The 459,975-nt window shown below is 71.8% G+C and carries 382 protein-coding genes, 8 pseudogenes and 1 riboswitch (1 of these 391 cut by a window edge); of the genes and pseudogenes, 176 read left to right on the forward strand and 214 right to left on the reverse strand.

Annotated elements, in window-relative coordinates:
* The 4 genes in view from ACQF4J_RS12140 to ACQF4J_RS12155 are tightly spaced (at most 4 nt apart) and all read left to right on the forward strand, a layout consistent with a single transcriptional unit that may run on beyond the window.
* Positions 1–1,146 carry the 3' portion of an MFS transporter gene (locus ACQF4J_RS12140; protein WP_427165605.1) on the forward strand. Its footprint begins 18 nt before the window's first position, so 1,146 of the gene's 1,164 nt are visible here — the last part of the coding sequence; the start codon falls outside the window, past its left edge; it ends in the stop codon at positions 1,144–1,146.
* Positions 1,143–2,150, forward strand: coding sequence for an ABC transporter ATP-binding protein (locus ACQF4J_RS12145; protein ID WP_351583936.1), 1,008 nt, complete (start codon positions 1,143–1,145; stop codon positions 2,148–2,150). Before ACQF4J_RS12140 ends, ACQF4J_RS12145 begins: the two co-directional genes overlap by 4 nt.
* A gap of 1 nt (position 2,151) precedes the next feature.
* Positions 2,152–2,955 carry an ABC transporter permease gene (locus tag ACQF4J_RS12150; RefSeq protein ID WP_351806437.1) on the forward strand — a complete coding sequence of 268 codons (804 nt, stop codon included), beginning with the start codon at positions 2,152–2,154 and terminating at the stop codon, positions 2,953–2,955.
* A gap of 4 nt (positions 2,956–2,959) precedes the next feature.
* Entirely contained in the window at positions 2,960–3,760 is an 801-nt protein-coding gene (locus ACQF4J_RS12155; protein WP_351583930.1) for an ABC transporter permease, read from the forward strand.
* A 65-nt stretch (positions 3,761–3,825) separates the two neighbouring features.
* Here ACQF4J_RS12155 and ACQF4J_RS12160 read toward each other — a convergent pair whose 3' ends face one another.
* On the reverse strand, positions 3,826–5,088 hold the full coding sequence (locus ACQF4J_RS12160; RefSeq protein WP_427165606.1) for an MFS transporter: 1,263 nt from the start codon (positions 5,086–5,088) through the stop codon (positions 3,826–3,828).
* A 136-nt stretch (positions 5,089–5,224) separates the two neighbouring features.
* On the opposite strand from ACQF4J_RS12160, the gene ACQF4J_RS12165 reads away from it, so the two are divergent.
* From ACQF4J_RS12165 to ACQF4J_RS12175, 3 genes are all read left to right on the forward strand, one after another.
* Positions 5,225–6,670 carry a phytoene desaturase family protein gene (locus ACQF4J_RS12165; RefSeq protein ID WP_351583924.1) on the forward strand — a complete coding sequence of 482 codons (1,446 nt, stop codon included), beginning with the start codon at positions 5,225–5,227 and terminating at the stop codon, positions 6,668–6,670.
* Between the two features lie 67 nt (positions 6,671–6,737).
* A complete protein-coding gene (locus tag ACQF4J_RS12170) occupies positions 6,738–7,325 on the forward strand; it encodes a TetR/AcrR family transcriptional regulator (RefSeq protein ID WP_351583921.1) in 588 nt (195 codons plus the stop codon).
* The gene (locus ACQF4J_RS12175) at positions 7,318–8,145 is read left to right on the forward strand and encodes an alpha/beta fold hydrolase (RefSeq protein ID WP_427165607.1); all 828 of its coding nucleotides are present in this window, start codon (positions 7,318–7,320) and stop codon (positions 8,143–8,145) included. Before ACQF4J_RS12170 ends, ACQF4J_RS12175 begins: the two co-directional genes overlap by 8 nt.
* Here the strand turns inward: ACQF4J_RS12175 and ACQF4J_RS12180 are convergent.
* The 4 genes from ACQF4J_RS12180 to ACQF4J_RS12195 all read right to left on the reverse strand — a co-directional run bounded on the left by ACQF4J_RS12180 (position 8,142) and on the right by ACQF4J_RS12195 (position 12,678).
* Positions 8,142–8,924: an isocitrate lyase/PEP mutase family protein gene (locus ACQF4J_RS12180; protein ID WP_427165608.1), complete on the reverse strand. Its 783-nt coding sequence runs from the start codon at positions 8,922–8,924 to the stop codon at positions 8,142–8,144. The genes ACQF4J_RS12175 and ACQF4J_RS12180 overlap by 4 nt on opposite strands.
* 228 nt (positions 8,925–9,152) lie before the next feature.
* The gene (locus ACQF4J_RS12185) at positions 9,153–9,521 is read right to left on the reverse strand and encodes a VOC family protein (RefSeq protein ID WP_351582066.1); all 369 of its coding nucleotides are present in this window, start codon (positions 9,519–9,521) and stop codon (positions 9,153–9,155) included.
* 301 nt (positions 9,522–9,822) lie between these two features.
* Complete coding sequence (locus tag ACQF4J_RS12190) at positions 9,823–11,514, reverse strand: DUF2264 domain-containing protein (RefSeq protein WP_427165609.1); 1,692 nt, start codon at positions 11,512–11,514, stop codon at positions 9,823–9,825.
* A 117-nt stretch (positions 11,515–11,631) separates the two neighbouring features.
* Entirely contained in the window at positions 11,632–12,678 is a 1,047-nt protein-coding gene (locus ACQF4J_RS12195) for a rhamnogalacturonan acetylesterase (protein ID WP_351582070.1), read from the reverse strand.
* A 204-nt stretch (positions 12,679–12,882) separates the two neighbouring features.
* Between ACQF4J_RS12195 and ACQF4J_RS12200 the strand changes: the two genes are divergently transcribed.
* Positions 12,883–14,559 carry a rhamnogalacturonan lyase B N-terminal domain-containing protein gene (locus tag ACQF4J_RS12200; protein ID WP_427165610.1) on the forward strand — a complete coding sequence of 559 codons (1,677 nt, stop codon included), beginning with the start codon at positions 12,883–12,885 and terminating at the stop codon, positions 14,557–14,559.
* Positions 14,560–14,571: 12 nt separating this feature from the next.
* On the opposite strand, the gene ACQF4J_RS12205 is transcribed toward ACQF4J_RS12200, so the two are convergent.
* Both ACQF4J_RS12205 and ACQF4J_RS12210 read right to left on the reverse strand, forming a co-directional pair.
* Positions 14,572–15,981 carry an RICIN domain-containing protein gene (locus ACQF4J_RS12205; RefSeq protein WP_427165611.1) on the reverse strand — a complete coding sequence of 470 codons (1,410 nt, stop codon included), beginning with the start codon at positions 15,979–15,981 and terminating at the stop codon, positions 14,572–14,574.
* A 1-nt stretch (position 15,982) separates the two neighbouring features.
* Positions 15,983–17,080 carry a glycoside hydrolase family 43 protein gene (locus ACQF4J_RS12210; protein ID WP_351582075.1) on the reverse strand — a complete coding sequence of 366 codons (1,098 nt, stop codon included), beginning with the start codon at positions 17,078–17,080 and terminating at the stop codon, positions 15,983–15,985.
* A 186-nt stretch (positions 17,081–17,266) separates the two neighbouring features.
* Between ACQF4J_RS12210 and ACQF4J_RS12215 the strand changes: the two genes are divergently transcribed.
* On the forward strand, positions 17,267–19,375 hold the full coding sequence (locus ACQF4J_RS12215) for an autotransporter (RefSeq protein ID WP_351806419.1): 2,109 nt from the start codon (positions 17,267–17,269) through the stop codon (positions 19,373–19,375).
* Between the two features lie 3 nt (positions 19,376–19,378).
* On the opposite strand, the gene ACQF4J_RS12220 is transcribed toward ACQF4J_RS12215, so the two are convergent.
* Positions 19,379–20,767: an amino acid permease gene (locus tag ACQF4J_RS12220; protein ID WP_351582079.1), complete on the reverse strand. Its 1,389-nt coding sequence runs from the start codon at positions 20,765–20,767 to the stop codon at positions 19,379–19,381.
* Between the two features lie 126 nt (positions 20,768–20,893).
* Between ACQF4J_RS12220 and mmuM the strand changes: the two genes are divergently transcribed.
* Positions 20,894–21,811, forward strand: coding sequence for a homocysteine S-methyltransferase (gene mmuM, locus ACQF4J_RS12225; protein WP_351806417.1), 918 nt, complete (start codon positions 20,894–20,896; stop codon positions 21,809–21,811).
* A 22-nt stretch (positions 21,812–21,833) separates the two neighbouring features.
* Positions 21,834–22,394 (forward strand): annotated as a pseudogene (locus ACQF4J_RS12230) (LacI family DNA-binding transcriptional regulator); the annotation flags it as partial.
* 26 nt (positions 22,395–22,420) lie between these two features.
* Here ACQF4J_RS12230 and ACQF4J_RS12235 read toward each other — a convergent pair.
* Both ACQF4J_RS12235 and ACQF4J_RS12240 read right to left on the reverse strand, forming a co-directional pair.
* Positions 22,421–24,004 carry a carboxylesterase/lipase family protein gene (locus ACQF4J_RS12235; RefSeq protein WP_351582083.1) on the reverse strand — a complete coding sequence of 528 codons (1,584 nt, stop codon included), beginning with the start codon at positions 24,002–24,004 and terminating at the stop codon, positions 22,421–22,423.
* Positions 24,005–24,097: 93 nt separating this feature from the next.
* Positions 24,098–24,328, reverse strand: a pseudogene (locus tag ACQF4J_RS12240) (alginate lyase family protein); the annotation flags it as partial.
* 36 nt (positions 24,329–24,364) lie between these two features.
* On the opposite strand from ACQF4J_RS12240, the gene ACQF4J_RS12245 reads away from it, so the two are divergent.
* The 3 genes from ACQF4J_RS12245 (at position 24,365) to ACQF4J_RS12255 (ending at position 26,995) form a co-directional block, all read left to right on the forward strand.
* Positions 24,365–25,177 carry a hypothetical protein gene (locus ACQF4J_RS12245; protein WP_427165612.1) on the forward strand — a complete coding sequence of 271 codons (813 nt, stop codon included), beginning with the start codon at positions 24,365–24,367 and terminating at the stop codon, positions 25,175–25,177.
* Positions 25,178–25,300: 123 nt separating this feature from the next.
* Complete coding sequence (locus ACQF4J_RS12250; RefSeq protein WP_351582086.1) at positions 25,301–26,353, forward strand: LacI family DNA-binding transcriptional regulator; 1,053 nt, start codon at positions 25,301–25,303, stop codon at positions 26,351–26,353.
* Between the two features lie 75 nt (positions 26,354–26,428).
* Positions 26,429–26,995, forward strand: coding sequence for a GNAT family N-acetyltransferase (locus ACQF4J_RS12255; RefSeq protein WP_351582088.1), 567 nt, complete (start codon positions 26,429–26,431; stop codon positions 26,993–26,995).
* Here ACQF4J_RS12255 and ACQF4J_RS12260 read toward each other — a convergent pair.
* Positions 26,982–27,638: a ThuA domain-containing protein gene (locus tag ACQF4J_RS12260; protein ID WP_351806413.1), complete on the reverse strand. Its 657-nt coding sequence runs from the start codon at positions 27,636–27,638 to the stop codon at positions 26,982–26,984. The genes ACQF4J_RS12255 and ACQF4J_RS12260 overlap by 14 nt on opposite strands.
* 39 nt (positions 27,639–27,677) lie before the next feature.
* Between ACQF4J_RS12260 and ACQF4J_RS12265 the strand changes: the two genes are divergently transcribed.
* The 3 genes from ACQF4J_RS12265 to ACQF4J_RS12275 all read left to right on the forward strand — a co-directional run bounded on the left by ACQF4J_RS12265 (position 27,678) and on the right by ACQF4J_RS12275 (position 29,344).
* Positions 27,678–28,193: a hypothetical protein gene (locus ACQF4J_RS12265; RefSeq protein ID WP_351582092.1), complete on the forward strand. Its 516-nt coding sequence runs from the start codon at positions 27,678–27,680 to the stop codon at positions 28,191–28,193.
* A 54-nt stretch (positions 28,194–28,247) separates the two neighbouring features.
* Entirely contained in the window at positions 28,248–28,880 is a 633-nt protein-coding gene (locus tag ACQF4J_RS12270) for a VOC family protein (RefSeq protein ID WP_351582094.1), read from the forward strand.
* Between the two features lie 65 nt (positions 28,881–28,945).
* On the forward strand, positions 28,946–29,344 hold the full coding sequence (locus ACQF4J_RS12275) for a VOC family protein (RefSeq protein ID WP_427165613.1): 399 nt from the start codon (positions 28,946–28,948) through the stop codon (positions 29,342–29,344).
* Here ACQF4J_RS12275 and ACQF4J_RS12280 read toward each other — a convergent pair.
* The 4 genes and pseudogenes from ACQF4J_RS12280 to ACQF4J_RS12295 all read right to left on the reverse strand — a co-directional run bounded on the left by ACQF4J_RS12280 (position 29,330) and on the right by ACQF4J_RS12295 (position 31,752).
* Positions 29,330–30,013 carry a helix-turn-helix domain-containing protein gene (locus ACQF4J_RS12280; protein WP_427165614.1) on the reverse strand — a complete coding sequence of 228 codons (684 nt, stop codon included), beginning with the start codon at positions 30,011–30,013 and terminating at the stop codon, positions 29,330–29,332. The two genes, ACQF4J_RS12275 and ACQF4J_RS12280, sit on opposite strands and share 15 nt — an antisense overlap.
* A 72-nt stretch (positions 30,014–30,085) precedes the next feature.
* Positions 30,086–30,436 (reverse strand): hypothetical protein, encoded by a 351-nt coding sequence (locus tag ACQF4J_RS12285; protein ID WP_427168714.1) that lies wholly within the window; start codon positions 30,434–30,436, stop codon positions 30,086–30,088.
* Positions 30,378–30,569 (reverse strand): annotated as a pseudogene (locus ACQF4J_RS12290) (cupin domain-containing protein); the annotation flags it as partial. The gene ACQF4J_RS12285 and the pseudogene ACQF4J_RS12290, both read right to left, overlap by 59 nt.
* A 46-nt stretch (positions 30,570–30,615) precedes the next feature.
* Positions 30,616–31,752 carry a YihY/virulence factor BrkB family protein gene (locus ACQF4J_RS12295; RefSeq protein WP_351582100.1) on the reverse strand — a complete coding sequence of 379 codons (1,137 nt, stop codon included), beginning with the start codon at positions 31,750–31,752 and terminating at the stop codon, positions 30,616–30,618.
* Positions 31,753–31,917: 165 nt separating this feature from the next.
* On the opposite strand from ACQF4J_RS12295, the gene ACQF4J_RS12300 reads away from it, so the two are divergent.
* From ACQF4J_RS12300 to ACQF4J_RS12365, 14 genes are all read left to right on the forward strand, one after another.
* Positions 31,918–33,552 (forward strand): acyl-CoA dehydrogenase family protein, encoded by a 1,635-nt coding sequence (locus tag ACQF4J_RS12300; protein WP_427165615.1) that lies wholly within the window; start codon positions 31,918–31,920, stop codon positions 33,550–33,552.
* Between the two features lie 354 nt (positions 33,553–33,906).
* Positions 33,907–35,223 (forward strand): GAF domain-containing protein, encoded by a 1,317-nt coding sequence (locus ACQF4J_RS12305; protein WP_351582104.1) that lies wholly within the window; start codon positions 33,907–33,909, stop codon positions 35,221–35,223.
* Positions 35,224–35,380: 157 nt separating this feature from the next.
* Positions 35,381–36,646, forward strand: a complete 1,266-nt coding sequence (locus ACQF4J_RS12310; protein WP_427165616.1) for a hypothetical protein — start codon at positions 35,381–35,383, stop codon at positions 36,644–36,646.
* A 297-nt stretch (positions 36,647–36,943) separates the two neighbouring features.
* Positions 36,944–37,516: a GNAT family N-acetyltransferase gene (locus ACQF4J_RS12315; RefSeq protein ID WP_351582108.1), complete on the forward strand. Its 573-nt coding sequence runs from the start codon at positions 36,944–36,946 to the stop codon at positions 37,514–37,516.
* Positions 37,517–37,643: 127 nt separating this feature from the next.
* The gene (locus ACQF4J_RS12320) at positions 37,644–37,727 is read left to right on the forward strand and encodes a putative leader peptide (protein WP_309486338.1); all 84 of its coding nucleotides are present in this window, start codon (positions 37,644–37,646) and stop codon (positions 37,725–37,727) included.
* Between the two features lie 127 nt (positions 37,728–37,854).
* Positions 37,855–39,552 carry a nitrite/sulfite reductase gene (locus ACQF4J_RS12325; protein WP_427165617.1) on the forward strand — a complete coding sequence of 566 codons (1,698 nt, stop codon included), beginning with the start codon at positions 37,855–37,857 and terminating at the stop codon, positions 39,550–39,552.
* The gene (locus tag ACQF4J_RS12330; RefSeq protein WP_351582112.1) at positions 39,549–39,728 is read left to right on the forward strand and encodes a hypothetical protein; all 180 of its coding nucleotides are present in this window, start codon (positions 39,549–39,551) and stop codon (positions 39,726–39,728) included. Before ACQF4J_RS12325 ends, ACQF4J_RS12330 begins: the two co-directional genes overlap by 4 nt.
* Complete coding sequence (locus ACQF4J_RS12335; protein ID WP_351582114.1) at positions 39,725–40,435, forward strand: phosphoadenylyl-sulfate reductase; 711 nt, start codon at positions 39,725–39,727, stop codon at positions 40,433–40,435. Before ACQF4J_RS12330 ends, ACQF4J_RS12335 begins: the two co-directional genes overlap by 4 nt.
* Positions 40,436–40,455: 20 nt before the next feature.
* Positions 40,456–40,992, forward strand: a complete 537-nt coding sequence (gene cysC / locus ACQF4J_RS12340) for an adenylyl-sulfate kinase (protein ID WP_142147428.1) — start codon at positions 40,456–40,458, stop codon at positions 40,990–40,992.
* Positions 40,989–41,927, forward strand: a complete 939-nt coding sequence (cysD, locus tag ACQF4J_RS12345) for a sulfate adenylyltransferase subunit CysD (RefSeq protein WP_351806401.1) — start codon at positions 40,989–40,991, stop codon at positions 41,925–41,927. The genes cysC (ACQF4J_RS12340) and cysD (ACQF4J_RS12345) overlap by 4 nt, the downstream gene beginning before the upstream one ends.
* 2 nt (positions 41,928–41,929) lie before the next feature.
* Positions 41,930–43,258, forward strand: coding sequence for a sulfate adenylyltransferase subunit 1 (locus ACQF4J_RS12350; protein WP_427165618.1), 1,329 nt, complete (start codon positions 41,930–41,932; stop codon positions 43,256–43,258).
* Positions 43,259–43,286: 28 nt separating this feature from the next.
* Positions 43,287–44,105, forward strand: coding sequence for an ABC transporter ATP-binding protein (locus ACQF4J_RS12355; RefSeq protein ID WP_427165619.1), 819 nt, complete (start codon positions 43,287–43,289; stop codon positions 44,103–44,105).
* Positions 44,092–44,976, forward strand: coding sequence for an ABC transporter permease (locus ACQF4J_RS12360; protein ID WP_427165620.1), 885 nt, complete (start codon positions 44,092–44,094; stop codon positions 44,974–44,976). The genes ACQF4J_RS12355 and ACQF4J_RS12360 overlap by 14 nt, the downstream gene beginning before the upstream one ends.
* A 6-nt stretch (positions 44,977–44,982) precedes the next feature.
* Positions 44,983–45,732 (forward strand): sirohydrochlorin chelatase, encoded by a 750-nt coding sequence (locus tag ACQF4J_RS12365; RefSeq protein WP_427165621.1) that lies wholly within the window; start codon positions 44,983–44,985, stop codon positions 45,730–45,732.
* A 21-nt stretch (positions 45,733–45,753) separates the two neighbouring features.
* Here ACQF4J_RS12365 and ACQF4J_RS12370 read toward each other — a convergent pair whose 3' ends face one another.
* The 4 genes from ACQF4J_RS12370 to ACQF4J_RS12385 are packed head-to-tail and all read right to left on the reverse strand — an operon-like array spanning position 45,754 to position 48,676.
* Positions 45,754–46,380, reverse strand: coding sequence for a DsbA family protein (locus ACQF4J_RS12370; protein ID WP_427165622.1), 627 nt, complete (start codon positions 46,378–46,380; stop codon positions 45,754–45,756).
* A gap of 55 nt (positions 46,381–46,435) precedes the next feature.
* The gene (locus tag ACQF4J_RS12375; protein WP_351563265.1) at positions 46,436–47,029 is read right to left on the reverse strand and encodes a TIGR03086 family metal-binding protein; all 594 of its coding nucleotides are present in this window, start codon (positions 47,027–47,029) and stop codon (positions 46,436–46,438) included.
* Between the two features lie 25 nt (positions 47,030–47,054).
* Positions 47,055–48,077, reverse strand: coding sequence for a ketopantoate reductase family protein (locus tag ACQF4J_RS12380; protein WP_351563263.1), 1,023 nt, complete (start codon positions 48,075–48,077; stop codon positions 47,055–47,057).
* A gap of 50 nt (positions 48,078–48,127) precedes the next feature.
* Complete coding sequence (locus ACQF4J_RS12385; protein ID WP_351563261.1) at positions 48,128–48,676, reverse strand: DUF1697 domain-containing protein; 549 nt, start codon at positions 48,674–48,676, stop codon at positions 48,128–48,130.
* A 408-nt stretch (positions 48,677–49,084) separates the two neighbouring features.
* Here ACQF4J_RS12385 and ACQF4J_RS12390 point away from each other — a divergent pair, with 408 nt between their 5' ends.
* A complete protein-coding gene (locus tag ACQF4J_RS12390; RefSeq protein ID WP_351563260.1) occupies positions 49,085–51,340 on the forward strand; it encodes an MMPL family transporter in 2,256 nt (751 codons plus the stop codon).
* A gap of 54 nt (positions 51,341–51,394) precedes the next feature.
* On the opposite strand, the pseudogene mgt reads toward ACQF4J_RS12390, so the two are convergent.
* The 5 genes and pseudogenes from mgt to ACQF4J_RS12415 form a co-directional block, all read right to left on the reverse strand.
* Positions 51,395–52,661: pseudogene (gene mgt, locus ACQF4J_RS12395) on the reverse strand (macrolide-inactivating glycosyltransferase).
* Entirely contained in the window at positions 52,645–53,430 is a 786-nt protein-coding gene (gene erm / locus ACQF4J_RS12400) for an ErmE/ErmH/ErmO/ErmR family 23S rRNA (adenine(2058)-N(6))-methyltransferase (RefSeq protein ID WP_427165623.1), read from the reverse strand. Before erm ends, mgt begins: the two are co-directional and overlap by 17 nt.
* Positions 53,431–53,724: 294 nt before the next feature.
* Positions 53,725–55,005: an ABC transporter substrate-binding protein gene (locus tag ACQF4J_RS12405; RefSeq protein ID WP_427165624.1), complete on the reverse strand. Its 1,281-nt coding sequence runs from the start codon at positions 55,003–55,005 to the stop codon at positions 53,725–53,727.
* Positions 55,005–55,838, reverse strand: a complete 834-nt coding sequence (locus ACQF4J_RS12410) for a carbohydrate ABC transporter permease (RefSeq protein ID WP_351563255.1) — start codon at positions 55,836–55,838, stop codon at positions 55,005–55,007. Before ACQF4J_RS12410 ends, ACQF4J_RS12405 begins: the two co-directional genes overlap by 1 nt.
* Positions 55,835–56,776 (reverse strand): carbohydrate ABC transporter permease, encoded by a 942-nt coding sequence (locus ACQF4J_RS12415; protein WP_427165625.1) that lies wholly within the window; start codon positions 56,774–56,776, stop codon positions 55,835–55,837. Before ACQF4J_RS12415 ends, ACQF4J_RS12410 begins: the two co-directional genes overlap by 4 nt.
* A gap of 186 nt (positions 56,777–56,962) precedes the next feature.
* On the opposite strand from ACQF4J_RS12415, the gene ACQF4J_RS12420 reads away from it, so the two are divergent.
* Positions 56,963–57,826, forward strand: a complete 864-nt coding sequence (locus tag ACQF4J_RS12420; protein ID WP_351563251.1) for a phosphotransferase enzyme family protein — start codon at positions 56,963–56,965, stop codon at positions 57,824–57,826.
* 16 nt (positions 57,827–57,842) lie between these two features.
* On the opposite strand, the gene ACQF4J_RS12425 is transcribed toward ACQF4J_RS12420, so the two are convergent.
* On the reverse strand, positions 57,843–58,751 hold the full coding sequence (locus tag ACQF4J_RS12425; protein ID WP_427165626.1) for a LysR family transcriptional regulator: 909 nt from the start codon (positions 58,749–58,751) through the stop codon (positions 57,843–57,845).
* Between the two features lie 93 nt (positions 58,752–58,844).
* Here ACQF4J_RS12425 and ACQF4J_RS12430 point away from each other — a divergent pair, with 93 nt between their 5' ends.
* On the forward strand, positions 58,845–59,765 hold the full coding sequence (locus ACQF4J_RS12430; protein ID WP_427165627.1) for a DMT family transporter: 921 nt from the start codon (positions 58,845–58,847) through the stop codon (positions 59,763–59,765).
* Positions 59,766–59,790: 25 nt separating this feature from the next.
* Here ACQF4J_RS12430 and ACQF4J_RS12435 read toward each other — a convergent pair whose 3' ends face one another.
* The 4 genes from ACQF4J_RS12435 to ACQF4J_RS12450 all read right to left on the reverse strand — a co-directional run bounded on the left by ACQF4J_RS12435 (position 59,791) and on the right by ACQF4J_RS12450 (position 64,157).
* Positions 59,791–60,513 carry a 3'-5' exonuclease gene (locus ACQF4J_RS12435; protein WP_351799560.1) on the reverse strand — a complete coding sequence of 241 codons (723 nt, stop codon included), beginning with the start codon at positions 60,511–60,513 and terminating at the stop codon, positions 59,791–59,793.
* Between the two features lie 102 nt (positions 60,514–60,615).
* On the reverse strand, positions 60,616–61,863 hold the full coding sequence (locus ACQF4J_RS12440; protein WP_351799591.1) for an SAV2148 family HEPN domain-containing protein: 1,248 nt from the start codon (positions 61,861–61,863) through the stop codon (positions 60,616–60,618).
* A gap of 103 nt (positions 61,864–61,966) precedes the next feature.
* Positions 61,967–63,286 carry a copper amine oxidase gene (locus tag ACQF4J_RS12445; RefSeq protein ID WP_351563244.1) on the reverse strand — a complete coding sequence of 440 codons (1,320 nt, stop codon included), beginning with the start codon at positions 63,284–63,286 and terminating at the stop codon, positions 61,967–61,969.
* 58 nt (positions 63,287–63,344) lie between these two features.
* On the reverse strand, positions 63,345–64,157 hold the full coding sequence (locus tag ACQF4J_RS12450) for a Tat pathway signal sequence domain protein (RefSeq protein WP_351563242.1): 813 nt from the start codon (positions 64,155–64,157) through the stop codon (positions 63,345–63,347).
* Positions 64,158–64,336: 179 nt separating this feature from the next.
* On the opposite strand from ACQF4J_RS12450, the gene glgX reads away from it, so the two are divergent.
* On the forward strand, positions 64,337–66,460 hold the full coding sequence (gene glgX / locus ACQF4J_RS12455; protein WP_351563240.1) for a glycogen debranching protein GlgX: 2,124 nt from the start codon (positions 64,337–64,339) through the stop codon (positions 66,458–66,460).
* 91 nt (positions 66,461–66,551) lie between these two features.
* Positions 66,552–68,906: a malto-oligosyltrehalose synthase gene (treY, locus tag ACQF4J_RS12460; RefSeq protein WP_427165628.1), complete on the forward strand. Its 2,355-nt coding sequence runs from the start codon at positions 66,552–66,554 to the stop codon at positions 68,904–68,906.
* A gap of 618 nt (positions 68,907–69,524) precedes the next feature.
* Here treY and ACQF4J_RS12465 read toward each other — a convergent pair.
* Positions 69,525–70,436: a LysR family transcriptional regulator gene (locus ACQF4J_RS12465; protein ID WP_351563235.1), complete on the reverse strand. Its 912-nt coding sequence runs from the start codon at positions 70,434–70,436 to the stop codon at positions 69,525–69,527.
* A gap of 87 nt (positions 70,437–70,523) precedes the next feature.
* On the opposite strand from ACQF4J_RS12465, the gene lpdA reads away from it, so the two are divergent.
* Together lpdA and ACQF4J_RS12475 are read left to right on the forward strand one after the other, a co-directional pair.
* On the forward strand, positions 70,524–72,038 hold the full coding sequence (lpdA, locus tag ACQF4J_RS12470; protein WP_427165629.1) for a dihydrolipoyl dehydrogenase: 1,515 nt from the start codon (positions 70,524–70,526) through the stop codon (positions 72,036–72,038).
* A 137-nt stretch (positions 72,039–72,175) separates the two neighbouring features.
* The gene (locus ACQF4J_RS12475) at positions 72,176–73,426 is read left to right on the forward strand and encodes a M14 family zinc carboxypeptidase (protein ID WP_351563228.1); all 1,251 of its coding nucleotides are present in this window, start codon (positions 72,176–72,178) and stop codon (positions 73,424–73,426) included.
* A 66-nt stretch (positions 73,427–73,492) separates the two neighbouring features.
* On the opposite strand, the gene ACQF4J_RS12480 is transcribed toward ACQF4J_RS12475, so the two are convergent.
* The 3 genes from ACQF4J_RS12480 to ACQF4J_RS12490 all read right to left on the reverse strand — a co-directional run bounded on the left by ACQF4J_RS12480 (position 73,493) and on the right by ACQF4J_RS12490 (position 75,988).
* Complete coding sequence (locus ACQF4J_RS12480; protein WP_351563226.1) at positions 73,493–73,915, reverse strand: SSI family serine proteinase inhibitor; 423 nt, start codon at positions 73,913–73,915, stop codon at positions 73,493–73,495.
* Positions 73,912–75,276, reverse strand: coding sequence for a M14 family zinc carboxypeptidase (locus ACQF4J_RS12485; RefSeq protein WP_351563224.1), 1,365 nt, complete (start codon positions 75,274–75,276; stop codon positions 73,912–73,914). Before ACQF4J_RS12485 ends, ACQF4J_RS12480 begins: the two co-directional genes overlap by 4 nt.
* 160 nt (positions 75,277–75,436) lie before the next feature.
* Positions 75,437–75,988, reverse strand: coding sequence for a DUF1707 and FHA domain-containing protein (locus ACQF4J_RS12490; protein WP_351563222.1), 552 nt, complete (start codon positions 75,986–75,988; stop codon positions 75,437–75,439).
* Positions 75,989–76,161: 173 nt separating this feature from the next.
* Here ACQF4J_RS12490 and treZ point away from each other — a divergent pair, with 173 nt between their 5' ends.
* Positions 76,162–77,907 (forward strand): malto-oligosyltrehalose trehalohydrolase, encoded by a 1,746-nt coding sequence (gene treZ / locus ACQF4J_RS12495; protein WP_427165630.1) that lies wholly within the window; start codon positions 76,162–76,164, stop codon positions 77,905–77,907.
* Between the two features lie 36 nt (positions 77,908–77,943).
* On the opposite strand, the gene ACQF4J_RS12500 is transcribed toward treZ, so the two are convergent.
* The 3 genes from ACQF4J_RS12500 to ACQF4J_RS12510 all read right to left on the reverse strand — a co-directional run bounded on the left by ACQF4J_RS12500 (position 77,944) and on the right by ACQF4J_RS12510 (position 80,812).
* Entirely contained in the window at positions 77,944–78,885 is a 942-nt protein-coding gene (locus ACQF4J_RS12500) for an aminoglycoside phosphotransferase family protein (RefSeq protein ID WP_427165631.1), read from the reverse strand.
* A gap of 46 nt (positions 78,886–78,931) precedes the next feature.
* Positions 78,932–80,059 (reverse strand): aminopeptidase P family protein, encoded by a 1,128-nt coding sequence (locus tag ACQF4J_RS12505; RefSeq protein ID WP_351563216.1) that lies wholly within the window; start codon positions 80,057–80,059, stop codon positions 78,932–78,934.
* Positions 80,060–80,176: 117 nt separating this feature from the next.
* Positions 80,177–80,812, reverse strand: a complete 636-nt coding sequence (locus ACQF4J_RS12510) for a LysE family translocator (RefSeq protein WP_427165632.1) — start codon at positions 80,810–80,812, stop codon at positions 80,177–80,179.
* A 155-nt stretch (positions 80,813–80,967) separates the two neighbouring features.
* Here ACQF4J_RS12510 and ACQF4J_RS12515 point away from each other — a divergent pair, with 155 nt between their 5' ends.
* Complete coding sequence (locus ACQF4J_RS12515) at positions 80,968–81,723, forward strand: metallophosphoesterase (protein ID WP_427165633.1); 756 nt, start codon at positions 80,968–80,970, stop codon at positions 81,721–81,723.
* Here ACQF4J_RS12515 and ACQF4J_RS12520 read toward each other — a convergent pair.
* Positions 81,716–82,300, reverse strand: a complete 585-nt coding sequence (locus ACQF4J_RS12520) for a PDZ domain-containing protein (RefSeq protein WP_427165634.1) — start codon at positions 82,298–82,300, stop codon at positions 81,716–81,718. The two genes, ACQF4J_RS12515 and ACQF4J_RS12520, sit on opposite strands and share 8 nt — an antisense overlap.
* Positions 82,301–82,428: 128 nt before the next feature.
* The gene (locus ACQF4J_RS12525; RefSeq protein ID WP_351799539.1) at positions 82,429–83,295 is read right to left on the reverse strand and encodes a LysR family transcriptional regulator; all 867 of its coding nucleotides are present in this window, start codon (positions 83,293–83,295) and stop codon (positions 82,429–82,431) included.
* Positions 83,296–83,381: 86 nt separating this feature from the next.
* Here ACQF4J_RS12525 and ACQF4J_RS12530 point away from each other — a divergent pair, with 86 nt between their 5' ends.
* Positions 83,382–84,107: a CTP synthase C-terminal region-related (seleno)protein gene (locus ACQF4J_RS12530; protein WP_351563206.1), complete on the forward strand. Its 726-nt coding sequence runs from the start codon at positions 83,382–83,384 to the stop codon at positions 84,105–84,107.
* Here the strand turns inward: ACQF4J_RS12530 and phsA are convergent.
* From phsA to ACQF4J_RS12560, 6 genes are all read right to left on the reverse strand, one after another.
* On the reverse strand, positions 84,095–85,969 hold the full coding sequence (phsA, locus tag ACQF4J_RS12535; protein ID WP_427165635.1) for an O-aminophenol oxidase PhsA: 1,875 nt from the start codon (positions 85,967–85,969) through the stop codon (positions 84,095–84,097). The genes ACQF4J_RS12530 and phsA overlap by 13 nt on opposite strands.
* A 119-nt stretch (positions 85,970–86,088) precedes the next feature.
* Entirely contained in the window at positions 86,089–88,245 is a 2,157-nt protein-coding gene (gene cyc2 / locus ACQF4J_RS12540) for a germacradienol/geosmin synthase Cyc2 (protein ID WP_427165636.1), read from the reverse strand.
* Positions 88,246–88,385: 140 nt separating this feature from the next.
* The gene (locus ACQF4J_RS12545) at positions 88,386–89,138 is read right to left on the reverse strand and encodes an ABC transporter ATP-binding protein (protein WP_351799531.1); all 753 of its coding nucleotides are present in this window, start codon (positions 89,136–89,138) and stop codon (positions 88,386–88,388) included.
* Positions 89,135–89,986 carry an ABC transporter permease gene (locus ACQF4J_RS12550; RefSeq protein ID WP_427165637.1) on the reverse strand — a complete coding sequence of 284 codons (852 nt, stop codon included), beginning with the start codon at positions 89,984–89,986 and terminating at the stop codon, positions 89,135–89,137. Before ACQF4J_RS12550 ends, ACQF4J_RS12545 begins: the two co-directional genes overlap by 4 nt.
* Positions 89,983–90,798 carry an ABC transporter permease gene (locus ACQF4J_RS12555; RefSeq protein WP_427165638.1) on the reverse strand — a complete coding sequence of 272 codons (816 nt, stop codon included), beginning with the start codon at positions 90,796–90,798 and terminating at the stop codon, positions 89,983–89,985. Before ACQF4J_RS12555 ends, ACQF4J_RS12550 begins: the two co-directional genes overlap by 4 nt.
* On the reverse strand, positions 90,795–91,751 hold the full coding sequence (locus ACQF4J_RS12560) for an ABC transporter substrate-binding protein (RefSeq protein ID WP_351799526.1): 957 nt from the start codon (positions 91,749–91,751) through the stop codon (positions 90,795–90,797). Before ACQF4J_RS12560 ends, ACQF4J_RS12555 begins: the two co-directional genes overlap by 4 nt.
* A 225-nt stretch (positions 91,752–91,976) precedes the next feature.
* Here ACQF4J_RS12560 and ACQF4J_RS12565 point away from each other — a divergent pair, with 225 nt between their 5' ends.
* On the forward strand, positions 91,977–93,239 hold the full coding sequence (locus ACQF4J_RS12565) for a cytochrome P450 (protein ID WP_427165639.1): 1,263 nt from the start codon (positions 91,977–91,979) through the stop codon (positions 93,237–93,239).
* Positions 93,240–93,242: 3 nt separating this feature from the next.
* On the opposite strand, the gene ACQF4J_RS12570 is transcribed toward ACQF4J_RS12565, so the two are convergent.
* The gene (locus ACQF4J_RS12570) at positions 93,243–94,412 is read right to left on the reverse strand and encodes a damage-control phosphatase ARMT1 family protein (RefSeq protein ID WP_351563195.1); all 1,170 of its coding nucleotides are present in this window, start codon (positions 94,410–94,412) and stop codon (positions 93,243–93,245) included.
* A 22-nt stretch (positions 94,413–94,434) separates the two neighbouring features.
* The gene (locus ACQF4J_RS12575; protein WP_351563193.1) at positions 94,435–95,082 is read right to left on the reverse strand and encodes a ScbR family autoregulator-binding transcription factor; all 648 of its coding nucleotides are present in this window, start codon (positions 95,080–95,082) and stop codon (positions 94,435–94,437) included.
* A 474-nt stretch (positions 95,083–95,556) separates the two neighbouring features.
* On the opposite strand from ACQF4J_RS12575, the gene ACQF4J_RS12580 reads away from it, so the two are divergent.
* Positions 95,557–96,486 (forward strand): lytic polysaccharide monooxygenase auxiliary activity family 9 protein, encoded by a 930-nt coding sequence (locus tag ACQF4J_RS12580; protein WP_427165640.1) that lies wholly within the window; start codon positions 95,557–95,559, stop codon positions 96,484–96,486.
* Between the two features lie 18 nt (positions 96,487–96,504).
* On the opposite strand, the gene ACQF4J_RS12585 is transcribed toward ACQF4J_RS12580, so the two are convergent.
* Positions 96,505–97,158 carry a Tat pathway signal sequence domain protein gene (locus tag ACQF4J_RS12585; protein WP_351563189.1) on the reverse strand — a complete coding sequence of 218 codons (654 nt, stop codon included), beginning with the start codon at positions 97,156–97,158 and terminating at the stop codon, positions 96,505–96,507.
* A 675-nt stretch (positions 97,159–97,833) separates the two neighbouring features.
* Here ACQF4J_RS12585 and ACQF4J_RS12590 point away from each other — a divergent pair.
* Together ACQF4J_RS12590 and ACQF4J_RS12595 are read left to right on the forward strand one after the other, a co-directional pair.
* Positions 97,834–98,505: a DUF6230 family protein gene (locus ACQF4J_RS12590; protein ID WP_351563187.1), complete on the forward strand. Its 672-nt coding sequence runs from the start codon at positions 97,834–97,836 to the stop codon at positions 98,503–98,505.
* A complete protein-coding gene (locus ACQF4J_RS12595) occupies positions 98,505–98,945 on the forward strand; it encodes a DUF6114 domain-containing protein (RefSeq protein WP_351563185.1) in 441 nt (146 codons plus the stop codon). The genes ACQF4J_RS12590 and ACQF4J_RS12595 overlap by 1 nt, the downstream gene beginning before the upstream one ends.
* Before the next feature lie 118 nt (positions 98,946–99,063).
* On the opposite strand, the gene tatA is transcribed toward ACQF4J_RS12595, so the two are convergent.
* From tatA to ACQF4J_RS12610, 3 genes are all read right to left on the reverse strand, one after another.
* Positions 99,064–99,288 carry a Sec-independent protein translocase subunit TatA gene (gene tatA, locus ACQF4J_RS12600; RefSeq protein ID WP_351563183.1) on the reverse strand — a complete coding sequence of 75 codons (225 nt, stop codon included), beginning with the start codon at positions 99,286–99,288 and terminating at the stop codon, positions 99,064–99,066.
* A 128-nt stretch (positions 99,289–99,416) separates the two neighbouring features.
* The gene (gene mgtA / locus ACQF4J_RS12605; RefSeq protein ID WP_427165641.1) at positions 99,417–102,092 is read right to left on the reverse strand and encodes a magnesium-translocating P-type ATPase; all 2,676 of its coding nucleotides are present in this window, start codon (positions 102,090–102,092) and stop codon (positions 99,417–99,419) included.
* Positions 102,052–102,402: an ArsR/SmtB family transcription factor gene (locus ACQF4J_RS12610; protein WP_351563179.1), complete on the reverse strand. Its 351-nt coding sequence runs from the start codon at positions 102,400–102,402 to the stop codon at positions 102,052–102,054. Before ACQF4J_RS12610 ends, mgtA begins: the two co-directional genes overlap by 41 nt.
* Before the next feature lie 325 nt (positions 102,403–102,727).
* Here ACQF4J_RS12610 and ACQF4J_RS12615 point away from each other — a divergent pair, with 325 nt between their 5' ends.
* From ACQF4J_RS12615 to ACQF4J_RS12635, 5 genes and pseudogenes are all read left to right on the forward strand, one after another.
* Positions 102,728–103,741: a substrate-binding domain-containing protein gene (locus tag ACQF4J_RS12615; protein WP_427165642.1), complete on the forward strand. Its 1,014-nt coding sequence runs from the start codon at positions 102,728–102,730 to the stop codon at positions 103,739–103,741.
* Between the two features lie 169 nt (positions 103,742–103,910).
* A pseudogene (locus ACQF4J_RS12620) lies at positions 103,911–105,893 on the forward strand (nitrate- and nitrite sensing domain-containing protein); the annotation flags it as partial.
* Positions 105,894–107,034: 1,141 nt separating this feature from the next.
* A complete protein-coding gene (locus ACQF4J_RS12625; RefSeq protein WP_142143431.1) occupies positions 107,035–107,466 on the forward strand; it encodes a roadblock/LC7 domain-containing protein in 432 nt (143 codons plus the stop codon).
* A gap of 1 nt (position 107,467) precedes the next feature.
* The gene (locus tag ACQF4J_RS12630; protein ID WP_351563173.1) at positions 107,468–107,824 is read left to right on the forward strand and encodes a DUF742 domain-containing protein; all 357 of its coding nucleotides are present in this window, start codon (positions 107,468–107,470) and stop codon (positions 107,822–107,824) included.
* Positions 107,811–108,386: a GTP-binding protein gene (locus ACQF4J_RS12635; protein WP_351563171.1), complete on the forward strand. Its 576-nt coding sequence runs from the start codon at positions 107,811–107,813 to the stop codon at positions 108,384–108,386. The genes ACQF4J_RS12630 and ACQF4J_RS12635 overlap by 14 nt, the downstream gene beginning before the upstream one ends.
* 18 nt (positions 108,387–108,404) lie before the next feature.
* Here the strand turns inward: ACQF4J_RS12635 and ACQF4J_RS12640 are convergent, their stop codons facing one another.
* A complete protein-coding gene (locus ACQF4J_RS12640) occupies positions 108,405–109,913 on the reverse strand; it encodes a M81 family metallopeptidase (RefSeq protein ID WP_351563169.1) in 1,509 nt (502 codons plus the stop codon).
* Positions 109,914–109,948: 35 nt separating this feature from the next.
* Positions 109,949–111,145 carry an ROK family transcriptional regulator gene (locus ACQF4J_RS12645; protein WP_351799509.1) on the reverse strand — a complete coding sequence of 399 codons (1,197 nt, stop codon included), beginning with the start codon at positions 111,143–111,145 and terminating at the stop codon, positions 109,949–109,951.
* A 176-nt stretch (positions 111,146–111,321) separates the two neighbouring features.
* Here ACQF4J_RS12645 and ACQF4J_RS12650 point away from each other — a divergent pair, with 176 nt between their 5' ends.
* The 7 genes and pseudogenes from ACQF4J_RS12650 to ACQF4J_RS12680 all read left to right on the forward strand — a co-directional run bounded on the left by ACQF4J_RS12650 (position 111,322) and on the right by ACQF4J_RS12680 (position 119,037).
* Positions 111,322–113,064: a peptide ABC transporter substrate-binding protein gene (locus ACQF4J_RS12650; RefSeq protein WP_427165643.1), complete on the forward strand. Its 1,743-nt coding sequence runs from the start codon at positions 111,322–111,324 to the stop codon at positions 113,062–113,064.
* 3 nt (positions 113,065–113,067) lie between these two features.
* The gene (locus ACQF4J_RS12655; RefSeq protein ID WP_427165644.1) at positions 113,068–114,024 is read left to right on the forward strand and encodes an ABC transporter permease; all 957 of its coding nucleotides are present in this window, start codon (positions 113,068–113,070) and stop codon (positions 114,022–114,024) included.
* The gene (locus tag ACQF4J_RS12660) at positions 114,021–114,902 is read left to right on the forward strand and encodes an ABC transporter permease (protein WP_351563161.1); all 882 of its coding nucleotides are present in this window, start codon (positions 114,021–114,023) and stop codon (positions 114,900–114,902) included. Before ACQF4J_RS12655 ends, ACQF4J_RS12660 begins: the two co-directional genes overlap by 4 nt.
* Positions 114,903–114,940: 38 nt before the next feature.
* Positions 114,941–115,687: pseudogene (locus tag ACQF4J_RS12665) on the forward strand (ABC transporter ATP-binding protein); the annotation flags it as partial.
* A gap of 108 nt (positions 115,688–115,795) precedes the next feature.
* Positions 115,796–116,530: pseudogene (locus ACQF4J_RS12670) on the forward strand (ABC transporter ATP-binding protein); the annotation flags it as partial.
* A complete protein-coding gene (locus ACQF4J_RS12675; protein WP_351563160.1) occupies positions 116,527–117,498 on the forward strand; it encodes an ROK family protein in 972 nt (323 codons plus the stop codon). The pseudogene ACQF4J_RS12670 and the gene ACQF4J_RS12675, both read left to right, overlap by 4 nt.
* 132 nt (positions 117,499–117,630) lie before the next feature.
* Positions 117,631–119,037 (forward strand): glycoside hydrolase family 43 protein, encoded by a 1,407-nt coding sequence (locus ACQF4J_RS12680; protein WP_351563158.1) that lies wholly within the window; start codon positions 117,631–117,633, stop codon positions 119,035–119,037.
* Positions 119,038–119,083: 46 nt separating this feature from the next.
* Here ACQF4J_RS12680 and ACQF4J_RS12685 read toward each other — a convergent pair whose 3' ends face one another.
* Positions 119,084–120,046 (reverse strand): ABC transporter substrate-binding protein, encoded by a 963-nt coding sequence (locus ACQF4J_RS12685; RefSeq protein ID WP_351563156.1) that lies wholly within the window; start codon positions 120,044–120,046, stop codon positions 119,084–119,086.
* Between the two features lie 358 nt (positions 120,047–120,404).
* On the opposite strand from ACQF4J_RS12685, the gene ACQF4J_RS12690 reads away from it, so the two are divergent.
* The 4 genes from ACQF4J_RS12690 to ACQF4J_RS12705 are packed head-to-tail and all read left to right on the forward strand — an operon-like array spanning position 120,405 to position 124,663.
* Positions 120,405–123,119, forward strand: coding sequence for an ATP-binding protein (locus ACQF4J_RS12690; protein ID WP_351799504.1), 2,715 nt, complete (start codon positions 120,405–120,407; stop codon positions 123,117–123,119).
* Positions 123,116–123,595, forward strand: a complete 480-nt coding sequence (locus ACQF4J_RS12695; RefSeq protein WP_058922384.1) for a roadblock/LC7 domain-containing protein — start codon at positions 123,116–123,118, stop codon at positions 123,593–123,595. The genes ACQF4J_RS12690 and ACQF4J_RS12695 overlap by 4 nt, the downstream gene beginning before the upstream one ends.
* Positions 123,596–123,654: 59 nt before the next feature.
* On the forward strand, positions 123,655–124,074 hold the full coding sequence (locus ACQF4J_RS12700; protein WP_351799501.1) for a DUF742 domain-containing protein: 420 nt from the start codon (positions 123,655–123,657) through the stop codon (positions 124,072–124,074).
* Positions 124,061–124,663, forward strand: coding sequence for a GTP-binding protein (locus ACQF4J_RS12705; protein ID WP_351563151.1), 603 nt, complete (start codon positions 124,061–124,063; stop codon positions 124,661–124,663). The genes ACQF4J_RS12700 and ACQF4J_RS12705 overlap by 14 nt, the downstream gene beginning before the upstream one ends.
* Before the next feature lie 39 nt (positions 124,664–124,702).
* Here ACQF4J_RS12705 and ACQF4J_RS12710 read toward each other — a convergent pair whose 3' ends face one another.
* The 3 genes from ACQF4J_RS12710 to ACQF4J_RS12720 are packed head-to-tail and all read right to left on the reverse strand — an operon-like array spanning position 124,703 to position 127,205.
* Positions 124,703–125,371, reverse strand: coding sequence for an ABC transporter permease (locus tag ACQF4J_RS12710; protein ID WP_351563149.1), 669 nt, complete (start codon positions 125,369–125,371; stop codon positions 124,703–124,705).
* Positions 125,368–126,078 (reverse strand): ABC transporter permease, encoded by a 711-nt coding sequence (locus tag ACQF4J_RS12715; protein WP_427165645.1) that lies wholly within the window; start codon positions 126,076–126,078, stop codon positions 125,368–125,370. The genes ACQF4J_RS12710 and ACQF4J_RS12715 overlap by 4 nt, the downstream gene beginning before the upstream one ends.
* A complete protein-coding gene (locus tag ACQF4J_RS12720; protein WP_351799496.1) occupies positions 126,075–127,205 on the reverse strand; it encodes an ABC transporter ATP-binding protein in 1,131 nt (376 codons plus the stop codon). The genes ACQF4J_RS12715 and ACQF4J_RS12720 overlap by 4 nt, the downstream gene beginning before the upstream one ends.
* 234 nt (positions 127,206–127,439) lie before the next feature.
* Here ACQF4J_RS12720 and ACQF4J_RS12725 point away from each other — a divergent pair, with 234 nt between their 5' ends.
* Entirely contained in the window at positions 127,440–129,473 is a 2,034-nt protein-coding gene (locus ACQF4J_RS12725) for an ArnT family glycosyltransferase (RefSeq protein WP_351799493.1), read from the forward strand.
* A 77-nt stretch (positions 129,474–129,550) separates the two neighbouring features.
* On the opposite strand, the gene ACQF4J_RS12730 is transcribed toward ACQF4J_RS12725, so the two are convergent.
* Genes ACQF4J_RS12730 through ACQF4J_RS12740 form a run of 3 tightly spaced genes read right to left on the reverse strand, consistent with a single transcriptional unit; the run spans position 129,551 to position 132,042 of the window.
* Positions 129,551–130,258, reverse strand: a complete 708-nt coding sequence (locus tag ACQF4J_RS12730; RefSeq protein ID WP_351563275.1) for an FAD:protein FMN transferase — start codon at positions 130,256–130,258, stop codon at positions 129,551–129,553.
* 25 nt (positions 130,259–130,283) lie between these two features.
* Positions 130,284–130,685 (reverse strand): FMN-binding protein, encoded by a 402-nt coding sequence (locus ACQF4J_RS12735; RefSeq protein WP_351563141.1) that lies wholly within the window; start codon positions 130,683–130,685, stop codon positions 130,284–130,286.
* A 19-nt stretch (positions 130,686–130,704) separates the two neighbouring features.
* The gene (locus tag ACQF4J_RS12740) at positions 130,705–132,042 is read right to left on the reverse strand and encodes a ferredoxin reductase family protein (RefSeq protein ID WP_351563139.1); all 1,338 of its coding nucleotides are present in this window, start codon (positions 132,040–132,042) and stop codon (positions 130,705–130,707) included.
* A gap of 94 nt (positions 132,043–132,136) precedes the next feature.
* Here ACQF4J_RS12740 and ACQF4J_RS12745 point away from each other — a divergent pair, with 94 nt between their 5' ends.
* The 3 genes from ACQF4J_RS12745 to ACQF4J_RS12755 are packed head-to-tail and all read left to right on the forward strand — an operon-like array spanning position 132,137 to position 135,530.
* Positions 132,137–132,895: a response regulator transcription factor gene (locus ACQF4J_RS12745; RefSeq protein ID WP_351563137.1), complete on the forward strand. Its 759-nt coding sequence runs from the start codon at positions 132,137–132,139 to the stop codon at positions 132,893–132,895.
* Complete coding sequence (locus ACQF4J_RS12750) at positions 132,892–134,352, forward strand: sensor histidine kinase (protein ID WP_351563135.1); 1,461 nt, start codon at positions 132,892–132,894, stop codon at positions 134,350–134,352. Before ACQF4J_RS12745 ends, ACQF4J_RS12750 begins: the two co-directional genes overlap by 4 nt.
* A gap of 53 nt (positions 134,353–134,405) precedes the next feature.
* On the forward strand, positions 134,406–135,530 hold the full coding sequence (locus tag ACQF4J_RS12755) for an NAD-dependent epimerase/dehydratase family protein (RefSeq protein ID WP_427165646.1): 1,125 nt from the start codon (positions 134,406–134,408) through the stop codon (positions 135,528–135,530).
* Between the two features lie 37 nt (positions 135,531–135,567).
* Here ACQF4J_RS12755 and ACQF4J_RS12760 read toward each other — a convergent pair whose 3' ends face one another.
* Both ACQF4J_RS12760 and ACQF4J_RS12765 read right to left on the reverse strand, forming a co-directional pair.
* Positions 135,568–136,680 (reverse strand): sensor histidine kinase, encoded by a 1,113-nt coding sequence (locus ACQF4J_RS12760; RefSeq protein ID WP_351563131.1) that lies wholly within the window; start codon positions 136,678–136,680, stop codon positions 135,568–135,570.
* Positions 136,681–136,682: 2 nt separating this feature from the next.
* A complete protein-coding gene (locus ACQF4J_RS12765) occupies positions 136,683–137,396 on the reverse strand; it encodes a response regulator transcription factor (protein ID WP_351563129.1) in 714 nt (237 codons plus the stop codon).
* 183 nt (positions 137,397–137,579) lie between these two features.
* On the opposite strand from ACQF4J_RS12765, the gene ACQF4J_RS12770 reads away from it, so the two are divergent.
* Genes ACQF4J_RS12770 through ACQF4J_RS12780 form a run of 3 tightly spaced genes read left to right on the forward strand, consistent with a single transcriptional unit; the run spans position 137,580 to position 139,695 of the window.
* Positions 137,580–138,311: a glycosyltransferase family 2 protein gene (locus ACQF4J_RS12770; RefSeq protein WP_351563128.1), complete on the forward strand. Its 732-nt coding sequence runs from the start codon at positions 137,580–137,582 to the stop codon at positions 138,309–138,311.
* Positions 138,308–138,925, forward strand: a complete 618-nt coding sequence (locus tag ACQF4J_RS12775) for a TIGR04282 family arsenosugar biosynthesis glycosyltransferase (protein WP_427165647.1) — start codon at positions 138,308–138,310, stop codon at positions 138,923–138,925. The genes ACQF4J_RS12770 and ACQF4J_RS12775 overlap by 4 nt, the downstream gene beginning before the upstream one ends.
* Entirely contained in the window at positions 138,922–139,695 is a 774-nt protein-coding gene (locus ACQF4J_RS12780) for a class I SAM-dependent methyltransferase (protein WP_427165648.1), read from the forward strand. The genes ACQF4J_RS12775 and ACQF4J_RS12780 overlap by 4 nt, the downstream gene beginning before the upstream one ends.
* Positions 139,696–140,038: 343 nt before the next feature.
* Here the strand turns inward: ACQF4J_RS12780 and ACQF4J_RS12785 are convergent, their stop codons facing one another.
* Positions 140,039–141,313: a molybdopterin-dependent oxidoreductase gene (locus tag ACQF4J_RS12785; RefSeq protein ID WP_427165649.1), complete on the reverse strand. Its 1,275-nt coding sequence runs from the start codon at positions 141,311–141,313 to the stop codon at positions 140,039–140,041.
* A 114-nt stretch (positions 141,314–141,427) separates the two neighbouring features.
* Between ACQF4J_RS12785 and ACQF4J_RS12790 the strand changes: the two genes are divergently transcribed.
* Positions 141,428–142,747 carry a hypothetical protein gene (locus ACQF4J_RS12790; RefSeq protein WP_427165650.1) on the forward strand — a complete coding sequence of 440 codons (1,320 nt, stop codon included), beginning with the start codon at positions 141,428–141,430 and terminating at the stop codon, positions 142,745–142,747.
* 3 nt (positions 142,748–142,750) lie between these two features.
* Here the strand turns inward: ACQF4J_RS12790 and ACQF4J_RS12795 are convergent, their stop codons facing one another.
* Entirely contained in the window at positions 142,751–145,567 is a 2,817-nt protein-coding gene (locus ACQF4J_RS12795) for a SpoIIE family protein phosphatase (protein ID WP_427165651.1), read from the reverse strand.
* 208 nt (positions 145,568–145,775) lie between these two features.
* Between ACQF4J_RS12795 and ACQF4J_RS12800 the strand changes: the two genes are divergently transcribed.
* Together ACQF4J_RS12800 and ACQF4J_RS12805 are read left to right on the forward strand one after the other, a co-directional pair.
* Entirely contained in the window at positions 145,776–147,329 is a 1,554-nt protein-coding gene (locus ACQF4J_RS12800) for a beta-galactosidase (RefSeq protein WP_427165652.1), read from the forward strand.
* A gap of 150 nt (positions 147,330–147,479) precedes the next feature.
* Positions 147,480–148,565: a LacI family DNA-binding transcriptional regulator gene (locus tag ACQF4J_RS12805; RefSeq protein ID WP_427165653.1), complete on the forward strand. Its 1,086-nt coding sequence runs from the start codon at positions 147,480–147,482 to the stop codon at positions 148,563–148,565.
* On the opposite strand, the gene ACQF4J_RS12810 is transcribed toward ACQF4J_RS12805, so the two are convergent.
* Complete coding sequence (locus ACQF4J_RS12810; RefSeq protein ID WP_427165654.1) at positions 148,562–149,326, reverse strand: sugar isomerase domain-containing protein; 765 nt, start codon at positions 149,324–149,326, stop codon at positions 148,562–148,564. The genes ACQF4J_RS12805 and ACQF4J_RS12810 overlap by 4 nt on opposite strands.
* 171 nt (positions 149,327–149,497) lie before the next feature.
* Between ACQF4J_RS12810 and ACQF4J_RS12815 the strand changes: the two genes are divergently transcribed.
* The 6 genes from ACQF4J_RS12815 (at position 149,498) to ACQF4J_RS12840 (ending at position 158,723) form a co-directional block, all read left to right on the forward strand.
* Positions 149,498–150,382, forward strand: coding sequence for a MurR/RpiR family transcriptional regulator (locus ACQF4J_RS12815; protein ID WP_351563109.1), 885 nt, complete (start codon positions 149,498–149,500; stop codon positions 150,380–150,382).
* 110 nt (positions 150,383–150,492) lie between these two features.
* On the forward strand, positions 150,493–154,710 hold the full coding sequence (locus ACQF4J_RS12820) for an NEW3 domain-containing protein (protein WP_427165655.1): 4,218 nt from the start codon (positions 150,493–150,495) through the stop codon (positions 154,708–154,710).
* Entirely contained in the window at positions 154,707–155,324 is a 618-nt protein-coding gene (locus tag ACQF4J_RS12825) for a peptidyl-prolyl cis-trans isomerase (RefSeq protein ID WP_427165656.1), read from the forward strand. Before ACQF4J_RS12820 ends, ACQF4J_RS12825 begins: the two co-directional genes overlap by 4 nt.
* A 128-nt stretch (positions 155,325–155,452) precedes the next feature.
* On the forward strand, positions 155,453–156,826 hold the full coding sequence (locus ACQF4J_RS12830) for an extracellular solute-binding protein (RefSeq protein WP_427165657.1): 1,374 nt from the start codon (positions 155,453–155,455) through the stop codon (positions 156,824–156,826).
* Positions 156,826–157,848: a carbohydrate ABC transporter permease gene (locus ACQF4J_RS12835; RefSeq protein ID WP_427168582.1), complete on the forward strand. Its 1,023-nt coding sequence runs from the start codon at positions 156,826–156,828 to the stop codon at positions 157,846–157,848. Before ACQF4J_RS12830 ends, ACQF4J_RS12835 begins: the two co-directional genes overlap by 1 nt.
* Positions 157,845–158,723: a carbohydrate ABC transporter permease gene (locus ACQF4J_RS12840; RefSeq protein WP_351563099.1), complete on the forward strand. Its 879-nt coding sequence runs from the start codon at positions 157,845–157,847 to the stop codon at positions 158,721–158,723. Before ACQF4J_RS12835 ends, ACQF4J_RS12840 begins: the two co-directional genes overlap by 4 nt.
* On the opposite strand, the gene ACQF4J_RS12845 is transcribed toward ACQF4J_RS12840, so the two are convergent.
* Together ACQF4J_RS12845 and ACQF4J_RS12850 are read right to left on the reverse strand one after the other, a co-directional pair.
* Positions 158,713–160,971, reverse strand: coding sequence for a glycoside hydrolase family 3 N-terminal domain-containing protein (locus ACQF4J_RS12845; RefSeq protein ID WP_427165658.1), 2,259 nt, complete (start codon positions 160,969–160,971; stop codon positions 158,713–158,715). The two genes, ACQF4J_RS12840 and ACQF4J_RS12845, sit on opposite strands and share 11 nt — an antisense overlap.
* Before the next feature lie 324 nt (positions 160,972–161,295).
* Complete coding sequence (locus ACQF4J_RS12850) at positions 161,296–162,420, reverse strand: N-acetylglucosamine kinase (RefSeq protein ID WP_427165659.1); 1,125 nt, start codon at positions 162,418–162,420, stop codon at positions 161,296–161,298.
* A gap of 20 nt (positions 162,421–162,440) precedes the next feature.
* On the opposite strand from ACQF4J_RS12850, the pseudogene ACQF4J_RS12855 reads away from it, so the two are divergent.
* A pseudogene (locus tag ACQF4J_RS12855) lies at positions 162,441–163,749 on the forward strand (glycoside hydrolase 5 family protein).
* 10 nt (positions 163,750–163,759) lie between these two features.
* Here ACQF4J_RS12855 and nagZ read toward each other — a convergent pair.
* Positions 163,760–165,250: a beta-N-acetylhexosaminidase gene (gene nagZ / locus ACQF4J_RS12860; RefSeq protein ID WP_351563091.1), complete on the reverse strand. Its 1,491-nt coding sequence runs from the start codon at positions 165,248–165,250 to the stop codon at positions 163,760–163,762.
* 270 nt (positions 165,251–165,520) lie between these two features.
* Here nagZ and ACQF4J_RS12865 point away from each other — a divergent pair, with 270 nt between their 5' ends.
* The gene (locus ACQF4J_RS12865) at positions 165,521–166,576 is read left to right on the forward strand and encodes a lysylphosphatidylglycerol synthase transmembrane domain-containing protein (RefSeq protein WP_351563089.1); all 1,056 of its coding nucleotides are present in this window, start codon (positions 165,521–165,523) and stop codon (positions 166,574–166,576) included.
* A 62-nt stretch (positions 166,577–166,638) separates the two neighbouring features.
* Here ACQF4J_RS12865 and msrB read toward each other — a convergent pair whose 3' ends face one another.
* The 4 genes from msrB to ACQF4J_RS12885 form a co-directional block, all read right to left on the reverse strand.
* Positions 166,639–167,046 carry a peptide-methionine (R)-S-oxide reductase MsrB gene (gene msrB / locus ACQF4J_RS12870; RefSeq protein ID WP_351563087.1) on the reverse strand — a complete coding sequence of 136 codons (408 nt, stop codon included), beginning with the start codon at positions 167,044–167,046 and terminating at the stop codon, positions 166,639–166,641.
* Between the two features lie 13 nt (positions 167,047–167,059).
* Positions 167,060–168,448 carry a UDP-N-acetylmuramate--L-alanine ligase gene (gene murC, locus ACQF4J_RS12875; protein WP_427165660.1) on the reverse strand — a complete coding sequence of 463 codons (1,389 nt, stop codon included), beginning with the start codon at positions 168,446–168,448 and terminating at the stop codon, positions 167,060–167,062.
* Between the two features lie 75 nt (positions 168,449–168,523).
* A complete protein-coding gene (locus ACQF4J_RS12880) occupies positions 168,524–168,979 on the reverse strand; it encodes an indole-3-glycerol phosphate synthase (RefSeq protein WP_351563083.1) in 456 nt (151 codons plus the stop codon).
* 153 nt (positions 168,980–169,132) lie between these two features.
* Positions 169,133–169,939, reverse strand: a complete 807-nt coding sequence (locus ACQF4J_RS12885; RefSeq protein WP_351563081.1) for a pyrimidine reductase family protein — start codon at positions 169,937–169,939, stop codon at positions 169,133–169,135.
* Positions 169,940–169,976: 37 nt separating this feature from the next.
* Between ACQF4J_RS12885 and zapE the strand changes: the two genes are divergently transcribed.
* The 14 genes from zapE (at position 169,977) to ACQF4J_RS12955 (ending at position 183,742) form a co-directional block, all read left to right on the forward strand.
* Positions 169,977–171,083 (forward strand): cell division protein ZapE, encoded by a 1,107-nt coding sequence (zapE, locus tag ACQF4J_RS12890; protein WP_427165661.1) that lies wholly within the window; start codon positions 169,977–169,979, stop codon positions 171,081–171,083.
* 184 nt (positions 171,084–171,267) lie between these two features.
* Positions 171,268–171,630 carry a hypothetical protein gene (locus ACQF4J_RS12895; protein WP_351563077.1) on the forward strand — a complete coding sequence of 121 codons (363 nt, stop codon included), beginning with the start codon at positions 171,268–171,270 and terminating at the stop codon, positions 171,628–171,630.
* Positions 171,631–171,720: 90 nt separating this feature from the next.
* Positions 171,721–172,299: a carbonic anhydrase gene (locus ACQF4J_RS12900; protein ID WP_351563075.1), complete on the forward strand. Its 579-nt coding sequence runs from the start codon at positions 171,721–171,723 to the stop codon at positions 172,297–172,299.
* Between the two features lie 8 nt (positions 172,300–172,307).
* Positions 172,308–173,768, forward strand: a complete 1,461-nt coding sequence (locus tag ACQF4J_RS12905; RefSeq protein WP_427165662.1) for a SulP family inorganic anion transporter — start codon at positions 172,308–172,310, stop codon at positions 173,766–173,768.
* A gap of 128 nt (positions 173,769–173,896) precedes the next feature.
* Entirely contained in the window at positions 173,897–174,688 is a 792-nt protein-coding gene (locus tag ACQF4J_RS12910; RefSeq protein ID WP_351563071.1) for a slipin family protein, read from the forward strand.
* Between the two features lie 3 nt (positions 174,689–174,691).
* Entirely contained in the window at positions 174,692–175,264 is a 573-nt protein-coding gene (locus ACQF4J_RS12915; RefSeq protein WP_427165663.1) for a YbhB/YbcL family Raf kinase inhibitor-like protein, read from the forward strand.
* A gap of 63 nt (positions 175,265–175,327) precedes the next feature.
* On the forward strand, positions 175,328–176,200 hold the full coding sequence (locus ACQF4J_RS12920) for a PPK2 family polyphosphate kinase (protein WP_351563067.1): 873 nt from the start codon (positions 175,328–175,330) through the stop codon (positions 176,198–176,200).
* A 59-nt stretch (positions 176,201–176,259) separates the two neighbouring features.
* A complete protein-coding gene (locus tag ACQF4J_RS12925; protein WP_351563065.1) occupies positions 176,260–177,102 on the forward strand; it encodes a polysaccharide deacetylase family protein in 843 nt (280 codons plus the stop codon).
* Positions 177,103–177,158: 56 nt separating this feature from the next.
* A complete protein-coding gene (locus ACQF4J_RS12930) occupies positions 177,159–177,875 on the forward strand; it encodes an aminoacyl-tRNA hydrolase (protein WP_351563063.1) in 717 nt (238 codons plus the stop codon).
* A 130-nt stretch (positions 177,876–178,005) separates the two neighbouring features.
* Positions 178,006–178,797 (forward strand): DUF4142 domain-containing protein, encoded by a 792-nt coding sequence (locus ACQF4J_RS12935; RefSeq protein ID WP_351563061.1) that lies wholly within the window; start codon positions 178,006–178,008, stop codon positions 178,795–178,797.
* A gap of 136 nt (positions 178,798–178,933) precedes the next feature.
* On the forward strand, positions 178,934–180,259 hold the full coding sequence (locus ACQF4J_RS12940; protein ID WP_427165664.1) for a DUF692 domain-containing protein: 1,326 nt from the start codon (positions 178,934–178,936) through the stop codon (positions 180,257–180,259).
* Positions 180,260–180,347: 88 nt separating this feature from the next.
* On the forward strand, positions 180,348–181,124 hold the full coding sequence (locus tag ACQF4J_RS12945; RefSeq protein WP_351563057.1) for a DUF4142 domain-containing protein: 777 nt from the start codon (positions 180,348–180,350) through the stop codon (positions 181,122–181,124).
* A gap of 100 nt (positions 181,125–181,224) precedes the next feature.
* Positions 181,225–181,986, forward strand: coding sequence for a TIGR04222 domain-containing membrane protein (locus tag ACQF4J_RS12950; RefSeq protein WP_427165665.1), 762 nt, complete (start codon positions 181,225–181,227; stop codon positions 181,984–181,986).
* A 145-nt stretch (positions 181,987–182,131) separates the two neighbouring features.
* On the forward strand, positions 182,132–183,742 hold the full coding sequence (locus ACQF4J_RS12955) for an alpha/beta hydrolase (protein WP_427165666.1): 1,611 nt from the start codon (positions 182,132–182,134) through the stop codon (positions 183,740–183,742).
* Here the strand turns inward: ACQF4J_RS12955 and hemQ are convergent, their stop codons facing one another.
* On the reverse strand, positions 183,743–184,474 hold the full coding sequence (hemQ, locus tag ACQF4J_RS12960; protein WP_351563051.1) for a hydrogen peroxide-dependent heme synthase: 732 nt from the start codon (positions 184,472–184,474) through the stop codon (positions 183,743–183,745).
* Between the two features lie 5 nt (positions 184,475–184,479).
* Positions 184,480–185,937 carry a protoporphyrinogen oxidase gene (gene hemG, locus ACQF4J_RS12965; RefSeq protein ID WP_351799446.1) on the reverse strand — a complete coding sequence of 486 codons (1,458 nt, stop codon included), beginning with the start codon at positions 185,935–185,937 and terminating at the stop codon, positions 184,480–184,482.
* A gap of 159 nt (positions 185,938–186,096) precedes the next feature.
* On the opposite strand from hemG, the gene ACQF4J_RS12970 reads away from it, so the two are divergent.
* Entirely contained in the window at positions 186,097–186,984 is an 888-nt protein-coding gene (locus ACQF4J_RS12970; RefSeq protein WP_427165667.1) for a DUF4349 domain-containing protein, read from the forward strand.
* Between the two features lie 27 nt (positions 186,985–187,011).
* The gene (locus ACQF4J_RS12975; protein WP_351563045.1) at positions 187,012–188,400 is read left to right on the forward strand and encodes an FAD-dependent oxidoreductase; all 1,389 of its coding nucleotides are present in this window, start codon (positions 187,012–187,014) and stop codon (positions 188,398–188,400) included.
* Between the two features lie 98 nt (positions 188,401–188,498).
* Here the strand turns inward: ACQF4J_RS12975 and ACQF4J_RS12980 are convergent, their stop codons facing one another.
* Complete coding sequence (locus ACQF4J_RS12980) at positions 188,499–188,819, reverse strand: hypothetical protein (protein WP_142143345.1); 321 nt, start codon at positions 188,817–188,819, stop codon at positions 188,499–188,501.
* 125 nt (positions 188,820–188,944) lie between these two features.
* On the opposite strand from ACQF4J_RS12980, the gene ACQF4J_RS12985 reads away from it, so the two are divergent.
* Positions 188,945–189,772 (forward strand): rhomboid family intramembrane serine protease, encoded by an 828-nt coding sequence (locus tag ACQF4J_RS12985; protein WP_351563043.1) that lies wholly within the window; start codon positions 188,945–188,947, stop codon positions 189,770–189,772.
* Position 189,773: 1 nt separating this feature from the next.
* Here ACQF4J_RS12985 and hemE read toward each other — a convergent pair whose 3' ends face one another.
* Positions 189,774–190,832 (reverse strand): uroporphyrinogen decarboxylase, encoded by a 1,059-nt coding sequence (gene hemE, locus ACQF4J_RS12990; protein ID WP_351563041.1) that lies wholly within the window; start codon positions 190,830–190,832, stop codon positions 189,774–189,776.
* Positions 190,833–190,916: 84 nt separating this feature from the next.
* Between hemE and ACQF4J_RS12995 the strand changes: the two genes are divergently transcribed.
* The 3 genes from ACQF4J_RS12995 to ACQF4J_RS13005 all read left to right on the forward strand — a co-directional run bounded on the left by ACQF4J_RS12995 (position 190,917) and on the right by ACQF4J_RS13005 (position 193,909).
* Positions 190,917–191,588, forward strand: a complete 672-nt coding sequence (locus ACQF4J_RS12995) for a DUF3000 domain-containing protein (protein ID WP_351563039.1) — start codon at positions 190,917–190,919, stop codon at positions 191,586–191,588.
* 231 nt (positions 191,589–191,819) lie between these two features.
* Positions 191,820–192,482 carry a response regulator transcription factor gene (locus ACQF4J_RS13000; protein WP_030939825.1) on the forward strand — a complete coding sequence of 221 codons (663 nt, stop codon included), beginning with the start codon at positions 191,820–191,822 and terminating at the stop codon, positions 192,480–192,482.
* 131 nt (positions 192,483–192,613) lie between these two features.
* Positions 192,614–193,909 (forward strand): ribonuclease D, encoded by a 1,296-nt coding sequence (locus ACQF4J_RS13005; protein WP_351563036.1) that lies wholly within the window; start codon positions 192,614–192,616, stop codon positions 193,907–193,909.
* A 7-nt stretch (positions 193,910–193,916) separates the two neighbouring features.
* Here ACQF4J_RS13005 and ACQF4J_RS13010 read toward each other — a convergent pair whose 3' ends face one another.
* From ACQF4J_RS13010 to ACQF4J_RS13020, 3 genes are read right to left on the reverse strand one after another with little or no spacing between them, the layout of a single operon-like run.
* A complete protein-coding gene (locus ACQF4J_RS13010) occupies positions 193,917–194,747 on the reverse strand; it encodes a carbohydrate ABC transporter permease (protein ID WP_351563034.1) in 831 nt (276 codons plus the stop codon).
* A complete protein-coding gene (locus ACQF4J_RS13015; RefSeq protein WP_351563032.1) occupies positions 194,744–195,697 on the reverse strand; it encodes a carbohydrate ABC transporter permease in 954 nt (317 codons plus the stop codon). The genes ACQF4J_RS13010 and ACQF4J_RS13015 overlap by 4 nt, the downstream gene beginning before the upstream one ends.
* A gap of 1 nt (position 195,698) precedes the next feature.
* Positions 195,699–197,012, reverse strand: coding sequence for an extracellular solute-binding protein (locus ACQF4J_RS13020; protein WP_427165668.1), 1,314 nt, complete (start codon positions 197,010–197,012; stop codon positions 195,699–195,701).
* A gap of 164 nt (positions 197,013–197,176) precedes the next feature.
* On the opposite strand from ACQF4J_RS13020, the gene ACQF4J_RS13025 reads away from it, so the two are divergent.
* The 4 genes from ACQF4J_RS13025 (at position 197,177) to ACQF4J_RS13040 (ending at position 204,043) form a co-directional block, all read left to right on the forward strand.
* Entirely contained in the window at positions 197,177–199,549 is a 2,373-nt protein-coding gene (locus tag ACQF4J_RS13025; RefSeq protein ID WP_427165669.1) for a glycoside hydrolase family 2 protein, read from the forward strand.
* The gene (locus ACQF4J_RS13030; RefSeq protein WP_351563027.1) at positions 199,546–200,574 is read left to right on the forward strand and encodes a LacI family DNA-binding transcriptional regulator; all 1,029 of its coding nucleotides are present in this window, start codon (positions 199,546–199,548) and stop codon (positions 200,572–200,574) included. Before ACQF4J_RS13025 ends, ACQF4J_RS13030 begins: the two co-directional genes overlap by 4 nt.
* Positions 200,575–200,693: 119 nt before the next feature.
* Entirely contained in the window at positions 200,694–201,920 is a 1,227-nt protein-coding gene (locus tag ACQF4J_RS13035) for a thiolase family protein (RefSeq protein ID WP_427165670.1), read from the forward strand.
* Entirely contained in the window at positions 201,917–204,043 is a 2,127-nt protein-coding gene (locus ACQF4J_RS13040) for a 3-hydroxyacyl-CoA dehydrogenase NAD-binding domain-containing protein (RefSeq protein WP_351563023.1), read from the forward strand. Before ACQF4J_RS13035 ends, ACQF4J_RS13040 begins: the two co-directional genes overlap by 4 nt.
* Before the next feature lie 63 nt (positions 204,044–204,106).
* On the opposite strand, the gene ACQF4J_RS13045 is transcribed toward ACQF4J_RS13040, so the two are convergent.
* Genes ACQF4J_RS13045 through ACQF4J_RS13065 form a run of 5 tightly spaced genes read right to left on the reverse strand, consistent with a single transcriptional unit; the run spans position 204,107 to position 213,235 of the window.
* A complete protein-coding gene (locus tag ACQF4J_RS13045) occupies positions 204,107–206,074 on the reverse strand; it encodes a hypothetical protein (protein ID WP_427165671.1) in 1,968 nt (655 codons plus the stop codon).
* A gap of 32 nt (positions 206,075–206,106) precedes the next feature.
* A complete protein-coding gene (locus ACQF4J_RS13050) occupies positions 206,107–208,203 on the reverse strand; it encodes a glycosyltransferase family 4 protein (RefSeq protein ID WP_427165672.1) in 2,097 nt (698 codons plus the stop codon).
* The gene (locus ACQF4J_RS13055) at positions 208,200–209,975 is read right to left on the reverse strand and encodes a stealth family protein (protein ID WP_351799438.1); all 1,776 of its coding nucleotides are present in this window, start codon (positions 209,973–209,975) and stop codon (positions 208,200–208,202) included. Before ACQF4J_RS13055 ends, ACQF4J_RS13050 begins: the two co-directional genes overlap by 4 nt.
* On the reverse strand, positions 209,972–211,594 hold the full coding sequence (locus ACQF4J_RS13060; protein ID WP_351563015.1) for a sugar phosphotransferase: 1,623 nt from the start codon (positions 211,592–211,594) through the stop codon (positions 209,972–209,974). The genes ACQF4J_RS13055 and ACQF4J_RS13060 overlap by 4 nt, the downstream gene beginning before the upstream one ends.
* A 15-nt stretch (positions 211,595–211,609) precedes the next feature.
* Positions 211,610–213,235: a stealth family protein gene (locus ACQF4J_RS13065; RefSeq protein WP_427165673.1), complete on the reverse strand. Its 1,626-nt coding sequence runs from the start codon at positions 213,233–213,235 to the stop codon at positions 211,610–211,612.
* Positions 213,236–213,611: 376 nt separating this feature from the next.
* On the opposite strand from ACQF4J_RS13065, the gene ACQF4J_RS13070 reads away from it, so the two are divergent.
* Positions 213,612–214,730: an LCP family protein gene (locus tag ACQF4J_RS13070; RefSeq protein ID WP_427165674.1), complete on the forward strand. Its 1,119-nt coding sequence runs from the start codon at positions 213,612–213,614 to the stop codon at positions 214,728–214,730.
* Between the two features lie 62 nt (positions 214,731–214,792).
* Here the strand turns inward: ACQF4J_RS13070 and ACQF4J_RS13075 are convergent, their stop codons facing one another.
* On the reverse strand, positions 214,793–215,923 hold the full coding sequence (locus ACQF4J_RS13075; protein ID WP_427165675.1) for a hypothetical protein: 1,131 nt from the start codon (positions 215,921–215,923) through the stop codon (positions 214,793–214,795).
* Positions 215,924–216,095: 172 nt separating this feature from the next.
* Positions 216,096–217,112 (reverse strand): hypothetical protein, encoded by a 1,017-nt coding sequence (locus ACQF4J_RS13080; RefSeq protein WP_351563007.1) that lies wholly within the window; start codon positions 217,110–217,112, stop codon positions 216,096–216,098.
* Between the two features lie 142 nt (positions 217,113–217,254).
* Here ACQF4J_RS13080 and ACQF4J_RS13085 point away from each other — a divergent pair, with 142 nt between their 5' ends.
* From ACQF4J_RS13085 to ACQF4J_RS13095, 3 genes are all read left to right on the forward strand, one after another.
* Positions 217,255–218,145, forward strand: coding sequence for an NAD(P)-dependent oxidoreductase (locus ACQF4J_RS13085; protein WP_427165676.1), 891 nt, complete (start codon positions 217,255–217,257; stop codon positions 218,143–218,145).
* A 35-nt stretch (positions 218,146–218,180) separates the two neighbouring features.
* Positions 218,181–218,552: an NTP pyrophosphohydrolase gene (locus ACQF4J_RS13090; RefSeq protein WP_351563003.1), complete on the forward strand. Its 372-nt coding sequence runs from the start codon at positions 218,181–218,183 to the stop codon at positions 218,550–218,552.
* A gap of 353 nt (positions 218,553–218,905) precedes the next feature.
* Entirely contained in the window at positions 218,906–219,712 is an 807-nt protein-coding gene (locus tag ACQF4J_RS13095) for an alpha/beta fold hydrolase (RefSeq protein ID WP_427165677.1), read from the forward strand.
* Here ACQF4J_RS13095 and fxsT read toward each other — a convergent pair.
* The 15 genes from fxsT to ngcE all read right to left on the reverse strand — a co-directional run bounded on the left by fxsT (position 219,686) and on the right by ngcE (position 241,111).
* Positions 219,686–223,624: an FxSxx-COOH system tetratricopeptide repeat protein gene (gene fxsT, locus ACQF4J_RS13100; protein WP_427165678.1), complete on the reverse strand. Its 3,939-nt coding sequence runs from the start codon at positions 223,622–223,624 to the stop codon at positions 219,686–219,688. The two genes, ACQF4J_RS13095 and fxsT, sit on opposite strands and share 27 nt — an antisense overlap.
* Positions 223,621–224,862: an FxsC protein gene (fsxC, locus tag ACQF4J_RS13105; protein ID WP_351799435.1), complete on the reverse strand. Its 1,242-nt coding sequence runs from the start codon at positions 224,860–224,862 to the stop codon at positions 223,621–223,623. The genes fxsT and fsxC overlap by 4 nt, the downstream gene beginning before the upstream one ends.
* Positions 224,862–225,524 carry a TIR-like protein FxsC gene (locus ACQF4J_RS13110; RefSeq protein ID WP_351799433.1) on the reverse strand — a complete coding sequence of 221 codons (663 nt, stop codon included), beginning with the start codon at positions 225,522–225,524 and terminating at the stop codon, positions 224,862–224,864. The genes fsxC and ACQF4J_RS13110 overlap by 1 nt, the downstream gene beginning before the upstream one ends.
* Entirely contained in the window at positions 225,517–226,329 is an 813-nt protein-coding gene (locus ACQF4J_RS13115) for an aminoglycoside N(3)-acetyltransferase (RefSeq protein ID WP_351799430.1), read from the reverse strand. The genes ACQF4J_RS13110 and ACQF4J_RS13115 overlap by 8 nt, the downstream gene beginning before the upstream one ends.
* Positions 226,330–226,335: 6 nt before the next feature.
* Positions 226,336–228,456: an FxsB family cyclophane-forming radical SAM/SPASM peptide maturase gene (locus ACQF4J_RS13120; RefSeq protein WP_351799428.1), complete on the reverse strand. Its 2,121-nt coding sequence runs from the start codon at positions 228,454–228,456 to the stop codon at positions 226,336–226,338.
* A gap of 21 nt (positions 228,457–228,477) precedes the next feature.
* Positions 228,478–228,672: a hypothetical protein gene (locus ACQF4J_RS13125; protein ID WP_351562988.1), complete on the reverse strand. Its 195-nt coding sequence runs from the start codon at positions 228,670–228,672 to the stop codon at positions 228,478–228,480.
* A 170-nt stretch (positions 228,673–228,842) separates the two neighbouring features.
* Complete coding sequence (locus ACQF4J_RS13130; RefSeq protein ID WP_351562986.1) at positions 228,843–230,336, reverse strand: amino acid permease; 1,494 nt, start codon at positions 230,334–230,336, stop codon at positions 228,843–228,845.
* A 145-nt stretch (positions 230,337–230,481) separates the two neighbouring features.
* A complete protein-coding gene (dxs, locus tag ACQF4J_RS13135) occupies positions 230,482–232,440 on the reverse strand; it encodes a 1-deoxy-D-xylulose-5-phosphate synthase (protein WP_351563271.1) in 1,959 nt (652 codons plus the stop codon).
* A gap of 192 nt (positions 232,441–232,632) precedes the next feature.
* Entirely contained in the window at positions 232,633–233,949 is a 1,317-nt protein-coding gene (locus ACQF4J_RS13140) for a sugar ABC transporter permease (protein WP_427165679.1), read from the reverse strand.
* Complete coding sequence (locus tag ACQF4J_RS13145) at positions 233,946–234,737, reverse strand: ATP-binding cassette domain-containing protein (protein ID WP_200697963.1); 792 nt, start codon at positions 234,735–234,737, stop codon at positions 233,946–233,948. The genes ACQF4J_RS13140 and ACQF4J_RS13145 overlap by 4 nt, the downstream gene beginning before the upstream one ends.
* Positions 234,738–235,039: 302 nt before the next feature.
* A complete protein-coding gene (locus ACQF4J_RS13150; RefSeq protein WP_249838521.1) occupies positions 235,040–236,134 on the reverse strand; it encodes a sugar ABC transporter substrate-binding protein in 1,095 nt (364 codons plus the stop codon).
* A 133-nt stretch (positions 236,135–236,267) separates the two neighbouring features.
* On the reverse strand, positions 236,268–237,467 hold the full coding sequence (locus tag ACQF4J_RS13155; protein WP_351562979.1) for an ROK family transcriptional regulator: 1,200 nt from the start codon (positions 237,465–237,467) through the stop codon (positions 236,268–236,270).
* Between the two features lie 194 nt (positions 237,468–237,661).
* The gene (locus ACQF4J_RS13160) at positions 237,662–238,585 is read right to left on the reverse strand and encodes a carbohydrate ABC transporter permease (RefSeq protein ID WP_351562977.1); all 924 of its coding nucleotides are present in this window, start codon (positions 238,583–238,585) and stop codon (positions 237,662–237,664) included.
* 15 nt (positions 238,586–238,600) lie between these two features.
* Complete coding sequence (locus ACQF4J_RS13165) at positions 238,601–239,536, reverse strand: carbohydrate ABC transporter permease (RefSeq protein ID WP_351799425.1); 936 nt, start codon at positions 239,534–239,536, stop codon at positions 238,601–238,603.
* 120 nt (positions 239,537–239,656) lie between these two features.
* Positions 239,657–241,111, reverse strand: coding sequence for an N-acetylglucosamine/diacetylchitobiose ABC transporter substrate-binding protein (ngcE, locus tag ACQF4J_RS13170; protein ID WP_351562973.1), 1,455 nt, complete (start codon positions 241,109–241,111; stop codon positions 239,657–239,659).
* A 488-nt stretch (positions 241,112–241,599) separates the two neighbouring features.
* On the opposite strand from ngcE, the gene ACQF4J_RS13175 reads away from it, so the two are divergent.
* Positions 241,600–245,409: a GH92 family glycosyl hydrolase gene (locus tag ACQF4J_RS13175; RefSeq protein WP_351799423.1), complete on the forward strand. Its 3,810-nt coding sequence runs from the start codon at positions 241,600–241,602 to the stop codon at positions 245,407–245,409.
* Between the two features lie 20 nt (positions 245,410–245,429).
* Positions 245,430–247,373 (forward strand): alpha-glucuronidase, encoded by a 1,944-nt coding sequence (locus ACQF4J_RS13180; RefSeq protein WP_351799420.1) that lies wholly within the window; start codon positions 245,430–245,432, stop codon positions 247,371–247,373.
* On the opposite strand, the gene ACQF4J_RS13185 is transcribed toward ACQF4J_RS13180, so the two are convergent.
* The 5 genes from ACQF4J_RS13185 to ACQF4J_RS13205 form a co-directional block, all read right to left on the reverse strand.
* On the reverse strand, positions 247,367–249,367 hold the full coding sequence (locus ACQF4J_RS13185; protein ID WP_351799417.1) for a beta-galactosidase: 2,001 nt from the start codon (positions 249,365–249,367) through the stop codon (positions 247,367–247,369). The genes ACQF4J_RS13180 and ACQF4J_RS13185 overlap by 7 nt on opposite strands.
* Positions 249,364–250,044, reverse strand: coding sequence for a hypothetical protein (locus ACQF4J_RS13190; protein ID WP_351799415.1), 681 nt, complete (start codon positions 250,042–250,044; stop codon positions 249,364–249,366). Before ACQF4J_RS13190 ends, ACQF4J_RS13185 begins: the two co-directional genes overlap by 4 nt.
* An 85-nt stretch (positions 250,045–250,129) precedes the next feature.
* The gene (locus ACQF4J_RS13195) at positions 250,130–251,785 is read right to left on the reverse strand and encodes an extracellular solute-binding protein (protein ID WP_351562966.1); all 1,656 of its coding nucleotides are present in this window, start codon (positions 251,783–251,785) and stop codon (positions 250,130–250,132) included.
* 36 nt (positions 251,786–251,821) lie between these two features.
* Entirely contained in the window at positions 251,822–252,694 is an 873-nt protein-coding gene (locus ACQF4J_RS13200) for a carbohydrate ABC transporter permease (protein ID WP_351799410.1), read from the reverse strand.
* Positions 252,688–253,665, reverse strand: coding sequence for an ABC transporter permease (locus ACQF4J_RS13205; protein ID WP_351799407.1), 978 nt, complete (start codon positions 253,663–253,665; stop codon positions 252,688–252,690). The genes ACQF4J_RS13200 and ACQF4J_RS13205 overlap by 7 nt, the downstream gene beginning before the upstream one ends.
* 205 nt (positions 253,666–253,870) lie before the next feature.
* Between ACQF4J_RS13205 and ACQF4J_RS13210 the strand changes: the two genes are divergently transcribed.
* Positions 253,871–254,878 carry an acetylxylan esterase gene (locus ACQF4J_RS13210; protein ID WP_351799405.1) on the forward strand — a complete coding sequence of 336 codons (1,008 nt, stop codon included), beginning with the start codon at positions 253,871–253,873 and terminating at the stop codon, positions 254,876–254,878.
* On the opposite strand, the gene ACQF4J_RS13215 is transcribed toward ACQF4J_RS13210, so the two are convergent.
* From ACQF4J_RS13215 to acnA, 5 genes are all read right to left on the reverse strand, one after another.
* A complete protein-coding gene (locus tag ACQF4J_RS13215) occupies positions 254,859–258,131 on the reverse strand; it encodes a GH92 family glycosyl hydrolase (protein ID WP_427165680.1) in 3,273 nt (1,090 codons plus the stop codon). The two genes, ACQF4J_RS13210 and ACQF4J_RS13215, sit on opposite strands and share 20 nt — an antisense overlap.
* Positions 258,132–258,475: 344 nt before the next feature.
* A complete protein-coding gene (locus ACQF4J_RS13220; RefSeq protein ID WP_351562956.1) occupies positions 258,476–259,540 on the reverse strand; it encodes a lytic polysaccharide monooxygenase in 1,065 nt (354 codons plus the stop codon).
* Positions 259,541–259,880: 340 nt separating this feature from the next.
* Positions 259,881–261,374: a sensor histidine kinase gene (locus ACQF4J_RS13225; protein ID WP_427165681.1), complete on the reverse strand. Its 1,494-nt coding sequence runs from the start codon at positions 261,372–261,374 to the stop codon at positions 259,881–259,883.
* A complete protein-coding gene (locus ACQF4J_RS13230) occupies positions 261,371–261,550 on the reverse strand; it encodes a hypothetical protein (protein WP_351562936.1) in 180 nt (59 codons plus the stop codon). Before ACQF4J_RS13230 ends, ACQF4J_RS13225 begins: the two co-directional genes overlap by 4 nt.
* A gap of 145 nt (positions 261,551–261,695) precedes the next feature.
* Entirely contained in the window at positions 261,696–264,413 is a 2,718-nt protein-coding gene (gene acnA, locus ACQF4J_RS13235) for an aconitate hydratase AcnA (protein WP_351562934.1), read from the reverse strand.
* Positions 264,414–264,706: 293 nt separating this feature from the next.
* Here acnA and ACQF4J_RS13240 point away from each other — a divergent pair, with 293 nt between their 5' ends.
* The 6 genes from ACQF4J_RS13240 to ACQF4J_RS13265 all read left to right on the forward strand — a co-directional run bounded on the left by ACQF4J_RS13240 (position 264,707) and on the right by ACQF4J_RS13265 (position 269,328).
* A complete protein-coding gene (locus ACQF4J_RS13240; protein ID WP_079077882.1) occupies positions 264,707–264,904 on the forward strand; it encodes a DUF4236 domain-containing protein in 198 nt (65 codons plus the stop codon).
* Positions 264,905–264,968: 64 nt separating this feature from the next.
* Positions 264,969–266,498, forward strand: coding sequence for a helix-turn-helix domain-containing protein (locus tag ACQF4J_RS13245; protein ID WP_351799397.1), 1,530 nt, complete (start codon positions 264,969–264,971; stop codon positions 266,496–266,498).
* A 369-nt stretch (positions 266,499–266,867) separates the two neighbouring features.
* Complete coding sequence (locus ACQF4J_RS13250) at positions 266,868–267,479, forward strand: lamin tail domain-containing protein (protein ID WP_351562930.1); 612 nt, start codon at positions 266,868–266,870, stop codon at positions 267,477–267,479.
* A gap of 147 nt (positions 267,480–267,626) precedes the next feature.
* Positions 267,627–268,115: an enoyl-CoA hydratase/isomerase family protein gene (locus tag ACQF4J_RS13255; protein ID WP_427165682.1), complete on the forward strand. Its 489-nt coding sequence runs from the start codon at positions 267,627–267,629 to the stop codon at positions 268,113–268,115.
* Positions 268,010–268,915, forward strand: a complete 906-nt coding sequence (locus ACQF4J_RS13260; protein WP_427165683.1) for a hypothetical protein — start codon at positions 268,010–268,012, stop codon at positions 268,913–268,915. The genes ACQF4J_RS13255 and ACQF4J_RS13260 overlap by 106 nt, the downstream gene beginning before the upstream one ends.
* The gene (locus tag ACQF4J_RS13265) at positions 268,912–269,328 is read left to right on the forward strand and encodes a hypothetical protein (RefSeq protein ID WP_427165684.1); all 417 of its coding nucleotides are present in this window, start codon (positions 268,912–268,914) and stop codon (positions 269,326–269,328) included. The genes ACQF4J_RS13260 and ACQF4J_RS13265 overlap by 4 nt, the downstream gene beginning before the upstream one ends.
* On the opposite strand, the gene ACQF4J_RS13270 is transcribed toward ACQF4J_RS13265, so the two are convergent.
* Positions 269,304–270,179: a PaaX family transcriptional regulator gene (locus ACQF4J_RS13270; RefSeq protein ID WP_351799389.1), complete on the reverse strand. Its 876-nt coding sequence runs from the start codon at positions 270,177–270,179 to the stop codon at positions 269,304–269,306. The two genes, ACQF4J_RS13265 and ACQF4J_RS13270, sit on opposite strands and share 25 nt — an antisense overlap.
* A 161-nt stretch (positions 270,180–270,340) precedes the next feature.
* Here ACQF4J_RS13270 and ACQF4J_RS13275 point away from each other — a divergent pair, with 161 nt between their 5' ends.
* Positions 270,341–271,111, forward strand: coding sequence for a cytochrome P450 (locus ACQF4J_RS13275; protein ID WP_351562922.1), 771 nt, complete (start codon positions 270,341–270,343; stop codon positions 271,109–271,111).
* 62 nt (positions 271,112–271,173) lie between these two features.
* Here ACQF4J_RS13275 and ACQF4J_RS13280 read toward each other — a convergent pair whose 3' ends face one another.
* Both ACQF4J_RS13280 and ACQF4J_RS13285 read right to left on the reverse strand, forming a co-directional pair.
* On the reverse strand, positions 271,174–272,598 hold the full coding sequence (locus ACQF4J_RS13280) for a hypothetical protein (RefSeq protein ID WP_351562920.1): 1,425 nt from the start codon (positions 272,596–272,598) through the stop codon (positions 271,174–271,176).
* Positions 272,599–272,708: 110 nt separating this feature from the next.
* Positions 272,709–273,134 (reverse strand): DUF6299 family protein, encoded by a 426-nt coding sequence (locus tag ACQF4J_RS13285; RefSeq protein ID WP_427165685.1) that lies wholly within the window; start codon positions 273,132–273,134, stop codon positions 272,709–272,711.
* 227 nt (positions 273,135–273,361) lie between these two features.
* On the opposite strand from ACQF4J_RS13285, the gene ACQF4J_RS13290 reads away from it, so the two are divergent.
* Positions 273,362–273,556, forward strand: a complete 195-nt coding sequence (locus ACQF4J_RS13290) for a DUF5999 family protein (RefSeq protein WP_351562916.1) — start codon at positions 273,362–273,364, stop codon at positions 273,554–273,556.
* A 13-nt stretch (positions 273,557–273,569) separates the two neighbouring features.
* Here ACQF4J_RS13290 and ACQF4J_RS13295 read toward each other — a convergent pair whose 3' ends face one another.
* Together ACQF4J_RS13295 and ACQF4J_RS13300 are read right to left on the reverse strand one after the other, a co-directional pair.
* A complete protein-coding gene (locus ACQF4J_RS13295) occupies positions 273,570–273,968 on the reverse strand; it encodes a RidA family protein (RefSeq protein ID WP_351562914.1) in 399 nt (132 codons plus the stop codon).
* A complete protein-coding gene (locus ACQF4J_RS13300; protein WP_351562912.1) occupies positions 273,965–275,089 on the reverse strand; it encodes an acyl-CoA dehydrogenase family protein in 1,125 nt (374 codons plus the stop codon). The genes ACQF4J_RS13295 and ACQF4J_RS13300 overlap by 4 nt, the downstream gene beginning before the upstream one ends.
* A gap of 127 nt (positions 275,090–275,216) precedes the next feature.
* On the opposite strand from ACQF4J_RS13300, the gene ACQF4J_RS13305 reads away from it, so the two are divergent.
* The 5 genes from ACQF4J_RS13305 (at position 275,217) to ACQF4J_RS13325 (ending at position 280,464) form a co-directional block, all read left to right on the forward strand.
* On the forward strand, positions 275,217–276,809 hold the full coding sequence (locus ACQF4J_RS13305) for an AMP-binding protein (protein WP_351562911.1): 1,593 nt from the start codon (positions 275,217–275,219) through the stop codon (positions 276,807–276,809).
* A gap of 15 nt (positions 276,810–276,824) precedes the next feature.
* A complete protein-coding gene (locus tag ACQF4J_RS13310; protein ID WP_351799383.1) occupies positions 276,825–277,637 on the forward strand; it encodes a PaaX family transcriptional regulator in 813 nt (270 codons plus the stop codon).
* Between the two features lie 150 nt (positions 277,638–277,787).
* Positions 277,788–278,345 (forward strand): adenylyl-sulfate kinase, encoded by a 558-nt coding sequence (gene cysC / locus ACQF4J_RS13315; RefSeq protein WP_351562894.1) that lies wholly within the window; start codon positions 277,788–277,790, stop codon positions 278,343–278,345.
* Entirely contained in the window at positions 278,342–279,241 is a 900-nt protein-coding gene (gene cysD, locus ACQF4J_RS13320) for a sulfate adenylyltransferase subunit CysD (protein ID WP_427165686.1), read from the forward strand. Before cysC (ACQF4J_RS13315) ends, cysD (ACQF4J_RS13320) begins: the two co-directional genes overlap by 4 nt.
* A gap of 2 nt (positions 279,242–279,243) precedes the next feature.
* A complete protein-coding gene (locus ACQF4J_RS13325) occupies positions 279,244–280,464 on the forward strand; it encodes a sulfate adenylyltransferase subunit 1 (RefSeq protein WP_427165687.1) in 1,221 nt (406 codons plus the stop codon).
* Here ACQF4J_RS13325 and ACQF4J_RS13330 read toward each other — a convergent pair.
* Entirely contained in the window at positions 280,448–282,814 is a 2,367-nt protein-coding gene (locus tag ACQF4J_RS13330; RefSeq protein WP_427165688.1) for a bifunctional salicylyl-CoA 5-hydroxylase/oxidoreductase, read from the reverse strand. The two genes, ACQF4J_RS13325 and ACQF4J_RS13330, sit on opposite strands and share 17 nt — an antisense overlap.
* A gap of 2 nt (positions 282,815–282,816) precedes the next feature.
* Positions 282,817–283,644, reverse strand: coding sequence for an enoyl-CoA hydratase family protein (locus ACQF4J_RS13335; protein WP_351570499.1), 828 nt, complete (start codon positions 283,642–283,644; stop codon positions 282,817–282,819).
* A 299-nt stretch (positions 283,645–283,943) separates the two neighbouring features.
* Here ACQF4J_RS13335 and ACQF4J_RS13340 point away from each other — a divergent pair, with 299 nt between their 5' ends.
* A complete protein-coding gene (locus ACQF4J_RS13340) occupies positions 283,944–284,396 on the forward strand; it encodes an ATP-binding protein (RefSeq protein ID WP_351570496.1) in 453 nt (150 codons plus the stop codon).
* Between the two features lie 48 nt (positions 284,397–284,444).
* Here the strand turns inward: ACQF4J_RS13340 and argF are convergent, their stop codons facing one another.
* The gene (argF, locus tag ACQF4J_RS13345; protein WP_351570493.1) at positions 284,445–285,452 is read right to left on the reverse strand and encodes an ornithine carbamoyltransferase; all 1,008 of its coding nucleotides are present in this window, start codon (positions 285,450–285,452) and stop codon (positions 284,445–284,447) included.
* Positions 285,453–285,532: 80 nt separating this feature from the next.
* Complete coding sequence (locus ACQF4J_RS13350) at positions 285,533–286,753, reverse strand: arginine deiminase (RefSeq protein ID WP_351570490.1); 1,221 nt, start codon at positions 286,751–286,753, stop codon at positions 285,533–285,535.
* A 130-nt stretch (positions 286,754–286,883) separates the two neighbouring features.
* On the opposite strand from ACQF4J_RS13350, the gene ACQF4J_RS13355 reads away from it, so the two are divergent.
* Complete coding sequence (locus ACQF4J_RS13355; protein ID WP_351570487.1) at positions 286,884–287,987, forward strand: SPFH domain-containing protein; 1,104 nt, start codon at positions 286,884–286,886, stop codon at positions 287,985–287,987.
* Positions 287,984–288,883 (forward strand): hypothetical protein, encoded by a 900-nt coding sequence (locus tag ACQF4J_RS13360; protein WP_351570484.1) that lies wholly within the window; start codon positions 287,984–287,986, stop codon positions 288,881–288,883. Before ACQF4J_RS13355 ends, ACQF4J_RS13360 begins: the two co-directional genes overlap by 4 nt.
* Here the strand turns inward: ACQF4J_RS13360 and ACQF4J_RS13365 are convergent.
* The 5 genes from ACQF4J_RS13365 to ACQF4J_RS13385 form a co-directional block, all read right to left on the reverse strand.
* Positions 288,863–289,039, reverse strand: coding sequence for a hypothetical protein (locus ACQF4J_RS13365; protein ID WP_351570481.1), 177 nt, complete (start codon positions 289,037–289,039; stop codon positions 288,863–288,865). The genes ACQF4J_RS13360 and ACQF4J_RS13365 overlap by 21 nt on opposite strands.
* Positions 289,036–289,449 (reverse strand): hypothetical protein, encoded by a 414-nt coding sequence (locus ACQF4J_RS13370; protein ID WP_351570478.1) that lies wholly within the window; start codon positions 289,447–289,449, stop codon positions 289,036–289,038. The genes ACQF4J_RS13365 and ACQF4J_RS13370 overlap by 4 nt, the downstream gene beginning before the upstream one ends.
* A 225-nt stretch (positions 289,450–289,674) precedes the next feature.
* Positions 289,675–292,221: a polynucleotide kinase-phosphatase gene (locus ACQF4J_RS13375; RefSeq protein WP_351570475.1), complete on the reverse strand. Its 2,547-nt coding sequence runs from the start codon at positions 292,219–292,221 to the stop codon at positions 289,675–289,677.
* Entirely contained in the window at positions 292,218–293,687 is a 1,470-nt protein-coding gene (locus ACQF4J_RS13380; RefSeq protein ID WP_427165689.1) for a 3' terminal RNA ribose 2'-O-methyltransferase Hen1, read from the reverse strand. Before ACQF4J_RS13380 ends, ACQF4J_RS13375 begins: the two co-directional genes overlap by 4 nt.
* A gap of 144 nt (positions 293,688–293,831) precedes the next feature.
* Positions 293,832–294,755 (reverse strand): LLM class F420-dependent oxidoreductase, encoded by a 924-nt coding sequence (locus ACQF4J_RS13385; protein ID WP_351570469.1) that lies wholly within the window; start codon positions 294,753–294,755, stop codon positions 293,832–293,834.
* A 242-nt stretch (positions 294,756–294,997) separates the two neighbouring features.
* Between ACQF4J_RS13385 and ACQF4J_RS13390 the strand changes: the two genes are divergently transcribed.
* Positions 294,998–295,195 carry a hypothetical protein gene (locus ACQF4J_RS13390; protein WP_351570463.1) on the forward strand — a complete coding sequence of 66 codons (198 nt, stop codon included), beginning with the start codon at positions 294,998–295,000 and terminating at the stop codon, positions 295,193–295,195.
* A gap of 32 nt (positions 295,196–295,227) precedes the next feature.
* Here ACQF4J_RS13390 and ACQF4J_RS13395 read toward each other — a convergent pair whose 3' ends face one another.
* The 4 genes from ACQF4J_RS13395 to ACQF4J_RS13410 form a co-directional block, all read right to left on the reverse strand.
* Positions 295,228–295,698 carry a DUF6099 family protein gene (locus tag ACQF4J_RS13395; RefSeq protein WP_427165690.1) on the reverse strand — a complete coding sequence of 157 codons (471 nt, stop codon included), beginning with the start codon at positions 295,696–295,698 and terminating at the stop codon, positions 295,228–295,230.
* A 181-nt stretch (positions 295,699–295,879) separates the two neighbouring features.
* Positions 295,880–296,263: a nucleotide pyrophosphohydrolase gene (locus ACQF4J_RS13400; protein ID WP_272176340.1), complete on the reverse strand. Its 384-nt coding sequence runs from the start codon at positions 296,261–296,263 to the stop codon at positions 295,880–295,882.
* Positions 296,215–297,393 carry an ATP-binding protein gene (locus ACQF4J_RS13405; protein WP_351799354.1) on the reverse strand — a complete coding sequence of 393 codons (1,179 nt, stop codon included), beginning with the start codon at positions 297,391–297,393 and terminating at the stop codon, positions 296,215–296,217. The genes ACQF4J_RS13400 and ACQF4J_RS13405 overlap by 49 nt, the downstream gene beginning before the upstream one ends.
* A gap of 96 nt (positions 297,394–297,489) precedes the next feature.
* Positions 297,490–297,879: a cell division protein SepF gene (locus ACQF4J_RS13410; RefSeq protein ID WP_058922476.1), complete on the reverse strand. Its 390-nt coding sequence runs from the start codon at positions 297,877–297,879 to the stop codon at positions 297,490–297,492.
* Positions 297,880–298,124: 245 nt separating this feature from the next.
* Between ACQF4J_RS13410 and ACQF4J_RS13415 the strand changes: the two genes are divergently transcribed.
* Positions 298,125–299,855: a hypothetical protein gene (locus ACQF4J_RS13415; RefSeq protein WP_351570514.1), complete on the forward strand. Its 1,731-nt coding sequence runs from the start codon at positions 298,125–298,127 to the stop codon at positions 299,853–299,855.
* A 44-nt stretch (positions 299,856–299,899) separates the two neighbouring features.
* On the opposite strand, the gene ACQF4J_RS13420 is transcribed toward ACQF4J_RS13415, so the two are convergent.
* Positions 299,900–300,415, reverse strand: a complete 516-nt coding sequence (locus ACQF4J_RS13420) for a YceI family protein (protein ID WP_351570455.1) — start codon at positions 300,413–300,415, stop codon at positions 299,900–299,902.
* Between the two features lie 125 nt (positions 300,416–300,540).
* Here ACQF4J_RS13420 and ACQF4J_RS13425 point away from each other — a divergent pair, with 125 nt between their 5' ends.
* Entirely contained in the window at positions 300,541–301,044 is a 504-nt protein-coding gene (locus ACQF4J_RS13425) for a MarR family winged helix-turn-helix transcriptional regulator (RefSeq protein WP_351570452.1), read from the forward strand.
* A gap of 78 nt (positions 301,045–301,122) precedes the next feature.
* The gene (locus tag ACQF4J_RS13430) at positions 301,123–304,245 is read left to right on the forward strand and encodes an FAD-binding and (Fe-S)-binding domain-containing protein (RefSeq protein ID WP_427165691.1); all 3,123 of its coding nucleotides are present in this window, start codon (positions 301,123–301,125) and stop codon (positions 304,243–304,245) included.
* A 151-nt stretch (positions 304,246–304,396) separates the two neighbouring features.
* Here the strand turns inward: ACQF4J_RS13430 and ACQF4J_RS13435 are convergent, their stop codons facing one another.
* The 4 genes from ACQF4J_RS13435 to ACQF4J_RS13450 all read right to left on the reverse strand — a co-directional run bounded on the left by ACQF4J_RS13435 (position 304,397) and on the right by ACQF4J_RS13450 (position 307,205).
* Positions 304,397–304,999 carry a sigma-70 family RNA polymerase sigma factor gene (locus ACQF4J_RS13435; RefSeq protein ID WP_351570446.1) on the reverse strand — a complete coding sequence of 201 codons (603 nt, stop codon included), beginning with the start codon at positions 304,997–304,999 and terminating at the stop codon, positions 304,397–304,399.
* 53 nt (positions 305,000–305,052) lie between these two features.
* Complete coding sequence (locus tag ACQF4J_RS13440) at positions 305,053–305,724, reverse strand: hypothetical protein (protein WP_351799343.1); 672 nt, start codon at positions 305,722–305,724, stop codon at positions 305,053–305,055.
* 117 nt (positions 305,725–305,841) lie between these two features.
* Positions 305,842–306,585 carry a YcnI family protein gene (locus tag ACQF4J_RS13445; protein WP_427165692.1) on the reverse strand — a complete coding sequence of 248 codons (744 nt, stop codon included), beginning with the start codon at positions 306,583–306,585 and terminating at the stop codon, positions 305,842–305,844.
* A 38-nt stretch (positions 306,586–306,623) separates the two neighbouring features.
* Complete coding sequence (locus ACQF4J_RS13450; protein ID WP_427165693.1) at positions 306,624–307,205, reverse strand: hypothetical protein; 582 nt, start codon at positions 307,203–307,205, stop codon at positions 306,624–306,626.
* 281 nt (positions 307,206–307,486) lie between these two features.
* Here ACQF4J_RS13450 and ACQF4J_RS13455 point away from each other — a divergent pair, with 281 nt between their 5' ends.
* Together ACQF4J_RS13455 and ACQF4J_RS13460 are read left to right on the forward strand one after the other, a co-directional pair.
* Positions 307,487–307,879, forward strand: coding sequence for a DUF6153 family protein (locus tag ACQF4J_RS13455; RefSeq protein ID WP_351570434.1), 393 nt, complete (start codon positions 307,487–307,489; stop codon positions 307,877–307,879).
* A gap of 79 nt (positions 307,880–307,958) precedes the next feature.
* Positions 307,959–308,597, forward strand: coding sequence for a DUF305 domain-containing protein (locus ACQF4J_RS13460; protein ID WP_427165694.1), 639 nt, complete (start codon positions 307,959–307,961; stop codon positions 308,595–308,597).
* A gap of 58 nt (positions 308,598–308,655) precedes the next feature.
* On the opposite strand, the gene ACQF4J_RS13465 is transcribed toward ACQF4J_RS13460, so the two are convergent.
* Both ACQF4J_RS13465 and ACQF4J_RS13470 read right to left on the reverse strand, forming a co-directional pair.
* Complete coding sequence (locus ACQF4J_RS13465; protein WP_351570428.1) at positions 308,656–309,606, reverse strand: XdhC family protein; 951 nt, start codon at positions 309,604–309,606, stop codon at positions 308,656–308,658.
* 13 nt (positions 309,607–309,619) lie between these two features.
* Positions 309,620–313,720 carry a molybdopterin-dependent oxidoreductase gene (locus tag ACQF4J_RS13470; protein ID WP_427165695.1) on the reverse strand — a complete coding sequence of 1,367 codons (4,101 nt, stop codon included), beginning with the start codon at positions 313,718–313,720 and terminating at the stop codon, positions 309,620–309,622.
* A 250-nt stretch (positions 313,721–313,970) separates the two neighbouring features.
* On the opposite strand from ACQF4J_RS13470, the gene ACQF4J_RS13475 reads away from it, so the two are divergent.
* Positions 313,971–314,408 (forward strand): Fur family transcriptional regulator, encoded by a 438-nt coding sequence (locus ACQF4J_RS13475; protein WP_351570418.1) that lies wholly within the window; start codon positions 313,971–313,973, stop codon positions 314,406–314,408.
* Positions 314,409–314,431: 23 nt separating this feature from the next.
* Positions 314,432–316,621, forward strand: coding sequence for a catalase/peroxidase HPI (katG, locus tag ACQF4J_RS13480; RefSeq protein WP_427165696.1), 2,190 nt, complete (start codon positions 314,432–314,434; stop codon positions 316,619–316,621).
* Positions 316,622–316,710: 89 nt separating this feature from the next.
* On the opposite strand, the gene ACQF4J_RS13485 is transcribed toward katG, so the two are convergent.
* A complete protein-coding gene (locus ACQF4J_RS13485) occupies positions 316,711–319,596 on the reverse strand; it encodes a glycosyl hydrolase (RefSeq protein WP_427165697.1) in 2,886 nt (961 codons plus the stop codon).
* A gap of 755 nt (positions 319,597–320,351) precedes the next feature.
* On the opposite strand from ACQF4J_RS13485, the gene ACQF4J_RS13490 reads away from it, so the two are divergent.
* A complete protein-coding gene (locus ACQF4J_RS13490; RefSeq protein ID WP_427165698.1) occupies positions 320,352–321,788 on the forward strand; it encodes an endo-1,4-beta-xylanase in 1,437 nt (478 codons plus the stop codon).
* A gap of 69 nt (positions 321,789–321,857) precedes the next feature.
* Here the strand turns inward: ACQF4J_RS13490 and ACQF4J_RS13495 are convergent, their stop codons facing one another.
* Together ACQF4J_RS13495 and ACQF4J_RS13500 are read right to left on the reverse strand one after the other, a co-directional pair.
* Complete coding sequence (locus ACQF4J_RS13495) at positions 321,858–323,186, reverse strand: class I SAM-dependent RNA methyltransferase (protein WP_427165699.1); 1,329 nt, start codon at positions 323,184–323,186, stop codon at positions 321,858–321,860.
* 93 nt (positions 323,187–323,279) lie between these two features.
* Positions 323,280–325,343 carry an APC family permease gene (locus ACQF4J_RS13500; protein ID WP_351570396.1) on the reverse strand — a complete coding sequence of 688 codons (2,064 nt, stop codon included), beginning with the start codon at positions 325,341–325,343 and terminating at the stop codon, positions 323,280–323,282.
* Positions 325,344–325,735: 392 nt separating this feature from the next.
* Between ACQF4J_RS13500 and ACQF4J_RS13505 the strand changes: the two genes are divergently transcribed.
* Together ACQF4J_RS13505 and ACQF4J_RS13510 are read left to right on the forward strand one after the other, a co-directional pair.
* A complete protein-coding gene (locus ACQF4J_RS13505; RefSeq protein ID WP_351570393.1) occupies positions 325,736–326,407 on the forward strand; it encodes a potassium channel family protein in 672 nt (223 codons plus the stop codon).
* Positions 326,407–327,084: a potassium channel family protein gene (locus tag ACQF4J_RS13510; protein WP_351570390.1), complete on the forward strand. Its 678-nt coding sequence runs from the start codon at positions 326,407–326,409 to the stop codon at positions 327,082–327,084. Before ACQF4J_RS13505 ends, ACQF4J_RS13510 begins: the two co-directional genes overlap by 1 nt.
* 206 nt (positions 327,085–327,290) lie before the next feature.
* Here the strand turns inward: ACQF4J_RS13510 and ACQF4J_RS13515 are convergent, their stop codons facing one another.
* From ACQF4J_RS13515 to ACQF4J_RS13555, 9 genes are all read right to left on the reverse strand, one after another.
* The gene (locus ACQF4J_RS13515) at positions 327,291–328,031 is read right to left on the reverse strand and encodes a DUF3159 domain-containing protein (RefSeq protein WP_200699746.1); all 741 of its coding nucleotides are present in this window, start codon (positions 328,029–328,031) and stop codon (positions 327,291–327,293) included.
* Between the two features lie 3 nt (positions 328,032–328,034).
* Positions 328,035–328,433, reverse strand: coding sequence for an OB-fold nucleic acid binding domain-containing protein (locus ACQF4J_RS13520; protein WP_142143182.1), 399 nt, complete (start codon positions 328,431–328,433; stop codon positions 328,035–328,037).
* 93 nt (positions 328,434–328,526) lie between these two features.
* Positions 328,527–329,213 carry a response regulator gene (locus ACQF4J_RS13525; protein ID WP_351570387.1) on the reverse strand — a complete coding sequence of 229 codons (687 nt, stop codon included), beginning with the start codon at positions 329,211–329,213 and terminating at the stop codon, positions 328,527–328,529.
* Complete coding sequence (locus ACQF4J_RS13530) at positions 329,210–331,762, reverse strand: ATP-binding protein (protein ID WP_427165700.1); 2,553 nt, start codon at positions 331,760–331,762, stop codon at positions 329,210–329,212. The genes ACQF4J_RS13525 and ACQF4J_RS13530 overlap by 4 nt, the downstream gene beginning before the upstream one ends.
* A gap of 122 nt (positions 331,763–331,884) precedes the next feature.
* Positions 331,885–332,580, reverse strand: a complete 696-nt coding sequence (locus tag ACQF4J_RS13535) for an ABC transporter ATP-binding protein (RefSeq protein WP_142143176.1) — start codon at positions 332,578–332,580, stop codon at positions 331,885–331,887.
* A gap of 60 nt (positions 332,581–332,640) precedes the next feature.
* Entirely contained in the window at positions 332,641–333,819 is a 1,179-nt protein-coding gene (locus tag ACQF4J_RS13540; protein ID WP_427165701.1) for an alginate lyase family protein, read from the reverse strand.
* 167 nt (positions 333,820–333,986) lie between these two features.
* The gene (locus ACQF4J_RS13545) at positions 333,987–334,754 is read right to left on the reverse strand and encodes a DUF3710 domain-containing protein (protein WP_351570378.1); all 768 of its coding nucleotides are present in this window, start codon (positions 334,752–334,754) and stop codon (positions 333,987–333,989) included.
* Position 334,755: 1 nt separating this feature from the next.
* The gene (dut, locus tag ACQF4J_RS13550; protein ID WP_351570375.1) at positions 334,756–335,307 is read right to left on the reverse strand and encodes a dUTP diphosphatase; all 552 of its coding nucleotides are present in this window, start codon (positions 335,305–335,307) and stop codon (positions 334,756–334,758) included.
* Positions 335,304–335,888 carry a PaaI family thioesterase gene (locus ACQF4J_RS13555; protein ID WP_351570372.1) on the reverse strand — a complete coding sequence of 195 codons (585 nt, stop codon included), beginning with the start codon at positions 335,886–335,888 and terminating at the stop codon, positions 335,304–335,306. Before ACQF4J_RS13555 ends, dut begins: the two co-directional genes overlap by 4 nt.
* 58 nt (positions 335,889–335,946) lie before the next feature.
* Between ACQF4J_RS13555 and ACQF4J_RS13560 the strand changes: the two genes are divergently transcribed.
* Positions 335,947–336,420 (forward strand): DUF3093 domain-containing protein, encoded by a 474-nt coding sequence (locus ACQF4J_RS13560; protein WP_058922501.1) that lies wholly within the window; start codon positions 335,947–335,949, stop codon positions 336,418–336,420.
* 16 nt (positions 336,421–336,436) lie between these two features.
* Here the strand turns inward: ACQF4J_RS13560 and ACQF4J_RS13565 are convergent, their stop codons facing one another.
* From ACQF4J_RS13565 to ACQF4J_RS13580, 4 genes are all read right to left on the reverse strand, one after another.
* On the reverse strand, positions 336,437–337,396 hold the full coding sequence (locus ACQF4J_RS13565; RefSeq protein ID WP_351570369.1) for a hypothetical protein: 960 nt from the start codon (positions 337,394–337,396) through the stop codon (positions 336,437–336,439).
* Between the two features lie 13 nt (positions 337,397–337,409).
* Positions 337,410–337,706, reverse strand: coding sequence for a DUF4193 domain-containing protein (locus ACQF4J_RS13570; protein ID WP_005481602.1), 297 nt, complete (start codon positions 337,704–337,706; stop codon positions 337,410–337,412).
* A gap of 393 nt (positions 337,707–338,099) precedes the next feature.
* Entirely contained in the window at positions 338,100–339,332 is a 1,233-nt protein-coding gene (locus tag ACQF4J_RS13575; protein WP_351570366.1) for a sensor histidine kinase, read from the reverse strand.
* Between the two features lie 6 nt (positions 339,333–339,338).
* Positions 339,339–339,992, reverse strand: a complete 654-nt coding sequence (locus ACQF4J_RS13580) for a response regulator transcription factor (RefSeq protein WP_003993508.1) — start codon at positions 339,990–339,992, stop codon at positions 339,339–339,341.
* A gap of 447 nt (positions 339,993–340,439) precedes the next feature.
* On the opposite strand from ACQF4J_RS13580, the gene ACQF4J_RS13585 reads away from it, so the two are divergent.
* The gene (locus ACQF4J_RS13585; protein WP_174267099.1) at positions 340,440–340,604 is read left to right on the forward strand and encodes a hypothetical protein; all 165 of its coding nucleotides are present in this window, start codon (positions 340,440–340,442) and stop codon (positions 340,602–340,604) included.
* A 112-nt stretch (positions 340,605–340,716) separates the two neighbouring features.
* On the opposite strand, the gene ACQF4J_RS13590 is transcribed toward ACQF4J_RS13585, so the two are convergent.
* Together ACQF4J_RS13590 and ACQF4J_RS13595 are read right to left on the reverse strand one after the other, a co-directional pair.
* Positions 340,717–341,532, reverse strand: a complete 816-nt coding sequence (locus ACQF4J_RS13590; RefSeq protein ID WP_351570364.1) for an inositol monophosphatase family protein — start codon at positions 341,530–341,532, stop codon at positions 340,717–340,719.
* Between the two features lie 8 nt (positions 341,533–341,540).
* A complete protein-coding gene (locus tag ACQF4J_RS13595; protein ID WP_351570362.1) occupies positions 341,541–342,668 on the reverse strand; it encodes a ferrochelatase in 1,128 nt (375 codons plus the stop codon).
* Positions 342,669–342,956: 288 nt separating this feature from the next.
* On the opposite strand from ACQF4J_RS13595, the gene ACQF4J_RS13600 reads away from it, so the two are divergent.
* The 3 genes from ACQF4J_RS13600 (at position 342,957) to sepH (ending at position 346,927) form a co-directional block, all read left to right on the forward strand.
* Positions 342,957–344,195 carry an MFS transporter gene (locus tag ACQF4J_RS13600; protein ID WP_427165702.1) on the forward strand — a complete coding sequence of 413 codons (1,239 nt, stop codon included), beginning with the start codon at positions 342,957–342,959 and terminating at the stop codon, positions 344,193–344,195.
* Positions 344,155–345,474 (forward strand): D-arabinono-1,4-lactone oxidase, encoded by a 1,320-nt coding sequence (locus tag ACQF4J_RS13605; RefSeq protein ID WP_427165703.1) that lies wholly within the window; start codon positions 344,155–344,157, stop codon positions 345,472–345,474. The genes ACQF4J_RS13600 and ACQF4J_RS13605 overlap by 41 nt, the downstream gene beginning before the upstream one ends.
* A gap of 412 nt (positions 345,475–345,886) precedes the next feature.
* Positions 345,887–346,927: a septation protein SepH gene (sepH, locus tag ACQF4J_RS13610; RefSeq protein WP_351570355.1), complete on the forward strand. Its 1,041-nt coding sequence runs from the start codon at positions 345,887–345,889 to the stop codon at positions 346,925–346,927.
* Between the two features lie 78 nt (positions 346,928–347,005).
* Here the strand turns inward: sepH and ACQF4J_RS13615 are convergent, their stop codons facing one another.
* On the reverse strand, positions 347,006–347,845 hold the full coding sequence (locus tag ACQF4J_RS13615; protein ID WP_351570352.1) for a sulfurtransferase: 840 nt from the start codon (positions 347,843–347,845) through the stop codon (positions 347,006–347,008).
* Between the two features lie 297 nt (positions 347,846–348,142).
* Here ACQF4J_RS13615 and ACQF4J_RS13620 point away from each other — a divergent pair, with 297 nt between their 5' ends.
* Positions 348,143–348,946: a VOC family protein gene (locus tag ACQF4J_RS13620; RefSeq protein WP_427165704.1), complete on the forward strand. Its 804-nt coding sequence runs from the start codon at positions 348,143–348,145 to the stop codon at positions 348,944–348,946.
* A gap of 19 nt (positions 348,947–348,965) precedes the next feature.
* Here the strand turns inward: ACQF4J_RS13620 and ACQF4J_RS13625 are convergent, their stop codons facing one another.
* The 4 genes from ACQF4J_RS13625 to ACQF4J_RS13640 are packed head-to-tail and all read right to left on the reverse strand — an operon-like array spanning position 348,966 to position 354,336.
* On the reverse strand, positions 348,966–349,613 hold the full coding sequence (locus tag ACQF4J_RS13625) for a thymidine kinase (RefSeq protein WP_351570346.1): 648 nt from the start codon (positions 349,611–349,613) through the stop codon (positions 348,966–348,968).
* Positions 349,614–349,666: 53 nt separating this feature from the next.
* Positions 349,667–350,857 carry an alkaline phosphatase family protein gene (locus ACQF4J_RS13630; protein WP_427165705.1) on the reverse strand — a complete coding sequence of 397 codons (1,191 nt, stop codon included), beginning with the start codon at positions 350,855–350,857 and terminating at the stop codon, positions 349,667–349,669.
* On the reverse strand, positions 350,857–351,453 hold the full coding sequence (locus tag ACQF4J_RS13635) for a DUF5998 family protein (protein WP_351570340.1): 597 nt from the start codon (positions 351,451–351,453) through the stop codon (positions 350,857–350,859). Before ACQF4J_RS13635 ends, ACQF4J_RS13630 begins: the two co-directional genes overlap by 1 nt.
* A gap of 54 nt (positions 351,454–351,507) precedes the next feature.
* The gene (locus tag ACQF4J_RS13640; protein ID WP_351570337.1) at positions 351,508–354,336 is read right to left on the reverse strand and encodes a GNAT family N-acetyltransferase; all 2,829 of its coding nucleotides are present in this window, start codon (positions 354,334–354,336) and stop codon (positions 351,508–351,510) included.
* A 189-nt stretch (positions 354,337–354,525) separates the two neighbouring features.
* Here ACQF4J_RS13640 and ACQF4J_RS13645 point away from each other — a divergent pair, with 189 nt between their 5' ends.
* Positions 354,526–354,807, forward strand: coding sequence for an HPr family phosphocarrier protein (locus ACQF4J_RS13645; protein WP_067441040.1), 282 nt, complete (start codon positions 354,526–354,528; stop codon positions 354,805–354,807).
* A 138-nt stretch (positions 354,808–354,945) separates the two neighbouring features.
* Here ACQF4J_RS13645 and ACQF4J_RS13650 read toward each other — a convergent pair whose 3' ends face one another.
* The 4 genes from ACQF4J_RS13650 to ACQF4J_RS13665 all read right to left on the reverse strand — a co-directional run bounded on the left by ACQF4J_RS13650 (position 354,946) and on the right by ACQF4J_RS13665 (position 359,750).
* Positions 354,946–355,629, reverse strand: a complete 684-nt coding sequence (locus ACQF4J_RS13650) for a GntR family transcriptional regulator (RefSeq protein ID WP_351570334.1) — start codon at positions 355,627–355,629, stop codon at positions 354,946–354,948.
* Between the two features lie 189 nt (positions 355,630–355,818).
* Positions 355,819–356,592, reverse strand: coding sequence for a M23 family metallopeptidase (locus ACQF4J_RS13655; protein ID WP_351799306.1), 774 nt, complete (start codon positions 356,590–356,592; stop codon positions 355,819–355,821).
* 12 nt (positions 356,593–356,604) lie between these two features.
* Positions 356,605–356,768, reverse strand: a riboswitch (cyclic di-AMP (ydaO/yuaA leader).
* A gap of 202 nt (positions 356,769–356,970) precedes the next feature.
* Positions 356,971–358,359 carry a M16 family metallopeptidase gene (locus ACQF4J_RS13660; RefSeq protein WP_351570329.1) on the reverse strand — a complete coding sequence of 463 codons (1,389 nt, stop codon included), beginning with the start codon at positions 358,357–358,359 and terminating at the stop codon, positions 356,971–356,973.
* Positions 358,356–359,750 carry a M16 family metallopeptidase gene (locus ACQF4J_RS13665; RefSeq protein WP_427165706.1) on the reverse strand — a complete coding sequence of 465 codons (1,395 nt, stop codon included), beginning with the start codon at positions 359,748–359,750 and terminating at the stop codon, positions 358,356–358,358. Before ACQF4J_RS13665 ends, ACQF4J_RS13660 begins: the two co-directional genes overlap by 4 nt.
* Positions 359,751–360,068: 318 nt before the next feature.
* On the opposite strand from ACQF4J_RS13665, the gene ACQF4J_RS13670 reads away from it, so the two are divergent.
* The gene (locus tag ACQF4J_RS13670; RefSeq protein ID WP_351570324.1) at positions 360,069–362,522 is read left to right on the forward strand and encodes a DNA gyrase/topoisomerase IV subunit A; all 2,454 of its coding nucleotides are present in this window, start codon (positions 360,069–360,071) and stop codon (positions 362,520–362,522) included.
* On the opposite strand, the gene ACQF4J_RS13675 is transcribed toward ACQF4J_RS13670, so the two are convergent.
* Complete coding sequence (locus ACQF4J_RS13675; RefSeq protein WP_427165707.1) at positions 362,519–363,631, reverse strand: CobW family GTP-binding protein; 1,113 nt, start codon at positions 363,629–363,631, stop codon at positions 362,519–362,521. The genes ACQF4J_RS13670 and ACQF4J_RS13675 overlap by 4 nt on opposite strands.
* Positions 363,632–363,951: 320 nt before the next feature.
* Between ACQF4J_RS13675 and ACQF4J_RS13680 the strand changes: the two genes are divergently transcribed.
* Together ACQF4J_RS13680 and ACQF4J_RS13685 are read left to right on the forward strand one after the other, a co-directional pair.
* On the forward strand, positions 363,952–364,503 hold the full coding sequence (locus ACQF4J_RS13680; protein ID WP_427165708.1) for a DUF6082 family protein: 552 nt from the start codon (positions 363,952–363,954) through the stop codon (positions 364,501–364,503).
* A gap of 122 nt (positions 364,504–364,625) precedes the next feature.
* Positions 364,626–364,862, forward strand: coding sequence for a hypothetical protein (locus ACQF4J_RS13685; RefSeq protein WP_351570315.1), 237 nt, complete (start codon positions 364,626–364,628; stop codon positions 364,860–364,862).
* A gap of 178 nt (positions 364,863–365,040) precedes the next feature.
* Here the strand turns inward: ACQF4J_RS13685 and ACQF4J_RS13690 are convergent, their stop codons facing one another.
* Entirely contained in the window at positions 365,041–366,207 is a 1,167-nt protein-coding gene (locus ACQF4J_RS13690) for a citrate synthase/methylcitrate synthase (protein ID WP_427165709.1), read from the reverse strand.
* A 110-nt stretch (positions 366,208–366,317) separates the two neighbouring features.
* Here ACQF4J_RS13690 and ACQF4J_RS13695 point away from each other — a divergent pair, with 110 nt between their 5' ends.
* A complete protein-coding gene (locus ACQF4J_RS13695; RefSeq protein WP_351799293.1) occupies positions 366,318–367,574 on the forward strand; it encodes a citrate synthase in 1,257 nt (418 codons plus the stop codon).
* Between the two features lie 86 nt (positions 367,575–367,660).
* On the opposite strand, the gene ACQF4J_RS13700 is transcribed toward ACQF4J_RS13695, so the two are convergent.
* Positions 367,661–368,131 carry a MarR family winged helix-turn-helix transcriptional regulator gene (locus ACQF4J_RS13700; RefSeq protein WP_351570307.1) on the reverse strand — a complete coding sequence of 157 codons (471 nt, stop codon included), beginning with the start codon at positions 368,129–368,131 and terminating at the stop codon, positions 367,661–367,663.
* A gap of 134 nt (positions 368,132–368,265) precedes the next feature.
* Between ACQF4J_RS13700 and ACQF4J_RS13705 the strand changes: the two genes are divergently transcribed.
* The 4 genes from ACQF4J_RS13705 to ACQF4J_RS13720 all read left to right on the forward strand — a co-directional run bounded on the left by ACQF4J_RS13705 (position 368,266) and on the right by ACQF4J_RS13720 (position 372,956).
* A complete protein-coding gene (locus ACQF4J_RS13705; protein WP_427168583.1) occupies positions 368,266–369,411 on the forward strand; it encodes a multidrug effflux MFS transporter in 1,146 nt (381 codons plus the stop codon).
* 54 nt (positions 369,412–369,465) lie between these two features.
* The gene (locus ACQF4J_RS13710; protein ID WP_427165710.1) at positions 369,466–370,407 is read left to right on the forward strand and encodes a sucrase ferredoxin; all 942 of its coding nucleotides are present in this window, start codon (positions 369,466–369,468) and stop codon (positions 370,405–370,407) included.
* A gap of 138 nt (positions 370,408–370,545) precedes the next feature.
* Positions 370,546–372,276, forward strand: a complete 1,731-nt coding sequence (locus tag ACQF4J_RS13715) for an ATP-binding protein (RefSeq protein WP_427165711.1) — start codon at positions 370,546–370,548, stop codon at positions 372,274–372,276.
* Positions 372,276–372,956, forward strand: a complete 681-nt coding sequence (locus ACQF4J_RS13720; protein WP_351570511.1) for a response regulator — start codon at positions 372,276–372,278, stop codon at positions 372,954–372,956. Before ACQF4J_RS13715 ends, ACQF4J_RS13720 begins: the two co-directional genes overlap by 1 nt.
* Positions 372,957–373,010: 54 nt before the next feature.
* Here the strand turns inward: ACQF4J_RS13720 and ACQF4J_RS13725 are convergent, their stop codons facing one another.
* From ACQF4J_RS13725 to ACQF4J_RS13735, 3 genes are all read right to left on the reverse strand, one after another.
* Complete coding sequence (locus tag ACQF4J_RS13725) at positions 373,011–374,072, reverse strand: ABC transporter substrate-binding protein (protein ID WP_351570295.1); 1,062 nt, start codon at positions 374,070–374,072, stop codon at positions 373,011–373,013.
* A 69-nt stretch (positions 374,073–374,141) separates the two neighbouring features.
* Positions 374,142–374,999 carry an ABC transporter permease gene (locus ACQF4J_RS13730; RefSeq protein ID WP_427165712.1) on the reverse strand — a complete coding sequence of 286 codons (858 nt, stop codon included), beginning with the start codon at positions 374,997–374,999 and terminating at the stop codon, positions 374,142–374,144.
* Positions 374,989–375,804 (reverse strand): ABC transporter ATP-binding protein, encoded by an 816-nt coding sequence (locus tag ACQF4J_RS13735; RefSeq protein ID WP_351570289.1) that lies wholly within the window; start codon positions 375,802–375,804, stop codon positions 374,989–374,991. The genes ACQF4J_RS13730 and ACQF4J_RS13735 overlap by 11 nt, the downstream gene beginning before the upstream one ends.
* A 161-nt stretch (positions 375,805–375,965) precedes the next feature.
* On the opposite strand from ACQF4J_RS13735, the gene ACQF4J_RS13740 reads away from it, so the two are divergent.
* A complete protein-coding gene (locus ACQF4J_RS13740) occupies positions 375,966–376,658 on the forward strand; it encodes a response regulator (protein WP_351570286.1) in 693 nt (230 codons plus the stop codon).
* 167 nt (positions 376,659–376,825) lie between these two features.
* On the opposite strand, the gene ACQF4J_RS13745 is transcribed toward ACQF4J_RS13740, so the two are convergent.
* From ACQF4J_RS13745 to ACQF4J_RS13770, 6 genes are all read right to left on the reverse strand, one after another.
* The gene (locus ACQF4J_RS13745; protein ID WP_351570283.1) at positions 376,826–378,418 is read right to left on the reverse strand and encodes a solute symporter family protein; all 1,593 of its coding nucleotides are present in this window, start codon (positions 378,416–378,418) and stop codon (positions 376,826–376,828) included.
* A complete protein-coding gene (locus ACQF4J_RS13750) occupies positions 378,415–378,969 on the reverse strand; it encodes a DUF485 domain-containing protein (RefSeq protein ID WP_427165713.1) in 555 nt (184 codons plus the stop codon). The genes ACQF4J_RS13745 and ACQF4J_RS13750 overlap by 4 nt, the downstream gene beginning before the upstream one ends.
* Positions 378,970–379,038: 69 nt before the next feature.
* Entirely contained in the window at positions 379,039–379,722 is a 684-nt protein-coding gene (locus tag ACQF4J_RS13755; RefSeq protein ID WP_351570277.1) for a response regulator transcription factor, read from the reverse strand.
* Entirely contained in the window at positions 379,719–380,870 is a 1,152-nt protein-coding gene (locus ACQF4J_RS13760; protein ID WP_351570274.1) for a sensor histidine kinase, read from the reverse strand. The genes ACQF4J_RS13755 and ACQF4J_RS13760 overlap by 4 nt, the downstream gene beginning before the upstream one ends.
* Positions 380,867–381,391 carry a DUF1453 domain-containing protein gene (locus ACQF4J_RS13765; RefSeq protein WP_351570271.1) on the reverse strand — a complete coding sequence of 175 codons (525 nt, stop codon included), beginning with the start codon at positions 381,389–381,391 and terminating at the stop codon, positions 380,867–380,869. Before ACQF4J_RS13765 ends, ACQF4J_RS13760 begins: the two co-directional genes overlap by 4 nt.
* A 511-nt stretch (positions 381,392–381,902) precedes the next feature.
* Complete coding sequence (locus ACQF4J_RS13770; RefSeq protein ID WP_351570268.1) at positions 381,903–384,026, reverse strand: DNA gyrase/topoisomerase IV subunit B; 2,124 nt, start codon at positions 384,024–384,026, stop codon at positions 381,903–381,905.
* A gap of 441 nt (positions 384,027–384,467) precedes the next feature.
* On the opposite strand from ACQF4J_RS13770, the gene ACQF4J_RS13775 reads away from it, so the two are divergent.
* Positions 384,468–384,698: a DUF7455 domain-containing protein gene (locus ACQF4J_RS13775; protein WP_067247462.1), complete on the forward strand. Its 231-nt coding sequence runs from the start codon at positions 384,468–384,470 to the stop codon at positions 384,696–384,698.
* Positions 384,699–384,834: 136 nt separating this feature from the next.
* Here the strand turns inward: ACQF4J_RS13775 and ACQF4J_RS13780 are convergent, their stop codons facing one another.
* The 7 genes from ACQF4J_RS13780 to ACQF4J_RS13810 form a co-directional block, all read right to left on the reverse strand.
* A complete protein-coding gene (locus ACQF4J_RS13780; protein WP_427165714.1) occupies positions 384,835–385,707 on the reverse strand; it encodes a serine protease in 873 nt (290 codons plus the stop codon).
* Positions 385,708–385,840: 133 nt separating this feature from the next.
* Complete coding sequence (locus tag ACQF4J_RS13785) at positions 385,841–387,376, reverse strand: RNA polymerase sigma factor (protein ID WP_351570261.1); 1,536 nt, start codon at positions 387,374–387,376, stop codon at positions 385,841–385,843.
* A gap of 427 nt (positions 387,377–387,803) precedes the next feature.
* Positions 387,804–388,691, reverse strand: coding sequence for a FadR/GntR family transcriptional regulator (locus ACQF4J_RS13790; RefSeq protein WP_351570258.1), 888 nt, complete (start codon positions 388,689–388,691; stop codon positions 387,804–387,806).
* 162 nt (positions 388,692–388,853) lie between these two features.
* Positions 388,854–390,803 (reverse strand): ATP-binding cassette domain-containing protein, encoded by a 1,950-nt coding sequence (locus ACQF4J_RS13795; protein WP_427165715.1) that lies wholly within the window; start codon positions 390,801–390,803, stop codon positions 388,854–388,856.
* 195 nt (positions 390,804–390,998) lie between these two features.
* Positions 390,999–391,757: an NUDIX hydrolase gene (locus tag ACQF4J_RS13800; protein WP_351570252.1), complete on the reverse strand. Its 759-nt coding sequence runs from the start codon at positions 391,755–391,757 to the stop codon at positions 390,999–391,001.
* 131 nt (positions 391,758–391,888) lie between these two features.
* Complete coding sequence (locus tag ACQF4J_RS13805; RefSeq protein ID WP_427165716.1) at positions 391,889–392,311, reverse strand: glycogen debranching N-terminal domain-containing protein; 423 nt, start codon at positions 392,309–392,311, stop codon at positions 391,889–391,891.
* Positions 392,312–392,999: 688 nt separating this feature from the next.
* A complete protein-coding gene (locus ACQF4J_RS13810; RefSeq protein WP_427165717.1) occupies positions 393,000–394,829 on the reverse strand; it encodes a DUF4192 family protein in 1,830 nt (609 codons plus the stop codon).
* Positions 394,830–395,035: 206 nt separating this feature from the next.
* Here ACQF4J_RS13810 and ACQF4J_RS13815 point away from each other — a divergent pair, with 206 nt between their 5' ends.
* Both ACQF4J_RS13815 and ACQF4J_RS13820 read left to right on the forward strand, forming a co-directional pair.
* A complete protein-coding gene (locus ACQF4J_RS13815) occupies positions 395,036–397,201 on the forward strand; it encodes a RecQ family ATP-dependent DNA helicase (protein ID WP_427165718.1) in 2,166 nt (721 codons plus the stop codon).
* A 311-nt stretch (positions 397,202–397,512) separates the two neighbouring features.
* A complete protein-coding gene (locus ACQF4J_RS13820; protein WP_351570239.1) occupies positions 397,513–398,148 on the forward strand; it encodes a hypothetical protein in 636 nt (211 codons plus the stop codon).
* A gap of 778 nt (positions 398,149–398,926) precedes the next feature.
* Here ACQF4J_RS13820 and ACQF4J_RS13825 read toward each other — a convergent pair.
* From ACQF4J_RS13825 to ACQF4J_RS13835, 3 genes are all read right to left on the reverse strand, one after another.
* On the reverse strand, positions 398,927–399,559 hold the full coding sequence (locus ACQF4J_RS13825; RefSeq protein ID WP_427165719.1) for a hypothetical protein: 633 nt from the start codon (positions 399,557–399,559) through the stop codon (positions 398,927–398,929).
* 68 nt (positions 399,560–399,627) lie between these two features.
* Complete coding sequence (locus ACQF4J_RS13830) at positions 399,628–400,329, reverse strand: ribonuclease HII (RefSeq protein ID WP_351570234.1); 702 nt, start codon at positions 400,327–400,329, stop codon at positions 399,628–399,630.
* Between the two features lie 80 nt (positions 400,330–400,409).
* The gene (locus ACQF4J_RS13835; protein ID WP_351570231.1) at positions 400,410–401,033 is read right to left on the reverse strand and encodes a TetR/AcrR family transcriptional regulator; all 624 of its coding nucleotides are present in this window, start codon (positions 401,031–401,033) and stop codon (positions 400,410–400,412) included.
* A gap of 188 nt (positions 401,034–401,221) precedes the next feature.
* Here ACQF4J_RS13835 and ACQF4J_RS13840 point away from each other — a divergent pair, with 188 nt between their 5' ends.
* Entirely contained in the window at positions 401,222–402,769 is a 1,548-nt protein-coding gene (locus ACQF4J_RS13840; protein ID WP_351570228.1) for an MFS transporter, read from the forward strand.
* Between the two features lie 340 nt (positions 402,770–403,109).
* On the opposite strand, the gene ACQF4J_RS13845 is transcribed toward ACQF4J_RS13840, so the two are convergent.
* From ACQF4J_RS13845 to ACQF4J_RS13855, 3 genes are all read right to left on the reverse strand, one after another.
* A complete protein-coding gene (locus tag ACQF4J_RS13845) occupies positions 403,110–404,027 on the reverse strand; it encodes an ADP-ribosylglycohydrolase family protein (protein WP_427165720.1) in 918 nt (305 codons plus the stop codon).
* A gap of 12 nt (positions 404,028–404,039) precedes the next feature.
* Complete coding sequence (locus ACQF4J_RS13850; RefSeq protein WP_351570224.1) at positions 404,040–404,699, reverse strand: histidine phosphatase family protein; 660 nt, start codon at positions 404,697–404,699, stop codon at positions 404,040–404,042.
* Positions 404,700–404,815: 116 nt separating this feature from the next.
* On the reverse strand, positions 404,816–405,421 hold the full coding sequence (locus ACQF4J_RS13855; protein ID WP_351570222.1) for a YdbC family protein: 606 nt from the start codon (positions 405,419–405,421) through the stop codon (positions 404,816–404,818).
* Positions 405,422–405,580: 159 nt separating this feature from the next.
* Here ACQF4J_RS13855 and ACQF4J_RS13860 point away from each other — a divergent pair, with 159 nt between their 5' ends.
* Positions 405,581–406,114 carry a TerD family protein gene (locus ACQF4J_RS13860; protein ID WP_351570219.1) on the forward strand — a complete coding sequence of 178 codons (534 nt, stop codon included), beginning with the start codon at positions 405,581–405,583 and terminating at the stop codon, positions 406,112–406,114.
* Positions 406,115–406,120: 6 nt separating this feature from the next.
* On the opposite strand, the gene ACQF4J_RS13865 is transcribed toward ACQF4J_RS13860, so the two are convergent.
* The 3 genes from ACQF4J_RS13865 to nrdR all read right to left on the reverse strand — a co-directional run bounded on the left by ACQF4J_RS13865 (position 406,121) and on the right by nrdR (position 410,651).
* Entirely contained in the window at positions 406,121–406,831 is a 711-nt protein-coding gene (locus ACQF4J_RS13865) for a DUF6215 domain-containing protein (RefSeq protein WP_351570508.1), read from the reverse strand.
* A 187-nt stretch (positions 406,832–407,018) separates the two neighbouring features.
* Positions 407,019–409,925, reverse strand: coding sequence for a vitamin B12-dependent ribonucleotide reductase (locus ACQF4J_RS13870; protein ID WP_351577526.1), 2,907 nt, complete (start codon positions 409,923–409,925; stop codon positions 407,019–407,021).
* Between the two features lie 165 nt (positions 409,926–410,090).
* The gene (gene nrdR, locus ACQF4J_RS13875; protein ID WP_351577529.1) at positions 410,091–410,651 is read right to left on the reverse strand and encodes a transcriptional regulator NrdR; all 561 of its coding nucleotides are present in this window, start codon (positions 410,649–410,651) and stop codon (positions 410,091–410,093) included.
* A gap of 602 nt (positions 410,652–411,253) precedes the next feature.
* Here nrdR and lexA point away from each other — a divergent pair.
* A complete protein-coding gene (gene lexA / locus ACQF4J_RS13880) occupies positions 411,254–412,033 on the forward strand; it encodes a transcriptional repressor LexA (protein WP_200702936.1) in 780 nt (259 codons plus the stop codon).
* A 151-nt stretch (positions 412,034–412,184) separates the two neighbouring features.
* On the opposite strand, the gene ACQF4J_RS13885 is transcribed toward lexA, so the two are convergent.
* The 4 genes from ACQF4J_RS13885 to ACQF4J_RS13900 all read right to left on the reverse strand — a co-directional run bounded on the left by ACQF4J_RS13885 (position 412,185) and on the right by ACQF4J_RS13900 (position 418,604).
* On the reverse strand, positions 412,185–414,161 hold the full coding sequence (locus ACQF4J_RS13885; RefSeq protein ID WP_351577533.1) for an ATP-dependent DNA helicase: 1,977 nt from the start codon (positions 414,159–414,161) through the stop codon (positions 412,185–412,187).
* 34 nt (positions 414,162–414,195) lie between these two features.
* Complete coding sequence (locus tag ACQF4J_RS13890) at positions 414,196–415,080, reverse strand: GNAT family N-acetyltransferase (protein WP_427165721.1); 885 nt, start codon at positions 415,078–415,080, stop codon at positions 414,196–414,198.
* 13 nt (positions 415,081–415,093) lie between these two features.
* Complete coding sequence (locus ACQF4J_RS13895) at positions 415,094–416,968, reverse strand: IucA/IucC family protein (RefSeq protein WP_427168584.1); 1,875 nt, start codon at positions 416,966–416,968, stop codon at positions 415,094–415,096.
* A gap of 364 nt (positions 416,969–417,332) precedes the next feature.
* The gene (locus ACQF4J_RS13900; protein WP_427165722.1) at positions 417,333–418,604 is read right to left on the reverse strand and encodes an aminotransferase class III-fold pyridoxal phosphate-dependent enzyme; all 1,272 of its coding nucleotides are present in this window, start codon (positions 418,602–418,604) and stop codon (positions 417,333–417,335) included.
* 290 nt (positions 418,605–418,894) lie between these two features.
* Between ACQF4J_RS13900 and ACQF4J_RS13905 the strand changes: the two genes are divergently transcribed.
* Positions 418,895–420,127 carry a trypsin-like serine peptidase gene (locus tag ACQF4J_RS13905; protein WP_351577536.1) on the forward strand — a complete coding sequence of 411 codons (1,233 nt, stop codon included), beginning with the start codon at positions 418,895–418,897 and terminating at the stop codon, positions 420,125–420,127.
* Between the two features lie 74 nt (positions 420,128–420,201).
* On the opposite strand, the gene hflX is transcribed toward ACQF4J_RS13905, so the two are convergent.
* The 6 genes from hflX to miaA form a co-directional block, all read right to left on the reverse strand.
* Positions 420,202–421,695: a GTPase HflX gene (gene hflX / locus ACQF4J_RS13910; protein ID WP_351577538.1), complete on the reverse strand. Its 1,494-nt coding sequence runs from the start codon at positions 421,693–421,695 to the stop codon at positions 420,202–420,204.
* A 135-nt stretch (positions 421,696–421,830) separates the two neighbouring features.
* A complete protein-coding gene (locus tag ACQF4J_RS13915) occupies positions 421,831–423,306 on the reverse strand; it encodes a M1 family metallopeptidase (RefSeq protein WP_427165723.1) in 1,476 nt (491 codons plus the stop codon).
* A gap of 87 nt (positions 423,307–423,393) precedes the next feature.
* Positions 423,394–425,499, reverse strand: a complete 2,106-nt coding sequence (locus tag ACQF4J_RS13920; protein WP_351799265.1) for a RelA/SpoT family protein — start codon at positions 425,497–425,499, stop codon at positions 423,394–423,396.
* Between the two features lie 297 nt (positions 425,500–425,796).
* On the reverse strand, positions 425,797–426,672 hold the full coding sequence (dapF, locus tag ACQF4J_RS13925; protein WP_427165724.1) for a diaminopimelate epimerase: 876 nt from the start codon (positions 426,670–426,672) through the stop codon (positions 425,797–425,799).
* Positions 426,673–426,757: 85 nt separating this feature from the next.
* The gene (locus ACQF4J_RS13930; protein ID WP_351577554.1) at positions 426,758–427,261 is read right to left on the reverse strand and encodes a hypothetical protein; all 504 of its coding nucleotides are present in this window, start codon (positions 427,259–427,261) and stop codon (positions 426,758–426,760) included.
* 108 nt (positions 427,262–427,369) lie between these two features.
* The gene (miaA, locus tag ACQF4J_RS13935; RefSeq protein WP_351577557.1) at positions 427,370–428,308 is read right to left on the reverse strand and encodes a tRNA (adenosine(37)-N6)-dimethylallyltransferase MiaA; all 939 of its coding nucleotides are present in this window, start codon (positions 428,306–428,308) and stop codon (positions 427,370–427,372) included.
* Between the two features lie 183 nt (positions 428,309–428,491).
* On the opposite strand from miaA, the gene ACQF4J_RS13940 reads away from it, so the two are divergent.
* Both ACQF4J_RS13940 and ACQF4J_RS13945 read left to right on the forward strand, forming a co-directional pair.
* Positions 428,492–428,761: a hypothetical protein gene (locus ACQF4J_RS13940; protein WP_351577560.1), complete on the forward strand. Its 270-nt coding sequence runs from the start codon at positions 428,492–428,494 to the stop codon at positions 428,759–428,761.
* Positions 428,762–428,823: 62 nt separating this feature from the next.
* A complete protein-coding gene (locus ACQF4J_RS13945) occupies positions 428,824–429,093 on the forward strand; it encodes an antitoxin (RefSeq protein WP_351577563.1) in 270 nt (89 codons plus the stop codon).
* Positions 429,094–429,204: 111 nt separating this feature from the next.
* Here the strand turns inward: ACQF4J_RS13945 and ACQF4J_RS13950 are convergent, their stop codons facing one another.
* The 3 genes from ACQF4J_RS13950 to ACQF4J_RS13960 form a co-directional block, all read right to left on the reverse strand.
* Entirely contained in the window at positions 429,205–429,918 is a 714-nt protein-coding gene (locus ACQF4J_RS13950; RefSeq protein WP_351799257.1) for a class III extradiol dioxygenase subunit B-like domain-containing protein, read from the reverse strand.
* A gap of 420 nt (positions 429,919–430,338) precedes the next feature.
* Positions 430,339–431,868 carry a tRNA (N6-isopentenyl adenosine(37)-C2)-methylthiotransferase MiaB gene (gene miaB / locus ACQF4J_RS13955; RefSeq protein ID WP_351577569.1) on the reverse strand — a complete coding sequence of 510 codons (1,530 nt, stop codon included), beginning with the start codon at positions 431,866–431,868 and terminating at the stop codon, positions 430,339–430,341.
* Between the two features lie 68 nt (positions 431,869–431,936).
* Positions 431,937–432,365, reverse strand: a complete 429-nt coding sequence (locus ACQF4J_RS13960; protein WP_351577572.1) for a plastocyanin/azurin family copper-binding protein — start codon at positions 432,363–432,365, stop codon at positions 431,937–431,939.
* 211 nt (positions 432,366–432,576) lie between these two features.
* Between ACQF4J_RS13960 and ACQF4J_RS13965 the strand changes: the two genes are divergently transcribed.
* On the forward strand, positions 432,577–435,486 hold the full coding sequence (locus ACQF4J_RS13965) for a SpoIIE family protein phosphatase (RefSeq protein ID WP_427165725.1): 2,910 nt from the start codon (positions 432,577–432,579) through the stop codon (positions 435,484–435,486).
* Between the two features lie 12 nt (positions 435,487–435,498).
* On the opposite strand, the gene ACQF4J_RS13970 is transcribed toward ACQF4J_RS13965, so the two are convergent.
* Positions 435,499–435,903 (reverse strand): MazG nucleotide pyrophosphohydrolase domain-containing protein, encoded by a 405-nt coding sequence (locus ACQF4J_RS13970; RefSeq protein WP_351577578.1) that lies wholly within the window; start codon positions 435,901–435,903, stop codon positions 435,499–435,501.
* Positions 435,904–435,996: 93 nt separating this feature from the next.
* Here ACQF4J_RS13970 and ACQF4J_RS13975 point away from each other — a divergent pair, with 93 nt between their 5' ends.
* The gene (locus ACQF4J_RS13975) at positions 435,997–436,995 is read left to right on the forward strand and encodes a TAXI family TRAP transporter solute-binding subunit (protein WP_351577581.1); all 999 of its coding nucleotides are present in this window, start codon (positions 435,997–435,999) and stop codon (positions 436,993–436,995) included.
* Here ACQF4J_RS13975 and ACQF4J_RS13980 read toward each other — a convergent pair.
* Together ACQF4J_RS13980 and ACQF4J_RS13985 are read right to left on the reverse strand one after the other, a co-directional pair.
* A complete protein-coding gene (locus tag ACQF4J_RS13980; protein WP_351577584.1) occupies positions 436,985–438,388 on the reverse strand; it encodes a sensor histidine kinase in 1,404 nt (467 codons plus the stop codon). The genes ACQF4J_RS13975 and ACQF4J_RS13980 overlap by 11 nt on opposite strands.
* Before the next feature lie 9 nt (positions 438,389–438,397).
* The gene (locus ACQF4J_RS13985; protein WP_351577587.1) at positions 438,398–439,084 is read right to left on the reverse strand and encodes a response regulator transcription factor; all 687 of its coding nucleotides are present in this window, start codon (positions 439,082–439,084) and stop codon (positions 438,398–438,400) included.
* Between the two features lie 285 nt (positions 439,085–439,369).
* Between ACQF4J_RS13985 and ACQF4J_RS13990 the strand changes: the two genes are divergently transcribed.
* The 8 genes from ACQF4J_RS13990 (at position 439,370) to ACQF4J_RS14025 (ending at position 445,900) form a co-directional block, all read left to right on the forward strand.
* Complete coding sequence (locus ACQF4J_RS13990) at positions 439,370–440,146, forward strand: amino acid ABC transporter ATP-binding protein (RefSeq protein ID WP_427165726.1); 777 nt, start codon at positions 439,370–439,372, stop codon at positions 440,144–440,146.
* A gap of 58 nt (positions 440,147–440,204) precedes the next feature.
* Positions 440,205–441,047, forward strand: a complete 843-nt coding sequence (locus tag ACQF4J_RS13995) for a glutamate ABC transporter substrate-binding protein (RefSeq protein ID WP_351577593.1) — start codon at positions 440,205–440,207, stop codon at positions 441,045–441,047.
* Between the two features lie 132 nt (positions 441,048–441,179).
* The gene (locus ACQF4J_RS14000; RefSeq protein ID WP_351577596.1) at positions 441,180–441,845 is read left to right on the forward strand and encodes an amino acid ABC transporter permease; all 666 of its coding nucleotides are present in this window, start codon (positions 441,180–441,182) and stop codon (positions 441,843–441,845) included.
* Complete coding sequence (locus ACQF4J_RS14005) at positions 441,842–442,741, forward strand: amino acid ABC transporter permease (RefSeq protein WP_427165727.1); 900 nt, start codon at positions 441,842–441,844, stop codon at positions 442,739–442,741. Before ACQF4J_RS14000 ends, ACQF4J_RS14005 begins: the two co-directional genes overlap by 4 nt.
* A gap of 180 nt (positions 442,742–442,921) precedes the next feature.
* Positions 442,922–444,544, forward strand: a complete 1,623-nt coding sequence (locus ACQF4J_RS14010; protein ID WP_427165728.1) for an FAD-dependent monooxygenase — start codon at positions 442,922–442,924, stop codon at positions 444,542–444,544.
* A gap of 232 nt (positions 444,545–444,776) precedes the next feature.
* The gene (locus ACQF4J_RS14015) at positions 444,777–444,863 is read left to right on the forward strand and encodes a putative leader peptide (protein ID WP_313960178.1); all 87 of its coding nucleotides are present in this window, start codon (positions 444,777–444,779) and stop codon (positions 444,861–444,863) included.
* A gap of 84 nt (positions 444,864–444,947) precedes the next feature.
* Positions 444,948–445,502 carry a cysteine dioxygenase gene (locus ACQF4J_RS14020; RefSeq protein WP_351577605.1) on the forward strand — a complete coding sequence of 185 codons (555 nt, stop codon included), beginning with the start codon at positions 444,948–444,950 and terminating at the stop codon, positions 445,500–445,502.
* Complete coding sequence (locus ACQF4J_RS14025; RefSeq protein ID WP_351577608.1) at positions 445,499–445,900, forward strand: rhodanese-like domain-containing protein; 402 nt, start codon at positions 445,499–445,501, stop codon at positions 445,898–445,900. Before ACQF4J_RS14020 ends, ACQF4J_RS14025 begins: the two co-directional genes overlap by 4 nt.
* A 99-nt stretch (positions 445,901–445,999) precedes the next feature.
* Here the strand turns inward: ACQF4J_RS14025 and recX are convergent, their stop codons facing one another.
* From recX to ACQF4J_RS14045, 4 genes are all read right to left on the reverse strand, one after another.
* Entirely contained in the window at positions 446,000–446,866 is an 867-nt protein-coding gene (recX, locus tag ACQF4J_RS14030) for a recombination regulator RecX (RefSeq protein ID WP_351577611.1), read from the reverse strand.
* Positions 446,867–446,870: 4 nt separating this feature from the next.
* Positions 446,871–447,995, reverse strand: coding sequence for a recombinase RecA (gene recA / locus ACQF4J_RS14035; protein WP_351577615.1), 1,125 nt, complete (start codon positions 447,993–447,995; stop codon positions 446,871–446,873).
* A gap of 322 nt (positions 447,996–448,317) precedes the next feature.
* Positions 448,318–449,619 (reverse strand): AI-2E family transporter, encoded by a 1,302-nt coding sequence (locus tag ACQF4J_RS14040; RefSeq protein WP_427165729.1) that lies wholly within the window; start codon positions 449,617–449,619, stop codon positions 448,318–448,320.
* Between the two features lie 159 nt (positions 449,620–449,778).
* Positions 449,779–449,973, reverse strand: a complete 195-nt coding sequence (locus ACQF4J_RS14045; protein WP_351577621.1) for a DUF3046 domain-containing protein — start codon at positions 449,971–449,973, stop codon at positions 449,779–449,781.
* 80 nt (positions 449,974–450,053) lie between these two features.
* On the opposite strand from ACQF4J_RS14045, the gene ACQF4J_RS14050 reads away from it, so the two are divergent.
* Positions 450,054–450,998 (forward strand): hypothetical protein, encoded by a 945-nt coding sequence (locus ACQF4J_RS14050; protein WP_351577624.1) that lies wholly within the window; start codon positions 450,054–450,056, stop codon positions 450,996–450,998.
* Between the two features lie 12 nt (positions 450,999–451,010).
* Here the strand turns inward: ACQF4J_RS14050 and ACQF4J_RS14055 are convergent, their stop codons facing one another.
* The 3 genes from ACQF4J_RS14055 to ACQF4J_RS14065 are packed head-to-tail and all read right to left on the reverse strand — an operon-like array spanning position 451,011 to position 452,927.
* Entirely contained in the window at positions 451,011–451,319 is a 309-nt protein-coding gene (locus ACQF4J_RS14055) for an AzlD domain-containing protein (protein WP_427165730.1), read from the reverse strand.
* Positions 451,316–452,062, reverse strand: a complete 747-nt coding sequence (locus ACQF4J_RS14060; RefSeq protein WP_427165731.1) for an AzlC family ABC transporter permease — start codon at positions 452,060–452,062, stop codon at positions 451,316–451,318. Before ACQF4J_RS14060 ends, ACQF4J_RS14055 begins: the two co-directional genes overlap by 4 nt.
* Positions 452,063–452,072: 10 nt before the next feature.
* Positions 452,073–452,927, reverse strand: a complete 855-nt coding sequence (locus ACQF4J_RS14065) for an AraC family transcriptional regulator (protein WP_351799245.1) — start codon at positions 452,925–452,927, stop codon at positions 452,073–452,075.
* Positions 452,928–453,097: 170 nt separating this feature from the next.
* On the opposite strand from ACQF4J_RS14065, the gene ACQF4J_RS14070 reads away from it, so the two are divergent.
* The 3 genes from ACQF4J_RS14070 to ACQF4J_RS14080 are packed head-to-tail and all read left to right on the forward strand — an operon-like array spanning position 453,098 to position 459,665.
* On the forward strand, positions 453,098–457,975 hold the full coding sequence (locus tag ACQF4J_RS14070) for an ATP-dependent helicase (RefSeq protein WP_351577636.1): 4,878 nt from the start codon (positions 453,098–453,100) through the stop codon (positions 457,973–457,975).
* Between the two features lie 56 nt (positions 457,976–458,031).
* The gene (locus tag ACQF4J_RS14075; protein ID WP_351799242.1) at positions 458,032–458,868 is read left to right on the forward strand and encodes an Fpg/Nei family DNA glycosylase; all 837 of its coding nucleotides are present in this window, start codon (positions 458,032–458,034) and stop codon (positions 458,866–458,868) included.
* A 32-nt stretch (positions 458,869–458,900) separates the two neighbouring features.
* Positions 458,901–459,665 (forward strand): SDR family NAD(P)-dependent oxidoreductase, encoded by a 765-nt coding sequence (locus ACQF4J_RS14080; protein ID WP_427165732.1) that lies wholly within the window; start codon positions 458,901–458,903, stop codon positions 459,663–459,665.
* Here the strand turns inward: ACQF4J_RS14080 and ACQF4J_RS14085 are convergent.
* Positions 459,613–459,891, reverse strand: a complete 279-nt coding sequence (locus ACQF4J_RS14085) for a hypothetical protein (RefSeq protein WP_427165733.1) — start codon at positions 459,889–459,891, stop codon at positions 459,613–459,615. The genes ACQF4J_RS14080 and ACQF4J_RS14085 overlap by 53 nt on opposite strands.
* Positions 459,892–459,975 lie beyond the last annotated feature (84 nt).

Genomic DNA, 459,975 nt, shown 5'->3' on the forward strand with positions numbered 1-459,975 from the left:
CGCTCCGGCGTCCCCGGCCAGCTCTTCAGCCGACCGGCCGCGGTCGCGTCCTGCGTCGGATTCGTCCTCATCGGCGTGCTCCAGGCGCTCTTCGGGCCCGCCGTCCCGGGCCTGCGCCGGGAGTTCGGCCTGTCCCCCTCGGGCGCGGGCCTCGGTCTGAGCCTGCACTTCGCGGGCGGCGTGGCCGGCGTCCTGGCCTTCAACGCGATCCACTCCCGGATCAGCAACAGGGCGCTGCTCGCCGCGAGCTACGGCCTGATGGCGCTGGGCGGCGCCGGCTTCGCGCTCGCCCCGGCCTGGCCGCCGGCGCTGGCCGCCGCCTTCCTCGGCGGCCTCGGCTTCGGCGGCATCGACTACGGCCTCAACCAGCTCTTCGCGGTCGGCTTCGGCGACCGGTCCACGGCCATGCTGAACGTCCTCAACGCCCATTTCGGCATCGGAGCGGTCCTGGGGCCGGCGGTGGTGGCGTGGGCCGGGCCCGGGAACTACGCGTACGCCTTCGGCGGTTGTGCCGTCCTTGCCGGAACACTGGCGCTGTGCACGCGCGGCGTGCGCACGGACCCCGTCGAGCCGCAGGAGTCGAGGGCCGGCTCGCCGGTCCTGTCCCGTGTCCTGCTCGGCTTCCTCGTCCTGTACGTCCTCAACGTCGCCGTCGAGGCGGGCGTCGGCGGCTGGGAGCCCACCCACCTGGAGACCGTCGGCTACAGCGCGACCGTGGCCGCCTCGGCGACGTCCGTGTACTGGCTGATGCTGACCGCGGGCCGGTTCCTCATCGTGCCGATCGCGCTGCGGCACTCCCCCGAGCGCATCCTCACCCTGTGCGCGGCGGGCATGACCGCGTGCCTGCTGCTGTCGCTGTTCGAGGGAGCGGCGCCGGTGGCGTACGCAGGCGTCGGGTTGTTCATCGCGCCGGTCTTCCCGACCGGACTGCCCTGGCTGAACAGGGCACTTCCCCAGGCGAGGCGCGCCGGCGCCTGGGTCATCGCCGCGTCGATGGTCGGCGGAGTGGCGGCTCCCCCACTGCTGGGAGCGGGCATCGAGGCCTCGGGCATCCACGCGGTCCCCTGGCTGCTCGCCCTGCTCTCCGCCGCCTCGCTCGTGGCGACCGTGTGGTTGATCCAGCTCACCCGGAGGTCCGTCGAGTGATCGGCAGTATCGAGGTCCGCTCCCTGTCCCGCTCGTTCCACACCACCGTCCGCCGGCCCGGCTTCGCCGGCGCCCTCAGGTCCCTCGTCAACCCGGAGCGGGCCGTCAAGCACGCCGTCTCCGACATCTCCTTCGACGTGGCACCGGGCGAACTCCTCGCCCTGCTCGGCCCGAACGGTGCCGGCAAGTCCACCACCATCAAGATGCTCACCGGCATCCTCACCCCCACCTCCGGCGAGGCCCGGGTGGCGGGTGTCGTCCCCTACCAGGAGCGGGAGCGCAACGCCCGTAACATCGGCGCGGTGTTCGGGCAGCGCACCCAGCTGTGGTGGGACCTGCCGGTGCGGGAGTCGTTCGCGATCCTGCGGGACATCTACGAGGTGCCGAAGGCCGAACACGCCACACGGCTGAAGGAGTTCGACGACATTCTCGAACTGTCCTCGTTCTGGGACACCCGGGTGCGCCATCTCTCCCTGGGCCAGCGGGTGCGCTGCGACCTGGCCGCCGCACTGCTGCACGACCCGCCGGTGGTCTTCCTGGACGAGCCGACCATCGGCATGGACGTGGTGGTCAAGGAACAGGTGCGGGAGTTCCTGCGGCACCAGGTCGAACAGCGCGGCCGTACCGTCCTGTTGACCACGCACGACATGACGGAGGTGGAGCGGCTCGCCGAGCGGGTCGTGCTCGTCAACCACGGGCGGCTGGTCCTGGACGGCACACTCGACGAGATCCGCCGCACATACGGCTCGACCTGGCAGGTGCGGGCCACCCTCGCCGACGCGCACACCGATGCCGTACCGCCGCCGGGCATCGCGCTGCTGCGGCAGGAGGGCCCGCAGGTCGTGTTCGGCCCGGACGGACCCGACGCGCCCACCGTCCACCAGGCACTCAAGGCGGTCATCGAGCGGTACGAGGTGACGGGCATCGCCATCGACGAGGCGGACCTGGAGGACGTGATGCGGGCCGCCTACGTCCACGCGGGACCCGCCACCGAGGAGGCCTGAGATGGCCGTCCTGCACGCCTGGCGTGCCGCCCGCGTCACCCCGCTCGGCGAACTGCACGCCCCGCCCCGGATGACGGCCGTGCTGGTCCGGCTGACCGTCCAGGTGGTGCTGGTCGCCTCCCTGTGGAACGGCCTGTACGACCAGACCTCGGTCTCGGCCGGAATGAGCCGCGAGCAGGCCGTCACGTACGCCGTCCTGGCCGTACTCGCCTCCCGGCTGCGGGAGTTGGACCAGTACGCGGGCCGGGACACCGTCATCCAGCACATGCACTTCGGCACCATCGTCTACTGGTACCTGCGCCCGCTGTCGCCCGCCCGGTACCACGCCCTGCGCGCCCTCGGCGAGCAGGTCTACGGGGCCGCGTGGGCGCTCACCGGATACGCGGTGTGCCTCGCCGCCGGGGTGGTGGAGCCACCCGAATCGGCCGCCGTGGCCGTGGTGTTCGTGCTCAGCCTGCTGCTCGGGCAACTCGTGCTGTACCACGTCATGCTCCTGCTGGACCAGATGTGCTTCTGGACCGTGCGCAACAGCGCCGCCATGCTCATCCTGATCTTCGCGCAGAACCTGATGTCCGGTGTGTACGCCCCCCTGTGGTTCTTCCCCGCGTGGTTCCGGACCCTGAGCACCTTCCTGCCCTTCCAGGCGACGCTCAACGTGCCGCTGTCGCTGTACGTCGGCCGTACCGAACTGTCGGACGCGCCACTGCAGTTGGCCATCCAGGCCGGCTGGGTCGTGCTGCTCCACCTGTTCACCCGGTTCCTGTGGCGGCGGGCCGCCCGCCGGGTCATCTCCCAGGGAGGCTGAGGTCTTGAACGCCGTCCGGATCGCCTGGCGCGTCACGCGCCTCAACTTCCGCTCCCAGCTGGAGTACCGCACCGAGTTCCTGCTGATGGTCGCGATCGGCGCGATCTGGCAGGTGTCGGTGATCGTGTTCGCGACCGTGCTGCTGACCCGGTTCACCGGGATGGGCGGCTGGGACAGCTCCGACGTGTTGCTGATCCCGGCGACGCGGATGCTGGCGCACGGGCTGTTCGTCCTGGTCCTGGGCCGGATGCACGGCATCGGCCGGTTCATCCAGGAGGGGCTGATCGACGTCTATCTGCTGCGGCCCATGCCGGTTCACCGGCAGGTGCAGCTGCAGTACTTCCCCACCAACGCCATCGGCGACCTGACCGTGGCCACGGGGCTGATGATCGGCGCCCTGTCCCGCAGCCACCTCGACTGGAACACCGGGCGCATCACCTACCTCGTCGTCTGCCTCATCGGCGGCATGCTGCTGGAGGCCGCCCTGTTCACCGCGGTGGCCGCCGCGTCCCTGCGCTTCCCGACCGCCGACTACTGGAGCCGCTGGCTGGAGGAGCTGCTCGGCACCTTCGGCAGCTATCCGCTGAACGTCCTGCCCAAGGCGGTGGGCGGCTTCCTCACCTTCGGTCTCCCGCTGGCGTTCGTCGCCTACTTCCCGGCCGCCGTCCTCACCGGACACGGCCACGACACGGGCGTCCCGTACTGGCTGGCGGCCGCCTCCCCGCTGCTCGGCGTACTCGCCTACCTCGCCGCACGGCTGCTGTGGCGGTGGAGCCTGGACCACTACACGGGGGTGAACGGCTGACCCGGACGGACCGGCCAGGGGTACGGCGGTCAACAGCGGCGTCAAGCCCATCCCGGGCCCGGTGTTCAGGGGCGGCGCCCTGAACGCCGTACCGGCGTGAACAGGGCCACGACCGCGGTCAGTACGCAGGCGCCGCCCGCCGCCAGGGCCACGGGTCCGGTGCCCCGGCGTTCCGCCACCCAGGTGAGGACGGCCGCGCCGGCCGGGGCCGCGGAGTAGTGGAGGGTCCAGAAGGCCGAGGTGACGCGGCCGAGCAGGGGCTCCGGCGTCACTTCCTGGCGCAGGGACATGGAACAGGTCCCCGCGACGGCGACGCAGGCCAGGTAGGCCGCGTTGAGGGCGGCCACCGCGGGCACGTCCCCCGCCCGGCCGAGCCCGGCGAACGCCAGACCGCACAGCGCGACCGCGCCGGTCCACGTCCGCCCGAAACCCAGCCCGCGGCGGATGCGAGCCACCAGCAGCGCGCCGGTGATGGTGCCGAGCGCGCCCAGTCCCATGACCGTGCCGACGGTGCGGTCGTCGTGCCCGAGGTCGTGCTCGAGGTGGTAGATGACCAGGTCGTTCAGGCCGAAGGTGAGGAAACTGAAGACGAAGAGAAGAGCGGTGAGGGCGCGCAGGACGGGATGTCCGCCGAGGAAGGAGATCCCGGCGCGCAGGTCGCGCCACAGGCCGGTGGGCCCAGTCGGACCCTCCCCTGCGGGGCGGGCACGGAAGCGTACGAGGAGCAGACAGGCGGCGGAGACCCCGAAGCTGGCCGCGTCCACGCCGACGGCCGTGGCCGGGCCCGCCCAGCCGGCGACCACTCCCGCGCACAGCGGTCCCAGCACCCCGGCCGCGGCGGCGGTGGCGTTCAGCCGGCCGTTGGCCTCCGTCAGCCGGGCGGTGTCCACCAGGCCGCGCACGACCGTCACATAGCCGACGGCGAACAGCGTGCCGACGGCCTCGCACAGCGGCAGCACCGCGTACAGCAGCCAGATCCGCGGGCCGGACAGCCACACGAGCGGGATCGACCCGTACAGCACCATGCGCACGAGGTCGCAGGTGATCAGCAGCCGGCGCCGGTCGACCCGGTCCACCAGCACCCCGGCGAACACGCCCGCCACCACGGCCGCGGCGCCGCCCACCGCCGTCAGCAGACCCATGCCGGCGACCGATCCCGTGGCCCGCAGGACCAGCAGGGGCAGCGCGATCAGGGCGAAGGAGTCGCCGAGGACGGAGAGGGTCTGGGCGGTCCAGAAGACGCCGAAGTCCCTCTGCCGCCACAGGGGTTGAGGGCCGGTCGCGGGGTGATGCGTCCGTCGGCCGCCCGGCCGCGCCTCGTGCGTCACGCGCTCCCCCTCGTGTCCCCGGACTCACCGGACCGTCCGGCAACCCCAGGGCCGCGAATGACGGGTGGGGCGCGCCCGCCGCCTACGATCCCTGTGCGGTGTCTTCGATCCGTTCAATCCCGGCGAGGAGCTTCCCATGAGTACTGCCGTCGTGGTGGGCAGCGGTCCCAACGGGCTCGCGGCGGCCGTCCTCCTGGCCCGCGAGGGCGTGGACGTCACCGTCCTGGAGGCGGCCGCGACGATCGGCGGCGGCACCCGGACCAGCGAGCTGACTCCGGGCCTGCTGCACGACCACTGCTCCGCCACCCACCCCATGGCGGCCGGTTCGCCCTTCCTGCGCGAGCTCGGTCTCGACCGGCACGGCCTGCGCTGGCGTCTGCCGGAGATCGACTGCGTGCATCCGCTGGACTCCGGTGCGGCCGGGGTGCTGCGCCGGTCCGTGCGGGAGACGGCCGAGGGACTGGGCGCGGTCGACGGGCCCCGGTGGCGGCGGCTGTTCGGCCCGCTCGCCGACGGCTTCGACGCCCTGGCCGACAGCATCATGGGACCGCTCGCCCGCGTGCCCCGCCATCCGCTCCTGCTGGGCCGGTTCGGGATTCCGGCCCTGCTGTCCGCCACGGCCGTGGCGGGGCTGTGGCGCACCGAGACGGCCCGGGCGCTCTACGGCGGGGTGGCCGCCCACGCCTTCCGGCCGCTGAACCGGCCCGCGACCGCGGCGATCGGTCTGACGATCGTCGCCTCCGGGCACCGGTACGGCTGGGCGGTGGCCGAGGGCGGCTCACGGGCGATCACGGACGCGCTGGCCTCGCTCCTCACCGAGCTGGGCGGCCGGGTCGAGACGGGCGTCCACGTACGTTCGCACACTCAACTCCCCTCGTCCGACGTGGTGTTGTTCGACACCGCGCCGCGGGCGGTCGCGGACATCCTGGGCGGCCGGCTGCCGGCCCGGGTGGCCCGCGCCTACCGTCGCTACCGGCACGGTCCCGGGGCCTTCAAGGTGGACTTCGCGGTGGAGGGCGGGGTGCCGTGGACCCACGAGGCGGCAAGGCGTGCGGGGACGGTCCATCTGGGCGGCACGTTCGAGGAGGTCGCCGAGGCGGAACGGCAGGTGTGCGCCGGGCGGATGCCGGAGCGGCCGTTCGTGCTGGTGGGCCAGCAGTACCTGGCGGACCCGAGCCGGTCCGCCGGCGACGTGCATCCCGTGTGGACGTACGCCCATGTGCCGCACGGCTACGGCGGGGACGCCACGGAGGCCGTGGTACGGCAGATCGAACGGTTCGCACCCGGCTTCCGGGACCGAGTCGTCGGCACGGTGACCCGCTCACCCGCCCAGTTCGAGGAGTACAACCCGAACTTCGTCGGCGGGGACATCGTCACGGGCGCCAACACCGCGCCCCAGCTCCTGCTCCGGCCACGCCTCACCCTCGACCCGTACAGCACGGGCGTACCAGGCATGTTCATCTGCTCGGCCGCCACACCCCCCGGCGCGGGCGCCCACGGCATGTGCGGAGCAAACGCGGCACGATCGGCACTGCGGCATCTGGAGAGGGGGTCCGGGCGGCCGGCCATTTCGCGGACTTAACCGGTGGCTCGCGGCAACCTTGGGTGGATAGGCTTTTTCCTAGGATCTCTAGGAAAGGGTGGGTGCCATGGTCAGGGCCGGTCTCAGTCCCGAGCGCATCACGGCGGCCGCCGCCGATCTCGCCGACGAGGTGGGGTACGAGAACGTCACGCTCTCCGCTCTGGCCCGGCACTTCGGCGTCAAGGACGCGAGCCTGTACTCGCATGTCAGAAGCCTCAAGGACCTGCGTACGCGGATGGCGTTCCTGGCCGGCGGCGAGCTGATCGACCGCATCGCGACGGCCGTGGCCGGCCGGGCCGGGAAGGACGCGCTGGCCGCGTTCGCGGGCGCCTACCGGGAGTTCGCGCTGGAGCACCCCGGACGGTACGCGGCCACCCAGATCCGTATCGACCAGTCCCTCGTCGCCGACTCCCCCGAGCTGCGCCGCACCGCCGAGATCACCTACGGCATGCTCCGCGCCTACGGCCTGGAGGAACCCGATCTCACCGACGCCGTACGCCTGTTGCGCAGCACCTTCCACGGCTACTGCGCGCTGGAGGCGGGCGGCGGCTTCGGTGCCCCGCGCGATGTGCGCAGGTCCTGGGACAAGGCGGTCGACGCCCTGCACATCGCCCTCGAACACTGGCCCCGGGAAGGAACGCACGACGATGACTGAACCGCACTACGACACACGAGGCGACGGGCCCGTCCTGCTGGTCGTCCCCGGAGGTGCCGGACACCCGATGGGGCTCGGCCCGATGACGGACGTACTCGCCGGGCGGTTCACCGTGGTGACGTACGACCCCCTCGGGCTGGCGCACGGCCGGCTCGGCGAGCCGGTCGCCGACCAGCGGGTGGAGCAGTGGAGCGACGGCGCCGCACGGGTGCTCGAAGAGGTGCTGGACGACGGGGAGTCGGCGTACGTCCTCGGCCTCAGCTCCGGCGGGATCGCCGCGCTCGACCTGCTCACCCGCCATCCGGAGCGGCTGCGGCACGTCGTCGCGCACGAGCCGCCGTGCGTGGGGGTGCTGCCCGACGGGGCGCGACAGCGGGCCATGTTCCGGGAGGTGTACGACACCTACCGCGCCGCCGGACCGCAGGTGGCCGCCGCGCGGCTCGGCGCCGGGCTGACGGGGCGGGAGCCGGGTGGGGCCGTCTCGGGCCGACCGCTGTCCAGGGAGGAGGAGTTGGCCAACCCGATGGCCATCTTCCTCGCCCACGTCGTCCGGGACTTCTCCTCGTTCGCTCCCGACCTGGCCGCCCTGGCCACCCTCTCGGACCGGCTCACGCTCGCCACCGGGTCGGACTCCCGGGGACAACTCCTGCACCGGACCGCCGAGTTCATCGCCGGGCGCACCGGTGCCGGATTCGTCGAGTTCCCCGGAGGGCATGTCGGGGCCGGCGAGCACCCCGTCGCGTTCGCCGAACGGCTCGTGGAGACTCTGGCCTCGCACGCCGAGCCCCGGGATGCGCACGATCAGCCGCGGACCGTCTAGCGACCGGTTCTCGCGGGTGTCCCCGGCCGCCGTCTCAAGCCGTCGACCTCGGCGTACGACGGTGCCGTGCCCAGCGGTCGGCGGCCGGTCCGGATGTCCGCCACCGCATCCAGAGCGGCCCCCAGCGCACGCCGGTACAGCAGGGAGCCGAGGCTGACGCGACGCACTCCGAGGTCGGCGAGGTGGGGGACGCTGGGGCCGGTGGGCGAGTAGAGGATGTTGAGGGGGACCCGGACACGCCCCACCAGGGCGGTGATGACCCCCGGGTCGGCGAGGCCGGGGACGAACACGCCGTCGGCGCCCGCCTGTTGGTAGGCGTCGAGTCGTCGGAGCGTCTCGGGCTCGTCGCCGTCGCCCAGCCAGTACGTGTCCGTGCGGGCGTTCACGAAGAGGCCGGGTGCCGCGGCCTTGACGGCGGCGATCTTGGCGGCGTGCCGCCGGACCGGCCCGAGAGCGTCCTCCAGGTTGATGCCGACGGCACCCGCGGCGGCCAGCTCGCGCGCGAACTCCCCCACCTCGTCGGGATCGTCGCTGAATCCGTCCTCGGCGTCGACCGACAGCAGAAAGGGCCCGGCGCCCAGGACACGGGCCAGCCGGAGTGTCTCGTCACGGGTCGCGGAGGCGCCGTCGGGCAGACCGCAGGCCGCGGCGACGCCGAGGCTGGTCGTGCCGACGGCACGGAATCCGCGCGCGGCGAGGGCCGTCGCCGACGCGTGGTCCCAGGCGTTGGGCAGGAACAGGGGCTCGTCGGCATGGTGGAGGTCGGCGAAGGCGGTCACGGGAACTCGACCACCGCATCGGCGCGGGGCTCGGTCACCCGCGGTCTGTCGGTCATACCGGAACGGTAGGCGCCGATCGCTTCGGTGCGGGCCGAAGTATGGGCACCCGGCGGCTCACCCCGACGGCACGGCACTCAGCTTCCCCAGCCCGCACGGCACTCAGCTTCCCCAGCCCGCACGGCACTCAGCTTCCCCAGCCCGCACGGCACTCAGCCGGCGGCACGGCGCTCAGCCGGCGCGTTCCGCCGCGCTGCGCTCCACGCAGAACTCGTTGCCCTCCGGGTCGGTGAGCACGGCCCAGCCCGTGCCGTCCGGCTTGCGGTGGTCGTCCACGAGGGTGGCGCCGATCGCGAGCAGGCGGTCGACCTCCTCGTCGCGGGTGCGGTCCTGCGGCTGCAGGTCGAAGTGGACGCGGTTCTTTACGGCCTTGCCCTCCGGGACGGTGACGAACAGCAGGCCGGCCCGCTCGATCAGGGCCTCGGGATCGCCGGGCTTGTCCTCCGGCTGCAAGGGGTGGCCGAGTACCTGGGACCAGAAGCCGGCGAGGGCGTAGGCGTCGGCACAGTCGACGGTGGTGTGGCGAATGGTGGAGGTCATGGGAGGGATTCTCGGACGTCCGCGCCGGCCCGGGCAACGGAGATTCGGGCACGTCGATCTCTCCGACGACCTCCGGCAACCTCCGGCCGATCCGCGACGACCAGGAGGCATGACATCCGCAAGACGCACGACGACCCACCGCCGGGCCCGCGGCGCCCGTAAGCCCGTCATCGCCGGACCGGCCGCGACCGCCGCGCTGATCGGCGCCTGGTACGCCACCCTTCGGATCGCGTCTCACTCCGTGACCACGTGCCACCCGCGGTCGGTCGGGGTCGGCGAGGCCGCGTCCTGCCCGGCCGGATCACCCCGCGACGATCTCGACCCCCGCCGCGCCGAACACCACCCGCACTTCGGGCCCGTCGCTCCAGCGCACCCTCAACTCCCCTTCGCCGTCGGCTTGTACGGCGACCGCCTCGGCCAACGGCACGGGATCCGCCTCGCCGGTGAGCCGGGCCAGCGCGACGAAGAGGGTGTCGCCGTCACCGGTGACGCCGGTCAGCGCCTCCGACAGGCCGACCGCGGGCAGCAGTTCGGCCCGCGGACCCGGCTCCGCCGTCGACCACCCGGTCAGCCGCACCGCCGTGCCAGGCTCGGCGCCCGAGACCAGATGCGCCCGTACCTCCACGGCCCCGCGCGCCAGCACCGCACTGGTCACCCGCGCGCCCGCGCCGGCCGTGTGCCGGGAGGCCGCCCAGCCCTCGCCGACGCCCAGCGGCTCGATGCCCGTCCGGCTCGGGTCGTCCCCCACGAAAACGCTGTTGTCGTACGTGGAGGAGGGCGCCGTCGCGGTCGAGTAGGCCAGCCGCGTGTAGTAGGGGTCGTAGCGGACATCTTCGCTGCCGTGGTTGTGCAGGCGCACCACACCGTCCGAACTCGTCGACTGCAGAAGCCAGTTGGGCGGCCCCACCGGGGTGACCGCGTCGGCGCGCTCGGCCGGTCCCGGCTCCTCGGGGGCCGTCCACACCGGGTGGTCCGGGGGCAGGAGCAGGCCGAGGAAGCCCTTGCTCGCCCAGTAGGGCGAGGCCGGGCCCGAATAGCCCTGCAGGACCGCCGGGTCGGGGCCGTGCCAGCCGAGGGTGAGCAGGCCCCGCTCGTCCGCCGCGCCCCGCTCCAGGAAGTACTTCAGCGCTCCGGACGCCAGTCGCCGTGTCTCGCCGGGCGACAGCGGCGTACGGCCGCACAGGGCGCCCAGCCACAGCGGGGCCGCCGTCGCGAAGCGGTAGGTGAGGGAGCGGCCCTGATGCATCGGAGCGCCGTCACCGCCGAACAGGCGGGCGTAGTCCTCCAGATGGCGCGAGAGCCGGCCGCCGTACAGTTCCAGCAGCCTGGTGTCGTCCGCGAGCCAGGCGTGCAGCACCGGGTACAGGTGCATCGCCCAGCCGTTGTAGTAGTCGAACTTGCGGCCGTCTCCGTCGGTGTACCAGCCGTCGCCGAGATACCAGTCCTCGATACGGGCGAGGCCGTGGTCGATCGCCTTGCGGGAGGCCTGCGTCTCGTAACCGATTTCGTCGAGGAATCCGCCGACCGTGACGGGGAACAGCTCCCAGTTGCAGGGCCACGCCTCGGCGGTCAGCGCGTCCGCCAGCCAGGCGGCCGCCCGCTGCCGTACCGCGTCGTCCAGGCGGTCCCAGAGCAGCGGCCGGGTCAGGCGCAGGGCGAGAGCGACGGACGCGGCCTCGACGAGGGGCTGGCCACGGTCCTCGATTCGGGGCCACACGCCGGCGGTGCCGGCCGCGAGGCCCTCGGCGTAGCGCTGCAGCGCGGTCTCGTCCCGGCGGAAGGCCGCGAGCAGCAGCGTACGGGCGTAGCCCTCGAGGCCGTCGGAGAGCCGGCCGGACCAGCTCTGGCGGTCGCCGGGGAGGTGGTAGAGGGCGCCGCCCTCGGTTGCGTACGGCTCGACCGCGGCGAGCAGGGCGTCGGCGGCCGCCTCCCAGTGGGCTCGGGTGTAACCGGTGTACGGGCTGCGGGCGTGGTCGGCGGGGGGCAGGTGCATCGGCTCTCTTTCACGGCTCGCGGCACTCACGGCACACCGCACTCGCACGGCGCGCGCGGCGGGGTTCGAGAAGGGGGACCTGGGGCGCCCCGGTTCCGGTCGAGACGCCCCAGGGGCTCATCCCACCCGCACCGTGCCTCTGGGCACCAGATGCTGGGCGAGAAGTTCGTCGCGGACAAGGCCCGCGTACACGGTGGCGCCGTGCACGGAGGTGTGGGTGTTGTCCTTCTTCTCGTTGTAGAGGTAGATCGCCTTGGAGCCTTCGACCCCGAGGGATTCCACCAGTGCCTTCGTCTTCGCCGTCAGGTCGATGAGCGGTACGTGCTCCGCGGCCGCCACAGACCGGATGACAGCGGGATGGTCCACACCGAGACCATTGACGAGCAGTGCCGTGTCGTTGTTCAAGGTGCCGTCGGCATTGAACCACCGTCGCACGATCGGCGTCACCAGGACAGGCCGTCCGCCCTTGTCCCTCACCCCGGTCACCAGCGTTTCGAGATTCGCACGATAGGTGACCTCGTCCGTGGTCTTGTCGTTGTGCGCGAGCTGGATGAGCACCAGGTCGCCGGGGCGGATCAGCGGCTGGACGGTGCTCCACAACCGCGGGTTCCCCAGATAGGTGACCGTACTCTCGCCGGAGTCGGCGTAGTTGGCGACGGAGACGCCCTTGCGCAGGAACTGCGGGAGCTGCTGGCCCCAGCCGGAGTAGGGGTCGGCGGGCTGGTCGCAGACCGTGGAGTCGCCGACCAGCAGGATCTGGCGGGTGTGCCGGGCGGCCGGGGTGACGCGGATGTCCGCGAGGGCGGGGGCCGAGCCGCCAAGTGCCAGGTCGAGGCCGGGAGTTCCGTCGGGGCCGGTCGGCTCGCCCTCCGGTGTGCGGACGTCGACCGTGAAGCTGCGGGCCACGCGCCCACCGGCCGCGACGGACGTCTCGGGGAGCAGGGAGCGCCGGGTCTCGCCGCTGATGGCGGTGCTGGAGGCGGCGTCGCCGCCGAGCAGGACCCGTACGTCGTAGGTCCCGGGCGGGACGTCGAAGTGGCAGGCGGTGGCGGTGCAGTCGTCGATGCCGAGGGCCGCGGAGCCGTCGTGCGCCCGGGCGGGTACGGCGGTCAGACAGGCGCTCAGGATCAGCGCGGTGGACACGGCGAGGCTGAAACGTCTCATTCGCGAATTCCTCCGGCGGGAGGCCACTGGGCGACAGGGCTGGCGGCTGGACCGTACCCCCATTGGCAAGCGCTTTCTAGCCTTTCGACCATATTCACAAGATTGCCAACCTCCAACGCGCGAAAGCCCTTTCGCGAAATCGATTCAACTGTCACCCTCACACTCACCCGCAACCCCCACACGCCCTCCGAAGGAGGCACCCCCATGTCCGACACCGCGAACAGACCGGTCGGCCGCCGCACCTTCGTCCTCGGCTCCGCTGCCGCCGCCGGCACCGCCGCCCTCGCCGGACCCCTCGCCCCGTCCGCGTCCGCCGCGGGCTTCGGCTACAGCGACGACGGCTCCAACTACGTCGTCGACACCGGCGCGAGCCTCGTCTTCAAGGTCAGCAAGACCAACGGCGACCTGACCTCGCTGGTCTACAAGGGCACGGAGTACCAGGGCTACGGCGGCAAGAACTCCCACGTCGAATCCGGCCTGGGCACCTCCACCGTGACCGTCAAGCAGTCCGGCTCGACGATCCTGATCTCCGTGGCGTACGGCACGCTCAAGCACTACTACGCGGCCCGCAGCGGCGAGAACAACGTGTATCTGTGGACCAACAAGGCCGACGACTCGGTTTCCGCGACCCGTTACATCGTGCGCGTCAAGGCGGGCATGTTCCTCAACGACGAGCCCGACTCCTACACGTACACGAACAGCACCATCGAGGCCTCGGACGTCTTCGCCAAGTCCGACGGGCAGACCCGCTCCAAGCACTACTCGAAGCTCAGGGTCATCGACTACGACTGCATCGGCTGGACCACGGGAAGCGTCGGCCTGTACGTCGTCCGCTCCAACCACGAGAAGGCCTCCGGCGGCCCCTTCTACCGCTCGCTGCTGCGCCACCAGAGCGCCGACGGCGGCGGCCTGTACGAGATCCTCTACTACGGCGAGAACCAGACGGAGTCGCAGCGCTTCGGCCTCCAGGGCCCGTACGTCATCGCCTTCACCGACGGCGGCGCGCCCTCGTCCTCGCTCTACCACGCCAACCTCACCACCTCCTGGGCGGATGCGCTCGGCATCTCCGGGTACGTGGCCGCGAGCGGGCGCGGCAAGGTCGCCGGGGTCGGCATCACCGGCCGCAACACGGCGTTCCCGTACACCGTGGGGATCGCCAACTCGGCCGCCCAGTACTGGGGTCCGGCCAGGTCGTCGGACGGATACTTCTCCATCGCGGGCGTCCTGCCGGGGACGTACACGCTGACCGTCTTCAAGGGTGAACTCGCCGTCTACACCGGTTCGGTGACGGTCACGGCCGGGGGCACGACCACGCTGAACACCATCGCGATCCCGTCCTCCAACGACCCGGGCAACGCGAGCGCGATCTGGCGCATCGGCGACTGGAACGGCACGCCGAGCGGCTTCAAGAACGCGGACCTGATGACGTACGCGCATCCGTCCGACGTGCGGGCCGCGTCCTGGACGGGGAACGTCGTCGTCGGCAGCGGCACCGAGACGTCCGCCTTCCCCTGCTACCTCTGGAAGGACGTCAACAGCGGCCTCCTCGTCTACTTCAAACTGACGGCCGCCCAGGCCGCCGCCGCGCACACCCTGCGGATCGGCGTGACGACGGCCTACGCCAACGGACGGCCGCAGATCTCGGTCAACGACTGGACGTCGTCGATCCCCTCACCGCCCTCCCAGCCGAGCACCCGGTCGCTGACCGTGGGCTCCTACCGGGGCAACAACCACACGTTCACCTACAGCGTTCCGGCGAGTGCCTGGCTCACGGACACCAGTCAGTACAACGTGCTGAAGATCAACGTGGTGAGCGGTTCGGGGACGACGTCCTTCCTCAGCGCCGGCACGTCGATCGACGCGATCGACCTGCTGGCCTGACCCGACGGAATCTCAGGTCCCACGCGTCCACTGCTGGTTGGTAGCCCCGCTGCAGGTGTAGGTGATGATCGCGGCGGAGTTGGCGGTGGACGCGCCGGACACGTCCAGGCACTCGCCGGTGGCGCGGGCCTTGATGTTCACGTAGGAGCCGGAGGTGACCACCGACCACTGCTGGGCGGTGGTGCCGGCGCAGTTCTCCTGGGTGACGCTGGAGGCGTTCTCCTGCAGGCAGAGGGAGCTCCCCCGGCCCATCAGCTCGTAGTATCCGGTTCCGAGATCCTTGAACCACCACTTCTGGTTGGTGCCGCTGTTGCAGGTGTACTGGCTGATGGCGACGCCCTGCCACAGGGACTGGTTCGGCACGTCCGCGCACTTGCCGCTGTTGCGGGCGACGAGTGTGTTGTACGTGGCGCCGGTCCCGACGACCGTGCCCGCGGCGGTGTCGACGGTCACCTCCGGGTACCAGGACATGGACATGGAGGTCGAGCTCGGGAAGATCAGCGGGAGCCAGACGTAGCGCGAGTCGTTGACCGTGCCCCCGAAGGAGTTGCCCCAGCGGTCGCCCATGTAGAGGTACGAGGTGCCCGAGGTGCCGGTGACCGGGAGCACGTACGCGGTCTGGGAGTTGTAGGCGGTGGAGTCGCCGACGTTCGTCCATGACGTCCACGGGCCCGAGAGGGAGGTCGCGGTGGCGTACTGCTGCTGGTTGGCGCTCCAGCCCGTGGCTCCCGACGTGAGCATGAAGTAGACGCCGCCCCGCTTGAACAGCGCGGGAGCCTCTCGGTGGCCGCCCGGCCAGGGGTTGGCGACCAGGCTGTCGATCGCCGTGTAGTCGGCGGTGAGCCGGTAGATGTGCAGGTCGTAGTTCTCGTTGGCCGCCGAGACCATGTACGCCGTGCCGTCGGTGTCGACGAAGGTGGTGATGTCCCGGGACATGTACTGTCCGAGCGGCTGGAAGCTGCCCTGGTAGGTGTAGGTGCCGTCGACGGTGTCGGAGACGGCGACGGCCGCACGGGCCTGGCTGTAGTCGACGCCGTTCTCCTTGTGCATCCACATCACGAACTTGCCGGTGGAAGCGTTGTAGATGACTTTCGGGCGCTCGATGTAGGCGGTGGCCAGTTCGGAGGCGGACGACTGGGTCAGGACGTGGTTCCTGAACTCCCAGTTCTTCAGGTCGGTGGAGCGGTAGGCGTCCACGTACCGGAAGGTGTTGTCGGCGTTGCGGTCCTCCCCGAACCAGTAGTAGTACGAGCCGACCTTGATGACCCCGCCGCCGTGGGCGTGCACGGGGTTGCCCGAAGTGTCGGTGAACTGTGTGCCGTTGGTGATTGTCTGGGTGGCCGCCTGGGCCGGGCCCGCGGTCGCGAGGGCGCCGAACAGACCCAGGCAGAGGGCGAGCAGCACCGCGTGGACACGTCTCATCTCACACACTCTCCTTGCTTCGGTCGGCGGCCGTGTCGGCCACGGGGATGCCGAAGTCGGGGGTGCCGTCCGGGTTCCAGCCGAGCCGCTGGAGCCGGGTGTGGCGGTTGGGGTCGTTCAGGGGATCGCCGGTGATCTCCTTGTACTGGCGGGCGTGGTAGACGAGGACGTCGCTGCGGCCGTCCTCGGCGACCGTGAAGCAGTTGTGGCCGGGGCCGTACTGCTGGGTGGTGTCGTTGCTGGTGAAGACGGGGACCGGGGACTTGGACCAGTTGGCGGGGTCCATCAGGTCGGCGTCGGCGTCGGCCGTGAGCAGGCCCATGCAGTAGTGGTGGTCGGTGGCGGACGCCGAGTAGGAGAGGAAGAGGCGGCCGTTGCGGACGAGGACGGCGGGGCCCTCGTTGACCTTGTAGCCGACGCACTCCCAGTCGAACTCCGGTGTGGAGAGCCGGACCTGAGGTCCGGTCAGGGTCCACGGGTTGGCCATCCTCGCCAGCCACAGGGCCGTGTTGTTGTCCATGCCGGGCTCGTGCTGGGCCCAGACGAGGTAGCGGGTGCCGCGGTGGCTGAAGGTGGTGGCGTCCAGGGAGAAGGTCTCCCAGGCGGTCTTCACCTGCCCCTTCTCCACCCAGGTTCCCTTGAACGGGTCGGGGTTCGCGTTCTCCAGGACCCAGATGCGAATGTCCCAGACGCTCTCCGCGGGGGCGGAGGCGAAGTAGACGTACCACTTGCCGCCGATGCGGTGGATCTCCGGCGCCCAGATGTGCGCGCCCATGACCCCGGTGGCGTGCTTGTGCCAGACGACCGACTCCGCGGCGGTAGCGAGGCCGTTCAGGGTGCGGGAGCGGCGCAGGACGATGCGGTCGTACTCGGGGACGGTGGCGGTGAAGTAGTAGAAGCCGTCGGCGTGGCGGTGGATGTAGGGGTCGGCGCGTTGCCTCACCAGCGGGTTCACGAACGGGGCGGCCTTCGGTCTCGGTGCGGCGCCGGCCGTTCCGGGAGTCGCCGCCATGGCGCCCGCGGCCAGCGCGGCTCCCTTCAGCATCAAGCGACGTGTGGGGGGCGAGGTGCTTGCGGGCAGGTCGTCATCGCGGCTCATACGGCTTGCCTCTCGGGGGGTGTTCGAGATGTCAAACGACATCTGTCATTACGAACGCCGAAAAGGTAAGGGTGTGGAACCTGGAGGTCAACGGGTCTGACGCGACTTGCAGGAAGCGCTTTCCAAGTTTCTGCCGTGGCGCCGTTTTTCTGTTATCGAAGGCGCCCCCGGGACGTCTCCACCAGTGTGCGCAGCCATATCCACAAGACAGCAGCCGCCGCGGGCGCCCTCGCGGCGGTGGCCGCCCTGCTCGCCACCGGCGGCCCGGCCGCGGCGGCCGACGTCCGTGACGCGACCGCCGACGTCCTCGCCGACCGGGACGTGACGCTCACCGGCGACACGGTGGTCACCGTGCCGTCCGGGACGACGACGTACGACGGCGTCCTCCGCGGCGAGGGCACCCTCACTGTGCGCGGCGGCGGAACCCTGGTCCTCACCAGGGACAGCGACTTCACCCTGCCGCGCTCCCGGCAGCGGCAGACCGTGCGGACGCAGGGCGGCAACCACCCGTACACCACGGTCGCCGCCCCCGACCCGCCCGCGATCACGGTCGAGCGCGGGACGACCCTGCAGTACGGCACCGGCGGCGGCACCGGCCTGATCGGCCACTTCCCGTACGACACCCCCGGTTTCCGGCTGAACCAGCTCAACATCCGGGTCGACGGCACCCTGCGCCTGTCGCTCACCCGCACCTTCAACATCGGCACGATCAGCGGCTCCGGCCTGGTGACCCGGCCCCGCGGCATGTGGGGCACCCTCGACCTGGCGGGCACCCAGCCCTTCTCCGGCGTCATCGACAACGGCACCGGCATGGCCGTCGGGCGCCCCGAGTTCCCGGTGGCGCTCCCCCGCGCCCGGGCGATCCTCAACCAGGGCTCCTGGATCATCGACACTCCGCTGTACCGGACGATCACTCTGCGGCAGAACTTCTACGAGCGCGCGTACGGCAGCGACGTCAACGTGCACACCCGTCCCGGCAGCAAGGTCGTGCTCACCGGCCAGTACAGCTACAGCGACCGGGGCGGTGACACCGCTCCGTCCCTGAGCAACCCGGGCCTCAACTGGCGTCCCGTCGCCCACCAGTTGAACAAGCGGGGCACCAACATCGAGGGCGCGGACGTGCGGTGGGGCGACGGCACGACCGACCGGATCTTCATGCCCGGCACGAAGGACACCGTCTACATCAACCTGCACGAGGCGAGCGGCCGCCGCTCGAAGCTGACCTTCGACTACGACGGCCCGGTCACCCTGGGCGCGCCGATCGGCGGCGGCCGATACCACGACACGCTCGCCGCGCCCGGCGCCGGGGACGTCGTCATCGCGGGGACCCCCGGAAACGACGTGACCTTCGCCGCCGAGCAGTACTACGACGGTTCCACGACCGTGGAGAAGGGCGCGGTGCTGCGGCTCGGGCTCGGCTCGGGACGCGGCGGTGACGGCTCCCTGATGACCGGCACGGCGCGTCGCCGGGTGGTGGACGACGGCACCCTCGTCGTGCGGAACGCGTCAACTCCCGTGTCACTGTCGCGGATCGGCGGCTCGGGCTCCCTGGTGCAGTCGGGCGCGGCGACGACCACGCTGACCGGCGGCGAGGTGACGTACACCGGCGCCACGACCGTCGCCAAGGGCACGCTGGCGCTGCGCGGCGGTGCGACTCTGCTGCACAGCAAGGCGATTCGGCTCACCTCGGTGTCGGCACGGCTGGACGCGGGGCGGGCGGGGCTGCGGGTGGCGACCGCGCTGAGCGGCGAGGGCACGGTGCGGGGCGCGGTGACCAATGACGGGGTGGTCACGGGCGGGCTGACGATCGCCGGTGACTTCACGCAGCGCCCGAAGGGTGAACTCGTCCTGGGAAAACAGCCGCTGAGGGTGTCCGGTGCCGTGCGACTGGCGGGCGGCCTCGACCTCTCGGCCGCGGCGGACGGATCCGCGCGCGAGATCACCGTCCTCGACCACCGCGGCCGGGCGAGGAGCGAGGGCGCGTTCGCCGGCCTGGGGGAAGGCGCCCGGCTGAAGCTCACCGGCACCACCTACCGGATCAGCTACCGGGGCGGCGACGGCAACGACGTGACCCTGACCGCGACCACGCGGACCGCCGCACCGGCGGCCCGTCACTCCGGGCCGTCCGGGACGGCGGCGGCCGGTCCGCGCACCGCCGAGACCGCGACCAGCGGCCTGGGCGGGTGGCCGTACATGCTCGCGCTGGGGATGCTCTTCGGGCTCGTGGTGCCGGCCGTCCGCAAGCGGGGACGGGACGGCCGGCACAGCGGCGGCCGGCATGCGGCGCGGGGCTGACCCTCACGCCGGCACCGCCTCCGGGGTCTCCTCCCGCCGCCGGCCCCGCAGCCACACGTACACCGGGATGCCCGCGAACAGGAACAGCACGCCCTGGTAGACGGCGGCGTAGCCGGCGCCCGCGATCAGCCAGAAGGAGAACGCGAAGGAGAGTGCGGCGACGACCAGGTCGCGGACCAGGCCCGCCGGGCGGACCCGCTCCCGGGTGCCCCGGGCGAGCCAGTACAGCTGGGCCGCCGCCGACAGGAGGTACGGCACGCAGCCGGTGAAGGTGGTGATCAGGACGAGGACGCGGAAGGTGGTGTCCGGGCCCGCCGTGTAGTTGAGGGCGATCAGCAGCGAGCCGAGGACCGCCACCGCCCAGACGCCGAAGCCGGGCACGCCGCCCCTGCCCACCGTGGCAAACGGCTTCGGGAACAGTCCGTCGCGGGCGGCGGCGTACGGCATCTGCGCGGCCAGCAGGATCCAGCCGTTGAGGCAGCCGGTGATCGAGGCGACGGCGACGAGCGCCATGGCGGTACCGCCCCAGGAGCCGCCGGTCATCGCGTTCACCGCGTCGGCGAAGGGCGCGCCGGAGTCGACCAGCCTGTCGTGCGGGACCAGGCCGAAGACGGCGACCGTGCCCAGGATGTACACCAGCGCGGAGGCGAGGGTGCCCAGGACGCTCGCGCGGCCGACGTTGCGTCCGGGGTCGTCCACCTCACCCGCGCTGACCGCGGCCGACTCGACGCCGAGGAAGCTGTACAGCAGCAGCGCGGCCGCGGCGGCGAGCGCGCCCGGTGTGTTGTCGCCGGAGGCGTTGAACGGTCCGAAGTTGTCGGCGTCGACGAAGAACAGCCCGATCGTGGCCACCAGCAGCAGCGGGACGAACTTCAGGACCGTCGAGACGACCTGGACCGCGCCGACCCAGCGGGTGCCGGCGAAGTTGGCGGCGGCGGGCAGCCACAACGCGGCCAGGGCGACGGCCCCTTCGAGGGCGTGGTTGCCGTGCAGGGGGATCAGGACGTCGACGTAGCCGACGACCGCGACGGCGAGGGCGGCGATGCTGACCCAGCACATCGTCCAGTACGACCACGCCGACAGGAATCCCGCGAACGGACCGAAGGCGTCGCGGGGGTACACGTACAGACCCCCGGTGACGGGGCTGCGTCTGGCCAGCCTGCCGAAGAGCAGGGCGAGCAGCACGGCGGCGACCGACAGTACGGCGAAGGCGAGCAGGCTGACCGTGCCGTAGGGGGCGACGGCGGCCGGCAGCGCGAAGATGCCGCCGCCGATGATGTTTCCCATCACGAGCGCGGTGGCGGCGGCCAGGCCGAAGGGACGGCGGCGCGGGGCGGGGGCCGCGGGGGACCCGGACGGGTCGGTGGCCTCGGTGGGGCTGGTGGCGGTCATGGTGGTTCCAGGTGCAGGCGGGCGGGGAAGGGGCGTGATCGTAACCCGGCATCCCACATGCTGGGCGGAGTGTTCATGTACTGGACACATCCGGTCGGTCGGCGGCCCTTCGCCTAGCCTCGTGGCATGACCAGCGACACCTCCCTCGCCGCCGCCCTCGCCGCCGGAACCGTCGTCCTCGACGGCGGTATGTCCAACCAGCTCGAGTCCGCCGGGCACGACCTGAGCGACGAGCTCTGGTCGGCGCGGCTGCTCGCCGAGCGGCCCGAGGCGATCACCGAGGCCCACCTCGCCTACTTCGAGGCCGGCGCGGACGTGGCGATCACCGCCAGCTACCAGGCCACGTTCGAGGGCTTCGCGAAGCGCGGGATCGGCCACGAGAAGGCGGCCGAACTCCTCGCGCTGAGTGTGCAGTCGGCGCGTGAGGCGGCGCGGCAGGCGGCGGCGAAGGGGGTCACCCGACCGCTGTGGGTGGCGGCCTCGGTGGGCCCGTACGGGGCGATGCTCGCGGACGGCTCCGAGTACCGGGGGCGGTACGGGCTGAGCGTGGACGAGCTCGCCGACTTCCACCGGCCGCGCCTGGAGGTGCTGGCCGCGGCCCGTCCCGACGTGCTCGCCCTGGAGACGGTCCCGGACGCCGACGAGGCCCGGGCGCTGCTGGGGGTGGTGCGCGGGCTGGGGGTGCCGGCCTGGCTGTCGTACACCGTGGAGGGCGATCGCACCCGCGCCGGGCAGCCGTTGGAGGAGGCGTTCGCCCTGGCCGCCGATGTGGACGAGGTGATCGCGGTGGGCGTGAACTGCTGTGCCCCGCAGGACGTCGAGGGCGCGGTCCGGACCGCCGCGCGCGTCACCGGCAAGCCGGTGGTCGTCTACCCCAACAGCGGGGAGGCCTGGGACGCCGGGGCCCGCGCGTGGGACGGGCGCTCCAGTTTCACGCCCGAGGAGGTCGCGGGGTGGCGTGCGTCCGGGGCACGGCTGATCGGCGGGTGCTGCCGGGTGGGGCCCGAGGCGATCGCCGGGATCGCGGCGGCGATGACGCCCTGACGGAACACCTGCCCACGGTGCGCTGGGCCCCGGTGCCCCGGTGACGGTGATCGAGTACGACAACGAGGGCGGCGCCCACGCCCTGGTCGCGCACGTCCTGTCCCAGGGCCATCGGCGTGTGCTGTTCCTGGGCGGCAGACCCGACCACACCACGGCACAGGGCCGGGAGCGCGGCTGTCTGGCCGCCCACCGCGCCCGCGGCATCGACGTCGATCCGGCGCTCGTCCTGCACGGCGACTTCACCCGTGACTCGGGCCACCGGCTGATCCGCGAGGCCCTCGCGGCGGGGCTGGAGTTCACGGCGGTGGTCGCCGCCACCGACATGGTCGCGGCCGGCGCGCTGACCGCGCTCCGCGAGGCGGGCCTGAGCGTGCCGGGCGATGTTTCGCTGGCCGGTTACGACGACATTCCCTTCGCGCGGGACCTGTACCCGGCCCTGACCACGGTCCACGTCCCCTACGAGGAGCTGGGCCGCCTCGCCGTCCCTACCGCGCTCGGCCGGACGCCCGAGAAGGCGGACGAGCACCTGCTGCTGGGCACGCATGTGGTGGTTCGGGATTCGGTGGCGCCGGTGACCTCATAGGGGGACGCGAGTCGGGCGGACCGGTCTCAGGTGCGGCGCACTCCCGTGGAGCGCCGCAGCCGTCGTACCGTCGCGCGCAGATCCGCCGCCCGTGCCGGCGCCGGGTCCGGCACTTCTGCGCCGGACGGCTCACCGGGCGCCGTTTCGGCCGCCGCCCACAGCGCCAGCTCGGCGTCGCGCGGGCCGTACACCGTGCGGGGCTCGCCGGCGTCGAAGATCCGCACCGGATGCCGCGCGTCCCAGGCCTCCCAGCCGGGGTCGCCGTCGGCCGCGAACCGCACCCACGCGCCGTGCATCGCGTCGGCCAGTTCCTGCGGCGCTCCGTCGCCGGCGAGTCTGCGCGACTCCGGTACGTCGCCGCTGTCGAAGACGAAGCCGAGCTCCAGGGCGTGGCAGGAGCCGAGGCCGGGCAGGCCCGAGGGCCAGGCGAACTCGTAGACCCAGGAGCCGCCGGGGCGGGAGTCGGCCAGGCGGTGCAGGGGGCGGCGCAGCAGGTGGTCGGTGACCATCTGGCCGACCGTCTCGGCGGTACCGGCCCGCGGGTGCAGGGCGCGGTACCCGCGGGGCACCTCGGTGCCGCAGTGGCAGCGGGCCATGGCGCCGGCGAGAGCGACGGCTCCGAGCCGGTCGACGCGCTCGAAAAGGCCGCCGGGGACGAGCCAGAGGCGGTACTCCTCGCTGGTCCAGCCCGTCATCAGCTCGACGCCGACGGCCGCGTCGCCGTCGACGAGGGCATCCAGGGGGTCGCGCGGGACGAGGTCGCCGTCGACGACGATGCCGAAGGAGGGGCCGCCGAGCACCGGGCTGCTCAGTCTGCCCACCTCCGCCTGGGTGCGCAGCAGCAGGTCACGGTCGACCTCGGCGAAGGCGGCGGCGGTCGCGGGGATCTTCAGTCGTGTGGCCATACGGCGCACCATGCGCCGTACCTTGTCCCGTTCGAACGCCTCGGGCGGCCCGCTCTGCAGGACCGCCCGTCGTATGAGCCCCTGCGCCTGCGGGGCGGCCAGCAGGGCGCCGACGCTGATCGCCCCTGCGGACTGTCCGGCGAGGGTGACGCGGTCGGGGTCGCCGCCGAAGGCCGCTATCGAGTCGTGCACCCAGCGCAGGGCGGCGAGCTGGTCGCGCAGGCCGGGGTTGGCGGGGGTGTCCGGGAACAGTCCGTAGCCCTCGACTCCCAGCCGGTAGTTCACCGAGACGAAGACGACGCCGTCGCGGGCGAAGGTCCGCCCGTCGTACACGGGAACGGCGGAAGAACCCCTGGTCAGCGCGCCGCCGTGCAGCCACACCAGGACCGGCAGCCCGGCTCCCGGGCCCGGCTCCGGGGTCCACACGTTCAGGTTGAGGCAGTCGTCGCCGGGCACGACGGGGTCGGAGAGGTACTTGTCGAAGGCTTCGGAGTACGGCGGTTTCGGCGGTGTCGGGCCGAAGGAACCCGCGTCGCGCACGCCGTCCCAGGGCTCGGGCGGGACGGGCGGCCGGAACCGGCGGGGACCGAAGGGAGGGGCGGCGTACGGGATGCCCCGGAACACCGCGATCCCCTGCTCGAACCGTCCGCGTACCGCCCCGTACGGGGTGCCGACCACGGGGTCCGTCTGGATTGCTGCCGTCATGTGCCCACCAGCCTCCTCACCGCGCTACCGCACCGGTAACACCAGAGCACCACAGATCGCCGCGGTATTCCGGTGCAGAGCGCGATATGTGGGCTACTTGGCGTACATCAGGGTGCCGAAGCCGAGCTGGTCGTAGCCGCCGCTGGTGGAGCCGTAGTCACCCCTTCCGCCCTCGGGGACGACGAGGTCGTAGTACATCTGCGACATGTACTTGTCGTCCAGGTACAGCCGCCGGTTGTAGTGGAAGTGGAGCATGGCCCACACCGGGCGGATCTGGCCCCGCGAGCCGTAGGCGATGACCGTCTGGGACGAGGTGGCGCAGTCCAGCGGGTGACCTGGGACGCGGAGGGCCGGCCCCGGTTGGCGCACGGGGGTCACCATCCCGCGGTCGAGGTCACCGTACCGACCGAGCCCGCTCCCCTGCCGACGCGGCAGCAGGGCGGGTTGGGACGGCCGTGGAGCACTCCGCGCGCATACGCCGATCCCTCCTGGGCCGACGACGCCGTCCACCCGGGCTGGATCCGGGTGCGCGGCCGGCACGGCCCGGAGTCCCGTTGGGCGCACAGCCTGCTGGCACAGCGCCTCACCGAGCGCCGGGCGGAGGCCGAGGTCACCGTCGAGGCGCGGCCCGACACCTTCACGCAGGCCGCGGGTCTCGTCCTGTGGTACGACGCCCAGGGGTATCCGAGTCTGGACGTGACCTGGGCGGAGCCGGAGGGCGAGGAGCAGCGTGGGCAGCAGTGGCACGGCGGCGGCCGCAGGGTGCTGCGGCTCGTGGAGCGCGACGGGGCGAGCACCCGGACGGTGGCCGTCGTGGCCGTCGTGGCCGTCGTGGCCGTCGTGGCCGTCGACGACGATGCGCCGGTGACGCTGGGGGCGACGGTCGACGGGCCGACGGCACGGTTCTGGCACGCGCGGGACGGGGTGCGTACGCCCGTCGGGGAACCGCTGGACTTCAAGGCTCTCCGACGACCACGGGTCGCGGCTCCGCTTCACCGGGGCGATGGCCGGTATCCATGCCGTGGACCTGGTGGACGCGACTTTCACGGCCGACTTCACCGCTTTCCGCCTCTCCTGCTGGTGACGGCCGCGGGCCCGTCGGCCACCGGCCACAGGCCGCCCGCCTGCCCGCCCCGCCACCACGTTCGAAGTTTCGAAAGCCTGGGCGTGTGAAGACCTGGCGAAGCCCGACCTCTTCCCCGCCCCAGCCCGCGAACCTAGGGTAGGAAGCGCTTACTGTCGCGCTCCTGTCGAAACTTTTCATGGCCCTCGGGCGGGCCGGAGAGGTGGTTCCCTATGGTCCGTACGGGGAGTGCCGGCGTGGCCGCCGGTCCGACGCTGGCCGTGGTGGCCCGCGAGGCGGGGGTCTCCGTGCCGACCGCGTCCAAGGTCGTCAACGGCCGGGAGGACGTGGCTCCGGAGACGCGCCGGCGTGTGACGGAGGCGCTCGACCGGCTCGGTTACGTCCGCAGGCCCCGGTTCGACGCGGCGAAGGTGCCCGGCCTGGTCGACCTGGTCGTGCACTCGCTCGACAGTTCCTGGTCGGGCGCGATCCTGCAGGGGGTCGAGGGGGCGGCGCACGACGCGGGACTGGAGGTCGTGGTCTCGGCGGGCCTGACCCGGACACGGGGTGCGCGGCCGGAGCGCGGCTGGCTGGACAAGCTGATCGCGCGCGGCTCCTCCGGGGTGCTGTTCAACCTGTCCGAGCTGACTCCGTCGCAGTACGCCTGGCTGGACCAGCACCGCATTCCGTACGTGCTGATCGACCCGGTGCTGGAGCCGCCGCCGGGTGTCGTGTCGGTGGGCGCGGCGAACTGGCAGGGCGGTGTGACGGCGACCGAGCATCTGCTGGCGCTCGGTCACGAGCGCATCGCGGTGATCGCGGGCCATCAGCGCAAGATGTGCAGCAGCGCGCGGGTCGCCGGCTATCGCTCGGCCCTCGCGTCGGCGGGCATTAGGCACCGTCCCGAGTACGTCCGCCACGCCGGCTTCGACGAGTCGGTCGCCCGCCGTCGCATGCTGGACCTCCTGGACCTGCGCGAGCCCCCGACGGCCGTCTTCGTCTGTTCGGACCGCATGGCCCTCGGCGTCTACGAGGCGCTGGCCGAACGGGGGTTGAGGGTGCCCGACGACGTGAGCGTCGTGGGCTTCGACGATCTGCCCGAGTCCCGCTGGGCCAGTCCCGCGCTGACCACGGTCCGCCAGCCCCTCGCGGAGATGGCGGCGACGGCCCTGCATCTGCTGGTGCGGATGATGGAGGGCGACCGCCCGGAGGGCACGCGCACGGAGTTGTCGACGCGGCTGGTGCAGCGGGCGAGCACGGCACGCGCGCGGGTGAGGGAACCGTAGTCGCCGACGCGGCTCGCGGGACCCGTTTCCGCACCCCGTTGCGGTGGCTCGTGCCGCGAACCGATCATGGCTGTCATGGAGCGACCGAGTCAGTTCATCGAATGCGGCGGCCTGGTGCTGCGACGCTGGCGGCCGCAGGACGACTTCGCCCCGGCGTTCAGGCTGATCGAGGAGTCCGTGGACCATCTGCGCCCGTGGATGGGCTGGGTCGCCCGGCACGGTGAGGAGAGCACCCGGGACTTCCTCGCGAAGGCCGAGTCGAAGTGGGCTGCCGACGAGGCGTACAACTACGCCATCGCGGAGGGCGGCACGCTCGTCGGCATGTGCCAGACCTACCGCGTGGACGCGCCCGTCAGATGGCGGATGGGGTACTGGCTGCACCCGGCCGCCACCGGCCGGGGCATCGCCACGAGAGCGACGGCGGCCCTGGTGGCGGAGATGTTCGCCCTGCCGGGCGTGGACTACGTGGAGATCACCCACGACCTGGCCAACACGGCCAGTGGCGCGGTGCCGCGCCGCCTGGGATTCACCGAGATCGGCCACGAGCGGGCCGCGCCGGAGACGCCTTCGCTCGTCGGGATCGACGTGGTCTGGCGCCTGGACCGCCCCGCGCGGCGGGCCGAAGGCGCTACGGCTCGGTGAGCGTCCGCCCCGCCCAGCCGATGCCGCCGCGCAGATGCTCCCGGAACGCTGGCAACTCGTAGGCGTCGGCGGCGTGTCCGAGTGCCGTGAAGAAAACCCGGCCCGCGCCCTGCTCCCGGCACCAGGCCAGGGGGTGGTCGGCGCCCATGCCGCCGCCTTCGTACGACGACTCGTCGGCGCTCACCAACACCCGCACCGCGTCACGGGGGTTGGTGCGGAAGTCGTACCACTCGTCGGTGAAGTCCCAGACGGGGGGCAGGTGGCGGGTGGCCGGATGCGCGCGGTCCTCGACGACGGCCCGTCCGGGCTGGTGGACGGGGTGCCGGTCGAACCGGGCGCCCAGCAACTCGCCGTAGTAGGGCCAGTCGTACTCCGTGCAGGCCGCCGCGTGGACCCCGGCGAACCCTCCACCGCCCTCCACGTAGGCGGCCAGCCGTTCCCGTCCGGCCGGGGTGAGCACCTCGCCGCTGGTGGAGAGGAAGACGACGGCGGCGTAGCCGTGCAGGGGGCTCTCGAAGACGGCGGGTTCTTCGCTATGGTCCACCTCGAGATCATCGAGCGCGCGTACGGCGGCGACGGCGGCGGGGATGGAGTCGTGGCGGTAGTCGGTGGTGCGCGTGTAGACGAGGAGTCGGGGGGCCATGCGCGCGAGCCTAGCCGGGGACCGGGGGTGTTCCCGCGGTTGAACGAGTACCGGAAGAGACCTGTGTGGCCCTTCGTGCTGATGGGGTCGGCCGTCCTCGTGGCCGTACTCGGCGCCGTGGGCGCCTTCGAGTACATGGTGTACCGGATGTCCGATCCGGCGACGACCATCCCGGTGGGCCTGCGCGTCGACGGCTCACGCGTCTCCTTCAAGGCCCCCGTCTGCGCCGGTGAGAGAGTACAGACGGTCGAGGTGTACGACAGTGACTCCGAGAAGCTGCTGTGGCGCGCGCGGGGTCCGAGGACGGCCGAGGCCAAGAGCGGCGCGGTGACGCTCTGGGCGTCGGACGACTTCCGTACGGCACGTCCGACGGCGCAGCCCGGGACCTTGCCGAAGTGGCTGGACGTCTCCGTCGTCTACGCCGGAGGCGACGACGGCACCGGAGACGTGTTCGAGGTCCGGAAGGTCAGGGCCGCCCGGGTACCCGCCGGGCGGTACTGGACGCGGGAGGGGCCCATGACGGCCGCCGAGATCGACGCCCGGCTCTCCTGCTGAGGCCGCCGCACAGGTGTTCCACGGCGGGCCCTTCGCCCCCTAGCCTCGACTTCGATGAACGCCATCCCCGCGCATCTGGACCACCTCGTCCTCGCCACCCCCGACCTGGCGGCGACGGTCGCCGACTTCACGCGGCGCACCGGCGTCCCGCCCGCTCCCGGCGGCGCCCACGTGGGCCGCGGTACGCGCAACTTCCTGGTGTCGCTGGGTGGTTCCAGCTACCTGGAGATCATCGGGCCGGACCCGGAGCAGACGGAGCCGGACGGCCCGCGCCCGTTCGCGGTGGACGACCTGGCGGTGGCACGGACGGTGACCTGGGCCGTCAGCCCGCCCGACCTGGACGCCGCGGTCACATCCGCCCGGGCCCGCGGCTACGACCCGGGCGACATCCGCCCGATGAGCCGGCGCCGCCCCGACGGCACGCTCCTGCGGTGGCGGCTGACCGACGGCGACACCCAGCACCCCTCCGGTCTGGTGCCCTTCCTCATCGACTGGGGGTCCGCCGTCCACCCCTCCGCCTCCGGGCTGCCCGTCACCCCGCTGCTCCGGCTGTCGGCGAGCGCCCCCGACCCGGCGGAGCTCCGCCCGCTGCTGGCCGCCGTGGACGCCGAACTCCCGCTGACCGAGGGCCCGGTGGCCCTCACCTTCACCGTGGACACCCCGCGCGGCCCCGTCACCTTCTCCTGACCCCGGGCCGCGCCCTGTCCGATTCCTTCAAGACCGACGCCCGGCCCGCTGCCTACGGTGGCCGCATGACTCCACGATTCGCCGTGATCGGCCTGGTCGCCTCCGACATGGCGGCCTCACTCGCCTTCTACCGCCGCCTCGGCCTGGTCTTCCCCGACGGCGCCGAGGACCAGCCACACGTCGAGGCCGAACTGCCCGGCGGGCCGACCCTCGCCCTGGACACGGAGGAGACGATCCGCTCCTTCCACCCCGGGTGGCGGCCGCCGAGCGGGGGCGGCCGGATCGCGCTCGCCTTCCGGTGCGCGTCGCCCGCCGAGGTCGACACGATGTACGAGGACCTCGTCGGCGCCGGCCACCACGGCGAGCTCAAGCCGTGGGACGCCTTCTGGGGCCAGCGGTATGCGGTCGTGCACGACCCCGACGGCAACGGCGTCGACCTGTTCGCGCCGCTACCCCGGCAGTAGCCGGCCGAGCGGCACCCCGGCCAGCTCCTTGACGTCACGGGCCAGATGGGCCTGGTCGGCGAACCCGGCCCGGGCGGCCGTGTCCGCGAACGGCACCCCGGCCCGGGCCAGCCCCACGGCCCGCTGCAACCGCAGCACCCGGGCCAGCGTCTTGGGCCCGTACCCGAAGGCCACCAGCGACCGCCGGTGCAACTGCCGGACGGTGAGCCCCAGTTCGTCGGCGGTCCAGCCGACGGGACGGCCCGTGCCGAGGGCGGCGACGAGGTGCCGCAGCAGCGGGTCGGGGGGTGCGCCGGCCTCGGCCAGCCGCAACGCCGCTTCCTCCAGGCCCAGGGCCGGTCCGGGCGCGGCGGCGACCAGTGCGGTGAGACGGCGGACCTCCGCGGCGGGGCGCAGTGCGTCGAGTCCGACGCGCCGGTCACGCAGTTCGTGCGCGGGCACGCCGAGGATCGAGGGCGCGGTCCCGGGGAAGAAGCGGACGCCGGCCCAGAGTCCGGGCGCGCCGTCGGTGACGTAGGCGTGTGTGTCGGGTCCGGCGACGAGCAGCCGGCCGTCGTGCCAGAGCAGGTCCATGCACCCGTCGGGCAGCACCCGCCCCACGCCGGCCTCGGCCGGGGTGTTGCGCCAGACGACCGCTCCGGTCAGCCGGGAGGGCCTCTCCTCGTACACGCCCGCCAGCCTACGCGCGCGCCCGCGCCGGCCGTCCCCGGTGCTCCTGCGGGCCGACTCCGTGGACCCGCATCACGGGCTCGCCCACGAGCGGGCTGAAACGCCGGGCGGACGGACGTGCCCGGCGCCGTACACGGTGTACTCGCCGAGCTGCTCGCCCGGCGGCTCGCGGCGGCCGAGGCCGTCGACCCGCTCTTCGCGCGGGACCTGGCCGCTCGGGTCGCGCGCTTCACGGAGGACGGCGGCAAGTTCAACCGCTCCCGCCTGAGCGCCGCGCGGGACACCCCGGCCTCGGCGGCCGGTGAGGCCACGGTCCAGGGGGCGCGGGTCGTCCTGGAGCAGCCGCAGCACCCGCCCCACCACCGGTTCCGGGATCGTCGCCGCAGGTGTGCGGGTCGGGTCCGCGGGCGAGGGCGAGGTCACCGGCCCGCAGCCGCACCGGCTGCCCCGCGTCCGGCGTGGCCCGGGCGCCGCCGCGGACCATGAGCATGACGGTCGGCGGGGCCCGGTCCTCCACCCGCAGGACCCAGGGCGGATGGAAGCACGCTCGGATCATGAAGGCGCCACGCACGCGGGGGCCGGCGAGCGGGAGGTGCCGGTCGTCAGGAGCCTTCCGGCTTGTGCGGCGGGTGGGTGCTCTTGACGTGGGTGCGCAGGCGTGAGGTCACGTCCTCGGGCGGCAGGAAGCGGGACCAGCGCTCGGGGAACTCCGACGGCATGTCGGGGTCCTCGGGATCGGTGTCGTGACCGGCGGCGGCACGGGCCACGTGTTCGGCCAGCTGGGCCTCGCGCAGTCGCTCGTTGGCGGCGCGGGCCGCGGCGGTCGCCGCCGCCGGCCACACGCGGTCGATCGCCGCGTTGACCGCGGCCCCGACGAGCACGGCGAAGGCGCCCACCCCGATCCACAGCAGCACGGCGACGGCGGCGGCGAGGGAGCCGTAGATGGAGGCGCCCTCGATGGTCTGGGTGAGGTAGATGCGCAGCAGGAAGCTGCAGACCACCCACATCGCCAGTGCCACCAGCGCGCCGGGCACGTCCTCGATCCACGGGGAGCGCACCGGCACGGACACGTGGTAGAGCGTGGTCAGGAAGACGATCGACAGGATGATGACCACGGGCCAGTACAGGACCTGCACCACCGTCTCCGACCACGGCACGATCCGCACCACCGCGTCCGGGCCCGCGACCATCAGCGGCAGCGCGACCGAACCGATCACCAGGGCCGCGACGAACAGCAGGAACGCCACGATCCGGGTCTTGACGATGCCGCGCACGCCGTCGAGGCCGTACATCACGGTGATGGTGTCGATGAAGACGTTGACCGCGCGGGAGCCCGACCACAGGGCGAACAGGAAGCCGATGGAGATGACGTCCGGTCTGCCGCCCTTCATCACGTCGTTCAGGATCGGCTGGGCGATCTCGTTGACACCCTTGTCGGACAGGACGGTCTGCGACGCGTTGAGGATGTTGGTCTCGAGGCTGGAGATGCTGTCGGTGCCGGTCCAGTCGTCGACGTAGCCGAGCAGGCCGATGAGGCTGAGCAGCAGGGGCGGCACGGACAGCAGCGTGAAGAACGCGGCCTCCGCGGCGAGGCCGAGGATGCGGTACTCCATGCAGGAGTTGACGGTGTCCTTGAGCAGCAGCCAGGCGGTCCTGCGCTTGGAGACGTTCCGGTAGAGGGCACGCGCCCGGTGGAGACGACCGGAGGGCCGCTGCGAGGACTCACTTGCTGGCTGCACGACCTAACGGTATCCGGCAGGTCCGCGTGCCCTCATCCCCTGGCCCCGGGCAACACGGCCGGACCCGGCGCCGGGACCCGGCCACCTCTCTGTCATGTCCGCGTTGACCGGAATGTTCCCGGCCGGGTCGTGCCGACCGGCGCCGAGACGGGGTACTTTCGCGGCATGGCAGGCACCACGCACACCGTGTCCAACCAGCCCCCTCCCCTGACCGGCTACGACGTCTACTCCGCCGACCGTGTCCTGACCGAGGCCGTCGGCCGGCATGTCTCCGCCGATCTGCTGGACGAGGTCCGCGGCGAGCTGTCCGCGCTCGGCCGGGCGTCCGGATCGGCACAGGTGCAGGAGTGGGGTGCGCAGGCCAACGACAACCCGCCCCGGCTGCGCACCCACGACCGGTACGGCCACCGTGTCGACGAGGTCGAGTTCCACCCGGCCTGGCACCGCGTGCTCGGCAAGGGCGTCGGGGCCGGACTGACCGCGGCCTGGGCCCGCCCCGCGGGCCATGTGCGCAGAGCGGCCGCGTTCCTGGTGTGGACGCAGGTCGAGGCCGGCAACCTCTGTCCGCTGTCCATGACCCACGCCGCCGTCCCGGCGCTGCGGACCGACCCGGACCTCGCCGCCGTCTGGGAACCCAGACTCACGTCCATGATCTACGACCGCGAGCTGCGGCCCGCCCGTCTCAAGGCCGGTGCCCTGTTCGGGATGGGCATGACGGAGAAGCAGGGCGGCAGCGACGTACGCGCCAACACGACGGCCGCGACGCCGCTCGCCGAGGCCGGGACGTACACGCTCACCGGGCACAAGTGGTTCTGTTCGGCTCCGATGTCCGACGGCTTCCTGGTCCTCGCCCAGGCACCGGAGGGGCTGACCTGCTTCCTGGTGCCCCGCGTCCTGGAGGACGGTTCCCGCAACGTCTTCCTCCTGCAGCGCCTCAAGGACAAGCTCGGCAACCGCTCCAACGCCTCCGCCGAGGTCGAGTTCGACGGGACCTGGGCGCGGCGGGTCGGTGAGGAGGGGCGCGGGGTGCGCACCATCATCGACATGGTGGCCGCGACCCGGCTGGACTGCGTGCTCGGTTCGGCGGGCCTGATGCGGCAGGCGGTGGCGCAGGCGGTCCACCACTGCACGTACCGGGAGGCCTTCGAGGGCAGGCTCATCGACAAGCCGCTGATGCGCAACGTGCTCGCCGACCTCGCCGTGGAGTCCGAGGCGGCGACCACCCTCGCGCTGCGCCTGGCGGCCGCCTGCGACGACGGCGGCGAGCAGGAGCGGGCGCTGCTGCGGCTCGCGGTGCCGGCCGCCAAGTACTGGGTGAGCAAGCGGTGTACGCCCGTCGTCGTCGAGGCCGCCGAGTGCCTGGGCGGCAACGGCTACGTCGAGGAGTCGGGCCTGCCCCGGCTGGTGCGCGAGTCGCCGCTGAACTCGATCTGGGAGGGCGCGGGGAACGTGCAGGCCCTGGACGTGCTGCGCGCCCTGCGCCGGGAGCCGACGGCGCTGAACGCCTACCTCCAGGAGGTGGGCCGGGCCCGGGGCGCCGACCACCGCCTCGACCAGGCGATCAAGAACCTGCTGACCGACCTGGCCGACCTGGACGGGATCGAGGCCCGCGCCCGGCGACTGACGGAACGGCTGGCCCTGGTCCTGCAGGGTTCGCTGCTGGTCCGCTTCGCGCCCCCCGAGGTGGCCGACGCCTTCTGCGCCTCCCGCCTGGGCGGCGACGCCGGCACGGCCTTCGGCACCCTGCCCCACACCCTGAACCTGAAGTCGGTGGTGAATCGGGCCCGCCCGCAAGAATGAGGCCGGCCCCGCCGGCCCAAGGGGCGCGGGGAACCGCGCGACCGGCCACGAACCGGCCCGCACCCGCCGTCGCGCACAAGCCCCCACCCCCCGAGGCGAGGTCGGCCGAATCGCCGAAGGCAAACGGCGAGGGTGGTGCTGCGCCGACACGGCACCACCCCCGCCGCACTGGCCCGGTCGAGGCCGCGAACGCCGCTCGGGACGGCGTCGCTCAATATTCAAACAAGCCGGGAGCGTTCACCAGGGTTGCAGGGGGTTGCAACTTGCTGCTGTCTGTGGCCGGACTGTGTCCGTCCGTCATGAACGAACGGCACTATTGGACGGACAGTCAGGATGTTCCCTCCGGGAGGACCAGTGGCACTCTCGCCGACGGACGTGACGCAACTCGCGGTGGTGGACACGGCTCGCGCGGCACGGGTACTCAGCGACGTCCGCTCCGCCGCGCTCTCCGGGCAGCGCGCGCCGGTCGCGCCCCGCCCGGTGATCGAGCAGTCGTGGGGGCGCATGCTGCGCAGCGGCGTCGACCCCGACCACGACTTCCGCACCGGGCTGCTGTCCCAGGAGGAGGTGCGGCGGCGCCGGGAGGTCTCGGAGCTCAGGCATGTGCTGCCGGTGCTGCGCGAGGGACTGCTGTCGGTCGCGGACACCGCCCACCACATCATGGTGATCGCCGACGCCGACGGCCGCGTGCTGTGGCGGGAGGGCAGTTCCCCGGTGCTGCGCAAGGCCGACGGGACCGGCTTCGAACTCGGCGCGGACTGGCGGGAAAGCGTCATCGGCACCAACGGCATCGGCACCCCGGTGGTGGCCCGCCGGCCCGTGCAGGTCTTCGCCTCCGAGCACTTCGTGCGCTCGCAGACCTCCTGGACCTGCACCGGCGCGCCCATCACGGACCCGCGCGACGGCCGGCTGCTCGGCGTCGTGGACGTCAGCGGGCCGCTGGAGACGATGCACCCGGCCACCCTCGCCTGGGTCGACTCGGTGGCCAAGCTCGCCGAGTCGAAGCTGCGCGAACTGCATCTGGGCTCGCTGGAACGGCTGCGCTCGGTGGCGGCCCCGGTGCTGGCCCGGGTGGGCGGCCGCGCGCTGGCGGTGGACCGGGACGGCTGGACGGCGGCGGTGACGGGAATGCCGTACACGAGCCGGGCCTTTCTGCCCAAATCCCTCTCGACGGGCCGTCGATGGCTGCTGCCGTTCGGGCTGTGCACGGTGGAGCCGCTGGCGGGGGGCTGGTTGATCCGGGTCTCGGACGAGCCGGTGCCGCGGGTGGCCACCCGGGTCGTGCTGGACCTGACGCAGTCGCGCCGCTGGACGGTGACGGTGTCCGGGTCCGCGGGCTCATGGAGCCACGAACTGAGTCCACGGCACGCCGAGTTGCTGTATCTGCTGGCGCTGCACCGTGACGGCCGCAGCGCGGCCGGCCTGGCCGAGGACGTGTTCGGGGACCCGGCCCGTACGGTGACGGTACGGGCCGAGATGTCGCGTGTACGGCGCTACCTGGGCGGACTGCTGGAGCACCGCCCCTACCGCTTCGCCGAGGGCGCCGACGTCGAGGTGCTGCTGCCTGCCGACCCGCGGGACCTGCTGCCGCACTCGACGGCGCCGGCGGTGATCAGCGGGCGCACACCGGACGACACGCCGGGAATGTATCGTTCCGCTCCCTCCGAGTGACAACGCGGGGCATCGGGGGAGCATCTTCCGCATATTTGCAGGGTCTTAGCCCTGGGCCGCCCCGAACTGCCGTAGCATCCCTCTACGGGCCACCCCACCTGCTCCTTTGGTCAACACACGGACCAATGAACGCAGTTGGCTCGCCTCGGGAGGACCTATGAAGCAACGTGGCAGGCACCGTCGGCAGAAGCGGGGCCGAGCGCTGCGCGCTTTCCTGGCCGGGACCGCCCTCGCGCTCACCGCGGCGGCCACCATGATCAGTGCCTCGCAGGCCACGGTCAGCAAGGATCCCGGGGGGTTGAAGACCCTCGCCGGGTCCGCCGCGGAGTTCCGGCTGCGGGAACGGCTGGTGCCCGAGTCCACGCTGGACCGGCTCGCCTCCGCGATGGGCAGGCCCGTCGGCGTGCGCGCCGTCCTCGACGACGCCGACCACTCCCTGCGTACGCCGGCCGACTGCACGACCGCCGACCGCGCCGCGCTGCCCGTCGAGCCGGCGGCCACGCGCGCGTACTGCTGGGACGCCGCCGACACCCGCGGCTGGCGGGCCGGCGCGATCACCACCTCGGGGGACGCGGACGACGACGGCCACTGGGGCGAGCACCGGGTGCTGCTGTCCGGCTGGGCCCGCGCCGGCCGGGCGGGCGCGCCGGGTCTGGCCCGGGTCGCCTTCGTCGACGCCGACGACCCCGACAACCTCGTCTACACCTGGGCCCTCCTCGCCGTTCCGGTCGACGGCGGCCGCGACTACCGCGGGCTGGCCTCCGCCGTGTCCGGCATGACCTGGTACCAGGGCAAGCTGCTGGTCACCACCGCCGACGGCCTGTACGTCTACGACCTGCACCGCGTCCAGCGGGCCACCGTCGACAGCAGCCGGATCGGCAAGGTGCCCGGCGGCTGGTCGGCCCACGGCTACCGGTACGTGCTGCCGGCCATCGGCTCCTACCGGCCGGCCCCCGGCGCGGCCCGCCCCGAGGCGATCTCCCTCGACCGCAGCACCGCGCCCGACAGCCTGGTCGCGAGCGAGCGGGTGTCCTCGGACAGCGGCCGGCACACCCGCCTGTGGCGCTACGCGTTCAGCTCCGACCCGGCGCGCGCCGGGCTGCTGGCCACGGACTCCGCCGGACAGGCGTCGGCGACCCGGGCGTACGAGACGAAGACGACCGACGTCAGCGGTGTGCTGTCGTACGGCTCGAACTGGTATCTCGACCGCGCGGCGGACGACCCGGCCGGCCACGGCACGCTGTGGCGGCAGAACGCGCACGGCGCGCGGGCCACCGAGTGCGGCACGGACGAGTCCAGCAACTGCTGGAGCGGCCGGGCCGGCTCCCTGTCGTACTGGGAGGAGACCGGCGAGGTGTGGTCCCAGTCCGGGCAGATGCTCTACGCGCTGCCGCTGAGCTCGATCGACAGGTCTCTGGGCTGATCGGCCGGTCCCCGGGCTGATCGGCCGGCCTCCGGGCTGATCGGCCGGCCTCCGGGCTGATCGGCCGGCCTCCGGGCTGATCGGCTGACTTCCCGGCTGATCGGCCGGTCTGCGAGCCGATCGGCCGGTCCCCGGGCTGATCGGCCGGTCCCCGGGATGATCGGCCGACCTCCGGGCTGATCGGCTGACTTCCCGGCTCATCGGCCGGTTTCCGGGATGATCGGCCGGTCTGCGAGCCGGTCGGCTGATCTCGGGCCCGATCGACAGATCTCGGGGCCGGATGATTCCCTGGCCGGCATGACGAACATCCCCGTGACCACCTGGTCCCTGGAGCAGACCGCCCCGACCGACCTCCTTCCGGCCTCCGCGCCGGAGGGGGACGTGCGGATCGTGCGCGCCGAGGTCCCCTCCCCCGAGTTCAGCCGCTTCCTGTACGCGTCGGTCGGCGGCGACATCCGCTGGATCGACCGGCTGGGCTGGACGTACGCCCGTTGGGAGGAGCACCTCGGGCGGGCCGGCGTGGAGACGTGGGTGGCCTACGACCGGGGCACGCCCGCCGGGTACGTGGAGCTGGACCCGCAGGACGACGGGGTGGTGGAGATCGTCTACTTCGGGCTGATCCCCGCCTTCCGGGGCCGCCGGATCGGCGGGCACCTGCTGTCGAACGGCGCCGCCCGCGCCTGGGACCTCGCGGACCGCTGGCCCGGGCTGGCCCGCACCAAGCGGGTCTGGCTGCACACCTGCAGCCTGGACGGGGAGCACGCCATGGACAACTATCTGCGCAGGGGCTTCAAGCTCTTCGACACCAAGGTCGAGGAGCAGGCCGAGGTGGCCGCTCCCGGGCCGTGGCCCGGCGCCTACCGCGTCTGACCTGCGCGGACAAGAGTCCGTGCGCGCTATGTGATCGACGACACTCTTGTCTCGCCTGTCGGGACAAGGGTGTCCGCATCATGGACGAAGCTGGACTGTGTCCAGATCGCCGTGACACGCTTCCGTCATGTCTGGAACTGGAATTGCCTTGGTGAGTCGGCGGCACGTCGACCTCGGCCGCATGTCCAGCGCCATCTGTCCGGCGAGCTGACAGCTCAGAGCCGCCCGACATCTTCTGACATCTCCTCTTTCCCTGCGCAAAGACGCGCACGTATGCCCATGCGCATGTACGCGCAGGCCAGAGCCGCTTTCCGCCTGTCCCGAAGGACGTAATCACCATGGCCGCCTCCCCGCAGAACCCTGCCGCCGCGACTTCCCGCCGCAAGGTGAGCCGTCACCGTGGCGAGGGTCAGTGGGCCGCGGGGCACTTCACTCCGCTGAACGGCAACGAGCAGTTCAAGAAGGACGACGACGGTCTCAATGTGCGGACACGCATTGAGACGATCTACTCCAAGCGTGGCTTCGACTCGATCGACCCCAACGACCTGCGCGGGCGTATGCGCTGGTGGGGGCTGTACACCCAGCGCAAGCCCGGGATCGACGGCGGCAAGACCGCGATCCTGGAGCCGGAGGAGCTGGACGACAAGTACTTCATGCTGCGGGTGCGCGTCGACGGCGGCCGCCTCACCACCCAGCAGCTGCGGGTGATCGGCGAGATCTCGCAGGAGTTCGCGCGCGGCAGCGCCGACATCACCGACCGGCAGAACATCCAGCTGCACTGGATCCGCATCGAGGACGTGCCGGAGATCTGGGAGCGGCTGGAGGCCGTCGGGCTGTCCACCACCGAGGCGTGCGGCGACTGCCCGCGTGTCGTGATCGGCTCGCCGGTCGCCGGGATCGCCGAGGACGAGATCATCGACGGCACCTGGGCCGTCGAGGAGATCCACGACCGCTACATCGGCAGCAAGGAGTTCTCCAACCTGCCGCGCAAGTTCAAGACGGCGCTCTCCGGCTCCCCGCTGCTGGACGTCGTGCACGAGATCAACGACGTGGCGTTCGTCGGCGTCGAGCACCCCGAGCACGGCCCCGGCTTCGACCTCTGGGTCGGCGGCGGCCTGTCCACCAACCCCAAGCTCGGCGTCCGGCTCGGCGCCTGGGTGCCGTTGGAGGAGGTCCCGGAGGTGTGGGCCGGCGTGGTCGGCATCTTCCGCGACTGGGGCTACCGGCGGCTGCGCAACCGCGCCCGGCTGAAGTTCCTCGTCGCCGACTGGGGCCCGGAGAAGTTCCGCCAGGTCCTGGAGGACGACTACCTCAGCCGCAAGCTCGTCGACGGCCCCGCGCCCGCCGACCCCGCGGGCCGCTGGCGCGACCACGTCGGTGTGCACCGGCAGAGGGACGGCCGTTTCTACGTCGGTTTCGCCCCGCGCGTCGGCCGCGTCGACGGCGCCACGCTCACGAAGATCGCCGAGGTGGCCGAGGCGCACGGCTCGAACCGGGTCCGGACCACCGTCGAGCAGAAGATGATCGTCCTCGATGTCGAGGAGGCGCAGGTCGAGCCGCTGGTGGAGGCTCTGGAGGCGCTGGACCTGACGGCCAAGCCGTCGCCGTTCCGGCGGGGCACCATGGCCTGCACCGGCATCGAGTACTGCAAGCTCGCCATCGTCGAGACCAAGCAGCGCGGTTCCGCGCTGATCGACGAACTGGAGCGCCGCATCCCGGACTTCGACGAGCCGATCACCATCAACCTCAACGGCTGCCCGAACGCCTGCGCCCGTATCCAGGTGGCGGACATCGGTCTCAAGGGCCAGCTGGTCCTCAACGACCGGGGTGAGCAGGTCGAGGGCTACCAGGTGCACCTCGGTGGCGCCCTCGGCCTGGAAGCCGGTTTCGGCCGCAAGGTCCGTGGTCTGAAGGTCACTTCCGAGGAGCTGCCCGACTACGTCGAGCGCGTCCTGAAGCGGTTCCAGGCGGAGCGCGAGGAGGGCGAGCGGTTCGCGGCCTGGGCCGCGCGCGCGTCCGAGGAGGCCCTGTCGTGAGCGAGCGTGCCGCCCCCTTCCACTGCCCCTACTGCGGCGACGAGGACCTCCGTCCCGGCGAGCAGGGCCATGGCGCGTGGGAATGCGCCGCGTGCAACAGGGCTTTCCAGTTGAAGTTCCTCGGGCTGCTGGCCCGGGGCCTTCAGCGCTCCGAACCAGGGGAAGATCAGACATGACCGCGGTGACGGAAGAACGGACGACCGACGATCTGAAGGCGCTCGCCGAGCAGGCGGGCCGCGACCTGGAGGACGCCTCCGCGCTGGAGATCCTGCGGTGGGCGGCGGAAACCTTCGGAAAGCGTTTCTGCGTGACCTCGTCGATGGAGGACGCGGTGGTCGCCCACCTCGCCTCCCGCGCGATGCCCGGCGTCGACGTGGTGTTCCTCGACACCGGTTACCACTTCCCGGAGACCATCGGCACCCGCGACGCGGTCGAGGCCGTCATGGACGTCAACGTCATCACGCTCACGCCGCGTCAGACGGTGGCCGAGCAGGACGCGGAGTACGGCCCGAGGCTGCACGACCGCGACCCCGACCTGTGCTGCAAGCTGCGCAAGGTGCAGCCGCTGGAGCGGGGCCTGACCAACTACGTGGCATGGGCGACCGGTCTGCGCCGCGACGAGTCCCCGACCCGGGCGAACACCCCGGTCGTCGGCTGGGACGAGAAGCGGCAGAAGGTCAAGATCTCCCCGATCGCCCGCTGGACCCAGGACGACGTGGACGCCTATGTCGCCGAACACGGCGTCCTGACCAACCCGTTGCTGATGGACGGCTACGCCTCCGTCGGCTGCGCCCCCTGCACCCGCCGGGTGCTCGAGGGCGAGGACGCGCGCGCCGGCCGCTGGGCCGGGCGGGCCAAGACCGAGTGCGGGCTGCACGAATGACGACGACCGAGGAGTTTCAGGTGACGACCGGAGCCACCGTCTGGCTCACGGGTCTGCCGAGTGCCGGCAAGACCACCATCGCGTACGAGCTGGCCGGCCGGCTGCGCGAGGAGGGCCACCGCGTCGAGGTGCTCGACGGCGACGAGATCCGCGAGTTCATCTCGGCGGGCCTCGGCTTCAGCCGCGAGGACCGGCACACCAACGTGCAGCGCATCGGCTTCCTCGCCGAGCTGCTCGCCCGCAACGGCGTCAAGGCGCTGGTCCCGGTCATCGCGCCGTACGCCGACAGCCGCGAGGCGGTGCGCAAGCGCCACCAGGACGGCGGGGCGCCCTACATCGAGGTGCACGTCGCGACCCCGGTCGAGGTGTGCTCCGTGCGTGACGTGAAGGGCCTGTACGCCAAGCAGGCGGCCGGCGAGCTGACCGGGCTGACGGGTGTGGACGACCCCTACGAGCAGCCCGAGTCGCCCGACCTGCGCATCGAGTCGCAGCACCAGACCGTCCAGGAGTCCGCGGCCGCGGTCCACGCGCTGCTCACCGAGAGGGGACTGGCATGACGACGACCGTCGCCGAGACCGAGGAGGGCACGGAAGCTCCGTACGCCCTCTCGCACCTGGACGCGCTGGAGTCCGAGGCGGTGCACATCTTCCGTGAGGTGGCGGGCGAGTTCGAGCGGCCGGTGATCCTGTTCTCCGGCGGCAAGGACTCCATCGTCATGCTCCACCTCGCGCTGAAGGCCTTCGCCCCCGCGGCCGTGCCCTTCTCGCTGCTGCACGTGGACACCGGCCACAACTTCCCCGAGGTCCTCGAGTACCGGGACCGGGCGGTGGCCAAGCACGGGCTGCGGCTGCACGTCGCCTCGGTGCAGGACTACATCGACCGCGGGGTGCTCAAGGAGCGCCCGGACGGCACCCGTAACCCGCTGCAGACGCTTCCGCTGACCGAGAAGATCCAGGCCGAGAAGTTCGACGCCGTGTTCGGCGGCGGGCGGCGGGACGAGGAGAAGGCCCGCGCCAAGGAACGGGTGTTCTCCCTGCGCGACGAGTTCTCGCAGTGGGACCCGCGCCGGCAGCGGCCCGAACTGTGGAACCTCTACAACGGCCGCCACGCCCCCGGCGAGCACGTCCGCGTCTTCCCCCTGTCCAACTGGACCGAGCTGGACGTCTGGCAGTACATCGCCCGCGAGGGCATCGAACTGCCGGAGATCTACTTCGCGCACGAGCGCGAGGTGTTCAAGCGGGGCGGCATGTGGCTGACCGCGGGCGAGTGGGGCGGGCCCAAGGACGGCGAGAACGTCGAGAAGCGGCTGATCCGCTACCGCACCGTGGGCGACATGTCCTGCACGGGCGCCGTCGACTCGGACGCGACCACGCTGGACGCCGTCATCGCCGAGATCGCCGCCTCCCGGCTGACCGAGCGCGGCGCGACGCGTGCCGACGACAAGCTCTCCGAGGCCGCGATGGAAGACCGTAAGCGCGAGGGGTACTTCTAAGCATGAGCACGACCACGGAACTCTCCGAGACCACCCTTCTGCGTTTCGCGACGGCAGGCTCCGTCGACGACGGCAAGTCCACGCTGGTGGGACGGCTGCTGCACGACTCCAAGTCGGTGCTGGCCGACCAGCTGGAGGCCGTCGAGCACGCCTCCCGCAACCGCGGCCAGGACGCGCCCGACCTCGCGCTGCTCACCGACGGCCTGCGGGCCGAGCGCGAGCAGGGCATCACCATCGACGTGGCGTACCGTTACTTCGCCACGCCGAGGCGGCGGTTCATCCTCGCCGACACCCCCGGCCACGTGCAGTACACCCGCAACATGGTCACCGGTGCCTCCACGGCCGAGCTGACGGTGATCCTGGTGGACGCCCGCAACGGCGTCGTCGAGCAGACCCGCCGTCATGCCGCGATCGCCGCGCTCCTGCGCGTCCCGCACGTCGTCCTCGCCGTCAACAAGATGGACCTGGTCGACTACCGGGAGTCCGTCTTCGCCGCGATCGCCGAGGAGTTCACCGCCTACGCGCTCGAACTGGGCGTCCCGGAGATCACCGCGATCCCGATCTCCGCGCTGGCCGGCGACAACGTGGTGGACCCGTCCGCGAACATGGACTGGTACGGCGGCCCGACCTTCCTGGAGCACCTGGAGACGGTCCCGGTCACCCACGACCTGAGCCACTGCCACGCCCGCCTGCCCGTGCAGTACGTGATCCGGCCGCAGACCGCCGAGCACCCGGACTACCGGGGTTACGCCGGCCAGATCGCCGCCGGTTCGTTCCACGTCGGCGAAGCGGTGACGGTGCTGCCGTCCGGCCGCGCCTCGCGGATCTCCGGCATCGACCTGCTCGGCGAGCCGGTCGACGTCGCCTGGACGACGCAGTCGGTGACGCTCCTGCTGGAGGACGACATCGACATCTCGCGCGGCGATCTGATCGTGCCCAGCAAGGACGCCCCGGCGACCACGCAGGACATCGAGGCGACCGTCTGCCACGTCGCCGACGCCCCGCTCACCGTCGGCCACCGGGTGCTGCTCAAGCACGGCACCCGCACGGTGAAGGCGATCGTCAAGGACATCCCCTCCCGGCTCACCCTCGACGATTTGTCCCTGCACCCGCACCCGGGACAGCTCGCCGCCAACGACATCGGCCGCGTGAAGATCCGCACCGCGGAGCCGCTGCCGGTCGACTCCTACGCCGACTCCCGGCGCACCGGTTCGTTCATCCTGATCGACCCCAGCGACGGCACCACGCTCACCGCGGGCATGGTCGGCGAGTCCTTCGCGTCCCCGGAGCCCGTCAAGGACGCGGCCGAGGACGACGGATGGGACTTCTGACCGTCCCCGGTCCGCCGTCCTCCCGGCCATGACCACGACGAGATCCCAGGAGGTGACGACCATGGCCACGATCACGACGCTCGCCAAGGCCGACGAGACGGTCGAGCACGCCGCCCGCATCGAGCACGTCTCGAAGTCCTTCGCGACGCCCGGTGGGCAGCAGCTCGTCCTGGACGACATCAGCCTCGATGTCGCCCCCGGCGAGTTCGTCACCCTCCTGGGCGCCTCCGGCTGCGGCAAGTCCACGCTGCTGAACCTGGTGGCGGGCCTGGACCGGCCCAGCGCGGGCTCCATCACCACCGACGGCCGCCCCGCCCTGATGTTCCAGGAGCACGCCCTGTTCCCCTGGCTGAGCGCGGGCAGGAACATCGAACTCGCCCTCAAACTCCGGGGAGTGGCCAAGCCCGAGCGGCGCGAGCGGGCCGAGGAGCTGCTGGAGCTGGTGCGGCTCAAGGGCGCGCACGGCAAGCGGGTGCACGAGCTGTCCGGCGGCATGCGCCAGCGCGTGGCGCTGGCCCGCGCACTGGCCCAGGACAGCCGGCTGCTGCTGATGGACGAGCCGTTCGCCGCGCTGGACGCCATCACCCGGGACGTGCTGCACGACGAACTGACCCGCATCTGGGCCGAGACGGGCCTGTCGGTGCTGTTCGTCACGCACAACGTGCGCGAAGCGGTGCGGCTGGCCCAGCGGGTGATCCTGCTGTCCTCCCGCCCGGGCCGGATCGCCCGCGAGTGGCGGGTCGACATCCCGCAGCCGCGCCGCATCGAGGACGCGCCCGTGGCCGAACTGTCCCTCGAGATCACCGATGTACTGCGTGGGGAGATCCGCCGTCATGGCCAGCACTGAGACGACACCGGCCCAGGACGCCGGGAGCGTCGAAGCAGGCCTCGACGCCCTGGAGACCGCGGCCACCGGACGGGCGCCGTTCCGGAAGACGTTCGTCGACAAGGTCCTGCCGCCGGTCACGGCGATCGCCGTGGTGCTGGTGGTCTGGCAGGGGCTGATCTCCTTCAAGATCGTCGACGATCCGAGCAAGCTGCCCTCGCCGGCCGACGTCTGGCACGTACTGCGCCAGTCGTGGCTGGAGGGCACGCTGCTGGACTACATCTGGACCAGCGTCTCGCGCGGCCTGCTCGGCTTCTGCCTCGCGCTGCTCATCGGCACCCCGCTGGGCCTGCTGGTGGCCCGCGTGAAGTTCGTCCGCGCCGCCATCGGACCCATCCTGTCCGGCCTGCAGTCCCTGCCCTCGGTCGCCTGGGTACCCCCCGCCGTCATCTGGCTCGGCCTGAACAACTCCATGATGTACGCCGTCATCCTGCTCGGCGCCGTCCCCTCCATCGCCAACGGCCTCGTCTCCGGCGTCGACCAGGTGCCCCCGCTCTTCCTGCGCGCCGGCCGCACCATGGGCGCCACCGGCCTGAAGGGCACCTGGCACATCACCCTGCCCGCCGCCCTGCCCGGCTACGTCGCCGGCATGAAACAGGGCTGGGCCTTCTCCTGGCGCTCCCTCATGGCCGCCGAGATCATCGCCAGCTTCCCCGACCTCGGCGTCGGCCTCGGCCAACTCCTCGAAAACGCCCGCACCGCCTCCGACATGGCCATGGTCTTCGAAGCCATCCTGCTCATCCTCTTCGTCGGCATCGCCATCGACCTGATCGTCTTCAGCCCCCTCGAGCGCTGGGTCCTGCGCAGCCGCGGCCTGCTGGTGAGGGGCTGAGGTTCCATGCGTACGAAGTCCGCCCGCCCGGTCCTGGTGGTGATCGCGCACGGCAGCCGTGACCCGCGGCATGCCGCGACGGTGCACGCCCTGGTCCGCCAGGTGCGCGCGCTGCGCCCGGAGGTCCGGGTGGAGACCGGTTTCCTGGACTTCAACATCCCGTCCGTGCAGGGGGTCCTGGAGTCGCTGGCCGCGGACGGCGTCCGCGACGTCGTGGCCCTGCCGCTGCTGTTGACGCGCGCGTTCCACGCGAAGGCCGACATCCCGGCGGTCCTGCGGGAGGCGCCGTCGCGGCTGCGCATCCGCCAGGCGGAGGTGCTGGGCCCCTCGCCGCTGCTCCTGACCGCCCTCGAACGGCGTTTGTACGAGGCGGGGTTGTCGCCCGCCGACAAGTCCTCGACCGGGGTCGTGCTGGCCTCGGCGGGGTCCACCGACCCGGAGGCGATCGCGGTGATCGCAGAAATCGCGCGGGAGTGGCGGCACACCGGTTGGTGCGCCGTGCGACCCGCGTTCGCCTCCGCCGCTCTGCCCCGTACCGAGGACGCGGTACGGGAACTGCGGGACCTGGGCTGCGCGCGGGTGGCCGTCGCGCCGTACGTCCTGGCCCCCGGCTTCCTGCCCGACCGCATCGCGCGCGGCGCGGCCGACGCGGACGTGCTCGCCGACGTCCTCGGCCCGGCGCCGGAGGTGGCGCGGGTACTGCTGGAACGTTACGACGCCGCGCGCACCCCGGCGCTGGCGGCTCTCGGCGCCTGACCCGGCGCACGGCACCGGCCGTCAGTCGAAGCGGAGCGATCCCGTGCGGGTGCGCTTGAGTTCGAAGAAGTCGGGGTCGGCGGCCAGGACGCGGAAGCTGTCGAAGAGCGCGGCCGCCCGGCTCCCCCGGGGGACGGCCCGCAGCACGGGGCCGAACCACACCGTGCCGTCGACGTGGAGGATGGGCGTGCCGACGTAGCCGCCCGAGTCGGGCTCGGTGCCGGCCTCGTGGCTGCGGCGGACGGCCTCGTCGTACGACGGGTCGTGTGCGGCGGCGGCCAGGTCGGCAGGCAGGCCCAGTTCCTCCAGGGACTCGGCGATCACGGTGGCGAAGAGGTCGGTGGAGTCGGCCTTGCGCTCGTGGATGCGGGTGCCGAACGCGGTGTACAGATCGCGCAGCACCTTCTCCCCGTGCCGCTCGGCCGCGGCCACGGCCACCCGCACCGGGCCGATCGACCGGTCCACCAACTCCCGGTACCAGTCAGGGAGTTCGTTGCCGATGTTGTGCAGGTACAGGCTCATCGCGTGGAAGCGGAGGTCGAGCGGGCGCTCGCGCTCGACCTCCAGCAGCCACCGCGAGGTGATCCAGGCGAAGGGGCAGGCGGGGTCGAACCAGAAGTCGACGCGGATGGGTGCGGTGTCGGTCATACCGTCGACGCTAACCCCGAGGCGGTACAGGGTCTCGCCCCAATTGTTCACGTTTTCATTGGCCCAATTTCGGGTCGCGTCCGCTGGCGGCGAGGGCGCGGTCGAAGACGGGGGCGTCCTCCGGGACCGGCACGGGGTCGGCGAAGCCGTCGTACTGCCGGTAGAGGTCGCCGTGCTTCTCGACCACGTGCAGGACGAAGCGGGCGGCGTCGTCGGAGATCCGGAACGTCTGGCCGGTGGCGGTGGCGACGTCCCAGCCGTGCACCGCCATCTCCTTGATCACCATGGAGGCGATGTCGAGGGCGGGCACCTTGGCCATGCCCAGGTCGACCTCGCCCTCCCACACCGCTGGGTCGGCCCAGGCGGCGACGGCGCGGTCCAGCTGGGCGGCGTAGGCCTCGGCCCAGTCCGGGTCGGCGGTGAAGTCGCGGGCGGTCAGCTCCTCGGGGAGCTGCTTGCGCAGGGCGCGGTGCTCCAGGCCGTGGGAGGTGTAGAGGACCCAGTGGTCGACCAGGGCGCGGACGTCCCAGTCGGGGCAGTGGGTGGGTTCGCCGAGGCGGGCCGCCGGGACGCCGCGCGCCACGCGGGCCGCCTCGGCCGCGCACTCGGTCATGTACGGGTGCAGGTGCTTGGGGTCGTCGTACGTCATGCACCCCACGCTAGGAAGAGGCCGCTCAGGACTCTTGAACAAACGCGACAGCCTCGTCGGCGAGCCGGATCAGCTCCTCGACCGGCATCGAACCGGCCGCCCGGTGCTCGCGCGCGAAGGTGTTGGCGAGCCGCTGGAGGAGGTCGTTGAGCGGGGTCGGTACGCCGTGCAGCCGGCCCAGCAGCGCGATCTCGCCGTTGAGGTGGTCGGCCTCGATGCTGCCGGTGCCGCGGCTGAGGGACTGCCAGGAGGAGCCGCCGCCGCGCGGGGCGCCGTCGAGCGGGACCAGGTCGACCTTGTGGCCGCGCGTCTCCCGCTGCTCCTCGGCGCTCGCGTACGCGATCCCGGCCGCGTCGAGCACGGCCTCGCCCTCGGCCCGCACCCGCCGGTACAGCTCCCCGGCCCGGTCGCCGGCGACCGAGGAGACCGCCTCCAGCGCGTTGGCCAGGTTGGACAGCAGCTTGGCGTACTGCCAGCGGGTCACGTCCGGCACCACCGGCGCCTCCAGGAACCGTGTCTTCTCCAGGTCCGCGGCGATCCGCCGCACGCTCTCGTCGGTGCCGTGGGGATAGCGGCCCAGGTGCAGGATGCCGGTGAGCGGGGCGCCGGCCGCGGAGATTCGGCCCGGTTCGACGAAGGTCGCGGGCAGCCACACGCAGACGCCGTACACGTGCCGGAAGACGCGCAGGGCGAGGCGCTGTCCCTCGACGCCGTTCTGGGCGCACAGCAGCGGCAGCCTCTCGGCCGCCGTCCCGCCGCCCGCGACCGGCGCCGGGCCCCAGGTCCCCAGGGCGGCCACCGTGTCCTGCGTCTTGACGGCGAGGACGAGGACGTCGTCGGCCCGCAACTCGCCGAGCTCGTCCGGCCCTTCGACCGCCGGCAGCCGGTAGGTGTGCCGTCCGTCGGGCACCGTCAGCCGCAGCCCGCTCTCCCGCAGTGCCGCGAGGTGCGCGCCGCGGGCGACCGCGACGACCTCGTGCCCGGCCCCCGCGAGCCGTCCGCCGATCGCCCCGCCGACGGCGCCGGCTCCGATGATGATGTAGCGCATGGCAGGAGCCTCGCACACCCGGGCCACCGGCCGTCCGGGCCCCCGCGCGGTCAACCCGCCGTCAGCTCGACCAGTTTCACCACGGTGTTCCAGTTCCGGGTGGTGGCGATCAGCCCCTTGTTCACGCGGGGCCGGGCGAGCAGTTCGGCGAGCCTGGAGCGGCCCAGGCCGTTCGGCGCGTAGAGGTAGAGCGCGCGGTCGCCGAGGCGGAACTCCTCGGGGAGACAGGCCTCCTGGTCGATCTCCGCGAACCGGTCGGCGGTGACCGGTGCGGAGAAGTAGGTGACGTGCAGCTGCTTGGCCTCCAGGTCGGCGGCCGGGAAGGGGCAGGCCTCGGCGATCGCCTTCAGATAGGCGTGGTCGCGCACGATCACGTCGACGGTGAAGCCGAAGTGCTTCTCGACGGCCTGCGTGAGCTCGGCGGCCAGGGAGTCCTCGTCGCCGTGACCGGAGGCGAACACTGCCTGCCCGCTCTGCAGGTGGGTGCGTACGGCGTCGTACCCGAGGCCCTCCATGAGCCGGCGCAGCTCGGCCATCGGGACCCTCTTCTTGCCACCCACGTTGATACCGCGCAGCAGCGCCGCGTACGTCGTCGTCATGGCGCACACCCTAGGACGGCCGTCGTGCCCCGTGGGGGTGGGCACGACGGCCAGGTCCGCGTGGGGGCGGACTGCGCGAAACTCTGGCCGACCGGGCGGACCCACTGCAACAGCTACACGCAGCTGTGACTTGTTCAACAAGGTTTCGTAATCACAAAGAGGAGCGAGACCGGCGGACCGGACACGGCACGACCGGGGCGGTCACCCTGATCACTACCAGCGGGTAGCCCGGATAGATGTAAGGGGCCGCGGTCCTCCCCAGCGGTGAGGGGACCGGGTCCGTGCGGATGAGTTCTGGCCACGGCACTTCACCGGGCAGCACGACGAGACGGCCTTACCTCGCCCATACCTTCGAAACGGAAGGTGGCGGCACGGGGCTGTCACCGCTCACGAGGGGGCAGGCCCGTCATGGGGAACGAGGAATCGCGGGTGCGGGGCATCGCCGCCCGGGCGGGCGGGTGGAGTGCCCGGCATCGATGGGCCGCCGTAGGGATCTGGGTGCTGTTCGTCGTCCTGGCGATGGGGCTCGGCTCGGCGGCCGGCCGGGTCGATCTGAAGGACAGCGACCAGCTCAAGGGCGAGACGCACACCGCCGCAAGGATCATCGATGACGCGGGGATCAAGGAGCCGGCCGGTGAGACCGTCCTGATCCAGGCGAAGGACGGCGGCCCGAAGGCCACGGACGCCGAGTTCCGGTCGGCGGTCGCGGCGGTCGTGAAGGCCGTGGACGCCACCGGCCGGGTCACGGACGTGAAGTCGCCGTACACCACCGACACGATCTCCAAGGACGGGCGCAGCGCGCTGGTGCAGTTCGACATGCGCGGCGACGCGGAGACCGCGGGCGACCGGGTGGCTCCGGTGCTGAGCGCCGTCGCCGGCGTGCAGAGGGAGCACGGGTCGCTGCGGATCGAGGAGATCGGCGGCGCCAGCATGCGCAAGACCTTCGACGACGCGTTCGGGAACGACTTCAAGAAGGCCGAGTACTCCGCGGTGCCGGTGGCCCTCGGCATCCTGCTCATCGCCTTCGGCGCCCTGGTGGCCGCGCTGCTGCCGGTGGCCCTGGCGATCACCGCGATCATGGCGACGATGGGCCTGATGGGCATCGTCAGCCACGTCCAGCCGATGACCGACACCGCCAACTCCGTGATGCTGCTGGTCGGTCTGGCCGTGGGCGTCGACTACTGCCTGTTCTACCTGCGCCGTGAGCGCGAGGAGCGGGCCGCCGGACGCGACGGCCAGACGGCGCTGCGGGTCGCCGCCGCGACCAGCGGCCGCGCGATCATCGTCTCGGGCATCACGGTGTGCGTGGCGATGGCGGGCATGCTGTTCACCGGGCTCGCCACGTTCGAGGGCATGGGCCTGGCCTCGCTGATGGTCGTCGCCGTCGCCATGGTCGGCTCGGTGACCGTGCTGCCGGCGCTGCTGTCGCTGCTGGGCGAGCGGGTCGAGAAGGGCCGCGTGCCGTTCCTGCACAAGGCCATGCAGCGCCGGGCCGCCCGTTCGGGCGGGCAGAGCCGGTTCTGGAGCGCCGTCGTGCGCGCGGTGCTGGCCAGGCCGCTGGTGTCGGTGGTCGTGGCGGCCGGCGCGCTGCTCGCGGTCGCGGCTCCCGCGCTCGGCATGAAGACCCAGAACCTCACGCTGGACCAGGAGTTCGGCAACTCGCTGCCGATCGTGCAGACGTACAACCGCGTCAACGACGCCTTCCCGGGCGGCTCCGAGCCGGCCGAGGTGGTCGTCAAGGCGAAGGACATCAACGCCCCCGAGGTCAAGAGCGCGCTCGCCGACTTCAAGGAGCGGGCGATCAGTTCGGGTGCCTCGCGCGGCCCGGTCCAGATCACCCTGCACGACGCGCAGAACATCGCCTACGTCTACGTCCCACTGGTCGGCGGGTCCGACCTGGACAAGGCGGGCGCCAGCCTGGAGAAGCTGCGCGACGAGGTGCGGCCCGCCACGCTCGGCAAGGTGGACGGCGTCCAGGCCCCGATCACCGGGCAGGTGGCCGGTTCGAAGGACTTCAACGACCAGCTCGGCGGCGCCGTCGTCCCGGTCTTCGCGTTCGTCGTGGTCTTCGCCTTCGCGCTGATGCTGCTGTCGTTCCGCTCGCTGACCATCGCGATCACCTCGATCGTGCTCAACCTCCTTTCCGTGGGGGCCGCCTACGGCATCCTCGTCGCCGTCTTCCAGCACGGCTGGGGTGCCTCCCTGGTCGGCGCGGAGGGTGTCGGGGCGATCATCACCTGGCTGCCGCTGTTCCTGTTCGTGATCCTGTTCGGGCTGAGCATGGACTACCACGTGTTCGTGGTCTCCCGGATCCGCGAGGCACGGCTGCGGGGCCGTACGACGAACGACGCGATCCACCACGGGGTGGTCACCACGGCCGGTGTCGTCACCAGCGCCGCGGTCATCATGGTCGCCGTGTTCGCGATCTTCGGCACGCTGTCCATGCAGTCCATGAAGCAGATGGGCGTGGGCCTCGCGGCCGCGGTGCTCATCGACGCGACGATCATCCGGGGCGTGCTGCTGCCGGCCGTGATGGCGCTGCTGGGCGAACGCAACTGGTACCTGCCGAAGTGGCTGCACCGCATGCCCGACCTCACGCACGACGAGGCGCCGGAGGCCGTCACACAGACGGCGGATGACGAGGGTGAGCCCGTGAGGGTCTGAACCCGCCGTGGCTGAGGGCCCGTTGGTCTCCCGGGGGAACCAGCGGGCCCTCGCTCATGCCCGGACGCGGGCGCGCCGCAGTTCGGCCTCGACGAGGTCGGCCGCCCGTCGTGTGCCGCCCTCCTGGGCCATCCCGGCCTGGATCTCGCCCAGTCGCCGGGCCACTTCGGGGTCGTCGACCAGGGCGAGGGCGGTCGTGCGCAGGGCGTCGGCGGTGGCCTCCTCGGTGTCGAGGCGGCGGGCGACGCCGAGCGCCTGCAGCATGTCGGCGTTGCCGAACTGGTCGACGGCCTGCGGTACGGCGATCATCGGCGTGGCGGTGGCCAGTCCCTCCTGGCTGCCGCCCGCCCCCGCGTGCGTGACGAACAGGTCGGCCCGCTTCAGGACCGCCAACTGCGGGACCCAGGAGCGCACTTCGACATTCCCGGGTACGTTCCCGAGCGCGGCCGGGTCCATACGCTTCCCGATCTGCAGCACGAGGTGCCAGCCCCGGAGTCCGCCGAAGGCCCGCACGCACTCCCGGTAGAAGCCGGGCCGGTCGGTGAAGGTGGAGCCCAGCGACACCAGCACCACCATCTCGGCGTCCGCCGGCGGAGCCCAGTCGCCCTGCGCCGCCCGGTCGCCCTGGCAGGCGCCGACGAAGGTGTACACGCGCTCGTCGACCCGGTCGGCGTTCGGCTGCAGCGCCCTGGGGATCAGCACCAGCGACCGGTCGGGCCGGCCGACGAAGTCGTCCGAGTGCAGCCCGATCCCGTTCTCCTCCAGCCAGGCCCGGAAACGGGCGTAGTAGGCCTTTCCCCGCTCGGTGCTCTTGGGCTCCGCCCACATCGGCCCGGCCACCTCCTCCTCGTACCCCTCCCAGGCCACGAGGTTCGGCGACAGCGAGACGGCGGGCACACCCCAGCGGTGGGCGAGGACACCGGCGGGGTAGGCCGTGATGTCGTGCAGCACGAGATCCGGTACGTCCCCCTCGTACGCCGCCGCGAGCTGCGGCAGCGCCTGCATCGCGTCGGCGAGGAACAGCTCCACGTGGTCCAGCAGTTCGCTTCCCCAGGCGGCCGGGTCGGCGCCGGGTCCGGGGAGCGTGGAGTTCCACGGCCTCGGCTCGGCGCCGGTCTCGGCGACCTTGTCCGCGAGGGCCGGCGGGATCGCGTAGGTGACCCGGTGCCCGCGTGCGACAAGCTCGCGGATCACCTCGAGGCTGGGGTTCACATGGCCGTGCGCGGCGATGGAGAACATGGCGATGTGGGCGGGGGTGGTCATGCGACCGACCGTAGACGAGACGATACGTCTCGTCCAATGCTTTACACCTGTGCGGCAAGTGCGCCGTGCAGCAGCAGCCACTTCTCCGGCGCCACCTCGCCCACCAGGGCCCTCGGATCCAGGTCCGCCGCCCGGAACGCCGCGTCCACCCGGCGCCCGGGCCCCGCCCTGCGCAGGGAGGCGTGCAGCGAGCCACCGACGCCCGAGAAGCCCAGCTCGACCAGTCGGCGCCAGCTGTCGTGCGCGGCGGGAGCGAGCAGCGGAGTGCGGCGACGCTCGATACGCACGATCCCGGCGTCGACGCCGGGCACCGGACGGAACCGCGTGCGCGGGACCCTGCCGACCAGCCGCCACTCGTACCACGGCCAGCTGCGGACGGTGACCAGCGTCCAGCTCCCGTAGTCGCCGGTGCGTTTGCGGGCGTATTCGAGCTGGGTGAGGAGGGTGGCGTCGGTGAGGGCGGGAGCCCGCAGGCACCAGTCGACGATGGCGGCCGTACGGGAGAAGGGCACGTTGCCGGCCACGGAGAAGGGGGTGCGCGGGGGCCGGGCGGCGAGGAAGTCGCCACCGACGACGGTGACTTGGGGGGTGGTGGAGAAGCGGTCGCGCAGTACGGGCACGAGCGATCGGTCGATCTCGTACGCGCGCAGTCGTCGGCACCGAGGAGCGAGCCGCTCGGTCAGGGCGCCTTTGCCGGCCCCCACTTCGAGCAGCAGGGCAGGCCGGCCGGCGTGCGGGACGGCGAGGCGTGCGAGGCGGTCGGCGGTGGCGCGGTCGGCGAGGAAGTTCTGCGAGAGCGCGCGGGAGTTTCGGGCGGGGCGGGCCATGGCCTGCGGTCCTTGTCTTCCGGAAGGAGGGGGAAGGGCAGCCGAAGGCCCTGACCGGAAGACAGAGGGAAGGAAGTGGCGCGGCGCGACGCCCGGTGGGCGCGGCCTCGGCGGACACCGCTCGGCGAAACGCCGCTCAGCGGGTGCGACTCCCCGGACCGGTCAGGGCACCGGGGCCACGACGCATCCGTACGGAGTGCGCGGTGCCCCGGCCGAGACCGGAGTCGATGATCGCGTTGAAAGCTGCCACGGACGGCACGCTAGAGGGGCGGTCGCGGGCCGGGCAACGCATTTTCAGCGCTGGTAGCGGGCGAGGACCAGGTTGCCGTCCTTCTCCAGGCGGTGGCGCAGTTCGTCGAGACCGATCGCCCCGCTGTAGTACTCCTGGAAGGCGGGGGTCGCCACCTTGTCCTTCCACTCGGGGTAGCCGCGGACGGACTGCGCGGGGGCCGAGCGGAGGTGGGCGGCGAGGGCGGTGCCGGTCGCCCAGCCGTCCTCGGCCGTGTGCAGGGCCGGGTCCTTCAGGGCCCGGGTGCCGGTGGGCAGCATCCAGTCGCCGAGTGCCAGCCGCACCATGTTTCTCGGCCGCAGCAGGAAGTCGACGAACGCGGCGGCCTCCTTCTTGTGCGGGCTGTCCTCGGCGATGGACAGCGTCTGCGGGCTGACGCCCTGGGCGAGCCCGTCCGCTCCGGCCGGGGCGGGCAGCACCTGCCAGGCGAAGCCCTTCGGGGCCTGCTGGGCGATCTGCTGACGGTAGGAGAAGCCGAGCGGCACCATCGCGTACTTGCCGCCGAAGAACCCGGGCAGGGTGTCCGAACCGCCGCTGCCCAGGGTCGTGGGCGAGGCGCTGTGGTCGGTGTTCGCCTGGTCGTGGACGGTGCGGGGCACCACCTGGTCGGGCGCCCCGAAACGGACGGTCACCTTGCCGTCCGCGCCCCGGTGGAACAGCTCGCCGCCGGCCGAGAGGGAGAGGTTGAGGGTCGCGGAGACGGGCTCCTTGAGGGGCCAGGCGACACCGTACCTGCCGTCGCCGCTCAGCTGTTTCGTCACCTGCCTGAACTCCCGCCAGCTCCAGGGGTGTTCGGGCGTCGGGATGCGCACTCCCGATTTCTTCAGCCGGCCGGCGTTGGCGATGAGCACCCGCGGTTCCTGGAGGAACGGCACGCCGTACACGCCGTCGCCGAAGGTCGTCGTCTGCCAACTGCGTTGCGGGATGTCGGACTTCAGGCGTCTCGACAGCAGCCCGCGCAGGTCGGCGAGGTAGCCGCCGTAGGCGAAGTCGGCTAGGTCGTCGGAGGCGTCGTGGATGATGTCGGGGGCCTCACCGCCCTCGAAGGAGGTGAGGAGCTGATCGTGGACGCTGTCCCAACTTCCCTGTACGTATTCGACCTTGACGTCCGGATGCGCGGCGTTCCACTCCTTCACGAGCTCCTTGTTGGCCTTCACGGACTCCTGCTGCCAGGCCAGGGACTGGAAGCGGAGGGTGATCCGGCCGCCCTCCGCCGGGCCGCCGCCGGTGCAGCCGGCGAGCAGCAGGAGCAGGACGAGGACGCCGGTCACGAGCCTGGCGCGCATCAGTTCTTCACCGCCCCGGTGAGCATGCCGCCGGTGATACGTCGCTGGACGACCGCGAACACCACCAGCGAGGGCAGGGTCGCGAGGAAGGCCGCCGCCGCGAGCGGTCCGAGGTCCGCGACGCCCTCGGCACCGATGAAGTGGGTGAGGACGACCGGCAGGGTCTGCTTCTCGGGTGTCTTCAGCAGGACCAGTGCGAAGAAGAACTCGTTCCACGCCGTGACGAAGGCGAACAGCCCGGTCGCCACGATGCCGGGTGCGAGCAGCGGCGCGACGACCGAGACGAGCGTACGGGCCCGCCCGGCGCCGTCGACGGCCGCCGCCTCCTCCACCTCGGCCGGCACCGCCCGTACGTACCCGGCGAGCATCCACAGCGCGAACGGCAGCGCCCACACCACGTACACCAGCGTCAGCCCGGCCAGGGAGTCGATCAGCCGCAGGTTCTTCAGCACCAGGAACAGCGGGATGATCACCAGGACCAGCGGGAACGCCTGGCTGACCACCACCCAGCCGGTGGCGGCACGGGTCAGCGCGGTACGGCGGCGGGCCATGACGTAGGCCAGCGGCGTCGCGATCACCACGGCGACGACGGCGGCACCGGCGGCGGCCAGCAGGGAGTTGAGGGCGGCGTGCAGCAGCGGCTGGGCGTCGAAGGCCTGGCGGAAGTTGTCGAGGGTGGGGTGACGCGGGACCCAGGCGGGGTGCGGACTGCCCAGCTCGCGGGGCGACTTGAAGGCGGTCGAGACCAGCCAGAGGAACGGGAAGGCCAGGAAGGCGAGATAGGCGAGCAGGGCCGCGTACTGGCCGGCGCGGGCGGTCGTCGAGGTTCTCACGCGTCGTCGCCTCCCCTGAGCCGGCCCACCAGGAACAGGGCGAGGAGCAGCGAGATCACGGCGACCATCACGCAGCCCATCGCCGCCGCGTAGCCGAACTGGCCGTAGCGGAAGGCCTCTTCGTAGGCGAACAGCATGGGCAGCCGGGTGCGGCCGCCGGGGCCGCCGCCCGTCAGGACGTACACCAGGGCGAAGGAGTTGAAGTTCCAGATGAGGTTGAGGGCGGTGATGGCGAGTGCGACGGGTCTGAGCGCGGGCCAGGTGACCGTGCGGAAGCGGCGCCAGGCGCCCGCTCCGTCGACGGCGGCCGCCTCGTGCAGCTCGCGCGGGGTGTTCTGCAGGCCGGCGAGCAGTGCGACCGTGGTCTGCGGCATGCCGGCCCAGACGCCCACGAAGATCACCGCGGGCAGGGCGGTGCCCAGGCCGCTCAGCCAGTCGTGGCCGCCGCCGAGGCCGAGGTCGCGCAGGGTCTCGGTGAGGACGCCCGCGTCCGGGTTGTAGACCAACCGCCACATGATGCCGACGACCACCTCGGGCATGGCCCACGGAATGATCGCCAGGGCCCGGGCCAGCCACCTCAGCCGCAGGTCCTGGCCGAGCAGCAGGGCAAGGCCGAGTGCCAGCAGGAACTGCGGCACGGTCACGCCGACCGCCCACACCAGCCCGATGCGGAACGACTCCCAGAACAGCGTGTCGTGCAGCAGGTCCTGGAAGTTGAGGCCGCCGATCCACCGGGTGGGCTGGGTGCGGCCCGACTGGGAGTCGGTGAAGGCCAGCAGGATGCCGTAGAGCAGCGGTCCGACGCTCAGGACGAGGATCGGGATCAGCGCGGGCAGGACGAGGAACCAGGCCCCGCGGTCGCGGAGCGGCCGCTCCGGGCCACCGGCGGCACGTGGCGTGCGCTGTGCCGACCGCCTCGTCACGGTCACCAAGGTCACGTCATCGGCTCCTTCGCACGGCTCGTGACGTTCGCACCCGGCGGGCCCGTGTCATGGTCGTGAAGGAGACATGCGCCGTCAAGGCAGCGCGCACACCCCCCGACCTGTGCGAATGCGAGACTGGCCGAGGGATGGCGCGATCTCGACGCCGTACACCGGGGCAAACGCTGACATGGGAGGCGGACGATGGACGAGGCACGGGCGCGGGACGTACTGGCCGCGGCGGACGTGCTGTCCGGCCCGGCGCGGGACGCGCGGCTCCTCGCCCTGGGCGAGAACGCCGTGTTCGCCGCGGGTGACCTGGTCGTCAAGGTGGGCCGGGACGCGGAGCTGCTCGACCGGGCGGGGCGCGAACTGGACATCGCGCTGTGGCTGGCCGAGGCCGGCGTCCCGGCGGTACGCGCGGCGCTGCCGAAGCCGCTGCTGGTCGAGGGGCATCCGGTGACCGTGTGGCAGCGGATGCCGGACGCGGTGCGGCCCGCCGAACCCCGGGATTTGGCCGAACTGTTGCGGGTCGTCCACGCCCTGCCCGCGCCCGCGTTCGCCCTGCCGCCACGTGAACTGCTGGGCGGGGTGGAGCGGTGGCTGCGGCTCGCGGGCGACGCGATCGACCCGGCCGACGCGGCGTATCTGCGCGAGCGGCGGGACGGATTCGCGGCGGCCGCGGGCGCGTTGACGCCGCGGCTGGCTCCCGGGCCGATCCACGGGGACGCGCTGCCCCGCAATGTGCACGTCGGTCCTCACGGGCCGGTGCTGGTGGATCTGGAGACCTTCTCCGCGGACTTCCGTGAGCACGACCTGGTGGTGATGGCCCTCTCCCGGGACCGGTACGGGATGGCGGCCGAGGCCTACGACTCGTTCACCGAGGCGTACGGCTGGGATGTGCGGGAGTGGGAGGGGTGCGCGGTCCTGCGGGGCGCCCGGGAGACGGCCAGCTGCGCCTGGGTGGCCCAGCACGCGCCGAGCAGCCCCAAGGCGCTGGCCGAGTTCGAGCGCAGGGTGGCGTCGCTGCGGAACGGGGACGAGAGCGTGCGGTGGTATCCGTTCTGACGAGGGCGGCACCGGTCTAGGCGCTCTCCCCCTTCTGGATCGTGTGTGCCGCCCGGCGAAGTTCCGTGAGGACGGTTCGCACCGCTGCCCGGGCCGTGCGTTCGGGGCGGTGGAGGGCGTCGATGTGGCGTCTGGCCTGTACGCCGCTCAGTGGCCTCAGGACCAGGTCCGGATGCGGTCGCACCGTCCAGCGGGGCATCAGGGCGAGGCCGCCGCCGGCTGCCACCGCCTCGGCGACCACCGTGAACTCGTTGATGCGATGGGCGAGTCGCAGGCGCCGGCCGGCCGCGGCCGCGATCGCCTCGATCGTCGCCAGGACCGGGAAGCCTTCGTGGACGGTGATCCAGGGCTGGTCGGCGACATCGCGTGGGGTGACCCGGCGTCTGGCGGCCAGCGGGTGGCCGGCGGGCATCGCCACGTCGAGGGGTTCGCGCAGCAGCGTGGTCACCGTCACCGTGTCCGGCCAGGGCGGGGCGTGGTCCAGGCGGTGGGCGAGCACCAGGTCGTACGCGCGAGTGAGGCGGGGGAAGTCCTCCTGGGCCACGTCCTCGTCGGCGAGTCTCACGACCGGGGCGCCCGGCCCGGTGAGCGCGCGCAGGAGGGGCGGGAAGAACGCCGTGCCCGCACTGTGGAACGCCGCCACCGAGACCTCGCCCTCCTCGTGGTCCAGGAACTCCCCGACGCTGTGGAGGGCCCGGGCGAGCGCCGTCTCCACCTCGATCGCCGCCCTCGCCAGTGCCTGACCGGCATCGGTGAGCACCAACCGCCTCCCCTGGCGCTCGGTGAGCGGCACCGGGATCGACCGCTGCAGCAGCCGCAGCTGCTGCGAGATCGCCGAGGGGGTGACCAGCAACGCCTCGGCGACCGCCGTGACGCTGCCCAGCTCGCCGAGCTCCCGCAGGATCCGCAACTGACGTTCGTCCATGGTCCGAGTGTAGAAAGCCGATGCAGCTCTGCTAAAAGATCGTTTTAGAAGGTGGTACTGGGCTTCAGGGACGTGCCGGTGCACCGTGGGCGGGTGACCGACGTCCGCCGCACCGATGCCGTGCTCCTCCTTGTCGCCGTCGTCTGGGGTTCGAGCTATCTCTCCGCCCAGACGGCCACGTCCGCGCTTCCCGTCCTGTCGGTGCTGTTCGCGCGCTACGCCCTGTCCGCGCTCGCCTGCCTGGGACTGGTGGGCGCCCGCCGCGGGCCGCGCCGATGGACCCGGACCGAGCTTCGGGCCGGGCTTCCGCTGGGGGTGACGCAGGCCGCGGTCCTGGTCGTGGAGACGTACGGCGTCGCCCACACCAGTGCCGCCAACGCGGGGCTGATCATCAGCCTCACGATCGTGCTCACGCCCCTCCTCGACCGCTCGCGCGGCGGCCTGCCGCCCGCCTATTTCGCCGCCGCCGGAGTGTGCGTCCTGGCCGTCGGGCTGCTGATGTCCGGCAACGGATTCCACAGCCCACGCCTCGGTGACCTGCTGATGCTGGCCGCCGCGGTGATACGGGCGGGCCATGTCGCTCTCGTCGGACGGCTCACCGGCGGCCGAGCCGTCCGTCCCCTGCAGCTGACGACCGTGCAGGCCCTCGTCGGTACCTGCCTGTTCCTGCCCGGCGCCGTGAACGGTCTGCCCGCCCTGTCCCGGGCCGGCGTGGCGACCTGGACGCAGCTCGTGTATCTCGCCCTGTTCTGCAGCGTGTTCGCCTTCCTCGCGCAGACCTGGGCCGTGCAGCGCACCTCCGCCAGCCGCGCCAGCCTTCTGCTGGGCACGGAACCGGTCTGGGCCGTCGCGGCGGGCATCGCCCTCGGCGGCGAGCGCTACGGCATGCTCACCGCCGTCGGCGCGGCCCTGCTCGTCGCCGGCACCTACTGGGGCCAGTCCGTGGAACGCGCGGACCGCCGGCGGCGCGCGGAGAGCCAGGAACTCCGCGTCGCGAGCCCCGTGGGCGGCTGACCGGTGGCGGCCCGTCGGCCGTCTGTCAGACCGGCTCGTCCGTCAGTTCGCGCAGCGGCCAGGTCCCGTCCACCACCGCCTGCGCATCGCCCTTGCGGCGCAGGAAGCTCTGGAAGTCCGCCGCCCATTGCGCGTACCACTCGATCTGACGGCGGTGCAGTTCCGCCGGGCCGAGGGCGGCGATCTTGGGGTGGCGGTCGGCTATCGCACAGGCCAGGCCGGCCGCGGCGAGAGCGTCGGCCGAGGCGTCGTGGGCGGCCTCCAGCGGGACTCCGTACTCCGTGCAGACCGCTTCGAGGTTGCGCTTGCCCCGGCGGTACCGGTCGACCCAGCGGTCGATGGTGTACGGGTCGATGACCGGCGCGGGGGCGAGGCCGCCGAGTCGGTCGCTCAGCGAGGGCAGTGCGTGGCGGCGCAGCTCGGCGGAGAGCAGGCTCAGATCGAAGGCCGCGTTGTAGGCGACGACCGGGACTCCCGCTTTCCAGTACGAGGTGAGCACGTCCGCGATGGCGTCGGCCACCTGGTCGGCCGGCCTGCCCTCGGCGGTCGCGCGCTCGTTGCTGATCCCGTGCACGGCCACCGCGTCGGCGGGGATCTCCACGCCCGGATCGGCCAGCCATTCCCGGCGCCCCATGGGCCGGCCGCCCCTGACCTCGATCACGGCCCCCGTGACGATGCGCGCCTCGCGCGGATCGGTACCGGTCGTCTCCAGGTCGAAGCCGATCAGCAGCTCCCGGTGCCAGCCCATCGGCGGCCCCCCTTCTTGGTGGTGCTTTCCCCCAGTGGTCTCCACCTTCCCATGCGCCACTGACAATCAGAGGACCGCATTCCGCTTGCCGCTTCGGACAGTTCAGGACACGGGACGCGAATCCACCCAGGTCGTTTCGAACTCTTCGCGGTATGTCGGGAAGAGACCACTGTCGACCCCTTCGTTCTTCTCGTCCGACTTGACCACGCGGGTGCCGTTGCGCAGGACGAGCACCGGCGCCTCCATCCCCCGGGACCGGCGCAGGTACGACTGCACGACGGCGACGCCGTCCGCACCGTCGCCGTCGACGAGGTAGGCGGAGAAGCGCGGGGTCTCGTCGTAGACCTGGATCTCGAAGGCGCCCGGGTCACGCAGCCGGGAGCGCACCCGGCGCATGTGCAGGATGTTCATCTCGACCGCGCGGCTCAGTTCGCCGCGTTTCATGCCGAGTTCCCGCTCGCGCCGTTTGACCGCGCTGGAGGCGGGGTTGAGGAACAGCAGCCGCACCCGGCAGCCGGCCTCGGCGAGGCGGACCAGACGGCGGCCGGAGAAGTTCTGCACGAGCAGGTTGAGGCCGATGCCGACGGCGTCGAGACGTCGGGCGCCGCCGAAGATGTCCTCGGCGGGGAACTGCCGCAGCAGCCGCACCCGGTCGGGGTGCACGGCGACCACGTCGGCGTACCGGTCGCCCACCAGGTCCTCCACCGCGTCGACCGGCAGGCGGCGGGCGGACGGCACGTCACCGCCCGCGCCGAGGGCGTCCAGCAGTCTGGCCGAGGCCCGTTCGGCCTGGTTCAGGACGGCTTCGGACAGGGCCCGGTTGCGGGAGACGACGTTGCGGGTCACCTCCAGCTCGTCCAGGGCGAGTTCGACGTCGCGGCGGTCGTCGACGTAGGGCTCGAAGCACGGCCAGTGCTGCACCATGAGCTCGCGCAGCTGAGGCAGGGTGAGGAAGCTGAGGACGTTGTCGTCGGCCGGGTCGAGCAAGTAGCCCTTGCGGCGGCTGACTTCGCGGACCGCGACCGCGCGCTGCACCCACTCCTGGCCGGCCGGCCCGGCCGCGGCGATCACCCATTCGTCGCCGTGGACGGGTTCGTAGATGGGGCGCAGAACAGCGGCCACGACCGCGCGCAGCCGCTGTTCGACGAGGTTCAGCCAGATGTAGGCCCGGCCGGCCCGTTGGGCGCGCGTACGCACCTCGCGCCAGGCGTCGGCGTCCCAGTCCAGCTCCGGTCCGATGGACGTCGTCTCCATCGGCCTGGCCAGGGACACCGTGCCGGGCGGGACGTCTGCGGAGTTCCCCTCGTGACCCTCGTCACCAGGGGGCAACTCCAGCCCTCCCGAGCCCACCCGCGCACCGCCTTCCGCTCCCCCGAGCACTCCCCTTGCCAACGATCAAGGAAGGGTACTCCGGGACCGGTCGGCGATGCAGCCGGATGGACAGGGTCGTTTCTCAACTACGCGGTCGCCAGTGGCCGTTCTGCCACGAGAGCTCGTCCGGAGTGAGCGGATTCATAGCGGTGACGTCCCTGGGGGCGATGGAGAATCCCTGCCAGTGGACGGGCATGGGCTGCTGGTCCTCGTCCCGGGCGATGTGGTGGAAGCCGACGTTCATCCAGACGATGGGGTGCGTGAGCGTCTGGCCGTTCACCCACTTCTCCACCGACTTGCCCGCTCCGGCGGGGCAGTTGCCCGTGTTGTTGGTGGCGAACTGCTCGCACTTGTTGTACTCGGTGAAGTACACGTCGTGCTTGGTGAAGCTGCGGCCGGCGTACTTGGTGGTGGGGCCGGGGACGATCTCGTACGAGCGCGCGTGGCCGTCCTTGTTCTTGCCGGTGGCGCTGACCATCCGCCACCAGCGGTAGGCCTTGTAGTCGCCGCCGAGCTCCTTGGTGACCTTGGTGCGGGTGGTCTTGGCACTCGGCGCCTGCTGGCCGTGCGCGGGCGCGCTGACGGCCGAGTCGTACTGCTCGACCTTGGTCTTGGAGGAGCCGTCGAGGCCGAAGTCCAGCCGCCAGAAGACGTTGTGGCTGTGGCTGGTGGCGTAGGCCGTGGCGTCCTTGCCCAGCGGCCAGCCGCGGCCGTCGCCGGCGTCGTAGTCGTCGTAGGAGAGGCTGCCGGTGGCGCCGACGTTCATGTTGATGGTGCCGTCGTCCTGGAAGCGCCACTCGGTCATGTACTCGTACCAGCCGACCTGGTTGACCGTGTAGACGAGGAGGTCCTTGCCCTGGGCCTGGTAGACCTTGTTCGCGGTGTCGCCCTGCATCCGGTACGCGTGCCCGCGCGAACGCGTGGTCGTGCACAGGCCGTTGACGTTCGGGTGCTGCGGGTCCCAGGCGTCGGGGACCTTGACCGTCTTGATGGTGCCGCCGGGGCACTCGCCGGGCGCGAGGTTCATCAGGCCCTGGGCGAAGCCGAAGCCGGTGAGGTCGTCGTACTCGACGCTGCCGTCGTCGTAGGGGACGTCGATCTGGGCGAGCCGGGCGCTGTTGAGGACCTTGATCGGCGCGCTCTCGCCCTTGGGCTGGTAGGAGACGTTGTCGAGGACCAGACCGGCCTTGCTGTCGTAGCGCCAGCACATCCGCCAGGTGGTGCCGCTGGAGAGCTTCTGCTCGATCTTGTAGGCGGCGCTGCAGTCGGCGGCCGCCGCGCCTGCGGCCCTCGGCTGGGCGGTGGCCGGGGCGGCTCCGGTGGTCGCGCCGGCGGCCAGCGCGGCCACCGACAGGCCCACGGCCGCCCGGGTGCGGGCGCGGCTCATTCTCTTGACGGGCATGAAGAGGTGACTCCCTTGGACAGGAGGAGCAAGTTGGAAAAGTGGATGGAGTGCGGGCTCAGCCGCGCTTGAGCTGGGCGACCTTGTGGGCGCTCAGGTCGATCACGAAGGACCTCGCGTCGATCCACGGGCCGTTGACGACCTTGGGGAACAGCCGCACGCACCGGTGCTCGCCGCACTTGTCGAGCACGGCGGGCTGGGCGCCCGGCGTGGCACGGTAGACGGCGCCGTTGAGGAGCAGCTGGTCGGCGGAGGTGAGTTCCTTGCCGGTGGCGTCCTTGTAGTCCGCCCGCAGGCCCTTGCCGAGCGGGTCGGCGATCAGCAGCGTGGCCGCCTCGGCGTTCTCGGCGCGGCTCAGCGGCGGCTGGACGCCGTGCTGGACGCCGGTGTCCTCGACCTTGCCGGTGTCGAGGTTGACGGTCTTGGTGACGAGCGTGTCGTTGCTGTAGTCGTAGAACGTCACGTCGGCCCGCCGCGGCGCGGACGGGTCGTCGGTCTCGTCGTTCTCCGGGTCGGCGAGGTCGACCGTCAGGCGCTGCGGGCCGCTCTTTCCGTCGACGTTCTCGGCGGACTTCAGCAGCTGCCGGCTCGCGGCGATCTGCTCGGCGCGCTTCATCTCGTCGTCGGTCAGCGGATCACCGCCCCTGCCCTTGTCCCCCTGGGCGGGCGCCTGCTCGACGACGCCCGCCGGAACGGCCCCGTCCTGCCCCTGGCCGGCCTGCTGCCCCGCCCGGGTGCCCGCTTTCCCTCCCGCCTCGTCCGCCCCTGCCGTCCCCGGCAGCGTGATCCCGACCATCACGGCGGTCCCGGCCACCGCTATGGCCGCACCGGCCACCACCTTGCCCAGATGGCGGTGCACTATCTTGCGCACATCTTCCCCCTACTCCCCCTTGGTCACGGGAGTACGTGTCTGCCCCACTGGTTCGGCATACCGCGTATGCCAGGTCGATCGGTAAGAGGGGCGTAAGTCATAGGTGGTTCCATCACTTTCGGGGAGACTCGAGGCCAAGGCGCCACCTGGGGCGCGCTCCACCTGAAAGAGTCGTATCCATGCAGGTCTGGCCTGGCGAGGCGTATCCACTCGGTGCCACGTACGACGGCGCCGGCACGAACTTCGCGGTGTTCTCGGAAGCCGCGGACCGAGTAGAGCTGTGTCTGCTGCACGACGACGGCTCGGAAACGGCGGTGGAACTGCGCGAGAGCGACGCGTTCGTACGGCACGCGTATGTGCCCGGCATCATGCCGGGACAGCGCTACGGCTTCCGGGTGCACGGTCCGTACGCCCCCGAGCGGGGGCTGCGCTGCAACTCCGCGAAGCTGCTGCTCGACCCGTACGCGCGCGCGATCAGCGGTTCGATCAGCTGGGGCGAGGAGGTGTACGGCTACCACTTCGACGCCCCCGACAGGCGCAACGACCTGGACTCGGCGCCGCACACGATGACGTCGGTCGTGGTCAACCCGTACTTCGACTGGGGCGACGACCGCCGTCCCCGCCGCGGCTACCACGAGACGGTGATCTACGAGGCCCATGTGAAGGGCCTCACCATGCGGCACCCGGGGCTCCCCGAGGAGCTGCGCGGCACCTACGCGGCGCTCGCCCACCCGGCGATCATCGAGCACCTGGTGGAGCTCGGCGTGACCACGCTGGAGCTGATGCCGGTCCACCAGTTCGTCAACGACCACCGGCTGGTCGACATGGGCCTGAACAACTACTGGGGCTACAACACGATCGGCTTCTTCGCCCCGCACAACGCCTACGCCTCCTGGGGCGACCGCGGCCAGCAGGTCCTGGAGTTCAAGTCGGCGGTCCGGGCACTGCACGAGGCCGGCATCGAGGTCATCCTCGACGTCGTCTACAACCACACGGCCGAGGGCAACCACCTGGGCCCGACGCTGTCCTTCAAGGGCATCGACAACCCGCAGTACTACCGGCTGACCGACGACCCCCGCTACTACATGGACACCACCGGCACCGGGAACTCGCTGCTCATGCGGTCCCCGCACGTCCTGCAGCTGATCATGGACTCGCTGCGGTACTGGGTGACCGACATGCACGTCGACGGCTTCCGCTTCGACCTCGCGGCGACGCTGGCCCGGCAGTTCCACGAGGTCGACCGGCTGTCGTCGTTCTTCGACCTGGTGCAGCAGGACCCGGTGGTCTCCCAGGTGAAGCTGATCGCCGAGCCCTGGGACGTCGGCGAGGGCGGCTACCAGGTGGGCAACTTCCCGCCGCTGTGGACCGAGTGGAACGGCAAGTACCGCGACACCGTGCGCGACATGTGGCGCGGCGAGCAGCGCGCGCTCGCGGAGTTCGCGTCCCGGCTGACCGGCTCCTCGGACCTCTACCAGGACGACGGGCGCCGCCCGCTGGCCTCGATCAACTTCGTGACCTGCCACGACGGCTTCACCCTGCACGACCTGGTGTCCTACAACGACAAGCACAACCGGGCCAACGGCGAGGACAACCGCGACGGCGAGAGCCACAACCGGTCGTGGAACTGCGGGGCGGAGGGCGAGACCGACGACCCCGACGTGCTGCGGCTGCGGACGCGGCAGATGCGCAACTTCGTCGCCACCCTGATGCTGTCCCAGGGCGTGCCCATGATCAGCCACGGCGACGAGTTCGCCCGCACCCAGAACGGCAACAACAACGCCTACTGCCAGGACAACGAACTGTCCTGGGTGAAATGGCCCGCCCCCGAGGAGGACGAGGACGATGGCGGGCTGCTGGCCTTCACGCGCGCGATGGTGTGGCTGCGCAAGGACCACCCGGTCCTGCGGCGGCGCCGCTTCTTCCACGGCCGCCCCGTGGAGGGCACCCACGACGATCTGTCCGACATCGCCTGGTTCACCCCGGAGGGCCGGGAGATGACCCAGCAGGACTGGGACTCGGCGCAGGCGTCGGCGCTGACGGTGTTCCTCAACGGCAACGCGATCTCCGAGCCCGGCGCCCGGGGCGAGCGGATCACCGACGACTCGTTCCTGCTGATGTTCAACGCCTCGCCCGAGCCGCTGGACTTCGTCGTCCCGGTCAACCACGGCCGGCAGTGGCAGGTGGTCGTCGACACGGCCCGTGCGGACGGCGTGCCGCCCGGCGAGGGCCCGAAGGTGGCGGCCGGCGACCGGCTGACCCTGGTGGACCGCAGCCTGACCGTGCTGCAGCGGCCGGTCTAGAGCGGTGTGCCCGGCCGCCGGCCGGGCACTCGCGCGGGCCCTCGGCGCAAGGGATGACACGAAGGGCCGCGGGGCGGGTACGTAGGTCTGCATGACACCTGTGCGACCCGACCCCGCGGTGCCCACGGCCACCTACCGGCTCCAGCTGCAGCCCGACTTCCCGTTCACCGCCGCGGCGGCGGCCGTCCCGTACCTGTCCTCCCTGGGCGTCTCGCACCTGCACCTGTCCCCCGTCCTGGAGGCCGTGCCCGGCTCGGCGCACGGCTACGACGTCGTCGACCCCGCGCGCGTGCGCGAGGAGCTCGGCGGCGAGGAGGGGCTGCGCGCGCTGGCCCGCACCGCCGGCGAGCACGGCCTCGGTCTGGTCGTCGACATCGTGCCGAACCACATGGCCATGGCCCCGCGCCACAACCACGCCCTGTGGGAGGTCCTGCGGGAGGGCCCCAAGTCGCCGTACGCGCGCTGGTTCGACATCGACTGGGAGGCGCAGGGCGGCCAGGTGCTGCTGCCGGTGCTGGGCGGCCCGCTCGGCTCGGTCGTCGACGAGCTGCGGGTCGACGGTGAGGTCCTGCGCTACTACGACCATGTGTTCCCGCTGCGCGAGGGCACCGAGGAGCTGCCCCTGCCGCAGCTCCTGGACGCCCAGTGGTACCGGCCCGTGTGGTGGCGGCTGGCCCGCACCGAGCTGAACTACCGCCGCTTCTTCAGCATCTCGGAGCTGATCGGGGTGCGCGTCGAGGACCCCGAGGTGTTCGAGGCCACGCACGCGAAGATCCTTGAGCTGCTCCACGAAGGCGTGGTCGACGGCCTGCGTGTGGACCATCCGGACGGGCTCGCCGACCCCGACGCCTACCTGACGCGGCTGCACGAGGCGACCGGCGGGCGCTGGACGGTCGTGGAGAAGATCCTCGCGGACGCGGAGCCCCTGCCGGCCTCCTGGCCCGTCGCCGGCACCACCGGCTACGACGCCCTGCGCCACGTCGACGGGCTCTTCACCGACCCGGCCGGGAGCGGGGAGCTGCTGGGGCTGTACCGGCGCTTCGCCGCCCCGCAGACGGACCGGGGCGGCGACTGGGCGGCGACGGTGCGGCGGGCGGCCTACAAGGTGCTGACGCACGAGCTGGCGACGGAGGTCGACCGGCTCACCCGGGCGGCGGTCAAGGTGTGCGCCGACGCCCCGGATCCCGCCCTGCGCGACCGTGCCCCCTGGGCGCTGCGCACGGCGCTCCAGGAGCTCCTGGTCCGCCTGGAGGTCTACCGGCCCTACACGTCCGGTGACCCGGCCCTGGTCGTCACGGAGGAGGCCGCGGCCGAGGCGCGGGGCGCCTTCGCCGTCCCGGAGGAGGCCGGCGCGGTCGACGTGGTGCGCGACCTGGTGCTCGGACGGGCCGGCGCCGGTCCCGAGCAGGTGGAGTTCTTCACGCGGTTCGCCCAGACGGCCTCCGCCCTGCGCGCCAAGTCCGTGGAGGACACGGCGTTCTACCGCTATGTCCCGCTGCTGTCGGCGAACGAGGTGGGCGGCGACCCGGGGAGCCCGTCGGTGTCCCCGGACGACTTCCACGCCTACTGCGCGCGCGTGCAGCGCGACTGGCCGACGACCGGGACGGTCGTCTCGACGCACGACACCAAGCGCAGCGCCGACGTACGGGCGGCGCTGGCCGTGCTCACGGAGTGCCCCGGGCGCTGGGCGGACCTGCTGGCCGAGGTGACCCGCGCCGAGGAGAGCGTGCCGGACGCGCAGCTGGCGTGGGCGGCCTGGCAGACGGTGTTCGGGCTCGGCCCGGCCGACGGGGAGCGGGTCCAGCGGGCCCTGCTGAAGCATGTGCGCGAGGCGGGCCTGTTCACGAGCTGGACGGAGCAGGAGCCCGCCTACGAGGAGACGGTCGCGGCGTTCGTGGCGGCGGGCCCGTGCGGGGCGCCGGCCGAGCACGTCGCCGCCCTGCGCCGCGCGCTGGAGCCGCACATCCGGGCCAACGTGCTGGGCACCGCCCTGGTGCATCTGACGATGCCCGGTGTGCCGGACGTCTATCAGGGCACCGAGAGCGAGTACCTGGCCCTCGTCGACCCGGACAACCGGCGGCCGGTGCGCTTCCCGCCGGAGGAGCCCGGCGACAAGGGGGCGCTGACGGCGGCGGCGCTGCGGCTGCGCGCCCGCCGGCCCGCCGCCTTCGGGGACGCGGCCACGTACACGCCGCTGACGTCGCAGGGACCGGCGGCGGAGCACTGCCTGGCGTTCGCGCGGTCCGGCGAGGTCGTCACGGCCGTGACGCGCCTGTCGCTGCGGCTGGCGGAGGCGGGGGGCTGGCGCGACACGCTGCTGCCGCTGCCGCCGGGGCGGTGGTCGGACGTACTCGCCCCGGAGCGGGAGTTCACGGGGCACGCACGCGTGGAGGAGCTTTTCGCGACGCTGCCGGTGGTGCTGCTGGAGCGGGTCGCCGAGGGCTGAGCACCGCGGCCGAGGGCGCCACGGCGGCGGCAGGCGTGCGGGAGGCCGGGGTGTCTTGGGCCGGAGCGCCTCGGACCGGAGCGCCCCGGGCCGGGGTGTCTTGGGCCGGAGCGCCTCGAGCCGGAGCGCCCCGGGCCGGGGTGTCTTGGGCCGGAGCGCCTCGGACCGGAGCGCCTCGGACCGGAGCGCCCCGGGCCGGGGTGTCTTGGGCCGGAGCGCCTCGAGCCGGAGCGCCCCGGGCCGGGGTGTCTTGGGCCGGAGCGCCTCGAGCCGGAGCGCCCCGGGCCGGGGTGTCTTGGGCCGGAGCGCCTCGAGCCGGAGCGCCCCGGGCCGGGGTGTCTTGGGCCGGAGCGCCTCGAGCCGGAGCGCCCCGGGCCGGAGCGCCTCGGACCGGAGCGCCTCGCACCGGAGCGCCTCGGACCGGAGCGCCTCGGACCGGAGCGCCTCGGACCGGAGCGCCTCGGACCGGAGCGCCTCGGACCGGAGCGCCTCGGACCGGAGCGCCTCGGACCGGAGCGTCCCGGGCCGGAGCGTCCCGGGCCGGAGCGCCTCGGGCCGGAGTGTCTTGGGCCGGGTGCCCTGGGCCGGCGTGTGAGGCGCCGGCGCCTCGCCGCGCGGCTATCCGCGTGCGGGGGACGCGGGTGTGCCGGGCTTGGGCCAGGCCGCTCGCAGCAGCTCGACGAAGGCCTCGGCGGCGCCGGTCGGCGGCACGCGTGCGAAGACCGTCATGTCGCGTGTCCAGGACGGCGCGTGCGAGAGGACCGCGCAGTCCTCGCCGACCGCGCCGCGCACGATGTGGGAGGGCGCGAGGCACACCCCGACCCCGGCGGCGGCCATCCGCACGGCCGTCGAGGTGTGCTCCGTCCAGACGGCGGTGCGCGGCCGGAAACCGGCGCGCGCACAGGCGCGGTCGAGGAAGCGCTCGCCGTGGACGAGGGGTTCCATCGCGCAGCGGATCCAGTGCCGGTCGGCGAGTTCGGGCAGGGTCACCGTCGTACGGCCCGCGAAACGGTCGTCGAAGGGAACCACCAGCACCGCCTCCTCCTCGCCGACGGGCACGACGGTGCCGGGCCAGTCGGACGGGGCGGGGCCGACGGCGAGGTCCGCGGTGCCGCGCTCGACCTCCTCCTCCAGAGCCTCGGTCGTGGCGTACTCGTGCAGGTGCAGCAGGACCTGTGGGTGGGTCGCGCGCCAGCGGGCGAAGACGTCCGGCAGAACGCCGACCGCCACCGAGTGGACCGCGGCTATGTGCAGTTCGCCGCCCTCGGCCCCGGCGGCGGCACGGGCCGCGCGGTGCGCCTGGGCGGCGCTGCGGACGGCGTGCTCGGCGTGCGGCAGGAAGGCGCGGCCCATCGGGGTCAGGAGCACCCCGCGCGGCATGCGCTCCAGGAGCGCGCCGCCCACCGCACGCTCCAGCGCCTTGATCTGGTGCGACAGCGCGGGCTGGGAGACGTGCAGCACCTCGGCCGCGCGGGTGAACGAAGCCTCCTCGACGACCGCGAGGAAGTACTCCATCTGCCGCAGGCTCATCGCCGCCCCGATCCATAAACATCCTGCATCGGATCCACAAGAACATTGCCTTGGACCTATGGCAAGGCTGGGCGGGACGGTGGGGACATGGACAACTCAAGGGACTCGGGCACCGCGGACGTCGTCGTCATCGGCGGTGGCACCGGCGGGTACAGCACCGCCCTGCGCGCAGCCGCCCTCGGCCTCGACGTCGTGCTCGTGGAGCGCGACAAGATCGGCGGGACCTGTCTGCACCGCGGCTGCATCCCCAGCAAGGCGATGCTGCACGCCGCAGAACTCGTCGACGGCTTCGCCGAGGCGCGCGAACGGTGGGGCGTGAAGGCGAGCCTGGACGCCGTGGACTGGTCGGCGCTGGTCGCCACGCGCGACGACATCGTGACGCGCAACCACCGGGGCGTGGAGGCGCATCTCGCGCACGCCGGAGTGCGGGTCGTGCGGGGCAGCGCGCATCTGACGGGACAGCGCACGGTTCGCATCGAGGGCGCGCGCGAAGATCTCGCGCCCGGCGCGCCTGATCAACACGCGCTCGGCGCGCACAACCCGACTACCGGCGCTCGCCCCGAATCCGCGCCCCGCGTGCGCGACGTCGCCGCGCGCCGCGGCATCGTCCTGGCGACGGGCTCGCGCCCGCGCACGCTCCCCGGGCTCCAGTCGGACGGCCGTCGCGTGGTGACAAGCGACGACGCGCTCTTCGCGCCCGGGCTCCCGGGGTCCGTCCTGGTGCTCGGCGGCGGCGCGATCGGCGTCGAGTACGCCTCGTTCCACCGCTCCATGGGTGCGGAGGTCACGCTCGTGGAGGCCGCGGACCGCATCGTGCCGCTGGAGGACGCCGACGTGAGCCGTCACCTGACGCGCGGTCTGAGGAAGCGCGGCATCGACGTGCAGGCGGGCGCCCGGCTGCTGGACGCCGAAGTGCTGGAGGACGGCGTACGCGCGCGTGTGCGCACGGCCCGCGGCGAGACCCGCACGGTCGAGGTGGAGCGGCTGCTGGTGGCGGTGGGGCGGGAACCGGTCACCGAGGGGCTGGACCTGGCCGCCGCGGGAGTGGGGACGGACGCGCGCGGCTTCGTCGCACCCGCCGACTGGGCGCGGCTGGAGACCGCGGTGCCCGGCGTGCACGTCGTGGGCGACCTGCTGCCGCCGCCGTCCCTGGGCCTGGCCCACGCGTCGTTCGCGGAGGGGCTGCTGGTGGCCGAGACCCTGGCCGGCGTGGAGTCCGTCCCGGTCGACTACGCGGCCGTCCCCAGGGTGACCTACTCGTCCCCGCAGACCGCGGCCGTGGGGCTGAGCGAGGCGGAGGCACGCGCGCACGGGCACGAGGTCGACGTCAACATCATGCCGCTGACGGCGGTGGCGAAGGGCATGGTGCACGGGCAGGGCGGCATGGTGAAGGTCGTCGCCGAGGCCGGCGGCGGTCAGGTGCTCGGCGTGCACCTGGTGGGACCGCACGTCTCCGAGATGATCGCGGAGAGCCAGCTGATCGTCGGCTGGGACGCGTACGCCTCGGACGTGGCCCGGCACGTCCACCCGCATCCCACGCTGTCCGAGGCGGTCGGGGAGGCGTTCCTGACGCTGGCCGGACGCGGACTGCACCAGCAGTGAGCCGGGTTTCCGCACACCCCGTCACGCCGGGGGTGAATGCATCCGAGCGCCCCCTGGAGCCTCCCCGGGTGCCAGCTTGACAGTTCCCGGAGACCGTGGGGTACTGCGGATTGCGAGGCCGGGCGGATGTGACGGGGGTGAGTCTCCTGCCGGTGCTGCGCTACCCCAACGTGACCCAACTGATCTCTTCCGCAAGGGCGTTGGCCGCTCACCGGCCAACTCTGTGCGCGCTGAGGCAAGTGGGTGTCTCCCGCGCGGGCAGGCCCCTGCATCTGCTGTCCGTGGGGCGTGCCCGGCGGGCCGTCCTGGTCGTCGCAGGCGCCCACGCCAATGAGCCCACGGGCGGCCCCACCCTGCTCGCCCTCGCCGAACGGGTCCTGCGGGAGCGGGAGTTGCGCACCGACACCTCGTGGCACTTCCTGCTGTGCGCGGACCCCGACGGTGCGAGCCTGCACGTCACCCCGGCGCCGCGCAGCCTGTTCGACTACCACCTCGGGTTCTTCCGGCCGGCGGCCGAGGAGCAGCCGGAGTGGGCGCCCTCGGTGCTGCCGCCGGACCGGTTGCCGCCCGAGACGCGGACGCTGACCCGGGTCATCGACGAGCTGCGCCCCTATCTGCAGGTGACGTTGCACGGGACGGACCTGGGCGGCACCTGGGTGCAGCTGACCAGGGACGTGCCGGGGCTCGCCGAGCCGTTCGCCAAGTCCGCGGCGGAGCTGCACATCCCGGTGGAGACGGGCGCCTCGGACGCGGCGGGCTGGGCTGCGTCCGGGCCCGGCGTGCATGTGATGCCCTCGCCCGGGGCGGGCGCCGCGTATCCGAGCATGCCGGACGACGCGCGGCGGAGCACCTGGTACCGCACTCACCGCTACGGCGGTCTGACCGCGGTGGTGGAGGTGCCGATGTGGGCGAGCGACCTGGTGGACGATCCGGCGCCGCATCCTGCGCCCGCCGAGGCGATACGACGGCTGGCGAGCCGGCTGCTGCGGGACGCCCTGGAGGTGGAACGGGTCCTCGCCGACGCGCTGCCGCGCCTGGAGGGCCTCGACGGGCCGCTGCTGCGGGCCGCGAGATGGGCCCTGGACCTGGTCCCGGGGCTCGCCGAGGACTGGATGCGCACACCGCCCGCCGACGACACGATGGCGTACGTCGGCAGCGTGGACGCGTTCGGGCGGCGGCTGCCCCTGAGGGCGGCGGCGATGCTGCTGCGGGTCCTGCAGGAGACCGACGACCGTGCGGCGCCCCACATGGAGCGGCTCGTGGCGACGTGGAGCGATGCCTTCGCGGAACGGTTCCGCGCCCGCTGGGTCCCGCTGGAGCACCAGATCGAACACCAGGCCCGCACGGTCGTGGCGGCGGCGATGCACGCGCGCGACCGCACCGCCTGAGCCCCGGGCCCGCGAGACGGCGGGACCGCCGGTCCACGCGCGCGTGCGCGCCCGCCCCCGCCCTCGTCAGCTGTCGAAGGCGAAGACCGAGCCTGTGCGCGCCGACATCGCGCACCCGTTGGGGAAGGTCTGCGCGTACTCGACCTCCCGGCCGTCCCACATCCCGCGCGCGTGGACGCTGACCGGCGCGTAGACCATCGGGCAGAACACGTCCCTGGGCGGGAGGGCCGCGATGTCGCCGTCCGTCGCGGCCAGTTCCGCGCACGCCTCGGCGGCGAGCACGTGCCCCTGGGGCGGGTCGCACATGAGAAGGGTGCCGCGCGTGTCGCTGGAGCGTGCGTCGCCCTTGGTGACCGTGAGGTAGAGGTAGTCGCCGGAGAGCGGGGAGGCGGGCGCGGGCGCCGCCTGCGCCGGGGCCGTGCCGGCCAGGAGCAGGACGGCCGTCAGCAGACCGCCCCGTACCGCTTGCGCTGTGATGCTGATCGTCATTCCAGATGCATCGGCACGGCGGCCTGGGAACCCCACCCCGACTCACCCGAACGGGAGCACGCGGGCGCGTGCCCGACGGCGAGTTCGAACGCGGCGAGCACCACCCGGGACTGGTACTCCACCTGGCGCGTGACCGGTATCCAGCGCGCGCCGCAGCCGTCGCGGTAGTCGACGCACCACTCGTCGATCAGCCGGTCCAGGTCGGGCAGCACGTTCGCCGGATCACGTCCGGCGCTGGTGACGAGCTGGTGCAGCAGGCCCGCCGTGCGCAGGGCGAGCCGCCGTCCTGCGATGCGCAGGGCGACCAGGTGCGCGGTGCTCATCGGCGGCAGCGGGCGCGCCCCGTCGGCGACGTCGGGGTCCCACGCGTCGGCGAGGCCGGGGCAGACCAGTAAATAGTCGTCCACCGGGGCGAGCAGACGGGCCGCGTCCGGCACGTCCGCGAGGTGCGGCCGCATCACCGCCAGGAGCCGCTCCAGGAACCGCGTGTCGTGGCGCAGGGTGTGGCTGACCGCGCGCAGCACGGCGGCCGCGTCGACGGGCGGGGAGTCGTCCTCGACGGCGGCCACGCCCCACATGGGCGCCTCGACGATGGCGGTCACCGTGCCGTACCGGTAGGGGTGGTACCAGGTCGACTCGACGGCGGCCTCGGTAATGGCGGCGGCCAGGTCGCCGATCCGGGGCGGCGGGATGCGGTAGACGGCGGGGCCGAGGCTGGGCCAGTACAGGGTGTCGTACGGGCCGAGTTCGCGCGGGACGCGCAGGTGGGCGGCGGTGCCGGCGACGCGCTGGGCGAGGCCCGGCAGGTCGTGGGTGAGCTCGACGAAGCCGCCGCCGACGTCGACGCCGTGCAGCGAGCACTGCAGGAAGGGCCGCAGCTCGTCCTGGAGGTGAAGCAGGGTGCGGGTCTCCGGCAGCGCGGCGCCCGCCGCGCCGTCGGGCAGCCACTCGGGCTGTTCGTGGAAGCCGGGCCGGAAGAAGTTCCGGAAGTAGCGGCCGAGGGTGTACGGGCCCCGCAGCCAGCCCTCGTTGCGGCGCAGGCCGTCGGGGTCGAGGGAGAGCAGCAGGTTCCAGGTGGCGTCGGCGCCCTCGGTGTAGCGGGGGTCGGCGAGCGCGCGTTCGGCCAGGCGCAGAACCGTGGCGCCGCCGACGGGCTCGTTGGCGTGCGGGCCTGCGACGACGAGGGCCTGGCGGCTGCCGTGACCGACGGAAAGCAGCCACATGGGGGTGCCCGCGCGGGAGGTGCCCACGCGGCGCAGCCGTGCGTCGCGGGGGTGGCGGGCGACGAGTGCGGCCGCCCGGGCGCCGAGTTCGTCGACGGTCGGGTAGCGCTGGAGGGGCGGCAGGGCACACCTCCACAATGCGGTGCCGTTGGTTCACCTGACGTACATGGCGTACGCACAGTCAGTCACGAGTTGGGGGGTACGTCAACACCGTGGAGGGGAAGAGGATTTGAGCCATCTCACCAGGTCAACGCGGTGTCATGCTCAGGCCAAAGCTAAGGCGCGGCTCAGTCGTCCGTCAGTCGACGGCGAGCCGGAAGGACATCCGTCCGAAGCCGACCTGGTCGCCCTCGCGGACCACGGCGGCACCGATGACCCGACGGCCGTTGACCGTCGTGCCGTTGGTGGAGCCCAGATCCCGCAGCACCCACATGCCGCCCTGCCGGCTGAGCTCGGCGTGCACCCGCGAGACCGTCTCGTGCGTCAGGCGCAGTCCGTTGGCCGGATCCCGGCCTATCCGCAGCGCATGGCCGCCCGCGGGGTGCGGCAGCAGCAGCTTGGGCAGGCGCTCGGCCTGCCAGGCCCTGCGCAGCCGTACGGTGAAGCCGGAGACGGCCTCCACGGTGCCGAACACCAGGCGGGAGACGCGGCTCTCCTGGGGCAGGTCGGCGGTGAGGACGGCGAGCTCGTCCGAGCGGCGGGCCGCGAGGGCCAGCTCCATGCGGCGGATGAACGTGTCGTGCGACAGCCGTCCCATGGCGACGCCGTCACGGAGCACCTTCAGCGCCTTGTCGCGCTCCGCGTCCGAAAGCCGCGCGGGGTACGTGTTGAACTCGAAGGACGACGTCACGTTGGTGATTGTCGGTCAGTGAACCCCGGGTGTCCAGAAAGCGAGAAAACGGCCGCCACGCTCGCGTGCGGGGCGAGACCCGCCGTAAAAGAGGCCATTGGAAAGCGGATTGATCTCGTTTGAAGCACCATGGACGGGCTACATCACGGTGAGCAGACGAAGGGGAACCGTCCGTGCAGTTCGAGGTGTGGGCACCGCAGGCCGGCCGAGTGACGCTCCAGTGCGACGGCGTCACGCGCGCGCTGGAACCCGATCCGGAACGCGAGGGCTGGTGGCGAGGCGAGGCGGAGGCGCGGGACGGCTCGCGGTACGGGTTCGCGCTGGACGACGGGCCCGTGCTGCCCGACCCGCGCTCGCGCAGGCAGCCGGACGGCCCGGACGGGCCGAGCGCGGTCGTCGACCACGGCCGGTACGACTGGCGCGCCGAGTGGGCCGGCCGGCCGCTGCCGGGTGCGGTGCTCTATGAGCTGCACGTGGGCACGTACACCCGTGAGGGCACCCTGGACGCCGCCGCCGAGCGGCTCGGACATCTCGTCGAACTCGGCGTCACGCACGTCGAGTTGATGCCCCTGTGCCCCTTCCCGGGGCGGCACGGCTGGGGCTACGAGGGCGTGTCGCTGTGGGCCGTGCACGAGCCGTACGGCGGCCCGGAGGGGCTGAAACGGTTCGTCGACCGGGCGCACGAACTGGGCCTCGGGGTGGTCCTGGACGTCGTACACAACCATCTGGGGCCTTCGGGCAACTACCTGCCGGCGTTCGGGCCGTACTTCACGGACACGCACCACACGCCCTGGGGTTCCGCCGTCAACCTGGACGCTCCGGGGTCGGACGAGGTGCGGGCCTTCCTGCGGGAGAGCGCGCTGGCGTGGTTGCGGGACTACCGGCTCGACGGCCTGCGGCTGGACGCGGTGCACGCGCTGGCGGACACGCGCGCGTGCCGCTTCCTGGAGGAGTTGTCGACGGCGGTGGACACCCTGTCCACGGACCTGGGACGGCCGCTGTTCCTCATCGCGGAGTCCGACCTGAACGACCCGCGGCTCATCACGCCCCGCGAGGAGGGCGGGTACGGCCTGCAGGCGCAGTGGAACGACGACTTCCACCACTGCCTGCACACTGCGCTGACCGGCGAGTCGCAGGGCTACTACGCCGACTTCGCGCGCGCTCCCCTGGCCGCGATCGCCAGGACGCTCACCCGCGGCTACTTCCACGACGGCACGTACTCCAGCTTCCGCGGCCGCCACCACGGGCGTCCCCTGGACAGCACGCGCGTGGCCGCGCACCGGCTGCTGGGCTACAGCCAGACCCACGACCAGGTCGGCAACCGCGCCCAGGGCGACCGCCTGTCGGCGATGCTCTCCCCCGGCCTGCTGGCGTGCGCGGCCACGCTCACCCTCACCGCGCCCTTCACGCCGATGCTGTTCATGGGCGAGGAGTGGGCCGCGGCGACGCCCTGGCAGTTCTTCACCGACCACACCGATCCCGAGCTCGCGGAGGCCGTACGGCGGGGCCGGCGGCGGGAGTTCGCGGCGCACGGCTGGGCCGAGGAGGACGTGCCCGACCCGCAGGACCCGGCGACCCGGGACCGGTCCTGCCTGGACTGGAGCGAGCCGGAGCGCGACCCGCACGCGCGCGTGCTCGCCTGGTACCGCCGCCTGATCGCCCTGCGGCACGAACAGGCCGACCTCACCGACCCCGACCTCGGCGACACCAAGGTGGCGTACGACGAGCGGGAACGCTGGCTCGCCTTCCGGCGCGGGGACGTACGCGTCGCCGTGAACCTCGCCAAGGCCTCCGCGGTGATCCCCCTGGGGCCGCGCCACGCGCGCGTACTGGCCGCCTGGGAACCGGTACAGCCGCCGGGCGCCGACGGCGTACTGCACGTACCGGGCGAGTCCGCGGTGGTTCTGCTGCAGAGCTGAACGCGAGACCGGGCGACGCCAGGTACCGGGCAACTGCTACGACTCCTCGCCCGTGCCCTCGTCCCTGAGTTCCGTCACGCGTTCCAGCAGGATGGCCTCCCAGGCGTGGCGGAGCTGGAGTCGCAGGAGCGGCGGTGCGGACTTGTCGCCGGCGTCGAGGTGGTCGGCGAGGCGGATCACCGTGTCGCAGCGGGCCAGCCACAGGCCCCGCAGGCAGGGGCGGGCGCCGTAGCCGGCGAGGGTGGCGGCGCGGACGGCGGCCGGGGAGCCGACGGCGATCGCGAGACCGGCGATGTCCTCCGCGGGGTCGCCGACCGCCGCGGCGGTCCAGTCGAGCACGCCGCGGACCCGGCCGTCGGCGCTGACGACCAGGTGCTCGCCCCGCAGGCCGTGGTGGACGAGGACCGCGGTGCCGGGCTGCGCGGCGAGCTGGACGGCGGCCGGCGGGGTGAGCTGGTGGAGGCGTGCGGGGTCGAACTCGTCGGCGGCGGCCAGACGCCCGGCGGCCCGCTCCGCGGCCCTGCGCAGCGCCTCCAGGGAGCGCGGGGCGGCACGCGGGACGCCGAGTGCCTCGGCCTGCCGGGCGGGCACCTCGCGCAGCCCGGTGAGCAGTCCGGCCAGGTCGGCCTCGCCGACGGCCGACACCTCGTGCTGCTCCGCGGTGCCACCGGGCACCTTGGTGTCGAGCGTGTACGTCAGGCCGGGCGCCCACTCGCCGTGCGCGACGCTGGTCGGCACGGCGAGCGGGAGGTGCGGGCGCACGACGTCCCGCAGGCGCAGTTCGCGGCGTTGGCGCAGCGCGGCGTCGCGGTCGGGGGCGAGGCGCAGGACGTGCCGGGTGCCGACCCACCAGGTGGAGTGCCCACCGCCCTCGGCGACCGGCCGCACCTCGGGCCCGGCGGCGCCCGTGCCGTCCTTGAGCAGGGAACTGACCAGTCGGCGGACGGTGTCCGTGGTGGGTGTCGGTGCCTGGGTCATGGTCGCGCCGTTGTCACTCGGGGGTGTACGGGGGCTCATGGATCGCTCAGTCCACTATGACCATCTCGCGGTCGGTGTCGTTGAGACGGCGGCCGCCGTCCGCGGTGACCGTCACGATGTCCTCGATGCGCACGCCGAAGCGGCCGGGCAGATAGACACCCGGTTCCACCGAGAAGCACATGCCGGGCACGAGGGGCTGCAGTTCGCCCTCGATCATGTACGGCGGCTCGTGCGTGGTGACGCCGATGCCGTGCCCGGTGCGGTGGATGAAGTACTCGCCGTACCCGGCGCCCTCGATGACCGCACGGGCGGCCCGGTCGACCTCCTGGCAGGCGGCCCCGGGCCGGACCGCCCGGAAGCCGGCCTCCTGGGCCTCGCGCACCAGGTCGTGCACCCGGCGTTCCTCGTCGGTGGGCTCGCCGACGTGCACGGTGCGGGAGGTGTCGGAGCCGTACCCGTCCTTCAGGCCGCCGAAGTCGAGGACGACCATGTCGCCGCGCTCGATGACGCGGTCGCCGACCTCGTGGTGCGGATTGGCGCCGTTCGGCCCCGAGGCGACGATGGTGAAGTCGACCTGGGAGTGGCCGAACCGCCGCAGCAGCTCGGCGAGATCGGCACCGACCTCGGACTCCCTGCGGCCGGCGAAGGGAACCTTCCGGATCTCCTCGAAGGTTGCGTCGGCAGCCGCGCCCGCGGCTGCCATCAGGTGCAGTTCCGTCTCGTCCTTGACGGCCCGCAGCATCGGCAGTGCCTCGGTGAGCGAGGCGTACGTGGTGCCGGGCAGCGCCCGCTGCAGACCGAGCAGGTGCATCGCCCAGGCGTTGTCGCTGATGCCGAAGCGCCCGTCGACGTCGAGGAGGGCGGCGGTGGCGGCGTAGGGGTCCTTGCCGTCGGTCCAGTCCCGCAGGCTCAGGGCCGAGGCGCCGGCCGCCTTCGCCGCGTCCGGGGCCTCCAGGGTGGGGACGACCAGGACGGGGGCGCGTCCGGGGGCCAGGACCAGGAGGGTGAGCCGTTCGGTGGCCGCGGGGGGCGCGTAGCCGGTCAGCCACACCAGGTCCGGTCCGGGGGCCACGAGGAGCCCGGCGAGCCCCGCGTCGGCCGCCGCCCGCGCGGCGCGGTCCATGCGGGCCCGGTAGTCGTCGGCGGTGAAGGGCGCGAGCGTGCTGCCGGTCATCCGGGCCTCCCTGGTCGGGTGAAGGGACCACAAGGGACTACGGGCAGCATCCTGCCCGCACACCGGGGGCGGCGCGACCGGTCTGCGGATCTTTCGCCCGCCTCGTCGCTCACGGCGTCAGCCCTCCAGGGCGAGCCGGACGCCGAGGAGCAGCAGCACGCCTCCGGAGACCTGCTCCAGGCGCCTGCGTGCCCCGGCACGGGACAGCACCGTGCGCAGACGGCCCACGAACCACACGTACAGGCCGTAGTAGCCGACCTCGTAGACGGCCCAGAGTGCGGCGAGGCCGACCATGGCGGGCAGGTGCGGGGCGCCCTTCGGCACGAACTGCGGCAGGAAGGACATGGCGAAGACGGCGGCCTTGGGGTTGGCGAGGTTGAGCAGCAGTCCGCCGCGGTAGGCGGCCCAGCCGGTCCTGCCGCGGCCCTCCCGAAGGCCCTCGGCCTCCTCGGCGTCCTCGCCGTCCCCGGTGCGGCGGGCGCGCCGCAGTGCCTGGACGCCGAAGACGACCAGGACGAGCGCGCCGACGAAGCGCATCACGTCGTACGCCACCTCGGAGGCCGCGAGCAGCGCGGTCAGGCCGGAGGCGGCGACGACGCCCCAGGTGAACACGCCGGTCTCGTTGCCGAGGACGGTCAGGAAGCCCGAGCGCCGGCTGCGCAGCGACTGTTTGACGATCAGCACCGTGCTGGGTCCGGGCGAGGCGGCGATGAGCGTGCACGCGCCGAGGAAGGCGAGGAGGGTGCTCAGCATGAGGGCCATCGTGGCCCCGGGTCACGGGCCGGGACCACCGCTTTCCCGCGCGTAACGCCAAACAGCTCGGCAACCATTAGCAACTAATGCTTAGATGCCACCAAGCCATTAGCCGGGTCTTGGCCGTCCCGGCAACTCTCGGGAGGCATGGGACCGTGCTCGTACTCGCACACATCAGCGATCTGCATCTCGACGGAAGCCCGCGGGCGACGGAGCGCGCCGAGCGGGTGCGGGACCGGCTGTGGGGGCTGCCGGGGCGGGTGGACGCGCTGCTGGTGACCGGGGACATCGCCGACCACGGGACGGAGGCGGAGTACGAGGAGGCGGCCCGCATCCTGGGGCTGCGCGACGCAGGGGCGCCGTTCCCGGTGCTGACCTGCCCCGGCAACCACGACGTCCGGGCGCCGTACCGCAAGGCCCTGCTGGGGCGTCCGGCGGCGGACGGGCCCGTCAACAGCGCGCACGTCTTCGACGACGGCGCGGTGCTGATGTGCGACTCCAGCATCCCGGGGCGGGACGAGGGGGCGCTGGACGAGGAGACGTACGACTGGATCGAGACGACCCTGGAGGACCTCGACGGGAGTGTGCCGGTGCTGCTCGCCTTCCACCACCCGCCGGCCGCCCTGCGCCACCCCCTGCCCGACGCCGGCCGACTGGCCGAGCCGGGCCCGCTGGCCGCGCTGCTGGAGCGGCGGCCGGAGATCGCGGGGCTGATCACCGGTCACGCGCACACGGGCGCCGCGAGTGTCTTCGCCGGGCGGCCGCTGGTCGTCGGCCCCGCAGTGACGTGGACGCTGCGGCTGCCGTGGGAGGGCGAGGGGGTGGCCGACCGCGACGCCCCGGTCGGACTCGCCTTTCACGTGCTGGCCGACACCGGGCGCCTGACCACGCACTTCCGGGTGGTCACGTGACGACGCCGGGTACGGCCGTCAACTGCTGGTAGCCACCGCTTCGGTGACGGATCGTCAGGATCACCCGGGCACCGGGGCGGGCGTGGGCCACGGCGCGGGCGAGGTCGGCCGCCGAGCCGACTCGGGTCCGGTCGAGGGCGAGGACGACGTCGCCGCGGACCAGGCCGGCCGTGTAACCGGGACCGGGGACGTGGACGCCGACGACCAGGGCGCCGGTCTTCTCGGCGTCGACGGCCTCCAGACCGAGGGTCGCCGCGGCGGGCGCCGGGGACGCCATCGCCGGCGTCGGTGGTGGCGAGGGGGCGGAGTGGGCCGCGCCCGCCGGGGCGCCCGGGGTGCGTACCTGGCGTTGCAGGTCGGCGAGGCCGCGCATGCCGACCGCCGTGACTCCGGCGGTGCCGAGACCGACTCCGGACAGCACCAGGAGGGTTCCGGTGAACAGCGCGAACAGCGCGGTCCTGAGCCGCCGGGCCCTCCGTCGCGCGACGTGCGGCCGGCGCACGGGCGCCCCGGACGCGGCGCCACCGCCGGGGTCCTGGCCTGGCATCGGCTTGGGACGCAACGCAGTCTGTTCCATGTCTCGCCTCCGGCATGAGCCCTACCCCGCGCCCCGGCGCACAACGAGCCACGAACGAGTGAGACTGTCCGCCGGACGGAACCGCCCCCAGGGCGCAGGACGGGCCCGGGGCGCCAGCCGACGCGAGGTCAGGGGCGGGCGGCCAGGGCTTCGGCCAGGGTTGCGGCCGGGCCGGGGAGGGGGGTGGTGTGCAGGAGTTCGGTTCGGTGGATGAGGCGTGGGTGGATGAGGGGGATCGCCACCGTGCCCGGTACGTCGGCGGCCGCCGCCGCGGGGAGCAGCGTCAGGCCGCGACCCGCGGCGGCCAGCGCGGTGAGGGTGCGCACGTCGGTGCCTTCGTAGCGCAGGGCGGTGCGGAAGCCGTGGCCGCCGTTCGCCGCGCGGAGCTGGGACAGGGGCAGGGCCGCGTCGGGAGCGTCCAGCCAGCGGGCGTCGGCGAGGTCGCCGAGGCGCAGGCCGGGGCGGCCGGCCAGCGGGTGGGCGGCGGGCAGGAGGACACGGACGGGCTCCTCCGCGACGCCGTACGCGGTCAGCGGGGCCACGTCCGGCAGCCGCAGCGGGTCGCTGGGGGCGGCCAGGCCGTCGACCAGGCCGAGGTCCGCCGTACCGGTGGCGACGGCCACCGGCACGTCGTCGCGGGGCAGCACGCGCAGGGTCACACCGGCCGCCGGGAGTGCGGAGACGGCTCGCTGGAGGAGCGCGGTGGGTGCCGCCGCGAGCGTCAGGCCGTGCTCCGGCGCGGAGGCCATCCGTACGACGTCGGCCCGTGCCGCGTCGAGGCGCAGCAGCAGCGGGCCCGCGTGCTCGAGGAGCCGCTCGCCGGCCGCGGTGGGGGCGACCGGGCGGCGGGTCAGCAGGGCGGCGCCGAGGTCCTGTTCGAGGGCGGCGATGTGCTGGGACACCGCCGACTGGGTGTAGCCGAGCTCGCGGGCGGCCTCGGAGAAGGAGGCGAGACGGGCGACGGTGACATAGGTGCGCAGGAGGTGCGGGTCCATGCATACAGGCTCTCATCAGATCTGCTTATCGAGGGTGCAGAAATCATCGTTGGACGCGATGGGGCGGCCGCATCCACGATGAGGTCATGACGAACACCGCAGCCCGGACCGCCCGGGTCGCCCTGGTCGGCGACCGCTCCCCCGATGTCGTGGCGCACACCCGCATCCCGCTCCTGCTGGACGCGCTGGCCGAGCGCGACCGGCTCGTCCTCGACGCCTACTGGATCCCGTCCGAGGACGCCGGGCACGAGGACGCCGTGCGCGGTTTCGACGCCGTGTGGGTGGTGCCCGGCAGCCCCTACCGCAGCGAGGCCGGCGTCATCGACGCGATCCGCACCGCGCGCGTGGAGGGCATCCCCTTCCTGGGAACGTGCGGCGGTTTCCAGCACGCGCTGCTGGAGTTCGCCCGGAACGTGTGCGGGCTGACGCGCGCGGGGCACGCGGAGAACGACCCCGGCACCGAGGACCCCCTCATCGAACCGCTGGCCTGCTCGCTGGTGGACCACGAGGGCGTGGTCGTGCTCGAGCCGGGATCGCTCGCCCAGTCGGTGATCGGCTCGGAGCGGACCGTCGAGCGCTACTTCTGCGCCTACGGCCCCTCACACCATCTCGACACCCTGCGCGCGCACGGCATCCGCTTCTCGGGTCACGACGGTGACGGTCATGTCCGTGTTGCCGAGCTCCCCGGTCACCCCTTCTTCCTCGCCTCGCTGTTCCAGCCGGAGCTGGCGGGCGACGGCTCGCGCCCGCACCCGATGGTCCGGGCGCTGGCGCGAGCCGCCGTGGAGCACGCGGAGCGTCAGCCCGTGTGACCCTCGCCGTGGCCGCCGTGCGCCCCGCCGTGGTCGAACCTCATCGCCTCCTCGGGCATGACGACGAAGGGCCGCATCATGCCCATGTCCTCGTGTTCGAGGAGGTGGCAGTGGTACATGAACCGGCCGTACGCGCCGTCGAACCTCCCCATGACGCGCAGGATCTGACCGCCCGGCACCCGGAACACGTCCTTGTGGCCGAGTTCGTTGGGCGCCAGCGGGATCGGCACCGACGGGTCGAAGGCGATGGGCGCGCGCGTGCCGCCCACCGCCGGGTCGAAGCCCGAGACGTCGTAGGCGTCGCGGCCCATCAGCTGGAAGTCGGCCAGGTGGATGTGCATCGGGTGGACGATCGGCGCGAGGTTGAGGAAGCTCCACTGCTCGTAGGAGCCCTCGGCGATGGTGAAGCCGAGGCCGTCGTTGAACGTCCGGGAGGTGCGCCGGTACGTCTTCGTCGTGCCGTCGGCGCCGGTGAGCTGGATGACGCCGTCCGAGGGGATCCGGATGTCGCCGGGGTCGTCGACCTCGGTCATCTCCCAGATCTCCGGGTGCCCGCCAGAGCCCTTGGTGCCGGGCACGGTCAGCACGACCAGGCGGTGGCCGTGCGGGAGGTCGTGCGTGAGGCGGCGGAAGGAACCGGAGAGCACCTCGGGCAGTTCGAAGGCGTCCAGGCAGCCGTCCTCGCCCACGCGGAACTCCATCACCGCCGGGTTGCGCACGTCACCCGCCGGGTCGGGCACGCCCGGCGGCTGGTTGCGTCCCTTGTTGACCAGCCGCAGCCTCCTGCCGGCGAGGCCGCGGAAGTCGACCAGCAGGTCGAACCGCTCGGCCGGCGCCACGGTCAGCGTCGGCAGCGCGCCGTCGAAGTCGACCGGCACCGGGCGGGGCAGCAGTCCGCCGTCACTGCCGATCTGATGGACGACGCCCGGCACCGGGTCGCCGTCCTCGTCGACCAGGGCGAGCTGGTAGATGCGCGCGTTGGAGGCGTTGACCAGCCGGAAGCGGTACCAGGCGGCGTCCACCTCGGCGTACGGCCAGATGCGGCCGTTGACCGTCGTGTACGGGCCGGTGAACGGGATGGAGACCGGCTTGCCCGTCTCCGGGTTCTGCTGCTGGACGATCACCGTCTTGTGCAGCAGCCGGCCGTTGAGCCGGCCGTCCTCGTCGGTGTCGAGGTTGCGGTCGGCGAGCAGCAGCGGTATCTCCCGCACTCCGGAGGGGAGTTGCAGGGCGTCCTCCTCGTCGTCACGGACGAGGTAGGTGCCGTACAGGCCCGTGTGCACGTTCCACCGGGTGATGTTCATGGCGTGGTCGTGGTACCACCACTGCACCGCCTGGTGGTCGTTCGGGTACTCCGAGAGCTGGGCGTCGCCGAATCCGACGGCGTTGTCCGCCCAGCCGTCGTTGCCGCCGCCCGTCTGCGCCCCGTGCAGGTGCGTCACCGTCCACGCGGGCAGGGCGGCGACGTCCTTGTTCGGCTCGGCTCCCTCGCGGCCCGGCTCGGTGCTGGGCGGCGGGGTGCCCGGCGCGCGGGCGGGCACCTCCACCGAGGTGACCGGGTACTCGCTGCCCTTGGGAACCCGGTTGGTCCAGGCGATGCGCACGCGCTGCCCGCGCCGGACCTCGATGGTCGGCCCCGGCACGTGTCCGTCGTAGCCCCACATCAGGGTCGGCGGAAGCTGCGGGTGCAGGCGGACCCAGGTGGGACGCACCGCGATCTCGGTCTCGCGCAGCACGTCACCGGTGCCGGGCCGCAGGACGGGCGGGACCGGCAACGGCGTGACGTACGGCACCAGTTCGTCCGGAGCCGGCGCCGCTTCCCCCGTGCCGTCGCCGGTGATCCTCTCGATGATGTCGGTCAAGGTCGAACACCCCCGTGTGTTCTGTGGTCTTGTCCTCTCACCTCACTGGACTCGTGGCGCCTCGGCGAAGTTCCCGGAATGCCGCATTCCGCACGAAATGGCGGAAAACTCTCGGTGCTTCAGTGAACGGGTACGGCGGGCGGCATGTCCGGCAGGAAGCCGTGGGAGCGGCGGGCCAGGTAGTGGGGCTTGTAACGGTCGACCTCGCGGTGCCAGTTGAGGATGCCCGAAAGCCAGTTCCGCAGGTCCGTCACATAGCCCCGCATGATCTCCCGTGCCTCGTCGGAGAGGGCGAAGTCGTCGTAGGCGACGGGGAGTTCGTTCGCCGCCACGTACTCGAACTGTTCCATGCGCCGGGTCATCAGGTCGTGGACGACGCGCAGGGCGGTCGGGTAGTCGACACCGAAGAAGTTCTGGACCACCAGGATCGCGTTGTGGATCTCGCCCTCGTACTCGATCTCCTTCTGGTACGAGAAGACGTCGTTGACCAGGCAGGCGTAGTCGACGGCGGCGTTCTCCAGGGAGCGGACCGGACCGCTGCGGTAGATCTCGGGCGGGACGGCGGGGCCGTGCCCCATGCGGCACAGGCTCATGGTCAGGTCCGCGCCGAAGGTGGCGCGGCGCATCTCCAGGTAGTCGACCGGGTCGGGGATGCGGTTCTGCAGCTGGTTCGACAGCTCCCACACCCAGCTCTCGGTCATCACGTCCACCGAGTCCCTGAGGGTGCGTCGCTGGTCGGGGGTCATCGGCGCCGTCGTACGCGCCCACAGGTCGGCCAGGCCGCGTTCCATGGCGTTGACCGGGACGAGGGTCGGCTCGCCGTCCAGGGGCATGCACTCCGACAGGCGCCGTGTGGTGAGGCGCGCGGCGGCCAGGTCGCGGCGGTGGCCGAAGACGAGCGGGTAGTAGTCGTCCCCGTAAGTGCCCCAGGCGAGCCACTGGGCGCTGAGGTCGAGGGCTTCGGGTGTCGCGTCGGGGTCGAGGCCGGCCGAGCAGAGCGGCAGGTCGTAGGCGGCCAGCTTGTCCTCGTCCCAGACGCCCTCGTGGAGGATGCCCATGGTGTGCGCCCAGGCCGCGAGACGCGTGCGCGCGCCCTCCAGGTGGGGGCTCAGCTCCACCTGGAAGGGCATGTGGAAGTCGGGCAGCAGCGAGGGGCCGACCTTCTGGTACGGCACGTGCGTGTACGCGCGCAGCCGCTCGGCGCCGGCCGACGCGAGCAGGGCGCCGACGTCGGCCGCGGAGGTGCCGGGTCCCGTCGGTCCGTGCCAGGGGCTGGTGGCCCGCGCGCGGGCGTTCATGTAGCGGCTGGAGCGCATGTGCCACTCGTGGCCGCCGGACTGCCAGTCCTGCAGGCCCCGCGCGTACTTGGCGACGGCCGCGACCTCGGCGGCGGTCAGGCCCCGGTCCAGGGCGAGCGCGGGCACCTCGGTGAGCGCGGTGTGCTCGAACTGGTGGAGGCGTGAGGTCAGCACGTCGTTGACGGTGTCGGCGGCTTCCTGGGTGGTGCAGCCGAAGAAGGTCTCCAGGACGAGGACGCCGTTGCTGTTCTCGCCCTCGTCCTCGACCTCGCGCTGGTAGGAGAACAGGTCGTTGCGCAAGTGGACGGCGTCGGAGAACGTCTCCATCAGCACCCTGAGCGGCCTCGATCCGGCGACGGACGAGGGTACTTCGGCCGTCGCGTACTCCACCAGCCCCGCCGACCAGGGCGCGCCGCCCACCTTGCGGCGCATCTCGATGTACTCGACGGGGTTGGCGATCCGCCCCTCGTTGATGTTGGACAGTTCCCACAGGGACTCGTTGAGCAGGTGCTCGGTGGCCACGGCGAAGCGGCGGCGCCAGTCGACGGACATCGACGGAACCGTGCGCGCCCACAGGTCGGCGAGCCCGGCCTCGACCGGGTTGCTCGGCTCGGGTACGGCGGCCGCGAGGTCGAGTGGCATGAAGAGCGGGAGCCGGTCCAGGTAGGCCTTGCCGCCGGCCCGGTCCTGGGTGCGTTTGAAGGTCTCCAGGAAGTGGTCGTCGAAGAAGAAGACCCACACGTACCAGTCGGTGATCAGCGACAGCGCGGGGCCGTCGCAGTCGGGGTGGGTGTAGGCGCAGAGCAGTCCGTAGTCGTGCGCGTCGAGGTCCGACTGCTCCCAGATCCCGGACCCCTCCAGCATGCCCATCTCGCGCGCCCACTCGCCCGAGTGGGCGCGCGCCTCGTCGACGTGCGGGTTCAGCCGCGCGGGATACGGCATGTAGAAGTGCGGGAGTTCGAAGGGCTGCTGCGTCATGGCCGGGCCCTACCCGTGGCCCCGCGGCGGCATCCACGGGGCGGGACATGATCACACCATCGCGTGAACCGGGGCGGATCCGGGAGCTGTCGCGGGCCCTTGGGGCGTTCAGCCTTCGAACGCGTCCGGTCGGCGTGCTCTCAGGCGCCCCGCACGGCCCGTCCCACCCGCGCCCTGAGCTCGACGAACTCGGGCAGGCCGCGGGTGCCGATCTGGTCGCGCTTGCCGGGGAGTTCGACGGGGAGGTCGAGGACGACGCGGGCGCCGGGGCCCGGGGACAGGACGACGACGCGGTCGCCGACGTAGACGCTCTCGTCGATGTCGTGGGTGACGAGGAGGATGGTGGTGTTCTCGGTGCGGTGCACTTCCAGCAGGAGGTCCTCGAGGTCCTCGCGGGTCTGGGCGTCCAGGGAGCCGAAGGGTTCGTCCATGAGCAGCAGCGAGGGGCGGCAGACCAGGGCGCGGGCGATGGCGACGCGCTGCTGCATGCCGCCGGACAGCTGCCAGGGGTGCCGGCGGGCGGCGCCGTCGAGGCCGACGCGTTCCAGGATGCGCTCGGCCTCGGCACGCCGCTCGGCACGCGCCAGTCCGCGGCGGCGCAGCGGCAGGGCGACGTTGTCGCGGACGGTGAGCCAGGGGAAGAGCGAGCGGCCGTAGTCCTGGAAGACGACGGCGAGATGGTCGGGTACACCGGTGACGGGGGTGCCGTCGAGGGTGACCGTGCCCTCGTGCGCGGGCCGCAGCCCCGCGACGGTGCGCAGGAGCGTGGACTTGCCGCATCCCGACGGACCGACGACGCACAGGAGTTGGCCGTCGGGGACGGTGAGGGTGACGTCGCGCAGGACGGGGTGGTCGCCGTAGCGCTGGCCGAGGGCGTCGAGGCGGAGGGTCATTCCGTCGTCCTTCCCCGTCCGAGCAGCCGCCGCTCGACGGCCAGCAGGACAGCGTTGAGGACGTAGCCGAGGACGCCGAGCAGAAGCAGGGCCGCCCAGACGGTGAGGAGGTCGGAGCGGGACTGGGCGTCGGTGAGGGTGAAGCCGATGCCGTCGGCCGTGCCGGGCAGGAGTTCGGAGAAGACCATGAGGATCAGCGAGAGGGAGAGGCTGAGGCGGAGACCGGCGAAGATGTGGGGCAGGGCCGACGGCAGGAGCAGGAAGCGGAGCCGTTCGACGGGGTCGAGGCGGAGCACGGCGGCGACGTCCAGCCGGAGCGGGTCGGTGCCGCGCACGCCTTCCGCCGTGTTGATCAGCACCGGCCATACGGCGCTGAAGGCGATCGCCGTGATCTGCATCGGGGTGCCGAAGTCCAGGACCACGACGAAGACGGGCACCAGGGCCGGCGGTGGCACGGCGCGGGCGAACTGCAGCACCGGGTTGCACAGCGCGTACGCCCGCCGGGACCGCCCGACCGCCACGCCGAGGCCGATCCCGCAGGCGGCGGCGATCCCGAATCCGGCCGCCATCCGTCCCAGGCTCGGCAGGACGTTCCCCACGGCCGCGTCGGTGAGGAAGAGGTGCCGGACGGGCCCGGAGAACCACAGGTCGTGGGCGCGGCGCGCGATACGGCTCGGGGGCGGGAAGTAGACGCTGCCGCGGGCTCGCGCGGCCGACTGCCAGACGGCGAGGGCGAGGAGGAGGACCAGGAGCCGGAGGAGGAGGGCGCGGTGGGTTGCGGGGGAGGAAGCGGCGGAGCGGGACGTGGGGGACGTGCGCCCCGCGCCCCGCCCCTTCCCCCCTGTCACGCCCCCACCTCCCGGCGGGTCGTCCCCCGTCGCTCCGGTGTCCAGGGGAACAGACGGTGTTCGCCCCACACCAGCACGCCGTTGACGGCGAGCCCCAGGGTGCCGGCCCAGACCACGCCCGCGAGGACGTCGCGCGTTCCGTCGGTGGCCAGTCCGGCCTGGGCGATGAAGATGCCGAGGCCCTCGCCGAAGCCGGAGAGGAGTTCGGTGGCGACGGCGAGGATGAGGGCGACGGCCGCGGAGATACGGACGCCGGCGGCGATGAAGGGCGCCGTGGCGGGGAGTTCGACGCGCAGCAGGACCGAGAGCGGGCCGAACCCGAAGGCGCGCAGGGTGTCCTTGGCGAGCGGGTCGGTCTCCCCGAGGCCGTAGATCGTGTTGAACAGGACCGGCCAGACGGAGGCGTACGCGATCAGGGCGACCTCGGTCTCGGTGCCGGTGCCCAGCAGCAGGGACACCAGGGGGATCAGCGCGACGGACGGCAACGGCCGCAGGAACTCGACGATCACGCGTACGGCGGAGTCGACGACCGGCAGGCTGCCGAGCAGCAGCCCGAGCGGTACGGCGATCGCGACGGCGAGACCGAGCCCGAGCGCCCAGGCGCGCAGGGTGGCGCCGACGCCGTTCAGAAAGGCTCGGTCGCCCGCCAACTCGACCGCACGGGCGAGGACTTCGGAGGCGGGCGGGAGGTAGCTCCGCCGCACGAGGCCGGCTCGCCCGACGGCCTCGCAGATCCCGAAGGCGATCAGCGCACCGACCAGCCCCAGCCACGGCTCCCGACGCCGTCCCACCCGCCCGTTCACCTCGGTCACTTCACCAACAGCGTGGCCGGATCGATGTCCTTGGTCAACAACCCCTGTTTCTTCATGAGTTCGGTGAGCCGGCGCAGCTGGGCCGGGTCCGCGGTCGTGGGGTAGGACGGCAGGCGGATGGTCGTGGCCTGCTCCGCAGTCACCTTGGTGTACTTGGGGAGTTCGGCGCGTACCGCGGCCGGGTCGGTGGAGGCGATCTTCGAGGCGGCCTCGATGGCCCGCCGGAACGCGGCCGCGGCCTTGGCATGACCGGTGGCGAACGTCCGTGTGGTGACGTAGCCGCTGATGGGCAGCGCCCCTGCCGGTGCCGTCGCCCCGTCCAGCAGCACCTTCGCCTTCAGCTGCCCCTGGATCGCGCTGTCGAAGGGCTCCACGGCATGGACGGCGTCGACCTGGTTCCGCTCCAGGGCCGGCCCCATCTGCGGGAAGGCGATCTGCCGGTACACGGGCCGGCCGACGCCCTGCCGGTCGAGGATGGCGTTGAGGGTGAGGGACTGGATGTTGTTGAGGATGTTGACGGCGACCTTCTTGCCCGCGAGGTCGGCGATGCTCTTGATGCCGGAGTCCTGGGGCACGAGCACGTCCATCATGTGCGGCGCCGTACGAACGCCCTCGGCGAGGATGCGCAGGTCGAGGGTGCCCTTCTCGTCGGCCTGCAGGAATGTCACGTAGTTCGCGCTCGCGATCACGTCGACCTGCCCCTTGGACAGGGCCGGCAGCGCCTGGATGCTCTGCTGGACGGGCTGGATCCGGACGCTCAGGCCCTCTTTCCTGAACAGCCCGCGGTCCCGGGCCAGGTAGAGAGCGGCCGAGTCGGTCAACGGCAGTGCGGCGACCGTGATTTCGCTCAGTCCACCGCTGTCGGTGGAGCCGGAGCCCCCGCTGTCGCCGCAGCCCGCGAGGAGCAGGGCCAGAGCGGCCAGGGCGGCCGCCGGTCTCCCGGCTCCCGCCACCCCGGATCGACGCCCCGCTCGAACACGGCTTCCCACCCGCAATCGTTGCAACGCCATGCGTGCATGCCTATCAAGGTTTTGTCATGATCACCACAGACAGGGCGAGGGAACCGGGGCTCTTCGACGAGCATGGAAGTGTTCCCCACCCTCATCCGCCCGCCGCGCCGGGCGGACCGGCGGTTTCGCCGCCTTGCCGCCCCTCGGCCGTCACGTCACCGTGGTCCCATGACCGCACCAGAGGCTCCGCCCGTTCCGGACGTCTTCGATCCCCGGCAGTACGCCGCCGACGTGCCGTACGACGCCTACCGCGTCCTGCGCGATCACCACCCCGTGGCGTGGCAGGCGGAGCCGGAGGTGCTGGGCTGGCCGGCCGGGCCCGGATTCTGGGCGGTGACCCGGCACTCGGACGTGGTGCGGGTACTGAAGGACGCGGCGACGTACTCCTCGTACGTGGGGGCGACGCAGATCCGCGACCCCGATCCCGACGACCTGCCCTTCATCCGGCGCATGATGCTCAACCAGGACCCGCCGGGACACGGCAGACTGAGGCGCCTGGTGAGCCGCGCCTTCACCCCCGGCCGGGTCGACCGCTTCACGGCCGTCGCCCGGGAACGGGCCCGCACCCTGCTCACCGAGGCAGTGCGCACGGCCCGCGCGGCCGACGGCACGGTCGATCTCGTCACCGCCGTGACCGACGAGTACGCCCTCCTCAACCTCGCCGACCTGCTCGGCGTCCCGGCCGCCGATCGCGGACTGCTGCTGCACTGGACTCAGCGGATCATCGGCTACCAGGACCCGGACGAGGCGGGCCCGCCCCTGCTGGACGCGGCGGGCAGGCCGGTGAACCCGCGCTCCCCCGCGGCTCTGCGGGACATGTTCGACTACGCGCAGCGGCTGGCCGCGCACAAGCGCCGCCACCCCGCGGACGACGTGCTGACCACCCTCGCCCACGACCCCGAACTGGCCGACGCGGAGCTGGAGATGTTCTTCTTCCTGCTCACCGTCGCGGGCAACGACACGGTCCGCAGCGCGGCACCGGGCGGACTGCTGGCTCTGGCCGAACACCCGGTGGCGTACGAGGGACTCCGCGCCGGCACGTTCGAACTCAGCTGTGCGGTCGATGAGTTGCTGCGATGGCATCCACCCGTGCTCACCTTCCGCCGCACCGCCGCCCAGGACACGGAGCTGGCCGGCCGGCACATCCGCGCCGGTGACAAGGTGGTCGTCTTCCATGCCTCCGCCAACCGCGACGAACGGGTCTTCAGCTCCCCGGACGTTCTCGACCTGGCCCGCACGCCGAACCCGCACGTCTCCTTCGGTGACGGCCCGCACGTCTGCCTCGGGGCGCACTTCGCCCGTCTGCAGCTGCGGGTGCTGTACGAGGAGGTCCTGCGGGAGCTTCCGGTCCTGCGACGGGCGGGACCGGCCCGGCGGCTGACCTCCAACTTCATCAACGGCATCAAGTCGCTGCCGGTGAGGCTGACTTGACCCCTATGCGCGCACCTGGACCAGGGCGTGCGTCCCGCTGGTCCGCCACCGCTGCCCCTCCGCCGCCACCAGTGCGGCCTCCGTGTCCGCGTCCAGGCCGGTGATCACGTCGGACTTCAGTGTGCGCAGCGCGGCCACCGGACCCGGGAAATGCGCGGTGACCTCGGCGAACGGGGTCGTCGGGGGCCACCGGCGATCGCCCACCAGACGGCGGTAGTTGAGGTCGCCCTTGACCACGGTCAGCGCGCCACCGGCGAGTTCCTCACGCAGATCGTCCGGCATGTCCGCGTACGGCAGCGGAGCGCAGGAGAAGGGGTGGGCGCGGACGGTGAGACGGCCGTCGGTCATCGCCGACCAGAGCGTACGGCCGTACCCGGCCGCCGCACCCGGCGCGTCGGCCAGCCGCCGGACCGCGTCGAGGACGTCCGTCGGGGTGGCGTCGGAGACGTAGTAGGGATGGGGCTTCACGTGCAGCACCGCCCGCTCCACGCGTCCGGCGTCGAGGAGGTGGGCGACCAGCAGAAGGTCGGGGACGAGTTCGCGGCCCGCGTTGTCGGCGATCAGGAACAGCGTGCCGGTGCCGGAGGGCGGGAGCAGGGACCACAGGGTGTCGCTGTCGTCGGCCACCAGTCCGGGGACGGCCGCGGCCGTGCCGGCACTCGCGTCGGAGAGCCGGAAGCCGAGGTCGGCGCGGTTGCCCCAGAGGGAGCCGTGGAGCAGGGCCGGCCCCGTGTCCCGCGCGGACAGTCCGTCCAGGGCGGCGAGTTCCTCGTCCGTCTCCGGGGCGTCGAGTTCGGCGAGCTTGAAGGGGCGGAACGGATCGATGCCCTGCCAGGGGCCCGGCCCGAAGTAGCCGACCGCGTCGAGGAGTTGGCGGTAGAAATAGCTCTCCGACCACAGCCACGGCACGTCGTACCAGGAGCGGCCCGCATACGCGGCGAGGCCCCAGGACTCCCAGCGGAGCCGGTCACTCGCGGTCGCCGGGAGCGGTTCGATCACACCCTTGGCGCAGCTGTCGAGGAGCGCGTCGAGCGCGCGGTGCGTCGCGGGGCCGTACGGGAAGGCTTCTCGCACCTGCCGGATGATCGCGGGATGGCGCTCGGCGAGGACACCGCGCGGGAAGGAACCCGGCTCGTTGCCGAGGATCACGGGCGCGGACGGGGCGTGGGGCATGCGGCTCACCGTATCGCGCGGCTCAGACGGTTCCGGGCTCCCGCTCCAGACGCGCGGCGAGGCTCAGATAGCGGGCGCGGCGGGTTACCGGGACCAGGCCGCGGATCATGACCTGCCACATCTCGGCGACCCGGCGGGGCTGGCGGGCGACGGGTTCGAGGGTGCGGCCCACGACCCGGGTGCCGACGAACCAGCTGACCAGGGCATGCGCGGTGGCCTCGACGTCGATGTCCGGGTGGATGTCGGACTCCTTGACGGCGCCGTACAGCTTGCGGGAGGCGAGATCACGCCATTCGGTGAAGGGGTGGGCCAGCGGCGGGCGCACCTCGACCGGACCGGTCGCGAGACGGAGTCCCGCCCGCTGTATCGGCCCCTCGACGGACATGCGGGAGATTCCGAACGTGATGCGCATCAGGGTCTCCAGGGACGAGTAGCCCCGGCTCTCCACCTCCTTCGCCACCTCGCGCGAGGCCCTGGACTGGAGCTCCATGATGGCGTGGGCCAGGTCCTCCTTCGCCGCGAAGTGGAAGTACAGGGCGCCCTTGGTGACTTGGGCGTGCTCGACGATGTCGCTCAGGCTGGTCGATTCGTAACCGCGACGGTCGAACAGTTCTGCTGCGGCTGTGATGATCGTCGCGCGGGTCTGCTCGGCGCGTAACTGCCTCGCCATCGACTGAACTCTCCTGGGACCGGAACCGAACACTCCTGGGAAAGACTTGAACCCTCCCGGGACTGGAAAGAACGGGGCATGCCGTTTGTTTCTTACTCCCCGTACACGATATCTCACGGTGCGACGGCGCGGACGGGGCCCTTTCCGGACCGTCGACTCACCTTAGCTGCCGGGGAGTTGACCCACCGCGTCGCCTCGGGCGGCTCCCGACGACACGTGTAACCCTGTGCTTCCGCAACCGCTGGGCCGCCAGAGTCTGTTGAGGCATTCCCTGCCTCGGCCCTGCGAAAACGGATGACGGCCCGGAGGGTGACGCGTCGGCGCAGGCGGCCGCCAAAGTACAGGGCGACCGGTTGGTTTTCAGAGAGTCGAAGAGTCCCCGCGTCCCGGGCGCCGCCCGGTGAACGCCCGGCGCCGGTCCGCCGTACTCCACGGGAGCAGCCCGTTCCCGCGCCGGCCGAGGAGACGATCCGGATGCCCCGGATAACCGCACACCGCACCGCCCTGGCGGCCGCCTTCGTGACCCCGTTCCTGCTGCCGCTGTGGGCGGCGGGCCCCGCGCAGGCGCACGGCGCGCCCACGGACCCGGTCAGCCGGGCCTACGCCTGCTCCACGGACGGCGGGGCGAACGCGAAGTCGGCGGCCTGCCGGGCGGCCGTGGCCGCGAACGGCGCGCCCTTCACCTTCTGGGACAACCTGCGCGTGGCGGATGTGAACGGGCGGGACCGGCAGACCATTCCGGACGGAAAGCTGTGCAGCGGAGGCCTGCCCGCCTACAAGGGCCTGGACCTGGCCCGCACGGACTGGCCGGCGACGCGGCTGAAGCCGGGCGCGACGCTGACCATGAAGTACGCCTCGACGATCCCGCACACCGGCACGTTCAAGCTGTATCTGACCGAGCAGGGCTACGACCCGACGAAGCCGCTCACCTGGTCGGAGCTGCCCGACCGGCCGTTCGCCACGGTCAAGGACCCGGCGCTGACCAGCGGCGCCTACCGCATCACCGCCACGCTCCCGGCCGATCGGACGGGACGGCAGGTGCTCTACACGATCTGGCAGAACAGCAGCACGACGGACACCTACTACTCGTGCTCCGACGTGGTGTTCCCGGCGGCCGGAGGCGCCGACACCCCGGCCGCCGGGCAGCGGAACGGCGGCACTGCGACGGCCGCGCGGAAGAACAGCGGCTCGCCGTCCCCGACGGCCGAAAAGCGCCGTACGCCGACCGGTCCCGCACAGAGCACGGAGGCGACGCCGGCGCCGTCGCGTCCCGACAGCACCCCCGTCGCCTCCACCGAGACCGCGGACTCGGGCCCGTCCGCGCCCCTGCTGGCGGGCGGCGCCGCCGCGGTGCTGGTGCTCACCGGGGGCGCCGCCCTGGCCCTGCGCCTGCGTCGACGCTGAACCTCGTGACCGCGAAGGTCAGTTGACGTAGACCGTCGCGCCGTTGTCGGTCACCGGGGCGTACTTGGCGGTGAAGTAGCCGCTGCTGAAGCAGAGCGACGAGCCGGACACCTTGGTGAACTGCTGGTTGGTGAAGTTGATGCTGTTGTCGGCGTTGTCGGCCGTGCCGGTCAGGCTGGGGGCCTGGTAGACGCAGGTGATGCTGCCCAGCAGCGTCTTCAGCTTGACCGTGGTCTGGATGGTGGAGCCGCTCGCCGGGCTGACCGTGAGGGCGCCGCCGGAGGCGACGGTGGTGGTGTACGGCAGGTTGTCCACCGTGATGCTGCTGACGCCCGTCACACCGAGGACGTTGCTGGTGCAGCTGCTGCTGTCGAAGGTCTGTCCGCTGACCGACTCGGTGGCCGTGCCCGGCGCCGAGGGGTTGTCCGTGACGGTGGCACTGAACGTCGAGGACGTGCACGACACACCGCTCGTGCCGGTCGCGCTCGAGTACAGGGTGGCGTTGGTGCCGCTGGCCAGCGGGGCGGTCAGGGTGTCGCCGACCGCGACGGCGGTGCCGCCGGCGGAGCCGGTGGTGAGGACCGGGGTGTCGGCCGCCGAGGCGGGGGCGACGGCCGGCAGGGAGAGCGCGGCGACGGTGCCGACGAGGGTGAGAAGGGTGCGAGTGCGCATGCGTCAGTGCCTCTTTCGGAAGTGGGGGTTGTTCGAGGGTGGGTGGAACGTGGGGGGGGTGGCCGGCAACGGTGGGCGCGAGTCGGCGTCCGCCGTTGCCGGCCCGTGACGCCTTCTCCTTACGTCACGGGCCGGCGACGGCGACCGGCCGGCGGTCGGCCGCAGACCCGTGGGGAGGGCCGTCGGCCGGGCCGGCCGGGAAGTCGGCCCGGCGCGGACCAGGGGGGAAGTGCCCGTGCCGGGCCGTGGAGGGTTTGTGTCGGGCGATGAAGCGCCCGCACTGGACAACAGGGGTCCGGGATACGCGGACGATGCCGCGTGGCGGGATCCGGCGCCACGGATCCGGGGGAAGCCAGGGGCAGTTGTAGACCTGATGCTCAGTCAACGTCAAGCGTCCACAAGGGAGTTGACGATCGTTCTAATAGGACGCACAAGAAGAGAGGGACTCCGGTCGACTCGCGACCCATAGGCGACTCACAATCGACACCCTTTTTTCACAACTGCCTTGACCCTCGAAAGTAACCACGGGTAACTTCCTCGCTGGCTACTGCGGAGTACGAGAAAGCCCTTCCACCCGCCGGGAGTTGGAAGGAGCCGTGCGTCCGCAGGCTGTCCGCGCCAGGACAACGCGCCGCTGACGCCCAACCCGCACTGACTATGCACATGGGAGCAGAAATGGCCTCGTCCCCGGACGTCACCTCGTCCGCCGACCTCACCCCCGAGAACCCCGAAAGCGGTTCCTCGTCCGAGCCCGCCAGACGCGGCCGGGTTCGCGCCCGTCGCGCCGCGGTGATGGCGGTGCCCGCCGTCGCCGCCCTCGCCGGCCTGGGCATCCTCACCGCCCAGGGCGCCCTGGGGGTGTCGTTCTCGATCTCCGGCATGCCCTTCACCGTGACCGCCAAGTCGCTGGACGGCACCGGCTTCGAGCAGTTCGGCGCGCTCGACAGCATGATCGACAACAGCCCGAACGCGGGCGACACCGGCGGTCAGGTCCTGGTCGTGACCTCCGCGATCAGGAACGCGACGCTGGACAGCCTCTGCCAGAGCGTGGACCTGGGCGGTACGAACCTGCTCATCACCGCGGGCAGCGGCTCCTCGAAGGTGCAGGCGAGCAACCTGACCACCGACTCGACGCAGCTGACCGGTGACGCCTCGTTCAACAACATCGAGATCGGCAACGACGCGAGCACGCTCAACAAGGCCGGGGTCAAGGGTCCGGAGGGTGTCTTCAGCCAGCAGGCCGACACCGTCCACATCGACAACCTGCGGCAGACCAACTACGCCACCACCGCAGGCGTGTTCAAGCTTCCGGGCCTCAAGCTCCGGTTCAGCGACTCGGGTTGCTGATGTCGGGCACCCCGAAGCAAGGGTTCGGTCCCGCCTTCCGTCGCTGGCGGGCGGGCCGGCCGTTCTGGGGCGGGCTGCTGCTCACCCTGGGCGGGGCGGAGATCCTGCTCACCGAGAAGGCCTCGCTGAAGGTCATCATGCACATCGGCATGCAGGGTCTGGCCGGCTACCTGCTGCCGGTCGTGATGGTGCTGTGCGGGCTGCTGGCGCTGCTCAGCCCCGGTCAGCGCCTGTTCTACTCGATCATCGGCGTCATGTCCTCGCTGGGCACGTGGCTCACCTCGAACCTGGGCGGCTTCTTCATCGGCCTGCTCCTGGGCGGTGTGGGCAGCTGCCTCATCTTCGGCTGGCTGCCCGACCAGGAGCCGCGCCGCAGTCGCCGGCAGCGCCGGAAGGAAGCGGAGGCGGGGGCGACCCCGGAGGCGGTCCAGGTGCCGTAGCCCGGCCGTGGACCGCCACCGGACGGCCGCGGAACAGCCGTAGGACACACGTGCAGGCCGACCCGGAGTCGTATCCCGGGTCGGCCTGCACGTGTGCGTGGGTGCGGCGAGCGGTGGCTCAGGAGGCCGCGGCTCCCTTGGTGACCTCCGTCGGCTCCACGACCGTCTGCGCGGGTGTCGCGGCGGGGGCCTCGTCCTTCATCGCCTTCGCCTCGCTCTTGAGGATGCGCATCGACTTGCCCAGGGCGCGGGCGGTGTCGGGCAGCTTCTTCGAGCCGAAGAGCACGATCACGACGATGGCCACGATCAGCAGGTGCCAGGGTTCCAGTCCGTTGCGGAGCATGCCGCACCCTCCCTTTCCTCAACTACGTCAACGTCGGCGAAGGACGGTTGGCGTTGCTCGCACACCCGTCAACGGTTGCCACTTTGCGCAACTGTACAACCAAGGGGTGGGCGTGCCGAGTCCCCGTCTCATCCGTGCCGTCGCTCGTACCAGGCCCTGGCCGCGAGCAGGGCCAGCGCGTACAGGGCGAGGACGACGGTGAGCAGGACGTGGTAGGCGGCGGGCAGGGCCGTCAGGCCGAGGGCCGTGCCGAGCGGGCTGAGCGGCAGCAGGAGGCCCACGGCCGCGAGACCGGTGGCGGACCAGCCGAGCGGGCCGGGCGCGCGGCCCTCGGCGAGCCGCCGGCCGGTGCGCAGCAGGAGCATCACCAAAGCCTGGGTGAGCAGGTTCTCGGTGAACCAGGCGGAGTGGAAGACGGGGGCGTCGTCCACCGCTTCGGAACCGGGCAGGGCGAGGGCGAGGACGGCGAAGGTGGCGAGGTCGGCGACGGCGTTGAGGACACCGAAGCCGGTGATGAACCGCAGGAACGCCCCTGGTCTCAGGCCGGCCGGGCGGCGCAGGGCGGCGGCGCCGGGGCGGTCGTGGGCGAAGGCGAGCTGGGCTGCGTCGAAGCAGAGGTTCTGCACCAGCACCTGGGCCGGGAGCATCGGCAGGAACGGCAGCAGCAGGCCGGCGGCGAGCATCGCCAGGACGTTGCCGAGGTTGGAGGAGAGCGTCACGCGCAGATACGAGGCGATGTTGCCGCTGCTGTGGCGGCCCGCGGTGACCGCGTGCCCGATCGCCGTGAGGTCCTTCGCCGCGAGCACGACGTCGGCGCTCTCCCGGGCCACGGCCACGGCGTCCCGCGGCGCGATCCCGACGTCCGCGGCACGCAGCGCGGGCACGTCGTTGACGCCGTCCCCGAGGAAGCCGACGGTGTGCCCGGCGGCCCGCAGCCCGGCGACGACACGGGCCTTGTCGTCGGGAGTACAGCGGGCGACCACGACGGCGGAGCCCCCCGGGGACTTCGCTCCGGCGACCACCGGGGCACCTTCGGCAGTCGCCCCGAAGACGGCTGCCGCCACGGCGGTGCGCGCGGCGGCCGGGTCCAGAACGTCCGTCGCCAGGTGCACCTGTCCCGGGTCCAGGCCCAGGTCCCGGCAGACGCGGGCCGTCGTCGCCGGGTGGTCGCCCGTCAGGACGAGTACGGCGACGCCTTGTGCGGCCAGGGCGCGCACCGCCTCGGACGCGCTCGGCGCCAGGGCGTCTCGGAAGGTCACGAAACCGCGGAAGTCGAGGCCCTGTTCGTCGGCGGGCCTGCGGTCGCGGGGGCGGGCGGGGCGCCGCCCGGTGGCGACCGCGAGCAGCCGTAGCCCCGACTCGGCCTCGCGCGCGGCGAGGGCGAGCAGCCGGTCCCGCTCCGGGGGTGTCGTGGCACACCGGTCGAGTACGGCCTCCACGGCGCCCTTGACCACGACGGTGTGCGTGCCGGGACCGGGACCCCGTACGACCGCGGTGGCCAGCCGCCGCACCGGGTCGAAGGGGACGGCGCCCACCCCGTCGTACTCCTCGCCGGCCTCTCCCGCCGCCTGGAGCAGCGCCTCGTCGAGGGCGTCCGGGGCGGGGAGTTCGGCGAGCTGCAGGCTCCACCAGGCGCCGACGGCGGCCCAGCGCAGGACGTCGGGGTCCTCGTGGCCGGCCGGGCCGAGGGAGCGTACGACGACCGGCCGGTCCTGGGTGAGCGTGCCGGTCTTGTCGACACACAGGACGTCGACCGCGCCCAGGTCGTGCAGGGCGGGCAGCCGTTTGACGATCACGTCGTGGCGGCGGGCGAGCAGCGCGGCGCCGCGGGCGAGGCAGGTGGTGACGATCACGGGCAGCATCTCGGGCGTGAGCCCGACGGCCACCGCGACGGCGAACGGCAGCGTCTCCAGCCCCCGCCCGCGCAGGGCCGCGCCCGCCATGAGCACCAGCGGCGGTGTCAGCAGCATGAACCGGATCAGCACCCAGGAGATGCCGTGCACGGAACGGTCGAAGGAACTGGCCTCCGGCGGCGCCGTCCCACCGGAGCGGCCGGCGCGCCGTCGCCGTGCGGCCCGCGGTCCGACGTCGTAGGCGGCGCCCAGCCGGGTGCGCGGGCCGGTCGCCAGGACGACGGCGGTGGCGCTGCCCGTCACGACGCCGCTGCCCTGGTAGCAAAGGTGGGGCTCCCCGAAGGGGCCGTCGACCGGTGCGGCGGGGGTCTCGGCGGCGGACTTGGCGACCGGCGTGCTCTCGCCGGTGAGCGCGGCCTGGTGCACGGTGAGACCGCGGGAGCGCAGCAGCCGTATGTCCGCGGGCACGAGGTCGCCGGGGCCGAGCCGGATCACATCGCCGGGGACGAGCTCGGCGACGGGTATCTCCCGGGCCGTCTGTCCGCCCTCGCCGCGGCGCCGCAGCACGGTGGCGGTGCCGGCGACCAGGCCGCGCAGCGCGTCCATCGACCGGTCGGCCCGGTGCTCGCCGCTCGCCCGCAGCACACAGCTGACGGCGACCAGGGCGAGGATGACGGCGGCGGTGCCCCAGGAGGCGACGGCGGCGGACACCAGGCCGAGGACGAGCAGGACGGCGGTGAAGGGGTCCCGCAGACCGCGTACGCAGCGGCGCGCCCAGGAAGGGGTGCGCAAGTCGGGCAGGGTGTTCTCGCCGGCCTGCGCCAGCCGGACCGCGGCCTCGGCGTCGGTCAGCCCGCGCGGGCCGGTCTCCAGGTGCCGCAGCACCTGCAGCCGGGTGCCGCCGGCGGGCTCAGAGGCCACGGAGGCGGGGCACCGGGATGTCGCCCTCACGGCCGGAGAGCCGGTCCACCATGAGCCGTACGACGTCCACGACGTCCGGGTCGTCGACCAGGTACACCTGACGCCGGCCCTCGCGGCGGGCGCGGACCAGACCGGCCAGCTTGAGCTTGGTCAGGTGCTGGCTGACGGCGGGCAGCGCGCCGCCGACGCGCTCCGCGAGCCCGGTCACATCGCTCTCGCCCTGCGCCAGCGCCCACACGATGTGCAGCCGGGCGGGCGAGGCCAGCAGCCCGAAGGCCGCGGCCGCGCGGTCGAGCACGTCGGCGGAGGGGTCCTCGAAGCCACTGCCGGCTGCCGCCACGTCGTCGCTCTCCTGTTCGGGTCCTGTCGTACGAACCGCACCAGTTTAGGCGCCGTGCCCCGGCCCACCGGCCCCGAGAGGTGGCCGGAAACCATTCCGGCCCGATGGCGTTCGACATGCAAACGGTCTGTCGCGGTCCGCAAACATCACGAAGCGGCAGCAGTAACTCACTGAAAGTGGCTGCTCACTTGACTACCGGCGGTCACACGCGATTGGCTCCGGCCAGCGAGAGTCGCCAGGACGGCGTACGACCCGTCGGAGGTCGTCCGGAGCCGCACTCGCGCTGTTCCTCCAGCTCGGCCGCACAGCGAGGTGCCGCACTTCGATGAAGACTCCTCCCCCACCGTCTGCCTCCCACAGACCGGTTCGTCTCGCGGCACTGGCCGTGGTCGCCGGGCTGCTCGTGGCGGGCTGTTCAGCCTCCGGCGACCGGTCGGACTCCAGCGCCGGTTCCGTCGGAAAGGCGGGCGGCAACTCCCGTATCAAGATCACCATGGTGACGCACGGCGCGAAGGGCGACGCCTTCTGGGACCTGGTGCGCAGGGGCGCCGAGGCGGCCGCGGCCAAGGACGGCGTGGACCTGACCTACGCCAGCGACCCCGACATGGCCGGCCAGGCCGAACTGGTGCGCGACGCGGTCCGCGCCAAGGCCGACGGCATCGCCGTGACCCTCGCCAAACCGCAGGCGATGAAGACGCCGATCGCCGCGGCGCGGGCGGCGGACATACCCGTGGTCGGCATCAACTCCGGTATCGACTCGTGGCAGTCCGAGGGGCTGCTGGAGTACTTCGGCCAGGACGAGAGCGTGGCGGGCCAGGCCGTCGGCAACAAGCTGGACGCCCTGAAGGTCAAGCACGCCCTGTGCGTCATCCACGAGCGCGGCAACGTCGCCCTGGAGGCCCGCTGCGCCGGTGTGAAGAAGACCTTCGGCGGCCGGACCGAGAACCTCTACGTGGAGGGCACCGACGCCACCGCGACCACCGCCGTGCTCACGGCCCGGCTGCGCCAGGACCCGACGATCGACGAAGTGGTCACCATGGGCGCGCAGTTCGCGCTGCTCGCCGTCAAGTCGGTGGGGGCGTCCGGGAGCCGGGCGAAGGTGGCCACCTTCGACCTCAACAACAACCTGGTCAAGGCCGTCCAGAACGGCAGTGTCCAGTTCGCCGTGGACCAGCAGCCGTATCTGCAGGGCTACCTCGCGGTGGACGGGCTGTGGCTGTACCGGACCAACGGCAACATCAGCGGCGGCGGGGTCTCGCCCGTGCTCACCGGGCCGGCGTTCGTGACGAAGGCGAACGTGGCCGCGGTCGCCAAGTTCGCGGCGGGCGGTACCCGCTGAGGGGCCGCCGCGCGACAGTTCACGGCTCATTGTCTCGAAAGATTCTCCGGGCCCGTGGCTCATGCGGTCACTTGTACGGATAGCATCCTGTGCACCCCTTCTCTCCCCGCTCACGGCCACCCCCGTTGCCTGCTCTCCTCTCCGCTCCCGCTGATCGCCTAGGACGACGATGTCTCCACGGACAGGTGCCCGGCCCCGCCGTCTCGGCTCCATACGTCTCTCCCTGATCCTGCTGGCCCTGGTGCCCAGCGTCACGCTCGCCGCCATGTGGGGCGTGACGACGACGCAGATGTTCACCGAGGGCCTGCGGCTGCGCGGACAGACCCAGCTGAGCCGGTCCACCGGCGCGATGGGCACCGAGGCCACGCTCGCCCTGCAGCGGGAGCGCAGCCTGTCGGCGGCCTGGCTGTCCGGCGACCCCCGCGGCTCCCGGGCCGCCCTGGAGACGCAGCGCCGGGCCACGGACAAGGCGGTCGCCAAGCTGGTCGGCCAGTCCGACGCGATCAACAAGGCGCCCGCGCGCATCTCGGACCGGCTGTACTCGGTGCTCGGCTCGGTCGGCAGCCTCGAGTACTACCGGGGCCAGGTGGACAACCCGACCGACATCACCCCCGCGCAGGCGCTCGGCCAGTACGGCTCGATCATCGACGACCAGATCCATGCCTTCCAGGAGCTGTCCCAGGTCGACGACGGCGACCTCACCTCGCAGGCCGGCCCGCTGGTGGCGCTGGAGCACGCGGCGGAGCTGGTCGCGCAGGAGGACGCGCAGCTCACCCTCGCCTGGCCGACGGGGAAGCTGACGGAGAAGGAGCGGTCGGCGTTCTCCGAACTGGTCGCCAGCCGGCGCTGGCTGGTGGAGGACCAGATCGTGCCCTCGCTGCAGGGCGGCGCGAAGACCGAGACCGAGCGGATCCTGCAGAGCCCCGAGTGGCGGACCGTCCAGGACATCGAGGACCAGGTGCTCGCCGCCCGGCCCGGCTCCGACGGCAAGGCGGCGCTGCCCGACGCGCGGGACAGGTGGGCGGCCGCCTTCGCGACGGTCGGCGACGAGTACGGGCGGATGATCCGGTCGCAGACGTCGGTGCTGCTCGACCGCAGTGCCGACAAGGCGCACAACCTGCTGCTGACCGCCGCCTCGCTGAGCGCGGGCGGACTGATCGCCCTGCTGCTGTGCGTCGGCATGTCCTGGCGGATCACCCGCTCGCTGTCCCGGCGGCTGCGGGGCCTGCGGGAGGCCACCCTGAGCCTGGCCGAGGAACGGCTGCCGGACGTGGTGGCGCGGCTGGACCGGGGAGAGAAGGTCGACGCGGACGAGGCGACACCGCCGCTGGACTACGGACGGGACGAACTCGGCCAGGTGGCACGGGCGTTCAACAAGGCGCAGCGCACCGCGGTGCACACCGCCGTCGAACTCGCCGACACCCGGCGCGGATTCCAGAAGGTCATCCTCGGCATCGCGCGCCAGTCGCAGAACCTGGTCAACCTGCAGCTCACCAAGCTGGACACGCTGGAGCGCGAGCACACCGACCCGGACGTCCTCAAGGGCCTGTACGAACTGGACTCCACGGCGAGCCAGTTGCGGCGGTACGAGGAGAACCTGGTCATCATCAGCGGCGAGCAGCCGCGGCGCAGCTGGCGGGAGCCGGTCGCATTGATCGACATCATGCGCAGCGCGGTCGGCGAGGTCGCCGAGTACGCGCGCGTGGAGGTGCACACCGACGAGGACGTGTACCTGGCGCCGCCCGCCGTGGCCGACGTGATCCACTTGCTGGCCGAGCTGATCGACAACGCGACCGCGTACTCCCCCGCGCCGGCGCCGGTGTCCGTGCGGGCCGCGCTGGTCGCCAAGGGGCTCGCCGTGGAGATCGAGGACCGCGGGCTCGGCATGTCAGAGGAGGACTACGCCTCCTTCAACGAACAACTGGCGGTGGAGCCCCAGTTCGACGTCGTCGCGCTCGCGGACGACCTGCGTCTGGGCATGTTCGTCATCGCCCGCCTCGCCACCCGCCACGGCATCGCGGTCACCCTGCGCCCGTCGCCGTACGGCGGCACGACGGCGATCGTCCTCGTCCCGCACGACATCGTCGTACGGGAGGCGCCGGAACCCGGCGCCGCGGACGCGGCCCTCGGCCGCGCGGGGCTCGCGAGCGCCGGGACCGCGTCGGCCCACGGCCAGGCCGCATACGCCGACGGTGGGCACACGCGGGCGACGGAGACCGACCCGTCGGGCGAGCCGGACCACACGGCGCCCCGGTCCCCGGACACCGCCCGCCGGGACGAGACGACCGACACGGGGACCCGGCACGCCGAGGCCACCGGATACACGGAGGGCGCCTGGCCCGCCGAGGCCACCGGGTACGCGGAAGGCACCTGGCACGCGGGAGGCTCCGAGCACGCGGGCACGGCCGAACGCCCTGTGGGCACCGAACGTCCGACAGGCACCGAACGTCCGACGGGCGCCGGACGGAGGGCGGAGGCCGTGCGTTCGGGGGACGCCGACGGCGGGGCGGACGCCGAGCGCGGGTATTTCGGCGAACTCGGTGACCCGGGCGGGCTCGGGGAACGCGAACCCGGCGCATTCGGCGGCCAGGACGACCGCGCCGGCCTCGCCGACCGCGCCGACCGCGGACCTCTGGGCGCGCACGACACGGACACCGACCCCGGCCGAGACGCGGGGGTACCCGACCGCGGGCGTCTGGACAGACTCACCGCGTACAGCAACCGGCTGGCGAGGACCAGACGCATCGAAGAGGCCGTCTGGGCGAGGGACGCCAGGGCGGCGTCGGACCCCGGCCGGACCGACGCGGACGACCCGGCCCGCACGGCGGGCACCCACCGTGCGGGTGAGGGCGGCGCCGACGACGGCTCCGGGTCCTGGCGCACCGGCGACGCAGGGCGCGCGGACAGTGTCCTGGGCGCAGGCGCCGCCGGACGGGACGGCGAGGCCGGTGGCGGCCGTCGGCCCGGGTGGGCGGCGGGTTCGGGGCGGCGTCCGGGGCTCGCCCCCTTGCCCCGCCGGGTCCCGCAGTCCAGTCTGGCCGCCGAGTTGCGTGAGGATTTGTCGGGCGAAGAGGAGGGGCAGGCCGGTGAGTTCACCGCGGAACGGGCCGCCTCCTCGCTCGGCGGCTTCCAGCGCGGCACGCTCCGGGCCCGTGACGACGACGCCGGGGCCCCGAACGACCGGGAGGAGAACCCCGTACCGCAGGACCAGGCAGAACCGGACGCCGGGGCCGCCGACCCAGGCGCCGGCACCCCTACGCCCCCGCCCGCCGACCGCTGACGAAGGACACGTCATGACACGCCCCATCCCCGCCACCCACACCCAGCTCGACCAGTTGCTCACCGGACTGGTGGAGCGGGTCGCCGAGGTGAACCACGCCGTGGTGCTCTCCGAGGACGGCCTCGTCGTCAGCAAGTCCACGGGGTTCCTGCGCGACGACGCCGAGCGGCTCGCCGCCACCGCCTCCGGGCTGATGAGCCTCAGCAAGGGCGTCAGCATGGACTTCCGCGGCGGTCCGGTCCGCCAGGCGCTGATCGAGATGGCCAACAGCTTCCTGATCCTCACCTCGGCCGGCCCCGGCGCCCACCTGGTCGTCCTGACCAGCGCGGGCGCCGACGTCGGCGTGGTGGCGTACCAGATGAACATGCTGGTCAAGAAGATCGGCGAGCACCTCAGCGCGGCGCCGCGGGCCGGCATCGGCCCCACCGTCGACTCCGGCGCGTGAGGTGGCCGGAGGCGACACGGCAGGCCGTCTCGTACGACCGTTCGCGCTGACCGGGGGACGCACCCGGCCGAGCCGTGCCGACTTCACGCTCATCACGACGGTGACCGCGGTGGACCCGCCGCCGACCTGGGCCACCCGACCGCAGCCGGAGCAGCAGCGCATCCTGCGCCGCTGCGTCGAGCCGATCGCCGTCGCCGAACTCGCCGCCCTGCTCGACCTCCCGGTGAGTGTGATCGTGATCATGCTGTGCGATCTGCTGGAGGCGGGCCGGATCACGCTCCGCCCGCCGCGCCCGGTGTCCCAGAACCCGGATCTGGACCTGCTGCAGAAAGTGAGGGACGGCCTTGGCCGACTCTGACACCGTCACCCGGGCCGCGCCCGACACGGTGAAGATCCTGATCGCCGGCGGCTTCGGCGTCGGCAAGACCACCATGGTCGGCTCGGTCAGCGAGATCGCTCCGCTGCGCACCGAGGAACCGCTGACCGAGGCCGGCCTGGGCGTCGACGACCTCGAGGGCATCGAGGAGAAGAAGGCCACGACGGTGGCCCTGGACTTCGGCCGTATCACCATCGGTGACGACCTGGTGCTGTATCTCTTCGGTACGCCGGGCCAGCAGCGGTTCTGGTTCATGTGGAACGACCTCGCGCTGGGCGCGCTGGGCGCGGTCGTCCTGGTCGACGTACGTCGTCCGGAGTCCAGCTTCGCCGCGATCGACTTCTTCGAACGCCGGGGCATCCCCTTCGTGGTGGGCGTCAACGGCTTCTACGGCGAACACCCGTATCCGCCCGAGGAGATCCGTGACGCCCTGGCCCTGCCGGAGGACGTCCAGGTCCTGCTGTGCGACGCCCGGGAGCGCGGCTCATGCCGGGACGTACTGATCGCCCTGCTGGACCAGTTGATCGCCGCAGCGGTCAACTAGCCCGCGCAGCCGCGCTGTTCACTCGTCGGGGCCGGTCAGGGGCTCGTTCGACGGGGCGATGACGCGTGCCGTCAGGTTCGGGTCCGGCATGTCCGGGTCGAAGGGGAACAGGGGCCGGCGGACACGGTGGTGGCCGAGTCGGGTCAGGTCCTGGTCGACCCCTCCGGGGGTCAGGGCCATCTTCCAGTCGGCGGCCATGGCGAAGAGTTCCGGCTCCAGGTAGCCGATCTTGACGAGCACGACGTCCGCCGTGCGCGGGTCCAGGTCGAGGGCGGTGAAGTCGTGTTCGTGGTGGTACGGCTTGCGCAGCCGGGTCAGGATCACATGCACGCTCCCGACCCGCAGCACGACCTCCGTCTCGGCGTCCCGGTCCCCGTGCCGGACTGCGTGGACCACGCCCGTCAGGGTGAGCGGTCCGGCGTGGCGGTCGTCGACCTCGGCGCCCGCGGTGACGGTGACGGTCGCCCCGACGCCGGCCTTCGCCGCCTCCTCGACGGCGGACGGCCCAGGCAGGGAGGCGTAGACGACGGTCGGGCCGCAGGGATCCTTGAACTCCGGCCTGGACAGCACCTGTCGCAGCCCCCAGGTGACGTCGCCCGCGCCGCCGGCGGTGGGGTTGTCGCCCGTGTCGCTGATGAACCAGGGGCGGGCGGTCGAGGCCAGCGCCTCGTCCAGGCAGTCGTCCAGGGTGCCGGTGGGCGCGACGAAGCCGAAGGCGTGCCGGGCCTCCCAGAAGCCGCGGGCCAGGCGTTCGGCGCCGGCGGTGACCGCGGGCGCCGAGGGGCCGGTGACCACGACGGCCGCCCGGTTGCGGGGTTCGTCCGCCCACGCGTAGCCGACCCAGATCGCCGCGTCCGTCACCCCGTCGGCGGCCTCCACCTCCGCGACGGCCGCGTAGACGCTCCTCGCGGGCTCGACGCGGGTCGAGGTCTGTTCCCCGGCCAGCAGGACCGGCACCGGGATCCACGCCTTGACCGGGCGGGGCGCGCCGTTCGTCAGCAGGTCGACGAGGTTGCGGGCGGCCCGCTCCTTGGTGTCCATGGCGTCCTCGTGGGGGGCCATGCGGTAGCAGGTGATCAGGTCGCTGTGGTGGACGAGTTCGCGGGAGACGTTGCCGTGCAGGTCCATCGAGGTGGACACGACGGTCTCCGGGCCGATCACCTGCCGGACACGGGCGAGGAGTTGGGCCTCCGCGTCGTCCAGGCCCTCGACGGTCATGGCGCCGTGGATGTCGAACCACAGCCCGTCGATACGGCCCACCGAACCCAGTCGGTCGAGGAGTTCGGCGGAGAGTTCGGCGTACGCGGCGGCCGTCACCGTGCCGCCGGGCAGTGCCTTGCCGACCAGCGCGCCGCGCCAGTCGGCCGCTTCGCGCAGGGGCGCGCCGGGGGCGAGGAACGGGTAGCCGGACAGGACGTCGGCCCCGCGTCGCGGGTGGAAGGCGGAGGCCTGGGTACGGGCCGGGGAGAAGGTCGAGGACTCGATGCCGAGGCCGGCGATCGCGATCACGGGGCGGGATGTGCTCATGGCTCCTCGGAGGGTCGGGCGGCGCTCGGTCGCGGTCAGGGACGGTGGTTGCCGGTGAGGGCGTGCAGTGCGTGCGCCAGCGCCCGCTGGAGCGCGAACTGACCCGCGCCGACGAGGCCCGCGTCGGCGCCGAGGACGGCCCGCTCGATGACCAGGTGCTCGGTCACGAGGGGGTGGCAGCCCTCGTACAACTGGCTGCGGACGGCGGCGACGAACGGCTCCAGCGTGGAGAGGATGCCGCCGAGGTACACGGCGTCGGGGTTGAAGAAGTTGACGTTGGCGGCGAGGACCTGGCCGAGGTAGCGGCCGGCCTGGCGGACCGCGCGGGTGGCTTCCGGGTCGGCGTCGCCGGCGAGGCGTACGACGTCCTCGGTGGAGGCGACCTCCAGTCCGCGTTCGCGCAGGATGCGGACGAGGGCCGCCCCGGAGGCGACCGTCTCCAGGCATCCGGTGTTCCCGCAGGAGCAGGGGATGTCGTGGGCGGCCTCGACGCGCACGTGGGTGATCTCGCCGGCCGCGCCGGTGCCGCCGCGGTAGAGGCGGCCGTCGGCGATCACGCCGGCGCCGATCCCGGACCCCGCCTTCACCATGACCGACTGCCGGTGCTCGGCGGGCCGGACGCTGTGCTCGCCGACGGCCATGCAGTTGGCGTCGTTCTCGACGGCCACCGGGACCGCGAACCGCTCCTCCATCCAGGCGCGGACCGGGAAACGGTTCCAGCCCGGCATGCGGGCGGGCAGCGTCACCAGTCCCGGTTCGACGTCGACCGGGCCGGGCAGGCACAGGCCCACGCCCCGCAGCAGCCCCCGGCCGTGACGGTCGGCCAGCGCCGCGAGGGTCTGTGCCAGCCCGGGCAGGGCCGCCTCCGGCCCGTCCGAGGTCGGGAACGGCACCGTCGACACGTCGGTGAGCCCGCCGCCGGGCAGCACCACGCCCACGTGCGCGTGCCGGCCCCCGAGTTCCGCCGCCACCGCGTACCCGTCGCTGCCGCCGAGCCGCAGCACCTTGCGCGGCCGGCCGCCCGCGGACGACACCGTGCCCTCCTCGGCGACCAGCCCGTGGTCCAGCAGCTGGCCGACGGTGAAGGAGATCGTCGAGGGCGCGGCACCGAGCAGCCCGGCGATCTCCGTGCGTGTCGTGGCCTGTCCGGAGGCGAGGAGTTCGAGGACCCGTTCGGCCAGCGAGGAGACGGCGGCGCCGTTCTTCCGCCGCGGCGGACTTTTTTCAGTCATGGAGGAAGTAACTTCCGTCAACGGTGGTCGGGGCGTCGAGCGTAGGTCAACGCAGGCCTCTCCGCGCTTTTTTCAGAACAGCAGTAACAGGCTTTTTACAGCTGGACTCCTGTTTCTTCGGACACTCGGGCCGTTCACTGTCCTCACCCCTTCAGCTCCGTCCTCCGAGGAGTGCCATGTCCCCTGCCCGCCCGAGACTCCTGGCCGTCGGTGTCACCCTTTCCGCGGGCACTCTGCTGCTCGCGGGCTGCTCCGGGTCGAGCGGCACCTCGTCCGCGTCCAAGGACTCCATCGACTACGCGCTTCCGGCGAACTTCACGCCCAACTGGATCCTGCCGATCGGCACGGCGGCGCATCTGAACACCAACAACATCTCCATCGCCAACGCGCTGTGGGAGCCGCTGATCGCCTACGACGGCTCGACGGGCAGGATCGGCTGGAACAAGGCGGGCTCCGTCGCCACGACGGCCGACTTCGCCGCCGACAACCGAAGCGTGCGGATCACCCTGGGCGACCGGCACTGGAGCGACGGCAAGCCGATCACGTCGAAGGACGTCGGGTTCTGGTTCGACCTCATCAAGGCGAACAAGGCGCAGTGGGCGGGCTACACCCCCGGCAAGGCACCCGACAACTGGACGTCCTTCAAGGCCGACGACGCCCGCCACTTCACGATCACCTTCGACCGGGCGTACAACCCCCAGTGGATGCTGGCGAACGAGCTGGACGCCATCACTCCGCTGCCCGAGCACGTGTGGGACAGGGGCACCCCGGAGAAGACCTGGACGTATCTCAACAACGCGGCCAAGAACATCGGGAGTTACGCCTCCGACCCGCTGTGGAAGACCCTCAGCGGCCCGTATGCCGTGAAGTCCTTCTCCACGGCCGGCAAGGTCGTCCTGACCGCCAACGAGAAGTACGACGGCGGCGAGAAGCCGGGCATCCCGACGGTGAACCTGCTTCCCTTCACGACGGCGGACGCCGAGAAGAACGCGCTGCGCTCCGGAAGCGTCGACTACGGCTACATCGAGCCGACCGACCTGGACCAGAAGGCGAGCTTCACGGCACAGGGGTACGAGGTGAGGCCGTGGTCCGGCTGGGCGATCACCTACATGCCGTACAACTTCAACAACCCTTCGATGGGCGCGGTGTTCAAGCAGCTGTACGCGCGCCAGGCGATCCAGCGCTCGATCGACCAGACGAGCCTGGCGAAGGTCGTCTTCAACGGGACGGCGGTCCCCGGCTACGGGCCGGTCCCGCAGGCCCAGACCTCCGCCTTCCTGTCCCGGACGCAGAAGGACAACCCCTACCCGTTCTCGACGGCGGCCGCCAGGTCCCTGCTGTCGAGCCACGGCTGGACGGAGCGGAACGGAGTGATGACCTGCACCGATCCCGGGAAGTGCGGTGAAGGCGTCGCCAGGGGCACGAAGTTCGCGATGACGGTGCTCTCGCAGTCCGGTTCGGCCGTCACCGACAACATGATGAGCGCGATCCAGTCCTCGCTCGCGAAGACCGGCATCAAGTTCTCCATCAGGACGGCGCCGGTCAACTCGGTGCTCTCGCAGACCCCGCAGTGCACGGCGGGCCAGTCGATCTGCAAGTGGCAGCTGTCCTTCTTCGGCACGGCCGGCAGCTGGTACTTCAACGCCTTCCCGACCGGCGACTCGCTCTTCCAGTCCAAGGGCGGCTCGAACTTCGGCAGCTACTCCGACCCGGACGCCGACAAGCTCATCTCGGCCTCCACGACGTCCGGTTCCGACCGGGCGATCCAGGACTACAGCGCCGCTCTCGCCAAGGACCTGCCGGTGATCTGGCTGCCGGAGCCCGACTACCAGATCTCGGTCATGCGCAAGGGACTCGGCGGCTTCTCGCAGGACCCGCTCGCCAACTTCCACCCGGCGCAGTGGAAGTGGACCGGCTGAGGCATGGACACCCTTGTCTATCTGGCCCGGCGGACGGCACAGGCACTCGTGGTCGTCCTCATCGTCACGGTCGTGGTCTTCTGCCTGCTGCACGCCCTGCCCGGAGGCCCGGCCCGCGGAATCCTCGGCCCGCAGGCGACCGCCCAGCAGATCACCGCGTTCAATCACGAACAGGGGCTGGACCGGCCGCTGCCCGTCCAGTACGTCTACTATCTGCGCACCCTCCTGCACGGCGACCTGGGGACGTCGTACACGCTGAACGAGGCGGTCTTCCAGCTCATCGGCCAGCGGCTGCCGAAGACACTGGTGCTGACGGTCCTGTCCGCCGTGGCCGGACTGCTGCTCGCGATCCCGCTCGGCATGTGGCAGGCCGTGCGGCGCAACCGGCCCGCCGACTACGTCATCACCACGCTGAGCTTCGTCGCCTACTCGACGCCCGTGTACTTCCTGGGCCTGGTCCTGGTGCTGGTGTTCACGCAGATCCTGCGCTGGTTCCCCTCGCAGGCGCCACAGGGGGACACCGTGGCCCAGGTGTTCGCGGACCCGGTGGCGCTGGTGCTGCCCGTCGTCACGGGGGCGGCCTCCATGGTGGCGGTGTTCAGCCGGTACATGCGGGCGGCGACTCTGGAGAACCTCTCCGAGGACTACGTGCGCACGGCGCGGGCGGGCGGCGCGCGACAGGGGGCGATACTCCTGCGGCACGTGTTCCGGAACTCGCTGACGCCGGTGATCGCGATGCTCGGTTACTACGTGCCGGTGCTGTTCGGCGGTGCGCTGGTCGTCGAGCAGCTCTTCAACTACCCGGGGATGGGGCTGCTGTTCTGGAGTGCCGCGCAGTCCTCGGACTATCCGGTGCTGCTCGGGTGCGTCCTGGTCATCTCCGTGGCGACGGTCGTGGGCACGCTGCTCGCGGACGTCGTGCAGCGAGTCGTCGATCCTCGGGTGAAGGGGCGGGCATGAGCGTTCAGAGTGCGGGCCGGTGGAGGCTGGTCACCCGGTTCCCCGCGCCCCTGACGAAGGCGCGTTTCGCGCGCAACAGGCTCGCCGTGGCCGGGCTCCTGGTCGTGGCCGTCTTCCTGCTGTTCTGCTTCGTCGGGCCTCTGCTGTACTCCACCGACCAGACCCATACCGACCTCACGCAGGTCAACAGGGCTCCGGGCGGCGCGCATTGGCTGGGCACCGACGCCGTCGGACACGATCAGCTCGGCCGGCTCATGTACGGCGGTCAGGTCTCGTTGCTCGTCGGACTCGCGGCGGGAGTTCTGGCCACCGTCATCGGAACCCTGTGGGGGGCCGTGGCCGGGTACGCGGGCGGCTGGGCGGACGCGGTGATGATGCGGGTGGTGGACGCCGGCATCGCGATACCGGCGCTGTTCATCCTGCTGGTGGTGTCGGCGATCACCACTCCGGACACGGTCGGGCTGATCCTCGTCCTCGGTCTGGTGTCGTGGCTGGTGCCGTCCCGTCTCGTACGGGCGGAGACGCTGACGCTGAAGAGCCGCGACTACGTGCTGACGCTGCGCGCGACCGGTGGCACGCACACCCGGGCCGTCAGCCGGCACATCCTGCCCAACTCGGTGTCCACCATCGCCGTGGCGGCAACCTTCCAGGTCGCCGACGCGATCCTGCTCGTCGCGTACGTCTCGTATCTGGGCCTGGGGGTCCAGCCGCCGAAGACCGACTGGGGCGGCATGCTGTCCGCCGGTCTGACGGCCGCGTACTCCGGGCGCTGGTGGCTGATCGTTCCGCCGGGCCTCGCGATCATCCTGGTCGTCTGCGCGTTCAACGCGATCGGCGACGGGCTGCGCGACGCCTTCGACGTGAGGGGGCGCGGGTGAGCGTCGTGAAGAAGGTGCTGGACATCGAGGGGCTCGGGGTCACGTTCGCCACGGAGGCGGGTGACGTGCCCGCGGTATGTGACATATCACTGCACGTGCATCCCGGCGAGACGCTCGCGCTGGTCGGCGAGTCCGGGTCGGGGAAGTCCACGGTCGCCCTGGCGGCGATGGGCCTGCTGCCGTCGACCGCCCGCGTCTCGGGACGGGTGTGCGTGGCCGGTACGGAGGTCGTCGGGGCCCGCGAGGCCGAACTAGCCCGGCTGCGCGGCCGTACCGCCTCGATGGTCTTCCAGGAGCCGGCCAGCGCGCTCGATCCGCTGACCCGGGTCGGCGCGCAGATAGCGGAGGTCGTACGCAACCACCGCGCCGTCTCCCGCGCGGAGGCCGCCCGCGAGGCGGTCGAGCTGCTGCGCAGGGTCGGCATCCCGGAGCCGGAGCGGCGGGCGTCGGCGTTCCCGTTCCAGCTGTCGGGCGGGCAGCGGCAGCGCGTGGTCATCGCGATGGCGATCGCCAACTCGCCGGGGCTGCTGATCGCGGACGAGCCGACGACCGCGCTGGACGTCACGGTGCAGGCCGAGATCCTGGACCTGCTGCGGGAGTTGGCCGCCGAATCGGGTACCGGCGTGCTCCTGGTCACCCACAACATGGGTGTGGTCGCCGACTTCGCCGACCGGGTCGCCGTGATGCTGCGGGGCGAGATCGTGGAGACCGGGCCGGTGGAGGAGGTGCTGCTGCGGCCGGCGCACGAGTACACCCGGCAACTGCTGTCGGCCGTGCCGCGGTTGACGTTCACCGGTGAGGACCCTCCTCCCGTGGAGGAGGCTCCGGTGGTGCAGCTCCGGGATGTCTCGGTGCGGTTCGGGCGGGGGCCGCGGGCCGTGCGGGCCCTGGACGAGGTGACCTTCGAGGTGCGTGCCGGAGAGACGGTCGGGCTCGTCGGCGAGTCCGGTTCCGGCAAGTCGACGGCGGCCCGGGCCGCCCTGGGGCTGGTCCCGGCGGACTCCGGGTCCGTGTCGCTCTTCGGCGCCGACCTGGGGCGTTCCCGGGGACGGAAGCGGCGGGCCCTGCTGTCCCGGGTGGGCCTGGTTCTCCAGGATCCGGTGGCCTCGCTGGACGCGCGGATGAGTGTGGCCGAGTGCGTCGCGGAGCCACTGCGGACGCACCGCCGGGACATGTCCGCGGCCGAGCGGCGCCGGCGGGTGGCCGAGGCTCTGGAACTCGTGCGACTGCCCGCCGGGGCCGCGGCGCGCGGGCCGCGCGAACTGTCCGGCGGTCAGCGGCAGCGGGTGAGCCTGGCCCGCGCCCTGGTCCTGCGGCCCCGGCTGCTGGTCGCGGACGAGCCGACGAGCGCGCTGGACGTGGGGGTGCAGCGCACGGTGCTCGAAGTCATCGCCGAGCTGCAGCGCGAGCTGGGCTTCGCGTGTCTCCTCGTCTCCCACGACCTGGCCGTGGTGCAGGAGTTCGCCCGGCGGGTCGTCGTCATGCGGGCGGGACGGATCGAGGAACAGGGGCCCACCATGTCCACGCTGCTGCGTCCGCGGAGCGAGTACACCCGGCGGCTCATCGCGGCCGTTCCCGTGCCGGATCCGGTGGTGCAACGGCGGCGGCGGGCGGAGGTCCACGCGTGAGGGACGTCGTGGCGGGCGTGGACATCGGCGGTACGAGCACCCAAGTGGTGCTCTGCGGAAGCGACTTGGGTGTCATCGACCGGCTGGAGGTGACGACACCGGCGGCGCGGGGCGGAGCGGCGATGGTCGGCGCCGCGCTGGATGCCGTACGACGTCTGCGGGACCGTACCACCGCGCGGCTGCTCGGGGTCGGGGTCGGGGCGGCCGGGGTGGTGGACGCGCGGGCCGGGCGGATTCTGGTGGCGAGCGACTCGTTTCGCGACTGGGCCGGGTACGAGGTGACGGCGGAGGTCGAACGGGCGCTGGGCGTACCGGCGTTCCTCGACAACGACGTGAACGCCTTCCTGCGCGGCGAGACGGCCGCCGGTGCGGTGGCCGGCGAGGCCGACGTGTTCGGGATGACACTGGGCACCGGTGTGGGCGGGGCGCTGTGGCTGGACGGCGCGCTGCACGAGGGGCCGCACGGGGCGGCCGGCGAGATCGGGCACGTGCCCGGCTTCGGCGATCTGCCGTGCACCTGCGGGGGGCGCGGCCACCTGGAGACCCTGGCGTCGGGCCGGTCGATCGCCGCCCGTTACGGCGAGCGCACCGGCCGGACGGCGACCGCCCGGGACATGGCCGAGTCGGCGGGGCGGGGCGATCCGGACGCGCTCGCCGTGTACGAGGCGGCGGGCGCCGGCGTGGCGCGGGCCGTCCTGATCGCGGCGGGTCTGCTGGACGTGACCACGTTCGTGATCGGCGGGGGTGTCAGCCGGTCCTGGGCCCTGCTGGAGTCCGCGGTCCGGCGGACCCTGGCCGCCGAGCCTCCCGTCAGCGGGCGCCCGGTGCGGGTGCTGCCGGCGCGGCTCGGCGGCGACGCGGTGGCGGTCGGGGCTGCGGTACGGGTCCGGGCGGAGCTCGATCCACACAGTCACCGCACAGCCGAGGACAAGGTGAACGACGAGAACCAGCCAAGCGCGACCGTGTGATTGACGCGCAGGCGTCACATCCCTACCTTCTGATCGGTTTACCGAACTACGTTCGAAATACCGTCAGTTGGCCACCCCCCACGCCACCCGCTCACACCTTCGCACGCCCTTCCCGCACGCACTGGAGCGCACATGAACGCCAGACCGTCGCACCCTCTCCCCCACCCCTCCCGGCGCCACTTCCTCGGCATGGCCGCCACCGTCCCGCTGGCGGCGACCGGCGCGCTCGCGCTCGGCGCCGGGACCGCCCGGGCGGCCACCGACTCGGCGTACGTCATGTGCTACTTCACCGAGTCCCCGGACATGCTCGCCGCCGACTACGGCCTGCATCTGGCCGTCAGCACCGACGGCCTGGAGTGGACCCCGCTGAACCAGAACGCCCCGGTCGCCACCCCGACCGCGGGCTCCACCGGACTGCGCGACCCGTTCATCCTGCGCAAGCAGGACGGCACGTTCGTGGTGCTCGCCACCGACCTCAAGGGCACCGACTGGACCTACGTCAGCCAGTACATCCACGTCTGGGACTCCACCGACCTGCGCACCTTCACCGGCTACCGGCGGATGAAGCTGCACGACATGAACACCCACAGCTGGGCGCCCGAGGCCTTCTGGGACGCGGGGCGGGGTCAGTACGGCGTGATCTACTCGGCCGTGAACTCCAGCGGCCACAACGTGATCATGATCAACTACACGAGCGACTTCGTGACCGCAGGCGCCCCGCAGGTCTTCTTCGACCCCGGCTACGACGTCATCGACGGCGATCTGGCCGTCGGCGTGAACGGCGTCAACTACCTCTACTTCAAGAAGAACTCGACACTGGTCGGCGCGAAGTCCACCTCGCTGGACCCGGGCAGCTTCACCGAGTTCAGCACCGCCGTCTCGCACGGCGGCACCGAGGCACCCACCCTCGTCAAGTCACTGACGTCCGGCTCGACCTGGTACCTGTGGGGCGACACCTGGTCGCCCAACGGCGTCTTCTACGCCTGGCAGACCAGCAGCCTGGCCGCCGGCACCTGGACCGCCCTCGACCAGAAGGTGTACACCCAGCCGCTCAACTCCAAGCACTGCGGCATCCAGCCGATCACCGCGACCGAGTACGCCAACCTGGTAGCCAAGTGGGGCACCCCCGCCTGGAACCGGCTCAAGTCCTACAACTACCCGGCCCGCTACGTCCGCCACGCGGACTACGTCGGGCGGATCGACGCCTACGCCTTCGACCCGTACACCGACTCGCTGTGGAAACTGGTGCCGGGCCTCGCCGACTCGTCCGGGGTCTCGTTCCAGTCCGTCAACTACCCGACGCGCTACCTGCGGCACTACGACTACCAGCTTCGGCTGGACGTCAACGACGGCACGTCGACGTTCGCCGGTGACGCCACGTTCTACCGGACGGCGGGCCTCGCCGACTCGTCCTGGTCGTCGTTCCGGTCGTACAACTACCCGACCCGCTACATCCGGCACTCCGACTTCGTCCTGCGCATCGACCCGATCTCCAGCAGCACCGACCAGCAGGACGCGACCTTCCGCGTCGGGTACTGAGCGACACGGGTGCCCTCCGCCGAGGAGGGCACCCACACCGCACGGATCAGGAGGCCAGGCCCGCCGACTTCAGCCACGTCTTGGCGACGTCCAGCGGGTCCTTGTTCTCGAGCTGGACCTGGGAGTCCAGGTCCAGCAGGGTCTTGGTGTCGAGCTTGGCCGAGACCGCGTTCAGGGCGGAGACGCCGGCCGACGACAGACCGCTCTTGTATACGAGCGGCTGCACGTTCTCGAACCCGAACAGGTTCTTCGGGTCCTGCAGGACCACGAACTTCTCCTTGGTGATGTTCGGGTCCGTGGTGAAGATGTCCGCCGCCTGCACGGTGTTCTTCTTCAGCGCCGCCAGGGTCAGCTGGCCGCCCGCGTCCAGCGCCTTGAAGGACTTGAACTCCACGCCGTACACGGACTTCAGGCCCACCAGGCCCTGCTGCCGCGTCTGGAACTCCGGCGAGGCTCCGATGGTGAGGTCCTTCGCGACGGCCTTGAGGTCCGCGATGGAGGACTCGGAGGTCAGCTTGTACTTGTCGGCGGTGGCCTTGTTGACCGTCACCGAGTCCTTGTCCTGCGCCGCGGCCGGGTCGAGCAGCGTCAGCTTGGAGTCCAGCTTCGCCTCGATGGCCGCCGTGGTGGCCTCCACCGTCTTCGGCGTGGCCTTCGGGTCGAGGTAGGCCAGCAGTGCGCCGTTGTACTCCGGCAGCACGGTGATGGAGCCGTTCTTCAGCAGGCCGTAGGTGGTCTCGCGGCTGCCGATGTTCGGCTTGTACGTGACCTTGACACCCTTGGCCTTGAGGGCCTCGCCGTAGATGTCGGCGATCAGGATGCTCTCGGCGAAGTTGTTGGAGCCGACGACGACCGTCTTGCCGTCGGACTTGCCCCCGTCGAGGGGATTGGAGGACTTGTCGTCGGTGGAGGAGCCACATCCCGCCAGCAGGGCCGTGGTCGCGGCGAGCGCGACGGCCGCCGCGGGGTAGCTCCTGATGGACCTGCTGCGTGGGGCGTTGGAAGTCACGATTCCCGTTCCGGACTCGGGGGATTGATGAGGAGCAAGCGCTGCAACTGATCCAATCCAGCCTGTTCTCACTCAGTCAAGAGCGGCCCGGTCACCAATTGGCCTCAATGAGTGATCCCTTGTGAAGGCGAGGTGAACGGATGCGAGCGGAATCGGAGGCGCTTTGTAACGGATTCTTGACGTAGGGCGACGCCCTTGATCGTTCGAAGAGGCGGTAGTCTCACCGAAGTTGGCGTCGCTCACAGCGGTTTACGGGGGCCGCTGCGGTGTCATCCGCACCATATTTCACGATCCAGCATCGATCGGAATCGGTCATGCGTGTCTCGCGCGGCCGAGGATTCCCCTGTAAGGAGGCTCGGTGTCCACGAACGAGGTGGACGCGCCGCCCCGGTCGGCTCCGCCGCGGCTCAGGCGCGGTCGTCTGAGGCACTTCGCCGACCGGTGGCCGTTCAGGCGGAAGCTCAATCTGCTCGTCGGCATCCCGCTGGCCGTCGTGGCCGTCCTGCTCTCCTACCTCATCGCCGACCAGGTGGGCCAGGCGACGGACGCGGCGTCGGCGGCCGACCTGGTGCGCAACAGCGAGCAGGTGGCCGGGCTGGTCAACGACCTGGAGAGCGAGCACCAGCTCGCCATCCTGCTGTCCGTGCGCTACGAGGCCGGTGGCGGGGGTGTCGAGTCCACGCTCGCCGGCTACCGCAAGGCGCAGGACAAGGTCGACGCGCAGATCGTGAAGGTGCGTGAGGCCTTCGGCGACGGGCTGCCGGACGGCGAGGCGCAGGCGCTGAAGGAGGTCGAGGGCCTCACCAGCCTGCGCGGGACGGTCGAGCAGAGCTATCTGCCCGCCAGCAACATCGACCCCGCCTACAACAACGCCGCCAGGACCGTGATCGGCGGTCTCGGACTGGACCGCAACTCCGAGCTCGCGGCCACCTTCACCGGCAACCTGCTCGACTCCCTGCTGCGGGCCGACGCCGCGCACGGCTCCTTCGAGACCGGCGTGTTCTCCGCGACGACCGGTGACACGAACGCCCAGATCGAGTTCACCACCGCCGTCGGCGCCTACGAGCTCTACAACAACCAGGTCGAGCGCTTCACCCGGTTCGCCACCCCGGAGCAGGCCGACGAGCTGTCGGGCATGGAGCACACCGACGCCCAGCGGGACATCGCCGAGGCGTACGCCGAACTCCAGGTCGCCCCCAGCACGTTGCAGGCCGGTTCCCCGGCCGAGATCAGGACGGCGTTCCGCGACGCCCTGGGCGACTACCCCGCCTATCCACGGCAGGCGGCGGCCCGGCTGGAGATCACCTCTTCGCTCATCGACCAGATCGCCGACCGCGCCGACGCCGCCCGCAGCGACGCCGCCTGGCGTGCCGGTCTGCTGCTGAGCATCGGTCTGCTCGGCTTCGCCCTGTGGATCGTCTTCTCCATCATCGTGCGCCGCTCCGTGGTACGGCCCGTGCAGGCCCTCACCGGTGCCGCGCAGGAGGTCGCCGAGGTCGCCGGCCGCGAACTGGCCCGGGTCGCCGACGACGACGAGGACGACAGCCCGCCGAAGCTTCGCGAGATGCCGGTCACCGCGGACGACGAGATCGGTGAGCTGGCCGAGGTGTTCAACCGGGTGCAGACCACTGCGATCGCGCTCCTCGAACGGCAGGTGCTCAGCAGGCGCAACGTGGCCGAGATGTTCGGCAACGTCGGACGCCGCGTCAGCAACCTGACGGCACGTCAGCTGTCGTTGATCGACGCGGTGGAACGCGGCGAGACCGACCCGGCGCTCCTCGAACGCCTCTACTCCATCGACCACATCGCCGTACGTCTGCGGCGCAACGCGGACAGTCTGATGCTGCTGGCCGGTATCCGGGAGACCGTCCTGGACTCCGGGCCGACGGCGCTGACCAACGTCGTACGCGCGGCGCTCGGTCAGATCGAGGGCTTCCGGCGGGTGCAGCTGCACGCGCGCACCGAGGTCATGGTGGAGCCCGACATCATCGGCGACCTCACCCTGATGGTGGCCGAACTCCTGGAGAACGCGGTGGCGTTCTCGCCCGCCGGCAGTCCGGTCGAGGTGTACGTCCGTGACACCTCCGCGGCGGAGGCCGCGGGCGGCGCGACGATCGTGGTCGCCGACCACGGCCTGGGCATGGGCGCCGACCGGCTCGCCGAGGAGAACGCCCGCCTCATCCGCCGTGAGCGGCTGGACGTGGTGCCGACGAAGGTCCTCGGCCTGTTCGTGGTCGGCACGCTGGCCCGCCGCTGGGGCATCGGCGTCGCCCTGTCCCGGACGCCGGGCGGCGGTGTGACGGCCGAGGTGTCGGTGCCGCCCTCGCTGCTGCTGGCGATGAGCCCGGTGGGGGCCGCCTCCGTGGGTACGGCGAAGACACCGGCAGCCGTCGACAGAGGCGCGGGTTCCGTGACGGCGACGGAGACGGCCGCCCGCACGGCGGTCGCCGAAGCCCCGGACGCCTCGCCCGGGTTCGCCGAACCGCCGCTTCCGGGCACCGCCGCCGGCCCGCGCCGCGCGGCCGTCACCCGGGACAACACCACACGAGACGGCCACCCCGGCCCCCTCCCCCGCCGAGTCCCCCGCCGGGACCCGGACCCCACGGACCCCGCACCCGCCGCGGCCACGGGGCAGGACGAGGAGAAGTCCTTCGTGCCGCGGGCCCGTGGGGAAGCGGAGGCCGGTGTGGTGCACGCCCGACCCGACGACGAGGCCCCCGCCCGCCCGGGCGAGGGCGGCCGGGCGGTATCGTCTTTCGAGGTCAGGCCGGACGAGACAGCGCTGTCCGACCGCTCGGCCGACGACTCCCCCCGTCCCCTGCGCCGCCGGGTCCGCGGTGCCACCCTGCGCACGACGGTCGACGCCGCCGCCCAGTACGCGGCCCGGCAACCCGCCCGCCCCGCCGACGCGGCCGCAGTCCGGGACGCCCTCGACGAGTTCGAGGCGGCCGTGGAACGCGCCAACCGCGACAGCCTCACCTCGGACGACGACGACCGCACCGGCGGATCCGCCCCGCGTCCGACCACCGACCCGCACCACCAGAACCACCTCCCGGAAGGAGCCGAGCAGTGAGTACGTCGACAGGTGACACTCCTCCCGCGGGAGCCACCACGCCGGCCGAACTGCAGGCCGCCGCAGCCGACTTCACGTGGCTGCTCAACCGTTTCGCGACCGAGACCGCGGGTGTCGTCGACGCCATCGCGGTGTCGTCCGACGGGCTGCTCATCGCCGTGTCCGAGCTGCGCGAGCACGCCGACTCCGAGCGGCTGGCCGCGATCGTCTCCGGCATCACGTCCCTGGCCGCCGGCGCCTCCGGCAACTACGGCCTGGGCGGCCTCAACAAGGTGATCATCGACCTCGAGGGCGGCCATGTCCTGGTCTCCGCCATCGGCAGCGGCGCCGTCCTCGGCGTCGTCACCGACAAGGAGGCCAAACTCGGCAACATCGCCTACGAGATGACGCTGTTCGCCAACCGGGCCGGCAGCGCGCTCAGTCCCCAGCTCGTGCTCCAGCTCAAGAACAGCGTCGGCGCCGCGTCCGCGCGCTGACCGGTCGCCGTAGCGAAGCCCTCGGCCGAGGGCGCGGTCGAGGAGGAAGAAGACACCCCATGCCGGACGGCTCCCCACCGCCGGACGGCCCGGAACCGGTCGGTCCCGCCCCTGCCGTACGGCCGTTCCTGGTCACCGCCGGCCGGGTCGCGCCCACCGCGTCCGGCCGGCCGGTACCGGTGGAGACCCAGGTGGTGGCCACCGCCGAGGGTCTCGCCGAACTCGACGACCTCACCTTCGAGCAGTACGACATCGTCGCCGCCTGCCGACAGCCGCAGTCCGTCGCGGAACTCGCGGCCCGGCTCAGGCTGCACCTGAACGTCGTACGGGTCCTCGCCGAGGACCTGCGCGCCGCCGGGCTCCTGGTGGTGCACGTCCCCGACACCGGCGTCATCCACGACGCCACCGTCCTGCGCAGGGTCATCGACGCCCTGCGTGCCATCCCCGACTCCCGAGGGGTACTCCGTGACTCCGACTGAACCGGCCGCCCGCGTCGCGACCGCCCCGGTGGCCGCCGTACGACCGCCGCTGCCGGTCAAGATGGTGATCGCGGGCGGCTTCGGCGTGGGCAAGACCACCGCCGTGGGCTCCATCTCCGAGATCGAGCCGCTGACCACCGAGGCCGCCATCACGGAGGTCGCGGCGGGCGTGGACGACCTCAGCCACACCCCGAGCAAGACCACCACCACCGTGGCGATGGACTTCGGCTGCATCACCATCGACCCGACCCTGAAGCTGTACCTGTTCGGCACGCCCGGCCAGGAGCGGTTCGGCTTCATGTGGGACGACATCGTCGAGGGCGCCGTCGGCGGCCTCGTCATCGTCGACACCCGCCGCCTCGACGACTGCTACGCCGCCGTCGACTACTTCGAGCACCGGCAGATCCCGTTCGCGGTCGCCGTCAACGCCTTCGACGGCAAGGTCGAGCACACCCTGGAGGAGGTGCGCTGGGCGCTCGACGTCGCCGAGCGCGTTCCGGTGCTGGTGTTCGACGCCCGCGAGCGCGGCTCGGTGCGCGACGCGCTGCTCGTCGTACTGGAGCTGGCGCTGGCGCGCACGGAGGGCTGACCGACCGGCCCGGGAACGCCGGTTCCCGGGCCTCGCACGTCAGTTGCCGCGTCGTACCCCCGGCGACACGGTCAGCCGCGCCACCAGCCAGAAGAACCCCAGCGTGACCAGCGCCAGGACGGCCACCAAGGTCGCGCCGCCCACCACCTTCTGGTAGTTGAGCTGGTAGAGACCGTCCACGATGTACCGGCCGAGGCCGCCGAGCGACACATACGCGGCGATCGTCGCCGTGGAGACGATCTGGATGGCCGCCGAGCGCAGGCCGCTGAGGATCAGCGGGAGCGCGACCGGGAGTTCGACCTGGAACAGGACGCGTGACTCCGACATGCCCATGCCCCGGGCCGCGTCCACCGGAGACGGGTCGGCGGAGCGCACCGCCTCGTAGGTGGTGACCAGGATCGGGGGGACGGCGAGGACGACCAGCGGGATCATCACCGGGGTCAGGCCGAGTCCGAGCAGCACGAACATCAGCACCAGCAGGCCGAAGCTGGGCAGCGCGCGGCCCGCGGTGGCGACGAGGGCGAGGGCGTTGCCCCCGCGTCCGGTGTGGCCGGTGAGCAGGCCGATCGGCAGGCCGATGGCGGCGGCGATGGCCAGGGCGATCAGCGTGTACTGGAGGTGCTCGCGCAGCCGGGTGGGGATGCCGTCGTAGCCGTGCCAGTGGGCGCCGTCGCTGAAGAAGGCGTTGATGAGGTGAAGGACGTTCATCGGGCGGCGTCCTCCAGGGCGGCCGTGAGGGGTTCGGGCTCGTCCACGGGGCGGGACGCGCGGCCGCCGCGCGGCATCCACGGCGTCACCAGGATGCGGACGAGGACCAGCAGCGCGTCGGCGACGACGGCGAGGACGGCCGTGCCGATGACGGACAGCCAGATCAGCCGGGGCTGGTTGTAGATCTGGCCGTCGTGGAGCAGGTTGCCCAGCGCGCCCTGGTTGCCGATCAGCATGCCGACGGAGACGAGGGAGACGCTGGAGACCGTCGCGATCCGCAGACCCGCGATGATCGCGGGCGCGGCGATGGGCAGCTGGACCTGGAAGTACCGGCGTACGGGACCGAGGCCCATCGCGGTGGCCGCGTCGAGCGTCTCCTGCGGCACCGACCGCACACCGTCGACGATCGCCGGGACGAACACCACCAGGCTGTAGACGCCCAGCGGGATCATCACGGTCGTCTCGGTCTGTCCGGTGTAGTCGATCAGCACGACGAAGAAGGCGAGTGACGGGATGGCGTAGAGGACGGTCGTCACCCACAGCACCGGCGGGTACAACCAGCGCAGCCGCACGCAGAGTTGGGCGATGGGCAGCGCCACCACCAGTCCGACGAGGACCGGGACCAGCGCCTCGCGCAGATGCACCCCGACCAGGCCCCAGTAGGTGTTCTGCAGGTCGCTCGGTATGTCGAACAGTCCGCCGCTCATCCGGCGACCTTCTCGCCGCTCCGGTCCTCGGCGTGCGCGGTGCGGATGGCCTCGCCGATGGCCTGCTGGGACACCACGCCGGTGACCCGGCCGTCGGCGTCCACCGCGACCGCCCAGCCGGTCGGCGACAGCACGGCGCCGTCGAGGGCGGCGCGCAGGGACTCCTTGCCGTGCACGAAGGGCCGCCCGTACGGCAGCAGGCGGGCCGTGTCGACGGCGCCGGCGGTCAGCCGGTCGGGCTCGCTCCATCCGAGGGGCAGGCCGGCCACGTCGGTGACGAGGAGGTAGGGCACGTCCTTCGAGACGCGCGCGGCGATCTGCTCGGCGGTGGCGTCGACCGCGACGACCGGGGCGGTCAGCAGGTCGAGGCCGGCGGAGGAGAAGAAGGACAGCCGCCTGATGCCTCGGTCGGCGCCGAGGAAGTCCTCGACGAAGGCGTCGGCGGGGTCGGACAGCAGTTCGGCGGGCGGCGCGAACTGGGCGAGGTGGCCGCCGGTGCGCATCACCGCGACCATGGTGCCGATCTTGACGGCCTCGTCGATGTCATGGGTGACGAAGACGATGGTCTTGCCCAACTCGTCCTGGAGGCGCAGCAGTTCGTCCTGCAACCCCTTGCGCACCACCGGGTCGACGGCCGAGAACGGCTCGTCCATCAGCAGCACCGGCGGGTCCGCGGCGAGTGCCCGCGCGACGCCGACGCGCTGCTGCTGGCCGCCGGAGAGCTGGTAGGGGTAGCGCTTGGCGAGGGAGCCGTCGAGCCCGACCCGCTCCATCAGCTCTCGTGCCCGGGCCCGCGCCCTGGCCTTGTCCCAGCCGAGCAGCCGGGGCACGGTGGCGATGTTGTCGACGATCGTGCGGTGCTGGAAGAGACCGGCGTTCTGGATGACGTAACCCATGGACCGGCGCAGCGTGTTCACCGGCTGCTTGGTGATGTCCTTGCCGTCGATGGTGATCGTGCCCGAGCTCGGCTCGATCATCCGGTTGATCATCCGCAGCGTGGTCGTCTTGCCGCAGCCCGACGGTCCGACGAACACCGTGATCGCACGATCGGGTATTTCCAGCGACAGGTTGTCGACCGCCACCGTTCCGTCCGGGTAGCGCTTGGTGACTGAATCTATTCGTATCAAAACGCCGAATACCCTTCGGGTCTGGACCGTTGGAGGCCGAGTCTAGACCCCTATTGTTTCGCCACTTCTGCGGGATCATGGCCGGTTCGCTGTGGCCGACTTGTGAGTTCTCTGATTCTCACGCTCCGCTCAGCACCCCCTCAGGGATCGCACAGCCGGGCCGCCGATCGTTGCCGTGCGAACCACCCTCGTCGAGCTGCCCGTTGGGGCGAACACCCACCTGGAGTACGTGTCATGACGACCCTCGCCCCGCCTCCCGCGCCCGCCCAGGAGGGCAGGCACCGGGCCGCGGCCCCGCCCGCCTCCCGGATGAGAAGGCTGTTCACCGGCGCCCCCGAGGACCCGCGCTGGGCCCGCCCCGCCCTGTGGGCGGTCCTGGTCCTGGCCACGGCCCTGTACGCCTGGAACCTCTCCTCCGTCACCGGCAACACCTTCTACAACGCGGCCGTCTACTCCGGGACGAAGAGCTGGAAGGCTTTCTTCTTCGGCGCGTTGGACTCCGGCAGTTTCATCACCGTCGACAAACCGCCGTTCGCGCTGTGGGTGATGGGTCTGTCGGCGCGCGTGTTCGGTTACGGCACCTGGCAGTTGGCGCTGCCCATGGTGGCGGTGGGCAGCGGTTCCGTGGCCCTGCTGTACCGCTTGGTCAAGCGGGACTTCGGGGTGGTGGCGGGCACGATCGCCGCGCTGACGCTGACGCTCACCCCGATCACGGTCGCCATCGACCGGGACACCAACCCGGACCCGGTCCTCGTCTTCCTGATGCTGCTCGGCGCGGCGGCCCTGCTGAAGGCCGTGCGCACCGGCCGGCCGATGCCGCTGGTGTGGTCCGCGGTCGCCATCGGCTTCGCGTTCAACACGAAGATGATGCAGGCGTACGTCGTCCTGCCCGTGTTCTTCCTGGTCTACCTGTGGGCCGCGAACGCCTCGCCGGTCAGGCGGATCCGCAACCTCGCCGTGGCCACGGTGGCGCTGGTCGTCTCCAGCGCCTGGTGGATGGTGATCGTCGATCTGATCCCGGCCTCCGACCGGCCGTACATCGGCGGCTCGACCGACAACACCGTCTGGGACCTGGTCATCGGCTACAACGGCTTCGGCCGGATCTTCGGGGCGAGCTCGTCGGTGGGCTCGCAGGGCAACGGTGCGAGCTTCGGCGGCAGTTCGGGCATCTACCGGATGTTCAACGACATCATGGGCGGCCAGATCTCCTGGCTGATCCCCTTCGCGGCGATCGCCCTCGTCGGCGGTCTGGGCTTGCGCGGCCGGGCACCGCGCACGGACGTCGGGCGGGCCGCGCTGATGCTGTGGGGCGGCTGGTTCGTCCTGCACTACCTGACCTTCTCCCTCGCCGAGGGCACCTTCCACCCCTACTACGTCACCGCCATGGCCCCCGGCATCGCGGCGCTGGCGGGTGCGGGCGGGGTCATGCTGTACGACGCCTTCAAGGAGAGGCCGGTGGCCAAGTGGGGCTGGGTGCTGCCGGGTGCGGTCGCCGTCAGCGCGGTCTGGGCGGTCGTCCTGCTCCGGCGGGTCTCCGGTTCCGGCACGGTGTACACGGTCGCCGAGGTCGTGGTCGCTCTCGCCGGCGCGGTCGCGGTGCTCGGACTGGTGGCCGGACGGTTCACGAGGCGGCACAGGCTGATCGGCCTCTCCTCGCTCGCGGCGGTCGTGGCCCTGCTCGCCGGTCCGGCCGCGTACTCGGTCTCGGCGGCGACCGCGACCACCAACGGCACCAACCCGACGGCCGGCCCCAGCACCGGTGGCGGCATGGGCGGCGGCCCCGGCGGCAGCGGCAAGCTGAGCGGCAGCGCACCGAGCGGATCGGGCATGAGCGGATCGGGCACGAGCGGTGGGCAGTCCATGGGGCAGCCTCCGTCCGGTACGGCGAGCACCGGGAGCGGCAGCGGGTCGCGGACCGCGGGCATGGGCGGCGAGGTGAGCTCCGCGATGATCACGTACCTCGAGAAGCACCAGGACGGCGCCACCTGGCTGGTCGCGGTGGCCACCGACCAGACCGCGTCCTCGATCATCCTGGAGTCCGGTCAGCCCGTGATCTCCATGGGCGGCTGGTCGGGCAGTGACAACGCGATGACGCTCGCGAAGCTCAAGAGCCTCGTGAAGTCCGGCAAGCTGCACTACATCGTCGTCAGCGGCCAGGGCGGCGGCCAGGGCACCGACTCCGAGATCTCCACCTGGGTCAAGAAGCACGGCACGGCCGTGAGCGCCTACAGCGGCCTGTACCGCCTGGACGCCTCCGACGTCGGCTGACCCTCTCCCCCGCCCCGTGAGCGGGCGGGCCGCCGGACTCCCCTGCCGGCGGCCCGCCCTTCGGCTCATCCGGGCGCCTAGGCCTCCCGGGCGACCGGCAAGCCCTCCGTGCGCAGCACCTGGCCGTCGGCGTCCACGGCGAACACCTCGCACCCCGGCAGCGACGCGGCCCAGCCGATGCCCTCGGCGCCCATCGCGAAGGCGGCCGTGGCCACCGCGTCCGCCTCGGTGAGCGAGGAGGCGATGACCGTCAGGCTCAGCAGTCCGGTCGCCGGGCGTCCGGTGCGGCCGTCGACGATGTGGTCGCCGCGCTCGTAGCGGGCGGAGGTGGCGACGGCGCCGTCGGTCAGCTCCAGCACCGCGCACAGCTTGTCGGCGTGTTCGGGGTGCCGTACCCCCACCCGCCAGGGCCCGCCGGCGGCGACCACGTCGCCGCCGGCGTTCAGCACGAACCGCCGTGCCCCGGCCGCCCGCAGCAGGTCGGCGGCCCGCTGCACGGACCAGCCCTTGACCACCGCGTTGGGGTCGAGCCCCCGCCCCGGCAGCCGTACGTCGAACGCGCCGCCGGTCGCGCGGCGGTAGTGCTCGCACAGGTCGAGGACCTCGACGAGGTCGTCGCTGAGCTCGTGCCGCTCCAGCTCACCGCGGTCGTAGCGGCACACCTCGCTGTCCGGCCGGTAGGGGCTGAACCGGGCGTCGACCTCGCGCAGCCACGCGAAGACCGCGTCCGCGGCCCGCTCGGGTACGTCCTCGTCGTCCACCCGCAGCGAGACCGGAAAGCCCATGACGTGTTCGACCCGGCGCACCGGATCAGCCTTTCACGTCGATCGCCGCCTGCAGGGACTTCTTGTAGGCCGTGCTGGTGATCGTCGCGCCGGACACCGTGTCGATGTCCGCGCTCTGCGCCTTCAACGTCTCCGCGACCAGCTTCGGCACGGCGGCCGTCGTCTGCGGGTGGTTCGGCTGCCGGAGCATGCTCACGGCGGTGATCCGGTCGCCGTCGAAGGTGACCTGGACCTGTACGGGACCCTTGTCCGTCCGGATCGTCGTCCCCCTGACGACGGTTCCCGACGAGGTGCCCGGGGATGCGGACGCGGACGGTGTCGTGGCCGGGGCGGCGGTGGAGGCCGTGGCGCCGGCCGACGGCTCGTAGCGCCAGACCGGGACCAGGCCCGCGATGCTCAGGACGACGACAGGTATGGCTCGCTTCACGATGTCTTTCCCGTCTTCCTCAGCCGGCCAGGCTGAAGCGCTCGAAGTGGACCTGCCGCTTGGGCACGCCCAGGTCGTCCAGGGTGCGCAGCACCGCGTTCATCATGGGCGGCGGCCCGCACAGGAAGACGTCCCGCTCGGCGATGTCCGGCACCAGCCGCGCCAGTTCGCGCGGCGCCAGCTTGTCGGGGACCGGCGGCCCGGTCACCAGGTGCAGTTCGGCGCCCTTGGCGAGCGCGAGGTCGCGCAGCTCGTCGTGGAGGACGGCGTCGCGGTCCGAGGCGACGCGGTAGACGACGACGGCGTGGCCCTCGATGTCCTCCAGGATGGCCCGGATGGGGGTGACGCCGACGCCGCCCGCGACGAGCAGGGACTCGGTCCTCGTGCGGTGCAGGGTGGTGAAGGCGCCGTAGGGGCCCTCGGCGAAGACGCGCGTGCCGACCTTCAGGTGGCGCAGGGCGGCGCTGCCCGCGCCGGCCGCCTTGGCGGTCAGGCGCAGGGTGCGGCCGTCGGGGGCGGCGGAGAGGGAGAAGGGGTTGGCCTGCCACCAGCGGTCGCGGGTGAGGAAGCGCCACAGGAAGAACTGGCCGGCCCGGGCGGGCAGTTTGTCGAGGTCCTTGCCGGTGATGTGGATCGACACGACGTTGTCGGACTCGGGGACGACCGCCGACACCCGGAATTGGTGGCGGGTGTTGCGCCACAGCGGCAGCACCAGGCGGCCGAGGGCCACCGCGCCCAGCGCCACGGCCCACACGCCGTACCAGTACGTCTTCGCGGCCGGCGACGAGGTGAACGTCGTACCGACGGCGACCTGGTGGGTGAAGGCGAGGACCACGGCGACGTAGGTGTACAGGTGGATGAAGTGCCAGGTCTCGTAGGCGAGTCGGCGGCGTGCGTAGCGCGCGGAGACCGCGCCGACCGCGAGGAGGATGCCGAGGGCGACGATCGCGCGCAGGACGCCCTCGGTGGTCTCGGCGAGGTCGACGAGCTCGGTGACCGGGCCGACACCGGCTCCGTCGGCGTATCCGAAGGAGATGAAGACGGCGTGCGCGAGGAGCGTCCACAGCAGGGCGAAGCCGGTCCAGCGGTGCCAGGCGGTCAGCCGGTCCATGCCGATACGGCGGTCCAGCCAGGGCAGCCGGGCCACCAGCACCAGCTGGAAGGCCATGATCAGGGCGCCGTAGAGGCCGGCGAGGCGGCCGATGACGATCAGGGCGTTGGAGGCGAAGCCCGCCCGGGCGAAGAAGTAGGCGACCACGGCCGCGTTCGCGGCCAGCACGGCGTACAGGCCCGTGCGGGCCACCACCCTGGGGCGTATCGCCGTGGGGGGCGCAGGGGGTGATTGGACGGTCGTCACGGGACGGCAGCTCCTTGATCGGTGATCCGGACGACCCGAGCTTCGCTGGCGGGAGCTGTCGAAAACCTGTCGGCCTCCTTACAAGTGCTTATCGATGTGCCGGCCGTCGACCGGGGGACCTGGCGCCACCAGCGGGGTGCCGCAGTATGAGCGGGTGGAAAAAGTACGTCTCCTCGTCGTCGACGACGACCCGCCCATCGCCGATCTCGTCGCGACCGTCGCCCGCTACGAGGGCTGGGACGCCATCACCGCGAACTCCGGCGAGGAGGCGCTGAGGCTGGCCGGCGAGTTCCACCCGGACATCGTGGTGCTCGACCTGATGCTGCCGGACGTGGACGGCTTCGGTGTCCTGGACCGGCTGCGGCGGTCGGGGACGATGGTTCCGGTGGTGTTCCTGACGGCCCGGGACGGGGTCGCCGACCGGGTGGCGGGGCTGACCCGGGGCGGGGACGACTACCTGGTCAAGCCGTTCGCGGTGGAGGAGCTGATGGCGCGGCTGCGGACGGTGCTGCGGCGCAGCGCCGGGCCCGGCTTCCAGCGCTCGGTGCTGCGGGTGGCGGACCTGACGATGGACGAGGACACCCGGGAGGTCCGCCGCGGCGGGAAGCTGCTGACGCTGACCCCCACCGAGTACGAGGTGCTGCGCTTCCTGATGCGCAAGTCGCCGACCGTGATGACGAAGGCGCAGATCCTCGACCATGTGTGGGAGTACGGCTTCGGGGGCCGCTCGAACGTCGTCGAGCTGGTCGTCAGCCGGCTGCGCCGCAAGCTCGACGACCCCGACGACGGCGCGGCGCCGCTGATCCAGACGGTTCGAGGATTCGGGTACGTCGTCCGGCAGGCGGCCGAGTGATCGGCCGGCTCCCGCGGTCTTACCGGCGGCTGCGGCTCGGCACCCGGCTGGCGCTGGGGCTCGGGGCGCTGGCGCTGGTGGTGTTCGCCGTGGTCGGCACGGCCCTGACGACGTACATGCGGGACTATCTGTCGGCCCAGCTCGACGACCAGCTGGGGCTCGCCCAGGTCGCCCAGTCCAAGAGCATCGCGGAGAACGGCACGCTGGCGGGCAAGAAGTACTACCGCTGGTACTACGCGGTGTACGACGTGTCGGACGGCCGGGCCGTGCTGCGCAAGCCCGAGGAGAGCGGCGACCTGCCCGCCGACATCGCGCCCCTCACCTCCCTGGCCGCGGCGCAGATCACCTCGAAGACGGAGACGCTGCGCACCGCGAACCTCGCGGGCCAGGGCGAGTACCGGCTGCGGGCCTGTGAGGTCGAGCCCGGGGTGGTGCTGGTCAGCGGGGCGCCGATGGACGACATCGACGCGACGGTACGGCGGCTGATCACGGTCCAGGTGGTGGCCTTCGGGCTGGCGCTGGCGGCGCTGGTGGTGTTCGGCCGGCGGCTGCTGCGCCGCGGACTGAACCCGCTGAGCGACATGGCGCACACCGCGCACGGCATCGCCTCGCACGACCTGACCGAGTCGGCGGCCCGGCTGCCGCTGCGCGCGGACGAGCGGGGCGGCGGCCCGGAGGTCGAGGAGCTGCGCACGGCCTTCAACACCATGCTGGAGCACATCGACCATTCGCTGGCGGTGCGCGCGGAGGCGGAGCAGCGGCTGCGCCGGTTCGTCGCGGACGCCTCGCACGAGCTGCGCACGCCCCTGATGTCGGTACGGGGCTACGCGGACCTCTTCCAGTACGCCGCCGCCAACGCCCCCGAGGAACGCGACAGGCATCTGGCCCGGCTGCGCGCCGAGGCGGCCCGCATGGGCGTCCTTCTGGACGACCTGCTGCTGCTCGCCCGGCTGGACGCGGCGGAGGTGGACGCGCCGCTGCGGCCGCAGGACACGGACCTGGTGGCGCTGGTGGAGGAGGCGGCGGCCGCGTTCCGGGCGAGCCGTCCGGAGCGTCCGCTGACCGTGCGGACCGGTCCGAGCCCGCTGAAGCTGCGCCTGGACCCGCACCGCATCCGGCAGGTGCTGGACAACCTGCTCACCAACGCCGCCGTGCACACGCCCGCCGGTACGCCGGTGTCGGTGGAGGTGGCGCTGGAGGGCGACACGGCCGTGGTCCGGGTGGAGGACGCCGGACCCGGCATCCCGGCCGAGGACCGGGAGCGGGTCTTCGACCGCTTCTACCGCGTCGACAAGGCCCGCAGCCGCGACCGCGGCGGCAGCGGCCTGGGCCTGTCGGTCGCCGGCGCGCTGGTCCGCGCCCACGGCGGCACGATCGAGCTGCACGGCGAGCCGGGGGCGACGGTGTTCACCGTGCGGCTGCCGGCGCGGGACGGGGAAGGTCTTACGGAGCGGTGACATGACGGCCGCGCCCGGTCCGCCACGGCCGCTCGCCGCCCTACGTTGAGCGCATGCGTGTACTGGTCACCGGCGGTGCCGGGTTCATCGGGTCCCATGTCGTGACGGCGCTCGACGCCCACGGGCACGAGCCCGTCGTCTACGACACCCGCGGCGAGCCCCCGTCCGACGTGCGGGATCCCTACGCCCTGCAGCGCGCCCTCGCCGGCGTGGACGCCGTCTGCCACCAGGCGGCCATGGTCGGCCTGGGCACCGGCTTCGCGGACGCGGCCGAGTACGTCTCCCGCAACGACCTCGGCACGGCGGTGCTGCTCACCGCCATGGCCGAGGCGGGCGTACGGCGGCTGGTGCTGGCCGGGTCGATGGTGGTGTACGGGGAAGGCCGGTACGAGTGCCCACGGCACGGCGCCGTACGGCCCGGACCGCGTGCCGTCGCCGACCTCGACGCGGGCCGCTTCGAGCCGCCGTGCCCGGTGTGCGGCGCCGAGCTCGCGCCGGGGCTGGTCGGCGAGGACGCGCCGGTCGACCCGCGCAACGTGTACGCGACGACCAAGCTGGCCCAGGAGCATCTGGTGGCCGCCTGGGCCCGCGCCACCGGCGGCACGGCGGTGGCCCTGCGCTACCACAACGTGTACGGCCCGGGCATGCCCCGCGACACCCCGTACGCCGGGGTCGCCTCCTTCTTCCGCTCGGCGCTGGCCCGCGGCGAGGCGCCCACCGTGTACGAGGACGGGCGCCAGCGGCGGGACTTCGTGCACGTGCGGGATGTGGCGGCGGCCAACGTGGCGGCGCTGCAGGCGGGTTCGGCCGACGGCGCGCTGACCGTGTACAACACGGGCAGCGGCGAACCGCACACGGTCGGCGAGATGGCCCGGGCACTGACCTCGGCGTACGGCGGCCCCGACCCGGTCGTCACCGGCGAGTACCGCCTGGGCGACGTACGTCACATCACGGCCGACTCGGCACGGCTGCGGGCCGACCTGGGCTGGAAGCCGGAGGTCGAATTCACGGAGGGGATGCGGGAGTTCGCGCGGGCGGGGATGAGGGGGGCGCCGCCGCAGGGCGGGGTGCAGGGGGCGCCGCAGGCCGGGAAGCCGGCGGCGCCTGCCCTGGGAGAGAGCGGCGGCGCAGGCCGGGAAGCCAAACGTGCCGCAGAGCGGCGGGGCGAGGGGGCTTGAGGTCGCCCCCACATGGGCCGGTGGTGCTGTTCGCGAATCAGGAAGCGGCGGCGGGCAGCACCACCTCGAAGCGGCAGCCGCCGGGGACGTTGCGCACGGTGGCCGTGCCCTGGTGGGCCTCCACGATGCCGCGGACGATGGCGAGGCCGAGTCCCGCGCCGGCGGGGGGAGTCCGGGCGTGGGTGCCGCGCCAGCCGGTGTCGAAGACCCGCGGCAGGTCCTCCTCGGGGATGCCGCCGCAGCCGTCGGTGACGGACAGGACGACGCCGTCCTCGCGCAGCTCCGAGGACACGGCGACGGTGCCGTCGGCGGGCGTCCGGCGGATCGCGTTGACCAGCAGGTTGCCGAGGACCCGGCTCATCTCCTTGCCGTCCACCTCGACCGGCACGGCCGTCACCCCGTCGCCGACCAGCCGCACCCCGTGCTCGCGGGCGAGCGGATCGGCGCCCGCGAGCGCGTCGCCGACGAGGTCGTACAGGGAGATCCGGCTCGGGCTCAGCGCCAGCGCGCCCGCGTGGATGCGGGAGAGCTCGAAGAGGTCGCCGACCATGTCGTTGAGGCGCTCGACCTCGGTGCGCATCTGCCGCAGGTAGCGGTGAGGGTCGGCGGCGACGCCGTCCTCCAGGGCCTCGGACATGGCGCGCAGACCCGCCAGCGGGGTGCGCAGGTCGTGGGAGATCCACGCGACCAGCTCGCGCCGCGAGGACTCCAGGGCGCGCTCTCGGTCCCTGGACTCGGCGAGCTTGGCGCTGGTCGCCTCCAACTCCCGGCTGAGCGCGGCGAGTTCCGCGGTGGCGGGCCCGTCGGGCGAGGTGAAGTCGCCGCCGTCGCCGAAGGAGCGGGCGGCGAGGGTGAGGGCACGGCTGCGGGCCGCGACCCAGCGGCCGAGCAGTACGGCGGTGGCCAGGGAGACCACGGCGGCCATGGCGACGACGGTCGTGACCACCTTCAGGTCGTGCCCGGACAGGAACATGGCCTGCGCGACCGCGAGCGTGCCCGCGAACATGGCGGTGACGCCGACGGCCGCGACGACGCCGAGGTGCAGGGCGAGCGAACGGCGCCGGATCAGCAGCAGCACACCGGCACCGAGCAGACCGGCCACGGCGGCACCGAGGAAGGCGAACAGGGCGATGAGCAGGTTGGCGCGCACGGTCAGGCCCCCTGGTCCGCGGCGTCGAAGCGGTAGCCGACGCCCCACACGGTCTGGATCAGGCGGGGCCGCGCCGGGTCGTCCTCCACCTTGCCGCGCAGCCGCCGCACATGGACGGTCACGGTCGACAGGTCGCCGAAGTCCCAGCCCCACACCTCACGCATCAGGTCCTCCCGGCTGAAGACCCGCCCGGGGTGCCGCAGGAAAAAGGCGAGGAGGTCGAACTCCCGTATGGTGAGCGCGAGTTCGGTGCCGTCCTTGAGGGCGCGACGGGCCGACGGGTCGACCGAGAGACCTGCCGCGCGCAGGGTGGCGGAGGGCTGGGAAGGACGGGTGCGGCGCAGCACGGACTCCACGCGCAGCACGAGTTCCCGGGGGCTGAAGGGCTTGGTGACGTAGTCGTCGGCGCCGACCTCCAGGCCGAGGATGCGGTCGTCCTCGTCGCCGCGGGCGGTGAGCATGATGACCGGCACGGGGCCGCGGCCGCGCATGCGCCGGCAGACCTCCAGGCCGTCCATGCCCGGCAGCATGAGGTCGAGGACGACGAGGTCCGGCCAGTGTTCCTCGGCCCGGGCGAGGGCGTCGGGACCGTCACCGGCCCGGTCGACGACGTATCCGGCCCGGTCGAGATAGCCGGTGACGACCTCGGCGACGGTGGGATCGTCGTCCACCACGAGGACCCGGGCCCCGCCCCGCCCGTGTTGCTGCAGCTCCATACCGCCAGCCTCGCATCCCCCGACCCGGGCCGCCGCACCTCCGGCCGGACGTCCGCGTTCCGTAAGAAACCCCCGGCCCGCCGAGGTCCTCGCGGGGCGGCCAACTCGCCGCCTGCCCACGCCTGTCGACGTCCGTGTTTCGTAAGGAGCCGACGCCCTTTTTGTCCGTTTCGTGATCGTAGGGTGAGAGCCGTGACGAGCCCATCCTCCGCAGCACCCCCGACGACGTCCGTGGACGTCGTCCTTCCCTGTCTCGACGAGGCCGAGGCCCTCCCCTGGGTACTGGAACGCATCCCGCCCGGCTGGCGCGCCCTCGTGGTCGACAACGGTTCCACGGACGGCTCGGCCGAGGTGGCCCGTGCCCTCGGGGCGAGCGTCGTGCGCGAGGAGCGCCGCGGCTTCGGCGCCGCCTGCCACGCGGGCCTGGCCGCCGCCACGGCCGACGTCGTCTGCTTCTGCGACTGCGACGCCTCCCTCGACCCCGGCGGCCTGGTGCCCTTCGTCCGCCGGATCGCCGCGGGCGAGGCCGACCTGCTCCTCGGCAGGCGCCGCCCGCAGCGCCGCGGCGCCTGGCCCGCGCACGCCCGCGCCGGCAACCTCGCCCTCACCCGTCTGCTGCGCCGCCGCACCGGCGTCCGCCTGCACGACCTGGGCCCGCTGCGCGCCGCCCGGCGCGAGGCGCTGCTCGGCCTCGGCCTCACCGACCGGCGCAGCGGCTACCCCCTGCAGATGGTGGTCCGCGCCGCCGACGCGGGCTGGCGCATCGCCGAGTACGACGTCCCCTACCTGCCGCGCACCGGCGCCTCCAAGGTGACCGGCACCTGGCGCGGCACCTGGCAGGCGGTGCGGGACATGAGCCGTGTGCTGGCCGAGCCGCCCGCGGCGCCCCGCGTACCGGAAGGAACCCGCCCGTGACGTCCCCGGTCACCCTGCTCGTCATCGCCAAGGAGCCCCGGCCCGGACGGGTCAAGACCCGGCTGACGCCGCCGTTCACCCCGCGCGAGGCCGCGGGGCTGGCCGAGGCGGCGCTGGCCGACACGCTGGACGTGGTCGCGCGCACACCGGCCCGCCGCCGGCTGCTCGTCCTGGAGGGCGCGCCGGGCCCCTGGCTGCCACCCGGCTTCGAGGTCGTACGGCAGTGCGCGGGCGGTCTCGACGAACGACTGGCCGCCGCCTTCGCGCACTGCGACGGCCCGGCCCTCCTCATCGGCATGGACACCCCCCAGGTCACTCCGGCCCTCCTCGCGGTCGACTTCGCCGGCTGCGACGCGTACTTCGGTCCGGCGGCGGACGGCGGCTTCTGGGCCCTCGGCCTCGCCGAACCGGACCCCGGCCTGCTGCGGGGCGTGCCGATGTCGACACCGCTCACCGGCGCCGCCCAGCGCGCCCGCCTCACCGGCCTCCGCGTCCGGGACCTGCCGGAACTGCGGGACGTGGACACCGCCGACGACGCGCGACTGGTCGCGAGCGCGGCACCGCACGGACGCTTCGCCGCCGCCCACACCCGCCTCACGGCGACGCGCCGATGAGCGGCGTACGGGAGGCGACGGGAGTCCGGATCGGACGCCAGGCGGACAGCGCACGGGAGTCCGGCGCTTGGGCCAACGACCCCTACACCCGGGCCCTGCGCACCGGGCGGGGGCCGCTCTTTCTGCGGCGTGCCGATGGTTGGCTGCTGCCGTTGGACGTGGAGCGATGGTGTGCGGAGGCGGACGCCGTCGATCTGGCGGTGCTGCGGCGCTGCGAGGGCGCCGTGCTGGACGTCGGCTGCGGACCGGGCCGTCTCGTCGCCGCGCTGGGCGCCCTCGGCCGGCCGGTGCTCGGCATCGACGTGAGCGCGGCGGCCGTGGCGCGCACGAACCGGCTCGGCGGCCAGGCCCTGCGCCGCTCCGTCTTCGAGTCCCTGCCCGGCGAGGGCCGCTGGGGCACCGCGCTGCTGATCGACGGCAACGTGGGCATCGGCGGCGAGCCGCACGCGCTGCTCGACCGGATGGCCCAACTCCTCGTTCATGAAGGGCTGTTGATCGCCGAGACGGTACCCGGGCCGGACATCGACGAGCGGGTGCGGGTGCATGTCACCGATGCGCGGGGAGCCGTCGGCAGCCCGTTCCCCTGGGCGCGGGTCGGCACGCCGGCCCTGCTGCGGCTCGCGGAGCGCGCGGGCTGGCGTGCCGTCGATCAGTGGGCGACCGGCGGCCGCTGCTTCGTCGCCCTGCGCCGGTGCGGCGCCCGCACCACGAACAGCAGCGCCGAGCCGCCGAACAGTGCCGCGGTCACCAGCAGCCAGCGGGCCGGGTAGCCGTCCGCGGACAGGCCGGTGGCACGGCCGTATCGGCCTGCCACCTGCCCGCTGATCAGCGGGAACCATACGAGCAGGAGCAGCAGCGACAGCGCGGCGGGCACGCGCACGTAGGCCACCGCCCGCCGCCCGCGCGCTCCGGCGCCCTTCACCAGGGCGCGGTCCGCCGCCGCGTACAGCGGAAGCAGCACCAGGTCGTGCAGGAGCGCCGCGCCCACGACCCACAGCGCGACGCCGAACCAGTCCCCGCCCAGCAGGCGCACCCCCGCGTAGGCGGCAAGGGCGAACGAGCAGAGCAGCAGCAGGAGTTGCAGCGGGCTGCCGATGACGATCCTGGGGCGCATCACAGGTCTCCGAAGGTCAGCGCGGCCACCCACTTGGTGTTGAGCACACCGGGTGCCGCGGGCACGATGATCCGCGCCGGGTGGCCGTGGTCGGGGGTGAGGTCCTCGCCGTTGACGGACAGGGCGAGCAGGGAACGGGGATCGGCGACCTGGTTGGCCCGAAGGGCGGCCCGGCGGAAGGCGCCGTGCCGTTGCAGCGACTCGACGAGGACGTCGGGCGGATCGGCGTCGTGGCCGACGAGCGCGGCGAGGTCGCGCAGCCGGACGCCACGCCACCACTGGTCGGAGGTCGACCAGCCCTCGACGCAGGCGATGGGCAACGCGGCGCTGTGCAGGGGCAGTCCAAGCAGCTCGGCCCGGCTGAGCCGGACGGTTCCGCCGCGCCCCCTGACCACCAGCCGCCAGGCGTCCTCGCCGGTCTCGGCGGGGCGGATTCCGGCGTAGGCGGCGGTCTTGTTGATCTGGAAGCCGCCGGGTCCGCCGCCCGGGTCGCTGCGGCCGTGCGGAGCGAAGAGCGCCGTCCAGCGCAGTCCGTCCACGCTCTGCCCCGCCGTGGTGGCGAACAGCAGCAGCGAGCCGCCGCCGACCAGGCCGAGCGCGCCGCGCCGGGAGACGGTCGGCGGGTCCGGGTCCGGGGCGGTCAGTCCGGTCGGCTCGGCGCGCTCGGCCGACTCGTTCCGCTCGGTCGACTCGTTCCGTTCGTCCCGCAGCCCCCGCAGATTGCGCAGGGCCGCCGGCGTCTTCAGCACGGCGTGGGCGACGAACGCGGCGAAGAAGACCCAGGCGCCGTAGAAGTGCAGCGGGTAGAAGGAGCCGGGGAAGACGTAGTCGAGCTGGACGTTGAGCACGCCGGTGACGAACTCGAACAGGCCGCCGCCGACGAGCAGCAGCAGGGAGAGCCGTTCCAGGGCGTGGGCCAGGGAGCGGGCCGGCGGCAGCGTGAACAGCCTGGGCACGACCGACCACAGTTTGGCCAGCAGGACGGGGATCAGGGTGATCCCGAGGGTGACGTGGACGCCCTGGGTGAGCCGGTACAGCCAGTGCGGGTCGGTCGGCCAGGCGAAGAGGTAGAAGCCGAGGACGCCCTTGTCCGGCGTCTTGTCGTTCACCGGGGACAGGCCCGGGTTGTACGCGGCGTAGGACAGCAGCCCGGTCACGAACAGCACGGTGATCCCGACGAGCAGGACGACACCGAGCACCGAGGTGAGCCAGGGGCCCCGCAGCGGGCTGCGCCAGAAGCGGGGGGAGAAGGGTGAGAAACGCGACGGTTCCATGTCCCGACCGTAGGTCCGCGCGACCCCGGGAAGGGTCTCGCGAACCATGACGAAACTCTGACGTCCGCGCATGTCAGCGGTCCGGGTGAGGCCGCGGGCCCTAGCGTCGTCGACGTGTCCCCACCTCCTCAGCACGCCTCCCGCCGTGATCTGCGCCGCGACCTGTACGCCGTGGGGGCGGCCGCCCTCCTCGTCCTGGCGGCGGCGACGATCGGCACCGCCATCGAGCACCGCGACGGCTCGCTCCGCGTGGGATGGCCGCCGCTCCTCGCGACCTGGGACCCGCACGTGGGCCCCGGCACCCCGGCCGCGGTCGTCGTGGCGGTCGCGGCCGTCGCCCACGGCCCGTCGCTCGCCGCCCGCCTCCCCTGGCGTCCCCTGCTCCTGGCCGTGTGGGGCGCGTCGATGGCCTGGACGTGGTCGCTGGCGCTGGTCGACGGCTGGTACCGGGGCGTCGCCGAGCAGCTGACGACGCGCAACGAGTACCTCCGGGTGATCGGCCGCTTCCACGACATCCCGCGCGCGCTGCGGGACTTCGACCACCACATCCTGATCGACGCGCCCGCCAACTGGCCCGCCCACGTCGCCGGCCACCCTCCGGGGGCGACCCTCACCTTCGTCCTCCTCGACCACGCGGGCCTGCGCGGCGGCGGCTGGGCGGGCGCGTTCGTGATCACGGTGGGTACGACCGCCGCGGTGGCGGTCCTCATCGCCCTGCGCGCGCTCGGCGACGAGCAGCGCGCCCGCCGCGCCGCGCCCTTCCTGGTGCTGACGCCGGGCGCGGTGTGGGTGGGCACGTCGGCCGACGGGTACTTCACCGCGGTCGCCGCCTGGGCGGTGGCGCTCCTGGCGCTGGCGGTGACCGGCCGCCGCCCGGCGGCGGCCGGCTTCGCCTCGGGCCTGCTCCTCGGGCTGACCGCCTACCTGTCCTACGGCCTCACGCTCTTCGCGCTGATCGCGGCGGCCGTCCTGCTCCTCGGCCCGCACCGCACCCGTCCGCTCCCCTTCCTCCTCGCCGGACTCGCCGTCGTCCCGGCCGTGTTCACCGCGCTGGGCTTCGACTGGTGGGAGGCGTACCGCCTGTTGGTCACCCGCTACCACCAAGGAGCGGGCGGGGTACGGCCCTACGGCTACTGGGTGTGGGCCAACCTGGCCTGCGCGGTGTTCATCGTCGGCCCGGCGACGGTGGCGGGCCTGCGCCGCACGCGGGTGTCGCGCGCCGACGCCCTCGGCACACTCGTGGCCGCCGCGCTCCTCGCCCTGCTGGTCGCCGACGTGTCCGGGATGAGCAAGGCGGAGACGGAGCGGATCTGGCTGCCGTTCGCGATCTGGCTGCTTCCGGCGTGCGCGGCGCTGCCCCGGCCGCGCGTCTGGCTCGCGGCCCAGGCGGTACTGGCCCTGCTCGTCAACCACCTGCTGCTGACGGGCTGGTGAGGGTCACGGCAGCGGCTGTTCCGTCCAGATCACCTTGCCCTCCGGCGTGTACCGGGTGCCCCAGCGCTCGGTGAGCCGGGCGGCCAGGAACAGACCGCGGCCGCCCTCGTCCTCGTTGCGGGCCCGGCGCAGACGGGGCGAGGTGCCGGAGCCGTCGGAGACCTCGCAGATGAGGGCACGGTCGCGCAGCAGACGCAGCTGGACGGGGCCGTGGGCGTGCCGGATGGCGTTGGTGACCAGTTCACTGACGACCAGTTCGGTGGTGAAGGCGAGGTCGTCCAGGCCCCAGGCGGAGAGCTGTTCGGTGACGACGGCTCGGGCGACGGAGACGACCGCGGGGTCGCTGGGCAGGTCCCACCGGGCGACCCGGTCCGGACCGAGGACATGGGTGCGGGCGACGAGGAGGGCCACGTCGTCCGTCGGCCGGGTCGGCAGCAGTGCGTCGAGGACCGCCTCGCAGGTCTCCTCCGGCGCCCGTTCGGCAACGGCCAGGACGGTGCGCAGCCGGTCCAGTCCGGCGTCGATGTCCCGCAGCCGGTCCTCGATCAACCCGTCGGTGTAGAGCACCAGTTGGCTGCCCTCGGCCAGCTCCAGCTCGACGGTCTCGAAGGGCATGCCGCCCAGGCCCAGGGGCGCCCCGGCGGGCAGGTCGACGAACTCGACGGTGCCGTCCGGCCGTACCACCGCGGGCAGGGGGTGCCCGGCGCGGGTGAGGGTGCAGCGCCGGGACACCGGATCGTAGACGGCGTAGAGGCAGGTCGCTCCGACGATGCCGGAGTCGGCCAGGCCGCTCTCCACCGCCCATCCCTCGCCCCGGTCCAGGCGCCCGGCGAGGTCGTCGAGGTGGGTGAGGAGTTCGTCGGGCGGCAGGTCCAGGGCGCAGAAGTTGTGCACGGCGGTGCGCAGCCGGCCCATGGTGGCGGCCGCGTGCAGGCCGTGCCCCACCACGTCGCCGACGACCAGTGCGACCCGCGCGCCGGAGAGCGGGATCACGTCGAACCAGTCGCCGCCCACCCCCGCCTGCGCGGGCAGATACCGGTGGGCGACCTCGACGGCGCTCTGTTCCGGCCGCCCCCTGGGCAGCAGGCTGCGCTGCAGGGTGAGGGCGGTGTGGTGCTCGCGGGTGTAGCGGCGGGCGTTGTCGATGCAGATCGCCGCGCGGCTCGCGAGCTCCTGCGCGAGGGAGAGGTCGTCGTCCTCGAAGGGGGCGGGCTTCTCGGACCGGTAGAAGGAGACCACGCCGAGGGTCGCGCCCCGGGCCATCAGCGGCACGGTGATCAGGGAGTGTATGCCGGCCGCGAGCGTCCGCTCCAGCCGCGGCGGGTCCTGCGCCTTCCAGCCGCCGGAGTCCGAGAGCACGGGTTCCAGCACGGCCCGTCCGCTCTCCAGGCAGCGGGCCTGCGGTGTGGACGCCACGTACGCGACGGGGTCGCCCACGCTCCACAGATGCGACTCCTCGTGTATGGCGCCCAGGGCCACCCGGCGCAGTGTGGTCCGCGCGCCGAGCGGTCCGGGCTCCTCGCCCCGCAGCACCGCGTCAGGCAGGTCCACGGCGACGAAGTCGGCGAACTCGGGGGCGGTCACCTCCGTGAGTTCCTCGGCGGTGCGCGCCACATCGAGGGTGGTGCCGATGCGCACCGCGGCCTCGTGCAGCAGCTCCAGCCGCCTGCGCGCCAGCACGGCCAGCCGCCCGACGCCGGGCTCCCCCACCAGCAGCAGCCGGCTGCCGTCGCCGCCGAGGATGTCCCCGACCGTCTCGGGCGGTGCGGTGGTGGCCGGGGCCGGCGCTGCGGGCGTGGTGACCCGGCGTGCGGACACGGCGGGCGGCTTCGGCACGCGCACCCTGTCGGGGACGCCGACATCGGCACCGGCAGCCGCGTTCGTCACGACCGCCGTCCCATTCAGCCCCGTCACTCGGGTCCCACCGGAAACACGCGCCTCGACCGCCACCCCCAACTCCCCGTCCGCACCGCGGATGAGGCGCCGCAGCAGCGTGGCCACGCGCCCACCGGGCAGCGCGACCTCGTCCAGGGTGCGTCGGGGGGAGGCGAGCAGTTCCTCGGCGCGTTCGCGCAGTACCGCGAGGTCGATGCGCCCGAGCGCCTCTCCGTCGCCGCGCTCGTCCGGCCGTCCCGTGCCGCCCGGCTCCGGTCCGGCCCGCCGGTACGCGGCGAGCAGTGCCCGTTCGCGTCGCGTCGCCTGCTCCAGCAGGCGGGCCTCGATGTCGCGGGCGGCCTCGCGGACGAGCCGCAGCATGGTGGGGTCGCCGTCGTCCCGCAGACAGGTCAGGTCCAGGACGGCCTCGATGCGTCCGCTGAGCGGATCGCGGACGGGGGCGCCCGCGCAGGCGAAGGGCTGCAGGCAGTCGGCGAAGTGCTCGCGGCCGACGACGAAGACGGGGCCGCGTTCGGCGAGGGCGGTGCCGACGCCGTTGGTGCCGACCACCCCTTCGGAGGCGTCGAAGCCGGGGGCGAAGCTCACCGCGTCGAGCCGGTCACGCAGCCGCCGGTCGCCGCCGAACCGCCGCACCATGCGGCCCCGCGCGTCGCACAGCGCGATGGCCATGCCCACCTCGGCCAGCGAGGCGGTCAGCGTCCGCAGCACCGGCTCGGCCGCCTGCAGGAACCGCTCGTCCAGGCTCAGACCGGGCGCGTAGCGAACCAGGAGCCGGTCCGGTTCGAGCCCCGCGAAGCGGCACCGCTTCCAGGAGTCGAGCACCGGGCCCCGGACGTCCGCCTCGACGCGCGCACCGGCCAGGAATCGTTCATGGGCATCGACGAGCCCGCCGATGTCGTCCCAGGGGACGGACAACGAGATCACTTCCCTCACCTGGAGCCGCTCCGGTCACGGGCCGCCACTCGGCTCGCCCCCGGCGAAGCCTCCAAGCGCTTTCACCCTAGACCTGGTGTGACCCGCGCCACAACAACGAAAACTCGTGGTGTGCGGTCCCTCGCCGACTCTTCCCAAGCACCCGGGGCACTACCTATGTTACCGGTAACATCACGCCTCGGCCGCCCGGAGCAGCCCGATGACCCGACCGCTCCACCTGCGTGTTCCCGCCCCCTCCGCACCGCCGCTGACCGGCCATCTCCCCTTCGCCGACGCGCCCGGCGTGCCGGACCCCATCGAGGTGACCAGCCGCTGGCTCACCCGCGGCGGGCGCCCCTGGTTCCCCGTGTCCGGCGAGTTCCACTACTCCCGCCACCCGGCCGCCGCCTGGTCACAGGAGCTGCTGAAGATGAAGGCGGCCGGGGTGACGGTGGTGGCGAGCTACGTCATCTGGATCCACCACCAGGAGACCGAGGGCCGCGTCCGCTTCGACGGCGACCGCGACCTGCGCCGCTTCGCCGAGCTGTGCGCCCGCCACGGCCTGGACTTCGTCCCCCGCATCGGCCCCTGGTCCCACGCCGAGGTGCGCAACGGCGGCCTGCCCGACTGGCTGCTCGCCCGGGACTGCGCTCCCCGCACCGACGATCCGGCCTACCTGGAGCCCGTACGCACCTGGTTCGCGGCCGTCGCCGAACAGCTGCGCGGCCTGGACCGCGCGCACGGCGGGCCGATCGTCGCGATCCAGATCGAGAACGAGCTCTACGACCGGCCGGGCCACCTCCTCACCCTCAAGCGCATGGCCCAGGAGGCCGGTCTGAGCGCGCCGCTGTGGTCGTCGACCGCATGGGGCGGGGTCCGGCTCCCGCCCGACGAACTGCTCCCCCTCTACGGCGGCTACACCGAGGCGTTCTGGACCCTGGCCGCGACCGACGGCATCGCCCCCGAACTCGCCTTCGACGGAGGGACCTTGGCGTCCGTCGCGACCCCCTCCGCGGAGGTGTCGCGCGTGGGCGGCCGGGTGCTGGTCAGCGGTCTGCGTCCCGGGACCGACGCGCTGGTCGAGGTGGAAACGGCCGACGGCGGGCGGGTCGGGCTGCTGGTGCTGGACGCGGCGACGGCGCGCACTCTGTACCGGGGGGTGGCCTGGGGCGCCGAGCGGTTGGTGCTCTGCGCGGACGGTGTGGTGTTCGACCGGGACGAGGTGCGGGTGCACGGTCGCGGGGAACGGTCGTCGTTCGCCGTACTGCCGGATCCGGGAGGGGAGTTGGCGGGGGCCGTGCGGGAGGGGGTGGACGGGGTGTTCACGCGCTGGTCGGTCGAGGCGGGCGACGCCGTCGAGGTCCCCGAGGTGTCCGTCGCCCTCCTGCGGGCCGCCGGTGCGGCCCCGGCGCCGGTGACCGGCGTACTGGGCCGGGCGAGTGCGCCCGCGGACAAGTACTTCGAGACCGTGGCGGCGGTGTACCGCGTCGAGGTGCCGGAGGATCTGCCGGCGGGGGCGCTCCTGCGGGTGCGGTGGACCGGGGACGTGGCGCGGGCGTACGTGGGGGACGTACTGGTCGCGGACCAGTTCTTCTCGGGGCGGGTCTGGGACATCGCCGTCGGCCGGCTGCCGCGGGGCCCGCTGCGGCTGTGCGTACTGCCGTTGGCGGCCGACGCCGCGGTGTCTCTGCCCGAGGGGGAGCGGGAGAGGGCGGGGACGGCGGCGGTTCTGGGAGCGGAGTGGGTGGTGGTGCGGGGTTGGGCAGTGCGGTGAGCGCTGTGACGGGTGGTCGGCCGACTGCGGCGCCGTCGTGGCCGGTCGCGCGGTTCCCCGCGCCCCTTCAGGGCGTTGCCGGACCGTGTCCCGGATGGCCGGAGCCTATGCTGTGGCCCCGCCCGTCGGAGTAAGAGGACAGCCAGTGCCATGACCGTCACGCCCGACGACGGCTCCGTTCCCAAGGGGCGGCGGCGACGGAACTTCGCGGGGGCCCGGCCCGTGATGGGCGACGTGGCCCGGCTGGCCGGGGTGTCGAAGCAGACCGTGTCCCGGGTGCTCAACGATCACCCCTCCGTGCGTCCGGAGACCCGCGAGGCGGTGACCGCCGCCATGCGGGCGCTCGGCTACCGGCCCAGCCGCAGTGCGCGGTCGCTGGCCAGCGGCCGGACCCGGATGCTCGGCGTGATCTCCTTCGACGCCGCCCGGTACGGGCCCGCGTCCGTCCTCACTGCGATCAACACGGCCGCGCAGGAGGCCGGTTACCTGGTCAGCTCCATCGCCCTGGACACCGCCGACCGGGACACGGTCGCGCGGGCCGTGCAGCGGCTGTCGGCCGAGGGCGCCGACGGCGTCGTCGCGATCGCCCCGCAGCGGTGGGTGGGCCGGGCCCTGGCGGACGCCCGGCTGGACTCCCCGCTGGTGGTGCTGGAGAACGACGTCGAGGGCGGCGCGTCCGTGATCACCGCCGACTCCGTGACCGGGGCCCGGCTGGCCACGGAGCACCTGCTGGGGCTGGGCCACCGCACGGTCCACCACCTCGCCGGACCGTCCGGCTGGTCCTCGGCCGACCGGCGGCTGGCGAGCTGGCGGGAGACCCTGGCGCGGGCCGGCGCCGAGGTGCCGGAACCCCTGTTCGGCGACTGGAGCGCGGACTCCGGCCATGACCTGGGTCGCGTCCTGGCCCGCCGCCCGGACGTCACGGCGGTCTTCGCCTCCAACGACCAGATGGCCCTCGGCGTCCTGCACGCCCTGCACGAGGCCGGCCGTCCGGTACCGGAGGAGGTCAGTGTCGTCGGTTACGACGACATCCCCGAGGCAGCACACCTGCTGCCCCCGCTCACCACGGTCCGCACCGACTTCGCCGAGATCGGCGCCCGCTCGCTCCGGCTCCTGCTGAACCGGCTGGAGGGCCGCACCGAACCGGCACCGGTCGAGCCCCTGGTCCCCGTGGAACTGGTGGTCCGCCGCAGCAGCGGACCGCCGCCCGCGCCCCGAGCCGGGCGGCGGAGCTAACTGGCGGTGCGCCGGATCCGTCCGGCGTACCGCTTCTCCAGCTCCAGGTTGCCCTCGTACCCGCCGGGCACGTTGGCCGAGACGTACACCGGCGGCCGCTCACCGGCGTCGAGCAGCATCCTGGACGCCTCGGCCACCGCCATCTGCACCAGCATCACACCGGTCAGCGTGGACAGCGCGCACACCGAGCCCCCGCCGGGCAGCTCCAGCAGCGCGTCCCCGCGCGGCGCCCTGTTGTCGAGCACGACGTCGGCGATGTCGGCCAGCTTCTTCCCGCTCGCGTGCCCGGCCGGAACGGCCCGGGTGTGGGTGAGCGAGGTGATGGCCAGCACCCGGTGCCCGTGCTCCTTGGCCAGCAGCGCCGTCTCCACGACGACGTTGTTCACGCCCGAGTTGGAGATGATCACGAACAGGTCCTGGGGACGCGGTGCGGCGAGGCCGTACAGTCGCTCGGCCACCCCCGCCCTGCGCTCCAGGAGCGGATCGTCGAGGACGGCGGGATCCTCACCGCCGTAAAGGACGAGGTCGGCGATACTGAGGCGGTTGGTGGGCACCAACCCGCCCGCGCGGCCCGCGAGTTCGAGGACGATGGCCTGGGAATGGCCGGTGCCGAAGGCCTGGATCACACCGTCGGAGCGCACGCAGTCGGCGATCAGGCGGGCGGCGCCCGCGACCTCCTCGCGTGCGGAGGCGGTGATGTGCGTCAGGACGGTCAGGCTCTCCCGCGCGAAGCCCTCGGCGCTCACAGACTCGACGGACACACGCCACTCCCCACTGGTGGATTGAACCACCCTGTACTACCCAACTTGTGAATCAATAAATCACACGCTCGGGGCCCTGGGCAATGAGCCGCCGAGGGGCGCGTGCCGCGTAGCTTGATCCGGTCCTGGTATTCAAACCATGCCGTCAAGGGTGGCTGATACCTTCTCCTCATGCCCTCGACGGACGTCACCACACTGATCCGCACCGAGCTGCCGCGACTGGCCGGCTCACTGAGGAAGGTCGGCGAACTGATCCTGGCGGATCCCGCCGCCGTCACCCACTGCTCGGCCGCCGAGCTGGGCCGCCGCACGGGAACCTCGCAGGCCACGGTGACCCGCTTCTGCCGGGCGATCGGTCTCGACTCCTACCAGCACCTGCTGATCGAGCTGGCGCAGGAGCGTGGCCGCGGCGAGGCCTCCGACTGGGGTTCCGCCGAGATCATCTCCGAGATCTCGCCCGACGACAGCCTGGAGAAGGTCGTCCAGATCGTCGGCAGCGCGGACCTGCGCGCGATCCAGCAGACCGTCGACCGCATCGACCTGGACGCACTGGAGCGCGCGGCCCAGGCGTTGGCCAAGGCACGCCGTATCGACGTGTACGGCGTCGGCGGCAGCGGCGCGGTGGCGCAGGAGACGGAGACCCGGCTGTTCCGGATCGGCTGTGCGGTGCGCGGCTGGACCGAGGTGCACGGGGCGGCCACCTCCGCGGCCCTGCTCACCCCGGCCGACGTGGCCATAGGGATCTCCCACTCCGGCGCGACCCGCGAGACCCTGGAGCCCTTCGAGATGGCCCGCGAGCGTGGCGCCACCACGGTCGCCATCACCACCGACCCGCGCTCACCGCTGGCCCGGGCCGCCGACATCCGGCTGATCTCGGCCACCTCGGAGACCAGCTTCCGCACCGGCAGCATCGGCGGCCGGCACTCCGTCCTGATGATCGTCGACTGTCTCTACGTCCGGGTCGCCCAGCTCTCCTACCAGCGTGCGAGCGCCTCCCTGGCGCTGACCGACCACATCACGCCGCAGCACGCGGTGAAGTCGCGCCGGACGAGGTGAGCCCGTCTCGGTTTGCATGGATGAACCACCGAGGAAACGTGAAGATGGTTGTTTGAACCATCCCGGCGGTGCCAGGATGGGGCTCCGCCGAGCATCCTCGTAGGAGACCCATGCGCGTCATCTCTGCCGAGTCGACCGAGCTCTTCGCCGGAACCGGCGAGCATCCGCTGCAGATCGTGGCCGTCGCCGTCGAGCACACGCCGGGCCGGACGGTCCTGCTCACCGTCGAGGGCCCGGGCGTCGCCGGGGACGCGGTGGCAAGCACGGGCGACGACGGGACCGTACGCGCCGAGGTACCCGTGACGGTCGACGGCCCGGCCCCCGGCGACCACCGCGAGGTGACGGTCACCGCCGTCGACGGGAACCTGGTGGCCCGGCTCCCGCTCGACTTCACGGTCGCGGAGCCCGGCTGGACCATGTTCATGGTCAGCCACTTCCACTACGACCCCGTGTGGTGGAACACCCAGGGCGCCTACACCGAGACCTGGGACGTCGCCGACGACCCGGCCCGCACCGGGCTGCCGGCCCGTACCTTCGACTCGCGCGGCCAGTCCGGGATGAGTCTGGTGCGCGCCCACTGCGACCTGGCCCGGCGCGACCCGGCCTACACGTTCGTGCTCGCGGAGGTCGACTACCTCAAGCCCTACTGGGACGCCTTCCCCGAGGAGCGCGCCTTCCTGCGCGAGCTGATGCGCACCGGCCGCGTCGAGATCATGGGCGGCACCTACAACGAGCCGAACACCAACCTCACCGGCGCCGAGGCGACCGTACGCAACGCGGTGTACGGCGACGGCTTCCAGCGCCGCATCATGGGCGGATCGCCGGAGACCGCCTGGCAGTTGGACGCGTTCGGGCACGATCCGCAGTTCCCGGGGCTGATGGCGGACGCGGGCATCAGCTCCAGCTCGTGGGCGCGCGGGCCGTTCCACCAGTGGGGCCCGACCCTCTCCGTCTTCGGCGAGCAGCCGCGCGATCCCGGACGGATGCAGTTCCCGGCCGAGTTCGCCTGGATCGCCCCGTCGGGACGCGGGCTGCTGACGGCGTACATGGTCAACCACTACGGGGCCGGCTGGGCGATCGACAACGCGCCCACCCTCGCCGAGGCGGAGGCGGCGGCGCTGAAGCTGTTCCGGGGCCTGCGGAAGGTCGCGCTCACCCGCAACGTCCTGCTTCCGGTCGGCGGCGACTACGCGCCCCCGTGCCGCTGGGTGATGGCCATCCACCGGGACTGGAACGCCCGTTACGTCTGGCCGCGGTTCGTCAGCGGTGTCCCGAGGGACTTCTTCGCCGCCGTGCGCGCCCAGCTCGACGCCGAAGGGCGCAGGGCCTCGCCGCAGACGCGGGACATGAACCCGGTCTACACCGGCAAGGACGTCTCCTACATCGACACCAAGCAGGCCCAGCGCCACGGCGAGACGCTCCTCGCCGACGCCGAGGCCTGGGCGACGCTCGCCGCCCTCGTCACCGGGCACCCGTATCCGGACGCGGCGCTGGACAAGGCCTGGCGGCAGCTGATCTACGGCGCCCACCACGACGCCATCACCGGCTCGGAGTCGGACCAGGTCTACATCGACCTGATGACCGGCTGGCGCGAACTGCACGACCTCGCCGGGACCGTGCACGCCGACGCGACCCAGGCCATCGCCGACCGGGTGACGCCCGGCGACGGCACCGACCTGGTCGTGTTCAACCCCTCGACCTGGCAGCGGCGGGACGTGCTCACGGTCGACGACCCTGGGCTCGCGCCCGCCGGCCTCCCCGCCGTGCGCGAGAACGGTCAACTGCACGTCGTCGTGCCCGAGTTGCCGGGCATGGGCTACAAGACGCTCGCGCTGGAGGAGGGTTCGGTCCCGGAGTGGGCCCCCGGCGACGGTGTGACGATCCGCAACGAGTTCTACGAGGTGACGGTCGACCCGGCCCGCGGCGGCGGCGTCAGCAGCCTGCGCGCCCTCGCCGAGGGCGGCCGCGAGCTGCTGCGCCCCGGCGACATCGGCAACGAACCGGTCGTCCAGGAGGAGTACCCGAGACATCCGCGCTTCGGCGAGGGCCCCTGGCACCTCACCCCGACCGGCACCACCGCCGCCCGCGGCCGGGACGTGCGCGCGGACGTAGAGGTCGAGCACTCCCCCGCGGGCTCCCGCGTCACCGTCCGCGCCGACCTCGGCCTCTTCCGCTGCACCCAGCGCCTCACCCTGTGGACCGGCGTCCCCCGGGTCGACGCGACCACCACCATCGACGGCTACGACGGCGCAGACCGTCTGATCCGGATCCGCTGGCCCTCGGACGTGCAGGGCGGCCTGCCGGTGCACGAGGTGGCGGACGCGGTGATCGGCCGCGGCTTCGGGTTCGTGGACGTCGACAGCGAGCGGTTCCCGTGGACGCTCGACAACCCGGCCAACACCTGGTTCGGGCTGGGCTCCACGGCCCGGGTCGAACTGCGCGACGAGGAAGGGCAGTTGCTCGGCAGCCGGTCGATCGGGGTCGCCGAGCTGGTGTACGGCTCCTGGGACGAGGCCGGCGAACTGGGCACCCCGCTGGCCGCCGCCCTCGTCCGCGCCGGCGTCACGGCCACCTCGACGGTCGCCTGCGGCCCGCGCTACGGCGACCTGGAGGTCGACTCCAACCTCCCCGACATCCGCATCGCCGTCGGCGGCCCCGACCGCAACTCCGTCGTCGCCGAGGCGCTGGGCATGGATCCGGCCGCCGGACGCGAACTGCGGCGCCGGCTGGCCGAGGGCGCGGTGGCGGCCGTGTGGGTCGCCCCGCGTGCCGGGCTGCGGGAGGAGTGGGTGCCCGGGGCCGACCTGCGCGACCTGGAGCGGCTGCCGCTGCTGGTCGTCGCCGGCGCCGACGCGGCGGGCGACGCGAAGGCCGTCGACGCGCTGATCGCCGACCTGGACGACGCCGTCGTCGGTGCCACCGCGGTGGGCGGCGGGGAGGCGCTGCCGCCCGGCGACGCCTGGGACGGGCGCGGCTTCGCCGTCCTGAACCGGGGCACGCCCGGCTGCGTGGTCACCCCCTCCGGCGACCTCTACATGTCCCTGATGCGCTCCTGCACCGGCTGGCCGTCCGGCGTCTGGGTCGACCCGCCCCGCCGAACCGCCCCCGACGGGTCGGGCTTCCAGCTGCAACGCTGGTCCCACACCTTCGAGTACGCGGTGGTCGCGGGCGAGGGCGACTGGCGCGAGCAGCAACTGCCGCGGCTCGGACACGAGTTCAACCACCGGCTCACCGCACGTCCGCGCGGCGACGCGGACGGCCCCCGGCTGCCGCGGGAGTCGGCCCTGCTCACCGTGGAGCCCGCGGGCGAGGTGCTGCTCGACGCGTTCAAGCCCGCCGGCGCACCGCTGGCTCGCGGCAGCGCGGCACCCGCCGACCCGGGGCGCGGGGTCGTCGTACGGATGCACGAGGTGAACGGGCGTCCGGTGCGGGCCCGGGTGCGCGGCCCGAGGGAGTGGGTGCGCGGGGCCCGCGCGGACGTGCTGGAGACGCCCGGAGAGTCGCTGGCCCCCGACGGGCAGGGGGCCCTCGACGTCGGCCTTTCCGGGTTCGAGGTGGCGACGCTGCTGGCCACGCCACCCGAGAGCGGTGGACCGCCGTACGCCCCCGGAGTCGCCGCCCACGAGCCCGCCCAGCCCGTCCACACCCGCTACTGGCTGCACAACTCGGGCCCGGCGCCGCGCGGCAACATGCCGGTGACCGTGTACGTCTCGCCGGCCACGCTCACCGCGTCCGGCGCCCCCGTCACGGCTACGGTCCGCATCGCCTCGGAGCTGACCGACGCCCCCGTCAGCGGCACGGTCGCCGTCGGCGTGCCGCCCGGCTGGCGGGCCGAGCCCGCGCAGGTGCCGTACGCGCTGGGCCCCGGCGGCTTCACGCTCACCGAGGTCACGGTCGCACCGCCGCCCGACGCGGCACCGGGCCGGCACTGGCTGACCGCGCGCTTGACCCACGAGGGGCAGACGTTCGAGGACGTGGTTGGCCTCGACGTACCGGGCGCGCCCGCCGGACCGACCCTGCTGACGGAGCTGGAGGCCGAGCGGATCACCGTCCGCCGGGGGGAGCGGGCCCGGGTCCCGGTGTCCCTGCGCAACACCACCCTCGGCCCGGTCGACGGCACCCTGTGGGCGGTGTCCTCGTGGGGCACATGGGCGGGGGTGGGCCCGGCCTGCCAGGGCTTCACGGTGCCGGCCGGGGAGGAGCTGGCGGCCTTCGTCGACGTGGACGCCGGGGCGGTCGCCCCGGGCTCGTACTGGCTGATGGCGAAGGCCGCCTGGTACGGCCGGGTCGCCTACACGAGGGCGATCGCCCTGGAGGTGACCCCATGAAGGACCAGGCGGCCACGGTGCGGGGCAGGCCGGTCACCGCAGCGCGCGTGGACAGCTTTCTGCGGAGCGCCGTCCCCGCCCGGCAGGCCCTCACACCCTCCGCCGAACGCCGGCGCCGCCGCTGGGCCACCCAGGTCGTCGTGGCCGACGAACTGGCCCGCCGCGCCTGCGCGGAACGGGGCCTGACGATCCCGGACGAGGTGTCCCCGGCGCACCTGCTCGCCGTCGCCGAGACGGACGTGGCCGACCTCGGCAGCATCGTCGCCGCCGCCCTCGCCCACTCCCCCGCCGCCCGGCTGCTCCTGGCCGACCTGGAGGCACGCGAAGAGGTCCCCGAGGCGGCCGTACGGGACTACCACGACCGCAACCGGGACCGGTATCTCACCCCGGACGCCCTGCGGCGCGGGGTGGACCCCTACGGGCGGGCGGCGGCCCCGTCGGACTTCCTGCCGTACCCGGCGGTCCGCGAGGGCATCGCGCGGGAGCTGCGGCGCGCCGCGGGCCGCCGGGCCTTCTTCGACTGGTTCGACCAGGCGCGGGCGGAAGTGACGTGCGCAGCCGGGCACGAGCACCCCGGGGACCCGTCCCATCCTGACCACGAACACCGCCACTGATCAGGGCGGAACCCAAAAGCAACACGGCTACCCATTGACCTCCGATGAATTCTGGTCCACCTTTTCATCAATCGGAGTCGAAGTTGGTTGATTGAACCAGCCGTTCGGCTGGTCCCAGGAGGGTGGACATGCGCGCTGGAAGACTGACCGCATCCGTGGCGGGAATCATCGCCCTGACGCTGACCTCGGCCGGTTGCGGCCTCTCCGGCGGCTCCTCCGGCGGTGACGCGACCGCCGGAGGCTGCAAGGTCGACAAGAGCAACGTCGGTTCCGGCAGGTTGACGGGTGAGGTCAAGGGTCGGATCACCTTCCAGACGACCAATCTGAAGAAAGACTTCGGAGCGTTCTTCAACGGGGTGATCAGGTCCTTCGAGAAGGCGCACCCCGGCGCCGAGGTCAAGTGGATCGACGACCCCGGCGACAACACGTTCACCCAGCGCACGGTCGCCGACGCCCAGGCCTGTACGTTGCCGGACGTCATCAACGTCAACGCCCCGACCGCGACCGCCCTCACCAAGGCGGGCTACCTGCTCGACCTGAGCGCGAAGGACCCGGACGCCGCCAAGCCGTTCGTCCCGTCGTTCTGGAAGTCCGCCACCTTCGAGGACGCCTCGGGCACGGCGATCCACACCACGCTCCCCTGGTACACGGGCGGTGTCCTGCTGACGTACAACAAGGACCTGCTGACCAAGGCCGGTGTCGACCCGGCCAAGCCCCCGACGACGCTCTTCGGCCTGTTCGCCGACTACGAGAAGATCGCCAAGGCGGCCAAGGGGAAGTACTTCGCGACGATGGCCAACCCGATCTGGCGCATCCCCGCCGACTTCGACCAGATGAACATCAAGACGCTCTCCGCCGACGGCAAGTCCGCCGTCTTCGCCGATGATCCGAGGACCACCCAGTGGGTGGCCTGGATGGCGAAGCTGTACAAGGAGGGCGCGATGCCGAAGGACTCGCTGTCCTCCAGCAACGACCCGTCCACGCTCTACAGCCAGGGCAAGGTCGCCTACGGCTCGACGAACCCGAGCTTCGTGCGCTTCGTGAAGCAGAACAGCCCGTCGGTCTACGCGAGGACGGGCGTGGGCCAGCAGCCGTACGACGCGCTCGGCCGTGCCTCCGCCGGTGCCCCGCAGTACATCTCGGTCGCCGCGACCAGCAACCACGCGGCCACGGCACTGTCGTTCGCCGAGTTCCTGACCGATGCCGAGAACCAGACGGCCTGGTGCAAGGACCCCGAGGTGGTGATCTTCCCGACGACGACGGCCTCGCTCAACGACCCCTTCTTCCAGAACGTCACCGGGGACGACCCCTTCTCCCAGGCCCGCAAGCTCGTCGCCGACCAGCTCAAGACGGCCGACACCAACCAGACCAACCTCTCCCCCGCCGTGCAGAACGCGATAGTGGCGCAGGTGCAGTTGGCGATGCAGGGCAAGAAGTCGCCCGAGCAGGCCGTGAAGGACGCCCAGGCGAAGGCCGACGAGCTGCTGAAGCAGGCGGGTTGATCGTGGCGACCGAGACCGCGAAGCCGGTGTCCGTGCCCGGCGTCGGGCGTGCCGCCTCCGCGCCGGGCGCGGTCCCGTCCCGCCCCCGACGCATCGCCCGGTCCCTGGTGCCCGGCCCCGCTCCCGGCGCCAACGGAGCCGCGCTGTACCGCCGTTGGTGGCTGCCGTGGCTGTGGACGGCCCCCGCGGTCGGGTGCGCGGTGGTCTTCGGCGTGTTCCCGTTCCTCAACACGCTGCTGCTGTCGTTCACGAACGCCAGGCCGCTCGGCGGCGCCGCCGGTTTCGTCGGGCTGGACAACTACACCCGGATGCTTCACGACCCGGACTTCTGGCTGGCGACCCGCAACAGCCTGTTGTACGCGCTGATCGTCGTCCCGCTGATGGTGCTGCTGCCGCTGATGCTGGCCGTGCTGGTGGAGAAGAACCTGCCCGGCATCGGCTTCTTCCGCTCCGCCTTCTACACCCCCGTCCTCGCCTCCAGCGTGGTCGTGGGCCTGAGCTGGCAGTGGCTGCTGGCCGACGACGGACTGGTGAACACCTGGCTGCGGCAGGCCCACGTCATCAGGTCGGCGATCCCGTTCCTGTCGGACTCCTGGCTGATCCTGTTCTCCGCGATGGGCCTGACCCTGTGGAAGGGCCTGGGCTGGTACATGGTCTTCTACCTCGCCGCGCTCGGGAACGTCCCCAGGGAGCTGCACGAGGCGGCCTCCATGGACGGCGCCGGCGCGGTCCGCCGCTTCTGGCACATCACCATGCCGGGAGTGCGCCAGGCGATGATGCTGGTCGGCACTCTCACCGGCATCGGCTCGCTGCGCGTGTTCACCGAGATCTACATGCTGGGCAGCTCCACCGGCGGCCCCGGCGGCGCCGACCGCACCCTGCCGTTCTACATCCGGGACGTGGGCCTGGACCCGATCACGGGCAACGCCGGCTACGGCTCCGCGGTCAGCGTCGCGCTGTTCCTGCTGACCCTCGGCCTGACCCTGCTGGCGCAGCGCCTGACGAAGGAGGACCAGGCATGACGACCGCCCTCGACAGGCCCAGGCGGCTGCTGCCGCGCCGGCGGGACTACGGCCGCCCCCGCGAACTCGTCGTCCGCTACCTGCTGTTGCTCCTCGTGCTGGGCCTCACCGTCGGGCCGCTGCTGTGGCAGTTCCTGGCCTCGCTGAAGGGCACCGGCGAGGACGTCTTCGGCGCGAACGCCTCTCTGCTGCCGCACCACCCCACGCTCCGGGCCTACCGGCAGGTCTTCGACCAGGTCCCGGTGGCCACGTACATCCGCAACAGCGTGATCGTGGTCGTCCTGTCGATCACCAGCCAGCTGCTGTTCTCCACCACGGCCGGCTACATGCTCTCCAAGCCCGGCTGGAAGGGCCGCAAGGCGGTCTGGGTGGTGCTGGTCGCCTCCATGATGTTCCCCTTCGAGTCGATCATGGTCTCGCTGTTCCTGAGCATCCGCGACCTGGGCCTGGTCGACAACCTCGCCGGCGTCTGGCTGCCCGGCTTCGTCGGCGCGATCAACGTCCTGCTGATGCGCGGCGCCTTCCTCGCCGTCCCCCGCGAGATCGAGGACTCGGCGATGCTGGACGGCGCGAACGAGTGGCAGCGCTTCCGGTACCTGTATCTGCCCTCCGCCTGGGGCGCGATCATGGTGGTCGTCATCAACACCTTCATCAGCGCCTGGGACGACTTCCTGTGGCCGCTGATCGTGCTGCGCTCCGAGGACCACATGACGCTGACGCTGGGCCTGTCCCGGCTGCAGAGCTCGTCGTTCGGCTACGACCAGCGGGTGGTCATGGCCGGGTCGGTCATCTCGGTCGTCCCGGTGCTGGTGCTGTTCGTGATCACGCAGCGCTGGTTCTACCGGGGCGTCTCCTCCGGAGCCGTCAAACTCTGAGGTCCAGCACCAGGGGTTCGGCGGCGAGCGCCGCGCGGGAGGACTCGGCGACCCGGATCTCCACGGTGCCGTCCACCTCCGTCAGATCGAGGGGCAGGGCGACCGTGCGCCGCTCGCCCGGCCCCAGGCCGACAGCCTCGAACGCGCACAGTTCGAGGGTGCGCGGCCAGGTGGCCGTGATCAGCCGCCGCAGATAGACCTGGACGACCGTACGACCGTGCCGGTCACCGGAGTTGATGACGTCGACGGTGACGGTACGGCCGTCCGGGCGGGGCGGCCCGTAGTCGAAGGCCGTGTACGACAGTCCGTGCCCGAAGGCGTGACAGGGCTCGGCGCTTTCGTCGACGTAGCCTCCGTACTCGGTGTCCTTGTGGTTGTAGTGGACGGGGAGCTGGGCCGCCGAGCGCGGGATCGACACGGGGAGCCGGCCGGCCGGTTCGGCGAGCCCCAGCAGCACCTCGGCGATCGCCTCGCCGCCCCAAGGGCCCGGATACCAGGCGGTGAGCACGGCCGCGTCCCCGCAGTCGGGCAGGACGTGCGGGCGTCCCTGGATCAGGACGACGGCCGTCGGCGTGCCGGTCGCGACGACGGCGTCCAGCAGCGCGTACTGCGCGCTGCCCAGCCGCAGTCCGGCGAGGTCGACCCCCTCGCCGCAGGTCATCTCGGACACCACCGTGCGGGCCGCCCCGTTGGCGTCGAAGCCGGTGTCCGGGGTGCGTGCGCTGCTGCCGCCGAGGACGAGCACCGCGAGGTCGGAGGAGGCGGCCGCGGCGACCGCCTCGGGCACCCCGGAGAGGTCGCCGCCGGTCAGCGCGCAGCCGCGGGCGTGCCGGATGTCCACGCCGGCCGGGGCCAGTTCGCGCAGCCCGTCGAGGACGCTCGCGCCCGTGCCGGGGCGCTGCGGGGCGGTGTAGTCGCCCAGTTGATGGGCGGGCGTGGCGGACTGGGGTCCGACGACGGCGATGCGGGAGACGTCCGCCGTGCGGACGGGGAGGATCCGGCGGTCGTCGCGCAGCAGGGTCACGGACGCCCTGGCGAGGGCGGTGCTGAGGGCGCGGCCCCGCTCGGGCGGGGGCGGTGGGCAGGTCGCGCAGGGCCGTTCGAAGAGGCCGAGGCGGAACTTCAGGCGCAGGACGCGGGCGACGGCGGCGTCGATCGCGGACTCGTCGACGAGGCCCCTGCCGACTGCTTCCTCCAGGTGGGTGAACGCCTCGTCCCACAGGCTCAGATCGACACCGGCGTCGAGGGCGAGGGCGCCCGCGGACACCTTGTCACCGGTGATGCGGGCGAGCCGGTCCACGGCCAGGCCGTCCGCCATGACCAGGCCCTCGAACCCCCAGCGCTCCCGCAGCAGTTCGGTGAGCAGGGCGCGGTTGCCGGCACAGGGCAGCCCGTCGACCTCGTTGTACGCGGCCATGACGGCGGCGGCTCCGGCACGGACGCCGGCCCGGGCGGCGGGCAGGTGGATCTCGCGCAGTTCGCGCGGGCCGAGTTCGGACTCGGCGGAGTTGCGGCCGCCGACGGTGGCGCCCTGGCCGGCGAAGTGCTTGAGGACGACGGGGGCCCGGTCGGCGGCGAAGTGCTCCGTGGCGTCGCCCTGCATGCCGCGCACGAGCGCCTCGGTGAGACGGGCGGCGAGGTGGGGGTCCTCGCCGAAGCACTCCTCGGTGCGGCCCCAGCGGGGGTCGCGGACGACGTCGAGCGCCGAGACGAGGGCCACGTGGCCGCCGCGGGCGCGCAGTTCGGCCGCGGCGTGGGCGGCGGCGCGCTCGTACAGGCCGGGGTCCCAGGAGGCGCCGACGGCGAGATTGACCGGGAGGACCGTGCCGTCCAGGGCCATGTGGCCGTGCGGCACCTCCTCGACGAACAGCGCGGGTATGCCGAGCCGGCTGCGGCCGACGACATGCCGCTGCACCAGTTCCGCGAGCGCCGCGCCGTCGTGGGCGTCCGGTCCGTCACCGTGGCCGACCCCGGACCAGGCGTCGGCGCGCATCAGGCCGTAGAGGGCGCCGAGCCCCTCGAAGCGGTCGGTCTCGGCGTGCAGGGCCTCGGTGAGTTCGAAGCCGCCGTCGGGGGTGCGCCGGTAGGCGTTCCAGCCGTACATCCGCTGGTTGAGCTGGCCGACCTTCTCCCGAAGGGTCATGCGGGACAGCAGGTCCCGGACGCGGGTGTCGAGGGGGGCGGCCGGATCGCGGTAGCGGGGGCGGCCTTCGGGCACGCGAGCGGCCGCGCGCTGAGGAGTCGGCATGCGGCCGGTCCTTTCGGGGGTGGGTCAGGCGGAGAGACGGGCTCGGGAGTGCGGTCGGGCCGAAAGACAGGCTCGGGAGTGCGGTCGGGCCGAAGACGGGCCCGGGAGTGCGGTCGGGCCGAAAGACAGGCCTGGGAGTGCGGTCGAGCCGAAAGACAGGCCCGGGAGTGCGGTCAGGCCGAGCAAGACGGGCTCGGGCGTGCGGTCGGGCGGACAGACGGGCTCGGAGGTGCGGTCGGGCGGACAGACGGGCTCGGAGGTGCGGTCGGGCGGACAGACGGGCTCGGAGGTGCGGTCGGGCCGAAGACGGGCCCGGGAGTGCGGTCAGATGGAGAGACGGGCGAGGGCCACGGCTCCCGGGCAGCCGTCGGCGACCCGGTCGAGGGTGAGGCCGAGGGCCTCCAGGCGGGCGGTGAGGGGTGCGGTCAGCGGTCCGCCGGGGCCGAGCAGGCCACCGGTCGCGACGACCCGCTCCCCCGCCCTGGGCGCCAACGCCTTCACGGCATCGGTGAGTTGATCGGCGGCACGGTCGAGGATCGCCCGCGCGACGGCGTCCCGCTCCCGGGCCGCCTCGGCGACCAGCGGGGCGAGGCGGGCCAGCCGGGTCGGCGGCTCGGCCATGACGACGGGCAGCAGGTGCCCGCGGTAGGCCTCACGCCCGGCCCGCGTCCAGCCGCCGTACGACGGCTCGTCCGCCCCGGAACAGGCGGACGAACCGTCGACGTCGGCGCCGCGGGGAGCGCCGGGACCGGGCCCTTGCGCGTGCGGCAGGCCGGGCCCCGGCAGCACCCGCGCCGGCAGCCCCAGCGCCTGTCCCACCGCTTCCGCCAGCACCGTCGCCGGGCCCCGCCCGTCGGCCATCCGCAGCGCGGCCCGTACCGCCTCGCGGCCGATCCAGAAGCCGCTGCCGTCGTCACCGAGGAGCCAGCCGTCGCCGTCGACCGTGAACGCGCGGCGGCGGTCGGTGATGCGCATCGCGACCGCGCCCGTGCCGGCGACCAGGGCCAGGCCGTCGGCCGGGGCACCGGGCGCGGAGGCGAAGGCGGCCTCGATGTCACTGCTGACGGTGAGCCGTTCGGTGGTGATGCCCAGCCGGCGCAGGGCGGCCGTGAGGGAGGTCAGGGCGTTGCGGCGCCCGGGGTCGCCCTCGTCGGCGCCCGTGGCGCCCGCGAAGCCGCCGGCCACGGCGACGACCCTGCCCCGGACCGGCTCCGGCACCGCGTGGGCGACGGCCTGGGCGAGGTGCTCGGTGAGCCGGGGCAGCGGAACGGTCAGGGCGTTGCCCGGACCGCCGGCGCCCTCGCCGAGGACGCCGCCGTCGGCGGCGTCGGCCAGCACGGCGCGGGTGCGGGTGCCGCCGGCGTCGAGGCCGACCACCAGCGCCTGCGCCCCGCCCGGGGGCCTTGCCGAGCCCGGCTCCGGCACCGCCGCACCCAAAGCTTGGTTCAAATCGCTATTCATTACCGACCATGGTGGTTGATACATTCAGCAACAGCAAGACCCGTCCCATGAGGGACACGCCCCGATCCGGGGACCGGACCCGGCCCGAGGAGGATCCCATCCCCGCACTCCGCTTCGGCGTCAACTACACGCCCCGCCGCGGCTGGTTCCACTCCTGGCACGACTTCGACCCGGAGCACGCCCGCGAGGACCTCGCCCAGATAGCGGGACTCGGTCTCGACCACGTCCGGGTCTTCCACCTCTGGCCGCTGCTCCAGCCCAACCGCACCCTCATCCGCACGGCCGCCGTGGACCAGCTCCTGCTACTGGTGGACCTGGCGGCCGAGGCCGGCCTCGACGTCATGGTGGACGGCGTGCAGGGCCATCTGTCGAGCTTCGACTTCTACCCGGAGTGGACCCGCAGCCGGCACCACCGCAACGTCTTCACCGACCCCGAGGCGATCGAGGCCCAGGCACGGCTGCTGCGCACCCTCGGCCAGGCGCTGGCCGACCGCCCGAACCTCATCGGGCTCCAGCTCGGCAACGAGCTCAACAACCTGGTCGAGGACAACCCGGTGACACCGGCGGAGGTGGACCACTGTCTCGACACCCTGCTGGCGGCCGCCCGCGCGAGCCTGCCTGCGGACAGGCTGGTCACCCACTCCGCGTACGACGCGGCCTGGTACGGCGACGACCACCCGTTCACCCCGCAGGCCTCGGCCCGCAAGGGCGACCTGACGACCGTCCACCCGTGGGTGTTCTCGGCGAACTGCGCCCGCCGCTACGGCCCCCGCTCCTTCGAGGTGCTGCACCTCGCCGAGTACGGCACGGAGCTGGCGAAGGGCGTACGCCGACGACCCCACCCGCCCGGTCTGGGTCCAGGAGACCGGCGCCCCGGAACCGCACATCCCGGCCGCCGACGCCCCGCACCTCGCCCGCGCCACCCTCCTCAACGCGGCCGGGTGCACGGGCCTTTGGGGCGTGACGTGGTGGTGCTCCCACGACGTCGACCGGTCCCTGGCCGACTACCCGGAACTGGAGTACACCCTCGGCCTGTTCGACTCCGCGGGCCGTCCGAAGCCCATCGCGGAGGCGCTCGCGCGGACGGTCGCCGAACTGCGGGCCCGGTCCGCGGCCCTCCGCCCCCGCACCACCGCGCTGGTGCTGGACTGCACGCCCGCCGCCCGCTCCGTCTCCGGGCCTGGCGGCGCGTACTTCGAGGCGTGGATGCGGCTGCGCGAGCAGGGCGGGCGTCCGGCGGTGGTGCTCGCCGAACGGGCGGACGACGCCGGTCACCTGGCGGCGCGGGGCATCGAGAGGACCGTACGGCTGCCCTGACGGGCCGCCCTCAGACGCCCGCCAGCACCTCGGCCACGGCCCGCAGGTTGACCCGTCCCCGCCCGTAGGAGCACACGGCGCCGCCCTCCGGCAGCCCGGTGTCCACGCGTACCGCGTCCGGGCGCCGGTCCAGCAGGGCGTCGCGCAGCCGGGCCTGCCAGGGGTGCAGCCCGGCGTCGCACGTGGCGACGACCAGCGGCGCCCTGGCCGAGATGCGCAGGATGCCGTCGGCGAGGGCGGCGGGGTCGGCCGGCTCCCCGCTGACCGCGGTGCCGCCCGCCGTCGGGTCGACCAGCCGCAGCTCGCTCAGCAGGTCCTCGCCGCCCCAGTTGAGGGCGGGGTGCGGCGGCGGAAAGAGGTCGACGAGGTGGGCGCCGGGCACCGGGGAGGGCACGCCCCGGGCACGCACCGCGCGGCGGGCCGCCTCCACCCCGGCCCCGGCGTCCCAGGCGGCGACCGGCCCGGCGGACGGCTTCGCGTACCGCTCGGCGAGCCGCCGTACCCGGGCCGCCGCCTCCATGATCCGCTCCTCGGCCAGCCGGCCGGAGCGCAGCGCGTCCAGCACCTCGTCGCGGCAGCCGAGGGAGACCTCCAGGTCCGGTACGGCCACGACGACCTGGTCCGCACCCGCGGCGAGCGCGATCCGGGCACCGGCCGCCTCGCCGTAGCGGTCGGCGATCGCCTTCATCTCCAGAGCGTCACTGACCAGGACGCCTTCGAAACCGAGGTCGAGGCGGAGGACGTCGCCCAGAATGCGGCGGCTGAGGGTGGCGGGACGGTTGATGTCGAGCGCCGGGTAGACGACGTGCGCGCTCATCAGCATCGGCACTCCGGCGGCGACGGCCGCGCGGAACGGTTCGAGATCGGTGAGCAGTTCGTCGTACGGCCGCGGGTCGACGGCGATGTCGTGGTGGCTGTCGGTCTCGGTGCCGCCGTGACCGGGAAAGTGCTTGGCGCAGGAGGCGATGGACCGGGCCTCGGTGGCGGCGATCCAGGCCCGCAGGTGGCGGGCGGCGAGCTCGGGGTCGGCGCCGAAGGAGCGGGTGCGCACGATGGGGTTGCGCGCATCGTGCTGGAGGTCGGCGACGGGGGCGTAGGAGGCGGTGATGCCGAGGGTGGCGAGGTGACCGGCGAGGGCGTCCGCGCAGCGGGCGGTGAGGTTCGGGTCGTCGACGACGCCGAGGGCGTAGGAGCCGGGGACCTCGGGGGCGCCCGCGGTGACCAGGTGGCCGATGCCGCCGCCCTCGTTGTCGATCGCGACCAGCAGATCGGGCCGGATCGCCCGCAACGCGTCGGTCAGCTCGCGGACCTGCTCCGCGTCGCGGATGTTGCGGGTGAACAGGATGACTCCGCCGAGCCCGCGGTCGATGAGCCGCTTGAGGGTGTCGGGGAAGGTCGTGGTGCCCTCGAAACCCGCGACGAGGCAGCGGTGGACCGCCTCGTCCAGCTCGGAGGAGACGGGAGACGGGGGCCGGGTCTCGAAGATGTGCGCGGAGCTCACCTCTAGGATTCTTCTGACTCAATCATCCAGAAGTCAAGCCTTACTTGGATGATTGATTCACAGGGGCGGCTGGTCCTCGGGACAGTGTCCTCCCTGTCCGCCATGTCCGCCATGTCTGTGACGTCGCCGGTTCGCCCGCGTGGCTTCGGCTTCCGGACACCGCGCCGTCACACCATGCGGGAACGGTTCCGCCGTCCCCTCCCCGCCTCGCCCCCGCACGCCCCGTGCCGCACCGCGGTCCGGGCCCGATGTGAAAGGACGACGTGCGCCGTGTCCCCACCGCCGCTCGACGAACCCCGCGGACCGCTCCCCACGCCCACCCTCGTGCCGGCCGCCGTCTCCCCCGCGCCCTTCGCCCCCGCCGTCCCCGCGGCCGGGCTCCTCTCCACCCCCCGCCCCCTGCTCCGCCGGGTCCTCGTGCTGCTCCCGCTGCTCATGCTCGGCATCTGGGCGGCGGTCGACTGGCGGACCATGCGCGAGGGCACCGTGCGGCTCGGGTCCGCCGACCCGGGGTGGATGCTGGCCGCGCTGTTCTTCACCTGCCTGACCTGGCTTTCGGCAGCGTGCGTGCGACAGGGCGCGCTGCCCGAGCGGCTGCCGACGGGGCTGCTGATCGCCTCGCAGTTCGCGGCCGGCGCCGCCAACCACGTGCTGCCGGCGAGCCTGGGCGCCCACGCCGTCACCCTGCGCTTCCTGCGCGGCCGGGGCATCCCCCTCGCCCGGGCCACCGCCTCGCTGGCCCTGTACTCGCTGGTGCGGCCGGTCGCGAAGACACTGGTGCTGCTCGCCTTCCTGCTGGCCTCGCCCGGACTGCTGCCCCTCGGCGAGCTCCTCCCGGACGGACGCACATCGACCCTGGTCGTCTCCGGGGCGCTCCTCGGTCTGGTCACGACCGTGGTGCCGGCGACCACCGTGCCGGCCCTGCGCCGCCCGGTCCTGGAGTGCGCCCGCGCCGCGCTGACGGACCTGCGGGCGCTGCACTCACGGCCCGCCCGCGTCCTCGCCCTCTGGGGCGGCGCGGCGGCGGCCCCCGTGCTCCAGGCGACGGTGATCTTCTGTGTGGGTGCCGCGCTCGGTCTGCCGTTGACCTGGGCGCAGGTCACCTTCGGGTTCCTGGCCGCCAGCACCGCGGTGGGTTCCGTCCCGGCCCCCGGCGGCATCGGCCCGGTCGACGCGGCCCTGGTGTTCACCCTCTCCGGCGCCTACGGCGCCCCGGTGGAGCTGGCCGCGACGGCGGTGGTCGGCTACCGGGTCCTGACGGTCTGGCTGCCCCTGCTGCCGGGCGCGCTGCTGCTGTCGGTGCTGGTGCAGCGCAAGGTGCTGTGAGCCGCGGCGGGAAGGTGCTGTGGGCCGGCGGCGGGGAAGGGACCCCGCCGCCGGCCGTGATCTCAGCTCTCGTCCGGCGTCAGCCGCAGCGAGATGGAGTTGATGCAGTACCGCTGGTCCGTGGGCGTCGCATACCCCTCACCCTCGAACACGTGCCCGAGATGCGACCCGCAGCGCGCACAGCGCACCTCGGTCCGCACCATCCCGTGCGAACGGTCCTCGATGAGCTCGACCGCGTCGGAGTCCTTCGGGTCGTAGAAGGACGGCCAGCCGCAGTGGGACTCGAACTTGGTGGTGGAGGTGAACAGTTCGGCGCCGCAGGCGCGGCAGGAGTAGACGCCCTCGGTCTTGGCGTCGGTGTACTCACCGGTGAACGCCGGCTCCGTGGCGGCCTGCCGCAGGACCGCGTACTCGGCCGGGGTCAGCTCCGCACGCCACTGCTCGTCCGGCTTTTCGACGTCGTACGACATGAAGCTCAGCCCCTTACTTGGCGAGACGGTCCAGAATGCGCGGGCCGAGGTCGGTGACGTCGCCCGCGCCCATGGTGAGAACGAGATCACCCGCCTTCGCCATTCCCGCCACCGCCGCCGGCACCTCGTCCTTGTCGTGGACCGCCGTCACGTCCGCGCCTGCGGCCCGCGCGGCCTCGATGATCAGCTCGCTCGTCACCCCCGGGACCGGGTCCTCGCGGGCCGGATAGATGTCGAGGACGACGGAGGCGTCCGCCAGCGCGAGCGCCTGCCCCATCTCCTTGCCGAGCTCCTGCGTCCGGGAGAACAGGTGGGGCTGGAAGACGACCAGGATGCGGGAGTCACCGGCGGCCGCGCGCATGGCCTCCAGGTCGGCGGTCATCTCCGTCGGGTGGTGGGCGTAGGAGTCGATCACCTGGACCCCGGCCGCCTCGCCCTTGAGCTGCAGCCGCCGCTTCACACCGGTGTACGCGGCCAGCGCGGGCGCCAGCTCGGCGGCCGGGACGCCCAGCGCGACACCGGCGGCGAGGGCGGCCACGGCGTTGTGCGCGTAGTGCCGGCCGGGGACGGAGACCGCGAAGGTGAGCTCCTCGCCGCCGAGCAGGACGGTGACCTCGCTCTTGAGGCCCTGCGCCCGCACCGACAGCACGCGGACGTCGGCGTCCTCGGCGTCGCCGTACGTCACGGTCCGCACCGAACCGGCCAGCCGCCGGGTCAGCTCGCGCGCGCCCTCGTGATCGGCGTTGATCACCAGCGTGCCGCCGGGCACGATCCGCCCGGCGAACGTCTCGAAGGACTCGTAGATCTCGTCCATGGAGGCGTAGTTGGCGTGGTGGTCGAGTTCCACGTTGAGGACGATGGCGACCTCGGGCGCGTACTTGTGGAAGCTGCGGTCCGATTCGTCCGCCTCGGCGACGAAGATCTCTCCCTCGCCGTGCAGCGCGTTGGAGCCGGGGGCGTCCAGGTCGCCGCCGATCGCGTACGACGGGTCGAGGCCGAGCTCGGACAGGGAGACCGCCAGCATCGAGGTGGTGGTCGTCTTGCCGTGCGTGCCGGCGACGGCGATGGGACGCAGGCCGTCCATCAGCAAGGCGAGCGCGTCGGACCGGTGCACCACCGGGATGCCGAGCTCGGCCGCGCGGGCCAGCTCCGGGTTGTCCTTGCGGATCGCCGACGACACGACGACACAGCTCGCGTCGTCGGCGAGATGCCCGGCCGCGTGCCCGATGTGCACGGTCACGCCCAGCGCCCGCAGCGCCGCCGCGGTCTCGGAGTCCTTGGCGTCGCTGCCCGCGACCTTCGCCCCGCGCTGCGCCAGGATCTTCGCGATCCCCGACATCCCGGCGCCGCCGATGCCGATGAAGTGCGGTCGGTCCATGGCGGGGGGAAGGCCGGGTGCCATGCGGTGTCTCCTGGAGTACGGCGGACTATGAGCCACCCAACCCTATGGCACCCGTCCCGGCGCGAGGGCGAGGCCTCACGCCTTGCTGTGCGAGAACAGCTTCAGCACCGGCACCCCCACCTTGTGGCGCGCCCTCGACGCCCAGTCGCGGTGGAAGAACTCCTCCACGTAGTGGGGGTCGGTCAGCACGATCACCTCGTCCGCGTTCACCTCGCCGACCAGGGTCTTCAGGGCGTCCAGCGGGTGGTCCTCGATCAGCCGGCCCTCGGCCTCGCTGCCCGAGACCCGCAGTGCCTGCAGGGAGACCTCGAGCGCCCGCTCCCCGAAGGGCCGCGCGGCCTCTCCCTCGGGCACCTCCCGTTCCCGTGCGGCCTCGTCCAGCTCACCGAGCGCCACGTCGTCGATCGCCCGCAGCAGGCGGTCCGCCTGGTCGCCGCGGGGCTGGAGCAGCACGTGGAAGAACACCTGCTCGTCCCCGTGCAAGCCGGTGACGAACTCCACGTCTGCGGACGTCAGGGCCTTCTCGATCATCAATACGCTTGTGAACAACGGGGGCGCCCCTTCTGCGGAAACCATCCTGCCCCGTCGTGTCACGGGGACTGCGAAAATCAGTGTGCCCGCCCGAACTCAAGCGGAACGGAAGATTCCGCCGTTTCCGGGACCATCGGCACCGCTGAAGGAATATCAGGTGCGCTGGTAGCGGCCGTACAGGAACCCCTCCTCCTCCAGGAGGGAGACCAGCGCGAAACGTTGCGGAACCGGAACCGACGGGCCTCCCGCGATGCGCTGGGCGTCCCCGGCGGTGAGCATCGGCGACACGGTCACGCAGAGCTCGTCGAGCACTCCGGCGGCCACCAGCTGGCCCAGCAGCCGCGGTCCGCCCTCGGTCAGCAGCCGGGTGTGGCCCAGCTCGGCGAGGGCCCGCACGGCACGGTCGGGCTCGACGCCCATGCCGGCACCGGCGATCACCACGCGCGCTCCGGCCTTCTCCGCCGCAGCCACCCTCTCCGGAGCGGCGGCGGCACCGGTGAGGACCAGGGTCGGCACCAGCGGCGAGGCGAACAGGGGCAGCGAGAAGTCCAGGTCCAGGCTCGCGGTGACCACGGCGATCGCGGGTGCCTGCGCCTGTCCGGCCGCCTTGCGGGCCGCCGCGAACTCCGCACGCGCGCGTGCGGGCCGGTACCCCTCCTGACGTACCGTTTCCGCGCCGACGACCACGACGTCGGCCAGCGCCCGCAGCGTCCCGAAGATCCGCATGTCGGTCGCGTTGGAGATCGGCTGCGACTTCCCGTCGTGCTGCGCCGCCCCGTCGAGCGTGGAGACCATGTTGGCCCGCAGCCAGGGCACCGGCCCGCCGTCGGTGGCCGGCTCGGGGTAGGCGTAGGCGGCGGCGAGCTCGGCGAGGCTCCACTCGCGGTCGTCCGGCCCGCCGGCACGTCCGCCGGAGGACATCGGCACTGTCTCGTCGGTCACAGGGAACAGGCGTCGCATGTCGTGCAGTGTTCCACGACGCTTAGCATGGGTAACCGTGTCGTCCATGCCTTCCGCTCCCGGTATCGATGCGATAGCCGCCGCGGCCCCGCTGTCCCTGTGCGCCCGTGAGCCGCACGTCCCCGCGGACCGCCTGGTGGCCGAGATGGTGCCGCCGCCGCGCTTCGACTCGGTCCGCTTCAGCACCTACCTCCCGGACCCGAACCAGCCCAGCCAGACCGAGGCGGTGCGGGTCCTTGAGGGCTTCGCGGCCGGACTCGGCGGAGCGCACGCCGTCGGCGGCGGCAGGCGCGGCTTCCTCGGCTTCGGCAAGGCCAAGGCGTCCAGGACACCGGCCGGCCCCCGCGGGGTCTACCTCGACGGCGGCTACGGCGTCGGCAAGACCCACCTGCTCGCCTCCCTGTGGCACGCCACCCCGGCGGAGCCCGCGCTCAAGGCGTTCGGCACCTTCGTGGAGCTGACCAACCTGGTCGGCGCCCTCGGCTTCCAGAAGACGGTGCAGACCCTCTCCGGCCACCGGCTGCTGTGCATCGACGAGTTCGAACTCGACGACCCGGGCGACACCGTCCTGGTCTCCACCCTGCTGGGCAAGCTGGTCGAGGCGGGCGTCGCCCTGGCCGCCACCTCCAACACCCTGCCCGGCAAGCTCGGCGAGGGCCGCTTCGCGGCGGCCGACTTCCTGCGCGAGATCCAGGGCCTGTCCGCCCGCTTCCGTACCCTGCGCATCGACGGCGAGGACTACCGCCACCGCGGCCTGCCCGAGGCGCCGGCGCCGTACTCGGACGAGCAGGTGACGAGGGCCGCCCACGCCACCGAGGGCGCCTCGCTCGACGACTTCCCGCGGCTTCTCGACCACCTGGCGAGGGTGCACCCGAGCCGTTACGGCGCCCTGACCGACGGCCTGAAGGCGGTCTGCCTCACCGGTGTCGAGCCGGTGCCCGACCAGTCGACGGCGCTGCGGCTCGTCGTGCTCGCGGACCGGCTCTACGACCGTGAGGTCCCCGTCCTCGCCTCGGGACTGGCCTTCGACCGGCTGTTCAGCGAGGAGATGCTGAACGGCGGCTACCGCAAGAAGTACTTCCGGGCGATCTCCCGGCTCACGGCCCTGGCCCGGGACGGCGCGCGGCTCGTCACCAGCGACTAGATCACGCCAACCCAGCAGCGCATTTCAGGCTCTCTTCCGCTCGAAACGTCGAGTTAACCCTGCAAACAACTTTGCAGGGTTAACGTGTTTCTTGACCGGTGATTGACCATCCCTTGGTCGATGCAAAAGCCGTGGAACGCTGGGAGGGAGGGGTATGTCACGAGGTGGGACGAGGTCGACCGCGGTGGCGTTGCTCGCCGCCGTCCTGCTGGCCCTCCAGTTCTTCGCGCCGACCGCCTCCTTCGCAGCCGCGCACACGGCCCGTCACGCCATGGCCAAGGACCTGCCCGGAACCAACCCCTCCGGCAAGGCGCTGCGTGACGAGTCGGCCACGTACGGCCACTGCCATCACTCCGGTGACCCCACCGGTCCCCTGCGCACCCGCGACCGCCATGTGAACACCGGATGCGCTTTCGAGGAGCCCGAGCGCCGGCCCCTGGCCGGGGACCCGGCCTCCGGCCACGAACCGGTCGCGCTGCGCGCCCTTCGACTGTCGAGACACTCGACATCCCACTCTCCGGCGGCACTTCAGGTCTTCCGCTGCTGAGAGAGCCGAGCAGAACAGAGCAGTTCCCCCACCCTGTCCTGCCCACACCGACGCGCCCCCCACGGCGCGCCAGGAGGAGACGCCAACATCATGCAGCCCCTCATCGACAACGCCCGTACGTTCGGACAGCGCCCTGAGGAGTTCGCCAAACTCGCCGAAGGCCAGTCCCCGCAGGTGCTGTTCATCACCTGCTCCGACTCCAGGGTCGTACCGGCCCTGATCACCGGCGCCCGCCCGGGCGAGCTCTTCGAGCTGCGCACCGCGGGCAACATCGTCCCGCCCTACGCCTCCGAGCACCCCACCAGCGAGGCCTGCACCATCGAGTACGCCGTGGAGGTCCTCGGCGTCTCCGACGTCGTGGTGTGCGGACACTCGCACTGCGGCGCCGTCGGCGCCCTGGTGCGCGGCGACGACCTGGACGCCGTACCGGCCGTGCGCGACTGGCTCGCCCACGCCACCCCGCGCCCCTCGGGCACGGTCGAGGACCCGACCGTCGCCGAGGGGGTCCAGAGCCACGTCCTGACACAGCTGCTGAGGCTGCGCTCGTACCCGTACATCGACAAGAAGCTGGCGGACGGCCGGCTGACCCTGCACGCCTGGTTCTACGAGGTCCACACCGGCGCCGTGCTGGCGCACGACCCGGCCGCCGACACCTTCAAGGCCCTGTGAGCGCGGCGATGACGACCAAATACCCTTACCTGCGGCAGGACTTCCTCGCCTCCATAGTCGTCTTCCTGGTCGCCGTGCCCCTGTGCGTCGGCGTGGCGGTCGCCTCCGGCGTCCCGGCGGAGCTGGGCCTGGTCACCGGCATCGTGGGCGGCCTCGTCACCGGGTTCCTGCCCGGCAGCAGCCTTCAGGTCTCGGGGCCGGCCGCCGGTCTGACCGTGCTGGTCTTCGAGGCCGTCAGCGAGTTCGGGGTCGGCACGCTCGGTGTCATCGTGCTGATGGCCGGCCTGTTCCAGCTCGCCATGGGCTTTTTCAAGATAGGCCGCTGGTTCCGGGCGATATCCGTCTCCGTCGTCGAGGGCATGCTCTGCGGCATCGGCCTGGTGATCATCGCCGGGCAGATCTACGCGGCGGCGGGGCTGAAGGCCCCGCAGACCGGCATCGGCAAGATCGCGGGCCTGCCCGGGGCGTTCGCCGACGCGCTCGGCAGCAGTGCGGCCCTGGCCTCGCTCGCGATCGGCGCGGGCACCATCGCCGTCATCGTGCTGTGGAAGAGGCTGCCGAAGGCGGTGCGGTCCGTGCCGGGCGCCCTGGCCGCGGTGGTCCTGGCCACGGTCGCCACGCTCGCCCTCGGCCTGCCCGTCGCCACCGTCGAGGTGGAGGGCCTGTTCGGGGTCGTCCAGCTGCCGGGCGCCGACGCCTTCGGTGAGCTGGCCACCCCGGCCATCTGGGGCACCATCGTGGCGTTCACGCTGATCGCCTCGGCGGAGAGCCTGTTCAGCGCGGCGGCCGTGGACCGGCTGCACGACGGTCCGCGCACCGAGTACGACAAGGAGATGGTCGCCCAGGGCGTGGGCAACACGGTCTGCGGTCTGCTCGGCGCCCTGCCGATGACCGCGGTGATCGTGCGCAGCTCCGCCAACGTCAACGCGGGCGCCAGGACCAAGGCCTCGCGGGTGCTGCACGGCGCCTGGCTGCTGCTGTTCGCCGCCGCCCTGCCGTCCGCCCTGGCGCTGGTCCCCATCCCGGCCCTGGCCGGCATCCTCGTGCACGCGGGCTGGAAGCTGATCCCGTTCCGCCAGCTCACGGCACTGTGGCGCAGCCACAAGGGCGAGGCGCTGATCCTCGTGGCCACGGCCGTGTCGATCGTCGCGGTGAACATGTTCGAGGGCGTGCTCATCGGTCTGGCCCTGTCCGTGGTCAAGACCGCCTGGGAGGCCTCGCACCTCAAGACCGAGATCGTCGACAAGGGCGCCGGCCCCATCCAGGTCCATCTGACGGGCAACGCCACCTTCCTGCGGCTGCCGAAGATCCTCGACAGCCTGGAGGCGCTGCCCAAGGACCGCCCGCTGGAGCTGGACCTCTCCGGCCTGCACCATCTGGATCACGCCTGCCGTACGGCGCTGGAGAACTGGGCGCAGCGGCACAGCTCGGCCGGCACCGAGCCGGTGCGCGTGACGACGGCCGTATGACGACCGCGGCATGACGACGGCCGTATGACCACCCGATGGCCGGTCCCGGGCCCTTCGTGGCCCGGGACCGGCCATCGGGCATATCGTTGCAGGAGCAGACAGAAAGACCTCTCACACAGGGGGTCACCATGGTCCCTGAGCTGGTGACGGCCGTCGTCGCGGCGGGGTCCGCCGCCGTGGTCTACGTGGCGACCGCGGCACGCGTGGTCAAGCAGTACGAGCGCGGGGTGCTCTTCCGGCTAGGGCGGCTCGGCGGTGAGGTGCGCGGCCCCGGGTTCACGATGATCGTGCCGTTCGTGGACCGGCTGGCCAAGGTCAACATGCAGATCGTCACGCTGCCGATCCCGGCCCAGGAGGGCATCACCCGGGACAACGTGACCGTGCGCGTGGACGCCGTCGTCTACTTCAAGGTCGTCGACGCGGCGGCGGCGCTCGTCAACGTAGAGGACTACAAGTTCGCCGTCTCGCAGATGGCGCAGACGTCACTGCGCTCGATCATCGGCAAGAGCGACCTCGACGACCTGCTCTCCAACCGGGAGAAGCTCAACCAGGGCCTGGAGCTGATGATCGACAGCCCGGCCATCGGCTGGGGCGTGCAGATCGACCGCGTGGAGATCAAGGACGTCTCGCTGCCGGAGTCGATGAAGCGCTCCATGGCCCGCCAGGCGGAGGCCGACCGTGAGCGCCGGGCCCGCATCATCAACGCCGACGCCGAGCTGCAGGCCTCCAAGAAACTCGCCGAGGCGGCCAAGGAGATGTCCGAGCAGCCCGCCGCGCTCCAGCTGCGGCTGCTGCAGACGGTGGTCGCCGTCGCCGCCGAGAAGAACTCGACGCTGGTGCTGCCCTTCCCGGTGGAGCTGCTCCGCTTCCTGGAGAGGGCCCAGGAACAGCACCCGCCGAAACCCCAGCTGGAGAAGTGAAGGGTGCCGCGCGGCACGGACCGCGGGCTCGCGATCGTGGCCCTGGCGGCGGTGACGGGGCTCGTGTCGGCCTGCGGGAACGGCGGCGGCGGTACGTCCGTCCCGGCGCCCAGCGCCGCTCACCGCATCGCCGTGTCCAGTCCCGCCTTCACCGACGGCGGCACGATCCCGCGCCGCCACACCTGCGACGGCGAGGACGTCTCCCCTCCCCTGGCCTTCTCCGGCGTCCCCGCCACCGCCACCACCCTGGCCGTCCTGGTCCAGGACCCCGACGCCCCGCGCGGCTCGTTCACCCACTGGCTGCTGTGGAACGCGGACGCGAGGCGGGCCGGCTGGCCGGCCGGGCAGGTGCCGCCGGGGGCGACACAGGGCCGCAACGGCTTCGGCAAGCAGGGATACGGCGGCCCCTGTCCGCCCAAGGGCACCAGGGACCACCCGCACCACTACGTCTTCTCGGTCTACGCCACCGACCGCACCCTGCGCCTGCCCGCCGACGCCTCGGCCGACGCCCTGAAGCGCGCGCTGGCCGACCACACCCTGGCCTCGGGCACGCTGACGGGCCGTTACGGCCGCTGATCGCTGGCAACTCGCGCACCGAGGCCGCAGGATCGAGGTAGACCGGACCGGAAGGGGTGTCCCGTGTCCCAGGACGGCAGGAAGCAGAAGGCGGCGACGGATCTCCGGACGCTGCTGCGCGTGCCCCGCGGCGAACAGATCGACCTGGCGGCGTACGACACCCGGGCCGTCCCCGCCGGACCCGGCGGCAAGTCCGCGGGCCGGGCGGCCACCGCCCGACTGGGCAAGCGCCTCGCCGGCCTGCAGGAACGCCTGTGGGCCGCGGGCCTCACGGGCGACCGCCGCCGGGTGCTGCTGGTGCTGCAGGGCATGGACACCAGCGGCAAGGGCGGCACGATCAAGCACGTGGTGGGGGTGCTCAACCCGGCCGGCTGCCGGGTCAAGGGCTTCCGTGCCCCCACCCCGGAGGAACGGGAGCACCACTTCCTCTGGCGGATCGAACGGGAACTCCCCCGGCCCGGTGAAGTCGGCGCCTTCGACCGCTCGCACTACGAGGACGTCCTCGTCCCCCGCGTCCGCGCGCTGGTCCCCCGTGACGAGATCGAGCGCCGCTACGACGAGATCAACCGCTTCGAGCAGCGCCTGGTCGACGACCGGGTCACCGTCGTCAAGTGCTTCCTGCACATCTCCTACGAGGAGCAGCGCCGCCGCCTCCTCAGGCGCCTCGACCGCCCCGACAAGCGCTGGAAGTTCAGCCCCGGCGACATCGACGACCGCGCGCTGTGGCCCGCCTACCAGGAGGCGTACGAGATCGCGCTGCACCGCTGCTCGACGCCGTACGCCCCCTGGTACGTGATCCCGGCCGACCGCAAGTGGTACCGCGACTGGGCGATCGCCCGGCTGCTCCTGGAGCACTTCCAGGTGCTGGACCCGCGCTACCCGGAGCCGGACTACGACCTGGAGGAGTGCCGGGAGCGACTGCTGAAAGGGGCCTGATGCCCGGCACGGGTGCGCCGATCCCTAAATAGGACGATTCACCCCTTTATGTTCGTGGGGTGATCATTCGAGTACGACAAGTGGCGGCCGCCTGCGCGCTCGGCGCCGCGCTCACCGCCTGCGGCGCACCCGCCGCGCCCCATGCCGCGCACCCCGCACCCACCGCGACCGGCGCAGCCCCCTCCAGGCCCCCGACACTCGCCCCCGGCCCCACCGGCCTCACCCCCGTCTTCAAGAACGGCCCTCGCTCCGACGGCCGGACGGTCGCGCTCACCTTCGACGCCGACATGACCGCCGACGAGGGCGCCCGGGCGGCACGCGGTGAACGCTTCGACAATCCGCAGCTCATCGCGACGCTGCGGGCGCTGAAGGTACCGGCGACCGTGTTCATGACGGGGCGCTGGGCCGACGAGTATCCGCTGCAGGCGCGGTCCATCGGCCGGGACCCGCTCTTCGAGATCGCCAACCACTCCTACAGCCACTACGCCTTCACCGGGGACTGCTACGGGCTGCCCACCGTGTCCGAGGACCGCATGCGGTCGGACGTGGAGCGTGCGTACGCCGCCTTTCGCAGGGCCGGCGTGACGGACGCGATGCCGTACTTCCGCTTCCCCGGCGGGTGTTATGACCGAGCGGCACTGAAAGCGCTCACCCCGACCGGTGTCACCGCCGTCCAGTGGGACGTGGTCAGCGGGGACGCGTTCGCCACGGACTCCGACGCGGTGGCCCGGCAGGTGCTTCAGGGGGTGCGGCCGGGTTCGGTCGTCGTCATGCACTGCACGCGCAGTGCGGCACCGGCGACCGAGCGGGCGGTGCGGACGATCGTGCCGGAGCTGCGCGCGAAGGGCTACCGGTTCGTGAAGGTCTCCGAGCTGATCCGGTCCGCGGACGGGCAACGGTGAGCAGCGGCTCGGGGTGAACGGCGGAGCGCGCACCCGCCCCCTTAGGGTGGGCGGATGTGAGCCACACGTCGACGAGTGACAGTCCCTTCCAGTCCGAGCGCAACCCCCGCGACGAGGCGCCTCAGTTCGTGCTGCCCCTGGTGGTGCGGGTCGAGAAGGCCGCGCCGCCCGCGCGCACCGACGCGCTGGAGACCGCCGCGCGGGCCGTGCTCGTGATGCTCGGTGACCAGCGGTCGGTCGGCGACGGCGAGTGGGCCCGGGCCGTGCGGGACTGGCAGGACGCCCGGATCCGCAAGGTGGTGCGGCGGGCCCGGGGGGCGGAGTGGCGCCGGGCCGAGGCGCTGGACGGGATCACCGTCACCGGGAAGTCGGCCGAGGTGCGGGTGTTCCCGCCCGTTCCGCTCGACGGGTGGCCCAAGGACCTGGCCAGGCTGCAGGTGTCCGGTACCGAGCTGGACGATCCGGAGCCGGTGGCGCGGGCCGAAGCGGGGGTGCCGGTGCTGTGGATGAACCCGGAGCTCGACATGTCGGCCGGTAAGGCGATGGCACAGGCGGGGCACGGGGCTCAACTGGCCTGGTGGGAGCTGTCGGACGAGGAGCGGGCCACCTGGCGTGACGCCGGTTTCCCGCTGGCCGTGCGGACCGCCGAGCCGGGGCGCTGGCGCGAACTGACCGACAGCGGGCTGCCGTTGGTACGGGACGCGGGGTTCACGGAGATCGCGCCGGGGTCGTGCACGGTGGTCGCCGACCATCCGGCGCTGCGCGCCCGGTGACCGACCCGACTTTGCCTTCCGTTTGAATTCTTTTACTGCGCTTGAACATCGCGCTCCCGTCGCGCGTACCTCCTGACGCCGGCCAACCACCAAGCAGCGACGCGCAGTCGGTTTCACCCGGGAGGCACCCTTGCGAGTGCGGATCAACGGAACGGCCTTTCTCATCGCGGCCCTCGTCGCCACCGTCGGCGCGCTGGCGTTCCCCGTCTGGTCGTACGCCGACCGCTCGGGCACGGGCCAGGCGAACCTGGCGGCGGGGACCGTGAACACCCAGTGGGGGCCGCTGACGGCCTCCGACCGCGACCTGATCGTGCGGGTGCGGCTGGCCGGCCTGTGGGAGCTGCCCGCCGGCCAGCAGGCCCTGGAGCGGGCGCCGAGCCAGGCGATCAAGGAGGCCGGCGACCATCTCATCGTCGGTCACACCGACCTGGACAAGCGGGTCAGGATCGTCGCCGCGCAGCTGGGCGTGGAGCTGCCGAACCAGCCGAACGAGCAGCAGCAGGGCTGGCTGCGGGAGATGTCCGCGGCGAGCGGCACGGAGTACGAGTACAAGTTCGTGAACCTGCTGCGGGCGGCCCACGGCAAGATCTTCCCCGCCATCGGCGCCGTACGGAACTCCACCCGCAACACGCTCGTGCGGCAGCTCGCCTCGGACGCCAACCAGACCGTGCTGGACCACATCACGATCCTGGAGAAGACGGGCAGGGTCGACTTCGACGCCATCGCCAACGACTCGGTGGCCGGCACCACCGCGAGCCCCACCGGTCCCTCCGCGCCGGTCCCCGGCCAGGTGGTGCCCTCGGCGCCGGCCGCCGAGGCGAGCGGCGACGTGGGGACGACGTCCCGCCCCTCGCCGGGCGCGCCGGGCACGGTCAACACCGACCGGCCGGACCCGCAGGACTCGGCGGGCGTGCTGGGCTGAGGCAGAAGGAGCCCGCGGCCCGTCCGTCCGAACCTCAAATGTTGCTCTGAAGGTGCCCGGCGGGCGGTTCGGGTGCGGGCGCCGGGGCCATACCCCCGTCACGTTCTCGCGGGGAGACGGCAGGGAGGGGAAGACCATGGAGCGACTGGGGACGGGCATCGGATGGCGGCCGGAGATCGCCGACGCGGTGGAGCGGATGCCCGGCATCGACTGGGTCGAGGTCGTGGCCGAGAACGTCTGCCCCGGGCATCTGCCCGAGTCGCTCGGGCGGCTGCGCGAGCGCGGGGTGACCGTGATCCCCCACGGTGTCTCGCTCGGCCTGGGCGGTGCGGAGCGGCCCGACGCCGGGCGCCTCGCGACGCTCGCCGAACGCGCGGAGGCCCTGGGAGCCCCGCTGGTCACCGAGCACATCGCCTTCGTACGGGCAGGCGGCGCCCGCACCGCCTCGCCGCTGCTGGAGGCCGGGCACCTGCTGCCCGTCCCGCGCACCCGCGACGCCCTCGACGTGCTGTGCGAGAACGTCCGCATCGCCCAGGACGCGCTGCCGGTGCCGCTGGCCGTGGAGAACATCGCCGCGCTGATCTCCTGGCCGGGCGAGGAGCTGACCGAGGGACAGTTCCTCTACGAACTGGCCGACCGCACCGGCGTGCGGCTCCTCGTCGACGTGGCCAACCTGCACACCAACCACGTCAACCGCGGCGAGGACCCGGCCGAGGCGCTCGCCGAGCTGCCCCTGGAGGCCATCGCGTACGTCCATGTCGCGGGCGGCTTCGAACGGGACGGCGTCTGGCACGACAGCCACGCCCACCCGGTCCCGGACCGGGTCCTCGACGTGCTGGCCGACCTGGCGTCCCGCGTCTCGCCGCCGGGCGTGCTGCTGGAGAGGGACGAGAACTTCCCCGAACCGGCGGAGCTGGAGCGGGAGCTCGAGGCCATCCGGGGGGCGCTGGAGAAGGGGGCCGCGGAACGGGGGGCCGCGCGGGCGGCGGCCCCGGAGGCGGGGGCCGCCGAGCCGGCACGGGCGACGCCGCCCGAGGAGGCCACCGAGCCCGCCCGGCAGCGGCTCGCGCTCGCGCAGACCGCGCTGCTGTCCGCGCTGGTCGCCGGGACCCCCGTGCCGGAGGGCTTCGACGGGGTGCGGCTGGGGGTGCAGGCGCGGGCGCTCGCCGGGAAGCGGGCCGATGTGGTGGGGAAGATCGCGCCCGAGTTGCCGGTGATCCTCGGCGAGGCGTACCGGGGTCTGTTCCTGGCGTACGCGCACGGACACCCGATGACCGGCGGGTACCGGCGCGACGCGCTTGACTTCGCCGAGCACCTGCTGGTGCCGGAGCGGCTGCCGCGGGGACCGGCGCTGCGGGAGCTGCGCGCGTGGTGGCTGGAGCGGTCGGGACCGGTGCCGCGGTCCCGCAAACCCGTGGTCAGGGCGGTCCGGGCGGCGCGGAGGGTGCTGCAGCACCGGTGACCCCGGAGCAGTCGCCCGGGACTCCGAAGTAACATGCCAGTCCCGCACCCGAAACCGACCAGCGTGCGGTGCCGTACCAGGAGGCACCATGCGACCGCGACCGCCCCTCAGGGGCCGAGGCATCATCAGTGGCACCGGCGTCATCGTCGTCGGCCTGACGGCGACGCTGCTGGCCCTGATCTTCCCGATCTTCTCCTACACCGACCGCTCGGGCACCGGCGTGAGCGTGCTCAACGACCAGACCGTCGCCACCAGCTACGGGCCGCTGTCCGGGCTCGACCGGGACTTCGTCACCAAGGTCCGGCTGGCCGGCCTGTGGGAGCTGCCCGCCGGCCAGCAGGCGGAGCAGAAGGGCACCACCCAGGCCGTACGGACGGCGGGGGAGCACCTCGTCGAGGGACACACCGCCCTCGACCAGCAGGTCCGGGACGTCGCCGGCAAGCTCGGGCTGCAACTGCCCAACCAGCCCAGCGACCAGCAGAAACAGTGGCTGCAGACCCTGAGCGCGGCGCAGGGCACGGACTACGACCGCGACTTCGTCAACATCGCTCGGCTGGCGCACGGCAAGGTGTTCTCGCTCGTCGCCCAGGTGCGCGCCACCACCCGCAACTCGCTGGTGCGCTCCCTCGCCGACGACGCCAACACGACCGTCCTGGACCACATCAGGGCCCTGGAGGCCACCGGGTACGTCGACTGGGACGCGCTGGCGCGGGACATGGCCTCCGCGAGCACTCCCCCGCTCACCCCCTCCCAGGCGCCGCCCGGTCCGACCGCGGACCCCGCTCCGGCCGCCCCCCTCACGCCGGCGCCCTCGCCGACGTACACGCTGCCGCCGGCCGAGTCCAGCCCGCCGCCGCAGCGGTAGTGCGCTTCCGGACAAGCGGAACGTCACGTACTGACAACACTCCGTCCGTATTGTGAACAGGGCATGGCGTTCGGTGAGGCCTTTGGCATAGAAACGCGGCATGTTCTGGGTCCTTCTCCTGCTGCTGGCCTGGGCCGTCGCGGGCACCGCGTGCACGCGGCTGTGCCTGGCCGCCGTCCGCGCCGCGGCCGACGACACGGATGCGTCCCAGCACGATCTGACGCTCTACGAAGCCGCCTTCCTGTCCGGCGGCCCCCGCCGGGTCGCCGATCTGACGATGGTCTCCATGGCCCGGCAGCGGCGGCTGCTGCTCGCCCACACCGGCTGGGCGACGGTGGTCGACCCGCGCGGGCGCGACGACATCGAGCGGTCCGTCATCGGGGCCATCGGGCCGGAGGGGCAGAGCCGTATCGCCCCGGTACGGGCCCGCGCGGCCTCCGCGGACGCCGTCGGCGACCTCGGCGAAAGGCTGGTCGACGCAGGTCTGGCCGTACCCGCCGGCGTCCGTACCACGGTCGCGTCCGGGATGCGTCAGGTGCGGCTCGCCGCGCTGGTCGTCCTCGGGCTGGGCGCGACCGCGCTGCTGGTGCCCGCCCAGCCCGACATGCCCCGCGGGCTCGTCGCCCTGTGGTTCGCGCTGCCGCTCGCCCTGACGCTGAGCTGCCTGGCCATAGCCCGGGTGGAGGTCCACCCCTACTCGCGGTGGGCCTCCCCGGCCGGGCAGCGGCTGCTGGGCACCCTCGCCCGGCGGGCCGGGGCCGGCGACGACCGCACCTACCTCACCTCGGTCGCCGTGCGCGGCGTCCGCGCCATCGGCGAACCGGACCTACGAGCGGCCTTCACCCACCGCGACCAGCCCTAGCCGCGCATCCTCGCGCGCCGGCGTGAATCGTGCGCCGGGGGCGCGTGGGGGTATTGGGGGCGACACCGGCGGGGCGGTGCTTGCCTTCGCCGTGTGACGAACGAAACATCCCTTTTGTCGCCGCCGTGCACCGAAGGGATACGCGATGAGATCAGCCGCCGTCTACTCGGCCGCCGGATCCTTGCTCCTGACCACCCTCACCGCCGCTCCGGCGGGCGGTGCGTCCGTCGCCCCGGGGCTGGCCGAGCGCAGCGGCACGGCGGTGGCCGCCGCCCGGGCCATGGCCGCCGGAGTCGACTTCGGCAAGTGCTCCGACGCCCAGGACATGCCGGGCGCGCTGGAGTGCGGCACGGTGTCGGTGCCGCTCGACTACACGAACCCGGACGGCAGGCAGATCAAGCTGACCGTCAGCCGGGTGCGCGCCACGCACAAGGACCCCCACAACAGCAAGCGCCGGGTGCCCCGGCAGGGCGCGCTGGTCTACAACCCGGGCGGGCCCGGCGGCGACGGGCTGTACTTCCCGCTGGTCGGCTTCATGCCGCAGTGGCAGCGCCTCGCGGCGGCCTACGACCTCGTCGGCTACTCCCCGCGCGGCGTGGGCCGCTCGGCCCCGCTGTCCTGCCAGGACCCCAAGCGCTTCTACAAGGGGCCGTCGCTGTCGCCGACGTACCCCGACGCCTCGTACAAGAAGGAGCGCATCGCGCAGGCGAAGGCGTACGCGCGCGGCTGCGCCGAGCGGGCCGGGGGCGCGCTGCGGTACTACAACTCGCTCAACAACGCGCGCGACCTGGACGTCCTGCGCGCGGCACTGGGCGAGGAGCGGCTGACGTTCATGGGGGCGTCGTACGGCACGTACTTCGGCGCGCTGTACGCCACGCTGTTCCCCTCGCACGTGCGGCGCATGGTGTTCGACTCGGCGGTCGACCCCGATCCGGATCAGGTCTGGTACCACGGCAACCTCGCCCAGTCGGCGGCGTTCGAGGAGCGCTGGGCGGATTTCCGGGAGTGGATCGCACGGCACGACGGCGTGTACGGGCTGGGCGCCACGGCCGCCGCGGTGCGGCGCAGCTACGACAAGGCGAGCGCGCGGCTCGCCGCCGAGCCGGCCGGGGGCGAGGTGGGGCCGGCACAGCTGCGGGGCGCCTTCCTGACGGCCGGGTACTTCGACGACTACTGGCCGCAGCGGGCCGAGGCCCTCTCGGCCTATCTGAAGGGCGACCCGAAGCCGCTCGTCCAGCAGGCGGCGCCCGTGCGGGAGGCGGCCGCGGAGGCGGAGAACTCCAGTGCGGTGTACACGGCCGTCGAGTGCAACGACGCGCCCTGGCCGACGGACTTCCGCGTCTGGGACCGCGACAACACGCGGCTGGCGCGCGTGGCGCCGTTCGAGACCTGGGACAACGTGTGGACGAACCTGCCGTGCGCGTACTGGCCGGCCCCGCGGCAGCGGCCGCTCGATGTGCGGACCGGCCCCGGCGAGCTGCCCCCGACGCTGATCCTGGCGGCCGAGCGGGACGCGGCCGCGCCGTACGAGGGGGCGCGGGAGCTGAATCGGCGGTTGTCGGGGTCGGTGCTGGTGACCGAGCGGGACGCGGGGGCGCACGGCGTCGCGGGCGGGCCCAACCAGTGCGTCAACGCCTACCTGGACGCGTATCTGCTCGAGGGGCGGCTGCCGGTGCGGCGCGCGGCCTGCGCACCGCACCGGGAACCCGAGCCGGTCGACGCCGCCCGGAAGGCGGCCCTGCGGCCCGTCCGCTGATCAGGCGAGGCCCGCGACCAGCTCCGCGACGTCCTTGCGGCGGCCCGTGTAGAACGGGACCTCCTCGCGGACGTGCCTGCGGGCCTCGGAGCCGCGCAGGTGGCGCATGAGGTCGACGATGCGGTACAGCTCGTCGGCCTCGAAGGCGAGGATCCACTCGTAGTCCCCGAGGGAGAACGAGGCGACCGTGTTGGCGCGGACGTCGGGGTAGCCGCGGGCCATCTTGCCGTGGTCGGCGAGCATGCGGCGGCGGTCCTCGTCGGGCAGCAGGTACCAGTCGTAGGAGCGCACGAAGGGGTAGACGCTGATGTAGTTGCGCGGCGTCTCGTCGGCGAGGAACGCCGGGATGTGCGAACGGTTGAACTCGGCGGGGCGGTGCAACGCCATGTTCGACCAGACCGGCTCCAGCGCGCGGCCCAGCTTCGTGCGGCGGAAGAGGTTGTACGCCTCCTGCAGCTGGTCGCTGGTCTCCGCGTGCCACCAGATCATGAGGTCGGCGTCGGCGCGCAGGCCGGAGACGTCGTACGTGCCGCGGATCGTCACGTCCTTCGCGGCGAGCTGGTCGAACAGCTCCTGGACCTCGTCGGCGTAGCCCGCGCGGTCCTCGGGGAGGACGTCCTTCAGCTTGAAGACGGACCACAGGGTGTAGCGGATGACCTCGTTGAGGTCCTTGGCCAGCTTGCCCTTGTTCGGGATACGCGCGGCCTCGGTGGTGGGGGCGTCGTCACTCATGTCCCTCATTCTCCCGCTCCTCCGTGCAGGGACTGCACCGGGTTGGCGGTGAGCTCCTGCACACCGCCCAGGTCTCCGTCGAGCTGGTCCACGGCCGCGTACGCGCTCGCGATGCACGCCGGGATGCCGACGCCGTCGTACTGCGCGCCGCAGACGGCGAGGCCGGGCAGCTTGGCGAGGTGCTCGCGGACGCGGGCCACGCGCGTGTGGTGGCCGACCGGGTACTGGGGCAGGCCGTCGATCCAGCGGGTGACCCGCGTTTCGACGGGGGTGGCGTCCAGGCCGGTGGCCGCCTTCAGGTCGTGGCGGGAGACCTCCACCAGGCCGGCGTCGTCGCGCTGAAGGATCTCCGTCTCGCCGTAGCGGCCGACGGAGGTGCGCAGGACGGCGAGGTCCGGGTTCTCCTCGGCGATCCAGTCCCACTTCTGGGAGGCGAAGGTGGACGCCTTGATGGTGCGGCCGTCGACGGGCGGTACCAGGAAGCCGCTGCTGCCGTCCGGGAGGGCGGTGTCGGAGCGGCGGTAGGCGAGGGTGACCAGCGCCATCGACGCGTACTCGAAGCCGGCGAGCTCGGCGGCCGCCTCGGGCGCTTCGGGACGCAGCAGGCCGGCGGCGGCCGGGGCGGGTACGGCGACGATCACCGCGTCGGCCCGCAGTACGCGGTCCCCCGCGACGACCCGCCAGCCGCCGGACGCCTCGCGGCGCAGCTCGGTGACCGGTGCCCCGGTGAGGATCTCGCCGCCCCGCGCGCGCACCGAGTCGGCGACGGCGAGCGGCAGGCTGCCGATGCCGCCGGTGATGCCCATGAACACCGGTCCGGTCTGCTGAGTGGCCGCCATCTTCGCCTGCATCTCGCGCACGCCCTCGGTCAGCGAGGTGTGGGTCTTCGCGATCTGGAAGAGCTGCGGGACCGCCGAGCGCATCGAGATGCGGTACGCGTCGCCCGCGTACACCCCGCCGAGCAGGGGTTCGACGAGGCGGTCGACGACCTCGCGGCCCAGCCGCTCGGCGACGTACTCCCCGACCGCCACGTCGTCGCCGACCTCGGTGCGCGGCAGCTCGGCGTCGCGCTCGATACGGGCCAGGCCCTCGTCGGACAGGACGCCGGTGAGGGCGGACGCCGTGCCGGGGACGCCCATCACATGCCCCCTGGGCATGGGGCGCAGGGCGCCGCGGGTCCACAGGAAGGCCGTCGCGGTGGCCGGCGGCCGGAGCCGCTCCGCCAGGCCCACCTCGCGGGCCAGGCCGACCGCCTCCGGTCTGCGGGCCAGCATCGACTCGGCGCCGAGGTCCACGCGGGCGCCCGCGATCTCGCCGGGGAGCAGCTTGCCGCCGACCCGGTCCGACGCCTCCAGCACGGTCACTCGCGCGCCCCGCTGCAGCAGCCGGTGGGCGGCGGCCAGGCCCGCGATCCCGGCTCCGATGACGACGACCCGGCCCTCTGCCGGAGGTGATCCACTCATGGCTCCACCCTCTCAGACGCCACCGACACCGACGCGAGGGCCATGTGGCCCTGACGAGTCCCGAACGTGACCGCATCGGAACCCCCGCCCGCCAACGTCCCGGCCCCTCCCGGCGTCGAAGGAGCGTCATTCGTCACCGACCCTCGGGGGTGGACCCGCATGCGCGCACGACGTTCCGTACGACCTGTCCGGGCCGTGGCCGGCATTCTGCTGGCCGCGGCGCTCGCGCTGACCGGATGCAGCGGTGCCGGGAGCGACTCCGGGGGCTCCGCCGCCGACGGGCCCGCCAGGAGCGAGGCCAAGGGTTCCGCCCCCGGTGGCCAGAAGGACGCGTCCGGTGCCGCGGCGAAGCGGACGCCGAAGCTCACCGGGAGCGACATCATCCGGACGGCCTCCCTCACCGTCCAGGTCCGGGACGTGCCGAAGGCCCTCGACGAGGCCCGCACCACCACCGAGAACGCGGGCGGCTACGTCGGCGACGAGACCACCACCCGGGATCCGCAGGGCCACGAGCACACGCGCGTGGTGCTGCGTGTGCCGGCCGAGAAGTACGACGAGGTCCTGGCCGGCCTGCAGGGCACCGGCAGGCTCGTCGAGCGCACCTCGAAGGCCGAGGACGTCACCGACCAGGTCGTCGACGTCGACAGCCGTGTCAGGTCGCAGCGGGCCAGCGTCGCCCGGATCCGCGAACTGATGGACCGGGCGACGAAGTTGAGCGACGTGGTGGAGCTGGAGGGCGAACTGGGCAGCCGGCAGTCCGACCTGGAGGCGCTGCTCGCGCAGCAGAAGTCCCTGAAGGACCGCACGAGCCTGGCCACCATCACGCTCTCCCTGTCCGGGTCGCCGGCGAAGAAGGCCGCGAAGGACGACGAGCCCGGCTTCGTGGACGCGCTGGCGGGCGGCTGGGGCGCGTTCGTGACGATGCTGCGCTGGCTGGCGGTGGCGTTCGGCGCGGTGCTGCCGTTCGCCGCGGTGGCGGCCCTGCTCGCGCTGGTGTGGCTGCGCCTGCTCCGGCCGAACCGGCGGGAGAGCGGTGAGCGGGACTGAAATGCCCCGCCCCCGTAGCGTGTTCGCATGAGCATGAACGGTGCGAGGGAACGACTGGTGGTGATCGGCGGCGACGCCGCGGGGATGTCCGCGGCATCGCAGGCACGCCGGCTGCGGGGCCCGGACGAGTTGGAGATCGTGGCGTTCGAACGCGGCCACTTCACCTCGTACTCGGCGTGCGGCATCCCGTACTGGGTGGGCGGCGACGTCTCCGACCGGGAGCAGCTGATCGCGCGCGGCCCGCAGGAGCACCGGGAGCGGGGCATCGATCTGCGGATGCGCACCGAGGTGACGGAGATCGACGTGGCGCGCGGCCGGGTGCGCGCGCGTGACGTCGATTCCGGCGCCGAGTCCTGGACGTCGTACGACAAGCTGGTGATCGCGACCGGGGCCCGTCCCGTCCGCCCGGACATGCCGGGCGCCGACGCCCCCGGTGTGCACGGGGTGCAGACCCTGGACGACGGCCAGGCGCTCCTCGACTCGCTCGCACGCACGCGTGGCCGGCGCGCGGTCGTGGTGGGAGCGGGGTACATCGGCGTGGAGATGGCCGAGGCGCTCATCAACCGTGACTACGAGGTGACGGTCGTCAACCGCGGCAGCGAACCGATGTCCACGCTCGACCCGGACATGGGCCGTCTGGTGCACGAGGCCATGGAGGGTCTCGGCATCACCATGGTCAACGACACCGAGGTCTCCAAGGTCCTCACCGGCGACGACGGGCGCGTCCGCGCGGTGGTCACACAGGACGCCGAGTACCCGGCGGACGTGGTGGTGCTGGGCATCGGGGTCCGTCCCGAGACGTCCCTCGCGGCGGCCGCCGGTCTCCCGCTGGGTGCCCACCGGGGCCTGCTCACCGACCTGGCCATGCGGGTCCGCGGCCACGAGAACATCTGGTCGGGCGGCGACTGCGTGGAGGTCCTGGACCTGGTCTCCGGCCAGGAGCGGCACATCGCGCTGGGCACGCACGCCAACAAGCACGGCCAGGTCATCGGCACCAACGTGGGCGGCGGCTACGCGACCTTCCCGGGGGTGGTCGGCACCGCGGTCAGCAAGGTCTGCGACCTGGAGATCGCCCGTACGGGTCTGCGCGAGAAGGACGCGCGCAGGGTGGGCCTGCGGTTCGAGACGGTGACCATCGAGTCCACGAGCCGGGCGGGCTACTACCCCGGTGCCTCCCCCATGACGGTGAAGATGCTCGCCGAGCGCCGCACGGGCCGTCTTCTGGGGGTGCAGATCGTCGGCCGGGAGGGCGCGGCCAAGAGGGTCGACATCGCCGCCGTCGCCCTCACGGCCGGCATGACGGTGGAACAGATGACGGCCCTGGACCTGGGCTACGCTCCTCCGTTCTCGCCGGTCTGGGACCCGGTGCTGGTGGCGGCCCGCAAAGCTTCGAAGGCGGTCCTGCAGGGCCTTTAGGGGCGCGGGGCTGTGCCGATCTGCGGCTCGCCGCGGGGCGCGACAAGCCACGACGAACCCGCCCCCGTCAGCCGCACCCGCACCCCTACGGCGAACCGCTACGCGCTGCCGTTGATCCGCTCGATCGCCTGCCGCGCCTGCTCCGCCGGGGGCCGCGGCGGCAGCGAGGACACCGACGCCGTGGAGGTGACGGCGGGCGGCTGCTCGCCCGCCGGCTTCGCGTGCGCGGCACTGCGCACGGTGCGCAGCCGGTGGCTCACCGCCTCGTCCAGGGTCACCGGCCGCTGCATCTGGGAAGCCAGCCGCCCGGCCTCCTGACCCAGCCGGGCCACGTCCTCCCACGGCAGCCTCACCACCAGGGAGAGCTCGGCCTCGCCGTCGGGGAGCGCCTGCATCGCAGGAGTAACTCGGTCGTTCATCGCCTGTTCCTCACGTCGTCCCCGCGACCCGCCTTCCCCGTGCCGCGGACGGTTGACGAGTCATACGCACGCGCGCGTGCCGGTGTTCATCGATTCGCCGAGCCCATCGGGGGCACTAATTCCTTGTGGTCATCCCCGTTCATGACGTGAACCCGGTGCGCCGCACCCCTTGGGTGACGTACGCGCTGATTGCCGCGAACGTCTTCGTGTTCCTGTCCACGCCCGGCATCGCCGGTTCCGTGGCGGGCGGCAGCGACCTGTCGCAGACGTGCCATCTGCACGCGTTCCTGGAGCACTACGCGGCGGTGCCGCGGGAGTTGATCCATCATCAGATGCCGCGGCTGGTCCCGACGGGTGGCATCGGCACAAGCGCGAGCGGTCATGTCGGCTGCGTGGTGGCCCCCGCGGGCTACGACAAGTCGCCGGCGCTGTCGGTGTTCACGGCGATGTTCCTGCACGGGAGCTGGTTGCACCTGCTGGGCAACATGCTGTTCCTGCTGATCTTCGGCAACAACGTCGAGGACCGCATGGGCCACATCCGCTTCACGCTGTTCTACCTCGTCTGCGGCTACGCGGCGGGCTACGGCTTCGCCCTCCTCAACGCCGACTCGGCCGACCCCCTGATCGGCGCCTCGGGAGCCATCGCGGGCGTGCTGGGCGCCTATCTGGTGCTGTATCCGAAGGCCCGGGTGTGGGTGCTGGTGCCGTTCCTGATCTTCCTGCCGCTGAGACTGCCGGCCTGGCTGGTGCTCGGCTTCTGGTTCGTGCTGCAGGCGTTCTACTCGGCGGGCGAGGGCGTCTCCGCCGCGGGCACGGTGGCGTACGCGGCGCACGTGGTGGGCTTCCTCGTCGGCATGGTGCTCGCCCTGCCCCTCAAGCCGGGCACTCCCCCGCCGCCGGAGCCGCGCGGCCTGCTGTTCGGCAGGCGCGCCCAGCCCCGGCACACCTGGTGAGTCAGCGCGCGGTCTGCGTGTGGACGTACTCCACGAGCCGGGTCAGCGCGTCCGGGTCGGTGGACGGCATGACGCCGTGGCCGAGGTTGAAGACGTGGCCCTCCAGGCCGGCCGCCGCGTCCAGCACCTCGCGCGTCTTGGCCTCGACGGCCTCGGGGGTGGTGAACAGGATCGTCGGGTCCAGGTTGCCCTGCAGCGCCTTGCCGGGGCCGACCCGGCGGGCGGCCTCGTCCAGCGGGACGCGCCAGTCGACGCCGACGACGTCCGCGCCGGCCTCGCCCATGAGGTTCAGCAGCTCGCCGGTGCCGACGCCGAAGTGGATGCGGGGGACGCCGTAGCCGGAGACGGCGTCGAAGACCTTCGCGGAGGCGGGCATCACCGAGCGCCGGTAGTCGGCGGGGGCGAGGGAGCCGACCCAGGAGTCGAACAGCTGGACCGCGGAGGCGCCGGCCTCGATCTGCACCTTGAGGAAGGCGGCCGTGATGTCGGCGAGGCGGTCGAGCAGGTCGGCCCACAGCTCGGGGTCGCCGTACATCATCGCCTTGGCGTTCTCGTACGTGCGCGACGGGCCGCCCTCGATGAGGTAGCTCGCGAGGGTGAAGGGGGCGCCGGCGAAACCGATCAGCGGGGTGGCGCCGAGCTCGCGGGTGAGCAGGCCGATGGCCTCGGTGACGTAGGAGACGTCTTCCGGGGTGAGGTCGCGCAGCTGGGCGAGGTCGGCGCGGGTGCGGATCGGGCGGTCGACGACCGGGCCGACGCCCGGCTTGATCTCGAGGTCGATGCCGATGGCCTTGAGCGGGACGACGATGTCGCTGTAGTAGATCGCCGCGTCCACGTTGTGGCGGCGCACCGGCTGCAGGGTGATCTCGGTGACCAGTTCGGGGCGCATGCAGGACTCGAGCATCGGGATGCCCTCACGGACCTTGCGGTACTCGGGCAGCGAGCGCCCGGCCTGCCGCATGAACCACACCGGGGTGTGCGGCACGGGTTCGCGCCGGCAGGCCCGGAGGAAGGCGGAGTCGTACGTCGCGGAGGTCTGCGGGGTGTTGTTGGCGCTCACGGGGCAAGTCTGACATGACGTCCGGGGAACTCCCGCCCGGGTGTCTTGCCCTGCGCCGAGCCGCGGTTCCCCTAATCTTCCCGCATGGCTGCGGCTCAAGGACGACTGTCGGACGGCGCTGACGGAATGGACGAGACCAAGGAGGGGGACGGGGATGGCATCGGTGCGGCTCCGCCGGCCTTTCAGGCCGCGGTGCAGGCCCTGCGCGGCAGTCGGCTGAGGCCGCAGATCGAGGTCGAGGCGACCCGCGCGCCGAAGCGGCTGGCGCCCTTCGCCCACGCGCTGGAGGCGACCGTCGTCGACGGTGAGCAGGACCTGGCCGACGGCCGGCTGGTGCTGCTGCACGACCCGGCCGGGCACGACGCCTGGCGGGGCACATTCCGGCTGGTGACGCTGGTGCGGGCGGAGCTGGAGCCGGAGATGGCCGCGGACCCGCTGCTGCCGGAGGTGTGCTGGTCCTGGCTGACCGGCGCGCTGGCCGCGCGCGGGCTGTCGTACGGCGAACCCAGCGGGACCGTCACCCGCGCGAGTTCGCACTACTTCGGCGGGCTCGCGGAGCGCCCGGCCGCCTCGCAGATCGAGATCCGTGCCTCCTGGACGCCCCGCGAGGGCCTTGGCGGCGTCCCCGACACCGCGGCGCACCTGGCGTCCTGGTGCGATCTGCTGGCCCAGGTGGCGGGCCTGCCGCCGGCCGGGCCGGGCGACGCGTCGGTGGTGACGCTGCCGCAGCGGCGCGGGCCCCAGCAGTCCCGCTGATTCGCACGTTCGAGTTTGCGGTGGCCGTTTGACCGTCACTTTGTCGATACGGCCACATTCAGTCAGGAATGAATCCTCGAACGAACCGATTCGTTCACCGAACGATCGACCACCTGTCCGAATTGAACTGATTGTTTCTCACTAAATCGTGATCTTTCTCTAAAGAACTCCAGGTTTGGTGCCGAAGACGGTTGTGACCTTGGAAAGCCGTCCCGCCCCCCAGGAGGCCTGGTGTCCGTTCTCCTCGAGCAGCCCGCAAGCCTGGTCGCCTACCGCCCGAACAAGCCGACCGCCATGGTGGTCGTGGCCGACCCGCGCGTCCGCTCCACCGTCACCCGCCACCTGTGGGCGCTCGGTGTGCGCGATGTCATCGAGGCCTCGTCCATCGCGGAGGCTCGTCCCCGCATCGGCAACCCCCGCGACATCTGCGTCGCCGACGTCCACCTGCCCGACGGCTCGGGCCTCACCATCCTCTCGGAGACCCGCGCGGCGGGCTGGCCCAACGGCCTGGCCCTGTCCGCCGCCGACGACATCGGCGCCGTGCGCAACGCCCTCGCGGGCGGCGTGAAGGGCTACGTCGTCACCGGCACCCGCACCAACGTCGGGCTCCCCACCCGGCCCGGTGCCGCCCCCATCGGATCCGCCGCCGCCCGTATGCACCGCCGCCCCCCGGGTGCCCCGAGCCACCCGGGCGGCTACCGCGAGCTCTCCGGCCGCGAGGTCGAGGTGCTGAGGCTGGTCGCGGAGGGCCAGTCGAACAAGGCGATCGGCGTCTCCATGGGCCTGTCCGCGCTGACCGTCAAGAGCCACCTCGCCCGCATCGCCCGCAAGCTCGGCACCGGAGACCGCGCCGGAATGGTCGCCGTGGCCCTGCGGACCGGCATCATCCACTGAGGCCGACACCCGGCGAAGTTCACGCACGTGAACCAGAGCTGTCACCTGGCTGACTGGTTTGCGACCCCACGGCGCCTGTCGGCGGAACGTTCCGTCGGCAGGCGCCGTCCATACACCGATACCCTTGACAGGTGACCGACGCCCAAGACACCGCAGCAGACGTTTCACTGCGAACCACCGGAGGCGCCCCTCCGGACGACGGCGGATCTTCTGCAGCGGAGGCGCCGATCCCCCTGCTGGAGCCGCGCGAGGGCATTCCGCCCGTCGTCGCCGACGCGGACGCGCTCGCCGAGGTGATCGCCGCGTTCGCGGCCGGCACCGGGCCCGTCGCCGTCGACGCCGAGCGGGCCTCCGGCTACCGCTACGGCCAGCGCGCCTATCTGGTGCAGCTGCGCCGGGAGGGCGCGGGCACCGCGCTGATCGACCCCGTGGCCTGTCCCGATCTGTCCGGTCTCGGTGAGGCGCTGTCGGGCGTCGAGTGGGTGCTGCACGCCGCCACACAGGACCTGCCCTGTCTGCGCGAAATAGGCATGATGCCGACGCGGCTGTTCGACACCGAGCTCGCGGGCCGGCTGGCCGGTTTCCCCCGGGTCGGCCTCGGCGCGATGGTCGAGGGCGTCCTGGGCTTCGTACTGGAGAAGGGGCATTCCGCCGTCGACTGGTCGACCCGGCCGCTGCCCGAGCCGTGGCTCAGGTACGCGGCACTGGACGTGGAGCTGCTGGTCGATCTGCGGGACGCCCTGGAGAAGGAGCTGGACCGGCAGGGGAAGCTGGAGTGGGCCCGGCAGGAGTTCGCGGCGATCGCGGCCGCGCCGCCGGCCGAGCCGCGCAAGGACCCCTGGCGCCGGACGTCCGGGATGCACAAGGTGCGCCGGCGCCGGCAGCTCGCCGTCGTGCGGGAGATGTGGCAGACCCGCGACCGGATCGCCCAGCGGCGCGACATCTCGCCGGGCAAGGTGCTCAGCGACGCGGCCATCGTGGAGGCTGCACTGGCCCTGCCGGCCCATGTGCAGGCGCTCACGGCGTTGAACGGCTTCGGCAACCGCATGGGGCGGCGGCAGCTGGAGCAGTGGCAGGCGGCTGTGGACCGGGCGAAGGCGCTGAGCGAGTCCCAGCTGCCCGCGCCCGGGCAGCCGGTGACCGGGCCGCCGCCCCCGCGGGCCTGGGCCGACAAGGACCCGGCGGCGGCCGCGCGGCTGTCGGCGGCCCGGGCCGGGGTGTCGGCGCTGGCCGAGCGGCTGAACATGCCCCAGGAGAACCTGATCTCGCCGGACACCGTGCGGCGGGTCTGCTGGGAGCCGCCGAAGGCGGTGGACGCCGAGTCGGTCGGGGCCGCGCTGGCCGGGCACGGGGCGCGGGCCTGGCAGGTCGAGCAGGTCACGCCGGTGCTCGTGGCCGCGCTGTCCGCCGGCGCTCCGGCCTCCTGATCCGTCCTCACCTGGTCGCTCCGCGTGTGAAGCCGTTGTAGATGTACCGCTGCAGGCACAGGAAGACGACCAGGGTGGGGAGGATGACCAGGATCGCCCCGGCCGAGATCGTCTCCCAGTGGGCGCCGAACGGGCCCTTGAAGCGGAACAGGGACGTCGAGATCACGCCAAGATCCTGGTTCGGCATGTACAGGAAGGGGATGTAGAAGTCGTTGTAGACGGCGATCCCCTTCACGATCACCACGGTCGCGATCGCCGGCTTGAGCAGCGGGAAGATGATCCGCCAGTAGATCGTGAACGCGTTCGCGCCGTCCAGGCGGGCCGACTCGTCGAGGCTGACGGGGATCGAGCGGACGAACTGCAGGAAGATGTAGATCGAGACGATGTCCGTGCCCATGTAGAGGGCGATCGGGGCCCAGCGGGTGTCGAACATGCCGAAACCGGTGACGATCCGGAAGGTCGCCACCTGGGTGGTGACCCCGGGGACCAGGGCGGCGATCAGGAACAGGGCCACCACCGGCTTCTTGAGGCGGAAGGTGAACCGGTCGATCGCGTAGGCCGTCATCGAGCCGATGAGCACCGTGCCGCCGACGGAGACGACCAGGATGAAGGCCGTGTTGCCGAAGGCGGAGAGCATACGGCCGTCCTGGAACGCGGTGACGTAGTTGTGGAAGTTGAGCAGGTCGTGGGGCAGGCTGAGCGCCCCCGTGTCGTTCGACGTCTCCTGTTCGGTCTTCAGGGAGGTCAGGAGGACGACGATCAGCGGCAGCAGGACGACCACGCTCGCCGCGATCAGGGACAGGTAGACGAGGGTGCGGGCCACCGCTCGGCGTGTCATACGAGATCCACCCTGTCGTCGGGGACGAGGCGCCGCTGGATCCAGGTCACCAGGAGGATGATCAGCAGCAGGACGACGGCGGCCGCGGAGGCCAGGCCCGTCTTGTTGAACTGGAAGGCCAGCTTCACCGTCTGGATCACGAAGGTCTCGGTGCCGGTCGCGCCGCCGGTCATGATGTACGGGATCTCGAAGACCGACAGCGACCCGGAGACGGACAGGATCACGCTGAGGCTGAGCACGGGCCTGATGCCGGGCGCGATGATGTGCCGGAACTGGCGCCAGCGGTTGGCGCCGTCCAGTTCGGCGGCCTCGTACAGCTCCCCCGGGATGGACTGGATCGCGCCCAGGAACAGGACGAAGTTCAGGCCCGTGTAGCGCCAGACGGAGACCCCGGCCAGGGAGACGTTCGCCGAGACCGGGGTGCCCAGCCACGCGTGGTCGGAGTGGAAGCCGAAGAGCGCGAGGACCGAGTCGAGGGTGCCGCCGTCCTGGAAGAAGTAGAGGAAGACGAAGCCGATCGCCACCCCGTTGATCAGGTACGGGAAGAACAGCACGCCCTTGAAGAGGTTCCGGAAGCGGACGTCGAAGCTGAGGATCGTGGCGAAGTAGAGCGCGACGGCGATCTGGACCACGGAGGCGGCCAGGTAGTAGCCGCTGACCCAGAAGACCTCGAACAGGTCGGGGCGGGTGAACAGTTCGGTGTAGTTGCCGATGCCCGTGTAGTGCAGTTCGGGGCTGAGGCCGTCCCAGTCGGTGAAGCTGTACGCCAGCATGTTGACGATCGGCGCGTAGGTGAACGTGATCAGGAAGGCGAGGGGGACGAGGAGGAACAGCCAGGGGGTCAGGCCCCGCCACACGCGCGCGCCACGCGGGGCGGGGGCCGGCAGCGGCGCTGCGGGCGGCGGTTGCGCGGGGGTCCGCTCGGGCGCCTTGGGGGTGGTGTCCGTCATCTCAGGACCCCACGGTCTTCTGGGCCTCGGTCCACTTCCCGCTCAGGCCGGCGAGGAAGGAGTCCAGGCTGCCCTTCCTGGCGCCGCGCGCGAGGTCGACCAGGTCCTGGCGGTAGTCGGGCTTGTTGATGCCGACCTCGGACTGGTCGTCGATGGCCTTCACCCGGGCGCCGTCGGTGTCGTCGAGCTCGATGAGCTTCACGCCCTGCTCCGCGTAGGGCTTCAGCACGTCGGGAAGGGGGCCGTTCTTCAGCGGCGAGATCGCCAGGTTGTCCTTGTCGTAGCCGGACTTGTCGGTGAACCAGTCGATCCAGGCGCGGGCCGCCTCCTTGTGCTTCGAGTGCACGTTGACGGCCTGGTTGTAGTCGGGGCCGACGACCGCGCAGAACGTGCCGTTCACCTGGGCGGGGAACGGCATGAAGCCGATGTCGTCCGGGTTCACCCCGGCCTTCCTCGCCGCGTCCTGGAACTGGACGATCGCCCAGGTGCCGAGCCACTGGGTGGCGATCCTGCCCTTGGCCAACTGCGGCTTGGACAGCTCCCAGTTGGTGGTCGTCGGGTCCTTCTCGGCCAGGCCCTGGTGCACGATGTCGTACAGCAGGGTGTCGCCGACGCGCAGGTCGCTGCCCTTCGCCCAGGGGTCGCCGTCGGCCAGCTTCGAGGTGGCCCCGGTGTCGCAGCCGACCGAGCCGTTGACGAAGGTCCACGACGTCAGCGGCCACTGGGCGGCGAAGTTGGTGTAGTACGGGACCGCGTCCGTCCTGGACTTGATCGCCTTGAGGTCGCTCAGGAACTGGCCCGGCGTGGTGGGCCACTTGGTGACGCCGGCCGCGCGCCAGACCTTCTTGTTGTAGACGAAGCCGGGGGTCACGCCGATCGGGCTCTGGCCGTAGACCTTGCCGTCCACCGTGGTGAAGTCCGTGAAGCGGTACTTGTTGCCGCGCTCCGCCCGGGTGCCGAGGGAGGCGAAGAACCTGGGGTAGTCGCTCTTCTTCACCACGCCCGGGATCATCAGGACGTCCCCGTAGTTCTCCGTGTTCATGCGGATCTTGACGTCGGCCTCGTAGTTGGTGAGGGCCTCGAACTCGACCTTGACCTTGGGGTACGTCTTGTTGAACGCGGCGGCGTACTTCTTCATCGTGCCGTCCTGCACGAGGTCGGTCCGCTGGGTGAGGACCTTGATGGTTCCGCCGACCTTGGAGGGGTCGTCGGGCGCCTTGGCGTCCGCGCCCTTGGAGGCGGCTCCGGTGCCGGTGCAGGCCGTGAGGACGAGAGCGGCTCCGGCCGCGATGGCCAGGACTGTACGGCGGGACATGTGCATCAGCTCCGTTCATGGTTCACGTTCATGGGACGGACGAGCACGAGCGGGTTGGCTGGTTCGGTACTCTGACAACGTTTTCTTAACCGGTAAAGTCTGTATTTCGCCAAGGCTGTCGAAAGCTTTTCGCTGACTGGACTGAAACGGTTTAGGGAGTGTGCATGCTGGAGGCGACACCGCTCACCGAGGGATGGGTCCTGCGGCACGAAGGGGAGGAACTTCCGGCAGCGGTGCCGGGCTGTGTGCACACCGATCTGCTGGCGGCCGGGGTGATCCCGGACCCCTTTCTCGGTGCGAACGAGACCGAGGTCGCGTGGGTCGCGCGGCGGGAGTGGACGTACGAGACCGAGTTGCCGGCCGGGGCGGGGGGCCACGAGCAGACCGACCTGGTCTTCGACGGGCTCGACACGGTCGCCGAGGTGACGGTCGACGGCCGGGTGCTGGGCCGGACACGGAACATGCACCGCTCCCACCGCTTCGACGTCACCGGCCTGGAGGGGCGGCTGTCGGTACGGTTCGTCTCCGCCTACGCCGAGGCCGAGGCGGTGCGGGGGCGGGTGGGCGAGCGGCCGGCCGCCTATGCGGAGCCGTACCAGTACGTGCGCAAGATGGCCTGCTCGTTCGGCTGGGACTGGGGGCCCACGCTGGTGACGGCCGGGATCTGGCGGCCGGTGCGGCTGGAGTCCTGGTCCACCGCCCGGATCGCCCGGGTGCGGCCCCTGGTGATGGTCGAGGACGGCCTCGGCGTGGTGGAGCTGCGCATCGAGGTCGAGCGCAGCCGGGTGGAGGCGCCGCTCGCCGTGGCGGCGACGGTCGGCGGGGTCCGGGCGCGCGGCGAGATCGAGGGGTCGGCCGGGGTCGTCCGGCTGCGGGTGCCGGACGCGCGACTGTGGTGGCCGCGCGGATACGGTGAACAGCCGCTGTACGAGGTGGAGTTGACGCTCCTGCACGAGGGGGACGCGCTGGACGTGTGGCGTCGCCGGGTCGGTTTCCGGACGGTGCGGCTCGACTCCTCCGCCGATGCGCACGGCACCGGCTTCACCCTGGTCGTCAACGGCGAGCGGCTCTTCGCGCGCGGCGTGAACTGGATCCCGGACGACGTCTTCCCCTCGCGTGTGACGCGGGAACGCTATCGGGAGCGGCTCGGGCAGGCCGCGCGCGCCGGGGTGGACCTGGTGCGCGTCTGGGGCGGTGGGATCTACGAGAGCGGGGACTTCTACGACGCCTGCGACGAACTGGGGCTGCTGGTCTGGCAGGACTTCCCGTTCGCCTGCGCCGCCTACCCGGAGGAGCAGCCGCTGCGGGGCGAGGTGGAGGCCGAGGCGCGGGAGAACGTCGTACGGCTGATGCCGCATCCGTCGCTGGTGCTGTGGAACGGCAACAACGAGAACCTGTGGGGCTTCAGGGACTGGGGGTGGGAGGCCCGGCTCGCCGGGGACTCCTGGGGCGAGGGGTACTACCTGGGCGTACTGCCGCGTGTGGTGGCCGAGTTGGATCCGACGCGGCCCTATACCCCGGGCAGTCCCTGGTCCGGGTCGTGGGAGCGGCATCCCAACGATCCGGCGCACGGCACGCACCACTCCTGGGAGGTGTGGAACCGGGCGGGCTACGGGGAGTACCGGCGTGAAGTGCCGCGGTTCGTGGCCGAGTTCGGCTGGCAGGCGCCGCCCGCGTACGCCACGCTGCGGCGGGCGCTGCCGGGCGAGGCACTCGCCCCGGACTCCCCCGGCATGCTGCACCACCAGAAGGCCGACGACGGCAACGGCAAGCTGGAGCGGGGGCTGGCCGGGCATTTCGCCGTGCCGAAGGGGGACTTCGACCGCTGGCACTATCTGACGCAGGTGAACCAGGCGCGCGCGGTGGCCGCCGGGATCGAGCACTGGCGGTCGCACTGGCCGGCCTGCGCGGGCACCATCGTGTGGCAGCTCAACGACTGCTGGCCGGTGACGAGTTGGGCCGCGATCGACGGGGACGGACGGGAGAAGCCGCTCTACCACGAGTTGCGGCGGCTGTACGCGGACCGGCTGCTGACCCTGCAGTCCCGGGAGCGGGGACTGGTGCTGGCGGCCGTCAACCAGTCCGGGCGGGCGTGGACGGGGACCGTGACGCTGCGGCGGATGTCCGTCCAGGGCGCGGTGGTCGCCGAGGCGGGCGTGGAGTTCCGCGCGGAGCGGCGCGCCGTCGCCTCGGTGGAGGTGCCGCGGGAGCTGGAGCCGGCCGGCCCCGAGGAGTTCCTGGTGGCCGACGCGGACGGGCTGCGGGCGATGTGGTTCTCCGTGCCGGACCGCGAAGTGCCGTACCCGAAGCCGGAGTTCGACGTGACGGTGGCTCCGGGCGCGGTGACGGTGACGGCCCGCACTCTCGTACGGGATCTGCTGCTGCAGGCCGACCGGCTGCGGCCCGAGGCACGCGCCGACCGGGGGCTGGTCACGCTGCTGCCCGGGGAGCGGGTGACCATCGGGGTCAGCGGCTGGGAGAATCCCGACCCGGACGCCGCCCGCGCCGCCCTGTACTGCCTGGAGCCGACCGCATGACGACCTCCCGCGTCACCATCAAGGACGTCGCCGCGCGCGCCGGTGTGTCCAAGGGAGCGGTGTCGCTCGCCTTCAACCACAAGCCGGGCCTGTCGGAGGCGACCCGGGACCGGATCTTCGAGGCGGCCCGGGAGCTCGGGTGGGCGCCGAACCCGACCGCGCGGACGCTGGCGGGATCCCGGGTGGACGTCGTGGGGCTGGCGATCTGCCGGCCCGCGCGACTGCTCGGTCTGGAGCCCTTCTACATGGAGTTCGTCTCCGGGGTGGAGAGCGTGCTGACCGAGCGGTCCTGCTCGCTGCTGCTGCGGCTCGTGCGGAACGTGGAGGAGGAGGTCGGGCTGCTGGAGTCGTGGTGGCGGGGGCGGCAGGTCGGCGGCTCGATCCTGGTCGACTTCCGGCTCGACGACCCCCGCGTGGCCTCGGCGGAGCGGCTGGGGATGCCGGTGGTGGCGGTCGGGCATCCGTCGCTCACCGGGGCGCTGACATCGGTGTGGACCGACGACGCGACCGCCGTGACGGAGGCGGTGCGGTATCTCGCGGCGCTCGGGCACCGGCGGATCGCGCGGGTGGGGGGTGCGGCGGCGCTCGGGCACACGGCGACCCGGACGGCCGCGTTCGACGGGGCGGCACGGGCCCTGGAACTCGCGGGGGCCTGGCAGGTCACCACCGACTACTCCGGGGAGGCGGGGGCGCGGGCCACCCGTTCGCTGCTGACCGCGGCCGCTCCGGACCGGCCCACGGCGATCGTCTACGACAACGACATCATGGCCGTGGCCGGGCTGTCGGTGGCCGCGGAGATGGGGCTGCGCGTGCCGGCGGACGTCTCGCTGCTGGCCTGGGACGACTCCCAGCTGTGCCGGCTCACCCATCCGACGCTCTCCGCCATGAGCCATGACGTGCACGGATTCGGGGCGGACGTGGCGCATACGCTGTTCGGCGTGATCACCGGCAAGGGGTCCGGGTCGCATCCGGTGCCCACTCCCGTCCTCACTCCCCGGGGTTCGACCGCTCCTCCGCGGGTGTGACCTTCGCCGCTGTGGCCGTCAGGGGTGTGCAGTTACGTTACCCGCAAGTAGCATGGATCTGAGCGCGCGCTCAGCGCGGCCGCAGCAGTGCAGATCCCGCACCCTGGAGGAGAGCCATCGTGCCTCGTACCGTCAGGGACGTCGTCTTCGTAGACGGCGTCCGTACCCCGTTCGGCAAGGCGGGCCCGAAGGGCATCTACCACGAGACCCGTGCCGACGACCTCGTCGTGAAGGCGATCCGGGAGCTGCTGCGCCGCAACCCCGGTCTCGACCCGAAGAAGATCGACGAGGTGGCGATCGCCGCGACCACGCAGATCGGCGACCAGGGTCTGACCATCGGCCGCACGGCGGGCATCCTCGCCGGTCTGCCGCAGTCGGTGCCCGGTTACTCCATCGACCGCATGTGCGCCGGTGCCCTGACCGCCGTCACCACGGTCGCCGGTTCCGTCGCCTTCGGCGCCTACGACATCGCCATCGCGGGCGGTGTCGAGCACATGGGCCGTCACCCCATGGGCGAGGGCGTGGACCCGAACCCGCGGTTCGTGAGCGAGAAGCTGGTCGACGAGTCCGCCCTGTTCATGGGCATGACCGCGGAGAACCTGCACGACCGCTACCCGCACATCACCAAGCAGCGCGCCGACGAGTACGCCGTGCGCTCCCAGGAGAAGGCCGCCAAGGCGTACGCCAACGGCAAGATCCAGGCCGACCTGGTGCCGATCTCCGTGCGCCGCACCAACCCGGAGGCCGGCGAGACCGGCTGGGGTCTGGTCACCGCCGACGAGCCGATGCGCCCGGGCACGACCCTGGAGAACCTCTCCGGTCTGAAGACGCCGTTCCGTGTGCACGGCCGGGTCACCGCGGGCAACGCGGCCGGTCTGAACGACGGAGCCACCGCCTCGCTGATCGCCTCCGAGGACTTCGCCCGCGAGAACGACCTGCCGGTGAAGATGCGCCTCGTCGCGTACTCCTTCGCGGGTGTCGAGCCGGAGGTCATGGGCTACGGCCCGATCCCGGCCACCGAGAAGGCCCTCGCCCAGGCGGGTCTGTCGATCTCCGACATCGGCCTGTTCGAGATCAACGAGGCCTTCGCCGTCCAGGTCCTGGCCTTCCTCGACCACTACGGCATCGCCGACGACGACGAGCGCGTCAACCAGTACGGCGGCGCGATCGCCTTCGGTCACCCGCTGGCCTCCTCGGGTGTGCGCCTGATGACGCAGCTGGCCCGTCAGTTCGAGGAGCAGCCCGAGGTCCGTTACGGCCTGACCACCATGTGCGTCGGCTTCGGCATGGGCGCGACCGTCATCTGGGAGAACCCGAACCACAAGGACGCCGGAGGCAGCAAGTGAGCACCACTGAGCTCTTGAAGGGTGCGGCCGAGCTGTTCCCGGACGAGGTCGTCACCCAGGCGCACGTACGCCACCTGGACCTGCCGTTCAACGCGGGGCGCTTCGCGCTGATCACGCTGGACAACGGCTTCGACCACACCAAGCCGACCACCTTCGGCCCGGCCTCGCTGGCGAACCTCGACACCGCCATCGACCAGGTCGAGAAGGAGGCCGCGGCCGGCGAGATCGTCGGTGTCGGCATCACCGGCAAGCCGTTCATCTTCGCGGTCGGCGCGGACCTGAAGGGCGTCGAGCTCCTCAAGGAGCACAAGGACGCGCTGGCCATCGGCAAGGGCGGCCACGAGGTCTTCAAGCGCCTCGCGGGCATCGCGGTGCCGACCTTCGCGTACTACAACGGCGCCGCGATGGGCGGTGGCGTCGAGGTCGGTCTGCACTGCACCTACCGCACGGTGTCCGCGGCCCTGCCCGCCTTCTCGCTCCCCGAGGTCTTCCTCGGCCTGGTCCCCGGCTGGGGCGGCTGCACCCTGCTGCCGAACCTGATCGGCGCCGACAAGGCCGTCTCGGTGATCATCGAGAACTCGCTCAACCAGAACAAGCAGCTCAAGGGCGTCCAGGTCTACGAACTGGGCATCGCCGACGCGCTGTTCGAGGGCGCGGACTTCCTGGAGCAGTCCCTGCTGTGGACGGCGTCCGTCCTCAAGGGCGAGATCGTCGTCGAGCGCCCGGTCATCGACCGCGGTGAGGCCTGGGACCAGGCCGTCGCCAAGGGCCGCTTCATCGCGGACTCCAAGGTGCACGGCGCCGCCCCGGCCGCCTACCGCGCCCTGGACATCATCGCCGCCGCCAAGAACGGCGACCTCCAGCAGGGCTACGACGCCGAGGACCAGGCGCTCGCCGACCTGATCATGGGCGGCGAACTGCGCTCCGGGATCTACGCGTTCAACCTGGTGCAGAAGCGCGGCAAGCGTCCCGCCGGCGCCCCGGACAAGAACCTGGCCCGCCCGGTCACCAAGGTGGGCGTGGTCGGCGCGGGCCTGATGGCCTCGCAGCTGGCCCTGCTCTTCCTGCGCCGCCTGGAGGTGCCGGTCGTGCTGACCGACATCGACCAGGAGCGCGTCGACAAGGGTGTGGGCTACGTCCACGCCGAGATCGACAAGCTGCTCGGCAAGGGCCGTATCAACCAGGACAAGGCCAACCGCCTCAAGGCCCTGGTCACCGGTGTGCTCGACAAGGCCGAGGGCTTCGCGGACGCGGACTTCATCATCGAGGCCGTCTTCGAGGAGATCGGCGTCAAGCAGCAGGTGTTCGCGGAGGTCGAGGCGGTCGCCCCGGCGCACGCGATCCTCGCCACCAACACCTCCTCGCTGTCGGTGACGGAGATGGCGTCGAAGCTGAAGAACCCCGAGCGGGTCGTCGGCTTCCACTTCTTCAACCCGGTCGCGATCCTGCCGCTGCTGGAGATCGTCCGCGGCGAGCGGACCGACGACGCCTCGCTCGCGACGGCGTTCGCCGTGGCCAAGAAGCTGAAGAAGACCGCGGTCCTGGTCAAGGACGCCCCGGCGTTCGTCGTGAACCGCATCCTCACCCGCTTCATGGGCGAGATCCAGAACGTCATCGACGAGGGCACCCCGGTCGCCGTGGCGGAGAAGGCGGTGGAGCCCCTGGGCCTGCCCATGTCTCCGCTCGTCCTCCTGGAACTCGTCGGTCCCGCGATCGGCCTGCACGTCTCGGAGACCCTCAACCGGGCCTTCCCGGACCGCTTCACGGTCTCCCCGAACCTCGCGGCCGTCGTCAAGGCGGGCAAGCGCGGCTTCTACGTCTACGACTCCGGCAAGCCGGAGCTGGACCCCGAGGTCGCCGCACTGCTCGAGCAGGGCGACTCCGTCCTGACCGAGGAGCAGGTCCGCGCGCGCGTCCTGGACGCCGTCGCCCAGGAGATCGGGCTCATGCTCGACGAGGGCGTCGTCGCCGAGGCCCAGGACATCGACCTCTGCCTGATCACGGGCGCCGGCTGGCCCTTCCACCTGGGCGGCATCACGCCGTACCTGGACCGCGAGGGTGTCTCCGAGCGCGTGAACGGCAAGAGGTTCCTGGCTCCGGGCGTGGCGTCGGTTCCGGCGTAACACCCGAGGGCGATCGAAGAGGGCCTCCGCCGCCGGGCGGAGGCCCTCTTGCCGTGGGTTCTCCTACGACAGCCAGGGCCCCAGCGGGCTGCCCGCGGCCGGGGCCAGCTGGCGGCGGACGTGGAGTCGGCCGTCCGTGCCGAGGACCGTGACGACCACGGCGCCCGTCGCGTCGTAGGCCATCGCCGGGGCGCTCGCGAACATCTCGCCGGACTCGTGCCAGTGGGTGCCGGAGACGTCCTTGTCCCGGTCGGGCATCGAGGTGACGAGACGGCCCCGGCTGCCCCGGTGGGCGAGGAACGCCTCGCGGGCGCCGCGCTCCGGTGCCCACAGGGCGGCCACGGCTCCGGTGCCGCCGTGACCCCCGAGGCCCGCGCCGGATCCGGGCCAACGGCCGTCGGCGTGCTGACGGTAGGCCATCACCTGCTGGGTGCCGGCCTCGCGGAAGTACAGGCAGGTGCGGCCGCCGCCGGAGTCGACGGCCGTGATGCCGCCGGTGGCGGGGCGGCCGGTCCGCAGGGTGTCGTCGAGGACGAAGGGGTCGCCGGGTTCGCTCTGGTGCCAGCGCCAGACCGAGTTCTTGCCGGGCACGTACAGCTCGACGGTCCCGCGCTCGGTGACCAGGGCGCAGCCCGCGTCCTGGACGAACCTGCCGCCGAGGTTCTCCCAGGGCAGCCAGGTGCCGTCGGCCTCACGACGGCGGCAGGCGACGCCCTGGTCGAAGTCGCGGACGAAGACGTACAGCCGCCCGCCCGCGTCCACCGCGGCCGAGGGGACGCCCAGCTCCCGCTGGCGGCGGCCGTCGCCGTGCGCCCAGTCGGGGTTCTCCAGGGTCTGCCAGCCGCTGAAGCCGTTGCCGCCCGGGTCCTGCGCCGTGTGCACGACGTCCACGGTGACCCCGCCGCCGACGACGTTCTGGCGGCGCAGGCCGACCAGTTCGGCCGGACCGCCGGCTAGGCCGGTCACCGCGAGCGTCGGCGCGATCCAGCCGTCGCCGAGGACGTAGGGGCCCTTCCACTCGCCGCTCGCCGGCCCGGTCTCGGTCCAGAAGGCCAGCCGTCCGGCCAGTACCCCGAAGGCGTTGAGCCGCCCGCCCGGGCCGAGCCGCAGCCAGTTCGTGGCCGGCGAGTAGCGGTAGGCGGCGCTCATCATGTGGGTGCTGCGGTATGGGTTGGGCCCGAGCTGGCGGTCTCCGCAGGTCTGGCAGGTGCCGTGCGGACAGACCGTCGGCGCGTCGACACCGCCGTACGTCGCCAGGTACTCGCCCTTCTCGCCGACCGCGGCCGAGTCGAGGTTGAAGCCCCAGAAACGGTTGGCGTAGCCGCGGTAGTGCTCCACCACCGGGCTGTGACCGGCCTCCCGGTGCCGGGCGAGGGCGGCGAGCGCGAACTGCGTGACGGTCGTGTGGTCGACGTGGTCGGAGCAGACGAACTCCTCGCGTCCGCCGTCGTGTTCGGGGTCGGGGTCCATGGTGCGCACCAGCGTGGGACGGACATGACCGAGGAGCGCGGTCAGTGCCTCGATCACCTGCTCGCGGGTGATGTGCTGGACCTCGCCGACGGTGCAGCCGTGCACCGGCAGCGTGGCCTGGGTGCGCAGCGCGCCCTCCCACAGGTGGTGCAGCCGGGTGCGGGTGCCGCGCTCGGTGGGGGCGCCCATGTGCAGCTGCAGGAAGTACAGGCACACGTCGTCGTGGCCGACGAGGGTGAACCGTTCCGCCGCGAACCCGGCGACCAGGTCGACCGGTTCGCGCCGCCAGGGGCGGTCGCGGTCGCCGGTGGCCATCCGGGCGTACGCGGAGCGCAGGCCGCAGCCGCGTTCGGTGCTGTAGCGCGCGAAGTCGGGTGCGACGGCGGCGCGTTGTGGCTCGTTGGTGTCGACGTTGATGCCGTCGGCCTCGCCCGCGGTGACGACCACCGTGGTGATCCGGTCGCCGTCCTGGAGGGAGCGCACCAGGTCGGGGTTCATGAAGTACAGGTCGTCGTCCTGGTGGGCGACGATGTGCAGGATGGAGCGGGTGGATCCGGTCATCGGCCCTCCTCGGCCGTCGGGGTGGGCAGGGCTCATCGGTCGACCACGTTCATGGCCATGGCGCCGGAGGCCGAGCAGTAGGGCCGCACCCACACCGGGCGGGCCGGGTGGACCACGGCGTACGGCGAGGGCTCGTCGCCGACGAGCGGTACGGACGGGTGGACGTAGGCGGCCTTGACGTCGGCGAAGTCCTCCAGCAGGTGGCAGACGCGCACCTTGCGACGGTCGAACGGGTCGGGCTGCAGCCACCAGTCCCAGTCCTCCCAGCGCTCCAGGCGGTGGTCGACGACATGGCGCAGCGGCGCCTCGGCGCGGAACGCCTGCCGGCCGAGGACCTCGACGGGCACGGAGAAGGTCCGCGTGTGGCGGCCGCGGCGGCTGACGATGAACAGCGCGCCGGGCTCGATCCGGCGTCCGCCGGTGAGGACGCCCCGCAGGGTGATCGCGCCGTCGGCGGCCTCGACCCGGGTGCACTCGGCGTGCTCCTCGCGCAGCACGGTGCGCAGCATCAGGCGGCCGTTGGGCTGGGCGTAGGGCAGGTTCCAGCCGACCGGGCCGGCCGGGGGGCGGGCGATGGTGCGGGCGCGGGCGTCGATGAGGGCGCGGGTGTCGCGGACGCCGGCCTTCATGTGGACGGGCGAGGACTTGGCGGCGCTCATCGTCACCTGCCAGCGTCCGTCGCCGAGTTCGTCGAGGGTGGACGGGGTCAGTACGGCGGTGTAGCGGGTGCCGCCGTTCTCGAGGTCCTTGCGCGAGGTGCGCAGCGGCAGGTCGGGAAGGCGGTCGCCGTCGGCCGGCTTGTGGCGCAGCACGAACTGCCAGCGGCGGCGGCCCTCGCCGGGCCCGTCGGCGCAAAGGCGCAGCCAGCCCGCGTCGTCGGCGGTGACGTCGACGGTGGCCGCGCCGAGCGAGACGGGGGGCACCGTGAGGTGCCGGGTGCCCGTGCGGCGGGTGGCCGCCGGGGCCCGGTAGCCGCGCTCGGTGGCGGCGCGGCGGCGGGCGGCGTCCTCGAACAGCTCGACGTAGCGGTCGGCGACGGCGGCGGGGTCGTAGCGGGTGGCGTTGCGCAGGGCGGCGGCGCCCATGGCGCGGCGCAGGGGTTCGTCGGCCATCAGGCGGCGCAGGCCGTGGGCGATGCCGTCGACGTCGCCGTTGGGCACCAGGAAGCCGTCCTCGCCGTCCCGCAGGATCTCGCGCGGGCCGACGGGGCAGTCGGTGGAGACCACGGGCAGTCCGCAGCGCATCGCCTCGACCAGTGTCATGCCGAAGGACTCCGCGCTCGACGTGACGGCCGCGATGGACCCCTTGGCCCACTCGGACTCGATGGGTGAGAAGCCGCCCATCAGCAACGCCCGTCCGGCCAGGCCGAGTTCGGAGATCAGGGCGCGCAGCTTGCCTGCCTCGCCGCCGTCGCCGTAGATCCGCAGCTGCCAGTCGGGGAACTCCTCGGCCAGCGAGCCGAAGGCCCGGACGAGGAGGTCGTAGCGCTTGACGTGGTGCATGCGGCCGGCGCTGACGACGACCTTGCGCGAGCAGTCGGAGGGCTCGACGGACGGCCGGGGCACGCTGTTCGGGATGCCCGTCACGGGGACGCCCGCGACGGGCGTGTTCTCCGTGAAGGAGCGGGCGTCGGCCTCGGTGACCGTGGTGATCGCGTCCAGCCGCGGGTAGACCCGGGCCATCTCGGCGCGCACGGCCGGCGGGATGGCCAGGTGGGTCATGTGCTCCTGGGCGACGCGCAGGGCGCCGTCCCGGGTGTGCGCGGCGACGAAGAGGTTGAGGCTGGGCCGGGTGCCGACGACGACGTCGGCGGTGGTCTTCTGCAGTTCGCGGATGATGCGGCCGTCGGTGAACCTGCTGTACTGCGCGGAGAACTCCTCCTGGCGCGGCACGACGTCGCTGGGTTCGCCGCTGCCTGCCGCGGTGCGGTCGGCGGAGCCGGGGCGCAGGTCGACGAGGGCGCGCACACCGACGCGCGGGGAGATCCCGAACTTCGGTGCGGCGGCCCGCCGGAACACCGAGACGATCTCCACCTCGTGGTGGACGGAGAGGGCCTCGGCGAGGTTGATGACCGTGCGGTTGGTGCCGCCGATGCCGTAGATGTTGTTGATCAGGAAGGAGATCCTCACCGGACCTCACGCTCCTTCCGCTCGTCCTTTCGCTCGAAGGGGGACGGCACGGGGTAGTAGGACTTCAGGAACCTGCTGAGCATCGCCGTCTGGCGGTCCACGTCGTGGCCGTCGGAGAGCGTGTCGTTGATGCAGAACGCCTGCCGGTCGCGCCGGGCCAGCAGGATGCCGAGGCGGCGCTGGATCTCGGGCTTGGCGAGGTCGAGGTAGGCGAAGGCGATGTTCGAGGGCACGGCCCGGCCGGTGAAGTAGGCGTAGTAGTGGTACAGCGACGACGGGATGGAGATGTCGCCGGCGCTGCGGAACCGGCTGCGGGAGGTGCGCCGGTGCTCCTCGGCGAACTCGCGCTCGATCTCCGCGAGCACGCTGCGCCGCAGCGCGTAGGGCGCGTGCCGCAGCTTCTGCACGATGGCGGTGCCGAAGTGGTCCTGCAGCAGTCGCCGGTTGTTCTTGCCGGCCGCGTCGACCGGACGGTCCACGGGGGTCGGGGCCCACCGGGGCACCTGGGAGGGGGAGAAGAAGGTGCGGGTCATGCCGTTGGAGAGGAAGAAGTCCTGGGGCGTGACCGGGCTGCCGAGGAACATGTCGTCGTTGAAGTACAGGAAGTGCTCGGACAGGCCCTTGATGTGGTGCAGGCGGCTCTCGATGGCGTGCGAGTTGAAGGTGGGCAGCGCTGCCGGGTCGTCGAAGATCTCCGAGTGGTCGACGACCGTGAGGCGCGGGTGGCCGTCGTTGAGCCAGGTGGGGCGCTGACGGTCCGTCACCACGAAGACATGGCGTACCCATGGGGCGTTCTGCTCCAACGCGCGCAGGGAGTAGCGCAGTTCGTCGCGGCTGATGTAGCGGGCGGCGTTCGCGGACTCGGAGTGGTAGCCGCCCTCGCCGAAGGCGCCGCGGCGCCGCTGCCACTCGGGGTCGCTGCCGTCGACCCAGGTGTAGACGACGTCGACGGGGAAACGGACGTCCTCGGGCAGCGGGTCGGCGCAGGGCCGGATGGTGCGCACCGAGCGGGTGCGGCGGGTGTGCAGGGCGGCGAAGCCGGTGAGCCGGCTGACGGGGACGGTGACACGTGGCTCGTCGAGGGCGACGTCCTCGGTGACCCGGTTGGGGCGCGGCGCGAGCAGGCGTCCGTCCTCGGGCCGCCAGAACTCGATGTCGCAGCCGTGCTCCAGGCCGAGGACCAGCGAGGCGGCCGGGTCGCTCCACACCATGCCGACCCGCAGGACGGCGGACTGCCGGGCCAGCCGCCGCCCGGGACGGGAACCGGCCGGCACGGTGCGGCCCTGTGCCGCCTCGCCCCGGCAGGCCCGCAGATAGACCGGGCCGCGCTCGGCGCATCGCTGGAGCACCCGGCCGACGAGTTCGCGGTCGGCCTCGGCGACGGCCAGGCAGGAGCGGAAGTCGGAGGTGCCGCGCACCGCGAAGTAGTCGACGCCCGCCTCTTCCAGGGCCGTGACGACGAGTTCGAGGTTGGCCTCGCGCAGACCGAGCGGTGACACCGTCGGCCGTACCAGCGCGACCCGCGCGCCGTGCCCGGCGAGGGCGACCAGGCGCTCGCCCGCGCCGGACAGGTGCGGCCAGCGGCGCCTGGCCCGGGCGCCGCGGATCACCCGGGCGCCCAGGTTCACGGTGTGCAGCCGGCGCAGCAGCTGCTTGAGCAGCATGCGCAGCCGGAGGGGAACCCGGCGTGCGATACGGCGTCTGAGGCCGGCGGGAACCAGGGTGCGGTACACGCCGACCGCTGCTGAGGCCTCTGGATTGCCCATACTCACGGCTGGTTGTCCGCCTCGTCTGCGTCAGTGGTCCGACCGCCCTCGAAGATGCTCGGGACGGGGTAGTACCGGTGCAGCCACGCCACCGCGGCCCGGGTGCCGCCGCGGGCGCGGGCCTCGTCGGTGCCGAGGCCGAACAGCTGGATCTGCTGGGTGTCCCGGCGCACCAGGAGCCGCTCCAGGTGGGTGGCGACACCGGGCAGCGCCGCGTGCAGCGCCACCCAGGCCTCGCCGGAGGGATCGGCCAGGCCCGTGGTGTGCCCGAAGTGGTGGGCCACGCCGTCCAGGGGGTGGGTGCCGGGTACGGCGGGCAGCAGCTGCGGGTCGTCGAACGGCAGCGGCGCCGCCCCGGCCCCGGCCAGCCGGGCCAGTGTCTCGGCGCGGTACGGCTGCGGGCCGTGCGCGTAGCCGTGCGCGGCCACCCGGCTGGTCGCCGCGTAGGCGGCGCGGGTCCACGGGGCGAAGGACTCCCGGGCGTTCCAGGTGCCGCGCCGGGGGCGGGTCGTGCCGCTCGGGGTGAAGTAGTCGAAGGGGCGCACCGGCCGGCCGAGCAGGGCGCCGGGCCGCAGCAGCAGGAAGTGCTCGGCGACGTCGGGCAGCCGGTGCAGATGCCACTCGGATCCGGGCCGGGCGCGGACCACGGTGAGCCGGTCGTCCGGTGTGAGCCAGGCCGGCGGCTCGGCCTCGGCGACCACGTGGACGACGTCCACCCAGGGCGCGTACTGGTGCACGGAGCGCAGCGCGGCGCGCAGCAGTTCCTCGCCCCAGGCGGTGGCGTGCCGCCACAGCAGCACGGCGTCGACGGGGAAGGTGATCTCCTCCAGCCGCGGGACGTCGAAGGTCTCCAGCGTGATCGTCGGCTCCAGGTCGCCGTCGATGTCGCAGTAGCCGGACAGCCGCTCCAGGCCGATCTCGATGCCCTGCGCGTCGCTGGGCACCGCGCGCTGGACGCGGTTGGGGCGCGGCCCGATCAGCCGCTCGCCGGCCAGGTCCGTGTTGGCCGTCCAGAACTCGATCTCGATGCCCTGGTCCTCGCCCACCCAGAGGTTCTCGGTGGGTTCGGTGCGCAGCCAGGTGAGCCGGACGACCTTCGCCTTGCCGTAGTGCTTCCACGCCTTGACGTGACTGCCCGGGGTCTGCCGGGTGTCGTTCTGGGCGGGCGAGACGGAGACGACGTATCCCGTGTGCTCCTCCAGCAACGCGCGTAGCACCCGGCGGACGGCACCCTTGTCCTTGTGGTCGACGGCCAGGCAGATACGGCGGTCGTCGAGTGCGGGCACCGCGAACCAGGGGATCTCGGCCGCGTCCAGGGCCTGGGTGACCAGGTCGTGGTCGAGGCGGCGGGCCAGATCGGCGGTGAGGCCGGTGTGCACATGCCCGACCCTGCCGTCGGGTGTCCGGGTCCGGCGCTCGGAGCCGCCGAGCCCGGCCCTGCGCACCTGGCGCAGGGCACGGCGGTGCAGCCGGGCCTCGCGGCGGCTGAGGGTGCGGGCGAGGCGCCGCTTGACCTTGCGCCGTACCCCCACGGGGAGGGTGGTCGCGGCGGCGGAACGGACGGGCTGGGGGACGAGGCGTTTGTAGACGTTGACCGCGGAGCTCATGGACGTCGGGTCCGGCACGTCATGAACTCCGTTTCATCGTTCGTACGGGCTTGGGGTGGGGAAGTACGCGTTGAGGAAGCCGTCCAGGAGTTCCTGCTGGGCCTCGATGTCCTCCGGTGTGGAGAAGGCGTCGTTGAGGCAGAAGGTGTCCTGGTCGCGGCCGTCGAGCAGTCGTTGCAGGCGGTCCGCCAGGTCCGGCACGGCCAGCTGGAGGTAGGTGAAGGGCATCGAGCCCGGTTGCGCCCGGCCGGTCAGCGCCGCGTAGTACAGCGCGAAGGACGAGGTCGGCGACAGGTCGGTCATGGCGCGGAAGCGGCTGGCGGCGGTGCGCGCCCAGGCCTCGGGGAAGTCCCGTTCGGCCTCCTCCATCGCCGAGCGGCGCAGGGCGTACGGGATGTGCTCCATGGGCTGGGTGATCACTCTGCCGAAACGTTTCATCAATAGGGTCCGGTTGTTCTTGCACGCGGCGTCGACCGGGGTGTCGGTCTCCACCACCGGCCCCTGCGGTATGCGGTTGCGCGAGGGGAAGTAGCGGGCGGTGCCGCTGGGCGTGAAGAAGGCGTGCGGGGCCACCGGGCGGCCGACGAACATGTCGTCGTTGAAGTACAGGAAGTGCTCCGCCAGGCCCTCGACGCGATGCAGCTGCGACTCGATGGCGTGCGAGTTGAACACCGGCAGCACGGACCGGTCACGGAAGATCTCCCGGTGCGTGGCGATGCGCAGTCCCGGCACGTCCTCACGCAGCCAGGCCGGCACCTGGTCGTCGGTGACGACATAGACGTTGCGGATCCACGGCGCGAACAGGTGCAGCGAGCGCACCGAGTAGCGCAGCTCGTCGCGGCTGATGAAGCGGGCGTCGCTCGCCGACTCGGCGTGGTAGACCTCGCCCTTGGCCTGCGCCTTGCGGCGCTGCCAGGCCGGGTCGTTGCCGTCGACCCAGGTGTAGACGGCGTCGACCGGGAAGGCGATGTCGTCCGCGCAGTTCACCAGGAACTCGGGCCGGGTGGCCAGGGCCGGCGCCAGGTGCCGCGGGGTCCAGTCCGATACGAACCGACTGAACAGTCTGGCGGCGCCGAGCACGTTCGGGGCGTCGGCCACGACGGCCCAGGTGGCCCGGTTGGCGCGCGGCGCGAGGAGGTAGGAGCCGTCGCGCTGCCAGAACTCGATCGCGCAGCCGTACTCGTGCCCGAGCAGCAGATGGCGCTCCGGGTCGGTGCGGTACCAGCTGATCCGCAGGATCCGGGCGGCGGCGACCTCGCGCCAGGCCTTCGGGTCGCGGGTGGAGACGGGCCGGGCCGGCCGGGGCGCGTCCGGATCGATCACGCTGAGGTGCCCCGGGTACTGGCCGAGTCCGCGGAAGACCACGCTCAGCACCCGCTCGCGGTCCTCCTCGGCGACGCCGACGACCGTGCCGTGGTCATCGGTGCCGCGGACGGCGAAGTGGGCGACGCCGGCCGAGTCCAGCAGTGCGGTCAGGGCCGAACGGTTGGCCTCGCGGGCCGAGAGCGGGGTCAGTCCAGGTTCGACGTAGACGTCGCCGTGTTCCGCGGTGACCGTGGTGGGTCCCGCCTGGGCGGTGGACCGCCGTACGGCGCCGTACCCCGCCTCCCCCGCCGTGCCCGCCGACCGCCGCAGAGCCTGATCGAATACGGCCGTCACGCCGCTCGCCCCCCACGGGCCGACGCACGCACCAGCACAGCCACCCCTCCCCCTCTTCTCACCCGGCAGGGCCGAGGTGAGTACCAGGTGGCCGCTCGCCCTCGTGCCCCCCGGCTCGATGTGCGACCACGTAAGGCGATGGCAAAAAGCCGCCGCCGGTTCATACCGAATATTTAACCTTCACAGGACCGGCACATCATCAGCAAGCGCTCACACTGCTGTCAAGAACAGACAGAAATGACAGAAAACACATACAACCCTTGCGTCTCAATGAACGTCTGATGACCGGTGGGCGACTGCCCATCGCCGCAGACTGGCTCGGTCTCTCCCCCACACATGCCCTGAGCCACTGGTCGAGGAGAGAGGACCGACGCACATGACGCACGCCCTGACGGAGACGGGCCCGGAGGGATCACGGCGCGCGCCGTCGGGCCGCCGGGGCAGGACGCCGAGGAAGCGCCGCCGCGTCTGGCGCTGGATCGCGCTGAGCCTGGTCCTGCTCCTGGTGGCCGCCGGAGGTGTCGGCTACTGGCTGTACAGCGATCTGAACGGCAACATCAAGGGCGTCGACCTGGACAAGGCGATCGGCGACGACCGGCCCGAGAAGCTGCCCACGTCGGGGCAGAACCTGCTGGTGCTCGGCTCCGACTCGCGCGCGGGCGCCAACGGGAAGCTGAGCGGGGACACGGCGGCCGGGGCCCGCTCCGACACCGCGCTGGTGATCCACATACCCGAGGGCCGCCGCCAGGCCGTCGCCGTGAGCATCCCGCGCGACACCCTGGTGACGCGGCCCGCGTGCAGGGCCAAGGACGGCTCGTCGCTGCCGTCGGCGAAGCGCGTGATGTTCAACTCGGTGTACTCGCTGGCCGGCCCGGCGTGCGTGGTCAAGACCGTGGAGCGGATGTCCGGCGTCCGCATGGACCACTTCGTCGAGATCGACTTCGCCGGCTTCAAGGGACTGGTCGACGCCATCGGCGGGGTGACCGTCACGGTCGACCGGGACATCCACGACCACAACAGCGGTCTGAACATCACGGCCGGTACGCACAAGCTCGACGGCACCCAGTCGCTGCAGTTCGTCCGCACCCGGCACGGCGTCGGCGACGGCAGCGACCTGGGGCGCATAGGCCTGCAGCAGCAGTTCCTGATCGATCTGCTGAGCGAGATCAAGAAGCAGGACCTCCTCGGCAGCCCGACGAAGTCCTTCCGGATCGCCGACAAGCTCACCCGGTCCCTCACCACCGACTCGGGTCTGGCGTCCCTCACCAAGCTCGCCGAGTTCGGCCGCAGCATGAACGGCATAGACCCCTCCACGATGGAGACGATCATGCTTCCGGTGCGGTACGACACCCAGGACCCCAACCGTGTGGTCGCCGCCCAGCCCCAGGCCGGGCAGTTGTGGCAGGCCCTGCGCAAGGACGAGGAGATCCCGGCCTCCGCGAAGAAGTCACCGGCCACGGGCGGCTCGACGAAGACGGGAGCCTCGACCTCCTGAGGCCGGGCCTCCTGAGGGCCGGCCGCCTGGGGGCCGTCCGGTGATCCGGACGGGGCGCCTCGTCAGAGGCGGACGGACGGTGACAGGTCCAGGCCGGGGCCGTCCGACCGGCGGGCGACGTGGAGGTCTCCGTCCGGCGTGACCACGGCGAGGACGACCCGGCCGTGGGCGTCCTGGGCGAGCGCCGGGGCGCCGACGCCGTGCTCGCCCGTCGGCGACCACCACAGGCCGCCCTGTTCGTTCTCGGTGCCGCACACGGCGAGCATGACCTGGCCGTCCATGTCGCGGTGGGCGAGCACCGTGCAGTCGTAGCCGTCGAGTGCCGCCCGCAGCGTCGCGACGGGGCTGCCTGCCGGGGCACCGCCCAACGGGATCAGCCAGCCGCCCGGGCGGTGGGCGACGAGTCCGCCGGTGTCCCGGTCCGCCCAGTAGAACGTCGACCGGTCCGGGGCGGTCTCCAGCGCCGCCGCCGTACCGGGGGTCACCCGCAGCGCGATGTTCGGCTCCTGCCGGAAGTCGCCGTCGGGCTCCGCCTGCCGCCACCACATGGCGTCCCGCTCGCCGCCGGCCAGCACCTCGATCCGCCCGGAGCCGTGGGTGACCACCGCGAGCCCGTCCTGCACCCCGCTGCCCTTGAGATCGGCCCAGGGCTCCCACTTGCCGGTCGGCGCCTCCCGCCGCAGCATCAGCCCGCGGCCCGCGTTGCGCACGAGGACGTGCACGCGGCCCGAGGCACTCACGGCGCCGACCGGGACGCCGAAGCGGGCGGCCTTCTCCCGGTCCTGGTGCGGGTTGCCCAGCGACCGCCACTCGGTGACCGGACGTCCGCTCTGGTACTGGATGGCGTGCACGATGTCGACGGCGGCGGGCCCGTCACCCTTGCGCCGCTCGCGCCGGCCCAGGAAGTGGACGTAGGTGTCCGGGCCCTGGACCACCGACAGATGCGTCAGGTCCGGCACCGGGAAGAACTCCGGCCCGCTCCACCGCGGGCCGCCCGGGCGGGTCTCGGTCCAGCGCAGCAGCCCGCCGCGGGCACGGGCGTACGCGGTGAGCCTGCCGTCCTTGCCGAGCAGCAGCCAGCGGCCGTCCAGTGTCGCCTCGGCCGCGTGCCGCTCGCTGCGCCCGTGCTCGTGCACGACGACGTTGTCGGCGCCTCTGCGTCGGGCGGCGCCGCGCCCGGATCCGGTCCGCATGACGTGGCCCGCCCCTTCCCTGACGCCCGGCGCGGCCGACGTGCCGAACCCCGGACAGCTGCTGCACGGGGAGGCCGAGCGCGCCCATCATAAGTCGAACACTTGACGAACACAGTGTGACGACGGCGTGCCCACCTGGGCCGGAGGCGACTGCGACGCCCCTACTCCCCCGTCAGACCTCTCGCCACGCCTCCAGGGCCAGCCCCGGTTCGGCCTTGCGGTGGGTGAGGAGGAGTCGGCCGGTCGAGGGGGACGATGTGGCCGCCACGACCCGGTCGTCGTCGTCCACCGCGAGGGAGACCCCGGCGTCCGCCGGAAGGGCGGGGCCGGACTCGGTCCACCAGGCGCCGGCCGACTCCTGCTCGGTCGGGTAGGCGGCGAAGGCGACCCGGCCGCTCGCCGAGCGCTGGGCGAGCAACGTGCAGTCGTAGCCGTCGAGTTCGCAGCGGACGGCGGAGACCGGACCGGGTCCGGCGGAGGGCAGCAGGACGACCGGTTTGGCGCCGGGCCGCCAGGCGCACAGGTCGCCCGACTCGTCGGTGTAGAAGAGGGTGGCGCTCTCGGCGGAGGTGGCGAGCGCGTACAGGGTGCCCGCGCGGACCGGCGCCTCGATCGCCTCCTGCAGGACCGGCTGCGCGCCGGGCTCCTCCTGACGCCAGTGCAGGATGCCGCCGGACACGGCCGCGAAGAGCTCCACGCGCCCCGACTCCCCCGTCACCGCCGCCAACTCGTCCTGCACGTCACGCCCCTTGAGGTCCCGCCAGGGATCCCAGCCGCCCTTCTCCTTCTGCGCGATCATGCTCACCCCGCCGCCCCGGTTGCGGACGAAGACATGGGCGCGGCCCTCGGCGTCGACCGCGACGGCGGGCATGCCGGTCAGCGGCCCCTTCTTGTCGGGATGCCCGATCGGGTTCCAGTCCAGGGCGGCGAGCCGGGGCCGGAAGTGGGTGGAGTGCACGAGCCCGCACTCACCCGCCGTCGTGGGCCGCCAGGAGACGAGGTGCGCGTAGGAGTCGCCGCCCTGACCGATGGCCAGGGACGGCCGCAGCTTCTGTTCGCCGCCGACCTTGCGCACGGGCGTCCAGGTGCCGCCGGGGGCCCGTTCCGCCCGGCACAGGACGGCGTCGTCCGTCGGAAGGTAGACACTGAGCCGGCCGTCACGGCCGCGCAGGAGCCAGTCGCCGTTCACCAGTTCACTTTAAGCGGGCCGGTACAACGACCCGCGATCGGGCCCCGCATGGCACGTGGCGCCGACAGGCACGTCCGGGCACAAAGGGGGCAGGCTGTACCTCGGCAACCGCAACGACAGACGTGAGAAGGAAGCCGACCTCATGACCGACCAGCTCACCGTGAGCGTCCTCGGCACGGGCATCATGGGCGCCGCCATGGCCCGCAACCTCGCCCGCGCCGGACACACCGTCCGCGCCTGGAACCGCACCCGCGCGAAGGCCGAGCCGCTCGCCGCCGACGGCGCGCACATCGCCGACACGCCCGCCGAGGCCGTACAGGGCGCCGATGTCGTCCTCACCATGCTGTACGACGGCCCGGCCGCCCTGGACGTGATGCGCGAGGCGGCCCCCGCGCTGCGCTCCGGCGCCGCCTGGGTGCAGTCGACCACCGCCGGCATCGACGCGATCGGCGAACTGGCCGCCTTCGCCGCCGAGCACGGGCTGGTCTTCTACGACGCCCCGGTGCTCGGCACGCGTCAGCCCGCCGAGGCCGGACAGCTGACGGTGCTGGCCGCCGGTCCGGCCGGGGGACGCGCGGCCGTCGAGCCGGTGTTCGACGCGGTCGGCGCCCGCACCCTGTGGACCGGCGAGGACGGCGCGGCCGGCAGCGCCACACGGCTGAAGCTGGTCGCCAACAGCTGGGTGCTCGCCGCCACCGCGGCGACCGGCGAGGTTCTCGCCCTGGCGCAGGCGCTCGACGTCGACCCGGCGCAGTTCTTCGGCCTCATCGCGGGCGGCCCGCTGGACATGGGCTATCTGAAGGCGAAGGCGGGGATGATCCTGGAGAACCGCCTCTCCCCCGCCCAGTTCGCGGTGACCACGGCCGCGAAGGACGCCCGCCTCATCGTGGCGGCCGGCCGGGACAACGGGGTCCGCCTGGACGTGGCCGCCGCCAGCGCCGAGCGGCTGGAACGGGCGGCCGCGCAGGGACACGGCGACGAGGACATGGCCGCCGCGTACTTCGCCAGCTTCGAGGAGAAGCCGGCGGACTGAGCGGGCCCTTTCCGCGACTGTGCGAACCTGGCCGCATGAGTGACAGCGACCCCCTGCTCGTGATCGTCGACGCCGCGAACGTCGTCGGGTCGGTGCCCGACGGGTGGTGGCGGGACCGGCGGGGGGCCGCCGAACGGCTGCGGGACCGGCTGGCGGCGGACGGGGTCCCCGGGCACGCCGGGCCGGTGGAGATCGTGCTGGTCGTGGAGGGGGCGGCCCGGGGGGTGGAGTCCGTGCCCGGCGTCCGGGTGGAGGCGGCTCCGGGGAGCGGGGACGACCGTATGGTGGAACTGGTGGCGGCACGGAGCGGCCGCGCCGTCCTGGTGGTGACCGCGGACCGGGAACTGCGGCGACGGGTGCGGGAGTTGGGCGCCGAGGTGACCGGACCGCGCGCGGTGCGTGGCTGACTCGCGCCCCCGCAAGGAGGTGACCGGCCCCCGTATGAGGTCCTCCGGCCCGAGCCGACCCGACAAAGTGGGCATAAGCTGGCCTCGTTCGGTCAGGATTTCGACAATCTGGTCACATTCCAGTGACGGAATGACCCCGGCGCGAGACGCTGGCTCGGTGGTGCCCGTCGTTCTGATCTGAGAGGATTCCGGCACCCTTGACAGCCGGTGGACGGGAGGCAGGAGTGGCGCGTGCCGCTCACAGCAGAGACGGGCGCAAGCTCGTTTTCGATGCGTGGGGTGATCCTCAAGGGCACCCCGTGTTCCTGCTGCACGGAACCCCTGGCAGCCATCAAGGGCCGCGCCCCCGCTCGATGGTGCTCTATCAGCTGGGCATCCATCTGATCGCCTACGACCGCCCCGGCTACGGCGGTTCCACCCGCCGACCCGGCCGCGAGGTAGTCGACGCCGCTGAGGACGTCGCGGCCATCGCCGACCTGCTCGGCCTCTCCAAGTTCTCCGTCGTCGGCCGGTCCGGAGGCGGCCCGCACGCGCTCGCCTGCGCCGCGGAGCTCCCGGAGCGTGTCCAGAGCGCGGCCGTGCTGGTCAGTCTCGCCCCGTGGGACGCGGAGGGGCTGGACTGGTTCGAGGGGATGACAGAGTCCAACGTCCGCGAGTACCGCAACGCCCGCAACAACCACGAGGTGCTGCAGAGCACCCTTGTGCAGAACGCCGACGCCATGCGGGCCAACCCGATGGCCGTGCTCAACGACCTCGACGACGAGATGCCCAAGGTGGACCGGCAGATCGTGGCGGACGCCGGGATCCGCCGCATGCTGCACAAGAACTTCGAAGTCGCCATCGAGAAGACGGCGGACGGCTGGATCGACGACGCCGTCGCCTTCAGCAAGAACTGGGGCTTCGACCCGAAGGAGATCACCGTGCCAACCCTGCTGTGGCATGGTGAGGACGACGTGTTCTCACCCGTCGAACACTTCAACTGGCTCGCCCGCAGGATTGAACACGCTACCGTGGTGCTCCAGCCGTCGGCCGCACACTTCGCAGCCGTACCAGTGCTGCCCCGCGTGCTCGGCTGGCTCCGGGACCAGGCGCAAGTCGGGGTGACCGCCGGCACGGCGTGGCCTGCGGCCGGATCAGACCGGGTGCGGATCCAGTTCTAGCCCCACACGCTGGCCGCCCCGCATCCGTACCACCTTCGAGTGCTTGGTCCCAAGCTTGGCGCCGAGCACCTCGAGGGTCTCCCCCACCAGTTGGTCGGCCTCGGCGGTGTGGCCGGCCTCGCGCAACAGGATCGAGAGATTGCCCCGGCAGGTGAGCGCAGTGGGGTGGTTCGCACCCAGGCGCTCGCACAATGCCTCATAGGCCTGACGGTAGTTGCGTTCGGCCACCTCGGTCTCGCCCAGAGCCGCTTCGGCGTTGGCCAGGTTCATCTGACAGTTCATGCTGAAGGGGTGCTCCGGGCCAAGGGTGCTCCGCAGCGCCAGACGGGCCTGCTCGCACACTTCGCGGGCCTCCGTGAGCCTGCCGACGGACAACAGGTTGATGCCGTGATTCACTGCGCACGCCAGCGTATTGGGGTGGCCCTCCCCGAGAGCCTCGCGGAACCGGTCGAGCAACTCGGCGGTCTCCCGGCAGGCCTCCTCATGGCGTTCCGCCGCCGAGAGGTGGCCTGCGTGACCGAGTCGCACGACCAGCGTTTCAGGTGAGAACTCCCCGAGGCGCCGACGGCAGATGTCCAGCACCTGCCGGCTGATGTCCATTGCCTCGTCCAGCCGGTCGAGACGGCGCAGCGTGATGGCCAACGCCTTCGCGGCCTCCAGAGCGGGCGGTTGCTCGGGCCCGAGCTCCACCGCTGTCCTGTAGACATCGGTCAGCGTTTCCGCCGAGGCCTCGTACTCGCCGCAGGAGCGCTGGTCACGGCCAAGATTGATCTTGGAGAACAAGGTGTAGGGGTGTTTGGGGCCCAGGGTCGATGCGCGCAGTTCGCAGTTCTCCTTGTCGACACTCTGCGCTTCGTAGCAGTCTCCGGCCATGCGCATCGACACGGCCAGGTTGTTCGCCGCGAACAAAGTCCGCGGGTAGTCCTCGCCGAAGAGGTCCATGGACCGCTCGTAGGTCTCACGGTCGATCTCAAGCGCCCTGCGGACCTGTCCAACGGCCCGTAGGTCCGCGGTGAGGCTGCCTGCCGTCATCAGAATGTGCTCGTCATCGTCGGCCAGGACGGTGCGCTGTCGCTCATAAACGTCCTGGTCGATCTCCAGCGCCCTGCTGTACCAGCCCTGAGCGCGCAGCACGTTGGCCATCTCGAAGCGCAGATGCAGGGTCATGCGGTCGTCGGCACCGGCCTCCTTCTGCCAGATGACGAGCAGTTCCTCGGCGAGAGACAGTGCCTCCGCGTACTCTCCGCGGGCTCTCAGGTAACGCAGCCACTCGGTCATCAGCTCGCGGATGCGCTGGTCGAGCGAGTACCGGGTCCACGGTGTCTTGAGGTGGGGCCAGATGGTGTTGTAGCGCTCCCAGTTCGCCGGGCGTTCCACGTCGCCGCGGGAGGGGCGCGCGTCCCAGAGCACGTTACGCACGGCGCGCAGGGACGCCTCCTGCTCGTCGGCTGACATCGATGAGCGCACTGCGGCCTGCACCAGCCGGTGTACCTGAATGCTGTTGCTCTTGCGGTCGACCTTGGCCAAGGAGTAGCGGTTCAGCTGCTGAATGGCCCGGGATACCAGCGCCCTGCCCCCGGCGCCCGGCTCCACCTCCTGCAGGACCTCGACCATCTCCTTCCCGTTCACCAGGTCGAGGGAAATCGGGTCGGCGCCGAAGTGGGCGCACAGCTCCAGCAGGCGCCGCGCGGCCGGGGAGTTCAGCCGTTGGATCGAGATGTTCCAGGTCGCCCCTACCTGGAGTGGGAAGCCAGGGGCGTCGACGTCTGCCTCCAGCCTGGCCAGCTGCAGGTCCAGCAGCTCCAGGTACTCGGCGGCGTCCTGTCCGGTCTCGTTCAGCCAGGCGCCCGCGTGGTCGATGGCCAGCGGCAGATCGCCGAGGGCGTTGGCGACCCGGGTGGCGTCCTCGGTACTGATGGCGGAGACACGGCGCAGCAGGTGCTCGACGCTCTCCGCACGGGAGAACACGTCGACCTCGATGCGCTCGCCGACCTGGCTCCAGCCCTCGTTGCGCGTCGTGATCAGGACATGGCCGGTCGGGCTGTTCACAAGCATCTGCTGGATGGATTGGGGAGTGGTGGCGTTGTCGAAGACCAGCAGCCAGCGCTCGTACCGGTCCCCCCGGCGCAACGCGTCCCGGACGCCGTCGGCCGTGGCGCTGATGCTGTCCTGCTCCTCGACGCCCAAGTGGGGGGCAAGTTCGGAGTACTGGCGCAGGGCGAGGTCGCCGAACTCCGCCTCGATCCACCAGACGACGTCGTAGTTGCCGCGGTACCGGTAGGCGTACTCGGTGGCCAGTTGGGTCTTGCCGACGCCCCCCATGCCGTGCAATAGGGTGGCGGTGCCAGTGTTCGCGAGCCGCTCCCTCAGGTCCTCCAGGAGCTCGGAACGTCCTGTGAAGGCAGCGTTGCGCCCGGGGACGGACCACACGGGCGGCTCCGCGCCTGGGAACCGGGGCCCAGTGGCGCCCCCCGCGTCCGCGGGGTGCTCGCGCTGCACAGGCTGGGCGTCCAGGGCCCTCATGAGCGCGCTCTTGGCCTGGTTCTCGTTCATGCTGCTCAGATGGATCGGCATCCGGTCCGAGAACGGATGGGTCAGCCGTGCCTCACTTACCCGGACCGGGACCAGGGTGCGCCGCGAGCCCATCGGGTCGGCTGCCGCCACAGCCTCCCAAACCGCCCTGGCCTCCGGGGATTTCTGGTAGTCGGCGGAGAGCACGGCGACGGTGCGGGAGGCCCCGCGCACCTTGCTGTCGGTGTCGTCGCGGAGCGGCACCCCGGCCGCGGAGCCGTCCTCGGAGCGAGCGTCGGCGACGGTGAAGCCGGCCTCCCCGAGAACCCACCCGATCCACTCGGCCCACATCCGGTCCTGGGGCACATAGCTGAGGAACACATGCGTGGGGTCCGGCGGCCGGCGGCGCACGACGGTCTTGAGGTAGTTCTGGCGTTCCTCGTCGGTCATGGGGGCGAGGGAGGTGACCTCGCCCTCGGTGATGACGGACGTCAGCCGTTCGCAGGCGGCCAGCAGCGAGGCGGGGGTCCCCGGCTCGTCACGGAAGGTGGCGAGCATCTCCTCGTAGGCGTAGGTGGGCTTGTACGGCACCTCCACGTTGCCCCAGTAGCGGCGCGGGTCGACGTGCGGGGTGCGCACCAGCAGCTGGTCGAAGGTGAGCCGGACCTTGGCCCGGGCGGCCTCCAGCCGGTCGGCCTCGGAGTCCTCCACGCGCATGGGCACCGGCAGGATCCGGATGCGCCGTTCGCCGTAGGTGTCGAGCACCCGGCGGGCGACCGCGGCCGCGCCCTCGATGCTCTGGTCGTTGTGGGTGAAACAGTTGACCAGGACGTCGGGGAAATGGATGGTGCAGATGTCGGAGATGTCGCTCAGGCCGGTACGGCTGTCGACGAGGACGTAGTCGTAACCGCGCCGCAGCTGGGCGCAGAGGGCGTCCAGGAACTGGCCGCCGTACTGCTTCTCGTAGAAGAGGTTCCAGTTGAACTGGGAGAAGATGGACGAGTAGTTGCGGTCCTGGCGTCCCGCCGAGATGTAGTCAAGGCGACCTGTGCCCGGGAAGGTCCACAGCAGCGGGGAGACCGCTCTGCTGATGTCCGCCTGCTCGTCGATCCAGGCCTCGGTGGCCGGGGTGTCGCCGAGCGACTCGACCTTCAGCATGTAGTCGTTGATGAGGTCCAGCACCCCGGGGCGGTCGCGCAGGGCGTTCGGTTCCAGGAACGGGCGCAGGAAGCGGTCGAGTCCGGGTGCCTCGAGGTCCCAGTCGACCACGAGGACCCGTTTGCCCTGCGAGGCGGTGATCCAGGCGGTGTTGGCCAGGGCCATGGTGCGCCCGGTGCCGCCCTTGTAGCTGTAGAACGTGACGATCTTGCCGCTGTCGGGGCGGGGGAGCGCGCCGGTCACGATGGAGCCTCCTGGTCACCCTGGGAGTCGACGTGGCGCCGGTCCGCCGGCGCCGAGGACTTGGTGGTCGAGGATCGTAGCCGATCCCGGTTGAGGTAGTGGTGGGCCGCACTGTTGGCCAGCTCCATGAAACGGGAGCTGAACGCCTCCGAGTTGTCGAGGCCGAGGATGGCACCGCGCTGGATGGCCCGGCCCCTGCTCAGCCGCCGGGGCAGCGCGGATTTCAGCAGGGCGTCGAGGTCGGGGCGCGCCTGCCGGGTCTGCGGGTCGTCGGCGATCGGGGTCAGCACGGTCACCCAGGGCAGGTCGCGGGCGTCGAACTCGCGCAGCCGCCGGACGGCCTCGGGGTCGTGCAGGACCCAGGGGTCGAGGATGAGCACCCAGGGACTCCTGGTCTGCCGGTGGCCGAGGAAGACGGGCTCGGCCTCGTCGTAGGTGCGGATCTGCGGTGCGAAGCCCACGTTGCGGGCGAGTTCGGCGGTGCGCTCGGCCAGTGCGGTGCCGTAGCCGTCGCTGTAGGGCTGCCAGTCGCGCGGTTCGGGTCCGTACTTGATGTCGCTGCGGCCGGCCGGGAGATGGTGGATGTCGGGGGCGAGCACGGCTATGCCCAGCGGGTGCCACGACGTGGCGGCGAAGGCGTCGGGCACGTCCTCCGGATCGGTGAACTCCACCTCGTCCGGGGCGGGTTCGGGGGTGCCGAGGGCGGCCTGGACGATGCCCTGGGCGATCCTGCCGACGCACTGGTCGTAGTACTCGGGGTGGTCGGAGTGCTGGCGCAGCCCGTACAGGCCACCGCGCGCGTAGCCGTCCAGGGCCTCGTCGTCGACGTGCAGCGGTGCCCCCGGCCGGGCCGGCACCGGCAGGTCCAGATCGACCCGGACCGGCCGCGCGGTGGTCGCCACGGGGGTCCACAGGGCCGGGACGAGGGTGCCGCGGTGGGCACGCCGGGCGAAGGCGGTCCACTGCCGGCCGCAGTAGGGGTCGGCGAAGTAGCGGGGGGTGATCAGCGGGACGAAGGCGCGGCAGCGGTTGAGGGCGCCCACCGCCGCCGGGTCGTCGCGGTCGGCGTCCAGGTAGCCGACACCCGGGGGTGTGAGGGGGCCGCCCAGGTTGACGACCGCTCTGGTCAGGTCGGCGTAGAACTCCTTGACGTTCTTGTCGGCCGCAGGTCGGCCCACGCCGGTGCCGCCCGGCGGCGGGACGGGGGAGTAACTGACGAAGAACCAGTGCGCGGGCATCAGCGTTCCTCCCTCGCGGAGTCTTTGAGACCGTCGAACAGGTCGTCGAAGACGCTCGGGTCGCAGGGCTCCAGACGGGCGCCGACCGCCACCTCGACGATCTTCTGGGCGATCTCGTAGACGACCTTGTTGAACGTGGTGTGCCGACCGTGGGTCTGCAGGCCGAGCAGTCCCACCTCCGCGTAGTCGCCGCCGAAGTCCTGGTGGGTGTACTGCAGATCGGAGTAGGGGCGGGGGATCTCCTCTGGGCGCAGCGGGCTCCACAGCACCGGCACGACGGCGGGGCGCGTGAACGTCCCCCGCAGGCGCTGGAGTTCCTGCCGCCGCTGGAAGCATTCCCACTCCAGTGCGCACCACTCGCTGGTGAACAGGCGCCGGGAGAGGACCGGCACCAGGACCTGGCAGCGCGCTAGACGTCCCTTCAGCTCGTCCTCCCACGCGGAGCCGAGCGGCATCCGCCGGTCCAGGAAGACCGCGGGGATCATGGCGTCGAGGTCGGTGAGCTCCATCAGGTCGTCGGTCAGCTTGGCGTGGAAGCGCACCAGCCGCTCGTCCGGCGGCCGGTCGCTGGAGGGCACATGGGGGGTGCGGCCGTAGCTGAGGAAGCCGTAGGGCTGCTGGATGCCGCGGCGCGGCCGGTGTCCGTCGCGGTCCTCAAGCACGGTCGGCCTCCCGGGCCCGGGCCACGGCCATCCGGGCGGCGCCCTCGTCCACGGCCCAGCGCAGCGGGAACAGCCGGCTGTCGGCGGCACCGACCCTGCCCCGGGCGAGCGGACCGCCGGCTCTGGCCGCGCCGCTCTCCAGCCCGTGTCCGAGTTCGGCGAAGTCGCTGTCGTCGAGGTCGGCGTCGACGAAGCCGACCCAGTGCGGTCCGTGCTCCGTCATGACCCGGCAGTCGTAGCGGCGGCGGACCACGCGGGGCTGCCGGTACTCCGAGAGGTGGAAGGCCGAGCAGACCTCGAAGCCCACCCCCAGCAGCAGCACGTACGCCCTCTCCTCGTAGAGGCGGCCGAGCGGGGAGCGCTCGCCGAGCAGGCAGTCCAGGGGGTGCCCGGCGGTGATCCGGGCGGCTCGGGGTCCGAGCGCGGCGAAGGACGTCTGCGGGTGCGTGCTGCGCTCGGCTCCCGGAGTGGTCCGCACCTCCTCCGCCAGCCGTCCCATGCCGTCGGAAGGGGTGGAAGCCACGCTGAAGGGCTCCATGTTCTCACGGTAGGACAGAAGTTGATGTCGTGTCAGGCCCCGCGTCCGACGACGGTGCCTGCGTGACGTGAGGGAATTTCCCTCGGTGAACGTGGGCACGACCACGGTTCCGTCGGGGCCGAGCGCGTCGCGCAGTGCGCGCAGCAGCGTCCGGCTGCCGCCGTGGACCGGGCCGACGGACCGCAGGGACGCGTGCACGAGCAGTGTCGAGCCTCGCTCCACGCCGAGTCCGCTCAGGTCGGCGGCAAGGGATGCCTGCGTGCGCATGCCCTGTCAGCCTCGCAGTCTGGCGGCCATCCGGCGCCCGTGCGCGGTGAGACCGTCGTGGGGTATCGCCCGGGCGGGGAGCAGGTCCAGGTAGGCGGAGCGCAGGCCCTCTCTGGCGTCGTCACTGCCGGCGAGATCGAACAGGTCCGACAGGGCGTTGAACTTGATCTGCTGCACTCCTGTCACGAGCGACGCGGCCAGCGCCGCCGCCGTCGCGGGCAGGGCCAGTCCGATTGCGCCGAAGGCGTACGGGTCGGCGAGGACGTCTCCCTGTTCTCCGGTGGCGCGCACGGGAGTACAGGAGATGAGCAGGGCCCGCACCCCCGGCGCCCGATGCGCGTGCCGGGCTCGCAGTTCGACGGCAGCCTCGGTGAACCGCCGCGTCCACCGGGCGTGTTCGGCCTCGTCCAGCCGGGGCGCGGGTTCGGCGGCGAAGCCGTCGCGGTGGGGGTCGCCGTCGTCGACCAGGACGCTGAACTCCTCCGTGGTGATCCGGCGTACGGGTTCCCAGCCGACCCCGAGACGCACGGCCCCGGCCACCGGAAGGGGACGCGTGGGGGGTGCGACGGCGACCAGCAGGTCGCCCTCGCGCGCGATCAGCGCGACCGGTCCGAGGGCCGGCGGCCAGGTCAGCCGCCCGACACCGGGCAGATGCGCCTGCGCGGCCCGCCCGGGCAGGTCGAGCCGGTACCGGGTGCCCGAGCGCAGCGCGACCGCCAGGGTGATCTCGCCGAGCCGCTGCCGTACGGCGTCCGCCGGCAGCTGCCCTTCGAGGGCGCGTACGGCCCAGGTGCCGAGGTGGGGGTGGCGCAGGATCTCGGCGGTCTGCCGGGGATGCCGGCCGTCCAGCCGGGTCAGGGCATTGGCCTCGGGGCCCGGGAACCGGGCGCACACCGCGCCGAGCAGCATCCGGCGGACGCTGGCCTCGGCGCGGGCGAGGGCGTGCAGCGCGTCGCCGTCGCCGTCGCCCGCGGCGAGCGAGTCGAAGCCGTGCGCGGTCAGCGTGTGCGGCCGGGCGACCGGCTCCGGGCGCGGGGCGCGCAGGACGTGACCGATGAGCCGGTACAGGTCCGCGCAGTAGACCGAGGGGTTGTCGAAGCCGTTGTCCGACCGGTAGCGGTGGCCGTAGAGGCCGCCCCCGCAGATCCGCACGACCGGGCAGGCCCGGCACTTCGCGCTCAGTGCCGCCACTCCCCCGTGCCGGCCGAGGAAACCGGGGTGGGCGGCCGCCTCGTCGAAGGAGTGCCGCAGGACATGGAAGCCGGTGGCGGGTGCGCCGTGCCGCACCGTCTTCAGCCAGTCGGCCTGCTCGATCTCGCCGTCGGTCTCGACCACCACCAGATCGGGACTGCCGAGGCCGAGCGCTTCGGTGAAGGAGCCACGCCCGTCGCGTCCGGCGTCGATCGAGTCGAAGAGGCGGACCGGGAAGGGCCGGCCGGCGGCGTTCCAGCGGTCGTGGACGGCGATGAGCCAGCCGGCCGTCTCGTCGTGCGGCGGGTGGTCCCAAGTGGCGTGCGGCAGCAGGAAGTCCACCGCGGGCGGGTCGAGCGCGGCCAGGGCGTCGTACACGGTGACGGGGTCGTTGCGCGCGTCGACGGTGCACAGCAGCCCGGCGAAGGCGCTTCGGTACGGAGGCGAGCCGATGAGCCGTACCGCGCGGACGACGTCGTCGTACGAGCCGCTGCCGTTCGAGCGCCGGCGGTGGCGGTCGTTGGAGGCACGGTCGCCGTCGAGGGAGATGCCTGTGCTGATGCGCTCGTGGGCCAGCATGCGGCACATGTCGTCGTCCAGCAGCAGGCCGTTGGTCTGCATGCGCAGATCGAGTTCGCACACCCCGTCCAGGGCGGCCCGCAGGTCGCGGGCGAGGCGGGCCAGTCGCTCGCGTCCGGCGAGCAGGGGTTCGCCGCCGTGCAGCACGACGTGCACGCGCGGGAGTTCGGGGTGCGCCCGCGCGTGTTCGGCGATGCGGGACACCACGGCGGAGGCCACCTCGCCGGACATCACCTGCGGTCGGCGCCGCCAGCTCTGGTCGGCGTGGCGGTAGACGTAGCAGTGATCGCAGGCGAGGTCACACCTGCTGTGCACCTTGAGGACGAACTGGCGGAACGCTCTTGTCCCGGCGGTCATCGGCGCATGAGGTCCAGTCGGTCAGATGCTCGAGTTGAAGCCCGGTCCGCGCCGCCCGGACGGCAGCATCCTGTTCAGCACCGGGCCGGCGACCTCGCCCAGGCTGCCGAGCGAGGTCGTGCCGCAGTCGGGGACACGTGTGGTGACGTCCGCGGACGGGGGAGGCTGCGGTAACGCGCGCTGAAATGTCCTGGAGACTTCTCCGGCTTTCGTCATCGCGATCTCCTTCGCCGGTTCGCGGAATCGCTTTCAGGAGTCGAGCCGTGGCATCGTGTGACCACGCCATCCATCATCCTGGTCGCTTCCGGTCAGAACAAGGGCGACAGCGGTCCTTACGAGCCAGCTTCCGTGGGGCACAGGCCGGTTTGCGCCAAGGCGGCGGGTGGTCAGGCGTCGACCGACGTCTTCTCCGAAGTCGCGAGCCGGCTGTGCGTGCGGCCGTAGAAGAAGTACACGGCGAAGCCGATGACCATCCAGATGGCGAACCGCAGCCAGGTCTCGGCCGGCAGGTTCAGCATCAGCCACAGTGAGGCCAGCACCGACAGGATCGGCAGCACCGGGACCCACGGGGTGCGGAAGGAGCGCTCCAGGTCGGGGCGGGTGTTGCGCAGGATGATCACGCTGATCGCGACGACGATGAAGGCGAAGAGCGTGCCGATGTTCACCAGTTCGGCGAGCTCGCTGAGGCTGGTGAAGCCGGCGACGATCGCGATGACCACGCCGAGCAGGATCGTGGGCCGGTAGGGCGTGCGGAACTTAGGGTGGGTGTGGGAGAAGAAGCGGGGCAGCAGGCCGTCGCGGCTCATCGCGAAGAAGACCCGGGACTGGCCGAGCAGCAGGATCATGCAGACCGTGGTCAGGCCGATCGCCGCGCCGAAGCTGATCAGACCCGCGAACCAGGGGTGTCCGGTGGCCTTGAAGGCGTCGGCGAGCGGGGCGTCCACGGACAGCTTGCTGTACTTCTGCATGCCGGTCACCACGATCGACACGGCGACGTACAGGGCGGTGCAGATGATCAGGGAGCCGATGATGCCGCGCGGCACGTCGCGCTGCGGGTTGCGGGTCTCCTCGGCCGCGGTGGCGACGACGTCGAAGCCGATGAAGGCGAAGAAGACCACGGAGGCGGCGGTGAAGATGCCCATCACGCCGAAGTTGGAGGGCGCCCAGCCGAACATCAGCTGGATCAGCGGGGCCTTGAGGTTCCCGCCCGCCTCCACCGACTGCGCCTTGGGGATGAACGGGTCGTAGTTGCCGCTCTTGATGAAGAACGCGCCCGCGATGATGACGACCAGGACGACGGCGACCTTGATGGCGACGACGACCGAGGTGACGCGCGCGGAGAGTTTCATGCCGACGACGAGGATGGCGGTGAGCAGCAGGACCAGGGCGGCGGCGAGGATGTCGAAGCCGAACCCGGAGGCGCCGTCGCGGCCACTGAGCGCCTCGGGCAGGTGCCAGCCGGCGTTGTCCAGCAGGGAGTGGATGTAGCCGGACCAGCCGACGGCCACCACCGCCGTGCCGAGCGCGAGTTCCAGCACCAGGTCCCAGCCGATGATCCAGGCGGGCAGTTCGCCGAGGGAGGCGTAGGAGAAGGTGTACGCGGAGCCCGCCACGGGGACCGTGGAGGCGAACTCGGCGTAGCACAGCGCGGCCAGCGCGCAGACGACACCGGCGACGACGAACGACAGGGAGACGGCCGGGCCGGCGGTGTTCTTGGCGGCGGTGCCGGTCAGGACGAAGATGCCGGTGCCGATGATGACGCCGACGCCGAAGACCGTCAGATCGAGCGCGGACAGGGATTTCCTGAGCGCGTGCTCCGGTTCCTCGGTGTCCTGGATGGACCGCTCGACGTTCTTCGTCCTGAAGAGAGTGCTGCTCACGGCGTACCTCCCACGCTGTCTCGTCCTCGCCATGATCGAGAGGGGGCTTAAGGCGTATGCCCCGGCGCGCGCGGATTCACGCGGATGGGCCGCTTCCACCACCCCTGGCGGGGGTGGAAGCGGCCCATCCGGTCGTACGGCGGTGTCAGTCGCGCGCGGGCTCCACCTCGGCCGCGCCGCTCCGGTCGGTGGGGGTCCCCCCGGTCGAGCGAAGCCGAGACTGGGGGAGGCCGTCCAGCTTGGAGACGAGCCCGGTGACCTGGCGGGCGATGTCCGGGGCGGTGAGGCCGATCTCCGTCATCACCTCGGCGCGGGAGGCGTGGTCGAGGAAGCGCGGCGGAATGCCGAAGTCGCGCAGCGGGACGTCGACGCCCGCGTCGCGCAGGGCCTGCGCGATCGCCGAGCCGACACCGCCGACGCGGGAGTTGTCCTCGACGGTGACGACCACGCGGTGCCGCTCGGCGAGCGGGGCCATGGCCTCGTCGACGGGCTTGACCCAGCGCGGGTCGACGACGGTGGTGGAGATGCCCTGCCGGTCGAGGAGGGCGGCGATCTCCAGGCACATCGGGGCCAGGGCGCCCACGGAGACCAGCAGCACGTCCGGGCGGTCCGTGCCGGGCTCGCGCAGCACGTCCATGCCGCCCACGCGGCCCACGGCCGCGACGGCGGGGCCGACGGCGCCCTTGGAGAAGCGCACCACGGTCGGCGCGTCCTCGACGGCCACGGCCTCGCGGAGCTGGGCGCGGACCTGGTCGGCGTCGCGCGGGGCGGCGAGCCTGAGACCGGGCACGACCTGGAGGATCGACATGTCCCACATGCCGTTGTGGGAGGCGCCGTCGGTGCCGGTGACGCCCGCCCGGTCGAGCACGAAGGTGACGCCGCACTTGTGCAGGGCGACGTCCATCAGGACCTGGTCGAAGGCGCGGTTGAGGAAGGTGGCGTAGACGGCGAAGACGGGGTGCAGGCCGCCGTGGGCGAGGCCCGCGGCGGACACGGCGCCGTGCTGCTCGGCGATGCCGACGTCGTAGATACGGTCGGGGAAGGCGTCCGCGAACTTCTTCAGGCCGACCGGCTGGAGCATCGCCGCGGTGATCGCCACGATGTCCTCGCGCTCCTTGCCGAGCTGGACCATCTCGTCGCCGAAGACGGAGGTCCAGTCGGCGCCGGAGGCCTTGACCGGCAGGCCGGTGTCGGGGTGGATGGGGCCGATGCCGTGGAAGCGGTCGGCCTCGTCCTGGAGGGCGGGCTGGTAGCCGCGGCCCTTCTCGGTGAGGCAGTGGACGATGACCGGGCCGCCGAAGCGCTTGGCGCGGGCGAGCGCCGACTCCAGGGCCTCGATGTCGTGGCCGTCGATGGGGCCGACGTACTTCAGGCCGAGGTCCTCGAACATGCCCTGGGGGGCGATGAAGTCCTTCAGGCCCTTCTTGGCGCCGTGCAGGGTCTCGTACAGCGGCCTGCCGACGACCGGGGTGCGGTCGAGGATGTCCTTGGTCCGGGCGAGGAAGCGCTCGTAGCCGTCGGTCGTGCGCAGGGTCGCCAGGTGGTTGGCGAGGCCGCCGATGGTCGGGGCGTAGGAGCGCTCGTTGTCGTTGACGACGATGACGAGCGGGCGGTCCTTGGCCTCGGCGATGTTGTTCAGCGCCTCCCAGGCCATGCCGCCGGTGAGCGCGCCGTCACCGATGACCGCGACCACGTGGTCGTCGCGCTCGAGCACCTGGTTGGCCTTCGCCAGGCCGTCGGCCCAGCCCAGCACGGTCGAGGCGTGGCTGTTCTCGATGACGTCGTGCTCGGACTCGGCCTGCGAGGGGTAGCCGGACAGGCCGCCCTTCATCTTCAGCCGGCTGAAGTCCTGGCGGCCGGTGAGCAGCTTGTGCACGTAGGACTGGTGACCCGTGTCCCACAGCACCTTGTCCTTGGGCGAGTCGAAGACGCGGTGCAGGGCGATGGTGAGCTCGACGACGCCCAGGTTGGGGCCGAGGTGGCCGCCGGTCTTGGAGACGGCGTCGACGAGGAAGGTCCGGATCTCCTCTGCCAGCTGGTCCAGCTGCTCCAGGCTGAGCCGGTCCAGATCGCGCGGTCCCCTGATGCGGGTCAGCAGCGGCACCCGTGCCTCCTTGCAGTAAAAGCTGATCGAGCTGTTGCCGGGCTTGTCGAGTCTAATGTTCCGCCTTTGCGGACGGCGCCCGGGCGGTGCGTCGTAGGTCACGCGATCGGCTCTACCCAGGATCGGACTTCCCTACGACATGACTGTGCCCGGCACCGCCGTTGGTGCCGGGCACAGGTCTCGGGAGGGGTGTTACGCCCGGCCCGCCGCCTTCTGGCTCCTGCGGGAGACGGAGTCGATGACGACGGCGCCCAGCAGCACCGCACCGGTGATCATGTACTGGATGGACGTGTTCATGTTGAGCAGGTCCAGGCCGGTCTGGATGGACTGGATGACCAGCATGCCCAGCAGGGCGGACCAGACGGAGCCGCGGCCACCGAACAGCGACGTACCGCCGATGACCGCCGCGGCGATGGCGAGCATCAGGGTGTTGCCGCCACCGGCGCTCAGCGTGGCGCTCGCGGTCTGGCCGGCGAAGAACATACCGCCGATCGCCGCGAAGCCGCCGGAGATGGCGAACACGGTGATCCGGATCACCGGCACGTTGATACCGGCACGGCGGGCCGCCTCGATGCCGCCACCGACCGCGAAGACCTTGCGGCCGTAGGTCGTACGGCGCAGCACGAAGTCCACGATCACCAGCGCCGCGAGGAAGATCACCAGGGCGTTGGAGACACCGGCGGCGTCGTTCAGCACGAACGCGGCCACGAAGGACGCCACCGCGAGCACGCCGACGCGCAGCAGGATCTCGACGGTCGGCCGGAACGGCACGCCCGCGGCCTTGCGGCGCCGCTGCTCACCGAAGTTGCCGACCAGGGACAGCACGACCCCGAGGCCGGCCAGCAGGTAGGCGCCGATGATGGCCTGGTCCATGAAGAACGAGCTCTGGCCGAGCAGGTGGACCGGACCGGTGTCGGAGGGGATGTTGATGGTGCCGCTGGAGCCCAGCAGCCACAGCATCAGGCCGTTCCAGCCGAGGAAACCGGCCAGGGTGACGACGAAGGCGGGCACGCCGATCTTGGCGAAGAACCAGCCGTGCAGCGCGCCGATGCCGAGACCCGTGAGGACGGCCAGCACCAGCGACAGCCAGGGGTTCATGCCGTGCTGGACCACGAACACGGCGAACAGCGTCGAGGTCAGACCGCTGACCGAACCGACCGACAGGTCGATCTCGCCGAGCAGCAGGACGAACACCAGGCCGATGGCGAGCATGCCGGTGGCCGACATGTAGTAGCTGATGTTCGAGACGTTGTCGGCGCTGAGGAACCGGTCGTTCTGGAACTGGAAGATCGTCCAGATGATGATCAGGCCGATGACCACCGGCAGCGAGCCGAGCTCACCGCCCTTGACCTTGCGCGTGAACTCGGTCCAGTAGCCCTTCAGGCCCTCTTCGCGGATCAGCAGACGCGGGTCCACGACGGAGACCGGGGCGGCGGTGGGGTCGTCCGCGGGTGCGACGGTGTCCTGCACCTCGGGGTCGACCTTGGAAACCTTGGATGTGTCGCTCACTGTGCCGCCTCCGCGCTGCGACGCCCCGCACGACGGGTCACGGCGTTGTCCGTGGCACCGGTGATCGCGGAGATGATTTCTTCCTGACTGGTGTCCTTCACCGAGAAGGAACCGTTGTTCCTGCCCAGCCGCAGTACGGCGACGGTGTCGGCGACCGCCTTCACGTCGGCCATGTTGTGGCTGATGAGGATGACGGCGAGGTTCTGCTCGCGCAGCCGCTCGACGAGGTCGAGGACCTGGGCGGTCTGCTCGACGCCGAGGGCGGCGGTGGGCTCGTCGAGGATGACGACCTTGGGCTCACCGATCAGGGCGCGCGCGATGGCGACGACCTGACGCTGACCACCGGAGAGGCTCGCGATCGGGATGCGAACGCTCGGGATGCGGATGGAGAGCGTGCTCAGCAGCTCGCGGGCCTTCTTCTCCATCGTGACCTCGTCGATGACGCCGCGGTGCAGCAGCTCGCGTCCGAGGTAGAGGTTGCCGACCACGTCGAGGTTGTCGCACAGCGCGAGGTCCTGGTAGACCGTCGCGACGCCGAGTCCCTGGGCGTCGTGCGGCCTGTTGATGCTGACCGGCTTGCCCTCCCACTCGATGACGCCCTCATCGATGGGGTGGACTCCGGCGATCGTCTTGACCAGCGTGGACTTTCCGGCGCCGTTGTCGCCGACCAGGGCGACCACTTCGCCGGCGTGGACCTCCAGTTCGACATCGGTGAGGGCCTGCACCGCACCGAATCGCTTGGAGACTCCGCGCAACGCCAGCACGGGCGTAGCGGACACGTGAACCATCTCCTTCGCCGCCTGACCGGCGGGGATGCCGCGCTTGGGGTAGGGCGCGGAGGGGTGTGCCGTAAGCACTGATTTACAAGGGGGTGTGCCGTTGGCACTGATTTACAAGTCGAACATGCGCGCGGTCCGTGCCTCTTGGCAACGGGTGCGTCCACCATGCTTCCGTCCGGCACCCGCCCCGCAGCGGGGTATGAAGGCGGCGCGGGTGCCGGACAGGTTCGGTGCCTGCCGTGGGGGCGCGTTCCGTTCAGGACCGCGCCCCGGGGCTCGGGCCCGTCCGGCGGACGGGCCCTGGGCGGCTCTTACTGCAGGCCGGCCTTCTTGCACGCGGCGGCGAAGTCAGCGGTGCAGATCTGGGAGACGGTGTACAGACCGTCCTTGACGACCGTGTCCTTGATGTTCTTGACGGTCACCGAGACCGGGGTCAGCAGCTTGGCCTGGACCTTGTCGCCGGAGCCGCTGGTGACCGTGGTGTCGGCCAGGGACTTGATGTCCTTGCCCTGGAGCAGGTTGACCGCGAGCTCGGCGGCGGTGTCCGCCTCGGGCTTGTAGGCCTTGTAGACGGTGGAGGACTGGGTACCGGCGACGATCCGCTGGATGCCCGCGAGCTCGGCGTCCTGGCCGGTCAGCGGGATGCCGCTGATGCCGGCGCCCTTGAGGGTGTTGGCGATACCACCGGCCATGCCGTCGTTGGCGGCGTAGACGCCGGCGATGTTCTTGGCGCCGAGCTGGGTGATGGCGGCGGACATCTTCTGCGCGGCGACGGTGTCCTTCCACAGACCCGACTGCTCGTAGGCGATGTTCACCTTGCCGTCGAGGGCCTCGTGCGCGCCCTTCTTGAACTGCCCGGCGTTCGGGTCGGCGTCGTCACCGTTGATCATGACGATCTTCGAGGACTTCTTCGCCTTGGAGCCGAGGGCGTCCAGCAGGGCCTGGCCCTGGAGCTGGCCGACCTTGACGTTGTCGAAGGAGACGTAGGCCGAGACCGGGCCCTGGGCGAGGCGGTCGTACGCGACGACCTTGACGCCCTTGTCCACCGCGGACTGGATCGAGGACTTGATGGCGGCAGAGTCCTGGGCCGAGACCACGATGACCTTGACGCCCTTGGTGACCATGCTGCTCATCTGCTGAGCCTGCTTGGCCGGGTCGGCGGCGGCGTTGGCGTAGGAGACGGTGCAGTCGCCGCACAGCTCCTTGACCTTGGCCTCGAAGTACGGCTTGTCGAACTTCTCGTACCGCGCGGTGACGTTGTCGGGCAGGAGCAGGCCGATCGACTTGCCGCCGCCGCCCGAGCTCGAGCTGCTGTTGTCGCTGCTCTTCTTGTCACCGGCCTTGCCACAGGCGGCGACCGAGACGGCGAGCGCCGAGATCGCTACGGTCACGGCTGCACGACGCATGAGCGTGTTCACTTGAGAAACCTCCCTGACGAGGCCGCGTCGTTGCGGCCGAGGTGGCTGGAAGTCAACTCGGCCGCACGTGCGACGTCAAGAAGTAAATACTTAACGAGATGGCAACGACGTCCTGCGTTCTCTAAGTGAAGGCAGGCGTCGTCGCATGCAGCGTGCTGTCCAAAAGGGTCGAATCACCCATCTCGCTGAGGGCGAGGGCGAGCGCTCCGAGTACCTCCGCGCGACCTCCAAGTGCCCCTGGAAGCACGGACAGTTGGCGTGCCGCACTGGGGATCGCATAGCGGCCGACGGACTCCCTGATCGGCCCGAGCACCAGCTCACCGGCCTCGGCGAGATCACCACCGAGGACCACCCGGCTCGGGTTCAACAGATTGCAGAGATTGGCGACTCCAGAACCGATGTGGCGGCCGACGTCGGCGATCACCCGACGACAGCCCGGGTCTCCGTCCCTGGCCAGCCGCACGACGCCTTCCATCGTCAGATCGGTGCCGTGACTGGACTGGAGCAGCGGCAGCACATAGCGCGCGGCCGCGAAGGTCTCCAGGCAGCCGCGGTTTCCACAGCGGCAGACGGGGCCGGATTCATCAAGAGTAATATGACCGATTTCTCCCGCTGTGCCACCTGGGCCGCGGTAGATCTTGCCGTTGATCACCAGACCGGCGCCGACGCCGCTGGCGACCTTGATGTAGGCGAGGTCGCGCACGCCCCTGCCACTGCCCCAGACCAGCTCACCGAGGGCGCCGAGGTTGGCGTCGTTGTCCACGTGCACGGGCACGCCGAGCCGCCCTCGCAGCTCCTCGGCGGGCTTGGTGCCGGTCCAGCCGGGCAGGATGGCGGTGGAGCCGAGGGTGCCCGACTCGACGTCGATGGGACCGGGCACGCCGAGGCCCACCCCGGCGATCTTCGACCGGTCCACCCCGGTTGCGCTGATCAGGCGATTGACCAGCTCCTCGGCCCGGTCGAAGCCCTGCGCCGAAGAGGCGTCGACGTCCAGCGGCTCGGACTCCTCCGCCAGCACCTGGTGGGCGAGATTGCCGACCGCGACGCGCAGATGCGTGTGCCCGAAGTCGACGCCGATGACGATGCCGGCGTCCCCGCTCAGGGAGACGCTGCGGGCCCTGCGGCCACCCGACGACGTGGGTGTGACCTCGACCGTTCCGCCGTCCTTGAGTTCACGGACGATGTTGGAGACCGTGGCGGCGGACAGCCCCGTGGTCCTCGCGATCTCCGCCTGCGTGAGTGACCCGGCCAGCCGGACGGCCCGGACGACCCGCTCCAGGTTGGCTCGGTGCAGTGACGACTGCGACCCCGGAGTCTCCACGACGACCTCCTGCGCGCGGGACCGCTTCGATGAGGCCCCGTCTATGTCCAACTAGTGAACTCTAAGCTGAGCCGTTCGGGTCGCCTCCCGTCAAGAGGTTGAACCGTTTCCGGGTACGTGGCCGCGGGCACACACACGTTCGCGCGCCGTGCCCGAAATGCGGGAACGGCGCGCGGTCGGGCGGTTTCGGAGCGCTACTTCAGGGTGGCCGAGGTGAGGCCCGCCTGAACCTGGCGCTGGAAGGACAGGTACACCACCAGCATCGGGATCATGGCGATGGTGACGCCCGCGAAGAGGACGGGCAGGTCGGAGGCGTACCCCTGCTGCTGCTGCAGCTGAATGAGCCCCTGGGTGAGCACATAGCGCTCCGGGTCGCCGCCGCTCTGCGGCTGCATCAGGACCGTCGGCAGGATGAACTGGTTCCACTGGCCGAGCGTGTTGAAGATGCCGACGCTGATCAGGCCCGGTTTCGCCATCGGCAGCATCACCTGGAAGAAGGTCCGGGTGTGCGAGGCGCCGTCCAGGACCGCCGCCTCGAAGACGGCCGTGGGCAGGGTGCGGAAGAAGGCGTGCATGAAGAACACCGTGAACGGCATCGAGTAGGCGATGTAGACCAGGATGAGCCCCTGGTAGGTGTTCAGCATGTCCAGCCGCTTGACCATGAAGAACAGCGGGACGAGGGCGAGGAAGACCGGGAACATCGCGCCGGCCACGAAGAAGTAGTACAGCAGCCGGTTGCCCCAGAACTGGTACCGGGCCAGGACGTACGCGGCCATGGAGCCGAACAGCATGGTCAGCGGGACCGAGAAGACCAGCACGATGACCGTGTTGAGGAAGTAGTCGCCGATGCCCTTGTTCCAGGCCCGGTGGAAGACGTCCAGGGACCAGTTGTGCGGCCAGCCGAAGGCGGAGCCGCCGATCTGCGCGTCGGTCTTGAAGGAGCTGATCACCAGCCACAGCAGCGGCAGCACGATCAGCAGGGCCCACAGGGCGAGGAAGCCGTGGGAGAAGACGTTCAGGACGACACCCTCGCCGCGCTGCTCGCCGGGGCGGTCGGGCCGCGGGGCGACGGGCCGCTCGACGGGGGCGGCGGGGGTTTCCTTGATGGGGGCGCTCATCGTCATGTCTCCCGCTCAGAACTCGATGCGCTCGCGGCGGGTGACGCGCAGCGTGAAGACGGACAGGATCAGGGTGAGCAGCAGCATGATCACGCCCATGGCGCAGGCGTAGCCGCTCTTGCCGTAGTACAGGAAGTTGCGCATCATCACGGTCGCCATGACGTCGCTGTGGTGGTCGGGGCCGCCGCCGTAGGCCCCCATGTTCTGGGTCATCGAGGAGACCAGGACGAACATGTCCATCGCGATGATGCCGAGATACACCCAGGCCGTCTGCACGGTGTCCCACAGCAGCGGCAGGGTGATACGGAAGAACGACTGATTCCGGTTGGCGCCGTCGATCAGCGCGGCCTCGTAGATGTCCTTCGGAATGGACTGCATGGCCGCCGAGAACAGCACCAGGTAGAAGCCGACGCCCTGCCAGATCACGGCGACCATCAGCGCCCACAGCACCATGTTCGGCTCATTGAGCCATTCGATGGGATTGTTCGCGTCGACGAGATGGATTTTGATCAGGGCGCCGTTGAGCAGGCCTCCCCCGTCACTGCGGTACACCGCGTTGAACAGAACGGCGAGAATCGCCAGCGAAAGCACCTGCGGGAAGAAGTACACGACTTTGTAGAACTTCGATCCGGCGACGCCCTGGACCCCGCCGGCCCTGCTGCGTCCGCCCGCGTTCAGCATGAAGGCGAAGAACAGGGCGAGCAGGATCGTGATCACCGGGATGAAGACCAGGAACTGGAGGTTGTGCCAGATGGCCTGCATGAACACGTCGTCCTGGAACAGCGCTCGGTAGTTGTCCAGGCCGACGAAGTTGAAGGTCTGCGACTGCCCCTTCCAGTCGGTCAGCGAATAGCCGAACGTCTGGATGTACGGCCAGATCACGAAGACCACGTAGAGCAACACGGGGATGAAGAGAAACCCCGCGACGAACCTGTACTGCCCTTTGCGCATACCTGCCCCTGACATTCCGGTCTGTGCAGCGCCCCGAAAGGGGCGCGGGGAACTGCGCGACAAGCCACGAACGACCCGTGGCCGCCCTACGTCACACAGCCCCCACGACGCCCCCGTGAACTACTCGTGCCGGTTCTTCTTGGAGGCCGGGTCCTTCGCCTGCTTGTCGACGGCCGCCTGACACCGCTTCAGCCATTCCTTCGGCTGGATGCGCTTGGCCATGAGCTCATTGGATGCGTTCTGGATGGCGGTGTCCATCTCGCTGTACCAGTCCGGGTACAGGTAGCGGAAGGTGTTGTCGCCGGCCGCCTTCGACGCCTCGACGGTGGACTGCGTGCCGGGGCGCAGCTTCACGCTCGCGTCGACGCCGTCCTTGAGGATGGTGAGCGAGTTGGCCTCCTTGGCGAAGAGCGTCGACCACTCCTTGGAGAGCATGTGGCGCATGAACTCCTTGGCGCCGGGGAGGTTCTTCGCCTTCGCGGGGATGATGAAGGGCTCGCCGGAACCCGCCCGGATCGCCTCGAAGGGCATCTTGCTGCCGGGCAGCAGGGGCATCGGCAGGAACTTCATGTCGAAGTCCGAGGGCGTCTGCTTCAGCTGCTCGTTCTCCAGCCAGGAGCCGCAGGTGATGAAGGCGGCCTTGTACTGGTTCCAGCGGGTCTGCGACTCGGTGTGGGTCAGGCCGTTGGTGCCCGGCATCAGCAGGCCCTTCTCCACGACCTCGTAGATCGCCTCGACGCCCGCCTGCGCCGCGGCGGAGCCGACGAACGCCTTCGGGTCGAGGTTGTCGATCGCCTTGACCGCGTCGATGCCGCCCTTCTTGGCGATCATGTCCATGATGGCGACATTGATGTAGTACGGGTACTTGCCCTGGTGGGCGAGGCCGCCGATGCCGTCCTTCTTGGCCGCCTGGCAGACCTTGATGAAGTCGTCCCAGGTCTTCGGCGGCTCCCAGCCCTTGTCCTTGAAGAGCTTGCCGGAGTACCACAGGCCCCAGACCGTGTAGATGTAGTTGAGGGCGACGACCTTGCCCTCCTGGACGCCCGGGTCGAGGGTGCCGGGGATGAGCATGTCCCGGACCTTCTTGCTCGGGTCGTCCACGGACGGGGCGTCGAGGACCGGGGCGAGGTCCAGCAGCTGCCCGTTCTTGTACAGGACGTCGACCTTGATCTGCTGGGCGCCGGAGTCGTCGACGATGTCCGGCGGGTTTCCGGCGTTGAAGCGGGGCTGGAGCTTGCCGGTGATCTCCTGGGTGCCGGTGTGGGTGGAGGTGATGCCGGGGTCCTTGGCGAAGTCCGCCTCCCAGGCCTTCGCGTAGTCGTCGCCGTAACCGCCCTTGAAGATGACGACGTCGAGCTTGGTTCCCTTCTTGGCGCCGAAGGGATTGGACTTGGACGTCTTGCCCTGGTCGTTGCCGCTCGAGTTGTCGTCGCTCCCGCCACCGCTCGCGCACGCGGACAGAAAGCCCATGGCCGGTACGGAGATCAGTCCGAGCGCGGCCGAACGCTTGATCAGATCGCGGCGGCCGACGTCGGCCGTGCCGTTGTTCTCGTTCTCGCCGGAAGTGGATCCCATGCTCAAGTCCTCGCCTTCTCCAGGACTCAGGCGGTGAACCGGATCCTCCCCGGCACCGCGGTCAGGTCAAGCAGGGTCGTGCAGGAAGTGCGGACAGCAAAGTACGGATCGTGTGAATCGCCGACAGGTATAGTCCACTTCCCGCCAACGGAGCAAGATCGAATGCAAGGTTGGCCATGGGTCTTTTCCGAGTTGAGACCTCTCGGAAATATGAGCGCCCTGTGCGTCGCTTGCCGGAAAAGTCCGCGACATAAGCCCCGAATGCCGCAGGCAACACCCTTGACATCACTGGCCACTTGACCCACTACTGGTCCTTGCGCGTCGAAGTTGACAACGTTGTCCAGTGCACGCGAGTGAGCCGAAGGGGCGCGACGTTGTCGAGAGAGTGAGCGCTCGGAGGCCCGCAGGGCCGAGCACGGTCACCCTCTCGACATCGGCCGAGGCGCCCCGGAGGTGAACGAGCCAGGAGACAGGGAGGGTGCTTCCGTATGCGGCACAGAGCTCGGCACAGATACGGACCGGCGGTCGTGATCACGGCCGCCTTTGTCATGGCGGTGGGCTCGCAGGGGGCGGCGGTCGCGCTGCCGGGCGCTCCCGCTCCCGCCAAGGCCGACCGGGAGTTCGCGTCGTCGTTCGAGACGGGCGATCCGGCTCCGGACTGGCTGAACACGGTCGACACCGGTGCCGACGGCGCCAAGCGGGCCTCGGGCGTCGACGGCGGCTACAGCAGCGGCATCCCGGGCAACATCAACGACCATGTCACCGACGTCCGCGCGAGCGCCGAGAACACCGGCGGCGGCGAGGTGAAGGAGAACCTCGCCGACGGCGAGGCGGCCACCAAGTGGCTGACCTTCGAGCCGACCGGCTGGGCGGAGTTCGACCTCGAGAAGCCCATGAAGATCGTGACGTACGCCCTCACCTCGGCGAACGACTACGACGAGCGCGACCCGCGGGACTGGACGCTGCAGGGCTCCGCCGACGGCAAGGACTGGAAGACCCTCGACTCCCGCGCCGGCGAGTCCTTCTCCGAGCGCTTCCAGACGAAGTCCTACGACCTCGCCGAGCCGGCCGAGTACCAGCACTACCGGCTGGACATCACCAAGAACAACGGCGCGGACATCCTGCAGCTCGCCGACCTGCAGCTGTCCACGGGCGGTGGCGGCGGCCCGGTGCCGCAGGACATGCTGTCGCTGGTCGACCACGGGCCCAGCGGTTCGCCCACGGCCAAGGCGGCGGCCGGGTTCACCGGGAAGAGGGCCCTGCGTTACGCCGGACGGCACACGGCCGACGGCCGGGCGTACTCGTACAACAAGGTCTTCGACGTGAACGTGGCGGTCGGCCGGGACACCGAGCTGTCGTACCGGATCTACCCGTCGATGGCGGACGGCGACCGGGACTACGACGCCACGAACGTCTCGGTGGACCTGGCGTTCACCGACGGCACCTACCTCAGCGGCCTCGGCGCGACGGACCGGCACGGGTTCGCGCTCTCCCCGCAGGGGCAGGGCGCCGCCAAGGTGCTCTACGTCAACCAGTGGAACGACGTCGCCTCCCGGATCGGGTCCGTCGCGGCCGGCAAGACGGTCGACCGGATACTGGTGGCGTACGACTCCGCGAAGGGCCCGGCGAAGTTCCGCGGCTGGCTGGACGACATCGCGCTGCGGCGGGTGGCGCCGGAGAAGCCGAAGGCGCACCTCGCCGACTACGCCCTCACCACGCGCGGCACCAACTCCAGCGGCAGCTTCTCGCGCGGCAACAACTTCCCCGCGACCGCGATGCCGCACGGCTTCAACTTCTGGACGCCGGTGACCAACGCGTCCTCGCTGAGCTGGCTGTACGACTACGCGCGGGCGAACAACGACGACAACCTGCCGACGATCCAGGCGTTCAGCGCAAGCCACGAGCCGAGCCCGTGGATGGGCGACCGGCAGACCTTCCAGCTGATGCCGTCCGCGCAGGCGGGAACCCCGGACACCGGGCGGGAGGCGCGTGAGCTGGCCTTCCGCCACGAGAACGAGACCGCGCGGCCGTACTACTACGGGGTGCGGTTCGAGAACGGGCTGAAGGCCGAGATGGCCCCGACCGACCACGCGGCGGCACTCCGCTTCACCTATCCGGGCGACGACGCGAGCGTGGTCTTCGACAACGTCACCGAGCAGGCGGGGCTCACCCTCGACAAGGACAACGGGATCGTCACCGGCTACTCGGACGTGAAGTCCGGGCTGTCGACGGGGGCGACCCGGCTGTTCGTCTACGGCGTGTTCGACAAGAAGGCGACCGACGGTGCCTCGAGCGGCGTCAAGGGGTATCTGCGCTTCGACGCCGGTGACGACCACACCGTCACCCTGCGCCTGGCCACCTCGCTCATCAGCATCGACCAGGCCAAGGACAACCTGCGCCAGGAGATCCCGGACGGCACCTCCTTCGACACGGTGAGGAACCGCGCCCGGCAGGTCTGGGACAGGCTGCTGGGCAAGGTGGAGGTCGAGGGCGCGACACCGGACCAGCTGACCACGCTGTACTCCAGCATGTACCGGCTCTACCTGTACCCCAACTCCGGTTTCGAGAAGGTGGGTTCGGCCTACCAGTACGCCTCGCCGTTCTCACCGATGCCCGGGCCGGACACCCCGACCCACACCGGCGCGAAGATCGTGGACGGCAAGGTGTACGTCAACAACGGTTTCTGGGACACCTACCGGACCACCTGGCCGGCGTACTCTCTGCTGACGCCCTCCCAGGCGGGCGAGATGGTCGACGGCTTCGTGCAGCAGTACAACGACGGCGGCTGGACCTCGCGCTGGTCATCGCCCGGCTACGCGGACCTGATGACCGGCACCTCCTCGGACGTGGCCTTCGCCGACGCGTACGTCAAGGGTGTGAAGTTCGACGCGAAGGCGGCGTACGACGCCGCTCTGAAGAACGCCACCGTGGTGCCCCCGGCGTCGGGCGTGGGCCGCAAGGGCATGGCGACCTCGCCGTTCCTCGGCTACACCAGCACCGGCACGCACGAGGGCCTGTCGTGGGCGATGGAGGGCTATGTCAACGACTACGGCATCGCGCAGATGGGCCGGGCCCTGTACGAGAAGACCGGCGAGAAGCGCTACCAGGAGGAGTCGCGGTACTTCCTCAACCGCGCCCAGGACTACGTGAACCTCTTCGACTCCAAGGCCGGGTTCTTCCAGGGCAGGGACGCCAAGGGCGACTGGCGCGTGGACTCCGCGAAGTACGACCCGCGCGTGTGGGGTTACGACTACACGGAGACCAACGGCTGGGGCTACGCCTTCACCGCCCCGCAGGACAGCCGGGGCCTGGCCAACCTCTACGGCGGCCGGGGCAAGCTCGCGGACAAGCTCGACGAGTACTTCGCCACCCCGGAGACCGCAGCCCCCGAGTTCGTCGGCTCCTACGGCGGGGTCATCCATGAGATGACCGAGGCGCGGGACGTCCGGATGGGCATGTACGGGCACTCCAACCAGGTCGCCCACCACGTCATCTACATGTACGACGCGGCCGGGCAGCCCTGGAAGGCGCAGAAGAACGTCCGCGAGGCGCTGTCACGGCTGTACGTCGGCAGCGAGATCGGGCAGGGCTACCACGGCGACGAGGACAACGGCGAGCAGTCGGCCTGGTACCTCTTCTCCGCGCTCGGCTTCTACCCGCTGGTGATGGGCGGCGGCGAGTACGCCGTCGGCTCCCCGCTGTTCAAGAAGGCGACCGTCCATCTGGAGAACGGCCGGGACCTGGTCGTGAAGGCGCCCAGGAACAGCGCGGCCAACGTCTACGTCCAGGGTCTGAAGGTCAACGGCCGTGCGTGGACGTCGACTTCGATTCCCCACTCGGTGCTGGCCAAGGGCGGGGTGCTGGAGTTCGACATGGGGTCGAAGCCGTCGTCGTGGGGCACGGGCAGGAACGCCGCGCCCGTGTCGATCACCCAGGACGACAAGGTGCCGACGCCGCGGGCGGACGTGCTGAAGGGTGACGGGGCGCTGTTCGACAACACGTCGGACACGGACGCCACCGTGACGAGCGTCGATCTGCCGGTCTCCGGACCGGTCAAGGGCGTTCAGTACACGGTGACCTCGTCCGCCGACCACTCCAAGGCGCCGGCCGGCTGGACCCTCGAGGCCTCGGACGACGACGGAACCACGTGGACGACCCTCGACAAGCGATCGGGGGAAACCTTCCGATGGGACCGGCAGACACGCGCGTTCAGCGTGGGGTCCCCGGGTACGTACGGGAAGTACCGTCTGGTGTTCGACGGCCAGGCGACCGTGTCGGAGGTCGAACTGCTCGCCTGAGCGGTCGCGTTGGGGGTCTCATGCCACTTCCCGTGCCCGTCCTGCCCAAGGGTGTCGATCCGGCCTGGCTGCCTGAGGAGGCGTTCCGGCCGATCGGCGGCCGGCGGGTCCTGATCCGAGGATCGGGCCCGCTGGTGGAGACGGTGCACGGGGAGGTGGCGCGGGCCTGCGCCCGGTTCGGCGGGGCTGTCGTGCGGAGCGAGGCCGATCTCGTACTGGAGTCGACGGGCGACGACGAGAGCGAGGCGTTCACCCTCGGACGCCGTGACGGACGCACGACCGTCACGGCGTCCGGCGGGCGCGGGCTGTTGTACGGCTTCTTCCATGTCGTACGGCTCGGTCAGGCGGCGTTCCGCGGCGAACGGCGGGTGGAGGAGCACCGGCCGGCGTTGGCGCTGCGGATGCTGGACCACTGGGACAACGTGGCCGTGCACCCGGTCATGGGCCAGGTGGAGCGGGGGTACGCGGGCGGGTCGCTGTTCTGGGCGGACGGCCGGGCGCGCGGGGAACTCGAGCGGGTACGGGCGTACGGGAGGCTGCTGGCGGCCTGCGGGATCAACGCCGTGGCCGTGAACAACGTCAACGTGCACGAGATCGAGGCGCGTCTGCTGACCGACCGGATCGGTGAAGTCGCCGCCATCGCGGCCGCGTTGAGGCCGTACGGCATCCGGACGCATCTGTCGGTCACCTTCGCCGCGCCGATCGTGCTCGGCGGTCTGGCGACGGCCGACCCCCTCGACGCGGACGTGCGGCGGTGGTGGGCCGGGGCGACGGCCCGGGTGTACGAGGCGATCCCCGACTTCGGCGGATACGTGGTGAAGGCCGACTCCGAGGGGCAGCCCGGGCCGTTCGCCTACGGCCGCAGTCACGCGGACGGCGCGAACATGCTGGCCGCGGCGCTCGCGCCGCACGGCGGGACGGTCCACTGGCGGGCCTTCGTCTACGACCACCGCCAGGACTGGCGGGACCGGACGACGGACCGGGCGCGGGCCGCGTACGACCACTTCCTGCCGCTGGACGGGCGGTTCGCGCCGAACGCCGTGCTCCAGGTGAAGCACGGGCCGATGGACTTCCAGGTGCGCGAGCCGGTGTCGCCGCTGATCGGCGCGATGGCGCACACCGCGCTCGCGGTGGAGCTGCAGGCCACGCAGGAGTACACCGGCCAGCAGCGTCATGTGTGCTGGCTGGGGCCGATGTGGAGCGAGGTGCTGCGGTTCGGCTCGGCGGCGGGGCGCGGCTTCGAGGAGTTGGTGGCCGTCTCCAACGTCGGCGACGACCCCTTCTGGACCGGGCATCCCCTCGCCCAGGCCAACCTCTACACGTTCGGGCGGCTGGCCTGGCGGCCGGACGCGGACGCGGGCGCGATCCTGGACGAGTGGATCGGGCTCACGTTCGGCGCCGAGGGCCCGGCGAAGGAGCTGCACGCGGTGCTGGACGGCTCCTGGCGCACGTACGAGAAGTACACCGCGCCCCTCGGGGTGGGGTTCATGGTGCAGCCGGGGCATCACTACGGGCCGAGTGTCGACGGGTACGAGTACAGCCCGTGGGGCACCTACCACTTCGCCGACCGGGACGGGGTCGGGGTGGACCGCAGCAGCGCCACCGGGACCGGGTACGCGGGGCAGTACGCGACGCCGTGGGCCGAGACCTACGAGTCTCCGGAGACCTGCCCCGACGAGCTGCTGCTGTTCTTCCACCATGTGCCGTACGGGCACGTCCTGAAGAGCGGCAGGACCGTGATCCAGCACATCTACGACGCGCACTTCGAGGGTGTGGCGGAGGTGGAGGCGGCGATGGCGCTGTGGGCCTCGCTGAAGGGCCGCGTGGAGCCGGCGCGCCACGCGCGGGTGGCGGAGCGGTACGAGGAGCAGCTCCGCGGCGCCCGCGAGTGGCGGGACCAGATCAACAGTTACTTCTTCCGCAAGTCCGGGGTGCCGGACGAGCGAGGGCGGACGATCTACTGAAGGCGCAGGACCGCGGTGCCGAGCGGGTCGAGGGTCAGGGCGGAGCCCTCCTCCGTGCGCTTGCCGGTCAGCAGTTCGGTCGCCGTGGCGTGCGCGGTCAGGTGGGCCGGTTCCGGCGCGTGGTTGAGGAGGAAGAGCAGGCGGGTGCCGTCGCGAGCGACACGGTGTGCGCTCTCCACGGCCGGGTGCCCGGCGTACGGGCCGAGCAGTCCGTGCCGGTCGAGGACGCGGCGTACGACCCGGTCCACGCCCTGCCGGTCGAGGGCGGTCGCGACGTACCAGGCCTCGCCCTCGCCGTACTCGTGTCTGGTCACCGCCGGTGTGCCCGCGTAGAAGTCGGTGCCGTAGGTGGCGACGGTCTCGGCGCCGCGCGGCAGTACGAGTTCGAAGACGAGCCGTGCCTCGGCGGACAGTTCGGGGACGGGCTGGACGAACTCCGGTGGAGTTGCGTCCCATTCGTCGACGCGGACGCCCATGAGGGCGGCGAGCGGGCCGGGCACGTCGGCGGGGAAGGCGCGGTCGTGTTCGTCGACGCGGCCGGAGAGGAAGGTGGTCAGGACCGTTCCGCCGCGCCGCGCCACCGTTTCGAGACGCGTGGCGAGGTCGCCCTTGACCATGTGCAGGACGGGGGCGAGGACGACGTCGTACGGCGTGAGGTCCGCGCTCTGCGGTACGACGTCCACGTCGGCGCCGGCCTCGCGAGCGGCCCGGTAGTAGGTGTGGACGGTCTCCTGGTACTTCACCAGCCGGGAGGGGCCGTCGGAGATCTCCAGGGCCCACCAGCTGTCCCAGTCGAAGAGCAGGGCGGTGCGGGCCGGGGTGCGAGCGCCCAGCGTCACGGGCCCGAGGTCCGCCAACTCTCTCCCCAGGGCGGCCACTTCATGGAAGACGCGGGTGTCGTCGCGGCCCGCGTGGCCGATGACCGCCCCGTGGTACTTCTCGCAGGCACCGCGCGAGGCGCGCAGCTGGAAGTAGAGGGTCGCGTCGGCTCCGTGGGCGATCGCCTGGAAGGTGGCCAGGCGCAGCTCCCCCGGCCGGCGCAGCGGGTTGACGTCACGGCAGGCCGTCGTCGACGGGGTCTGTTCCATCAGCCAGAAGGGGGCGCCGTCCTTGAGGCCCCTCATCAGGTCGTGGGCGAGCGCGGGCCAGGTCGGCGGGGCGTCGAGGGGCGGGTAGCTGTCCCAGGAGGCGAAGTCGAGGTGGGGCGCCCAGCGGTGGTAGTCGAGGGGGCGGAACATGCCCATGAGGTTGGTGGTGACGGGGGTGTCCGCATCGTGCCGCCGGATCGCCTCCTTCTCGGCGAGGAAGCAGCCGAGCAGGGCGTCGGTGGTGAAGCGGAACCAGTCGAGGGTGGTGCCTTGGAAGGCGGTGTGGTCGGGGCCGCGCCAGTGCTCGGTCAGGGCGCTGGGGGGCTCGATCTCGGCCCAGTCGGTGTAGCGGTGGGACCAGAAGGTGGTGCACCAGGCGTCGTTGAGGGCGTCGAGGGTGCCGTACCTGTCGCGCAGCCAGTCCCGGAACGCCTCGGCGCACAGGTCGCAGTAACAGCTGCCCCCGTACTCGTTGTTGATGTGCCAGGCGATCAACGCCGGGTGTGCGGCGTACCGTTCGGCGAGTCGTGCGGCCATGGCGGTGGCGAGGCGGCGGTACGCGGGTGAGCTGGGGCAGAAGTTGTGCCGTTGGCCGTAGCGGTGGCGGCGGCCCTCGAAGTCGGTGCGGTTGACGTCCGGGTACTTTTTGGCGAGCCAGGGCGGGAGAGCGGCGGTGCCGGTGGCCAGGCAGACGCTTCGGCGCTCGGCCGCGGCCCGGTCGAGCACGCTGTCGAGGACCGTGAAGTCGTAGGTCTCCTCGACCGGTTGGGTGAGGGACCAGGAGAAGACGCCGACGGTGAGGGTGTCGATCCCGGCCCGTGCGAACAGGCGGTGGTCCTCGTCCCAGACCTCCTCGGGCCACTGCTCGGGGTTGTAGTCGCCGCCGTACCGGATCTTGCGGGTCATACGGTGAAGTCCTCCTGGGTCTCGGCGATCACCCGGCGGCTGCCGTACAGCAGGGAGAGCAGCAACGGAGCGGCCAGCAGGGCGGGCAGGGCCTCGGTGAGCAGGGCGGTCAGCGCGGCGGTGAGCATGAGCAGGGAGGCCGCGGCGAGGGTGGCCCCGCCGTGCCGCAGGAGGAAGTACGCGGCGAGGCGGGCGGTGTCGCGGGTACGGAAGGTGAAGAGCGAGGTGAGGACGAGGGCGTGGGCGCCCCACAGGAGCGAGCCGAGGCCGATGGCGGCGAGCAACACGGCCCACCAGCCGGGCAGGCCGGTCGTGGAGAAGTGGGTGAGCGTGAAGGCGATCACGGTCAGCCAGGCGAGCAGCGGCGCCCACAGTCTCAGCACCGGCAGGGCGTTGAGGCGCCAGCCGCGCGCGTAGGCGCGGGCCGGATGCAGGTCGGTGAGGTCCCGGTCGCGGTGGTGCAGGGCGTAGACGGCGGCCGACAGGGCGGGGCCCAGCGGGAGCACGGCCACGGCGGCGAGGGGGAGGTTGGACGGGTCGGGGCCCAGCAGAAACAGGACGGCCAGGCCCGGTGAGGCGGCCGTGAGCAGCAGGGCCTCGACGGTGACGAGGGTGTGGACGAGGGCTGCGGCACGGGAGAGGGGGCCGTCGCCGAACGCCGTCGACGGCGCGCTCATCGGGGCTCCCCGCCCGGCATCCACCCCTCGTCCCACCACGGCGGCGACTCGGCGTCGGGGCAGGTGGCGGCCGGCCGGCCGGGGGTCACCCGTTCTCCTTCTTGAACCGTTCGTACGCCTTGTTGTGCAGGTCGACGAGCTGCTGCATGTTCTTCGCCTTCAGCTCGCCCAGGTACGCGTTCCACTCGGACATCGGACGCTTGCCGAGGACGAACTCGAGCGTGTTCTGGATGGCGTGGTCCTTCAGCGGGGTGTCCCACAGCGTCGCCTGCTCCTGCTCCGCGGACCGCAGCGGGTGGGCCGGGTCGACGGGCAGCTGCCGGCGCTGGGACATGGCGTCCTGGAACTTCTTCTCGTCGGGGCCGAAGGAGGAGGAGACCAGCTTCCAGCTGCCGCCGTAGGTGAAGACGCCGTTGAAGAAGCCGTAGTCCTTCTGCAGGTCCTTGGGGGCGTCCGGGGCGGAGCCCATGAGGGAGATGCCGGGCCTGAGCCGGTAGGTGTCGCCGGTCTTGGTGTAGGTGACGCCCTCGACGCCCCACTTGCAGAACTCCTGGCCCTCGTCCGAGTACCAGAGCCAGTCCACGAACTGCATCATCGCCACGAAGCTGTCGCTCTTGAGCGCCTTGCCGGCGATCATGACGCCGTTCTCCAGCCGGACGCCGCTCAGCACGATCGGGCCGGCCGGTCCGAGGGGTACGGGCACCATCTCGATCTTGGCGCCCTTGACCTGCTTGTCCAGGTTGTAGCGGTAGTTCTGCACCAGCTCCTGCGGATTGGCGCTGATGACATAGGACTTCTCGGCGAGCAGCTTCTGCACGGCCTGGTCGTCCTGCTGGGTGAAGCTCTCCGGGTCCAGCAGCTTCTCGGCGACGATCTTTCTCAGGAACTCCACCATCGCGCGGTACTCGTCCTGGGCGGCGGTGAAGACGAACCGCCCGGCCTTGGTGTCGAAGCTGATGTTGTCGTACGTCCAGCCGGCCTTGACCCCGTAGGCCTGGCCCAGGTAGCTGAACAACGCCCCACACGGGAAGGGGGTGTTGGTGCTCCAGCGGTCGGTCCAGGGGTACTTGCCGGGGTACTCCGCCCTGAGGGCCGTCAGGACGTCGTACACCTCGTCCCAGGTGGTCGGCAGGCTCAGTCCGTGCTTGGCTAGGACGTCCGTGCGGAAGGACAGCGAGTAGCCGGCCTTCGGCCGCTCGTGCAGGCCGGGCAGCAGGTAGTACTTGCCGTCGGACTGGCGGATGGAGTCGAGTTCGGGTTCGAGCTTCCACTTGCGAACCTTGGCCCGGTAGTTGGGCATCAGGTGCGTGTAGTCGCTGACCGGGAGGATCGCGCCGGAGGAGACGAAGGCGACCTCGGAGGGGTGGTAGGTCTTCGGGATCAGGAAGGGGGCGTCGCCCGCGCCGATGAGGACGCTGCGCTTCTTCTCGTAGTCGGCCAGCGGCACGTCGAGGGGCTCGAGGGTGACCCCGGTGCGCTGGGTGACCTCCTTCCAGAACAGCCAGTCCTTCTTGAGCGGGTAGACCGGGTTGTCGTTGTGCAGCATCGAGAAGGACAGCGGCCTGGCGGCCTTGAACCGCTGTCCCGCGCGGTACTCCTTCATCGCGCCGTTCCGCTTCTTGGACAGGTCCTTGGAGTCCGCCGCGCCGTCCCCGCCGCCGCAGCCGGTGAGGGTGGCGAGACCGACGAACCCGGCCGCGGCCAGGATCTGCCGACGCGACAGCTCTCCTGCGTTCTTCACGTGGAACTCCCTTGTTCCGTCGGTGAGTTGCTGGGATCAGCCCTTGACCGCGCCGAGCATCACGCCCGAGACGAAGTAGCGCTGGACGAAGGGGTACACGCAGATGATCGGCAGCGCGGTGAGCACGATGGCGACCGCCTGGATGCTGGCGCCGACCTGGCTGAGCTGCTCGGTGCTGGCGCCGGCGTTGCCGCCTCCGGTGGCGCCCGCGATGAGGTTGCGCAGGTAGACGGTGACCGGCATCAGGTCCGTGCTGTCCATGTAGAGGAACGCGCTGAACCAGGAGTTCCAGAAGGACACCGAGTAGAAGAGCACCATCGTCGCCACGACCGCCTTGGACAGCGGCAGCACGATCCTGAGGAGGATGCCGTAGGTGCTCAGGCCGTCGATCTGCGCGGCCTCCTCCAGTTCGGTCGGCAGGCTCTCGAAGAAGGTCTTCATCACCAGGAGGTTGAACACGCTGATCGCGTTCGGCAGCGCGATCGCCCACACAGTGTTCTTCAGGCCGAGGGAGGTGACCAGGATGTAGTTGGGGATCAGGCCGCCGGTGAAGAACATGGTGAACACGGCGACGCCGACGAGTACGGTGCGCCCGCGCAGGTGCTTCTTGGACAGCACGTAGGCGTAGCAGGTCGTCAGGACCATGGCGACGGCCGTCGAGACGAGCGTGTAGAAGACGGTGTTGCCGTAGTCGCGCCAGAACATCGAGTCGTGGAAGACGATCCGGTACGTGGTGAGGTTCAGCCCCTTGGGCCACAGGGTCACTTCGCCGGCCCGGATCTGCCGCTCGCCGCTGAAGGAGCGGGCGAGGATGTTGACGAAGGGGTACAGGGTCACCACCACGACGAGGGTCAGGAAGACCCCGTTGACGCCCTGGAAGACCCGGTAGGAACGGCTCGGCCTCACCACAGGCTGGTCCCCACTGTGCGGCGCGAGAGCTGGTTGGCGGCAGTGATCAGGACCAGCCCGATGACCGCCTCGAACAGGCCGATGGCGGCGGCGTAGCTGAAGCTGTTGGACTCGACGCCCGCCCGGTAGACGTACGTCGAGATCACGTCGGCGGTCGGGTAGGTCAGCGGGTTGTAGAGCAGCAGGACCTTCTCGAAGCCGACCGCCATGAAGGTGCCGATGTTGAGGATCAGCAGCGTGATCATGGTGGGGCGGATGCCGGGCAGGGTGACGTGCCAGATCTGCTGCCGGCGATTGGCGCCGTCGATGCGCGCGGCCTCGTACAGGTCCTCGTCGATCGTGGTGAGCGCGGCGAGGTAGAGGATCGTGCCCCAGCCTGCCGTCTGCCAGATCTCGGAGCCGACGTAGACGGTGCGGAACCAGTCGGGTTCCTGGATGAAGCGGATCGGGTCGTGGCCGAGCAGGCCGAGGACGTGGTTGACCGGGCCGTCGGTGGCGAGCATCTGCATCGTGACGCCCGCGACGATCACGATGGACAGGAAGTGCGGAAGGTACGACACCGACTGCACGAACCGCTTCAGCGAGCGTCGGCGCACCTCGTTCAGCAGCAGCGCGAGGACGATCGGGATCGGGAAGCAGAAGACGAGCGTGAGCCCGCCGAGCCACAGCGTGTTGCGGAACACCTGCCAGAAGGTCGGGTCGCTGAGGAACATGCGCACATAGCGCAGGCCCACCCACTCCTCGCCGAACATCGAGCCGCCGGGCTCGAAGCGCCGGAAGGCGATGACGTTGCCGATCATCGGCAGATAGCGGAAGACCAGGAAGAACAGCAGCGGCAGGACGGCGAGCGAGTACAGCTGCCAGTCGCGGCGCAGTGCCCGGCGCCGGCCGCCGCGCCGGGCCGGCCGGGCCATGGACTCCGGTGCTTTCCGGGGGCCCGGCGGAGGGCCCGTCTTGGTGGTGGTGCTCATGCTCGGTCCTCTCGTGGGGGCGGAGAAGTGGCCGAAACTTTCGAGCTCTTACCGGTAACTTGGCGCAACTTAGAGGCTGTTAGAAAGCGCTGTCAATGGGTGCCGCAGCAGTCTTCTGGGACAGATGACGGGAGTTGCAACGTGCGGGCCGCTGGGTAGGACCTCCGCAAGTTTCCATGACCCGTCCGACTCCTGCGAGGTGGCCGTGCCCGCGTTCGACCTGCCGCTGACCGAGCTGGAGCGCCACCGTCCGGCCGTCGAGGAGCCCGCCGACTTCGACGCGTTCTGGCTCGGCACACTCGAAGAGGCCGCCCGCTCGGAGCCGTTGGCGACCGTGACCCCGGTGCGGACCGGCCTGCGGCTGACGGAGACCTGGGACGTGGCCTTCAGGGGCTTCGCGGGCGATCCGGTGCGCGCCTGGTTCAGCCGGCCGGCCGGGATGCGCGACGCCCTTCCCGCGGTCGTCGAGTACGCCGGGTACGGACGTGGCCGCGGCCTCCCGCACGAGCGGCTGACCTGGGTGAACGCCGGATACGCACATCTGCTCATGGACAACCGCGGCCAGGGCGACCAGTACGGCTGCGGCGGCGACACCCCGGACCCGTGGGCGGGCTCCTCGCCGGGCGGCCCGGGCGCGGCGGCGCGCGGCCTGCTCGCGCCGCGCGACTACCACTACCGTCGGCTGATCACGGACGCGGTGCGCGCGGTCGCGGCGGTGCGCGCCCTGCCGGGGGTGGACGGCAGCCGGGTCGCGGCCGTCGGGAACAGCCAGGGCGGCGGACTCGCCCTGGCCGTCGCGGGGCTGGTGCCGGACCTCGCGGCGGTCCTGGTCACCGCCCCCTTCCTGTGCGGCGTCCGGCGCGCCCTGGACCTCACCGACGCCGGTCCGTACGGCGAGATCGCGGCCTACCTCACCGTCCACCGCGGCGCCGAGACGGCCGCGTACCGCACCCTCTCCTACATGGAGGGGATCTCCTTCGCGCGCCGCGCCCACGCCCCGGCCCACTTCGGGGTCGGCCTGCGCGACACGGTGTGTCCGCCGAGCGGGGCGTACGCGGCCTTCAACCGGTATGCGGAACTGAACGGCGCGGACCCCCACAAGGAGATCCGCGCCTATCCCCACAACGGCCACGAGGGCGGCGACGCGGTGCACGTGCGCCGCCAACTCGACTGGCTGGCCGCCCGCTTGGAGGTCAGCCGGTCGCGAGGGTGAACACGTGCAGGTCCGCGTTCTGCGGCAGCCTCACGCTCGCAATGGTCTTCCCCTCCGGTGCCGTGAAGGGCTTGGTGGCGAAGACGTACGTCGCCACCGGGTCCTTGTCGGCGCCGGCGACATTGCGGTACGCGGTCCTGGCGACGACCTCGTTGCCGTACTGGACGGTGCCGCCGCCTCCGCCGACGGTCCAGTCGGTGAAGGACAGGTCGACGGTGTCGGTGCCGCCGTCGGAGTAGGTGACGGTGGCCCGGGTCTGCTGGTTGCCGTTGACGGCGCTGCCGATGAAGGACAACTTGGCCGCGGGTGCCGGGAGTCGGATGGTCTGCCCGGCCGCGGAGACGTTGTCCGGGCGGCCGCTCGGGGAGTCGGGCCAGGTGAAGGCGAGGCCCTGCGCCGTGCCCTGTCCGCCCGGAGTGAGCCCGGCCGCCGCGAGGGCCTGGCGGGAGTAGCTCCAGCCGCCGCCGTCGTAGTCGGCCTCGTCGTGGTCGCCCTCGTCGTCGGATACGCCGGTGTTGTCGTAGGCGGCGAGCAGGGTGCCGGGGGCCGCGACGGTCAGGGAGACGGGCTGCTCGTAGGAGGTGCCCTGCGAGGTGACGGTGACCTTGACGTCGTAGAAGCCCTGTCTCATGTCCGCCGCCGAGGTGAGGGTGATCTCCTGTTTCCCGTCGGTGACCGTTCCCTGGGCGGGGGTCGCGGTGATCCCGTCCGGCGTCTGGACCTCGAACCGCACCTCGGGGCCCGCACCCCCGCTCATCGACAGCGCGCGGATGCCGACCTTCGCGCTCCCGCCCGGCGCGACGGTCGCCGTGGTCGGACCGACGCCGATCTGGTACGGCTGCTCGCCCGCCCGGAAGGAGGGCGGCGCGTCGGACGGGTCGCCGCCCCAGGTCCTGTCCGGCGTACCGGAGAGCGTGTAGTCAAGCCGCCCGCCGTCCCGTACGAACGACGCCGGCAGCCAGGGCCGGGCGCTGGTACGGCCGTCGACCTTCAGCGAGGTGATGTACGGGGCGTCGGCGGCTGCGCCCGCCGCCCGGACGGAGATGTCGTTGCCGTGCGGGCGGTCGATCTCGATGCGCGGGAACAGCGGTGACGCCAGGACGAGTTCGGCGCGTGAGGGGACCTGGGGGTACATGCCGAGGGCGGAGAAGACGTACCAGGAGGACATCGCGCCGAGGTCGTCGTTGCCGGGGATGCCACCGGGCTGGGTGGACCACAGCTGCCTCATCGCCGCGCGGACGGTCTCCTGCGTCCTGTACGGGGCGCCCGCGTAGGCGTACAGGTAGGGCACGTTGATCGACGGTTCGTTGTCCAGCTCGGACTTGTCGCCGCCCCCGCCGGTGAAGGACCAGCTGCCGTCGTCGTCGTGGAAGAAGGAGTCCAGCCTGGCCAGCGCCTTGTCCTTGCCGCCCATCGCCGCGAAGAGTCCGGCCGGGTCGTGCTGGACCATCCAGGTGTACTGGGCGGCGGTGCCCTCGACGAAGCCGTTGCCGGTGGAGGGCGTGAAGCCGGTGACCCAGCTGCCGTCCGCCTTGCGGTTGGCGATGTAGCCGCCGGTGGGGTCGGCGGCGACGTTGAAGTTGTTCTGCCACCACTGGGCGCGCCCGGCGAAGGCCGCCGCCGTGTCCTTCTCCCCCACCGCGGACGCGAGTTGGGAGAGCGAGAAGTCGGCGCCGGACATCTCCAGGGTTTCCGCGGCGCCGCCCCAGGCGTTCGAGACGGACGGCATGTAGTGCAGCTTCAGGTACTTGTCCAAGGAGGGGCGCTGGCCGACCGACAGCACGGGCTTGCCGGCCGGGGACAGGTCCTGCTCGGTCGCCACGGTGGCCGCCCGGACCAGCGACCTCAGCGCGCCGCGCAGGTCGAAGTCCGTGCCGCCGAAGGCGCGGATGCCGGCCAGGGTGGTCGGGGACGGGTCGCCGTTCATGACGTGCGTGCCGCTCGCGCCGTGCAGCCAGCGGTCCCAGACGCCGCCGTTCTGCCCTGCGAGTTCGTACAGCGACTGGGCGATGTCGGACCCGGTCCGCGGGTCGAGGAGGGTGAGCAGCTGCACCTGGTCGCGGTAGACGTCCCAGCCGGAGAAGGTGCCGTACTGCGCCCGGTGGCCGCCACCGACCCTGTGCACCTCGCCGTCGCTGCCGCGGTAGCGGCGGTCGGCGTCGCTGATGACGTTCGGGTGGAGCAGGGAGTGGTAGAGCGCGGTGTAGAAGGTGGTGCGCTCGTCGTCGGTGCCGCCGCCGACGCGGACGGCGTCCAGCCGGTCGCGCCAGGCCCGGCGGGCAGCGTCCCGCACCGCGTCGAAGGAGCGGTGCGGGGGGTTCTCGGCGGCGAGGTTCGCCTCGGCTCCCGCCCGGCTGACGTAGGAGATACCGACCTTGACGCCGACCGGGCCGTCACCGGGCGCGAACTCGACGTAGCCGCCCGCCCCCTTGCCGGCGACGGGCCGGCCGCCGTGGGAGAAGCCGCCGGTGCCGCCGGAGGCCGAGGTCGAGCCCGGGTTCAGCGTGTCGTCCTGCCAGGTGCCGGTCGCCTTGAACGCGCGGTCGAAGCGGGCGGTGAAGTACAGCGTGTAGTAGGCGCGTTGGCCTTCGGGGTCGAGATAGCCGCAGAAGTTCCCGGAGGTCACCGAACCGGAGACGGTACGGGTCTTCGGGTCGATGGTGACCGAGGAATCGGTGGAGCCCACCTCGGAGTTGGCGGTGCGGATGAGCAGGGAGGCCGGTTTGTCGGCGGGGTAGGTGAAGCGGGCCGAGCCGGTGCGCGCCGTGGCCGTCAGATCGGCCGTGACACCCGAGGCGAGGCCGACCTTGTAGTGGCCGGGCTCGGCCTTCTCGTCGGCGTGGCGGAAGTCGGAGGCGTAGACGGCGTCCTTGGTGTCGGCGGCGGGCGAGGAGGTGACCTCACCGGCGTAGGGGAAGAACGGGATGTCTCCGGAGCCGCCCGCGCAGCCCGTGCCGGACATGTGGGTGAGACTGAAGCCTCTGATGCGGGTGGCGTCGTACTGGTAGCCGCCCGGTGCGGCGGTGCGGGTGGCGTCGCCTCTGGTGTTCTCGGGGCTGAAGGAGAACATGCCGAACGGGGTGACGGCGCCCGGGAAGACATCGCCGCCGTTCTTGGTGCCGATGAGCGGATCGACGTACGGGCTGGGGTCCTTGAGCAGTTCGGGGGGTGCGGCGGTGGCCGCCAGGGCGGGCGTGGCACCGGTGACCGCCAGAACGGCGGCCAGCAGCAGGGACGCAGGGCGCAGGCGCATGACGCGGCCCCTCCTCCTTCGGACGGGTCGCGCACCACAGGTCGCACAAGCCGCAGGGACAGTAGCGTGCGTCACGCGTACCACGGAAGAGTGCGTACGCGGATGGGGGCGCACCGGAAGGGCATCCGTACGGGTCAACTTGGCAGGCCAACTCGATTGACAGCGTTGTCGGTTGACGCGGTAGAGTCATGCGCAGACCAATAGACAACGTTGTCGTCGTCGCACCGCGGCATCGCCACAAGCCAGCACCATCCGGACAGGTACTCCCCCGGCCTGGCCGGCTCGCGGACCCGGTGGAGCGCCATGCCGCCACCGGGTCCGCCCCGAGCCGAACGTTCGCCGGGTCAACCGACCTGGCAGGGGAGGGTCGTCGCCGTATCACCCCCGTCGCCCTGGACGACGTACCCGAAGGTCGCACTCTGTCCGGGGCTCAGTGATCCGTTCCAGTCGGCGTTGTGGACCATCACGCCCTGGCCGGTGTAGGTCGCGTTGCCGTTCCACAGGCTCGCCACCGACTGGCCGCCCGGCAGCGTGAAGTCGACCATCCAGCCCAGCATGGGGACGTCGCCGGTGTTGGTGACGGTGACCTCGGACTGGTAGCCGCCGCTCCAGCTGCCCGTGGTCCTGCGGGTGGCGGAGCAGGCGCCCGGAACGGGGTCGGTGGGGTTGCCCGGGTCGTGGATGCCGGTCACCTCGCCGTGGCCGCCGTCGAAGACGACGTCGGAGCAGGAGTAGAAGGTCTCGGCGCTGTCCGAGCGTTGCCAGACCATGTAGACGATGTGGCGCCCGGACTTGTTGTCGGGGAGCTTGCCGGACCATGAGTAGTTGGCCTCGACCGTGCCCGGGGTGCCGTTCAGCGGCGGGTGGTCGATCGTGAGGAACGGCTTGTCCTCGATGTCGTTCCAGGTGAGCGGCTTGGTCGGGTCGAAGCCGTCCTTGGTGATGTAGACGTAGAACCAACCTGGGTGCGCCGCCCAGGCGTTGTAGGAGAAGTCGACGGTCGCACCCGAGGTGAGATGGGTGAGCGGCCAGTCGTTGCGCGGGAGGTCGAAGCCGGTGAAGTTGGGGTTGCCGCCGCTGCACAGCTCGCCGTCCGGGACGAAGCCTCGGGTGCGTCCGGCGCCGTCGGAGCGCAGCACGGAGAACCAGTTGTAGAACGGCGTGGTTCCGCTGACCTGTTGGGCGGCCTTGCACGCCGGATTGACCGGCTTGATCTCACCGGTGTCGGTGAGGCCGTCCTGCCAGCACAGGAAGGTGCGGCTGCCGGGTTTCATGGGGGTGCCGTGCGCCTCCGCCCTGCCGCCCGCGGTGACGAGGAGGGCGAGGGCCGGGAACGTGGCGAGGAGGGAGACCAGGACGAGGAAGAGGGCGCGGGTGCGTCCCGAGGACGCCGATCGACCCGTTCTCATTTTTGGCAGGATCATGACAGATGCAATCCTTCGCGTACGACCGTACGGATGCGGGTGCGGGGTGCGCGTAAGCCGTCGAGCGGGGTGCGCGTGAGGCGTCGAGCGGGGTGGGAACGGCCCCGTGGGCGGCGGGTTCCGGTCCGTCACCATATGGGAGCGCTCCCACCCTGCCTGTGGGGGAAGTTAGCGCTGTCGGGCCCGCTTGTAAACGCCCGACGCGGCCGGCCACTCGAATACGACACCGCACCAACCGCCGCACCGCCCGACAGCCGCCGCCGCGAGCCCCGTGACGGCTTGGGACGGCTTGGGACGGCTTGGGACCGCGACCGCATGGACGCCTCTAGTGCACGGCATGGGTGCCGGCGGGCGACTCCACCGTGAACGTGGGCTCCAGCAGCGGGAGTCGGGCGGTGAACTCGGTTCGGCCCGGGGTGCTTTCCACGTCGATCCGGCCTCCGTGCGCCGAGACGACGGCTCTGACGACCGCCAGCCCCAGTCCCGATCCGCCCTTCGTTCCCGGGGACCGGGTCCGGGAGGAGCCGGCGCGGGTGAAGGGTTCGAAGACCGTCGGCAACAGTTCGGGCGCGATCCCCGGCCCGTCGTCCCGCACCCGCACCACGCACCGCTCCCCCGTCGCCTCGACCTCGACCGCCACCGTCGTGCCGGCAGGCGTGTGCATACGCGCGTTGGCCAGCAGGTTGGCGAGCGCCTGGTGGAGCCTGGCCCGGTCCCCGACGACGAGGGCGGGCGCGTCGTCGAGACGCAGCGCGAGCTGCCAGTGGTGGCCGTCGTCCGACGCCCGGGCCTGCCACACCGCCTCGGCGGCGACGGCCGCGAGATCGACCTCGGCCTGCTCCAGGGGCCGGCCCCCGTCAAGCCGGGCCAGCAACAGCAGGTCCTCCACCAGCCCTGTCATCCGCGCCGACTCCGCCGACACCGTTCGCCAGGCCAGCACCGGCTCGACCCGGTCCGTGCCGCGGTTCATCAGCTCCGCGTAGCCGGCGATGGAGGCGAGCGGGGTGCGCAGTTCGTGGCCGGCGTCGGCCAGGAAGCGCCGCATGCGTTCCTCACCGCGCTGCCGCTCGGCGAGGGAGGTCTCCACATGGTCGATCATCCGGTTGAGGGCGGCCGCGACCTGGCCGGCCTCGCTGCCGGAGTCGGCGTCCCGGACGGGGACCCGGGTCAGGCCGGTGACCTCGCCGTGGTCCAGCGGGATGCGGGTGACCGCGGCCGCGGTGGCGGCGACCCGGCCCAGGGGGCGCAGTTGCCGCCGTATGACCACCGCGCAGGCGACGGCCGCGACCGCCAGACCGGCCGCCGCCACCGCGGCCTCGGCCGCCACCAGTCCGCCGATCATGTGCCGGACGTCGCCCATCGGCAGTCCGGCCAGGACGCGTACGTCGCCCGACCGCGCGGCGGCGATCCGGTAGACGCCGAGTCCGGGCACGGTACGGGTGTGCTCGGACCCGTCGGTCGCGATGTCCCGCAGGGCGGCGCGCTGGGCCGCGGTCAGGTTCCGCGGTGGGGCGTCCTGGCTGACGACGGCCGCCGACACCACGCCGCCGTCCGCGTCCAGCCGGGCGGCGAGCATCCCGGCGGGATGGCCGTTCTCGGTGAGGAAGGACAGACTCGCCCGGTCGTTCGGAGTGAGCTCGGCCCCGCCCAGGCTGCGGGCGACCTCGTCGCCGACCCGATCGTCCAACTCACCCATGAGAGAGGAGCATTGGAAGAGGACCGTGGTGCCGGCCATCGCGGCGCACACGGCGACCAGGGTGGCGGTGACGAAGAGCAGCAGACGCGTGCGCAGGGAGCGGCCGCGCGGGCGGGCGGTCATCGGCCGTCCCTCGCGGGCCTGACGGCGTGGCGCGCGACGGGGCGGCGGCCGTCGGCGAAGGGATCGTCGCCCCTTGGAGCGGCGGGGGCGGGCAGCGCGTCGGTGAGCGTGGGCCCGCCGGTGACGACGAGCGCGCGGACGCGGTGACCGGTACGGGACCCCAGGGTGCCTGACATGTCTCGATACTGTCCCGGTCCGCTGTCGGAACCCTGTGTTCAGCCTGAGGGTGGGTGATGACATCGGGCGGATACGGCGGAAGGGCCGCACCCCCGACATACGGGGATACGGCCCTTCCGGTGCTCAACCGGCCTGCCGTACCGCTTACTTGCGGATCAGGCTGCGCAGCACGTACTGCATGATGCCGCCGTTGCGGTAGTAGTCGGCCTCACCGGGGGTGTCGATGCGGACGACCGCGTCGAACTCGACGCCCGTGTCGGTGGTGACCTTCACCGTGCGCGGGGTGGTGCCGTTGTTCAGCTCCTCGACGCCGGTGAAGGAGAAGGTCTCCTCGCCGGTCAGGCCGAGGGACTGCGCCGAGGCGCCCTCCGGGAACTGCAGCGGCAGGACGCCCATGCCGATGAGGTTCGAGCGGTGGATGCGCTCGTAGGACTCGGCGATGACGGCCTTGACGCCCAGGAGCGCGGTGCCCTTGGCCGCCCAGTCGCGGGACGAGCCGGAGCCGTACTCCTTGCCGGCCAGGACGACCAGCGGGATGCCCTGCTCGATGTAGTTGCGGGAGGCGTCGTAGATGAACGACACCGGACCGCCGTCCTGGGTGAAGTCGCGGGTGTAGCCGCCCTCGGTACCCGGCGCGATCTGGTTGCGCAGGCGGATGTTGGCGAACGTGCCGCGGATCATGACCTCGTGGTTGCCTCGGCGGGAGCCGTAGGAGTTGAAGTCACGACGCTCCACACCGTGCTCGGTGAGGTACTTGCCGGCCGGGGTGTCGGCCTTGATGGCGCCGGCCGGGGAGATGTGGTCGGTGGTGACCGAGTCGCCCAGCTTGGCGAGGACGCGGGCGCCCGTGATGTCGGAGACCGGGGTGGTCTCCATCGTCATGCCCTCGAAGTACGGGGGCTTGCGGACGTAGGTCGACTCGGCGTCCCACTCGAAGGTGTTGCCGGTCGGGATCGGCAGGGCCTGCCACTGGGCGTCGCCCGCGAAGACGTCGGCGTAGGACTTGTTGAACATGTCCTCACCGATGGCGTTCGCCACGACGTCGTTCACCTCGGCCTCGGAGGGCCAGATGTCCTTGAGGTGGACCGGGTTGCCGTCCTGGTCGATGCCCAGGGCGTCCTTGGTGATGTCCACCTTCATGGAGCCCGCGATGGCGTACGCGACGACCAGCGGCGGGGAGGCCAGGTAGTTCATCTTGACGTCGGGGTTGATCCGGCCCTCGAAGTTGCGGTTGCCGGAGAGGACCGAGGTCACGGCGAGGTCGTGGTCGTTGACCGCCTTGGAGACCTCCTCCGGCAGCGGGCCGGAGTTGCCGATGCAGGTGGTGCAGCCGTAACCGACCAGGTTGAAGCCGACCTTGTCGAGGTAGGGGGTCAGCCCCGCCTTGTCGAAGTAGTCGGTGACGACCTTGGAGCCCGGGGCGAGGGTGGTCTTGACCCACGGCTTGCGGGTCAGGCCCTTCTCGACCGCCTTCTTGGCCACCAGGGCGGCGGCGACCATGACGTACGGGTTCGAGGTGTTGGTGCAGGAGGTGATGGCCGCGACCGTCACCGCGCCGTGGTCGATCTCGTACGTCGAACCGTCGGGGGCGGTCACGGTGACCGGGTTGGACGGGGCGCCGTTCGGGGCGACGGCCGGGGCGTCGGAGGCCGGGAAGGACTCCTTGCCGGACTCGTCGACGCCGTCGACGTAGTTGCGGACGTCCTGCTTGAACTGCTCGGCGGCGTTGGCGAGGACGATGCGGTCCTGCGGGCGCTTCGGGCCGGCGATGGAGGGGACGACCGTGGAGAGGTCGAGCTCCAGCTTCTCGGAGAAGTCCGGCTCGGCCTTCGGGTCCAGCCAGAGGCCCTGCTGCTTGGCGTACGCCTCGACGAGCGCGAGCTGCTGCTCGGAGCGGCCGGTGAGCTTCAGGTACTTGATGGTCTCGTCGTCGATCGGGAAGATCGCGGCGGTGGAGCCGAACTCCGGCGACATGTTGCCGATGGTGGCGCGGTTGGCGAGGCTCGTCGCCGCCACACCCTCGCCGTAGAACTCGACGAACTTGCCGACGACACCGTGCTTGCGGAGCATCTCGGTGATGGTGAGCACGAGGTCGGTGGCGGTGGTGCCGGCGGGGAGCTCCCCGGTCAGCTTGAAGCCGACGACGCGCGGGATGAGCATGGAGACCGGCTGGCCGAGCATGGCGGCCTCGGCCTCGATGCCGCCGACACCCCAGCCCAGCACACCGAGGCCGTTGACCATGGTGGTGTGCGAGTCGGTGCCGACGAGGGTGTCGGGGTAGGCCTGGCCACCGCGGACCATGACCGTGCGGGCCAGGTGCTCGATGTTCACCTGGTGGACAATGCCCGTGCCCGGCGGGACGACCTTGAAGTCGTCGAACGCGGTCTGGCCCCAGCGCAGGAACTGGTAGCGCTCGCGGTTGCGGCCGTACTCCAGCTCGACGTTCTGCGCGAAGGCCTCGTGGGTGCCGAACTTGTCGGCGATGACGGAGTGGTCGATGACCAGCTCGGCCGGGGAGAGCGGGTTGACCTTCGCGGGGTCGCCGCCGAGCTCCTTGACGGCCTCACGCATGGTCGCGAGGTCCACGACGCAGGGCACGCCGGTGAAGTCCTGCATGATCACGCGGGCCGGCGTGAACTGGATCTCCTGGCTGGGCTGGGCCTGCGAGTCCCAGTTGCCGAGGGCGCGGATGTGGTCGGCGGTGATGTTCGCGCCGTCCTCCGTGCGGAGCAGGTTCTCCAGCAGGACCTTGAGGCTGTACGGCAGCCGGGCCGAGCCCTCCACCTTGTCCAGCCGGAAGATCTCGTACGACTCGTCGCCCACCTGCAGCGTGCTGCGGGCGTCGAAGCTGTTCGCCGACACGACAGTCTCCTTCATTGATGTGCGCGTACCACCACGATCCTGCCGCCACGGCATCTCGGCCGATCCGCTAAGGTAAGGCTAAGTTAGGTAACCCTTAGTGCCAGACTCGATGGCGGCGTGCGACTGCGGTGCTCCTCGGCAGATATCTCGATGTCGAGATAACTCTAGTACATGGGGGCGGGATGGTCATGCCCGGACCCGGCCCCGTCTTGCCACGATCAGGCGGCACGAGCCATCAGCGCGCCGACTCGGGGTAGCCGGGAGATGTCATGCACCCAGTGAAAGGAGGCGCGATGCCCCTCACGTTCCGCAAGAGCTTCCGGATCCTTCCCGGAGTGCGGCTGAACATCAACCGGCACTCGTGGTCCATCACCACCGGCGGCAAGCACGGGCCGCGGCACACGCACAGCAGCACCGGACGTCGTACGACATCGATGGATTTGCCCGGACCTTTCGGGTGGCGGCGTACCCGTACGGAGAGGCGGGGTTGACGGGGCATCACCCGAACGGACCCCCCGGGATGCCCCATCTCATATCTGAGATAGCCTCAACCTCATGTCAGACGACTACCTCGTACGCATCGGCAAGCTCATCCGTGACGCCCGGCAACACCGAGGCTGGACACAGGCGCAACTCGCGGAAGCGCTCGGCACCAGTCAGAGCGCGGTCAACCGCATCGAGCGCGGGAACCAGAACATCAGCCTTGAGATGATCGCCCGAATCGGTGAAGCCCTGGAGAGCGAGATCGTCTCCTTGGGCTACGCGGGTCCGATGCATCTGCGGGTGGTCGGCGACCGTCGGCTGTCCGGGGCCATCGACGTCAAGACGAGCAAGAACGCGTGCGTGGCGCTGCTGTGTGCGTCCCTGCTCAACAAGGGACGCACCGTGCTGCGCCGCGTCGCGCGGATCGAGGAGGTCTACCGGCTGCTGGAGGTCCTCAACTCCATCGGCGTGAAGACCCGCTGGGTCAACGGCGGGGTCGACCTGGAGATCGTGCCGCCGGCCGAGCTGGACATGGGGGCGATCGACGCCGACGCGGCCGTGCGGACGCGGTCCATCATCATGTTCCTCGGTCCGCTGCTGCACCGGATGGACCGCTTCAAGCTGCCGTACGCCGGCGGCTGCGACCTCGGCACCCGGACCATCGAGCCGCACATGATCGCGCTGCGCCGGTTCGGGCTGGACGTCGCCGCCACCGAGGGCCAGTACCACGCCCAGGTGGACCGGGGCGTGCGGCCCGACCGCCCGATCGTGCTGACCGAGCGCGGGGACACGGTCACCGAGAACGCGCTGCTGGCCGCCGCCCGGCACGACGGTGTCACCGTCATCCGCAACGCCTCCTCCAACTACATGGTCCAGGACCTGTGCTTCTTCCTGGAGACGCTCGGCGTGCGGGTCGAGGGCATCGGCACCACGACCCTCACCGTGCACGGCGTGCCCGACATCGACGTCGACGTCGACTACTCCCCCTCCGAGGACCCGGTCGAGGCGATGAGTCTGCTGGCCGCGGCCGTCGTCACCGAGTCGGAGCTGACGGTGCGCCGGGTGCCGATCGAGTTCCTGGAGATCGAGCTCGCCGTGCTGGAGGAGATGGGTCTCGACCACGACCGCACGCCGGAGTACTTCGCCGACAACGGCCGCACCCGGCTGGTGGACCTGACCGTCCGGCCCTCCAAGCTCGAGGCCCCGATCGACAAGATCCACCCCATGCCCTTCCCGGGCCTGAACATCGACAACGTCCCGTTCTTCGCGGCGATTGCGGCAGTCGCCCAGGGCAAGACCCTGATCCACGACTGGGTCTACGACAACCGCGCGATCTACCTGACGGACCTCAACCGCCTCGGCGGCCGCCTCCAACTCCTCGACCCGCACCGGGTGCTGGTCGAGGGCCCGACGCGCTGGCGGGCCGCCGAGATGATGTGCCCGCCGGCCCTGCGGCCCGCCGTGGTCGTCCTGCTGGCGATGATGGCGGCCGAGGGCACGTCCGTCCTGCGGAACGTCTACGTCATCAACCGCGGCTACGAGGACCTCGCCGAGCGCCTGAACTCCATCGGGGCGCAGATCGAGATCTTCCGGGACATCTGACAGGTGAGGGGGCGCCCCGATCGGGGGCGCCCCCTCGCGTCGCGCTGTTACTCACTTTCGGGTGACGGCGTTCTCGCCGCCGGGGTGGCGGAGGCTGGCGGACGGATGCCACATTCCAGTGTTCCCAATGACCTTGCGCCCGATATGCCGTCAACATGGCGCATTCGGGGGATTGATGGTCGATACAGCCGACAGTTATGGATATCTGTCGGATCTGTAATGAACCCTCACGTATCCCCCACCGGACAGGGGGTTCGGTGCAGGGTGTGGATGCGCGGCCGACCGGTCGCCACCCGCACAACGCACGTCGACGACCTGCGGTTTCATCACCGTGGTCGGGGTGCACCACCCTTGCGAAGGGGGACACTCGTGTCCGTTTCTGCTTCCGTCCGCCGCCTGACCGCCGCTGCCGCTGTCGCCGCCGCAGTGGTCGGTTCCGCAGCGCTTCCCGCCGCGGCCGCCGACCACTGGCCCGGCCGCGGGCATCACGACTCGGTGTTCATCAGCGCCGTTCACTACGCCTCCCCGTGGCGTGACGGCCGGTACAACCGGTCGCTGAACGAGGAGTGGGCGGACGTCACCAACGACTCCCGCCGGGCGGTGAACCTGGACCACTGGACGCTGTCCGACCGGGACGGCCACACCTACACCTTCCACCACGTCCTGCTTCAGGGCCGCGCGACCGTCCGCGTCCACACCGGTCTGGGCCGGGACACCGGGAGCGACGTCTACCAGGACCGTCGCAACTTCGTGTGGGACAGGAGCTCCGACACCGCCACCCTGCGCGACGAGCGCGGCCGGCTGGTCGACGAGACCACCTGGGGCCGTCACGACCGCGACGGCGGCCGACGCGACGGGGACAGCCGCCACGACTGGGGCGGCCGCCATGACCGGGACGGGCGTCACGACCGCGACGGCTGGCACGACCGGGACGGTGGGCACGACCGCGACGGGTGGCACCGTGGTGACCACCGCCGCTGAGCGACCGGGTACGCCGGCGTCCTCGGCCGGCTGACCGACTGGTGGCGCGCCGCCCCTCGGCTCGGGGCGGCGCGCCACTGGCGCGAGTTGCCTCCGGCCCGCCCCTGCCCCTGTCATCCGCCTCCTCTCAACGAGACCCGCAATGGCATGGAGGACGCCTCCGAGCACTCCGGCCTCACCTTCATCGCGGCCGTCAACGGCTCCTGCGCGGGCGGCGGTTACGAACTCGCGCTGGCCTGCGACCGGATCCTGCTGATCGACGACAACTCCTCGGCGGTCGCCCTGCCGGAAGTGCCGCTGCTGGGCGTGCTGCCCGGCACCGGCGGGCTGACCCGGCTGACGGACAAGCGGCTCGTGCGCAAGGACCTGGCCGACGTCTTCGCCACCCGGAGCGACGGCGTACGCGGGAAGACCGCCGTCGACTGGGGACTGGTGGACGAGGTGGTCCGCGGCGGGAGTTCCTGGCGGTCGTCGAGCGGCGGGCGCGGGAGGCGGCGGCGCGCGACCCCCGGCCGGCGGACCTCCAGGGCGTGCGACTGGCGCCGCTGGAGAGGAAGAGCGGCGAGGACGGGATCCTCTACCCGTACGTGCGCGCCGAGTTCGACCGCCCGTCAGGGCTCGTGCACATCACCGTAAGAGGACCCGCCGACGCGGGCGACGACGGCTGGCCGCTCGCCCTGACCCGTCAACTGGACGACCTGATCCTGAGGTTGCGGGCCAACGAGCCCGAGCTGGGCATCTGGGCGGTGCGCACCGAGGGCGACCCCGAGCTCGTACTCGCCCAGGAGCGGCGGCTGTCGGGCTCCCGGGAGGACTGGCTGTCGAACGGGGTCCTGCACTACTACAAGCGGACCCTGAAGCGCCTCGACGTCACCGGTCGCAGTCTCGTCGCCCTCATCGAGCCGGGGAGCTGCTTCGCCGGGATGCTGCTGGAGCTCGCCCTGGCCTGCGACGTGCGGTACATGCTGGACGGTCCGCCCGTCGACGATCCGGACAGCGAGGAGCGTGCGCGACTCGTCCTCATCGAGGCCAACTTCGGCGTCTTCCCGATGGGCAACGGCCTCTCCCGTCTGGGGTCCCGCTTCTACGGGCGGGACGACCGTCTGGACCGGCTGCGCCGTGAGACCGGGCGCCCCCTGACCGCGGCCGAGGCCCGCGAACTCGGCCTCGTCACCGACGCACCCGACGACATCGACTGGGCGGACGAGGTGCGGCTGCTGCTGGAGAACCGGGCCGCGCTCAGCCCCGACGCGCTGACCGGGATGGAGGCCAACCACCGGTTCGTCGGCCCGGAGACCATGGAGACCAAGATCTTCGGGCGGCTCAGCGCCTGGCAGAACTGGATCTTCGTACGGCCCAACGCCGCAGGCCCGGAAGGGGCGTTGCGCCGCTACGGCACCGGGCGGCGGGCTGTCTACGACCGGAAGCGAGTGTGACCCGGAACCGGCCCGAGCGGGACGGCAGTTGGTCCGCCGACGAGGTGCCCGCGCTGCTCGGCCTCAACCTGGACCTGCGCGACGAGTACATCGCCGCCTGCCGGACCGGCCTCAGGCGCTGGAACCGCGTCCTCGAAGAGCACGGCATCGACTTCTGGCTCCGGCTCCCGCACCCCGGCTTCAACCGCCGGGTCGGCCTCGCCGCGGGTCACCACACCGACGGCACGATCGCCGACGAGGCGACCTGGGAGGCGAGCCGCGACCACTGGCTGCCGACCGCCGAGGACCTGGCGTTCGTACGGTCGTTGATGCGCCCGGTGTACGAGCGGGGGAAGATCGCGAGCTGGGTCGCGCCGCCCGTCAACGGGATCAACGGCAAACCGTTCGACTACGAGTACGTCCGACTGGTGTAGCCGTCCCGCTGGTCGAGTTCCTCCCACCGGTGCTGGGCGGTCGGTGTCCACTCGGTGTGCCTGGTGTGGAAGAGGTCGGTCGCTGTGGCGCCGCTCCAGGCCGGCGGCAGCAGTCGGGGCGGCAGGCGGGGGTCGAGGAAGGGGAAGCGGCGCCATTCGTGGACCAGGAGGGTCAGCGCGTGCAGGGTGGCGTCGCCGTCGGCCGGGTGCGGGCGGGAGAACTCGTCGACGAACGCCGCGTAGCGGAGCTCGACCTCGCTGAGGTCCCAGGCCCGCGCCACCATGGCCGCCTCGCTGCCCAGGGCACCGTAGGTCGCGGTGAACGACATGGCGTCGTCGGCGAGTCGGAGCTCCTTGAGGACGTCGAGCGCCTCGGCCTCGCGGTCGGCGTGGGGGGTGATCCACACGCCGGGTTCGGGAGAGCCGAAGCCGGCCCAGCTCAGGCGGGTGCGGACCCGGTGGCGCAGCTCGCGCCTGGACTCCGGGACCGAGACCAGGACGACGAGCCAGGTGCCGTCCCAGGCGGGGTCGTCGCCGCCGAAGTCGTAGATGCGCCGCGCGCCCTCGGTCAGCAGTCGGCGGCCGGGCGGGGTGAGGGTCCAGCGGGTGCGCCGGCCCACCCGCTCGGCGGCCAGCCAGCCCTCGGCGGCGGTCCGGGCGAGCGCCTGGCGGGCCGACTTCTCCTCCACGCCGAACAGTGCGAGCGTCTCGACCAGCGCGGACGTCCACACCGGGCGGTCGCGGGGCAGGACGTACTCGCCGAGCACGGTCATCAGCAGCGACCGCGCGCTCGTGTCGCCGACCTCCCGGCGCCGGCTGACCACCGGCCGCGCGGACGCCTCTTTCGCCATGCCCCGTCACTTCCCTCGTCGCCGGCTCTCGCCGCCTTACACAATATCTTGGCGGAACGACAGCCATCAGTAGAGTGTCGGCGGATGCGTTCAACACGTGCAACACACTCGGTCGGCCGGGGCGTGCGCCGGAGCGTCCGGCAGCACCGACCATTGCCTCCATGACGCAGGTGCTCGACCGGGACGGTCAACGACAAGCGGTTCTTCGGCAGTTGACGGCACCGTACTTCGCGCCGGCCGGACTGGACGTCTGGACGGAGGCGATCGACCGGTGTGTGAGGGAGGGGTTGGAGATCCTGGGCGGACGCGAACGCGCCGACCTCATGGGCGACTTCGCGCTGCCGCTCACCGCGACCGTCGGCGCGCACGTCTTCGGTCTGCCGCCCGCCCACGCGCCGCACATGATGGAGCTCGCCGGGCGGCTGTTCGGCCATGAGCACGCGCAGACCCCCGGCATGCGGGCCGCACACCGGGAGTTCGGTCTGCTGCTCGACGACACACTGCGGGAGAAGGCACAGCGCCCCGCCGACGACGTGATCGGCGCCCTCGTCCGCGCTCTGCACAACGGCACGATCTCCGGCCAGGAGCTGCGGGAACAGGCGGGCGGGCTGCTGGTCGGGGCTTCGGGCACCACCGCCATCCGTCTCGCCTACGGCGCCGCCCTGCTGCTGCGGCACCCGCAGACCCTCGGACGCGTGCCGGCCGGGGACCTCGTGCCGGTCCTGGAGGAGCTGCTCGGGCCGCGTCTGACGGCTCCGTCCGCCGTCGGCGCCCCGCTCGCCCGCCGGGTCGCCGCCGCCGCGCTGCCCGCGCTGTTCGCCCGGTTCCCCGGCATGCGGCTGGTCGGCGAGCTCACCGACATCGTGTGGCGGGGCGCGATCGGGGACCGGCGGCCGGTGGCCGTACGGGTGCTGCTGGACGTGCGCGCGTGACGGCGGCCGCGGGCGGGGCGTGAGGGCCGGCGGGGGCGCCGGCCGCACCGGCGCCTTCGTGCTCACGCAGGGCTGCCAGTACGTCGGCCGTCGTCAGAGGGTCGGTCATGGGACCACTGTGGCCGCCCGGAGCGGCCGCCGTCCGCACCGCTACTCCGTTCGGCCCCGGATGTCACCCGTTCCCACAGTTCCGCCACCGCCGGACTGCGCCGGTAGGGGCCGAGCTCCTGGCGGATTCCGGCGACGCGCTGGGTGACCTGCTGGGAGTGGACCCGGGGAGCCTCGTCGAGGCAGCGGTGCCACAGGGCGCAGGCCTCGTCGAGCCGGCCCTGCGCGAGGAGCAGCTCGGCCGTGCTCGCCAGGGTGAGCATGCGGGTGCGGTTGCGGTGTGCCTCGCGTTCACGCAGGGAGAGCTCGTAGGCGCGCAGGGCCGGGACGGACTCGCCGAGGGCGCGCAGCACCTGGGCCTGCTGGTAGGCGAAGTCGGCGTGGGCGTAGTGCACGAACGGGCCCGCGGCGCTGTCGGCCCGCTCCAGCCACCGCTCGGCCCGCAGCAGGGTCCGCACCGCCGTGCGCGGCAGCCCGGTCATCGCCTGGCCGAGCGCGCACTGGGTCAGCACGTAGGCGTGGGTGCCGGGCGAGGCCGTGCTCGGCACCGTCTCGGCGGCGGTCTCCGCCAGCCGCAGGGCCGAACCGGGGGCGCCCAGGCGCAGCGCCTGTCCGCTCAGCGCCCGCAGCCCGATGGCGTACAGCCGGCGGTCGCCCGCGTGGGCGGCCAGTGCCAGGGAGACCTCGTGGGCCTGCTGGGCCTGGCCCTCGGCGCCCATGTCGGCGGCCGACTGGGCGAGGAGATGTGCGAGTTGGGCCGCGCCGGCGAACAGCGCCCGGTGGCCCGGTTCCTCTCCCCGGCGGCGCAGCCAGGGGGTGACGACGTCGGAGAGGTAGCCGGCCAGCACGGTGCGGGTGTAGCCGCCGCCGAAGGCGTCGAGGTGGAAGGCGCAGAAGGCGGCGGTGTCCCGCATGGACCTGATCTCCAGGGCGAGGTCCGCCGGCTCGTGCGGACGGTCGTCACCGGCGCGGTCGGCGGGCCCGCCGGGGCGGGGCGCGCCGGGCCGGAAGGGGACCGCGCGGGCCGCCGCCCGCAGGCGCGGGTCCGCCTCGGCGCCGGCCAGCTCGCCGAGGCGGGCGACGGCGTCCGGGGCACCGGCGTCCGCGCTGCTTGCCCGGTCGGTCCGGAAGCCGGCGTCGAAGGGGGTGACCGTCCGGCCCAGGCGCTCGCTCAGCGCGTGGCAGAGCAGCTCCACGGTGAACGAACGGGGCCGGGTGCCGGCCAGCCAGTGCGAGACCGAGGTCCGGTCGTACCGGGTGGGTTGCCCCCGCAGGGCCGCCAGTCGGTTGACGTGCCGGGCGAGGGCCTCGTGCGTCAGCCGGGCCTCGGTGACGAGCAGTCGTAAACGGTGGTTCGGAGAGCGACGGTGCGAGGCCACGGGCATCTCCACGGGTCCGACCAGGTAACCGTCCGGGCTGCTGCGTGTACAGCGCAATGGTAAGCGTGGGCCGGTCCGCCCGGTGGCCGCGAGGCGCCGGCCGGCCGTTGTCAGTCGCGGGTCAGGGTGACGTCCTGGCGTTGGACCGCGTGGAAGCGGGGCAGGCGCAGTCCGCCCACGGGACGCAGCTCCATGACCGCGGCCTCGACGCTCGCGGTGCCTGCGTCGAGGGCGTCGGAGGGCTTGCCCGAGTTCTGCCAGCGGTGTTCCTGCCCGTCGCACACCGCGCCGGTGCCACCGATGCCCTGGTGGACGTCCGGCTTCGCCTGGCTGACGGAGGAGCTGACGAAGGCCGGGTCGGTGTTGCCGAGGCAGCGGTAGGTGCCGGAGAGGGTCACGGTGCCGTCCGCGGCGATGGTGCCGGTGGGGTCGACGGTCACCGTCTCGTACGGGTCCGCGGCGGCCGGCGAGGCGGGGGCGGTGAGCAGGAGCAGCGCGGCACCGGCCGCGAGGCCCAGGGCGGGGCGGACGAACATGGAAACCTCCTGAAGGTGGGGCTTCCACTGGGTAGCGGCCGGATCCGCCCGGGGCGGTGACCGTCACCCCTTCGGTGGCGAGTCCGCATCGACGGTCGTGGAACCGTCCGGGTGTTGTCCGGGTGTTGTCACGTTTCCCGCCGGGTCGTTCCGGTGGGTTCGAGTCGGGAGGATGGTCTGTCCAACGGGACCGTACGCAGCGTTCCCGGCCGACGTGGAGGTGCGCCATGTGTTCCCACCAGCCTTCGTGCCCTTCCTCCGACAGCCGCGCCCCGCACATCGTGGCGGCCCACCCCGAGCAGGGCTGGAGCCTGCGGTGCGACGGCGCGATCGTCTTCGACGACTCGGGCGAGCTGACGGCCGACGGCCGCGTCGTCGCCCCGCACCGTGTACCGGCCGAACTCCCGGCCGTCGCCGCCTGAACGCCGCCGTGCGCTACGGCAGTACGGCGAAGCCGTCCAGTTCCACCAGTGCCTTCTCGTCCCACAGTCGTGCGACCTGCACGACCGCCATCGCCGGGTAGTCCCGCCCCGCCAGGTCCCGCCACACGCGGCCGAGCCGGCCGGCGTGCTCGCGGTAGTCGGCGACGTCCGTGGCGTAGACGGTGACGCGGGCCAGGTCGGCCGGGGTGCCGCCGGCGGCCGCGAGGGCGGCGAGCAGGTTGCCGAGCGCCTTCTCGAATTGCTCGGGGAGAGTGTCGCCGACCACCTTGCCGTCGGCGTCCAGGGCGGTCTGGCCGGCCAGGAAGACGACGCGGGTGCCGGTGGCGACGACCGCGTGGGAGAAGCCGGCCGGCGGGGACAGCTCACTGGGATTGATGCGTTCCGCGGTCACCGCGCCTCCCGGTTCCGGTACAACTCCTTGGCGATGATGTCCCGTTGGACCTCGCTGGCACCCTCGTAGATGCGGGGGGCGCGGACCTCGCGGTAGAGGTGTTCCAGCAGGTGGCCGCGGCGCAGGGCGCGGGCGCCGTGCAGCTGGACCGCCGCGTCGACGACGTACTGGGCGGTCTCGGTGGCGAGCAGCTTCGCCATCGCCGCGCGCGCGGGGACGTCCGCGGCCCCCTCGTCGTACGCCGATGCCGCCGCGTACACCATGAGGCGTGCCGCGTCCGTGCGCAGGGCCATCTCGGCGACCTGGTGGGCGACCGTCTGCAGGTCGCGCAGCTTCCCGCCGAAGGCGTCCCGGCGGCAGGTGTGGTCGAGGGTGGCGTCGAGGGCCGCCTGGGCCATGCCGACGGCGAAGGCGCCGACGCTCGGCCTGAAGAGGTTGAGGGTGCCCATCGCGACCCGGAAGCCCCGGTCCACCTCGCCGAGCACGTCCTCCGCGGTCACCGGGACCGCGTCGAGGTCGAGGGCGCCGATGGGGTGCGGGGAGAGCATGTCGAGGGCGGTGCCGCTGAGACCGGGGCGGTCTGCGGGCACGAGGAAGGCGGTCACGCCACGGGAGCCCGCGCCGGGGGTGGTACGGGCGAAGACGGTGTAGAAGTCGGCCTCGGGGGCGTTGGAGATCCAGCACTTCTCGCCGGTCAGCCGCCAGCCGCCGGTTCCGTCGGGCTGGGCGGTCAGCGCCAGGGCCGCGGCGTCCGAGCCGGCTCCCGGCTCGCTCAGCGCGAACGCCGCCACCGCCGTGCCGTCGCCCACCCGGGGCAGCCAGCGCTCGCGCTGGGCCGGGGTGCCGTGGGCGTGCACCGGGTGGGCGCCCAGGCCCTGCAGCGCGAGCGCCGTCTCGGCCTCCGTGCAGGCGTAGGCGAGGGACTCGCGCATCAGGCACAGGTCGAGGGCGCCCGAGGTGAACAGCCGGTCCAGGAGCCCGAGTCTGCCGAGTTCGGCGACGAGAGGGCGGTTGACGTGCCCCGGTTCACCCTTCTCGGCCAGCGGGCGCAGCCGCTCGGCGGCGGTGCGCAGCTCCCCACACCAGGCGATCTGTGCCGGTTCGAGCGAGAATGCGGGCATCGCCGGTCCCCTCTCTGCCGTATCTCCCTCGACCGTATCGCGCCCCGTTGACTGTCGTCACCAACACGATACGCTCCATTCACGAGCCCGCCAGGACGCCGAACCCGGCATAAGGGGGCGCACCGCCATGACCAACTCGGCCCACGTCGACACCTTCGCGCGCGATCACCTCCCGCCCCGCGAGGAATGGCCCGAACTCCGCTTCGACCTGCCGGAGCTGCAGTACCCCGATCGGCTGAACTGCGCGGCCGAACTGCTGACGGGCCCCGAGCCCGGCCGCCCGGCGTTCCACACCCCCGCCGGCCCGACCTGGACGTACGGCGACCTGCGCGCCCGCGTCGACCGGATCGCCCACATCCTCACCGACGACCTCGGGGTGGTCCCCGGCAACCGCGTCCTGCTGCGCGGCCCGACCACGCCGTGGCTGGCCGCCTGCTGGCTGGCGGTGCTGAAGGCGGGCGGGGTGGCGGTCACGGTGCTGGCTCAGCAGCGGCCGCACGAGCTCGCGGTGATATGTGACATGGCACAGGTCCGGCACGCCCTGTGCGACATCCGCTCCGTCGACGACCTCGTCAAGGCCGAGATTCCGGGCCTGCGGATCACCACCTACGACGGCGACGCCCCCGACGACCTGCTGCGCCGCCCGGCGCCCGGCACCCCGTATCCGGCCGTCGCCACGGCCGCCGACGACGTGGCGCTGATCGCGTTCACGTCGGGCACGACCGGTCGCCCGAAGGGGTGCATGCACTTCCACCGGGACGTACTGGCGACAGCGGACACCTTCTCCCGGCACGTACTGCGCCCGGTCGCTGACGACGTCTTCGCCGGCAGTCCGCCCCTCGGTTTCACCTTCGGACTCGGCGGCCTGGTCATCTTCCCGCTCCGGGCCGGCGCCAGCGCCCTGCTGCTCGAACAGGCCCATCCGCGGCAGCTGTTGGAGGCCGTCGCCGAGCACCGCGTCTCGGTGCTGTTCACCGCGCCGACGGCCTACCGCGCGATGCTCGCGGAACTCGACGCGCACGACGTCTCCTCCCTGCGCCGCTGCGTCTCCGCCGGCGAGAACCTGCCCGCGGCCACCTGGCGGGCCTGGCAGGAGCGGACCGGGCTGCGCATCATCAACGGCATCGGGGCCACGGAGCTGCTGCACATCTTCGTCTCCGCCGCCGACGAGCGGATCCGGCCCGGGACGACCGGGGTGCCAGTACCGGGGTGGCAGGCGCGCGTGCAGGACGCGAACGGCGACCCGGTACCCGACGGAGAGCCGGGACTGCTCGCCGTGCGCGGGCCCGTCGGCTGCCGCTACCTCGCCGACCCGCGACAGCGCACGTACGTGCGCGGCGGCTGGAACATCACGGGCGACACCTACGTCCGCGAGGACGACGGCTATTTCCGGTACGTCGCCCGAGCCGACGACATGATCATCTCCGCCGGGTACAACATCGCCGGGCCGGAGGTCGAGGACGCGCTGCTGCGCCATCCGGACGTCGTCGAGGCGGCGGTCGTCGGGCGCCCCGACGAGGATCGCGGGCAGGTGGCCGTCGCCCATGTCGTCCTCAGGGAGGGCGCCGTACGGGACGCCGACGCGCTGCGCGCCTTCGTCAAGTCCGAACTGGCGCCCTACAAATGCCCGCGCGAGATCCACTTCGCGGACGCCCTGCCGCGCACCGCCACCGGCAAACTCCAACGGTTCAAACTGCGCACCGATGGTGACCAGCAGTGATGCCGACGACCTAAGATGATCAACGTGTCCGACCAGCATGCACCACGGTCTCTCATCGTCACGCTCTACGGCGCGTACGGCCGCTTCGTGCCGGGCCCCGTGCCCGTCGCCGAGCTGATCCGGCTGCTGGCCGCGGTCGGCGTGGACGCGCCCTCCGTACGTTCGTCGGTGTCCCGTCTCAAACGCCGCGGGCTATTGCTGCCCGCCCGCACGGCGCAGGGCGCGGCCGGGTACGAACTGTCGCCGGACGCCCGCCAGTTGCTCGACGACGGCGACCGGCGCGTGTACGCCACCGCCGCGCCCGGGGGCGAGGGCTGGGTGCTCGCGGTGTTCTCCGTGCCGGAGTCGGAGCGGCAGAAGCGGCACGTGCTGCGCTCCCGACTGGCCGCGCTGGGCTTCGGAACGGCGGCGCCCGGGGTGTGGATCGCGCCCGCGCGGCTGTACGAGGAGACCCGGCACACCCTGCGCCGGCTGCACCTCGAGCCGTACGTCGACCTCTTCCGCGGCGAGCACCTCGGCTTCGCCGCAACCGTCGAGGCGGTCGCCCGCTGGTGGGACCTGGCCGCGATCGCCAAGGAGCACGAGGCCTTCCTGGACCGTCACGAGCCGGTGCTGCGGCAGTGGCGGCAGCGCGCGGACACCCCGCCCGAGGACGCCTACCGCGACTACCTCCTCGTCCTCGACTCCTGGCGCCATCTGCCCTACGTCGACCCCGGTCTCCCGGCCCGGCTGCTGCCGGAGGACTGGCCGGGGGCGCGGTCGGTGGCGGTGTTCCGTGAGCTGCACGAACGGCTCAGGGACGCGGGGGCGGTGTTCGCCGGGGTGTGAGGTCACCTGTGGGCTCGAGCCCCACGCATGTGACCTCAGCCACACCTTCCGTCCCTCACGGAACCCTCAGCCTCTTCTATCCCTCTTCTCAAGTTTCTTACCTAGCGTTCGGCGAGCCGACCGCCGGGCTGAGAAAGAGGACTGTTGCGCATGACCACCAAGCCAGGGACAAGGGCTCAGGGAGCCACCGTCTGGCTCACCGGACTGCCGAGCGCGGGCAAGACGACCATCGCCCGCCACCTCGGCGAACGCCTGGAGGCCGAGGGTCATCGCGTGGAGATCCTGGACGGCGACGAGATACGCCGCTTCCTCTCGGCGGGCCTCGGCTTCTCCCGGGCGGACCGCACCACGAACGTGCAGCGCATCGGCCTGGTCTCCGAGGTCCTCGCCCGCAACGGCGTGCTGTCCGTGGTTCCCGTGATCGCCCCGTACGCCGACAGCCGTGAGGCGGTCCGCAAGCGGCACGAGGCCAGTGCGACGCCGTACATCGAGGTGCATGTCGCCACGCCGGTCGACGTGTGCAGCGAGCGGGACGTGAAGGGCCTGTACGCCCGGCAGGCCGCGGGCCGGCTGACGGGGCTCACCGGCGTCGACGACCCGTACGAGCCGCCGGCCGACCCGGATCTGGTGCTGGCGACGCAGGCCCAGACGCCCGAGGAGTCGGCCGCCGCGGTGTACGCGGTGCTGGTGGAGCGGGGGTTGGTGTGAGCGGCGCGCCGTCCCATCTGGACGCCCTGGAGTCGGAGGCGGTGCACATCTTCCGTGAGGTGGCGGGCGAGTTCGAGCGGCCGGTGATCCTGTTCTCCGGCGGCAAGGACTCCATCGTCATGCTCCACCTCGCACTGAAGGCCTTCACCCCCGCGGCCGTGCCGTTCCCGCTGCTGCACGTGGACACCGGACACAACTTCCCCGAGGTCCTCGACTACCGCGACCGTGTGATCACCGCACACGGGCTGCGCCTCCATGTGGCCTCCGTACAGGACTACATCGACCGCGGGGTGCTGCGCGAACGCCCCGACGGCACCCGCAACCCGCTGCAGACACTGCCGCTGACCGAGAAGATCCAGGCCGAGAAGTTCGACGCCGTGTTCGGCGGCGGACGCCGCGACGAGGAGAAGGCCCGCGCCAAGGAACGGGTGTTCAGCTTGCGCGACGAGTTCTCGCAGTGGGACCCGCGCCGGCAGCGGCCCGAGCTGTGGAACCTCTACAACGACCGCCACTCCCCCGGCGAACACGTCCGCGTCTTCCCCCTGTCCAACTGGACCGAACTCGACGTCTGGCAGTACATCGCCCGCGAAGCCATCGACCTGCCGCAGATCTACTACGCCCACGAACGCGAGGTCTTCCAGCGCGCCGGGATGTGGCTGACCGCCGGCGAGTGGGGCGGGCCCAGGGACGGCGAGAGCGTGGAGAAGCGGCGGGTGCGCTACCGCACGGTCGGCGACATGTCCTGCACCGGCGCGGTCGACTCCGACGCCGACACCATCGCCAAGGTGATCACCGAGATCGCCGCCTCCCGGCTGACCGAGCGCGGCGCCACCCGCGCCGACGACAAGCTCTCCGAGGCCGCGATGGAAGACCGCAAGCGCGAGGGGTACTTCTAGCCATGACCGGAACGACCATCGACACGCTGCGGTTCGCCACCGCCGGGTCCGTCGACGACGGCAAGTCCACCCTCGTGGGACGGCTGCTGCACGACTCCAAGTCGGTGCTGGCCGACCAGCTGGAGGCCGTCGAGCGTGCCTCCGCGAGCCGCGGCCAGGACGCGCCCGACCTCGCGCTGCTCACCGACGGGCTGCGGGCCGAGCGCGAGCAGGGCATCACCATCGACGTCGCCTACCGCTACTTCGCCACCACGCGCCGCCGGTTCATCCTCGCCGACACCCCCGGCCACGTGCAGTACACCCGCAACATGGTCACCGGCGCCTCCACCGCCGAGCTGGCGATCATCCTGGTCGACGCGCGCCACAGGGTGGTCGAGCAGACCCGCCGTCACGCCGCCGTGGCCGGGCTGCTGCGCGTCCCGCACGTCGTCCTCGCCGTCAACAAGATGGACCTCGTCGGGTACGAGCAGGAGGAGTTCGAGCGGATCGTCGAGGAGTTCGCGGGGCACGCGGCGGAGGCGGGACTGCCCGGCTTCACCCCGATTCCCGTATCGGCTCTGGTCGGGGACAACGTCGTGGACCGCTCGCCGCACATGGACTGGTACGCCGGACCGGCCCTGCTGGAGTTCCTGGAGAACGTCCCGGTGGGCGCCGAGGCGGCTGACGCGCCGGCCCGCTTCCCGGTGCAGTACGTGATCCGGCACGGTGAACAGCGCCACTACGCGGGCCAGTTGGTGTCGGGCTCACTGCGCGTCGGCGACCGGGTCACCGTGCACCCGTCCGGCGAGACCTCCGAGATCGCCGGGATCGACGTGCTGGGCGCGGCCGCCGAGGTGGCGTACGCGCCGCAGTCCGTGAGCGTGCGGCTCGCCGGGCAGCGGGACGTCTCGCGCGGCGACATGATCACGGCGGGGCCCGACGTCCCCGTACTCACCCGGGACGTCCGGGCGGCCGTGTGCCATCTGGCCGACCGGCCGCTGCGGGTCGGCGACCGTGTGCTGGTGCGGCACACGACCCGTACCGTCAAGGGCATCGTGGAGGACCTGGCAGGGGCCGTCGAGCTGTCGGTCAACGACCTGGGCCGGATCAGGCTGCGCACCGCCGAGCCCCTGGCGCTCGACGACTACGCGCTCTCCCGCCGCACCGGCGCGTTCCTGCTGATCGATCCGGCGGACGGCGCGACGCTGACCGCCGGCATGGTGGATCTCAACCGCCAAGGGTGAGACGGGGTTTGGGCGCGTCCGTCCGTCCGGTCTGCGGACGGCGGCTGCCCGCCCGGTAGGGCGCCGGCCAGCGGACGCCCGGACCGTCGTACCCCTGTTCGGCGGCCGCGTGCAGCGTCCAGTTCGGGTCGTACAGGTGCGGCCGGGCGAGGGCGCACAGATCCGTACGCCCGGCCAGGATCAGGGAGTTGACGTCGTCCCAGGAGGAGATCGCGCCGACCGCGATCACCGGGACGCCCACCCGGTGCCGGACGCGGTCGGCGAACGGCGTCTGGTACGACCGCCCGAACTCCGGGCGTTCGTCGGCCACGACCTGCCCGGTCGACACGTCGATCGCGTCGGCGCCGTGCGCGGCGAAGGCGCGGGCGATATCCACGGCGTCCTCGGCGGTGTTGCCGCCCTCGGCCCAGTCGGTGGCGGAGATGCGGACCGTCATGGGCCGCTCCTTCGGCCACACCTTCCGGACGGCGTCGAAGACCTCCAGCGGGAAGCGGAGCCGGTTCTCCAGGCAGCCGCCGTAGGCGTCGGTACGGCGGTTGGTCAGTGGGGAGAGGAAGCCGGAGAGCAGATAGCCGTGGGCGCAGTGCAGTTCGAGAAGGTCGAATCCGGCGCGGGCGGCCCGCCGGGCGGCGGAGGTGAACTGCTCGCGCAGGTCCTCGAGTTGGGCGGGCGTCAGCTCGCGCGGGACTTGTCCGGCGGGCTTGTACTGCAGTGGGGAGGCGGCCACGAGCGGCCAGTTGCCCTCGGGCAGCGGTTCGTCCATGCCCTCCCACATCAGCCTGGTCGAGCCCTTGCGGCCGGAGTGGCCGAGTTGCACGCCGATCGCCGTGCCGGGCGCCTGGGCGTGCACGAAGTCGGTGATCCGCCTCCAGGAGTCGGCCTGCGCACCGTTGTAGAGGCCGGTGCAGCCGGGGGTGATCCGGCCCTCCGCGCTGACGCAGACCATCTCGGTCATCACCAGCCCGGCGCCGCCGAGGGCGCGCGCGCCGAGGTGGACGAGGTGGAAGTCGCCGGGGACGCCGTCGACAGCGGAGTACATGTCCATGGGAGAGACGACGACCCGGTTGCGCAGGGTCAGGCCGCGCAGGCGGAACGGCGTGAACATCGGGGGTGTGCCGGGCGGGCAGCCGAACTCCTCCTCCACCGAGGTGGTGAAGCCGGCGTCGCGCAGCCGCAGGTTGTCGTGGGTGACGCGGCGGCTGCGGGTGAGCAGGTTGAAGGCGAACTGGCGGGGCGGCTGGTCGACGTAGAGGCCGAGGTTCTCGAACCACTCCAGGCTGGCCCGGGCGGCGCGCTGGGTGGAGGCGACGACCGGCCTGCGCTCCTCCTCGTAGGCCGCCAACGCCCGCTCCAAGGAGGGCTGTTCCTCCAGGCAGGCGGCGAGGGCGAGGGCGTCCTCGACGGCCAGTTTGGTGCCGGAGCCGATGGAGAAGTGGGCGGTGTGGGCGGCGTCTCCGAGGAGGACGACGTTGCCGTGCGACCAGTGCTCGTTGGTGACGGTGCGGAAGGTGGTCCAGGCCGACTTGTTGCTCCGCAGGGGCCTGCCCTTGAGGGTGTCGGCGAAGATCTTGGCGCAGGCCTCGACGGACTCGTTCGCGTCGAGGTCGGCGAAGCCGGCCGCCCGCCAGACGTCCTCGTGCATCTCGACGATCACCGTGGACGCGTCGGCCGCGTACGGATAGCCGTGGAGCTGCATCACCCCGTGTTCGGTCTCGGCGATGTCGAAGCGGAAGGCGTCGAAGGCGAAGTCCGCGGCGAGCCAGATGTAGCGGCAGTGGTGGGTGAGCACATGGGGTCCGAACACATCGGCGTGGGCCTCGCGGGTGGTGCTGTTGATCCCGTCGGCCGCGATGACGAGGTCATGGGTCCGGTCCGGGCCGGCCGGGGCCTCGGTGCGGAAGCGGAGGTCCACGCCCAGGTCGCGGCAGCGGTCGTGCAGGATCTCCAGGAGGCGTTTCCTGCCGAGTGCGGCGAAGCCGTGGCCGCCGGAGGTGTGCCGTACGCCCCGGTGCACGATGTCGATGTCGTCCCAGCGGACGAAGTGCCGCTGTAGGGCCTGGTAGACGACCGGGTCGGCGTGTTCGATGCCGCCGAGGGTCTCGTCGGAGAGGACGACGCCGAAACCGAAGGTGTCGTCGGGGGCGTTGCGCTCCCAGACGGTTACCTCGCGGGCCGGGTCGAGGCGTTTCAGCAGCGCCGCCGCGTACAGGCCGCCGGGGCCGCCGCCGATGACCGCGACTCGTAGGGGCTGGCCGGTCCTCGTCGGCGGCTGCGGGATCGTCGTGGCTTGTCGCGCTCGCGCGGCGGTAGCCGCAGATTCGGCACCGCCCCGCGCCCCTGAGGTGGGCATCTCTACCGTCCCCTCCATTTGGGAGGGCGCTTCTGGGTGAACGCCGCGTGGAACTCGGCGTAGTCCTCGCCGTTCATGAGGAGGGCCTGGGTGGAGGCGTCCAGTTCGACCGCGGCGGCGAGCGGCATGTCCAGTTCGGCCGTCAGCAGCGCCTTCGTCTGGGCGTACGCCAGGGCCGGGCCGTCGGCCAGGCGGCGGGCGAGGGCCTGCGCGGCCTCGTCGGCCCGGCCCTCCTCGGTCAGCTCACTGATCAGCCCGATGCGCTCGGCCTCCGGTGCGCGCACCGGTTCGCCCAGCATCAGCAGCCGGGTCGCGTGACCGAGCCCCACCACCCTCGGCAGCAGGTACGCGGCGCCCATGTCGCCGCCCGACAGGCCCACCCGCGTGAACAGGAACGCGAACCGGGCCGTGGGGTCGGCGACCCGGAAGTCGGCCGCCAGGGCCAGGACCGCGCCGGCGCCCGCCGCCACGCCGTGCACCGCGGCGATCACCGGGAACGGGCACTCCCGGATCGCCCGGACGGTCTGGCCGGTCATGCGGTTGAAGTCGAGGAGCTGGGCGGTGTCCATGGCGAGGGTCGCGCCGATGATCTCGTCGACGTCGCCGCCGGAGCAGAAACCGCGGCCCTCGCCGGCCAGCACCAGGGCCCGTACGGATCGCTCCCGGGACAGCTCGGCGAGCAGGTCGCGCAGGTCGGCGTAGGCGCCGAAGGTGAGCGCGTTGAGCTTGTCGGGGCGGGCCAGGGTGACGGTGGCGACGGTGTCGGCGAGGTCGACGCGCAGGTGCTCCCAGCGGGAGGTGCGGGCGGCCGAGCCGGTGAAGGGACTCATGACGTGCGGCCTCCTGGGGGGCGGGGCGCTGCCGTACCGAGCTCTGCCATTCGAAGTTATCACTCATCCGTGACTGTCGTCATGAGCGCGCGATAAGACGGATGCGTTGTGACCCGGCGCCGTCACATCCGTCACGGCTCGTCGACGAAGCGGCAACGGCGGGAGCTGCCGTGCGAGGCAGGCCGTTGTTACGGGTAAGCCGCCCGGCAACGGGGCCGAACGTCCCGTACGGTGCCCGCCCGACGCCTCTGTGAGCGGGCCCGTAGGATTCATACGGTTGAAAGCAGGACAGCCTGCTGATGAACGGACCCATCGTGCAAGAACGCCCCGCCTCCTCCGCCTCCTGGCGCGTCGCGCTGCCGCATTCCGCCGCGGCCGTGCCGGTGGCCCGCGCGCTCGTGCGTACGGCGCTGGCCGAGCTGGAACACGGGGCGGACAGCGACACCGCGGAGCTGCTGACGGCGGAGCTGGTCGCGAACGCCGTGGAGCACACCACGGGGGACGCTCCGATAGAGCTGGTCGTGGAGCTGCTGCCGTCGGGCTGCCGGGTGGAGGTCCACGACCCGGACCCGGCACCCCCGGGCGATCTGACGACACCGGGCCCGGGGATGCCCGACCCCTGGCAGGAGCACGGGCGCGGGCTGCTGCTGATCCGCGCGCTCAGCTCGTCCTGCGGGCACCGGGCGACGCATTCCGGGAAGGCGGTGTGGTTCCGGCTGCCCTGCGTGCCCCCGCAGCGCCGGCCCGTGTGACGACGGGGCCGGTCACGGCGGTTACGGACCCCGGGGCGGGCCGGCGGGTCAGGCCAGGGTCGCGACCAGGATCGCCTTGATCGTGTGCAGCCGGTTCTCGGCCTCGTCGAAGACCACCGAGTGGGCCGACTCGAAGACCTCGTCGGTCACTTCCAGCGACTCCAGGCCGTGGCTGTCGTGGATCTCCTGCCCCACCTTGGTGCCCAGGTCGTGGAAGGCCGGCAGACAGTGCAGGAACTTGACGTCCGGGTTGCCGGTGGCGCGCAGGACGTCCATGGTCACGGCGTACGGGGCGAGCGCGGCGATGCGCTCGCTCCAGACCTCCTTGGGCTCGCCCATGGAGACCCAGACGTCGGTGGCGACGAAGTCGGCGCCCCGGACGCCGTCGGCCAGGGACTCGGTCAGCGTGATCCGGGCGCCGCTGGCCCCGGCGAGCTCGTGCGCCCGGTCGATGACCTCCTGGACCGGCCAGTAGTGCTTCGGGGCCACGATCCGGACGTCCATGCCGAGCAGGGCGCCGGTGATCAGGTAGGAGTTGCCCATGTTGAAGCGGGCGTCGCCGAGGTAGGCGAAGGCGATCCGGTCGACGGGCTTGGCGGTGTGCTCGGTCATGGTGAGCACGTCGGCGAGCATCTGGGTGGGGTGCCAGTCGTCGGTGAGGCCGTTGTAGACGGGCACGCCGGCGTGGGCGGCCAGCTCCTCGACCTTCTGCTGGCTGTCACCCCGGTACTCGATCCCGTCGTACATGCGGCCGAGCACGCGCGCGGTGTCCTTCACGGACTCCTTGTGCCCGATCTGTGAGCCGGACGGGTCGAGGTAGGTCGTGGAGGCGCCCTGGTCGGCCGCGGCGACCTCGAACGCGCAGCGTGTGCGCGTCGAGGTCTTCTCGAAGATCAGCGCGATGTTCCGGCCGGTGAGACAGCGCGTCTCGGTCCCGGCCTTCTTGGCGGCCTTCAGCTCCGCGGCCAGCCCGACCAGGCCGAGGAACTCCTCCGCGGTGAAGTCGAGTTCCTTCAGGAAATGGCGCCCGGCGAGGGCGGTCGGGACTGTCGCCATGGGGCGCTCCAGAGATACGGGAACAACGGACCCTGGAAGTCTATACGAGCGTTGGCATTTCTATGCACATACGTGTACGCCTATACGGCCTCGCGTTCGACCGGGCAGCTCATGCAGCGCGGCCCACCCCTCCCCCGGCCCAGCTCGCTGCCCGGGATCTCGATGACCTCGATGCCCTGCTTGCGCAGATGGGTGTTGGTGGTGGCGTTGCGCTCGTAGGCGACGACGACGCCCGGTTCGACAGCCAGGACGTTGCAGCCGTCGTCCCACTGCTCGCGCTCGGCGGCGTGCACGTCCTGGGTGGCGGTCAGGACGCGGATCTCGCTCAGCCCGAGGGCGGCGGCGATCGCCCGGTGCATGTGCTCCGGCGGGTGGTCGGTGACCTTCAGCTCCTCGCCCACACCCGGCTCGATGGTGTACGAGCGCAGCATGCCGAGGCCCGCGTACTGGGTGAAGGTGTCGCCGTCGACCATTGTCATCACGGTGTCGAGGTGCATGAAGGCGCGCCGCTTGGGCATGTCGAGGGCGACGATGCTCCGGGCCGAGCCGGCCGCGAAGAGCTTGTGCGCGAGCATCTCGACGGCCTGCGGCGTGGTCCGCTCGCTCATGCCGATCAGGACGGCGCCGTTGCCGATGACCAGGACGTCCCCGCCCTCGATCGTGGACGGGTAGTCGACCTGCCCCTCCGACCAGACGCGGAACGTCTCGTCACGGAAGAGCGGGTGGTGCCGGTAGATCGCCTCGAAGTGGACCGTCTCGCGCTGCCGGGCCGGCCAGCGCATGGCGTTGACGGAGACCCCGTCGTAGATCCAGGCGGAGGTGTCGCGGGTGAAGAGGTGGTTGGGCAGCGGGGCGAGGAGGAAGTCGTCGAGGTCCATGACGTGGAAGCGGACCGAGGTCGGCTCCGGGTGCGCGTCCAGGAACTCGCGTTTGGTCATGCCGCCGACGAGCGCCTCCACCAGCTCGGCGGGGGCCATGGTCTCGAAGGCGGCTCTGAGGTGGTCGGTGGCGAGGACGCCGTACTCCTTCTCGTCGAAGACCCGGTCCAGGACGAGGGTGCGGGCCGCCGGGATCGCCAGGGCCTCGGTGAGCAGGTCGCCGAAGAGGTGGACGGTGACCCCACGGTCGCGCAGGACGTCGGCGAACCCGTCGTGCTCGGCGCGCGCCCGGCGCACCCACAGCACGTCGTCGAAGAGAAGTGCGTCCTTGTTGCTGGGGGTGAGCCTTTTGAGCTCGAGATCGGGCCGGTGCAGTATGACGCGGCGCAGCCGCCCGGCCTCGGAGTCGACATGGAATCCCATGCCTCCATCCTGACCACCGGGGGGCGTCTTGACCCGTGGCTCGTGAGTTTCTCCCGTCCCCAATTCTCGTCCTCTTGACGATAACGGCGTCCACCGTTTATCGTCGAGGAGACGAGAACGAGGGGGTCCGATGGCCGACATCACCCGGCGCCTGGGCTGGCGCCATCTCAGGGGCGCGCCCACGGCGCACATCCGGCACCACCGGGACGGCAGGCTGCTGCACGACGGACCGGGGCTCAGCTTCTGGTTCCGCGCACTGACCGCGGCCCTGTCCGAAGTCCCGGTCGACGACCGGGAGTTGGCGATGACCTTCCATGCCCGCACGTCCGACTTCCAGGACGTGGCGGTGCAGGCGACGGTGACGTACCGGATCAGCGACCCGGCCCTCGCCGCGGCCCGCCTCGACTTCTCCATCGACCCCGACACCGGGGTGTGGCGGGGCGCGCCGCTGGAACAGCTCGGCACCCTGCTGACGGAGACGGCGCAGCAGCACGCGCTGGACGTCCTCGCCCGTACGTCACTGTCGTCGGCGCTCGTCGACGGCGTGGCGGCGGTACGGGAACGGGTCGCGGCGGGGCTCGCGGCCGAACCGCGGCTGCCGGCGACCGGTATCGAGGTGGTCGCGGTGCGCGTGATCGCGCTGCGCCCGGAGCCGGAGGTGGAACGGGCGCTGCGCACTCCCGCCCGCGAGCAGATCCAGCAGGAGGCCGACCGGGCGACGTACGAGCGCCGGGCCGTGGCCGTCGAGCGGGAGCGCGCCATCGCCGAGAACGAACTGGCCAGCCAGATCGAACTCGCCCGCCGCGAGGAGCAGTTGGTGGAGCAGCGGGGCACGAACGCGCGGCGCGAGGCGGAGGAGCACGCGGCGGCCGACGCGGTCCGCGCCGAGGCCGAGGCGGCACGGACGGTCCGGCTCGCGGAGGCGGAGGCGACGCGGTCGGTGCGGCTGGCGGACGCCGAGGCACAGCGCACCGAGCGGCTCGCCGAGGCCGAGGCCACGAAGGCGGTACGGCTCGCCCGGGCGGAGGCCGAGGCGGCGCGCGAGGTCGGCGAGGCGCGGGCCCAGGCGCAGGCCGCCTGGCTGCGGGTGCACGGCGACGTCGACGTGGCGACCCTGCACGCCCTCACCGGGACCCGGCTGGCGGAGAACCTGCCGCGCATCGACAGCGTGACCGTCTCGCCGGACGTGCTGACAGGGCTGCTGGCGCGGCTCGGCGGCGGGGAACCGGCGTGAGCCTCGCACCCCGCGCGGTCCTGGTCCACCGCACCACCGAGTACGAGGAGTTGCTGGCCCACCACGGCACCCACGGGCAGGCCGCCTTCTTCCTCTCCTCTCGGGGGCGGGACATCGAGGAGGTCGCCGAGCGGCACCGGCGGACCCGGCGGGCGCTCACGGAGGTGACCTCGGTGATTCCGCCGGGCTGGCGGCAGAGCTGGGTCGAGCGGGCCGATCTGGACCGGTTCCTGTTCGCCCCGGAGGACGTGGTGGTCGTGGTCGGGCAGGACGGTCTGGTGGCGAACGTCGCCAAGTACCTGGCCGGGCAGCCGGTGGTGGGCATCGACACCGACCCCGGGCGCAACCCCGGCGTCCTGGTCAGGCACCGGACGGGCGACGCGGCCCGGCTGCTGCCCGCGGCGCTCGCCTCCGGCACAGGGGTGGACGAGCTCACCATGGTCGAGGCGGTCGCCGACGACACACAGCGGCTGGTCGCGCTGAACGAGATCTACCTGGGCGCCGCCGGACACCAGACGGCCAGGTACCGCCTGGGCCTCGAGGACGACGGGGGTGTCGTCGAGGCCCAGGCCTCCTCCGGGGTGCTGGTGGGCACGGGGACCGGCGCGACGGGCTGGCTCAGGTCGGTGTGGCAGGAGCGGGGCGCCGCCCTGTCCCTGCCGCGCCCCACCGAGGGCCGTCTGCTGTGGTTCGTGCGCGAGGCCTGGCCGTCCCCGGCGACCGGGACCTCGCTGGTCGCGGGCGAGCTCGCCGCGTCCGGCGGGCTGCGCGTCACCGTCGAGTCGGAGCGGCTCGTCGTCTTCGGGGACGGGATGGAGACGGACGCGCTGGAGCTGACCTGGGGGCAGTCGGTGCGGGTCGGCGTGGCGGGCACGTCACTGCGCCTGGTCGGCTAGCCGAGCCCCCTCCCCCGCCGACCGCCCCTCGCGCACCGGCGCCCACAGGGCGCCGGCCGACACCAGCGCGACCACCGCGGACGCCACCAGCACCGTCACACTGCCCAGCGCGGCCGCGAGTGCGCCGCCGCCCAGTGCGCCGACGGGCACGGTCACCAGGAGTGCATGAAGGTGATGGTGAAGCCGACCATGTCCGGTTCGCCGGCGAGGACGGCGGCCGCGCACTCGGCGACGAACTCGCCCGCGTACCTCCGCATCTCTTGGGCGGTGTCGATCGCGACGCCGCACCGCCCGGCGTAGTCGCGCAGGGTCCCGGTACCCCAGTCGGGGTCGTCGTACAGCACGCCGGAGAACACCCAGTCGCCCAGGCCGTGGAAGATCGAGTCGCTGCCGACCCGGACGTGGTCGCCCGGCCTGAGCCGGCCGCCGGAGTGCTTCAGCAGGAACTCCGCCCAGCGCAGCGAGCCGTGGAACTCGCGCACCTCGTCGCCCGGACGGGTGCGCGAGACCAGCGTGTGCAACAGGCCCGCCTGCAGTGACGGAAGGTCGATCGGATGCCAGGGCATCGTCACCAGGTGGACGCGCAGGCCGTTCAGCGCGTCGGCCGTTTCTCCAGGACGCGCGGCTGCCGGTTGGTCTTCTCCTCTTCGCGGACGACCACCTTCTTGATCTCCACCTGTGCCCCGCCCTCCTCGAACTCGGCTGATCCATAAGCCTGTTCAAGTTAGGCGGGGTACCCGAGGGACACAAGGGCGCCGTGGGCCGTGAGGTGAGCGGGGCTCACGAACGGCTCAAAGCCGCGGGTCCACCGGCTCCGACTCCAGGGCCAGCACCCCGAACACGGCCTCGTGCACGCGCCACAGCGGCTCCCCCTCCGCAAGCCGGTCCAGGGCCTCCAGACCCAGGGCGTACTCGCGGATCGCCAGCGAACGCTTGTGGCCGAGGAAACGGGTGCGCAGCCGGGTCAGGTTGTCGGGGCGCGTGTACTCCGGACCGTAGATGATCCGCAGGTACTCGCGGCCCCGGCACTTGACGCCGGGCTGCACCAGCCGTCCCTCCGTGCTGCGCACGAGGGCGCCTGCCGGCTTGACGACCATGCCCTCGCCGCCGCGGCCGGTCATCTCCAGCCACCAGTCGACACCCGCCCGCACCGACTCCGGGTCACCGGTGTCGACGTAGAGCCGCCGAGTGGTCTGCAGCAGGCCGCTGCCGTCGTGTTCCACCAGCCGGTCGAGCAGCGCGAGTTGCTCGTCGTGCGGCAGCGCGGCGAGGCTGCGGCCCTGGACCGCCAGGATCTGGAACGGTGCCAGGCGCACGCCGTCCAGGCCGTCCGTCGTCCAGCAGTAGCGGCGGTAGGCCTGCGTGAACGCGGCCGCGTCCGACGCCCGTTCGCGGTGCCGGGCCAGCAGGTCGGCCACGTCGACGCCCCGCTCGGCGGCGCCCTCCAGTGCGGTGAGGGCACCCGGGAACACCGCCCCGGACGCCGCGCCGACGGCCGCGTACTGCGAGCGCAGCAGCCCGGACGCCTTCAGCGACCAGGGCATCAGCTCGGCGTCCAGCAGCAGCCAGTCGGTGTCGAGTTCGGCCCACAGACCGGCCTCGGTGACGGCGGCGCGGACGCGGCCCAGGACCTCCTCCGTGACCGACTCGTCGTCGAAGAACGGCCGCCCGGTGCGGGTGTACAGCGAGCCCGTCGGGCCCTCGACACCAAACCGCTTGCGCGCGGCCTCCGCGTCCCGGCACACCAGCGCCACCGCCCGCGAGCCCATGTGCTTCTCCTCGCACACGACACGCGCGACCCCGTCCGCCGCGTACTGGGCGAACGCCTCGGCGGGGTGCTCCAGGTAGCCCTCGACGTGACTGGTCGCCGTCGGCGCCATGGTCGGCGGCAGGTACGGCAGCAGGCGCGGGTCCACGGCGAACCGGCTCATGACCTCCAGCGCCGCGGCCGCGTTCTCCTCGCGCACGGCGACCCGCCCGGAGTGCCGGGTCTCCACGACCCGCCGCCCGTGCACGTCGCCCAGGTCGAGCGGCCGCCCGTCCTGCCCGCCCGGTGCCTCGGTGCGCAGCGGACGCGTCGGCTCGTACCAGACCCGCTCGGCCGGTACGTCGACGAGCTCGCGCTCCGGCCAGCGCAGCGCCGTCAGCTTGCCGCCGAAGACCGCGCCGGTGTCCAGGCAGATGGTGTTGTTGAGCCAGGTGGCCTCCGGTACCGGGGTGTGGCCGTAGACCACGGCCGCCCGGCCGCGGTAGTCCTCGGCCCACGGGTAGCGCACGGGCAGCCCGAACTCGTCGGTCTCGCCCGTCGTGTCGCCGTACAGGGCGTGCGAGCGGACCCGGCCGGAGGTGCGACCGTGGTACTTCTCGGGAAGGCCGGCGTGGCAGACCACGAGCCGGCCGCCGTCGAGGACGTAGTGGCTGACGAGCCCGTCGATGAACTCCCGTACCTCGGCGGCGAACTCCTCGCTCTGCCCCTCCATCTGCTCGATGGTCTCGGCGAGTCCGTGGGTGTGCTGGACCTTGCGGCCCTTGAGATACCGGCCGTACTTGTTCTCGTGGTTGCCGGGCACGCACAGGGCGTTGCCCGACTTCACCATCGACATAACGCGGCGCAGCACGCCCGGGCTGTCGGGGCCGCGGTCGACGAGGTCGCCGACGAAGACGGCCGTACGGCCCTCCGGGTGGACGCCGTCGGTGTAGCCCAGCTTGCCCAGCAGCGTCTCCAGCTCCGAGGCGCAGCCGTGGATGTCGCCGACGATGTCGAAGGGTCCGGTGAGGTGGGTCAGGTCGTTGAAGCGCTTCTCGGTGACGACGGTGGCGTTGTCGACGTCCTCCGTTCCGCGCAGCACGTGCACCTTGCGGAAGCCCTCGCGCTCCAGGTGGCGTATGGAGCGGCGCAGTTCGCGGATGTGCCGCTGGATGACCCGGCGGGGCATGTCGGCCCGGTCGGTGCGCGCGGCGTTGCGTTCGGCGCACACCTCTTCCGGCACGTCGAGGACGATGGCGATGGGCAGCACGTCGTACTGCCTGGCCAGGTCGATCAGCTGGCGGCGGGAGTCCTGCTGCACGCTGGTGGCGTCGACGACGGTGCGGCGGCCGGCGGCCAGGCGTTTGCCGGCGATGTAGTGCAGGACGTCGAAGGCGTCCCCGGTAGCGCTCTGGTCGTTCTCGTCGTCGGAGACCAGGCCGCGGCAGAAGTCGGAGGAGATCACCTCGGTCGGCTTGAAGTGCCGGCGGGCGAAGGTCGACTTGCCGGAGCCGGAGGCGCCGACGAGGACGACGAGGGAGAGGTCGGTGACGGGCAGGACCCGTCCCCTGTGCTGTGTCGTCTCGGTCATGCCGCCTTCGCCTCCTTCTCGTGGGTGGTGAGCGTCCGGAACACGGCCATCTGGGTGGGCGGACCGACCTCGGGGTCGTCCGGCCCGACGGATACGAACTCCACGCCGTAGCCGTGCCGTTCGGCCACCGTGTGCGCCCAGGCGCGGAACTCCTCCCGCGTCCACTCGAAGCGGTGGTCGCCGTGCCGGACGTGGCCGGCCGGGAGGGACTCCCAGCGGACGTTGTACTCGACGTTCGGGGTGGTGACGAGGACCGTGCGCGGGCGGGCCGCGCCGAACACCGCGTACTCCAGCGCCGGGAGCCGGGGCAGGTCGAGGTGCTCGATGACCTCGCTGAGCACGGCGGCGTCGTACCCCTTGAGCCGCTTGTCGGTGTACGCGAGCGAGCCCTGGAAGAGGGTGACCCGCGCGGCCTGCCGCTCGCCCATGCGGTCCAGCTTGAGCCTGCGGGAGGCGATGGTCAGCGCGCGCATCGACACGTCGACGCCGACGATCTCGGTGAACCGTGCGTCCTTGAGCAGCGCCTGCACCAACTGCCCCTGGCCGCAGCCGAGGTCGAGCACCCGGGAGGCTCCGGCGGCGCCCAGGGCCTCGATGATGGCGTCCCGTCGCTGCACGGCGAGCGGGGTCGGCCTCTCCTCCGCCTCGGTCTCCTCCTCGACGGCGTTGTCGATGTCCTCGACCTCGCTGTCGTCGGCCTCCGCCAGCCGCACGAGTTCCAGGCGCTCCATCGCCTCCCGGGTCAGCGACCAGCGGCGCGAGAGATAGCGGCTGGTGATCAGCTTCTGCTCGGGGTGGCCGGGCAGCCAGCCCTCGCCGGCCCGCAGCAGCTTGTCGACCTCGTCCGGCGACACCCAGTAGTGCTTGGCGTCATCGAGGACGGGGAGCAGCACGTACAGGTGGCGCAGGGCCTCGGCGAGGGTCAGTGTCTCGGACTCCAGCAGCAGACGCACATAGCGCGAGTCGCCCCACTCGGGGAACTCGGTGTCCAGGGCGACCGCCTCGGCGGTGACCGTCCAGCCGAGCGGCTCGAACAGACGCCGTACCAGTCCCGGACCGCCGCGGGCGGGCACCGCGGGCACCTCGATGCGCAACGGACGTGCCTGCCCCGGCAGTTCGGGCCGGGCCCGGCACATGCCCTTCATCGCGCTGGAGAACACGCCGCTCAGCGCCACCGCGAGCAGCGAGGAGGCCGCGTACGGGCGGTCGTTGACGTACTGCGCGAGCGCCGCGTCGGGCGCCCCGCCGCGGCCCTTGCCCTTCCCCCGCCGCACCAGCGCCACCGCGTCGACCTCCAGCAGCAGCGCCGCCGTGCAGCGCTGGTCGTCCGCCTCGGGGTAGAGGACGTGCGCCGTGCCGTAGGAGGTGGAGAACGCCTGCGCCTTGTCGGGGTGCTTGTGCAGCAGGAAGCCGAGGTCGGTGGCGGGGCGTTCGGGGGTGCCGGTGGTGGTGATGGTGAGGAACATGGGCAGGGCCTCTCAGGCCGGTCGACGGTTTCGGCTGCCGTACGCGCGAAAGCCCCCAGGAAGGGTGATCCTGGGGGCTCGGCAGGACGACGCTCCCACCTTCGCACACGGCGCCCGGCCGGCGCCCCGGTTTATTTCCTCAGGTCACGACAGCTGCGACTGGACCTGGGCGGAGATCAGCTCCAGGTGGTCGAGGTCGTCGAGGTCGAGGACCTGGAGGTACATGCGCCGGGAGCCGACGGCGGCGTAGCGGCCGATCCTGTCGACGACCTCGGCCGGGGTGCCGGCCAGGCCGTTGGCCTTGAGCTCGTCGACCTCGCGGCCGATGGCGGCGGCCCGGCGGGCGACCTCCTGGTCGTCCTTGCCGACGCAGACGACGAGGGCGTTGGAGTAGACGAGGTCGTCGCCCTTGCGGCCCGCTTCCTCGGCGGCGGCGCGGACGCGGGCGAACTGGCGCTCGCTGTCCTCGATCGAGGCGAACGGCATGTTGAACTCGTCGGCGTACCGGGCGGCGAGGCGCGGGGTGCGGGTGGGGCCGTGGCCGCCGATCAGGACGGGGATCTTCTCCTGGGCGGGCTTGGGCAGGGCGGGCGAGTCGGTGAGGTCGTAGTAGGTGCCGTGGAAGTCGAAGGTGTCGCCGAGCTTCGTCTGCCACAGGCCGGTGACGACGGCGAGCTGCTCCTCCAGGCGGGCGAACTTCTCCTTGGGGAACGGGATGCCGTACGCCTTGTGCTCCTCCTCGAACCAGCCGGCGCCGATGCCGAGTTCGACGCGGCCGCCGGACATCTGGTCCACCTGCGCGACCTGGATGGCGAGGACGCCGGGGAGGCGGAAGGTGCCGGCGGTCATCAGGGTGCCCAGCCGGATGCGGCTGGTCTCGCGGGCCAGTCCGGCGAGGGTGATCCAGGCGTCGGTGGGGCCGGGCCGGCCGTCCACGTCGCCCATCTTCAGATAGTGGTCGGAGCGGAAGAACGCGTCGAATCCGAGGTCCTCGGTGGCCTTCGCCACGGTGAGCAGGGTGTCGTAGGTGGCCCCTTGCTGGGGCTCGGTGAAGATGCGCAGGTCCATACCTCCATCCTGCACACCTCCGTGCCGGTCAACCGCACCGGTACCCGCCGTCACTCCCGTCCCCGGTCGGGTGAAATCGCGTCAACGCGGGGCGCGGGGGTGCCCGCGCCAGTGACCGGGTCCGAAAGTGATCGTTGCTCGTGCGGAGCCGGACCGCCGGCGCCCGCACCGGTCGGTCCTCGCCGGGGCGTCACCCGTGTCGGCCTCTGTCGTTCCGGGGCCGGGGGCCGAGGAGGCCGTCGATGTCCGAAGAGTCAACGGTGCCGCCGCAGGGCGGGAGCACCGGCCGGCCGACGGGCCTGCTGCAGCAGATGGAGGAGCTGATGGCGGCCCTGAACGCGAATCTGTCCGCCCTGGACGCCGGCCCCTGGTCGGCGGGCCGCGGCACCGCCGACGCCGAGGTCCAGGTCCGTCCCGGAGGGCCGGGGTCCGCCTGCTGAAGTCCTTCTGCCGGAGATCCGTCGAAGGGGCCCTAGCCCGCCTCCCTCTCGGACAGCCGCTGCTCCCCCTCCGCCAGTTTGCGCAGCATGTCCCGCACCCGGTCCCGGGACTCGTCGGCCGCGTCGATGGCCTCCATGCACTGCCAGTACGTGGCCTCGTCGTCCGCGGCGCAGGCGAGGCCCACCAGGGCGATGCCGACCTCGCCGAGGAGGCCGCCGAGGCAGAGGAGGGCCTGGCGGGCGTCGCCCAGTTCGGTCAGCTGGGCCGCGCGCAGGTCTCCGGCGGCGAGCCGCGGGGTGTCCAGGACGCCACAGCCGCGGCCCGCCAGCTCCGTCAACCCCAGTGCCTCGCCGCGCAGTTCGGGCGGGCCTGCCACCGCGAGGCGGCTGCCTATCGCCTGGGCCAGGGCCTGCGCCTGCCACACCTCCCTCAGGATCTCCGGCGCACCGCCGCCCATCGCCAGGGCGCGCCTGCTGGTCACGATGAGCCGAACAGCGTCCATACGCTGCCCCCGTCCGTCTTGACGCGCTGCCCACGCGTCCATCCGCCCGAACTCCGTTGTCCACTACCCAGAGTGAGGGGCTGCGGGACGAAAAGCCAGAGGTGGGCGGAAATCTGTGGACAACAAATCGATTTCGGACCGGATTTTGACTGCGGAGAGTGAAAGCGGATCGAACGGCTCCTTACGGCGCCGGGAACCGCCGCTCGTTCCGGTCGATCTTGGCGTCGAGGGCCGCGAGGGGGTCGATGTCCAGGACGTGGCAGAGCTGGAGCAAGTAGGCGAGGACGTCGGCGACTTCGTCGGTCACCCGGTGCGCGGTACCGGGGTCGTCCATCACCCGGGCCGACTCCTCCGGCGTCAGCCACTGGAAGATCTCGACCAGTTCGGAGGCCTCCACGCTGAGGGCGGCCACCAGGTTCTTGGGGGTGTGGTACGGCTGCCAGTTGCGGGCGGCGGCGAAGTCGGCGAGCCTGCGCTGCAGTTTCGCCACGTCGAGGGGTTCGCGCGAAGGATCGTTCACGGCTCCAGGTGTACCACCGTGACCCCGTCGGCCCCGGCGGTCCATGACGCGTCGGCGACCCCGGCGACCACGCGGATGTGGCCCCGCTGCCCCATGCGCGCGGCCAGCCGCAGCAGTTCGCGGCGCTGGCCCAGGTCCAGCGACCGGTCGAAGGCGTCGGCGAGGACGGTGAGCGTCTGCATCGCGGCGGGCACCTCGCCGGCCGTGTCCACCTCCAGCACGCCCGGCCCGGTCAGCAGGACCAGGGCGAGGGCGACGTAGCGCAGTTCGCCGTCGCCCAGACGCTCGAACGCCGTCCGGAAGCCGTCGCCCCGGTCGAGCAGGCCACGGACCGTGCCGTCGGCGAGCGGTTCGGCGAGTACGTCGGTCACCGTCCCGGCGCATCCGGCGCGCACCGCGGCGACGAGCTGCGCGTGCCGGCGCCCGCACTCGGCGCGGGTGCGCCACAGGACGTCGGCGAGGTTGTCGCAGCCGGGCAGGAGCCGGCCGGAGGCCGTCGGCACCGGCCGGCGCATGCGGCCGGGGCGGGGGTCGCAGGCGAAGACGGAGCGCAGGGCGACGACCATCTGTTCGGCGGCGGCGAGCACCTGGCGCTGTCCGTCGGTCTTGCCGGCCACGCGCAGCGGCAGCAGCGCCGTGCCGAGCCGGTCGTCGGGCAGCGGGGCGCGGGTGACCGGGGTCGCGCCGGCCGTGTGCCAGGCGGCCTGGACGACACGGCGGGCGGGGTCGCGCAGGGCGGTCTCCAGCAGGATCAGGCCGCCGGAGGTCAGGCGCTCCCCCACGACGCGCAGTTCGGGCTCGGCCTGTACGGCGACGTCGAGCCGGACCGGCCCCTCGGGGCCGTCGGCCGTGCAGCCGATGCGGAAGCCGCGGCGGTGCTGGGCGTCGGGGCGGGCCCGGTCGGGCACGCAGGCGCCCGGGTCGGGGAACACCTCGGCGACCGGGGCTCCGCCGCCGAGCCGGGCGAGCGCCTCGTAGGCCCGTAAGGCGGTGGTCTTCCCGCAGCCGCTGGGCCCGGCGAAGAGGGTGAGGGGCCCGATCGGGAACCGCGCGCCGCGGTGGCCGGCGAAGGCGGACAGCCGCAGTTCGGTGAGGCAGGGGCGGGCCACCACGGGCCGGTCGGACAGCGACGGCACAGGGGCGCCGGGCTCCGGTGACACAGATGACACGCTCATGGCCGGACCGTACGGCCCCACAATCCGCGGAACCGTTCCACCTCCGCGCCCTTCCCACGAACGGACGACAGAGCACTGCCCCTGACGACCTCTGGGTCAGCCGCCGGAGACTCCCGCGCTTTCCATCAGGCCCGTGACCTCCGTGCCGGCCGGGGTGAGGAGGAAGACGTTGCGGTCGACGCGGTGCATCCCGCTCGCCAGGCCGAAGACGACTCCGGTGCTGAAGTCGAGGACGCGCTTGGCGACCTCCGTCTCCGCGCCGCTGAGGTCGAGGAGGACCGGCACGCCTGCCATCAGGGTCTCGGCGACCTCGCGGGCGTCGCCGAAGACGTTGACCCGCAGGACGACGAAGCGGCGGCGCGGCTCGGTCACCGCTTCCGGGTGCGAGCGATGGTCCACCGCGGACGGCCAGGCGTCCCGGCCCCGCAACGGCACGACCTGGGCGAGCCCCTCCCACTGCTCATCGGTGACGTCGTACCTGTTCACCGGTTCCCCCCGAACTGACTCGCCTTCATTTCCTGCACCACCCAATTCTTACGCCAAGTCACCCGTTCGGCCCAACAGCGACACGGTCCGCGACTGCCCCACGCGACGCAAGCAGCCACACATTCCAGGTCTTACCGGGCTCACACCGGACTCTTCACCTCCGGCCACACCCCGCTCACCGGGCGGGTCTAGCGTCCGATGACGTGCACTTGGCAGAAATGAAGCAGGTGACACCCGGTCGGCGGATGCAGTCGGCGGTGTCCGCCCTCCCGGAACAACCCGCGCAGTGGCACCGCGTCCTGACGTTGCTCGCCGACATCAGCCTCTTCATCGGCACCCGCGCGATCTGGACGCAGGCGGAGAGCCACCGCCCGGCCGTCGCCGCGGCCATATCGGTGTGTTACGCCGCGATCCTGGTGAGCGGCGTGCTGACGCTCGTCGTGCGCCGGGCGAGTTCGCTCCGACGGCTCGACGCCGTCGTGCTGGTGACCGCCGTGGCGCTCGCGCTGTGCGCCTGGGCGATGAACCACGGCGGCTCCGACGAGGCGGTGCTGACCACCCAGGCCGCCAGGGAACTGGCCGCCGGCCACCCTGTCTACGGACAGCCGTGGCCGTGGCTGTTCACCAAGGGCATCGCGCTGACCACGACGTTCAACGGCGGCTACGACTTCACCTACGGCTACCCCCCGCTCGCCCCGCTGCTCACCGCGCCCCTGCTGTGGATCGGCCACGGGGGCGCCCCGGCGACGGCGGTGAGCACGGGCGCGCTGATCGTCGGCACGGTCGTGCTGTGGCGGATGCTGCCCTGGCAGTGGCGGTCGGCGGCCACCATGGCCTGCCTCGGCTTCGGCTTCCTGCCCACGTACGCCCGTGAGGGCTACCCGGCGATCACCGCGCTGGCCCTGCTGATCCCGGTGGTGGTGCGCTGGCCGCGGATCGGGCTGGGCGGGCGCCTGGGGGCGTCCGGCGTCGCCCGGGCCGCGTGTCTGGGCGCGGCGTGCGCGGCGCAGCAGCTGCCCTGGTTCCTGACGCCGTTCCTGCTGGCCGGGATCTACGCGCTGCGCCGGGGCGAGCTCGGCGGACGGGCCGCGGCGCTGGTGGTGGCGCGGATCTTGGGTGTCGCCGCGACCGTGTGGCTGCTGATCAACACGTACTTCATGGTCAGCGAGCCGGGCACCTGGGCCACCGGTATCGCGCTGCCACTGATCCAGGGGGCGACGCTGCACGGGCAGGGCCTGGTCGGCGTGTCCCTGTACTACACGCACGGCAGCGACCGGCTCGACTGGTACGGGCACGCGAGCATGCTGCTGGCCGTGGCCCTGCTGGCCCTGCTGATCCTGTTCATGCGCCGGCTGGGACCGGCGGCGACCGTGCTGCCCTGGTGCGCCTTCTACCTGGCGACCCGCTCCCAGGACGGCTACTACCTCATGATGACCCCGCTGTGGCTGGCGGCCGCCGTCACCGCGCCCCCGACCGAGTTCGTGCGGGCGTGGCAGCCGCGCCCGCGGATGCTGACCGGCCGCCATCGGCGCCCGGCGCTGGTCGCGACGGCCGTACTGCTGGTCGTCCCGGCGCTGGTGAGCGCCGTCGTGGCGGTCACGGGGAAGCCGCCGCTCAGGACGGAGATCGCCGCCGTGCGCCGGACGGCCAAGGACGCGAACGTCCTCACCCGGCTGACGCTGCGGGTCACCAACACGGACGACAGCGCACTCGAACCGCACTTCATGCTCACCGTGGGACAGGGGCTGCGGCAGTACTGGACGACTCTGCGGGGACCGGCCAGCCTGCCCCCGCACACCACGGCCGACTATGTGATCCGGCCGGCCCACGGCGGGTTCGCCCTGCCGGGGCCGCATGCCAGGCTCCGGCTGCGGGTGTTCACCGCCGACCCGCAGACGCTGTCCAGCAGTGACGTACGTCTGCGCGTGGACGGCCCCCACGGCGGCGGGGCCGGGCGGCCCGGCCGGTCCCGCTGAGGCCGGGCGGTCCGGCCGGTCCCGCTGAGCGGCGTCAGGCGGCGTCAGGCGGCCGAGCGCACGAAGCGGAGCGTGGCGGTGACCGTCGCCGGGCCGCGCATCATCCCCATCTGGTTCCAGCCGAGGCCGAACTCGGCGCGGTCCACGGTGAACTCCGTCTCCAGGGTCAGCGCGCCGGCGCCGGCGTCCACCAGGCGGGCGGTGACGGACTGCGGGCGGCTGATGCCGCGCACGGTCAGCTGACCGGAGACCTCGACGGTGTCGCCGGACCGCACCGCGGCGTCGCGGACGGCGAAGGTGATCTCGGGGTGGTTCGTCACGTCGAAGAAGTCGGCCGAGCGCAGGTGTTCGTCGCGCTTCTTGTGCTGGGTGTCGAGGGAGGCGGCGTCGAGCGTGATCGTTCCGGTGGCGGACCCGTCGGCGCTCACCTCGCCCCGGCCGCCGACGACACCGAAGGTGCCTTTCACGGTGACCAGGCCCCACATCGTCTTGTGGCGCAGGGCGACGGTGGTGGCGGCGGCGTCGAGCTGCCAGACACCGGTTTCGACGGCGACGGTCATGGTCTTCTCCTGTGAGCGGGGGCGGGCGAAGGGGTGGTTCAAATTTGGATGACTGGCACGCTAGCCCATTATCCAAATCTGGACAACCGCCTCGTCCAAAAATGGACAATGGGTAGACTCGACGCATGGCCGATCCCGACGAGCACCGCACCGAGCTGCCCGAATGTCCCTCCATGCGGGGCGGCGGACTGCTGCCCAAGGAGCTGCGGGCCTGGATGGTGATGCTCGCGGCCATGGGCGCGGTGGAGCAGGAGCTGCGATCGGTCGTCAAGGACCGGCTGGACGTCTCCCACGACGAGTTCCTGATCCTGTGCCTGCTCGCCGAACAGCCCCGGGCGGGTCTGCGCATGACGCGCGTCGCGGAGCTCCTCGGCCGCCCCAAGACCCGGCTCACCTACCAGATCGCCTGTCTCCAGCACGCCGGACTCGTCACCCGCAAGTCGGTCTGCGGCGACAAGCGGGGCATCGAGGTCGCCCTCACCGACAAGGCCCGCGGGCTGCTGGGAGAGGCCTCCGATGCACTCGCCACGACGGTCACCCGGGCCCTGAACCATGTGATGGGCCCCGATCAGCGCGAGGCCATGCGCGGCCTGATGCCGGAACTCGCCGGCGAGGCCGAGGAGGCATAGGGCCGGATGGCCCTTCGTGGCCGGGGTACCCGGCGGTCCCGTGCCGTTGTGCCGTGTCCGTGACCGGAGGAGGGCTCCATGGGCGCGCTGGACCTGCCGGAACCCGTCGTGCTTCGCGAGGGCGCGGCGCCCCCCGTCGACTCCTCCAGGCTCGAGGCCGCACTGCGCGACCGGGTCGACGGCGAGGTGCGCTTCGACGCCGGGAGCCGGGCCGCGTACGCCACCGATGCCTCGAACTTCCGGCAGACCCCGATCGGCGTGGTCGTGCCCCGTACGTCCGAGGCCGCCGCCGAGGCGGTGGCCGTGGCGCGCGAGCACGACGCGCCGGTGCTGTCGCGGGGCGGCGGAACCAGTCTGGCCGGGCAGTGCACCAACACGGCCGTGGTGATCGACTGGTCCAAGTACTGCAACCGGCTGGAGTCCGTGGACCCGGAGGCCCGCACCTGCGTCGTCCAGCCCGGCATCGTCCTGGACGACCTCAACCGGCAACTCGCCCCGCACGGGCTGCGGTTCGGCCCCGAGCCCGCGACCCACGCCAACTGCTGCATCGGCGGCATGATCGGCAACAACTCCTGCGGCGCCACCGCGCAGGCGCACGGCAAGGTCGTCGACAACATCGCCCGCCTGGAGGTGCTGCTCTACGACGGCACCCGCTTCTGGTGCGGGGAGACGAGCGACGAGGAGTACGCCGAGATCGAGCGGCAGGGGGATCTGCGGGCCTCCGTCTACCGGCGGTTGCGCGCGCTGCGGGACCGCTACGGCGACGAGGTGCGCCGCCGCTACCCGGACATCCCGCGCCGGGTCTCCGGCTACAACCTGGACTCGCTGCTGCCCGAGTACGGCTTCGACGTCGCCGGACTCCTCGTCGGCAGCGAGTCGACGCTGGTCACCGTCCTGCGGGCGGAGCTGGAGCTGGTGCCGGTGGTGAGGGAACGGACGCTGGTGGTCCTCGGGTTCCCGGAGATCTCCGTGGCCGCCGACGCCGTACCGACGATCCTGCCGTACGAGCCGATCGCGCTGGAGGGTGTCGACGCACTGCTGCTGAAGGACGAGCGGATCAAGGGCCTCAACCCGAAGGCCCGCGCCGAACTGCCCCAGGGCAACGCCTTCTTGATGGTGCAGTTCGGCGGGGACACGGCCGAGGAGGCCGACGGGGCGGCGCAGCGGATGCTGGAAGGACTGCACGAGTCCGAGCACGACGCCGATGTCGCCTTCCTGGACGACCCCACCCACGAGGACGAGTTGTGGCAGGTCCGGGAGGCCGGACTCGGCGCCACCGCGCACGTCCCGGGGAAGCCGGACACGTTCGAGGGCTGGGAGGACTCGGCGGTGCCGCCGGACCGGCTCGGCGACTATCTGCGCCGACTGCGGCGCCTGTACGACGAGTTCGGCTACCTCAGCGACACCGGCCCCAGTCTCTACGGTCACTTCGGACAGGGCTGCGTGCACACCCGTATCCCCTTCGACCTGTACACAGCGGACGGCGTGGCCACCTACCGGCGGTTCATGGAGCGGGCGGCGGACCTGGTCGTCGAGTTCGGCGGGTCCTTCTCCGGGGAGCACGGGGACGGACAGAGCCGGGGCGAGCTGCTGGGCCGGATGTTCGGGGACGACCTGGTCGAGGCGTTCGGGCGGCTCAAGGCCGTCTTCGACCCGCTGAACCGGATGAACCCCGGCAAGGTGGTGGCCCCCTACCGGCTCGACGAGAACCTCCGCCTCGGCGGCGACTGGGCCCCGTACATCGAACGCGACCTGCACTTCCGCTTCCCCGACGACGGCGGGACGTTCGCCGAGGCCGCCAACCGGTGCGTGGGCGTGGGCAAGTGCCGGCAGCTGACCAACTCGGGCGGCTCGGTGATGTGCCCCTCCTACCAGGTCACCCGGGAGGAGGAGCACTCGACGCGGGGCCGGGCCCGGCTGCTGTTCGAGATGCTCGACGGGCACGGGGACGGCCCGATCCGGGACGGCTGGCGGTCGGAGGCGGTAAGGGACGCGCTCGATCTCTGCCTGGCCTGCAAGGGCTGCAAGCACGACTGTCCGGCCGACGTCGACATGGCCACCTACAAGGCCGAGTTCCTCTCCCACCACTACGAGGGGCGGCCCTGGCGCAGGCCGCGCTCCGACTGGTCGATGGGCTGGCTGCCGGCCGTGGCCCAGGCCGTCGGCCGCGCCCGGCTCGGGCCGGCCGTCAACGCGCTCACCCACACACCGGGACTGTCCAGGGCCGCGGTGACCCTCGCCGGGGTCGAGGACCGGGAGGTGCCGCTGTTCGCGCGGCGGACCCTGCAGCAGTGGTTCGCGGGACGGCGGGAGACCTACGGCGACGGGGCGCGCGGGAGTGTGCTGCTGTGGCCGGACACCTTCACCAACTTCTTCCACCCGCACATCGGCCAGGCCTCGGTGGAGCTGATGGAGCGGGCGGGGTGGCGGGTGGTGCTGCCGCAGGAACCGCTGTGCTGTGGCCTGACATGGATCTCCACCGGTCAACTGGGCGTCGCCGAGCGGGTGTTGAAGCGGACCGTGCGGGCGCTCGCCGGGCATGTGCGGGCCGGCGGGCTCGTGGTCGGGATGGAGCCGAGCTGCACCACCGTCTTCCGGTCGGACATGGGCGAGCTGTTCCCCGGCGACCGGGACGTGCGCAGGCTGAGCGAGCGGACGGTGACGCTCGCTGAACTGCTCGTCGACCACAGCCCCGGCTACGAGCCGCCCCAGGTGCCGGAGAGGTCGGCGCGGGCCGTGGCCCAGGTGCACTGCCATCAGCACGCGGTGCTCGGCTGGGACTCCGACCAGGAGTTGCTGCGGCGGGCCGGCGTGGACGTCGAACGCCTGGAGTCCGGGTGCTGCGGGCTGGCCGGCAACTTCGGTTTCGAACGAGGGCACTTGGAGGTCAGCGAGGCGTGTGCCGAGCGGGTGCTGCTGCCGCGGCTGCGGGAGGAGGACGCGTCGACCGTGGTGCTCGCGGACGGGTTCAGCTGCCGCACCCAGGTGCACGAGTTCGACAGCGGCGGCCGCGAGGCGGTGCACGTGGCGGAACTGCTCGCCTCGGCACTGCCCGGCGGGCGGTACGGCAGCGCGTACGGCGTCGGCCCCGACGCCCGCCCCGCCCCACCGGGGCGCCTGGGCAGGGCCCTGGCCCTCGGCGGGGTCGGCGCGGGCATCGCGGGCGTCGCCGTGGGGCTGGCACGCGGCCTGCGCCGGTGACGCGACCCCCGGGGGCAGGGCCCGTAGTTGGGATCAGCCCGCCTCACGGGCCCTGGCACGCGCTCCACCGGCGGGGGCACCCCCATGCCCCCGCTCCGCTCGACCGCCGGGCGCCGTCCCCCGTGGCCGACCCCGACCCGGACGACAGGCGCTAGGCGAGCTCCAGCTCCCCGGCCAGGGTGGCTCGGGCTCTCGCCACGCGGGAGCGGACCGTGCCCTCCGGGCAGCCGCTCAGGGCCGCCGCCTCCGCGTACGGCAGCCCGAGGAGCTGGGTGAGGACGAAGGCCTGGCGGCGTTCGTCCGGCAGCGCGGCGAGCAGGTCCAGCAGCGCGATGCCGTCGTCGAAGCCGGGAAGGCCTCTGGGCTGAGCGTGTTCGGCCGCCAGCTGCCAGTCCGGGCGGTCGGCGAGGCGGGGCCTGGCCGAGGCGCGGCGGTAGCCGTCGACCACCGCGCGGCGGGCGATGGACAGCAGCCAGGCGCGGGCCGAGCAGCGGCCCTCGAAGCGGTGCAGGCTGCCGAGGGCGCGCAGGAAGGTCTCCTGGGCCAGGTCGTCGACGGCCTGCGGGTCGGCGCACAGATGGGCGACGTAGCGCAGGACGTCGCGGTGCAGCGCGCGGACGAAGTGCTCCACGGCGTCCGGGTCACCGGCTCGCGCGGCCAGCGCCCAGGCCGTCGTCGTCTCGTCGAGCGCGGCCGAATCGCCGCCTGTGCCGTCGGTTTTCGGGCATGCCGCGGTCAGGGCAGGGGGGATCATCCGATGTCCTTCTCGGGTGAGCGGGTGGGTCGGGTGGGAGGTTCCGGCTGTCGTCAGGCGACAGCGGTCCCCACCGGCGGCCCCCGAGAGGTGATCGCGTGGACGAGGAGAAGCAGGCGCGGTGCGCGGTCGGAGCGCGGGCGGCCGAAGCGCGGCCGGGGGTGGCGCGGGGCCGGCGGCGGGGCGAGCAGCAGTCGCAGCGGCGCCGCCAGCCGGGCGGCGACGGCGCGCAGGATGCGGAAGGCGGCCCGCTCGCCGTGCGCCAGCCACAGACCGCACAGCAGGGCGGCCAGCAGGTGCGCGGCGAGCATGCCGAGGGACGGGGAGCCGCCGGCCGCGTGGTCCATGTGCATCCCGCCCATGGACTCCTGGCCGGGCATGTCCATCGCGCCCATGGAGGACGCGGAGTTCCCGCCGCTCATGTCCATCGCGGCCATGGAGTCCGTCGCGCGGCCGCCGGTCCCCGCCGTCGCCGACCGCGCGTACGCGAACGCCGAGTGCAGCGCCGCCTGGGCGCCGACCACGACGGGCACGATCAGCGCGGGGCCGCGTTCCCGGCCCGCCAGGCACCAGCCGGCGGCGCCGGTCGCGGCCGCGCCGGCGGCCAGGGCCCACCCGGGCACCCGGTCGCCGGACATGAGCTCGTGCCCCAGGGCGGCGAGCAGCACGCAGACGGCCGCGAACACCGCGGCCCGTAGCGTGCGTGAACACCACCCTGCTGTCATGGCGCCTCATCCTCGCACCGGGAATCCGGCCGTCGGCGGAATGTACGGACAACCGACAGGCACCGCGCTCGACTCACAGCCTGTGATCCGGGCCACGAGTACGAGGCGACGCCTTCGCTACTCGGGACGGGCCCCGCCGCTACGGCCGCGTGCGAGCGCGAAGCCCGCCGCCGCCAGCCCCAGCACGCCGACGACGAGTCCGGCGACTCCGAGTCCGCGTGCTGTCGAGTCACTGGCGGACGCCGTGGACCCGGTGCTCGTGGAGCTCTTCGAGCTCTGCGGCAGCGGGGTCGTACCACTGGCACCCACGTCGGTGCCCTTGGCGGTCAGCTTCAGCACCGGCGCCGGGCTCTCCGGCTCCTCGTCGCCCTGAGCGGGCTGCTCGATCCAGCGGGCGGTCTTGCCGTCGGAGTAGGTCTGCAGCGTCTTGAAGACCAACTGGTCCGTGTCGTCGGGCAGTTGACCGAAGGCGACATTGAAGTCCGCGTAGTGGCCGGGGTCGATCCTGCCGCCGGTCCAGGTGATCTCGGAGACGGCGTCGGTGATGGTGCCGTCGTCGGTCTTGACCGGCTTCTCGAGCTTGACGTTCGTGACCTTGGCGGTCCAACCGTCCTGCGGGGAGACGAGCACGCCGAGCAGCGGGTGGTCGGTGGGCAGGAAGACCTGCACCTTGGTGGTGCCGGCGCCGTCCTCCTCGTTGGGGACGCGGAAGGTCAGGACGCCGTCCGTGGCGCCCTTGGCGTAGCTCTCGGGGTGGACCGTGACGTGCGCGGAGGCGATGCCCGCCGCGGCGAGCAGCCCGGTGGCGGCCAGGGCGGTGACGACTCCGGCGCGGAGCAGGGTGGCGCGTACTGAGGACATGGATGGGTGACTCTCCGTACTGGAAAGGCGGTTTGGGGTCAGATCGGGTACGGAGTCCCCGGTGGCGGCCCGCGCCGCTGCACCGCGTGCCGCAGCGGCATCCGCAGCGGCGGCCGCGGATCACACGGGTACGGCCGTACGGCGTCCCGCGCGTCCGGCACGAAACCGGACCCGCCGCGCACCCGCCACCAGGCCCGCAGGCCCGGCACCAGCGCGGCGGTCCGGCGCAGCAGCGACCACACGGCGGCCTCGCCGCGGCCGAGCCACCAGGTCAGCACCAGGGCGGCGACGACGTGCGCGGCACCGGCGTGCGGTGTCACGGCGTGCGCGTGGGACATGCGCACGCCGTGCATGACCATCGTCGAGTGCGGCGCGACGGCCTCGAAGGCGAGGTGCAGCCCGCCCTGTGCGGCGAGCGTCCCCGCGCCGACGGCGCCCAGGGACCGCTCCCGGCCGCCCAGCAGGCACCCGGCGGCGAAGACCGGCGCGAATCCGGCGGCCTGCACCCACACGGGCGGCGTCGTCCCGGTCGCCAGCGCGTGCCCTCCGGCGGCGAGCAGCACGCACAGCGCGGCGAACACCGCCGCGCGCAGCCCGCGGACCGGAACAGAGGCCGTCATGGCGCCCGATCCTGCCACGCGGCGCGCCGGGCCCGCCGGGCGGATCCCCGAGCCCACAGGTACGCGTCCGAAATCCACAGGCGGGCGGCCTGTGCGAGGACCGCCGCGGCGGTCGGCTCGGTCGAACGGCCTGATGGGCAAGGGGAGTTCCGAAGGGGTCGGTCTGCTGTCCGTCGTAGGAATACGGCCAGGAGCACCGGTGCGTTCATCCCGCGGTGCCGTTTCGGCCGATCACGGGTGGGTGTCCGCGCGGCCCCTGCGGTCTGCGTAACATGAGCGCCGTGACAGCCCGCGCACAGCAACGCCACACGCCACCGCCCTCCGTGCGGTGGCGGGCGTTTGTGGTGCTCGCGCTGCTGGCCGGGCTGTTCGGCATGCACGGCCTGGCCCCCGGCGGCGCCGTCGAGGCGCACTCCGCCGCTCGGCACATGACGGTGACGGCCGTCTCGCACGACGGCTGCGCGGGCGACGACTGCGGCGGCGGCCATGCCCGGCACGCCGACCAGACCTGTGCGTCGGCCGCGGTGAGCGGCGGACCCACGCTCCCGGCGCTCGTGCCGGACCCGATGGCCGTCCCCGGGCCCGCCGACACCGTCTGCCCGTACGCGGGGACGGCACCGGACGGCGCACGCGCCCCGCCAACCCTGGCGGAACTCCAGCTGCTGCGGATCTAGACACCGCCCCGCACCGCGAACCGGCGCCGCGGTGCGCTCCGGCACGTCCGCAATCACTTCGCACAGCAGGAGTTCCAGCATGCGCAACACCCGTACGTCCCTGGTCCGCCGTACCGCCATGATGGCCACGGCCGTCACCGCGGCCCTCGTCCTGGCCGGCTGCGGCAACGACAGCGGCAGCGACAGCGACAGCGACAGCCAGAGCGGAAGCCGGCCCGGCTCCGCCTCCGCCTCGGCCTCGTCGGGCGCCGCTCACAACGACCAGGACATGGCCTTCGCGCAGGGCATGATCCCCCACCACCAGCAGGCCCTGGAGATGGCCCGCCTCGCGGCCGGCCGGGCCTCCTCGCCGCAGGTCAAGGACCTCGCCGCGCGCATCGAGAAGGCGCAGGACCCGGAGATCCGCACCATGAACGGCTGGCTGAAGGGCTGGGGCATGGGCATGGGCATGCCGTCGGCGATGCCCGGGATGGGCCACTCGGCGATGCCCGGGATGATGGACGCCAAGGACATGGCGGGGCTGAAGAAGATGTCCGGCAAGGACTTCGACTCCATGTTCCTGACCATGATGATCGAGCACCACAAGGGTGCCGTGGCGATGGCGCGGACGGAGCAGGCCAAGGGCTCCTACGGCCCCGCCACCTCCATGGCCGGCGACATCATCGACGGGCAGACCGCCGAGATCACGGAGATGAACAAGCTCCTCGGCAAGGGCTGACGCACCCCGGAGGGGCCGGCACCCGCCGGCCCCTCCACCGCGCCCCTCGTGCCCGCGGTCAACCGCCGAGCGCCGCCAGTACCTCGGCGCAGATCGCCAGTGCCGTCTCCGCCGGGGTGCGGGCGCCGATGTCCAGGCCGATGGGGCCGTGCACCCGGGTCAGATCGGCCTCGGTCAGGCCCGTGCGGAGCAGGGCGGCGGCGCGGCGGGCCTGGGTGTGGCGGGAACCGAGGGCGCCGACGTACGGGACACCCGTGGTCAGGGCGGTGCGCAGGGTGGGCACGTCCACGTCGGGCTCGTGACTGAGCATGATCAGACAGGCGGCGGGATGCTCGGCGAGCAGTTCCTCGGCGTCGTGCCCGACGCCCGTCACGGTGGCCTGCCAGCCGAGCAGCCCGGCCTGGGCGGCGAGGAGTTCGGCGAGCTCGCCACCGCCCACGACGACGAGGTGCGGGACGGCCGGACAGGTCTCGACGAGGACGAGCCCCGCGTCGGCCGCGTGCACCTCGCGTCCGGCGCGATGCCGGGCGAGCAGCGAGCGCGCCTGCACGGCCGCCTGCGGCGGCACGTCCGGCCCGTCCACCGCCTCCTCCGGCGTCACGACGGTGCTCACGGCGTGCGTGCGCCCCTCGTCCAGCCAGGTCACCAGCGCCACGTCGGCCCCCGCCGCGAGCAGCCGCCACCACCGGGGCGGGACGGCGCCCAGCGGCTGGAGGAGGATCTCTGCCTCTCCCCCGCAGGTCAGCCCCGCCTGCGCCACACCCTCCTGGTGCACGGTCACCTCGCAGAGGCGGGCGGTGTGGCCGGGCGGCACCGCGCGGGCCTCGGCGACGAGCCGCTGGTCGAAGGCGCCCCGGTACAGCCGACCGGTGTACTGCCCGTCCGAGTCGATCAGCATCGCGTCGGCCGGCTGCCGTGCTCCGAACCCGCGCTCGGTGAGGGGCCGCGCGAGCACCGCCGCCCGGCCCTCGGCCGCCCACCGCCGTGCTGTCTCCGCCAGGTCACGCATGCACCCAGCGTAGTCAGTACACGTCCCGGACGTACCTCTTGTCGGCCGCCAGCTGCTTGACGTAGGCCGTCGCGCCCGCCTCGTCGAGTCCGCCGTGCACCACGGCGATGTCCCGCAGCGCCCGGTCGACGTCCTTGGCCATGCGGGACGCGTCGCCGCAGACGTAGAAGTGGGCGCCGTCCCGCAGCCACGACCACAGCAGCGGCCCGTGTTCGCGCATGCGGTCCTGAACGTAGACCTTGGCGCGCTGGTCGCGGGAGAAGGCGGTGTCGAGGCGGGTGAGGGTGCCGTCGGCGAGGAACGCGGTGAGTTCCTCCTCGTAGTAGAAGTCGGTGGCCCGGTGCTGCTCGCCGAAGAACAGCCAGTTGGGGCCCCGGTGGCCGAGGGCGCGGCGCTGTTCCAGGAAGCCCATGAAGGGGGCGACGCCGGTGCCGGGGCCGACCATGACCATCGGGGTGGCGGGGTCGGCGGGTGGCCGGAAGTGGGCAGAGCGCTGGACGTGGACCGGGACCGCGGTGCCGGGTCCGGCGTCGGCCAGGAAGGGCGAGCAGACGCCCTGGCGGGGGCGGCCGGCCAGGTTCTCGTAGCGGACGACGGAGACCGTGAGGGAGACCAGGTGGGGGTCGGTCAGCGGGCTGGACGCTATGGAGTACAGGCGCGGCTGGAGGCGTCCCAGCACCTCGGCCCACTCCTGCGCGGCGGCCCGCACCCCGTGCTCGGCGATCACGTCGACGGCCTGCCGGCCCCAGGACCATTTGGCCAGCTCGCCCTTGTTGTCGGGACGCAGGAGTTTCCTCAACTCCCTGGCATCGCGGGCGCGTTCGGAGGCGAAGCGGAGCAGTGCGGGGGTGATCCGGGTGATGTCGAGGTGGCGGGAGAGGGCTTCGCCCAGGGCGACCTCGCCCACGCCGCCGACCTCGACCGCCGCGTCGGCGTCCAGGCCGGTGACCGTCAGCCACTCCGCCACCAGCGCACGGGAGTTGAGCGGCTGGACGCCCAGTGCGTCGCCCGCGTCGTACAGCAGCGGGATCTCGCTGTCGCGGGTGTCGAAGGTGAACCGGCGGACCTCCTTGCCGGCCCCGGGCAGGCTGAGGAGACGGTTGCCGGTGAGGCGGGCGACGACGGGAGCGGGCTCCCTCGCACGCGCCGGTCGGGGTACGGCGGGCGCCGGGGCGAGGGTGGAGGCCGCGGCGGTGGCGGGCGCCGGGGTGGGCGCCGGTGCGGGGGCAGGTGCCCCGGACAGGGCGGTCAGGATCCGGTCGAGCCAGGCGTGGGCCGCGTCCTCGTAGTCGGGCTCGCAGTCGGTGCGCGGGGCGAGCCGCAGCGCCCCCAGTTCGTCCAGGCGCCGGTCCAGGCGGCGGCCGTGGCCGCAGAAGTCGTCGTAGGAGGAGTCGCCGAAGGCCAGGACGGCATAGCGCCGCCCCTCCATGCGCGGGGTGTCGGCCGCGGCCAGGGTCTCCCAGAAGCCGGCGCCGTTGTCCGGTGCGTCGCCGTCGCCGAAGGTGCTGGTGATCAGCAGCAGGTCGGCCCCGGCGGGCAGCATCGCGGGGTCGGCCTCGTCCATGCCGAGCAGGGAGGCGGCGTGCCCGTCGGTCTTGAGCCGCTCGGCGGTGGCGGCCGCGAAGTCTTCCGCGTTGCCGGTCTGCGAGGCCCAGAGGATCACCACCTCACGGCCGGGCGCCGACGGCACCGGAGCGGGCGTCGCGCCGCGGGAGTACATGCCGGCCAGCACGCCGTTCACCCACAGCGCGTGTTCGGGGCTGAAGGGCGCCGAGGGCGGCAGCACCGGCACGCCCGGGGTGCCGGCCGGGATGCCGGCGAGGAACCCCACGAGGTACTGGCGTTCCGGGGCGGTGAGCACGGGAGGCGGCGCGGGTTCGAGCCCGAAGGGATCGGAGCCGGAGGCGACGGGTTCAACCGAGCGCTGCACGGCCGGTGTTCGTACCGTGACCGGCGTCGCCACCTTGGTCAGGGACACCGCGCACACCTTCAACTCCGGCTGGAAGGAGAGCGGATCGACGGCGTCGCCGGTGACGGCGTTGACGCTGAGGTACTCGCCGAACAGGTCGTTCCAGTGGAAGGGCGCGAAGCAACTCCCGGGCCGTACGCGGTCGGTGACGATGGCCGGCAGCACGGCCCGGCCGCGCCGCGAGGCGACCTCCACCGAGTCGCCGTCGGCGACCCGTAGGCGCTCGGCGTCCTGCGGATGCAGTTCCACGAAGGGCCCGGGGTTCAGCCTGTTCAGCTTGGCCACCTTCGCCGTCTTGGTCAGCGTGTGCCACTGGTGCTGCAGCCGCCCGGTGTTGAGGACGAACGGGTAGTCGTCGTCCGGCATCTCGGCGGCCGGCAGATGCGGCCGGGCGAAGAAGGCGGCGCGGCCGCTCGCGGTGGGGAAGACCGGCGAGCCGTCCTCGCCGACGTATCTGATCGGATTGCGGTCGGGCCCGTCCTCGCTCGCCGCCGGCCACTGCACGGGCGTCTCGCGCAGCCGCTCGTAGGTCACGCCGCGCAGGTCCCACCCGGTCTTGGGGTTCCGGAACCGCTTGATCTCCTCGAAGACCTCCTCGGCGCTGTCGTAGGAGAACCCCTCCGCGTAGCCCATCTCCCGGGCGACGGCGGCGATGATCCGCCAGTCGGCCAGGGCCTCGCCGGGCGGGTCGGTGGCGGGCCGGGCGAGGGTGAGGTTGCGTTCGCTGTTGACGAGGACACCCTCGGCCTCCGTCCACAGGGCGCCGGGCAGTACGACGTCCGCGTAGGCGTTGGTCTCGGTGTCGGCGAACACGTCCTGGGTGACGACGAACTCGGCGGCCTCCAGGCCCTCGATGACCGTCCTGCGGTTGCCGACGGAGGCGACGGGGTTGGTGCAGATGATCCAGCAGGCCTTGATCTCGCCGTCGGCCATCTGCCGGAACATCTCGACGGTGCCCCTGCCGACGCCGTCGGCGCGGACACTGCCCGCCTCCAGCCCCCACACCTCCTCGGCGAGCGCCCGGTCCTCGTCGACCAGCACGGACCGCTGACCGGGCAGACCGGGCCCCATGTACCCCATCTCCCGGCCGCCCATGGCGTTGGGCTGCCCGGTGAGGGAGAACGGGCCGCTGCCCGGGCGGCAGATGGCCCCGGTCGCCAGATGCAGGTTGACCAGGGCGTTGGTGTTCCAGGTGCCGTGCGTGGACTGGTTGAGGCCCATCGTCCAGCAACTGGTCCACTCCCCTGCCTCGCCGATCAGCCGGGCGGCCTCGCGGATGTCGTCCTCCGGGATGCCGGTGATGCCGGCGACGACGTCGGGCGGGTAGTCGGCGAGGAAGGCGGGCATCTCCTCCCAGCCCTCGGTGTGCCGCTCGATGAAGTCGGGGTCGGTGTGCCCGTTCGCGTGCAGCAGGTGCAACAGGCCGTTGAGCAGGGCGAGATCGGTGCCCGGCGCGATCTGCAGGAACAGGTCGGCCTTCTCGGCGGTGGCGGTGCGGCGCGGGTCGACGACGATCAGCCTGGCGCCCGCCGACTTCACCCGGTCCATCATGCGCAGGAAGAGGATCGGGTGGCAGTCGGCCATGTTGGAGCCGATGACGAGGAAGACGTCGGCGCGGTCGAGGTCCTGGTACGACCCGGGCGGGCCGTCGGCCCCGAGCGACAGCTTGTATCCCGTCCCCGCACTGGCCATGCACAGGCGGGAGTTGGACTCGATCCGGTTGGTCCGCACGAACCCCTTGGCCAGCTTGTTCACCAGGTACTGGGCCTCCAGGCCGAGCTGCCCGGAGACGTAGAAGGCGAGGGCGTCGGGTCCGTGCTCGTCGACGACGGCGCGCAGCCGCCGGGCGGTCTCGGTGATCGCCGCGGCGACGCCCGTCGGCTCGGGCTCCGCTCCCCGCTCGGGCCGGACCAGGGCCGTGGTCAGGCGCCCGGGAGCACAGAGCATGTCGGCGGTGGTCGCCCCCTTGGTGCACAGCCGGCCGAAGTTCGCCGGGTGCTCCCTGTCGCCGGACGCCTTCAGGACCGTACGGCGTCCGTCGGGCCCCGGGCCGACGTCGAGGACGATGCCGCAGCCCACACCGCAGTAGGAGCAGACCGTCCGCACCTTCCTCGTGTCGGCGTTCCGCGAGTCCGGCGCGGCCACGGGCACCCCCTGCCTCTCATGATCGTCCCGTACGGGTGGAGCTTCCGCGACCGTACGAAATGCCCATTACGCGGGTGTCTCCTGAGCCGGTCATCAGGGGTTACACCGGACGCACAGGAGTGCGGCGGGCGCTGTGAGAGATCTTGCGGCGAGAGATCTTGCGGCGCACCCCGGGGCAACCGGCGCGCCACCAAACTTGCACGGTTAGTTTTCTTGAATCGTTCGTGTTTAAGGCTGTAGGTTGATCCCCATGACTGCACCCCAGCCCCCGACCACCGCAGAGGAGCTCCGCGGTGCCGGCCTGCGGGTGACGGCCGCCCGCGTCGCACTGCTCGAGACCGTCCGCGAGGGTGACCACCTCGACGTCGAGACGATCGCCTCGGGCGTGCGAGAGAGGGTCGGCCACATATCCCTTCAAGCGGTGTACGAGGCACTCCACGCACTGACCGGCGCGGGCCTCGTGCGACGCATCGAGCCGCCCGGCAGCCCGGCCCGGTTCGAGGGAAGGGTCGGTGACAACCACCACCACCTCGTCTGCCGGACCTGCGGCGCCGTCTTCGACGTCGACTGCGCGGTCGGCCACGCACCCTGTCTCACCCCGTCCGACGACCGCGGCTTCGCGCTCGACGAGGCCGAGGTCATCTACTGGGGCCTGTGCCCCGACTGTTCCTCCGCACGCACGGCCTGAGCACCAACCCCGGAAGGATTCCCATGTCTGAGAACAACGCCGCAGAGGCCAAGTGCCCCGTGGCGCACGACCGCGCCCTGCACCCGACCCAGGGCGGGGGCAACCAGCAGTGGTGGCCGGAGCGGCTCAACCTGAAGATCCTTGCCAAGAACCCCGCCGTGGCCAACCCGCTCGGTGAGGAGTTCGACTACGCCGCGGCGTTCCAGAGCCTCGACCTCCCCTCGGTCAAACGCGACATCGCCGAGGTGCTGACGGACTCCAAGGACTGGTGGCCGGCCGACTTCGGCAACTACGGCCCCCTGATGATCCGCATGGCCTGGCACAGCGCGGGCACCTACCGCATCAGCGACGGCCGTGGCGGCGCCGGCGCCGGTCAGCAGCGCTTCGCCCCGCTCAACAGCTGGCCGGACAACGGCAACCTGGACAAGGCCCGCCGTCTGCTGTGGCCGGTGAAGAAGAAGTACGGCAAGAGCCTGTCCTGGGCCGACCTGATGATCCTCGCCGGCAACGTCGCCCTGGAGACCATGGGCTTCGAGACCTTCGGCTTCGGCGGTGGCCGTGAGGACGTGTGGGAGTCGGAGGAGGACGTCTACTGGGGCCCCGAGAAGGTCTGGCTGGACGACCAGCGCTACACGGGCGACCGTGACCTGGAGAGCCCGCTCGGCGCGGTCCAGATGGGTCTGATCTACGTCAACCCCGAGGGCCCGAACGGCAACCCGGACCCGATCGCCGCGGCCCGCGACATCCGCGAGACCTTCCGCCGCATGGCGATGAACGACGAGGAGACCGTCGCCCTCATCGCCGGTGGTCACACCTTCGGCAAGACCCACGGCGCCGGCCCGGCGGACAACGTCGGCCCCGAGCCCGAGGCCGCCCCGATCGAGCAGCAGGGCCTGGGCTGGAAGAGCACCTACGGCACCGGCAAGGCCGGCGACGCGATCACCTCCGGTCTGGAGGTCACCTGGACCGCCACGCCGACCCAGTGGAGCAACGGCTTCTTCAAGAACCTCTTCGAGTACGAGTACGAGCTCACCGAGAGCCCGGCCGGCGCGAAGCAGTGGGTCGCGAAGGACGCCGAGGCGATCGTCCCCGACGCGCACGACGCGACGAAGAAGCACCTCCCGACCATGCTCACGACCGACCTGTCGCTGCGCTTCGACCCGGTCTACGAGCAGATCTCGCGCCGCTTCTACGAGAACCCGGACGAGTTCGCGAAGGCCTTCGCCCGCGCCTGGTTCAAGCTCACCCACCGTGACATGGGCCCGAAGGCGCTGTACCTCGGCCCGGAGGTCCCGGCGGAGACCCTGCTGTGGCAGGACCCGCTGCCCCAGGCCGAGGGCGAGCCCGTCGACGCCGCCGACATCGCGTCGCTCAAGGCCAAGCTGCTCGACTCGGGCCTCACGGTCTCCCAGCTGGTGACCACCGCCTGGGCGTCCGCCTCCACCTACCGCAACAGCGACAAGCGCGGCGGTGCCAACGGCGCCCGCATCCGCCTGCAGCCGCAGGCCGGCTGGGAGGTCAACGAGCCCGACAAGCTGGCTCAGGTGCTGCGCGTCCTGGAGGGCATCCAGGCCGGGTTCAACACCGGCGCCAAGAAGGTCTCCCTGGCCGACCTGATCATCCTCGGCGGTGCCGCCGCCGTGGAGAAGGCCGCCAAGGACGCCGGCTTCGACATCGAGGTGCCCTTCACGCCGGGCCGCGTGGACGCCACGGACGAGCACACCGACGCGGAGTCCTTCGCCGCGCTGGAGCCGCCGGCCGACGGCTTCCGCAACTACCTGGGCAAGGGCAACCGTCTGCCGGCCGAGTTCCTGCTGCTGGACAAGGCGAACCTGCTGGGCCTGAGCGCCCCGGAGATGACCGTCCTGGTCGGCGGTCTGCGGGTGCTGGGCGCCAACTACCAGAGCACCGCCCTCGGCGTCCTCACCGAGACGCCGGGCAAGCTCACCAACGACTTCTTCGTCAACCTGCTCGACCTGGGCACGACCTGGAAGTCGACCTCGGAGGACCAGACGACCTTCGAGGGCCGTGACGACGCGACCGGCGAGGTGAAGTGGACCGGCACCCGTGCCGACCTCGTCTTCGGCTCGAACTCCGAGCTGCGCGCCCTCGCGGAGGTCTACGCGGCCGACGACGCGAAGGAGAAGTTCGTGAAGGACTTCGTCGCGGCGTGGGTCAAGGTGTCGAACGCGGACCGCTTCGACATCGCCTGATCCGTACGGTCACCCGTCCGGGCCACTGACGTCCGGGCCGTCCCGCAGGGGCGGCCCGGACGTCGCCGTTTCCGGCCGTGGGCCCGCCGTCAGGTGTAGGGCAGCCGGACGGTCGAGAGGTCTCCGGTGTCCAGCGTGCTGGGGGTGCTGCCCAGGGCGCTCCAGACCCTGACCCGTACGGTCCCGTTCCTCAGGTCGCAGGCGGTGCCGGTCGCGGAGGCGAGTCCGGCGGCCTCGGTGTAGTGCTCCCAGCCGGGAAGCGGGTCGGTGGCGAAGTACCGGTAGGTCTCGACGCGGTCCCACGAGCCCGAGCCGGTGCAGTCGTACGACACTTCCAGCTGGACCGCGTTGCCGACGGTCCGCCCGGCGTCGACGGCGAGGTCGAACCGGGGGGTGCCTCCGGCGTACTTCAGGTCGATCCCGGAGGCGGTGAAGGTCAGCGGCTTGTACGGGCTGCCGTCGTGGTTGACGCCGTCGGCCGACGCCACCGTCGCGCTGCCCGCGGTTCCGGCGGTCGCCGACAGCGTCCCGTCGCCCATCAGATACAGCGTGGGCGACGAACCCGTGCCGCCGGACGGCGTGGGGGTCGGGGTGGGCGTGGGTCCTCCGGTGCCGCCGGGTGCGCTGCCGCCGCTCCAGGTGTGGGCGCCGGCGGTCACCGTCCTGCCCGCGGGCACCTGCACGGTGGTTCCGTCGGAGAAGTGGACGGTCGTGTCGGTGGCGGTCGGGTTGGCGGCGACGTAGGTGCGTTCGCCGTTCTCGGTGAACACGGCGGTCAGCGGATCGTCGGCGGTGACGGTGGTGTCCACGGTGCCGAGGGCGGCGAGGTTGCGGATCCAGTGGAAGGTGTGGGCCTTGCTCTCGCCCTCCTCGGAGGCGAAGGAGTTGTCGGCGCGGAAGTCTGCCAGGGCCGCGTCGCCGTCACCGAGGGCGAGGTACTCGTACCAGATGTCGGGCCAGATGCCGGGCCTGGTCCTGCCTGCCTGGTCGAGCATCTCCTGGTAATTGGCCCTGACGTAGGCGGGGTTGTCGCCGAGGTAGAGGTGCCCGCCGGTCACCGGGAGCAGGTTGATGCCCTGGATCTGTTCGGGGGCGCTGGAGAACCAGGTGGAGTAGGCGCCGCCGTTGCTCCACACCATGCCGACCCCCTTGTGCGGGAAGTCGCTCGGGTAGTTCTCGTCCTTGGCATCGAACCAGTAGTCCTGAATGGCGGCGGCCTGCGTGGTGTACATGTAGATGCCCGCGTCGCGGACGGTCCTGTCGCCGGTGGCGGCGCCCCACTGGATGAGCGCGTTGTCGAAGTTCATGCCCTCGGACGAGGACTCCTGGTTGTTGCCCGCGGCGAACGAGCCGTGGCCCGAGGCCCAGTCGTGGCCGGCGTAGATGTCGAAGTCCCTCAGGTAGGGGAAACGTTTGTCCGCACGGTCGTAGTTGTCGGCGTCCCGGATGAGCTGGTCGACCATCCCGCCGTAGTGGTCGGCGTCGGCCCAGGTGGGGTCGAACCGGGCGAGGGTGGCGGCGGCCGCGATGTAGTAGCCGTAGTGGAAGTGGTGGTCGTTCAGCTCCTGGTCGGATCCGTAGGAGGCCGGGTAGCCGATCAGGGTGCCCCAGTTGCGGTCGTAGTAGAACTCGTGGCCGGTCTCGCCCGGCGACGCGGTGAACCAGTCCGTGAGCTTGGACCTGATCGCGGACAGGGCGGCGTCGCGGACGTCGGTGTTGCCGGTCTGGTCGGCGATCTCCGCCAGCCGTGCGGCGCGTCCGAGGCCCTTGCCCGTCCAGTAGGTGTCGTCGCTCTGCTGACGGGTCGGGTCGGCCTTCTCCGCGTTCAGATAGTTCTGCAGGGTGGCGGCATCGGCCCCGGAACTGTCGGCGACGGCCGGCACCTCGGGGAGCACGCCGTGGAAGACCATCGACGTCGTGAAGGACGTGATGCCGGTGAGCACCTTCAGGGGGCCGCGCGAGGAGATGTACTTCTGGGCCGGCGGGCTGCCGTCGGCGAGGTTGCGCCACTGGTGGGGCATCAGCGCCGCGACCGTGGCCTTGCCGGTGCCCTCCATGGCGGTGGTGGTGAAGCTGTACTTGGTCGTGACGGTGCTGCTCGCCTCGTCGTAGGCGTACGACACCGCGGTCCCGGTGACGTGGTTGTAGGCGTACTTGGCGTACTCGTCCGCCAGCGCGGCCCGGTCCGTGGCCGAGGTGGACGGTGTGGTGGGCAGCACGGCGATCGAGAAGTAGTCCTTGCCCCCGAGCGAGGAGGTGAAGGTGGTGCCGGAGCCGTCGACCGACCAGCTGGCGCCGCTCGGGGCGAAGGCGACGTAGTCGTGCCCGGCGATGGTGTAGCCGAGCATCGAACCGGAGCGGGACCATACGTCGGCCGTCGCGCCGGAGGCCACCTTGATCTGGGCGTCGCCACCGGTCGCCCGGAAGTACGCGAACGGCAGGCCGGAGCCGATGGTCGCCCGCAGCTTGTGCGCGCCGTCGCTCAGGACGGGGCTGACGGTCCAGTCGCTCCAGTCGTCGACCTTCACCTCGGCAGCGCCCAGGCCGGCGACTCCGGCGACGAAGTCCTCGGTGTAGTTGAAGTGGTACTCGCCCACGCCCTTGGCGCTGCCGGAGATCGTCGGCTTGGTGCTGTAGGAGACGCCCAGCCCGGCCGACTGCGCCCGGAAACCGAGGGGTTGGGCGAACAAGGGCTCTCCGTAGGCGCAGTTGGTGCGCTTCCACAGGATGGACGACCACCAGTCGTTGGTGGGTACGGCGCCCGACGGGGCGTCGGCCGTGACCCAGTGGCGCGGGTTGGTGGACAGGTCCGCGCATCCCGAGGGCAGCGGACCGGGGGCCGTGGTGGTGTAGCTGCCCGCACCCACCGTGTCGGCTCGCGCCGCCGCGGGGTCGAGGGCCGCGCCGAGCAGGGCGGCGACGGCCAGGAACACCGCGGCTCGCCGCCGGGCGGCGGGCCACGGCGTGGTTCTCACGGGCTGAGCACTGTCTCTTGCCATGGGGACCCTTCCAGCAGGGAGGCGAGGCGTGCGAACGGCGCATTGCGCGGCGCGACTTTCATATCCCAGGCCACAGCGGGGAGCAGGCCGTGGTTGCCGTGTTTGAGAGCGCTCTCAAGCTGGAACATAGAGGGGCCCCATGAAGCCGTCAATACAGAAAGCAGTAATCGTTCAACGACCCGTTATCGACGCGCGCCGGCCCATGCGAGCGGCGTCAATACCTCGCTCATGTATCGCCACCAACCCCGAAACATTTCGTTGGGTGGCACGTCGGACAGCGAGCTGCGCATCGCCAAACGGGCTGGCTTGTATCCCACTTGACCCCTGACCGGAACGACGAGCAGACGATGCGTACGGCCGCCGGGGCTCTGCCGCCCCGGAACTTTCAACGCCCGCCTGGGAATTCGCACCCCGCCCCTCACACGGTCGCGAAGGCTGTCGCCCTGGCAGGGTCAACACCGTATTTCCGAATGTTTCGTAAGGCAATCGGAAACTTCTTCCGGCTTGAGTATTGACGCTGCACGGTCAACGCCTCAATCATCCCTGTCTGAGGAACCGGCACTGGTTCGAGATTCCGAGCCCAATCAGCCCGGGCAGTCCGTCGCACCACATCACCTGCGCCACCCCGTTTCGTTCCGGTGAGGTTCGCACCACGTGGGCGGACGACGCAGTCCCCTGCGCTTCCCCCTGCGCTTCAGTCCATCCGTGATTTCTAACCCGGAGGAACAGTCATGGGCTCGTACGCCCTTCCAAGATCCGATGTCCGCCGGAAGACCCGTGCCCTGCGCCTGGCACTGGTCGCCGGTGTCCTGGGTGTGGTCACCGCACTGGCCGCGCCGCAGAACGCACACGCCGCCGGGACCACGCTCGGTGCGGCGGCGGCGCAGAGCGGCCGTTACTTCGGCACCGCCATCGCCTCGGGCAGATTGGGCGACTCGGCGTACACGTCGATCGCGAGCCGTGAGTTCAACATGGTGACGGCCGAGAACGAGATGAAGATCGACGCCACCGAACCACAGCGGGGCCAGTTCAACTTCAGCGCCGGCGACCGTGTCTACAACTGGGCGGTCCAGAACGGCAAGCAGGTGCGCGGCCACACGCTGGCCTGGCACTCCCAGCAGCCCGGCTGGATGCAGAGCCTCAGCGGCAGCTCACTGCGCCAGGCGATGATCGACCACATCAACGGCGTGATGGGCCACTACAAGGGCAAGATCGCCCAGTGGGACGTCGTGAACGAGGCGTTCGCCGACGGCAGTTCGGGTGGCCGGCGGGACTCCAACCTGCAACGCACAGGCAACGACTGGATCGAGGTCGCCTTCCGCACCGCGCGCGCCGCCGACCCGGCGGCCAAGCTCTGCTACAACGACTACAACATCGAGAACTGGACCTGGGCCAAGACCCAGGGCGTGTACAACATGGTCCGGGACTTCAAGCAGCGCGGCGTGCCGATCGACTGCGTCGGGTTCCAGTCCCACTTCAACAGCGGCAGCCCGTACAACAGCAACTTCCGCACCACACTGCAGAATTTCGCCGCCCTCGGCGTCGACGTGGCCATCACCGAACTCGACATCCAGGGCGCCTCGTCCTCGACCTACGCCGCCGTGACCAACGACTGCCTGGCCGTCTCGCGCTGCCTCGGCATCACCGTCTGGGGCGTGCGCGACAGCGACTCCTGGCGCTCCGGTGACACGCCGCTGCTGTTCAACAACGACGGCAGCAAGAAGCCCGCCTACACCGCCGTTCTCGACGCACTGAACGGGGGCGGTTCCACGACGCCGCCCCCTGCGGGCGGCGGACAGATCAAGGGCGTCGGCTCGGGCCGCTGCCTGGACGTGCCCAACGCGGCTACCGCCGACGGCACCCAGCTCCAGCTGTGGGACTGCCACAGCGGCACCAACCAGCAGTGGACGCTGACCGACGCCGGCGAACTCAGGGTCTACGGCGACAAATGCCTCGACGCCGCCGGCACGGGCAACGGCGCCAAGGTCCAGATCTACAGCTGCTGGGGCGGCGACAACCAGAAGTGGCGCCTCAACTCCGACGGATCCATCGTCGGCGTCCAGTCCGGACTCTGCCTCGACGCCGTCGGAGGCGGCACCGCCAACGGCACCCTGATCCAGCTCTACGCCTGCTCGAACGGCAGCAACCAACACTGGACCCGCTCCTGAGCGAGCCTGCACGCCGACGGTCCGGGGTCGCCGCCATCGGGGCGGCGACCCTCGCAGAGGACCAGCGGGTCAGGCGCCCTTCGCGACCGGCTCCAGAATCGCCACGCACTCGAGGTGGTGCGTCATCGGGAACAGGTCGAACGCCCGCAGCGTCCGCACCCGGTAGCCCCCGTCCCGGAAGTACCCCAGGTCGCGGGCGAGCGCCGCCGGATCGCAGGCGACGTAGGCGATCCTGCGGGCGCCCAGTGAGGCCAGGTGTTCCACCGTGCCGCGGCCCGCGCCCGCCCTCGGCGGGTCCAGGACGATCAGGTCGACCTCGGTGATGCCCGTGCGGGGCAGTACGGTCTCCACCTTGCCCTGCTCGATGCGCACCCGGTCGAAGTCGGCGAGGTTGTGCCGGGCGTCCTCGACGGCCCGCTTGCCGGACTCGATCCCGAGGACCGCGCCCTTGTCGCCGAGGCGATCGGCGAGGGCGCCGGCGAACAGGCCCACACCGCAGTACAGGTCCAGCGCCATGTCGCCCTTGCGCGGCAACAGGCCTTGCATGACAGCCTTGACGAGGGTGTCGGCGGCCATCGGGTGGACCTGCCAGAAGCCGCCACTGCCCACCCGGTGGGTGCGGCCGTCGGCCCGCTCACGGACGAAGGCGCGGCCGTGGACGCGGTGGATGCCGCCGTCCTTCTCCTCGACGCGCATCAGGGAGACGGGCCTGTCCAGCTCGACGAGGGGCAGCCGGGCACCCGGCCGCGGCTCCAGGATCACCATGCGGTCCTGAGAGCCGGTGGCCGCGATCGCCTCGACGGACGCCATCCCGGACCAGTCGCGTTCCTCGATGCCCAGCTCGCTCACGCCCGGCGCCGCGATCATGCAGTGCTCGATGGGCTCGACCTCGTGCGAGCGGTGCCGGCGCAGGCCGGCGTGCCCGGAGGCGTCCACCGCGTACTGGACCCGCGTGCGCCACTGCGGCACCTCTCCCGCGGGCAGCTTGTCGCCCTCGGCCGGCATCACCGTGCCGTCCCAGCCGGCCTCCTCGGGGGTCAACCCCGCGAGCCGGCGCAGCTGTTCGGCGAGGACCTCGCCCTTCAGCCGGCGCTGGGCGCCGGGCTTGGCGTGCTGCCAGTCGCAGCCTCCGCAGCGGCCGGGACCGGCGTAGGGGCAGGGCGCCTCGATGCGGTCCTTGGACGCCTCCAGCACCTCGACGGCGTCCGCGCGAAGGAAGCGCGCGCCCTCCTCGCCCTCGGTCACCCGGGCCACGACCCGCTCGCCGGGCAGCGCGTGCCGGACGAACAGCACCTGGCCGTCGTCGGTGCGCGCGACGCAGTGCCCGCCGTGGGCGACGGGGCCGATCTCGACCTCGTACTCCTCCCCCACCAGCGACTTCTTCTCTTGTGCCTGCATGGTGGGGTGACTCCAGAAATGAGAGAGAACGACGGCCGGACAACAGCCCACCAGTCTACGTGGGTGTCGCCCGGCCGTTGACCGGCGAGGGGGTCAGCCCTTGCCGCCCGAGGTGCCAGAGGGCTCCTTGGGCCGGCCCTGCTCGGCGGGACCGCGCCGCACCGAACCGGGAGCGTTCCACTCCTGGCGCCTGCGGGCCCGCTTCTTCGCCGCCTCGGAGGACTGCAGCTGGTAGGGCACCGAGGTGACCATGATGCCGGGCGTGAACAGCAGCCGGCCCTTGAGGCGGAGCGCGCTCTGGTTGTGCAGCAGGTGTTCGTACCAGTGGCCGACCACGTACTCGGGGATGATCACCGAGACCGCGTCGCGCGGCGACTCCCGGCGCAGTCCCTTGACGTACTCGATGATCGGCCGCGTGATCTCGCGGTAGGGCGAGTCCAGCACCTTCAGCGGCACCTGGATGCCGCGCCGCTCCCACTCCTCCTTCAGCAGCTTCGTCTCCGCCGGGTCGACGTTGACGGTGAGCGCCTCCAGGGTGTCGGAGCGCATCAGCTTGGCGTAGGCGAGGGCGCGCAGCGCGGGGCGGTGGATCTTGGAGATCAGGACGACCGAGTGGACGCGGGAGGGGCGCAGGCTGTCGTCGCTCGGGCCCTCGGGGGCGGCGAGCTCCGCGGCCACGCCGTCGTAGTGCTTACGGATGGCGGTCATCGTCGCGTAGAAGATGCACATGCCCAGCAGCGCGACCCAGGCACCGTGGGTGAACTTGGTGACGAGGACGACGACCAGCACCAGGCCGGTGAAGAAGGCGCCGAAGGTGTTGATGGCGCGGGAGCGCATCATGTGACGGCGCTTGGCCTGGTCCTTCTCGACCGCGAGGTGGCGGTTCCAGTGGCGGACCATGCCGGTCTGGCTGAGCGTGAAGGACACGAACACGCCGACGATGTACAGCTGGATGAGCCGGGTGGAGTCGGCGCCGTAGATCACCACGAGCAGGGTCGCCGCGCCGGCCAGCAGCACGATGCCGTTGGAGAAGGCGAGGCGGTCGCCGCGGGTGTGCAGCTGACGGGGCAGATAGCGGTCCTGGGCCAGGATGGAGCCGAGCACCGGGAAGCCGTTGTAGGCCGTGTTGGCGGCCAGGAACAGCACCAGCGCGGTGGCCGCCGCGAGGACCACGAAGAAGAAGCTGCCCTTGCCGAAGACGGCCTCGGCGACCTGCGTGATCACCGGGTTCTGGACGTAGTCGGCGCCGACGCCCACACCGTGCTTGAGCAGGTCGGTGGCCGGGTTCTCCGCCATGCGGACCTTGGTGGTCAGGGCGAGGACGATGATGCCGCAGAACATGGTGACGGCCAGCAGGCCCATCATGGCGAGCGTGGTCGCGGCGTTCTTCGACTTCGGCTTGCGGAAGGCCGGGACGCCGTTGGAGATCGCCTCGACACCGGTGAGCGCGGCACAGCCGGAGGAGAAGGCGCGCAGCATCAGGAAGACCAGGGCGAAGCCGGCCAGCCCCTGGTGCTCGGCCTTGATCGTGTACTGGGCGGTGGGCGCGAGCATGGTGTCGTTCAGCACCAGCCCGCGGAAGGCGCCCCACGCGATCATCACGAAGACGCCGCCGACGAACACGTACGTCGGGATCGCGAAGAGTTTGCCGGACTCCTTCACGCCGCGCAGGTTCATCAGGGTGAGCAGCAGGATCACCGCGACCGCGCACAGCACCTTGTGCTGGACCACGAACGGCACCGCCGAGCCGAGGTTCTCGATGCCGGAGGCGATCGAGACGGCCACGGTGAGGACGTAGTCGACGAGCAGGGCGCTGGCGACGGTCAGCCCGGCCCTGGGGCCGAGGTTGGTGGTCGCCACCTCGTAGTCGCCGCCGCCGCTGGGGTACGCGTGCACGTTCTGCCGGTAGGAGGCGACCACGGTGAACATCAGCACGACGACCGCGAGCGCGATCCAGGGGCTGAAGTGGTACGCCGACACGCCCGCGATGGACAGGACCAGCAGCACCTCTCCGGGGGCGTAGGCCACGGAGGACAGCGGGTCGGAGGCGAAGACGGGGAGGGCGATGCGCTTCGGCAGGAGCGTTTCGCCCAGCCGGTCACTGCGCAAGGCGCGCCCGATCAAGATCCGTTTGGGCACGTCGGTCAGTTTGGACACAACAGAGCATCGTAGGCGTTCGAACGGGTGCCCAACCACCCGCCACCCTGGTTCTGCTCTCCGAGTGAAATCCAGGACGGCACCGGCTGCGGATTCCGCAGCTCACGACGTCCCCATGCCTATATGACAAACACCGCCCACTTTCCCGGCCGTCGTCGCCCCCTGGAGGTTCCATGCACGCCCCCGCAGAGCTGATCGGCGCCGTCGCGACCGTCGTGGGCCTCGGTTTCCTGACACTTGCGAGCGTCCGCAGCATCGGTCGTCGCTGAGGTCACGGACATGACAGCAACCGTGCACGGGGCTCCCGGCGTCGTACTGCGCGTGTGTAGCTTGGGCGTCGGTCTGAGACCCTGATGCCGAGCAGTAGTTTTTGGACATTCGGAAGGACGGTCGTGCACATCGTCATCATGGGCTGCGGAAGAGTGGGTTCCGCTCTGGCCCAGACATTGGAGCAACAGGGGCACACGGTCGCCGTGATCGACCAGGACCCCACCGCCTTCCGCCGCCTCGGCCCGGGCTTCGGCGGCCGCCGGGTCACCGGCGTCGGCTTCGACCAGGACACCCTGCGCGAGGCCGGAATCGAGGAGGCAGGCGCCTTCGCCGCAGTCTCCAGCGGCGACAACTCCAACATCATCGCGGCGCGCGTCGCCCGCGAGATGTTCGGCGTGGAGAACGTCGCGGCCCGGATCTACGACCCCCGCCGTGCGGAGGTCTACCAGCGCCTGGGCATCCCGACCGTGGCGACCGTCCGCTGGACGGCCGACCAGATGCTGCGCAGGCTGCTCCCCTCGGGCGCCGAGCCGCTGTGGCGCGACCCCACCGGCGGGGTGCAGCTCGCCGAGGTGCACGCCTCCGCCGCCTGGGTCGGGCACAAGATCAGCACGCTGCAGGAGGAGACGGGCATCCGCGTGGCGTTCCTGACCCGCCTCGGCGAGGCGATCCTGCCCACCTCGCAGACGGTGCTGCAGGAGGGCGACCTGGTGCACGTGATGATGCGCACGGACGAGGTCGACAAGGTCGAGGCGTCCTTCGCCAAGGGTCCCGAAGAGGAGGGCGGTCACTGATGAGGGTCGCCATTGCCGGTGCCGGCGCGGTGGGCCGCTCGATCGCGGGCGAGCTGCTGGAGAACGGTCACGAGGTCCTGCTCGTCGACAAGGCGCCGACCGCCATCTCGGTCGAGCGCGTCCCCCAGGCGGAGTGGCTGCTGGCCGACGCCTGCGAGATCACGTCCCTGGACGAGGCGGCGCTCCAGCGCTGCAACGTCGTCATCGCGGCGACGGGCGACGACAAGGTGAACCTGGTCGTGTCCCTGCTGGCGAAGACGGAGTACGGCGTCCCCCGGGTCGTGGCCCGGGTGAACAACCCCAAGAACGAGTGGCTCTTCAACGAGTCCTGGGGCGTGGACGTCGCCGTCTCCACCCCCCGCCTGATGTCGGCCCTGGTCGAGGAGGCGGTGAGCGTCGGCGACCTGGTCCGTCTGCTGCGCTTCAGCCACGGCGACGCCAACCTCGTCGAACTGACCCTCCCGGAGGAGTCGGCCCTGGCCGGCACCCAGGTGGGGGACGTGGAGTGGCCCGAGGACACCTCCCTGGTCACGATCATCCGAGGCACCCGGGTCCTCACCCCGTCCCGCGAGGACTCCCTGGAACCGGGCGACGAACTCCTGTTCGTCGCCGCCCAGGCCCGCGAGGAACAGCTGGAGGACCTGCTGTCGGTACGCCGCGAGGACACGACGGACTAGCGGCTGCGGTTACGACGACGAAGGGCGCCCCTGAATCCAGTGGCGCCCTTCGTCGTCAGCCCGTCCGGCCACGTTCCAGCCCGGCCGACTGCATTTGCCCGGCCGACTGCATTTCAGCCCGTCCGGCGTTTGAGGACGAGGCCCGCAGGTCCGAAGCGGGGGCCTGGGGGCGGCAGCCCCCGGCAACGCCCACCGAGACGCCGAGCTCAGACCTCCCGACGGTGCCGTCCCCCCGCCGCCTCGGCCTTCTCGGCCTCCGCCGCGGCCTTCTCCTCCGCCTCCATCTCCGCGAACACGTCAATGGGCGCGGGCGCCTTCGCCAGGAAGACCCAGGTCAGCCAGACCGCCAGCAGGAACGGCGGAATCTTCAACGCGACGAGCACCCAGCCCAGTTGCGCGGTGTTGGCCCACCAGTACAGCGGGAACAGGATCGCGCACTTGGCCAGCAGGATCAGGCCCCAGGCCCAACTGGCCTTCGCGTACGCCTTCTTGCGGCCGGGGTTGCGGGTGCGCCAGGAGAGGTTCTCCTTGAAGACCGGGCCGAGGATCAGACCGATCAGGGGGACACCGCACAGGGTCGTGACGATGTACGCCAGCGCCAGGCCCAGCGTGTAGAGCATGCCGGGGAGGTAGAAGTCCTTGGCGTTGCCGGTCATCATCGCGAACACGACACCGAACGCGACGCCGAAGACGCCGCTGAACGCGTGCTTGACGGTGTCCCGCATGACCAGCCGGACCACCACGAGCAGCAGGGACACGGCGAGGGCGGCGATGGCCGACCAGTGCAGGTCCTTGTTGATCGTGAAGATGGTGACGAAGAGCAGGCCGGGCAGCACCGTCTCGACCATGCCCCGCACTCCGCCGAACGCCTCGAACAGGGCGGCCTCGGTGACCGCCCGCGCGTCGTCGGCTTGAGTGTCTTCGGTCGGCTTGTCGAGCGACGTCACCGGCTACTCCCGTCCGAGGGGTCTCAGTTCGTATTTCGGATTGAACAGCACCCGGCGGCCCCGGCTCATCGAGATCCGGCCCGATGCGATCAGTCTGCGCCCGGGCTCTATCCCGACGATGGAACGCCGCCCGAGCCACACCACGTCCAGCGCGGCGGAGCCGTCGAAGAGCTCTGCCTCCAGGGCCGGGACGCCCGCGCGCGGCCGCAGGGTGACCGTGCGCAAGGTACCAGTAACCGTGACGATCTGTCGGTCGTGGCAGTCACCGATCCGCGTACATCCCGCCGTCTCGGCGTCCTCCCGCAGCTCCTCGGACTCCAGGTCCTCCTGCGAGGAGGAGAGCCGGTCGAGCATGCGCCGGAACCGGCCCACCGGCTTTTCGGAACGAGGAACAGCACTCATATCTGAAGCGTACCGGGGTGCACTGACACCTTCGTACCCGCGGGGCACCGCCCCGAACCGGGCCGGTGCCCGCCGCCCCCGGGCCCGCAGCTGCTACTTCTCGAACCGGTAGCCCATGCCCGGTTCGGTGATGAAATGCCGGGGATGTGACGGATCCGACTCGAGCTTGCGGCGCAGCTGCGCCATGTACACCCGCAGGTAGTTGGTCTCCGTCCCGTACGACGGCCCCCACACCTCCTGCAACAGCTGTCGCTGGCCGACCAGCCGTCCCGTGTTGCGGACCAGCACCTCCAGCAGATGCCATTCCGTGGGGGTCAGCCGGACGTCCTTGCCGCCGCGGTTGACCTTCTTCGCGGCCAGGTCGACGGTGAACGCCTCGGTCTCCACGGTCGTGACCTCGTCCTCGCCGGCCCCGACGGGCTCGGCGCGGCGGACGGCGGCGCGCAGGCGGGCGAGGAGCTCGTCCATGCCGAAGGGCTTGGTGACGTAGTCGTCGGCGCCCGCGTCGAGGGCCTCCACCTTCTCGTCGGAGGTGTGCCGGGCGGAGAGCACCAGGATCGGCACCCGGGTCCAGCCGCGCAGGCCGCGGATCACGTCGACGCCGTCCATGTCGGGCAGGCCGAGGTCCAGGACGACGACGTCGGGGTGGCGGTCGGCGGCCAGCCGGAGGGCGGTGGCGCCGTCGTGCGCCGCGTCGACCTCGTACTTGCGCGCCCTGAGGTTGATCACGAGGGCGCGCACGATCTGCGGCTCGTCGTCGATCACGAGCACCCGGGTCATGTGGCCTGCCTTTCCGGCTGTTCCTGCGGCGACGGTACGGGCCGCGCCGCGTGCGGTGCCTCCGCACGCAGGGTGAGGACCATGGTGAGTCCGCCGCCGGGGGTGTCCTCGGCTTCGAGCGTGCCGCCCATGGCCTCGGCGAAGCCGCGGGCGACCGCGAGGCCGAGGCCCACGCCGGCGCCGCGCGGGGCGTCGCCGTGGCGCTGGAAGGGCTCGAAGATGCGTTCCTTGGCCTCGTCGGGGACGCCGGGGCCGCGGTCGACGACCCGGACCTCGACCCGGTCGGCGAGGACGCTCGCGGCGACCAGCACGGGCTTGCCGGGCGGGCTGTACTTGACGGCGTTCTCCACCAGGTTGGCCATGGACCGTTCGAGGAGCCCGGCGTCGACGGCGACCATGGGCAAAGTCTCCGGGACGTCCAGCCGGACGCCGTCCTCGTCCACCCCGACGAGTGCCATCGGCACCACCTCGTCGAGGTCGACCTCGCGGATCAGCGGGGTGACCGTGCCGGTCTGCAGGCGGGACATGTCGAGGAGGTTGCCGACGAGGTGGTCGAGGCGGTCGGCGCCCTCCTCGATGCCCTCCAGCAGCTCCGCCCGGTCCTCCTCGGACCAGGCCACGTCGTCCGAGCGCAGGGACGACACGGCGGCCTTGATACCGGCGAGCGGGGTGCGCAGGTCGTGGCTCACGGCGGCGAGCAGGGCCGTGCGGATCCGGTTGCCCTCGGCCAGCGCGCGGGCCCGGTCGGCCTCCTCCAGCAGGCGCCGGCGGTCCAGCACGACGGCGGCCTGCGCGGCGAACGCGGCCAGCACCCGGCGGTCCTCGGCGGGCAGCACCCGGCCGGTCAGCGCGAGGGCCATGTGGTCGCCGACCGCCACGTCCACGTCGGCCTCCTCCGGCCGCCCGACGGGCGGTCCGATGCCGGCCCGGCCCGCGCACGTCCAGGGGTCGTGGTCGCCGGACCGCTCCAGCAGGGCCGCCGACTCCATCCCGAAGGTCTCGCGGACCCGCTCCAGCAGCTCCTCCAGGCCGGTCTCGCCGCGCAGCACGTTGCCGGCCAGGAAGGACAGGATCTCCGACTCGGCGCGCAGCCGGGCCGCCTGGTGGGTGCGGCGGGCGGCGAGGTCGACGACCGAGGCGACGGAGGCCCCGACGGCCACGAAGATGACGATGGCGACGATGTTCTTCGGGTCGGCGATGGTCCAGCGGTGCAGGGGCGGTGTGTAGAAGTAGTTCAGCAGCAGGGAGCCCACCGCCGCCGAGGCCAGCGCGGGCAGCAGGCCGCCGAGCAGCGCCGCCGCGACCGTAACCGACAGGAACAGCAGCATGTCGTTGGCGAGGCCGAGGTGGACGGTGTTGGTGAGCACGGCCATGATCGCGGGGCCGCCCACACCGACCACCCAGCCCCAGGTGATCCGGGACCGCCCCAGCCGCGCGCCGCGCGCCACGGGCAGCCCGCGCCCCTTGCCGGCCTCGTCGTGGGTGATGAGGTGGACGTCGAGGTCGGTACCGGAGTCCCGGGCCACGGTGGCGCCGACGCCGGGCCCGAAGACGTACTGCCAGCTCTTGCGGCGCGAGACGCCGAGCACGACCTGGGTGGCGTTGACCCCGCGGGCGAAGGCGAGCAGGGCGGCCGGTATGTCGTCGCCCACGACGTGGTGGAAGGTGCCGCCCAGGTCCTCGACGAGGGTGCGCTGCACGGCCAGTTCGTCGGGCGAGGCGGATGTCAGGCCGTCGCTGCTGGCTATGTAGACCGCCAGTACCTCGCCGCCCGCGCCCTTCTCGGCCAGCCGTGCGGCCCTGCGGATGAGCGTGCGTCCCTCCGGGCCGCCGGTCAGCCCGACCACGATCCGCTCCCGCGAACCCCAGATCCGGGACACCCGGTGTTCGGTGCGGTACCGCTGGAGGTACTCGTCGACCCGGTCGGCCACCCAGAGCAGCGCCAGTTCGCGCAGGGCGGTGAGGTTGCCCGGGCGGAAGTAGTTGGACAGGGCGGCGTCGACCTTGTCCGACGTGTAGATGTTGCCGTGCGCCATGCGGCGGCGCAGGGCCTCGGGGGACATGTCGACCAGCTCGATCTGGTCGGCCCTGCGCACCACCTCGTCGGGCACGGTCTCCCGCTGCCGTACCCCGGTGATGGACTCGACGACGTCGCCGAGTGACTCCAGGTGCTGGATGTTGACGGTCGAGACGACGTCGATGCCGGCCGCGAGCAGCTCCTCGACGTCCTGCCAGCGCTTGGGGTTGCGGGAGCCGGGCACGTTGGTGTGGGCGAGCTCGTCGACGAGGGCGACGGCGGGCGCGCGGCGCAGCACGGCGTCGACGTCCATCTCGGTGAAGACGGCCCCGCGGTGCTCCAGCTCGCGGCGTTCCACCTGCTCCAGGCCGTGCAGCATTACCTCGGTGCGCGGCCGGCCGTGGTGCTCCACGAAGGCCACCACGCAGTCGGTGCCGCGTTCGACGCGCCGGTGCGCCTCGGAGAGCATGGCGTACGTCTTGCCGACGCCCGGTGCCGCACCGAGGTAGATCCGAAGCTTGCCGCGTCCCATGGCCTCATTGTCTTCCCGTCACTGTCGCCCACGCAGCGTCGACCTTACGGCCACCAATCGCGGCATATCGTCCCGTGACCGGCCAGGAGACCGTCTTTGACGCAACTCTGACGCGCGTCGCCTCAGTGCTCGACGATCTCGCCGTCGCTCAGCTCCAGCACCCGGTCGGCGAGGTCGAGCAGGGTGGCGTCGTGCGTGGCGACCAGCGCGGTGACGTTCTCGCTGTGGACGACGGCGCGCAGCAGTTCCATGACGGCGTGCCCGGTCTCGGCGTCCAGCTGGCCGGTGGGCTCGTCGGCGATGAGCAGCGCGGGGCTGTTGGCGAGGGCGCGGGCGATGGCGACCCGCTGCTGCTGGCCGCCGGAGAGCTCGCCCGGCCGCTGCCCGGCGTGGTCGGCGAGGCCCACCAGAGCGAGCAGCAGTTCGACGCGCTCCTCGCGCTCGCGCACCTCGGTGCGGCGCAGCCGCATCGGGACGCCGACGTTCTCGGCGGCCGTGAGGATGGGGATGAGCCCGAAGGACTGGAAGACGAACCCGATGCGGTCCCGGCGCAGGGCCAGCAGGCCGTCCTCGCCGAGTTCCGCCAGGTCGAGGCCGTCGACGACGATCCTGCCCTCGTCGGGTGCGTCGAGGCCGCCGACGATGTTGAGGAGCGTCGTCTTGCCCGAGCCGGAGCGGCCCTTGAGGGCGACGAGTTCGCCGCGCGGGATGTCCAGGGAGACGCCGCGCAGGGCGTGCACGGCGGCGGCGCCGCGCCCGTAGGTCTTGTGGACGTTCTCGACGCGCACCATGGTCTCGGTGACCACCTGGCTGCCCATGTCTTCTCCCCCGTCGGCCGGGCGCCAGTATCGCCGTCGGCGCCCGGCCGATCAACGGGTTCAGGCGGGGTTGTCGCCGTGGGTGAGGGTCTCCCAGGCGACGAAGAGGTTGTTGCTGCCGGCCGGGCGCTGCTGCTGGGTCAGCGTCTGGGTGTTGGTCATGGCGATGCCCAGCCGGTTGTGCAGGGCGTTGTAGCCGACCTCCGTGACGGGGCCGAGGCCGAGGTTCAGCGATCCGCCGCACAGCCAGCTCGGGACGCCCGCGCCGAGCTGGTACTTGGACTGGAGGCCGAGCGCCTGGCGCAGCCGTTCGCCGACGTCGGTGCCGTAGAGGTCCTGGCCCTGGATGCGGCTGGTCTCGGCGATGTGCGAGATGGCGGAGATGCCGTACCCGGTGTGGGTGAGGTCGCGGCAGGTCTCCTGGGTGAGGCCGGTGACGAAGGTGGACTGGCCCTGCCAGTAGTTGACGATCTTCGCCTTGGTGTCGAGGTTCTGGCTGGGGACCGTCTTCGGCAGGTCGCCGTCGGAGGAGAGGTAGACGTAGGCGGCGGCGCGGGTGCGGAACCTCGCCATGGCCTTGTCGTACGAGGTCCTGTCCTCCAGGAAGACGGAGATGCCGACGGCGGCCTCCATCATCGACAGCTCCCAGTTGCCGTTGGAGTTGGAGCCGTTGATCACCTCGGGGAGGTAGACGTCGCGGAGCATGGTCGCGAAGCGGCCGGAGTTCGCCCAGCCCCCGGTGTAGGTGTACTTGATGATCTCGGCGGCCTTCGGCCAGGAGGAGCCGGCCCAGCCGGTCTGCAGGGGCGCGTTGCTGTTGGTGTGCTCCTTGATCACGGCGGACCAGGCGTCCATCATCTGGATCGACTTCTTGGCGTACCGGTCGTCGCGGGTGATGTACCAGGCGAGGGCGTCGGTGTAGGCCGCGATCGCGTCCTGGCGCTCGTCCGTGCAGCCGTGGTCGGGGTTGGAGTAGGAGCCGCACTCGACCGTGGCCCGCGGTTTCGGCGTGCGGTTCAGGTCGGCGTACTTGCTCGCCGTCATCTGGTCGAAGGCGCCCTTCCAGGGCTGGGCGCCGGAATTCACCTTGGCTCGGGCGAAGTCCAGCTGGGCGATGGAGACGGTGACGCCGGGGTGGACGAAGGTGGCGGGGGCGGCATCGGCATGGCGGGCGGCGGGCCAGGCGATCATGCCCACGACAAGGGCGGAGACGGATGCGAGGAGAGCGGTTCTGCGCATACGCGGGGGGCCTTCCGTTCTTGTATGTGAACGTGAAGCGCCTTCATGAACAGACGCGTTGGCCCGAGACGGTAGGTACAGACCAATGCGCCGTCAAGGGGTCACGCATATGAAAGAGCCGCACCCCCTCGGGGTGCGGCTCCGGTACTGCTGCGTTCTGCTCGCGGTCAGCGAACCTCGGTGATCTCCGGACCGCGCTGGAGCTGGCCCATGCCGCCGGAGAAGCGCGAGGACTCCTCCTGCTGGACGCCCTCGGGGACCATCTGGGCGTCGTTCGGCAGCTGCAGGACGATCGGGTCGCGCGGCGCCATCGGACCCTCGCCGCGGACGACGACCGTGTCCCGGAAGATCTGCTCGAGCAGCCCGGCCGCCTGCGGCTGCACCGCGCCCTGGCCCGAGATCACGCCCCGCAGGAACCAGCGGGGGCCGTCCACACCGACGAACCTGACGACCTGGAAGCCGCCCGTGCCGTCCGGCAGCTGCACCGGCACCTGGGCGCGCAGTTCCCACCCGAGGGGGCCCTCGACCTCGTCGACGATGCCACCCTGCTGGGTGATGCCGGCGCCGATCTCCTCGCGCACCTCGCCCCAGATGCCCTCGCGCTTGGGCGCGGCGAAGGCCTGCAGCTGGATGGCGCTGTCGCGCAGTACCACGGTCGCCGCGACGATCGCGTCACCGGCGACCTCGACCCGCAGTTCCATGCCGTCGACCCCGGGCACGAAGAGCCCGCCCAGGTCCACGCGGCCCTCGGCGGGGTCGCGCACCTCGGTGCTGTCCCAGGGCCCGTCGGGCCGCGGCTCGGGCTCGAGCCGCACGCGCTCGCGCTCGGACTCCTCCGCTACGTCGTCCGCCTCAGTGTCGACACTGTCGACGACCTGCTCGGCCTCGCCGGCCGCGTCGTCGGCGGCACCCTTCTTCTTGCGACGTCCGAACACGTCACTGTCCTTCCCGGTCGGATACGACCGAAGCGTATCGATTCCCACCCGTAGTGCCGCCCACGGCGGCCTCACCGCTTGTGCTGTTCGTACCGGCCACCACCGCATGTCCTCCGGTGGACCCGAAGCCCCCTTCGGCCCGCGCCGAGTCGGGCAGTTCCGCCACCTCCTGGAAGCGGACCTGCTCGACCTGCTGGACGACCAGTTGGGCGATCCGGTCGAAGCGCTCGAACCGCACGCTCTCGCGCGGGTCGAGGTTCACCACGATCACCTTGATCTCCCCACGGTACCCGGCATCAACCGTCCCCGGGGCATTCACGAGAGCGACACCGCAGCGGGCGGCGAGACCGGAGCGGGGGTGCACGAAGGCCGCGTACCCCTCCGGGAGGGCGATCGACACCCCGGTGGGCAGCACGGTCCGCTCGCCGGGCGCCAGTTCGCACGCCTCGGTGGTGCGCAGATCGGCTCCCGCGTCGCCGGGATGCGCGTACGACGGAAGCGGTACGTCCGCGTCGACGCGCCGGATCAGCACGTTCACGGGGTCACGGCTCACGGGTTCACCTCGAAGGCGCGGGCGCGCCTTTGCTGGTCGGGGTCGCTCATGGCGGCGCGGATCTCCTCCGGACGGCCGTTGTCGATGAAGTGATCGACCTTGACCTCGATGAAGAGGGCGTCGGCGCGGACCGCGACCGGGCCCTCGGGACCGTCCAGCCGTCCGACGGCGGTCGAGTAGATCTTGCGGCCCGCCACCGCCGTGACCTCGGCCGTCAGATGCAGCGTGGTGCCGACCGGCACCGGCCGCACGAAGTCCGTCTCCAGCCGGCCCGTCACGGCGATCGTCCGCAGCAGCCAGTTCAGGGAGCCGAGCGTCTCGTCCAGCGCGGTGGCGAGCACGCCGCCGTGCGCGAGGCCGGGGGCTCCCTGGTGAGCGGGCTGCACGGTGAACTCGGCGGTGATCGTGACGCCTTCGCCGGCCCGGGCCTCCAGGTGCAGCCCGTGGGGCTGCTCGCCGCCGCACCCGAAACACTGTCCGTAGTGCGCGCCGAGCAGCTCACCGGGCGCGGGAGCATCGGGATGCCGTACGGGATCCACCGCGTCGGCGGGAGGCTTGAGAGCTGCGGAAGTACCACTCACAGCCGCAGACCTTACCCGCGCGTCGGCCATATCCGGACACCGTGCCAAGCTTGGCTCCATGCAGCTCTCGACCGCCCCTTACGAAGAACGCCTCACCGCCCCGCGCTCCTGGTGGGTCGTCTCGTTCCTGATCGGCGTCTCCTTCGCCCTGATCCTGCTGCCCTTCGGCACGCTGCCCCTGCTCGGCGGCCTGGTCGGCGGCACGGCGGCCGCCGCGGTCGTGGCGAGCTCCTACGGGTCGGTCCGCATCCGCGTGGTGGGCGGCTCGCTGATCGCGGGCGAGGCGAAGGTCCCGGTGACGGCGCTGGGCGAGGCGGAGGTCCTGGAGCCTGAGGAGGCGCGGGCCTGGCGCACCTACAAGGCCGACACGCGCGCGTTCCTGCTGCTGCGCGCCTACATCCCGAGGGCGCTGAAGGTGGAGGTCACGGACCCCGAGGACCCGACGCCCTACCTGTACCTGTCGACGCGGGAGCCCGAGCGGCTCGCCGAGGCCATCAAGGCGGCCCGGGAAGCGGCCGCACAGGGCCTGTGACAGAGGCGGCGGGCAGCTAGCCCAGCGAGCCGTCCTCCAGCTCCAGCGGGTGCCGCGGCGCCTCCAGAGGCGGCTGCTGCGGCAGCGCGTCCCAGGGCACCTGGATCGTGCGCAGGTCCTTGCGGATGCGCTCGGCGACCCTTCTGGTGTCCCTGCGGTTCATGACCGCGCCCACGGCGGCGCCCACCATGAAGGGCATCAGGTTGGGCAGGTCGCGCACCACGCGCTTCATGATCTGCTGGCGCAGCTGCTGCTTCATGCGGGTGTTCACGGCGCCGCCGAAGCTCGCCGGCTTCGTCACGTCGACCCCGCGCTCCCCCGACCACGAGTTCAGGTAGGCGGTGCTGCGCTCCTTGAGGTTGCCGGGCGGGCGTACGCCGTAGACCTCGTGGAGTTCGGCGATCAGCTTCAGCTCGATCGCGGCCACGCCGGTGATCTCGGCGGCCAGTTCCGTGGGCATGGCGGGCGGCACGGGCAGCATGGCGGCGGCTCCGACGCCCGCTCCCACCGTCGCGGTGGCGCTCGCCGCGCCCGCCACGAGCTTGTCGGCGAGCTGTTCGGGTCCCAGACCCGGGAACTGCCTGCGGAGCGTCGCGAGGTCGCGTACGGGGATCCGCGGGGCGTTGTCGATGATCCGGTCGGTGAGGTACGCCAGGCCCGCTCTGGCCCGGCTGCCGCCCTTGCGGACGCCTTCGCGCGCCTTGTCGCGGAGTGCCGCGGCCGTCCCCCGGCCGCGGCCGCGTCGGGCCGGGGGTACTCCCGTCCGTGCGACGGGCGCGGGCTCGTTCTGGTACGGCTCCGGGAGGTCAGCCCGGTCGGCCGATGCGAGCGAGGCAGATCCGGCAGATCCGGTGTCACCGGGTGTCGTACCGGATGAGCCTCGCTCGTCGTCACGCGCGTGGGGACCGTCCAGCGGTCCCTGGTCCGCTCCCGACAGGAGGAAGCGGCGCTTCCGAGGTGGGGTCGAGCCAGTCACGGCCGACCCGGCCTCAGTCGCAGTCGCGGCAGATCGGCTGACCGTTCTTCTCCCTGGCCAGCTGGCTGCGGTGGTGCACCAGGAAGCAGCTCATGCACGTGAACTCGTCCTGCTGCTTGGGCAGTACCCGGACGGCCAGCTCCTCGTTGGAGAGGTCGGCTCCGGGCAGTTCGAGGCCCTCTGCGGCCTCGAACTCGTCGACGTCGACCGCCGAGGTCGACTTGTCGTTCCTCCGGGCCTTCAGCTCTTCAAGGCTGTCGGAGTCGACGTCGTCGTCGGTCTTGCGTGGGGTGTCGTAATCCGTTGCCATTTCGCTCTCCCCCTCTGGGTGTCTGCGGGTGTCTCCAGCGCACGTAACGCGTGAGAGGCCGGACTTGTGCCCGCCTCGAGGCGGAGATTTTGCCTCACATCAAGGTCTGTTACTCAATCGACACCCAATCGGACCCCTCAAGAGTGATCGGCTTGGATGGCGAACCGGACCGTACACGGTCCTTGTGCCGCACTTCAAAGGCGTCTCCACCTGTACTTCCCGTGATCAAGACACCCGAAAACCCGGATTTTCCCGGCCTCTTGATCACGGAGAGTAGATGGCCGGAAAATCGCCCTTGTGATCGATCACACACGGGACCACCTCTTCCGCGACCTTTTCCCGGTCGGAAAATTCCGCGCAAAGCGAACAGGCCCGCATGTCGGCGACATGATCTCAGATGGGAAGCGCGACCCGCATCACCAGTCCACCCCCCTCACGAGGCTGTGCCGAGATGTGCCCGCCGTGCGCCCGGGCCACCGACCGGACGATGGAAAGACCCAGGCCGACGCCCTTGTCGCTGCCCGTGCGCTCGGTGCGCAGCCGCCTGAAGGGCTCGAAGAGATTGTCGATCTCGTATGCGGGTACCACCGGACCGGTGTTCGACACCACCAGGACCGCCTGGCCGTGCTGGACCTCGGTGGTGACCTCCACCCAGCCGTCCTCGGAGACGTTATACCGCACGGCGTTCTGCACCAGGTTCAGCGCGATCCGCTCCAGCAGCACGCCGTTGCCCTGGACGACGGCCGGCTTCTGGTGCCCGCGGATCACCACGCCCTTGGCCTCCGCCTCGGCGTGCACCTGGTCGACCGCCTGAGCGGCCACCTCGGCGAGGTCGACGGGCTTGCGCTCGACGATCTGGTTGTCGCTGCGGGCGAGCAGCAGCAGGCCCTCCACGAGCTGCTCGCTGCGCTCATTGGTGGCCAGCAGCGTCTTGCCCAGCTGCTGCAGCTCCACCGGCGCGTTCGGGTCTGAGAGGTGGACCTCCAGGAGCGTGCGGTTGATCGCCAGGGGCGTGCGCAGCTCGTGCGAGGCGTTGCCGACGAACCGCTGCTGGGCGGTGAAGGCGCGCTGCAGGCGCTCCAGCATGTCGTCGAAGGTGTCGGCCAGCTCCTTGAGCTCGTCGTCCGGGCCGTCCAGCTCGATACGCCGCGACAAGTCCGAACCGGCCACCGCGCGGGCGGTACGGGTGATCCGGCCGAGCGGCGACAGGACACGGCCGGCCATCGCGTACCCGAAGGCGAAGGCGATCACGGCGAGGCCGAGCAGGGCGAGGAGGGAGCGGCTGAGGAGGTCGTCGAGGGCGTGCTGGCGCTGCTGGTTGACGCACTGGTTCATCGCGCTGTTGAGCTCGGCCGCCGACGGCTGGGCCGGGAAGTTACAGGTACTGCTGCCCACCGAGCCGGAGAGGATCTTGAAGGGCAGCTCGCTGCCCACTCTCAGCGCGTGTGCGGCCAGCAGGTAGATGATCGACAGCAACAGGATGCCTGCGATCAGGAACATGCCGCCGTACAGCAGCGTGAGCCGTATGCGGATGGTCGGGCGCAACCACGGGAAGGGGAGCTGTGGCGTTCTCGGGTCCCAGGTGGGCTTCGGTGGCGCCTGGGGCGGTGCGGGCGTCGCGGCCATGGCAGATCAGATCCGGTAGCCCGAGCCGGGCACGGTGACGATGACGGGCGGCTCGCCCAGCTTCCGGCGCAGGGTCATCACGGTGACGCGCACGACGTTCGTGAACGGGTCCGTGTTCTCGTCCCAGGCCTTCTCCAGCAGCTGCTCGGCCGAGACGACCGCGCCCTCGCTGCGCATCAGCACTTCCAGTACGGCGAACTCCTTCGGCGCCAGCTGGACCTCCTTGCCGTCGCGGAAGACCTCGCGGCGGTTGGGGTCGAGCTTGATGCCGGCGCGCTCCAGGACCGGCGGCAGGGGGACGCTGGTGCGCCGGCCGAGGGCACGCACGCGTGCGATCAGCTCGCTGAAGGCGAAGGGCTTGGGCAGGTAGTCGTCGGCGCCGATCTCCAGACCCTCGACCCGGTCGCTGACGTCACCGGACGCCGTGAGCATCAGCACGCGCGTGGGCATGCCGAGTTCGACGATCTTGCGGCAGACGTCGTCGCCGTGCACCAGCGGGAGGTCTCGGTCGAGGACGACCACGTCGTAGTCGTTGACGCCGATGCGCTCCAGGGCGGCCGCGCCGTCGTACACGACGTCGACGGCCATGGCCTCCCGGCGCAGTCCGGTGGCCACCGCATCGGCGAGCAGCTGCTCGTCCTCGACGACGAGTACGCGCACGTCGTTTTCCTTCCTGTGTCCACCCGCGCGGGCCGAATCGGCGCACGGCGGGCAGGGGTCTTCTGGGGTGTGTGCCTCCATCCTGCCTTTTTCGCCCGTAAGTCGGCTGTAAGGCGGGGGCGGGAGTGCGCGGCGGCGGTGGAACGGGGGTTGTCTCAAGATGAAGGACAGGTGTGGGACGCGGGAATGCGGGAGTTTTTCGTCCGGTTGAGGTTTCCGTGGAAGGGACCGGGGGGAGGACGGTTCATACCCCGCGATCACGCTCTGCTTGTGCCGCAACACCATGCGGCACGGCGCAATCCGCTTTCCGCAGAGTGGGCGTGGGTGTTCGGCACCGTCGCCACCCGGCGCGGGACTGTGCCGGGCACCTGATGGAGACGTGATCGCCCCTTCCGAACGGCACACCCCCGTGCCACCGACCCACGACCCAGGACGAGGGGGCGCAGCATGGACGCATTCACCACGGGACTTCTGCAGCGCATAAAGGCGACCGAGTCCGACCTGACGCGGGCTCGTGACGAGGGCGACGACTTCCTCGTCGAGGTCGAGCAGGGCGAACTCGACGACCTGCGCCGCCTCGCCGCCGAGCACGGTGTGGAAGTTGGCGCATAGCGTCTGATCGGCCCGTGAGCGAGCGAAGGGACCCCGGCGAATCCAGCGCCGGGGTCCCTTCGCGTGCGTACGCCCTCGGCGGCCGTCCGCGTGCTCGCGCGCTCGGCGGCCGTCAGTCGTGCCAGGCGCCGAAGTCCTCCAGGAGGCGCTGGAGGGGCTCGAAGACGCCGGGGGTGCCCGCGACCGTCAGGGCACCGGAAGGACGCTCTCCGGGGCGTCCACCGGTCAGGGCGCCCGCTTCCCTGGCGATGAGGTCACCGGCGCCGTAGTCCCAGGCGTGCAGGCCGCGCTCGTAGTAGCCGTCCAGGCGGCCCGCCGCCAGGTCGCACAGGTCGACCGCGGCCGAGCCGCCACGGCGGATGTCGCGGAGCAGGGGGATGAGACGCGCGGCCACCTCGGCCTGGTGGGTGCGGACCTCGGAGACGTAGTTGAAGCCGGTGGAGACCAGGGCCTGGTCCAGTGGCGGGGCGGGACGGCAGGACAGGGCTCGTTCGCCCTCCCACGCGCCCGTGGCCCGGGCCCCGGCGCCGCGCACCGCGTGGAAGGTCTCGCCGCGCATCGGGACCGCCACGACCCCGACGACCGTCTCGCCGTCCTGTTCGGCCGCGACGGACACCGACCAGGTGGGCAGCCCGTAGAGGTAGTTGACCGTGCCGTCCAGGGGGTCGATCACCCAGCGGACGCCGCTGGTGCCCGGGCTGTCGGCGCCCTCCTCGCCGAAGAAGCCGTCGTCGGGGCGGTGGGCGGAGATCAGGTCGGTGATCAGCTTCTCCGCCGCGATGTCCATCTCCGTGACGACGTCGATGGGGCTCGACTTGGTCCGCGCGACCGCCAGGTCGGCCGGACGGCCGTCCCGCAGGAGGTCGCCCGCCCGGCGGGCCGCCTCCCGGGCCAGGTCGAGGAGTTCCTGGTGCAGGGCGTCGCTCACGGGGCTCCTCACGCGTAGGGGCTGTCGACGCCGGCGGCGGCCGGCTTGGGGGCACGGGCGGGGCAGCAGCCGACGGGGCAGAGGTTGTGACTGGCCCCGAGGGCGCCGAGCGCGCAGGGGGTGGGCCGCTCGCCGCGCTCCGTGGCCGCGCGCTCCAGGATCAGGTCGCGGACGGCCGCCGCGAAGCGGGGGTCGGCGCCCACGGTGGCCGAGCGGCGCATGGGGAGGTTCAGCTCCTCGGCCTTGGCCTTCGCCTCCGTGTCGAGGTCGTAGATGACCTCCATATGGTCCGAGACGAAGCCGATGGGGGCGATGACGACGGCGGGCGCGCCCGACTCCTGCAGGCTCTCCAGGTGGTCGCAGATGTCCGGCTCCAGCCACGGGATGTGCGGGGCTCCGGAGCGCGACTGGTACACCAGCTTCCACGGGTGGTCGACGCCGGTGCGCTCGCGGACGGCGTCGGCGACCAGCCCGGCCACCTCCAGGTGCTGCGCGACGTACGCGCCGCCCTCGCCGTGGCCCTCGACCGGGCCGGAGGTGTCCGCGGAGGCCGTGGGGATCGAGTGGGTCGAGAACGCGATGTGGGCGCCCTCGCGGACGTCCTCCGGGAGGTCGGCGAGCGAGCGGACCACGCCCTCGATCATGGGCTCCAGGAAGCCCTCGTGGTTGAAGTAGTGGCGGAGCTTGTCGACCTCGGGCAGGTCGAGTCCCTCGGCTTCGAGGGCGGCCAGCGAGTCGGCCAGGTTCTCGCGGTACTGGCGGCAGCCCGAGTACGACGCGTAGGCGCTGGTGGCCAGGACCAGGATGCGGCGGTGACCGTCGGCGGTCATCTCGCGCAGGGTGTCGGTCAGGTACGGGGCCCAGTTGCGGTTGCCCCAGTAGATCGGCAGGTCCAGACCGTGGTCCGCGAAGTCCTTGCGGAGGGCGTCCAGCAGCGCGCGGTTCTGGTCGTTGATGGGGCTGACCCCGCCGAAGAGGAAGTAGTGTTCGCCGACTTCCTTGAGGCGTTCCTTGGGGATGCCCCGGCCGCGGGTGACGTTCTCCAGGAACGGGATCACGTCGTCCGGGCCTTCGGGACCGCCGAAGGACAGCAGGAGCAGGGCGTCGTAAGGGGTGGCGTCGAGCGCGTCTCGCATGGGTCGAATCCTGTCATCCGGTACCGACAGCCGGGAAACGGCGGGGTGACGGGCCGGGTTCCCGGTCCGTCGGGACGGGTGCGGGCGGGCGTGTTCACGAGCGTCCGGGACGGGTGCGCTCGTGAGCGTGCGGGACGAGCGCGCTCGTGAGCGTCCGGGAGGGGTGCGAACGGGCGTGCTCGTGAGCGTGCGGGAGGGGTGCGAACGGGCGTACGACTTGTAAGCTGTATGGGCCGTATACGCGCCTTACGTCTTCCTTCCTCGCCTCCCGCCCGACCGGAGCCCGCCGTGCCGAGTCCTTACCGCGCCCTGTTCGCCGCACCCGGCTCCAGACGCTTCTCCGCCGCGGGCTTCCTCGGCCGGATGCCGCTGTCCATGATGGGCATCGGTGTCGTCACGATGATCTCGCAGATCAGCGGGCGGTACGGCCTCGCGGGCGCCCTGTCGGCCACCATCGCGCTGGCCGCCGCGGCCATCGGGCCGCAGATATCGCGCCTGGTGGACCAGTTCGGGCAGCGCCGGGTGCTGCGGCCGGCGGCGCTGGTCGCCCTCTCGTCGGCGGCCGGGCTGCTGTTCGCCACCTGGTACGGCGGACCGGACTGGGTGCTGTTCGTGTGCGCCGCGGGAATCGGGGCCGTGCCCAGTCTCGGGGCGATGGTCCGGGCCCGGTGGGCGACCCTGTACCGCGGGACCCCGCTGCTGCACACCGCGTACTCGTTCGAGTCGGTGGTCGACGAGGTGTGCTTCATCGTCGGGCCGATCATCTCCATCGGGCTGTCGACCGCGTGGTTCCCGGAGGCGGGCCCCCTCCTGGCGGCCTGCTTCCTGGCGGCCGGCGTCTTCTGGCTGACGGCGCAGCGCAGCACCGAGCCGGAGCCGCACCCCCGGGCCCGGCGCGGTGGCGGGTCGGCGCTGCGCTCGCGTGGACTGCAGGTTCTCGTCGCCACGTTCGTGGCGACCGGGGCGATCTTCGGAGCGGTGGACGTGGTGACGGTGGCCTTCGCCGACGAGCGGGGCCACAAGGGGGGCGCGAGCGTCGTGCTCGCCCTGTACGCGGCCGGATCCTGCGTGGCGGGGATCGTGTTCGGGCTGCTGCGTTTCTCAGGAGCCCCACAACGTCGCTGGCTGCTGGGCATATGCGCGATGGCCGTGAGTATGATCCCCCTCCTACTGGTCGGAAACTTGCCGTTTCTGGCCGTGGCGCTCTTCGTCGCGGGCCTGTCCATCGCTCCCACGATGATCACGACGATGTCCCTGATCGAAGAGCACGTACCACGCGCGCAGTCGACCGAGGGCATGACCTGGATCAGCACCGGCCTCGCGGTCGGCGTCGCGCTCGGCTCCTCCGTGGCAGGCTGGGTCATCGACGCGGCCGGCGCGCGGGCCGGGTACGGGGTTCCGGCGGTGTCCGGGGCCGTCGCGGTCGTGGTCGGTTTCCTGGGGTATCGCCGGCTCAGCAGGCCGGCTCCGCGTCGGGGAGGCACCGTTGAGCAGCACAGCGAGCGCGAAGAACGGCACGTGGCGTAACTGGGGCGGCAATGTCGTCTCCCGCCCCGCGCGGGAGGTGACGCCCGCCTCCGTGGAGGAGCTGGCGGCGGCCGTCCGGCAGGCCGCGGAGGACGGCCTGACCGTGAAGCCGGTCGGTACCGGGCACTCCTTCACGTCCATCGCGGCCACCGACGGTGTGTTGATCCGCCCTCAACTCTTGACCGGCATCCGCAAGATCGACCGCGATGCCATGACCGTCACGGTGGAGGCCGGCACCCCGCTCAAGAGACTCAACGTGGCGCTCGCGCGCGAGGGGCTCTCGCTCACGAACATGGGCGACATCATGGAGCAGACCGTCTCCGGCGCCACCAGCACCGGCACCCACGGGACGGGACGCGATTCGGCCTCCATCGCCGCGCAGATCAGGGGCCTGGAGCTGGTCACCGCCGACGGGTCGGTGCTCACCTGCTCCGAGAAGGAGAACCCGGAGGTCTTCGCGGCCGCCCGGATCGGCCTGGGCGCCCTCGGCATCGTCACCGCGATCACCTTCGCCGTGGAGCCGGTCTTCCTGCTCACGGCCCGCGAGGAGCCGATGCCCATCGACCGGGTGCTCGCCGAGTTCGACGCCCTGTGGGCCGAGAACGAGCACTTCGAGTTCTACTGGTTCCCGCACACCGGCAGCACCAACACCAAGCGCAACAACCGCAGCGCGGGCCCCGAGAAGCCGGTCGGCCAGGTCGCGGGCTGGTTCGAGGACGAGTTCCTCTCCAACGGCGTCTTCCAGGTGGCCCAGTGGGTCGGCCGGGCGGTGCCGGCCACCGTCCCGACGATCGCCCGGGTCTCCAGCAGGGCCCTGTCCGCGCGGACGTACACCGACATTCCCTACAAGGTCTACACATCGCCGCGCCGGGTGCGGTTCGTGGAGATGGAGTACGCCGTTCCGCGCGAGGCCCTGACCGAGACGCTGCGCGAACTCAAGGCGATGGTCGACCGCTCCGACCTCAGGGTCAGCTTCCCGGTCGAGGTGCGCACGGCGCCCGCCGACGACATCACCCTGTCCACCGCGTCCGGCCGCGACAGCGCCTACGTCGCCGTCCACATGTTCAAGGGCACCCCGTACCAGGCCTACTTCACGGCCGCCGAGCGCATCTTCACCGCGCACGAGGGACGTCCGCACTGGGGCAAGGTGCACACGCGGGACGCCGAGTACTTCGCAGGCGTCTATCCCCGCTTCGGCGAGTTCACCGCGCTGCGGGACCGGCTCGACCCCGACCGGCGGTTCCAGAACGACTACCTGCGAAGGGTGTTGGGCTCGTAGAACGGCCGAAGCCTTTGGTTCCATTTCTGGCGATTGCGTGAAGTACGCCACGTTCAAGATCCCGGAAACGGGCAACGGGGGGTCAACTCCGGTCCGTTGCCAGAAGTTGGGTGGCGTGCCAATCCACGCACGTGGTCCAAATGGAGTACTGTTGCGAGCCCTGGGTCCGGTCTCCCGCCAGGGCGTCCGGGGCTTGAAGGACCGCCGGGAGGGGGGCTAGTTGCACAGGGTGACGGAGTTGGTCACTTAGCGTTGCGAATAGGTAACCGTGCCATAACGGCGATCCAGGGCCCGTGCCCGACACGCCGGGCAACTCGGCAAGGTTGTGGCAGGCTGCACCCGGGCAGGCCACACTCGACTAGCGGAAGCAGCGACGCACGTGACGTCGGCAGGCACCACCCGGGAGGTCCCCATGCCCGAACTGCGTGTCGTGGCCGTCTCCAATGACGGCACACGGCTGGTGCTGAAGGCTGCCGACTCAACGGAGTACACGCTGCCGATCGACGAGCGGCTGCGCGCCGCCGTCCGCGGTGACCGACCCCGGCTCGGGCAGATCGAGATCGAGGTCGAAAGCCATCTCCGCCCCCGCGACATCCAGGCGCGTATACGTGCCGGTGCCACCGCGGAGGAGGTCGCCCAGCTCGCAGGCATCCCCGTCGACCGGGTACGGCGCTTCGAGGGCCCGGTCCTCGCCGAGCGCGCGTTCATGGCCGAACGGGCCCGCAAGACACCCGTCCGCCGCCCCGGCGAGAACACCGGGCCCCAGCTCGGCGAGGCCGTCCAGGAGCGGCTGCTGCTGCGCGGCGCCGAGAAGGACACGGTGCAGTGGGACTCCTGGCGCCGCGACGACGGCACCTGGGAAGTCCTGCTCGTCTACCGGGTCGCGGGCGAACCGCACTCGGCGAGCTGGACGTACGACCCGCCCCGGCGGCTCGTGCAGGCCGTCGACGAGGAGGCGCGCTCGCTGATCGGCGAGTCCGACGACCTCGCCGCGCCGGAGCCCAGCTTTCCCTTCGTACCGCGCATCGCACGGCTGCCGCGCGACCGCCCGCTGGACCGTTCCCTGGACCGGCCGAGCCTGCCGGCCCAGGCGTCCGAGCCCGCCGAGGAGATCACCGCCGGCGAACGGGACTCGCTGACCAGCCTGTTGGAGGCCGTACCGAGCTTCCGTGGCGACCTGGTGGTCCCGGAGCGTCCGTCGGAGACCTCGCCTCCGGAGGAGGAGCCGCCCGCCGTCGAACCCGAGGCGGAGGAGCCCCCGGCCCCCGCGGCCTCGGCCGGTTCCGCCTACGCGGACGTGCTCATGCCCCGCTCCGTCGGCAGTCACCGTGACCGCCTGATCGGCGCGACGGACCGCCAGGCGGAGGCCGACGGCGTCCGCCCCGGCCGCCGGGCCGCGGTCCCGAGCTGGGACGAGATCGTGTTCGGCACGCGGCGCAAGAAGCAGGAGTAACCGGGCGTACGGCGGTTGACGCCGGCTCAGAACGACGGGAGGCCCGCGCCGACTACGGCGCGGGCCTCTCCGCGCGCACTACTGGGGGTCGGGGCCCACCGCCACCGGCCGCTCGGGATCCGACGACCACTGCGACCACGACCCGACGTACAGCGCCGCCGGGATCCCCGCCACCGCCAGCGCCAGCACCTCGTGCGCAGCCGAGACACCCGAGCCGCAGTACACGCCGACGTCCGAACCGCCGCCCGCGCCGAGGGACTTGAAGCGCTCGGCCAACTGCTCGGCGGGCAGGAGGCGCCCGTCCGTACCGACGTTCTCGTTCGTCGGCGCCGACACCGCCCCCGGGATGTGCCCGCCGACCCGGTCGATCGGCTCCACCTCGCCCCGGTACCGCTCCCCCGCCCGCGCGTCGAGGAGCAGCCCGGAGCGCGCCAGCGCCGCCGCTCCGTCGGCGTCCAGCAACCCCATGGCGCCCGGCACCGGCTGGAAGTCGCCCGCCGCGGGTGTCGGCGCGGTCGTCTCCAGTTCCCCCTCCCACGTCGGCAACCCGCCGTCGAGGACCCGCACGTCCGGGTGACCCGTCCAGCGCAGCAACCACCACGCACGAGCCGCCGCCCAGCCCGGTCCGCCGTCGTACACGACCACCGGAGTCCCCGCCGAGACGCCGGCCCGGCGCATGGCTGCGCCGAAGACGTCGAGGTCGGGCAGCGGGTGCCGGCCGCGCTCGTCGGGCGCGGCGGCCAGCTCGGAGTCCAGGTCGACGTACACGGCGCCGGGGATGTGCCCCGCCGCGTACTCGGCCGGGCCGTCGAAGGGCGCCTTGGCGAGGCTCAGCTGCCAGCGGACGTCGAGCAGGACGGGCGGGTCGCCGCCCGTGAGGTCGCTCGCGAGTTCGGAAGCGGAGATGATGGCGTTCATGGCCCCCATCCTCGCGCACGGGGTGGCCGCATCGTCCATGTCCGGCTACTCTGCTCGGCCGGGCAGGCCCGATCACGAGGCGTACGGGTTCGGGCACATGCTGTACAGCGGATCGGCATCCGTCGGCACTGCGCGGAAACGGACGGGAAGCCGCACACCCGGCATGCTCCGGACACGGAGCTCGGCGTGGCGAGCGCGCCCGCGGCGCGCGGCACCGCCGGTGGTGCGAGCATCGGCACGGAGATCCGGTAAGCGGACGCGACACGGCCACCGCGAGGGGTCGAGGAGAGAGTGACGATGACGGAGGCACGGGAGTCGGCCGGCCCGAACGGCGAACAGCGGGCCGGGCACAGACCGGGTACACCCTGCTGGGTGAGTCTGATGGTGCACGGGCTGACGGCGACCGAGGAGTTCTACGCGGCGCTGTTCGGCTGGGAGTTCGAACCGGGCCCGCACCAGCTCGGCCCCTACGTGCGGGCCCTGCTGGACGGTTACGAGGTCGCAGGCATCGGCCAGCTGCCCCCGGACCGCCAACTCCCCATCGCCTGGACGCCGTACCTCGCCTCGGACGACGTGGACCAGACCGCGGAGACGGTACGGCTGTGCGGCGGCACGGTCGGGGTGGGCCCGCTGGACGCGGCCGACGCGGGCCGGATGGCCATCGGCTCCGACCCCTCCGGCGCGGTCTTCGGGATCTGGCAGGGCGCCGCCCACGGCGGTACGGACCTCACCGGCGTGCCCGGCACCCCCGCGTGGAACGAACTGGTCACCTATGAGACGGCCGGTGTGGCCAAGTTCTACGAGACGGTCTTCGGCTACGAGGAGAAACGAGTCGTCTCCGCCGACTTCGACTACGTCACCCTGCACATCGACGGCCGCCCGGTCGCCGGCCTGCACGGCGTCGGCAACGCACTTCCCCGGGACCGGGGTCCGCACTGGACGACGTACTTCGAGGTGGCGGACGCGGACGAGGCGGCGGCCCGGCTGAGCGACCTCGGCGGGCACGTTCTCAAGCCGCCGAAGGACAGCGTCCACGGCCGTGTGGCGACGGTGGCGGACCCGGAGGGAGCGCTGTTCTCCCTGATCGAGAGCCCGCGCTGAGCCGCGGGCGGCGGGCGGGTCAGGCCGGGGGGACCGGCAGCACGTCCGGCGACAGCGCCGCCGCCCGTGCCGTGGCCGCCGTCATGCGGCGGCGGTGGTGACGGCGGCACAGGACCTCGTAGCCGACGGCCTCGGCCTGGTTGACGTCGCCGACCACCACCTGGGCGCCCTCGACGACCATCTCACCGCCTGTCGTGCGGGCGTTGTGGGTGGCGCGGGCACCGCACCAGCACAGGGCCTCGACCTGCAACACCTCGACGCGGTCGGCGAGTTCGACCAGACGCTGGGAGCCGGGGAAGAGCTTGGAGCGGAAGTCGGTCGTGATGCCGAAGGCGTAGACGTCCAGGCCCAGGTCGTCGACGACGCGGGCGAGCTGGTCGATCTGCTCCGGGGCGAGGAACTGCGCCTCGTCGGCGATGACGTAGTCCGCGCGGCCGCCCTGCGAGAGATGGTCGACGAGATGGGCGTAGAGGTCCTGGCCGTCCTCGACCTCCACCGCGTCGGTGACCAGGCCGAGTCGCGAGGAGAGCTTGCCCTCGCCGGCGCGGTCGTCGCGCGTGAAGATCATGCCCGCCAGGCCGCGGGCCGAGCGGTTGTGCTCTATCTGCAGAGCCAGCGTGGACTTCCCGCAGTCCATCGTTCCGGAGAAGAACACCAGCTCGGGCATGGGAGGGCGAGCACCTTTCGGCGGACGGGGCGGGGGGGAGGGCGGGCAGCGCTTCAGGAGCGTACTTCGAGCAGGGGGACCAGCTGTTCGGCAGGGGTCATCGAGCCGTGGTTGCCGACCATCGCCGACTCCTTCGGCTCCCGCTCGGAGGCGATGATCAGTACGTCGTCGCGGGCGGCCGCAACGACGTCGCCGATGCGGGCGCGGACGCGGTCGTCGATGTGCGGGCCGAACCAGCCCGCCGCGATCGCCTCCTCCCGCGAGGCCACCCAGAACTGCTCGCCGAGCACCTCGCGCCAGCACGTCAGCACGTCGTTCTCCGCGCCGGGGACGGCGTAGACGTGACGGGCGCGGCCCTCGCCCCCCAGCAGGGCGACCCCGGCGCGCAGTTCCCAGTCCTCGTCGAAGTCGATGCGGTGCTGCTCGTCGAAGGGCACGTCGATCATGCCGTGGTCGGCGGTGACGTACAGCGCGGTGCGCGGCGGGAGTTGCTCGGCCAGCCGCTGGACGAGCCGGTCGACGTGCATGAGCTGGCCGCGCCAGGTGTCGGAGTCGACGCCGTAGCGGTGGCCGGCGCCGTCGAGTTCGGCGTAGTACGTGTAGACCAGGGAGCGGTCGCCGGCCGCGAGCTGCTCGGCGGCGAAGTCCATGCGGTCCTCGCCGGACAGCCGCCCGTGGAACGTTCCGCCACTGAGCGCGACCCTGGTCAGCGGGGTGTTCTCGAAGGTCGGGGAGGACACCTGGGCCGCGTGCACGCCCGCCTGGTGGGCGAGCTGGAAGATCGTCGGGTACGGCTGCCAGACCTGCGGCGGCGTCCACGGCTGCCAGCGCAGCTGGTTCATCAGCTCGCCGGTCTCCGGGTTGCGCACGGTGTAGCCGGGCAGGCCGTGCGCGCCCGGGGGCAGGCCGGTGCCGACGGAGGCGAGGGAGGTCGCGGTGGTCGCCGGGTAGGCGGTGGTCAGGGGGCGGCCGGTGCCGCCGCGCGAGCTGGCGAGCAGCGAGGTCATGAAGGGCGCCTCGTCCGCGTGGCGCTTCAGCTGTTCCCAGCCCAGGCCGTCGACCAGGAAGACGCAGTTGCGGTCGGCGGGGGCCAGTTCGGTGATCGCGGCCGTCGTGTCCGGTACGCCCATGCCCGCGGCCAGGGTGGGCAGCAGGTCGGCGAGGGAGCCGCTGCCGTACTCGGGCAGGGGCGCGGAGGCGACGGAGAGCGGTTCGGGATGGGCGTCCCAGGGAGCGTGGACCATCAGCGGGTGGTGTCCGCGGTCGCCTCGGAGAGCGACTGGGCGAAGGCGAGCGCCTGGCGCACCGTCTCCGGGCCGTCGCCGGCCTCGCTGACGCGCAGGCTGAGGTCGTCGGCCGTGGAGTTGCCCGTGTAGCCGTGGTCGGCCTCGCAGTTGGGGTCGCCGCAGGCGGCGGGTTCGAGGTCGATGCGGGAGACGGCGCCCCAGCCGATGGTGAGGACGACCTCGCGGGGCAGGGTGCCCGGCGTGTACTGCTCCGGGTTGGCGACCACGCGGCTGAGCACGACCGAGGAGATCCGGCCGAGCTTCACGGACTCGGTGGACGTCGTCGCGTACGGCGTCGGGGAGGTGCTGTCGGCGGCCTGCTCGTCGGTGTGGCTGACGATGAAGCGGTTGCCGGTGAGGACGAGCACGGTGACGTGCCGCCGCACCTCGTTCTGGTCGAACGTCGTCTCCTGATGGACCAGGTACGACCGGATGGGCTCGCCGCCCACGGCGGCCTCCACCGCCTCGGCCACGAGGGCCGGGTAGTAGCCGCTGCGCTCGATCGCCGCACGCAGCCCCTGGGTCGTCGTACTGGTCTTGGCCATGACGTCCATCCTACGGTGGCCCGTCGGCTGCGAGGCACCGCTCAGGCCGTCCGGGTGCGCCTCTCAGTAGACGGGGAGCGTGCGCGGGCCGAGGTCGTCCCGGGCGGGCGGGGGCGCCAGCCGGACGGAGGCGCCGAGAACGCTCAGGCCATGGGGGGCGACGACGACGGGCTCCAGGGTGACCGCGACGACCTCGGGGTGGTCGTCGACCAGCCGGGACACCCGCAGCAGCAGTTCCTCCAGCGCAGGCGTGTCGACGGGGGTCGAGCCGCGCCAGCCGAACAGGAGCGGTGCCGTCCGGATCGACCGGACCAGTGAGGCCGCCTCCCGGTCGGTGACCGGGACCAGCCGGTGCGCCATGTCGCCGAGCAGCTGGGAGGCCGGTCCGGCCAGGCCGAACGAGACCACGGCCCCGGCCGCCGGGTCGATGACGGCCCGCACGATGGTGTCCACGCCGCGTGGCGCCATGGCCTGCACCACCGGGCGGAGCTCCTCCGGCTCGCCGAACAGCTCCGTCAACTCGGCGTACGCCCGCCGCAGTTGCTCCTCGTCCGCGAGATCGAGGCGTACGCCGCCCAGGTCGGCGCGGTGGCGCAGGTGCGGGGCGGTGGCCTTGAGGGCGACGGGGTAGCCGATGCCGTCCGCGGCCCGGACGGCGTCGTCCGGGGCGAAGGCGGGAACGGCCCTGCGTACGTCGATGCCGTAGCGGCCGAGGAGCTGGTGGGTCTCCTCGGTGCCCAGGGTGAGGCCCTGTCCGCGCGCGAGCAGGCCGTCGATCTGCTCGGCGGCGCCCTTCTCGTCGATGTCCTCGTACTCGGGCACCCGGCCGGGCTCGGCGGCCTCGCGCCGCCACTGGGCGTAGTTCACGGCTTCGGCGAGGGCCCTTACGGCGCGCTCGGCGGCGGGGTAGGCGGGGATGAGGCGGGATTCGGCCGGGGCGCTCGCGGCGGGGGTCGCCGGGGTCGTGGGGGGCAGCATCTGGGAGGGGCGCGGCCGGGCGCCGGAGGGGGTGCTCGAACCGGTCTGGGGTGCGGTGCTCGCCGCGGCGGACAGGGCTTGGGCGAGCCCGCCGAGCTCCACGTGGACCACCAGCACGGGCTTGCCGGGCACGGCCTGGGCGGCCGACCGCAGCGCCTCGGCCAGCTCCGCGTCGCCGGGCGAGGCCTCTCCGATGGCCGGGATCGCCGTCACCACGACCGCGTCGCAGGAGTCGTCCTCCAGGGCGTGCAGCAGCGCGGTGTGGAAGTCCCCGGCGGAGGCCTCGGTGGTCAGGTCCAGGGGCCGCTGCGGCCTGAGGCCCTCGGCGAGACAGGCGTCGTAGGTGAGCAGGCCGAGCGACTCGGAATTGCCCAGGATCGCCACCCGGGGTCCGGCCGGCAGCGGCTGGCGGGCGAGCAGCAGTCCGGCGTCGACCAGTTCGGTGATCGTGTCGACGCGGATGACGCCGGCCTGCCGGAGCAGCGCGGAGACCGTGGCGTGCGGCAGCCGGGTGGCGCGTACGGCGTGGCCCTGCGGCGCCGAACCGGCGCCCTGGACCACGACCAGCGGCTTGGCGGCCGCCGTGCGCCGCGCGAGGCGCGTGAACTTGCGGGGGTTGCCGATGGACTCCAGGTACATCAGGACGACGTCGGTGTCCGGGTCGTCGTACCAGTACTGGATGAGGTCGTTTCCGGAGACGTCGGCGCGGTTGCCGGAGGAGACGAAGGTGGACACGCCGGTGACGCCGGTGACTCCGCCGCCGCGTCGGTGCAGCCGGGACAGCAGGGCGATGCCGATGGCGCCGGACTGGGCGAACAGGCCGATGCGGCCGGGGCGGGGCATCTGGGGGGCGAGGGAGGCGTTGAGCCGTACCTGCTCGGAGGTGTTGATGACGCCGAAGGCGTTCGGGCCGATGATCCGCATGCCGTACGCGCGCGCGTGCCGGACGAGTTCGCGCTGGCGCTCGCGTCCCTCGGGGCCGCTCTCGGCGTAGCCGGCGGAGATCACGACGAGTCCCTGCACGCCGTGCTCGCCGCACTCGGTGACGACCTGGGGGACGTGCTCGGCGGGCACGGCGACGACGGCGAGGTCGACGGTGCCGTCGATGTCCTGCACCGAGCGGTGGGCGGGGACGCCGTCGAGTTCCTTGAGGTCCTCGGGGAAGGCGCCGTTGACGGCGTACAGGGGCCCGGCGTAGCCGGCGTCCCGGATGTTGTCGAGAACGCTGCGGCCCACTCCCCCGGGCGCGCGGCCGGCGCCGACGACGGCGACGGAGCCGGGTGCCAGCAGGCGGCGTACGGAACGCCCTTCGGCGCGCTGCTCGCGCGCGCGTTGCACGGCGACGGAGCGGTCGGTGGGTTCGAGGTCGAACTCCAGGCGGACGACGCCGTCCTCGAAGTGGCGCTTCTGGGTGTACCCGGCGTCCGTGAACACCTTGATCATCTTGGTGTTGGCGGGCAGCACCTCGGCGGCGAAGCGGCGGATGCCGCGCTCGCGGGCGACGGCGGCGATGTGTTCGAGGAGGGCGGAGGCGACGCCGCGGCCCTGGTGGGCGTCCTGGACGAGGAAGGCGACCTCGGCCTCGTCGGCGGGTGCGGACGCGGGCGTTCCGTCGGCGCCGATGCGGTCATAGCGTACGGTGGCGATGAACTCGCCGCCGACCGTGGCCGCGAGTCCCACCCGGTCCACAAAGTCGTGGTGCGTGAAGCGGTGGACGTCCTTGGCGGACAGGCGAGGGTAGGGCGCGAAGAAGCGGTAGTACTTCGACTCGTCCGAGACCTGCTCGTAGAAGCTGACCAGGCGATCTGCGTCATCAACGGTGATGGGGCGGATGCGCGCGGTGCCGCCGTCGCGGAGCACCACGTCGGCCTCCCAGTGGGCGGGATACTCGTGCCGGTCCGACGCGATCTGCATGGGCCCCAGAGTACGGCTCGCGTCCGACAGCGGCGCGAGGCAGTCTGTGGAGAACCGAAGAGGACGTCGATCGGGCCGAGGCCGCGGCCCGACCACCCACCCCGGACGGAACGTGAGTACCGCTCCGGAGACTCTTCACGTTGTGGGAAACTGGTCTAGACAACCCTGAAAACCGAAGGGCAGCATCACATGGCTGAGCGCCGCGTCAACGTCGGCTGGGCCGAGGGCCTCCACGCCCGCCCCGCTTCCATCTTCGTCCGGGCCGCCACGGCCGCAGGTATCCCGGTGACGATCGCCAAGGCCGACGGCAACCCCGTCAACGCGGCCTCCATGCTGGCCGTCCTGGGTCTGGGCGCCCAGGGTGGCGAGGAGATCGTCCTCGCCTCCGACGCCGAGGGCGCGGACGTCGCCCTCGACCGTCTGGCCAAGCTGGTCTCCGAAGGGCTCGAGGAGCTTCCCGAGACCGTCTGATCGCGGCACCACAGAAGGGCTCGTCCGAATTACCGGGCGGGCCCTTCGCATTTCCTGTGCCGGGGTCGGAAATTCTCGACGGCGGGCAGCTTGAATTAGCCCCCTCGAATTCCCTTCCCTTTGTATACGGCGCTCGTGTTAATGCCGCAGGCTCGACATGTTTACGGCGTGTTGCGAGTTCCTCACACCGTTCGCGCCGCCGAACCGCAGCCGGTGCGCGGCCGTCGAGCGCTCGGTGTGCAGGCTCGTGATCGCCCGCGCGCGGTCGCCGTCGCCCCGGGCCACGGCGTCGACGATCGCGCCGTGCTCCGCCCAGGACTCCGCGGGGTTGGCCGGCGCGTCCACCGCGTACATCCAGGCGATCTTGTGGCGCAGCTGGGTCAGCATCGACGTCAGCGCGGGACTGCCCGAGGCCTGGGCGAGCGTCTCGTGGAACCAGCCGCCCAGGGAGCGCAGATCCTCGCTGCCGCCCCTCCTGGCCCGCTCCTGGCCCAGTCTGACCAGGCCGCGCAGGACCTTGAGGTGGGCCTCGGTGCGCCGCTGGGCGGCCCGGGACGCACCCAGCGGCTCCAGCAGCATGCGCATCTCCAGCAGGTCGGCGGCCTCCTGCTCGGTCGGTTCCGCCACGCACGCGCCCGCGTGCCGGCGGGTCACCACGAAGCCCTCGGCCTCCAGGGTGCGCAGGGCCTCGCGGACGGGGACACGCGAGACGCCGTAACGGCGGGCGAGGAGTTCCTCGGTGAGGCGGCCGCCACGCTCGTAGACACCCGCGACGATGTCGTCCCGGATGGCCGTGCACACCGAGTGCGCCGGAATACGCATGACCGACCTCCGTCTTAATCCCCGTGAAACGTCGACGATTGACGTTGTGTCCAGCGACTCTATTGCAATGAGCCGGAATTTCCGACGGCAGGCCGGAATCCATGGATATTTTTTGGACACCGGGGCGACAGAAACGACGAAGACCCCGGCTCGGGGGAGCCGGGGTCTTCGGAGTATGGCGGCGCGTCGCTAGACGTTCACACCGTGCGAGCGCAGGTACGCGACGGGGTCGATGTCCGAGCCGTACTCGGGGGTCGTCCGGGCCTCGAAGTGCAGGTGCGGTCCGGTGGTGTTGCCGGTGGAGCCGGAGAGACCGATCTGCTGGCCGGTGACGACCTTCTGGCCGACGGAGACGCCGATGGACGACAGGTGGCCGTACTGGGTGTACGTCCCGTCGTTCATCCGGATCACGATCTGGTTGCCGTACGCCCCGCCCCAGCCGGTCTGGACGACCGTGCCGTAGCCCACCGCGTGGACGGACGTACCGCTCGCGGCGTGGAAGTCGATGCCGGTGTGGCTGCCGGAGGACCACAGGGAGCTGCTGGCCTTGTAGCCCGTGGAGACGTACGAGTTGGAGATGGGCGCGACGAAGGAGTTCAGGCGCTTGCGCTCGGCCTCACGGGCGGCGCGCTCCTTGGCCTCGCGCTCCTTCTTGGCGAGCGCTTCGGCCTTCTTGCGCGCGGCTTCCTCGGCGGCCTTCTTGCGGGCGGCCTCCTCGGCGGCCTGCTTCTGGGCCTCGGCCTGCGCGTCGATCTTCTCGGCGATCGAGTCGCCGATGCTGATGACGGGGGTGAGGCCGGTCTGCTCGACGGCGTCGACGGAGTTGTCCGCGGCGAGCGCGGGGGCCGCGAGAGCGCCGATCACACCGGTGGTGGCGAGGGCCGCGACGCCGGCGACCTGGGCGGTGGAACGCTTGATGCGGCTGGGACGACGGTGCTTCCCGGTGGCGCACATGAACGCCATGTAGTGGCTGTTCCTTTCCTTCCCTCTCGCCTACCGGGTTAGCTGACGGGTTCGGAGCAGGAAGGTCTCCTACGGACCCCCTCGCGGCTCGCGCGGGCGTCCGATTCACCCCAGGGACTACGTGGGTCCCCGGCTCCCCTGGCTCGCGCCGTACGGGGACTCGGCGATGACTGCCCGGTGCCGCGGGTGCGGCGCAGTGCCTGACGGACAGCCCGGACGACGCTAAGCGGGGCGCCTTTCAATCCCCAAACGGATCACGGCTTTTGTAGCGCATCCCACAGGGCAGACGGGCATCTCTCCTTCAATTACGCGCCAATTCGGACATAGGAGGGCCCTGGTGACAGGTCAGTCACCAGGGCCTCCCACGCGCGCGTGCCGCTACTCGGCGGACACCACGGTCACTTCACCGATGCCGAGCGCCTCCACCGGCTCCTTGATCTGCGCCGCATCACCGACGAGGACGGTCACCAGACGGTCCACCGGGAACGCGTTCACGACCGCCGCGGTGGCCTCCACCGTGCCGGTCGCGGCGAGCTGCTGATACAGCGTCGCCTGGTAGTCGTCGGGCAGGTGCTGCTCGACCTGGTCTGCCAGTGTGCTCGCGACCGCCGCAGCGGTCTCGTACTTCAGCGGCGCCACGCCCACCAGGTTCTGCACCGCGACGTCGACCTCGGCGTCGGTGAGACCGCCCTCGGCGAGCGTGCGCAGCACCTTCCAGAGGTCGTCGAGTGCCGGGCCGGTGTTCGGGGTGTCGACGGAGCCGCTGATGGCGAGCATCGACGCGCCCGTGCCGTCCGGGGCGGACCTGAGGACCTGCCCGAACGCGCGCACACCGTAGGTGTAGCCCTTCTCCTCGCGCAGGACGCGGTCCAGGCGGGAGGTGAGGGTGCCGCCGAGGCAGTAGGTGCCGAGCACCTGCGCCGGCCACACGCGGTCGTGGCGGTCGGCGCCGACGCGGCCGATGAGCAGCTGCGTCTGGACTGCGCCGGGACGGTCCACGATGATCACGCGCCCGGTGTCGTCGGCGGTCACCGGCGGCACGGGACGGGGCTCGGCCTTCGAGCCCGTCCAGGTGCCCAGGGTCTCGCCGAGCAGGGCGTCCAGGTCGATGCCGGTGAGATCGCCGACGACGACCGCGGTGGCCGTGGCGGGCCGCACATGGCGGTCGTAGAAGGCGCGTACGGCGGCCGCGTCGATCTTCTCGACGGTCTCCTCGGTGCCCTGACGCGGGCGGGACATGCGCGAGGTCGCCGGGAACAGCTCCCTGGAGAGCTCCTTCGCGGCGCGGCGGGAGGGGTTGGCCAGCTCGTGCGGGATCTCGTCCAGGCGGTTGCGGACCAGCCGCTCGACCTCGCCGTCGGCGAACGCGGGCGCCCTGAGGGCGTCGGCGAGCAGGCCGAGCGCCTTGGCCAGGCGGGAGGCCGGCACTTCGAGGCTGAGGCGGACGCCGGGGTGGTCGGCGTGCGCGTCGAGGGTGGCGCCGCAGCGCTCCAGCTCGGCGGCGAACTCCTCGGCGGAGTGCTTGTCGGTGCCCTCGGAGAACGCGCGCGCCATGATCGTGCCGACGCCGTCGAAGCCGGCCGGCTCGGCGTCCAGGGGCGCGTCCAGGAGCACCTCGACGGCGACGACCTGCTGGCCGGGGCGGTGGCAGCGCAGCACGGTCAGGCCGTTGTCGAGCGCCCCGCGGGTGGGTGCGGGGAACGCCCAGGGCCTCGCCTCGCCGGCCTGGGGCTGCGGGTGGAACTCCATCGTGGCGAGCTCGCTCACTTGGCCGCCTCCTCGTTCTTGTCGCCGGCTTCGACCGTGGCCTCGGCCTCGGGGTCTTCGGGAGGATCCGCGTCCTCGGCGACCTCTCCGGAGACGGGTTCGTAGACGAGCACCGCGCGGTTGTCGGGCCGCAGGCGGGCCTTGGCGACCTCCTGGACCTCCTGGGGGGTGATCTCCAGGACGCGCTGGACGGCGGTCAGGGCGAGCTGCGGGTCGCCGAACAGGACGGCGAAGCGGCACAGTTCGTCGGCGCGGCCCGCGACCGTGCCCAGCCGGTCCAGCCACTCGCGCTCCAACTGGGCCTGGGCGCGCTCCATCTCCTCGCTCGTGGGGCCCTCCGCGGCGAACCGGGCGAGTTCCTCGTCGATGGCGGCCTCGATGACCGGCACCTCGACGTCACCGGACGTCTTCACGTCCAGCCAGCCCAGGGAGGGGGCCCCGGCCAGGCGCAGCAGTCCGAAGCCGGCCGCGACGGCGGTACGGTCGCGCCGCACGAGCCGGTTGTAGAGGCGGGAGGACTCGCCGCTGCCGAGAACCGTGAGCGCCAGGTCGGCGGCGTCGCACGCGCGCGTGCCGTCGTGCGGCAGCCGGTAGGCGGCCATCAGGGCGCGCGCCGGCACCTCCTCCTCGACGACCTCCCGCAGCTGCTCGCCGATCACGTCGGGGAGCGTGCCGTCGCGGGGCGCGGGCTTGCCGTCGTGCCCGGGGATTGAACCGAAGTACTTCTCGACCCAGGCGAGCGTCTGCTCGGGGTCGATGTCGCCGACGACCGACAGGACGGCGTTGTTGGGCGCGTAGTAGGTGCGGAAGAACGCGCGCGCGTCCTCCAGGGTCGCCGCGTCCAGGTCGGCCATCGAGCCGATCGGGGTGTGGTGGTAGGGGTGGCCCTCCGGGTAGGCGAGGGAGGTCAGCTTCTCGAAGGCGGTGCCGTACGGGACGTTGTCGTAGCGCTGCCGGCGTTCGTTCTTGACGACGTCCCGCTGGTTCTCCATGGACTCGTCGTCCAGGGCGGCCAGCAGGGAGCCCATGCGGTCGGCCTCCAGCCAGAGGGCGAGCTCCAGCTGGTGGGCGGGCATGGTCTCGAAGTAGTTGGTCCGCTCGAAGCTCGTGGTGCCGTTGAGCGAGCCCCCGGCGCCCTGCACCAGCTCGAAGTGGCCATTGCCCTTGACCTGGCCCGACCCCTGGAACATCAGATGCTCGAAGAGGTGAGCCAGGCCGGTACGGCCCTTGACTTCGTGGCGCGAGCCGACGTCGTACCAGAGGCACGCCGCCGCGACCGGGGTCAGGTGGTCCTCCGAGAGCACCACGCGCAGGCCGTTGGCCAGGCGGTGCTCGGTCGCTGTCAGGCCCCCGGTGCCTGCCTGGTCTGTGGCCGTGTGACCCATGGGCATGTACGTCCCTTCGATCGCGGATGCGGTGCTGGAAACCGCTGTTTTCCTGCCGGTCCTGCCACTGTATGCAAGCGGGCGGACCGGCGGCGAAGTTCCCGGACGACGTACGCCCTCAGCGGATCGCGTAGCCTGCGGGCAGCCGCGGCGAGGGCGACCCCGCCCGCCGGGCCTGACCGCCGACACCGGGTCCTGGCCCGCGTTGTCAGTGCCGCGGTCCACAATGGTCGCGTCAGATCCCGTTCATGCTTCACCAAGCGTGAGCCGAAGGGGACGTGAGCGACCCGTAGGCGAGCGACCAGAAAAGAGGAGCCGGCAGCGATGGCCCGCCGCAGCACGAAGACCCCGCCGCCCGACGACTCGTTCGAGGAGCGCATCCTCGACATCGACGTCGTCGACGAGATGCAGGGCTCCTTCCTCGAGTACGCGTACTCGGTCATCTACTCCCGCGCCCTGCCCGACGCCCGTGACGGTCTGAAGCCGGTGCACCGCCGCATCGTCTACCAGATGAACGAGATGGGCCTGCGCCCCGACCGCGGCTATGTGAAGTGCGCGCGCGTGGTCGGCGAGGTCATGGGCAAGTTGCACCCGCACGGCGACGCGTCGATCTACGACGCCCTGGTGCGCATGGCGCAGCCCTTCTCGATGCGCGTGCCCCTGGTCGACGGCCACGGCAACTTCGGTTCGCTGGGCAACGACGACCCGCCGGCCGCCATGCGGTACACCGAGTGCCGCCAGGCGCAGGCGACGAGCCTGATGACGGAGTCGATCGACGAGGACACGGTCGACTTCGCGCCCAACTACGACGGCCAGGAGCAGGAGCCGGTCGCCCTCCCCGCCGCCTTCCCGAACCTGCTGGTCAACGGCTCGTCGGGCATCGCGGTCGGCATGGCGACCAACATGCCGCCGCACAACCTCGGCGAGGTGATCGCGGCCGCCCGCCACCTGATCCGCTACCCGAACGCGGACCTGGAAACCCTGATGAAGTACGTCCCGGGCCCCGACCTGCCCACCGGCGGCCGCATCGTCGGCCTCTCCGGCATTCGGGACGCGTACGAGACGGGCCGCGGCACCTTCAAGATGCGTGCCACGGTCGAGATCGACACGGTCACCGCCCGCCGCAAGGGCCTGGTCGTCACCGAACTGCCCTTCACGGTCGGCCCCGAGAAGGTGATCGCCAAGATCAAGGACCTCGTCGGGTCGAAGAAGATCCAGGGCATCGCCGACGTCAAGGACCTCACCGACCGCGAGCACGGCCTGCGCCTGGTCATCGAGATCAAGAACGGCTTCGTGCCCGAGGCAGTCCTGGAGCAGCTGTACAAGCTGACGCCGATGGAGGAGTCCTTCGGCATCAACAACGTCGCCCTGGTGGACGGGCAGCCGCTCACACTCGGCCTCAAGGAGCTCCTCGAGGTCTATCTCGACCACCGCTTCGAGGTCGTGCGCCGCCGCAGCGAGTTCCGCCGCACCAAGCGCCGCGACCGCCTGCACCTGGTGGAGGGCCTGCTCACCGCGCTGGTCGACATCGACGAGGTCATCCGCCTGATCCGCTCCAGCGAGAACAGCGCACAGGCGAAGGAACGCCTGATGGAGCGCTTCTCGCTGTCGGAGACCCAGACCCAGTACATCCTCGACACCCCGCTGCGCCGCCTCACCAAGTACGACCGCATCGAGCTGGAGGCGGAGAAGGAGCGGCTCAACGCGGAGATCGCGGAGCTGACCCGGATCCTGGAGTCGGACAGCGAGCTGCGCAAGCTGGTCTCCTCCGAACTGGCCTCGGTGGCGAAGAAGTTCGGCACCGAGCGGCGCACGGTCCTGCTGGAGTCGTCGGGCGCCCCGGCGGCCGTACCGCTGCAGGTCGCGGACGACCCCTGCCGGGTACTGCTCTCCTCGACGGGTCTGCTGGCCCGTACGGCGAACGGCGAGCCGTTCCCGGCGGACGCCGAGGGCAGGAGGGTGAAGCACGACGTGATCGTCTCGGCGGTGCCGGCCACGGCCCGCGGCGAGATCGGTGCGGTCACCTCGGCCGGCCGGCTGCTGCGGATCAACGTCGTCGACCTGCCGCAGCTGCCGGAGACGGCGTCGGCGCCGAACCTCTCCGGCGGCGCGCCCGTGTCGGAGTTCGTGTCCCTGGAGGGCGACGAGACGGTGGTCTGCCTGATCACGCTCGACGAGTCCTCCCCGGGCCTCGCGCTCGGCACCGAGCAGGGCGTCGTCAAGCGTGTGGTGCCCGACTACCCGTCCAACAAGGAGGAGTTGGAGGTCATCACGCTCAAGGAGGGCGACCGGATCGTCGGCGCGGTGGAGCTGCGCACCGGCGAGGAGGACCTGGTCTTCATCACGGACGACGCCCAGCTGCTGCGCTACCAGGCCTCCCAGGTCCGCCCGCAGGGCCGTCCGGCGGGCGGCATGGCGGGCATCAAGCTGGCCGAGGGCGCGAAGGTCATCTCCTTCACGGCCGTGGACCCGGCGGTGGACGCGATGGTGTTCACGGTCGCGGGCTCGCGCGGCACCCTCGACGACTCGGTCCAGACGACGGCCAAGCTGACCCCGTTCGACCAGTACCCGCGCAAGGGCCGGGCCACCGGCGGTGTGCGCTGCCAGCGGTTCCTGAAGGGCGAGGACTGCCTGTCCCTGGCCTGGGCGGGCGCCGTCCCGGCCAAGGCGGCCCAGAAGAACGGCACCCCGGCCGACCTCCCGGACATCGACCCGCGCCGCGACGGCTCGGGCGTGTCACTGCCGAAGACGGTGGCGGTGGTGGCGGGTCCGGCTTAAAGGATCTTTGGTCCTCTGTCCTCTGTCCTCCAGTCCTCGAAGGCGGGTTCTTCGGGGTCCGCGAGGTCCTTGTCCCGGCCTTGCACGTAGCGCAGGACGCCCCACATGCCGTGCTCGTCGGCGGTGTGCGGGGCGTCGCTCTCGCACGTCTTGAGTTCCTTGCCGAGGGCGGCCGCGTCGATGCCCGAGCCGATGAGGACGAGCTGGGTGAGGCGGGGGTCCTGGGGCGGCCAGGCCTCCGGGTAGAAGCGCAGGAAGCGCCCCACGGCGTGCACGGCGTACCGGTTGCGGACGTCGTGCGCGCCGAAGTCGACGTAGCCCTTGATGCGGTAGAGCCCCTCGGGCCTGCTGTCGAGGAACTGCATCAACCGACGGGGGTCCATGGGCACTTCGGAACCGAAGGCGACGCTGTCGTAAGCGTTGTGCAGATGCGCGGCGTGATCGTCCTGCTCGTGCTCGTGGAGGTCGTCGAAGGAGAGCTGGCCGACGCGCTCCTCACTGGGCCGGCAGTCGAAGAGGAACTCGGGGTCGATACGGCCGTAGGAGGCGGGTACGACCGCGGCGCGGTCGACGAGGGAGCGCACGAGCCCGAGGACCCTGTCGCCGTCCGCGGCACGGTCGAGCTTGTTGACGACGACGAGGTCGGCGAGTGCGAGATGCCGGTCGATCTCGGGGTGCCTGGCGCGGGTGTCGTCGAACTCGGCGGCGTCGACGACCTCGACGAGACCGCCGTAGACGACCCCCGGATGCTCGCTGGCCAGCACCATCCGCACCAGCTCCTGCGGCTCGGCGAGACCACTGGCCTCGATGACGATGACGTCGATGCCGGTGGCGGGGGCGGCGAGCTTCGCGAGGTAGCCGTCGAGCTCGCCGGCGTCGACGGCGCAGCACAGGCATCCGTTGCCGAGGGAGACGGTGGAGTCGCCGAGCGCGCCGGCGACGGCCATCGCGTCGATCTCGATGGCACCGAAGTCGTTGACGATGGCACCGATACGGCTGCCACCGCTGCGGTGCAGGAGGTGGTTGAGGAGCGTGGTCTTGCCGGATCCCAGAAATCCGGCGAGAACGACGACCGGGATCTGCCGGATGCCAGAGCTCGGCTGACTCAACGTGCGACCTCTTTCGCGCTGCTGTGCGCCGGAGCGTGATGCCGGCGCCCGTACGAGCTGTGACTGCCGGACCAGGATACGAGCCGGAATAATCACCGCGAAGTGAACGATTGTTAGCAGCACCGACGGGGCAGACGTCTGGCAAGGCGCCGGAGTGTGCGACCCTCGCTTCCCTCGGTGCCCCTCCTCTCCGCCTCCCCGCCGACCAGAGCCGCTCGGCACCCAGGGAGACGGCAAGCGCCGCCCACCGCTCGCCGGTCCCCATAGGTCGACCCGCACCCCGACGACCGGCGGAACGGCCGCCTGATTCGGGGGTTGACATGGCCACACAGGACTTTGGGATGCGCGGGCTGGGTCCTGCCGTCGTCGCGGGACTCGCCTTCGCGGCGGGGGCCCTCGCGGCGCTGACGGTCCGGCAGCGTCACCACGACGAACTGGTCCTGCGCATAGCGACGATGGAACGGGACGACCGCAAGGCCGCCCTGACCGAACAGCAGCGCTTCCAGTTCTCCCTGCTGTGCAAGGCCATGGACGACGCCGACCTCGCCGCCGTGTACAGCACCGTCCAGATCGACTCGCCGACGCAGCGCCGGCAGTACCTGTTCGCCCACGGGATGTACACCAACGCACTGCTCGCGTACCGGACCGGAGTGGTCAACTGGGAGGAGCTGCACGGTCACCTGCGGGTGATCTGCATGAACCCGATCTTCCGTGACTACTGGAGGGTTCACACCGATCACCGCGCGAGTCTGCGCGACGATTCGGAGGAGGCACGCGTGGGCCGAATGGTGGACGGCATCATCCAGGATCTGGACGAGGCCGACACCGACGAATGGTGGGTCGTCGGCGAACCGCCCACGGAGCAGGGCTAGTTGGATCGGGCCAGTTGACGCGATTGCGTCTTGCGTCTCGGCCGACCCGGAACTTCACGGCGACAACGGGGGGCTAATCTTGGCTCGCCCTTATCACTCACCCCGAAGGACCGGGATCCCCTTTGAAGATCGTGCGCCGCATCGGCGCGTCTCCGCGTGAACGTGGCAGTCTCTCCGGCGACACCTGCCCCGACATCTTCGAGCTCAGCGACGGCAACTTCGCAGTCATCGGTACCGAGGCCACCGCGGAGCTGGACAGCGAGCTGCCCGCAGACGCCGCTCGCGCCGACTACGAGCGGATCGTCATCGTGAGCCGGGAAACGCTCGTTCGCGCGAAGGCCGACATCCCCGACGCATGAGTTCCCCCACGGGTGACGGCCCACCCCGATCCGTTTCCCGTCGCACCGCCCCACCGCACTCCACGAAGAGCGATCCCGGGGCCCGCCCCGAGCAGTACGGGACCCCGTGCTCCGCTCAGGCTCCTTCGCGGCCCGGCGCCAGAACGGCACCGGGCCCCACGCACGCCCGGCCCCCGTCTCACGCCGCCTTCGGCACCGCCACCGGCGCCCCCGGTCCCACATACCGCGCCACCGGCCTGATGATCTTCCGGTCCTCCGCCTGTTCCAGGACGTTGGCGCTCCAGCCCACCACCCGCGCCGCCGCGAATGTCGGGGTGAACATCTCGCGGGGCAGACCGCACAGTTCCATGACCACGCCCGCGTAGAACTCGACGTTCGTGTGGAGTTCGCGGCCGGGCTTCAGTTCCGCCAGGATCGCCTCCACCTGCCGCTCGACCTCCACGGCGAACTCGACCCGCGGGCCGCCGAAACTCTGGGCGACCTCCCTGAGCATCCGGGAGCGGGGGTCCTCCGTGCGGTAGATCGCGTGGCCGAAGCCCATGATGCGATCGCCCGCGAGGACGCGCTCACGGATCCAGGGGCTGATGCGGTCAGGGGTACCGATGGCGTCCAGGGTGTCCAGGGCCCGGCTCGGCGCTCCGCCGTGCAGAGGCCCCGACAGGGCTCCCACCGCGCCGACCAGACATGCCGCCACGTCCGCTCCGGTGGACGCGATGACGCGGGCCGTGAAGGTTGATGCGTTGAATCCGTGATCAATGGTTGAGATCAAGTATTGCTCGATCGCCCGGGCCTGACGCGGTTCCGGTTCCGAACCCGTGAGCATGTAGAGGTAGTTGGCCGCGTAGGGAAGGTCTTCGCGGGGTTCCACCGGTTCGAGGCCCCGCTCCAGGCGATGCAGTGCGGCGAGGAGGGTGGGTACGGCGGCGGCCGCGACGAGGGTGTTCCGACGTCGTTCGTCCGCGTCGATGTCATACACGGGTCGGAAGCCCTTCGCGGCGCCGAGCAGCGAGAGCGCGGTGCGCATGCCGGCCAGTGGCCCCGAGTCACCGCTCGCCGCCGCGATCGCGGGCAGCACCGCGCGCACCTCGTCCGGCAGCCGCCGCAGGGCCACCGTCTCGGCGAGGAAGTCCGCTCGCCGCGCCGCGTCCGGCAGCTCGCCGTGGACCATGAGGTGCCAGACGTCCTCGAAGCCGCGGGTCAGGGCGAGCTCCACAGCCGAGTACTGGCGGTAGTGATAGAAGCCCTCGAGCCCCCGCACGTCTCCGATCGAGGTCTCGGTGACGACGACACCGGCGAGTCCTCGCGGCACGTTGACGGGTGTAGCCGCTGGCTTGTTGACGGACATGATTACCTCCCTGGACTTGATTCGACTGTCCATGCTTGACTGTATTGCTGTCAATATTGATTGAATCAACTTGCTTCATCCATGTGTCGCTAGGCGGATACGGTGACCCCATGCGCGATCAGGACCCCTCCCCCGCCTCCGCGGAACGACGGCTGACCACCAAGGAAGCCGCCGAACTCCTCGGCGTGAAGCCCGAGACCGTGTACGCGTACGTCAGCCGCGGGCAGCTCAGCAGCCGACGCGCGCCGGGCGCCCGGGGCAGCACCTTCGACGCCGGTGAGGTGCAGGCCCTCGCCCGGCGCAACAGGCGGGAAAGCAGCGGGAGTCCGGGATCGGGCGGCGAACTGTCCGTCCGGACCCGCATCACGCTCATCGAGGAGGACCGCTACTACTTCCGGGGCGTGGACGCCGCCGAACTCGCCACCCGCCACTCCTACGAAGACGTCGCGGAGTGGCTGTGGACCGGCCGCATGCGACCGGGAACGACCTTCACCGCGCCCGAAGCCGCCGTACTCGTGGCCCGTCGCGCCGTCGACGGCCTGCCCGAACACACCAGCCCCACGGACCGGTTGCGGGTCGCCGCGATCGGCGCCGGGACCGCGGACCCGCTGCGTTTCGACCTGTCCGAGGAAGCCGTGCTCGGCACCGCGCGCACCCTGATCCCGACCCTGGTCGCCGCCCTGCCGCAACGGGGGACCTATCGCCGCGACGAAGGGCCCCTGGCCCAGCGCCTGTGGTCACGGCTCAGCGGCCGGGACGCCGATGAAGCCTCGCTGCGCGCCCTCGACACGGCGCTCGCCCTCCTCGTCGACCACGATCTCGCCGCCTCGACCCTCGCCGTGCGCGTCGCCGCCTCGGCCCGCGCGCACGCCTACGCGGCCGTCTCCGCCGGGCTGGGCGTGCTGGAGGGCCCCCTGCACGGAGCCTCCAGCGGGCTCGCGCACCGGCTGCTGATGGACGTGCTCGACGAGGGCGACGCGGGCCCCGTGATCGCCGAGGAGCTGCGGGCCGGCCGTCGCATCCCCGGACTCGGCCACCGTCTCTACACCGGCGAGGACCCACGCGCGCGTGTCCTGTTCGGCCTCTTGGAGGAGATCCCGAACGCCGCCCCCGCGCTCGCCGCGGCCCGCGACATCGTCGCCACCACCGCCCGTCACGCCCCGTTGCACGCCAACGTCGACCTGGCCCTGGCCGTGCTCACGGCGTCCTGCGGCATGCCGGCCACCGCCGGTGAGACGATCTTCGCCGTGGCCCGTACGGCGGGCTGGATCGCCCACGCCCTGGAGGAGTACGGGGAGCGCCCGCTGCGCATGCGCCCGAGTGGGCACTACGTGGGCCCGAAGCCGCCCCAGCCCCTGCCGGAGTGACCGATCACCTCAAGATGAGGTGCCCAGTCGCCGCAGGCAGATGACGCGCCGCGTCCCGGCTCTGTTCCGTGTCCGGTCCTCGGTGGTCACGGTCCGCCGTGTTCGTCGGCGGTGAGCCGCTGTTCCAGGTGGCTGAGCAGCCGGGTGCACTGCCGGACCGTCTCGAGGTCGTCGCCGAGGATGGCGGCGAGTTCCTGTGCCCACGCGGCACGCAGTATGCGGAGGTTGGCCGCCGCGCGCCCGGTCGGGCGCACGGCGACGCCACGGCCCTCGGTGGCGGCGCGGGACACCATCCCCTTGCCCTCCAGGCTGCGCAGCGCCGTACTGACATTGGTGCGCTGCAGTCGGGTGCGGCGGGCGATCTCGCTGGGCGCGGCCCCGGGGTAGAGGTCGACGACGCGCATCACCTGCCGCTCGGTCTCGGTCAGCGTCACCACCTGCGGGCCCTCCGGAGTCCGGGCACGCACCAGCCGGCCGACGTTGAGGATCAGGTCGGCGAGGTCGGCGAGCGGACCACCGGCGTCCGAGCCGATGGCGTCTTCTGTGTCGCGGGGCATGGCGCCACCCTACTGGATTATGCCATCATAATTATGTGTCCATAATCAACGACTGAAACCGGTCGGCGATCGCAGCGGCGGAAGGTCTCGGCGCTTCCGAGCCGGCGAAGCCGGGGCGCCGCGCGCGGCTGGCGCTGATCCTCGGCTCGTTGAGCGCCTTCGGTGCACTCACGATCGACATGTACCTGCCCGCCATGCCCCGCATGGCCGACCAACTGCACACCAGCGCATCGCTGGTCCAGATGACCCTCACGGCGTTCGTCGTCGGCCTGGCCCTCTTCCAGGTGATCGTCGGGCCGCTGTCGGACGCGTGGGGCCGACGCCGCCCGCTGCTGGCCGGTATGGCGCTGTACCTGGCGGGGTCGCTGTGGTGCGCGCTGGCACCCTCCGTCAGCTGGCTGATCGCCGGCCGGATCCTGCAGTCGCTGGGCGCGGCGGCGGGCACGGTCCTGGCCCGGGCCATCGTGCGGGACCTGTTCTCCGGCACCGCCATGACCCGGTTCTTCTCCACCCTCATGGTCGTCAACGGCGTCGCCCCGGTCGTGGCGCCCGCCATCGGCGGCCAACTGCTCACCCTCGCCACCTGGCGCGCGGTGTTCCTGGTGCTCGCCGCCGTCGGCGCCGTCCTCCTGCTTGCGGTCGTCCTCGCCCTGCCCGAATCGCTGCCGGACGCCGACCGGGCGCCGGCCCACCTGCGTGCGACGCTGCGGACCTTCCGGACGCTGGCCACCGACCTCCAGTACATGCGATACGTGCTTGCCGCGGCACTGATGTTCGCCGCGGCGTTCGCCTACATCTCCGGATCGTCGTTCGTTTTGCAGGACGCCTACGGTCTGACGGCCCAGCAGTTCGGTCTCGTCTTCGGCCTCAACGGTCTGGGCATCGTGCTGTTCGGGCAGGTCGGCGGCATGCTCGTCGGCCGCGTCGCCGACGAGGACACCCTGCTGCGCGTCAGCCTGACCGTGGCGGCCCTTGGCTCCGCCGGCGTCCTGACCAGCGCCGCGCTGCACCTCCCGCTGCCGCTGCTGCTGGCGTGCCTTTTCCTGGTGGTGTCCATGCTCGGCATCGTGCTGGCCAACGCCACATCACTGGCTCTGGGCAGCCACGGTTCCTCGGCTGGAGCCGCCTCCTCCCTGCAGGGGCTGCTGCAGTTCCTCGTCGGTGGCCTCGCCGCCTCCGCAATGAGCCTGCCGGGCCAGGTCACCGCTGTGTCCATGGGCACCACCATGGTCGTCTGCGCCGCGGCCGCGCTGGCTGTCCTCAGCACCCGCCGTGCATGAGACACCTGACACTCAGGAAACCGTCCCGGGCCAAGTCAGGTTAGGCTCACCTCTGTGAGTACGTGCTCAACCGCTTCCCAGGAGCTCGACGAGCCCCTCGCGGGAACCGCGGCCACCGCTCGGACCTGGCTGCTGCTGGAGCAGCCGGGCCCCTGGGGCGCCAAGGCGCTCACATCGAGCCACCTCGACCCGGCACTCGGCCGCGCCCTGGAAGCGGCCGTCAAGGGCACGGGCGTACGCATCGCGCTGATCCGCCGACCCGGCCGCCACGCCGACCTCGGAACGACCACCGCACGTCAGGTCTACGCGGCCCACACCGTGCCCGGCCGGGGATGGCTGCACTCCGCCACCATCCACGAGCCGCAGGACCTGCTCGACCTCGACTTCGCGGCGCTCGGCAGGGGCGAGCACCGGACCTTCGACTCGGTTCTCGGGGCGCGGCCGCACACGGGCGACCCGCTCGCCCTCGTCTGCACCAACGGCAAGCGCGACCGCTGCTGCGCGCTGCTCGGCCGTCCGCTCGCCGCCGAACTGGCCGCCTCGGGCGTCGAGGGCGTCTGGGAGGTCACTCATCTGGGTGGTCATCGCTTCTCGCCGACCCTGCTCGTCCTGCCCTACGGATACGCGTACGGCCGCGCCGAGGCCCACGCCGTGAAGCAGGTCCTGCACAGCGTCCGGGAGGGACGCGTCGTCGTCGAGGGCTGCCGCGGGAACTCCGCCTGGGAGCGGCCCGGTCAGGCGGCCGAGCTGGCCGTGCGGACCGCGGAGCGCGAGTACGCGGCGGACGCTCTGGCCGTCGTGGGAACGCGTGGTGCGGCTCCGCGCTGGGAGGTGACCGTCGCTCACGCCGACGGACGCCGCTGGCGCGTCGTCGTGGCCCAGGGCGCCGCGGCTCCGCCCCGCCCGGAGAGCTGCGGGACCTCGATCCTGGGTTCGCCCGCGCGCATGGACGTCGTCGAGGTGCGCGAACTGGTGGCGACGGCGCTCGCGAGTTGATCGTGCCGGTCAAGGCATCAACCTGCGCAACTCAACATTGATCAGCGAGCACGGATCAAATGATCAACCGGTATTGATCAAGAGATGCACGCCACACCCCCTACGGCGGCTGTGGACCTCCCACGTACCGTCATGGGTATGAGACCCACTCCCCCCGCCCGCCGCCTGCGCCTCGGCATGCCGAAGCGGGTGTTCTCGCAGGTCCTGCTGATGCAGGTGGCGATCGCCGCGGGGGTCGCGGTGCTCGCGACCGGCCTGTTCCTCGCGCCGCTCAGCAAGCAGCTGGACCAGGAGGCGATGCGCCGGGCGCTGGCCATCGCCGAGACGACGGCGCAGGACCCGCAGATCGCCGAGGGGGTGCTCACCACTCCGCCCAGCAGGAACGGTCCGGTGCAGAGGGAGGCCGAGCGGATCCGGCTGGCCACGAACGCCGAGTACATCGTCGTGCTGAACACGCACTGGGTGCGCTGGTCGCATCCGACGGCCTCGGAGATCGGCCACGAGGTCTCGACGAGCCCCGAGGAGGCCCTGGCGGGCAAGGAGGTCATGGAGATAGACCGGGGCACGCTGGGTCGCTCGGCCCGCGGCAAGGTGCCGTTGTACGACGCCGACCACCGCATCATCGGCGCGGTCTCGGTCGGTATCCCCTACGACAGCGTGCGGGCCCGGCTGCTGAGCGCGATCCCGGGGCTGCTCGCCTACGCCGGAGGCGCGCTGGCCGTCGGAGCGCTGGCCGCCTGGTTCGTCTCCCGCCGGGTCCAACGGCAGACCCGCGACCTGGCCTTCTCCGACATCTCGGCGCTACTCGCGGAGCGCGAGGCGATGCTGCACGGCATCCGGGAGGGCGTCGTCGCCCTGGACCGCACCGGCCGTATTCGCCTCCTCAACGACGAGGCGCACCGTCTGCTGAGCATCGACGAACAGTCCGTCGGCCGCTCCCCGGACGAGGCTCTCGGCGAAGGACGGACGGCCGACATCCTGGGCGGCCGGGTGACCGGCACCGACCTGCTCACCGTCCGCGGCCAGCGTGTCCTGGTCGCCAACCGCATGCCCACGGACGACGGCGGCGCCGTGGCCACCTTGCGCGACCGCACCGAGCTGGAGCAGCTCGGTCGGGAGCTGGACTCGACACGCGGCCTGATCGACGCGCTGCGCGCCCAGGACCACGAGCACGCCAACCGCATGCACACGCTGCTGGGCCTGCTCGAACTGGAGATGTACGACGACGCCGTGGAGTTCGTCGGCGAGGTGGTCGGCGACCACCGGGCCACCGCCGAGCAGGTGACGGAGAAAATCCAGGATCCGCTGCTCGCGGCTCTGCTCGTCGGCAAGGCCACCGTGGCGGCCGAGCGGGGCGTCGCCCTGTGGATCTCGGACCGGACGCGGCTGCCGGACCGGCTGATCGACCCGAGGGGGCTCGTCACGGTGGTCGGCAACCTGGTCGACAACGCCCTCGACGCCGTCGCGGGGACCCTCCACGCGCGCGTGGAGGTCGAGCTGCGCACGCAGGGCCGTACCGTCGTCCTCAGGGTGCGCGACACGGGGCCCGGTATCCCGGCGGAACAACGGGAGCTGGTCTTCACCGATGGCTGGTCCACGAAGGAGGCACCGGCGCACCGCGAGCGCGGCATCGGGCTCTCGATGGTGCGCCGGCTCGCCGAGAGACAGGGCGGCAGCGCGACGGTGGGCGAAGCACACGGCGGCGGCGCGGAGTTCACCGTCGTCCTCCCGGAGGCGCTCGCCGAGCCCGAGCCGGTGCCGGCCACCGCCACCGCCACCGCCGCCGGGGCCGATGCCGCTGCCGCTGCCGCCGGGGCCGCTGCCGATGCCGATGCCGACGACACGGTCGCCGTCAAGGAGGAGTCGTGATGATCGAGGTTCTGGTCGTGGACGACGACACCAGGGTGGCCCAGGTCAACGCCGCCTACGTCGAGAAGGTGCCCGGCTTCCACGTCGCCGGTGAGGCGCACAACGCGGCCGAGGCGCTCCGGCAGTTGGAGGCGCTGCCTGAACTGGACCTGGTCCTCCTGGACCACTATCTGCCCGACGAGACCGGCCTTGCGGTGGTCCGGGAGATGCGCAGGCGCGGCCACCAAACGGACGTGATCATGGTGACGGCGGCCCGGGACGTGGCGACGGTGCAGGCCGCGATGCGGCACGGCGCGCTGCAGTACCTGGTCAAGCCGTTCGCCTTCGCGGGTCTGCGCGCCAAGCTGGAGGCGTACGCGGAGCTGCGCCGCAGGCTCGACGGCGGCGGCGAGGCCGAACAGGCCGAGGTCGACCGCATCTTCGGCGTCCTGTCGGCGTCCTCCGATCCGGGGCTGCCCAAGGGGCACTCCCCCACCACCGCCGAGCTGGTACGTCAGGCCCTGATGAACGCCGAAGGGCCGCTGTCGGCACAGGAGCTGGCCGACCGGACCGGGGTGAGCCGCCAGACCGCCCAGCGCTATCTGAAACTCCTGGAGCGCACGGGGCGCGCACGGCTGACCCTGAAGTACGGCGACGCGGGCCGCCCTGAACACCGTTACGTGTGGGCGACCCGCGCCTGAGGGCACGGCCCGTTGGGGGCGGGGGAAGAGACCGTGCCCCTCCCCCATACGGATTCAGCCCTTGGCTTTCTCCACGAACTCGGTGGTGAAGGTCTTGCTCAGGTCGACCTTGGCGTTCTTGATGTTTGGATTGAACGCCTTGAGCACCTTCTCCACGGTCTCGGGGCCGTTCGCCGGCATCACGCCGTCCTTGGTGAACATGGGCAGGGTGCTCTTGACGGCCTGCGCGTAGAGCGCCTTGTTCCCCTGCGAGTAGTCGGCGGGCATCTTGGCGGCTATCTCGGACGCGCTGTGCGTGGACATCCAGTTGAGCGTCTTGACGAATGCATTGACCAACTTCTGGACGGTGTCCTTGTGACTGTTGACCCAGTCCGTCTGCATGTACAGGCTTGACGACGGGTACGGCCCGCCGAGCGCCTGCTGGGACCCCTCGGGAGTCCGCATGTCGAGGAGGACCTTGCCCGCCTTCTTGTCCAGGATCGTGGCGACGGTCGGGTCGGTCGTCATACCGCCGTCTATGGCGCCCTTCTGCAGCGCCGCGATGAAGGTCGGTCCGGCACCGACGGCGACCGGCGTGAAGTCGCTGACCTTCACTCCGTTCTTGACCGCGAGGTACTTGGTGAGGAAGTCCGTCGAGGAGCCGAGCCCGGTGACGCCGAGCTTCTTCCCCTTGAAGTCCTTGGGCGAGGTGATGTCGCCGGCGGCCTTGTTCGAGACGATCTCCACCTCGCCGGGCGCCTGCGAGAACTGCACGACGGACTCGACGTACTTCTGCTTCGTCTGCAGGTCGAGGGTGTGGTCGTAGAACCCGACGGCCCCCTGGACCTGTCCCGAGACGAGCGCGGTCTCGGCCTGCACACCGGCCGGCTCGCTGAGCAGTTCCACGTCGAGTCCCTCGGCGTCGAAGTAGCCGAGTCGCTGGGTGAGCATCGCGGGCAGGTAGATGACCTTGTCCAGGCCGCCCACCATGATCTTGACCTTCGTGCCCTTGCCGTCGCCCTTGCTTCCGGCGTCGGCGGAGGTGCTGCTCGCCGCGTCGTTGGCGCAGGCGGTGAGGGAGGAGAGGGCGAGGACGCCGACGGCGGCGAGGGCGGTGAGTCTGGCGGACTTGCGCATGGTGGTTCACGTCCTTGTGGATGGCGGTGCGGGAGCGAAGGGGTCAGGGGCCCAAGAGGGCAGTCGCGGCTAGGAGTTCGTCGGCTTCCAGCGGAAGACGCGGCGCTCGACGAAGGTGAGCAGTCCCTCGGCCGCCAGCGCGACGACGGCGAGGATCACCATGGCCGCGTACACACCGGCGGCGTTGAAGGTGTTCTGGGACTGCGCGACGAGCAGGCCGATGCCCTTGGTGGCACCGATGTACTCGCCGACGATGGCGCCGATGAGCGCGAAGCCGAAGCTGACGTGGAGGCTGGTGAAGATCCACGAGGTGGCCGACGGGATGACGACCTGGAGGGTCACCCGACGGTCGCTGGCGCCCAGGATGCGGGCGTTGGCGACCAGGTTGCGGTCGACCTCGCGGGCGCCCTGGAAGGCGTTGAAGAACACCGGGAAGAAGACCAGTACGACCGCCGAGGCGACCTTGGACGCCGGGCCGAGACCGAACCAGATGAGGAAGATCGGCGCCAGAATGATCCTCGGCATCGAGTTGAGCACCTTGATGTATGGACCAAGGACATCGGCGAGGAAGCTGATCCGTCCGAGCGCGATACCGAGGACGACACCGGCGACCACGCCGAGGACCCAGCCGAGCAGCGCCTCGTAGAGCGTGTACCAGATCTGCTCCCCCAGGGAGCCGAGTGCCGTGCCGTGCGTCACCCAGGTGTAGATCTGGTCCCAGATCTTCGACGGCATGGAGAAGTTGAACGGATCGATGACCTTGGCCCGGGAGAGTGCCTCCCAGAGACCGAGGATGCCGACGAGCAGCAGCACCCGGACCGTCGTGACGACGATCCTGCGTCTGCGGGCGGCGCGGGCCCTTGAGTGGGCGCGGTCCGGAGTTTTGACCGCGTCCTCGACCGGCGCGCTCAGGACGTCAGGCGACATGGGCGGCGCCCCTCTCGCGGGTGATGCGGACCTCTTCGCCGAGGGACTCCCAGATCTCGCGGTAGATCTCGATGAACCGCGGCTCCAGGCGCACCGACTCGACCTTGCGCGGCCGCGGCAGGTCGATGTCGAAGACGTGCTTGACGGTGGCGGGCCCGGCCGTCATGACGACGACCTTGTCGGCCAGCGCGATGGACTCCTCCAGGTCGTGGGTGACGAAGACGACCGAGGCGCCCGTGCCCTCCCACAGTTCCAGCAGCTCGTCCGACATCAGCGCCCTGGTCTGCACGTCGAGCGCCGAGAAGGGCTCGTCCATCAGCAGGATCTCGGGGTCGTTGACGAAGGTGGCGGCGAGCGCGACGCGCTTGCGCTGACCGCCGGAGAGCTGGTGCGGATAACGGTCCTCGAACGCGGCGAGTCCGACCCTGGCCAGCCACTCGCGCGCCTTCTGCTTGGCCTCCGCCTTGGGCACACCGCGGAAGCGGGGGCCGGCCATGACGTTCGACAGGACGGTACGCCAGGGGAAGGTGGCGTCCTGCTGGAAGACGAAACCGACCTTGTCGCCGACGCCGCGCACGGGTTCCCCGGCGACCAGCACCTCGCCCTCGGTGGGCTCCTCCAGCCCGCTGACCAGGGTCAGCGTGGTCGACTTGCCGCACCCGGTCGGTCCTACGACGGCCACGAACTCGCCGCGTCCGACGGTGAGGTCGAGTTCCTTGACCGCCGTGTGCAGACCCCCCGACGGGGTCCTGAAGATCTTGGTCGCGCCCCGCAGCCGGATGGCGGGGCTGGTGTCTGCGCTCATGGCCGGGGACGGTAGATGTGGCCCGGGCCACAGCAGCAGCCTTCTGAGCGCATGCCGTTCTTTTGCTTGCAACAGCCTGTTGTGCTCATTTTGCTCGCGCTAGAACTGCGGAGCCGAAACACGGGCTTGACGCCCGCCAGGCCTTGACAGAAAGAGGCCCGATGATTGACGTCCTGGTCGTGGACGACGACTTCCGTGTCGCCGAGATCAACGCCAAGTACGTGGGAAAGGTTCCCGGTTTCCGGGTGGCCGCCCGCGCGCACAGCGCTGCGCAGGCGCTGGCCACCGTGCAGCGCGGCGGTGTCGACCTGGTGCTGCTCGACCACTACCTGCCCGACCAGACCGGCCTCGAACTCGTCCACCGCATGCGGGAACAGGGCCACGGCACCGACGTCATCATGATCACGGCGGCCAGCGACGTGACCACGGTCCAGACCGCGATGCGTCTGGGCGCCCTGCACTACCTGGTGAAACCGTTCACCTTCGCCGCCCTGCGGAGCCGCCTCGACTCCTACGCCGCCCTGCGCCGCACGGTCGACCGCGTCGGCGGCCGCGGCATCGCCGGCCAGGAGCAGGTGGACCGCATCTTCGGCGCACTGCGCACCGCGCCGGCGCCCTCCTCACCGGGCCTGCCCAGCGGTCACTCGGAGCCGACGACCGACCTGATCTGCCACGTCTTGCACGACGCCGACCACCCGCTCTCCGCCCACGAGGTCGCCGCCGAGACCGGCCTGAGCCGCTCCACCGCCCAGCGCTACCTCCGCCATCTCGAACAGGCCGGCCGCCTGCGCCTCTCCCTCAAATACGGCGACACGGGCCGCCCGGAACACCGGTACGCATGGGTGGCGCCGTGACGGTCGGACCGCGCCGCTGCGTTACGGCGGCGAAGGCTCCGACGCCCTACGACGCCCAGGCTCCCCACGCCCTACGACGGTGAGGACGCCCACGTCCTACGACGCCGAGGGGGCCCACGCCCTACGACGGTGAAGGCCACGCCCTACGACGGTGAGGGCGCCGTCAGCTAGGCGGCCCCCGCCCCTGTCAGTGACCGCACCTCGGTTTCCGCGTGCTTGGCCTCGTCGGGGAGTTCGGCCGAGGTGACCGTGCCGAGCCAGCCGGCGAGGAAGCCCAGCGGGATCGACACGATGCCGGGATTCTGGAGGGGGAAGTACTGGAAGTCGACACCCGGGAACAGTGAGTCCGGGCTGCCAGAGACCACCGGCGACAGCGCGACGAGCCCGAGTGCGGGGATCAGCCCGCCGTAGACGGCCCACACCGCCCCTCGGGTGGTGAAGCCGCGCCAGAACAGCGAGTACAGCAGCACCGGCAGATTCGCGGACGCTGCGACCGCGAACGCGAGGCCCACCAGGAAGGCGACGTTCATGTCCCGCGCGAGGAGGCCGAGAGCGATCGCGACCACGCCGATGCCGACCGAGGCGACGCGCGCCACCGCCACCTCGCTGCGTGGCTTCCCCCGACCGCGCCGCAGGGATGTGTAGAGGTCGTGGGCCACGGACGCGGAGGACGCCAGGGTGATACCGGCGACCACAGCGAGAATCGTGGCGAAGGCGATGGAACCGACGACCGCGACCAGAACCGTTCCTCCCTTGGAGTCGGCTCCGCCACCCAGGTCGAGGGCGAGAAGCGGAACTGCCGTGTTGCCGGCCGCGTTTGACCCGCGGATCGCCTGCGGCCCCACGATCGCCGCCGCGCCGAAGCCCAGCACGATCGTCATCAGGTAGAAGCCGCCGATGAGCCCGATCGACCAGAGCACCGAACGCCGGGCCGCCCGCGCCGTGGGCACGGTGTAGAAGCGGGAGAGGATGTGCGGCAGCCCCGCGGTGCCCAGCACCAGGGCGAGCCCGAGGCTGATGAAGTCCAGGCGGGCGGTCCAGTCCCCTCCGTACTTCAGCCCCGGGGCCAGGAAGGCGTCACCGTGACCGCTGCGCTCGGCCGCCGTCTGCAGCAGCCTGTCCACATCGCCGTGGAACCTCAGCAGGACGAGGACGGTCAACGCGACCGTGCCGCCGAGCAGCAGCACCGCCTTCACGATCTGGATCCAGGTCGTGGCCCGCATCCCGCCCATCGACACATAGACGACCATGAGCGCGCCGACGCCGACGATGGTCCAGGCCCGCGCCGCCTGGCTCGTCCCCCCGAGCAGCAGAGCCACCAGGCTTCCCGCACCCACCATCTGCGCCACCAGGTAGACAACGGACACGGTGACCGAGGAGGTTCCCGCCGCGACCCGCACCGGCCGCTCGCTCATCCGTGCCACGATCACGTCCGCGAGGGTGAACCGTCCGCAGTTGCGCACCAGTTCGGCGACCAGGAACAGCACCACCAGCCAGGCCACGAGGAAGCCGACCGCATACAGCAGCCCGTCGTAGCCGAACAGCGCGATGAGCCCGGCGACGCCGAGGAAGGACGCGGCCGACATGTAGTCCCCGGCGATGGCAAATCCATTCTCCAGCGGCGAGAAGAGTCGCCCGCCGACGTAGAACTCCTCCGCCGAGCCGCGGCGGTTGCGGCTCACCCATGTCGTGATCGCCAGCGTGACGGCGACGAATCCGCTGAACAGCATCATCGCCAGAGTCTGGTGATGGCCCGTCACAAGGCACCGTCCCGGACCGAGCGCGTCAGCTCCTGGGTGTCCCAGCGCAGATCGAGCGCGGCCCGGTCCCTGCGCAGCCGCGCATGCCGTGCGTAGGCCCAGGCCAGCAGGAACGTGGTGAGGAACTGTCCGAGTCCCGCGAGCATCGCGACGTTCACGGCGCCCGCCACCGGTCGCGCCATCAGCCCCGGCGCGGTCGTGGCGGTCACGACGTAGGTCACGTACCAGGTCAGGAAGACGAAGACCCCCGGCACCACGAACCTCCGGTAGCGGCGGCGCACTTCCTGGAAGGCCGCGCTGCGCTGCACCTCGAGGTAGACGTCGGCCGCCGCTGCCGCCCGCACCTCCTGCGCCCGGCGCGCGGGCTCGGCCGCGGGTACATCGGCTCCGGCCGGCTCGCCCCAGCCCGAGGCGAGCGCGTCGTACCACGGATCGTCGTACCTCATGTCACCGGACACCGCGGCACGCGCCTGGCCAAGGCCCGTGCGGTGTTCGGCAGTACTTTCGGCGCCGGCCCCAGTGCCGCGGGGGCGGCCGTTGCTTGACTGCATGCCCAAGGATGGACAGAACGGGAAGATCCATGACTTCTCTTCCCTGCCCTCTTCACCCCATCAGGTGACTCAACCCGCTGGTGGACGCGCGATTCCCTTCGCGTACGCGTAACGCACCGCCTGCGCGCGGCCCTTGAGACCCGTCTTGGTGAAGATGTTGTTGATGTGGGTCTTCACGGTCGCCGTGGAGACATGCAGCCTGCGCCCGATCTGCGTGTTGTTGAGTCCTTCCGAGATCAGCACCAGGACCTCGATCTCCCGTGCGGTCAGCCCGTCCGGCGGCTCGGCCGGGGCCGCCGGAGCCGGCTCGGGCTCCGACAGCCGCTCCAGCAGACGCCGTTGGATGCTCGGGGACAGCCCCGCGTCTCCGGACAGCACGCTGTGCACGGCCCGTACGATCTCGTCGCCTCCCGCGTCCTTGGTGAGATAGCCCCGGGCCCCCGCACGCAGGGCCGGGAACAGCGACTCGTCGTCGGCGAACGTCGTGAGCACCACGACCTGTGTGCCCGGGTGCTCCTCGCGAATGCGCCGGGTCGCCTCCACGCCGTCGCACCGCGGCATGCGCAGATCCATCAGCACCACGTCGGGGGCGAGTTCGGCGACGAGCTTCACCGCTTCCTCCCCGTCTCCCGCCGAACCGACGACCTCGATCCCCGGCAGCAGGCCCAGCAACATCACGATGCCCTCGCGGACCACGGTCTGGTCGTCCGCGACCACCACCCGCGCGGCCCCGGTCTGCGCCCCTTCCGTCATACGGGCACCTTCAGCGTCACCACGAACCCCTCCTCGTCCGGCCCGGCCTCCAACGAGCCGCCCAACAGCTCGGCACGCTCGCGCATGCCCAGCAGACCGTACCCGGCGCCCGACCCGGTCAGATCGCCCGGCGGGCCACCCGAATCCCGCACGTCCAGCGTCACTTGGTGGTCTTCGTACTCCAGCCGTATGCGCACCTTGGCCCCCACCGCGTGCTTGCGCACGTTCGTCAGGGCTTCCTGGGCGACTCTGCGGACGGCCTGCGAGGCCTCCGCCGGCAACGGCCTGCGCTCACCCGCAATGGTGACCTCGGTACCGGCCGACGTGCCGACGAGCTGCGTCAGGAAGTCCTCCAGCGGAGTCAGCTCACCGCGCAGCGCGGACAGCGCCTGCCGGGTTTCGTCGAGCCCGTCGCGGGCCATGCCGCGCGCCGCCACCACCCGCTCCAGGATCTTCTCCCGGTCGGCTCCCCGTTCGATGAGCAGCCGGGCCGCCTCCAGGTGCACGAGCTGCGCCGAGAGGCTGTGGGCGAGCACGTCGTGGATCTCACGAGCGATCCTGGCCCGCTCCGCGAGCGCCGCCGACTCGGCCTCTGCGGCCCGCGCGGCGCGCTCCTGGGCGAGCAGTCGCTGGGCGTTGCCCCGGGCCTCGGCGTCGAGGCGCAGGGTGTATCCGGCGAGCGCCAGTCCGGCCGTCGTCACGGCGGTGGTCAGCCACACGTCGTTGTTCACGGCGGCGTAGGCCGCCAGGGAGACCGAGGTCACGGGCACGGCGGCGGCCAGGGGCAGCCGCTCCAGGGCGCTGATGGCGCAGCCGCACCACAGGACGAGAGCCGCGGTCTTGAAGCCGGCCGCCTGTCCCCCGACGGCCAGCCCGACCAGAGCGGCCATGAGCGCGAGCGACGGAAGGAGCCGGTGGGCGAGGGTGGTGCGCCAGAATCCCCAGGCGACAGCGCCGGCCAGGAGGACACCCACCACGGCCCCGACCACGCCCCACCCGCGGACGTGGGTGCTGTCGTAGGCGCCCCACAACAGCATGCCCAGCACCAGCAGCCGTACGAGCCAGGCGAGCAGCCGCCGGGGCCGTGAAATCCCCTCACGGCCCAGCGCCTCCCGGGAGGGCCAGTGTGTCCAGGTGTTCTCCGTCACACACGCTCCCTCGGGACCGATCGGACCGTGGAGTCACCGTACGCCGTGGCCATGGCCGGCGCCGGAGCGAAGGACTGGGACCTCCACAGGAGGATCCCGGAGCGGACCAGGAGCGTGGCGGCGAGGGCGAGGAGCAGGGCGGAGCTGTCCTGGTGCACACCGACTGCCGTGCCGAGCGCGAACAGGCCGACGCGCAGGGCGATGCCGACGATCCACACGGTCACGCTCGCCTTGGTGCTCTTGCTCCACACAGCGCCGTCCGGCTCGGCCCATATGCGGGTGGTCCAGGCCCAGCCGGCTCCGGTGGCGAGGCCGATCAGCAGCTCCGCGCCGAGCAGGACAACGGAGGCGGTGCGGTGGTGGGCGTCGACGATGCCGGGCTCGCGCAGCGCGACGAAGGCGAGGACCACGGGCACGAGCCACCAGCGCCGCCCGACACCTATCCGCTGGGCGCGGAACTGGCGGACGACCACCAGAACCACCACGGCCGCGATCGCCAGCGCGTTGACAAGCCCGGACATCGGTGCCTCCGTGAACGAAGAAGGGAGATGCGACAGCGAGTGCTGTCGACGCCTTCGACGCTACGGAAATCCGCGCCCCGGCAGATCGGAGCCGGGGTGGACCGTGGGTGGATCCGTGCGGTGCCGCGGGCTCCACCCACGGGTGGAGAGCCCGGTCCCCCGCCCGCGCCGAGCCCGGCCCGACCCAGGCCTGGTCCGGGCCAGGCCCTGCCCGACCCAGGCCCGCGCCTGGCCCGACCGGGGTCTGGTCGGGGCAGGGCCGAGAGTGAGCCGGGACGGGCCGGAATCGAGCCGGGGCGAGCCGGGCCAGGAGGGGCGGGCGCGGCAGGGACGGAGCGGGAGAGGTCTGAGCATGACCGGGCGGGGCCGCACGTGGCCGGGAAGAGCCAAGCGCGGCCCGGACAGAACTGGCCGGGCGGGCTCACGCGTGGCCGGCAAGATCCAAGCGCGGCCCGGCCGGAACCGGGCGCGGCCGGGTCCGCCCCGGCCGACCCCGTCCCGGCCGCCGCGCCTATGCGTCGATGCGCGAGCGGTCCAGCGTCGCCGCGGAGCTGGAGATGAACTCCTTGCGCGGTGCCACGTCGTTGCCCATCAGCAGGTCGAAGACCGTCTCTGCCGCGTCCAGGTCGGAGAGGTTGATCCGGCGCAGGGTGCGGTGGCGGGGGTCCATGGTCGTCTCGGCCAGCTGGTCGGCGTCCATCTCACCGAGACCCTTGTACCGCTGGATGGAGTCCTTGTACCGGACGCCCTTGCTCTCGAATTCGAGCAGCTTGTCGCGAAGCTCGCGGTCCGAGTACGTATAGACGTACTTGTCCTGGCCCTTCTTCGGCTGGACCAGCTCGATGCGGTGCAGTGGCGGCACCGCGGCGAACACCCGGCCGGCCTCGACCATGGGCCGCATGTAGCGGTGGAAGAGGGTCAGGAGCAGGGTGCGGATGTGGGAGCCGTCGACGTCGGCGTCGGTCATCATGATGATCTTGCCGTAGCGGGCCGCGTCGATGTCGAAGGTCCGGCCGGAGCCGGCTCCTATGACCTGGATGATCGCGCCGCACTCGGCGTTCTTGAGCATGTCGGTCACGGACGACTTCTGGACGTTCAGGATCTTGCCGCGGATCGGCAGCAGCGCCTGGAACTCGGAGTTGCGGGCGAGCTTGGCGGTGCCGAGCGCGGAGTCGCCCTCGACGATGAAGAGCTCGCTGCGGTCCACGTCGTCACTGCGGCAGTCGGCGAGCTTCGCCGGCAGCGAGGAGGACTCCAGGGCCGTCTTGCGGCGCTGGGCGTCCTTGTGCTGGCGGGCGGCGATGCGCGTACGGGCGGCGGCGACGGCCTTCTCCATGACGACGCGGGCCTGGGCCGCGGCGTCGCGCTTCGTGGAGGTCAGGAACGCCTTGAGTTCCTTGGTGATCACGGTGTTCACGATCCGGCGGGCCGCCGAGGTGCCGAGGACCTCCTTGGTCTGGCCCTCGAACTGCGGCTCGGCCAGACGCACGGTGACGACGGCGGTCAGGCCCTCCAGGGCGTCGTCCTTGACGATGTCGTCCTCGGCCACGCGCAGCAGCTTCTTGCCGCGCAGGACCTCGTTGAGGGTGCTGGTGACGGCCGTCTCGAAGCCCGCGACGTGCGTGCCGCCCTTGGGGGTGGCGATGATGTTCACGAACGACTTCAGGGTCGTGTCGTAGCCGGTGCCCCAGCGCATGGCGACGTCGACGTCGAGCTCGCGGGTGACCTGGGTGGGGGTCATCTGGCCGTGCTCGTCCAGGACCGGGACCGTCTCCCTGAAGGTGCCCTGGCCGGAGAAGCGGAGCACGTCGCAGACCGGCTTGTCGCTCGCCAGGTACTCGCAGAACTCGCTGATGCCGCCGTCGAAGCGGAAGGACTCCTCGCCCTTGCTGCCGCCCTCGCCGAGGCCGAACTCGTCACGGACGACGATGGTCAGGCCGGGCACCAGGAACGCCGTCTGGCGGGCCCGCTGGTGCAGGTTGTCCAGGGAGAGCTTGGCGTCCTTGAGGAAGATCTGGCGGTCGGCCCAGTAACGCACGCGCGTGCCGCTGCGGGTCTTGGGAATCCTCTTGGCCTTGCGCAGGCCACTGGCCGCCTCGAACTTGGCGTCCGCGCCGTTGCCGGCGAAGGCGCCGGGCACACCGCGGCGGAAGCTGATCGCGTGCGTGTGGCCGCCGCGGTCGACCTCGACGTCCAGGCGGGCCGAGAGCGCGTTGACCACGGAGGCGCCCACGCCGTGCAGACCGCCGGAGGCGGCGTACGAGCCGCCGCCGAACTTGCCGCCGGCGTGCAGCTTGGTCATGACGACCTCGACGCCGGACAGGCCCGTCTTGGGCTCGACGTCGACCGGGATGCCCCGGCCGTTGTCCCGGACCTCCACCGAGCCGTCGTCGTGGAGGATCACCTCGATGTGGTCGCAGTAGCCCCCGAGGGCCTCGTCGACGGAGTTGTCGATGATCTCCCACAGGCAGTGCATCAGACCACGGCTGTCGGTGGATCCGATGTACATGCCCGGACGCTTGCGCACGGCCTCGAGCCCCTCGAGGACGAGCAGGTGCCGCGCGGTGTAGTTGGAACCGTCCCGCTCTGCTCCTGCCAGCAGCGCTGTGGACGACACGGACGTTTCGGCGGTCACGCGGTTCGCTCCTCGCTGAATTTCAGGTGAGGCCCTTTTGGGTAAGGGCGCGGCCTTGCTTGCCGTGAAGAGGGTACCGAGGCCTGGTAGAGCCGTTGTAACGCCACCCTCGTGCGAAACACAGCCTAGTCCAGGGTCGCATGCATGTTCGATCCCTCGATGGGGTGAAGTACACATCACGTTCCATTGGAGGCATGAACCATTTAGGCTCCGGGCACGTCCTCATGAACAACCGGCAAGCCAGCCGGGAGGACTGATGTTGACAGCCAGAGCGAACCCGTAAGACACACAGACACGCAATACGGCACATTCGCCGCCAACCGGCAACAGGCAGCCGGCCTCGAAGATTTCTTTCGAGGAAAAGCCCCGGGCGGGAACACTTCGGGGCTGGTTGGATGTTGACCCTGGTACGACAGCTCGTCGAGCTAGAGAAGAGGCGACGTGACTACTGTTCTGACCCCCGCGAGCCCGCTGACGGCCGCCGATCGCTGCGACCGTTGCGGCGCGCAGGCCTACGTGCGCGTTGTCCTGCTCAGCGGCGGAGAGCTGCTCTTCTGCGCCCACCACGGTCGCAAGTTCGAGCCGGAACTCAAGAAGATCGCCGCTGAGATACAGGACGAGACGGAGCGGCTGACTACCGTTCCGGCATCCGCATCCGACGAAGAGCGCTGACACTTCGCGTTGACGACGAGCCGAGATCCGGCACAGGCCGGTACACGGGCGGCGCGGCCCCTGCATTCAGGGACCGCGCCGCCCGCGCTCGTACAGAAGCCCTCACAAGACCTCGGAAGCGCTCACAAGACCTCCGTCAGCGGCTCTTCAGGGCGTCCGTGACGCTGTCGGTGATACCGCCACCTCCCAACGCTCCCAGCGCCCGTACGACCTCGGACACGCGCGTGTAGACGCCCGGGCTGCCCGCCCGGCCGCAGCCGCTGCCCCAGGACACGAGCCCGATCAGCTTCCCCTGGGCCACGAGAGGGCCGCCGCTGTCCCCCTGGCAGGCGTCTCGCCCTCCTTGCTGCTCTCCGGCGCACAGCATGCTCTCGGCGGCGTAGGTGCCGTCCTCGCGGCCCGGGTACGCCTTCTCGCACTGTGCGTCGGGCAGTACGCGCACGTGTGCGGCGTGCAGCGTGCGCGCGTAGTCACCGCCCCCCGTGATGTCACCCCATCCGTAGACGGTGGCGCTCGTCTCCGGCTCGTACGCCGGATCACCGGCCGCCGCCATGGCGATGACCGGGCTCCCCGGGAGCGGCTCGGCCAGGGTGAGCAGGGCGAAGTCCCCCGCGTTGGTACCGCTGTCGTACCCCGGGTTGACCCGCACTTCGCGCACCGCGATCTCCCGGCCCCCGTCCGAGAGCAGGTCCGTGCGCTCCGTGATGACCTTCAGGTCGCGCACACGGTTCGGTGGGGCCCCCAGCACCTCCTCGCCCATGCAGTGCGCGGCGGTGAGCACGGTCGTGGGGCCGATCGCCACGCCCCCGCAGAACTGTCCCGCGCGCGTACCCCCGAACCGGTCACGGCTGGACAGCGCCACCGTCCAGGGACTCTGGGAGATGTCGACCGGGAAGCCGCCCACGACGACGCCGGCGAGCGCGGGAGCGGCGGACAGCAGCGGTATTGCGGTCGCGACAGTCGCCAGGACCAGCGGCCGGGTCAGCGCCCGGACAGACGGACCACGCATACGCGTTCCTCACTCTCGGTTGCCTTTGGAGACCCAGAGTGATTCAGCCGGGGGCGCGCCGCACCCGCGCGACGACGCGACGAGGCCCGGTTCCGGGTGCGGAACCGGGCCTTGGGTGTCGTACCGGCGCGACCTAGTCGAGGTAGTCGCGCAGCACCTGGGAACGCGACGGGTGGCGCAGCTTCGACATGGTCTTGGACTCGATCTGGCGAATGCGCTCGCGCGTGACGCCGTAGACCTTGCCGATCTCGTCGAGGGTCTTCGGCTGACCGTCGGTGAGACCGAACCGCATCGAGACGACGCCCGCCTCGCGCTCGGACAGGGTGTCCAGGACGGAGTGCAGCTGCTCCTGCAGGAGCGTGAAGCTGACCGCGTCGGCCGGGACGACGGCCTCGGAGTCCTCGATGAGGTCACCGAACTCGCTGTCGCCGTCCTCGCCCAGCGGGGTGTGCAGGGAGATGGGCTCGCGGCCGTACTTCTGGACCTCGATGACCTTCTCCGGGGTCATGTCGAGCTCCTTGGCCAGCTCCTCCGGGGTGGGCTCGCGACCCAGGTCCTGGAGCATCTGGCGCTGCACGCGCGCGAGCTTGTTGATGACCTCGACCATGTGCACCGGGATACGGATGGTGCGGGCCTGGTCGGCCATGGCGCGGGTGATCGCCTGACGGATCCACCAGGTGGCGTACGTGGAGAACTTGTAGCCCTTGGTGTAGTCGAACTTCTCGACCGCGCGGATCAGACCGAGGTTGCCCTCCTGGATGAGGTCCAGGAAGAGCATGCCGCGGCCGGTGTAGCGCTTGGCCAGGGAGACCACCAGACGGAGGTTGGCCTCCAGGAGGTGGTTCTTGGCGCGGCGGCCGTCCTCGGCGATGATCTCCAGCTCGCGCTTGAGCTTCGGGGCCAGCTTGTCGGCGTTGGACAGCTTGTCCTCGGCGAACAGGCCCGCCTCGATGCGCTTGGCGAGCTCGACCTCCTGCTCGGCGTTGAGCAGGGGGACCTTGCCGATCTGCTTGAGGTAGTCCTTGACCGGGTCGGCGGTGGCACCGGCGGCGGCGACCTGCTGGGCCGGCGCGTCGTCCTCGTCCTCGTCGGACAGCACGAAGCCCGCGCTCTCGGTACCCTCGGGCTCGTCGCCGGCCTTCGGGGTCTCCTCGAGAACCTCTTCCTCGAGGGCCTCGGCGTCGTCCTTCTTGGCGCTGGTCTTCTTGGCCGCCGTCTTCTTGGCGACCGTCTTCTTCGCGGCCGCCGTGGCCTTCTTGGCGGGCGCCTTCTTGGCGGCGGCGGCCGTGGGGGCGTCGTCCTCGACCGGCATGTCGGCGGCGGGCGCCGCCGCGGGAGCGGTGGCGGTGGCCTTCTTGGTGGTCACCGTCTTCGCCGCGACCGTCTTGGTGGCGGTGCGCTTGGCCGGACTCTTCGCTGCGACGCTCTTTCGGGTGCGCTTGGGCTCCGCGGCACTGACCATCAGCGTCACACCCTCTTCCTCGAGGATCTGGTTGAGGCTGCGCAGTACGTTCTTCCACTGAGTGGCCGGAATCTGGTCAGCTTCGAAGGCCCGACGCACATCGTCGCCGGCGATCTGCCCCTCGGCCTTTCCCCGCTCGATGAGAGCCATGACAGAGACGGACTCGGCGATCTCCGGCGGGAGCGTACGGGATGTGCTGGCCGACACGAACAACCTCTCGGAACGTTGGAAAACGGCTTCCGGCCCCGTCCGGGACGGACAGGAGCCGACCGCCGGCTTTGGGGATTGGGCCGACGGCGCGGGTGGGGGCCGGGAAGATGCACAGCGCCATGAACGGCGTCCGTATTCCCTCCTCGGCTGTCACCTCTTAGGTCATCGCGCTGTTCCCACGAGCGTTACGCCCAATCTGCGTGGCCCGAGTCACACCCCGTAACCGCTCAAAAACGGTCAGACAAGGGCAGAGACGGCCACCCATGCCTACTACCCGGGGTCGCGCCCTGAAACACACGCCCCGTCACACCGTCGGACTCCGCAGGATTCCGGAGATCCTGCGGAGTCCGACGAGAGACGGTTCGCCGACCGGGCGGTGCCCCAGGAGGGGGAGGCTTCCCGGCCGCGCCACCCGCGGCTCCGCTCAGTGTTCGCGCGGTGCGGGCACCACACGCTCCACCTCGGGGTGGACGGTGAGCAGTTGGCGCATGGCCGCCTCGGCCGCCGCGCCGTCGCCGGTGGCGAGTGCGTCGGCGATCCTGCCGTGGTGCGCCAGGGACACGTCGTTCGGCCGGTCACAGCCGGTCACCGGGATGCCGGAGACCTGGAGAGCGGCCGAGACGATCCCGGAGAGGTGCTCCAGCATGCGGTTGCCCGCGAGCTGGATGAGCAGGGAGTGGAACTCGGCGTCGGCGCGGGAGAACGTCAGGGCGTCACCCTGCCCCATGGCGTGCCCCATGATCTCGACCATGTCCGCGAGCCGCTGCTGGACGTCCTCGCGCCCGTGCCCGGCGGCCAGGCGCGCGGCGAGCGGCTCGATGGTCCAGCGCAGCTCGCTCAGCTCACGCCGCTGGTCGTCGCGCTGCGGCCCGAAGGCCCGCCACTCGATGATGTCCGGGTCCAGGAGGTTCCAGTCGCTGACGGGGCGCACGCGCGTGCCGACGTTCGGGCGGGCGCTGACCAGGCCCTTGGCCTCCAGGACGCGGAGCGACTCGCGGACGACGGTGCGCGAGACCTCGAAACGCTGGCCGATCTCCTCGGGCACCAGCGGGCGGTCGGCACCCAGGTCGCCGGAGACGATCATCTGGCCCAGCTGCTGGACGAGTTGGCCGTGCAGCCCGCGTCCGCGGCTGCCCGCGGCACGCCGGCCCACGCGGCCCAGCTCCGGTTCCGCGCTCTCCCATACGGGGGCTCCGACGCGGTCGGCCATGGAGGCCTCGGCGTAGGGGTAGCGGTCGAGTTCGCCCGGGCCGGCCAGACCGGAGTCTGTGGAGCGGGCGGCGGTCATCATGGTGTGCGCAAGGGTACTCACGGATCCTTTGTCGGCCTCGTCCTCAACTGCCTTGAGGTCTTTGGTGAAAAGCACACGAAAGGGTGATCGCTCACCCCGTCGCAATTGACGCCTTATCGGAAAGAAATGTGCTTTCCCTGGGGAGTTGTGCGCAGGCTGGGACGAAAGCGCGCGAGACGGTCGTCATCGGACCCTGCTACGCAGGGTCGTGAGCAGATATGCGCAGAGCAGAGCGGCCAGCGACAACGTCAGGGCGCCACCCACGGGTTGGACGAGCACCCGTGCCACCACGGACAGATAGCGCTCTCCCCCGAAGGGCCACTGCAGCCAGAGCGTCTCGCGCAGCCGCAGCGGGAATCCGGCCGCGGTCCGCACGGACGCTCCCGCCAAGGCCTTTTGTACGAGGGGGACGACGACGACCGGTACCGCGAGCACGGCCGCGAGCCCCGCCGTGGTGGACCGGAAGATGCCCGCGGCCAGCACCCCGGCCCAGGCACAGCCCACCACGAGGCCCATCCAACTCGCGCCCAGCGAGGGCCAGTCCGCGGGAACCTGCGCGAGCTCCCGTCCGTATACGAGGTAGAGCAATTCGGCGTCGCAGCCGACCGTGAGGAAGGCCAGCGTCAGCGCGGTGGCGGCGGCGACCAGGAGTTTCGCGGTGAGCAGCCCCAGTCGGCGGGGCACGGTGCCGCGGTCCGCCGCCAGTGCGGGGTGGCGGAACTCGTCACCGAAGGCCAGCGCGCCCAGCAGTCCCGCGCCGAGCGCGGCGGGCGGCAGGGGCAGCTCCCGGGGCCAGGCGGCGAGCAGGCGTGCCTGCGGAGTGTGCCCGATCCGGGCGAGCAGTACGGCGGTGACGGCGGACACAAGGAGTACGGCGGCCGCCGTGAGGAATCCGGTGCCGATGCCGGTCGCGCGACGGATCTCGTAGCGCAGGGGGCGGAGAGGGCTGGGGGCGGATCGCACGGAGATGGGGGGCGGGAGGGGGGTGAGGGCGAGGCCGCGCGTGTCGGTACTACGCGGCCTCGGCGCGGGATCGGCGCCGGGAGCCGAGTCGTCCCGCGCCGAGAGATCCGCCGTGGCGGCCGTTTCCTGCGCACCGTCGGCCGCGGCCGCGGGGCGCGGTGGGGTGTCGGGCTGATCGGTGACGCGCCGCTGCGCGGTACCGGGCTTCCCGGTCGCGTCGTCGGCGAGTTGCGCGCGCGGCCGCCCCGACGCGTCCGCGCCATCGGGCTCCGCGGCGGAGGACGCTCCCGCCCCGGGCCCCATGTCTCCGGTCTCGTCGGCGAGTTGGTGTACGAGGATGCCGTGCCGGAACGCCGTGTCGCCGATGTCGGCGCAGGTGCTGCCGTACACGGAGAGGCGGTTGCCCCCCTCGCGGACGATCTCGACGGAGCGCCGCGCGGTGCGGGCCTCCTTGGCCAGGAGGGCGGCGAGGCGTAGGGCGTACGGGCTGCGGACGGCGACCCGGGGGCGCAGCCGCGTGCGGGCGAACTCGGTCACGTCCTGGTCGGCGACGACTCTGCCGCGTTCCAGGGTGACGACCCGGTCGGCGTTGCGGGCGGCCTCCTTGGGATCGGACATGGCGAGCAGGACCGTACCGCCCTGCGCCGCGTGGGCGCGGAGCGTGCCGTGCAGCCAGCGGGCCTCGCGGGCGGAGAGGTCGTCGGCCGGGTCGTCGAGCACGAGTGTGTGGGGGTCGGCGAGCAGGGCGCAGGCCAGGCCGAGGCGGCGGTCCATGCCGCGGGAGAGGGTGCCGAGACGCTCGTCGCGCAGACTGACGAGGCCGACCGTCTCGAGAACTTCGTCGGCCCGGCGGACCGGTACACCCGCGGCGGCGCACAGTATGCGCAGGTGGCCACGGACGCTGCGGGCCGGGTGGCCCGGTACGTCGCCGAGAAGCACACCGACCTCGCGCGACGGGTGGGCGATGCGGTGCAGCGGGCGGCCCCTGAAGTAGGTGAAGCCGCGGCCCTGTTGGAGTTCGAGCATGAGTCTGAGCACCGTCGTCCGGCCCGATCCCGGCGTGCCGAGGAGTGCGGTGACGTGGCCCGCGCGCGCCTCGAAGGAGACGTCGTCGACGGCGGGCGGAAGGTCCTTGCGGGGGTTGCTGGTCAGTCCGAAGGCCTGGATCACCCGCAGCAAGATAGCGCGCTATGTCCGTTTTTTCGGGCATCGCGCGGCCGCCCCACCAGCCGTGATCGGTTCGCTCGGAACCGTGTTCGCCGCTCGCTCCTCAGCCCGGCACCGTGGCGGTCGCCGTTCCGGACGGACGTGCCGTTCGCGGGCTCGGCCTCACGCTTCGGCCCGGCCTCACGCTTCGGCCCGGCCTCACACCTCGGGGCGCAGCATCGGGGGGTTGAGCAACGTGGCCCCGCCGGCCCGGAAGAGCTGCGCCGGGCGGCCGCCCTGACGGGTGGTGGTGCCGCCGGTGGGGACGAGGAAGCCCGGGGTTCCCGTCACCTTGCGATGGAAGTTGCGCGGGTCGAGGGCCACGCCCCACACCGCCTCGTAGACCCTGCGCAGCTCGCCGACGGTGAACTCGGTGGGGCAGAACGCCGTGGCGAGGGAGGAGTACTCGATCTTGGAGCGGGCGCGTTCCACTCCGTCGGACAGGATCTGGGCGTGGTCGAAGGCGAGCGGCGCCACCGGTTCGCCGTCGCGGCCGTAACCGGCCTGCTGCAGCAGCTCCTCGACCGGCGCCCAGCGGGCGTTGCTGGCGTCGCCGCCGGCACGGGGTGCGGGCAGGTCGGGGGCGAGGGCGAGGTGGGCGACGCTGACCACCCGCATCCGGGGATCGCGCTTGGGGTCGCCGTAGGTCGCGAGCTGCTCGAGGTGGGCGCCGTTGTCCTGAGCCGGGACCGCGGGATCGTGGGCGCGCAGCCCGGTCTCCTCGGCCAACTCGCGCGCTGCCGCCTGCGCCAGGTCCTCGTCGGCCCTCACGAATCCGCCGGGCAGTGCCCAGCGCCCCTGAAAGGGTGGTTCGCCCCTGCGCACCGCCAGCGCACACAGGGCGTGGCGGCGCACGGTCAGTACGACCAGGTCCACGGTGACGGCGAAGGGCGGAAAGGCTGACGGGTCGTAGGGCATGCGGCGATCATAGTCGTCTGCCTGACGATAAACACTCCCTTCGTCGGCCGCTTCGGTGACTGATCCACTTCGTTCCGCTATGCGTCTCGCCGTCTGCTGCCGGCCGTGGTGCGGTGGCCTGTCGTGCGAGGTCACACCCCCAGTTGCAGCCCGTTGGCCGCTTCCTCGACCATCGCGAGGCCGAGCCTGCTGACCCTTACGGAGAAGGGGGCGTCGTTGATCCGCAGCCCGGTCAGGACGATCTCGCCGAGGGGCGCGCTGTGCTCGACGACGGCATCCGTGTCGGGGCCGGAGTGCGGGGAGACCCGGAGCGTGCCCACGAAGAGAGCTCGGTCGGCCGAGGGCATCCGGGCCTGGACGGCGAGTGGTTCGCGGCCGGCCGCACGGACCTGGCAACGGGAGAGCACGCGCCGGCCCGCACGGTAGAACCCCTCCAGACCCTCACCGTTCGACTGCCCGTGCTCGGGAGAGATGACGAGGCCCGGCAGGGCGACACAGACGAGCGCGGCGTGGCTGGACGGCAGCTCGGCCGAGCTGCGGGACGGCGGGGGCACAGGTGCGGGGGCGCCTCTGTACGGCGGGGCGACTGCCTGTGGCGGTCGCGGTGGCGGTGGCGGTGAGACAGGTGTGCGCCGGGGCCGACCGGTCGGCCCCGGCGGCTTCCGTTCCTGCCCTGACGGTGCTCGTGCGAGTGACCCTGGCCTGGCGGCAGGTCCCCGTTGAAGCCGCGGGGCGGGGGTTGGGGGTGGTCGGTCGATCGGTCCTGGTCAGCCGCGGGCGAGGCAGACAGGCCCGCGCTCGTGAGCCGGGGCTCCTCGTGCGTGCTGGGGTGAGTCGAGGGTGTCGGCGGGTTGGTCGCAGCCCGGAGGACAGGCTCGGTCCGGAGGATGGGCTCGGTCCGGAGGATGGGCTCGGCCTGGCCGATGCCGAGGCGATCGTCGGCGGTGGGCGGGGGCGGCTGATGCATGTGGTGGCTTCTACTGCGCTCTGTGCCCCTCGGGCTTGTGCGGCGCCGAGCGGGGGCTCCGAACGGTCGTGGGGCGTGCGGCGGCGCGACCCGTCCGGGCGTTCCGCCGCTCAGGTGAACGGGGCGGGACTCCTCCGGGTCACGGCTGTGGCGGGCCGACCCGACGGAAAGGCGGTGTCGGCGCAGAGGGCCGTCTGCGCTTGCCCGGTGCCGACCGTGCCTCGCGGGGCAGCTCCCCTCACGCCGGCAACCCACCCCATCCGTGCGGCTGTTGCTCATGCCTCTGCCTCGCTCCCGTCAGTACCGGGGTGCGCGCTTTCGAGGCGGTCGTCACTCCCGCGTGCGGTCCCCCTTCCGGATGTACGAGGGCGGGTGCCGCCGCCCGTCCGCGCGGCGCCCGTCCGTGCGGCGCCCGTCCGTGCGGCGCCCGTCCGTGCGGCGCCGGGGCGAGTGCTGTCGGAGGGCGCTGTGCCGGGTCGGGTGGGGCCGGTCGGGGCTTTGCCGGGGCGGGAGTCGCCCGTCCGTGCCCTGCTGGGCCGGGTGCCTCCGGCCGGCGCGGGGCCGGGCAGGCTGCCGTCGGTCCGGTCGGGGCCGGAGCCGCCCGTACCGGCGGTGCCGGGGTGCCGACCGCCCGGCGGCGCGGTGTCGGGGCGGGTGTCGGCCGCGGCAGGTTTCCTGGGGCGGGGAACGGTCGCCCCGCTGCCCCGGACGGCCGCCCTCGCCGAGCGCGGCCGGTTCACCGTCGTACCGCTGGAGCGGGAGCGGCGTCGCGGCCGGGAAGCGTCCTCCTTGGCCGCAGCCGGTTCGGTGTCCTCCGATGCGGACTCCGCCTCCCCGCCGCCGTGACGGGACGGAGCGGCTCCGCGGTCGCGGCGTTCCGCTCGCAGGCAGCGGCGAACCGACTCCGGGTCCAGACCCTCGTTGCAGGCCTGGTGCAGGAGGCGGGCGAAGAGATAACCGGGGTCGGCTCCCAGGGCCATGGCGAGGGCTTCGCGGGCCTCCAGATCGTCGCCGGTGGACCACGCGACCCAGCCGGCGAGGGTCAGCGGCGCGGCCGCGTGCTCACCGTAGGGGCCGACGCAGCGGCGGGCCAGGGCCCGCCAGAGCCGCAGGGCGGGGGCGGCCTCCTCCCCTTCCATCCATTCGGCGGCACGGTCGCGGGTCACACGGTCCTGCAGGCCGAGGATCAGCGCCGCGGCCTCGTCGTTCCCGAGCAGCTCGTCGTCCCGGAGGTCCGCGGTGAGCGTGCCGGTGACCGGCGGCGCCGCGGCCAGGCGGTGCATGATCCGCTGGGCCAGCCCGAGCGTCTCCTCGGCCACGGCCACACGGTCGGCGGCGTCCAGAATCCTGGGCACCAGACTCGTGCTCGCGGTGTCGAGGGCGATCTCCTGCGTCAGGGCAGCCCCCGTCTCCCAGGGCTGCAGCCTCGCGCGCAGTTCGCGCAGCGTGCCCCGCACCTGCAGGCCGGCGTAAGTGGCGGCAGCGGCGAGCACGGAGGTACCGGGCAGGCCCATCGAGAGGCCCTCGGGCGGACAGCAGCCCTCGTTGACACAGCAGTACGACCAGAAGCGGCCGTCGGAGATGCACAGGGCCTCGATCACCGGCACGTCGAGCTGCCCGCATTCGACGCGCAGCTTCTGGGCCAGCGGGCGCAGCCGCTCCATGACCTGGCGGCCCGACTCGCCTTTCGCAGGTTCCTGGCAGAGATAAGCGACCATCTGCTCGGGACGGGCTCCTCGGCGCTCGCTTCCCGTCACCAGTCCGTGCGCCAGCTGCCGTGCGACGGATGCCCAGTCGTCCGCGCCGGTGGGAATGCCGAGCCGGGCGCGACCGCCGAACCGGCCCCGGCCCTCCCTGTCGTGCAGGGCGACCAGGACGATGCTGTCCTCGGGGCGGTAGCCGAGGAGGTACGGCAACGCGTCGGCCAGTTCCGCCGGGGTGCGCAGGGTGACCTGATGCTCGGAGCCGTGGCTGTCGTAGGCCGTCGGTGCCATGTTCGTTTCCGGTGACAGAGGTCGGCCGTGGGCGTCGGGCGGCGTGCGGTCCTCGCGCCCGGCCGCCTTGTCGTTTTCGGATGATCCGGTGGTTTCGCTGTGGTTCGTCATGCGCAGACGATCTCGCGGATCACGGGACTCCGCTTTGCCCTGTGGACAAGTCCGACCAGGGACACGTCAACCTGACGTCGAGGCTCCACAACCCCCTTAACAGCACCGCAAGTTGGCGGCGATCCGGCAGTATTACCGGTCCCCCTCCACGCCGGCCCGAGCCCGCTTGACCCGGGTTGTCAGTGCCGTCCTGTTTGATGGGACGCATGGAGCACACGAGCAACGCGGAACTCCGGGCCGCCGCCGACGCGGTCCTCGCCCGCCTGGTCGGGGACGCCGACGGTACGGCCCGGCTGCGCGAGGACCAGTGGCGAGCGATCGAGGCGCTGGTCGCCGAGAAGCGCCGGGCGCTCGTCGTGCAGCGCACGGGGTGGGGCAAGTCGGCCGTCTACTTCGTGGCCACGTCGTTGCTGCGGGCGCAGGGCAGCGGCCCGACGGTGATCGTCTCCCCACTGCTCGCGCTGATGCGCAACCAGGTCGAGGCCGCGGCCCGGGCGGGCATCCACGCCCGGACGATCAACTCCGCCAACACGGAGGAGTGGGGCACCGTCGAGGACGAGATCGCCGCGGGCGAGGTCGACGTGCTGCTCGTGAGCCCGGAGCGGTTGAACAACCCGGACTTCCGGGATCAGGTACTGCCCAAGCTGGCCGCCGCCACCGGGCTGCTCGTGGTGGACGAGGCGCACTGCATCTCCGACTGGGGACACGACTTCCGCCCCGACTACCGCCGGCTGCGCACCATGCTCAGCGATCTTCCGCCGGGCGTACCCGTACTGGCGACCACCGCCACGGCCAACGCTCGGGTGACCGCCGACGTGGCGGAGCAGCTCGGTACGGGCGGCACCTCGGACGCCCTGGTGCTGCGCGGTCCGCTCGACCGGGAGAGCCTGAGTCTGAGCGTGCTGCGGCTGCCGGACGCCGCGCACCGGATGGCCTGGCTCGCCGACCACCTCGCCGAGCTGCCGGGCTCCGGGATCATCTACACGCTCACCGTGGCCGCCGCCGAGGAGGTCACCGCGTTCCTGCGGCACCGCGGGCACACGGTCGCCTCGTACACCGGCAAGACGGAGAACGCGGATCGGCAGCAGGCCGAGGACGACCTTCTGGCCAACAGGGTCAAGGCCCTCGTGGCCACGTCGGCGCTCGGCATGGGCTTCGACAAACCCGACCTCGGCTTCGTGGTCCATCTCGGCTCACCCTCCTCCCCCATCGCCTACTACCAGCAGGTGGGGCGCGCCGGACGCGGCGTCGAGCACGCCGAGGTGCTGCTGCTCCCCGGACAGGAGGACGAGGCGATCTGGGAGTACTTCGCCTCGCTCGCCTTCCCCCCGGAGGATCTGGTACGCCGCACACTGGACGTCCTCGCGCACGCGGACCGCCCGCTGTCGCTGCCCGCTCTGGAGCCCCTGGTGGAGCTGCGCCGTTCCCGGCTGGAGAGCATGCTCAAGGTGCTCGACGTCGACGGGGCGGTCAGGCGGGTCAAGGGCGGCTGGACCGCGACCGGACAGCCCTGGACGTACGAGGCGGAGCGGTACGCCTGGGTCGCGCGGCAGCGCAAGGCCGAGCAGCAGGCGATGCGCGAGTACGCGTCGACGACGGACTGCCGGATGGAGTTCCTGCAGCGCCAGCTGGACGACGAGGGCGCCAAGCCCTGCGGTCGCTGTGACAACTGCGCGGGCGCGCGGTTCACCGCGGACACGTCCACGACGGCGGTGGACGCGGCGCGCGCCGACCTCGGCCGGGCGGGCGTGGAGGTGGAGCCGCGCCGCATGTGGCCGACGGGTCTGCCGGCGATCGGCGTCGATCTCAAGGGGCGCATCCCGGCCGGCGAACAGGCCGCCTCGGGACGGGCGTTGGGCCGTCTGTCGGACATCGGCTGGGGCAACCGGCTGCGTCCCATGTTCGCGCCCCAGGCCCAGGACGAACCGGTGCCGGACGACGTGGCGAAGGCCGTCGTGGGAGTTCTGGCGGACTGGGCCAAGGGGCCCGGCGGCTGGGCCCCGGGTGTGGCGGACGCCCAGCCCCGCCCGGTGGGCGTGGTCAGCGTCGCCTCACGCACCCGGCCCCGGCTGATCGGCTCGGTGGCCGCGCGCATCGCGGAGGTGGGCCGGCTGCCGCTGCTGGGTTCGGTGGAGTACACCGACGACGCGCCCCGGCTCTCCCGCAGCAACAGCGCCCAGCGCCTCAAGGCGCTGGCCGGCGCGCTGACCGTGCCGCCCGCTCTGACCGCCGCCCTCGCGGAGGCCGGCGGTCCGGTCCTCCTCGTCGACGACTACACCGAGACCGGCTGGACGCTCGCGGTCGCGGCCCGCGCGCTTCGCCGGGCCGGCGCACAGGGGGTGCTGCCCCTGGTGCTGGCGGTACAGGGGTGATCCCGGCGGGCACCGCTCACCGTGACGCACACCCTTCCTCTGGACCACCTGTGTCCCAACGATGTACGAACGAGAGGTGAACGGTCGCCTCATGCGTCGCGGCCGTGAGCCCGGGGTAGGGATATAAACGACGTACCGTCATCTTCCGGTCAGTGGCCCCAATTGCTCGTTGCCGCATCCAAGTTCGACAGGAAGAATTGAACTCCGCTCCCCGCAAGGCTCGTCCGTGGTCCGGTAGGGCTCTGCTGCGGTGCGCGCTCCCCCGAATCCGACCTCGCCCTCAGTGTGGGCGCGTAGCCGAAGGGAGGACCGTGACCTTCGGATTCGCTCCGTCCTCCGCGGCGTCCACGTCGACGTCTGCCGACCTGTCCGCCGCATCCGCCAACCCTCTCGTCCGCATGCTCGAACCGGCCGAGTGGGCCGCCGCGGGCATCCCACTGCTGCGCAATCCCCGAGAGGTCGTCAGCGGGCTGCACTCCCGGCATCGCCCCGGGCCGGCGACGGCGATCGTGGCCGTCCTCGACCCGGACGAACGGCTGTGCGCCAGCGCCTCGTTCACCCGCCGCCCGGTCCCGGCCGACGGCTGGATGTTCCGCAACGTGCTGCTCGCCCAACTACGCAGGGTCATCCCGCACGACCTGCGCCGCCGCACGCCGGTGCGCACCGCCGTGCTGCTGTACTGCCGTGACGGCGACGCGCGTTGGACCGAGGAGGACGGCGCGTGGATGTGGGGCCTGCGTGACGCGTGCACGCTGCACGGGCTGCGTTGCGGGGCGTACATCACGCTGACCCGGGACGGCTGGCAGGTGCTCGGGGAAGGGCGCGGCGGGCGCCGCCCGAACGCGGATTCGGCGCCGGAGCCCCTCGGGCTGTCCGAGGCACCGCTTCCGCTGCCGCGCACCGGCGGCGCCGCCTCGGAGGTCCTGCGCCGCGCGGCGGCTCGCTGAAGCACCGGCCGACCGCACCATCCGGGCCGGCCGTTGGACCGGCCCGCTCGGCCGGCCGGCCCAGTGCCTCCGCGTGCCCCGACGACACCCAGGCTCCCCGCGCGCCTTGGCAACGCAAGATCCTCCCGCGCGCCTTGGCAACGTGGAGTCCTCCAGCACCTCTCAGCAACGCAAGGCCCTCCCGCACGCCTTGACAAAGCGGAGCCCTCCACACGCCTAGGCAAAACGGAGGTCCCCCGCACCTCTCAGCAACGCAAGGCCCCCCACACGCCTAGGCAAAACGGAGCCCTCCCCACGCCTCGGCAACGCGAGGTCCCTTCATGCGCCTTGGCAACACGGAGCCCCCCCGCACGTCTAGGCAAGACGGACCCTCCGCACGCCTTAACAACACGGAGGTCCCCCGCACCTCTCAGCAACGCAAGGCCCCCCACACGCCTAGGCAAAACGGAGCCCTCCGCACGCCTAGGCAACGCGAGGTCCCCTCATGCGCCTCGGCAACGCGAGGTCCCCTCATGCGCCTCGGCAACACGGAGGCCACCCACACGCCTAGGCAAGACGGACCCTCCGCACGCCCTAACAACGCCGGGCTTCTCCGCACGTGTTGGCGGCACCGACGCCCCGTCTCTCCGGGCGCCCGGTCTCTCCCAGCGCCCCGACCGGCAACTCCCGCAGGGCATCCCCGCGCACGCCAAAGCGCCCGCCGTGCCGGTGCCGCCGTAGCGGCACCACCGTCACTCGGGCGGCGCTGCCGGTGCCCCTCGGACGTGCCGGAGCGGACTCAGACGCCCGCGCCGAGCACCGAGTTGATCTGCTGCGGATCGCCGCAGACGATCAGCAGGGCGCCGGCCCGGCCATGGGCCAGCTGCAGCGCCGTCGCGGCGGCCGAGGCGGATCCGCCGTTGACGGCGACCACGACGACCGGGCGGGCGGCTGCGCGGGAAGCGACGGCGGCGTCCGCGTAGAAGACGTCGTCGCCCGCGTCGTGCTGGGCCCAGTAGGAGGCTTCACCGAAGGACAGCTCGTGGTCGGCCCACGGGTGCTGTTCGCCGGTGGTGATGACGAGTACGTCGCCGGGCGTCCGCCCCGAGTCCAGCAGCAGGTCCACGGCCTCTTCTGCGGCGTCGAGGGCGCCTTCGGGCGAGGCCGGGATCAGCTGGATCTGCGGGGACGCCGGAGCCGCGGCGGGGGCGGCCGGGGCCGAGGGCCCGGGCTTGACCGCGGTCACGTCACGCGACGTACGTTGCGCCGGCGGGGTGGGCCGGAGCGGACCGGGACGACCGGGCCGCGGCGGAGCCGCGGGACGGGGGCCGGGTACAGGACGAGGGGTCGGCGCGGTTCGGCCACTGGCCGGAGTGGCGCGGGGACCCTGGGCACTCTCGTGAATCTGAGGCTCCTCGGGAATGAGAGGCATGAGCTGATGTTTATCAAACGCCGGTGCGACTCGCGTCGGCGGGTGGCACATGAGTGCGAGCGGAATCGTCAGAAATCGAAGCCGAGCTGACCCTCGATTTCCGGAACGCCTCCGTCCGCCCAACTGCGGACCTTCTTGAGATGCCGCCACTGGGGCAGCGCATCAAGATACGCCCACGACAACCGGTGATACGGGGTGGGCCCCCGTACCTCGAGTGCGGCCTTGTGCACGGGCGACGGATACCCGGCGTTGTCCGCAAAACCGAAGTCTGCATGGTCGATACCCAGTTCGGCCATCATTTTGTCGCGCTGAACCTTGGCGATCACCGAGGCCGCCGCCACGGCCACGCACGACCGGTCGCCCTTGATCACCGTACGAACCTTCCAGGGCATCCCCAGGTAGTCGTGCTTGCCGTCGAGGATCACCGCGTCCGGGCGGACCGGCAGAGCCTCCAGGGCGCGCACCGCCGCCAGCCGCAGGGCCGCCGTCATCCCCAGCTGGTCGATCTCCTCGTGCGAGGCGTGACCCAGGGCGTAGGACGTCACCCACTTCCGCAGCTCCTCTGCGAGCACGGTGCGGCGCTTCACGGTGAGCAGCTTGGAGTCGGTGAGGCCCTCGGGCGGTCGGCGCAGTCCGGTGACCGCCGCGCAGACGGTGACGGGGCCGGCCCACGCGCCGCGCCCCACCTCGTCGACACCGGCAATGATCTTCGCTCCGGTCGTTGCGCGAAGGGAGCGCTCGACGGTGTGAGTAGGTGGTTCGTACGGCATGGCGCCCTTAGCGTACGCCTCGCGGATCACCGGCGACACCCCGGCTCCCCGGGTCGCGTCAGGACCCCCGCCTCCCCCGCTCAGCCGGCGCTCGGCCGGAGCAGCGGAACCATCAACTGGTCGACCATTTCCTCGAGATCGCTGTCGCCCCATTCACTCCCGCACATCTTGGAGCGGTACATCATCATGGCCGGAATGGCATCGTAGACATAGCCGTTCGCCGCTCCGGACCGCACTTCGTTCCGCGCGATGCCACGCATGATGACCTCACGAAGCAGCTTGAGCGTGGGCTCCACGATCCCGTCGAAGATCACGGTGTGGAACCGCTCCGCCTGCGCAGGGTTGCACTCGTGAACCACGGAGCGGACGGCGTACCCGGGGCGCGAGAACATCGCGTCCCGCGCCTGGCGGCACAACTGGAGCAGGTCCTCGCGCACACTGCCCAGATCGGGCACCTCCTCGATCCGCGGCAGGGCCGCCTGCAGGGCGTCCGCGACGAGGTCCTCCTTGGACGGCCAGCGGCGGTAGACCGCGGCCTTGCCGGTCTGGGCGCCGGCGGCGACGCCCTCCATGGTCAGGCCGTTCCAGCCGACGGTGCCGAGTTGGTCCAGGGCGGCATCGAGGATGGCGCGTTCGAGCACGGCGCCGCGCCGACGGGGGGAGGCCGCCTGAGCGGGGGCGGCCGTCCAGCGCGAGGTAACCATCTGAATCTGTCTCCAGCGAGCGGGTGAGCGGGGGCTTACGGGACGAGGGGTGCGTCGCGCGGCGACAGCGGGGGAGGTGCCGCACGACATCGATTTAAGTGAACGCTTGCGTTCACTATTGGGGACTCACTACCTTTGACGCGACAGTGAACGCGGGCGTTCACTAACGCTTCCGTGGGGGACCCATAGTGACAACCTCTCAGTTGATCAAGGATCAGAAGCCAGGTGCGGCTCGCCGGGGCGGCCGTCCCGGCGTCGCGCTCGCGGTCATCGCGGCCTGCCAACTCATGGTCGTACTCGACGCGACGATTGTGAACATCGCGCTGCCGCACATTCAAGACGCGCTCCAGTTCAGCACGACCGACCTCACCTGGGTCGTCAGCGCCTACACACTCACCTTCGGCGGTCTGCTGCTCCTGGGTGGCCGGGCCGGTGACATCCTCGGCCGCCGACGGGTCTTCATGACCGGCATCCTGCTGTTCACCTTCGCCTCGCTGCTCGGCGGCCTCGCCCAGGAGCCCTGGCAGCTGCTGGCCGCACGGGTCCTGCAGGGCATGGGAGGCGCGATCGCGTCGCCCACCGCGCTGGCGCTCATCACCACCACGTTTCCCGAGGGGCCCGAGCGCAACCGGGCGTTCGGCGTCTTCGCCGCGGTCTCGGCGGGCGGCGGTGCCATCGGGCTGCTCTCCGGCGGCATGCTCACCGAGTGGCTCGACTGGCGCTGGGTGTTCTTCGTCAACGTGCCGATCGGCCTGGTGATCATCCTTCTCGCACCGGTCTACATCAGCGAGTCCGAACGCCACTCGGGTCGTTTCGACATCGCGGGCGCCGTGACCTCGACCGCGGGCATGGCCTCGCTCGTCTACGGCTTCATCCGCGCGGCGGACGAGGGCTGGCGGGACGGTCTGGCCATCGGGTCCTTCGGCGCCGCCGTGGTCCTGCTGGCCGCCTTCGCGCTGATCGAGTCGCGGGCGAAGGAACCGATCACGCCGCTGCGGATGTTCGCCGACCGCAACCGCTCGGGCACGTACGTGATCATGCTGAGCCTGGCCGCGGCGATGTTCGGCATGTTCTTCTACATCGTGCTCTTCGTGCAGAACGTGCTGGGGTACAGCCCGATCCAGGCCGGCCTCGCCTTCCTGCCGGTGACGGTCGTGATCGCGCTCGGCGCGGGTCTGTCCCAGCGCTTCCTGCCGAGGTTCGGACCCAAGCCGTTCATGCTCACGGGGTCCGCGCTCGCGGTGATCGGACTGGCCTGGCAGACGATGATCAGCTCCGGCAGCTCCTACGCCGGCGGCGTGCTCGGTCCGATGCTGGTCTTCGGCTTCGGCATGGGCCTGAACTTCGTGACGCTCACGGTGACCGCCGTCTCCGGTGTCGCCCAGCACGAGGCGGGTGCGGCCTCGGGTCTGCTCAACGCCACGCAGCAGGTGGGCGGTTCGCTCGGGCTGTCCATCCTGACGACGGTGTTCGGCTCGGCCAGCAAGGACGAGGCGTCGAAGCAGCTTCCGAAGTTCCTCGCCGACGGATCGGCTCAGCAGAAGGCGGAGTTCGCCAAGACGCACCAACTGCCAGGCACGTGGGGGCACGAGGTGCTCGCCCAGGGCATCTCGATGGGCTTCGTCGCCGCCGCGGCCATGGCCGTACTGGCACTCGCGACCGCCTGGCTGGTGATCCGGGTACGGAAGAGCGACCTGGAGGCCCTCGCCGGGACGGCGGGCCCGGGCATCGGCTGAGCCGATCCCGCCCGCACGGGGACGGCCGGACCGGGTCCAGGGGACCGATGGCGAGGACGCCGGTCCGGCCGTCCGCACACCCGCGGCGCCGCACGACGTCGCCGCCGACACTGACGCGAACCGCATGACCCCCACCCCCCGGACCCCTGTTGTGCCACCCGCGTGATGTCGGCCCGTCGCCAGCCGGGCCGACACACGCACAACGGACAACCCGTCACGCAGAGTTCCCGACGAACACGGAGAGTTTTCAGCCATCCGCCTCGTCGAGGCACCGGCCGTTCAGGCAGAAGCCGCAAAGAGCGCCCCGTCTCGCGCCAGCCGCGAAGCCGCCCCCGGCGCCTCAGGCCGAAGCCGCCCGCTCCCCCGGCGTCCACTCCGGCAGGACTTCCGTCGCCGCCGTCCATTCCGCGGGGGGCAGCCCCGCCTTCGCCGAGGCGACCACGCCGCCGACGATCGCGCAGGTGGTGTCCACGTCGCCGCCGACCTGGGCGGTCGTCCAGAAGGCCCGCTCGTAGTCGCCGAGGGCCCGCGCGGCCGACCAGAGGGCGAAGGGGACGGTGTCGTGGGCCGTCGTACGCCGTCCGCAGCCCAGGACGGCAGCGACGGTGCCCGGGTCGCCGTAGTCGAGCATGTCCCGGGCGCGCCGCAGGCCCGCGCCGACGGCGCTCTTCGGGACGAGGGCGACGACGCCGTCGAGAAGTGCCTCGGGGCTCGGCGGTCCGGTGGGCGCGGCGACCAGCGCGGCGGCGGCAGCCACGGCCATGGCGCCGACGACGGCCTCGCGGTGCTGGTGCGTGGGGTAGGCGGAGATCTCCGCCTGGTGCGTCGCCTGCTCCGGGTCGTCCGCGTACCAGGCGCCCAGGGGTGCGATCCGCATGGCCGCGCCGTTGCCCCAGGACCCCTGGCCGTTGAAGAGCGCGGCGGCCAGTTCGCGCCAGTCGCCGCCCTCGCGGACCAGCCGCAGCAGACGGTTGACGGCGGGACCGTAGCCCCGGTCGAAGTCGTGGTGGTGGGCGAAGGACTGGGCGAGGGCGTTCTGGTCGATGCGGTCGTGGGCGGCGAGGACGGCGACCACGGAGCAGGCCATCTCCGTGTCGTCGGTCCACTGCCAGGGACCGGGCGGCAGCTCGCGGCGCTTGAGCAGCGGATAGTTCGCCGGCACGAAGAACTGCGAGCCCAGGGCGTCCCCGACCGCCAGTCCACGGAGGCTGGTCAGGGCGCGGTCCAGGCGCCCGGCGGAGGAGGAGTCAGGGGTCATATGTGCGCCACTCTATCCGGTGATCCCGTACGGCTCCGGGTCCCGCCAGCGTTCGAAGGGCCGGTCGAGCTGATACTTGCCGTCGTCCCCGAGAACGAGCATCCGCATCTCCGCGTTCCCGGGGTTGGACAGCGACTCGAACTCCGCGACCGTCCAGTGGAACCAGCGCATGCAGAACAGCCGCATGGCCAGGCCATGGGTCACCAGCAGCACGTTCGGCGGGTGGTCGGGGTCCTCGAAGCTGCGGAACAGGCTCTCCAGGAAGCCCCCGACCCGGTCGTACACGTCGGCGCCGGACTCGCCCTGGGCGAAGCGGTAGAAGAAGTGGCCGTACGCGTCCCGGTAGGCCTTCTGGAGGCGTACGTCGTCGCGGTCCTGCCAGTTTCCCCAGTCCTGCTCGCGCAGCCGGGGCTCCTCGCGCACCCGGATCAGATCGGGGTCGAGGTGGAAGGAGCGCAGGGTCTCGTGGGTGCGGCGGTACGGGGAGACGTACACGCTGACGCGCTCGCGGCCGAAGACCTCCCGCAGCCGTTTGCCGGTCTCCTCCGCCTGCTCCCGGCCACGCTCGGTCAGTGCGAGCGCGTGGTCGGGTTCACGCTCGTAGACGGTGTCATCAACATTGCCCGTTGACTCCCCGTGGCGGACAAGGACGATGCGCCGTGGTCGTGCCATGCGGAAACCCTAGATCGAGTGACGGCTGATCGTTCACTCGTACGGGCCCCATACGGCGTAGGTCACACGGTTCCCGCACCACGGGCGGCGTCCGGGCGCGCGATCGGGGCCCGTTCTCAGACCGTCCAGGTCGGTTCGAGGGCCACGATGTCCCCGCTGAGGGCCGCCACGTCCGCCTCGATCTGGGCCCGCAGGGCGAGCCGCTCGACGCGTTCGGCGCGGTACTTGCCGTGTTCCGCGGCCGACCGCCACATCGAGAGCACCAGGAACTCGTGACCGGGGGCCTCCCCGAACAACCCACGGATCATGCCCGGCGAACCGGCCATGGCGGGGTTCCAGACCTTCTCCTGCATCAGGGTGAAGTGCTCGGCGCGCTCCTCGTGGACGCGGCACAGGGCCACGCGCACCAGGTCCGCGTCCGTGAAGCGCGGCTCGAAGCCGGTCTTCACGTCGAAGCGGTAGTCGAAGAGCTTGACCTGGGTGTCCTTGAACGTGCCGGACTGCGACGCGGCGAGCCGGTCGTGGGAACGCGCCATGAAGGAGTCGTAGAAGGAACGGCTCTCCCAGAAGGAGAAGATGTGCGCCACGCCCGGCCGCCCCCGGCTCCAGCCACCGCCCTGTCCCCGAAACCCCGGCTCCCCCAGAAGCCCCGCCCACTTTCGCTGCCCCCGCTCGAACCCGCGGCGGTCCACCACGGTGCAGCGAATCCACTTGACCAGCACCGCGCCATGGTAAGGCCAGGAGGGTGGCGCCGGTCACGCTCCGGCGGACAGCTCCGGAGCACGCGCGCCCATCCGCGTGGCAGGATGGACAATCGGCCTTGTACGCACGGCAGTTCGGGCCGGACTGGGTAAAAGCGGAAACGGGGAAGGGGAAACCTGGTGAACGCCCTCAACAAGGGGATCCGCAAGGTCGAGGTCGCGGTCAAGTGGGACCCGAGTCCGGCGGGGCAGCCGCCGACCGATCTGGACATCGTTGCCGCCACCTACCCGTCGGGCGACCCGTACGGCGATCCCGCCTATGTGGTGCACTTCGACAGCCGTTCGCCCGACGGCACCATCTACCTCAACCGGGACAGCAGGGACGGCAAGGGCTTCGGCTGGGACGAGATCATGACGCTGGAGCTGGACCGGCTCAGCGAGCGGTACGCGCGCGTGGTGGTCGGCGTCGTCATCCAGCCGCGCCCGGAACCACGGACCTTCGTCAGCGTCATCAACCCGGGTCTGCGCATCCGCGAGGGGTACGCGGTCCTGGCCGAGGACGAATTCGGCGACGTACTCGGCGCCACGGCGGCGACCGTCGGGGAGTTCGTGCGCGACGGGTCCGGAGCCTGGGACTTCCGTCCCGGAATCCACGGCCACGAGGACGATCCTGAGACGTTCACCAGGACCATGGGACGCGCGCACCAGCCCTGATCCGTCTCACCCCGCGCGCCAGCCCGGAACCGTCGGCAGCACCTTCTCGGCGACACGGAAGAGCGCCGTGTCGTCGGGTGTCGCGAAGTCCTGGCGCCAGAGGGAGACTTCGTAGAAGCCGCCGCCGTCCTTGGCGTCCCTGGCGACCAGCAGGCTTCTGGCGATGCCGCCCGGGCCGGTGCGGGCCTTGCCGCCGCCCAGGTTGAAGCTCAGGGCGATGGTCCGGTCCGAGTAGAGGACCGCGGGATGTCCGAGGACCGTCCTGCGCTGCGCGGTGGCGCCGAGGAAGGCGGCCATGTCGGCCACGGGGACGTCGTCGTCGGACAGCGAGAGCTTCAGGGAGTACGTCTTCAGATCGACGTCCGCCTCCGGCGTGCTGGTCCTACTGCCGTCGGCGGAGGTCATGGTGCTCTCGTTGCCGTCGGCGGTCTGCGCGTACTCGTCCGGCGTGCCGAGCAGCGCGGGCAGGTCGGGGCGGTTCAGGGCCGTGCACAGCTGGTCCCCGGTCACGCCTTTCGACGGCTTGGAGTGGTGGGCGGCCTCGCATGTGGCCGGCGCGCTCTGGCCGGGCCCCTGCCGCAGGGTCCCGCTGAGGGCCCACAGGGCCAGCGCCAGGCCTCCGACCACCACCACCGCGGCGATCGCCTGGGCCCCCGCGCTCATGCCCTTCTCGGGCTCACTCGCTGCTCTTCCGGAGTCGGCGAAACCGTCGACCATGTCCCCCACGTTCCCCACCCTGCCGTTCGCGCCGGTCGTGCGCCGGGGGAGCCTAACCTGTGAACGCTCCGCGGGGGAACAAGTTTTCGCATTTCAACGAAGGGGCGGTGGAGCGACGAAAGGGGCGGTGGAGCCGGACACCGGCTCCACCGCCCCGCACGGCCGACTCAGCCGCGCTCGCGCGGCATCAGCTGCAGCCGCTGGTCGAGCCGCAGCCCTCGCAGATGTAGCAGGAACCGGCGCGCTGCATCTTCGTACCGCAGGAGAAGCAGAGCGGGGCGTCGGCCTGGATGCCCAGCTGCATCTCCACCAGTTCGGCGCTGGTGTGGGCCTGCTTCGGGGCCGGCTTGGCCGCCTCGACCTCGGCACGCGGCGTGGCCACGGCCTTCAGCTCCTGGGCGCGCGGCGCCGACTGGGCCAGACCCTCGACGTCGACCTCGTCGTCGTCCATGGACTGCTCGTACGAACCCGTCTCCAGGTGACGCTGGCGCTCCTCGGCGGAGTGGATGCCGAGGGCGGACCGCGTCTCGAAGGGCAGGAAGTCCAGCGCCAGGCGGCGGAAGATGTAGTCGACGATCGACTGCGCCATCCGCACGTCCGGGTCGTCCGTCATGCCGGCCGGCTCGAAGCGCATGTTCGTGAACTTGGAGACGTACGTCTCCAGGGGCACGCCGTACTGGAGGCCGACCGAGACGGCGATGGAGAAGGCGTCCATCATGCCCGCGAGGGTGGAACCCTGCTTGGACATCTTCAGGAAGACCTCACCGAGACCGTCGTCCGGGTAGGAGTTGGCGGTCATGTAGCCCTCGGCACCGCCGACCGTGAACGACGTCGTGATGCCGGGACGACCCTTCGGGAGGCGCTTGCGGACCGGGCGGTACTCGATGACCTTCTCGACCGTCTCGCGGATGGTCGCCTCGGCCTTCTCCGTGACCGCGGCCTTCTCCTTCTCCTTGGTCTTGGCGGAGAGCGGCTGGCCGACCTTGCAGTTGTCGCGGTAGATGGCGAGCGCCTTGACGCCCATCTTCCAGGCCTCGAAGTAGACCTCCTCGACGTCCTCGACGGTCGCCGACTCCGGCAGGTTGACCGTCTTGGACAGGGCGCCGGAGATCCACGGCTGGATCGCGGCCATCATGCGGACGTGACCCATCGCGGAGATGGAACGCTCGCCCATGGCGCAGTCGAACACCTCGTAGTGCTCGTGCTTGAGGCCGGGGGCGTCGATCACATTGCCGTGCTCGGCGATGTGGGCGACGATCGCCTCGATCTGCTCCTCCTGGTAGCCCAGGCGGCGCAGGGCCTGCGGGACCGTGCCGTTGACGATCTGCATCGAGCCGCCGCCGACCAGCTTCTTGAACTTGACCAGGGCGAGGTCGGGCTCCAGGCCGGTGGTGTCGCAGGACATCGCCAGGCCGATGGTGCCGGTCGGGGCGATGACGGACGCCTGGGAGTTACGGAAACCGTTCTTCTCGCCGAGGCGCAGCACGTCCTGCCAGGCCTCCGTGGCGGCGGCCCAGATCGGCGTGTCGAGGTCGTCCACGCGGACGGCCTCGGTGTTGGCGTCGGCGTGCTGCTTCATGACGCGGTTGTGGGCCGTCGCGTTGCGGGCGTAGCCGTCGTACGCGCCGACGACGGCGGCGAGTTCGGCGGAGCGCTTGTACGACGTGCCGGTCATCAGGGAGGTGATGGCGCCGGCGAGGGCGCGGCCGCCGTCGGAGTCGTAGGCGTGGCCGGTCGCCATCAGCAGGGCGCCGAGGTTGGCGTAGCCGATGCCGAGCTGGCGGAACGCGCGCGTGTTCTCGCCGATCTTCTGGGTCGGGAAGTCCGCGAAGCAGATGGAGATGTCCATCGCGGTGATGACGAGCTCGACGACCTTCGCGAAGCGCTCGACGTCGAAGGACTGCGTGCCCTTGCCGTCGTCCTTGAGGAACTTCATCAGGTTCAGCGAGGCGAGGTTGCAGGACGTGTTGTCCAGGTGCATGTACTCGCTGCAGGGGTTCGAGCCGTTGATGCGGCCGGACTCCGGGCAGGTGTGCCAGCGGTTGATCGTGTCGTCGTACTGGATGCCCGGGTCGGCGCAGGCCCAGGCGGCCTCGGCCATCTTGCGGAACAGGCTCTTGGCCTCGACCTCTTCGATGACCTCGCCGGTCATCCGCGCGCGCAGGCCGAACTTGCCGCCCTGCTCGACGGCCTTCATGAACTCGTCGTTGACACGGACCGAGTTGTTGGCGTTCTGGTACTGGACGGACGTGATGTCGTCGCCGCCCAGGTCCATGTCGAAGCCCGCGTCGCGCAGGGCGCGGATCTTCTCCTCCTCCTTCACCTTGGTCTCGATGAAGTTCTCGATGTCGGGGTGGTCGACGTCGAGGATGACCATCTTGGCGGCACGGCGGGTGGCACCACCGGACTTGATGGTGCCGGCGGAGGCGTCGGCGCCGCGCATGAAGGAGACCGGGCCGGAGGCGTTGCCGCCGGAGGACAGCAGCTCCTTGGAGGAGCGAATGCGGGAGAGGTTCAGGCCGGCACCGGAGCCGCCCTTGAAGATCATGCCCTCTTCCTTGTACCAGTCGAGGATCGACTCCATGGAGTCGTCGACGGACAGGATGAAGCAGGCGGAGACCTGCTGCGGCTGGGGCGTGCCCACGTTGAACCAGACGGGGCTGTTGAAGCTGAAGATCTGGTGCAGGAGGGCGTACGCCAGCTCGTGCTCGAAGATCTCGGCGTCCGCGGGAGAGGCGAAGTACTTGTAGTCCTCGCCGGCCTTCCGGTACGTCTTCACGATGCGGTCGATCAGCTGCCTGAGGCCGGTCTCGCGCTGCGGGGTGCCGACGGCACCGCGGAAGTACTTGCTGGTGACGATGTTGACCGCGTTCACCGACCAGAAGTCGGGGAACTCGACGCCGCGCTGCTCGAAGTTGACCGAGCCGTCGCGCCAGTTGGTCATGACGACGTCACGGCGCTCCCAGGTCACCTCGTCGTACGGGTGTACGCCGGGGGTGGTGTGGATGCGCTCGATACGCAGGCCCTTGTTCGCTGCCGCCTTGGTGCCCTTGGCGCGGGAACTCCGTGCCGGACCGCTCGCCGTCTCTGTCATGCCGCCTCCCTGTACGGGCGAAAACGCCCTGAAGTGCCACGATGTTCCCGTGGCACGGTGTTCTGTCTGGTGTTGCGGGCACCCACTCGCTACCGCCCGCAACAGGTCTTCATGGCCGCCGAACCGGCCGGATCCGGGGTCTGGGCCCGGTTTCCGGCCCGCCGGTCAGTCGGCGGCGTGGGCGGGCTCGGGGACCTGCACGGTCCCTCCTGGCCCGCCGTCGTCTTCCTGGCTCCCCGCGACAGCGTCCTGGCGGTCTTCGTCGTCCGCGACTGCGCTGCGCGCCCCGTCCCTCAGTTCCGCGATGGCCGCATCGAAGTCCTCGAGCGAGTCGAACGCCCGGTAGACGGAGGCGAATCGCAGATAAGCGACAAGATCGAGTTCCTGCAACGGGCCGAGTATGGCCAGCCCCACGTCGTGGGTGGTCAGCTCGGCGCTCCCGGTGGCCCGCACCGCCTCCTCGACCCGTTGGCCGAGCTGGGCGAGCGCGTCCTCGGTGACAGGCCGTCCCTGGCATGCCTTGCGCACGCCGTTGATGACCTTCGTACGACTGAAGGGCTCGGTGACTCCGGACCGCTTGACCACCATGAGCGAGCACGTCTCCACGGTCGTGAAACGACGGGAGCAGTCGGGGCACTGGCGGCGCCTGCGGATCGACGTGCCGTCGTCGGTCGTACGACTGTCGACGACGCGGCTGTCGGGGTGCCTGCAGAAGGGGCAGTGCATGGACTCCAACCCTCCTCACGGCACAGCAGACTCAATAGCCTCGCCGGGCCTCACGGGCCCCTCGAAGCAGCCCCAAGCATAGGCGATCTCAGAGGTGCGGAAGCCACCGGGTATCGCAAAGAAACACAACTTGTGGGCTGGCGTAGCCATCCAACCACTAGATGTAGGGCCTGGCTCATAAACCCAGGCCATCACGCGTGTCGCGCACAAAGAGGCTGACACCAGGTACCCAGAGCCGCTCCGGACAACCCTCGAGCGCGCGGACACGGAACCCGGGAGCGCACAGGCGTACCGTTCCGGCACATGCGGAGATACCGTGGGCGCCGCAAGGAGAGGGCGTGGGACTCCGGCACAGATGGGGGGCCGTCCCCGGTTGACGGGATGCCGGATGGCAAACTGGGTCAGCGACCCACGAGGCCGTCACCCCGGCGGTGAAGAGTACAACAATGCGCCCCTTTGTCCGCCAGGTAACGCGTTGGCCATACACCCAGACACATGATCAAGTCAGGCGATCCATACTTTTTCACTCGAACGTGTGTTTGGCGCAACCTTTCGAAAGCAACTACCGTTGTCCAGCAGGGAGACCATCGAGAGGGGCCGACGTGACCACCACCGCAGACAGTGCCACCATCACTGCCCAGGACCGCTCCCAGGGCCGACTCGAGCCGGTGCATGCGATGAACGAAGCCGTGAACCCTGAGGCGCACAAGCGGTCCCTGCCGGGCCGACCTCCAGGTATCCGGGCCGACAGTTCCGGGCTGACCGACCGGCAGCGCCGGGTGATCGAGGTCATCCGGGATTCGGTCCAGCGACGCGGCTACCCGCCGTCGATGCGGGAGATCGGCCAGGCGGTCGGCCTCTCCAGCACCTCCTCCGTCGCACACCAGCTGATGGCACTGGAGCGCAAGGGCTTCCTGCGCCGCGACCCGCACCGCCCGCGCGCCTACGAGGTCCGCGGCTCCGACCAGGGCGCCACCGTGCAGCCCACCGACACCGCCGGCAAGCCCGCAGCGTCGTACGTCCCGCTGGTGGGGCGTATCGCCGCCGGTGGCCCCATCCTCGCCGAGGAGTCGGTCGAGGACGTCTTCCCTCTCCCCCGCCAGCTGGTCGGCGACGGCGAGCTGTTCGTGCTGAAGGTCGTCGGTGACTCGATGATCGAGGCCGCGATCTGCGACGGCGACTGGGTCACGGTCCGCCGTCAGCCCGTCGCGGAGAACGGCGACATCGTCGCCGCGATGCTCGACGGAGAGGCCACCGTGAAGCGCTTCAAGCGCGAGGACGGCCACGTCTGGCTCCTGCCGCACAACGCCGCCTACGAGCCGATCCCCGGCGACGACGCGACCATCCTGGGCAAGGTGGTGGCCGTGCTGCGGCGCGTCTGACCGCTGCGGCGGGCGGTTCCTCGTGGGTACCGCCCTCTGACCGGGCCCCGGAACCCCTGCGCCGGTTCCGGGGCCCTGCACTGTCCGGAGCCGGTCCGTCAGGGGTGCCCCAAGGCCGGTCCGTCAGGCACCAAGACGGACCGGCCTCCGCTCATTCGGCTTCCGCCCGCTTCGCGACCGCGTCGATCGCCGCCAGCGACTTGCGGACCTGGTTGCGGTCCGTGGTGTACCAGAAGTCCGGCAGCGACGCCTTGAGATAGCTGCCGTACCGCGCGGTGGCCAGCCGCTGATCCAGTACGGCGACCACACCTCGGTCGCCCGACGCCCGTACGAGGCGGCCGGCGCCCTGGGCCATGAGCAGGGCGGCGTGGGTGGCGGCGACCGCCATGAAGCCGTTGCCTCCCGCGTCCTCAACGGCCTTCTGCCGGGCGCTCATCAAGGGGTCGTCGGGACGCGGGAACGGGATCTTGTCCATGACCACCAGCTGACAGCTGGGGCCGGGGACATCGACGCCCTGCCAGAGCGACAGCGTGCCGAAGAGACAGGTCTGCGGGTCGGCGGCGAAGTTCTTGATCAGCTCGCCCAGTGTCTCCTCCCCCTGGAGGAGGATCGGGAACTCCGGGATCCGGGACCGCAGTTCCTCGGCCGCGAGCTGCGCGCCCCGCATCGACGAGAACAGGCCCAGAGTGCGGCCGCCGGCCGCCTGGATCAGCTCCGTCAGCTCGTCCAGCATGTCCGCGCGGTCGCCGTCGCGCGCCGGGCGGGAGAGGTGCTTGGCGACATAGAGGATGCCCTGCCTGGGGTAGTCGAAGGGGGAGCCGACGTCGACGCCCTTCCACTGCGGCAGGTCGTCGCCCTCGGTGCCCTCCGGGGCGAGCCCCAGCGAGGCACCCACCCCGTTGAAGTCGCCGCCCAGCTTCAGCGTCGCGGAGGTCAGGACGACCGAGCGGTCCGCGAAGAGCTTCTCGCGCAGCAGTCCCGACACGGACATGGGAGCGACGCGCAGGGAGGCGCCGAAGCGGTCGTGGCGCTCGTACCAGACGACGTCCCACTCGGAGCCGTTCGTGATCCGCTCCGCCACGTCGTGCACCGACTCCACCGAGGCCAGCGCCTGCTTGCGCACCGCGTCCTCGTCCTGCACGGACTTGTCGCGTGTCGCGCCGATCGCGGAGATCACCGTACGGCAGGCGTCGCGCAGCGCCATGAGCGCGTAACCGAGGTCCTCCGGGATCTCCTCCAGACGGCCCGGCAGGGCCAGCTCCATCAGCCGCTCGAAGCCCTCCGAGGCGGTCTGGAGCTGGTCCGCGGCCTTCTCGTTGACCAGCTTGGCGGCGCGGCGCACCGCGCGGTTGACCTGCCCCGGGGTGAGCTCGCCGGTGGCGACACCCGTGACCCGGGAGACCAGTTCGTGTGCCTCGTCGACGATCAGCACCTCGTGCTGCGGCAGCACCGGGGCGCCCTCGATCGCGTCGATCGCGAGCAGCGCGTGGTTCGTGACGACGACCTCGGCGAGCTTGGCGCGCTCGCGGGCCATCTCGGCGAAACACTCGGCACCGTAGGCGCACTTCGTGGCACCCAGGCACTCGCGGGAGGAGACGGAAACCTGGGCCCAGGCGCGGTCCGAGACGCCCGGCGTGAGGTCGTCACGGTCACCCGACTCGGTCTCGTCGGCCCAGTCACGCATCCGCAGCAGGTCCTGGCCCAGCTTGCTGGTGGGCGCGGCGGCCTCGAACTGGTCGAAGAGCCCTTCCTCCTCGTCCTGCGGGACGCCCTCGCGCAGCCGGTGCAGGCACAGGTAGTTCGATCGGCCCTTGAGCATGGCGAACTCCGGGCGGCGGCGCAGCAGAGGGTGCAACGCCTCCACCGTGCGCGGCAGGTCCCGCTCCACCAGCTGGCGCTGCAGGGCGAGCGTGGCCGTCGCCACGACGACGCGCTCCCCGTGTGCGAGCGCGGGCACGAGGTAGCCCAGCGACTTTCCCGTGCCGGTGCCGGCCTGGACCAGCAGATGGGAGCCGTCGTCGATCGCCTCCGCGACGGCTTCGGCCATGGTCACCTGGCCGGGGCGCTCCGTACCGCCGACGGCGGTGACGGCAGCATGCAGGAGTTCGGGGAGTGAGGGCTTCGTCATAGCGCGACCACCCTACGGCCCGGCACTGACAACATCACAGCACAAGGCGCAGGGACCGGTCCCGGACCATGAGGGCGGCCCGTTTGTCGGGCAGGTCGATCTCGGCGGAGAACCGGAAACCGGCGGTCAGGAAGGCGGCGACGGACGGTGTGTTGCGAAGCGCGGGTTCCGCGACGACGCGTGCGCACGCCGGCCGCCGGTCCAGGGCGAGGTCGGCCACGGCTCGGAGCAGCGCGCTGCCGAGACCTCGTCCGCGGTCGGCGACCTCACCGATGAGGAGATGGATTCCGGTGTCATGGGGCCGCGCGGGACAGTGCCGGGCCAGTGGGTCGAGGTCCGCCCGGTAGATCTCCCAGTAGCTCATCGGAGCGCCCTCCAGCACGCCGACGCACGGCACGCTGCGGCCGTCACCGTTCAGCTGGGCCCGCAGGTGCTCCCCGGTCACGCTCTCGGCACCGGCCAGCTCCCAGAATTCGGCGACGGCCGGGTCGTTCATCCAACGGGTGATCAGCGGCAGGTCCCGCTCGATCACGACGGGGACGAGGTGGAAGGTGCCGACGGGGGTGCCGACGGGACCCCATTCGGCGACGCCGTCGAGAAGGTCGTGATCGAGCGTGGCGGCGAAGAGGGGCGGAGCCCCGGTGGCGAGGAGAGGCGGCGCGGTGACGGCGGAGAGCGGCGGCGCGGTGGCGCCGTCCGACCCCGCCACCGGCACCTCGTCCGCGCCCGCCTGCTCCGCGATGAGGGCGAGCAGTTCGTCGGGCAGGCGGAGGTCCAGCGTGTCCTCGCAGTCCGTGGCCACGGGCTCCGGGGCCACGTCGGTACTGCGCTCGGCCGCGCAGGCACCGGTGAGGTCACCGCCGTCGCTGTCGGTGCCGGTGGCGGGGGCTGCGTGGGCGCTGGCGTCGGTGGGAGGCACCGCGACGCTCCTCTCAGAAGGCGGGGTGGGGCATGTTCCTCGGGTACGACGGGTGGAGGGGATTGGCGACGGTGACGTAGACGGACTGGGTGTCGACCGGGCCGACGAGCTCGTCCAGGCCGTGCAGCCGGGTCAGCAGGTTGGCCTTGCAGCGCAGGACCCGTGAGTCCAGCAGGCGGGCCGGCAGAGGGGTGCGCAACCGGTCGGGCCCGGAGGCGATGTCACCGAGAAAGCGGCGGAAGGCCGCGAGCAGCAGCCACTCGTCCGCCAGACGCTGGGAGCCGAAGGCGCCGATGAGACCGAAGACGTTGTTGATCGCGAGGTAGTAGGCGAAGCGCTCGTCGGTGACCTCGTCGGAGACGAAGGTGTCGCTGTGCTCCCCGATGCCGGGCAGCCGGGCGTCGAGCTCGGCGCGGCGGGACGCACGGAAGTAGTAGCCCTGGTTGTCGCGGTAGCGGCCGCCCGCGGGCCAGCCGTCCGCGTCCAGCAGGAGCAGCGTGTTCTGCTGATGGGCCTCGAGGGCGATCCCGGCCTCCGCGTCCAGCCACAGCACGGGACGGACGACCTGCTCCAGGTAGCGCAGGAACCACTCGGCGGCGACAGCACCGCGCGGGCGGCCCGTACGGCCCGCGAGGCGGGTGATCACCGCGGCGAGTCGGGACCGCGTGGCCGGCCCGTCCGTCGGCGGAAGCGGGGCCGACTCCTCGCGGACGCCCGGCCGGCCGTAGGGGCGGGGTGAGACGAGTCCGGCGACGCAGGAGACGTCGTCGGACGGGGTGAACGGGTTGTGCCGGATGACCACGTCGAGGCCCGGCACGGGGCTGCCGTCCGGCGCGTCGACGGCGAGCCAGGCCGGGTCACGGACGATGTCGAAGCCCGGGTGCGCGGCCCGCCAGCGCTGGGCGAGGCCGGTGCGCAGCAGGCGGTGGACCTCGACGCCCCGGTGCAGTTCCTTGCGGAGGTTCTCGCGGCGCGAGTTGGTGATCTGCAGGCCCAGGGACAGCTTGAGCATGGCGGGCGCGCCGGTCCGGTGGACCGTGCGCACGGAGGAGGTGGGACACCAGGCGGCGCCGTGGGCGCCGAGGTCGCGGAGCAGCCCGGCGTCGAACAGGGCCGCGGTCTCGGACCGCTGCCGGACGTCGCGGAGCTGCCAGGGGTGCAGCGGAAGAGCGGCGAAGGCGTCGGGCAACGGCAGTTCGGCTTCGGCGAGGCGGACGGTGAGCAGCGGCGCGGGGACGGGACGGCCGCGCTCGGTCCAGGCGGAGTCCGTGGCGAGCAGGCCAGGTGCGACGGCCAGCCAGTGCAGGGGGAAGCAGCCGCGCGACTCGGGTGAGTACCGGCGCGCTTCGGCCTCGGAGAGGCCTTCACGGCTCTTGGGGGTGGGGTGGAACGGGTGTCCGAGGACGAGTGCCTGCTCTGCCGTGAGGAAGAGGTCGGTGCCGTCGGCGGGGTCGTGCCTGCGCTCACGGAGGAAGACGGCGGTGCGGCGGACGGAGTCGGCGACCCGGGCGACCAGGTCGGGACCGGTGGCTGCCGATGCGTTCGCCGGCGCGACCCCGGTGCCGTCGGCGGCTGTCTCCCGGGCGAGGAGTGCGGCGACCGTGACGGCGTCGGCGGGCGGGAGCCGGTCGGGGGTTCCGGCGAAGCGCGGGAGGCCGAAGCGGTGCCATCCCGTCGGGGACCAGTGCCGGACCGGGACGTGCAGCTCCGTGCCGCTGGCGGGCAGCGGAAGACGGAGTACGCCGTCGTCCGGGACCCCCGCCACGCCGGTCTCGCGCACCCAGCAACGCAGCAGATTCTCGACGGCCGCGGCGTCGGCCGCGACGCGGGGGTCGGCGTGCTCCAGCGGATCGGCGTCGGCCGCGACGCAGGGCTCGGCGTGCCCCAGCGGATCGGCGTCCGCCGCGACGCAGAGCTCGGCATGCTCCAGCGGATCGGCGTCCGCCGCGACGCAGGGCTCGGCGTGCTCCAGCGGATCGGCGTCCGCCGCGACGCAGGGCTCGGCATGCTCCAGCGGATCGGCGTCCGCCGCGACGCAGAGCTCGGCGTGCCCCAGCGGATCGGCGTCCGCCGCGACGCAGAGCTCGGCGTGCCCCAGCGGATCGGTGTCGGCGGCGGCCCGGGCCCGTTGCTCGGGGACTCTTTCCGTCGTCCGGTCGGGGGAGGGGGCCGGCCCCTGGGTGCGGGTGGTGTTCACAGTGGTCCTCTTCGATGGTTCTGGCCCGCGCGGTGACGAGCCGGGTGCTGCCGCCCTACCTGCGTTCTCGAGCTGCCTGTACGAACGCGCGTCGGCGGGCGCGGGTCACTGCCTCCACCGCGTCGCAGAGCCGGTCGAGTACGGCCGCCGCCTGTTCGTCGCTGATCGTCAGCGGCGGCAGCAGTCGTACGACGCTGCGGCGACGGCCGCCCAGGTCGACGATCAGTCCACGGCGCAGGCACTCACGCCGTACGGCGGCCGCCAGTTCCGGACTCACCCCCTCCGCTTCCGGGTCCACGAACTCCACGCCGATCATCAGTCCCCGCCCCCGCACGTCCCCGACGCACGCGAAGTCCCGCGCCAGGTCGCGAAGTCGGCCGAGCATGCGCGAACCGAGGGTGGCCGCGCGGAGGGCGAGGGCGTTCTCGCGGACGTGGGCAAGGGTGGCCGTCCCCGCGGCCAGGGCGAGTTGGTTGCCATGGAAGGTGTCCGGGCCGGTGCCTGCTCCCCCGGTGCCGAGGTCGTCGCGGTGGACCAGCACGGACAGCGGGAGACTGCCGCCGACGGCCTTGGAGAGGACCATCACGTCGGGGGTGATGCCGCTGTGCTCCACCGCCCAGAAGACCCCGGTGCGCCCCATGCCCGTCCGGGTCTCGTCCGCGATCAGCGGGACGGAACGGGCGGCCGTGAGCCGGCGCACGCGCCGCGTCCAGTCGTCGTCGACCGGGACGACTCCGCCCTCGCCCAGGACGGGTTCGAGGATCACCCCGGCCGACCCTGCCGGGTCCTCGCCACAAGCGCCCTCGTGCGAGCCGGTCAGTGACAGCACCTCTGTCCGTCCCGTCGTGGCGCGCACCAGTCGCAGCGCGGCCTCCATCGCGTCGGCCTCCCCCGGCCCGCAGAAGCGCACGCGCGCGTGGCCGGCGAATTCCGGCGGCAGGGTGCGCAGCAGTTCGGCGACGAAGGCGTCCCGCACCGGTGTCGCGAGGCCGGGTGCGTGCAGGGGTGCGCCCGAGTCCAGGACCCCGCGGATCGCCTCCAGCACGACGGGGTGGTTGTGTCCCAGGGCGAGCGCTCCCGCGCCGGAGAGGCAGTCCAGGTAACGGCGGCCGTCTGAGCCCTCGATGGTCAGCCCCCGGGCGCGGACGGGCACGATCGGCAGGGACCGCGCATAGGTGCGCGCCGCCGGCTCGCGCGCCGGCGGGCGCCGCGGGACGCCCGGCTGCACCGGGTGCGCCGCCCGCACCGACGCCGGCGGCTTTCCGGCGGCCACCCGGGCCCCGGTCGCACCCTCCGCCGCACTCACCCCGCACGCAGACTCGGCCACGCCTCACCGTCCTCCCGCCGCACAGGCACAGGGGACCGCACATGAACAGCAGAATCCCCACCGCTACAACCTCCTTTCAGCGCACGGGTTACGGGTTGGTTCAAGATCCTTACCGTGACGGAACCGTTGCCGTACCGTCGGAAGTCCCCCACAGCGAGCGCATAGTGTGTGGTGCCGTTCCAAGGCACACGCCGAACCAGCCCGTGGGCACACGCCGCACCAGTCCAAGGCCCCTGTCCGTCAAGGCGGTTCGGCACCCGGTTCGTTCTTCTCAGGGGGAGTCTCCGACCATGCGATCCATTCGGCCGTCGTTCCGCATCCGGCGAGGCGGGGGTGGGCGTCGCGGAACCTCCCGCGTTCTCACCGCCGTCGCTCTCTCCTCGGCGCTGGCGCTCACCGCCACCGCCTGCAACTCCGGTGGTGACAAGGCAAGCGGCCAGGCCTCCGCTTCCGCGACCGATTCCGGGAGCGGCGGCGACGGCAAGATCAAGATCCCGGACGACATCAGGAACAAGCTCAAAGAGCACGGAATCGACATCGACAAGTGGAAGGGCGGCGCCTGGAAGAACTGGAACAAGGACGACTGGCTGCGCGAGGCCGACGAGTTCATCAACCCGATCATCAAGGGCCTGTGGAACGCGGACCGGATGCGCCGCGCCAACGACCCGGACAAGAGCGTCGACAGCAACGACCTCTCGGGTGACCAGGGCGTGACCGACCCGACGCCCGCGCCGGTGAACGCGAAGGCCGTGGCGCCCACGTACCACGCGAACGCGGCGACGGCCGGGAAGGTGTTCTTCGACTCCCCCCAGGGCACGATGGTCTGCTCGGCGACGGTCGTTCAGGACCCGGCCCACCCGGGCAAGTCCAACATGATCTGGACGGCCGGTCACTGCGTGCACGCGGGCAAGAAGGGCGGCTGGTACCGCAACATCGCCTTCGTGCCGTCGTACAACGACTCGGGCCGGACGGCCGACCAGCTGCGCAACGCCACCCGGGACCAGGTGGCCCCCTACGGCGTGTGGTGGGCCGACTGGGTCAAGACCTCCCAGCAGTGGATCGAGCAGGGCGGTGAGACGGGCGGTGACGGTGCCTCGTACGACTACTCCGTCCTCCATGTGACGCCGGAGAAGGGCGGCAACGGCAAGTCGCTGGAGGAGACGGTCGGTTCGGCGCTGCCCGTCAACTTCGACGCACCGGCCGTGCCGAAGGTCTCCAGCATCACCGCGACCGGCTACCCGGCCGCCGCGCCCTTCGACGGACAGCTGCTGTACCAGTGCACGGACAAGCCCGGGCGGCTGTCGCTCAAGGCCTCGGACCCGACGATGTACCGCATCGGCTGCACCATGACCGGCGGCTCCTCCGGCGGCGGCTGGGTGGAGACGGGCTCGGACGGCAAGCCGGCGCTCGTCTCCAACACCTCGATCGGCCCGGTGAGTTCGGGCTGGCTGGCCGGTCCGCGGCTGGGCGATGTGGCCAAGGGCGTCTACGACTCGGTGAGCAGGAAGTTCGCCGGTCAGTGAGACCGGACCGTCGGTGACACCGGCATGCCGAAGGCCCGCCCCCCGCGAGAGGGGGCGGGCCTTCGGGCTTCGGGTCAGACCGTGGGAACCGGGACGTACGGCTGCAGGTCCGCCGCGAGTTCCTCGTGCACCCGTGCCTTGATCAGGGTGCCCTCCGGGGTGTGCTCCGCGGAGATCACCTCGCCCTCGTCGTGGGCCCGGGCGACCAGCTTGCCGTGGGTGTACGGCACCAGCGCCTCGATCTCCACGGACGGCCGGGGCAGCTCGTTGTCGATGAGCGCGAGCAGCTCCTGGATGCCCAGGCCCGTACGGGCCGAGACGGCGATCGAACGCTTCTCGATCCGCATGAGCCGCTGCAGCGTCAGCGGGTCGGCCGCGTCCGCCTTGTTGATCACGACGATCTCGGGTACGTCGATGGCGCCGACGTCCCTGATCACCTCGCGCACGGCGGCCAGCTGCTCCTCCGGGTTCGGGTGCGAGCCGTCCACCACGTGCAGGATCAGGTCGGACTCGCCGACCTCCTCCATGGTGGAGCGGAACGCCTCGACCAGGTGGTGCGGCAGGTGGCGGACGAATCCGACGGTGTCCGCCAGCGTGTACAGCCGCCCGCTCGGGGTCTCCGCGCGGCGGACGGTCGGGTCCAGCGTCGCGAACAGGGCGTTCTCGACCAGCACACCGGCGCCGGTGAGGCGGTTGAGCAGCGAGGACTTGCCGGCGTTCGTGTAGCCCGCGATGGCGACCGAGGGCACCTTGTTGCGCTTGCGCTCCTGGCGCTTGATCTCGCGGCCGGTCTTCATCTCCGCGATCTCCCGGCGCATCTTCGCCATCTTCTCGCGGATCCGTCGCCGGTCGGTCTCGATCTTGGTCTCACCGGGACCACGGGTGGCGAGACCGCCGCCCTTGCCGCCGCCCATCTGACGGGACAGCGACTGACCCCAGCCGCGCAGCCTGGGCAGCATGTACTGCATCTGCGCGAGCGCGACCTGCGCCTTGCCCTCGCGGGACTTGGCGTGCTGGGCGAAGATGTCGAGGATCAGGGCCGTACGGTCGATGACCTTGACCTTGACGACGTCTTCCAGGTGGATGAGCTGGCCCGGACTGAGCTCACCGTCGCAGATGACGGTGTCGGCGCCGGTCTCCAGGACGATGTCCCGCAGCTCGACGGCCTTGCCGGAACCGATGTACGTCGCCGCGTCGGGCTCGCTGCGGCGCTGGATCACACCGTCGAGGACGAGCGCGCCGGCGGTCTCCGCGAGGGCGGCCAGCTCCGCGAGGGAGTTGTCCGCGTCCTGTGCGGTCCCCGAGGTCCAGACGCCGACGAGGACGACCCGCTCCAGACGGAGCTGGCGGTACTCGACCTCGGTGACGTCCTCGAGCTCGGTGGAAAGTCCGGCCACGCGGCGCAGGGCCGCGCGCTCGGAGCGGTCGAACTGTTCGCCGTCCCGCTCTCCGTCGATCTCGTGGCTCCAGGCGACGTCCTCTTCCATCAGGGCATCGGCCCGAAGACCTTCGGCGTACGAGTGCGCGAATCGCTGCGTGTCCTGGGAAGGGGATGAAGAGGAGGTCATTGGATCCTTACGTCGATGGGGATGCCGATACCGGCGGTCACAGTGGACAACGCTTGAGTACCCCGGGAGATTCCCGCGACCCGTGCCGCGCCGTCCCGAAGATGGTCGCACGGTACGGGACGTCTCGTCACCGCCTTATTTCCGGGGCGCAGCCTTGGCGGGCGGGGTCGACTTCCAGTCCGGGTGGCCCGGCATCGGCGGGGTCTTCTCGCCGTACAGCCAGGTCTGGAGGAAGCGGCCGAGGTCGCGGCCGGAGATCCGGGAGGCGAGGTGCTCGAAGTCGGCGGTGCCGGCCGTGCCGTCGCGGTGCAGGCGCACCCAGGCCCGCTCCAGGCGCTCGAAGGCGGGCCGGCCGATCTCCTGGCGCAGGGCGTACAGGACGAGCGCGGCGCCGTCGTAGACGTTGGGGCGGAAGATGCTGATCTTCTGGCCGGGGGCGGGCGCCTTGGGGGCGCCAGGGGGTCCTCCGGCGGCGCGCCAGCGGTCGGAGACGCCGTACGCGGCCTTCATGCGCGTCTCCATGGGCCGATGCGCGGTCTCCTCCGCGTACAGCTCCTCGTACCAGGTGGCGTGCCCCTCGTTGAGCCACAGGTCGGACCAGGTACGGGGACTGACGCTGTCGCCGAACCACTGGTGGGACAGCTCGTGCACCATGATCGACTCGATGTACCACTTGGGGTAGGCGGGCTCGGTGAACAGCTCCTTCTCGAAGAGGGAGAGCGTCTGGGTCTCGAGTTCGAAGCCGGTGGAGGCCTCGGCCATGAGCAGGCCGTACGTCTCGAAGGGGTACGGGCCGACCTTGTTCTCCATCCACGCGATCTGGTCGGGGGTCCTGGCGAGCCAGGGTTCGAGGGCCTTGACGTCCTTGGTGGGCACGACGTCGCGCACCGGCAGGCCGTGCGGGCCCTTGCGGTGCAGCACGGTGGAGCGGCCGATGGAGACCTGGGCGAGCTCGGTGGCCATCGGGTGTTGGCTGCGGTACGTCCAGACCGTGTTCCCGCCGACCCGGTCGACGCCGGCCGGCAGGCCGCCCGCGACGGCCGTGTAGCCGTTGGGGGCGGTGATCCGGATGGTGAACATCGCCTTGTCGGAGGGGTGGTCGTTGCACGGGAAGACCAGGTGGGCGGCGTCGGCCTGGTTGGCCATGGCGAGGCCGTCCGCGGTGCGCACCCAGCCGCCGTCCTCGCCGCCGGGTGCCGTGGGGTCGCTGGTGTGCCGGACGGTGATGCGGGTCCAGCTGCCCTCCTGCAGCGGGTCCTCGGGCGTGACGACGAGGTCCTCGCCGGCGGTGGCGAAGCCGGCGGGTTCGCCGTCGACCTCGACGGACTCGACCTTGCCGTGCGCGAAGTCGAGGTTGATCCGGTCCAGGTCCCGGGTCGTCCAGGCGTCGATCGTCGTGACGGCCTGCAGCGGCTTGTCGTTCGAGCCGGGGTAGGTGAAGGAGAGGTCGTACGACGCCACGTCGTAGCCGGGGTTGCCGAGGTACGGGAAGAGGCGGTCGCCGACGCCGAGGGGGGCCGGCGGGGCGCTCGCGGCGAGGAGGCAGACCGAGACGGCGGAGGCGAGGAGCGCGGTTGCCTTCAGGCGACGCCTGCGGGGGGTGAGGAGCATGCATCACGGCTACCAGCGCACGCGCGCGTGGCGGCGACGGCGCGCGACCGGCCCACCCGAAGGGATGGTCCGGGCGTACTGCGGGTTTCAGGCGCCCGGCGTCTGCGGCTGCGCCCGGCTCACGTCGTACACGCCGGGTACGTTGCGCATCGCCCGCATGAGGCCCGGCAGGAGCGCCGCGTCCGGGAGCGTCACGGTGTAGGAGTGCTTCACGCGCTGCCGGTCCGGCGGCTCGATGGTCGCCGACACGATCTCGGCGCCTTCCAGGGCCATGGCCTCGGTGAGGTCGGCGAGGAGATGGGGGCGGCCGAACGATTCGGCGAGCAGCGTGACCCGGCATTCACTGGTGTCCCCCCAGCGCACGCCGACCTCCGCGCGCCCCCCGCTCTTCATGCGCGCCACCGCAGAGCACTCCACGCGGTGGACGGTGACGACGCCGCCGCGCACGGCGAAGCCGGTCACCTCGTCGGGCGGTACGGGGGTGCAGCAGCCGGCGAGGCGCGCGGTGGCGCCGGGCTGGTCGACGACGACGTCGGGGGTGGGAGGGGCTACCGCCCCTTCGGGAGCGGGCCGCGGGGCCGACGCGCGCCGGTCTCTCTCCTCGGACGCGTCCGCCTCCGGGTGGGTCGCCAGCCACCGCTGGATGGCGATCCGCGCGGCGGGCGTGTGGGCGTGCTCCAGCCACTCCCTGGAGGGCTCGGAGGCCGGGTCCTGACCCATGAGGAGCTGGACGGTGTCGCCGTCCTGCAGGACCGTGCTGAGGGTCGCCAGGCGGCCGTTGACGCGGGCGCCGATGCAGGCGTGCGCGTCCTCGCCGTACTGCGCGTAGGCGGCGTCGACGCAGGTGGCGCCCTCGGGCAGGCCCAGGGTGCCGCCGTCGGGGCGGAAGACGGTGATCTCGCGGTCCTGGGCGAGGTCCTCGCGGAGCGTGGACCAGAAGGTGTCGGGGTCGGGCGCGGCTTCCTGCCAGTCCAGGAGGCGGGAGAGCCAGCCGGGCTTGGTGGGGTCGACGCGCTCGCCGTCGGCCGGGTCGTCGGCGGCGGGCGCGTAGGGGTTGCCGAGCGCGATGACGCCGGCCTCGGCGACCTTGTGCATCTGGTGGGTGCGGATGAGGACTTCGGCGACCTGCCCGTCCGCGCGGGCGACCGCGGTGTGCAGCGACTGGTAGAGGTTGAACTTCGGTACGGCGATGAAGTCCTTGAACTCCGAGACGACGGGGGTCATGCAGGTGTGCAGCTCACCGAGGACGCCGTAACAGTCCGCGTCCTCGTTGACCAGCACCAGCAGCCGTCCGAAGTCGGCGCCGCGCAGCTCGCCGCGTTTGCGGGAGACGCGGTGGACGGAGACGAAGTGCCGTGGCCGGATGAGGACTTCGGCCTGGATGTCGGCCTCGCGCAGATGGCCGCGGACCTCGTCGGCGATCTCGGCGAGGGGGTCGTCGGCGCGGGAGGCGTTGTCGACGATCAACTCGCGCGTGTGCTCGTACTCCTCGGGGTGGAGGATCGCGAAGACCAGGTCCTCCAGCTCGGTCTTGAGCGCCTGGACCCCGAGCCGTTCGGCGAGCGGGATCAGGACGTCCCGGGTGACCTTGGCGATGCGGGCCTGTTTCTCGGGGCGCATGACGCCCAGGGTGCGCATGTTGTGCAGGCGGTCGGCGAGTTTGATCGACATCACGCGGACGTCGCTGCCGGTTGCGACGAGCATCTTGCGGAAGGTCTCGGGCTCGGCGGCGGCGCCGTAGTCGACCTTCTCCAGCTTCGTGACGCCGTCGACGAGGTAGCGGACCTCCTCGCCGAACTGCTCACCCACCTGATCGAGCGTCACATCGGTGTCCTCGACGGTGTCGTGCAGCAGAGACGCCGTCAGGGTGGTGGTCTCCGCGCCGAGTTCGGCGAGGATCAGGGTCACCGCGAGGGGGTGCGTGATGTACGGCTCGCCGCTCTTGCGCATCTGGCCGCGGTGCGAGGACTCGGCCAGGACGTAGGCGCGGCGCAGGGGTTCGAGGTCTGCGCTCGGGTGGTGGGCGCGGTGCGCGTCGACGACGTGGCCGATGGCGTCGGGCAGGCGGTCGCGGGCGGCGGGGCCGAGCAGCGCGGCACGGCCGAGGCGGCGCAGGTCGATCCGCGCGCGCCAGCGGGCCGCCGGGCCTGCTACCGAACCTGGCGTCGCAGGGTTCGTGGCCTCCGCACTCATGGGCACCTCCGGCTGCGTGGACCGGCGGACGGAGTGCCCCAGGGCGGACACGGCTCAGGGGGCGGCATCGGTCCCCCGTCCGGGCCGGTGCTTGATGCTACCGAGCCCATCACGTGCGTCCGACCGCCTCTCGCCGAGCGTGAAACGGATCACCCAATCGAGCGACGGTTTCGAGGTTTACGGTTTCGCGCCATGCGACGGGCGGGCGTCCATGCATTTGAACGCCGAACCGTCGCACCGGTAGTTGACTTCTGCACCACCGGGCACGACCGCCTGCGATCCCAAACCCCACGCCGTTCAGGAGGCGAACGTTTCCAGCCAGTCGGAGTCGATCTCGCCTTCGGCGACGATCACCGCGGGGCCGGTCATCTCGATCTCGCCGTCGGGCCGTTCGGTGATCACGAGCGCCCCGCCGGGCACGTCGACGGTGTACGTCGCAGGGGTCCCGGTGACCGTCGGGTCGACACCGTCCCGGCGGGCGGCCGCCACGGCGACCGCGCACGCGCCCGTGCCGCACGAGCGGGTCTCGCCGGAGCCGCGCTCGTGCACGCGCAGGGCGACGTGGCCGGGGCCGCGGTCGACCACGAACTCGACGTTCACACCGTCCGGGTAGGCGGAGGCCGGGCTGAACGGCGGCGGGGAGTACAGGCTGCCCGCGTGCGCGAGGTCCTCGACGAACGCGACCGCGTGCGGGTTGCCCATGTTCACGTTCCGCGCGGGCCAACTGCGCTCGCCCACACTCACCGTGACGTCGCCCTCCGGCAGCCGCGCCCTGCCCATGCCGACCGTGACGGCGCCGTCCTTGGCGATGTGCACGGTCTTCACGCCGCCGCGTGTGGCCACCGTGAGGTCGCCCTCGGCGGCATGGCCGGCGCGCTGCAGGTAGCGCGCGAACACGCGCACGCCGTTGCCGCACATCTCCGCGATCGAGCCGTCGCCGTTGCGGTAGTCCATGAACCACTCCGCCTCGGCCGCCATGTGCCTGGCCTCGGGGTGCGCGGCGGAGCGCACCACGTGCAGCAGGCCGTCACCGCCGATGCCCGCGCGGCGGTCGCACAGGGCGGCGACGGCGGCCGGGGGCAGGTCGAGGGTGTTCTCGGGGTCCGGGACGATCACGAAGTCGTTCTCCGTGCCGTGACCCTTGAGGAAGGCGATCCGCGTGCGCGTGCTCATGCCTCGATCGTAAGGGAAGGCCGTATGCACACCGCGGGCCGGTGGGGGCTGGTCCCGTAGGTCCCCCGCACCCCTGAAGAGGCGCTCAGCGCAGCCGCGCCACGCGCCATACGGCGAGCACCACGACCGCCGCGACGAGCACGACGTACGCAAGCACGACCCGCCAGTCCGGTCTGCGGCCGGAGCCGCGCTGCGGGAGCCCGGGCCACGTGTAACCCACGCGGCGGGCGGCCATCATGCCCCAGCCGGCGGCGCAGGAACAGATCAGGAGCCCCAGCATGGCGATCACGGCCCCGCTGTCGCCGAAGTCGAAGGCGAGCGGGAAGGCGAACATCAGGGAGCCGACCGCGGCCAGGGCCACGATGGGGGCGAGCTGCCAGATGCGCAGCCGCCGCTGCGGGCGCAGCTCGACCTCGACCTCCGGGCCGCCCGCGAACATCTCCTCGGGCTCCGGACCGTCGGCGGTCACACCGCCCTGGGTGTCGTCGGGCCCGTCGGGGCTCAGACGGTCCGCGTCCTGCTCCGGTGCACCGCTTACGACGGTACGGGGCTCGGTGCCTTGTGCGGTGTCGCGAGGGCCGGCCTCCATCGCCACGCGCCCTCCCAACTAGGACTCCACTTGGTCGATCGAAGCTCGATGATGGCACGGCGCCGGAGGCCCGGACGGCAGCCGGAGCGTCCCGATGCCATGACGTGATCAGGCTGTGACCGGTCGTTCGACCAACGCCAGTGCGAGGTCCGGAAGTTCTGTGAGATCCGCCGCACCCCCACTCAACCAGTGCACCCGCGGATCGCGCCTGAACCACGAATCCTGGCGGCGCGCGAAGCGCTTGGTGGCACGTACGGTCTCGGCCCGCGCCTCGTCGATCGTGCACTCCCCCGCGAGCGCCGCGAGGACCTGCTGGTAGCCCAGCGCGCGGGAGGCCGTGCGCCCCTCGCGCAGGCCTTGCGCCTCCAGCGCGCGCACCTCGTCCACGAGCCCCTCGTCCCACATGCGGTCCACCCGGCGGGCGATGCGCTCGTCGAGCTCGGGGCGGGCGACGTCCACGCCGATCTGGACGGTGTCGTAGACCGAGTCGTGACCAGGCAGGTTGGCGGTGAAGGGCTTGCCGGTGATCTCGATCACCTCCAGGGCCCGGACGATACGGCGGCCGTTGCTCGGCAGGATCGCCTGCGCGGCCCCGGGGTCGGCGGCGGCCAGGCGGGCGTGCAGCGCGCCGGAGCCGCGCAGCGTGAGCTCGTCCTCCAGCCGGGCCCTGACCTCGGGGTCGGTGCCGGGGAACTCCAGGTTGTCGACGGCGCCGCGGACGTAGAGGCCGGAGCCGCCGACGAGGACCGGCCAGCGGCCGGCGGCGAGCAGGGCGTCGATGCGCTCCCGGGCGAGCCTCTGGTACTCGGCGACGGACGCCGTGACCGTCACGTCCCAGATGTCCAGGAGGTGGTGCGGGATGCCGCCGCGCTCCTCGGGCGTCAGCTTGGCGGTGCCGATGTCCATCCCCCGGTAGAGCTGCATGGAGTCGGAGTTGACGACCTCGCCTCCCAGGCGCTGGGCGAGGAAGACGCCCAGATCGGACTTTCCGGCCGCGGTCGGTCCGACGACGGCGATGACGCGGGGGGCGGGGGGTGCGGTGCTCACCGCAACAGTCTCGCAAACCCCGCGGGGTCTCCTCGCACGAGTTGCGTGACGGCGAGGGGCCGGGGTCGTTGCCCGTTGCGTGGTTCTCGTCGCCGGTTTCCGGGAGGCGGCCCTCCCGGTGGCGCAATCGGACGCACCGGGCAACGCGGGATTTCCCCCGCACGAGTAGCGTATGGAGTGGATATGGGCGTTTTCGCGCGACTTCTCCGGAGGTCGAAGGCCACGGAGGAGGCGTCGCCCGCCGAGGCACCGGTCGCCGCACAGGCGGCCGAGCCCGAGGCGGCGGAGGCGGCAGAGGCGAAGGGGTCGGCCGGCACCGAGGAGCGGGCCGAGACGGAGTCCACGGCGTCGGAGACCGACGAGGCCGGCTCGGACGAGGGTGTCGAGATCCCCAAGCAGCAGTCCGCCCAGGAGGCGGCCGACAGCGAGGCCGGCGAGGGCGCCCGCACGTGACCGGGCCGCGCACGAGTGGGCCGGGGGGCACACCGGGCCCGGGCTGACGAGAAAGGCGGACCATGGGTCTCCTGCACAACCTGAAGGTCAGGCTCTCCCCCGCGAAGGACAAGGCCTCGGGCCTCGCGCAGCAGCACGGGGGCAAGATCTCGCACGGTCTCGACAAGGCCGCCAAGGTGGTCGACGAGAAGACCAAGGGCAGGTACAGCGACCGGATCCGGACCGGGACCGGCAAGGCCAAGGACGCCATGGACCGACTCGCGCACAAGGGCGACGCGGGCGCGGGCGGCGGCACCGTGCCGCCGGACACCCCCACTCCGCCGCACTCCTGAACGGCACGGCACACCGACGGACGGCCGCGGGCCCGAGTGGTTTCCGGCCGTCCGCCGTCTCGGCGGCTCGGCATGCATGCTCAGGGCGTCGTGGGAAGCGCCGCGCCCCCGTCACGACCAGGTCGCCACCACGTACCCCACTCCGTACGGAGCGTCCTCGTACAGCAGCGCTCCGGCGAGGTCCGCACCCTCGGCCGCACCCGCGAGGACCTGCCAGGGGGCCCGGCCGGAGGCCTTCAGCTCGTACGCCAGCTCGGTGTCGAGCGCCTCGAGCGCCGACACGTCGGCCGCGCCCAGCGCACGCGCGACCTCCGCGTCGAAGGGCGCGGCGCGCTCGTCGAGGTAGCCGGGCGCCTTGAGCGTGCGGCATGCGCTGCCGTCGCCCATCACCAGCAGGGCCACCCGCTCGGCCCGGGCGGCGATCTCCCTTCCGGTTTCGATGCACCGGTCGGCCTCGAGCGGTTCGCCCACGCCGAGTCCCTCGATCGGGGCGTCGGACCAGCCGGTCCGCTCCAGCAGCCACGCGGCGACGGCGAGGGAGGGCGGAAGCTCGCGCCCGGGCTCCACGTCCTTCGCCCCGCCCAGCCGTACGTCGGCCTCGACGCCGAAGCCGCGGAAGGATCCCGGCGTGCCCTCGGGGTGCGGGCCGCGCCCGTCGCGCTCGGCGGGCCCGATCACCACCAGCAGGTCGGGACGGGCGGCGGCGAGCACGCCGAGCGCGTCCGCGCACGCGGCCCGCGCGCGGTCCAGTTCCAAAGCGGCGCCCGCGGCCACCTCCGGCACGAGGAGCGGCGGGCAGGGGCAGATGGCGGCGGCGACAAGCATGATCGGCAGGGTAACGCCGCGGCGGCGGCGCGCGTCGCTCCCCGGCGGACCGCGTCGGCCCGAGACGGAAGCGCGCGTCGCTCCTCAACAGACCGCAGCCGACCAGAGACAGCAGCGCCAGCCCCCCTCGGCGGTCCGCGTCGGCCCGGGACGGCGGCGTCAGCCGCTCCCCGGCAGACCGCCACGCCCCAAAACAGCAGCGCCAACCCCGACCCGGCACGCCGCCACGCCCCGAAACAGCAGCGCCAGTCCCCCTCGGCGGTCCGCGTCGGCCCGGGACGGCGGCGTCAGCCGCTCCCCGGCAGACCGCCACGCCCCGAAACGGCAGCGCCAGCCCCTCCCCGGCAGACCGCCTCGCCCCGAAACGGCAGCGTCAGCCGCTCCTCGGCGGACCGCGTCGGCCCGGGACGGCCGGCGGCTTCAGTCGCAGCCGCAGCCGCTGCCCGATGCCACCGGCAGCGGCTCGGGGGCCCCGATCCTGGGCAGGCCCAGCATCACGCCCGCCGGCTTGGCGGCCTCGGCGGCGTTGCGCTTCTCCCACGCGTCACCCGCGCGCGTGCTGCGCACGTCGAGGACGGCGCCCTCGGCGAGGAGGTGGTGCGGGGCGGCGTAGGTGATCTCGACGGTGACGACGTCGCCGGGGCGGACGTCCTGGTCGGGCTTGGTGAAGTGCACCAGGCGGTTGTCGGGGGCGCGGCCGGAGAGGCGGTGGGTGGCGCCGTCCTTGCGGCCCTCGCCCTCGGCGACCATCAGCTCCAGGATGCGGCCGACCTGCTTCTTGTTCTCCTCCCAGGAAATCTCCTCCTGGAGGGCGACGAGACGCTCGTAGCGCGCCTGGACGACCTCCTTGGGGATCTGGTTCTCCATGGTCGCGGCCGGGGTGCCGGGGCGCTTGGAGTACTGGAAGGTGAACGCCTGCGTGAAGCGGGCCTCGCGGACCACGTGGAGGGTCTGCTCGAAGTCCTCCTCCGTCTCGCCGGGGAAGCCCACGATGATGTCGGTGGTGATCGCCGCGTGCGGGATGGCGGCCCGCACCTTCTCGATGATCCCGAGGTAGCGGTCCTGCCGGTAGGAGCGGCGCATCGCCTTCAGGACGGTGTCCGAGCCGGACTGGAGCGGCATGTGCAGCTGCGGCATCACGTTCGGCGTCTCGGCCATGGCCGCGATGACGTCGTCCGTGAAGTCGCGCGGGTGCGGGGAGGTGAAGCGCACCCGCTCCAGGCCGTCGATCTTCCCGCAGGCCCGCAGCAGCTTGCTGAACGCCTCACGGTCGCCGATGTCGGAGCCGTAGGCGTTGACGTTCTGCCCGAGCAGGGTGATCTCGGAGACACCCTCGGCCACCAGCGCCTCGATCTCGGCGAGGATGTCGCCGGTACGGCGGTCCTTCTCCTTGCCGCGCAGGGCGGGGACGATGCAGAACGTGCAGGTGTTGTTGCAGCCGACGGAGATCGACACCCACGCCGCGTACGCGCTCTCGCGCCGCGTCGGCAGGGTGGAGGGGAACGCCTCCAGGGACTCGGCGATCTCGACCTGCGCCTCTTCCTGCACGCGCGCGCGTTCCAGCAGCACCGGGAGCTTGCCGATGTTGTGCGTGCCGAAGACGACGTCCACCCAGGGCGCCTTCTTCACGATGGTATCGCGGTCCTTCTGCGCGAGGCACCCGCCGACCGCGATCTGCATGCCGGGACGGGACGCCTTCCTGGGCGCGAGGCGGCCGAGGTTGCCGTACAGGCGGTTGTCGGCGTTCTCCCGGACCGCGCAGGTGTTGAAGACCACGACGTCGGCGTCGCCGTCGGAGCCCTCGGGGGCGCGCACGTAGCCGGCGTCCTCCAGCAGTCCGGACAACCGCTCGGAGTCATGGACGTTCATCTGGCACCCGTAGGTGCGCACTTCGTAGGTCTTGGGTGACTGAACGTCCACTGCCGGGCTCCGGTCGCTGCTGCTGGTCATGCGTCAAGGGTAGGCGGTCCCCGGAGGCACCCGTCCGCCCCTTGCGCAGCGCACCGACCGGGACGCGCTCAGCCGACCTTGAGGTCCGTCTTCATGCCCAGCTGCCGGTGCCCGTCCACGGGGCAGTAGAGCTCGTACGTTCCCTTCTTCAGGGTGACCGTCACGGATGTGTTCTGGCCGCTGGAGATGTTCTTGGTCCGCACGTCGGAGACACCGGGGCCGTCCACCTCCAGGGCGTGCGTGGTCGTGCCCGCGTTGTCGGCGGTGAAGGTGTAGGTGCCCGGGGTGAAGGAGTTCCGGGAGAGTTTGAGGGCGTACTCGGTCTCCGTCACCGTCACCTTCGTCCCCGAGCCGGCCTTGGCCGCGCCGGTGCTCTGCGAGGCCTTCCCGCCACCGCCACCTCCGCCGCTGGAGCAGGCGGCCACCAGGAGGGCGGCGGAGAACGCCAGCGCCGTCGCACGGAATGCCGTTCGTGCGGTCTTGTTCGCGATCACCATGTGGCTCATCCCCTTCGGGGCCGCTCACGATCCGCCGGGCTTGTCTCGGTCTGAAGTGAGAGGCCCTCTATGGGGGATACGCACGTATGGGTCGCCTTGTTCACATGGTGGCCGTCCCGTCGGGAACCGTCGGCGGGACGGGGACGGTGCACTCACGTCCGGTATCCCCGAAAAAGGTTTCGGACGAAAACGGGAACGATAAGTTCCCCTCATGAACGCGCGGCTCGCTCTCCTCGGCACGGTGGCTCCCGGAGTCACGGAGAGCGAGGTCTTCCGGCTGGCGCTGCAGCACGCGGTGGGTGAGCTGGGCGCGCTCGGCGGGGTCGTCCATCTGCGCGGCCCGATGTCCGCGCTGCGCCTGGTGTCGTCCGTCGGCCTTCCGGCCACGCTGACCCGCTCGTGGGAGATCGTCGACCAGGAGGGTCCGCTCGCCCCGGCACGCGCACTGCAGCAGGGCAGTGGCGTGTGGGTGCCGCTGGAGTCCGCGGCACCCGAGCCGCGGCAGGCCTGGCCCGGCACGGGCCTCGCCGCCCTGCCCGTGTTCAGCGGGCGGCGCGGGATCGGCGCCCTGTCCGTCCTGACGGGCGAGCGGGGCGGGCCCACACCGGAGCAGTGGGAGTTCCTGCGAGGCGTGGTCGCCTGGGCCGAGGACCGCATCGCCAAGGCTCCGCCGACGAGCGGGCCCGACCGGTCGGGGCTGACCGGCGAGCGTCTGCGGGACGCCCTGAAGGAGGTGCGGGTCGGCTCGTGGGACTGGGACATCCGCACCGGTGACCTGGTCTGGGACGAGGCGGCGCTGGAGCTGTACGGCACCCGGCCGGCCGAGTTCACGGGCAGGATCGAGAGCTGGATGCGGATCGTCCATCCCGACGACCTGGCCCCGACCCTGGCGGCCGCCCAGCGGGCGATCGCCGACGGCACGGTCTACGAGGCCGAGTACCGGGTACGGCGCCTGGACGGCACGTACGGCTGGACCCAGGCGCGCGGCCGGGCGACGTACGACGGACGGGGCGAGCCGCTGCGGATGGTCGGTGTGGGCTGGGAGAGCAACGAGTCGCGCCGGACCCGGGACGCGCTCAGCAGGGCTCTGCGGCACATGAGCGACGGCTTCCTCGCGGTGGACGACCAGTGGCGGATCACCTTCGCCAACCTGGAGGCCGAGCGGCTGCTGGGCTTCTCCGAGGAGCAGATGTTCGGCCGTCTGCTGTGGGCCCTGCCCTCCGTCCGGCGGATACCCGGCCTCAAGGCCCGCTGTCTGCGGGCCGCGGCGGAGGAGAAGCCGGCCGGCTTCGACGTGCACCTGCCGGAGACCGGGCAGCGGTTCCAGCTGCGGGTGGTGCCCGGGCCCGACGGGCGCACCCTGTACTTCCAGGACGTCACCGAGAAGCGCCGGCTGGCGGAGGAGCGCCAGTCCGCCGAGCGGTCCGCGGCCGAACGCGCCCTGCGGATCGCCGAGTTGACCGCGGAGCTCGCCAAGGCGACGACCTCCCAGGACGTGGTCGACGCGGTGGCCAGACGTGTGCTCCCGCCGTTCGCCGCGACCGGGCTCATGGTGCAGGTCATCGAGGGCGACCGGCTCCACCACGTCGGCGCCGTCGGCTATCCCGACGACTTCCTCGACTCCGTCGACGGCCGCCTCCGGTCACCCATGGACCCCGGCTGGGACCCGGCCGAGTCCGACACCCCGCTGTTCATGTCCTCCGTCGAGGAGTTCGCCACGCGCTACCCGGCGATGGCCGACCTGCCGGGGCGGGCCGGCAAGCAGTCCTGGGCGTTCCTGCCGCTGACGGCGTCCGGGAACACCTTCGGCGTGTGCATCCTGTCCTTCGACCGGCCGCGGCGACTCACCGACGAGGAACGCGCGCTGCTGACCACGATCAGCGCCCTGGTGGCGCAGTCCCTGGAGCGGGCCCGGCTCTACGACGCCGAGCACACCCGGTCCCGCGAACTCCAGCGCAGTCTGCTCCCCCAGGAACTGCCCGACCTGCCCGCGTGCACGGCCGCCGCCCGCTACCTCCCGGCCGGGCAGGGCGCCGACGTGGGCGGCGACTGGTACGACATCATCCCGCTGTCCGGCGGGCAGGTGGCGCTGGTGGTCGGCGACGTCATGGGCCACGGCCTGCCGGAGGCGGCCACCATGGGCCGGCTGCGCACCGCCGTGCACACCCTGGCCGACCTCGAACTGCCGCCGGGCGAGATCCTCGGTCACCTCAACGACATCGTCGCCGGGATGGGCGAGACGTCGTACGCCACCTGCCTGTACGCGCTCTACGACTCCACCACCGGGCGCTGCTCGCTGGCCCGCGCCGGGCATCCGCCGCCCGCCCTGGTCCGTCCCGACGGCACCGTGCACTTCCCCGAGCCGGACGCCGATCCGCCCCTGGGGGCCGCGGAACCGCCCTTCGAGACGGTCGAGCTGGACGTGCCCGAGGGCAGCCTCCTGGTGCTGTACACCGACGGCCTGGTCGAGTCGGCCAAGCGGGAGATCGACGAGGGCATGGCGGAACTGGCCCGACTGCTGGGCACGGCCCACCGGGACGGGACGGCCGTGGACCTGGAGCGGCTGTGCGACACGCTGACCGCCGGTCTGCTGCCCACCGCGCAGCAGGCGGCCGACGACGCGGCGTTCCTCGTGGCCCGGCTGCACGCCCTGCCGGCGGACCGGATGGCCTCCTGGCCGCTGCCCCAGGACCCGCGGGCGGCCGGTCTGGCCCGTAGGCACATCCGCGAGCAGCTCGCCGCCTGGGACCTGGACGACCTGGTCTCCACCACGGAACTCCTGGCCAGCGAGCTCGTGGGCAACGTGGTCCGGCACGCCAGGGGCCCGGTCCGGCTGCGTCTGCTGTACGGCGCCGAGCTGATCTGCGAGGTCTACGACGGCAGCCAGACGATGCCGCGTATCCGCCGCGCCACTGAGACCGACGAGGGGGGCCGGGGGCTGCAGCTGATCGCGGCGCTCACCGGACGGTGGGGCGCCCGCTACACCCCGACCGGGAAGTGCATCTGGGCCGAGCAGCCGCTGTCCGCCCCCGGCGGCCGGGGCGAGCCGTCACTCGAGGCGGCGGAGCTGCTGTTCCTGGACGCGGCCGGCTTCGACGGCGACTGGGACGCCTTGTCCTGAGTCCCGCGCGGCTCACTCCCCGCCCGGTATCCAGCCCTGCCGCCGCAGCACCCCGGACACGTCCGGCGACTCGTAGTGCTCCCCCTTGAGGACCTTGCCGTCGGCGCGGCGGGCGACGCTGCCGTCGGGGCCCAGCTTGGTCATGTTCGAGCGGTGGATCTCGGCGATGACCGCGTCGAGGTCGATGCCGTGCACCAGGGCCGTGCCGTACGCCACGTAGACCACGTCGGCCAGTTCGTGGGCGAGCCGGTCGAGCGGTCCGGCGACCGAGACCTCGGCGACCTCCGCGGCCTCCTCGGCCAGCAGCTCGCCGCGGTGGGCGGCCAGCGCGGGCGGCACCTCGGTGGGCGTGGTGCGGGCGTCCAGGCCGAAGGCGAGGTGGAACTGGCGGACCAGGTCGGCGGGCGATGAACTCATACGGCGACTGTAGCGATCGCCACTGACAGTCACGTCGGTCCCGTGGGACTCCGCCCTGGTCAGCATCGCGTCCCGGCTGGCAGGATCGCCCGCATGTCCAACGTGTTCCACCGGATCGGCAGGCGTCGGGCCCTGCAGGGCGCGGCCGCCGGCCTCGTCGTCCTCGGGCTGCTGCTGTGGTGGCTGCTGCCGCTGGGCGAGGACCCGCCGAGCGGGACGATCAAGTTCAGCACCGGTGCGGAGGCCGGGGTGTACCAGCAGTACGGCGGGCTGCTGCGCGACGCGTTCGACCACGACATGCCGCGGCTGAAGGTGCGGCTGCAGATCAGTGACGGTTCGCAGCAGAACGTCCGGCGCGTGGCGACCGGCGCGTCGGACTTCACGATCGCCCAGGCCGACGCGGTGGAGACGTACCAACTCGGCCACGAGCCCGGTGCCGGGCGGCTGCGCGGCGTCGCGCGGCTGTACGACGACTACGTCCAGCTCGTCGTCCCCCGTGACTCCGCCGTCAGGTCGGTGGCGGACCTGCGGGGCAAGAAGGTGGCGATAGGACCGCCGCGCTCGGGCGTACGGCTGATCGCCGAACGGGTGCTGAAGGCGGCGGGCATCGACGCGCGCAAGGAGATCACGCCGTTCGCCGACGGCATCGACGACGGACCCGAGAAGTTGAAGAAGGGCGACATCGACGCCTTCTTCTGGTCGGGCGGAGTCCCCACGCGGGGTCTGGAGAAGCTGGCCGACGGCCTCACCTTCCGGTTCGTGCCGATCAAGGCCGATCTCGTCGCCAAGCTGCACGCCCAGGGCGGCGCGGCCCGCTACTACCGCGCCACCAACATGCCGGAGTCGGCCTATCCCAGCATCCAGAACGGGATCGCCGTGCCGACCATCGCGGTGGCCAATCTGCTGGTGACGCGCAAGGACGTGGACACCCGGCTCACCGAGTGGGTGACCCGCACCGTGATCAAGAGCCGGGACATCATCGGCAAGGAGGTCCACTCCGCGCAGCTCGTGGACCTGCGCACCGCGATATACACCGATCCGCTGCCGCTGCAGGAGGGCGCAAGGCGCTACTACCGCTCGGTCAAGCCGTAGGGCCGTTCCTCGGCACCGACACCGTCACCGTCAGCCCGTGCGGCTCGTGACGGCCGTAGGAGATCGAGCCGCCGCCGGCCGCGAGCAGGGCGCGTGAGATGGACAGGCCGAGGCCGGAGCCCTTGATGTTCTGGTGGCGGCCGCTGCGCCAGAAGCGGTCGCCGACGCGGGCGAGTTCCTCGTCGGTCAGGCCGGGGCCGTTGTCGCTGACGACGACGGTCGAGGTGCTGCCGTTCGAGGCTACCTTCACCTCGACGCTCTGGTCCTGCGGCGTGAACTTGAGCGCGTTGTCGATCACCGCGTCCAGGGCGCTGGAGAGGGTGACCGGGTCGGCCCAGGCCGTGGTCGGCGGGCAGTCGCCCACCAGCCGTACGCCCTTGGCCTCGGCGGTCGGTGTCCAGGCGGCGACGCGCTCGGCGGTCAGCGCGCCGATGTCGGTGACCCTCAGGTCGGCCTCGGTGTGCTCGGCCAGGGCCAGGTCGAGCAGGTCGTCGAGGACCTCGGCGAGGCGCTTGCCCTCGGTGCGGACCGATGCGATCTCCTCGTTGTCCTCCGGCAGTTCGAGCGCGAGCAGTTCGATGCGCAGCAGCAGCGCCGAGAGCGGGTTGCGCAACTGGTGCGAGGCGTCGGCGACGAAGGCGCGCTGCTGCTCCAGCACGTCCTCGACGTTGTCCGCCATCTCGTTGAACGCCAGGGCCAGGCGCCTGAGTTCCGGTGGTCCGCCGGCGGCCGCGACCCGGGACTTCAGCCGGCCGCTGGCGATCTCGTGTGTCGTGGCGTCGAGCACCCGTACGGGCCTGAGCACCCAGCCCGTCAGCCGCAGTGCGGCGCCGACGGCCAGCAGCATCGCGGCGATCTCCCCGGCACCGATGATCAGCCAGCCGTGCAGGATGCGCGAACGCAGCGGTCCCGTCGGCGAGTCGGTGACGACGACCGCGACGACGTCGCCGTCCCGGATGACGGGCGAGGCGACGACGAGGCGGTGGCGCTGCCAGGGCCACACCTGCTTCGGGTCGTGGCTGCGGCGGCTGAGCTTCGCCTCGTCGAACGCCTCGCGCACCTCGCCCGAGCTGGGCAGGAAGAAGTCCGACGGCGCCTTGGCCATGGGGATGTCGGTGCGGCAGAACACCCCGGCGCGGATGCCGTAGACGCCGTAGTAACTGGTGAGTTCGCTGCCGAGGGTCTCCAGGCGTTCGTCCGTGGACGTCCTGGTGGAGCTGCAGGCGTCGGTGACGAACTGGGCGAGGGCCGCGAAACGCGCGGTGTCGTCGATCCGGTCGACGACCACCTTCTGCTGCTGGGCCGCGGCCAGGCTCACGGCGAGCGGGAGGCCGAGCGCGAGCAGCACGGCCGCCATCAGGACGATCAGCAGCGGGAGGAGTCGGGTACGCACCCGTGCACGCTACGGGGAGGGGGCGACGAGCCGGTAGCCGACGCCGCGTACGGTCTCGATCAGGGCCGGCATGCGCAGCTTGGCGCGCAGGGAGGCGACGTGCACCTCCAGGGTGCGTCCGGTCCCCTCCCAACTGGTCCGCCACACCTCGCTGATGATCTGCTCACGGCGGAAGACGACCCCGGGGCGCTGCGCGAGCAGTGCAAGCAGGTCGAACTCCTTGCGGGTCAGCTGGACGACCGAACCGTCGACGGTGACCTGACGCGTGGGAAGTTCGATGAGCACGGGGCCGAGGCGCAGTGTGCTGTCCTCGCCGTGGGCGGCGTCCTCGTGGACGGTGCGCCGGCTGACGGCGTGGATCCGGGCGAGCAACTCCCCGGTGTCGTACGGCTTGACCACGTAGTCGTCGGCGCCGAGGTTGAGGCCGTGGATGCGGGAGCGGACGTCGGAGCGTGCGGTGACCATGATCACCGGGGTGCTGGTGCGCTTGCGGATCTTGCCGCACACCTCGTAGCCGTCCTGGTCGGGCAGGCCGAGGTCGAGCAGGACGACATCGAAGCCGGCGCCCTCCGGGACCAGTGCCTGAAGGGCCTCCTCGCCGCTGCGCGCGTGCGTGACGGCGAAGCCATGCCGTGCCAGAACCGCTGAGAGAGCGGCGGCTACATGGTTGTCGTCCTCGACGAGGAGCAGTCTCATCCGGGCCTCCTTCGGTTCATCGGCCGTACGAACAGAGTGGGTAGGAACGTCCCCGGGCACGCGGGCACCCAGGCAGTCACGCTGATGGACGAGGACGCAGTCAAGTGGGTTCCGGTTGCGCCGGGCTTTAGTTACCCGGCCGATATGCGCCCTGCTCGCAAGTGCTACGACGAGTGTCCGATTGCTATCGGATCGTGATGCTCAGATTCCCCTCAGATGTAATGACGCTGGTGGAACGGCGTCACTACTGTCCTCCGAAACCGAGGAGGACGGAGCCCGATAGCGATGACCGAAGTATCGGTGGCCAAGCAGGACGTGGCCGCGACCGGCGAACTGGTCGTCCTGAAAAGCGTCAACAAGCACTTCGGCGCGTTGCACGTACTCCAGGACATCGATCTGACGATCGCCCGCGGCGAGGTCGTCGTGGTCATCGGGCCCTCGGGGTCCGGTAAGTCCACGCTGTGCCGCACCATCAACCGTCTGGAGACCATCGACTCGGGCACGATCGCCATCGACGGCAAGCCACTGCCCCAGGAGGGCAAGGAGCTCGCCCGGCTGCGGGCGGACGTCGGCATGGTCTTCCAGTCCTTCAACCTCTTCGCGCACAAGACCGTGCTCGAGAACGTGATGCTCGGCCAGATCAAGGTCCGCAAGGCCGACAAGAAGAAGGCCGAGGAGCGGGCGCGCACCCTTCTCGACCGGGTCGGCGTGGCCGCCCAGGCCGACAAGTACCCCGCACAGCTCTCCGGCGGCCAGCAGCAGCGCGTCGCCATCGCGCGGGCCCTGGCCATGGACCCGAAGGTCATGCTCTTCGACGAGCCGACCTCGGCCCTCGACCCCGAGATGATCAACGAGGTCCTCGAGGTCATGCAGCAGCTCGCCCGCGACGGCATGACCATGATCGTCGTCACGCACGAGATGGGCTTCGCGCGATCGGCCGCGAACCGCGTGGTCTTCATGGCCGACGGCCGGATCGTCGAGGAGGCCGCGCCCGACCAGTTCTTCAGCAACCCGCGCAGCGACCGTGCCAAGGACTTCCTGTCGAAGATCCTGCACCACTGACGGCCCGCCCTCCGCCCACGACGGCCTTTCTCTCTTCACCAGCCAAAGGATGTTCATCATGAAGCTCCGCAAGGTCACCGCCGCCTCGGCCGCCGTCCTCGCCCTCGCCGTGGCCGCCACGGCTTGTGGGTCCAGCGACAACAAGGACAGCGGTTCCTCCGGGGGCGGCGGCAATAAGATCAAGATCGGCATCAAGTTCGACCAGCCCGGCCTCGGCCTGAAGGAGCCCAACGGCGCCTACTCCGGCTTCGACGTGGACGTGGCGACGTACGTGGCGGGCAAGCTCGGCTACAAGCCCAGCCAGATCGAGTGGGTCGAGACCAAGAGCGCCGACCGTGAGAACGCGCTGCAGCGCGGCGACGTCAAGTTCATCGCGGCCACGTACTCGATCACCGACGAGCGCAAGCAGAAGGTCGACTTCGCCGGCCCGTACTTCCTGGCCCACCAGGACCTGCTGGTCAAGAAGGACTCCACCATCACCAAGGGCACGGACCTCAACGGCAAGAAGCTGTGCTCCGTGGTCGGCTCCACCTCGGCGCAGAACGTCCAGAAGACGATCGCCCCGAAGGCCAACCTGAAGACGAACAGCGGCTACTCCGAGTGCGTCGCCAGCCTCCAGAGCGGTGCCGTGGACGCGCTGACCACCGACGACTCGATCCTCGCGGGCTACGCGGCGCAGGACAAGTACAAGGGCCAGTTCAAGCTCGCCGGGCTCAAGCTCAGCAACGAGAACTACGGCATCGGCGTGAAGAAGGGTGACACCGCCACCCTCAACAAGATCAACGACGCTCTCAAGACCATGGTCAGCGACGGCACCTGGGAGAAGGACGTCAAGAAGAACTTCGGCCCGGCCAACTACCAGTACGAGCCGGCGCCGAAGCTCGGCCAGATCGTCAAGTAAGGCAGCGGCCCGGACCCCCGGCCACCGCAGGGACCCCGGGCGCGCCGCCGCCCGCCGCGATCACGGCGGCGGCGCGCCCGGCAATGGGCTTCGCCCTCCTCGTACGCCACACACCCGGAAGCGCGGGAGATCGTGTTCGACTTTCTTCATGGTTATGACGTCCTGGGGGCGTTCTGGATGACGGTGAAACTGACCGTCATCTCCGCCCTGGGCTCCCTGGTCTGGGGCACTCTGCTGGCGGCGATGCGGGTCAGTCCGGTCCCCCTGATGCGCGGATTCGGCACCGCCTACGTCAACATCGTCCGGAACATCCCCCTGACGGTCATCATCGTCTTCAACTCGCTCGGTCTCGCCGACATCTTCGGCGTGACCATGGGCGCCTCCGACTTCAAGATCCAGGGCTTCCGGCTGGCGGTGCTCGGTTTCGTCGCCTACACCGCGGCCTTCGTCTGCGAGGCGGTGCGGTCGGGCATCAACACCGTGCCCGTGGGGCAGGCCGAGGCGGCGCGCGCCATCGGGCTGAGCTTCAGCCAGACCCTCCGGCTCATCGTGCTGCCGCAGGCGTTCCGTTCGGTCATCGGCCCGCTGGCCAACGTCCTGATCGCGCTGACCAAGAACACCACGGTGGCGGCCGCGATCGGTGTCGCCGAGGCCGCGGCCCTGATGAAGACGATGATCGAGAACGAGGCCCAGACGCTGCTCATCGGCGCGGTCTTCGCCCTCGGCTTCGTCGTACTGACCCTTCCCACCGGCCTGATCATGGGCTGGCTGGGCAAGCGACTGGCGGTGAAGCGATGAGCTCCGTTCTCTACGACGCCCCCGGCCCCCGGGCCAAGCGGCGCAACGTCGTCCTCTCAGTGGTCTTCCTCGTCCTGCTCGGCCTGCTGCTGTGGTGGATCTGGCAGACGATGGACGACAAGGGCCAGCTGAAGTGGAGCCTGTGGCAGCCGTTCACCACGTCGGAGGCGTGGACGACGTACCTGCTGCCGGGCCTCGGCAACACCCTGAAGGCCGCCGCGCTCTCGATGGTCATCGCCCTTCCGCTGGGCGCGTTCTTCGGCATCGCACGTCTGTCCGATCACCGGTGGGTGCGCGTACCGGCCGGCGCCGTGGTCGAGTTCTTCCGCTCGATCCCGGTCCTGCTGCTGATGCTGTTCGCGAACGAGTTCTTCGCCCGCTCCACGAACGTGACCACCGAGGACCGGCCGCTGTACGCGGTCGTCACCGGCCTGGTGCTCTACAACGCCTCCGTCCTCGCCGAGGTGGTCCGCGCGGGCATCCTCGCCCTCCCCAAGGGTCAGACGGAGGCCGCGTACGCCATCGGTCTGCGCAAGGGCCAGACGATGACCAGCATCCTGCTCCCGCAGGCGGTCACGATCATGCTGCCGGCCATCGTCAGCCAGCTCGTCGTCATCGTGAAGGACACCGCGCTGGGCGGCGTGATGATCGGCTACACCGAACTGCTGAACGCCCGCAGCACGTTCGCCGCCAACTACGCCGACGTCATCCAGAGCTTCGTCGGCGTGGCGATCATCTTCATCGTGGTGAACTTCATCCTCACCAGCTTCGCGAGCTGGCTCGAGGGCCGGCTGCGGCGCAGCAAGCGGAGCACGGGGGCGGTTCTCGCCGAGGACCAGGTGGAGGTCAATCCCGCCGCGGTCGGCGGTGGCTTCGGGACCGGCGCTTCCGTATGACCTGATGATCACTCAACTGGCTTGACCCACATGGAGGCAGTGGCATGATCGCCACTGCCTCCGTCACTTGACGCAAACAACGACAATGGGTTGCATACGTTCTGTGATCGTGCACCCTGCTCCAACTTCCTGTTCACATATGTCCCTCAGGACACCGCCGCGGGCAGGGGGCGCCGCGCCGTGGACCCGGTGATCATCGTCGGAGCGGGGCCCGTCGGGCTCACGCTCGCCCTGGCGCTGGCCCGTCAGGAGGTGCCCTCCGTCGTCCTGGACGAGGGCCCCGGCAAGGACGAACCGCGTCCGGCGCGCACGGTCGTGCTGCGCGAGGACACCGCCGCCCTGATGCAGCGGCTGACCGGTCTGCCGGTCGACGAGGCCGGCGCGCGCTGGACCGGATGGCGGTCGCTGCGGCGCAAGCAGGTGATGCGCGAGATCACTTTCGACGACGACACCGACCCCGCTCCCCTGCACATCGCCCAGCACGTCCTGACCGGCGCCCTGCGCGAGTCCCTGGCGGGTGAACGGCTCGTCGAAATCGCCACCGACAGCCGCGTCGACACCATCGAACAGGAGCCCTCGGGCGTCACGGCCCACACCCGCGGCCCGAAGGGCACCTGGTGGCGGGGCAGTTACCTGGTCGGCTGCGACGGTGTCCGCTCCTCCGTGCGCAAGCTCCAGGACATCCGCTTCCCGGGCCGCACCGCGGTGGAGCGACACGCCGTGGCGGCGCTGCGCGCGGAGCTTCCGTTCGACGGTCACGCGTTGCTCCACCGGATGCCGCCGTGGCGGACGTCCGGGCCCTCGGGCGGGGAGGTCACCGGACGCCCGCTGCCGGACGGGGTGTGGCGCCTGGACTGGCTGCTGCCCCCGGGCAAGGACCTCGTCACGCCCGAGCTGCTGCTGGCCCGCATCCGCGAGACCCTGGCCGGCTGGACCGACGGCTCCACACCGCCGTACGACCTCCTCGACACCGGCGTCCACACCGTCCACCACCGGCTCGCGCGCAGGTGGCGGGCGGGCCGGGTCTTCCTCGCCGGGGACGCCGCGCACCTGCTCGGCGCGCTCGGCACGCAGGGGCTCGACGAGGGGCTCAGGGACGCCGACAACCTCGCCTGGAAACTGGCCCTGGCCTGGCACCACGGGCCGCACGAGGCACTGCTCGACAGCTACCAGGCGGAGCGGCGCGGCGCGGTCGCCGCCCGGCTGCGCGCCGCCGACCAGGTGCTGCCGCTGCTGCGCGGCGGCGGAGGCCTGCGCGCGTACGTCCCCGGCTCGGCCCGGGGCGCCGACGCGCTGCTCACGGACGCCCACCTGGGGCGCGGAGCACTCGGTGCGCCGGGGGCGTACGCCGACTCGCCGCTGGCACCCCGGCACCTGGAGGGCGAGGTGCCGGTCGACACGGCGCTCGGCGCGGCGGTCGCCGATGTGCGGGTGACCGCGGAGGACGGCACCTTCGTGCAGCTCCGGGACCGGCTCGGGCGCGGGGCACTGCTGGTCGTCCTCGTCGCGCCGGGCACGGGCGTGTGGGACCGCAAGCACTGGGTGACCGCCGGCGTCATGCCCCGGTTGGCGGCCGCCGTGGCCGCGCTGCCGCACCAGGCCGAACTGCTGGTCGCCGAGAGCTACCCGGGCGCCGCCGCACACACCGTCCTGCTCGTCCGTCCCGACGGCCACCTGGTCACGGCCTTCGGCGGGGTACGCCCGGCCGACCTGTACGCGGCCGCGGAGGCGGCGTTGGGCGGAACGGCGCAGGCGGGGACAGAGGCGGGAGCCGAGGCGGGGGCGGGCGCCGGGGCGCGTTGAGAGGGCGCGTTTAAGGGGGGCGCGTTTAAGGGGGGCGTTTAAGGGGGCGCCTTGAAGGGTTCGCGGGCGGGACGAGAGGTTCGCGGGCGCGTTGAGGCGAGTGTGGGCGCGGGGGCGCGTTGGGGCGAGGGCGCGTTGGGGCGAGGGCCGGCGTGCCGGCCTGCCGTCACTGTGCGGTCCACATAGTGACGGTGAGTTGACCGGTACGCACCGTCATGGTCTACTCCCGACCATGACCGACACCTGTGTGCGCCTGTGGCGGAGGGTCCATATGGACCTCGTCCGCTACGCGGGCTGCGTGTGTCGTCCGTCCTGCTGAATTCGCGTCCCTCTTCTTCTCCGCGCGCGCCGCTCTCGAGCCCTTCCGCGCGCTTCCCGCGAACGCTCTTCAGGACGGTGCCCCGTGTCTGTCTCCCCCTCTGTCCCCGTGCCTACGACGGCTTCCGCGACGGCTTCCGCGCCACCCGGGCCGACGCAGGCCGACCTGCTCGACTTCGTGCGGCGGACGGCCGCCGACGCCGAGCTGATCGCCTCGCTCCCGCTCGACCCCGAGGGCCGCACCTGGGTACGCCTGGAGGGGCCCGGCGGCAGTGAGGCCTGGCTGATCGGCTGGCCGCCCGGCTCGGGCACCGGCTGGCACGACCACGCCGAGTCCGTCGGCGCCTTCGTCACCGCGTCCGGTGAGCTCAAGGAGAACGCGCTCGCCGCCCGCCTGCCCGCCGACGGCTGGCGCACTCTGGAACTCGCCGACGGGGTGGACCGGGAGCGCCGGCTGCCCGCGGGCAAGGGACGCTCCTTCGGCCGCCACCACGTGCACGAGGTCCTGAACGAGTCCACCGACCGGCACGCGATCTCCGTGCACGCCTACTACCCGCCACTTCCGCAGATCCGCCGCTACAGCCGCGTGGGCCAGGTCCTGCGGCTGGAGCAGGTCGAGCGTCCGGAGGACTGGCAGTGAGCGGCGCAGGCGAACGGCCCGTGGGCATCGACGAGTTGCTGGAGCGGGTACGCGAGGGCTACGACCGGGTCGGTCCCGAGGAGGCGTACGACGCCGCACGGGCGGGCGAGGCCGTACTGGTGGACATCCGGTACGCCGCCCTGCGGGAGCGGGACGGCCTGATCCCCGGCGCACTCGTCGTCGAGCGCAACGAGTTAGAGTGGCGGCTCGACCCCCAGGGCAGCCACCGCCTCCCCGAGGCCACCGGCCATGAGCTGCGGGTCGTGGTGATCTGCAACGAGGGCTACGCGTCGAGCCTCGCGGCCGCGTCCTTGCACTCGCTGGGCCTGCACCGGGCCACTGATCTGATCGGGGGCTTCCAGGCCTGGCGGGCGGCCGGGTTGCCGGTGACGTCGTAGGGGGCGGTGAGGCGGGCGGTGGGGCGGAGGCTCCGGGCCTCTCCTTGGTGAGCGTCGGCGATTCACCCACGTGACCGGCTCTTCCCGGCGCTCCCCCTGTCAGTACCCCTCGTCTCCCAGGAGCTCCGTGTCCTCCCCCTCTTCCTCCAGCGCCTGGCGGACTACGCGCAGGGCCATGCCCTCGGGGTAGCCCTTGCGGGCGAGCATGCCCGCGAGGCGGCGGAGGCGCTTGTCGCGGTCGAGCCCGCGGGTGGAGCGCAGCTTGCGGGCGACGAGTTCGCGCGCGGTCTCCTCCTCCTGTTCGGAGTCGAGCTGCGCGACGGCCGCGTCGATCAACTCGGACTCCACGCCCTTGGTGCGCAGTTCCTGCGCGAGGGCCCGCCGGGCAAGCCCGCGGCCGTGGTGCCGCGACTCCACCCAGGCGTCCGCGAACGCGCCGTCGTTGATCAGCCCGACCTCCTCGAACCGCGACAGCACCTCCTCGGCCGCGTCGTCCGGGATCTCCCGCTTGCGCAGGGCGTCCGCGAGCTGTTTGCGGGTGCGCGGGGTCCCGGTGAGCAGGCGCAGGCAGATCGCCCGTGCCCGCTCCACCGGGTCCGCCGGCGGCTCCTCCCGCTCGGCCCTCGACAAGGAGGAGGAGCCCCCGTCCTCACCGAACGACTCTCCGCCGCGCCGCCTGCGACGCCCGCGGGAGCCGCCCGCACCACTGGTCCGCCCGCCACGACGGCGCGAACCTCCGTCGGCCTCGGCTTCGCCGTACGAACCACCGCCGAACGGTGGCTCGGTGCCGTACGACGACCCCGTGCCGTACGCACTCGCGCGGCCGTGTCCCCCGTCCGCGTCCCGCCGCGTCTCTTCCCCGTCCGCCTCGCCGCCCGGACCGGCAAAACCCCCGTCGTCCCTCCTGCCCCGACCGCGTGGTGTGTCGGGGTAGGTGTACTCCGCCCAGTCGGTTCGCCGTGTCACGGGGTCAGCTCTTGGCGGCCGGAGCCTTGGCCTTGGTCGCCTTGGCCGCCGGTGCGGGCACCGCCTTCGCGGCGTCGTCCGGGGCAGCGCCGACCGCGGCGTCGACGCCCGGCTGGGTCGTCGGCTCCTCCGGGCGCACGCCCACGCCGAGCTTCTCCTTGATCTTCTTCTCGATCTCGTTGGCCAGGTCGGGGTTGTCCTTCAGGAAGTTGCGCGCGTTCTCCTTGCCCTGGCCGAGCTGGTCGCCCTCGTACGTGTACCAGGCGCCGGCCTTGCGGACGAAGCCGTGCTCCACGCCCATGTCGATCAGGCCGCCCTCGCGGCTGATGCCCTGGCCGTAGAGGATGTCGAACTCGGCCTGCTTGAAGGGCGGCGCGACCTTGTTCTTGACGACCTTGCAGCGGGTGCGGTTGCCGACCGCCTCCGTGCCGTCCTTCAGGGTCTCGATGCGACGGATGTCGATGCGCACCGAGGCGTAGAACTTCAGCGCCCGGCCACCGGTCGTGGTCTCCGGGGAGCCGAACATCACGCCGATCTTCTCGCGGAGCTGGTTGATGAAGATGGCGGTGGTCTTGGACTGGTTGAGCGCGCTGGTGATCTTCCGCAGGGCCTGGCTCATCAGACGGGCCTGCAGACCGACGTGGCTGTCGCCCATCTCGCCCTCGATCTCCGCGCGCGGGACGAGCGCGGCGACGGAGTCGATGACGATGAGGTCGAGGGCGCCGGAGCGGACCAGCATGTCCACGATCTCCAGGGCCTGCTCGCCGTTGTCCGGCTGGGAGAGGATCAGGTTGTCGATGTCGACGCCGAGCTTCTTCGCGTACTCAGGGTCGAGGGCGTGCTCCGCGTCGACGAAGGCGACCTGGCCGCCGGCCTTCTGCGCGTTGGCCACCGCGTGCAGGGTCAGCGTGGTCTTACCGGAGGACTCCGGTCCGTACACCTCCACCACACGGCCACGCGGCAGGCCGCCGACGCCGAGGGCGACGTCGAGCGCGGTCGACCCGGTGGGGATGACCTCGATGGGCTCGTTCGGCCGCTCGCCGAGGCGCATCACCGCGCCCTTGCCGAACTGCCGTTCAATCTGTGCGAGCGCGGCATCCAGGGCCTTCTCGCGGTCGGTTCCTGCCATGGGTTCCACCCGATTTGCTTGAGTCGATCGCTTCACGTCAAAGACGCTAACGCCTGCCACTGACAATGCGCCTCGACGCCCGTCCGGCCTGTGGATAACTCGGGTACTTCTCCGCCGAAACCGGCTCGAATCACCCGTCGAGAGCCTCGCCGGAGCCTCCATAAGAATGGATGTTCGATTTTGGTGTCAAGCGCACCACGGAGACGGGCCGTAGGCAGGCCGGAAACGAGACGGAGACGGGCCGTAGGCGGGCCGAGAGCGCGGCCGACGCCCCGCTCGGGCTCGACTCGGGCTCGACTCGGGCTCGACGGAAGGAGCTGCCTCAGGCCTGCCGGGAAGAGCCGACCTCGGGCTCGCCCCCGGGCTCGCCCCCGGGCTCGCCCTCGAGCGGCGCCTCTTCCGCCCGTCGCGCCCAGAGCAGTCTGGCGCGCGTGAGGATCCCCTGCCCCGACCCCGGTCCTCCGCGCCGGTGCCCGTGCACCCGGGGGTCGTCCGTGACCGCGTACCGCTTCACGTACGCCCCCAGGAACGCCTGCAGCGTGGCGACCGCCGGGATGGCGATCAGCGCGCCGACCGCGCCGAGGAGCGCGGTGCCGGCGATGACCGAGCCGAAGGCGACGGCGGGGTGGATGTCGACGGTCTTCGCGGTCAGCTTGGGCTGCAGGACGTAGTTCTCGAACTGCTGGTAGACCACGACGAAGACCAGCACCCACAGCGCGTACCAGGGGTCGACGGTGAACGCGACCAGCATCGGCAGAGCGCCCGCCAGGTAGGTGCCGATGGTCGGGATGAACTGCGAGACCAGGCCCACCCACACGCCGAGCACGGGCGCGTACGGCACGCCCAGGATCTGCAGCAATATGTAGTGCGCGATACCGGAGATGAGTGCCATCAGCCCGCGCGAGTACAGGTATCCGCCGGTCTTGTCGACGGCGATCTCCCAGGCGCGCAGCACCTCGGCCTGCCGGGCGGGCGGCAGTACCGAGCAGATCGCACGGCGCAGGCGGGGCCCGTCGGCGGCGAAGTAGAACGAGAACAGCGTGATCGTGAGCAGTTGGAAGAGTCCGCCGAGGACCTGGGCGGACACGTCGAGGACGCCCGTGGCGCTGTGCTGCACGTAGTTGCGCAGCCAGTCGGAGCGGAGCAGGCCCTTCTGGACGTCCACCCGTTTCAGGTGGGTGTGGAAGTGCGCGTTGACCCAGTTGATGACCGAGTCGAGATAGTTCGGGAAATCCTCGACGATCTTGATGATCTGGCCCGCCAGCATGGAGCCGAGCAGGGTGACGAAACCCGCGGCCGCGATCATGACGGCCAGGAAGACGAGTGCCGTGGCCAGCCCCCTGCGCATGCCGCGCGCGGCCATCCAGCTCACCGCCGGTTCGATGGCGAGGGCCAGGAAGAACGCGATGAGGATGTTGATCAGCAGGCCGGTGAGCTGGTGGAACGCCCAAGTGCCCAGTTGGAAGGCGGCATAGAGGGAGAGCACCAGCACCACGGCCCGCGGCAGCCAGCGCGGCATGCGCGCGCCCGAGGCGGCGCCGTCGGCCGGGGGGCGGTCGGGCGGCGTCGTGCCGAACGGGGAGGCGTGCCGGGCCTGCGGCTCGGTCTCGTCAGTGGGTGCCACGGAGCAAGTCTCGCCCACGGGTACGACAATCATCCCCCGCCCTGCGATCTTCGTGACCGATCAGTACTTCGCGCGCGGAACCTTCACGCCCGATCAGTGGCTGTCGCGCAGAACCTTCACGCCCGATCAGTGGCTGTCGCGCAGAACGTCCATGCCCGATCAGTGCCTCTCGCCCGGAACGTCCATGACCGTGCAGACCACGCGCCACACGTCCTTGGCGTCCCAGCCGGCGTCCAGTGCCTCGTGCACCGTGCGCCCGCCCAGCTCCGTCATCACGTGGTCGCGCGCGAAGGTGTCGGCGTACCCCGGGCCGAAGTGATCCGCCATCCGCTGCCAGAAGACCGTCAACCGCATGCCTCCAGTATCCCGCCCCTGGGGGTGGGCCTGAGACGTGACCGCTTGTCGAGACCGCTTTCCGCCCTACGGTCTTTCGCATGTCCGAAACCGGAGCTTCCCCACTCCCTGCCACACCCCCGGCGCGCTCCCCGCTCTTCCGCGCCGAGCACTTCGTCTGGCTCACCGCGCGCGTACTGGAACAGCGCCTCTTCGCGCACCACTTCCTGAACGGCGGCGCCGACCCGGTCGAGACCGCCCTGGACGCCTACCGCAACGAGGACGGCGGGTACGGCCACGCCCTGGAGCCCGATCTGCGCGGCCCCGTCAGCCAGCCGCTGCACACCGGGCACGCGCTGCGCGTCCTGGACTCCATCGGGCGCTGCGGCGGCCAGCGCGTGGAACGGGTGTGCCGCTACCTGACCTCCGTCTCGACGGCGGACGGCGCGCTGCCGGCGATCCATCCCAGCCAGCGGGGCTACCCGGCGGCCCCCTTCATGCCGATCGTGGACGACCCGCCGAGCGAACTGCTCGCCACCGGGCCCGTGGTGGGTCTGCTGCACCGCAACGAGGTGTGGCACGCCTGGCTGTTCCGGGCCACCGACTTCTGCTGGCACGCGATCGATTCGCTGGAGAAGTCCCACCCCTACGAGATCGAGGCCGCCGTGGCCTTTCTGGACTCGGCTCCCGACCGTCCGCGCGCGGAGGCGGCCGCCGACCGGCTCGGCCGTCTGGTGCGCGAACACCGGCTGGCCGCACTGGACCCGGACGACCTCGCCGCCTATCCGGTGGCGCCCGGCTACGCCCCCGGTGAGCACCACTTCCCGCACGACTACGCGAAGACGCCGAGCTCACTCGCGCGCGCGTGGTTCACCGACGACGAGATCGAGCGCTCCCTGGACTTCCTCGCGGGCGGTCAGCAGGAGGACGGCGGCTGGCCGATCCGGTGGCGTCAGTGGGCCCCGGGTATCGCCCTGGAGGCGCGTCCTCAGGTGACGATCGAGGCGCTGCGCACCCTCAGGGCGTACGGCCGTTCCATCGGCTGACGGCCCCCGCCGTCACCAGCCCATGGCACGTACCCCGGCGGTCACCACCACAGCCGCGGCCACCACGAGCAGGAAGGGGGCGCGCAGAACCAGCGCGACAGCGGCCGCGAGAACACCGGCCACGCGCGCGTCCAGCACCAGGGCGCGTCCGTCGGCGAAGGTCTGCTGGGCGGTGAGGGCGGCCAGCAGGGCCACCGGCATGAGGGCGGCCAGCCGCCTGACGTACGGCCGCTGCAGGGCGCCCTCGGGAACGAACAGACCGGCGACCTTGACGACGTAGCAGCCGAGAGCCGTCAGGCCGATGGCGATCCAGGTGCTCAACGGTCCTCCCCCGTGGCGTCAGCGGGCACCCGGCCGGCGCGGCGCCCCTGCAGGAGCAGGACGCCCGGAGCGGCCAGCGCGGCCACCAGGACGGGCACACCGGCGGGCAGGAAGGGCAGCAGTACGAGCCCCAGCACGACGGCGAGCCCGGCGACGGCGCGCTCGGTGCCGGTCCTCAGCATCGGTGCGAGCAGAGCGAGGAAGACGGCGGGCCCGGCGGCGTCGAGGCCCCACGCGTCCGTGTCCCCGATGGCCTTGGCGCCCAGGGCGCCGAGCAAGGTGGTGAGGTTCCACAGCAGGTACAGGCTGAGCCCGGTCACGGTGAACCCGATCCGGGCAGCACGCCGCGTGGGCTGCGCGAGCGTGACCGCGGTGGTCTCGTCGATGACCCACTGCGCCGCGAACGGCCGCAGCAGGCGCGGTAGCGCCAGCACCTGTGACAGGCGCAGCCCGTAGAAGGCGTTGCGCACACCGAGGAAGAAGGCGCCGGCGGCCGCCGTGAAGGGGTTGCCGCCGGCCGCGAGCGCCCCGACGAGGGCGAACTGGGACGCGCCGGTGAACACCAGGAGGCTGAGCACGCAGGTCTGCAGCAGCGTGAGCCCGCTGCCGGCCGAGGTCACCCCGAAGGCGAACCCGGACAGTCCGACGGCGACGCCGACTCCGAGCGCGTCCCGGACCACGGCGGCATCCGTCTTGCCTCCTCCACCGGCACCTGTCTCTGCGAGAGCTGTCTGTTCTGCCACGTGCCCGAGGCTACGGAGACGACGGCGGGGCGTCTTGTACGTTCTTGCGCTCCCGCTGGTAGGCACCCGGGGGCACGCCGACGATCCGTGCGAAGTGCCGGTTCAGATGCGGTTGATCGGTGAACCCCACGGCGACGGCCGCCTCCGCGGGCGCAGTCCCGGCGTCGAGCAGCCGCCGCGCCCGCCGCACCCGGGCATCCGTCAGCCAGGCGTGGGGCGGCATCCCGTAGGCGTCCCGGAAGGACCGCAGCAGCGCGAACGGACTGGTCCCGAGATCACCCGCCAGCGCCTGAAGCGTCGGCGGCTCGACCATCCGCTCCTCCAGCACGGCACGCGCGCGTGCCGCGACCCGGGCCCCCGCCGTCCGCACGGCGCGCTGCGGCAGCGGGCCGCCGTTGAGCCGCAGCAGCCGGGTGACGGCGACCCGCAGCAGTGTGTCGGCGGCCAGCGCGTTGCCTTCGTCGGCGGCCCGCAGGACCTGATGGACGAGTCGCACGGCGTACGGATCGTCGAGTACGGGCCTGACGAATCCCGGGGTCCCACGGATGAGGGTGGTCTCGGCCGCGATCTCGGAGACGAGGTCCGGCGACGGGTACACGGCCCCGTACCGCCACCCCTCGGGCACCCCGGCCCGCCCCGTGTGCGAGGTGTCGGGATTGACCAGCGCCAGAGCCCCCGCCCCCGCGTACTGGTCGGCACCGCGGTGGTGGAAGACCTCGACCCCGTCGGCGATGGCCGCGATGACGAAGTGCTCATGGGTGTGGCGCACGAACGTCTTGCGAACGTACCGGGCCCGCAGCAGATCGACGCCGGGCAGGTCGGCGTACCGCCAGTGCCGAGCCGCCTCCTCACCGAAATCCGCCATACCGCCGATTCTCCGCCACGCGCTCCGCCCCCGCCGAGCCGCACCCGCGCTCCCGGCCCCGCCCCGCCCCGCCCCACCGCACCGCACCGCACCGCACCGGGACCTTCCGCCCGCGCACCGCGAACCCGCAGGTCAACCGTATTGTCAGTGGCCGGGTGCAGGATGGACGCATGGTCAGCGACGCACAACGAGCCCTCGACGGCTTCTCCCCCGCGACCCGCGGCTGGTTCACGGGGGCCTTCTCCGCGCCCACCGCGGCCCAGGCGGGCGCGTGGAACGCCATCAGAGAGGGCTCGGACGTGCTGGTGGTGGCCCCCACCGGCTCCGGCAAGACCCTGGCCGCCTTCCTCGCCGCCCTGGACCAGCTCGCCTCCACACCCCCGCCCGCCGACCCGAGGAAGCGCTGCCGGGTCCTGTACGTGTCCCCGCTGAAGGCCCTCGCGGTGGACGTGGAGCGCAACCTCCGCAGCCCCCTCACCGGCATCCGCCACGAGTCCGTCCGCCTCGGCCTGCCCGAGCCCGAGGTGAAGGTGGGCATCCGCTCCGGCGACACCCCCGCCGCAGAGCGCCGCGCCCTGGCCACCCGCCCCCCGGACATCCTGATCACCACCCCCGAGTCCCTCTTCCTGATGCTGACGTCGTCGACCCGCGACGCGCTGACCGGCGTGGAGACGGTGATCCTGGACGAGGTGCACGCGGTGGCCGGCACCAAGCGCGGCGCCCACCTCGCGCTCTCCCTGGAGCGCCTGGACGAGCTCCTGCCCAAACCGGCCCGCCGAATCGGCCTGTCCGCGACCGTCCGCCCGGTGGACGAGGTGGCCCGCTACCTGTCACCGCGCCGCAAGGTGGAGATCGTCCAGCCGAAGTCGGGCAAGGAGTTCGACCTCTCGGTCGTCGTCCCGGTGGAGGACCTGGGCGAGCTGGGCGGCTCACCGGTCGCCGAGGGCACGGAAGGGGCGGAGCGGCCCTCCATCTGGCCCCATGTCGAGGAGCGGATCACCGACCTCGTGCAGGCCCACCGCTCCACGATCGTCTTCGCCAACTCCCGCCGCCTCGCGGAGCGGCTGTGCAACAGGCTCAACGAGATCGCGTACGAGCGCGCCACGGGCGAGCCCCTGGACGAGCACCACGCCCCGGCCGAGCTCATGGGCGGCTCGGGAGCCGCCCAGGGCGCCCCGCCCGTCATCGCGCGCGCCCACCACGGCTCGGTCTCCAAGGAGCAGCGGGCCCTGGTCGAGGAGGACCTCAAGGCGGGCCGCCTGCCCGCGGTGGTGGCGACGTCCAGCCTGGAACTCGGCATCGACATGGGCGCCGTCGACCTGGTCGTCCAGGTCGAGTCACCCCCTTCGGTCGCCTCCGGGCTCCAGCGCGTCGGCCGCGCGGGCCATCAGGTCGGCGCGGTCAGCACCGGCGTGGTCTTCCCCAAGTACCGGGGCGACCTGGTCCAGGCGGCGGTGGTCACCGAGCGCATGCGTACCGGCTCCATCGAGTCCCTGCGGGTCCCCGCCAACCCGCTGGACGTCCTGGCCCAGCAGCTGGTCGCCATGACGGCCCTGGACACCTGGCAGGTCGACGACCTCCTGGCCACGGTCCGTCGCGCGGCCCCCTTCGCGTCCCTGCCCGAGTCGGCGTTCACCGCGGTCCTGGACATGCTCGCGGGCCGCTACCCGTCCGACGCCTTCGCCGAGCTGCGCCCGCGCGTGGTGTGGGACCGCGTCGCCGGCACGGTCACCGGCCGTCCGGGCGCCCAGCGTCTCGCCGTGACCTCGGGCGGTACCATCCCCGACCGCGGTCTCTTCGGGGTCTTCCTCGCCGGATCCGATCCCAAGAAGGGCGGCGGCCGGGTCGGCGAGCTCGACGAGGAGATGGTCTACGAGTCGCGGGTCGGCGACGTGTTCACGCTCGGCACGAGCTCCTGGCGGATCGAGGACATCACCCGCGACCGCGTCCTGGTCTCCCCCGCACCGGGCGTCCCTGGCCGCCTGCCCTTCTGGAAGGGCGACCAGCTCGGCCGCCCGCTCGAACTGGGGCGCGCGCTGGGCCAGTTCCTGCGCGAGGTCGGCTCCCTGCCCAAGGAGGACGCCCGGCTGCGCCTCCTCACGGCGGGGCTGGACGCCTGGGCGGCGGACAACGTCCTGTCCTACCTGGACGAGCAGCGCGAGGCCTGCGGCCACATCCCCGACGACCGCACGATCGTGGTGGAACGGTTCCGGGACGAGCTGGGCGACTGGCGCGTGGTCGTCCACTCCCCGTTCGGCGCTCAGGTGCACGCCCCGTGGGCGCTCGCCCTCGGCGCCAAGCTCTCCGAGCGATACGGCATGGACGCACAGGTCATGCACGCCGACGACGGCATCGTCCTGCGCCTGCCCGACGCCGATCTCATGGGCCTGGACCTGCTCGACCGGGAGCCGATGAAGGCGGGCACGGAGTACGACGCCGACCAGGCCCCCGTGGGCGCGGCGGACGTCGTCTTCGACAAGGGCGAGGTCGACCAGATCGTCACCGACCAGGTCGGCGGCTCGGCCCTGTTCGCGTCCCGTTTCCGCGAGTGCGCGGCCCGCGCGCTGCTGCTCCCGCGCCGCAACCCCGGCAAACGCACCCCGCTGTGGCAGCAGCGCCAGCGAGCCGCGCAACTGCTCGAGGTGGCCAGCGAGTTCGGCTCGTTCCCGATCGTCCTCGAAGCCGTCCGCGAGTGCCTTCAGGACGTCTTCGACGTGCCCGGACTCGTCGAGCTGATGGGCGACCTCGAGGCCCGCAAGGTGCGTCTGGTGGAGGTCACCACCCCGGAGCCGTCCCCCTTCGCCCGTTCCCTCCTGTTCGGGTATGTCGCCCAGTTCCTGTACGAGGGGGACTCGCCGCTCGCCGAGCGCCGAGCCGCCGCCCTCTCCCTCGACTCGCGTCTGCTGGCCGAACTGCTGGGTCAGGCGGAACTGCGCGAGCTCCTCGACGCCGAGGTCCTGACCGAGCTGGAGCGCGAGCTCCAGTGGCTCACCGAGGACCGACGCGTCAAGGACCCCGAGGGGGTCGCCGACATCCTGCGGCTCCTGGGCCCGCTGACCGACACGGAGCTGGCCGAGCGGGGTGCGGAGCCGCAGTGGGTCCGGGAGCTGGCCTCCGCCCGGCGCGTGATCCGGGTCCGTGTCTCCGGCACCGAGCACTGGGCGGCCATCGAGGACGCCGGCCGCCTGCGCGACGCACTCGGCACAGCGCTCCCCGTCGGCGTCCCCGAGGCCTTCATGGAGCCGGTCAAGGACCCCCTGGGCGACCTGCTGGCCCGCTACGCCCGCACCCACGGCCCGTTCACGTCGGCCACGGCGGCGACCCGCTTCGGCCTGGGAGTGGCGGTCACGGAAGGCGCGCTGCAGCGTCTCGCCGCTAACGGCCGCGTCGTACAGGGGGAGTTCCATCCCGCGGGCATCGGCCAGGAGTGGTGCGACGCGTCCGTGCTGCGCCGCCTGCGCCGCCGTTCCCTGGCCGCGCTGCGGCACGAACTGGAGCCGGTGCCGCCCGCCGCACTCGCCCAGTTCCTCCCGCAGTGGCAGCACATCGGCAAGGGACACGCACTGCGCGGCATCGACGGACTGGTCCGGGCGATCGAGCAGCTGCAAGGGGCGTCCGTCCCCGCGTCGGCCCTGGAGAAGCTGGTGCTGCCCTCCCGTGTCGCCGGCTACACACCGGCGATGCTCGACGAGCTCACCGCCGCCGGAGAGATCGTCTGGGCCGGCGCGGGCGCGCTTCCCGGCAAGGACGGCTGGGTCTCCCTCTACACGACGGACGCGGCCCCGCTCCTCCTGCCCCCACCGCACCCCCTGGAACTGACCGCGCTGCACCAGTCCGTGCTGGACGCCCTCTCCGGCGGCTACGGCCTGTTCTTCCGGCAGATCGCCGACCAGGTCCGCGCCACGACCCACCCCGAGGCCACCGATCCCCAACTGGCCGATGCCGTCTGGGACCTGGCCTGGTCCGGGCGCCTGACGAACGACACGCTGACCCCCATGCGCTCCCTGCTGGGTTCGGGCCGCACCGCGGGCTCCACGGCCCACCGGGCCAAGCGCACAGTCCCGCGCGGCCGCTACGGCTCCCTGACCGCCGCCGCCCGCACCGCGTCCCGAACGGGCCCGCCCACGGTCGCCGGCCGCTGGTCCCTGCTCCCCGCCCACGAGCCCGACCCGACGGTCCGCGCCCACGCCCTCGCCCGTACTCTCCTCGACCGGCACGGCGTGGTCACCCGGGGCGCCGTCGCCGCGGAGGGCGTCGAGGGCGGCTTCTCGGCGACGTACCGCGTCCTGTCCGTGTTCGAGGAGAGCGGCCAGGCGCGACGCGGCTATGTCGTGGAGGGACTCGGCGCGGCCCAGTTCGCGATGGACGGCGCGGTGGACCGCCTCCGCGCGGTCTCCAACGCCCGGGACCGAGGCGAGTCCCTCCCCCACCCGCCCATGGACGACATGACCTGGCCGCCCGCCTCCCTTGAGATCACGGGCTTCACCGACGACCTGGACGGCTTCCCGCCCACCCCTCGCTCCCGCGACGAGTACGTCTCGCCCCGCGACTTCGCCGATCCCGGCGCGGGCGGCCCACGCGGGGGCGGCTCCTCGTACGTGCCCTACGCCTCGTACGGCTCCCCCGCCCCCAACCGCCGCCCGCGTCCGACCCCCGACTCGCGGGCCGTGGTCCTGGCCGCCGCCGACCCGGCGAACGCCTACGGCGCCGCCCTTTCCTGGCCGGAGCCCCCGACCGGCGCGGGCCACAAACCGGGCCGCAAGGCAGGCTCCCTGGTGGTCCTCGTCGACGGCGAACTGACGCTCTACATGGAACGCGGCGGCAAGACCCTTCTCGCCTGGCCCGCCGACCCGGACGCCAGGGCCACGGACGACCCCCGCCTCCAGTCGGCCGCCGAAGCCCTGGCCACAGCGGCCCGAGCGGGCTCGCTCGGAACGGTCACGGTGGAACGCATCAACAACGCCCAGGCCCTGACCTCCCCCATCGGCACCCTCCTGGAAGGAGCGGGCTTCATCGCAACCCCCAGAGGCCTGCGCCTACGCGCATAACGCCACGCCCCCGCACCCCCGGCCCAACCGCCGGAGGCACATGTCACCCTGGACCCATGCCCGAAGGAGACACCGTCTGGCAGACCGCGAAACGCCTGCACACGGCCCTCGCGGGCAAGCCGCTGACCCGCAGCGACCTCCGCGTGCCCAAGTACGCCACGGCCGACCTGACGGGCCGGACCGTCCTGGACGTCACCCCGCGCGGCAAGCACCTCCTGACCCGCATCGAGGGCGGCCTCACCCTCCACTCGCACCTGCGGATGGACGGCGCCTGGAAGGTGTACGCGAACGGGCGCCGCTGGACCGGCGGCCCCTCCCACCAGATCCGCGTGATCCTGGGCACGGCGGACCAGACGGCCGTCGGCTACCGCCTCCCCGTACTCGAGCTCCTGCGCACCGCCGACGAGGACCGCGCCGTAGGTCACCTCGGCCCCGACCTCCTGGGCCCGGACTGGAACCCCGAGCAGGCGCTCGCGAACGTCCTCGCCGATCCCGACCGACCCCTGGGCGAGGCCCTGCTGGACCAGCGCAACCTCGCGGGGATCGGCAACGTCTACAAGTGCGAGCTCTGCTTCCTGCTCGGCGTCACGCCCTGGCTCGCGGTCGGCGCCCTGCCCTCCGAGCGCGCGGCGAAGCTGCCGGAGCTGGCCAAACGGCTCCTGGAGGTCAACCGCGACCGCCCGATCCGCACCACCACGGGCCGCCGCGGCCAGGACCTGTTCGTGTACGGCCGTGCGCCCCGCCCCTGTCTGCGCTGTGGCACGTCCATCCGCGTGGCCGACCAGGGCGACGGCTCGCGCGAGCGCCCCACCTACTGGTGCCCCCACTGCCAGGCGGGCCCGACCCCGGGCTCCCGTACCCACCGCGGAACCCCACCCCGCACGACTAATTGACGGAGCGTCAGAAACACTCGTACCGTCCCTACATGCCCGTAACGGCGTACGACCTCACCGGACGGACCGCTTTCGTCACCGGAGCGGCGGCCGGCATCGGCCGCGCCTCGGCCCTGCTGCTGGCCGAGGCCGGCGCCACGGTCCACTGCGCGGACCGGGACGCGCAGGGCCTGCACGAGACGGCGACCCTCATCAAGGACGCAGGCGGCACGGCCCACACGCACCACCTCGACGTCACCGACCGCGAGCAGCTCCACCAGGCCGTCGCATCCTGCGAGCAGCTGCACGTGATGGCAGCGATCGCCGGAATCATGCACAGCAGCCCGGTACTGGATACACGGGACGAGGACCTCGACCGCGTCCTGAACGTCAACTTCAAGGGAGTTCTCCACGCCTGCCAGGAGGCGGCCCGCGCGATGCTGGCCCGCCGCACCCCCGGCAGCATCATCACCATGGCCTCCAGCGCCATCGACACCGGCCGCCCGGGCCTGCTCTGCTACGGCGCCGCCAAGGCGGCCGTCGTCCAGCTGACGAAGACGCTGGCGAGCGAGGTGGGACGCCAGGGCATCCGCGTCAACGCGGTCGCACCGGGCTGGACGCGCACGCCCATGACCGAACGCCACGAGGCCGCGGAACAGGAGCGGACCGAGACACTGATGGCGCGGTTGTCGCCGCTGGGCCGGGTGGGCGAGCCACAGGACGTCGCCCACACCGTGCTCTACCTCGCCTCGGACGCCTCGGGCTTCATGACGGGCCAGATCCTGCGTCCGAACGGCGGAGTGGCGATGCCGTGGTGACGTGCGCCGTCCGCCAGGCCGCCCCCCACCGGCCCGCCCGCATGGCTCCGGCGGCCCGTCCCTTGGGCACACAGTGCACCGGCAGCAGGCTCACCCCCCACCCTCCGGCCACGACCGCCCCCTCCAGCACCCCGGCGCCCGGCGCCAGTGCCAGCCGCAGCACGGCACACCACCACAGCACCCCGAGTGCGAGCGCCACCCCCCGGCGCGCCATCGGCAGTGCCATGGATCCACCTCCAGCCCGACGCTAATCCGACCCGCTCACCACCAGACAGGGCGCACGACCGGCACACGGGCGTACCCCTCGGGA

It is taken from the genome of Streptomyces sp. C1-1 (assembly GCF_050214755.1).
GTDB lineage: Bacteria > Actinomycetota > Actinomycetes > Streptomycetales > Streptomycetaceae > Streptomyces.

Excerpts from the sequence above, each read along its gene's own strand:
- ACQF4J_RS12150 (WP_351806437.1), top strand. The coding sequence starts at position 2,152 with ATGGCCGTCCTGCACGCCTGGCGTGCCGCCCGCGTCACCCCGCTCGGC.
- ACQF4J_RS12165 (WP_351583924.1), top strand. The coding sequence starts at position 5,225 with ATGAGTACTGCCGTCGTGGTGGGCAGCGGTCCCAACGGGCTCGCGGCG.
- ACQF4J_RS12170 (WP_351583921.1), top strand. The coding sequence starts at position 6,738 with ATGGTCAGGGCCGGTCTCAGTCCCGAGCGCATCACGGCGGCCGCCGCC.
- ACQF4J_RS12175 (WP_427165607.1), top strand. The coding sequence starts at position 7,318 with ATGACTGAACCGCACTACGACACACGAGGCGACGGGCCCGTCCTGCTG.
- ACQF4J_RS12185 (WP_351582066.1), bottom strand. The coding sequence starts at position 9,521 with ATGACCTCCACCATTCGCCACACCACCGTCGACTGTGCCGACGCCTAC.
- ACQF4J_RS12190 (WP_427165609.1), bottom strand. The coding sequence starts at position 11,514 with ATGCACCTGCCCCCCGCCGACCACGCCCGCAGCCCGTACACCGGTTAC.
- ACQF4J_RS12195 (WP_351582070.1), bottom strand. The coding sequence starts at position 12,678 with ATGAGACGTTTCAGCCTCGCCGTGTCCACCGCGCTGATCCTGAGCGCC.
- ACQF4J_RS12200 (WP_427165610.1), top strand. The coding sequence starts at position 12,883 with ATGTCCGACACCGCGAACAGACCGGTCGGCCGCCGCACCTTCGTCCTC.
- ACQF4J_RS12205 (WP_427165611.1), bottom strand. The coding sequence starts at position 15,981 with ATGAGACGTGTCCACGCGGTGCTGCTCGCCCTCTGCCTGGGTCTGTTC.
- ACQF4J_RS12210 (WP_351582075.1), bottom strand. The coding sequence starts at position 17,080 with ATGAGCCGCGATGACGACCTGCCCGCAAGCACCTCGCCCCCCACACGT.
- ACQF4J_RS12220 (WP_351582079.1), bottom strand. The coding sequence starts at position 20,767 with ATGACCGCCACCAGCCCCACCGAGGCCACCGACCCGTCCGGGTCCCCC.
- mmuM (WP_351806417.1), top strand. The coding sequence starts at position 20,894 with ATGACCAGCGACACCTCCCTCGCCGCCGCCCTCGCCGCCGGAACCGTC.
- ACQF4J_RS12235 (WP_351582083.1), bottom strand. The coding sequence starts at position 24,004 with ATGACGGCAGCAATCCAGACGGACCCCGTGGTCGGCACCCCGTACGGG.
- ACQF4J_RS12250 (WP_351582086.1), top strand. The coding sequence starts at position 25,301 with ATGGTCCGTACGGGGAGTGCCGGCGTGGCCGCCGGTCCGACGCTGGCC.
- ACQF4J_RS12255 (WP_351582088.1), top strand. The coding sequence starts at position 26,429 with ATGGAGCGACCGAGTCAGTTCATCGAATGCGGCGGCCTGGTGCTGCGA.
- ACQF4J_RS12260 (WP_351806413.1), bottom strand. The coding sequence starts at position 27,638 with ATGGCCCCCCGACTCCTCGTCTACACGCGCACCACCGACTACCGCCAC.
- ACQF4J_RS12270 (WP_351582094.1), top strand. The coding sequence starts at position 28,248 with ATGAACGCCATCCCCGCGCATCTGGACCACCTCGTCCTCGCCACCCCC.
- ACQF4J_RS12275 (WP_427165613.1), top strand. The coding sequence starts at position 28,946 with ATGACTCCACGATTCGCCGTGATCGGCCTGGTCGCCTCCGACATGGCG.
- ACQF4J_RS12300 (WP_427165615.1), top strand. The coding sequence starts at position 31,918 with ATGGCAGGCACCACGCACACCGTGTCCAACCAGCCCCCTCCCCTGACC.
- ACQF4J_RS12310 (WP_427165616.1), top strand. The coding sequence starts at position 35,381 with ATGAAGCAACGTGGCAGGCACCGTCGGCAGAAGCGGGGCCGAGCGCTG.
- ACQF4J_RS12315 (WP_351582108.1), top strand. The coding sequence starts at position 36,944 with ATGACGAACATCCCCGTGACCACCTGGTCCCTGGAGCAGACCGCCCCG.
- ACQF4J_RS12320 (WP_309486338.1), top strand. The coding sequence starts at position 37,644 with ATGTCTGGAACTGGAATTGCCTTGGTGAGTCGGCGGCACGTCGACCTC.
- ACQF4J_RS12325 (WP_427165617.1), top strand. The coding sequence starts at position 37,855 with ATGGCCGCCTCCCCGCAGAACCCTGCCGCCGCGACTTCCCGCCGCAAG.
- ACQF4J_RS12335 (WP_351582114.1), top strand. The coding sequence starts at position 39,725 with ATGACCGCGGTGACGGAAGAACGGACGACCGACGATCTGAAGGCGCTC.
- cysD (WP_351806401.1), top strand. The coding sequence starts at position 40,989 with ATGACGACGACCGTCGCCGAGACCGAGGAGGGCACGGAAGCTCCGTAC.
- ACQF4J_RS12350 (WP_427165618.1), top strand. The coding sequence starts at position 41,930 with ATGAGCACGACCACGGAACTCTCCGAGACCACCCTTCTGCGTTTCGCG.
- ACQF4J_RS12355 (WP_427165619.1), top strand. The coding sequence starts at position 43,287 with ATGACCACGACGAGATCCCAGGAGGTGACGACCATGGCCACGATCACG.
- ACQF4J_RS12360 (WP_427165620.1), top strand. The coding sequence starts at position 44,092 with ATGGCCAGCACTGAGACGACACCGGCCCAGGACGCCGGGAGCGTCGAA.
- ACQF4J_RS12365 (WP_427165621.1), top strand. The coding sequence starts at position 44,983 with ATGCGTACGAAGTCCGCCCGCCCGGTCCTGGTGGTGATCGCGCACGGC.
- ACQF4J_RS12370 (WP_427165622.1), bottom strand. The coding sequence starts at position 46,380 with ATGACCGACACCGCACCCATCCGCGTCGACTTCTGGTTCGACCCCGCC.
- ACQF4J_RS12375 (WP_351563265.1), bottom strand. The coding sequence starts at position 47,029 with ATGACGTACGACGACCCCAAGCACCTGCACCCGTACATGACCGAGTGC.
- ACQF4J_RS12380 (WP_351563263.1), bottom strand. The coding sequence starts at position 48,077 with ATGCGCTACATCATCATCGGAGCCGGCGCCGTCGGCGGGGCGATCGGC.
- ACQF4J_RS12385 (WP_351563261.1), bottom strand. The coding sequence starts at position 48,676 with ATGACGACGACGTACGCGGCGCTGCTGCGCGGTATCAACGTGGGTGGC.
- ACQF4J_RS12390 (WP_351563260.1), top strand. The coding sequence starts at position 49,085 with ATGGGGAACGAGGAATCGCGGGTGCGGGGCATCGCCGCCCGGGCGGGC.
- erm (WP_427165623.1), bottom strand. The coding sequence starts at position 53,430 with ATGGCCCGCCCCGCCCGAAACTCCCGCGCGCTCTCGCAGAACTTCCTC.
- ACQF4J_RS12405 (WP_427165624.1), bottom strand. The coding sequence starts at position 55,005 with ATGCGCGCCAGGCTCGTGACCGGCGTCCTCGTCCTGCTCCTGCTGCTC.
- ACQF4J_RS12420 (WP_351563251.1), top strand. The coding sequence starts at position 56,963 with ATGGACGAGGCACGGGCGCGGGACGTACTGGCCGCGGCGGACGTGCTG.
- ACQF4J_RS12425 (WP_427165626.1), bottom strand. The coding sequence starts at position 58,751 with ATGGACGAACGTCAGTTGCGGATCCTGCGGGAGCTCGGCGAGCTGGGC.
- ACQF4J_RS12435 (WP_351799560.1), bottom strand. The coding sequence starts at position 60,513 with ATGGGCTGGCACCGGGAGCTGCTGATCGGCTTCGACCTGGAGACGACC.
- ACQF4J_RS12445 (WP_351563244.1), bottom strand. The coding sequence starts at position 63,286 with ATGCCCGTCAAGAGAATGAGCCGCGCCCGCACCCGGGCGGCCGTGGGC.
- glgX (WP_351563240.1), top strand. The coding sequence starts at position 64,337 with ATGCAGGTCTGGCCTGGCGAGGCGTATCCACTCGGTGCCACGTACGAC.
- treY (WP_427165628.1), top strand. The coding sequence starts at position 66,552 with ATGACACCTGTGCGACCCGACCCCGCGGTGCCCACGGCCACCTACCGG.
- ACQF4J_RS12465 (WP_351563235.1), bottom strand. The coding sequence starts at position 70,436 with ATGAGCCTGCGGCAGATGGAGTACTTCCTCGCGGTCGTCGAGGAGGCT.
- lpdA (WP_427165629.1), top strand. The coding sequence starts at position 70,524 with ATGGACAACTCAAGGGACTCGGGCACCGCGGACGTCGTCGTCATCGGC.
- ACQF4J_RS12480 (WP_351563226.1), bottom strand. The coding sequence starts at position 73,915 with ATGACGATCAGCATCACAGCGCAAGCGGTACGGGGCGGTCTGCTGACG.
- ACQF4J_RS12500 (WP_427165631.1), bottom strand. The coding sequence starts at position 78,885 with ATGACCCAGGCACCGACACCCACCACGGACACCGTCCGCCGACTGGTC.
- ACQF4J_RS12505 (WP_351563216.1), bottom strand. The coding sequence starts at position 80,059 with ATGACCGGCAGCACGCTCGCGCCCTTCACCGCCGACGACTACCGGGCC.
- ACQF4J_RS12510 (WP_427165632.1), bottom strand. The coding sequence starts at position 80,812 with ATGCTGAGCACCCTCCTCGCCTTCCTCGGCGCGTGCACGCTCATCGCC.
- ACQF4J_RS12520 (WP_427165634.1), bottom strand. The coding sequence starts at position 82,300 with ATGGAACAGACTGCGTTGCGTCCCAAGCCGATGCCAGGCCAGGACCCC.
- ACQF4J_RS12525 (WP_351799539.1), bottom strand. The coding sequence starts at position 83,295 with ATGGACCCGCACCTCCTGCGCACCTATGTCACCGTCGCCCGTCTCGCC.
- ACQF4J_RS12530 (WP_351563206.1), top strand. The coding sequence starts at position 83,382 with ATGACGAACACCGCAGCCCGGACCGCCCGGGTCGCCCTGGTCGGCGAC.
- cyc2 (WP_427165636.1), bottom strand. The coding sequence starts at position 88,245 with ATGACGCAGCAGCCCTTCGAACTCCCGCACTTCTACATGCCGTATCCC.
- ACQF4J_RS12545 (WP_351799531.1), bottom strand. The coding sequence starts at position 89,138 with ATGACCCTCCGCCTCGACGCCCTCGGCCAGCGCTACGGCGACCACCCC.
- ACQF4J_RS12565 (WP_427165639.1), top strand. The coding sequence starts at position 91,977 with ATGACCGCACCAGAGGCTCCGCCCGTTCCGGACGTCTTCGATCCCCGG.
- ACQF4J_RS12570 (WP_351563195.1), bottom strand. The coding sequence starts at position 94,412 with ATGCCCCACGCCCCGTCCGCGCCCGTGATCCTCGGCAACGAGCCGGGT.
- ACQF4J_RS12575 (WP_351563193.1), bottom strand. The coding sequence starts at position 95,082 with ATGGCGAGGCAGTTACGCGCCGAGCAGACCCGCGCGACGATCATCACA.
- ACQF4J_RS12580 (WP_427165640.1), top strand. The coding sequence starts at position 95,557 with ATGCCCCGGATAACCGCACACCGCACCGCCCTGGCGGCCGCCTTCGTG.
- ACQF4J_RS12585 (WP_351563189.1), bottom strand. The coding sequence starts at position 97,158 with ATGCGCACTCGCACCCTTCTCACCCTCGTCGGCACCGTCGCCGCGCTC.
- ACQF4J_RS12590 (WP_351563187.1), top strand. The coding sequence starts at position 97,834 with ATGGCCTCGTCCCCGGACGTCACCTCGTCCGCCGACCTCACCCCCGAG.
- ACQF4J_RS12595 (WP_351563185.1), top strand. The coding sequence starts at position 98,505 with ATGTCGGGCACCCCGAAGCAAGGGTTCGGTCCCGCCTTCCGTCGCTGG.
- tatA (WP_351563183.1), bottom strand. The coding sequence starts at position 99,288 with ATGCTCCGCAACGGACTGGAACCCTGGCACCTGCTGATCGTGGCCATC.
- ACQF4J_RS12615 (WP_427165642.1), top strand. The coding sequence starts at position 102,728 with ATGAAGACTCCTCCCCCACCGTCTGCCTCCCACAGACCGGTTCGTCTC.
- ACQF4J_RS12625 (WP_142143431.1), top strand. The coding sequence starts at position 107,035 with ATGACACGCCCCATCCCCGCCACCCACACCCAGCTCGACCAGTTGCTC.
- ACQF4J_RS12640 (WP_351563169.1), bottom strand. The coding sequence starts at position 109,913 with ATGAGCACATCCCGCCCCGTGATCGCGATCGCCGGCCTCGGCATCGAG.
- ACQF4J_RS12645 (WP_351799509.1), bottom strand. The coding sequence starts at position 111,145 with ATGACTGAAAAAAGTCCGCCGCGGCGGAAGAACGGCGCCGCCGTCTCC.
- ACQF4J_RS12650 (WP_427165643.1), top strand. The coding sequence starts at position 111,322 with ATGTCCCCTGCCCGCCCGAGACTCCTGGCCGTCGGTGTCACCCTTTCC.
- ACQF4J_RS12655 (WP_427165644.1), top strand. The coding sequence starts at position 113,068 with ATGGACACCCTTGTCTATCTGGCCCGGCGGACGGCACAGGCACTCGTG.
- ACQF4J_RS12660 (WP_351563161.1), top strand. The coding sequence starts at position 114,021 with ATGAGCGTTCAGAGTGCGGGCCGGTGGAGGCTGGTCACCCGGTTCCCC.
- ACQF4J_RS12680 (WP_351563158.1), top strand. The coding sequence starts at position 117,631 with ATGAACGCCAGACCGTCGCACCCTCTCCCCCACCCCTCCCGGCGCCAC.
- ACQF4J_RS12700 (WP_351799501.1), top strand. The coding sequence starts at position 123,655 with ATGCCGGACGGCTCCCCACCGCCGGACGGCCCGGAACCGGTCGGTCCC.
- ACQF4J_RS12710 (WP_351563149.1), bottom strand. The coding sequence starts at position 125,371 with ATGAACGTCCTTCACCTCATCAACGCCTTCTTCAGCGACGGCGCCCAC.
- ACQF4J_RS12715 (WP_427165645.1), bottom strand. The coding sequence starts at position 126,078 with ATGAGCGGCGGACTGTTCGACATACCGAGCGACCTGCAGAACACCTAC.
- ACQF4J_RS12725 (WP_351799493.1), top strand. The coding sequence starts at position 127,440 with ATGACGACCCTCGCCCCGCCTCCCGCGCCCGCCCAGGAGGGCAGGCAC.
- ACQF4J_RS12730 (WP_351563275.1), bottom strand. The coding sequence starts at position 130,258 with ATGGGCTTTCCGGTCTCGCTGCGGGTGGACGACGAGGACGTACCCGAG.
- ACQF4J_RS12745 (WP_351563137.1), top strand. The coding sequence starts at position 132,137 with ATGTGCCGGCCGTCGACCGGGGGACCTGGCGCCACCAGCGGGGTGCCG.
- ACQF4J_RS12755 (WP_427165646.1), top strand. The coding sequence starts at position 134,406 with ATGCGTGTACTGGTCACCGGCGGTGCCGGGTTCATCGGGTCCCATGTC.
- ACQF4J_RS12765 (WP_351563129.1), bottom strand. The coding sequence starts at position 137,396 with ATGGAGCTGCAGCAACACGGGCGGGGCGGGGCCCGGGTCCTCGTGGTG.
- ACQF4J_RS12780 (WP_427165648.1), top strand. The coding sequence starts at position 138,922 with ATGAGCGGCGTACGGGAGGCGACGGGAGTCCGGATCGGACGCCAGGCG.
- ACQF4J_RS12785 (WP_427165649.1), bottom strand. The coding sequence starts at position 141,313 with ATGGAACCGTCGCGTTTCTCACCCTTCTCCCCCCGCTTCTGGCGCAGC.
- ACQF4J_RS12800 (WP_427165652.1), top strand. The coding sequence starts at position 145,776 with ATGACCCGACCGCTCCACCTGCGTGTTCCCGCCCCCTCCGCACCGCCG.
- ACQF4J_RS12805 (WP_427165653.1), top strand. The coding sequence starts at position 147,480 with ATGACCGTCACGCCCGACGACGGCTCCGTTCCCAAGGGGCGGCGGCGA.
- ACQF4J_RS12815 (WP_351563109.1), top strand. The coding sequence starts at position 149,498 with ATGCCCTCGACGGACGTCACCACACTGATCCGCACCGAGCTGCCGCGA.
- ACQF4J_RS12820 (WP_427165655.1), top strand. The coding sequence starts at position 150,493 with ATGCGCGTCATCTCTGCCGAGTCGACCGAGCTCTTCGCCGGAACCGGC.
- ACQF4J_RS12825 (WP_427165656.1), top strand. The coding sequence starts at position 154,707 with ATGAAGGACCAGGCGGCCACGGTGCGGGGCAGGCCGGTCACCGCAGCG.
- ACQF4J_RS12830 (WP_427165657.1), top strand. The coding sequence starts at position 155,453 with ATGCGCGCTGGAAGACTGACCGCATCCGTGGCGGGAATCATCGCCCTG.
- ACQF4J_RS12840 (WP_351563099.1), top strand. The coding sequence starts at position 157,845 with ATGACGACCGCCCTCGACAGGCCCAGGCGGCTGCTGCCGCGCCGGCGG.
- ACQF4J_RS12845 (WP_427165658.1), bottom strand. The coding sequence starts at position 160,971 with ATGCCGACTCCTCAGCGCGCGGCCGCTCGCGTGCCCGAAGGCCGCCCC.
- msrB (WP_351563087.1), bottom strand. The coding sequence starts at position 167,046 with ATGTCGTACGACGTCGAAAAGCCGGACGAGCAGTGGCGTGCGGAGCTG.
- murC (WP_427165660.1), bottom strand. The coding sequence starts at position 168,448 with ATGGCACCCGGCCTTCCCCCCGCCATGGACCGACCGCACTTCATCGGC.
- ACQF4J_RS12880 (WP_351563083.1), bottom strand. The coding sequence starts at position 168,979 with ATGATCGAGAAGGCCCTGACGTCCGCAGACGTGGAGTTCGTCACCGGC.
- ACQF4J_RS12885 (WP_351563081.1), bottom strand. The coding sequence starts at position 169,939 with ATGCGACGCCTGTTCCCTGTGACCGACGAGACAGTGCCGATGTCCTCC.
- ACQF4J_RS12900 (WP_351563075.1), top strand. The coding sequence starts at position 171,721 with ATGCAGCCCCTCATCGACAACGCCCGTACGTTCGGACAGCGCCCTGAG.
- ACQF4J_RS12905 (WP_427165662.1), top strand. The coding sequence starts at position 172,308 with ATGACGACCAAATACCCTTACCTGCGGCAGGACTTCCTCGCCTCCATA.
- ACQF4J_RS12910 (WP_351563071.1), top strand. The coding sequence starts at position 173,897 with ATGGTCCCTGAGCTGGTGACGGCCGTCGTCGCGGCGGGGTCCGCCGCC.
- ACQF4J_RS12940 (WP_427165664.1), top strand. The coding sequence starts at position 178,934 with ATGGAGCGACTGGGGACGGGCATCGGATGGCGGCCGGAGATCGCCGAC.
- ACQF4J_RS12945 (WP_351563057.1), top strand. The coding sequence starts at position 180,348 with ATGCGACCGCGACCGCCCCTCAGGGGCCGAGGCATCATCAGTGGCACC.
- ACQF4J_RS12950 (WP_427165665.1), top strand. The coding sequence starts at position 181,225 with ATGTTCTGGGTCCTTCTCCTGCTGCTGGCCTGGGCCGTCGCGGGCACC.
- ACQF4J_RS12955 (WP_427165666.1), top strand. The coding sequence starts at position 182,132 with ATGAGATCAGCCGCCGTCTACTCGGCCGCCGGATCCTTGCTCCTGACC.
- hemQ (WP_351563051.1), bottom strand. The coding sequence starts at position 184,474 with ATGAGTGACGACGCCCCCACCACCGAGGCCGCGCGTATCCCGAACAAG.
- hemG (WP_351799446.1), bottom strand. The coding sequence starts at position 185,937 with ATGAGTGGATCACCTCCGGCAGAGGGCCGGGTCGTCGTCATCGGAGCC.
- ACQF4J_RS12970 (WP_427165667.1), top strand. The coding sequence starts at position 186,097 with ATGCGCGCACGACGTTCCGTACGACCTGTCCGGGCCGTGGCCGGCATT.
- ACQF4J_RS12975 (WP_351563045.1), top strand. The coding sequence starts at position 187,012 with ATGAGCATGAACGGTGCGAGGGAACGACTGGTGGTGATCGGCGGCGAC.
- ACQF4J_RS12980 (WP_142143345.1), bottom strand. The coding sequence starts at position 188,819 with ATGAACGACCGAGTTACTCCTGCGATGCAGGCGCTCCCCGACGGCGAG.
- ACQF4J_RS12995 (WP_351563039.1), top strand. The coding sequence starts at position 190,917 with ATGGCTGCGGCTCAAGGACGACTGTCGGACGGCGCTGACGGAATGGAC.
- ACQF4J_RS13010 (WP_351563034.1), bottom strand. The coding sequence starts at position 194,747 with ATGACACGCCGAGCGGTGGCCCGCACCCTCGTCTACCTGTCCCTGATC.
- ACQF4J_RS13015 (WP_351563032.1), bottom strand. The coding sequence starts at position 195,697 with ATGACGGACACCACCCCCAAGGCGCCCGAGCGGACCCCCGCGCAACCG.
- ACQF4J_RS13020 (WP_427165668.1), bottom strand. The coding sequence starts at position 197,012 with ATGTCCCGCCGTACAGTCCTGGCCATCGCGGCCGGAGCCGCTCTCGTC.
- ACQF4J_RS13025 (WP_427165669.1), top strand. The coding sequence starts at position 197,177 with ATGCTGGAGGCGACACCGCTCACCGAGGGATGGGTCCTGCGGCACGAA.
- ACQF4J_RS13030 (WP_351563027.1), top strand. The coding sequence starts at position 199,546 with ATGACGACCTCCCGCGTCACCATCAAGGACGTCGCCGCGCGCGCCGGT.
- ACQF4J_RS13045 (WP_427165671.1), bottom strand. The coding sequence starts at position 206,074 with ATGACCGGATCCACCCGCTCCATCCTGCACATCGTCGCCCACCAGGAC.
- ACQF4J_RS13070 (WP_427165674.1), top strand. The coding sequence starts at position 213,612 with ATGACGCACGCCCTGACGGAGACGGGCCCGGAGGGATCACGGCGCGCG.
- ACQF4J_RS13075 (WP_427165675.1), bottom strand. The coding sequence starts at position 215,923 with ATGCGGACCGGATCCGGGCGCGGCGCCGCCCGACGCAGAGGCGCCGAC.
- ACQF4J_RS13085 (WP_427165676.1), top strand. The coding sequence starts at position 217,255 with ATGACCGACCAGCTCACCGTGAGCGTCCTCGGCACGGGCATCATGGGC.
- ACQF4J_RS13090 (WP_351563003.1), top strand. The coding sequence starts at position 218,181 with ATGAGTGACAGCGACCCCCTGCTCGTGATCGTCGACGCCGCGAACGTC.
- ACQF4J_RS13095 (WP_427165677.1), top strand. The coding sequence starts at position 218,906 with ATGGTGCTCTATCAGCTGGGCATCCATCTGATCGCCTACGACCGCCCC.
- fsxC (WP_351799435.1), bottom strand. The coding sequence starts at position 224,862 with ATGCCCGCGCACTGGTTCTTCGTCAGTTACTCCCCCGTCCCGCCGCCG.
- ACQF4J_RS13115 (WP_351799430.1), bottom strand. The coding sequence starts at position 226,329 with ATGCGCACGCAGGCATCCCTTGCCGCCGACCTGAGCGGACTCGGCGTG.
- ACQF4J_RS13120 (WP_351799428.1), bottom strand. The coding sequence starts at position 228,456 with ATGACCGCCGGGACAAGAGCGTTCCGCCAGTTCGTCCTCAAGGTGCAC.
- ACQF4J_RS13125 (WP_351562988.1), bottom strand. The coding sequence starts at position 228,672 with ATGACGAAAGCCGGAGAAGTCTCCAGGACATTTCAGCGCGCGTTACCG.
- ACQF4J_RS13145 (WP_200697963.1), bottom strand. The coding sequence starts at position 234,737 with ATGGTTCACGTGTCCGCTACGCCCGTGCTGGCGTTGCGCGGAGTCTCC.
- ACQF4J_RS13150 (WP_249838521.1), bottom strand. The coding sequence starts at position 236,134 with ATGCGTCGTGCAGCCGTGACCGTAGCGATCTCGGCGCTCGCCGTCTCG.
- ACQF4J_RS13160 (WP_351562977.1), bottom strand. The coding sequence starts at position 238,585 with ATGAGCGCCCCCATCAAGGAAACCCCCGCCGCCCCCGTCGAGCGGCCC.
- ACQF4J_RS13165 (WP_351799425.1), bottom strand. The coding sequence starts at position 239,536 with ATGCGCAAAGGGCAGTACAGGTTCGTCGCGGGGTTTCTCTTCATCCCC.
- ngcE (WP_351562973.1), bottom strand. The coding sequence starts at position 241,111 with ATGGGATCCACTTCCGGCGAGAACGAGAACAACGGCACGGCCGACGTC.
- ACQF4J_RS13175 (WP_351799423.1), top strand. The coding sequence starts at position 241,600 with ATGCGGCACAGAGCTCGGCACAGATACGGACCGGCGGTCGTGATCACG.
- ACQF4J_RS13180 (WP_351799420.1), top strand. The coding sequence starts at position 245,430 with ATGCCACTTCCCGTGCCCGTCCTGCCCAAGGGTGTCGATCCGGCCTGG.
- ACQF4J_RS13185 (WP_351799417.1), bottom strand. The coding sequence starts at position 249,367 with ATGACCCGCAAGATCCGGTACGGCGGCGACTACAACCCCGAGCAGTGG.
- ACQF4J_RS13190 (WP_351799415.1), bottom strand. The coding sequence starts at position 250,044 with ATGAGCGCGCCGTCGACGGCGTTCGGCGACGGCCCCCTCTCCCGTGCC.
- ACQF4J_RS13205 (WP_351799407.1), bottom strand. The coding sequence starts at position 253,665 with ATGAGCACCACCACCAAGACGGGCCCTCCGCCGGGCCCCCGGAAAGCA.
- ACQF4J_RS13215 (WP_427165680.1), bottom strand. The coding sequence starts at position 258,131 with ATGCGCCTGCGCCCTGCGTCCCTGCTGCTGGCCGCCGTTCTGGCGGTC.
- ACQF4J_RS13220 (WP_351562956.1), bottom strand. The coding sequence starts at position 259,540 with ATGAGAACGGGTCGATCGGCGTCCTCGGGACGCACCCGCGCCCTCTTC.
- ACQF4J_RS13225 (WP_427165681.1), bottom strand. The coding sequence starts at position 261,374 with ATGACCGCCCGCCCGCGCGGCCGCTCCCTGCGCACGCGTCTGCTGCTC.
- ACQF4J_RS13230 (WP_351562936.1), bottom strand. The coding sequence starts at position 261,550 with ATGTCAGGCACCCTGGGGTCCCGTACCGGTCACCGCGTCCGCGCGCTC.
- ACQF4J_RS13240 (WP_079077882.1), top strand. The coding sequence starts at position 264,707 with ATGCCCCTCACGTTCCGCAAGAGCTTCCGGATCCTTCCCGGAGTGCGG.
- ACQF4J_RS13245 (WP_351799397.1), top strand. The coding sequence starts at position 264,969 with ATGTCAGACGACTACCTCGTACGCATCGGCAAGCTCATCCGTGACGCC.
- ACQF4J_RS13255 (WP_427165682.1), top strand. The coding sequence starts at position 267,627 with ATGGAGGACGCCTCCGAGCACTCCGGCCTCACCTTCATCGCGGCCGTC.
- ACQF4J_RS13270 (WP_351799389.1), bottom strand. The coding sequence starts at position 270,179 with ATGGCGAAAGAGGCGTCCGCGCGGCCGGTGGTCAGCCGGCGCCGGGAG.
- ACQF4J_RS13275 (WP_351562922.1), top strand. The coding sequence starts at position 270,341 with ATGACGCAGGTGCTCGACCGGGACGGTCAACGACAAGCGGTTCTTCGG.
- ACQF4J_RS13285 (WP_427165685.1), bottom strand. The coding sequence starts at position 273,134 with ATGTTCGTCCGCCCCGCCCTGGGCCTCGCGGCCGGTGCCGCGCTGCTC.
- ACQF4J_RS13290 (WP_351562916.1), top strand. The coding sequence starts at position 273,362 with ATGTGTTCCCACCAGCCTTCGTGCCCTTCCTCCGACAGCCGCGCCCCG.
- ACQF4J_RS13300 (WP_351562912.1), bottom strand. The coding sequence starts at position 275,089 with ATGCCCGCATTCTCGCTCGAACCGGCACAGATCGCCTGGTGTGGGGAG.
- ACQF4J_RS13305 (WP_351562911.1), top strand. The coding sequence starts at position 275,217 with ATGACCAACTCGGCCCACGTCGACACCTTCGCGCGCGATCACCTCCCG.
- ACQF4J_RS13310 (WP_351799383.1), top strand. The coding sequence starts at position 276,825 with ATGATCAACGTGTCCGACCAGCATGCACCACGGTCTCTCATCGTCACG.
- cysC (WP_351562894.1), top strand. The coding sequence starts at position 277,788 with ATGACCACCAAGCCAGGGACAAGGGCTCAGGGAGCCACCGTCTGGCTC.
- ACQF4J_RS13325 (WP_427165687.1), top strand. The coding sequence starts at position 279,244 with ATGACCGGAACGACCATCGACACGCTGCGGTTCGCCACCGCCGGGTCC.
- ACQF4J_RS13330 (WP_427165688.1), bottom strand. The coding sequence starts at position 282,814 with ATGCCCACCTCAGGGGCGCGGGGCGGTGCCGAATCTGCGGCTACCGCC.
- ACQF4J_RS13335 (WP_351570499.1), bottom strand. The coding sequence starts at position 283,644 with ATGAGTCCCTTCACCGGCTCGGCCGCCCGCACCTCCCGCTGGGAGCAC.
- ACQF4J_RS13340 (WP_351570496.1), top strand. The coding sequence starts at position 283,944 with ATGAACGGACCCATCGTGCAAGAACGCCCCGCCTCCTCCGCCTCCTGG.
- argF (WP_351570493.1), bottom strand. The coding sequence starts at position 285,452 with ATGGCGACAGTCCCGACCGCCCTCGCCGGGCGCCATTTCCTGAAGGAA.
- ACQF4J_RS13350 (WP_351570490.1), bottom strand. The coding sequence starts at position 286,753 with ATGGGATTCCATGTCGACTCCGAGGCCGGGCGGCTGCGCCGCGTCATA.
- ACQF4J_RS13355 (WP_351570487.1), top strand. The coding sequence starts at position 286,884 with ATGGCCGACATCACCCGGCGCCTGGGCTGGCGCCATCTCAGGGGCGCG.
- ACQF4J_RS13370 (WP_351570478.1), bottom strand. The coding sequence starts at position 289,449 with ATGCCCTGGCATCCGATCGACCTTCCGTCACTGCAGGCGGGCCTGTTG.
- ACQF4J_RS13375 (WP_351570475.1), bottom strand. The coding sequence starts at position 292,221 with ATGACCGAGACGACACAGCACAGGGGACGGGTCCTGCCCGTCACCGAC.
- ACQF4J_RS13380 (WP_427165689.1), bottom strand. The coding sequence starts at position 293,687 with ATGTTCCTCACCATCACCACCACCGGCACCCCCGAACGCCCCGCCACC.
- ACQF4J_RS13385 (WP_351570469.1), bottom strand. The coding sequence starts at position 294,755 with ATGGACCTGCGCATCTTCACCGAGCCCCAGCAAGGGGCCACCTACGAC.
- ACQF4J_RS13390 (WP_351570463.1), top strand. The coding sequence starts at position 294,998 with ATGTCCGAAGAGTCAACGGTGCCGCCGCAGGGCGGGAGCACCGGCCGG.
- ACQF4J_RS13395 (WP_427165690.1), bottom strand. The coding sequence starts at position 295,698 with ATGGACGCTGTTCGGCTCATCGTGACCAGCAGGCGCGCCCTGGCGATG.
- ACQF4J_RS13400 (WP_272176340.1), bottom strand. The coding sequence starts at position 296,263 with ATGGACCGCCGGGGCCGACGGGGTCACGGTGGTACACCTGGAGCCGTG.
- ACQF4J_RS13405 (WP_351799354.1), bottom strand. The coding sequence starts at position 297,393 with ATGAGCGTGTCATCTGTGTCACCGGAGCCCGGCGCCCCTGTGCCGTCG.
- ACQF4J_RS13415 (WP_351570514.1), top strand. The coding sequence starts at position 298,125 with ATGCAGTCGGCGGTGTCCGCCCTCCCGGAACAACCCGCGCAGTGGCAC.
- ACQF4J_RS13420 (WP_351570455.1), bottom strand. The coding sequence starts at position 300,415 with ATGACCGTCGCCGTCGAAACCGGTGTCTGGCAGCTCGACGCCGCCGCC.
- ACQF4J_RS13425 (WP_351570452.1), top strand. The coding sequence starts at position 300,541 with ATGGCCGATCCCGACGAGCACCGCACCGAGCTGCCCGAATGTCCCTCC.
- ACQF4J_RS13430 (WP_427165691.1), top strand. The coding sequence starts at position 301,123 with ATGGGCGCGCTGGACCTGCCGGAACCCGTCGTGCTTCGCGAGGGCGCG.
- ACQF4J_RS13435 (WP_351570446.1), bottom strand. The coding sequence starts at position 304,999 with ATGATCCCCCCTGCCCTGACCGCGGCATGCCCGAAAACCGACGGCACA.
- ACQF4J_RS13440 (WP_351799343.1), bottom strand. The coding sequence starts at position 305,724 with ATGACAGCAGGGTGGTGTTCACGCACGCTACGGGCCGCGGTGTTCGCG.
- ACQF4J_RS13445 (WP_427165692.1), bottom strand. The coding sequence starts at position 306,585 with ATGTCCTCAGTACGCGCCACCCTGCTCCGCGCCGGAGTCGTCACCGCC.
- ACQF4J_RS13450 (WP_427165693.1), bottom strand. The coding sequence starts at position 307,205 with ATGACGGCCTCTGTTCCGGTCCGCGGGCTGCGCGCGGCGGTGTTCGCC.
- ACQF4J_RS13460 (WP_427165694.1), top strand. The coding sequence starts at position 307,959 with ATGCGCAACACCCGTACGTCCCTGGTCCGCCGTACCGCCATGATGGCC.
- ACQF4J_RS13465 (WP_351570428.1), bottom strand. The coding sequence starts at position 309,606 with ATGCGTGACCTGGCGGAGACAGCACGGCGGTGGGCGGCCGAGGGCCGG.
- ACQF4J_RS13475 (WP_351570418.1), top strand. The coding sequence starts at position 313,971 with ATGACTGCACCCCAGCCCCCGACCACCGCAGAGGAGCTCCGCGGTGCC.
- katG (WP_427165696.1), top strand. The coding sequence starts at position 314,432 with ATGTCTGAGAACAACGCCGCAGAGGCCAAGTGCCCCGTGGCGCACGAC.
- ACQF4J_RS13490 (WP_427165698.1), top strand. The coding sequence starts at position 320,352 with ATGGGCTCGTACGCCCTTCCAAGATCCGATGTCCGCCGGAAGACCCGT.
- ACQF4J_RS13495 (WP_427165699.1), bottom strand. The coding sequence starts at position 323,186 with ATGCAGGCACAAGAGAAGAAGTCGCTGGTGGGGGAGGAGTACGAGGTC.
- ACQF4J_RS13510 (WP_351570390.1), top strand. The coding sequence starts at position 326,407 with ATGAGGGTCGCCATTGCCGGTGCCGGCGCGGTGGGCCGCTCGATCGCG.
- ACQF4J_RS13520 (WP_142143182.1), bottom strand. The coding sequence starts at position 328,433 with ATGAGTGCTGTTCCTCGTTCCGAAAAGCCGGTGGGCCGGTTCCGGCGC.
- ACQF4J_RS13525 (WP_351570387.1), bottom strand. The coding sequence starts at position 329,213 with ATGACCCGGGTGCTCGTGATCGACGACGAGCCGCAGATCGTGCGCGCC.
- ACQF4J_RS13530 (WP_427165700.1), bottom strand. The coding sequence starts at position 331,762 with ATGGGACGCGGCAAGCTTCGGATCTACCTCGGTGCGGCACCGGGCGTC.
- ACQF4J_RS13535 (WP_142143176.1), bottom strand. The coding sequence starts at position 332,580 with ATGGGCAGCCAGGTGGTCACCGAGACCATGGTGCGCGTCGAGAACGTC.
- ACQF4J_RS13540 (WP_427165701.1), bottom strand. The coding sequence starts at position 333,819 with ATGCGCAGAACCGCTCTCCTCGCATCCGTCTCCGCCCTTGTCGTGGGC.
- ACQF4J_RS13560 (WP_058922501.1), top strand. The coding sequence starts at position 335,947 with ATGCAGCTCTCGACCGCCCCTTACGAAGAACGCCTCACCGCCCCGCGC.
- ACQF4J_RS13570 (WP_005481602.1), bottom strand. The coding sequence starts at position 337,706 with ATGGCAACGGATTACGACACCCCACGCAAGACCGACGACGACGTCGAC.
- ACQF4J_RS13575 (WP_351570366.1), bottom strand. The coding sequence starts at position 339,332 with ATGGCCGCGACGCCCGCACCGCCCCAGGCGCCACCGAAGCCCACCTGG.
- ACQF4J_RS13585 (WP_174267099.1), top strand. The coding sequence starts at position 340,440 with ATGGACGCATTCACCACGGGACTTCTGCAGCGCATAAAGGCGACCGAG.
- ACQF4J_RS13595 (WP_351570362.1), bottom strand. The coding sequence starts at position 342,668 with ATGCGAGACGCGCTCGACGCCACCCCTTACGACGCCCTGCTCCTGCTG.
- sepH (WP_351570355.1), top strand. The coding sequence starts at position 345,887 with ATGCCCGAACTGCGTGTCGTGGCCGTCTCCAATGACGGCACACGGCTG.
- ACQF4J_RS13615 (WP_351570352.1), bottom strand. The coding sequence starts at position 347,845 with ATGAACGCCATCATCTCCGCTTCCGAACTCGCGAGCGACCTCACGGGC.
- ACQF4J_RS13620 (WP_427165704.1), top strand. The coding sequence starts at position 348,143 with ATGACGGAGGCACGGGAGTCGGCCGGCCCGAACGGCGAACAGCGGGCC.
- ACQF4J_RS13625 (WP_351570346.1), bottom strand. The coding sequence starts at position 349,613 with ATGCCCGAGCTGGTGTTCTTCTCCGGAACGATGGACTGCGGGAAGTCC.
- ACQF4J_RS13630 (WP_427165705.1), bottom strand. The coding sequence starts at position 350,857 with ATGGTCCACGCTCCCTGGGACGCCCATCCCGAACCGCTCTCCGTCGCC.
- ACQF4J_RS13635 (WP_351570340.1), bottom strand. The coding sequence starts at position 351,453 with ATGGACGTCATGGCCAAGACCAGTACGACGACCCAGGGGCTGCGTGCG.
- ACQF4J_RS13640 (WP_351570337.1), bottom strand. The coding sequence starts at position 354,336 with ATGCAGATCGCGTCGGACCGGCACGAGTATCCCGCCCACTGGGAGGCC.
- ACQF4J_RS13645 (WP_067441040.1), top strand. The coding sequence starts at position 354,526 with ATGGCTGAGCGCCGCGTCAACGTCGGCTGGGCCGAGGGCCTCCACGCC.
- ACQF4J_RS13650 (WP_351570334.1), bottom strand. The coding sequence starts at position 355,629 with ATGCGTATTCCGGCGCACTCGGTGTGCACGGCCATCCGGGACGACATC.
- ACQF4J_RS13655 (WP_351799306.1), bottom strand. The coding sequence starts at position 356,592 with ATGGCGTTCATGTGCGCCACCGGGAAGCACCGTCGTCCCAGCCGCATC.
- ACQF4J_RS13665 (WP_427165706.1), bottom strand. The coding sequence starts at position 359,750 with ATGCCCATGGGTCACACGGCCACAGACCAGGCAGGCACCGGGGGCCTG.
- ACQF4J_RS13670 (WP_351570324.1), top strand. The coding sequence starts at position 360,069 with ATGGCCCGCCGCAGCACGAAGACCCCGCCGCCCGACGACTCGTTCGAG.
- ACQF4J_RS13680 (WP_427165708.1), top strand. The coding sequence starts at position 363,952 with ATGGCCACACAGGACTTTGGGATGCGCGGGCTGGGTCCTGCCGTCGTC.
- ACQF4J_RS13690 (WP_427165709.1), bottom strand. The coding sequence starts at position 366,207 with ATGTCCGTCAACAAGCCAGCGGCTACACCCGTCAACGTGCCGCGAGGA.
- ACQF4J_RS13695 (WP_351799293.1), top strand. The coding sequence starts at position 366,318 with ATGCGCGATCAGGACCCCTCCCCCGCCTCCGCGGAACGACGGCTGACC.
- ACQF4J_RS13700 (WP_351570307.1), bottom strand. The coding sequence starts at position 368,131 with ATGCCCCGCGACACAGAAGACGCCATCGGCTCGGACGCCGGTGGTCCG.
- ACQF4J_RS13715 (WP_427165711.1), top strand. The coding sequence starts at position 370,546 with ATGAGACCCACTCCCCCCGCCCGCCGCCTGCGCCTCGGCATGCCGAAG.
- ACQF4J_RS13720 (WP_351570511.1), top strand. The coding sequence starts at position 372,276 with ATGATCGAGGTTCTGGTCGTGGACGACGACACCAGGGTGGCCCAGGTC.
- ACQF4J_RS13725 (WP_351570295.1), bottom strand. The coding sequence starts at position 374,072 with ATGCGCAAGTCCGCCAGACTCACCGCCCTCGCCGCCGTCGGCGTCCTC.
- ACQF4J_RS13730 (WP_427165712.1), bottom strand. The coding sequence starts at position 374,999 with ATGTCGCCTGACGTCCTGAGCGCGCCGGTCGAGGACGCGGTCAAAACT.
- ACQF4J_RS13735 (WP_351570289.1), bottom strand. The coding sequence starts at position 375,804 with ATGAGCGCAGACACCAGCCCCGCCATCCGGCTGCGGGGCGCGACCAAG.
- ACQF4J_RS13740 (WP_351570286.1), top strand. The coding sequence starts at position 375,966 with ATGATTGACGTCCTGGTCGTGGACGACGACTTCCGTGTCGCCGAGATC.
- ACQF4J_RS13750 (WP_427165713.1), bottom strand. The coding sequence starts at position 378,969 with ATGCAGTCAAGCAACGGCCGCCCCCGCGGCACTGGGGCCGGCGCCGAA.
- ACQF4J_RS13755 (WP_351570277.1), bottom strand. The coding sequence starts at position 379,722 with ATGACGGAAGGGGCGCAGACCGGGGCCGCGCGGGTGGTGGTCGCGGAC.
- ACQF4J_RS13765 (WP_351570271.1), bottom strand. The coding sequence starts at position 381,391 with ATGTCCGGGCTTGTCAACGCGCTGGCGATCGCGGCCGTGGTGGTTCTG.
- ACQF4J_RS13780 (WP_427165714.1), bottom strand. The coding sequence starts at position 385,707 with ATGCGTGGTCCGTCTGTCCGGGCGCTGACCCGGCCGCTGGTCCTGGCG.
- ACQF4J_RS13800 (WP_351570252.1), bottom strand. The coding sequence starts at position 391,757 with ATGCCCTACGACCCGTCAGCCTTTCCGCCCTTCGCCGTCACCGTGGAC.
- ACQF4J_RS13810 (WP_427165717.1), bottom strand. The coding sequence starts at position 394,829 with ATGACGAACCACAGCGAAACCACCGGATCATCCGAAAACGACAAGGCG.
- ACQF4J_RS13815 (WP_427165718.1), top strand. The coding sequence starts at position 395,036 with ATGGAGCACACGAGCAACGCGGAACTCCGGGCCGCCGCCGACGCGGTC.
- ACQF4J_RS13825 (WP_427165719.1), bottom strand. The coding sequence starts at position 399,559 with ATGCCTCTCATTCCCGAGGAGCCTCAGATTCACGAGAGTGCCCAGGGT.
- ACQF4J_RS13830 (WP_351570234.1), bottom strand. The coding sequence starts at position 400,329 with ATGCCGTACGAACCACCTACTCACACCGTCGAGCGCTCCCTTCGCGCA.
- ACQF4J_RS13835 (WP_351570231.1), bottom strand. The coding sequence starts at position 401,033 with ATGGTTACCTCGCGCTGGACGGCCGCCCCCGCTCAGGCGGCCTCCCCC.
- ACQF4J_RS13845 (WP_427165720.1), bottom strand. The coding sequence starts at position 404,027 with ATGACCCCTGACTCCTCCTCCGCCGGGCGCCTGGACCGCGCCCTGACC.
- ACQF4J_RS13850 (WP_351570224.1), bottom strand. The coding sequence starts at position 404,699 with ATGGCACGACCACGGCGCATCGTCCTTGTCCGCCACGGGGAGTCAACG.
- ACQF4J_RS13865 (WP_351570508.1), bottom strand. The coding sequence starts at position 406,831 with ATGGTCGACGGTTTCGCCGACTCCGGAAGAGCAGCGAGTGAGCCCGAG.
- ACQF4J_RS13870 (WP_351577526.1), bottom strand. The coding sequence starts at position 409,925 with ATGACAGAGACGGCGAGCGGTCCGGCACGGAGTTCCCGCGCCAAGGGC.
- nrdR (WP_351577529.1), bottom strand. The coding sequence starts at position 410,651 with ATGCACTGCCCCTTCTGCAGGCACCCCGACAGCCGCGTCGTCGACAGT.
- ACQF4J_RS13885 (WP_351577533.1), bottom strand. The coding sequence starts at position 414,161 with ATGACGAAGCCCTCACTCCCCGAACTCCTGCATGCTGCCGTCACCGCC.
- ACQF4J_RS13905 (WP_351577536.1), top strand. The coding sequence starts at position 418,895 with ATGCGATCCATTCGGCCGTCGTTCCGCATCCGGCGAGGCGGGGGTGGG.
- hflX (WP_351577538.1), bottom strand. The coding sequence starts at position 421,695 with ATGACCTCCTCTTCATCCCCTTCCCAGGACACGCAGCGATTCGCGCAC.
- ACQF4J_RS13915 (WP_427165723.1), bottom strand. The coding sequence starts at position 423,306 with ATGCTCCTCACCCCCCGCAGGCGTCGCCTGAAGGCAACCGCGCTCCTC.
- ACQF4J_RS13920 (WP_351799265.1), bottom strand. The coding sequence starts at position 425,499 with ATGAGTGCGGAGGCCACGAACCCTGCGACGCCAGGTTCGGTAGCAGGC.
- dapF (WP_427165724.1), bottom strand. The coding sequence starts at position 426,672 with ATGAGCACGCGCACGCGGATCGCCTTCCTCAAGGGTCACGGCACGGAG.
- ACQF4J_RS13930 (WP_351577554.1), bottom strand. The coding sequence starts at position 427,261 with ATGGAGGCCGGCCCTCGCGACACCGCACAAGGCACCGAGCCCCGTACC.
- ACQF4J_RS13940 (WP_351577560.1), top strand. The coding sequence starts at position 428,492 with ATGGGCGTTTTCGCGCGACTTCTCCGGAGGTCGAAGGCCACGGAGGAG.
- ACQF4J_RS13945 (WP_351577563.1), top strand. The coding sequence starts at position 428,824 with ATGGGTCTCCTGCACAACCTGAAGGTCAGGCTCTCCCCCGCGAAGGAC.
- ACQF4J_RS13950 (WP_351799257.1), bottom strand. The coding sequence starts at position 429,918 with ATGCTTGTCGCCGCCGCCATCTGCCCCTGCCCGCCGCTCCTCGTGCCG.
- miaB (WP_351577569.1), bottom strand. The coding sequence starts at position 431,868 with ATGACCAGCAGCAGCGACCGGAGCCCGGCAGTGGACGTTCAGTCACCC.
- ACQF4J_RS13960 (WP_351577572.1), bottom strand. The coding sequence starts at position 432,365 with ATGGTGATCGCGAACAAGACCGCACGAACGGCATTCCGTGCGACGGCG.
- ACQF4J_RS13965 (WP_427165725.1), top strand. The coding sequence starts at position 432,577 with ATGAACGCGCGGCTCGCTCTCCTCGGCACGGTGGCTCCCGGAGTCACG.
- ACQF4J_RS13970 (WP_351577578.1), bottom strand. The coding sequence starts at position 435,903 with ATGAGTTCATCGCCCGCCGACCTGGTCCGCCAGTTCCACCTCGCCTTC.
- ACQF4J_RS13975 (WP_351577581.1), top strand. The coding sequence starts at position 435,997 with ATGTCCAACGTGTTCCACCGGATCGGCAGGCGTCGGGCCCTGCAGGGC.
- ACQF4J_RS13985 (WP_351577587.1), bottom strand. The coding sequence starts at position 439,084 with ATGAGACTGCTCCTCGTCGAGGACGACAACCATGTAGCCGCCGCTCTC.
- ACQF4J_RS13990 (WP_427165726.1), top strand. The coding sequence starts at position 439,370 with ATGACCGAAGTATCGGTGGCCAAGCAGGACGTGGCCGCGACCGGCGAA.
- ACQF4J_RS13995 (WP_351577593.1), top strand. The coding sequence starts at position 440,205 with ATGAAGCTCCGCAAGGTCACCGCCGCCTCGGCCGCCGTCCTCGCCCTC.
- ACQF4J_RS14005 (WP_427165727.1), top strand. The coding sequence starts at position 441,842 with ATGAGCTCCGTTCTCTACGACGCCCCCGGCCCCCGGGCCAAGCGGCGC.
- ACQF4J_RS14015 (WP_313960178.1), top strand. The coding sequence starts at position 444,777 with ATGACCGACACCTGTGTGCGCCTGTGGCGGAGGGTCCATATGGACCTC.
- recA (WP_351577615.1), bottom strand. The coding sequence starts at position 447,995 with ATGGCAGGAACCGACCGCGAGAAGGCCCTGGATGCCGCGCTCGCACAG.
- ACQF4J_RS14045 (WP_351577621.1), bottom strand. The coding sequence starts at position 449,973 with ATGCGGTTGACGGTCTTCTGGCAGCGGATGGCGGATCACTTCGGCCCG.
- ACQF4J_RS14050 (WP_351577624.1), top strand. The coding sequence starts at position 450,054 with ATGTCCGAAACCGGAGCTTCCCCACTCCCTGCCACACCCCCGGCGCGC.
- ACQF4J_RS14065 (WP_351799245.1), bottom strand. The coding sequence starts at position 452,927 with ATGGCGGATTTCGGTGAGGAGGCGGCTCGGCACTGGCGGTACGCCGAC.
- ACQF4J_RS14070 (WP_351577636.1), top strand. The coding sequence starts at position 453,098 with ATGGTCAGCGACGCACAACGAGCCCTCGACGGCTTCTCCCCCGCGACC.
- ACQF4J_RS14075 (WP_351799242.1), top strand. The coding sequence starts at position 458,032 with ATGCCCGAAGGAGACACCGTCTGGCAGACCGCGAAACGCCTGCACACG.
- ACQF4J_RS14080 (WP_427165732.1), top strand. The coding sequence starts at position 458,901 with ATGCCCGTAACGGCGTACGACCTCACCGGACGGACCGCTTTCGTCACC.
- ACQF4J_RS14085 (WP_427165733.1), bottom strand. The coding sequence starts at position 459,891 with ATGGCACTGCCGATGGCGCGCCGGGGGGTGGCGCTCGCACTCGGGGTG.